Annotated in this window: 415 protein-coding genes, 8 tRNA genes and 6 pseudogenes (1 of these 429 cut by a window edge); 216 read left to right on the forward strand and 213 right to left on the reverse strand. The window is 63.0% G+C overall.

Annotated features, from left to right (window positions below; translation table 11 throughout):
- Positions 1–58 precede the first annotated feature (58 nt).
- From coaBC to dut, 4 genes are all read left to right on the forward strand, one after another.
- Positions 59–1,264, forward strand: coding sequence for a bifunctional phosphopantothenoylcysteine decarboxylase/phosphopantothenate--cysteine ligase CoaBC (coaBC, locus tag NA29_RS19945; RefSeq protein ID WP_039400859.1), 1,206 nt, complete (start codon positions 59–61; stop codon positions 1,262–1,264).
- 185 nt (positions 1,265–1,449) lie between these two features.
- Positions 1,450–2,670, forward strand: a complete 1,221-nt coding sequence (locus tag NA29_RS19950) for an MFS transporter (protein WP_072633339.1) — start codon at positions 1,450–1,452, stop codon at positions 2,668–2,670.
- A 17-nt stretch (positions 2,671–2,687) separates the two neighbouring features.
- Positions 2,688–3,719: an LLM class flavin-dependent oxidoreductase gene (locus tag NA29_RS19955; RefSeq protein ID WP_039400863.1), complete on the forward strand. Its 1,032-nt coding sequence runs from the start codon at positions 2,688–2,690 to the stop codon at positions 3,717–3,719.
- 74 nt (positions 3,720–3,793) lie between these two features.
- Positions 3,794–4,240 carry a dUTP diphosphatase gene (gene dut, locus NA29_RS19960; RefSeq protein WP_039400866.1) on the forward strand — a complete coding sequence of 149 codons (447 nt, stop codon included), beginning with the start codon at positions 3,794–3,796 and terminating at the stop codon, positions 4,238–4,240.
- Between the two features lie 109 nt (positions 4,241–4,349).
- Here the strand turns inward: dut and clpA are convergent, their stop codons facing one another.
- Together clpA and clpS are read right to left on the reverse strand one after the other, a co-directional pair.
- Positions 4,350–6,647, reverse strand: a complete 2,298-nt coding sequence (gene clpA / locus NA29_RS19965; protein ID WP_039400867.1) for an ATP-dependent Clp protease ATP-binding subunit ClpA — start codon at positions 6,645–6,647, stop codon at positions 4,350–4,352.
- The gene (clpS, locus tag NA29_RS19970; RefSeq protein WP_010807118.1) at positions 6,644–6,958 is read right to left on the reverse strand and encodes an ATP-dependent Clp protease adapter ClpS; all 315 of its coding nucleotides are present in this window, start codon (positions 6,956–6,958) and stop codon (positions 6,644–6,646) included. Before clpS ends, clpA begins: the two co-directional genes overlap by 4 nt.
- Before the next feature lie 440 nt (positions 6,959–7,398).
- On the opposite strand from clpS, the gene cspD reads away from it, so the two are divergent.
- Positions 7,399–7,605 (forward strand): cold shock domain-containing protein CspD, encoded by a 207-nt coding sequence (gene cspD / locus NA29_RS19975; RefSeq protein WP_039400870.1) that lies wholly within the window; start codon positions 7,399–7,401, stop codon positions 7,603–7,605.
- 594 nt (positions 7,606–8,199) lie between these two features.
- Here the strand turns inward: cspD and NA29_RS19980 are convergent.
- The 4 genes from NA29_RS19980 to NA29_RS19995 all read right to left on the reverse strand — a co-directional run bounded on the left by NA29_RS19980 (position 8,200) and on the right by NA29_RS19995 (position 11,415).
- Positions 8,200–8,514 (reverse strand): non-heme iron oxygenase ferredoxin subunit, encoded by a 315-nt coding sequence (locus tag NA29_RS19980; protein ID WP_039400873.1) that lies wholly within the window; start codon positions 8,512–8,514, stop codon positions 8,200–8,202.
- A 30-nt stretch (positions 8,515–8,544) separates the two neighbouring features.
- Positions 8,545–9,018, reverse strand: a complete 474-nt coding sequence (locus tag NA29_RS19985; protein ID WP_039400875.1) for an aromatic-ring-hydroxylating dioxygenase subunit beta — start codon at positions 9,016–9,018, stop codon at positions 8,545–8,547.
- Between the two features lie 23 nt (positions 9,019–9,041).
- A complete protein-coding gene (locus NA29_RS19990; protein WP_039404080.1) occupies positions 9,042–10,265 on the reverse strand; it encodes an aromatic ring-hydroxylating dioxygenase subunit alpha in 1,224 nt (407 codons plus the stop codon).
- A gap of 118 nt (positions 10,266–10,383) precedes the next feature.
- Positions 10,384–11,415, reverse strand: coding sequence for a 2Fe-2S iron-sulfur cluster-binding protein (locus tag NA29_RS19995; RefSeq protein ID WP_039400878.1), 1,032 nt, complete (start codon positions 11,413–11,415; stop codon positions 10,384–10,386).
- A gap of 182 nt (positions 11,416–11,597) precedes the next feature.
- Between NA29_RS19995 and NA29_RS20000 the strand changes: the two genes are divergently transcribed.
- Positions 11,598–12,536 carry a LysR family transcriptional regulator gene (locus NA29_RS20000; protein WP_039400880.1) on the forward strand — a complete coding sequence of 313 codons (939 nt, stop codon included), beginning with the start codon at positions 11,598–11,600 and terminating at the stop codon, positions 12,534–12,536.
- Positions 12,537–12,579: 43 nt separating this feature from the next.
- Here NA29_RS20000 and NA29_RS20005 read toward each other — a convergent pair whose 3' ends face one another.
- Positions 12,580–13,695, reverse strand: a complete 1,116-nt coding sequence (locus NA29_RS20005; RefSeq protein ID WP_039400883.1) for a glycosyltransferase family protein — start codon at positions 13,693–13,695, stop codon at positions 12,580–12,582.
- A gap of 318 nt (positions 13,696–14,013) precedes the next feature.
- Entirely contained in the window at positions 14,014–14,757 is a 744-nt protein-coding gene (locus NA29_RS20010; RefSeq protein ID WP_039400885.1) for an SDR family oxidoreductase, read from the reverse strand.
- 108 nt (positions 14,758–14,865) lie between these two features.
- Here NA29_RS20010 and NA29_RS20015 point away from each other — a divergent pair, with 108 nt between their 5' ends.
- Positions 14,866–15,816, forward strand: a complete 951-nt coding sequence (locus tag NA29_RS20015; protein WP_039400888.1) for a LysR family transcriptional regulator — start codon at positions 14,866–14,868, stop codon at positions 15,814–15,816.
- A gap of 66 nt (positions 15,817–15,882) precedes the next feature.
- Here the strand turns inward: NA29_RS20015 and NA29_RS20020 are convergent, their stop codons facing one another.
- Positions 15,883–16,242, reverse strand: a complete 360-nt coding sequence (locus NA29_RS20020; RefSeq protein ID WP_039400891.1) for a VOC family protein — start codon at positions 16,240–16,242, stop codon at positions 15,883–15,885.
- A 218-nt stretch (positions 16,243–16,460) separates the two neighbouring features.
- On the opposite strand from NA29_RS20020, the gene NA29_RS20025 reads away from it, so the two are divergent.
- Positions 16,461–16,982, forward strand: a complete 522-nt coding sequence (locus tag NA29_RS20025; RefSeq protein WP_150777709.1) for a hypothetical protein — start codon at positions 16,461–16,463, stop codon at positions 16,980–16,982.
- Between the two features lie 128 nt (positions 16,983–17,110).
- Complete coding sequence (locus NA29_RS20030; RefSeq protein WP_039400896.1) at positions 17,111–17,290, forward strand: hypothetical protein; 180 nt, start codon at positions 17,111–17,113, stop codon at positions 17,288–17,290.
- A 446-nt stretch (positions 17,291–17,736) separates the two neighbouring features.
- Here NA29_RS20030 and icd read toward each other — a convergent pair whose 3' ends face one another.
- Complete coding sequence (gene icd / locus NA29_RS20040) at positions 17,737–18,990, reverse strand: NADP-dependent isocitrate dehydrogenase (protein ID WP_039400901.1); 1,254 nt, start codon at positions 18,988–18,990, stop codon at positions 17,737–17,739.
- A 270-nt stretch (positions 18,991–19,260) separates the two neighbouring features.
- Here icd and NA29_RS20045 point away from each other — a divergent pair, with 270 nt between their 5' ends.
- The 4 genes from NA29_RS20045 (at position 19,261) to NA29_RS20060 (ending at position 21,169) form a co-directional block, all read left to right on the forward strand.
- Complete coding sequence (locus tag NA29_RS20045; protein ID WP_039400904.1) at positions 19,261–19,851, forward strand: pseudouridine synthase; 591 nt, start codon at positions 19,261–19,263, stop codon at positions 19,849–19,851.
- Between the two features lie 52 nt (positions 19,852–19,903).
- Positions 19,904–20,149, forward strand: coding sequence for a hypothetical protein (locus NA29_RS20050; protein WP_039400907.1), 246 nt, complete (start codon positions 19,904–19,906; stop codon positions 20,147–20,149).
- Between the two features lie 127 nt (positions 20,150–20,276).
- Entirely contained in the window at positions 20,277–20,486 is a 210-nt protein-coding gene (locus NA29_RS20055) for a hypothetical protein (RefSeq protein WP_039400908.1), read from the forward strand.
- Positions 20,487–20,689: 203 nt separating this feature from the next.
- Complete coding sequence (locus NA29_RS20060; RefSeq protein ID WP_052253083.1) at positions 20,690–21,169, forward strand: DUF192 domain-containing protein; 480 nt, start codon at positions 20,690–20,692, stop codon at positions 21,167–21,169.
- Between the two features lie 41 nt (positions 21,170–21,210).
- Here NA29_RS20060 and NA29_RS20065 read toward each other — a convergent pair whose 3' ends face one another.
- The 3 genes from NA29_RS20065 to xseA all read right to left on the reverse strand — a co-directional run bounded on the left by NA29_RS20065 (position 21,211) and on the right by xseA (position 24,532).
- Positions 21,211–21,927 (reverse strand): HD-GYP domain-containing protein, encoded by a 717-nt coding sequence (locus NA29_RS20065; RefSeq protein ID WP_052253084.1) that lies wholly within the window; start codon positions 21,925–21,927, stop codon positions 21,211–21,213.
- A 450-nt stretch (positions 21,928–22,377) separates the two neighbouring features.
- Positions 22,378–22,956, reverse strand: a complete 579-nt coding sequence (sodB, locus tag NA29_RS20070; RefSeq protein WP_039400911.1) for a superoxide dismutase [Fe] — start codon at positions 22,954–22,956, stop codon at positions 22,378–22,380.
- 202 nt (positions 22,957–23,158) lie between these two features.
- On the reverse strand, positions 23,159–24,532 hold the full coding sequence (gene xseA, locus NA29_RS20075; protein ID WP_039400914.1) for an exodeoxyribonuclease VII large subunit: 1,374 nt from the start codon (positions 24,530–24,532) through the stop codon (positions 23,159–23,161).
- A 447-nt stretch (positions 24,533–24,979) separates the two neighbouring features.
- On the opposite strand from xseA, the gene NA29_RS20080 reads away from it, so the two are divergent.
- The 8 genes from NA29_RS20080 (at position 24,980) to NA29_RS20115 (ending at position 30,682) form a co-directional block, all read left to right on the forward strand.
- The gene (locus NA29_RS20080) at positions 24,980–25,594 is read left to right on the forward strand and encodes a MotA/TolQ/ExbB proton channel family protein (RefSeq protein ID WP_039400916.1); all 615 of its coding nucleotides are present in this window, start codon (positions 24,980–24,982) and stop codon (positions 25,592–25,594) included.
- A 15-nt stretch (positions 25,595–25,609) separates the two neighbouring features.
- Positions 25,610–26,071 (forward strand): ExbD/TolR family protein, encoded by a 462-nt coding sequence (locus tag NA29_RS20085; RefSeq protein WP_039400918.1) that lies wholly within the window; start codon positions 25,610–25,612, stop codon positions 26,069–26,071.
- The gene (gene lpxK / locus NA29_RS20090; protein WP_084103967.1) at positions 26,068–27,144 is read left to right on the forward strand and encodes a tetraacyldisaccharide 4'-kinase; all 1,077 of its coding nucleotides are present in this window, start codon (positions 26,068–26,070) and stop codon (positions 27,142–27,144) included. The genes NA29_RS20085 and lpxK overlap by 4 nt, the downstream gene beginning before the upstream one ends.
- Positions 27,125–27,331, forward strand: coding sequence for a Trm112 family protein (locus NA29_RS20095; RefSeq protein WP_039400921.1), 207 nt, complete (start codon positions 27,125–27,127; stop codon positions 27,329–27,331). The genes lpxK and NA29_RS20095 overlap by 20 nt, the downstream gene beginning before the upstream one ends.
- 5 nt (positions 27,332–27,336) lie before the next feature.
- A complete protein-coding gene (gene kdsB, locus NA29_RS20100) occupies positions 27,337–28,149 on the forward strand; it encodes a 3-deoxy-manno-octulosonate cytidylyltransferase (protein WP_052253085.1) in 813 nt (270 codons plus the stop codon).
- A gap of 261 nt (positions 28,150–28,410) precedes the next feature.
- Positions 28,411–29,076, forward strand: a complete 666-nt coding sequence (gene adk, locus NA29_RS20105; RefSeq protein ID WP_039400923.1) for an adenylate kinase — start codon at positions 28,411–28,413, stop codon at positions 29,074–29,076.
- 152 nt (positions 29,077–29,228) lie between these two features.
- The gene (locus NA29_RS20110; RefSeq protein ID WP_039400924.1) at positions 29,229–29,987 is read left to right on the forward strand and encodes an SDR family NAD(P)-dependent oxidoreductase; all 759 of its coding nucleotides are present in this window, start codon (positions 29,229–29,231) and stop codon (positions 29,985–29,987) included.
- 200 nt (positions 29,988–30,187) lie between these two features.
- Positions 30,188–30,682: an Mpo1 family 2-hydroxy fatty acid dioxygenase gene (locus tag NA29_RS20115; protein WP_039400927.1), complete on the forward strand. Its 495-nt coding sequence runs from the start codon at positions 30,188–30,190 to the stop codon at positions 30,680–30,682.
- A gap of 114 nt (positions 30,683–30,796) precedes the next feature.
- Here NA29_RS20115 and NA29_RS20120 read toward each other — a convergent pair whose 3' ends face one another.
- The gene (locus tag NA29_RS20120) at positions 30,797–31,663 is read right to left on the reverse strand and encodes a SirB1 family protein (protein ID WP_039400930.1); all 867 of its coding nucleotides are present in this window, start codon (positions 31,661–31,663) and stop codon (positions 30,797–30,799) included.
- A gap of 41 nt (positions 31,664–31,704) precedes the next feature.
- On the reverse strand, positions 31,705–33,303 hold the full coding sequence (gene murJ / locus NA29_RS20125) for a murein biosynthesis integral membrane protein MurJ (RefSeq protein WP_442756988.1): 1,599 nt from the start codon (positions 33,301–33,303) through the stop codon (positions 31,705–31,707).
- Positions 33,304–33,437: 134 nt separating this feature from the next.
- On the opposite strand from murJ, the gene rpsT reads away from it, so the two are divergent.
- Positions 33,438–33,710, forward strand: coding sequence for a 30S ribosomal protein S20 (rpsT, locus tag NA29_RS20130; RefSeq protein ID WP_039367301.1), 273 nt, complete (start codon positions 33,438–33,440; stop codon positions 33,708–33,710).
- Between the two features lie 326 nt (positions 33,711–34,036).
- Here the strand turns inward: rpsT and NA29_RS20135 are convergent, their stop codons facing one another.
- On the reverse strand, positions 34,037–34,351 hold the full coding sequence (locus NA29_RS20135) for a DUF3579 domain-containing protein (RefSeq protein WP_039400937.1): 315 nt from the start codon (positions 34,349–34,351) through the stop codon (positions 34,037–34,039).
- Between the two features lie 364 nt (positions 34,352–34,715).
- Between NA29_RS20135 and argF the strand changes: the two genes are divergently transcribed.
- The 3 genes from argF to NA29_RS20150 all read left to right on the forward strand — a co-directional run bounded on the left by argF (position 34,716) and on the right by NA29_RS20150 (position 37,796).
- Positions 34,716–35,642 carry an ornithine carbamoyltransferase gene (gene argF, locus NA29_RS20140; RefSeq protein ID WP_039404085.1) on the forward strand — a complete coding sequence of 309 codons (927 nt, stop codon included), beginning with the start codon at positions 34,716–34,718 and terminating at the stop codon, positions 35,640–35,642.
- A 387-nt stretch (positions 35,643–36,029) separates the two neighbouring features.
- Positions 36,030–36,353, forward strand: coding sequence for a pyrimidine/purine nucleoside phosphorylase (ppnP, locus tag NA29_RS20145; RefSeq protein ID WP_039400939.1), 324 nt, complete (start codon positions 36,030–36,032; stop codon positions 36,351–36,353).
- Between the two features lie 267 nt (positions 36,354–36,620).
- On the forward strand, positions 36,621–37,796 hold the full coding sequence (locus tag NA29_RS20150) for a patatin-like phospholipase family protein (RefSeq protein WP_306592134.1): 1,176 nt from the start codon (positions 36,621–36,623) through the stop codon (positions 37,794–37,796).
- Here NA29_RS20150 and murB read toward each other — a convergent pair.
- Positions 37,786–38,811 (reverse strand): UDP-N-acetylmuramate dehydrogenase, encoded by a 1,026-nt coding sequence (murB, locus tag NA29_RS20155; protein ID WP_039400943.1) that lies wholly within the window; start codon positions 38,809–38,811, stop codon positions 37,786–37,788. The genes NA29_RS20150 and murB overlap by 11 nt on opposite strands.
- 203 nt (positions 38,812–39,014) lie before the next feature.
- On the opposite strand from murB, the gene NA29_RS20160 reads away from it, so the two are divergent.
- Entirely contained in the window at positions 39,015–39,500 is a 486-nt protein-coding gene (locus tag NA29_RS20160) for a YajQ family cyclic di-GMP-binding protein (protein ID WP_039400946.1), read from the forward strand.
- Positions 39,501–39,595: 95 nt separating this feature from the next.
- On the opposite strand, the gene plsY is transcribed toward NA29_RS20160, so the two are convergent.
- Positions 39,596–40,198 (reverse strand): glycerol-3-phosphate 1-O-acyltransferase PlsY, encoded by a 603-nt coding sequence (gene plsY / locus NA29_RS20165; protein WP_039400948.1) that lies wholly within the window; start codon positions 40,196–40,198, stop codon positions 39,596–39,598.
- A 218-nt stretch (positions 40,199–40,416) separates the two neighbouring features.
- Between plsY and NA29_RS20170 the strand changes: the two genes are divergently transcribed.
- Positions 40,417–41,127 carry a LuxR C-terminal-related transcriptional regulator gene (locus NA29_RS20170; protein ID WP_072633340.1) on the forward strand — a complete coding sequence of 237 codons (711 nt, stop codon included), beginning with the start codon at positions 40,417–40,419 and terminating at the stop codon, positions 41,125–41,127.
- 63 nt (positions 41,128–41,190) lie between these two features.
- Here the strand turns inward: NA29_RS20170 and NA29_RS20175 are convergent, their stop codons facing one another.
- From NA29_RS20175 to NA29_RS20195, 5 genes are all read right to left on the reverse strand, one after another.
- Positions 41,191–42,357: a CblD like pilus biogenesis initiator family protein gene (locus tag NA29_RS20175; RefSeq protein WP_157744788.1), complete on the reverse strand. Its 1,167-nt coding sequence runs from the start codon at positions 42,355–42,357 to the stop codon at positions 41,191–41,193.
- A gap of 14 nt (positions 42,358–42,371) precedes the next feature.
- Positions 42,372–45,170 (reverse strand): TcfC E-set like domain-containing protein, encoded by a 2,799-nt coding sequence (locus NA29_RS20180; protein ID WP_052253088.1) that lies wholly within the window; start codon positions 45,168–45,170, stop codon positions 42,372–42,374.
- A 72-nt stretch (positions 45,171–45,242) separates the two neighbouring features.
- Positions 45,243–45,755, reverse strand: coding sequence for a CS1 type fimbrial major subunit (locus tag NA29_RS20185; RefSeq protein ID WP_039400953.1), 513 nt, complete (start codon positions 45,753–45,755; stop codon positions 45,243–45,245).
- An 87-nt stretch (positions 45,756–45,842) separates the two neighbouring features.
- Positions 45,843–46,583, reverse strand: a complete 741-nt coding sequence (locus tag NA29_RS20190; RefSeq protein WP_052253089.1) for a fimbrial protein TcfA — start codon at positions 46,581–46,583, stop codon at positions 45,843–45,845.
- A 312-nt stretch (positions 46,584–46,895) separates the two neighbouring features.
- Positions 46,896–47,384, reverse strand: coding sequence for an aminoacyl-tRNA deacylase (locus NA29_RS20195; RefSeq protein WP_039404092.1), 489 nt, complete (start codon positions 47,382–47,384; stop codon positions 46,896–46,898).
- 181 nt (positions 47,385–47,565) lie between these two features.
- On the opposite strand from NA29_RS20195, the gene NA29_RS20200 reads away from it, so the two are divergent.
- Positions 47,566–49,134, forward strand: a complete 1,569-nt coding sequence (locus NA29_RS20200; protein ID WP_039404094.1) for a class I adenylate-forming enzyme family protein — start codon at positions 47,566–47,568, stop codon at positions 49,132–49,134.
- Between the two features lie 25 nt (positions 49,135–49,159).
- Here NA29_RS20200 and xerD read toward each other — a convergent pair whose 3' ends face one another.
- Positions 49,160–50,128, reverse strand: a complete 969-nt coding sequence (xerD, locus tag NA29_RS20205) for a site-specific tyrosine recombinase XerD (RefSeq protein WP_052253334.1) — start codon at positions 50,126–50,128, stop codon at positions 49,160–49,162.
- Positions 50,129–50,160: 32 nt separating this feature from the next.
- A complete protein-coding gene (queG, locus tag NA29_RS20210) occupies positions 50,161–51,429 on the reverse strand; it encodes a tRNA epoxyqueuosine(34) reductase QueG (RefSeq protein WP_371328945.1) in 1,269 nt (422 codons plus the stop codon).
- A gap of 17 nt (positions 51,430–51,446) precedes the next feature.
- On the opposite strand from queG, the gene tsaE reads away from it, so the two are divergent.
- Both tsaE and NA29_RS20220 read left to right on the forward strand, forming a co-directional pair.
- Positions 51,447–51,980, forward strand: coding sequence for a tRNA (adenosine(37)-N6)-threonylcarbamoyltransferase complex ATPase subunit type 1 TsaE (tsaE, locus tag NA29_RS20215; RefSeq protein WP_039400958.1), 534 nt, complete (start codon positions 51,447–51,449; stop codon positions 51,978–51,980).
- Complete coding sequence (locus tag NA29_RS20220; protein WP_039400960.1) at positions 51,974–53,446, forward strand: N-acetylmuramoyl-L-alanine amidase; 1,473 nt, start codon at positions 51,974–51,976, stop codon at positions 53,444–53,446. The genes tsaE and NA29_RS20220 overlap by 7 nt, the downstream gene beginning before the upstream one ends.
- A gap of 135 nt (positions 53,447–53,581) precedes the next feature.
- On the opposite strand, the gene NA29_RS20225 is transcribed toward NA29_RS20220, so the two are convergent.
- Positions 53,582–54,253, reverse strand: coding sequence for a VTT domain-containing protein (locus tag NA29_RS20225; RefSeq protein WP_039400963.1), 672 nt, complete (start codon positions 54,251–54,253; stop codon positions 53,582–53,584).
- A gap of 216 nt (positions 54,254–54,469) precedes the next feature.
- Between NA29_RS20225 and mutL the strand changes: the two genes are divergently transcribed.
- The 9 genes from mutL to NA29_RS20270 all read left to right on the forward strand — a co-directional run bounded on the left by mutL (position 54,470) and on the right by NA29_RS20270 (position 65,394).
- Positions 54,470–56,557, forward strand: a complete 2,088-nt coding sequence (mutL, locus tag NA29_RS20230) for a DNA mismatch repair endonuclease MutL (protein WP_072633341.1) — start codon at positions 54,470–54,472, stop codon at positions 56,555–56,557.
- A gap of 7 nt (positions 56,558–56,564) precedes the next feature.
- The gene (gene miaA / locus NA29_RS20235) at positions 56,565–57,512 is read left to right on the forward strand and encodes a tRNA (adenosine(37)-N6)-dimethylallyltransferase MiaA (protein ID WP_039400968.1); all 948 of its coding nucleotides are present in this window, start codon (positions 56,565–56,567) and stop codon (positions 57,510–57,512) included.
- Between the two features lie 236 nt (positions 57,513–57,748).
- Positions 57,749–58,633, forward strand: a complete 885-nt coding sequence (locus NA29_RS20240) for an ABC transporter permease (RefSeq protein ID WP_039400970.1) — start codon at positions 57,749–57,751, stop codon at positions 58,631–58,633.
- 1 nt (position 58,634) lies between these two features.
- Complete coding sequence (locus NA29_RS20245) at positions 58,635–59,687, forward strand: ABC transporter ATP-binding protein (RefSeq protein ID WP_039400973.1); 1,053 nt, start codon at positions 58,635–58,637, stop codon at positions 59,685–59,687.
- A 93-nt stretch (positions 59,688–59,780) separates the two neighbouring features.
- Entirely contained in the window at positions 59,781–60,845 is a 1,065-nt protein-coding gene (locus NA29_RS20250; protein ID WP_039400976.1) for an extracellular solute-binding protein, read from the forward strand.
- Positions 60,842–61,783 (forward strand): ABC transporter permease, encoded by a 942-nt coding sequence (locus NA29_RS20255; protein WP_224786967.1) that lies wholly within the window; start codon positions 60,842–60,844, stop codon positions 61,781–61,783. Before NA29_RS20250 ends, NA29_RS20255 begins: the two co-directional genes overlap by 4 nt.
- Positions 61,784–61,861: 78 nt before the next feature.
- Positions 61,862–63,058, forward strand: a complete 1,197-nt coding sequence (locus tag NA29_RS20260; RefSeq protein WP_039404098.1) for a M24 family metallopeptidase — start codon at positions 61,862–61,864, stop codon at positions 63,056–63,058.
- A gap of 62 nt (positions 63,059–63,120) precedes the next feature.
- A complete protein-coding gene (locus tag NA29_RS20265; RefSeq protein WP_039400979.1) occupies positions 63,121–64,362 on the forward strand; it encodes a metal-dependent hydrolase family protein in 1,242 nt (413 codons plus the stop codon).
- Between the two features lie 117 nt (positions 64,363–64,479).
- Complete coding sequence (locus tag NA29_RS20270) at positions 64,480–65,394, forward strand: LysR substrate-binding domain-containing protein (RefSeq protein ID WP_039400982.1); 915 nt, start codon at positions 64,480–64,482, stop codon at positions 65,392–65,394.
- 88 nt (positions 65,395–65,482) lie between these two features.
- Here NA29_RS20270 and purM read toward each other — a convergent pair whose 3' ends face one another.
- A complete protein-coding gene (gene purM / locus NA29_RS20275; RefSeq protein ID WP_039400987.1) occupies positions 65,483–66,529 on the reverse strand; it encodes a phosphoribosylformylglycinamidine cyclo-ligase in 1,047 nt (348 codons plus the stop codon).
- A 146-nt stretch (positions 66,530–66,675) separates the two neighbouring features.
- On the opposite strand from purM, the gene hda reads away from it, so the two are divergent.
- The 6 genes from hda to panB all read left to right on the forward strand — a co-directional run bounded on the left by hda (position 66,676) and on the right by panB (position 71,807).
- Entirely contained in the window at positions 66,676–67,386 is a 711-nt protein-coding gene (hda, locus tag NA29_RS20280) for a DnaA regulatory inactivator Hda (protein ID WP_039400990.1), read from the forward strand.
- Between the two features lie 142 nt (positions 67,387–67,528).
- Entirely contained in the window at positions 67,529–68,209 is a 681-nt protein-coding gene (locus NA29_RS20285) for a histidinol-phosphatase (RefSeq protein ID WP_039400993.1), read from the forward strand.
- Positions 68,206–69,732, forward strand: a complete 1,527-nt coding sequence (gene pcnB, locus NA29_RS20290; RefSeq protein WP_039400996.1) for a polynucleotide adenylyltransferase PcnB — start codon at positions 68,206–68,208, stop codon at positions 69,730–69,732. Before NA29_RS20285 ends, pcnB begins: the two co-directional genes overlap by 4 nt.
- A complete protein-coding gene (folK, locus tag NA29_RS20295; RefSeq protein WP_039400999.1) occupies positions 69,732–70,244 on the forward strand; it encodes a 2-amino-4-hydroxy-6-hydroxymethyldihydropteridine diphosphokinase in 513 nt (170 codons plus the stop codon). The genes pcnB and folK overlap by 1 nt, the downstream gene beginning before the upstream one ends.
- Positions 70,241–70,897, forward strand: a complete 657-nt coding sequence (locus tag NA29_RS20300; RefSeq protein ID WP_039401002.1) for a deoxynucleoside kinase — start codon at positions 70,241–70,243, stop codon at positions 70,895–70,897. The genes folK and NA29_RS20300 overlap by 4 nt, the downstream gene beginning before the upstream one ends.
- Before the next feature lie 91 nt (positions 70,898–70,988).
- On the forward strand, positions 70,989–71,807 hold the full coding sequence (panB, locus tag NA29_RS20305; protein ID WP_039401005.1) for a 3-methyl-2-oxobutanoate hydroxymethyltransferase: 819 nt from the start codon (positions 70,989–70,991) through the stop codon (positions 71,805–71,807).
- Between the two features lie 63 nt (positions 71,808–71,870).
- Here panB and NA29_RS20310 read toward each other — a convergent pair whose 3' ends face one another.
- Together NA29_RS20310 and NA29_RS20315 are read right to left on the reverse strand one after the other, a co-directional pair.
- Complete coding sequence (locus NA29_RS20310; RefSeq protein WP_039401008.1) at positions 71,871–73,238, reverse strand: sensor histidine kinase; 1,368 nt, start codon at positions 73,236–73,238, stop codon at positions 71,871–71,873.
- Positions 73,235–73,897, reverse strand: coding sequence for a response regulator transcription factor (locus NA29_RS20315; RefSeq protein ID WP_039401011.1), 663 nt, complete (start codon positions 73,895–73,897; stop codon positions 73,235–73,237). The genes NA29_RS20310 and NA29_RS20315 overlap by 4 nt, the downstream gene beginning before the upstream one ends.
- A 196-nt stretch (positions 73,898–74,093) precedes the next feature.
- Here NA29_RS20315 and NA29_RS20320 point away from each other — a divergent pair, with 196 nt between their 5' ends.
- From NA29_RS20320 to NA29_RS20330, 3 genes are all read left to right on the forward strand, one after another.
- Positions 74,094–74,894: an ABC transporter ATP-binding protein gene (locus NA29_RS20320; RefSeq protein ID WP_039401014.1), complete on the forward strand. Its 801-nt coding sequence runs from the start codon at positions 74,094–74,096 to the stop codon at positions 74,892–74,894.
- A gap of 11 nt (positions 74,895–74,905) precedes the next feature.
- Complete coding sequence (locus NA29_RS20325; RefSeq protein ID WP_039404099.1) at positions 74,906–75,814, forward strand: ABC transporter permease; 909 nt, start codon at positions 74,906–74,908, stop codon at positions 75,812–75,814.
- Positions 75,815–75,902: 88 nt separating this feature from the next.
- Complete coding sequence (locus tag NA29_RS20330) at positions 75,903–76,931, forward strand: ABC transporter substrate-binding protein (RefSeq protein WP_039401017.1); 1,029 nt, start codon at positions 75,903–75,905, stop codon at positions 76,929–76,931.
- A 48-nt stretch (positions 76,932–76,979) separates the two neighbouring features.
- Here the strand turns inward: NA29_RS20330 and NA29_RS20335 are convergent, their stop codons facing one another.
- The 5 genes from NA29_RS20335 to grpE all read right to left on the reverse strand — a co-directional run bounded on the left by NA29_RS20335 (position 76,980) and on the right by grpE (position 83,342).
- Positions 76,980–78,908: a chorismate-binding protein gene (locus tag NA29_RS20335; RefSeq protein ID WP_039401019.1), complete on the reverse strand. Its 1,929-nt coding sequence runs from the start codon at positions 78,906–78,908 to the stop codon at positions 76,980–76,982.
- Positions 78,909–78,912: 4 nt separating this feature from the next.
- Positions 78,913–80,055 carry a molecular chaperone DnaJ gene (gene dnaJ, locus NA29_RS20340; protein ID WP_039401022.1) on the reverse strand — a complete coding sequence of 381 codons (1,143 nt, stop codon included), beginning with the start codon at positions 80,053–80,055 and terminating at the stop codon, positions 78,913–78,915.
- Between the two features lie 127 nt (positions 80,056–80,182).
- Positions 80,183–82,108, reverse strand: a complete 1,926-nt coding sequence (dnaK, locus tag NA29_RS20345; protein WP_039401025.1) for a molecular chaperone DnaK — start codon at positions 82,106–82,108, stop codon at positions 80,183–80,185.
- A gap of 96 nt (positions 82,109–82,204) precedes the next feature.
- Positions 82,205–82,633 (reverse strand): thioredoxin family protein, encoded by a 429-nt coding sequence (locus NA29_RS20350; protein WP_039401027.1) that lies wholly within the window; start codon positions 82,631–82,633, stop codon positions 82,205–82,207.
- Positions 82,634–82,796: 163 nt separating this feature from the next.
- A complete protein-coding gene (gene grpE / locus NA29_RS20355; protein WP_039404100.1) occupies positions 82,797–83,342 on the reverse strand; it encodes a nucleotide exchange factor GrpE in 546 nt (181 codons plus the stop codon).
- Between the two features lie 312 nt (positions 83,343–83,654).
- Between grpE and NA29_RS20360 the strand changes: the two genes are divergently transcribed.
- Positions 83,655–83,849 carry a hypothetical protein gene (locus NA29_RS20360; protein ID WP_267919884.1) on the forward strand — a complete coding sequence of 65 codons (195 nt, stop codon included), beginning with the start codon at positions 83,655–83,657 and terminating at the stop codon, positions 83,847–83,849.
- 189 nt (positions 83,850–84,038) lie between these two features.
- Here NA29_RS20360 and NA29_RS20365 read toward each other — a convergent pair whose 3' ends face one another.
- The 4 genes and pseudogenes from NA29_RS20365 to hrcA form a co-directional block, all read right to left on the reverse strand.
- Positions 84,039–84,440, reverse strand: coding sequence for an RNA-binding S4 domain-containing protein (locus NA29_RS20365; protein WP_084103983.1), 402 nt, complete (start codon positions 84,438–84,440; stop codon positions 84,039–84,041).
- A 161-nt stretch (positions 84,441–84,601) separates the two neighbouring features.
- A pseudogene (gene hemH, locus NA29_RS20370) lies at positions 84,602–85,651 on the reverse strand (ferrochelatase); the annotation flags it as partial.
- A gap of 133 nt (positions 85,652–85,784) precedes the next feature.
- Positions 85,785–88,328, reverse strand: coding sequence for a DUF6600 domain-containing protein (locus NA29_RS26515; protein WP_052253091.1), 2,544 nt, complete (start codon positions 88,326–88,328; stop codon positions 85,785–85,787).
- A gap of 247 nt (positions 88,329–88,575) precedes the next feature.
- On the reverse strand, positions 88,576–89,604 hold the full coding sequence (gene hrcA / locus NA29_RS20380; protein ID WP_039401029.1) for a heat-inducible transcriptional repressor HrcA: 1,029 nt from the start codon (positions 89,602–89,604) through the stop codon (positions 88,576–88,578).
- 120 nt (positions 89,605–89,724) lie between these two features.
- On the opposite strand from hrcA, the gene NA29_RS20385 reads away from it, so the two are divergent.
- Together NA29_RS20385 and recN are read left to right on the forward strand one after the other, a co-directional pair.
- A complete protein-coding gene (locus tag NA29_RS20385) occupies positions 89,725–90,669 on the forward strand; it encodes an NAD kinase (protein ID WP_052652600.1) in 945 nt (314 codons plus the stop codon).
- A 23-nt stretch (positions 90,670–90,692) separates the two neighbouring features.
- Positions 90,693–92,357 carry a DNA repair protein RecN gene (gene recN / locus NA29_RS20390; RefSeq protein WP_039401036.1) on the forward strand — a complete coding sequence of 555 codons (1,665 nt, stop codon included), beginning with the start codon at positions 90,693–90,695 and terminating at the stop codon, positions 92,355–92,357.
- Positions 92,358–92,455: 98 nt separating this feature from the next.
- Here recN and glnE read toward each other — a convergent pair whose 3' ends face one another.
- On the reverse strand, positions 92,456–95,263 hold the full coding sequence (glnE, locus tag NA29_RS20395; protein WP_052253336.1) for a bifunctional [glutamate--ammonia ligase]-adenylyl-L-tyrosine phosphorylase/[glutamate--ammonia-ligase] adenylyltransferase: 2,808 nt from the start codon (positions 95,261–95,263) through the stop codon (positions 92,456–92,458).
- A gap of 230 nt (positions 95,264–95,493) precedes the next feature.
- On the opposite strand from glnE, the gene NA29_RS20400 reads away from it, so the two are divergent.
- The 4 genes from NA29_RS20400 (at position 95,494) to aroG (ending at position 103,968) form a co-directional block, all read left to right on the forward strand.
- On the forward strand, positions 95,494–99,966 hold the full coding sequence (locus tag NA29_RS20400; RefSeq protein ID WP_039401038.1) for a YhdP family protein: 4,473 nt from the start codon (positions 95,494–95,496) through the stop codon (positions 99,964–99,966).
- A 73-nt stretch (positions 99,967–100,039) separates the two neighbouring features.
- Positions 100,040–100,897 (forward strand): carbon-nitrogen hydrolase family protein, encoded by an 858-nt coding sequence (locus NA29_RS20405; RefSeq protein ID WP_052253092.1) that lies wholly within the window; start codon positions 100,040–100,042, stop codon positions 100,895–100,897.
- 104 nt (positions 100,898–101,001) lie between these two features.
- Entirely contained in the window at positions 101,002–102,462 is a 1,461-nt protein-coding gene (gene tldD / locus NA29_RS20410) for a metalloprotease TldD (RefSeq protein ID WP_039401041.1), read from the forward strand.
- A 432-nt stretch (positions 102,463–102,894) separates the two neighbouring features.
- Entirely contained in the window at positions 102,895–103,968 is a 1,074-nt protein-coding gene (gene aroG / locus NA29_RS20415; RefSeq protein ID WP_039401044.1) for a 3-deoxy-7-phosphoheptulonate synthase AroG, read from the forward strand.
- Between the two features lie 118 nt (positions 103,969–104,086).
- Here the strand turns inward: aroG and NA29_RS20420 are convergent, their stop codons facing one another.
- Complete coding sequence (locus tag NA29_RS20420) at positions 104,087–104,650, reverse strand: cob(I)yrinic acid a,c-diamide adenosyltransferase (RefSeq protein WP_039401046.1); 564 nt, start codon at positions 104,648–104,650, stop codon at positions 104,087–104,089.
- A gap of 307 nt (positions 104,651–104,957) precedes the next feature.
- Between NA29_RS20420 and NA29_RS20425 the strand changes: the two genes are divergently transcribed.
- From NA29_RS20425 to glcE (NA29_RS20440), 4 genes are read left to right on the forward strand one after another with little or no spacing between them, the layout of a single operon-like run.
- Entirely contained in the window at positions 104,958–106,379 is a 1,422-nt protein-coding gene (locus tag NA29_RS20425; RefSeq protein ID WP_039401049.1) for an FAD-binding oxidoreductase, read from the forward strand.
- 7 nt (positions 106,380–106,386) lie between these two features.
- On the forward strand, positions 106,387–107,931 hold the full coding sequence (locus tag NA29_RS20430) for an FAD-linked oxidase C-terminal domain-containing protein (RefSeq protein ID WP_039401051.1): 1,545 nt from the start codon (positions 106,387–106,389) through the stop codon (positions 107,929–107,931).
- A gap of 1 nt (position 107,932) precedes the next feature.
- The gene (locus NA29_RS20435; protein WP_039401053.1) at positions 107,933–108,802 is read left to right on the forward strand and encodes an ion transporter; all 870 of its coding nucleotides are present in this window, start codon (positions 107,933–107,935) and stop codon (positions 108,800–108,802) included.
- On the forward strand, positions 108,802–109,884 hold the full coding sequence (glcE, locus tag NA29_RS20440) for a glycolate oxidase subunit GlcE (protein WP_046293021.1): 1,083 nt from the start codon (positions 108,802–108,804) through the stop codon (positions 109,882–109,884). The genes NA29_RS20435 and glcE (NA29_RS20440) overlap by 1 nt, the downstream gene beginning before the upstream one ends.
- Before the next feature lie 22 nt (positions 109,885–109,906).
- Here glcE (NA29_RS20440) and NA29_RS20445 read toward each other — a convergent pair whose 3' ends face one another.
- Entirely contained in the window at positions 109,907–111,421 is a 1,515-nt protein-coding gene (locus tag NA29_RS20445; protein WP_224786969.1) for an aminotransferase-like domain-containing protein, read from the reverse strand.
- Positions 111,422–111,654: 233 nt separating this feature from the next.
- On the opposite strand from NA29_RS20445, the gene NA29_RS20450 reads away from it, so the two are divergent.
- Positions 111,655–112,017: a hypothetical protein gene (locus NA29_RS20450; RefSeq protein WP_052253093.1), complete on the forward strand. Its 363-nt coding sequence runs from the start codon at positions 111,655–111,657 to the stop codon at positions 112,015–112,017.
- 104 nt (positions 112,018–112,121) lie between these two features.
- Here NA29_RS20450 and NA29_RS20455 read toward each other — a convergent pair whose 3' ends face one another.
- Entirely contained in the window at positions 112,122–112,619 is a 498-nt protein-coding gene (locus tag NA29_RS20455) for a glutathione peroxidase (RefSeq protein WP_039401056.1), read from the reverse strand.
- A gap of 221 nt (positions 112,620–112,840) precedes the next feature.
- Between NA29_RS20455 and NA29_RS20460 the strand changes: the two genes are divergently transcribed.
- From NA29_RS20460 to NA29_RS20470, 3 genes are all read left to right on the forward strand, one after another.
- Complete coding sequence (locus tag NA29_RS20460) at positions 112,841–113,554, forward strand: YggS family pyridoxal phosphate-dependent enzyme (RefSeq protein WP_039401058.1); 714 nt, start codon at positions 112,841–112,843, stop codon at positions 113,552–113,554.
- Between the two features lie 65 nt (positions 113,555–113,619).
- On the forward strand, positions 113,620–114,432 hold the full coding sequence (gene proC, locus NA29_RS20465) for a pyrroline-5-carboxylate reductase (protein WP_039401060.1): 813 nt from the start codon (positions 113,620–113,622) through the stop codon (positions 114,430–114,432).
- A 197-nt stretch (positions 114,433–114,629) separates the two neighbouring features.
- On the forward strand, positions 114,630–115,571 hold the full coding sequence (locus NA29_RS20470) for an N-acetylmuramoyl-L-alanine amidase (RefSeq protein WP_224786970.1): 942 nt from the start codon (positions 114,630–114,632) through the stop codon (positions 115,569–115,571).
- A 69-nt stretch (positions 115,572–115,640) separates the two neighbouring features.
- Here the strand turns inward: NA29_RS20470 and ubiA are convergent, their stop codons facing one another.
- From ubiA to NA29_RS20500, 6 genes are all read right to left on the reverse strand, one after another.
- Positions 115,641–116,507, reverse strand: coding sequence for a 4-hydroxybenzoate octaprenyltransferase (ubiA, locus tag NA29_RS20475; RefSeq protein WP_039401063.1), 867 nt, complete (start codon positions 116,505–116,507; stop codon positions 115,641–115,643).
- Between the two features lie 135 nt (positions 116,508–116,642).
- A complete protein-coding gene (locus NA29_RS20480; protein ID WP_174555916.1) occupies positions 116,643–118,037 on the reverse strand; it encodes a 4Fe-4S binding protein in 1,395 nt (464 codons plus the stop codon).
- 139 nt (positions 118,038–118,176) lie between these two features.
- The gene (locus NA29_RS20485) at positions 118,177–119,016 is read right to left on the reverse strand and encodes an FTR1 family iron permease (RefSeq protein ID WP_039401066.1); all 840 of its coding nucleotides are present in this window, start codon (positions 119,014–119,016) and stop codon (positions 118,177–118,179) included.
- Positions 119,017–119,082: 66 nt separating this feature from the next.
- The gene (locus NA29_RS20490; RefSeq protein ID WP_072633346.1) at positions 119,083–119,439 is read right to left on the reverse strand and encodes a cupredoxin domain-containing protein; all 357 of its coding nucleotides are present in this window, start codon (positions 119,437–119,439) and stop codon (positions 119,083–119,085) included.
- Between the two features lie 63 nt (positions 119,440–119,502).
- Entirely contained in the window at positions 119,503–120,126 is a 624-nt protein-coding gene (locus tag NA29_RS20495; RefSeq protein WP_039401069.1) for an iron transporter, read from the reverse strand.
- 287 nt (positions 120,127–120,413) lie between these two features.
- Entirely contained in the window at positions 120,414–120,875 is a 462-nt protein-coding gene (locus tag NA29_RS20500) for an Lrp/AsnC family transcriptional regulator (protein WP_039401071.1), read from the reverse strand.
- Between the two features lie 450 nt (positions 120,876–121,325).
- On the opposite strand from NA29_RS20500, the gene NA29_RS20505 reads away from it, so the two are divergent.
- From NA29_RS20505 to NA29_RS20520, 4 genes are all read left to right on the forward strand, one after another.
- Positions 121,326–122,141 (forward strand): amino acid ABC transporter permease, encoded by an 816-nt coding sequence (locus tag NA29_RS20505; protein WP_039401074.1) that lies wholly within the window; start codon positions 121,326–121,328, stop codon positions 122,139–122,141.
- Complete coding sequence (locus tag NA29_RS20510; protein WP_039401077.1) at positions 122,138–122,791, forward strand: amino acid ABC transporter permease; 654 nt, start codon at positions 122,138–122,140, stop codon at positions 122,789–122,791. Before NA29_RS20505 ends, NA29_RS20510 begins: the two co-directional genes overlap by 4 nt.
- Positions 122,775–123,503 (forward strand): amino acid ABC transporter ATP-binding protein, encoded by a 729-nt coding sequence (locus NA29_RS20515; protein WP_039401080.1) that lies wholly within the window; start codon positions 122,775–122,777, stop codon positions 123,501–123,503. The genes NA29_RS20510 and NA29_RS20515 overlap by 17 nt, the downstream gene beginning before the upstream one ends.
- A 64-nt stretch (positions 123,504–123,567) precedes the next feature.
- Entirely contained in the window at positions 123,568–124,365 is a 798-nt protein-coding gene (locus tag NA29_RS20520) for a transporter substrate-binding domain-containing protein (protein ID WP_039401083.1), read from the forward strand.
- A gap of 109 nt (positions 124,366–124,474) precedes the next feature.
- Here NA29_RS20520 and NA29_RS20525 read toward each other — a convergent pair whose 3' ends face one another.
- Positions 124,475–125,023 (reverse strand): DUF6622 family protein, encoded by a 549-nt coding sequence (locus tag NA29_RS20525; protein ID WP_052253095.1) that lies wholly within the window; start codon positions 125,021–125,023, stop codon positions 124,475–124,477.
- Positions 125,024–125,328: 305 nt separating this feature from the next.
- On the opposite strand from NA29_RS20525, the gene NA29_RS20530 reads away from it, so the two are divergent.
- Positions 125,329–125,748: a c-type cytochrome gene (locus tag NA29_RS20530; RefSeq protein WP_167370907.1), complete on the forward strand. Its 420-nt coding sequence runs from the start codon at positions 125,329–125,331 to the stop codon at positions 125,746–125,748.
- Between the two features lie 20 nt (positions 125,749–125,768).
- Here the strand turns inward: NA29_RS20530 and NA29_RS20535 are convergent, their stop codons facing one another.
- Positions 125,769–127,277: a SulP family inorganic anion transporter gene (locus NA29_RS20535; protein ID WP_039401085.1), complete on the reverse strand. Its 1,509-nt coding sequence runs from the start codon at positions 127,275–127,277 to the stop codon at positions 125,769–125,771.
- Positions 127,278–127,796: 519 nt separating this feature from the next.
- Positions 127,797–128,417, reverse strand: a complete 621-nt coding sequence (locus tag NA29_RS20540; RefSeq protein ID WP_371328979.1) for a superoxide dismutase — start codon at positions 128,415–128,417, stop codon at positions 127,797–127,799.
- Positions 128,418–128,837: 420 nt separating this feature from the next.
- Between NA29_RS20540 and NA29_RS20545 the strand changes: the two genes are divergently transcribed.
- Entirely contained in the window at positions 128,838–129,749 is a 912-nt protein-coding gene (locus NA29_RS20545; RefSeq protein ID WP_039401091.1) for an alpha/beta fold hydrolase, read from the forward strand.
- A gap of 456 nt (positions 129,750–130,205) precedes the next feature.
- The gene (locus tag NA29_RS20550) at positions 130,206–130,841 is read left to right on the forward strand and encodes a hypothetical protein (protein WP_039401093.1); all 636 of its coding nucleotides are present in this window, start codon (positions 130,206–130,208) and stop codon (positions 130,839–130,841) included.
- Between the two features lie 91 nt (positions 130,842–130,932).
- Here the strand turns inward: NA29_RS20550 and NA29_RS20555 are convergent, their stop codons facing one another.
- Positions 130,933–131,970, reverse strand: a complete 1,038-nt coding sequence (locus tag NA29_RS20555) for a cation diffusion facilitator family transporter (RefSeq protein ID WP_084103987.1) — start codon at positions 131,968–131,970, stop codon at positions 130,933–130,935.
- Positions 131,971–132,103: 133 nt separating this feature from the next.
- Entirely contained in the window at positions 132,104–133,024 is a 921-nt protein-coding gene (locus tag NA29_RS20560; protein WP_039401095.1) for a LysR family transcriptional regulator, read from the reverse strand.
- A gap of 159 nt (positions 133,025–133,183) precedes the next feature.
- Between NA29_RS20560 and NA29_RS20565 the strand changes: the two genes are divergently transcribed.
- Positions 133,184–133,948 (forward strand): SDR family NAD(P)-dependent oxidoreductase, encoded by a 765-nt coding sequence (locus NA29_RS20565; protein WP_039401098.1) that lies wholly within the window; start codon positions 133,184–133,186, stop codon positions 133,946–133,948.
- 70 nt (positions 133,949–134,018) lie between these two features.
- Here NA29_RS20565 and NA29_RS20570 read toward each other — a convergent pair whose 3' ends face one another.
- From NA29_RS20570 to NA29_RS25855, 4 genes are all read right to left on the reverse strand, one after another.
- Positions 134,019–134,549 (reverse strand): P-loop nucleotide/nucleoside kinase family protein, encoded by a 531-nt coding sequence (locus NA29_RS20570; protein ID WP_039401101.1) that lies wholly within the window; start codon positions 134,547–134,549, stop codon positions 134,019–134,021.
- A 710-nt stretch (positions 134,550–135,259) separates the two neighbouring features.
- Complete coding sequence (locus NA29_RS20580) at positions 135,260–135,481, reverse strand: hypothetical protein (protein WP_039401106.1); 222 nt, start codon at positions 135,479–135,481, stop codon at positions 135,260–135,262.
- A 47-nt stretch (positions 135,482–135,528) separates the two neighbouring features.
- Positions 135,529–136,092 (reverse strand): hypothetical protein, encoded by a 564-nt coding sequence (locus NA29_RS26115; protein ID WP_174555917.1) that lies wholly within the window; start codon positions 136,090–136,092, stop codon positions 135,529–135,531.
- Positions 136,093–136,444: 352 nt separating this feature from the next.
- Positions 136,445–136,987: a hypothetical protein gene (locus tag NA29_RS25855; protein ID WP_150777716.1), complete on the reverse strand. Its 543-nt coding sequence runs from the start codon at positions 136,985–136,987 to the stop codon at positions 136,445–136,447.
- A gap of 151 nt (positions 136,988–137,138) precedes the next feature.
- Here NA29_RS25855 and NA29_RS20595 point away from each other — a divergent pair, with 151 nt between their 5' ends.
- Complete coding sequence (locus NA29_RS20595; protein ID WP_039401110.1) at positions 137,139–137,714, forward strand: hypothetical protein; 576 nt, start codon at positions 137,139–137,141, stop codon at positions 137,712–137,714.
- Between the two features lie 1,588 nt (positions 137,715–139,302).
- Here NA29_RS20595 and NA29_RS20605 read toward each other — a convergent pair.
- Positions 139,303–139,745 (reverse strand): annotated as a pseudogene (locus NA29_RS20605) (hemerythrin domain-containing protein).
- Here NA29_RS20605 and NA29_RS20610 point away from each other — a divergent pair.
- Positions 139,723–139,884: pseudogene (locus NA29_RS20610) on the forward strand (LysE family translocator); the annotation flags it as partial. The pseudogenes NA29_RS20605 and NA29_RS20610 sit on opposite strands and share 23 nt — an antisense overlap.
- 100 nt (positions 139,885–139,984) lie before the next feature.
- On the opposite strand, the gene NA29_RS20615 reads toward NA29_RS20610, so the two are convergent.
- On the reverse strand, positions 139,985–140,869 hold the full coding sequence (locus NA29_RS20615) for a LysR family transcriptional regulator (RefSeq protein WP_039401115.1): 885 nt from the start codon (positions 140,867–140,869) through the stop codon (positions 139,985–139,987).
- Between NA29_RS20615 and NA29_RS20620 the strand changes: the two genes are divergently transcribed.
- Complete coding sequence (locus NA29_RS20620) at positions 140,850–142,247, forward strand: SGNH/GDSL hydrolase family protein (RefSeq protein WP_224786971.1); 1,398 nt, start codon at positions 140,850–140,852, stop codon at positions 142,245–142,247. The genes NA29_RS20615 and NA29_RS20620 overlap by 20 nt on opposite strands.
- Before the next feature lie 601 nt (positions 142,248–142,848).
- On the opposite strand, the gene NA29_RS20625 is transcribed toward NA29_RS20620, so the two are convergent.
- The 4 genes from NA29_RS20625 to NA29_RS20640 form a co-directional block, all read right to left on the reverse strand.
- Complete coding sequence (locus NA29_RS20625; protein ID WP_039401120.1) at positions 142,849–143,295, reverse strand: hypothetical protein; 447 nt, start codon at positions 143,293–143,295, stop codon at positions 142,849–142,851.
- Positions 143,296–143,431: 136 nt separating this feature from the next.
- Positions 143,432–143,671 (reverse strand): hypothetical protein, encoded by a 240-nt coding sequence (locus NA29_RS20630; protein ID WP_039401123.1) that lies wholly within the window; start codon positions 143,669–143,671, stop codon positions 143,432–143,434.
- An 89-nt stretch (positions 143,672–143,760) separates the two neighbouring features.
- Positions 143,761–144,318, reverse strand: coding sequence for a hypothetical protein (locus tag NA29_RS20635; protein WP_039401126.1), 558 nt, complete (start codon positions 144,316–144,318; stop codon positions 143,761–143,763).
- 198 nt (positions 144,319–144,516) lie between these two features.
- Positions 144,517–144,601: transfer RNA gene (locus tag NA29_RS20640), tRNA-Leu, on the reverse strand.
- 92 nt (positions 144,602–144,693) lie between these two features.
- Between NA29_RS20640 and NA29_RS20645 the strand changes: the two genes are divergently transcribed.
- From NA29_RS20645 to NA29_RS20670, 6 genes are all read left to right on the forward strand, one after another.
- A complete protein-coding gene (locus tag NA29_RS20645) occupies positions 144,694–144,918 on the forward strand; it encodes a hypothetical protein (protein ID WP_039401128.1) in 225 nt (74 codons plus the stop codon).
- Positions 144,915–145,571, forward strand: coding sequence for a chromate transporter (locus NA29_RS20650; RefSeq protein ID WP_084103988.1), 657 nt, complete (start codon positions 144,915–144,917; stop codon positions 145,569–145,571). The genes NA29_RS20645 and NA29_RS20650 overlap by 4 nt, the downstream gene beginning before the upstream one ends.
- Positions 145,572–145,576: 5 nt before the next feature.
- Positions 145,577–146,101: a chromate transporter gene (locus NA29_RS20655; RefSeq protein ID WP_224786972.1), complete on the forward strand. Its 525-nt coding sequence runs from the start codon at positions 145,577–145,579 to the stop codon at positions 146,099–146,101.
- Positions 146,102–146,282: 181 nt separating this feature from the next.
- Positions 146,283–147,647 (forward strand): ergothioneine biosynthesis protein EgtB, encoded by a 1,365-nt coding sequence (gene egtB, locus NA29_RS20660; RefSeq protein WP_084103990.1) that lies wholly within the window; start codon positions 146,283–146,285, stop codon positions 147,645–147,647.
- Positions 147,647–148,639 (forward strand): L-histidine N(alpha)-methyltransferase, encoded by a 993-nt coding sequence (egtD, locus tag NA29_RS20665; protein ID WP_039401129.1) that lies wholly within the window; start codon positions 147,647–147,649, stop codon positions 148,637–148,639. Before egtB ends, egtD begins: the two co-directional genes overlap by 1 nt.
- A gap of 349 nt (positions 148,640–148,988) precedes the next feature.
- Positions 148,989–149,816 (forward strand): DUF4088 family protein, encoded by an 828-nt coding sequence (locus tag NA29_RS20670; RefSeq protein WP_039401132.1) that lies wholly within the window; start codon positions 148,989–148,991, stop codon positions 149,814–149,816.
- Positions 149,817–149,849: 33 nt separating this feature from the next.
- On the opposite strand, the gene NA29_RS20675 is transcribed toward NA29_RS20670, so the two are convergent.
- The 3 genes from NA29_RS20675 to NA29_RS25860 all read right to left on the reverse strand — a co-directional run bounded on the left by NA29_RS20675 (position 149,850) and on the right by NA29_RS25860 (position 152,161).
- Complete coding sequence (locus NA29_RS20675) at positions 149,850–150,743, reverse strand: DMT family transporter (protein ID WP_039401133.1); 894 nt, start codon at positions 150,741–150,743, stop codon at positions 149,850–149,852.
- A gap of 126 nt (positions 150,744–150,869) precedes the next feature.
- Positions 150,870–151,862, reverse strand: coding sequence for a hypothetical protein (locus NA29_RS20680; RefSeq protein ID WP_039401135.1), 993 nt, complete (start codon positions 151,860–151,862; stop codon positions 150,870–150,872).
- Positions 151,859–152,161 (reverse strand): hypothetical protein, encoded by a 303-nt coding sequence (locus NA29_RS25860; protein ID WP_150661757.1) that lies wholly within the window; start codon positions 152,159–152,161, stop codon positions 151,859–151,861. The genes NA29_RS20680 and NA29_RS25860 overlap by 4 nt, the downstream gene beginning before the upstream one ends.
- A 423-nt stretch (positions 152,162–152,584) precedes the next feature.
- Between NA29_RS25860 and NA29_RS20685 the strand changes: the two genes are divergently transcribed.
- A complete protein-coding gene (locus tag NA29_RS20685; protein ID WP_039401138.1) occupies positions 152,585–153,061 on the forward strand; it encodes a nitrate reductase associated protein in 477 nt (158 codons plus the stop codon).
- 14 nt (positions 153,062–153,075) lie between these two features.
- On the opposite strand, the gene garD is transcribed toward NA29_RS20685, so the two are convergent.
- Positions 153,076–154,662, reverse strand: a complete 1,587-nt coding sequence (gene garD / locus NA29_RS20690; protein ID WP_039401139.1) for a galactarate dehydratase — start codon at positions 154,660–154,662, stop codon at positions 153,076–153,078.
- A gap of 377 nt (positions 154,663–155,039) precedes the next feature.
- Here garD and kdgD point away from each other — a divergent pair, with 377 nt between their 5' ends.
- Together kdgD and NA29_RS20700 are read left to right on the forward strand one after the other, a co-directional pair.
- Positions 155,040–155,951, forward strand: a complete 912-nt coding sequence (gene kdgD, locus NA29_RS20695) for a 5-dehydro-4-deoxyglucarate dehydratase (protein ID WP_039401142.1) — start codon at positions 155,040–155,042, stop codon at positions 155,949–155,951.
- A 10-nt stretch (positions 155,952–155,961) separates the two neighbouring features.
- Positions 155,962–157,536, forward strand: coding sequence for an aldehyde dehydrogenase (NADP(+)) (locus tag NA29_RS20700; protein WP_039401146.1), 1,575 nt, complete (start codon positions 155,962–155,964; stop codon positions 157,534–157,536).
- Positions 157,537–157,628: 92 nt separating this feature from the next.
- Here the strand turns inward: NA29_RS20700 and NA29_RS25575 are convergent, their stop codons facing one another.
- The 4 genes from NA29_RS25575 to NA29_RS20715 all read right to left on the reverse strand — a co-directional run bounded on the left by NA29_RS25575 (position 157,629) and on the right by NA29_RS20715 (position 159,772).
- Complete coding sequence (locus tag NA29_RS25575; protein WP_167370908.1) at positions 157,629–158,069, reverse strand: anti-sigma factor; 441 nt, start codon at positions 158,067–158,069, stop codon at positions 157,629–157,631.
- Complete coding sequence (locus NA29_RS25580) at positions 158,056–158,631, reverse strand: hypothetical protein (protein ID WP_084103994.1); 576 nt, start codon at positions 158,629–158,631, stop codon at positions 158,056–158,058. Before NA29_RS25580 ends, NA29_RS25575 begins: the two co-directional genes overlap by 14 nt.
- The gene (locus NA29_RS20710; RefSeq protein WP_039401148.1) at positions 158,631–159,203 is read right to left on the reverse strand and encodes an RNA polymerase sigma factor; all 573 of its coding nucleotides are present in this window, start codon (positions 159,201–159,203) and stop codon (positions 158,631–158,633) included. Before NA29_RS20710 ends, NA29_RS25580 begins: the two co-directional genes overlap by 1 nt.
- Before the next feature lie 176 nt (positions 159,204–159,379).
- Positions 159,380–159,772 (reverse strand): COG4315 family predicted lipoprotein, encoded by a 393-nt coding sequence (locus tag NA29_RS20715; RefSeq protein ID WP_084103996.1) that lies wholly within the window; start codon positions 159,770–159,772, stop codon positions 159,380–159,382.
- Positions 159,773–160,189: 417 nt separating this feature from the next.
- Here NA29_RS20715 and NA29_RS20720 point away from each other — a divergent pair, with 417 nt between their 5' ends.
- The gene (locus tag NA29_RS20720; protein ID WP_039401150.1) at positions 160,190–161,833 is read left to right on the forward strand and encodes a methyl-accepting chemotaxis protein; all 1,644 of its coding nucleotides are present in this window, start codon (positions 160,190–160,192) and stop codon (positions 161,831–161,833) included.
- Here the strand turns inward: NA29_RS20720 and NA29_RS20725 are convergent.
- The 4 genes from NA29_RS20725 to NA29_RS20740 are packed head-to-tail and all read right to left on the reverse strand — an operon-like array spanning position 161,808 to position 165,922.
- A complete protein-coding gene (locus tag NA29_RS20725; RefSeq protein WP_039404135.1) occupies positions 161,808–162,707 on the reverse strand; it encodes an ABC transporter permease in 900 nt (299 codons plus the stop codon). The two genes, NA29_RS20720 and NA29_RS20725, sit on opposite strands and share 26 nt — an antisense overlap.
- A gap of 53 nt (positions 162,708–162,760) precedes the next feature.
- Positions 162,761–163,645: an ABC transporter permease gene (locus NA29_RS20730; RefSeq protein ID WP_095178478.1), complete on the reverse strand. Its 885-nt coding sequence runs from the start codon at positions 163,643–163,645 to the stop codon at positions 162,761–162,763.
- Positions 163,642–164,736: an ABC transporter ATP-binding protein gene (locus NA29_RS20735; RefSeq protein WP_039401153.1), complete on the reverse strand. Its 1,095-nt coding sequence runs from the start codon at positions 164,734–164,736 to the stop codon at positions 163,642–163,644. Before NA29_RS20735 ends, NA29_RS20730 begins: the two co-directional genes overlap by 4 nt.
- A gap of 10 nt (positions 164,737–164,746) precedes the next feature.
- Positions 164,747–165,922: an extracellular solute-binding protein gene (locus tag NA29_RS20740; protein ID WP_039401156.1), complete on the reverse strand. Its 1,176-nt coding sequence runs from the start codon at positions 165,920–165,922 to the stop codon at positions 164,747–164,749.
- Between the two features lie 308 nt (positions 165,923–166,230).
- On the opposite strand from NA29_RS20740, the gene NA29_RS20745 reads away from it, so the two are divergent.
- From NA29_RS20745 to NA29_RS20755, 3 genes are all read left to right on the forward strand, one after another.
- On the forward strand, positions 166,231–167,505 hold the full coding sequence (locus NA29_RS20745) for a glucarate dehydratase family protein (protein WP_039401159.1): 1,275 nt from the start codon (positions 166,231–166,233) through the stop codon (positions 167,503–167,505).
- 166 nt (positions 167,506–167,671) lie between these two features.
- A complete protein-coding gene (locus NA29_RS20750) occupies positions 167,672–168,787 on the forward strand; it encodes a porin (protein ID WP_231965192.1) in 1,116 nt (371 codons plus the stop codon).
- A 282-nt stretch (positions 168,788–169,069) separates the two neighbouring features.
- A complete protein-coding gene (locus NA29_RS20755) occupies positions 169,070–169,816 on the forward strand; it encodes a FadR/GntR family transcriptional regulator (RefSeq protein ID WP_039404139.1) in 747 nt (248 codons plus the stop codon).
- 31 nt (positions 169,817–169,847) lie between these two features.
- On the opposite strand, the gene NA29_RS20760 is transcribed toward NA29_RS20755, so the two are convergent.
- The gene (locus NA29_RS20760) at positions 169,848–170,537 is read right to left on the reverse strand and encodes a pyridoxamine 5'-phosphate oxidase family protein (RefSeq protein WP_084103998.1); all 690 of its coding nucleotides are present in this window, start codon (positions 170,535–170,537) and stop codon (positions 169,848–169,850) included.
- Between the two features lie 92 nt (positions 170,538–170,629).
- Between NA29_RS20760 and NA29_RS20765 the strand changes: the two genes are divergently transcribed.
- Both NA29_RS20765 and NA29_RS20770 read left to right on the forward strand, forming a co-directional pair.
- On the forward strand, positions 170,630–171,478 hold the full coding sequence (locus NA29_RS20765) for an AraC family transcriptional regulator (protein WP_072633348.1): 849 nt from the start codon (positions 170,630–170,632) through the stop codon (positions 171,476–171,478).
- A gap of 106 nt (positions 171,479–171,584) precedes the next feature.
- Positions 171,585–172,541: an alpha/beta hydrolase family protein gene (locus NA29_RS20770; protein ID WP_039401165.1), complete on the forward strand. Its 957-nt coding sequence runs from the start codon at positions 171,585–171,587 to the stop codon at positions 172,539–172,541.
- Positions 172,542–172,585: 44 nt separating this feature from the next.
- On the opposite strand, the gene NA29_RS20775 is transcribed toward NA29_RS20770, so the two are convergent.
- Together NA29_RS20775 and NA29_RS20780 are read right to left on the reverse strand one after the other, a co-directional pair.
- Entirely contained in the window at positions 172,586–172,918 is a 333-nt protein-coding gene (locus NA29_RS20775) for an antibiotic biosynthesis monooxygenase family protein (RefSeq protein ID WP_039401168.1), read from the reverse strand.
- A gap of 127 nt (positions 172,919–173,045) precedes the next feature.
- Positions 173,046–174,014, reverse strand: coding sequence for a GlxA family transcriptional regulator (locus NA29_RS20780; protein WP_039401170.1), 969 nt, complete (start codon positions 174,012–174,014; stop codon positions 173,046–173,048).
- 100 nt (positions 174,015–174,114) lie between these two features.
- Here NA29_RS20780 and NA29_RS20785 point away from each other — a divergent pair, with 100 nt between their 5' ends.
- Both NA29_RS20785 and NA29_RS20790 read left to right on the forward strand, forming a co-directional pair.
- Positions 174,115–174,540 carry an MAPEG family protein gene (locus NA29_RS20785; protein WP_039401173.1) on the forward strand — a complete coding sequence of 142 codons (426 nt, stop codon included), beginning with the start codon at positions 174,115–174,117 and terminating at the stop codon, positions 174,538–174,540.
- Between the two features lie 33 nt (positions 174,541–174,573).
- Positions 174,574–175,263, forward strand: coding sequence for a GNAT family N-acetyltransferase (locus NA29_RS20790; protein ID WP_039401176.1), 690 nt, complete (start codon positions 174,574–174,576; stop codon positions 175,261–175,263).
- A 27-nt stretch (positions 175,264–175,290) separates the two neighbouring features.
- Here the strand turns inward: NA29_RS20790 and NA29_RS20795 are convergent, their stop codons facing one another.
- Both NA29_RS20795 and NA29_RS20800 read right to left on the reverse strand, forming a co-directional pair.
- Positions 175,291–175,887 (reverse strand): HD domain-containing protein, encoded by a 597-nt coding sequence (locus NA29_RS20795; RefSeq protein ID WP_039401178.1) that lies wholly within the window; start codon positions 175,885–175,887, stop codon positions 175,291–175,293.
- A 72-nt stretch (positions 175,888–175,959) separates the two neighbouring features.
- Positions 175,960–176,838, reverse strand: coding sequence for a LysR substrate-binding domain-containing protein (locus NA29_RS20800; RefSeq protein ID WP_039401180.1), 879 nt, complete (start codon positions 176,836–176,838; stop codon positions 175,960–175,962).
- 216 nt (positions 176,839–177,054) lie between these two features.
- On the opposite strand from NA29_RS20800, the gene NA29_RS20805 reads away from it, so the two are divergent.
- Positions 177,055–177,522 carry a lipocalin-like domain-containing protein gene (locus tag NA29_RS20805; protein ID WP_224786976.1) on the forward strand — a complete coding sequence of 156 codons (468 nt, stop codon included), beginning with the start codon at positions 177,055–177,057 and terminating at the stop codon, positions 177,520–177,522.
- A gap of 36 nt (positions 177,523–177,558) precedes the next feature.
- On the opposite strand, the gene NA29_RS20810 is transcribed toward NA29_RS20805, so the two are convergent.
- The 3 genes from NA29_RS20810 to NA29_RS20820 all read right to left on the reverse strand — a co-directional run bounded on the left by NA29_RS20810 (position 177,559) and on the right by NA29_RS20820 (position 179,641).
- Positions 177,559–178,434 carry a hypothetical protein gene (locus NA29_RS20810; protein WP_157127430.1) on the reverse strand — a complete coding sequence of 292 codons (876 nt, stop codon included), beginning with the start codon at positions 178,432–178,434 and terminating at the stop codon, positions 177,559–177,561.
- Between the two features lie 52 nt (positions 178,435–178,486).
- On the reverse strand, positions 178,487–179,152 hold the full coding sequence (locus NA29_RS20815) for a glutathione S-transferase family protein (protein WP_039401188.1): 666 nt from the start codon (positions 179,150–179,152) through the stop codon (positions 178,487–178,489).
- A gap of 111 nt (positions 179,153–179,263) precedes the next feature.
- The gene (locus NA29_RS20820) at positions 179,264–179,641 is read right to left on the reverse strand and encodes a hypothetical protein (RefSeq protein ID WP_197701864.1); all 378 of its coding nucleotides are present in this window, start codon (positions 179,639–179,641) and stop codon (positions 179,264–179,266) included.
- A gap of 251 nt (positions 179,642–179,892) precedes the next feature.
- Here NA29_RS20820 and NA29_RS20825 point away from each other — a divergent pair, with 251 nt between their 5' ends.
- Positions 179,893–180,678: a helix-turn-helix domain-containing protein gene (locus NA29_RS20825; protein ID WP_052253103.1), complete on the forward strand. Its 786-nt coding sequence runs from the start codon at positions 179,893–179,895 to the stop codon at positions 180,676–180,678.
- Positions 180,679–180,802: 124 nt separating this feature from the next.
- Here NA29_RS20825 and NA29_RS20830 read toward each other — a convergent pair.
- From NA29_RS20830 to pgsA, 4 genes are all read right to left on the reverse strand, one after another.
- Positions 180,803–180,876: transfer RNA gene (locus NA29_RS20830), tRNA-Cys, on the reverse strand.
- A 117-nt stretch (positions 180,877–180,993) separates the two neighbouring features.
- Positions 180,994–181,069 (reverse strand) — tRNA-Gly (locus tag NA29_RS20835).
- 48 nt (positions 181,070–181,117) lie between these two features.
- Positions 181,118–181,193: transfer RNA gene (locus tag NA29_RS20840), tRNA-Gly, on the reverse strand.
- A 188-nt stretch (positions 181,194–181,381) separates the two neighbouring features.
- Positions 181,382–181,975 carry a CDP-diacylglycerol--glycerol-3-phosphate 3-phosphatidyltransferase gene (gene pgsA / locus NA29_RS20845; protein WP_039401194.1) on the reverse strand — a complete coding sequence of 198 codons (594 nt, stop codon included), beginning with the start codon at positions 181,973–181,975 and terminating at the stop codon, positions 181,382–181,384.
- A gap of 173 nt (positions 181,976–182,148) precedes the next feature.
- On the opposite strand from pgsA, the gene kch reads away from it, so the two are divergent.
- On the forward strand, positions 182,149–183,399 hold the full coding sequence (gene kch, locus NA29_RS20850; protein ID WP_224787015.1) for a voltage-gated potassium channel protein: 1,251 nt from the start codon (positions 182,149–182,151) through the stop codon (positions 183,397–183,399).
- Between the two features lie 86 nt (positions 183,400–183,485).
- Here kch and uvrC read toward each other — a convergent pair whose 3' ends face one another.
- Complete coding sequence (gene uvrC, locus NA29_RS20855; protein WP_039404149.1) at positions 183,486–185,657, reverse strand: excinuclease ABC subunit UvrC; 2,172 nt, start codon at positions 185,655–185,657, stop codon at positions 183,486–183,488.
- Between the two features lie 371 nt (positions 185,658–186,028).
- Here uvrC and earP point away from each other — a divergent pair, with 371 nt between their 5' ends.
- Together earP and efp are read left to right on the forward strand one after the other, a co-directional pair.
- Entirely contained in the window at positions 186,029–187,282 is a 1,254-nt protein-coding gene (gene earP / locus NA29_RS20860; protein ID WP_039401196.1) for an elongation factor P maturation arginine rhamnosyltransferase EarP, read from the forward strand.
- 138 nt (positions 187,283–187,420) lie between these two features.
- Positions 187,421–187,978: an elongation factor P gene (gene efp / locus NA29_RS20865; RefSeq protein WP_039401199.1), complete on the forward strand. Its 558-nt coding sequence runs from the start codon at positions 187,421–187,423 to the stop codon at positions 187,976–187,978.
- Positions 187,979–188,112: 134 nt separating this feature from the next.
- Here efp and nagZ read toward each other — a convergent pair whose 3' ends face one another.
- From nagZ to NA29_RS20970, 21 genes are all read right to left on the reverse strand, one after another.
- Positions 188,113–189,147 (reverse strand): beta-N-acetylhexosaminidase, encoded by a 1,035-nt coding sequence (gene nagZ / locus NA29_RS20870; protein WP_039401201.1) that lies wholly within the window; start codon positions 189,145–189,147, stop codon positions 188,113–188,115.
- The gene (acpS, locus tag NA29_RS20875; RefSeq protein WP_231965193.1) at positions 189,144–189,521 is read right to left on the reverse strand and encodes a holo-ACP synthase; all 378 of its coding nucleotides are present in this window, start codon (positions 189,519–189,521) and stop codon (positions 189,144–189,146) included. The genes nagZ and acpS overlap by 4 nt, the downstream gene beginning before the upstream one ends.
- A gap of 189 nt (positions 189,522–189,710) precedes the next feature.
- Positions 189,711–190,472: a pyridoxine 5'-phosphate synthase gene (gene pdxJ / locus NA29_RS20880; RefSeq protein ID WP_039401204.1), complete on the reverse strand. Its 762-nt coding sequence runs from the start codon at positions 190,470–190,472 to the stop codon at positions 189,711–189,713.
- Entirely contained in the window at positions 190,469–191,470 is a 1,002-nt protein-coding gene (gene recO, locus NA29_RS20885) for a DNA repair protein RecO (RefSeq protein WP_039401207.1), read from the reverse strand. Before recO ends, pdxJ begins: the two co-directional genes overlap by 4 nt.
- The gene (gene era, locus NA29_RS20890; RefSeq protein ID WP_039401209.1) at positions 191,457–192,350 is read right to left on the reverse strand and encodes a GTPase Era; all 894 of its coding nucleotides are present in this window, start codon (positions 192,348–192,350) and stop codon (positions 191,457–191,459) included. The genes recO and era overlap by 14 nt, the downstream gene beginning before the upstream one ends.
- A gap of 56 nt (positions 192,351–192,406) precedes the next feature.
- Positions 192,407–193,438 (reverse strand): ribonuclease III, encoded by a 1,032-nt coding sequence (rnc, locus tag NA29_RS20895; protein WP_039404152.1) that lies wholly within the window; start codon positions 193,436–193,438, stop codon positions 192,407–192,409.
- Positions 193,439–193,714: 276 nt separating this feature from the next.
- Positions 193,715–194,629, reverse strand: coding sequence for a signal peptidase I (gene lepB, locus NA29_RS20900; RefSeq protein WP_039401212.1), 915 nt, complete (start codon positions 194,627–194,629; stop codon positions 193,715–193,717).
- An 18-nt stretch (positions 194,630–194,647) separates the two neighbouring features.
- On the reverse strand, positions 194,648–196,453 hold the full coding sequence (gene lepA, locus NA29_RS20905) for a translation elongation factor 4 (protein WP_039401215.1): 1,806 nt from the start codon (positions 196,451–196,453) through the stop codon (positions 194,648–194,650).
- 208 nt (positions 196,454–196,661) lie between these two features.
- Positions 196,662–196,907 (reverse strand): glutaredoxin family protein, encoded by a 246-nt coding sequence (locus NA29_RS20910; protein WP_039401218.1) that lies wholly within the window; start codon positions 196,905–196,907, stop codon positions 196,662–196,664.
- Positions 196,908–196,914: 7 nt separating this feature from the next.
- Complete coding sequence (locus NA29_RS20915; protein WP_039401220.1) at positions 196,915–198,426, reverse strand: DegQ family serine endoprotease; 1,512 nt, start codon at positions 198,424–198,426, stop codon at positions 196,915–196,917.
- A gap of 128 nt (positions 198,427–198,554) precedes the next feature.
- Positions 198,555–199,610: a MucB/RseB C-terminal domain-containing protein gene (locus NA29_RS20920; protein WP_039401223.1), complete on the reverse strand. Its 1,056-nt coding sequence runs from the start codon at positions 199,608–199,610 to the stop codon at positions 198,555–198,557.
- Complete coding sequence (locus NA29_RS20925) at positions 199,611–200,300, reverse strand: sigma-E factor negative regulatory protein (RefSeq protein ID WP_039401226.1); 690 nt, start codon at positions 200,298–200,300, stop codon at positions 199,611–199,613.
- Positions 200,301–200,338: 38 nt separating this feature from the next.
- Positions 200,339–200,938 (reverse strand): RNA polymerase sigma factor RpoE, encoded by a 600-nt coding sequence (rpoE, locus tag NA29_RS20930; RefSeq protein WP_010805230.1) that lies wholly within the window; start codon positions 200,936–200,938, stop codon positions 200,339–200,341.
- 166 nt (positions 200,939–201,104) lie between these two features.
- Positions 201,105–202,343 carry a beta-ketoacyl-ACP synthase II gene (gene fabF, locus NA29_RS20935; RefSeq protein WP_039404153.1) on the reverse strand — a complete coding sequence of 413 codons (1,239 nt, stop codon included), beginning with the start codon at positions 202,341–202,343 and terminating at the stop codon, positions 201,105–201,107.
- 142 nt (positions 202,344–202,485) lie between these two features.
- Entirely contained in the window at positions 202,486–202,725 is a 240-nt protein-coding gene (acpP, locus tag NA29_RS20940) for an acyl carrier protein (RefSeq protein WP_039401228.1), read from the reverse strand.
- Between the two features lie 136 nt (positions 202,726–202,861).
- Entirely contained in the window at positions 202,862–203,611 is a 750-nt protein-coding gene (gene fabG, locus NA29_RS20945) for a 3-oxoacyl-ACP reductase FabG (RefSeq protein ID WP_039401231.1), read from the reverse strand.
- A gap of 24 nt (positions 203,612–203,635) precedes the next feature.
- Entirely contained in the window at positions 203,636–204,565 is a 930-nt protein-coding gene (gene fabD, locus NA29_RS20950; RefSeq protein ID WP_039401234.1) for an ACP S-malonyltransferase, read from the reverse strand.
- Positions 204,566–204,713: 148 nt separating this feature from the next.
- Entirely contained in the window at positions 204,714–205,700 is a 987-nt protein-coding gene (locus tag NA29_RS20955; protein ID WP_039401236.1) for a beta-ketoacyl-ACP synthase III, read from the reverse strand.
- A gap of 36 nt (positions 205,701–205,736) precedes the next feature.
- Positions 205,737–206,789, reverse strand: coding sequence for a phosphate acyltransferase PlsX (gene plsX / locus NA29_RS20960; RefSeq protein ID WP_052253356.1), 1,053 nt, complete (start codon positions 206,787–206,789; stop codon positions 205,737–205,739).
- A 118-nt stretch (positions 206,790–206,907) separates the two neighbouring features.
- Complete coding sequence (rpmF, locus tag NA29_RS20965) at positions 206,908–207,087, reverse strand: 50S ribosomal protein L32 (protein ID WP_023594409.1); 180 nt, start codon at positions 207,085–207,087, stop codon at positions 206,908–206,910.
- A 128-nt stretch (positions 207,088–207,215) separates the two neighbouring features.
- On the reverse strand, positions 207,216–207,809 hold the full coding sequence (locus NA29_RS20970; RefSeq protein ID WP_039404157.1) for a YceD family protein: 594 nt from the start codon (positions 207,807–207,809) through the stop codon (positions 207,216–207,218).
- Positions 207,810–207,994: 185 nt separating this feature from the next.
- Between NA29_RS20970 and NA29_RS20975 the strand changes: the two genes are divergently transcribed.
- Positions 207,995–208,621: a Maf-like protein gene (locus NA29_RS20975; RefSeq protein ID WP_039401242.1), complete on the forward strand. Its 627-nt coding sequence runs from the start codon at positions 207,995–207,997 to the stop codon at positions 208,619–208,621.
- Complete coding sequence (locus NA29_RS20980) at positions 208,618–209,334, forward strand: SAM-dependent methyltransferase (protein ID WP_039401243.1); 717 nt, start codon at positions 208,618–208,620, stop codon at positions 209,332–209,334. Before NA29_RS20975 ends, NA29_RS20980 begins: the two co-directional genes overlap by 4 nt.
- A gap of 108 nt (positions 209,335–209,442) precedes the next feature.
- Here the strand turns inward: NA29_RS20980 and NA29_RS20985 are convergent, their stop codons facing one another.
- From NA29_RS20985 to NA29_RS21000, 4 genes are all read right to left on the reverse strand, one after another.
- Entirely contained in the window at positions 209,443–210,495 is a 1,053-nt protein-coding gene (locus NA29_RS20985) for a S49 family peptidase (protein ID WP_039401246.1), read from the reverse strand.
- Between the two features lie 91 nt (positions 210,496–210,586).
- Positions 210,587–210,985 (reverse strand): Rieske (2Fe-2S) protein, encoded by a 399-nt coding sequence (locus tag NA29_RS20990; protein ID WP_039404159.1) that lies wholly within the window; start codon positions 210,983–210,985, stop codon positions 210,587–210,589.
- A gap of 20 nt (positions 210,986–211,005) precedes the next feature.
- Positions 211,006–211,668 (reverse strand): HAD family hydrolase, encoded by a 663-nt coding sequence (locus tag NA29_RS20995; RefSeq protein ID WP_039401249.1) that lies wholly within the window; start codon positions 211,666–211,668, stop codon positions 211,006–211,008.
- Positions 211,655–212,659 carry an RluA family pseudouridine synthase gene (locus NA29_RS21000; RefSeq protein ID WP_039401252.1) on the reverse strand — a complete coding sequence of 335 codons (1,005 nt, stop codon included), beginning with the start codon at positions 212,657–212,659 and terminating at the stop codon, positions 211,655–211,657. Before NA29_RS21000 ends, NA29_RS20995 begins: the two co-directional genes overlap by 14 nt.
- A 619-nt stretch (positions 212,660–213,278) precedes the next feature.
- On the opposite strand from NA29_RS21000, the gene NA29_RS21005 reads away from it, so the two are divergent.
- The 7 genes from NA29_RS21005 to NA29_RS21035 all read left to right on the forward strand — a co-directional run bounded on the left by NA29_RS21005 (position 213,279) and on the right by NA29_RS21035 (position 222,098).
- Complete coding sequence (locus NA29_RS21005) at positions 213,279–216,611, forward strand: Rne/Rng family ribonuclease (RefSeq protein WP_039401254.1); 3,333 nt, start codon at positions 213,279–213,281, stop codon at positions 216,609–216,611.
- A gap of 362 nt (positions 216,612–216,973) precedes the next feature.
- Positions 216,974–218,101: a GTP 3',8-cyclase MoaA gene (gene moaA / locus NA29_RS21010; protein ID WP_039401257.1), complete on the forward strand. Its 1,128-nt coding sequence runs from the start codon at positions 216,974–216,976 to the stop codon at positions 218,099–218,101.
- A gap of 179 nt (positions 218,102–218,280) precedes the next feature.
- The gene (locus NA29_RS21015; protein WP_039401260.1) at positions 218,281–219,087 is read left to right on the forward strand and encodes a hypothetical protein; all 807 of its coding nucleotides are present in this window, start codon (positions 218,281–218,283) and stop codon (positions 219,085–219,087) included.
- 22 nt (positions 219,088–219,109) lie between these two features.
- A complete protein-coding gene (gene mobA / locus NA29_RS21020) occupies positions 219,110–219,754 on the forward strand; it encodes a molybdenum cofactor guanylyltransferase MobA (protein WP_039401263.1) in 645 nt (214 codons plus the stop codon).
- Positions 219,755–219,841: 87 nt separating this feature from the next.
- The gene (moeA, locus tag NA29_RS21025; protein ID WP_039401266.1) at positions 219,842–221,125 is read left to right on the forward strand and encodes a molybdopterin molybdotransferase MoeA; all 1,284 of its coding nucleotides are present in this window, start codon (positions 219,842–219,844) and stop codon (positions 221,123–221,125) included.
- Positions 221,126–221,312: 187 nt separating this feature from the next.
- On the forward strand, positions 221,313–221,597 hold the full coding sequence (locus NA29_RS21030) for a hypothetical protein (protein WP_039401268.1): 285 nt from the start codon (positions 221,313–221,315) through the stop codon (positions 221,595–221,597).
- 3 nt (positions 221,598–221,600) lie between these two features.
- Positions 221,601–222,098 (forward strand): GNAT family N-acetyltransferase, encoded by a 498-nt coding sequence (locus NA29_RS21035; protein WP_039401270.1) that lies wholly within the window; start codon positions 221,601–221,603, stop codon positions 222,096–222,098.
- A 101-nt stretch (positions 222,099–222,199) separates the two neighbouring features.
- On the opposite strand, the gene NA29_RS21040 is transcribed toward NA29_RS21035, so the two are convergent.
- From NA29_RS21040 to pncB, 5 genes are all read right to left on the reverse strand, one after another.
- Positions 222,200–223,663, reverse strand: coding sequence for a DNA recombination protein RmuC (locus NA29_RS21040; protein ID WP_039401272.1), 1,464 nt, complete (start codon positions 223,661–223,663; stop codon positions 222,200–222,202).
- Between the two features lie 70 nt (positions 223,664–223,733).
- Positions 223,734–224,726, reverse strand: coding sequence for a 2-hydroxyacid dehydrogenase (locus NA29_RS21045; RefSeq protein ID WP_039401275.1), 993 nt, complete (start codon positions 224,724–224,726; stop codon positions 223,734–223,736).
- Between the two features lie 46 nt (positions 224,727–224,772).
- Positions 224,773–226,191, reverse strand: coding sequence for a sodium:proton antiporter (locus NA29_RS21050; RefSeq protein WP_039401278.1), 1,419 nt, complete (start codon positions 226,189–226,191; stop codon positions 224,773–224,775).
- A gap of 251 nt (positions 226,192–226,442) precedes the next feature.
- Positions 226,443–227,105: a LutC/YkgG family protein gene (locus NA29_RS21055; protein ID WP_039401280.1), complete on the reverse strand. Its 663-nt coding sequence runs from the start codon at positions 227,103–227,105 to the stop codon at positions 226,443–226,445.
- Positions 227,106–227,274: 169 nt separating this feature from the next.
- Entirely contained in the window at positions 227,275–228,468 is a 1,194-nt protein-coding gene (pncB, locus tag NA29_RS21060) for a nicotinate phosphoribosyltransferase (RefSeq protein ID WP_039404160.1), read from the reverse strand.
- A 336-nt stretch (positions 228,469–228,804) separates the two neighbouring features.
- On the opposite strand from pncB, the gene fdxA reads away from it, so the two are divergent.
- The 3 genes from fdxA (at position 228,805) to NA29_RS21075 (ending at position 229,470) form a co-directional block, all read left to right on the forward strand.
- Positions 228,805–229,128 carry a ferredoxin FdxA gene (gene fdxA, locus NA29_RS21065; RefSeq protein ID WP_039401283.1) on the forward strand — a complete coding sequence of 108 codons (324 nt, stop codon included), beginning with the start codon at positions 228,805–228,807 and terminating at the stop codon, positions 229,126–229,128.
- Between the two features lie 104 nt (positions 229,129–229,232).
- Positions 229,233–229,308 (forward strand) — tRNA-Asn (locus NA29_RS21070).
- 86 nt (positions 229,309–229,394) lie between these two features.
- Positions 229,395–229,470: transfer RNA gene (locus NA29_RS21075), tRNA-Asn, on the forward strand.
- A 169-nt stretch (positions 229,471–229,639) separates the two neighbouring features.
- Here the strand turns inward: NA29_RS21075 and oxlT are convergent.
- Together oxlT and NA29_RS21085 are read right to left on the reverse strand one after the other, a co-directional pair.
- Positions 229,640–230,965 carry an oxalate/formate MFS antiporter gene (gene oxlT / locus NA29_RS21080; protein ID WP_039401284.1) on the reverse strand — a complete coding sequence of 442 codons (1,326 nt, stop codon included), beginning with the start codon at positions 230,963–230,965 and terminating at the stop codon, positions 229,640–229,642.
- Positions 230,966–231,968: 1,003 nt separating this feature from the next.
- Positions 231,969–232,781: a FadR/GntR family transcriptional regulator gene (locus NA29_RS21085; protein WP_167370909.1), complete on the reverse strand. Its 813-nt coding sequence runs from the start codon at positions 232,779–232,781 to the stop codon at positions 231,969–231,971.
- 351 nt (positions 232,782–233,132) lie between these two features.
- On the opposite strand from NA29_RS21085, the gene NA29_RS21095 reads away from it, so the two are divergent.
- The 8 genes from NA29_RS21095 to NA29_RS21130 all read left to right on the forward strand — a co-directional run bounded on the left by NA29_RS21095 (position 233,133) and on the right by NA29_RS21130 (position 242,322).
- A complete protein-coding gene (locus NA29_RS21095) occupies positions 233,133–234,647 on the forward strand; it encodes an FAD-linked oxidase C-terminal domain-containing protein (RefSeq protein ID WP_052253361.1) in 1,515 nt (504 codons plus the stop codon).
- A gap of 140 nt (positions 234,648–234,787) precedes the next feature.
- Positions 234,788–235,816: a glycolate oxidase subunit GlcE gene (gene glcE, locus NA29_RS21100; RefSeq protein WP_231965195.1), complete on the forward strand. Its 1,029-nt coding sequence runs from the start codon at positions 234,788–234,790 to the stop codon at positions 235,814–235,816.
- An 18-nt stretch (positions 235,817–235,834) separates the two neighbouring features.
- The gene (glcF, locus tag NA29_RS21105) at positions 235,835–237,085 is read left to right on the forward strand and encodes a glycolate oxidase subunit GlcF (protein WP_039392943.1); all 1,251 of its coding nucleotides are present in this window, start codon (positions 235,835–235,837) and stop codon (positions 237,083–237,085) included.
- A 287-nt stretch (positions 237,086–237,372) separates the two neighbouring features.
- A complete protein-coding gene (locus NA29_RS21110; protein ID WP_039392947.1) occupies positions 237,373–237,777 on the forward strand; it encodes a DoxX family protein in 405 nt (134 codons plus the stop codon).
- Positions 237,778–237,868: 91 nt separating this feature from the next.
- Positions 237,869–238,705: a dioxygenase family protein gene (locus NA29_RS21115; RefSeq protein ID WP_039392949.1), complete on the forward strand. Its 837-nt coding sequence runs from the start codon at positions 237,869–237,871 to the stop codon at positions 238,703–238,705.
- Positions 238,706–238,730: 25 nt separating this feature from the next.
- Entirely contained in the window at positions 238,731–239,642 is a 912-nt protein-coding gene (locus tag NA29_RS21120) for a LysR family transcriptional regulator (RefSeq protein ID WP_039392951.1), read from the forward strand.
- Positions 239,643–239,689: 47 nt separating this feature from the next.
- Positions 239,690–241,039 (forward strand): hemolysin family protein, encoded by a 1,350-nt coding sequence (locus tag NA29_RS21125; RefSeq protein ID WP_052252285.1) that lies wholly within the window; start codon positions 239,690–239,692, stop codon positions 241,037–241,039.
- A gap of 143 nt (positions 241,040–241,182) precedes the next feature.
- Complete coding sequence (locus NA29_RS21130; RefSeq protein WP_039392954.1) at positions 241,183–242,322, forward strand: helix-turn-helix transcriptional regulator; 1,140 nt, start codon at positions 241,183–241,185, stop codon at positions 242,320–242,322.
- A 136-nt stretch (positions 242,323–242,458) separates the two neighbouring features.
- Here the strand turns inward: NA29_RS21130 and NA29_RS21135 are convergent, their stop codons facing one another.
- From NA29_RS21135 to NA29_RS21145, 3 genes are all read right to left on the reverse strand, one after another.
- The gene (locus NA29_RS21135) at positions 242,459–243,226 is read right to left on the reverse strand and encodes a flagellar brake protein (RefSeq protein ID WP_039392955.1); all 768 of its coding nucleotides are present in this window, start codon (positions 243,224–243,226) and stop codon (positions 242,459–242,461) included.
- Between the two features lie 210 nt (positions 243,227–243,436).
- Positions 243,437–244,075: a LysE family translocator gene (locus tag NA29_RS21140; protein WP_039401294.1), complete on the reverse strand. Its 639-nt coding sequence runs from the start codon at positions 244,073–244,075 to the stop codon at positions 243,437–243,439.
- A 230-nt stretch (positions 244,076–244,305) separates the two neighbouring features.
- Positions 244,306–244,509 carry a cold-shock protein gene (locus NA29_RS21145; RefSeq protein WP_039392958.1) on the reverse strand — a complete coding sequence of 68 codons (204 nt, stop codon included), beginning with the start codon at positions 244,507–244,509 and terminating at the stop codon, positions 244,306–244,308.
- 502 nt (positions 244,510–245,011) lie between these two features.
- On the opposite strand from NA29_RS21145, the gene NA29_RS21150 reads away from it, so the two are divergent.
- Positions 245,012–245,776, forward strand: coding sequence for a peptidoglycan DD-metalloendopeptidase family protein (locus NA29_RS21150; RefSeq protein WP_052252286.1), 765 nt, complete (start codon positions 245,012–245,014; stop codon positions 245,774–245,776).
- 92 nt (positions 245,777–245,868) lie between these two features.
- Here NA29_RS21150 and mdoH read toward each other — a convergent pair whose 3' ends face one another.
- The 3 genes from mdoH to NA29_RS21165 all read right to left on the reverse strand — a co-directional run bounded on the left by mdoH (position 245,869) and on the right by NA29_RS21165 (position 251,083).
- A complete protein-coding gene (gene mdoH / locus NA29_RS21155) occupies positions 245,869–248,226 on the reverse strand; it encodes a glucans biosynthesis glucosyltransferase MdoH (RefSeq protein ID WP_072633465.1) in 2,358 nt (785 codons plus the stop codon).
- A 290-nt stretch (positions 248,227–248,516) separates the two neighbouring features.
- On the reverse strand, positions 248,517–250,070 hold the full coding sequence (locus NA29_RS21160) for a glucan biosynthesis protein G (RefSeq protein ID WP_052252288.1): 1,554 nt from the start codon (positions 250,068–250,070) through the stop codon (positions 248,517–248,519).
- Between the two features lie 356 nt (positions 250,071–250,426).
- Complete coding sequence (locus NA29_RS21165; protein WP_039392960.1) at positions 250,427–251,083, reverse strand: LysE family translocator; 657 nt, start codon at positions 251,081–251,083, stop codon at positions 250,427–250,429.
- A gap of 130 nt (positions 251,084–251,213) precedes the next feature.
- Between NA29_RS21165 and NA29_RS26395 the strand changes: the two are divergent.
- From NA29_RS26395 to NA29_RS21175, 3 genes and pseudogenes are all read left to right on the forward strand, one after another.
- Positions 251,214–251,375 (forward strand): annotated as a pseudogene (locus NA29_RS26395) (LysR family transcriptional regulator); the annotation flags it as partial.
- Between the two features lie 84 nt (positions 251,376–251,459).
- Complete coding sequence (locus NA29_RS21170; protein ID WP_231965197.1) at positions 251,460–252,161, forward strand: LysR substrate-binding domain-containing protein; 702 nt, start codon at positions 251,460–251,462, stop codon at positions 252,159–252,161.
- 296 nt (positions 252,162–252,457) lie between these two features.
- A complete protein-coding gene (locus NA29_RS21175) occupies positions 252,458–253,471 on the forward strand; it encodes an IS110 family RNA-guided transposase (RefSeq protein WP_150778079.1) in 1,014 nt (337 codons plus the stop codon).
- 199 nt (positions 253,472–253,670) lie between these two features.
- Here the strand turns inward: NA29_RS21175 and NA29_RS21180 are convergent, their stop codons facing one another.
- The 6 genes from NA29_RS21180 to NA29_RS21205 form a co-directional block, all read right to left on the reverse strand.
- Positions 253,671–255,023, reverse strand: coding sequence for an MATE family efflux transporter (locus NA29_RS21180; RefSeq protein ID WP_084104010.1), 1,353 nt, complete (start codon positions 255,021–255,023; stop codon positions 253,671–253,673).
- Positions 255,024–255,030: 7 nt separating this feature from the next.
- Positions 255,031–256,026, reverse strand: coding sequence for an alpha/beta hydrolase family protein (locus NA29_RS21185; protein ID WP_150777887.1), 996 nt, complete (start codon positions 256,024–256,026; stop codon positions 255,031–255,033).
- 326 nt (positions 256,027–256,352) lie between these two features.
- Entirely contained in the window at positions 256,353–257,672 is a 1,320-nt protein-coding gene (locus NA29_RS21190; protein ID WP_052252291.1) for an MFS transporter, read from the reverse strand.
- Entirely contained in the window at positions 257,669–258,868 is a 1,200-nt protein-coding gene (locus NA29_RS21195) for an amidohydrolase family protein (RefSeq protein WP_039392963.1), read from the reverse strand. The genes NA29_RS21190 and NA29_RS21195 overlap by 4 nt, the downstream gene beginning before the upstream one ends.
- On the reverse strand, positions 258,865–260,349 hold the full coding sequence (locus NA29_RS21200) for a sodium:solute symporter family protein (protein WP_039392966.1): 1,485 nt from the start codon (positions 260,347–260,349) through the stop codon (positions 258,865–258,867). The genes NA29_RS21195 and NA29_RS21200 overlap by 4 nt, the downstream gene beginning before the upstream one ends.
- Entirely contained in the window at positions 260,346–260,567 is a 222-nt protein-coding gene (locus tag NA29_RS21205; protein ID WP_039392968.1) for a DUF3311 domain-containing protein, read from the reverse strand. The genes NA29_RS21200 and NA29_RS21205 overlap by 4 nt, the downstream gene beginning before the upstream one ends.
- Before the next feature lie 402 nt (positions 260,568–260,969).
- On the opposite strand from NA29_RS21205, the gene NA29_RS21210 reads away from it, so the two are divergent.
- The 4 genes from NA29_RS21210 (at position 260,970) to NA29_RS21225 (ending at position 267,489) form a co-directional block, all read left to right on the forward strand.
- Positions 260,970–261,797: a GntR family transcriptional regulator gene (locus NA29_RS21210; protein ID WP_084104012.1), complete on the forward strand. Its 828-nt coding sequence runs from the start codon at positions 260,970–260,972 to the stop codon at positions 261,795–261,797.
- A gap of 339 nt (positions 261,798–262,136) precedes the next feature.
- Positions 262,137–263,438: a UDP-N-acetylglucosamine 1-carboxyvinyltransferase gene (locus tag NA29_RS21215; RefSeq protein WP_039392970.1), complete on the forward strand. Its 1,302-nt coding sequence runs from the start codon at positions 262,137–262,139 to the stop codon at positions 263,436–263,438.
- Positions 263,439–263,875: 437 nt separating this feature from the next.
- The gene (locus NA29_RS21220; RefSeq protein ID WP_231965199.1) at positions 263,876–264,652 is read left to right on the forward strand and encodes a response regulator transcription factor; all 777 of its coding nucleotides are present in this window, start codon (positions 263,876–263,878) and stop codon (positions 264,650–264,652) included.
- Complete coding sequence (locus NA29_RS21225; RefSeq protein ID WP_084104014.1) at positions 264,649–267,489, forward strand: hybrid sensor histidine kinase/response regulator; 2,841 nt, start codon at positions 264,649–264,651, stop codon at positions 267,487–267,489. The genes NA29_RS21220 and NA29_RS21225 overlap by 4 nt, the downstream gene beginning before the upstream one ends.
- A 95-nt stretch (positions 267,490–267,584) precedes the next feature.
- On the opposite strand, the gene NA29_RS21230 is transcribed toward NA29_RS21225, so the two are convergent.
- The 3 genes from NA29_RS21230 to NA29_RS21240 all read right to left on the reverse strand — a co-directional run bounded on the left by NA29_RS21230 (position 267,585) and on the right by NA29_RS21240 (position 270,829).
- A complete protein-coding gene (locus NA29_RS21230; RefSeq protein WP_052252293.1) occupies positions 267,585–268,931 on the reverse strand; it encodes an MFS transporter in 1,347 nt (448 codons plus the stop codon).
- A 91-nt stretch (positions 268,932–269,022) separates the two neighbouring features.
- Positions 269,023–269,676 (reverse strand): DUF4286 family protein, encoded by a 654-nt coding sequence (locus tag NA29_RS21235; RefSeq protein ID WP_039392974.1) that lies wholly within the window; start codon positions 269,674–269,676, stop codon positions 269,023–269,025.
- Positions 269,677–269,875: 199 nt separating this feature from the next.
- Positions 269,876–270,829, reverse strand: coding sequence for a LysR family transcriptional regulator (locus NA29_RS21240; protein ID WP_039392975.1), 954 nt, complete (start codon positions 270,827–270,829; stop codon positions 269,876–269,878).
- Between the two features lie 347 nt (positions 270,830–271,176).
- Between NA29_RS21240 and NA29_RS25865 the strand changes: the two genes are divergently transcribed.
- The 4 genes from NA29_RS25865 (at position 271,177) to NA29_RS21255 (ending at position 274,159) form a co-directional block, all read left to right on the forward strand.
- Positions 271,177–271,389, forward strand: a complete 213-nt coding sequence (locus tag NA29_RS25865) for a hypothetical protein (RefSeq protein WP_039392977.1) — start codon at positions 271,177–271,179, stop codon at positions 271,387–271,389.
- A gap of 56 nt (positions 271,390–271,445) precedes the next feature.
- Complete coding sequence (locus NA29_RS21245; RefSeq protein WP_052252294.1) at positions 271,446–271,820, forward strand: hypothetical protein; 375 nt, start codon at positions 271,446–271,448, stop codon at positions 271,818–271,820.
- A 122-nt stretch (positions 271,821–271,942) separates the two neighbouring features.
- Positions 271,943–273,244, forward strand: a complete 1,302-nt coding sequence (locus NA29_RS21250) for an O-antigen ligase family protein (RefSeq protein ID WP_039392978.1) — start codon at positions 271,943–271,945, stop codon at positions 273,242–273,244.
- Between the two features lie 12 nt (positions 273,245–273,256).
- The gene (locus tag NA29_RS21255) at positions 273,257–274,159 is read left to right on the forward strand and encodes a glycosyltransferase family 2 protein (protein ID WP_039392980.1); all 903 of its coding nucleotides are present in this window, start codon (positions 273,257–273,259) and stop codon (positions 274,157–274,159) included.
- Between the two features lie 45 nt (positions 274,160–274,204).
- Here NA29_RS21255 and NA29_RS25870 read toward each other — a convergent pair whose 3' ends face one another.
- Both NA29_RS25870 and NA29_RS21260 read right to left on the reverse strand, forming a co-directional pair.
- The gene (locus tag NA29_RS25870; RefSeq protein ID WP_157127433.1) at positions 274,205–274,375 is read right to left on the reverse strand and encodes a hypothetical protein; all 171 of its coding nucleotides are present in this window, start codon (positions 274,373–274,375) and stop codon (positions 274,205–274,207) included.
- 128 nt (positions 274,376–274,503) lie between these two features.
- The gene (locus tag NA29_RS21260; RefSeq protein ID WP_039401322.1) at positions 274,504–275,556 is read right to left on the reverse strand and encodes a YeiH family protein; all 1,053 of its coding nucleotides are present in this window, start codon (positions 275,554–275,556) and stop codon (positions 274,504–274,506) included.
- A gap of 223 nt (positions 275,557–275,779) precedes the next feature.
- Between NA29_RS21260 and NA29_RS21265 the strand changes: the two genes are divergently transcribed.
- Positions 275,780–276,460 (forward strand): 2-hydroxychromene-2-carboxylate isomerase, encoded by a 681-nt coding sequence (locus NA29_RS21265; RefSeq protein ID WP_039392982.1) that lies wholly within the window; start codon positions 275,780–275,782, stop codon positions 276,458–276,460.
- 26 nt (positions 276,461–276,486) lie between these two features.
- On the opposite strand, the gene NA29_RS21270 is transcribed toward NA29_RS21265, so the two are convergent.
- The 4 genes from NA29_RS21270 to yfiR all read right to left on the reverse strand — a co-directional run bounded on the left by NA29_RS21270 (position 276,487) and on the right by yfiR (position 280,742).
- A complete protein-coding gene (locus NA29_RS21270; RefSeq protein WP_052253108.1) occupies positions 276,487–277,740 on the reverse strand; it encodes an SGNH/GDSL hydrolase family protein in 1,254 nt (417 codons plus the stop codon).
- Positions 277,741–278,062: 322 nt separating this feature from the next.
- Positions 278,063–278,686, reverse strand: coding sequence for an outer membrane lipoprotein YfiB (gene yfiB / locus NA29_RS21275; protein ID WP_306592135.1), 624 nt, complete (start codon positions 278,684–278,686; stop codon positions 278,063–278,065).
- A gap of 77 nt (positions 278,687–278,763) precedes the next feature.
- Positions 278,764–280,176, reverse strand: a complete 1,413-nt coding sequence (gene dgcN, locus NA29_RS21280) for a diguanylate cyclase DgcN/YfiN (RefSeq protein WP_084104016.1) — start codon at positions 280,174–280,176, stop codon at positions 278,764–278,766.
- Positions 280,173–280,742: a regulatory sequestration protein YfiR gene (gene yfiR / locus NA29_RS21285; RefSeq protein ID WP_371328946.1), complete on the reverse strand. Its 570-nt coding sequence runs from the start codon at positions 280,740–280,742 to the stop codon at positions 280,173–280,175. The genes dgcN and yfiR overlap by 4 nt, the downstream gene beginning before the upstream one ends.
- A 545-nt stretch (positions 280,743–281,287) precedes the next feature.
- On the opposite strand from yfiR, the gene NA29_RS21290 reads away from it, so the two are divergent.
- The 6 genes from NA29_RS21290 to NA29_RS21315 all read left to right on the forward strand — a co-directional run bounded on the left by NA29_RS21290 (position 281,288) and on the right by NA29_RS21315 (position 289,683).
- Entirely contained in the window at positions 281,288–283,009 is a 1,722-nt protein-coding gene (locus NA29_RS21290; RefSeq protein ID WP_052252295.1) for a putative bifunctional diguanylate cyclase/phosphodiesterase, read from the forward strand.
- Positions 283,010–283,148: 139 nt separating this feature from the next.
- The gene (locus tag NA29_RS21295) at positions 283,149–284,255 is read left to right on the forward strand and encodes an S-(hydroxymethyl)glutathione dehydrogenase/class III alcohol dehydrogenase (protein WP_039392986.1); all 1,107 of its coding nucleotides are present in this window, start codon (positions 283,149–283,151) and stop codon (positions 284,253–284,255) included.
- A 16-nt stretch (positions 284,256–284,271) separates the two neighbouring features.
- Complete coding sequence (locus tag NA29_RS21300) at positions 284,272–285,927, forward strand: inorganic phosphate transporter (protein ID WP_039392988.1); 1,656 nt, start codon at positions 284,272–284,274, stop codon at positions 285,925–285,927.
- Between the two features lie 196 nt (positions 285,928–286,123).
- Complete coding sequence (locus NA29_RS21305; protein ID WP_072633350.1) at positions 286,124–286,882, forward strand: SH3 domain-containing protein; 759 nt, start codon at positions 286,124–286,126, stop codon at positions 286,880–286,882.
- Between the two features lie 772 nt (positions 286,883–287,654).
- On the forward strand, positions 287,655–289,049 hold the full coding sequence (bcaP, locus tag NA29_RS21310) for a branched-chain amino acid transporter BcaP (protein ID WP_039392991.1): 1,395 nt from the start codon (positions 287,655–287,657) through the stop codon (positions 289,047–289,049).
- A gap of 166 nt (positions 289,050–289,215) precedes the next feature.
- Positions 289,216–289,683 carry a cupin domain-containing protein gene (locus NA29_RS21315; protein WP_039392993.1) on the forward strand — a complete coding sequence of 156 codons (468 nt, stop codon included), beginning with the start codon at positions 289,216–289,218 and terminating at the stop codon, positions 289,681–289,683.
- A 68-nt stretch (positions 289,684–289,751) separates the two neighbouring features.
- Here NA29_RS21315 and NA29_RS21320 read toward each other — a convergent pair whose 3' ends face one another.
- Positions 289,752–290,045 (reverse strand): hypothetical protein, encoded by a 294-nt coding sequence (locus tag NA29_RS21320; RefSeq protein WP_039392996.1) that lies wholly within the window; start codon positions 290,043–290,045, stop codon positions 289,752–289,754.
- Between the two features lie 264 nt (positions 290,046–290,309).
- Here NA29_RS21320 and kefF point away from each other — a divergent pair, with 264 nt between their 5' ends.
- Positions 290,310–291,029, forward strand: a complete 720-nt coding sequence (kefF, locus tag NA29_RS21325; RefSeq protein ID WP_084104020.1) for a glutathione-regulated potassium-efflux system oxidoreductase KefF — start codon at positions 290,310–290,312, stop codon at positions 291,027–291,029.
- Positions 291,029–292,954 (forward strand): glutathione-regulated potassium-efflux system protein KefC, encoded by a 1,926-nt coding sequence (kefC, locus tag NA29_RS21330; protein ID WP_039393000.1) that lies wholly within the window; start codon positions 291,029–291,031, stop codon positions 292,952–292,954. The genes kefF and kefC overlap by 1 nt, the downstream gene beginning before the upstream one ends.
- 83 nt (positions 292,955–293,037) lie before the next feature.
- Here the strand turns inward: kefC and NA29_RS21335 are convergent, their stop codons facing one another.
- Complete coding sequence (locus tag NA29_RS21335; protein ID WP_052252296.1) at positions 293,038–293,463, reverse strand: hypothetical protein; 426 nt, start codon at positions 293,461–293,463, stop codon at positions 293,038–293,040.
- A 349-nt stretch (positions 293,464–293,812) separates the two neighbouring features.
- Between NA29_RS21335 and NA29_RS21340 the strand changes: the two genes are divergently transcribed.
- The gene (locus tag NA29_RS21340; protein WP_039393003.1) at positions 293,813–294,715 is read left to right on the forward strand and encodes a hypothetical protein; all 903 of its coding nucleotides are present in this window, start codon (positions 293,813–293,815) and stop codon (positions 294,713–294,715) included.
- A gap of 121 nt (positions 294,716–294,836) precedes the next feature.
- On the opposite strand, the gene NA29_RS21345 is transcribed toward NA29_RS21340, so the two are convergent.
- The 4 genes from NA29_RS21345 to NA29_RS21360 all read right to left on the reverse strand — a co-directional run bounded on the left by NA29_RS21345 (position 294,837) and on the right by NA29_RS21360 (position 297,804).
- Complete coding sequence (locus tag NA29_RS21345; RefSeq protein WP_072633351.1) at positions 294,837–295,247, reverse strand: DUF4148 domain-containing protein; 411 nt, start codon at positions 295,245–295,247, stop codon at positions 294,837–294,839.
- Between the two features lie 246 nt (positions 295,248–295,493).
- Positions 295,494–296,441 carry an SRPBCC family protein gene (locus NA29_RS21350; protein WP_039393005.1) on the reverse strand — a complete coding sequence of 316 codons (948 nt, stop codon included), beginning with the start codon at positions 296,439–296,441 and terminating at the stop codon, positions 295,494–295,496.
- Positions 296,425–296,781 carry an ArsR/SmtB family transcription factor gene (locus NA29_RS21355; protein WP_039401336.1) on the reverse strand — a complete coding sequence of 119 codons (357 nt, stop codon included), beginning with the start codon at positions 296,779–296,781 and terminating at the stop codon, positions 296,425–296,427. The genes NA29_RS21350 and NA29_RS21355 overlap by 17 nt, the downstream gene beginning before the upstream one ends.
- Before the next feature lie 111 nt (positions 296,782–296,892).
- On the reverse strand, positions 296,893–297,804 hold the full coding sequence (locus NA29_RS21360) for a bestrophin family protein (RefSeq protein ID WP_039393007.1): 912 nt from the start codon (positions 297,802–297,804) through the stop codon (positions 296,893–296,895).
- Positions 297,805–297,990: 186 nt separating this feature from the next.
- On the opposite strand from NA29_RS21360, the gene NA29_RS21365 reads away from it, so the two are divergent.
- Entirely contained in the window at positions 297,991–298,419 is a 429-nt protein-coding gene (locus tag NA29_RS21365) for a hypothetical protein (RefSeq protein ID WP_231965086.1), read from the forward strand.
- A gap of 108 nt (positions 298,420–298,527) precedes the next feature.
- Here NA29_RS21365 and mmsB read toward each other — a convergent pair whose 3' ends face one another.
- The 3 genes from mmsB to NA29_RS21380 all read right to left on the reverse strand — a co-directional run bounded on the left by mmsB (position 298,528) and on the right by NA29_RS21380 (position 302,304).
- A complete protein-coding gene (gene mmsB / locus NA29_RS21370; RefSeq protein WP_039393008.1) occupies positions 298,528–299,457 on the reverse strand; it encodes a 3-hydroxyisobutyrate dehydrogenase in 930 nt (309 codons plus the stop codon).
- A 31-nt stretch (positions 299,458–299,488) separates the two neighbouring features.
- On the reverse strand, positions 299,489–300,988 hold the full coding sequence (locus NA29_RS21375; protein WP_039393010.1) for a CoA-acylating methylmalonate-semialdehyde dehydrogenase: 1,500 nt from the start codon (positions 300,986–300,988) through the stop codon (positions 299,489–299,491).
- 77 nt (positions 300,989–301,065) lie between these two features.
- On the reverse strand, positions 301,066–302,304 hold the full coding sequence (locus tag NA29_RS21380; RefSeq protein WP_039393011.1) for an ABC transporter substrate-binding protein: 1,239 nt from the start codon (positions 302,302–302,304) through the stop codon (positions 301,066–301,068).
- A gap of 190 nt (positions 302,305–302,494) precedes the next feature.
- Here NA29_RS21380 and NA29_RS21385 point away from each other — a divergent pair, with 190 nt between their 5' ends.
- On the forward strand, positions 302,495–303,445 hold the full coding sequence (locus tag NA29_RS21385; protein WP_052252297.1) for a LysR family transcriptional regulator: 951 nt from the start codon (positions 302,495–302,497) through the stop codon (positions 303,443–303,445).
- A 10-nt stretch (positions 303,446–303,455) separates the two neighbouring features.
- Here NA29_RS21385 and NA29_RS21390 read toward each other — a convergent pair whose 3' ends face one another.
- Positions 303,456–304,433 carry a LysR family transcriptional regulator gene (locus tag NA29_RS21390; RefSeq protein WP_167370910.1) on the reverse strand — a complete coding sequence of 326 codons (978 nt, stop codon included), beginning with the start codon at positions 304,431–304,433 and terminating at the stop codon, positions 303,456–303,458.
- A gap of 98 nt (positions 304,434–304,531) precedes the next feature.
- On the opposite strand from NA29_RS21390, the gene NA29_RS21395 reads away from it, so the two are divergent.
- Positions 304,532–305,770 (forward strand): MFS transporter, encoded by a 1,239-nt coding sequence (locus tag NA29_RS21395; RefSeq protein WP_039393013.1) that lies wholly within the window; start codon positions 304,532–304,534, stop codon positions 305,768–305,770.
- Positions 305,771–305,853: 83 nt separating this feature from the next.
- Here NA29_RS21395 and NA29_RS21400 read toward each other — a convergent pair whose 3' ends face one another.
- Positions 305,854–306,714 carry an arylamine N-acetyltransferase family protein gene (locus tag NA29_RS21400; RefSeq protein WP_039393014.1) on the reverse strand — a complete coding sequence of 287 codons (861 nt, stop codon included), beginning with the start codon at positions 306,712–306,714 and terminating at the stop codon, positions 305,854–305,856.
- Positions 306,715–306,729: 15 nt separating this feature from the next.
- Positions 306,730–307,266, reverse strand: a complete 537-nt coding sequence (locus tag NA29_RS21405; RefSeq protein WP_039401342.1) for a glyoxalase superfamily protein — start codon at positions 307,264–307,266, stop codon at positions 306,730–306,732.
- A 332-nt stretch (positions 307,267–307,598) separates the two neighbouring features.
- On the opposite strand from NA29_RS21405, the gene zapE reads away from it, so the two are divergent.
- A complete protein-coding gene (gene zapE, locus NA29_RS21415) occupies positions 307,599–308,645 on the forward strand; it encodes a cell division protein ZapE (RefSeq protein WP_039393017.1) in 1,047 nt (348 codons plus the stop codon).
- A 3-nt stretch (positions 308,646–308,648) separates the two neighbouring features.
- Here zapE and NA29_RS21420 read toward each other — a convergent pair whose 3' ends face one another.
- Positions 308,649–309,542, reverse strand: a complete 894-nt coding sequence (locus tag NA29_RS21420) for a LysR family transcriptional regulator (protein WP_224791894.1) — start codon at positions 309,540–309,542, stop codon at positions 308,649–308,651.
- A gap of 122 nt (positions 309,543–309,664) precedes the next feature.
- Here NA29_RS21420 and NA29_RS21425 point away from each other — a divergent pair, with 122 nt between their 5' ends.
- A complete protein-coding gene (locus NA29_RS21425) occupies positions 309,665–310,441 on the forward strand; it encodes an NAD(P)H-dependent oxidoreductase (protein ID WP_039393020.1) in 777 nt (258 codons plus the stop codon).
- Positions 310,442–310,558: 117 nt separating this feature from the next.
- A complete protein-coding gene (locus tag NA29_RS21430; RefSeq protein ID WP_039393022.1) occupies positions 310,559–311,185 on the forward strand; it encodes a LysE family translocator in 627 nt (208 codons plus the stop codon).
- Positions 311,186–311,294: 109 nt separating this feature from the next.
- On the opposite strand, the gene aceE is transcribed toward NA29_RS21430, so the two are convergent.
- Positions 311,295–313,970 (reverse strand): pyruvate dehydrogenase (acetyl-transferring), homodimeric type, encoded by a 2,676-nt coding sequence (gene aceE / locus NA29_RS21435; RefSeq protein ID WP_039393024.1) that lies wholly within the window; start codon positions 313,968–313,970, stop codon positions 311,295–311,297.
- A 170-nt stretch (positions 313,971–314,140) separates the two neighbouring features.
- Between aceE and NA29_RS21440 the strand changes: the two genes are divergently transcribed.
- The gene (locus tag NA29_RS21440) at positions 314,141–314,602 is read left to right on the forward strand and encodes a MarR family winged helix-turn-helix transcriptional regulator (protein WP_039393026.1); all 462 of its coding nucleotides are present in this window, start codon (positions 314,141–314,143) and stop codon (positions 314,600–314,602) included.
- A 27-nt stretch (positions 314,603–314,629) separates the two neighbouring features.
- Here the strand turns inward: NA29_RS21440 and NA29_RS21445 are convergent, their stop codons facing one another.
- A complete protein-coding gene (locus tag NA29_RS21445; RefSeq protein WP_052252298.1) occupies positions 314,630–315,865 on the reverse strand; it encodes a transketolase-like TK C-terminal-containing protein in 1,236 nt (411 codons plus the stop codon).
- 102 nt (positions 315,866–315,967) lie between these two features.
- Here NA29_RS21445 and NA29_RS21450 point away from each other — a divergent pair, with 102 nt between their 5' ends.
- From NA29_RS21450 to NA29_RS21475, 6 genes are all read left to right on the forward strand, one after another.
- Positions 315,968–316,636: a glutathione S-transferase family protein gene (locus NA29_RS21450; protein WP_039393029.1), complete on the forward strand. Its 669-nt coding sequence runs from the start codon at positions 315,968–315,970 to the stop codon at positions 316,634–316,636.
- A 13-nt stretch (positions 316,637–316,649) separates the two neighbouring features.
- Complete coding sequence (locus tag NA29_RS21455) at positions 316,650–316,976, forward strand: DMT family transporter (RefSeq protein ID WP_039401347.1); 327 nt, start codon at positions 316,650–316,652, stop codon at positions 316,974–316,976.
- Between the two features lie 99 nt (positions 316,977–317,075).
- Positions 317,076–317,690, forward strand: a complete 615-nt coding sequence (locus NA29_RS21460) for a pyridoxamine 5'-phosphate oxidase family protein (RefSeq protein WP_039393031.1) — start codon at positions 317,076–317,078, stop codon at positions 317,688–317,690.
- A 215-nt stretch (positions 317,691–317,905) separates the two neighbouring features.
- Positions 317,906–320,926: an autotransporter family protein gene (locus NA29_RS21465; protein WP_052252299.1), complete on the forward strand. Its 3,021-nt coding sequence runs from the start codon at positions 317,906–317,908 to the stop codon at positions 320,924–320,926.
- A 178-nt stretch (positions 320,927–321,104) separates the two neighbouring features.
- A complete protein-coding gene (locus tag NA29_RS21470) occupies positions 321,105–321,824 on the forward strand; it encodes a hypothetical protein (protein ID WP_039393033.1) in 720 nt (239 codons plus the stop codon).
- Between the two features lie 131 nt (positions 321,825–321,955).
- Positions 321,956–322,612, forward strand: coding sequence for a hypothetical protein (locus NA29_RS21475; protein WP_039393034.1), 657 nt, complete (start codon positions 321,956–321,958; stop codon positions 322,610–322,612).
- Positions 322,613–322,618: 6 nt separating this feature from the next.
- On the opposite strand, the gene NA29_RS21480 is transcribed toward NA29_RS21475, so the two are convergent.
- Positions 322,619–324,106 carry an MmgE/PrpD family protein gene (locus tag NA29_RS21480; RefSeq protein WP_039393035.1) on the reverse strand — a complete coding sequence of 496 codons (1,488 nt, stop codon included), beginning with the start codon at positions 324,104–324,106 and terminating at the stop codon, positions 322,619–322,621.
- Between the two features lie 139 nt (positions 324,107–324,245).
- On the opposite strand from NA29_RS21480, the gene NA29_RS21485 reads away from it, so the two are divergent.
- The 13 genes from NA29_RS21485 to trmB all read left to right on the forward strand — a co-directional run bounded on the left by NA29_RS21485 (position 324,246) and on the right by trmB (position 340,138).
- The gene (locus NA29_RS21485) at positions 324,246–325,154 is read left to right on the forward strand and encodes a LysR family transcriptional regulator (RefSeq protein ID WP_039393036.1); all 909 of its coding nucleotides are present in this window, start codon (positions 324,246–324,248) and stop codon (positions 325,152–325,154) included.
- A gap of 56 nt (positions 325,155–325,210) precedes the next feature.
- The gene (locus tag NA29_RS21490; protein WP_039393037.1) at positions 325,211–325,438 is read left to right on the forward strand and encodes a hypothetical protein; all 228 of its coding nucleotides are present in this window, start codon (positions 325,211–325,213) and stop codon (positions 325,436–325,438) included.
- A 117-nt stretch (positions 325,439–325,555) separates the two neighbouring features.
- Entirely contained in the window at positions 325,556–326,230 is a 675-nt protein-coding gene (locus tag NA29_RS21495; RefSeq protein ID WP_157127438.1) for a hypothetical protein, read from the forward strand.
- Between the two features lie 503 nt (positions 326,231–326,733).
- Positions 326,734–327,171: a hypothetical protein gene (locus NA29_RS21500; RefSeq protein ID WP_072633468.1), complete on the forward strand. Its 438-nt coding sequence runs from the start codon at positions 326,734–326,736 to the stop codon at positions 327,169–327,171.
- The gene (locus NA29_RS21505; RefSeq protein WP_039393039.1) at positions 327,168–329,933 is read left to right on the forward strand and encodes a KGGVGR-motif variant AAA ATPase; all 2,766 of its coding nucleotides are present in this window, start codon (positions 327,168–327,170) and stop codon (positions 329,931–329,933) included. The genes NA29_RS21500 and NA29_RS21505 overlap by 4 nt, the downstream gene beginning before the upstream one ends.
- Positions 329,934–330,304: 371 nt before the next feature.
- Positions 330,305–330,378 (forward strand) — tRNA-Gly (locus NA29_RS21510).
- A gap of 206 nt (positions 330,379–330,584) precedes the next feature.
- A complete protein-coding gene (locus NA29_RS21515) occupies positions 330,585–331,166 on the forward strand; it encodes a TetR/AcrR family transcriptional regulator (RefSeq protein WP_039393041.1) in 582 nt (193 codons plus the stop codon).
- Positions 331,167–331,355: 189 nt separating this feature from the next.
- A complete protein-coding gene (locus NA29_RS21520) occupies positions 331,356–332,504 on the forward strand; it encodes an MFS transporter (protein WP_257125705.1) in 1,149 nt (382 codons plus the stop codon).
- A 1,055-nt stretch (positions 332,505–333,559) separates the two neighbouring features.
- Positions 333,560–334,375, forward strand: a complete 816-nt coding sequence (locus tag NA29_RS21525) for a DUF3348 domain-containing protein (RefSeq protein ID WP_072633352.1) — start codon at positions 333,560–333,562, stop codon at positions 334,373–334,375.
- Positions 334,347–337,589 carry a DUF802 domain-containing protein gene (locus tag NA29_RS21530; protein WP_052252301.1) on the forward strand — a complete coding sequence of 1,081 codons (3,243 nt, stop codon included), beginning with the start codon at positions 334,347–334,349 and terminating at the stop codon, positions 337,587–337,589. The genes NA29_RS21525 and NA29_RS21530 overlap by 29 nt, the downstream gene beginning before the upstream one ends.
- Positions 337,586–338,254, forward strand: coding sequence for an OmpA family protein (locus NA29_RS21535; RefSeq protein ID WP_039393044.1), 669 nt, complete (start codon positions 337,586–337,588; stop codon positions 338,252–338,254). Before NA29_RS21530 ends, NA29_RS21535 begins: the two co-directional genes overlap by 4 nt.
- Before the next feature lie 10 nt (positions 338,255–338,264).
- On the forward strand, positions 338,265–339,116 hold the full coding sequence (locus tag NA29_RS21540) for a DUF2894 domain-containing protein (RefSeq protein WP_084104289.1): 852 nt from the start codon (positions 338,265–338,267) through the stop codon (positions 339,114–339,116).
- Positions 339,117–339,340: 224 nt separating this feature from the next.
- Positions 339,341–340,138: a tRNA (guanosine(46)-N7)-methyltransferase TrmB gene (gene trmB, locus NA29_RS21545; RefSeq protein WP_039393045.1), complete on the forward strand. Its 798-nt coding sequence runs from the start codon at positions 339,341–339,343 to the stop codon at positions 340,136–340,138.
- Between the two features lie 93 nt (positions 340,139–340,231).
- Here trmB and NA29_RS21550 read toward each other — a convergent pair whose 3' ends face one another.
- From NA29_RS21550 to NA29_RS21565, 4 genes are all read right to left on the reverse strand, one after another.
- A complete protein-coding gene (locus NA29_RS21550) occupies positions 340,232–341,074 on the reverse strand; it encodes an undecaprenyl-diphosphate phosphatase (RefSeq protein WP_039393047.1) in 843 nt (280 codons plus the stop codon).
- Between the two features lie 79 nt (positions 341,075–341,153).
- The gene (locus tag NA29_RS21555) at positions 341,154–341,774 is read right to left on the reverse strand and encodes a DUF1439 domain-containing protein (RefSeq protein ID WP_084104291.1); all 621 of its coding nucleotides are present in this window, start codon (positions 341,772–341,774) and stop codon (positions 341,154–341,156) included.
- A gap of 123 nt (positions 341,775–341,897) precedes the next feature.
- Positions 341,898–342,161, reverse strand: coding sequence for a YkgJ family cysteine cluster protein (locus NA29_RS25585; RefSeq protein WP_039393050.1), 264 nt, complete (start codon positions 342,159–342,161; stop codon positions 341,898–341,900).
- A 73-nt stretch (positions 342,162–342,234) separates the two neighbouring features.
- Positions 342,235–343,017, reverse strand: a complete 783-nt coding sequence (locus tag NA29_RS21565; protein WP_052252303.1) for an SDR family NAD(P)-dependent oxidoreductase — start codon at positions 343,015–343,017, stop codon at positions 342,235–342,237.
- A 97-nt stretch (positions 343,018–343,114) separates the two neighbouring features.
- On the opposite strand from NA29_RS21565, the gene NA29_RS21570 reads away from it, so the two are divergent.
- The 4 genes from NA29_RS21570 (at position 343,115) to NA29_RS21585 (ending at position 346,639) form a co-directional block, all read left to right on the forward strand.
- The gene (locus NA29_RS21570; protein ID WP_052252304.1) at positions 343,115–343,819 is read left to right on the forward strand and encodes a TetR/AcrR family transcriptional regulator; all 705 of its coding nucleotides are present in this window, start codon (positions 343,115–343,117) and stop codon (positions 343,817–343,819) included.
- Between the two features lie 129 nt (positions 343,820–343,948).
- The gene (locus NA29_RS21575; protein ID WP_039393052.1) at positions 343,949–344,617 is read left to right on the forward strand and encodes a protein-L-isoaspartate O-methyltransferase family protein; all 669 of its coding nucleotides are present in this window, start codon (positions 343,949–343,951) and stop codon (positions 344,615–344,617) included.
- 147 nt (positions 344,618–344,764) lie between these two features.
- On the forward strand, positions 344,765–345,088 hold the full coding sequence (locus NA29_RS21580; RefSeq protein ID WP_039393054.1) for a rhodanese-like domain-containing protein: 324 nt from the start codon (positions 344,765–344,767) through the stop codon (positions 345,086–345,088).
- Between the two features lie 9 nt (positions 345,089–345,097).
- Positions 345,098–346,639 carry a TolC family outer membrane protein gene (locus NA29_RS21585; protein ID WP_084104024.1) on the forward strand — a complete coding sequence of 514 codons (1,542 nt, stop codon included), beginning with the start codon at positions 345,098–345,100 and terminating at the stop codon, positions 346,637–346,639.
- A 92-nt stretch (positions 346,640–346,731) separates the two neighbouring features.
- Here the strand turns inward: NA29_RS21585 and waaA are convergent, their stop codons facing one another.
- The 4 genes from waaA to NA29_RS21605 all read right to left on the reverse strand — a co-directional run bounded on the left by waaA (position 346,732) and on the right by NA29_RS21605 (position 351,619).
- A complete protein-coding gene (gene waaA / locus NA29_RS21590; RefSeq protein ID WP_052253114.1) occupies positions 346,732–348,039 on the reverse strand; it encodes a lipid IV(A) 3-deoxy-D-manno-octulosonic acid transferase in 1,308 nt (435 codons plus the stop codon).
- Positions 348,040–348,042: 3 nt separating this feature from the next.
- Entirely contained in the window at positions 348,043–348,966 is a 924-nt protein-coding gene (gene kdoO, locus NA29_RS21595; protein ID WP_052252305.1) for a Kdo hydroxylase KdoO, read from the reverse strand.
- A gap of 5 nt (positions 348,967–348,971) precedes the next feature.
- The gene (waaC, locus tag NA29_RS21600) at positions 348,972–349,955 is read right to left on the reverse strand and encodes a lipopolysaccharide heptosyltransferase I (RefSeq protein WP_231965201.1); all 984 of its coding nucleotides are present in this window, start codon (positions 349,953–349,955) and stop codon (positions 348,972–348,974) included.
- Between the two features lie 266 nt (positions 349,956–350,221).
- Entirely contained in the window at positions 350,222–351,619 is a 1,398-nt protein-coding gene (locus NA29_RS21605) for a phosphomannomutase/phosphoglucomutase (RefSeq protein ID WP_039393055.1), read from the reverse strand.
- Positions 351,620–351,955: 336 nt separating this feature from the next.
- On the opposite strand from NA29_RS21605, the gene NA29_RS21610 reads away from it, so the two are divergent.
- The 6 genes from NA29_RS21610 to NA29_RS21635 all read left to right on the forward strand — a co-directional run bounded on the left by NA29_RS21610 (position 351,956) and on the right by NA29_RS21635 (position 358,854).
- Positions 351,956–353,182 (forward strand): oligosaccharide flippase family protein, encoded by a 1,227-nt coding sequence (locus NA29_RS21610; protein WP_039393057.1) that lies wholly within the window; start codon positions 351,956–351,958, stop codon positions 353,180–353,182.
- Between the two features lie 28 nt (positions 353,183–353,210).
- Positions 353,211–354,344: a glycosyltransferase family 4 protein gene (locus NA29_RS21615; protein ID WP_072633354.1), complete on the forward strand. Its 1,134-nt coding sequence runs from the start codon at positions 353,211–353,213 to the stop codon at positions 354,342–354,344.
- Entirely contained in the window at positions 354,341–355,483 is a 1,143-nt protein-coding gene (locus NA29_RS21620; RefSeq protein ID WP_039393059.1) for a glycosyltransferase, read from the forward strand. The genes NA29_RS21615 and NA29_RS21620 overlap by 4 nt, the downstream gene beginning before the upstream one ends.
- Before the next feature lie 7 nt (positions 355,484–355,490).
- A complete protein-coding gene (locus NA29_RS21625; protein WP_039393060.1) occupies positions 355,491–356,645 on the forward strand; it encodes a glycosyltransferase family 4 protein in 1,155 nt (384 codons plus the stop codon).
- A complete protein-coding gene (locus NA29_RS21630; RefSeq protein WP_039393061.1) occupies positions 356,639–357,730 on the forward strand; it encodes an MraY family glycosyltransferase in 1,092 nt (363 codons plus the stop codon). The genes NA29_RS21625 and NA29_RS21630 overlap by 7 nt, the downstream gene beginning before the upstream one ends.
- Positions 357,731–357,825: 95 nt before the next feature.
- On the forward strand, positions 357,826–358,854 hold the full coding sequence (locus tag NA29_RS21635; protein ID WP_039393062.1) for a symmetrical bis(5'-nucleosyl)-tetraphosphatase: 1,029 nt from the start codon (positions 357,826–357,828) through the stop codon (positions 358,852–358,854).
- Positions 358,855–358,941: 87 nt separating this feature from the next.
- Here NA29_RS21635 and NA29_RS21640 read toward each other — a convergent pair whose 3' ends face one another.
- From NA29_RS21640 to NA29_RS21670, 7 genes and pseudogenes are all read right to left on the reverse strand, one after another.
- Positions 358,942–359,772: a lysophospholipid acyltransferase family protein gene (locus NA29_RS21640; protein ID WP_039393064.1), complete on the reverse strand. Its 831-nt coding sequence runs from the start codon at positions 359,770–359,772 to the stop codon at positions 358,942–358,944.
- 12 nt (positions 359,773–359,784) lie between these two features.
- Positions 359,785–361,053: a dihydroorotase gene (locus NA29_RS21645; protein ID WP_039393065.1), complete on the reverse strand. Its 1,269-nt coding sequence runs from the start codon at positions 361,051–361,053 to the stop codon at positions 359,785–359,787.
- 7 nt (positions 361,054–361,060) lie between these two features.
- Positions 361,061–362,023, reverse strand: a pseudogene (locus tag NA29_RS21650) (aspartate carbamoyltransferase catalytic subunit); the annotation flags it as partial.
- Between the two features lie 98 nt (positions 362,024–362,121).
- Positions 362,122–362,562 carry a Holliday junction resolvase RuvX gene (gene ruvX / locus NA29_RS21655; RefSeq protein WP_039393067.1) on the reverse strand — a complete coding sequence of 147 codons (441 nt, stop codon included), beginning with the start codon at positions 362,560–362,562 and terminating at the stop codon, positions 362,122–362,124.
- Positions 362,559–363,128 (reverse strand): YqgE/AlgH family protein, encoded by a 570-nt coding sequence (locus tag NA29_RS21660; RefSeq protein ID WP_039393068.1) that lies wholly within the window; start codon positions 363,126–363,128, stop codon positions 362,559–362,561. Before NA29_RS21660 ends, ruvX begins: the two co-directional genes overlap by 4 nt.
- A gap of 179 nt (positions 363,129–363,307) precedes the next feature.
- Positions 363,308–364,777: a hypothetical protein gene (locus tag NA29_RS21665; protein ID WP_039393069.1), complete on the reverse strand. Its 1,470-nt coding sequence runs from the start codon at positions 364,775–364,777 to the stop codon at positions 363,308–363,310.
- Between the two features lie 24 nt (positions 364,778–364,801).
- Entirely contained in the window at positions 364,802–364,972 is a 171-nt protein-coding gene (locus tag NA29_RS21670; RefSeq protein ID WP_006400971.1) for a rubredoxin, read from the reverse strand.
- A 213-nt stretch (positions 364,973–365,185) separates the two neighbouring features.
- On the opposite strand from NA29_RS21670, the gene thiD reads away from it, so the two are divergent.
- The gene (gene thiD / locus NA29_RS21675; RefSeq protein WP_039401376.1) at positions 365,186–366,022 is read left to right on the forward strand and encodes a bifunctional hydroxymethylpyrimidine kinase/phosphomethylpyrimidine kinase; all 837 of its coding nucleotides are present in this window, start codon (positions 365,186–365,188) and stop codon (positions 366,020–366,022) included.
- A 159-nt stretch (positions 366,023–366,181) separates the two neighbouring features.
- Here the strand turns inward: thiD and NA29_RS21680 are convergent, their stop codons facing one another.
- From NA29_RS21680 to recA, 8 genes are all read right to left on the reverse strand, one after another.
- Positions 366,182–367,978 carry an O-antigen ligase family protein gene (locus tag NA29_RS21680; protein ID WP_150777657.1) on the reverse strand — a complete coding sequence of 599 codons (1,797 nt, stop codon included), beginning with the start codon at positions 367,976–367,978 and terminating at the stop codon, positions 366,182–366,184.
- Positions 367,979–368,083: 105 nt separating this feature from the next.
- Entirely contained in the window at positions 368,084–368,605 is a 522-nt protein-coding gene (locus tag NA29_RS21685) for a pilin (RefSeq protein ID WP_039393070.1), read from the reverse strand.
- A 193-nt stretch (positions 368,606–368,798) separates the two neighbouring features.
- Positions 368,799–369,527: a TerC family protein gene (locus NA29_RS21690; protein ID WP_039393072.1), complete on the reverse strand. Its 729-nt coding sequence runs from the start codon at positions 369,525–369,527 to the stop codon at positions 368,799–368,801.
- A gap of 162 nt (positions 369,528–369,689) precedes the next feature.
- Entirely contained in the window at positions 369,690–370,571 is an 882-nt protein-coding gene (gene sucD, locus NA29_RS21695; RefSeq protein ID WP_039393073.1) for a succinate--CoA ligase subunit alpha, read from the reverse strand.
- 85 nt (positions 370,572–370,656) lie between these two features.
- Positions 370,657–371,823, reverse strand: coding sequence for an ADP-forming succinate--CoA ligase subunit beta (gene sucC / locus NA29_RS21700; protein ID WP_039393074.1), 1,167 nt, complete (start codon positions 371,821–371,823; stop codon positions 370,657–370,659).
- Entirely contained in the window at positions 371,820–372,500 is a 681-nt protein-coding gene (locus tag NA29_RS21705) for a DUF2889 domain-containing protein (RefSeq protein WP_039401380.1), read from the reverse strand. The genes sucC and NA29_RS21705 overlap by 4 nt, the downstream gene beginning before the upstream one ends.
- A 309-nt stretch (positions 372,501–372,809) precedes the next feature.
- A complete protein-coding gene (recX, locus tag NA29_RS21710) occupies positions 372,810–373,355 on the reverse strand; it encodes a recombination regulator RecX (protein ID WP_039393075.1) in 546 nt (181 codons plus the stop codon).
- Between the two features lie 104 nt (positions 373,356–373,459).
- Complete coding sequence (recA, locus tag NA29_RS21715; protein ID WP_039393076.1) at positions 373,460–374,524, reverse strand: recombinase RecA; 1,065 nt, start codon at positions 374,522–374,524, stop codon at positions 373,460–373,462.
- 202 nt (positions 374,525–374,726) lie between these two features.
- Between recA and NA29_RS21720 the strand changes: the two genes are divergently transcribed.
- The 4 genes from NA29_RS21720 (at position 374,727) to NA29_RS21735 (ending at position 379,150) form a co-directional block, all read left to right on the forward strand.
- Positions 374,727–375,416 carry a response regulator transcription factor gene (locus NA29_RS21720; RefSeq protein ID WP_039393077.1) on the forward strand — a complete coding sequence of 230 codons (690 nt, stop codon included), beginning with the start codon at positions 374,727–374,729 and terminating at the stop codon, positions 375,414–375,416.
- A 13-nt stretch (positions 375,417–375,429) separates the two neighbouring features.
- Complete coding sequence (locus NA29_RS21725) at positions 375,430–377,043, forward strand: sensor histidine kinase (RefSeq protein WP_039393078.1); 1,614 nt, start codon at positions 375,430–375,432, stop codon at positions 377,041–377,043.
- A 171-nt stretch (positions 377,044–377,214) separates the two neighbouring features.
- The gene (locus NA29_RS21730) at positions 377,215–378,873 is read left to right on the forward strand and encodes an MFS transporter (protein WP_039393079.1); all 1,659 of its coding nucleotides are present in this window, start codon (positions 377,215–377,217) and stop codon (positions 378,871–378,873) included.
- Between the two features lie 200 nt (positions 378,874–379,073).
- A tRNA-Met gene (locus NA29_RS21735) sits at positions 379,074–379,150 on the forward strand.
- Positions 379,151–379,220: 70 nt separating this feature from the next.
- Here NA29_RS21735 and NA29_RS21740 read toward each other — a convergent pair.
- Complete coding sequence (locus NA29_RS21740) at positions 379,221–380,078, reverse strand: LysR family transcriptional regulator (protein WP_039393080.1); 858 nt, start codon at positions 380,076–380,078, stop codon at positions 379,221–379,223.
- A gap of 84 nt (positions 380,079–380,162) precedes the next feature.
- On the opposite strand from NA29_RS21740, the gene NA29_RS21745 reads away from it, so the two are divergent.
- Positions 380,163–380,543: a tautomerase family protein gene (locus tag NA29_RS21745; RefSeq protein WP_039393081.1), complete on the forward strand. Its 381-nt coding sequence runs from the start codon at positions 380,163–380,165 to the stop codon at positions 380,541–380,543.
- Positions 380,544–380,642: 99 nt separating this feature from the next.
- Here the strand turns inward: NA29_RS21745 and NA29_RS21750 are convergent, their stop codons facing one another.
- Both NA29_RS21750 and NA29_RS21755 read right to left on the reverse strand, forming a co-directional pair.
- Complete coding sequence (locus NA29_RS21750) at positions 380,643–381,026, reverse strand: TFIIB-type zinc ribbon-containing protein (RefSeq protein ID WP_039393082.1); 384 nt, start codon at positions 381,024–381,026, stop codon at positions 380,643–380,645.
- 182 nt (positions 381,027–381,208) lie between these two features.
- A complete protein-coding gene (locus NA29_RS21755) occupies positions 381,209–381,979 on the reverse strand; it encodes a TerC family protein (protein WP_039393084.1) in 771 nt (256 codons plus the stop codon).
- A 184-nt stretch (positions 381,980–382,163) separates the two neighbouring features.
- Between NA29_RS21755 and NA29_RS21760 the strand changes: the two genes are divergently transcribed.
- Together NA29_RS21760 and NA29_RS21765 are read left to right on the forward strand one after the other, a co-directional pair.
- Entirely contained in the window at positions 382,164–383,138 is a 975-nt protein-coding gene (locus NA29_RS21760; protein ID WP_039393086.1) for a LysR substrate-binding domain-containing protein, read from the forward strand.
- Positions 383,125–384,195, forward strand: coding sequence for an AI-2E family transporter (locus tag NA29_RS21765; RefSeq protein WP_039393088.1), 1,071 nt, complete (start codon positions 383,125–383,127; stop codon positions 384,193–384,195). The genes NA29_RS21760 and NA29_RS21765 overlap by 14 nt, the downstream gene beginning before the upstream one ends.
- 28 nt (positions 384,196–384,223) lie before the next feature.
- Here NA29_RS21765 and NA29_RS21770 read toward each other — a convergent pair whose 3' ends face one another.
- Positions 384,224–385,795: a tetratricopeptide repeat protein gene (locus tag NA29_RS21770; RefSeq protein ID WP_039401382.1), complete on the reverse strand. Its 1,572-nt coding sequence runs from the start codon at positions 385,793–385,795 to the stop codon at positions 384,224–384,226.
- A 542-nt stretch (positions 385,796–386,337) separates the two neighbouring features.
- Here NA29_RS21770 and NA29_RS21775 point away from each other — a divergent pair.
- Positions 386,338–388,077, forward strand: a complete 1,740-nt coding sequence (locus NA29_RS21775; protein WP_039393090.1) for an ABC transporter permease — start codon at positions 386,338–386,340, stop codon at positions 388,075–388,077.
- A 10-nt stretch (positions 388,078–388,087) separates the two neighbouring features.
- Positions 388,088–389,404, forward strand: coding sequence for an ABC transporter ATP-binding protein (locus tag NA29_RS21780; protein ID WP_039393092.1), 1,317 nt, complete (start codon positions 388,088–388,090; stop codon positions 389,402–389,404).
- A 129-nt stretch (positions 389,405–389,533) separates the two neighbouring features.
- Here the strand turns inward: NA29_RS21780 and NA29_RS21785 are convergent, their stop codons facing one another.
- Positions 389,534–390,502, reverse strand: coding sequence for a hypothetical protein (locus NA29_RS21785; RefSeq protein WP_039393094.1), 969 nt, complete (start codon positions 390,500–390,502; stop codon positions 389,534–389,536).
- A 391-nt stretch (positions 390,503–390,893) separates the two neighbouring features.
- On the opposite strand from NA29_RS21785, the gene NA29_RS25875 reads away from it, so the two are divergent.
- Positions 390,894–391,037 carry a hypothetical protein gene (locus tag NA29_RS25875; RefSeq protein ID WP_157127442.1) on the forward strand — a complete coding sequence of 48 codons (144 nt, stop codon included), beginning with the start codon at positions 390,894–390,896 and terminating at the stop codon, positions 391,035–391,037.
- 72 nt (positions 391,038–391,109) lie between these two features.
- Here NA29_RS25875 and NA29_RS21790 read toward each other — a convergent pair whose 3' ends face one another.
- Complete coding sequence (locus tag NA29_RS21790; protein WP_174555918.1) at positions 391,110–392,087, reverse strand: NAD-dependent epimerase/dehydratase family protein; 978 nt, start codon at positions 392,085–392,087, stop codon at positions 391,110–391,112.
- Positions 392,088–392,089: 2 nt separating this feature from the next.
- Complete coding sequence (kbl, locus tag NA29_RS21795) at positions 392,090–393,307, reverse strand: glycine C-acetyltransferase (protein ID WP_039393098.1); 1,218 nt, start codon at positions 393,305–393,307, stop codon at positions 392,090–392,092.
- A gap of 145 nt (positions 393,308–393,452) precedes the next feature.
- On the opposite strand from kbl, the gene NA29_RS21800 reads away from it, so the two are divergent.
- Positions 393,453–394,043, forward strand: coding sequence for a helix-turn-helix domain-containing protein (locus NA29_RS21800; protein WP_039393100.1), 591 nt, complete (start codon positions 393,453–393,455; stop codon positions 394,041–394,043).
- A gap of 222 nt (positions 394,044–394,265) precedes the next feature.
- Positions 394,266–395,888, forward strand: a complete 1,623-nt coding sequence (locus tag NA29_RS21805) for a methyl-accepting chemotaxis protein (RefSeq protein WP_039393102.1) — start codon at positions 394,266–394,268, stop codon at positions 395,886–395,888.
- Positions 395,889–395,983: 95 nt separating this feature from the next.
- On the opposite strand, the gene NA29_RS21810 is transcribed toward NA29_RS21805, so the two are convergent.
- Positions 395,984–396,700 (reverse strand): TetR/AcrR family transcriptional regulator, encoded by a 717-nt coding sequence (locus tag NA29_RS21810; protein ID WP_095178573.1) that lies wholly within the window; start codon positions 396,698–396,700, stop codon positions 395,984–395,986.
- A 311-nt stretch (positions 396,701–397,011) separates the two neighbouring features.
- Here NA29_RS21810 and NA29_RS21815 point away from each other — a divergent pair, with 311 nt between their 5' ends.
- Both NA29_RS21815 and NA29_RS21820 read left to right on the forward strand, forming a co-directional pair.
- Positions 397,012–398,298 (forward strand): MFS transporter, encoded by a 1,287-nt coding sequence (locus NA29_RS21815; RefSeq protein WP_039393105.1) that lies wholly within the window; start codon positions 397,012–397,014, stop codon positions 398,296–398,298.
- 255 nt (positions 398,299–398,553) lie between these two features.
- Positions 398,554–399,678: an alkene reductase gene (locus tag NA29_RS21820; RefSeq protein ID WP_039393107.1), complete on the forward strand. Its 1,125-nt coding sequence runs from the start codon at positions 398,554–398,556 to the stop codon at positions 399,676–399,678.
- Between the two features lie 122 nt (positions 399,679–399,800).
- On the opposite strand, the gene NA29_RS26600 is transcribed toward NA29_RS21820, so the two are convergent.
- Together NA29_RS26600 and NA29_RS25880 are read right to left on the reverse strand one after the other, a co-directional pair.
- Positions 399,801–400,082, reverse strand: coding sequence for a type II toxin-antitoxin system PemK/MazF family toxin (locus tag NA29_RS26600; protein ID WP_371328980.1), 282 nt, complete (start codon positions 400,080–400,082; stop codon positions 399,801–399,803).
- A gap of 50 nt (positions 400,083–400,132) precedes the next feature.
- The gene (locus tag NA29_RS25880; protein WP_157127443.1) at positions 400,133–400,279 is read right to left on the reverse strand and encodes a hypothetical protein; all 147 of its coding nucleotides are present in this window, start codon (positions 400,277–400,279) and stop codon (positions 400,133–400,135) included.
- Between the two features lie 462 nt (positions 400,280–400,741).
- Between NA29_RS25880 and NA29_RS21830 the strand changes: the two genes are divergently transcribed.
- Positions 400,742–401,092 carry a hypothetical protein gene (locus NA29_RS21830; RefSeq protein WP_039393109.1) on the forward strand — a complete coding sequence of 117 codons (351 nt, stop codon included), beginning with the start codon at positions 400,742–400,744 and terminating at the stop codon, positions 401,090–401,092.
- Between the two features lie 16 nt (positions 401,093–401,108).
- On the opposite strand, the gene NA29_RS25885 is transcribed toward NA29_RS21830, so the two are convergent.
- Positions 401,109–401,258, reverse strand: coding sequence for a hypothetical protein (locus NA29_RS25885; RefSeq protein WP_157127446.1), 150 nt, complete (start codon positions 401,256–401,258; stop codon positions 401,109–401,111).
- A gap of 150 nt (positions 401,259–401,408) precedes the next feature.
- On the opposite strand from NA29_RS25885, the gene NA29_RS25890 reads away from it, so the two are divergent.
- Positions 401,409–401,966 (forward strand): hypothetical protein, encoded by a 558-nt coding sequence (locus NA29_RS25890; RefSeq protein WP_039393113.1) that lies wholly within the window; start codon positions 401,409–401,411, stop codon positions 401,964–401,966.
- A gap of 57 nt (positions 401,967–402,023) precedes the next feature.
- Here the strand turns inward: NA29_RS25890 and NA29_RS21840 are convergent, their stop codons facing one another.
- The 5 genes and pseudogenes from NA29_RS21840 to NA29_RS21860 form a co-directional block, all read right to left on the reverse strand.
- Positions 402,024–403,262 (reverse strand): mechanosensitive ion channel family protein, encoded by a 1,239-nt coding sequence (locus NA29_RS21840; protein WP_052252308.1) that lies wholly within the window; start codon positions 403,260–403,262, stop codon positions 402,024–402,026.
- 230 nt (positions 403,263–403,492) lie between these two features.
- Positions 403,493–404,691, reverse strand: a pseudogene (locus tag NA29_RS21845) (osmoprotectant ABC transporter ATP-binding protein OsmV).
- Positions 404,688–405,335, reverse strand: a complete 648-nt coding sequence (locus tag NA29_RS21850; protein ID WP_039393117.1) for an ABC transporter permease — start codon at positions 405,333–405,335, stop codon at positions 404,688–404,690. Before NA29_RS21850 ends, NA29_RS21845 begins: the two are co-directional and overlap by 4 nt.
- A 49-nt stretch (positions 405,336–405,384) precedes the next feature.
- Entirely contained in the window at positions 405,385–406,308 is a 924-nt protein-coding gene (locus tag NA29_RS21855) for a glycine betaine ABC transporter substrate-binding protein (RefSeq protein WP_039393119.1), read from the reverse strand.
- Between the two features lie 20 nt (positions 406,309–406,328).
- Positions 406,329–407,063 carry an ABC transporter permease gene (locus NA29_RS21860; protein ID WP_046289789.1) on the reverse strand — a complete coding sequence of 245 codons (735 nt, stop codon included), beginning with the start codon at positions 407,061–407,063 and terminating at the stop codon, positions 406,329–406,331.
- A gap of 901 nt (positions 407,064–407,964) precedes the next feature.
- Between NA29_RS21860 and NA29_RS21865 the strand changes: the two genes are divergently transcribed.
- Entirely contained in the window at positions 407,965–409,332 is a 1,368-nt protein-coding gene (locus NA29_RS21865; protein WP_039393121.1) for a GGDEF domain-containing protein, read from the forward strand.
- 63 nt (positions 409,333–409,395) lie between these two features.
- Here NA29_RS21865 and NA29_RS21870 read toward each other — a convergent pair whose 3' ends face one another.
- The 4 genes from NA29_RS21870 to NA29_RS21885 are packed head-to-tail and all read right to left on the reverse strand — an operon-like array spanning position 409,396 to position 414,641.
- Complete coding sequence (locus NA29_RS21870; protein WP_039393123.1) at positions 409,396–409,824, reverse strand: VOC family protein; 429 nt, start codon at positions 409,822–409,824, stop codon at positions 409,396–409,398.
- A gap of 10 nt (positions 409,825–409,834) precedes the next feature.
- Entirely contained in the window at positions 409,835–411,379 is a 1,545-nt protein-coding gene (locus NA29_RS21875; protein WP_039393125.1) for a SpoVR family protein, read from the reverse strand.
- Positions 411,380–411,437: 58 nt separating this feature from the next.
- Positions 411,438–412,700, reverse strand: coding sequence for a YeaH/YhbH family protein (locus NA29_RS21880; protein WP_039393127.1), 1,263 nt, complete (start codon positions 412,698–412,700; stop codon positions 411,438–411,440).
- A gap of 18 nt (positions 412,701–412,718) precedes the next feature.
- The gene (locus NA29_RS21885) at positions 412,719–414,641 is read right to left on the reverse strand and encodes a PrkA family serine protein kinase (RefSeq protein WP_039401391.1); all 1,923 of its coding nucleotides are present in this window, start codon (positions 414,639–414,641) and stop codon (positions 412,719–412,721) included.
- Between the two features lie 952 nt (positions 414,642–415,593).
- Between NA29_RS21885 and NA29_RS26405 the strand changes: the two genes are divergently transcribed.
- From NA29_RS26405 to gloA, 16 genes are all read left to right on the forward strand, one after another.
- Entirely contained in the window at positions 415,594–415,716 is a 123-nt protein-coding gene (locus NA29_RS26405; RefSeq protein ID WP_257125706.1) for a hypothetical protein, read from the forward strand.
- Positions 415,713–416,492 (forward strand): metal ABC transporter ATP-binding protein, encoded by a 780-nt coding sequence (locus NA29_RS21890; RefSeq protein ID WP_052252309.1) that lies wholly within the window; start codon positions 415,713–415,715, stop codon positions 416,490–416,492. Before NA29_RS26405 ends, NA29_RS21890 begins: the two co-directional genes overlap by 4 nt.
- Positions 416,489–417,352 (forward strand): metal ABC transporter permease, encoded by an 864-nt coding sequence (locus NA29_RS21895; protein WP_039393131.1) that lies wholly within the window; start codon positions 416,489–416,491, stop codon positions 417,350–417,352. The genes NA29_RS21890 and NA29_RS21895 overlap by 4 nt, the downstream gene beginning before the upstream one ends.
- Positions 417,353–417,363: 11 nt before the next feature.
- Positions 417,364–418,317 (forward strand): metal ABC transporter substrate-binding protein, encoded by a 954-nt coding sequence (locus NA29_RS21900; protein ID WP_039393133.1) that lies wholly within the window; start codon positions 417,364–417,366, stop codon positions 418,315–418,317.
- 237 nt (positions 418,318–418,554) lie between these two features.
- Positions 418,555–419,898, forward strand: a complete 1,344-nt coding sequence (gene miaB, locus NA29_RS21905) for a tRNA (N6-isopentenyl adenosine(37)-C2)-methylthiotransferase MiaB (protein WP_039393136.1) — start codon at positions 418,555–418,557, stop codon at positions 419,896–419,898.
- 50 nt (positions 419,899–419,948) lie between these two features.
- Complete coding sequence (locus NA29_RS21910) at positions 419,949–421,016, forward strand: PhoH family protein (protein ID WP_084104032.1); 1,068 nt, start codon at positions 419,949–419,951, stop codon at positions 421,014–421,016.
- On the forward strand, positions 421,013–421,525 hold the full coding sequence (ybeY, locus tag NA29_RS21915) for an rRNA maturation RNase YbeY (RefSeq protein ID WP_039393138.1): 513 nt from the start codon (positions 421,013–421,015) through the stop codon (positions 421,523–421,525). The genes NA29_RS21910 and ybeY overlap by 4 nt, the downstream gene beginning before the upstream one ends.
- Positions 421,526–421,545: 20 nt before the next feature.
- The gene (locus NA29_RS21920) at positions 421,546–422,241 is read left to right on the forward strand and encodes a gamma-glutamylcyclotransferase (RefSeq protein WP_039393141.1); all 696 of its coding nucleotides are present in this window, start codon (positions 421,546–421,548) and stop codon (positions 422,239–422,241) included.
- A 173-nt stretch (positions 422,242–422,414) separates the two neighbouring features.
- Complete coding sequence (locus NA29_RS21925; RefSeq protein WP_039393144.1) at positions 422,415–423,290, forward strand: CorC family transporter; 876 nt, start codon at positions 422,415–422,417, stop codon at positions 423,288–423,290.
- Between the two features lie 24 nt (positions 423,291–423,314).
- A complete protein-coding gene (lnt, locus tag NA29_RS21930) occupies positions 423,315–424,862 on the forward strand; it encodes an apolipoprotein N-acyltransferase (protein WP_052253117.1) in 1,548 nt (515 codons plus the stop codon).
- A 206-nt stretch (positions 424,863–425,068) separates the two neighbouring features.
- Entirely contained in the window at positions 425,069–426,007 is a 939-nt protein-coding gene (gene glyQ, locus NA29_RS21935; protein ID WP_039401399.1) for a glycine--tRNA ligase subunit alpha, read from the forward strand.
- A complete protein-coding gene (gene glyS, locus NA29_RS21940) occupies positions 426,004–428,124 on the forward strand; it encodes a glycine--tRNA ligase subunit beta (RefSeq protein WP_039393146.1) in 2,121 nt (706 codons plus the stop codon). Before glyQ ends, glyS begins: the two co-directional genes overlap by 4 nt.
- Before the next feature lie 27 nt (positions 428,125–428,151).
- The gene (gmhB, locus tag NA29_RS21945; RefSeq protein ID WP_039393148.1) at positions 428,152–428,736 is read left to right on the forward strand and encodes a D-glycero-beta-D-manno-heptose 1,7-bisphosphate 7-phosphatase; all 585 of its coding nucleotides are present in this window, start codon (positions 428,152–428,154) and stop codon (positions 428,734–428,736) included.
- A 122-nt stretch (positions 428,737–428,858) separates the two neighbouring features.
- Positions 428,859–429,635: a lysophospholipid acyltransferase family protein gene (locus NA29_RS21950; RefSeq protein ID WP_039393150.1), complete on the forward strand. Its 777-nt coding sequence runs from the start codon at positions 428,859–428,861 to the stop codon at positions 429,633–429,635.
- An 87-nt stretch (positions 429,636–429,722) separates the two neighbouring features.
- On the forward strand, positions 429,723–430,625 hold the full coding sequence (locus NA29_RS21955; protein WP_039393153.1) for a M48 family metallopeptidase: 903 nt from the start codon (positions 429,723–429,725) through the stop codon (positions 430,623–430,625).
- A 117-nt stretch (positions 430,626–430,742) separates the two neighbouring features.
- Positions 430,743–431,144 (forward strand): lactoylglutathione lyase, encoded by a 402-nt coding sequence (gloA, locus tag NA29_RS21960; protein ID WP_039393155.1) that lies wholly within the window; start codon positions 430,743–430,745, stop codon positions 431,142–431,144.
- Positions 431,145–431,236: 92 nt separating this feature from the next.
- Here the strand turns inward: gloA and NA29_RS26520 are convergent, their stop codons facing one another.
- Entirely contained in the window at positions 431,237–431,683 is a 447-nt protein-coding gene (locus NA29_RS26520) for a rubredoxin (RefSeq protein WP_072633357.1), read from the reverse strand.
- A 306-nt stretch (positions 431,684–431,989) separates the two neighbouring features.
- On the opposite strand from NA29_RS26520, the gene NA29_RS21970 reads away from it, so the two are divergent.
- Positions 431,990–432,880: a DMT family transporter gene (locus tag NA29_RS21970; RefSeq protein ID WP_039393157.1), complete on the forward strand. Its 891-nt coding sequence runs from the start codon at positions 431,990–431,992 to the stop codon at positions 432,878–432,880.
- On the opposite strand, the gene rsmA is transcribed toward NA29_RS21970, so the two are convergent.
- From rsmA to NA29_RS21990, 4 genes are read right to left on the reverse strand one after another with little or no spacing between them, the layout of a single operon-like run.
- Positions 432,855–433,688, reverse strand: a complete 834-nt coding sequence (gene rsmA, locus NA29_RS21975) for a 16S rRNA (adenine(1518)-N(6)/adenine(1519)-N(6))-dimethyltransferase RsmA (protein ID WP_039393159.1) — start codon at positions 433,686–433,688, stop codon at positions 432,855–432,857. The genes NA29_RS21970 and rsmA overlap by 26 nt on opposite strands.
- Before the next feature lie 10 nt (positions 433,689–433,698).
- On the reverse strand, positions 433,699–434,802 hold the full coding sequence (pdxA, locus tag NA29_RS21980; protein WP_084104296.1) for a 4-hydroxythreonine-4-phosphate dehydrogenase PdxA: 1,104 nt from the start codon (positions 434,800–434,802) through the stop codon (positions 433,699–433,701).
- A gap of 5 nt (positions 434,803–434,807) precedes the next feature.
- Entirely contained in the window at positions 434,808–436,175 is a 1,368-nt protein-coding gene (locus NA29_RS21985) for a peptidylprolyl isomerase (protein ID WP_052252312.1), read from the reverse strand.
- Positions 436,168–438,531 (reverse strand): LPS-assembly protein LptD, encoded by a 2,364-nt coding sequence (locus tag NA29_RS21990; protein ID WP_039393164.1) that lies wholly within the window; start codon positions 438,529–438,531, stop codon positions 436,168–436,170. Before NA29_RS21990 ends, NA29_RS21985 begins: the two co-directional genes overlap by 8 nt.
- 163 nt (positions 438,532–438,694) lie before the next feature.
- Between NA29_RS21990 and NA29_RS21995 the strand changes: the two genes are divergently transcribed.
- The 7 genes from NA29_RS21995 (at position 438,695) to purH (ending at position 446,358) form a co-directional block, all read left to right on the forward strand.
- Positions 438,695–439,780, forward strand: a complete 1,086-nt coding sequence (locus NA29_RS21995) for an aminoglycoside phosphotransferase family protein (RefSeq protein ID WP_084104036.1) — start codon at positions 438,695–438,697, stop codon at positions 439,778–439,780.
- A gap of 10 nt (positions 439,781–439,790) precedes the next feature.
- A complete protein-coding gene (gene murU, locus NA29_RS22000; RefSeq protein ID WP_039393166.1) occupies positions 439,791–440,531 on the forward strand; it encodes an N-acetylmuramate alpha-1-phosphate uridylyltransferase MurU in 741 nt (246 codons plus the stop codon).
- A 53-nt stretch (positions 440,532–440,584) separates the two neighbouring features.
- Complete coding sequence (locus tag NA29_RS22005; protein ID WP_095178482.1) at positions 440,585–441,916, forward strand: aminopeptidase P N-terminal domain-containing protein; 1,332 nt, start codon at positions 440,585–440,587, stop codon at positions 441,914–441,916.
- Between the two features lie 21 nt (positions 441,917–441,937).
- On the forward strand, positions 441,938–443,284 hold the full coding sequence (locus NA29_RS22010; RefSeq protein WP_084104038.1) for a UbiH/UbiF/VisC/COQ6 family ubiquinone biosynthesis hydroxylase: 1,347 nt from the start codon (positions 441,938–441,940) through the stop codon (positions 443,282–443,284).
- 200 nt (positions 443,285–443,484) lie between these two features.
- Positions 443,485–444,465 carry a tRNA dihydrouridine synthase DusB gene (gene dusB, locus NA29_RS22015; RefSeq protein ID WP_052252314.1) on the forward strand — a complete coding sequence of 327 codons (981 nt, stop codon included), beginning with the start codon at positions 443,485–443,487 and terminating at the stop codon, positions 444,463–444,465.
- Positions 444,462–444,695 carry a Fis family transcriptional regulator gene (locus NA29_RS22020; protein ID WP_039393174.1) on the forward strand — a complete coding sequence of 78 codons (234 nt, stop codon included), beginning with the start codon at positions 444,462–444,464 and terminating at the stop codon, positions 444,693–444,695. The genes dusB and NA29_RS22020 overlap by 4 nt, the downstream gene beginning before the upstream one ends.
- Before the next feature lie 97 nt (positions 444,696–444,792).
- Entirely contained in the window at positions 444,793–446,358 is a 1,566-nt protein-coding gene (gene purH, locus NA29_RS22025) for a bifunctional phosphoribosylaminoimidazolecarboxamide formyltransferase/IMP cyclohydrolase (protein ID WP_039393176.1), read from the forward strand.
- A 74-nt stretch (positions 446,359–446,432) separates the two neighbouring features.
- On the opposite strand, the gene NA29_RS22030 is transcribed toward purH, so the two are convergent.
- The 8 genes from NA29_RS22030 to holA all read right to left on the reverse strand — a co-directional run.
- Entirely contained in the window at positions 446,433–447,488 is a 1,056-nt protein-coding gene (locus NA29_RS22030) for a porin (RefSeq protein ID WP_039393178.1), read from the reverse strand.
- 66 nt (positions 447,489–447,554) lie between these two features.
- Entirely contained in the window at positions 447,555–448,538 is a 984-nt protein-coding gene (locus tag NA29_RS22035; protein ID WP_039393180.1) for an XdhC family protein, read from the reverse strand.
- Positions 448,538–450,817, reverse strand: a complete 2,280-nt coding sequence (locus NA29_RS22040) for a xanthine dehydrogenase family protein molybdopterin-binding subunit (protein WP_052252316.1) — start codon at positions 450,815–450,817, stop codon at positions 448,538–448,540. The genes NA29_RS22035 and NA29_RS22040 overlap by 1 nt, the downstream gene beginning before the upstream one ends.
- Positions 450,798–451,241: a (2Fe-2S)-binding protein gene (locus NA29_RS22045; RefSeq protein WP_039393181.1), complete on the reverse strand. Its 444-nt coding sequence runs from the start codon at positions 451,239–451,241 to the stop codon at positions 450,798–450,800. The genes NA29_RS22040 and NA29_RS22045 overlap by 20 nt, the downstream gene beginning before the upstream one ends.
- 274 nt (positions 451,242–451,515) lie before the next feature.
- Positions 451,516–452,457, reverse strand: a complete 942-nt coding sequence (locus tag NA29_RS22050) for an AraC family transcriptional regulator (protein WP_039393183.1) — start codon at positions 452,455–452,457, stop codon at positions 451,516–451,518.
- 205 nt (positions 452,458–452,662) lie between these two features.
- A complete protein-coding gene (locus NA29_RS22055) occupies positions 452,663–453,298 on the reverse strand; it encodes a HutD/Ves family protein (RefSeq protein WP_052252317.1) in 636 nt (211 codons plus the stop codon).
- A gap of 47 nt (positions 453,299–453,345) precedes the next feature.
- Entirely contained in the window at positions 453,346–454,614 is a 1,269-nt protein-coding gene (locus NA29_RS22060; RefSeq protein ID WP_039393185.1) for a glutamate-5-semialdehyde dehydrogenase, read from the reverse strand.
- A 91-nt stretch (positions 454,615–454,705) separates the two neighbouring features.
- A protein-coding gene (gene holA / locus NA29_RS22065; RefSeq protein ID WP_039393187.1) for a DNA polymerase III subunit delta crosses the window boundary here: on the reverse strand, positions 454,706–455,398 show its 3' portion. Its footprint extends 387 nt past the window's final position; the window shows 693 of its 1,080 coding nt (coding positions 388–1,080); its start codon lies beyond the right edge, outside the window — the gene reads right to left on this strand; it ends in the stop codon at positions 454,706–454,708.

The following is a 455,398-nucleotide window of genomic DNA, read 5'->3' on the forward strand; positions in this document are numbered from 1 at the left end:
CAAACACCGTCGCGGCGCCCTGGAGGCGCCGCGCGGCACTTTGGAGGAGGCATTTCCTATGGAACGTGGTGAACTGGCTGGCAAGACCATCGTGCTCGGCCTGACGGGCGGCATCGCCTGCTACAAGTCGGCAGAACTCACGCGGCTGCTCATCAAGGCCGGTGCCACGGTGCAGGTCGTGATGACCGAGGCCGCCACGCAATTCATCACCCCGCTCACGATGCAGGCGCTCTCGGGCCGCCCTGTATTCACGAGTCAATGGGACAACCGCATCGACAACAACATGGCGCACATCGACCTCTCGCGTGAGGCCGACGCCATTCTCATCGCCCCCGCCTCGACCGACTTCCTCGCCAAGCTCGCACACGGCATGGCCGACGATCTGCTCTCCACATTGTGTGTGGCACGCGATTGCCCGCTCCTGGTCGCGCCTGCGATGAACCGTCAGATGTGGGCCAATCCGGCCACGCAACGCAACGCGGCGACGCTGCGCGGCGACGGCATCGCAATTCTCGGCCCGGGCAGTGGCGATCAGGCCTGCGGCGAAATCGGCGACGGGCGCATGCTCGAACCGGAAGACCTGTACGAAGCACTCGCTGGCTTCTTCCAGCCGAAGCGGCTCGCGGGACGCCGCGTGCTCATCACCGCTGGCCCGACCTTCGAGCCGATCGATCCGGTGCGCGGACTCACGAATCTCTCCAGCGGCAAGATGGGGTTCGCCCTCGCACGCGCTGCCGCACAGGCGGGTGCCGAAGTGCATCTCGTGGCCGGACCGACTTCGCTGGCGACGCCCTACGGCGTGACGCGCAGCAACGTCCAGACGGCACAGCAAATGTATGACGCCGTGATGGCCGACGTTTCGCGTAACGACATCTTCATCGCGGTGGCCGCCGTGGCCGACTGGCGCGTGCGCGACATCGCGCACGACAAGATCAAGAAGACGGGCGACGCCGATGTCCCGACGCTCGAATTCGTCCAGAACCCGGACATTCTCGCCGCCGTGGCGCAGTTGCCGAAGCCGCCGTTTTGCGTGGGCTTTGCTGCCGAGTCGGGCGATCTCGAAAAGCACGGCGCGCAAAAGCGTCAGCGCAAACAGGTGCCATTGCTTGTGGGCAATCTCGGCCCGGCCACGTTCGGGCAGGATGACAACGAAGTCATTCTGTTCGACGAAGCGGGACAGAAGCGTTTACCGCGCGCCGACAAGCAAGCGCTCGCTCGCAGCCTGATCATCGAAATCGCCGCACGGCTACCGTCGCGGCACTGATCCCCCGTCCCAATACCCCTACAGCCAGTCCGTCTGTCATTGTCGTTGTCCGGCGACACTGACAGACTGGCAGGCGCGGCGGCAACTACCGGCACCCTGCGACGACCTGCGACGACGCTACGGCCCCAACGACCCGCCGCGATCAGTACCCGGGCCTTCGGGCCATCGCACACCATAACCACCAGATGACGCAACCTCCTACCTCCGCGCGGCCAGCCGTCAGTGTCTACGGGACACTGAGCATGCTCGCCGCGATCATGTTCTTCGGCTTCATGACCATTGGCATGCCGTTGCCCGTGCTGCCGGTGTACGTCCACGAGACGCTGGGCTTCGGCTCGTTCATGGTCGGCGTGACGATCGGTATCCAGTCGGTCGTCACGCTCCTGCTGCGCTCCTATGCCGGCCGCACCGTCGACACGCGCGGCCCACGCAATGCTGTGCTGACCGGCCTGTGCGGCTGCGCGGCAGCCGGTGTGCTGTACCTTGTCGCCTCGATGATGCCGACCCCCTCGCTGGCGCTGGGCGTGCTGCTGCTCGGACGCGTCGTGCTCGGCTTCGGTGAAAGCCTGCTGCTCACGGGCGGCATGTCGTGGGGCATCGGCCTGCTCGGCGCAGCTCACGCGAGCAAGGCGATTTCGTGGCAAGGCGTGTCGATGTACACCGCGCTGGCCGTGGGTGCGCCGTTCGGTGCGTATTTGCTGCAAACGGCGGGCTTCACTGTCGTTTCGCTCGTCAACATCGGCCTGCCAGCCGTGGCGTTCGCCATTGCGCTGCGTCTGCCCGCTGCGGCGCCAGTCGGTGGGACCCGTCTGTCGTTCTTCAAGGTGGTCGGGCTGGTGTGGCGTCCTGGTCTCGCGATGACCCTCGGGAGCATCGGCTATGCCGTCATCGCAGCCTTCATTACGCTCTTCTACGCGAGCCACGGTTGGTCGGGCGCAGCGTTTGCACTCACGCTCTACAGCGGGACGTTCATCGCGATGCGAATTCTGCTCTCGCACGCAGTCGACCGTTTCGGCGGACGCCGCGTCGCCATGTGCTCGCTCGTCTTCAGCGCCATCGGTCAGTTCCTGCTGTGGGGCGCCGTCAATCCGCATATGGCGCTCGCGGGCGCAGCGCTCACGGGGATGGGCTTCTCGCTGGTGTTTCCTGCACTCGGCGTGGAGGCGTTGCGTTCGGTGCCGCCGCAGAACCGCGGCGCGGCGCTGGCCGCCTACTCGGCGTTTTTCGATCTCGCGCTCGGCCTGATCGGACCGATGGCCGGTCTCGTCGCCAACTTCTTCGGCTACGCCTCGATCTTCCTTTGCGGTGCCGTTGGCGGCATCGTCGCCATTCTGATGATTGCGCGCCTGCCGCATGCAGGCCCCGGTGCCGCCCCGGTGGATTCGTCCGCCGGCAGCGGTCACTGATCGGGAGTGACCCAGTCATGACGCAACCCGCTGCACGTATCAAACTGTCGGTGCTCGATCAGACACCGGTCATCCACGGCCACAGCGTGGCCGACGCCATCGCCGCCACCGTCGAACTGGCGCAAGCCGCCGACGATCTCGGCTATACGCGCTACTGGTGCGCAGAGCACCATGGACTGCGCGGCGTGGCCAACCCCGCGCCGGAAGTCATGATCGCCCGGCTGGCGAGCGTGACGAAGCGCCTGCGCGTGGGCTCGGGTGGCGTGATGCTGCCCTACTACAGCCCCTTCAAGCTGGCCGAACAATTTCTGATGCTCGAAGCGCTGTTTCCGAATCGCATCGACCTCGGGGTGGGTCGCGCGCCGGGGGGCGACATGCGCACTGCGCGCGCCGTCGCCAAGGGGCCGTACGACGCAGGCGAGCACTTCCCGCAACAAGTCGCCGAACTGGCGGGACTCTTCGGCGACACGCTGGCCGACGATCACCCGTACCGTGGCGTGCTCCTGCAACCGGCCGTGCAAACGCGCCCCGAGTTGTGGGTACTCGGCTCCAGCGAGTTCGGCGGATTGCTCGCCGCACAACTCGGTCTGCGCTACTGCTTCGCGCACTTCATCAATGCGCATTACGGCCATCGCGTGACGCAGGCCTATCGCGAGCGCTTCACGCCGGGCCAGCTCGACAAGCCCTACTGCTCGGTCGCGTTGTTCATCATCTGCGCGGATACGGATGCGCAAGCCGAGGCGCTGGAAGCAGGCGTGGATTTGCGTCGCGTGCAGATGGCATATGGCATGAACGAACCCATCCCGAGCCTCGAGCAGGGCGCGCAGGCCAAGCAGCAGTATCGCGAGCGAGAACTGTCCGTGATCGCCCGGGAGAAGCCGCGTAGTATCATCGGCACCCCGGAGCGGGTGACCGAACGTGTGCTGGAATTGCAAGAGCAGTTCGAAGCCGACGAGATCACCGTGCTGACGGTCGCTGGCAGCTATCGCGCCCGTCTGCGTTCGCATGAACTGCTGGCGCAAGCGTTTTCGCTGCGCACCGATGACTGATCAGGCCTGACGATCCGCGCTATCCCGGCCTGGAAATTTTTCGATTCACTCGCCTTAATTCACCGCCATACGCCATGAAACTCGACGTCAAGATCCTCGACGAACGCCTGCGCACGCAGTTGCCCGCCTATGCCACGCCGGGCAGCGCCGGCCTCGATTTGCGTGCGTGCCTCGACGCACCCATGACCATCGCCGCGGGCCAGACCGTGCTCGTGCCGACGGGTCTGGCCGTCCATCTGGCCGATCCGGGCTACGCCGCGCTGATTCTCCCGCGCTCCGGGCTCGGCCATAAGCACGGCATCGTGCTGGGCAATCTGGTCGGCCTGATCGACTCGGACTATCAGGGGCAGTTGATGGTCTCGACGTGGAATCGCGGCAACGAACCGTTCGTGCTGAACCCGTTCGAGCGTCTGGCACAACTGGTGATCGTGCCGGTCGTGCAAGCCGAGTTCAACATCGTCGACGAATTCCCGGAAAGCGATCGCGGCGCCGGTGGCTTCGGTAGTACCGGCAAGCAGTAAGGGTGGCTGTCACTCGCCCACACATCACGCGATGGAGGGGCAAGAAGGACGCACAAAAGAAAAGCGCCGCATTTCGCGGCGCTTTTTCTTTGCGACAGTCTCAAGTCGATTACTCGACTTCGGCAGCTTCCGGTTGAGCCTTGGTGTTGCCGTCTTCCGGGAAGGACAGTTGCACCTGATCGTTCTCGTCGAGATCGACAGTCACACGGCCCCCGCTCGTCAGACGCCCGAACAGCAACTCGTCCGCCAGCGCACGACGGATCGTGTCCTGAATCAGACGCTGCATCGGACGCGCACCCATGAGCGGATCAAAGCCCTTCTTCGACAGATACGCGCGCAGCTTGTCGGTGAAGACAACCTCGACCTTCTTCTCGTGCAGCTGATCTTCCAGCTGGATGAGGAACTTGTCGACCACACGCAGGATGATCTGCTCGTCGAGCGGCTTGAAGCTGATGATCGAGTCCAGACGGTTGCGGAACTCCGGCGTGAACATGCGCTTGATGTCGGCCATCTCGTCGCCAGCCTGACGCTCGTTCGTAAAGCCGATGCTCGCACGATTGATCGTCTCGGCCCCCGCGTTCGTCGTCATGATGATGATGACGTTGCGGAAGTCGGCCTTGCGACCGTTGTTATCCGTCAGCGTGCCGTGGTCCATGACCTGGAGCAGCACGTTGAAGATGTCCGGATGCGCCTTCTCGATTTCATCGAGCAACAGCACGCAATGCGGCTTCTTCGTGACGGCTTCCGTCAGCAAACCGCCTTGATCAAAACCTACGTATCCCGGCGGCGCGCCAATCAGACGGCTCACTGCGTGACGTTCCATGTACTCCGACATGTCGAAGCGGATCAGCTCGATGCCCAGCGTGAACGCGAGTTGCTTGGCGACTTCCGTCTTGCCGACACCGGTCGGACCGGAGAACAGGAACGCGCCAATCGGCTTGTCCGTCTTGCCCAGACCGGCGCGCGACATCTTGATCGCAGCGGACAGCGCATCGATGGCCGGGTCTTGCCCGAACACCACGCTCTTCAAATCGCGATCGAGCGTCTGAAGCTTGCCGCGGTCGTCTGCCGACACGCTTTGCGCCGGAATCCGCGCAATCTTCGAGACGATTTCCTCGATCTCGCCCTTGCCGATGGTCTTCTTCTGCTTCGACTTCGGCAGGATCCGCTGCGCAGCGCCTGCTTCGTCGATCACGTCGATGGCCTTGTCCGGCAGGTGACGGTCGGTAATGAACTTGGCAGACAACTCAGCGGCGGCCGACAGCGCGCTCGACGAATACTTCACGCCGTGGTGCTCTTCGAAGCGCGACTTCAGGCCGCGCAGAATCTGCACTGTCTGCTCGACGGTCGGCTCGTTCACGTCGATCTTCTGGAAACGACGCGAGAGCGCAGCGTCTTTTTCGAAGATGCCGCGATACTCGGTAAAGGTCGTCGCACCAATGCACTTGAGCTGGCCCGAAGAAAGCGCAGGCTTGAGCAGGTTTGACGCATCGAGCGTGCCGCCCGACGCAGCACCTGCCCCAATCAGCGTATGAATTTCGTCGATGAACAGGATCGCGTTGTTGCGCTCCTTGAGTTCCTTGAGCACCGCCTTCAGACGTTGCTCAAAATCGCCGCGATACTTGGTGCCTGCGAGCAGCGCGCCCATGTCCAGCGAGTAGACGGTGGCGTCCTGCAGAATCTCGGGCACTTCGCCGCGCGTGACGCGCCAGGCGAGGCCTTCGGCGATCGCCGTCTTGCCCACACCGGCTTCACCCACGAGCAGCGGATTGTTCTTGCGACGGCGGCACAGCACCTGCACCACGCGCTCGACTTCCGATTCCCGGCCGATGAGCGGATCGATCTTGCCGTCGCGCGCCATCTGGTTCAGGTTCTGGGTGTACTGAGCGAGCGGGCTTTCCTTGGCGTTGGCACCCTCTTCCCCTTCGGCACTCCCTTCGCCAGCCTTGGCCGACTCGCCGGACGCGCCGGTCTTGGTAATGCCGTGAGAGATAAAGTTGACGACGTCCAGACGGGTCACGCCCTGCTGTTGCAGGTAGTAGACCGCGTGGGAGTCCTTCTCACCGAAAATGGCGACCAGCACATTCGCGCCCGTGACTTCCTTCTTGCCGTTGGAAGTGGACTGAACGTGCATGATGGCGCGTTGAATCACGCGCTGGAAACCGAGCGTGGGCTGTGTGTCGACCTCGTCGCTGCCCGGCACCGTCGGCGTGTTATCTGCGATGAAGTTGCGCAGGTTCTGTCGCAAATCGTCGAGATTGGCCGCGCAGGCGCGCAACACTTCGGCTGCAGTCGGGTTATCCAACAGGGCGAGCAACAGGTGCTCGACCGTGATGAATTCGTGTCGTGCCTGGCGCGCTTCCATAAACGCCATGTGCAGGCTGACTTCCAATTCCTGGGCAATCATGCTTCCTCCATCACGCACTGCAGCGGGTGCCCGGACTGCCTTGCATGGCTAACAACTTGCTCAACTTTGGTCGCCGCGACGTCGCGCGTAAAGACCCCACAAACTCCCCTGCCCTCGCGGTGAACCTTGAGCATAATCTGCGTGGCAGATTCCCGGTCCTTATTAAAATATTCCTGAATGACCATCACCACGAACTCCATCGGGGTGAAATCGTCGTTCAACAGTACCACCTTGTACATGGACGGCGGCTTGAGCTGTTGCTCTTGCCGCTCCTGTACGGTGTCGTCATGCGTTGTCGGTAAGGTTGCCATACGTGGATTCTAAACAACTCTCGGGTGCAGGAAGCCATCGGATCCCCAATGCCGCCTGCCGTCCGGTCGTCCACCGGCATGCCAACACTCGTCGATCAGCGCGTGCGTTGTCCAGCAAGGCGCTGCAGCCCCGACCACCGGGGGTGCCACACCCATATGAGTCAGCTTAACCCAAATTTCAAGGGCGTGTCTCCGCACGCCTTATACCCTCCGAGATATAAGGGTAAAACCTGATCGAACGTAAGTTCTATCGTTCAAAAAGGGCTTGACACTATTGGTAGTTAGCGAAAACAATCGAACTGGCGCTTTTCCTCTATAAGTGGTTTAAAAGAAAAGATGCCTGGGTGAGCCTAAGAAGCCGCCGCCAGCCGGCGGGTTTTTCAGATGTGCTCGTTGTTGCGGTGATATGTAGTAGTCGTAATTGTTTAGGGGAAGTTTGTATGGCAACCGGTACGGTCAAATGGTTTAACGATGCCAAGGGTTTTGGTTTCATCACGCCGGACGAAGGTGGCGAAGATTTGTTCGCTCACTTCTCGGCGATCCAGATGAATGGATTCAAGACCCTGAAGGAAGGTCAGAAGGTTCAGTTCGAGGTCGTCCAAGGCCCGAAGGGCAAGCAGGCTTCGAACATCACGGCTCCGAACTGAGCCAGACAGTTCGCAGCATTAGAAACCCGGCTTCGGCCGGGTTTTTTATTGCACCGCAGCAATGCACGCGAAACGTTCATATATTTTGGATCCGTTTTTGCATGCAAATCACACGCAACTTTCCGCTCCAGCTGTGAATCTTTACGGTATTAAGCTGCGTTTAATCACTTATAAAACTATATTCATCGCAACATTCCACTCCGTTATTAAAATACTCCTTGCCTATCTCGAGTTGCGGAAATCAATTACGCAATTACCTGAATTGACTAAGTAATCCTACGCAGTCGTCTGTGCCGGTGACGCACAGAAATGACGCACGTTAAGTGTCGAAAACAAATAGTTTTTTAACGAATTCCAAAGCGCCGCTTGCGACAAAAGCACTATTCGTCCGATGCATCGCCCGGCACATCGTTGAATTTTTTGAATCGACCGATTCGTTTATTTCGTGCCTCAGCCTGGCGGCGGCCAACACCTGCCAGCGCCCACCGGCCAGGGCGATCTGCGTCCCACAAATGCCACGGGCCGCCCTATAGGCGGCCCGTTTGGACTCTTTCCCCTAAAGTCGGCTCCCGAAGCGATCGGACACCGGGGACGTCAACTCAGATCGACGTAGACCTTTCCGGCCTCGATGCGGATCGGGTAGGTTCTGACCGCTTCGGTCAGCGGCGCGCACATGGCTGCGCCCGTACGCACGTCGAATTTTCCCTGATGCAACGGGCACTCGATCTCATGCCCCTCAAGGAAACCGTCGCACAATCGAGCATTGCCGTGCGTGCAAAAGTTGTCCGTGGCGAACACGTCGCCGTCCACGCCATACAGTGCGATGTCCCGTCCGCCAACGACCACGCCGACGACATCGTCCTCGGGAATCGCGTCGCGCGACGCCGCCTCAATCCAGTTGCTGCTCATGATGTCCTCTTGTTAGCCCTGTCAGTCGTATCAAATCGGGTAAATGAGCGAGTTGGGAATCATCTCGCTGTCGAAAATGCATTGCCGCGACGCAAACTTCCAGCCGTCGTCCGTGCGTTTCACGATGTCCAGATACCTGCCGACCGACAGGATGTCCGTGAGCTGATCGGGCTTCGTGCGAAACACCGCATAGTTCGCCTCGACGTGCAGCGTGTCGACGTCCTGCGCACGAATCGACGGCAGCCCGATCACGTGGCGCTGGTAGTACGGGTCGTGAAACAGCGTGTCGCGAATGCCGTAGATCCGGTCGCGCAGCATGCCTTTGCTCTCGAACGAGAGCGTGGCGAGCGGCAAGCCCATGTCGAAGTTCTCGCGCGGCTGAATGCGATAGACGCATTCGTCCAGAAAGAACTCGGGCCAGGCGTCCCACTGCTGCGCGTCGAGCGCCGCCGCGTAGGCCGCATTGAGTTCGACCACGGCCTGAAACGTTGCAAAATCCACCATCGAATCGTCCCCCCAGATATCGTTCAGACGCCCATCACGCGACGCCAGTAGGCGTACATGCCGCGAATCAGCGTTTCCGTGACCATGTGCTCGGTGTTTTCCACCCCAGTGCCACCCAACTCCGCCAGCACCCGATGCCACGGCTTCTGGGCGAAGCCCTCCTGCGAGCACTCGATGGCCTCGCCGTCGTCGGCGGACACAAACCCCGCCGGGCCGAACAGATTGGCCTGGCGCAGACGTCGCTGGGTCATTTCCTCGGTGTCGTCTTCAAATCCGAAGTGCGTCCACACAAAGTCGAACGCGTTATGGCCGCGCGGCTGGATATGTCGTGTGGACACCGAATTGACCTGTTGCTGAAGGATGACGCTGGGAAACAGTGTCATGAGGACCGCCGTCGGCCCCTTCCACCAGTCCTCCTGCACGATGTCGAGAAAGCGCATGTCGTTGAGCGCCATCGACTCCTTGAAGCTCGACACTCCGGACGTCACCTCGCCGCCCCCGCCCTGTCCGCGCGTGGAAACCATCGCCGCGTGACGTCCATGCGCGTCCATCACCAGCCGCGACTTGTTGTCGGCGCGCCAGAGGCCGAAGGTGACGAACCACGTATGCAGCAACCCCGGGTGATACGGATCCTTGATGTTCTCCTGCATCAGCTTCCAGTTACCCGGAATGCGTTGCTTGTTGTAGCCGAGAATTTTGAGCTTGCGTCCGTCGAACAGCCGGTCGAAGTACGCACAGATGTCCGGCCCCAGGAAGTCCTCCAGCAATTCGACATCGTGATCGAACGACGCGAAGATCACCCCGCCGCGCGTGGCGACCTTCAGTTTCGTGAGTCCGTGATCCTCCGGCCGAAAGTCCTTCGGCATGCCGCCGTTGACCTTGCCGTCCTGCTTCACGCCGCGCCGGAACGGCACACCTTGCAGGTTGCCCTTCAGGTCGTAGTTCCACTGGTGGTACGGGCAGTGAAAATCGGTGCGGTTACCGCGCTTCTCCCGGCAGAACTTCATGCCTCGATGCGCACATACGTTTTCAACCACATTGATCTCGCCGCTCGCGTCGCGCGTCACGATGACGGAGCGCTCGCCGATCACCGTGCGTTTGAAGTCGCCCGGATTCGGCACTTCGGCCTCAAGTCCGACGTAGTTCCAGTGCTGGCGATAAAAGCACTGCTCCAGTTCTCGACGGTGCAGTTGCTCGTCCGTGTAGACACGAAACGGGATGCGGCTGGAGCCCTCGGCGGGCCAGATGTCCGAGTTAGCCGACGCGTGCCCGGCGGCATCATGATCGGCACAGGGCGCCGGATCGAATCCGGTCTGGGGTGTTGTCGTCACGTTCGTCTCCTGAGGGATGCGGGGAATGCAGAAATCACGCGGCCTTTGCGTAAAACGCGTCGGCGTAGATGTGTGCGCTGTCGATGCCACGCTGGCGAAGCAGGCGCGTCGCGGCGTCGACCATCGGCGGGGCGCCGCACAGATAGGCGCGCCAGCCGACAAAGGATTCGGGGGCGGCAAAATCGGCGGCAAGCGCGTCGGTCACGTGGCCGGTGCGGTATTGCGACTCGGTGCTCACATGCGTGCCTGGCGCAGATGAGGCCGCCACCGTCGTCACGAAGTGCAAGCGAATGCCTTCGTGACGCGCCGCGAGTTCACGCAACCACGCGAGTCCATAGACGTCCTCGGCAGAACGCGCGCCGACGTAGATTTCGATGCGATTGGTCATGCCTCTGGCCAACGCGCCGCGCACGATCGACAACACAGGTGCCAGACCAGTGCCACCCGCGACGCAGAGCATCGGGCCGTCGTGACGCGTACGCAGATACGACGTACCCAGCGGCCCGGAGACTCGCACAGCGTCGCCCACCTTCAATTGCTCTTCGACGTAACCGGTGACAGCGCCGCCGGGCACGCGGCGAATGTGGAATTCGAGCGTGTCGTCGGCGTCGAGTCCCGCCATCGAATAGGGTCGGATATGTGCCGGTGTGAATTGCAGCGTGGCGTATTGCCCCGGCGAGAAGCTGAGCGGTTTGGAGGGCTTGAGCACCAGACGCTTGATATCGTGGGTCAACGACTCGATGGCCAGCACCGTCGCCTTGAGAATTTTCGCCGGATGCACCACGACTTCGTCCAGCGCAGGTAACTCGATTTCGCAATCGCCGTGGACAGTCGACTGGCAGGCGAGTACGTAACGTTCGTCTGAAAGCCCTTCGTCATGGTGACGATACTCGACGCCCTCCGCCTCACGCACGTCCCCCGAGACCACACGGCACCGACACGTCCCGCAACGGCCGGACAGGCAACTGTACGACACCGGAATGTGGCGATCGGTCAGGACTTTGAGAAGGTTGTCGCCCGAGGCGACGTCAAGTCGCTCTCCGAGCGGCTGCACGTGAACTTGCATGGGGATTGTCTCCGTTCTGACGGTGCCCTCCGGGCACCGCTGATGGCGTTAAGACGCCGTTTGCAAGAAGCATCGCGCAACGAACGATATAAACCAATAGAATCTCGTTTATATGCCCTATAAATTTCATTGATTTTGCTCAAATTAGCGCCCCGCGTCGAGACGACACATATGGACTCGCTATGGACTTGCATGCCGTCGATCTGAACCTGCTGGTGGTTTTCCAGCACCTCTACAACGCACGACGCGTATCCCGCGTCGCCGAAGCTCTCGGCGTGACGCAACCAGCCGTCAGCAATTCGCTCGCCCGTCTGCGTAAGTTGTTCAATGACGAGCTTTTCATCCGCACATCGCGGGGCATGCTACCCACGCCGATGGCCACCGAGCTGGCCGAACCGGTCGCGACGGCCCTCGACGCGCTGCACGGTGTGTTCAACCGCCAACTGGCATTCGATCCGGCCACGAGCCAGCGTGCGTTTCAGATTGCGATGACGGATATCGGCGAGGTGCATTTCCTGCCGAAGCTGATGCACGCCTTAGGGGAGCGCGCGCCGGGCATTACGGTCAGCACGGTGCGCAATACGGCAGTGAACCTGCGCGAGGAGATGGCGGCGGGGCAGGTGGATCTGGCCGTCGGGCATCTGCCGGATCTCTCGGCGGAGTTCTTTCAGCGGCGTCTGTTCCGGCAGAAGTACGTGTGCATGTTTCGCCCCGGACATCCGCTCGATCGCGTGACGACGTCTGCACGATCGAAGAAGACGTCGACGGCACGCATGACGCGGGAAGACTTCGAGCGATCCGAACAAGTGATGGTGGTGGCCGCAGGCACCGGCCATGGACAGGTCGACGAGTTCATGGCGCGCGCTCACGTGCAACGCAACATACGTTTGCGCGTGCCCCACTTCGTCGCGCTGGCCGACATCCTCCATGCCACGGACCTCATCGCGACCGTGACGGAGAAGTTCGCGCAGCGCAGCGCGCAGCACTTCGGTTTGCGTTACGTCGACCATCCCCTCGACATTCCCGACGTGCAGATCAATCTGTTCTGGCACGCGCGATATCACCGCGAGCCAGCAAGTCAGTGGATGCGTACGCTGCTGTTCGAATTGTTCTCGGAGTGACGAAGAAGCGACGAAGCCGTCCGTCGTCAGTCGTCAGTGACGCTCAGCGCCCGTGCCACGTTTCCCATAGCCCGCGCCAGAACGCATTGGCATTGCGGCGCGCGCGCCAGCGAAGATTCGGCAGTGAGACGCCGAGCCATTGCGCAGCATCGTCGATGCGGCGCTCGCCGAAGCGCCCGGGGGCTTCGAACAGATCGACATAGGCCTGACGGTAGTGCCCGACCAGGGTGGCGTCGTGATAGTAGGTTTCCATCCATTTGCGCGACGCCGCACCGATCTCCGCGCGCAACGCCGCGTTCGTCAGCAACTCCACCAGCGGTGCCTCGGCCGCTTCGAGCGGCACGTCGACCCAGGGCAAATCGCATGCGCCCGTGAGACGCCGCAATTGCGATTGCACGCGATTGTCGAGATGTCCCAGCGTGGGCTTGCCTTGCGATAACGCCTCAAGCCCGGAGAGGTGATAGTTGCCCGTCACGCATTCGTCGAGCGCGATCGCAGCACGTTGCTTGATTCGCAAACACTCGTCGTGCGGTGTACCGGTGATGAGTCGAACCTCGCACAGCCCGCGACGTTCCAGTTTTCGCAGCAGACGCAATGTCTGCGGCGCCCCCTTCGTCTCCCAGCGCTTGCGCCATCCAGACGAGCGCCCGCTTGGCGAGAACACGACCACCGGGCGCCCAGTCTCGCCCGCACATTCGGGATGCGGCAGATAGCGTGCGTCGTCGAGCGGCACGATGTTGGGCACGACGCGCGCGAACGGATAGAAGCGCTCCGGCCCCTGCGCGATCACGAGTTGGGGAAGCGGATCGTTGACGATGCGCTCGCGCATCACTGCGTCGTCGCGAGACCAGAGTTCGGGCGCGGAGTGGAACTGACGGATCAGCTTCTTGTGGCCGAAACGCGTGAGCAGATCCGCGCCGAACGTCGTTTCCATCGGGAAAATCTGATGGATGTGGATGACGTCCGCTTCGGCAATGACATCGAGCGCCTCCTCACGCTGACGCTGCCAGTCGAGATCGACAGCGAACGTGCGCGACGCGTACGCCGCAGCGTTGTAGACAACATGCCGCGCCGCGATATCGGTGTGCCGGTTCAGTGCCGCGACGATATTGCCCGGACTACCCGCCACCGGCGTGTGGGAGAGGTGAACGACCTTCATGCGCGCAGTCTAGATCGACGTTCGGCGCGTGAGTTTACGTGGGACGTTGAGCCAGCTTACGTCGCGTTACGTCACGTTACGGCGGTAATACGTTGACGTCGACATTCCAGCGATGGCCGACCTGAGGGTCATATTCGCCGAAGCCCGCAGTGACGCGGCGTTCGAAGCGACTTCCCTTCAGGACAACATGTCTTCGCGGTCCTTACAACCGCCTCCGAAGCCCCTAAGTCAGTTGCATTTCTTACGCTCACGACGCGCCTACGGGAGACGTGAAAATCCGACGTCTCCCAGTTGGCATGTCCCCGCGTGACCCAGTCTTCAGGCGTTGAAACCGCCGTCGATGGTCAGGCTCGCGCCCGTCACGAAACCGGCGTCTTCGCTGGCGACATACGCCACCATCGCTGCGATCTCTGCCGGGTGTGCATGACGCTTGATCGCCATCACGTCGTGCATGCCACCGGCATGCTCACCGGCAGCCGGGTTCATGTCGGTGTTGGTCGGCCCCGGTTGTACGTTGTTGACGGTAATTCCACGCGGACCGAGGTCACGCGCCATGCCCTTCACGAGACCGACCAGTGCCGACTTGCTCATTGCATACGTCGCGAAACCGGGGAACGGAATACGTTCGGCGTTGCACGAGCCAATGTTGATGATGCGGCCGCCGTCGCCCATGTGCGCGAGCGCTGCCTTCGACGCGACGAACACTGCACGCACGTTGATGTTAAGCATGCGATCGAACTCGTCGAGCGCCAGGTCGGCGATGTTGCCCATCGAGAAGACACCAGCATTGTTCACCAGAATGTCGATCTTGCCGAGTTGACGTGCCGCTTCGTTCACCGCACGCGTGAGCGCTTCGGGGTTTGCGACGTCCGCTTGCAGGGCAATCGCCCGGCCGCCGGAGGCCTGAATGCGCGCTGCCAGCACCTCGGCAGCTTCCTTCGAGCCGTGATACGTAAAGGCGACCGCAGCGCCGTCGTCGGCGAGTCGCTGCACGACAGCCGCGCCGATACCGCGCGAGCCGCCCGTCACGAAAGCCACCTTGCCTTGAAAGTTCGTTGCCATGATGTTGCTCCACTGGGTTAGGAAGTGAACGCAGTATCGGCTTCGAATTACCTTCAAACTAGACCATAATGTCTATCATCACTTTCAACCCAATGGAACAAGTGAAAGATGGACGCCCTGCATCTGATCGAATCGTTCGTGCTTAGCGCCCGCGCCGGAAGTTTCTCGGCGGCCGCGCGTCGACTGGGTATGACGCCTGCCGCCGTCAGCAAGAACGTAGCGCGCCTTGAAGCGCAGCTTGGTCTGCGACTGTTCCATCGGAGCACCCGCAGTCTTACGCTGACAGCGGGCGGCGAACGATTCCTGCTTGATGTCGATAGCCCGTTCGCGGCGCTGACCGACGCGTTTTCGCGTGCGGCCGAGCGCGAGAGTGCACCGTCCGGAACGCTGAAAGTGAGCGTGGCGCACTCGTTCGGGCGCGAGTATCTCGTCCCGATGCTCGGCGACTTTCTCACCCGCTATCCGGACATCGTGCCCGACTGGCGTTTCGACAATCGCAGCGTGGACGTTGTCGGCGAGGGATTCGATGCAGCCATCGGCGGTGGCATCGAACTCACGCCAGGGGTCATCGCGCGACGTCTCGCGCCGACCTATGCGGTCATGTGTGCGTCTGCCACTTATATGGCGGGACGTGCGGCGCCGGCGCACCCGTCCGAGCTGAGCTCGTTCGATGCAGTGATCCGCCGCTCCGGCATGTCGGGACGCTTGCGCGCGTGGGACTTGCGCAACGTCGATGGTGAGCGCGTCACCGTCGAAGCCCGAACGCGGATGATCTTCGACGATCCCGAGGCGATGGCGCATGCCGTTGCGCTGGGCTATGGCGTGGCGCTCCTGCCCATGCCGCATGCCGCCCCGATGCTCGCCGATGGCCGCATTCAGCGGCTACTGCCGGGATGGTTCGACGAGTACGGCGGCGTATCCATCTACTACTCGAACAAGAAGCTGCTGCCGCTGCGCACGCGCGTGTTTGTCGATCACGTGGCGCAGGCGTTCGAAGCACAACAACTCGCAGCACGCTTCGACTGGCGATGGACTGCGACGGCGGGAAAGTCAAAGTGAAGCGGTGGCCCCGTGAGCCACGCCAACGCGCTATGCGTCCGGCGTCCCCGGTGATGCGAGCGCCATTTAGCGATGCGCGAGGATGTTGAGCAGACGTCCGAGCGGATCGCGGACGTAGAAACGCCGAACGCCCCACGGTTCGTCGGCGGGGCCGTATTCGATGGCGACGCCGGCTTCGCGCATACGTGCAAGCGCTTCGTCGACATCGTCCACTTCGATGGACAGATCCGGCACCGGTGTGCCGTTGCCGCCTTCGGTAGCGACGCTCATCTGCACGGACATCTTCGACGCATTGCCATACGTCGCAATCCAGCCGTGGTCCATCAGCAAATCTAGTCCCAGCAGTTCGCCGTAAAAGCGCTGCGCCGCTTGCAGCGCCTGTGGCGACGGCGCGGCAAGATTCGCAACAATGCGGTTGACCTTCATCTTCGTCCTCCCAGAGATAGTGCGGATTTCGGTGCCCGTCGTCGTCGGGTCAATGCTTGGCTGCTTGTCTTTGACAACGTTAAAAGCGTAGCACGCGACCTAGGATTGACCGCACCTTGCGTTGTCGCCGTCCGTGCACTGTAATGAAAGCGTCTGCCGACGCGGTTTTCGGGGAGGAGAACGCCCCTGCGCCGGCTGCCACGGGGGGTGGGAGATCCATGATGGACACCACCGGCAGGGCATTGCGTACATTGGGTACGTCGCGTGCGTCGCACATTCCGCACATTCGGCATATGCGACCGACGCGGCGCGGTCTGCACTGGCTGTGGAAAGCCGTGTGGATGACGTGTGCCCTTGGGGCGAGTGCGGCGAACGCCGAACCACCGAATTCCCCCTTTCCGCCGCCAACGCTGGAGGTGGAAGCTGCCGTCGGTCAGAAGGTCATGATCTGGGAGCAGACCAATCACAGCGTGCTGTGCCGCGACCTTGGCTCGCCGACCTTCGAACTCGACTCACGTCCCACGCTCGGCGAGGTCGCGCCCGAGTGGATCAGTTACGTCGTCCCGAAGGGTCAGCGATGCGAGGACATGAAGTTCTCGGGCATGATCGTCTGGTATCAGGCGGGCAACGTGCCGGGCACCGATGTCGTGACATGGCGCGTCGGCTTCCCCCGGGAATTTGGCAGTCACACACCCAACACAGGCGACCACCTCGTCACAACGCGCATCGTCATACGGTGATGCAGTCACCCACTTCGGGATTATTCGGATTTGCCAGGCGATTTGTAACGAATCGCTTGCACTCGACGTATTGGGCCGAAATAGAATTTCCTCCGTGCCCCCTGTCCTGTGCTCGCCCAGAAATCCCGATGATCAGACTCCCCTCCGAAACCCGAAAGAAACTCAAACATATTGCGAACTTTGCGCTGATTGGCGCCACGCTGACCGGCGTCGCCGTTGGCCGTACCGATCTTCCCTACGACCCACGCGACATCGTCGGCCTCATGACTGCGACACTCGCCGCGATCTGGATTTTCCGCCGACGGTGAGGCGATATGTGGCTGGATATTAAGTTCGACGCCAACTGGGTTGATTGCGGTGCCGCAATCAGTGGCATTTCTTATGTTGCGTGGCAAACGTGGCGAACTCGGCAACACGGCGTTCGCAGACCGATTGCGATTTCCCATGACTTCGCTTTTGGCGTCGCGTTTTTCCCCCAATTGCTCCTGCTGATCTGTGTGATGTCGTCGACCATCGTCGACGGACTCGTCAACGCGAGTCGTATCAGTTTGTGCGTCGCGGGGAGTTATGCGCTCGGAGCAATGTGGGACGCCCAATTTGTTGGCCGGTCCTGCCGCGATAGAAGAAGTGGCTAGCCACGCTCCCATCCTGCCGCCGCCTCCGACTTCATCCCGTAAAAAAACCCCTGACGCGCACCGCTGCGCCGGGGTTTGCGGAATTCATTGCAGGGCGACTCGCCCTCGCGATGGCGTCGTTACATGTTCTCGATCATCACTTCGCCGAATCCGGAGCACGACACCTGCGTGGCGCCTTCCATCAAGCGTGCAAAGTCGTACGTCACCTTCTTCGACAAAATCGATTTTTCCATCGACGCGATGATGCGGTCCGCAGCCTCCGTCCAGCCCATATGACGCAGCATCATTTCCGCCGACAGAATCTCCGAGCCAGGATTCACGTAATCCTTGCCCGCATACTTTGGCGCGGTACCGTGCGTCGCTTCGAACATCGCAACCGAATCGGAGAGGTTCGCGCCCGGCGCGATACCGATGCCACCGACCTGTGCGGCGAGTGCGTCGGAAATGTAATCGCCATTCAGGTTCAACGTGGCAATCACGTCGTACTCAGCGGGACGCAGCAGAATCTGTTGCAGGAAAGCGTCCGCAATCGAGTCCTTGATGGTGATCTCCTTGCCCGTCTTCGGATTCTTCACTTTGCACCACGGACCACCGTCGATCTCCGTCGCCGCAAACTCCTTTTTCGCGAGTTCGTATCCCCAGTCGCGGAACGCGCCTTCAGTGAACTTCATGATGTTGCCCTTGTGCACGAGCGTCACCGTGTCGCGGTTATTGTCGATCGCGTACTGAATCGCCTTGCGCACCAGACGTTCGGTGCCCTCGCGCGACACCGGCTTCACACCAATGCCCGACGTCTGCGGAAAGCGAATCTTGCTCACGCCCATCTCGTTCTGCAAGAACGCGATCAACTTCTTCGCGCCCGCCGATTCGGCTTCCCACTCGATGCCCGCATAGATGTCTTCCGAGTTCTCGCGGAAGATCACCATGTTGATCTTCTCCGGCTGACGCACTGGCGACGGCACGCCCTTGAAGTACTGCACCGGACGCAAACATACGTACAGATCGAGTTGCTGGCGCAGCGCCACATTGAGCGAGCGAATGCCGCCACCCACCGGCGTTGTCAACGGTCCCTTGATCGACACGACGTAGTCCTTCACGACCTGGAGCGTTTCGTCGGGCAGCCACACGTCCGGACCATAGATGCGTGTCGACTTCTCGCCCGCGTAGATCTCCATCCAACTGATCTTGCGCTTGCCGCCATAAGCCTTTTCCACCGCTGCGTCGACGACCTTGAGCATCACAGGCGTAATGTCCACGCCGGTGCCGTCACCTTCGATGTACGGGATGATCGGATTGTCCGGCACGTTCAGGGAGAAATCCTTGTTGACGGTGATCTTCTCGCCTGCCGGGACCTTGATGTGCTGATACGACATGGTGGTGCTCCAATTGGATGGATCGGAATGCGTGCATCAGATGGCTTGCGTCGGACAGCATGAGCGGCCGGTACGTACGCACCACGAACTGCATTGTGGTCGATACGTGAGCGCCCCTACGCAGCGCTGCCTTATTTTAGTCATAGCGCTCCGAAATGCGTGTGACACAAATCAAGTCTTATATAAGACATAAGAGTAGCGTTTTCGATTATGCATTAACATGTCGCCGCTGACCAGCTTCCTCAGGCATCACCCTCGCCATCACCCGGTATGACACTTCTCGCTCTCAATAAGCCCTTCGGTACGATCTGCCAGTTTTCGCCGCATCCGACGCGCCCGACGCTCGCCGAGTGCATCAATCTCCCGGACGTCTATCCGGCGGGCCGTCTCGACGCCGACAGCGAAGGCTTACTGCTGCTCACCGACGACGGCCGCTTGCAGGCACGTATCGCAGAGCCCGAGCGAAAGCTGCCCAAGACCTATTGGGCGCAGGTCGAAGGTGCGTACGACGAAGCGGCCGTGGCTCGCCTTCGTGGCGGCCTCGATCTGGGCGACTTCGTCACGCTGCCGTGCGAGGCGCGTGAAATCCCCGAGCCCGGGCACCTCTGGGCGCGCAATCCGCCGATCCGCTACCGCGCCAGCATTCCAACGCACTGGCTCGAAATCAAACTCGTCGAAGGCAAGAATCGTCAGGTCCGACGCATGACGGCGGCCGTCGGAAAACCGACACTTCGGCTCGTGCGCGTGGCCATCGGTCCGGTCGACGTCTTTTCGTTAAACCTCGCGCCCGGTCAGTGGTGCGAACTGCCGCAACAAATACTTACACTTTCCGGTCAACGCAGCCGTCGTTCTTCTCGTTGAGGGAACAGGTGCGCAACATACGCACCACTTACCGAAACGAGGAAACCAAGTCATGAACAAACTGCTGCTCGCACTGACCGCCGGCCTGATCGTGTCCGGTGCCGCGATGGCCCAACAATCGGCGCCTGCGACGGCGCCTGTCGCTCCGGCGGCGCCCGCAGCAGCAGCGCCTGCTACGGCGGCTCCGGCGGCTGACCATGCCACGCCGGCGAAGAAGACCACCAAGCACAAGAAGCATCACCACAAGAAGCACGCGAAGAAGCCGATGAGCCAACCGCCGGTCGGTAACAAGCCGTAATACTTGTCGTCGAAAAAATCCGCGAGTGGGTTGTCAACCAATGTCCCGACGGGACGTTAAAGGAGATGACTCACTTCGCGGGTCAACGAGTACACCATCCAAACATCGAGCTCCAACGAGGAATCTCATGAAAAAACTGATCGCTGCCCTGGTCGCTGGCCTGTTCGCAACGGGCGTGTTCGCCCAAGCTGCTGCTCCGGCTGCTGCCGACACGGCTGCTCCGGCTGCTGCTAGCAAGCCGGCTGCCAAGAAGAAGTCGTCGACCCACAAGAAGCACGCCAAGAAGTCGTCGAAGAAGGCTGCTGCTGCCGAAGCTCCGGCCGCTGCAAGCAAGTAAGTACCGCGTCGCGCAGCACGCCTGCGCAACGGACGGTAACAAGCAGGTTGCTCTTGCAACCTGCTTTTTTTTCGTCCGGCAGATACAATGAGCCGCTATCCGCTTGAGGCAAATTCGCCGGATTCCCGACGAATTTGCTGCGGAATTTCGACTGTCGTCCGACCGTATTCTTGACGTCCCCCCGATCTTCTCAGGAGTCTTTTGTGATCCGGATTTCGCGTCAACTGGCCGCGCTCGCCGCCAGCGCCACGTTCACCAGCATCGCCGCCGTCATGGCGCTCGCCCCGGCCAGCGCCGTCGCACAAATCAAGCAGCCCGGGGAATTCCCGACCGTGCAACTCTCGGCGGGCATGTATCTCATCAAGGCCGAAGTCGCTGCGAACGAGAAAGACCGCGAACAAGGCCTGATGTATCGCAAAGCCATGGCCGACAATGCGGGCATGCTCTTCGTGTTCGAGCAAAGCGCGGGGCATTGCTTCTGGATGAAGAACACCGATCTGCCGCTGTCCATCGCATTTCTTGCGGACGACGGCACGATCGTAAACATCGAAGACATGGAACCGCAGACGGAAGACAACCATTGCCCGCGTGCTGCTGTGCGATACGCGCTCGAGATGAACAAGGGCTGGTTTGCGAAGAAGAACATCAAAGCAGGTTCGAAGATCTCCAACCTGCCGCGCTGACCACTTCCATGCGAATACTTCATGCGGCGCGCCGGTAGTCGCTATCGCGCGCCGCTCGATATTTCCAGCGCCGCGTCGAGCGATTGCTCGAGGAATCGGTCCAGCAACCACGGATCGAAGTGACGTCCACGCTCGGCGAGCATCGCACTAACGATCTGCGCAGGACTTAACGCCGCACGATACGGACGATGACTGGCGAGTGCATCGAAAACATCGACCAGCGCCACAATGCGTCCGGCCAACGGAATGCGGTTGCCCGAAAGGCCGTAGGGATAGCCGGTGCCGTCGTAACGTTCGTGATGCGTGCACGCCACCGTGGCCGCCAACTCGCATGCGGCACCGCCGATGGCATTGAGCATCTCGGCCCCCAATTGCGGATGCATACGCATCGCCGACATCTCGTCGGGCGACAGCCTGCCCGGCTTCTCCAGAATCGAATTCGGAATGCAAAGCTTGCCGGTGTCATGCAGCGCCGCCGCCAACCCCAACGCCTGCGCCTTGACGGCGGACATCCCTAGCGCCTGAGCGAATCGCCATGTCAGCGCGCCGACGCGCCACATGTGTGTGGCCGTCCCGCCACGTTTGTGTTCGGCCAGACGAAAGAGCGTCCAGGCGGCGGGGGGCAGGCTGCGCATCAGATGCGGATCGGCGAGCCAGAAACGGGGCGGTGTGTCTTGAAACGCGTCGGCACATCGGGTGGCGATCGCGAAATGCGCAATGGCCGTGGCGGCCTCGCGCGATGGCGCAGGGTCTGGCATACGTTGTCCATTCGGATTGAAGGGTTCACTCTAACGAGGTGCCCGCGTACGAATGTTGACGTCGATCAAGCGCCGCGCAAAAACGTGTAATCCGGCGACCGTTGAAAACGAAGGGGGATATCTCGCGTGACGTCCGAAGGTCCGCGCATCGGCAGGGCAAGCGGGGGAGTTACGACGAGGAGACGACACTCACCGGCACAGCATCGCACAGCGAACGATGTGGCGCGTCAGCTACGTGAGACACCTGTGGCGTCTTGAATCGGCGAGAGACTGCGGAGTGAAACGACGGCAACCTGCGGCGGATCCGCCGAAGTCATGCTTTGATGTTGCAGATAGCGAGTTGAGGTTTGCCGGCGACGCCAGACGCTCGGGTTGGGCGTCTGACGTGCCCTTCAGCGAAGGCTCACTGAAGTCGACTCTGTGTCGGCCGGCAAATTCCGGGAACGTCGATTACGCGAAGTTCTTCGCGGCGAATTCCCAGTTGACGAGGTTCCAGAATGCCTCGACGAACTTCGGACGGGCATTGCGGTAGTCGATGTAGTAGGCGTGTTCCCACACGTCGATCGTGATCAGCGGCTTGTCGGCGCCGGTCAGCGGCGTGGCAGCGTTGCTGGTGTTCACGATGTCGACCGAACCGTCGGCCTTCTTCACGAGCCACGTCCAGCCCGAGCCGAAGTTGCCCACGGCCGACTTCGAGAACGTTTCCTTGAATGCGTCGAACGAGCCGAACTTGGCGTCGATGGCCTTGGCCAGATCGCCGGTCGGCGCACCGCCGCCGTTCGGCGACAGCGTGTTCCAGAAGAAGGTGTGGTTCCACACCTGCGCTGCGTTGTTGAACACGCCGCCCGACGACTTCTTGATGATGTCTTCGAGGCTGGCGTTTTCGAATTCGGTGCCCTTGATCAGGTTGTTCAAGTTGGTCACATAGGCTTGGTGGTGCTTGCCGTAGTGATACTCCATCGTTTCCTTGGAGATGGTCGGCGCCAGTGCATCGATGGCGTACGGCAGTTCAGGGAGCTTGTGTTCCATGGCAATTGTCCTTTGTGCTCTGAGGGGAACCCGATTTTGCGTTATCCGGAGCCATCGATTCTAGGGCAGATGCGAAAACCCCGCAAACCCAACGGGTACTTGGTTTGCCGCACTGTGACTTATCAATGTGACGATTGTTTGCCGATCCCGGCTAATCGACGCACGATGCCTGCGATTGGCCAGCTTTGCAGAACCGCGCCAACTAAAAAGTATCGTCTAGCCTGACCTGGACATCACCAATGCCCACGTCGGCCGCCCCGTCTGCAAGATGCATGGTCACTTGCTGACCCCGCTGGAGTTTTCGAGGGTCCCGCAACGGCAGGCCCTTCGCATCGAGGACTGCGGCATATCCGCGTTGCAAGGTGCGGCGCGGATTGAGCAGCTCAAGTTGCGCAGTGGCGTCGGCCAGGCGTTGCGTCGAGCGCTCGGCACGGCGCGACATGGCCGTCTGAAGACGTTGTTCGAGCAATGCCACACGCTCATGTTGCGACGCGACATCCGGCACAGCCCGCGCATGGCGCAGACGCAACATCTCGAATCGGCTGCGACGCTGGGCCAGCGGGCGCTCGAGGGCGTGGCGCATACGATCGGCCAGATGCGCCAGTTCCCCGCGCTGGCGCGCCAGGCGCTCGCGCGGCGAGACCATCGCACGCGACAGGCTGTCGAGTTGCTGGGCGCGCTGCTCGAGCGTGCGACGCATTGCACGACTCAGGCGCTGGCGCTCCCGATCAACCTCGCGCAGGCACTCGTCGCGCGCCGCCGAGATCAGTTCGGCCGCCGCCGTGGGCGTGGGCGCACGCACGTCCGCCACAAAGTCGGCAATCGTGAAATCGGTTTCGTGCCCGACGCCGGAGACCACCGGCAGTTCGCTGCGCGCGATAGCGTGCGCCAGCACTTCTTCGTTGAACGCCCAAAGATCCTCGATGGAACCGCCGCCCCGGCACAACAGCAGGGTGTCGACTTCGCGGCGCGCATTGGCCGTATCGAGCGCCGCTGCGAGCTTTGTGGCGGCGTCCGCCCCCTGTACGGGCGCGGGATAAATGACGACGCTCACGTGCGGGGCGCGACGTGCAAGCGTTGTCAGCACGTCACGCAGCGCGGCCGCCTGCAACGACGTGACGACGCCCACGCGACGGGCATAACGCGGCAATTCACGCTTGCGCCCGGCGTCGAACAACCCGGCAGCGGCGAGTTTTTCCTTCAGCCGCAGGAACGCCTCATAGAGATTGCCCTGCCCCGCGCGCCGGATCGCTTCGACGTTGAGTTGCACCTCGCCGCGCGGCACATACATGGAGAGCAAGGCACGCACCTCGACGCGATCGCCCTCCTTCGGTGAGAAATCCGCATGCTGCGCGCGACCGCGGAACATCACACAGCGCATTTGCGCCTGTGCGTCCTTGATCGAGAAATACCAATGGCCACTAGCGGCACGCGTGAAGTTGGAAATCTCGCCGCTGACCCACGCCAACGGGAAACTCCGCTCCAGCACGCCGGCAACGGCCTTGTTCAAATCCGAAACACTGAGTACGCGATCCGCACCACCGGTGGGCCTGGCGTCGTCGAAAGATAGGTTCATGCGTGTGCGCTGACGAAAAACTGTCCACAGGCCCGCTAATTTAAGGGTTTTCTCGCCCGGATGCCCGACAATTCCTACGCACCGGGCGCAAACCCTTGATTTATCGGGCTTTGCGGGGGGCTTCCCCGGCGTAAAAAGGCATGTTTGCGTGACACACGACAAGATATATCTTCAGAGGCCGACATGTACACATAGTTATCCACAGGCTGACGAGGAAATCTTGGGATTTGTGAACTTGCGGAGGTGTTCATTTCTGAAACAGCTCATTGCCCATTTTTTCATCACGAACTAAAAAGTTCCACCGCGTCAAAGAGTTGCTGAGAGTATCCAAAGGTTGTCCACATCCTTGTGCTCGTCCGGTGTGGAAAACGGTGCTTGCCCATCCCCCCCCTGCACGCTACAGTTCGGACTCGTTTGCCCATCCCCCGCAACAAGCAAGAGGTCTCTTTGTTCGCCGTCATCCAGGCCGCCGGCTGGCCCATCTGGCCACTTCTCATCGCTTCCGTCATTGCCCTCGCCCTGATCGTCGAGCGCGCCCTGTCGCTTCGCCGCGCACGCGTGCTGCCGACCGGCGTACTCGAAAACGCGATTACGCTCGCGCGCCGTGGCGCTGCCAAGCAAGACGCCACCGAAGCACTGGCGCGCGGCTCCATGCTGGGTCGAGTGCTCGCGACCGGCGTGCGTTACGTCGCCCACAATCCGCAGGGCCCGCGCGAGGGCGCAAAAGAGGCGCTGGAAGAAACGGGACGTGCCGTCGCCCATGAACTGGAGCGCTTTCTGCCCGCGCTGGGCACCATTGCCTCGGTCGCCCCGCTCATGGGTCTGTTCGGCACGGTGATCGGCATGATCGAAATCTTCGGTGCGCAGGACGCAACGGGCACCGATCCGGCTCAACTGGCGCACGGCATCTCCGTTGCGCTCTACAACACCGGCTTCGGGCTGATGATCGCGATTCCGGCGATGATCTTCTATCGGTACTACCGCACCCGCGTCGACGCCTTCCTCGTCGAACTCGAAACGCAGGCGGTCCATTTTCTCGATGCCACGCTGCCGCGGCACTGATTCGAGAGACATGCGATGAATTTCCGTCGAGGTCTCTCCACGCGCGATGAACCGGAGATCAATCTGATCCCGCTCATTGATGTGCTGCTCGTCATCCTGATTTTTCTGATGGTCACGACGACCTACACGCGCTACACCGCGCTCAAGGTCAATCTGCCCACGGCGGATGCGGAAAAAGCGGTCGTGCCGCCGCGTCAGATTGTCGTTTCGGTAGGTGCCGACGGCAGCTACGCGATCGACCGGCATGCGCTGGCACAACGCGACGTTGCCAGTCTGACGGCCGCGCTGCGTCAGGCCGCCGGTCCCGCCAATACCGGCGCGGAGCCACCGGTAATCATCATCAACGCCGACGCGAAGAGCGCGCATCAGTCCGTCATCAATGTGATGGAGGCCGCGCGAGAGGCCGGATTGTCGCGTCTGACCTTCGCCGCCCGTTCGACGACGGCGCACGGCGCAACTGCGCAACCGTCCCGATGACACGACAAACGTCGCGACAGACGGACTCCACGAAGGGTGCACGCGCACGCGCCCTCGTACCTCGCCTGTCTGGCTCACTGGTCCATTGGGTCACGGCCCAGTGGCAACGCCGGGGGCTCGTCGCCTGGCTACTGTGGCCATTCTCATGGATCTTCGGCGGCATCGCGGCGTGGCGGCGCATCGGCTTTCGCCGCGGCTGGAAAACGTCGACACGACTTCCAGTCCCGGTCGTCGTGGTCGGCAATCTGACGGTAGGCGGTACCGGCAAAACGCCGACCGTCATCGCACTGGTCGGCGCGTTGCGTGAACACGGTTACAGGCCCGGCGTGCTTTCGCGAGGTTACGGGGCAAAACTGACCCGGCCGACGGAAGTCGCGCAGACGGCACGCCCGGAAGCCGTAGGTGACGAACCACTGCTGATCGCGAAACGGACCGGCGCGCCCGTGTGGGTCTGGCCGTCGCGCGTGGAAGGCGGTCAGGCCTTACTGGCGGCGCATCCCGAATGCGACGTCATCGTCTGCGACGATGGTCTTCAGCATTACGCCCTCGCACGCGACATCGAAATCGCTGTCTTCGATCATCGGCTCGGTGGCAACGGCTTTCTGCTGCCAGCGGGGCCGCTGCGCGAACCGTTGTCGCGGCAACGCGACGTGAACCTCATTAACGATCCGTATGGCCGAACGCTGCCGGACTGGCCTCATACGTGGCGCCTGACGTTGACGTTGGGCGACGCGTGGTGCGTGAGCCAGCCGTCGCTCACCCGCGCGCTGTCTCACTTTGCGGGCAAGCGCGTGCTGGCAGCCGCCGGCATCGGTGCACCGGAGCGGTTCTTCGCGGCATTGCGCGCAGCGGGGTTGCAGATCGAGACGCTGGCGCTGCCCGATCATTACGACTTTGCGACTAATCCGTTCGACGGCGTGGCTGCGGACGCCATCCTGATCACCGAAAAGGATGCAGTAAAATGCGTCACCTGGTCCGACCCGCGTGTGTGGGCCGTACCTGCCGAGGCAGCGCTCGATGCGCGCCTCGTATCACTGGTAGTGGAGAAATTGCGTGGACAACCGACTGTTTGAGATTCTCGTCTGCCCGTTGTGCAAGGGCCCGCTGGAGCTGGATAAAAAGGCCCAGGAGCTGATTTGCCATGCAGACAAGCTCGCTTATCCGATTCGTGACGGCATTCCCGTCATGCTGGCCGACGAAGCGCGTCAGTCCGTCGAAGGCACGCCCGTTCCGATGAACGACGACAAGTCCGCATCGTGAGCGAAATGACGTTGCGCCCCGGCACCCAGGGCGTCGCTGCCGCCGCCACCGACTTTGTCGCCGTGGTGCCCGCACGCCTTGCGTCGACGCGTCTGCCCAATAAGCCGCTCGCCGATATCGGCGGCAAGCCGATGGTCGTGCGCGTTGCCGAACGTGCGCGCGAATCGGGCGCGCGTCAGGTCGTCGTGGCGACCGACGCACAGAGCGTCGTCGATGCGGTATCTGCCCACGGTTTCGACGTGGTGCTCACGCGTGCGGACCACCCGACGGGCACAGACCGTCTGGCCGAGGTCGCTGTGGCGCAGGGCTGGCCGGACGACACCATCGTCGTCAACGTGCAGGGCGACGAGCCGCTGATCGATCCGCGTCTGGTGCACGCCGTCGCGGCCCATCTGGCCGAACACCCCGAATGCGCGCTGTCTACCGCCGCGCATCCGATTACCGACAACGCGGAGATCTTCTCGCCGAACGTCGTCAAGGTCGTGCTCGATGCACATGGCCGCGCGCTCTATTTCTCACGTGCGCCGATTCCGTGGTCGCGTGACGCTTGGTCCGCCGGACTCACGAGCGTCGCAACGTTGCCCGCCGCCACGACGTCGGTCTTTCGTCACATCGGCCTGTACGCCTATCGCGCCAAGTTCTTGCGCAGCTACCCGAGCTTGCCGCAAGCCCCCATCGAGACGGCTGAATCGCTGGAGCAGTTGCGTGCGCTCTGGCATGGCGAGCGTATTGCCGTACTCGTGACGGACGACGCGCCGCTGCCGGGCGTCGACACGGCAGAAGACCTCGAACGCGTACGCGCATTGCTGAAAAACTGACGTCGACACGCGTCCCGGAAATCGCACCGACGCGACACCGGGCCGTCTGCAAAACGCCGACGGGCGGGCATGACGTGGCATAATCGCTCTGATTCTCGCGAGCAGACCCCCCGGTCGCGCGCGTCGCGCACTGCCGGGCGCGATGTCTGCGCGTAGCGCGGTTTGCCGGTCACAGGACCCGCAACCGCCGCAGAGCACCGGAGACGCACCTGCCTGCCGCACGCACAGCATTCACAAATCACAAACTTTCAGGAGTCATCGATGCGTCTGATTTTGTTGGGGGCACCCGGGGCCGGCAAAGGCACCCAAGCCACTTTCATCAAAGAAAAATTCGGCATCCCGCAAATCTCGACCGGCGACATGCTGCGCGCCGCGATCAAGGAAGGCACGCAACTCGGCCTTGAAGCCAAGCGCTTCATGGATGCAGGCGATCTGGTGCCGGACGGCGTCATCATCGGCATGGTCAAGGAACGTCTGACAGCCGACGATTGCAAGAACGGTTATCTGTTCGACGGTTTCCCGCGCACCATCGCGCAAGCGGAAGCCATGAAGGAAGCCGGCGTCGCCATCGACTTCGTCCTCGAAATCGACGTGCCGTTCGAGGAAATCATCACCCGCATGAGCGGTCGTCGTACGCACCCGGCATCGGGCCGCACGTACCACGTCAAGTTCAATCCGCCGAAGGTCGAAGGCGTCGACGACGTGACCGGCGAGCCGCTCGTCCAGCGTGACGACGACAAGGAAGAAACGGTCAAGAAGCGCCTCGCAGTGTATGAGTCGCAGACCAAGCCGCTGGTCGCCTACTATTCGGACTGGGCCAAGCACGGCAGCCCCGGTGCGATCGTCGACGCACCGCAGTACCGCAAGATCTCGGGCCAGGGCAGCGTGGATGAAATCCGCGAGCGCGCGTTCGACGCACTGAAGTAAGGCGACCGGGTCCATCGGTCGATGCCGCCCCGCGATTCCGTGTTGTTCGCAACGCGCGCGGTCCGGCAAGGGGTTATGCCCCGTCAGTAACGCCACAGAAGAAGGCGGCCAGTTCAGACTGCGCCGCCTTTTTTGCCAATGGAGGATGACGCATGGAAATTCAGGGCAATGTGTTTCTGATCACCGGTGGCGCCTCAGGGCTCGGCGCGGCAGCGGCGCGCTGGCTTGCAGGGCTTGGTGCGAAAGTCGTACTCGCCGATGTGAATGTCGACGAAGGCGAAGCGCTCGCCGAGAAGCTCGGGGGCAAGTTCGTGAAATGCGACGTCACCCGGGAAGACGACGGCAAGGCCGCTGTGGCAGCCGCGCAGGCACTTGGCACGTTGCGCGGGCTCGTCAATTGCGCGGGCATCGCCATCGGCAGCAAGACGGTCGGGCGCGATGGCCCCCATCCGCTCGACGCCTTTTCGCGCGTCATCCAGATCAATCTGATCGGCACCTTCAACATGATTCGGCTCGCGGCTACCGCTATGAGTCAGGAAGAGCCGAACGGCGAAGGCGAGCGCGGCGTGATCGTCAATACGGCGTCGGTTGCCGCTTACGATGGTCAGATGGGACAGGCCGCCTACGCGGCATCGAAAGGCGGCGTGGCAAGCCTGACGCTGCCGGTCGCGCGGGATCTCTCGCGCAGCGGCATTCGCGTGATGACCATCGCGCCGGGCATTTTCGAAACGCCGATGATGCTCGCCATGCCCGCCGAAGTGCAGGCGTCTCTCGGACAGATGGTGCCGTTTCCGCCACGACTCGGCCGACCTGCCGAATACGCGATGCTGGTCGAACAGATCGTGCGCAACCCGATGCTGAACGGCGAAGTGATTCGCCTGGACGGCGCGATTCGCATGCAGCCGAAATAGCGCGTCAGCGGCCGACAACACGCAGGCAATGGTGCGAACGGCGCGCTACGGGCACTTTGTCGCAGCGCACCAAAAAGTCGTTCGGACTATGACTACAATGGAATGCCGGACGCAGAGTGCGGTCGGCTCAAGACACCGGCTTTCATGCTCCAGCCGGTGCTCAGATGTTCCCCCGTCGTCCCCCGAGGCAGGAGGCTGGCATGAAATCACTGGCGCAACAGATGTCGTTCTATCAGCGCTATCACCGCAGTCCCAAGAATCGTCTCACGCATTTCTTCGGCGTTCCCATGATCATCCTCGCGGTGATGCAGGCGTTCTCGTGGGTGCCACTTGGCCCCAGCGGCCTGAACGCGACGCATGTGATCGTGCTGGTCCTGCTGATGTACTACTTCCTGCTCGATGTTCCGCTCGCCCTTGCCATGACGGCGTTCTTCGCCGTGTTGCTGGCGCTCACGCAACATCTGGCGAAGCTGCCATGGCCGTGGGCGCTGGCCGTCTTCGGCGTGCTGTTCGTCGGCGGCTGGATCGTGCAACTGATCGGCCACCATTACGAAGGCCGCAAGCCCGCCCTGCTCGATAACATCTTCCAGATTTTTATCGCCCCGATGTTCCTCATGGCCGAAGTGTTCTTCCATTTCGGGTACAAGTCGGGGCTCAAGCGCGAAGTGCAGGAGCTGTCGATGCAGTCGGTGTAATCGGTGTAGTCGGTGTAGTGGGTCCACGCCGCGCACAGGGCGACGCCCGATGTCAAAACGCCAGCCGGTGAATGCGGCTGGCGTTTTTTTGTGGCTGACGCTGTGGGGCGAAACTTACCCGTGGCTGCCCGGACGGCGACTCAGGTCGTCGAGCACCTGACGAATCGCATCGGCGTCATCCGCTTCGGGACGCTTGCCCAGATACCACTCCAGATCGTCCTGCGCCGGACGAACCAGACCCAGACGCGCATACGCCAGCCCGCGATCACGCTTCTCGATAGGCTGGTCGGGTAGCACGAGCACCATACGCTCCTGCACCGCCAGCAACCGCTCCCACCGCTCGTTCTGGGTATAGATGGCCCGCAGATTGCGAAGCATGCGCGCCAGAATTTCGCGCGGCGTCGCTGGCTCCAGGAACGGGTGCAGCAACGCCCACAATGCCAGTTCCTGAATCGGCTCGGCGCTTTCGTCGCGATAGTGCTTCAGATACGGCTCGACCATTTCGAGCAGGCGTTGCGGCGAAAGAGAATTGCCCGAAATGGGGTCGATGACAACGTCGCCTGCGGGGACCGCGAGACGCAGCAAGAAGTGCCCCGGGAACGAGAGACCGCGCAACGGCAGCCCGATCTGATGACCGATCTCCATGCACAGCACAGCGAGCGAAATCGGAATGCCGCGACGTCGATCCAGCACCACATGCAGGTGGCTGTTATCCGGATCGTAATAGTCGTTCTGATTGACGGTGAAACCGAGTTCGCGGAAGAAGAAGTGATCGAGCAGTTGCAGCTTTTGCAACGGCCCGGCGTCCGGCGGCAGACGCTTGGCCAGACGTGCGGCCAGCGCATCGATCTGGGTGAGCGTGTCCTGCACGTCGAGATCGGGATAGACGTCCTGCGCGATGGCGATGGCCGCTTCGGTCAACGGCAGGCCGTCGTCGGACGCAACCAGCGCAGCAAAATACTCCAGAATTCGATTCGCCATGCGGTATCCGTGAGTTCCGCCGCGACCGGCCCGTCAGTGGATCACGAACGGGTGCGTCGACGGAAGAACGAGAAGTTGAAACCCATGAGGAATAATGCCCCGAAATACACCACGGCGCATAGCACCAGACTCGCACCGAGCAAGGCAATGCGCGCCAGCGGACGTGCCCCCAGGGCGACCCAGTCGAAACTCTGCGTGAACCACAGCAGCACGCCCGCCAGGATCAGACACGCCGCCAGAAGCTGGACGAAGAACAGACGCCACCCCGCCGCTGGCCGGTAAATGCCACGCTTATAGAGTCCCGCGAAAAGCAGCGCGGCGTTCATGCATGCGCCAACGCCGATCGACAGCGACAACCCTGCATGGGCGAACCAACGCACGAAAAGTACGTTCGAGAGCTGCGTGGCAATCAGTACCACGATGGCAATCTTCACCGGCGTCTTGATGTCCTGCTTGGCGTAGAAGCCCGGCGCGAGAATCTTGATGAGGATCAGACCGACGAGGCCGACGCCGTAGGCGGTGAGCGCGTGCGCCGTCATCACGACGTCGGTCGCATCGAAGCGTCCGTACTGATACAGGGTCGCGGTGAGCGGCTCGGCGTAGACGAACAGGCCAACGGCGCTGGGCATTGCCAGCAAGAAGGTCAGACGCAGCCCCCAGTCCAGCAATGCGGAATACTCGGCGGGATCGTCATCGGCATGCGCGCGTGCCAGGCTCGGCAACAGAATCGTGCCCAGCGCTACGCCCAGCAGCGCCGTCGGAAACTCCATCAGACGGTCGGCGTACGCCAGCCACGACACGCTGCCCTGCGCCAGTCGCGAGGCAATGTTCGTATTGATGATCAGGCTGACCTGAGCGACCGACACGGCGAGCGTGGCTGGCACCATCTTCGCGAGCACCCGCTTGACGCCCGCGTTGCGAAGCGCCGCCACAATATTGATCGTAATGCGGGGCAACATGCCGATGCGAGCGAGTGCGGGGAGCTGGATGACCAGTTGCAGCACGCCGCCCACGATCACGGCATACGCGAGTGCGTAGACGGGGGTCTCCAGATGCGGCGCCACCCAAAGCGACGCCACGATCGAGCTGACGTTGAGCAGCACCGGCGCAAACGCGGGCATCGAGAACTGACGCCACGTATTGAGCACGCCCGCAGCGAGCGTCGTGATCGAGATCAGGGTGATATAGGGGAACATCACGCGCGTCATGAAGACGGCGGCGTCGAACGTGCCGTTTTCGCGCGACAGACCCGTTGCCACGGCGTAGACCACGCCTGACGCGCCGAGTACCCCGGCAATCGTGATGGACAGGAGCACCCAGAAAAGCACCGTCGTCACGGAATCGACGAGCGTTTTCGTCTCTTCTTCGCTACGTTGCGATTTGAATTCGGCCAGAATTGGGACGAATGCCTGCGAAAACGCCCCTTCAGCGGACAGGCGGCGCAGCAGATTGGGAATGCGGAACGCCACGTTGTAGGCGTCGGTCATGGGACCGGCGCCAAACATGCGCGCGATAAGAATTTCACGAATCAGTCCGGTGATGCGCGAAAGCATCGTAAAACCGCTGACCGTAGCGAGAGCTTTGAGCAAATTCATGTTGCGCGTATTATACGCACAGCATTGCAGCAAAGAAGTTGCAATTTCCGTTGGGCTTCGGCTATAATCGTCGGTTTCGAAGTCAATGGATTGCTTCCTGGCCACCGTGTCTCCCAGGGAGCCGAGCCAAACTGCATAGAAGCCGCATCAGGCGGAGCAATTCAAGGAATTCACAGAACATGGCAAATACCGCACAAGCACGCAAGCGCGCGCGTCAAACCGTTAAGATCAACGCCCACAACTCGGCGCTGCGTTCGCGTCTGCGCACGGCTGTGAAGGCTGTTCGCAAGGCTATCGCCGCTGGCGATCAAGCCGCTGCCAAGGAAGTGCTGCGCACTTCGGCAAAGACGATCGACATCATCGCTGACAAGAAGATCGTTCACAAGAACACCGCTGCTCGTCAAAAGAGCCGCCTGTCGGCCGCCATCAAGGCGATGTCGGCTGCTGCCTAAGCTAGATATCAGCTAGACCGACGCTAGACGTTGGTCAGCGATAAAACAGCTTAGCTGCAAAGCACTACAAGTTGCTTGCCGGTTCCGACTACGGTCGGAACACTAAAAAGCCCGCTTTATGCGGGCTTTTTTCTATTCTGCGCTTATCAGCCCCCCGTTACGCGATACAAAACACGCAACACTGCCGAGCGCATCGAGCACCACACGCGACAAACAGAAGACAACCGGGAAGGGAACGTACCGGAACAGCGGAGATGTGACGAAGCGACGGTGAGTAGGGCCAAAGGCCCGGCACTCACGTCTGGCCGACAACGGCCAAGGGGGATTTATTTGACGTCGGGAACGAAGCAGGCTTCCGTCATTTGCAGCCCGTTGTCACGCGCAAAACTCATCACGAAATCGAACATTCGCGGCTCGATATCGCGCAGTCGCTCATCGACAACGACGCACTTGACGTCACCCACCATCGTCGGACGCACGTAGGGGGAGTACTGCATGTATGCGTTCGGGCCAGAATTGCTTCGGCCGCAGAACGACACGGCGCCGCACAGACGCTCCGCCCAGTCACTCGGACGAAACTTCTTGCCATCCAGAGTCAGCCCCTGAATGAAATACTCGCGCGCGGAAACCTGGTCGGTCATATCGCTCAATCACCTCAAAAAACACCTGGACAGCCGTACGCGGGTAGCGTGGCCGACAGAGTCAGTATTATATCTTATATAAGACTGGAACCTGTCCCCCCACCATTGCTGCGGATGTTTTTTTCGGTCTTGCCAGCCGTTTTTGGCTGTGCAGCAGCGGGCTTGATCATACGCTTTTCGTGTGACGACAAAACGATTTGGTAGACTACGGGCTGTCCGCCCTAAAGCCAGTACCGGTAGAGCACCTTCACGGGCCTGACCGGGGGGACAGGCCTCAAGGCTTGTTCGTCGTGCCGAACGCGTTCGAGTTCCCAGCAAATCCGCGGTGAACGCACGCGGGATCGGCCTCCAGCAGAACATCCAAATGACCACCGCCAAACCCATCAAGCATTACCTTCAGTTTTCGGATCTGACGCTCGACGAGTATGACTACGTGCTCGAGCGCACCCGCATCCTCAAGAAGAAATTCAAAAACTACGAGACTTACCATCCGCTGCACGACCGCACGCTGGCGATGATCTTCGAGAAGAGCTCGACCCGCACGCGTCTGTCGTTCGAGGCCGGTATTCACCAGCTGGGCGGTCACGCCGTGTTTCTGAACACCCGCGATACGCAGCTCGGTCGCGGCGAGCCGATCGAAGACGCCGCCCAGGTGATCTCGCGCATGACCGACATCATCATGATCCGCACGTTCGGTCAGGAGATCATCGAGCGCTTCGCCCAGCATTCGCGTGTTCCGGTCATCAACGGCCTGACCAACGAATACCACCCGTGTCAGGTGCTGGCGGACATCTTCACGTATTACGAGCATCGCGGCCCGATCAAGGGCAAGACGGTCACGTGGATCGGCGACGCCAACAACATGTCCTACACGTGGATTCAGGCCGCCGAGATCTTCGGCTTCCAGTTCAATATCTCGACGCCGCCGGGCTACCGCCTCGATCAGGCGATGGTGGCCGAATCGAGCCGCCCGTTCGTGCGTGAGTTCGACGATCCGCGCGCCGCTTGCGAAGGGGCCGACCTCGTGTCGACGGACGTATGGACGAGCATGGGTTACGAAGCGGAAAACGAGGCACGCAAGGCCGCGTTCGCTCAATGGTGCGTGAACGCCGACCTGATGCAGCGCGCAAAGTCCGATGCCCTCTTCATGCACTGCCTGCCCGCCCATCGTGGCGAAGAAGTCTCGGCGGATGTCATTGACGGTGCGCAAAGCGTTGTCTGGGACGAAGCTGAGAACCGTCTGCACGTGCAGAAGGCGCTTATGGAGTTCCTGATGCTGGGCCGCGTCTGACGCCTATAGCGCATCTGACGTACCGAATGCAGATCAGCCGGGGCACCCTGCCCGGCCACGCCGCCCGGACTGGCGCAATGCCGTCCGGGCGGTTTTCGTTACACCGCCGCGACTAACGTTCCGCTATCATCGCTGACGCGCGCCGTCAGCCATTCTCGTGACGCCACGCGCTTCATCGCGGCACGGCACAGCGCGCCCCGCCCATCGGATCATTTCGGAATTTGCACTGACCTGCACTACATCGGTGCAATTCCGTTGTGCATCGCACAAAATGCAGCCGGGTGGACGCTCGAAACGTGCTAGCATGAATTCACGCCTGGCCCTGACCGGCCTGGCATATTGACTCTCCATCGCGGCATTCGCTCGCATTCGACACAGCATTCGGTCATGACGCAAATTGCAACTCAGTTCGACAACGTTTCCGTAATCAAGCGTGCCAACACGTACTTCGACGGCAAGTGCGTTTCGCACACCGTCCTGTTCCCGGACGGCACGCGCAAGACGCTGGGTGTGATTTTCCCGGCCACGCTCCAGTTCGGTACCGATGCGCCTGAGATCATGGAAGTCACGGGCGGCCGCTGCCGCATCCGTCTGGCAGGTCAGACCGAGTGGCAAGAATACGCTGCAGGTCAGGAATTCTCCGTGCCAGGCAATAGCAAGTTCGATATCGAGGTCGTGGAGACACTCGATTACGTTTGCCATTACGGCTAACCGTCCGGCCAGCATCGCGACGGCGCGGACTCTCCCGCGCCATCGCCCTCTCGGCCGGTTCAGCGCGGCCCGGCGCCGCTTCCCACTATGTCGCGACTGCCTCCCGAATCGGCCGACCACGCTGCCGGCCAAGCGTCCGATGTGCCTGAATCGTCTGACGCGCACGCTCCCCACACGCCCTCGTCCGCACTCGATACGTCTGCAGCGTCACCCCTGACGTCGGCAGAAGCGTTACACACGCCGTCCAACCCATCGGACACGTCCGATTTGTCCGATACTCACCCGGACCTCGAACCGACGGATGTCCCTTTGCTTCCCCGTGACGGCCAACGCGCCAGCGCAAAAGCGAAGTCCTCACGCGCGCGACGCAACAACGGTGGACGCAAAGGCATCGACCTCGGCCTGCAAGGCGGAGGCGCGCACGGTGCGTACACGTGGGGGGTGCTCGACAAGCTGCTGGAAGACGGACGTCTGGAGTTCGAAGGCATCAGTGGCGCTTCCGCAGGCACGATGAACGCCGTGGTGCTCGCGCATGGCCTGCTCGATCGTCCCAACGTCGACCCGCGCGAGAAGGCTCGTGAGGCGTTGCACAGCTTCTGGCTAGGTGTTTCGCAAGCCGGTTCGTCGGCCACCGCGTGGGCGCAAACCGTCTTTAGCTGGCTCAACGGGCGTCCGACCGAGTATCCCGTCTGGCATGACTGGATGCAGAGCATGCAGCAATGGATGATGCCGTTCGCGCAACCGCCCGCCGAGATCAATCCGCTGCGCACCGTGCTCGAAGCGCAAGTCGATTTCGAGCGTCTGCGCGAGAGCACTGCGACACATCTGTTCGTCTCTGCGACGAACATCCGCACCGGCAACATCCGCATCTTCCGCACGCACGAAATCACGCTCGACGTGGCGATGGCGTCCGCCTGTCTGCCGTGGCTGTTCAAACCAGTGAAGATCGAAGAGGATTTTTTCTGGGACGGCGGCTATCTCGGCAACCCGCCGCTCTACCCGTTCTATTACGAGACGCTCACGAGCGACATCCTGATCGTGCACATCAACCCGATCGAGCGTAAAGAGAAGCCGGTGCTGCCGGGCCAGATCATGAACCGCGTGAACGAGATTACGTTCAACGCGTCGCTACAACGGGAATTTCGGGCGATCTCGTTCGTGCACAAGCTGCTCGACGAAGGATGGCTGAAGCCGGAGTTCCGCGATCGGCTGAAGTACCCGCTGATCCACTCGATTCGCGCGGACAAGGAGCTCTACGACTTGTCCTCGTCGACGAAATTCGTCACGGACTGGCACTTCCTCACGACGCTGCGCGACCGGGGCCGCGAAGCCGCCGAGCGCTGGCTGGCGGCGCACTTCGACGACGTCGGCGTGCGTTCGACAGTGGATCTGAAGCGCGATTATCTGCAACGTCTGCCGGACGCCACCGCCATCAGAGCATGAGCGGTTCGGGGTCGAGCGCGATGCCGAAGCGCTCCTGAACGCTGGTCTGCACGGCGCGGGCCAGCGCCACGATATCGGCCCCCGTGGCCCCGCCGCGATTGACGAGCACCAGCGCCTGACGCTCATGCACGCCCGCATTTCCGACGGTCTTGCCACGCCAGCCGCACTGGTCGATCAGCCAACCGGCGGCGACCTTCCACGAGCCGTCGGGCTGTGCATAGCCCACCGCCTGCGGGAAACGCGCGCGAAGCGCCTCAAACGTGGCGCCGTCCACAACGGGATTCTTGAAGAAGCTTCCGGCGTTGCCGAGTTGCGCGGGATCCGGCAGCTTGCGGCGGCGAATGTCGACGACCGCATCGAAAATCTGACGCGCATCGGGTTCTGCAATACCCGCCTCGGCCAGCGTACGCGACACGTCGGCATACCCGGTCACGGCCTGCCAGGGCTGCGGCAGGCGCAGCGTCACAGCCACGATGATGTAACGGCCCGGTTCGCGCTTGAACAGCGAATCCCGATAGCCGAAAGCGCAATCGTCGCGCGAGAGTGTGACGAACGCCCCGGTCGTCGTATCGAGTGCACGCACTTCATGGAAGCGTTCGGCGAGTTCCAGCCCGTAGGCGCCGATGTTCTGGATCGGCGCGGCACCCAGCGTGCCGGGAATCAGCGCCAGGTTTTCCAGGCCGGGACAGTCTTGCGAAAGCGTCCAGTCGACGAAATCGTGCCAGACTTCGCCCGCGCCGCCGCGAACATAGCGTGCGCACGGATCCGCAGGATTGTCCGGAAGGCATTCGCGGTGGCGAATGGCCATGCGCAGCACCACACCGTCGAAGTCACGCGTGAGCACGAGGTTGCTGCCACCGCCGAGCACGAGACGCGGCAGTCCTGCCAATTCGGGCAAGGCGAGCGCATCGAGCAGCGCCGCTTCGCTGTCGACGGTCACGACATAGCGGGCGGTGGCGGGCAGACCGAAAGTATTAAATTCACGCAGGCTGACGTCGCGTTGCAACTGAAGCATGGAATATGGGCTTGCCAGTGGGGTGTCGCCGTGCCGGACAGCGTCCGGAGGGGGACGCGGGACCGACGGCTGAATTACAATGTCGGGCGAAAGAATTTTGCGCATCATTATACCGACCGCGCCGGCCGCCCCGCCGCCCGCCGGACTTACACGGCACGCTCTGCGTGCCATTTCACGAACCCTTAGAAATTCAGGAGAGCCAGATGCCATCGTTTGACGTGGTTAGCGAAGCCAACATGGTAGAGGTCAAGAACGCCATCGAGCAGGCCAACAAGGAAATCTCGACGCGCTTCGACTTCAAGGGATCGGACTCGCGTGTCGAGCACAAGGAGCAGGAACTCACGCTCTACGCCGACGACAACTTCAAGCTCGATCAGGTCACGCAGGTGCTCGTCGCCAAGATGGCCAAGCGTAACGTCGACGTGCGTTTTCTCGACTACGGCAAAGTCGAGAAAATCAGCGGCGACAAGGTCAAGCAGGTCGTGAAGGTCAAGAAGGGCGTCGAAGGCGACCTGGCCAAGAAAATCGTGCGCATCATCAAGGACAGCAAGATGAAGGTGCAGGCAAGCATTCAGGGCGACAGCGTTCGCGTCGCGGGCGCCAAGCGCGACGACCTGCAAAGCGCGATGGCGCTGCTGCGCAAGGATGTCACCGACACGCCGCTCGACTTCAACAACTTCCGCGACTAAGCGTTACCGCGTTCGTTGAAGAAACAAAAAACCCGCAGAATCGCTGCGGGTTTTTTGATGGGGCCGCCGGGCAATGCCTTCGCCCGTCTTCACGCTTACTTCTTCTGCCCGATGCGGCTTTCCTTGCCTGCGATCAGCTTGGCGATGTTCGCGCGATGGCGATAGATCAGCAGGATTGCCATGACGATCACCGCCGGGGAGTAAGGCCCGAAGCCGTACATGAAGATGTAGTAAAGGGGTGCAAACACCGCAGCAACCAGCGCGGCGAGCGACGAATAACGGAAAAAGATCGCAATGATCAGCCACGTCGCCATCACCGCCAGTCCCAGAATCGGGCTGATGGCAAACAGCACGCCCGCGGCCGTCGCCACGCCCTTGCCACCGGCGAAGCGCAGGAACACCGGGTACAAATGGCCCAGGAACACGGCGAGCGCTACTGCCGCCAGTCCGAAATCGCCCACCCCCCAAGCGTCGGCGAAGCGTTCCGCCAGATAAACTGCAAGCCAGCCCTTCAGTGCGTCACCAATCAACGTCAGGACGGCGGCCTTCTTGTTGCCCGAACGCAGCACGTTCGTGGCGCCTGGGTTGCCCGAGCCGTAACTGCGCGGATCCGCGAGGCCCATCGTGCGGCTGACAATCACCGCAAACGGCACCGAGCCGATCAGATACGCGAGAACGATAAAAACCAGTGTGGCCATGAACTTCGTGCGAGTGGAGGACTTGTAATGGCCGCCATTCTACTTGAGACGCCGAGTCGCCCCATTCTGGCAAACACGGGGTTGCACATTTGCACCGCCAGTTTTGGGAAATAGCACCAAGTGCGCTTGCGCAACGTAGATTGCGGAACCGCCCTTCGAACGCAGCGGTCCCTCAAACATGCGCACTATGCGTTCACGTGCTTAGGGGAGGTTCAAGAATGACACGGATCCGCGTTGCCATTGCTGACCACCATCCTGTCGTTGTAGCCGGGCTCGAACACGAGTTGGGTAAGCGGCCCTCACTGGAGGTGTTGGGCACTGCGCGTCATGTGGCCGAAATCGTCGATGTCCTCAATCGCACCTCGTGCGACGTACTGGTGATCGACCACACCATGCCTGGCGGAAAGTACGGCGAAGGTCTGTCGCTGCTCGCCACGTTGCGTCGCATGTTTCCCTGCGTTCGGATACTCGTCTTCGCAATGGAAAACGCCGCGATCTCGCAACAGATTACCGATCTCGGTGTCGCATCCACGCTATGCAAGTCGCGTGAAATCGACGATGTCATCACAGCCATCCACGCCACTCACAACGGCCTGCGTCTCATGCGTCGCACCACCGCCAGACGACCACCGGCAGATTGCCGCGCAACCTTACTGAGCCAACGCGAAGTCCAGGTCCTTCGACTGTATGTTTCGGGAATGTCGATCACCGAGATCGCCGCGAAACTGCATCGCACGAAGCAGACCATCAGCGCGCAAAAGCGCAATGCCATGCGTAAGCTCGGCATCGACAGCGACGCACAACTCTATCAATGCGCGCTGCACGCCGAGCTGCCCAATCCTGACGCGCACGCCGATGCCGATGCGCCAGACGACACGAACCGTACGGGTCACGGCCATGACGCACCGTCTACAGTCCTCTTCGGCTAAGCCACCGGCCACCGCCCCCCGCCGTCGGCGCTCGTTTGCCATCTCTGCAGACTCACCGCCCGTTCAGATCCCGGCGGCATCGACAAACATTTCTATCCGGATTCGCCCGTCGTAACGCCCCGCGTCCTTTTCGCTTTCCAGAAACGGGACGATCTCGAAGGCCAGTGCCGCCGGGGTACACGCGACCGCCACGGGCATACCGGGCAGCCGCACGATCCGGATCGGCGCCTGCGACACCGCCCCGAACGCAGTCCCTCCGGCATCGCCGATGCGTAGCCACTGATAAGCGCCCGCATAGTTCATGCCCAGCCGATACTCGATTCTTTGCTGTGGCTGCGAGCCGTTCGTGTCCTGACGGATAAGCACCCCGTTTCCGGTCGATGGCGGCGGAAACACCTCGCGCTCCGACGCAGCGCGAACGCGTAGCGCGCCGGTGGAGTTCGAGCCAAATCCGTCGTAGTAACAGATGTCCACCGACCGGCCACCAAACACGAGTGGCCGAAACCCCACTCCCGGTCGCCTCTGCAAATCCATCGCCACGCGCGGGGCCGTGTTCGACAATGTCGGGAAGTAGATCTGCGCATTCTGGGTATCCGTCACATTCAGTTCGATGTCGTAGCTATGCGTCGCACTCGCACCGGTGCTCCCCACCTCACGAAGATCGAACTCGAAACGCCCCCGCCAGATGCCGCCGACCGGAAGACGGGCCAGCTCGGCCGCCGGTATCGTCAGCAGGTATCGTGAGACATCATAGGGACGACCGGCGCATCGATTGAGATTCCGGTCCGTATTGAACGGCAGCAGGCGGTGCGTGCAAGTGCTTCCCGACACGGTGACAACCTTTCTCGCTGTCAGCCCCAGGTCCACCGTGTGTTTGGAGCGCTGCTCGGTGAAGCGCAGCATGACCACAGTGGGTGGCCCATCGGGAAGGTTCTCCGGCACCGTCGCACACGCCCCGACGGTCGTATCCACGGCGGAACGGCAAACAAACGACGTCCGCGACCCGTGAATGTCGCCCGGCGTGTAATGCGCCTGCTGTTGGGGACGAAAAATCCAATCGCCCCGCGACTGCGACAGGTCGTACGTCAGCGACACACCTTCATGCCTGTCCACCGGTACGCTCTGCGCGAAGGCGCTCAAGGCCCCGAACATCATGCCGACGAGGATGCCACCCCGCACCGCCACGCTTCTCACCCAGCCGCGCGGCTGCCGATGTTCGTGTTGGGTCATATCGAAGTCCTTGCTCATCCGCCCTCCTCGCCCGTCACCATGGTTGCCACCGCCGCCTGCGGCGTCTGGCCGTGCGGCGCGGCGCTTAGCATCCGCCGCACCCGGGATTGCGCCTGAAGCGGTGCGGGCAACGCGTCCTGAGCCACCACATCGCATTGCGTGACGCCACTCAAATAGATAACGTCGCGCCGCTCGGCGTTACGAATGTCGCAACGCATCGCCTGTCCGCCATCGAGCAAGTAGAGTTCGGTCAGCGGATGCGGCGACTCGATCATGAACTCCCCCCGATCGTCGAGCGGCGTAGCGGCCACACTCAGGACACGCGCGTTGGCGAGCGAGAAGCCATCGGGCCCTAACGCGCGCCCAACATACGTATAGCTGCGCCCGGCCGTCACCCGATGCACCTTCATGCGTCCCGGCGTCAGGAAGTACTCTTGCGATCCGGCACCGCGCAGCAGCCCCACGGAATGGTCGCCTGCCCCCGAACGCGACTCGGAGACTTCCCCATGATGTGCCCGGTAACCACTGACGGGAACGAGCGCCGACGCCCCGAAATCGACCGTCACCGGACGTCCGCCCACTTCCAGGGTCGCCGCAGCCCCGCCGGATTCCTGACCAGCGCCTTCCCCGGCATCGACCGCGAGACCGACGCCCGCGGGCGGCTCGCCCGCGAGCATGGCCGGACCGAACCAGACGCCATCGCCCGACACGGCGAAGCTCGATGCGTAGCCCGCCGTCAGGGAGCCCGTCGAGCGGCCCGCACCTGCGTGACCGAAGCTTCGGGAGATCATGGCGTTGACGTCGCCGTAACGACCGTCCATCGCACCGCGCAGGCTTGCCGTCCCCATTCGCCCATCGGTGCCGGTGGCCCCCACAGTCAACTCCCGACGTGAGGTGTCGTCCCACGTCCACGAATGCGACGCGTGGTAGTCCGTCGTTACGCGTCGATCTGCGCCGCTGCCCGTGCGCACATCGACACCCGCTGCCGAGAATGTCGACATCGTGCTGTCGGCCTTCGCAGGTCGATGAGCACTCAGCGACAGATTTACGAAGCCGCCGATGTCGGCGCGGGCCATGTCCGGGTGACGCCGGTGAAATCCGCCGAATCGCGCGCTGATCGAATATTTGTCCCAGCGAAACGAGCGGCTCAATGTCGCCTGCAGCGTCTTCGATACGCCCGCACGTTCTCGCCCGCCTTGCCAGAATTCGTCTTCCTGCGGCCACGCGACGTTTGTCGAGCCTCGCCCATAGGTTCGACTCTCGCTGTAGCCTGCGCTGCCCTGCCATTTGTTCAGCGGCAACGAAACACTCGCATTGAGCGAGTCATAACACCCAAAGCCGACATCGCCGAGCGTCGATGACCTCGCACCGCGACGGCAGGTTGCGTCGCGCATCTGATAGCGGAAGATGCTGAGCCCGATGCCATTGGCAAACGAGACGGATTGCGTATTGCCACGCGCACCATCGGTGCCCGTCAGCAGTGAGGCCGTCGTTGTCAATCGCCCCAGAGCGAATGCATGCTGCCAGCCGACCTGTGTTTCGTTGTAGCCGCGCGAAGGCAGCCACACCAACCCCGTCGCGAATGTCAGCCCCGGGCCGAAGGACGTGCGCACCCCCGACTGTACAGTCGCCTGAGCGCCTGGCCCGGTGTTGCCGGACTGACGGCGATTGACCGCTTTCCCACCTTGCACGAACCATTGCGTGCCCGCGCCGTATGCGCCGCCACCGACCTTCGTGTACGGTTCGCTCTGCGTGCGCACCAACGTGTCGCCCTCGAAGATTCGCAACGTGACGAGATACGCGCCCTCAGGGAAATAGCGTGTGTCGAACTGCTGCACCCCGGCCGCCAGGTAGGCGCTCCCAAGCAGTTCGCTGCCGCGATACGCATCGACACGCGCTTCGCGCGTGAGCAGCACGGTCAGCGCCGAGCCTTGCGCCACGGCGGCGTCGTTCACATACGCGCGCGACGTACCGAAACGCGCACCGTCGAAACGCTCGACAGGCAACAGGGTGAAACCGAAACTCCCCCCTTGCGCGCTGAAGAGATTGCGCTGATCCATCCGACCGATCTGTGCGTAGTACGTCGGGCCAAGGTCGTGACGGTAGTAGAGGCTGTCGACCGACGCCAGTATGCGGTTCGATGTCGATGCCGTCCGATCTGCGGAACGCTGCCCGGCATGCACCAGCGACCATGCGAATCCCGCGTAGCTTGCAGGCGATATTCCCAACGCACCGTTACCCATCAAGGTGAGATTGCGGTATCGATCGGATGTCGATGCATTTACGATTTGCGAGTGAATCAATGCAGGTTCGCTGCCTGGCGAATTCGCGTGATGCAAGCCATCTCCCGCCGTTTGCGAAGGTATCCATGCTTTCGCGACGAAAAGATCGAGCACACCCTGACTTTCGTCGAAGATGACATCGGTCGACGCCGTTTCGAGATACCGGCACCCCGTCTTCGCAGCCGCCGCGCTGCAGGCGAGATGGCCGTTACGCGACATGGGGCGGGCAAGCGCGTCGACAAGCGTCGCGCCCGACACCACGTCGGCATCGACCCCGAAGCGGGACTCGATGGCGTGTGCGAGCGCTTCCGGCGTTTCGAGGCGCACGTCGTCTGGACGCACGAACACGGGAAACACCCCCAGCGACGCGCCCAACAAACGAATGTCGAGATGCTCGACCTGTCCGAGCGCAATGTCCTCGAAGCCGGGAGGCACGTTCGACGCAGTCCTCTCGGTCGTCGCTAACACCGTCTCGCTCACCGCCAGTAGCAGCGGCAAACAGATCGGGACGATGCGATAACGCTTTCGCATGACGATTGGCGAGCGGCGAAGACACGCCACATCGCATGTCTTCGCGCGTTGCTGATTAAGACAGGATCCGACTTACTCGGAGGCCGCCGCGGCCACGAGGAGCATCTCCATACGCCCCACGTAACGGCCGGCGATCGGCGGATTCTGCCCTGCTGCGCGTCCCGTGATGGTCAGCGGCATCGCTCGCGACTCGCCGGTCCCCGTTCCCGTCCAGATCTCTGAGGCGCTCAGCGACGTGTTCGCCGTGGTAATCACCTGACCGCCGAATTGCACGGTCAACGGAATCGCCGGCGCCGTCGCGTTCGTCGCATGAAGCAGTGTCGAAGCGGCGCCGAGGCGCACGTTCACGCTCTGCGTCACGTCGTTCGTGTAAAGACGTGTCTGGATAGTCTGGCTCGTCAGTTCACGCGTCGCTGCGTTGTACGCCAGATCGAGGTTCTGCGGCATAGGGCTGCCGTTCGCCTGCAGGACCGACAGGGTGGGATCGATGTTGGCGGTCAGATCGATGACGACTTCTGCCGCGTTGGCGGCTGCCATCGGAACCAGCATTGCCGTGACGGCAGCCAGAGACTTGAACGTTTTCACTTTTGGTTTCCTTGCAGTTGTTAAGGGGGATGGAAGTCTGCGAAAAGACTCGAGGGGTGTGAGGCTCTGCGGCCTCATCGAATCTGTCTACTGCGAGAGAGGCAGGTCTTTGACCTGCGGCTGCGACTCGCCGTCGACCAGATACTTCACGCGCACGGAAGCGGTGCCCAGGCCGTCGGGAATACGTTGCGACTGACCGGGGTAGACGCTGCGCCCGACCTGGCGCCAGTCGCAAGTGTTCTGCGCACCTGCAGCGCACACGCCCATTTCCCGCACATGCACCCTGACATTGCCGGTGTTTTTCACATGCAGGTTGTCGTCGGAGCGCGCCAGTCCAACCGACGCGTTGGCAGGCGCCACCCGTACCAGCGCGCCCCAAACGAAGCTCACATGGACATCGGGTTCGATGCTGCCGCTGTCGCCGCTATCGCCACTGTTACCGCCTGCACCGCCGTCTTGATCCACGTCCCCGCGCGACGCGACAGGCCGGAAGTAGACGCGATAGGCGGTCTCGATGTCGGGCCGTCCCAGCGAGACCACTCGCACGAGCCGCGTCGTGCCGCCCGCCAATACAAATTTGGCAGGCGATGCAACGAGGCCGGCACCGTCGACGAGACTGACCGGAACCTCTTGTTCGCTCTCGGTAGCGGGGTCGACGATGCGCCTGACGCTAACGTCGACGTACTGGGTCTGAGGGGACTGAGAGGTGACGCGAATGACGCTCACCTGTGGCTGATCGGCCGAGATCACGCTGGCAATCGGTGAGATCGTGACGTTGGCTATCGCCTGGGTCGACACCATCGAGAGTGTCGCCAGCGAGACCCGCATGGCGGTGGCTGTCCGTCCGATGCGTGCTGTGTGTGATGCGAGCCACGTATGCTTCGCGCGGCTTATCGCCTCGCCCATGTCCGTTCCTCTGTGTTCGTTGTCGCATGAAGGCAACCGCAGACACGTCAGACTTCACATGTCGCCATCACCTGATGAATGAGCACATGGTAGGGACGACAAAGCGCAAGCGAAATCTGACAAGTCAGATTTCGCCTATCGGCGTGGAAATGAGCCTTTTCTTAAAGACGAATTCGATTGATTGAGGTAATAGCGGCGCGATCAGGCGCACGAAGCCGTCGGGCAGACGGATGCTCAGTCGATCAGCGCGACATTCACAAGCGTGGGTGCGAGCACCCGCACGATTTCCGAGGGCGCCATCGAGACGAGATAGCCGCGACGTCCACCGTTGATGTAGATCTCCGGCAATTCGAGAATCGACGCCTCCATGAAGATCGGCATGCGCTTGCGTGTACCGAAGGGACTCGTGCCGCCGACCAGAAAGCCGGAATGACGATTGGCGACTTCCGGTTTGCACGTCTCGATGCGCTTGCGTCCGGCTTGCCGCGCCAGCGCCTTGGTCGACACCTGACAATCGCCGTGCATGAGCACGATCAGCGGATGGGCGTCCTCGTCTTCCATGATCAACGTCTTGACCACCGCGTGCTCAGGCCCCCCCAACGCCTCCGACGAGACGCGCGTGCCGCCATGCTCCTGGTACTCGTAGAAATGGTTCTGAAACGCGACCTTGGCTTCGCGAAGCTGTTTGGTTGCAGGGGTTTCAGCGGTGGCCTTGGATTTCATATCGTAAAAGATGCAGTCGGTTCTCGGATCGCGTCGCAGGCGTTCGGGCACGCACGCAGCGGGACCCCCTAGGATTCGATAATTACGGATTGTAAGCAATCGCTTCATCGGGCATTACAATGCCGCCATGTCCGCCTCACATTTATCGCCCTTGCTTGCGTTACCGACCGACGCCGACGCGGTGTCTTCGGCCTCGTCCTTGGCTTCGTCCTTGGCTTCGTCCTTGAGCGCGTTCCTCGCCGACTTGCCAGCGCGCATCGATAATCTTCCCGCGCGCATCGCCGCGCAAACACCGTCGCGCATCGCACTGATCGACGACTTCGGCCGGATGACGTACGGTGAACTGACGCATGCCGTGAGCACGTGTGCAACGCGCCTGCGCGAGCATGGCGTCAGAGGTGGTGATCGAGTGATGATCGTCGGCGAGAACGGCATCGCGTATGTCGTGCTGCTGCTTGCCGTCGCCTCGCTCGACGCATGGCCTCTGCTCTGCAACGCCCGCCTCTCTGCCGCCGAGTTGCGGGTGATTCGCGAGCACGCGCAACCACGTTGTGCCGTCTACGCCATCGACGCATCTCCGGACGCTGCCGCGCACGCGCGCACCGACGCCGCCAAGGTCGCCTGGACCGAACTGGCGCTGGGCGCGCTGGCGGTGTCCGACGTCGATCCCGCGAGCGTGGCCGAACCAGTGCAAAGCGATCCGTCCGAACAGTGCGCGGCGCTGATTTACACAACAGGCACGACCGGTGCGCCCAAGGGCGTGCGGTTATCGCATCGCAATCTGATGTTCATTGCGGCGGTGTCGAGCACGTTGCGACGCGTCGGCCCGCACGACATCGCCTATGGCGTACTACCCATCTCGCACGTCTACGGATTGACTTCCGTGTGTCTCGGGACGTTATACGCGGGTGGCACGTTGCGTCTCGCCGCGCGCTTTACCCCGGAGGCGGTGCTGGACTCACTCGCGCACGACGGACTGACGATTCTGCAAGGTGTGCCCGCCATGCATGCGCGCCTGATGGCGTATGTGGCCACGCAAGGCACGACGCTCGTCGCGCCGCGTCTGCGCTTTGTCTACTCCGGCGGGTCACCGCTCGACGCTGCGCTCAAGGCGCGTGTCGAAGCGTTCTACGGTCTGCCCATCCACAACGGTTATGGCCTTACCGAGAGCAGTCCGACCGTCTCTCAGACCTTGCTGGACGCGCCACGCGACGACTGCTCCGTCGGCCCCGTCATTCCGGGCGTCGCGGTGCGCATCGTGGGACTCGACGGCAAGGATGTGACCGAGGGTGACGTCGGTGAACTGTGGGTACGCGGACCGAACGTCATGCTCGGCTATTACCGCGCGCCGGAACTGACGGCCGCGACCGTGACGGAAGACGGCTGGCTGCGCACTGGCGATCTCGCCCGGCGTGCCGCAGACGGCGCGTTGTTTCTCGCCGGACGCGCGAAAGAACTCATCATCCACTCGGGCTTTAACGTCTATCCGATTGAAGTCGAGCAAGCGCTGGCGAGTCATCCCGACGTGCTTCAGGTGGCCGTGCTCGGACGTGCTGTCGACGGCAACGAACAAGTGATTGCATTTGTGGAAGCGCGTCCGGGACATGAGATCGACGTCGAAGCGCTTGCAGGATGGGCCGCACAGCGACTCGCGCCGTACAAGCGTCCCGCGCAGATTCGCGTGCTCGACGCCTTGCCTGCCGCATCGACCGGCAAAGTGCTCAAGCACAAGCTCAAGGCGATGCTCTGACGTTGCGCGACGCGGTTCGCGAACGTCAGCCGCGCGGGTGATGCTGCGCGTGCAGCGACTTGAGACGCTCGCGCGCGACGTGCGTGTAGATCTGCGTCGTCGAGATGTCCGCGTGGCCGAGCAACAACTGCACCACGCGCAAATCCGCACCGTGATTGATCAGGTGCGTGGCGAACGCGTGGCGCAGCGTGTGCGGTGAGAGCGGCGCACGAATATCGGCTTGCAGCGCGTACCGCTTGATCAGATACCAGAACGCCTGACGCGTCATCCCATCGCCGCGTTGCGTCACAAACAGCGTGTCGCACGCGCGTCCCGCGAGCAACACACCACGACTGTGCGCCAGATAGCGCGTGAGCCAGCCGTTCGCCTCTTCGCCGAACGGCACCAGACGCTCCTTCGCGCCCTTGCCGAAGATCCGCAGCACGCCTTCGTTCAGTCCCACTTCGATGGTCTTGAGCGCGACCAGCTCCGACACGCGCAAGCCGCTCGCATACATCAGCTCCAGCATGGCGCGGTCGCGCAAACCGAGCGGCTGCGCGAGATCCGGCGCGGCGAGCAGCGCCTCGACCTGCGCTTCCGACAAGGTCGATGGCAAGCGCTGCGCCCGTTTGGCCGACGCAATCCGCAAGCACGGGTCCTGCTGCACGAGGTGCTCGCGCAGCGCCCATTGATAGAACCGCTTGAAGACGGACAAACGCCGGTTCACGCTACTCGCCAGACTCTCCCGGCGCCATGCGAGATAGGCCGAGAGCGCCGCCTCGTCCACGGTGTCGAGGGACATTGCGGGCGGGCTGTCGTGCGAGGTCTTGTGCGGGATGTTGTGCAATTTGTCCGCGCCATTCGCTGCGTCCGACGCTTTCGCATCGTCCGCCAGCCACTCCGCGAACAGACGCAGATCGCGACGATAGGCGTCGAGCGTGTTGCGCGACAGGCCGTCTTCGAGCCAGATCGTGTCGCAGAACTGGTCGATGAGCGACGTGCTGCGCGTGAGCATCGGCTCGGAAACTTGCGTGCGCTCAGACGTGCTCAAACCGGAACTCCTTCCTGGGCAAGCGCCCACTCGACATGTTCGCGCACCAGCGCGGAGGGGTGATCGCGACGCGCCAGCAACGCGTCGCGCATGGGAATGCGGGCATCGGCATCGGGCGTCTCGCGCAGCGCATTGCCCAGGCCGACGGCGAGATTGCGCAGCCATCGCTCGTGGCCGATACGACGAATCGGGCTGCCCGCAAGCCGGTCCATGAATTCCGTCTCAGTCCAGGCAAACAGCTCGACCAGCGACGCGCCGTCGAGCTTGTTACGCGGTGCGAAATCGGGCAGCGGCGACGGCTGCGCAAACTTGTTCCAGGGACAGTAGAGCTGGCAGTCGTCGCACCCGTAAATGCGGTTACCCATCCTGGCGCGCAGCGGCTCGGGAATCGCGCCCTTGTGTTCGATCGTCAGATACGACACGCACAGACGTGCATCGACGCGAAACGCTTCGGTGATCGCGCCTGTCGGGCAGACGTCGAGGCAGCGTCGACATTGGCCGCAGTGCTCGCCGCGATCCATGCGGGTGCTTGGGCTGGCGCTGTCGTCTTCGTCGTCGCTTTCATCAACGTCGACCGGCAGGGGAACGTCGACGAAGATTTCACCGAGGAAGAACAGCGAGCCCGCGTCGCGCGAGAGCAACAACGTGTGTTTGCCGCGCCAGCCGAGCCCCGCCTTCTGCGCGAGTTCGACTTCAAGCACCGGCGCGGAATCGGTGAACGCGCGATAACCGAACGGCCCGATGGCCTGCGTGATGCGATCCGCCAGTTGCTGCAGACGATTGCGCAGCACCTTGTGATAGTCGCGTCCACGGGCATAGAGCGACACGACCGCCTCGCCGGGCATTCCGGTGCGCGCCATCTCGCGCTTGCGCCAATGGGTGAGGTCGGTGTCGCTGGGAAGATAGTTCATACGGGCGCTGATCACGCGCACCGTGCCGGGGACCAGCTCGGCGGGCCGCGCACGCTTCATACCGTGGGCCGCCATGTAGTCCATGTCGCCATGACAGCCGTCGTCGAGCCACTGTTGCAGACCCGCTTCGGCATGTGAGAGGTCGATGTCCGTGATGCCCACGTGACCGAAGCCAAGCTCACGCGCCCACCCTCGAATTTGCACCGCGAGCGCGGCCAGACCCTGCTGATCGAGGGTCGAAGCGAGGGCCGACGACGTCGCAATGTCGCGCGAGGGCGACACTTCCTTTGCATTCGGAGGTGCCGATGGCTCGACTTGTGCGGCGGTAGCGGGGAAAATCACGGAAGCTTTCATCGACTCCATTTTACGCAATGCCCGCCATGCCCGACTCCTCTGCGCCGCCGCCGCTGGGCGAACGCATCTTCGCGCTGCCGGACGAAGCCGCCACCGAGGCCTTCGCCGCGGCATTCGCGCGCGCTGTCGTTGAGCGCATGGCGCATACCGACGCCGCGCACGCGGGCCTGCACGTACAGCTCTCGGGCGACCTCGGCGCGGGCAAAACCACCTTCGTACGAGCGCTGTTGCGCGCGCTGGGCCACACGGGACGCGTCAAAAGCCCCACCTACGCGCTGTGTGAACCATACAACATCGACACACCACAAGGCGTGTTGCCGGTCTATCATTTCGATCTGTACCGCTTTGCCGATCCGGCCGAATGGCACGACACGGGCTTTCGCGAGCATTTTGCGGGCGACGCCCTGTGCCTGGTCGAGTGGCCGGAAAAAGCCGAAGGACTCCTTGGCACCCCTGATTTGCGCCTTTGGCTGGAACCAGTTGGCGATGCCCGCCGTCTCACCACGAGCGCCTACACGCCGGCCGGTCTTGCTTGCCTGAACTCATGCTGATCAAACGCTTCGCCCGTACCGACGACGCCTCATCGCCCAACGCCGGCCGCCGCCGCGCTTTGCGCGCAGGCGCTTCGACCCTGATTCTCGCCCTCACCGGCCCCCGATTCGCGTTCGCCAACGCCATCGTGGCGGTGCGCGTCTGGCCGGCGAGGGACTACACACGTGTCACGCTGGAGACCGACAACCCTGTCAAATTCCAGCAGCAGCTGATGGAAAGTCCGAATCGCTTCGTCATCGATCTCGACGAAGTGGATCTGAGTCCGGCGCTGCGCGACCTCGTCGCCAAGATCCAACCGAACGATCCACAGATCGCCCAGGTGCGCGTGGGGCAGTTCAAGCCCGGCGTCGTGCGCATGGTGTTCGATCTGAAGGCGGGCGTGAAGCCACAGTCGTTCACGCTGCCGCCGGTGGCGGGCTACAAGTACCGCACCGTGTTCGATCTGTACCCGGCTGTCGAGCCCGATCCGCTCATGGAGCTGCTCGCGCAAACCGCCAACAAGGCGCAAGCGCTCGCACAGAATTCGCGTCCGCCACAGACCTCGGGCAACGCCAGCACGCCAAGCACGGAAGAGAGCGAAGCGTTCTTCCAGCGGTATGCGCAGCAAGGTCAGACGTCGCGCCCTGCGCGCCCCGGTCCGACTCCCTCTACCCCATCTACGCCTGCCGCTCCGGACAAGACACCGCAGCTTGCCCAGCGCAACGACGACGACACCGACGATCTGCCCCCGCCGCCGCGCGGTCAGAAGACGGCGCGTCTGCTCACCATCGCCCTCGATCCCGGCCACGGCGGGGAAGACCCGGGGGCGATCGGCAGCAGCGGCACGTATGAGAAGGTTGTGGTGTTGCAGATTGCCAAACGGTTGCGCGACAAGATCAATGCGCAGCCGAACATGCGCGCCATGATGACGCGCGACGCCGACTTCTTCGTGCCGCTCGGTGTGCGCGTGCAGAAGGCGCGTCGTGTGGACGCCGATCTCTTCATGTCGATTCACGCCGACGCCTTCACGTCGCCCTCCGCCAACGGCGCGTCCGTGTTCGCGCTGTCCGAACGGGGTGCGACGAGCGCGACCGCCCGGCTGCTCGAAAAAACGCAGAACGCCTCGGATCTGATTGGCGGCGTCAACATCAAGACCAACGACCGGACGGTGGCGCACGCGCTGCTCGATATGTCGACGACGGCACAGATTCGCGACAGCAAGGTGTTCGGCACCGCGCTGCTTGCCGAGATCGGCACGGTGGCGGATCGTCTGCACAGCAAGAACGTCGAACAAGCGTCGTTCGCAGTGCTCAAGGCACCGGATATTCCGTCGGTGCTGGTCGAGACGGCCTTCATCAGCAACCCCAAGGAAGAGCAGTATCTGAACGATCCGGCCTATCAGGAACGGCTCGCGAACGCGCTGCTCAAGGGGATCCGGACCTACTTCTCGAAGAATCCGCCCCTCGCGAAGAACCGCACAGCCTGAAAATCCGCAGCCTTTGCCCCCCAACAAAAAATGGCGCGTCCGAAACCGGACGCGCCATTTTTCTTATCCACTTGTACTGCTTCAGACCGAGCAGGACGCAACGGACGTCCGCCGCTCCCTCGCCAATCGACTGGCTTACTTGCTCTGCCCTTGCGCCGTATCGCTACGACGACCGCGCGTGAACAGCTTCCACACAGCGCCCAGCGCGATGGGCACGACGGCGGCCGAGATGCCGACCAGCACGATCACGTTCAGGTACTGCTTGACCAGCGGCAGGTTGCCGAACAGGTAGCCGCCGCCCACGAGCAGCACCACCCAGATCGCTGCACCCAGCACGTTATAGAGCTGGAAGCGCGTCCACGGCATGGCCGAGACACCCGCCACGAACGGGGCGAACGTGCGCACGACCGGCACAAAACGCGCCATCACGATGGTCTTGCCGCCGTGGTGTTCGTAGAAATCGTGCGTCTTGCGCAGCGCGTCGCGATCGAGAAAACGCCAGTTCTTCTCGTACACGCGCGGCCCGATCTTCGAGCCGATCCAGTAGTTGAGGGTGTTGCCCGTCACCGCAGCGATGAACAGCAGCACGCCGAGCAGCCACGGATCCATGGCTCCGGTGGCCGCGAAAGCGCCGCCGATGAACAGCAGGGAATCGCCCGGCAGGAACGGGAACAGCACCAGCCCCGTTTCCACGAATACGATCATGAACAGGAACAGGTACACCCAATTTCCGTACTGATCGATAAACACACCAAGATGTTTATCGATATGGAGCACCATCTCCAGCAATTGCACCAAAGTATCCAAGTCGATTCCTCAAGATAAAGGACGCCGGCCCGTCCCTGCGGGCGCGCGACGAGTCGCATCATACCAGCATCCCACAGTCGAATTAGTTGCCAATTAAAGACGAAAAAATGACAAGAAATGCGCCGATGGGCTACGCCAGAACGCATTAAATCACGTGTCATCCACTGAAACGACGCCGGGCCTATGTCTTTGAGGGCAGCCTTTATAATGGTTCCCATGTCTGCCACCCCGACCCCCGCCCCTGAAGCGCAAGACCCGGCCGCCGATGCGGCCGCCAACGCGCCCGAACGCCGTCCCGGCCCAATGCCAGCGGGCCTCGCGCCCGCACGCGCCATCCGCGTGCTGCCCGACCAGCTCATCAGCCAGATCGCCGCGGGCGAGGTGGTCGAGCGTCCGGCGTCCGTGGTTAAGGAACTGCTGGAAAACGCCCTCGACGCCGGTGCCCGTGCGCTCCAGGTCAAGCTCGAAGAAGGCGGCGTGCGCCGTATCGCCATTACCGACGATGGCGGCGGCATGTCCGCCGAACAACTCCCGCTGGCGCTGACCCGCCACGCGACGAGCAAGATTCGCACGCTGGACGAGCTAGAGTCGGTACTGACGCTCGGATTCCGGGGAGAAGCGCTCGCATCCATTGCCTCGGTCGCGCAGCTCACGCTCTCCAGCCGTCAGATCGACGCGCCGCACGCGACTGCTATCGACGGTAACACCGGGGCACTCACCCCGGCGGCCGGTCCGGTGGGCACGACGGTCGACGTGCGTGACCTGTACTTCAACACCCCCGCGCGCCGCAAATTCCTGAAGACCGAGCAAACCGAGTTCGGTCATTGCATGGACGTCATTCGCCGTAGCGCCCTCGCGCGCCCGGACGTCGGTTTCTCGATCCTGCACAACAACCGGGCCGTGGAGCATTGGAACGCGTCGGATGCCGCCACACGGGTCTCGCGCGTGCTGGGCAACGACTTTGCCGACGCCCACCTCGCACTGGACGAAGGCGCGGCAGAACTGCGTCTGTCGGGCTTCGTCGGCCTGCCCACCGCGAGCCGTGGCCGCGCCGACCAGCAATTCTTCTTCGTGAACGGTCGCTTCGTGCGCGACAAACTGCTCACGCACGCCGTGCGCGCTGCCTATGAAGACGTGCTGCACGGCGACCGCTACCCGGCGTACGTGCTGTACTTCGAACTGCCGCCGCAGTTGGTGGACGTCAACGTTCACCCCTCGAAGATCGAAGTCCGTTTTCGCGATGCGCGCAGCGTTCACCAGTTCGTGTTCCACGCGGTGCAACGTGCGCTCGCACGCGCGGCGGGCAGCGGTGGCGCAACGCACTCGGCGCATCTGACGGAAGGCGGCGGTCTGGCTGCCGGTCCGGGTGCGGCAGGTGGGTTGGGCGGGCTCAGCGGTGGCCCTGGCGGTGGATTCGGCGCACGTCCGACGGGCGGCTTTGGCACGCCGGGCGGCAGCAGCTGGAACGCGCGCGCGCAGCAAGGTTCGTTGCCGGTGCCGCAGCCGATGTCCGTCTACGACAATCTTTTCGGACGCACGGCGCCGCCAGCGGCACGTCCCTACGGACAGCCGGGGGTGACGGATGCACCGTCACCGGCTTACGGTAGTTCAGGGGGTTTGGGTACTACGGACGGCGCAGCGCTCACCGGCGGTCTTGCCGATGCGTTGTCGGCCTCCAACGCCAACACCGCCGCCGACGCCGCAGCCGCCATGCAGCTCGAACAGCCGCTGGGATTCGCGCTCGGCCAGTTGCACGGCATCTATATCCTCGCGCAAAACGCCTACGGTCTCGTGCTGGTCGACATGCACGCCGCGCACGAGCGCATTCTGTACGAGCGCTTCAAGCAGGCGCTGGTCGAGCGCAGCGTCCCCGTTCAGCCGCTACTCATCCCGGTGACGTTCTTCGCCGACCCGGTGGAAATCGGCACGACGGAAGAGCATCAGGAGACGCTGACGGCCCTCGGCTTCGACCTCGCCGCCATGTCCCCGACGACGCTCGCCGTGCGCGCCATCCCTGCACTACTCGACGGTGCCGACGCACAGGCGCTGGCCCGCGCGGTGCTGGCCGATCTGCGTCAGTACGGCGGCTCGCGCGTGCTCACCGAGCGTCAGCACGAGTTGCTCGGCACGCTCGCCTGCCACACGGCGGTGCGTGCGAACCGGCGTCTCACGCACGAGGAAATGAACGCGTTGCTTCGTCAGATGGAAGCGACCGAGCGTGCCGACCAGTGCAACCACGGACGTCCCACCTGGTACCAGCTCACGCTCGGCGACCTCGACAAATTGTTCATGCGCGGACGTTGAGCGGTTCATGAAGGCAAACACCCCGATCGTCTGCTTGCTGGGCCCGACGGCTTCCGGCAAGACCGCTGCCGCGCTGGCACTCGCGCAGGACACCCCGCTGGAGATCATCAGCGTCGACTCCGCACTCGTCTATCGCGAGATGGATATCGGCACGGCCAAGCCGAGCGCCGACGAACTCGCAGCCGTGCCGCATCACCTGATCGACATCATCGATCCGCGCGACACCTACTCGGCGGCGCAGTTCTGCGAAGACACGCTGCGTCTGGTCGACGAGATCACCGCACGCGGACGTCGTCCGTTGCTCGTTGGCGGCACGATGCTGTACTACAAAGCGCTCACGCAAGGCCTCTCGCCATTGCCGTCTGCCGATGCCGACGTGCGTGCAAAACTCGATGAGGACGCAGCCCGCGACGGATGGCCAGCCATGCATGCGCGGCTCGCGAGCGTCGATCCGGTGACGGCCGCACGCCTCGCGCCGAACGACGCGCAGCGCGTTCAGCGCGCACTGGAAATCTTCGAGTTGTCCGGCAAACCAATGTCGCAGTGGCTGGCCGAACAGGCGCAGGCACCCGACACACCCTCGCCGCATTCATTCGTGCCGGTGGCGCTGGAGCCGGGCGACCGCTCGGTGTTACACGCGCGCATCGCGGAGCGTTTCCGGTTGATGCTCGCCGCAGGCTTCGTCGAAGAAGTCAAGCGCCTGCGTGCGCGCGGCGACCTCGATCCTGGGCTGCCATCGATGCGCTGCGTCGGCTACCGTCAGGTATGGGAATACCTCGACGGCGAGACCGACTACGACACCATGCGTGACAAGGGCGTCTTCGCCACGCGCCAGTTGTGCAAGCGTCAGCTCACGTGGCTGCGCTCGATGCCTGAGCGTCACATCGTCGACTGCACTGCTGCCGACGCGCCGCAACGCGCCCTCGAGACTGTGCGCGCGCTCTGGGGCGACTGAACGCCGCATACCTGACGCTTCGCTGGCCATCGCCGCGAAGCGTTTCTACCTCCCGCTCAGCCCCCGCGTTGCGCCGTCCGAACCCCATCTCCCCCGCCCGTCGAATCGCCCCGCAGCATCCGTTGAAACCCTGACAGCTTTCCGGTTTGCATGTCGATTTTGATATGCTAATTTGCATATCAACGTTTCGAGCAATGCAAATTTGCATCGAATCCACGATACCGGGAAGGGTGCCAATGACGCAGACTTCGATGGAGCCGAGTGGTGTGACGGGCGATGTGCTGAGGCTGCCGACAGGCAGCCCGAGGCGTGTGCCCTTCGCAAAGTGGTCGAAATGGGCGGTGCGTGCAGGGATCGCGTTGATCTACCTGTTCATGCTGAGTCCGCTGATCTTCGTCGTCTGGCTGAGCTTCTTCAAAGACGCCATCATCACGTTCCCGCCGAGCGGTTACACCGTGTCGTGGTACGTCAACGCGTGGCGCAACGCTGCGTTCGCCAACGGTTTCCTGCTTTCCCTGCAACTCGCTGCGTGCGCGGCCATCGGCGGCGTCATTCTCGGCGTGGCCGCATCGCTCGCGCTCGCCCGCTACCGTTTCCCCGGGCGCCGCACGCTCGGCAACGTTCTGCTGCTGCCACTCGTGGTGCCGGGCATCGTCGCAGGCATTGCCACCTATCTGTTCTATCTGCGCGCAGAGAACGCGTTCGACGTGGACATCGTCGGCACGTTCGGCGGTCTCGTGATCGCCCACATCTGCCTGACGATTCCGTGGACGATGCGCCTCGTGGGTGCAAGCCTCGCGCAGATCGACGGCACCATCGAAGAAGCCGCCCGCAACCTCGGCGCGGGCCCCTGGCGTACGCTCTGGCGCGTGACGCTGCCGATGTTGCGCCCTGCCATCGTCGCGGCCGCGCTGTTCAGCTTCATCGTGTCGTTCGAGAACCTCGAACTCACGCTGCCGCTCGTGGGGCCGGGCAAGACCACGCTGCCCATCGCGATCATGCAGTACCTCGAATTCAACCTCGATCCGACGATCGCCGCCGTGTCTGCGGCGCAGATCGTGCTGCTCGGCATCGTCATGCTGATCACCGATCGCTTCGTCAAACTCAGCCAGGTGATCTGACATGGCCAACGTTTCGCTTCGCTCGCTGCGCAAGCAGTATGGCAACGCCGCTGCCGTCGCCGACTTCTCACTCGACATCGCCGAAGGCGAACTCGTGGCCTTCCTCGGCCCCAGCGGCTGCGGCAAGACCACCACGCTGCGCATGGTTGCAGGCTTCGTCGAGCCGACGGCCGGCGAAATCTGGATCGGCGGCAAAGAGGTGTCGCGTCTGCCGCCGCACCGTCGCAACACCGGCATGGTGTTTCAGCGCTACGCCCTGTTCCCGCACATGACGGTCGCCGAAAACGTAGCGTTCGGGCTGGAGATGCGACGTGTGTCCGCCGCTGATCGCGCCACACGCATTCGCGAAGCGCTCGACATGGTGCGTCTCACGTCGCTCGCCGACCGCTATCCGCGCCAGCTCTCCGGCGGTCAGCAGCAACGCGTGGCCATCGCCCGCGCGCTCGCCATTCGCCCCGACGTCTTCCTGCTCGACGAACCGCTCTCGAACCTCGACGCGAAGCTGCGCACCGAAGTGCGCGAAGAAATCCGCGCGCTGCAACGCCGTCTTGGCCTCACGACGATCTTCGTCACACACGATCAGGAAGAAGCCCTCGCGATTGCCGACCGTCTGGCCGTGATGCATGACGGCTGCGTGCAGCAGATCGGCACCGCCGACGCGCTCTACGAACGCCCGGCGAATCCCTTCGTCGCCAACTTCCTCGGCAAGATGAATTTCCTCGCCGGACAAATGGACGCAGGTCAGTTCGTCACCGCCAAAGGTGAGCGTCTTGCGCTGGCGGGCGCGACCCCCGACGCGAAGACGCTCGGCATTCGCCCCGAGCGTCTACGCCTGACCGACGCACCGGCGCAACACGAAACCGCCCTGCCCGTCACCGTCGATCAGACGATCTATCTCGGCTCGACGCTGGAGCTTCGGCTCAAGAGCCCGCAAGGCGAAATGCTCGTGGCGCATGTGCCGAACACGGCGCGTGACGACGCGCGTCTTTACGCGCCTGGCAGCGCACTCAAGGCGTGCTTCGCGAGCACCGACTGCCTGTTTTTCAACGCCTGAATTCGCAATCCAAGCCCTCACCCCACGCATATTTCACGCACGCTCTGACCCACGCCAAGGCCCTCGATGGCCGACGTTTAGAAGGATGACGACATGACGCACGCCCTGAACCGCCGCACGTTCCTGAAGACCGCTTCCGGTCTGGTGATTGCCCCCGCGCTCGGACTCGATGCCCTCTCGGCACACGCCGCCGAGGCGTGTCCGAACGTGGTTGTCGGCACCTGGGGCGGCGACTATCTGAATCTGCTCGAGCAGAACATCGGCAAGCCGATCATCGAGGCCGCTGGCGGCAAAGTGACGTACGACTCCGCCGATCAGGTCGGACGCATGACGAAGCTGCGCGCCGAGAAGGCATCGCGTCGCGGCTCGCTCGACGTTGCGTGTCTCGCCGATCTCGACATGTACGACATCAATCGCTCGGGGATCCTCGAGACCGTCGACGCAAAGCTCGTGCCGAATCTCGCCAACACGCTCGAAGCGCTGCGCCGTCCGTACTCGATCCCGCACATCTTCAGCGCGATGGTGATCGTCTACAACCCGGAAAAGCTCGGCACGAAGCCCGATTCGTTCACCGCCGCACTCGACCCCAAGCTCAAGGGCAAGGTCGGCTTCTCCGACATTCTTTACAACTTCAACGTGGTGAGCAGTTCGCTCGCGGCCGGTCATAAAGACGGCGATATGGCCGGTGGCGTGCAGTTCCTGCGCGAGTTGCGCAAGACGCAGCAGCCCAAGGTCTATCCGTCGAATGAAGCGGTGGCCTCGGCGCTCAAGAGCGGCGACATCTGGTTCACGTGCATGTGGAAGGCGCGCGCGCTTCAATGGAAGAAAGCGGGCGTGCCCATCGACTACGTGGTGCCGAAGGAAGGCGCGGTGCCGGTGACATTCGAAGCCGCTGTGCCGAAGAACTCCCAATCCAAGCCGTGCGGCTTCAACTATCTGAACGCGATGCTCGACCCGCGTGCGCAGATCGGTTTTGCCGAGACGATGGGCTACGCGCCGACCGTGAAGAACGCGAACCTGCCGCCGTCGCTGCAACAAAGCGTGGGCTTCACGAGTGGGGAACTCGACCGCATGGTGAAGCTCGACTATGCGCGCTTCACCGCCGATAAGCCCGCGCTGCTCGACTTCTGGAACAAGGAATTCAAGGTGGGGCTGTGAACGTCGCCGACACACCGGACGCCGCCATGCCGTCGCCCCGCCCGTCCACCCAAGCCTCCCGGGCCGCCACCGCACGCGCGGTGCGCGGCGCGTTCACCGGCGGCTCGCTCGCGGCACCGGCCACGCTCGTCGTGCTGCTGGTGATCGTGCTGCCGGGCTTGCAACTGGTGCGCTACAGCTTCAACCGGTTCGACCCCGTCGACATGATGCAGGCGGCCCTCACGGGGGCGAACTACATCAAGTTCTTTACCGATCCGTACTACCTGTCGGTGCTGTGGACGACGATCAAAGTTGCGTCGCTGTGCACGGTGCTCGCACTCGTCTTCGGCTTCCCCGTCGCGTATGTGCTCGCGCGCACGCAAAGCCGTTTCAAGAGCCTGCTCGTCATGCTGCTGGTATTCCCGTTGCTCGTGGGCAACGTGGTGCGCGCCGCCGGTTGGATGGTGATGCTCGGCAACGCCGGTTTCGTCAACTCGCTGCTCGTGTCGCTGGGTATCGTGCCGCAGCCGATTCGTCTGCTGTACACGCCATTCGCAGTCGTTATCGGCACCACGGCAGTCGTGCTGCCCTACATGATTCTGACGTTGCAGAGTGTGCTCGAAGGCATGGACTTCTCCGTCGAGGAAGCCGCGCGCAATCTCGGCGCCACCTTCCGGCAGACACTTACCCGCGTGATCCTCCCAATGGCTGCACCGGGTATCGCCGCGGGCACGATGCTCGTCTTCATTCTTTGCATGAACGCGTATGCCACCCCCGTGCTGCTCGGCGGCACCGGCATCACGATGATGACGCCCTCGATCTACGACCAGATCGCCAAGGCGAACAACTGGCCGTTCGGCGCGGTGCTCTCCATCGTGTCGATGGTCGTGACGTTCGCACTCGCCATCGCCTCTCACTGGGTCATTCACCGCCGTTACGCAAAGACGATGATGACCTGACTTCGCTCATGCGCGCCGGCTTGCGTGGCGCGCATGTCTCTGACACTTCGCCTCTCGTTTGCAGACAAAGGTTTCCCGATGCCGACTCTCTCCGATGCCACACGTCAGTACCGTCGCGGGCTAATGAACGATCTGATGGACCGCACGCGTGTCGATGCGCTCGTGTTCACCGCCGCCGACTTCTTCCAGTGGGCGACCAACTTTCACGTCGACGTGCAGACGTGGGAGCGCCCCATCGCCGTTTGCGTGCCGCGTAATGGCGAACCGTTCGCCGTAATGAACGAACTGTCCACGCATCATCTGATGATGGCGCGTGAGCGTCATCACCTGTGGCTCGACCTGGAGCGCGTCACGCTCTACGCTGAGCATCCGCGCGTCACGCAACGTCAGCCGCTGCTCGCAGAAGTGCCCGCGCTCATCGCAGATACGCTGCGCGCCGCCGGACTGGCAGCATCGCGTATCGGAGTCGATGCCGCAGGCGGCCCGCTCGCGCGAGCGGGCGCCATGCTGCCAGACGCTAAGTTCGTGCCGATGCTCGCGGACATGCGTGGCCTGCGCTGGGTGAAGCACGACGAAGAGATCGCCATCATGCGCGCGGCTGCCGAGTTGGCTGACTGGGTGCAGGACCGGTATCGCGAGAACATCCGCCCCGGGCGCCTGGTGCAGGAACTCGACTACTCGATGGCTGCGTTGATGGTCACCGAGGGCGCAAAGCGCTTCCCTGGCGAGAATCTCGAAGTGATGCGCTGCTGGACGCTTTCCGGCCCTGCGTCTGCCTCGCCGCATGGCGACGGCGCGTCGTGCGGCGCGCGTATCAGCGAAGGCGACGGCATGGTGAATATCGTGATCCCGCGTCTGAACGGTCTCGTCATCGAGAACGAACGCACGTGGTTCTGCGGCAAGCCGTCGAGCGAACAGGCGCGCTTCTACGAAGTCGCGCGCGCGGCGAACGAAGCCGCCGTCGGGGCCGCTATCACCGGCAAGCCCGTGTCCGGCATCGACGCCGCTGCGCAGGCCGTCATCGAGAAAGCCGGTTGCGGGGAGTACATCCGCCATCGCACCGGTCATGGCATGGGCATCATCGGTCACGAGTATCCGGACGACATGGCGTTCAACCATCGCCCGCTGCTCGCGAACGAAGTGTATTCGGCCGAGCCGGGCATCTATGTCTACGGGCTGGGCGGGTTCCGTCTGGACGACTCGGTCGTCACCGGCGACACCCCGATCATGCTCACCCGGACCCCGCGAACGCTCGCGCACGCGACCATCGATTGAGAACGCAAGGCAGATGCCGACGTACAGGCGTCCGCTCAGAAAAACATCCTGGAGGAGAAGTCATGGAGTCGATTCTGCTGTCGAACTGCGCGCTGCTGGACCCAGTCAAGGGCGAGCTTTGCGAAGACCACGCTGTGCTGATTGAAAACGGACGCATCAAGGAAGTCTCGGACAAACCGATTCGCGCGACGTCGGCGCGCGAGATCGACGCGCACGGTCGTACCGTCATGCCGGGTCTCATCGATCTGCACGTGCACGTGCACGCCACGCAACTCAATCTTTCGGCGCAGGCCCATCTGCCGAACGTGCTTGTCACGCTTAAATCGGTGCCGATTCTGCAAGGCATGCTCAGACGCGGCTTCACCACGGTGCGCGACGCAGGCGGCGCAGGTCACGCCATCAAGCATGCGGTCGAGAGTGGACTGGCCGAAGGCCCGCGTCTGTTCGTGTCGGGCCGCGCGATCAGCCAGACCGGCGGACACGGTGACGGACGCCCGCGCACCGACTACATCGGCACCGACGGCCCGTGCCCGTGCTGCGTGCGCGTCGGCGCACTCTCACGTGTGGCCGACGGCGTGGACGAAGTGCGCCGCGCCGTGCGCGAAGAGCTGCAAATGGGCGCGGACCAGATCAAGATCATGGCGTCGGGCGGCGTGGCGTCGCCGACCGATCCCGTCGGCGCATGGGGTTATTCGGAAGACGAAATTCGCGCCATCGTCGCCGAGGCGCGCGGGCGTGGCACCTACGTGCTCGCGCATGCATACACGGCGGCCGCCATCGAACGCGCCGTGCGTTGCGGTGTGCGCACCGTCGAGCACGGCAACCTTGTCGACGCCCCGACCGCACGCTTCATGGCGGAGCAAGGCGCGTACGCCGTGCCTACGCTGGTGACTTATGACGCGCTCGCCAACGAAGGCAAATCGCTTGGCCTGCCCGACGACAGCGTCGCGAAGATTGCCGACGTGCACGCGGCCGGTCTTCGCTCGCTGGAGATCTTCCGCGAAGCCGGTGTGAAGATGGGTTACGGCTCGGACCTGCTCGGCGAGTCACAGCGCCTGCAAAGCGACGAATTCCGTCTGCGTGCGGAAGTGCTGTCGCCCGCGGAGATTCTGCGCAGTGCGACGGTCGTCGGTGCGGAAGTGCTCGGACAGTCGGGGCAACTGGGTGAGATCGTGCCCGGCGCGCATGCCGATGTGCTGATCGTCGACGGTAATCCGCTCGCGTCGCTCGACTGCCTGCTCGGGCAGGGGGAGCGAATTCCGATGGTGATGAAGGGCGGTAAAATCCACGCTTTCGCGCTGTAAGGCAGCGGCTGCACCGGATGGGGAGGCGACGCGCCTCAAGGGTTCGCGCGTCGTCGCTCACGCCCGAGTCTGCGGTCTGACACGTCTGCCCACACGCCAACCTTCCGTGGAGAATCGATGGATTTCCGGCACATCGACGCCTTTCGGGCGCTGATGCTCACGCGCACGACCACCAAAGCGGCACAGGTGCTCGGCACGTCGCAGTCTGCGGTGAGCCGTCTCGTCGCCGATCTCGAACGCTCGACACGGCTCACACTGTTCGACCGTGCGCGGGGCCGTCTTGAGCCGACGGCAGAAGCGTTCGCCCTGTTCGAGGAAGTCGAGCGCCGTTATGCGGGGCTCGACAATATCCGCGAATTTGCGCTGAATCTGCGCAACCCCGACCGGGCCGTGATTCGTGTCGGGTCGGTCGTATCGTTCGGGCTGGGATTCTCCGCGCGCGTGATGGCGGGTTATCGTGCGTTGTATCCGAGCGTGCAACTGGCGTTGACGACGGGCGCGTCGGACCTGATTCGCGATCAGGTCGTCACGCATCAGTTAGCGCTGGGGTTGGTGACCGACACCATCGACGTGGCGGCAACCGACGCCGTCTCCTTTGCCAAACTCGACGCGATCTGTGCGTTACCGGCGGGTCATGCGCTCGCGCGAAAGAAGGTGATTCGTCTGGCCGACCTCAAGGGACAGCCGATTCTCTCGTACGAGCCGACGGACATGATTCGCTGGGGCATGGATCAGTTGTTCGCCGACGGCCAGTTGCACGAGCAGGTCGTCGCAACGGCGCGCTATTCGATCAACATCGGCACGATGGTCAAGGAGAACGTCGGGATCGGATTGCTGCACCCGGTGTCGGCTTACGACTTCCTCGATTCGGATCTCGTATTGCGACGCTTCGAGCCGTCGATGCCCTTTCATACCCTGCGCATTACGCCGCGCGCTGCGGCGCCAAGCACCCAGCTCGATGACCTCGTGCGGGTGATGGAAACGACACTGGACGATGTGATGGCGGCGGTGCAAGCGCGGATGAAGCTGTGATGCTTCGCGGCGCCCGGCTATGGCCGTCCAAAAAACAAAAGCCCGCCGGTGCTCCGGCGGGCTTTTTGCATTCCTGACGACGCGTGTCTTACGACACGATCGTTTGCGCTTCGCCTTCCTTGCGCTCGCGGATCGTGCCCAGACGGTAGACCGTCTCGCCCGACGCTTCGAGGTGCTTGAGCGCAGCGTCCGCGTCGGCAGCCGACACGATCACGGCCATGCCGATACCGCAGTTGAACACGCGGTGCATTTCGGCGTCGGCCACCTTGCCGTGCTCCTGCAGCCACTGGAACAGCGGCGGGAGCGTCCAGGCGTCCTGCTTGATGTCGGCCGTCAGATGATCCTGCAACACACGCGGGATGTTCTCCACAATGCCGCCACCCGTGATGTGGGCCATGCCCTTGACCGTCAGCGTTTCCATCAGCGCGAGCAGCGGCTTGACGTAAATACGCGTCGGGGCCATCAGCACGTCACGCAGCGGCTGGCCGTGGAAGTCGGCGTCCAGATCCGGCTTGGCGACTTCGATGATCTTGCGGACCAGCGAGTAACCGTTCGAATGCGCACCCGACGAGGCCAGACCCAGCACCACGTCGCCCGGGACGATCGACTTGCCGTCGATGATCTTGCTCTTCTCGACTGCACCGACCGCGAAACCGGCCAGATCGTACTCGCCGTCCGGGTACATGCTCGGCATTTCCGCCGTCTCGCCACCGATCAGCGCGCAACCGGACAGCTCGCAACCCTGAGCGATGCCCTTGACGACCGTCGCGGCCGTGGCCACGTCCAGCTTGCCGCAGGCGAAGTAGTCGAGGAAGAACAGCGGCTCGGCGCCCTGCACCAGAATGTCGTTCACGCTCATGGCGACCAGATCCTGGCCGACCGTGTCGTGTTTGTTCAGCGTGAAGGCCAGCTTAAGCTTGGTGCCCACGCCGTCGGTCCCCGAAACGAGCACCGGCTCCTTGTAGCGCTTGGGCACTTCGAACAGTGCGCCAAAGCCGCCAATGCCGCCCAGCACGCCGTCGCGCAGGGTTTTCTTGGCAAACGGCTTGATCGCTTCGACCAATGCGTCGCCCGCTTCGATGTCGACGCCAGCGTCGCGATAGGAAAGGCCGGAAGTTTCGTTAGGGTGTGACATGACGGGAATGCATCAAGGTTCGGTAAAATGCGATTTTACCCGATGCGCGTGTCCTTTCGGAACGCAAAGCGGATATCGGACGCCAGGAATGCCCGGCGTGCCCTGTAAACCGTACTCTGCCGGCCTTTAGCCGGCTTTCTTCGTTCGTGATTCAGCAACTGTATCTCGACCTCGGCACCCCGCCGCCCGCGACGTTCGACAATTTTATTGTCGGGCCCAACCGCGAGGCGGCGCAGACGCTTGCCGACCTCCCCGCCGAACTCTCGTCGGGCACGGCGCGCGACCGCGGCATCTACCTCTGGGGAGCTGTCGGGTCCGGCCGCACCCATCTGATGGAGGCCCTGTGCCACGCCATGGGGCCGAGCGCGCGTTATTTGCGTCCCAACAGCCCGCTGGCCGCTTTCACGTTCGACGACGCCAGCACGGTCTACTGCGTGGACGACAGCGACAATCTCTCGCCCACCCAACAAATCGCCGCCTTCAATCTGTTCAACGAGACCCGCGCCCGTCCGCACTGCGCGTTCGTGGCCGCCGGCTCACAGCCGCCCGTCGACATGCCGCTGCGCGAAGACCTGCGCACCCGCCTCGGTTGGGGTCTCGTATTTCACATTGTGGGATTGGACGATGACGGCAAGAAGCAGGCCCTGCAAAACGCTGCACGCGAGCGTGGGTTGCAACTGGCGACCGATGTCCCGGCCTATCTGCTCACGCATTTCGAGCGCGATATGTCGAGCCTGATGGCCCTGCTCGACCGGCTCGACCGGTTTTCGATGGAGCAAAAGCGGGCGGTGACGCTGCCGCTGCTGCGCCAGATGCTCACCCATACCGACCCGGCTCCACCGGACGGCAAACCCTGAGCAGTGGCCGATCGGACACATCACCGGATACATCACATGAGGTACCTCTCGGTAACATTCGATACCCGTTCCGCGCAGGTGCCAGCCCCCTCAATCACCGAACGACATTAGACGGCCCTTCGCTTCAGGTAAAATTCGCGCAATGACCAATTTAGCTCTCTTCGATCTCGATCACACCCTGCTGCCGACCGACAGCGACAAGGAATGGGGCCGTTTCCTCGTGCGCCAGGGCGCGGTCGAGCGCGACTCCTACGCGCAGGCCAACGAGGCCTTCTATCAGGACTACCGTGCAGGCCGGCTCGACATGCCGGCCTATCTGCGTTTCTGCCTCGCCCCGCTCGCGCGCTATCCGCGTGACCAGCTCGACGCCTGGCATGCGCAGTACATGGAAGAATCGATCCTGCCGCACGTGCGTCCGGAAGCGCTCGAACTGCTCGACATGCACCGCAAGGCGGGCGATCTGTGCGCCATCGTGACGGCGACGAACACGTTCGTCACCCGCCCCATCGCCAAGGCCTTCGGCGTCGACCATCTGATCGGCACCGAACCGGCGACCGTCGGCAACGACCCGAACGCGCGCTACACCGGCGAGTACGTGGGCACGCCGAGCTTCCGTGAAGGCAAGATCACCCGCACCGAAGCGTGGCTCGCCAGCCTCGGCAAGACCTGGGGCGACTTCAACCACGCCTTTTTCTACAGCGATTCCGCCAACGACGTCCCCCTGATGGAGAAGGTGAACCATCCGGTGGCAACGAACCCCGATGAGGCGCTGCGCGAAATCGCACTGGCGCGTCGCTGGCCCATTCTCGAGTTGTTCCAGTGATCCGCAAACTCATCAAGAAGCTGCTCGGCAAAGACGGCCAGACCGAAGGCGGCGCAGGTAGTCTGCCGCCCGGCACGCCGGTCGTCATCCCCGTTTCCGTGCACGGCATCGATCCGACGCTGCTGTCGAAGAACGCCGTGCGCGTGACCGACACGTTGCAGCAAGCCGGGTTCAAGGCCTTCGTCGTCGGCGGCGCGGTGCGCGATCTGCTGCTCGGCATCGCCCCCAAAGACTTCGACGTCGCCACGAGCGCCACGCCCGAACAGGTCCAGCGCCTGTTCCGCCGCGCGCGCATTATCGGCCGCCGCTTCCAGATCGTTCACGTGCAATTCGGACAGGAGATCATCGAGACCTCTACGTTCCGGGCGTTGGTCGAAGCGGTCGATAGCGAGCAAATCGGTGCGCGTCGTCCGAAAAAGGGTGAACTCGACCGCAAAACGCACGTCACCGACGAATCGGGCCGCGTGTTGCGCGACAACGTGTGGGGCGAGCAGGACGAAGACGCCGCCCGCCGCGATTTCACCGTCAACGCCATGTATTACGATCCGGCGACGCAGACGGTGCACGACTATCACCGCGGGTTTGAAGACATTCAGAAGCGCGTGCTGCGCATGATCGGCGATCCGGCCACGCGTTATCGCGAAGACCCGGTGCGGATGCTGCGCGTGGTGCGCTTCGCGGCCAAGCTCGGTTTCAAGATCGACGCAGCGACGGCCGAGCCGATTACGCAACTCGCGCCGCTGATCGACAACGTGCCTGCGGCGCGCTTGTTCGACGAAATGCTCAAGCTGTTGCTTTCGGGTCACGCGTGGGCGTGTGTGCAGCAACTGCGCTCGCAAGGTCTGCATCACGGTCTGCTGCCGTTGCTCGACGTGGTGCTGGAACAGCCGCTCGGCGAGAAATTCGTCACGCTCGCGCTCGCCAATACCGACGCACGCATTCGTGCTGGCAAGCCGGTGTCGCCGGGCTTCCTGTTCGCGGCGCTGCTCTGGCATCTGGTGCTTGAGAAGTGGCAGGCCTATCAGAGCGCTGGCGAATATCCGATTCCGGCGTTGCATCTCGCCATGGACGACGTGCTCGACGCACAAACCGGCAAGCTGGCCATCCAGCGCCGTTTCGTCGCCGACATGAAGGAAATCTGGGGCTTGCAGGTGCGTCTGGACAAGCGCGTCGGCCGCACGCCGTTGCGTCTGCTCGAACACCCCCGCCTGCGTGCCGGTTACGACTTCCTGTTGCTGCGTTGCGAGTCGGGTGAAGTTCCGGCAGAAGCCGGTCAATGGTGGACGGACTTCCTCGAAGGCGACTCGGTCAAGCGCGACGAACTGCTGGCGCAAGGCAGCGGATCGTCGGGGTCGACACCTGCAGCGAAGCGTCGCCGTCGTCGTCGCAAGCCCTCTGGCGGACGTGGCGGTGAAGGTGGCGAAGGCGGTGGCAGTGAGGGTGGCGGCGGTAGTGAGAACGCTACCAGCGAGAATCATGGCAAGCGGGTATCATCGCGACAGCATGGTTCCGAAGGTGCTTAATGACTGTTGCCTATATCGGGCTCGGCGCGAATCTCGGCGACGCCCGCCAAGCGATTAAGGACGCCATCGTCTGCCTGGCGCAGCAGATCGGCGTCACGATCATCGGCAAATCCGACCTGTATCGCACCGCCCCCATCGAGTCGAGCGGCGACGACTATCTCAACTGCGCTGTCGCCGTCGAGACGAGTCTGAGCGCCCGCCAGCTACTCACCCTGTGCTTGAAGATCGAGTTGCATTTCGGACGTGAGCGGCCGTACAAGAATGCGCCGCGCACGCTCGATCTCGATCTGCTGGTCTACGGCGACGAACGCATCGCCGAACCCGATCTGATCGTGCCGCACCCGCGTCTCGCGTTGCGTGCCTTTGTACTGCATCCGCTCGCGGATATCGCCCCCGAACTCGACATTCCCGGCGTGGGACGCGTCAGCGCCCTGTTGCCCGACGTTGCCGATCAACGCATCGAACGTGTTGCTCAGGGTTGCTGCCCGACCAAGCGGGTGTGCACATCATGAGATCACCGGTGCTCGGGCGATTTCGCTATCTCGCCGTCGAAGGCCCGATCGGGGTTGGCAAGACGTCGCTCGCGCAGCGTCTGGCCGACGCAGCCGGTGCCGACCTGATGCTCGAACAGCCCGCGCTCAATCCCTTTCTCGAACGTTTCTATCGCGACAGCGCGCGTTACGCGCTGCCCGCGCAGTTGTCGTTCTGTCTGCAACGTGTGGACGAGGCGACGGAGATTGCGCGTCGCGAGATCGATGGCAAGCCGATCTTCACCGACTTCCTGCCGGAGAAGGACGGCCTGTTCGCGCGTCTCACGCTGTCTGCCGACGAGATTGAGCTGTACCGCAAGCTCGTTGCACACATCGAGCGTCCGCACCGTGCGCCGGACCTCGTGATCCATCTGCAAGCCAGTCCCGAAGCGCTGTTCTCTCGCATCCAGAAGCGTGCGATTCCGATGGAGCAGCAGATTCCGGACACGTATCTGCGCGCGCTGTGCGACATCTATGGCGAATTCTTCTATCATTACGCCGCTGCGCCGGTGTTGACAGTCGACACAGAACAATTCGACCCGGCGCACGACGACAGCGACTTCGCCCTGCTGGTCGAACGCATCGATCAGATGCGCGGGCGCAAGGAAGTCTTCGTCAAGGGCGCTCGCCTCTGACCTCTGACCTCTGAAGCTCCGCCTGCCGCTGCGCCCATAGCGCACCCGTCGCATCTGTGCTGCCCGCGAACCCTCCTGAACCGAGGCTGACATGAGTTATCTGCAAGAATCCAACCGCAAGGCCGTGACCGTTCCCGGACTTGCCCAGATGCGCGCACGTGGCGAGAAGATCGCCATGCTCACCGCTTACGATGCAAGCTTCGCCGCGCTGCTGGACCGCGTTGGCGTCGACGCCATTCTGATCGGCGACTCGCTGGGCAACGTGATTCAGGGTCAGCGCACGACGCTGCCCGTCACGCTGCGCGACATCTGTTATCACACGGAATGTGTGGCGCGCAGCGTCGAGAAGGCGCTCGTGCTGGCCGATCTGCCCTTCGGCACGTTCGGTACGAAGGAGCAGGCGTATCAGAGCGCCGTGGCCGTCATGCAGGCCGGTGCGCAGATGGTGAAGATCGAAGGCGGTGCATGGCTTGCCGAGACGGTACGCTTTCTGGTCGAGCGCAGCATTCCGGTGTGCGCCCACCTGGGCCTGACGCCGCAATCGGTGCACGCGTTCGGCGGCTTCAAGGTGCAAGGTCGTGAAGACGCGGCGCAGGCGCAGTTGCTTGAAGACGCACGCGCATTGCAAGCGGCCGGTGCTCAACTCGTGGTGCTCGAAGCGATTCCCGCCGCGCTCGCCGCGCGCGTGACGCCGGAAGTGCCGACGATGCCGACCATCGGCATTGGCGCCGGTGTCGATTGCGATGGTCAGGTGCTTGTGCTTCAGGACATGCTTGGCGTGTTCCCCGGCAAGTCGCCGAAGTTCTCGAAGAACTTCATGGACGGCCAGCCGAGCATCGCGGCCGCCATCGAAGCTTACGTACAAGCCGTGAAGCACAGCACGTTCCCGACGTTGGAACATAGCTTCTGAGATCGGACGCAGGTAACGTCCGCGAGGACGAAAAAAAAGCGGCTCAGCGATGAGCCGCTTTTTTTATGCCGCGACCGGCAGCGTCAGCACGACCGCAAAGCCCTCACCCTCCACCCGTTCGAAGCTCATATGGCCGCCGTGGGCACGCACAACCTCAGCGACCATCGCCAGACCCAGGCTTGCGCCTTCGCGTCCGTCGGCGCGCAATGAGAACGGGGTGCGTACGCGTTGCCATTCCTGCTCGGGGATGCCCGGCCCGTCGTCGAAAAAGCGCAAGCGCCACTGATCGCCGACACGTGTCACGTCCACATGAAGACGATGCGGTGCGCCATAAGCCACTGCGTTGACCAGCACGTTCTTGATCGCTTCACGCAAACTCAACTCGTCGCCGACGATCATGCACGGCTCGTCCTGCGCATGCAGCGCGACGTCGATATCGCGCGTGACATACGACAGCGTTTCGCGCATCGCCGTCTGCAACAACTCGTTCAGATCGACCGGGGTCCGTGCGACGCTCTCCGCCCGATGCTGCACCATCGCGTGATTGATCAGCTGATGGATCAGTCCTCCCAGCCCGCGTGCCTGCTTCTGAATGCGGGCGATGTGCGTCTGGCGCGCAGCCTCGTCCTGCGTCTGCGTCAGCATTTCCGCTTGTGCCGTGAGCGCAGTCACCGGCGTTCGCAGTTGATGCGCAGCGTCGCCGATGACGCGACGCATTAACGCACGCGACGTGGCCAGCCGCTGCATGAAGTCGTTGATCGCACCCACGAGCGCCAGCGTTTCCGCAGGCACAGTCACCGCAAGGGGCGCGAGGTCGTTCGGATCACGTGCGCGTATCGCACCCTCGATTTGCTTGAGCGGTGCGAGCGCCTGACGTAGCGTCCACAACGCGGCGAGCATCGTCAGCACACCGGTCGCTATCGTGATGAGCAACGTGTTGTCGGCCAGCCCGCGCGTGAAGCGTTCGCGCGCATTCTGCGTGTGTGCCAGCGCGACCACCGCCCACGGATGGGGTGACGTCACCGGCATACGCCGTCCCACGATGGCGATGCGGATCGGCATCTCCTGATACGTGCCGTCGACCACGAGAGGACCGTCGGCCAGCTTATCCCACGGAATCGGCGGACGGAACTCCGAATCGCCCGCCACGGACCGGCCGTTCGGATCGAGCACGGTGTAGAAGATCTGATCGCCGGGCGCGAGCGCAGAAAAGGCCGCGAGCGGTACATCGACGTTTACTTCGCCGTTCTGGTACCAGGTGTTCTCCGCCACCTGCAAGGCACTGCCGAGCAACCAACGGTCGTAGGCCCGGTCGACGGCGGCGCGTGTCGAGAACCAGATGCCCAGCAGCACCGCGACGACGGCGAACGCCAGCACCGCGCCCATGCGGATCACCAGACGCAGGTAGAGAGATCGGCCGGGGACGATCATGACAGCACGAGTTGATAGCCCAGCCCGCGCAGCGTGCGAATCTGGAATTGCGCGCCGGCCAGCTTCTTGCGCAGACGAGCGACGTATTGTTCGATGGCGTTCGCGTTCGGTGCTGGCTCGTCGCCGTACAGACGATCCATCAATTCGTCTTTGCCGAAGATGCGCCCCGGGCGTCCTGCGAGGATTTCCAGCAGCGTGACTTCACGGCGCGTGAGTTCGATGGGCTGGCCATCCACTTCGACGCCGCGACTCTTGCGATCGAGCGTGAGATTGGCGCAGGTCAGACGATTGGTCGCGTCCTGCCCGGTGCGGCGCATCAACGCGCGCACACGCGCTTCGAGCTCGCGGAAATCGAAGGGCTTGGTGAGGTAATCGTCTGCACCGAGATCGAGCGCACGCACGCGCTCTTCGATCTCCGCACATGCGGTGAGCATCAGCACGCGCGTGGACAGGCCGCGCTCGCGCACGCGCCTGAGCAACTCGAATCCGTCGACGTGCGGCAGCATGACGTCGAGGATCAGCAGGTCGTAATCGTCGCCGATGCGGCCGGCGGCAACCGCCCCGTCCGTCTCGCAATCGAGCGCGTGGCCGAGCCTGCGCAACTGCGTGGCGATCGCTTCGGCGACATCGGCGGTGTCTTCCACCAGCATGATGCGCATGGTCTTCTCGTCTCCTAATCTTCCTGAGGCTTTCGTCTTCTGAGCGCGATTGTCTCGGAAATCCCAGTAGGCCACCTCAGTGTTTCCCCTGAATTCGGGCCGTGGCGCGGCGCGATGTCAGGTTCGCTACAGCTTCGCTACTTAGTATCGAGCCGACTACAAAAAAAGCACTATCGCATTCTTCAGGAGACACGCAATGCACAACGCCCCCCATGCGGGCGCTGCGGGGACGACTTCGCCCGCAGTGCCGCCATTGCTCGAAATCGACGCCGTCACGCTGCAATACAAGACCGACGACTATCTCGTCACCGCCGCCCAGCAAGTGAGCTTCAACGTCTACCCGGGCGACCGCTTTGTGCTGCTCGGCCCGTCCGGCTGCGGCAAATCGACGTTGCTCAAGGCCATCGGCGGCTATCTGCCGCCGGTTCACGGCGAAATCCGCCTCAAAGGCCGCACGATCACCGAACCCGGCCCGGACCGCATGATGGTGTTCCAGGAGTTCGATCAACTCCTGCCGTGGAAAACCGTGCGCCAGAACGTGGAGTTCGCGCTCACGGCCAGCGGCCGACTCAAGGGACGCGACGCCGCCGAGCGCGCCGCCCATTACATCGAGAAAGTCGGTCTGGCGAAGTTTATCGACAGCTATCCGCACACGCTCTCGGGCGGCATGAAGCAGCGCGTGTCCATTGCGCGTGGCATGGCAATGGAGCCGGACGTCCTGCTCATGGACGAACCGTTCGCCGCGCTCGACGCCCTCACCCGCCGCAAGATGCAGGACGAACTGCTGCGTCTGTGGGACGACACACGTTTTACGGTGCTGTTCGTCACGCACGGTATCGACGAAGCCATCCGCATCGGCACGCGCATTTTGCTGCTCTCGCCGCATCCGGGTCAGGTCAAGGCAGAGCTCAACAGTATCGCCCCCGAACAACTCGGCACGGCGCATCAGAGCGAGCTTGAGACCCGCATCGATCAACTGCTGTTCGCGACCCACTGAGGATGACGGCCATGAATGCTATCCCTTCGCAATCCGCCACGTCGGCATCCCCCGCCCCGATCGAACCCGTCTATCGTCCGGAGTTCGTGCTCGAACCGGTGCAGGCCGAACTGTCGTCGATCCAGCGCCCGCTCTCCACCTTCGAGACCCTTTATCGCCTGAGCTGGCTGCGCAAGACCGTGATTCTGTGCGTGCTGGCCATCATCTGGGAAATCTACGGACGCTGGCTCGACAACGCCTTACTGTTCCCGAGCTTCTCCGACACGGTCGCCGCGTTCGCGAGCGGTCTGACGAGCGGCGTGTTGCTGCTGCGCGCCGTCGTCTCGCTCAAGACGCTGCTCATCGGCTACGGCATCGGGATCGCACTCGCTGCGGTGCTCACCACCGTCGCCATCAGTTCGAAGATCGGCAACGATCTGCTGGAGACGCTCACCGCCATGTTCAACCCGTTGCCCGCCATCGCCTTGCTGCCGCTGGCGCTGATCTGGTTCGGATTGGGCAACGGCAGCGTGATCTTCGTGCTCGTGCACTCGGTGCTGTGGGCCGTGGCGCTCAACACGCACAGCGGGTTCCGGGGGGTGTCGAAAACGCTGCGCATGGTGGGCCAGAACTATGGACTCAAGCGATTTGCGCTGGTACAGCACGTGTTGATCCCGGCGGCGTTCCCGAGCATTCTCACGGGCCTGAAAGTAGGCTGGGCATTCGCATGGCGCACGCTGATCGCTGCCGAACTCGTGTTTGGCGTGTCGTCCGGCTCGGGCGGCCTCGGCTGGTACATCTTCGAGAACCGCAACTCGCTGGAGACGGCTAACGTTTTCGCCGGGCTGTTCTTCGTGATCCTGATCGGGCTGGCCGTCGAAAACCTGCTGTTCGCCCGCATCGAGAAGCGCACATTGCACCGCTGGGGTATGCAGCACTGACACTCGGAGCGGACCGGATTTTCGGCCTGCTCCGATTGACGCCCTTTTTCATGGGCATGAATAATTCGAACAACACGGAGACAACATCATGAACCGACGCAATTTCGCCCGCTGGGCGAGCGCCATCACGCTCGCCGCGACGACCGCCCTGTCAACGCTCGGCAACGTAGCGCATGCCGAAGCGAGCACCGTCCGCCTGTCGCATGGCTACGGCATTCTGTATTTGCCGCTGATGGTCATGCGCGATCAGCATCTTGTAGAGAAGCACGCGAAGGCGCTGGGGCTGGGCGATGTGAAGACCACGTGGACCATTCTGGACGGCGGCAACGTCATTAACGACGCCATGCTCGCGGGTAACCTCGACGTTGCAGGCACAGGCGCCCCGGGTTTCGTCACGCTCTGGTCGAAGGCGCACGGCATTCCGCGCTCGGAGGTGATCGGACTGTCCGCGCTCTCGACCGGTCCGCTCTGGCTCAATACGAACAATCCGAACGTCAAGTCGCTCAAGGACTTCACGTCGAAGGACAAGATCGCGATTCCGGGCATCAAGACATCGCTGTCGGCCGTGCTGCTGCAAATGGCTGTGGCCAAGACGTTCGGTATCGAGAACTACGCAAAGCTCGATCCGCAGACGGTCAGCCTGAGCCATCCGGAAGCGGTGAGCGCGCTGCTCTCGGGCAAGACGGAAATCACGGCGCACTTCACTTCGCCGCCGTTCTCGTATCAGGAACTGAAAGATCCGCGCATCAAGCGCGTGCTGAATTCGACGGACGTGCTGGGTAACATCACCATCGACGTCGTGTTCGCACCCAAGCAGTTCACCGTCCAGAATCCGAAGCTGGTGCAGGCCATTCTGGCGGCGCAGGAAGAGGCGGCGGCGTACATCGCCAAGGATCACGTCGGCGCGGCGCAGACGTTCCTTCGCGTGTCCAAGATCAACCTGCCGCAAGCGGAGATCGAGCAGATGCTGGCCGACCCCGGTCTGCAATTCACGACGACGCCGAACGGGCTGATGCAGTACGTCGAGTTCATGAGCCGCGCGGGCACGATCAAGACGCGTCCGGCGAAGTGGAGCGAACTGTTCGTGCCGCAGATGGCAGCGCGTCAGGGAAGCTGAGGGAAATGAAGCATAACGGCGCGTCGAGAGAAATGACGCGCCGTTGAGTCAGACGGTGGTCGTGGCCGCGATCGTCGCCGGTAGCGCACCACGCAGGGCATTGCACACGACGATAGCTTGCGCCGAGCGCAAGTCGTCGCGCGTAATGACCGCCTCGACGGCGGCCCACGACGGGTCGTCCAGAAGCACGCTGCGCATCACCCCGGGCAGCACGCCAGAAGACAACGGCGGTGTCATCCAGATGCCGTTACGTTTGACGAACACCGTGCTGCGCCCGCCTTCCGTCAACTCGCCCCGGTCGTTGAAGAACAGCACGTCGAACGCACCCTGCGCTTCGGCCGCTTTCCAGGCGGCGTCGTAACGCGCGCGCACCGTGGTCTTGTGGCGCAGAAACAGATCGTCCGCACGCGTCGTTTGAGAGACATCGGCCAACAGCACTTTCACTGCGTCGCCGTGCAGCGGCGAGAGCACACCATGCGTGATCGCCGCCGTGCCATTGTGAGACAACGCGAGGCGTACGCGATGGATGTCGTCTTCACTCAGCGTTGCGACCACCGCGTCGAGTTGTTCGCGCAATGCCGCTTCGTCAAACGTGAAGCCGAAGTACTGCGCAGACTTTTGCAAGCGCGACAGGTGTCGTGCGAGATGAGCGACGCCGGAGGCGCGGGTCGCTTGCATCGTCTCGAAGAGTTCAAAGCCCGGATCAAGTGCGCTCAGGAAGCGCGCCTTCAGGCGGCACTCGTCGCGTTCTTCATCTGCTTTACTGTCCAGCACGATCCCCGCGCCGACGCCCAGACGTCCGCGACGCATGCCGCTCGCGTCCGGCGCATCGAGTTCGAGCGTGCGGATCGCAACCGACATGCAGAAGTCGCCCAACGCCTGCGGATCGTCACTGCGTGCGTCGAGCCAGCCGATGGCCCCGGTGTAGAGACCGCGCGGCGACGTTTCCAGTGCACCGATCAACTGCATCGTCCGATGTTTCGGCGCGCCCGTGATCGATCCGCAAGGGAACAAGGCGCGCAGCACGTCGGCCATCGAGGTCGTGTCCGGCAAGGTTGCGGTGACCGTCGATGTCATTTGCAGGACACTGGCAAACCGTGTCACTTCGAAAAGCTTCGGGACTTTGACTGAGCCGGGCGTCGCAAGACGTCCGAGATCGTTTCGCAGCAAGTCCACGATCATCAGATTCTCGGCGCGGTTCTTTTCGTCGGCGGCGAGTGCTGCGCTGCGTTGTGCGTCGATGGCCTCGTCGCCGCACGCGGGCGCAGTTCCCTTCATCGGACGCGCCTCCACCCGTCCGCGCGAATGACGCAGGAACAACTCGGGCGACAGCGAAAGGATCGCGCGCCCGGCAACGCCTCGCGCACCGGGCAGCATCACGAGTGCGCCGTACGGCACCGGCTGACGCGCGCGCAGGCGGCGATACAACGCAACCGGCGAGCCGAACGCGTCGAAATTCAGACGGTACGTGTAGTTGATCTGATAGCACTCGCCTTGTGCGAGCCATTCGTGGATACGGGCGATGGCATCGTCGAAGGCCGCGTCGCTCACGTCGCTCTTCAATGCGCCGATACCTGCAACGCCGGGGTTGGCGCTCACACGTTCACGATTGTCCTGCCAGGCGTCGGCATCGCCTCCGGCGTCCAGCCACTCCTGACGCGCCAGCCACGCCTGCGTTTGCGCGGCGTCGAGCCGCTGCACCCCGGAAAACAACAGGGCGCGGAACTGGCCCGGCGCACGACGCGTCGCGACCGTATGCACGCCACCGAGGCGCACGCCGAATTCGTAATCGGACAGCAGCACGGCGTGCAGGCCGTGACGCGTGGCGTCTTCCACTTCGCGGAGCGCGTCGGAAAGCACACCGGGCTCGTCGCAAGTGACCTCGCGTACGAGCCCGGTGTACAGACGCGCCCCACCGGCCGGGTCCGCACTGTCGTCCAACAGCGCGAACGCGGCCAGGGGCGCTTCACTTTGCATGGAATTACTCGAAGAACTGCTTGACGCGGTCGAACCAGCCCTTCGACTGCGGGCTGTGGCGTGCACCGCCTTCCTTCAGCGAAGCATCGAAGTCGCGCAACATCTGCTTTTGCGCATCGTTGAGCTTGACCGGCGTTTCCACCTGCACGTGCACGTACAGATCGCCCGGATAGCTCGCGCGCAGGCCCTTGATGCCCTTGCCGCGCAGTCGGAACGTCTTGCCCGTCTGCGTGCCTTCGGGCACTTCGAAGGTGGCCTTGCCATGCAGCGTCGGTGCGTCGATGTCGCCGCCAAGCGCCGCCGTCGCGAACGAAATCGGCATCTGGCAGTGCAGATCGTCGCCGTCGCGCTCGAACACGTTGTGCGCCTTGATGTGGATTTCCACATACAGGTCGCCCGCCGGGCCGCCGTTCACACCCGGCTCGCCGTTGCCAGACGAACGAATGCGCATGCCGTCTTCGATACCCGCCGGGATCTTGATTTCCAGCGTCTTGGTCTTCTTGATCTTGCCCGAGCCGTGGCAGTTGGTGCAGGGCTCAGGAATATACGAGCCCGTGCCGTGGCACTTCGGGCAGGTCTGCTGAACGCTGAAGAAACCCTGCGACATGCGCACCGAGCCCGCACCGTTACAGGTCGGGCAGGTCTCGGGCTTCGTGCCCGGCTTCGCGCCGTTGCCGTGGCAGATCTCGCATTCGTCCCAGCTCGGCACGCGAATCTGCGTGTCGAAGCCGTTCGCGGCCTGCTCCAGCGTGATCTCCATGTTGTAACGCAGATCGGCACCGCGATACACCTGCGGACCGCCGCGGCCACCACGGCCACCGGGGCCGCCCTGACCGAAGATGTCACCGAAGATGTCGCCGAACGCGTCCGCGAAGCCGCCGAAGCCCTGACCGCCCGCACCGCCGAAGCCGCCCATGCTCGGGTCGACGCCCGCGTGACCGTACTGGTCGTACGCCGCGCGCTTCTCCGGCTCGGAGAGCATCTCGTAGGCCTCTTTGACCTCTTTGAACTTGTCTTCGGCGTCCTTGCTGTCCGGATTGCGGTCCGGGTGATACTTCATCGCCAGCTTGCGATACGCCTTCTTAATCTCTTCGTCCGAGGCGTTCTTGGCGACGCCAAGGACTTCGTAGTAATCACGTTTGGCCATAACTCTTTCCAATGTTGGCGCATGTCGCCATCAGGCAAAAAGCCGGGTCGATATTCCCCTTGCGGAGAACCTCGATACCCGGCCCACACGCGGCGCACCTTTCGATGCGCCGCGCGCCATGCACGCTTTACTTCTTGTCGTTGACTTCCTTCACTTCGGCGTCGACGACGTTGTCGTCATGCGGCTTGCCCTGCTCGGCACCTGCGGCACCCGCAGCACCGGCTTGCGCCTGCATGTCAGCATACATCTTCTCGCCGAGCTTCTGGCTTGCCGTACCCAGCGCTTCGACCTTGGCATCGATGTCGGCCTTGTCCGAACCGCGCAGCGATTCTTCCAGTGCCGTGATCGCCGATTCGATGGCTTCCTTCTCCGAAGCCTCGATCTTGTCGCCGTACTCGGTCAGCGCCTTGCGGGTGCTGTGCACCAGCGCGTCGCCCTGATTACGGGAATCGGCCAGCTCGCGTGCCTTCTTGTCTTCTTCCGCGTTGAGCTCGGCGTCCTTCACCATTTGCTCGATCTCAGCGTCCGACAGGCCCGAGTTCGCCTTGATGACGATCTTGTTTTCCTTGCCGGTGGCCTTGTCCTTCGCGCCGACGTGCAGAATGCCGTTGGCGTCGATGTCGAAGGTCACTTCGATCTGCGGCGTGCCGCGTGCTGCCGGCGGAATGCCTTCGAGGTTGAACTCGCCCAGCGACTTGTTGCCGGCGGCCATCTCGCGCTCACCCTGATACACCTTGATCGTCACGGCCGGCTGGTTGTCGTCCGCCGTCGAGAACACTTGCGAGTGCTTCGTCGGGATCGTGGTGTTCTTCGTGATCATCTTCGTCATCACGCCGCCCAGCGTTTCGATACCGAGCGAGAGCGGGGTGACGTCGAGCAGCAGCACGTCTTTACGGTCGCCCGAGAGGACCGAGCCCTGAATCGAGGCACCTGCGGCCACGGCTTCGTCCGGGTTCACGTCCTTGCGCGGTTCCTTGCCGAAGAACTCCTTCACCTTCTCCTGCACCTTCGGCATACGCGTCATACCGCCGACCAGAATCACGTCGTCGATGTCGCTGACCTTGACGCCGGCATCCTTGATCGCCGTGCGGCACGGTTCGATCGTGCGCGTGATCAGCTCTTCGACCAGCGCTTCGAGCTTGGCGCGCGTGATCTTCAGGTTCAAGTGCTTCGGACCCGAGGCGTCGGCCGTGATGTACGGCAGGTTGATTTCGGTCTGCTGGCTCGACGACAGTTCGATCTTGGCCTTTTCAGCAGCTTCCTTCAGGCGTTGCAGCGCGAGCACGTCCTTCGACAGATCGACGCCTTGTTCCTTCTTGAACTCGCCGATGATGTAGTCGATGATGCGCTGGTCGAAGTCTTCGCCGCCCAGGAACGTATCGCCATTGGTCGACAGCACTTCGAACTGGTGTTCGCCGTCCACATCCGCGATTTCGATGATCGAGATGTCGAACGTGCCGCCACCCAGGTCATACACAGCGATCTTGCGGTCGCCGCCTTCCTTCTTGTCCAGACCGAAAGCCAGTGCGGCAGCGGTCGGCTCGTTGATGATGCGCTTGACTTCCAGACCGGCGATGCGGCCTGCGTCCTTCGTGGCCTGGCGCTGGCTGTCGTTGAAGTAGGCCGGCACCGTGATCACGGCTTCCGTGACCGGCTCGCCCAGGTAGTCCTCGGCGGTCTTCTTCATCTTGCGCAGCACTTCGGCGGAAATCTGCGGCGGGGCCAGCTTTTCGTTGCGTGCCTCGACCCAGGCGTCGCCGTTGTCGGCCTTGATGATCTTGTAGGGCATCAGCGCGATGTCCTTCTGCACTTCTTTTTCTTCGAAGCGGCGACCAATCAGGCGCTTGACGGCGTACAGCGTGTTCTTCGGGTTGGTCACGGCCTGGCGCTTAGCCGGCGCACCGACCAGGATCTCGCCATCGTCCATATAGGCGATGATCGACGGCGTGGTGCGAGCACCTTCCGCGTTTTCGATGATCTTGACCTGATTCCCTTCCATGACGGCCACGCACGAGTTCGTGGTGCCCAAGTCGATACCGATGATTTTGCCCATTTAAATTTCTCCTAGCGTACTTTGCGTCTTTCCGTCGGGCGTGTCGCCCATTCAATTCATTGATCTGCACGGGATATGGGTGCAGCCGGGAACATTTCAAGACCCTTCTTGCAGCCCGGTTTTGCCCCCCACCGCCGCGATTTTCTCGCGTGCGGCGGCCACCGCCAGCCGGAACTGGGGCAGACCCTGCCAGCCGGTCGCCCGGCCCAGCCTCTTCCCCGCATGGAAGAAGAAAAACGTCGGCACCCCATGCAGCGCGAAACGGCGGCCCAGCGCCATATCGGCGTACACGTTGGCGTGAAACCAGCGCAGCCCGAGGGCTTCGATGGCCTCGCGCTGCGCGAGCATGGTCTTCTTGGCGACTTCGCAGTTGAAACAATCGACGCCCCAGAAGAACACCACGGCGAGGTCTTCCCCCGCCGCGCTTAGCCCTTCATCGAACGTCGTGGCCGTCAGCTCGTGCATCGAGAACGCCTCGAATGCCGTGCCGTCCACCCCTTTCATCCCCGGAAGATCGCCTGCCATGATGGTAAGCCTCTGAATCGATGCCTCTGCGGGTGCCTCTGCGCCGGTTGCGCCGTCACATTCGACGTCGCTATCCGGGCCCGGTCATACAGCCAGACAGTGGGTGATCAACCTTTCCATGATGAAATGGTTGCGTCACCCGCCTCGGCCGGATGACGTCGAATTACTTGCCTGCGGCGACCGTCACCAATGCCGGACGCAGCACGCGGTCAGCAATCAGGTAACCCTTTTGCAGCACGGCCACGACCGTGTTCGGCTCCTGTTCGGCCGGCACCATCGAGATGGCCTGATGCTGATGCGGATCAAACTTCGCGCCAGCGGGGTCGATGACCGACACCTTGCTGCGCTCCAGCGCCGACACGAGTTGACGCAGCGTCAGGGCCACGCCCTCTTGCAGCTTGGCCACATCGCCGCTCTTGTCGGCGGCAGCCGCTTCGAGGCTGTCGATGACCGGCAGGAGGTTCTCGGCAAAGCTTTCGACGGCGAACTTACGCGCCTTCGACACTTCCTCTTCCGCACGGCGGCGGATGTTTTCCATCTCGGCGCGGGCGCGCAGCGCCTCGTCGCGAAGGGCCGCCGCTTCTGCCTGAGCCGCCTGAAGTTGCGCCTCGACCGAGGGCAGCGCGTCGTTCGCGCCCGCAGCGTCGGTCGGGGCCGCTTCGGCCTGGGACGGAATCGGCTGGTCGGGGGTGTTTTGCTGTTCAGTCATGAGTTGAGTCGTCAAAAGGTTCTTGCAGCGCACCACGACGATGCGCCGCCGGTTCAAATCCCTTTGGATAGTAGGGGCGTTCACACCGATTTCAAGAGCAGGCGGGCATTCTGTGCGTCACATCGGTGCGCGCGGCGTGCCGGTAAATATCCGGTTACACGCGTTACGAGTCCTCTATTGTATCGGCCGTTGCTGCGACCTAACATGAATAACGGTCCGGCGAATGGATGTGCCTATCCGATTGACCATTCGACGGACCCGGCCGCTCACCGGACACCCCCCGTCCGGTGAAGTGTTCTCAAGGAGCGCATCATGAAGCTGCCACTGGCTGTTGTCTTCATCCTTGCGTTGGTGACGACGGTAACGATTACGATCTGCCTGTCCGGCGCAGTCACCCGGCGCGACACCGAGTACGGTGGCGTGCGGGCGGTACTGCATCACTATGTAGAAGTGCCGGGCCTGACGGGGCATTCGTCGAATTCGAATACCGGAATCCCAACACGCTGATCGCCCCCGGGGTGCATGATCCTTTGCGGTCGTGCGCGGTGCCGTTCCCCGGACGGTTCCGACTAAGTCGCCCGAAGCGACCGAGACGGAACACCTGATTCACGCTCCACCCCCTGCCCGCCGCTGCGCAATTTGCCAGCGGCGGCGTTCATTCAGGCGGTGAAAAGGTTGGGCGACGCTGTGCCCCCCCTACTCGCCAACGCCACCGAGACGGCGGCGGTCGCGCTTGGTCGGACGGCCGTGCATCTGCGCCGCCGGTTCCTGGAACAGACGTCGGCGTTCGCTCTCGTCGGCACGCGCCTGAATGCTCGCTTCGGTCTCTTCGTACAGCGACTGCGCGACCGGCGCGGAGCCGCGCACCTCGGCAATCGCTTTGACCCTCACTTCCCAGCGCGTGCTGCCGTTGTCGACCGACACGACATCGCCGGGACGCACATCGCGCGCCGGTTTCACGCGGGCTTCATTGCAAAGCACGCGGCCACGGTCGACCGCCTGCGTGGCGAGCGAGCGCGTCTTGAAGAAACGCGCCGCCCACAGCCATTTGTCGATCCGCGTAGCGGCGTGCGGGGAATCGTCCACCTTGACCGTCACGACCGTGCCCCCGCTTCTCCGTGCGCGCCTTCAGACGGCGACGAGGTCTGCATCTGAGCCTGCGCGGCAGCAGCGGCGGCCGCACTGGCTTCCTCGAACGCGGCCACGGCCGCCACCTGACGCTGACGCGTCGATGCCACCGCAGCCGCCGACGCATCGGCCTCGCCCTGCGGCGAGAGTACCGGCCAGCCTTGGAGATGACGTGCAGCAATCTCGCCCAGCGCCGTAATCCAGGCGCTCGCGCCGTTCAGGCAAGGAATGAAGTGGAACGACTTGCCGCCCGCCGAGAGGTAAGCCTGACGTCCTTCCATATTGATTTCTTCGAGCGTCTCGAGACAGTCGGACGTGAAGCCCGGGCAGAACACGTCGACGCGCGGCGTGCCGCCGCGGCCAAGTTCTTCGAGCGTTGGCGCGGTGTACGGCTGGAGCCATTCGGCCTTGCCGAAGCGCGACTGGAAAGTCAGACGGCACGTCGTCTCGTCCAGACCGAGGGCGGCCGCGAGCAGGCGCGCCGTCCTCACGCACTGATCGTGATACGGATCGCCGAGGTCGAGCGTGCGGCGCGGCACACCGTGGAAGCTCAGCAGCAGACGTTCACCGGCGGCAAAGTCCGGTCGACCGTGTTGCAGCCAATAGCCTTCGACCTGCTGACGCAGCGCCTCGATGTACGCGGGATGATCGTGATAGTCGCGCACCGTGCGCACGTCGGGCTGATTGCGCAGACGGCCGAGCACGCGGAACACGGCGTCGCTCGCGGTGGCGGTGGTGCTGCTCGAATACTGCGGATAGAGCGGCAGGACGAGAATCCGCTCGACGCCGTTCTGGCGCAACGCACGAATGCGCTCGGGAATCGACGGATTGCCGTAACGCATCGCGTAGTCGACCACGACGTCATAGTCGTTCGCGTGCAGCAGCGCGCGCAGGGCGTTCGTCTGCTGCTCGGTGTTGACCTTGAGCGGCGAGCCGTCACGGGTCCAGACCGTCGCATATTTTTGCGCCGACTGACGTGAGCGGAAGGGCAAAATCACCAGCCGCAGCAACGGTTGCCACACCAGCGACGGGATTTCCACGACGCGCGGGTCCGAGAGGAACTCGCGCAGGTATCGGCGTACGGCCGCAGGCCGCGGCTCGTCGGGCGTACCGAGGTTGATCAGCAGTACGGCGGTCTTGCCGGACTGGCCATGCGAAATAGGTTCGGGATCGAAGCGCATGGAACGTACTTTACCGCAAACACGAGCCCCGTCCGGCGTCTGTCATGCCTGTCGATACTGCCGGAATACCCCCTCCGTCGGCCAGTCCAACGCCGCACGGAGGGGCATGACGGTCATCTTTGCAGGCGGGCCATCAACCGTGCCGATGCTCGTCGTCGTGAGACGACCGATGGTCGGCACTCGGATGTTCCTCATGCGCAGGGGCGCGCGCTCCTTCCGGTTTGCCCTCACGCTGCGTGGGTTGCGGGTGCGGCTGCGCCTGAGGACGTTCCTGCTGAGGTTGCGGACGCGGCGCGGGCTGCACATGCTCCACCGGCGGCTGCGGGCGCGGCGGCATACGCTCGACTTGCGGTTGAGGCTGCGGACGTTGCTGCGGTTGCGCCTGTTGCTGCGGCTGCGGTTCGGGACGCGGCTGCGCCCGTTCCACCTGCGGTTGCGGCCGCGGTTGCTGGAACTGCTGCGGCTCCGGGCGCGGCTGTGTCTGCCATTGCTGCGGACGTCGGGCCGGTTCGGCCGCCTCCGGTTGTTGTTGCTGTTGACGTTGCGGTGCGGGCGTCGCTTGTCCGCCCCGCGCTTCCGGCTGTGCGGCGGGCGTTTGCGGTGATTGGCGACGCATTTGCATCTCACGCTGCGCGGCGTCATGTCCTGGCTGCGGGACGGTTTGCGGTGCTTCGCCACGTGCCGACGGCTGCGCCTGGCCCTGAACGGCACCGTTCACACCCGGCGGATGCGGAACACCTGAGGACGCGGGCTGACGCTCGGACGGTTGGGATTGCACCGTCGATTGCCCCGGACGATTCTGATAAACACGGTGTCCCGGATAGCCGGGGTTGCCCGGTTCACCCGGAACGCCGGGCATTCCCGGCACACCCGGCACACCCGGCACACCCGGCTGCCCCGGTACGCCCGCGTGGCCCGGCGCCCCCGGAACGCCCGGCTGTCCGGGCATACCCGGCGCGCCGTGCATCGGCGGCACGGCACCTGTCGCAGGCAGGCCGCCATGGCCCGCCGTCGCGCCGACCGCACCGGTCGCACCCAGTGCAGGCTGCGCGGGCATCGCACCGTTCGCCCCAATCGGCGCACCGACCGGCCCGTGCGTGCTGACGACCGTCACACGGGGGGCGATGCGTGGTTGGCCATTCGGACCGCCAGCGCTGGGATTGCGCATCTGCTGCCCGTTCTGACCGAACACCAGCGGCGCACCGCCCGCGTTCGGCACGGCATGCAACTGGCTCGTCAGCTCACGCGACGGCATGCCACGGGCGACCGGCGCACGCGTGGCCAGCACCTGCCGGTTGAACACGCCCGCGGGCGGTGCGCCCGCTGCCGGACGGCTGTTGCCGAACACACTTTGCTGCACCGGGGCCACGCCCGGCGTATTGCCGACGCGCCATGTCTGCGCACCGCGCGGGGTGGCCAGAGCAGTCGGCGCGCCCACGCGGCGTCCCTGCACGAAAGCCTGCGCGGGCATCGTCGACACGGCGCCTCGCACATTGCGGTTCACGTAGACGTTGTTAACGTTGATGTTGTTGGTGATATTGGTCGTACGAACGATCGTCGAGCGATTGATGTTCGTGATGTACGACGAACTGGCGTGATACGCGGGACGGTACGGGTCATGGGGCCCAAGCGCAAACCACGCGAGCCCCACGCCCCCGGCCGCGAACGACACACCCCACTGGTTTGCACCACTGCTGCCGCTGACCCAGCCGACCAGCGCCGGGGCATACACCGGACGCACCGCCACCGGTCCCGGCACCCAGCACCAGCGGGCATCCACGTAAGCCCAGCGTCCGTAGTGATACGGCGCGAAGCCCCACGGCGCGTCATCCACCCACGTCCAGCCCCACGGGTCGACCCAGACCCAGTGGCCCGTGCGATAAGGCGCCCAGCCCGATGGCACGTTGGACGGCACCCACACCGCGCCATAGCTCGACGTTTCCTGCCACGCGCCGTAATCGTCCAGACTCTCGAAGCCGGTCATGTCACGCGGCACGTAGCGCGCGGAGACGGAGGCGTCCTCACGTGCGTCGCGCTCACGCATCCACTGATCGAACGCGTCGGCCGTGAGCGGGCCGGTCTGCTGCTGCGTCAGGTTCTGACCGACGAACGCGACCCGTTGCCCTTGCTGGAGCGGGACCGACGCCCCTTGTCCGTAGGCCGTGCCCGCACCGCGCGAGACGCTCACCGTCGTCACGCCGTTCGGATCCACATCCACACGATATTCACCGGCCTGTTGCGGCACGAAGGCCAGATTCGGCGTATCGATCTCGTACGGTTGATTCGGGTCGAAGCTGCGCAGGCGCACACCGACGGTGCCCTGCGTTACGTTCAGTTGCACATTCTGGTCGGTGACGGCGGACAGCGTCAGGCTGGTCGACGCACCCATGCGCACCGCCGTGCCGCCCACGTGCATCTCGGCCCGGCTGTTGCGATCGACCCAGATGGCATCGCCCGTCGTGAGCGGACGGTTGCGGTCCGCATAGCGCCAGTCGCTCGTGCCCGCCGGGGCGTAGGTGACGGTTCCGTCGAACTGGGACAGACGTGCCACGCGCCCCGGCGGATCGGCGCTCTGCGCCTGTGCCAGCCCCGGCGCACCCACGGCGCCCAGCAGACTCAGCGCCAGCCCGACGCCGAGGGAGCGGACCGTCGTCCGCCAGGAAATCAGGGATTTCATAAACACTCCGGGCCCTTTCGGTGGGCATGCCGTGCGCGGCTTGCAGGCGTTGGCGATCAGCCACCTTGTTGTTCTGTCCGAATCCTCCGGCGAGCCCGATAACGACTTCGGACGACCTCGCCGCAAGTGACGCTTCAAGCCTAAGCCTGCCGTGTGTGACAGCGTGTAAAGGAATGCTACGGGGTTGTAACCGGGAATGGGCGAATGGGCGAATCGTGGGCCGCGCGCGGACGCGCCTGCTCGCCGCTCAGTGATGGCTGAGCGCGTTGGAGAGCAGCTTGGCGGTGATGTCGACGATGGGGATGACGCGCTCGTACGCCATGCGCGTCGGTCCGATCACGCCGAGCGTACCGACGACCTCGCCGTCGACTTCGTACGGGGCCGTGACAACCGTCATCTCCTCGATCGGCACGAGGCTCGACTCGCCGCCGATGAAGATCTGCACCCCTTGCGCGCGGCTCGACACGTCGAGCAGTTGCAGCAGGCCGGTCTTGGACTCGAACACGTCGAACAGCTTGCGCAGACGCTCCATGTTCGACGACAGATCCTCCACGCCCAGCAGGTTGCGCTCGCCCGAGATCAACACGCTCTCGCGCGTGGTGTCGGCCATCGCGTCGCTGCCCGCCTGCACGGCGGCCTGCATCAGCGCGCTCATGTCCGAGCGCAGTGCATCGAGTTCACCACGCAAGTAAGTACGCACATCGTCGAAGCTGTGACCGCCGAAGTTGGCGTTCAGGTAGTTCGCAGCTTCGACCAGTTGCGCCGGGGAATAGTCCTTTTCCGTCAGGATGATGCGGTTCTGCACGTCGCCGTCGGGCGTGACGATGATGAGCAGCACGCGCTTGTCGGACAGACGCAGGAATTCGATATGACGGAAGGTCTGGCTGCGGCGCGGGGTGAGCACCACGCCCGCGAATTGCGACAGATGCGAGAGCACCTGTGCGGCAGAGGCGATCAGTTGTTGCGGGCCAGCCGGTTGCAGACTGGTCTGCACTTGCGTCGCCAATTGGTGCACGGCCTCTTCGAGCGGGCGCACCGCCAGCATCGTGTCGACGAACAGACGGTACGCGCGCGGCGTCGGCACGCGACCGGCCGACGTATGCGGGCTGGCCACGAAACCCATCGCTTCGAGATCGGACATCACGTTGCGGATCGTCGCGGGAGACAGGTCGAGGCCCGAGAACCGCGAGAGCGTGCGCGAGCCGACCGGCTGGCCATCTGCGATGTACCGTTCGATCAGGGTTTTGAGAAGCGTTTGCGCACGTTGATCTAGCATGGCGAAAATTGTAACGCGAAACGTGGGGCCCCGTTCCCCCTAAATCTGGCCTCGCGTTGCCTGGCCAAAGGGAACGTGCCCTACCGGCCCTCTGGCGGCGTTGCAGGCCGTGCGTTGGCGATGGTTGCTGTCATCGACTTATGGTGTAATGGCGGCATGAAAACTGGGAGCCCCTTCAAGACCGTGGCGCTCGTCGGGAAGTACCATGCCGACGGCGTCGCCGAACCATTGCTCACGCTCGCGGCATGCATCGCCCAGCGAGGGCATCACGTCGTCTTCGAGCGTGACACGGCGCACAACATCGGCGCAGGTGCCGATCCGTACCGCACCCTCGACATTCAGGAAATCGGCACACAGGCCGACGTAGCGGTCGTGGTCGGCGGCGACGGCACGATGCTCGGCGTCGGCCGCCAACTGGCCGCGTCGAAGGTACCGCTCATCGGCGTGAACCATGGCCGCGTCGGGTTCATCACCGACATTCCGCTCGACGAGATGCGTCAGGTCGTGCCCGCCATGCTCGAAGGACACTTCGAAGCCGAACAACGCACCCTGCTGGCCGCGCGCATCGAACGCGACGGCCAGACGCTCTTCGAGACGCTGGCGTTCAACGACGTGGTCGTGAACCGCTCGGGGATCTCGGGGATGGTGGAGCTGCGCGTCGACGTCGACGGCCGCTTCATGTACAAGCAGCGCTCCGACGGCCTGATCGTCGCTACGCCCACCGGTTCGACGGCCTACGCTTTGTCGGCGAGCGGCCCGATCCTGCATCCGCGCCTCGGTGGCGTGGTGCTCGTGCCGATCGCACCGCATGCGTTGTCGAACCGTCCGATCGTGTTGCCGGATTCGAGCGACATCGTCATCACGATTACCGGCGGTCGCGAAGTCGGCGCCAATTTCGATATGCAGTCGTTTGCCGAACTGCGTCAGGGCGATCAGATTCTGGTCGGCCGCTCCCAGCATCAGGTGACGTTTCTGCACCCGGTCGGCTACAACTACTACGCGACGCTGCGCCGCAAGCTGCATTGGAACGAGCATATCTCCGACGAAGATACGCCGCAGAACTGACTCCACGCCTCACCCGACATCCCATGCTACGCAGTCTCTCGATTCGCGATTTCGTGATCGTCGATCGTCTCGATCTGGAATTCTCCGCAGGCTTCACCGTGTTTTCGGGGGAGACCGGCGCGGGCAAATCGATTCTGATCGATGCGCTGGCGCTCGCGATGGGCGAGCGCGGCGACACCAGCATGGTGCGCAACGGGCAATCGCGCGCCGACATCACCGCTGAATTCGCCGCCGACGCCGAAGCGCGCCCCGATCTCGAAGCCTGGCTACAAGCGCAGGCGCTTACGCTCGAAGAGCACGGCGGTGTGCTGCTGCGCCGTGTGCTCGACGCCGGCGGCCGCTCGCGTGCCTTCATCAACGGCACACCCGCCACGCTCACACAAATGCGCGAACTCGGCGAAATGCTCGTCGACATTCACGGCCAGCACGCACACCAGCAGTTGCTGCGCCCGGACGCGCAACGCCGCCTGCTCGACTCGCACGCGGGCGCGACCACCCTCGCCGCCGATACCGCCGCCGCTCACAAGGAGTGGCGACGCCTCGTCAAACGCTGTGAGGAGGCGCACGGGCGCGACCGCGAACTGCAACTGGAGCGCGAACGTCTCGAATGGCAGACGTCCGAACTCGACAAGTTGGGTCCGCAGGAAGGCGAATGGGACGAGGTGAGCGCCGAGCATCGCAGGCTCTCTCACGCGGCAAGCCTTATCAATGGCGTGCAAGGCGCGCTAGACGCACTCGCCGAAGCCGACGGTGCCATCGTCCCGTCGCTCGGTCATGTCGTGCATCAAATCCGCGAACTCGTGGAGATCGACGCCGGGCTGGCCGACACGCTCGCCGCGCTGGAACCCGCCGAGATTCAGCTTCGCGATGCGGTCCATTCGCTCACCCATTACGCGCAACGCATCGATCTCGATCCGGAGCGTCTGGCGGTCGTCGAGCAGCGACTCGATGCCCTGCATTCGGCCGCGCGCAAATTCCGTGTGACGCCCGAGCAATTGCCCGCCGAGCTGGCGGAGCGTCGCGCGCAACTGGAAGAGTTGACGGCATCCGCCGACACGGCAGCCATGCAGGCCGCCGCCGACGCCGCCCAGGCCGAATTTCTCAAGTTGGCGAAGGACTTGTCGAAGGCCCGTGCCAAAGCGGCGGCTTCGCTCTCACGCGAAGTCACCCGAGCGATGCAGGACCTCTCGATGCCCGGCGGTCGCTTCGAAGTCGCGCTCACGGCAACGCCCGAGCCACAGTCGTTCGGACTGGAGACGGTCGAATTCCTCGTCGCCGGACACCCGGGCGTACCGACGCGTCCGCTCGCCAAAGTCGCCTCGGGCGGCGAACTCGCACGCATCAGCCTCGCCTTGCAGGTAATCGCAAGCAGCGCGAGTCTCACGCCGACGCTGATCTTCGACGAAGTCGATTCCGGGATTGGCGGCGCGGTGGCCGAAGTGGTCGGTCGTCTGCTTCGCGAATTAGGTCAGGGGCGTCAGGTGCTGTGCGTGACTCACCTGCCGCAAGTCGCCGCCCTCGGTCATCAGCATCTGAGAGTGAGCAAACGCAGCGACGGCGATACCACGATGAGCGAGATCGAGCCGCTGGGGCGCACCGAACGCGTCGAGGAAATCGCGCGGATGCTGGGCGGTGTGGAGATTACGGCGACAACGCGCAAGCACGCGCGGGAGATGTTGGCGCTCTGAGCATTGCCGACAACATCGAATTCATCAAATAGCAAAGGGCGGCCAATCATCGGCCGCCCTTTGTTTTCAAGCGAGTCGTTTCAAGCGACGTCCACGCGTCAGACTGGCCCTGCGTCGGCGAACACCGAATCCCACAGCGCCATCACGGCCTGACGCTCTGTCTCGACGTCCGCACCCGGCACGCGTGCCGCCTCTACACCGTCCAGCCGCAACTTGTGCTGACGCTTGCGGTACAACCGATACGCCGCCGCCGCGTCTTCCGCAAGCTTGGTATCGATCAGTCCGAGTTGCGCCGCCTCGCGCAGCAAAGCGATGTTGCCCGCATTACGCAGCAGCGCCGGATGCGCGCCCGAGTGCAGCAGCACCAGATACTGCACGGTAAATTCGATGTCCACCATGCCGCCCCGGTCGTGCTTCAGATCGAACAGCTTCGTCCCGTTCGGATGCCCTTCGAGCACCTTGCGACGCATCGCCACAATCTCCTGCGCCAGCGCCAACGCCTCACGCGGCGTGGCCAGCACCTGCGCACGGATGTTCTCGAACGTCGCGCCGATGGTCTCGTCGCCCGCACAGAAACGCGCACGCGTGAGCGCCTGATGCTCCCAGACCCACGCCGTGTTGGCATTGCCTTCGCGGAACTGGTACTGACGGAAACTCTCGATGTTCGTGACCAGCAGGCCCGACAAGCCGTTCGGGCGCAATCGCAGATCGACATCGAACAGCATGCCCGCGCCCGTATGCGTGGTCAGCCACGTGACGAAACGGCGGGCGAGCGCGGCGTAGGCGTCCGGCGCACGGTCGTCGTCATCGTCGTAAAGGAAGATGAGATCGAGGTCCGACGCGTAGCCCAGTTCCTTGCCGCCGAGCTTGCCGTAGGCGATGACAGAGAAGCGCGGCACCTCACGATGACGCGTCGCCACGTGTGGCCAGACCGTCGAGATCGTCACGTCGACGATGATGTCCGCCAGCTCCGAGAGACGGTCGCCGATGGCCTCCACCGACAACGTCCCCTGCAAATCGAGCAGCAGAATGCGGAAAACTTCAGCGTGGTGCGCGCGACGCAGAATGTCCATCTGCACTTCGACGTTGCCCGCCGCGCCAGCCGCATTCAGGCTCAGCAGCAGTTGTGTCTTGAACGACGGCCAGTCGAACGGCGCAGCAAGCGCTTCGTCGTCGAGCAGTTCGTCGAGCAGTTGCGGATGGCTGATCAGATAACCCGCAGCCCAGCGTGACCCGGCAAGCACCTTGACCACGCGCTCCAGCGCACGCGGATACTCCGTGAGCAACGCGAGATACGAACTGCGACGGCTGATGGTCGAGAGCAGATCGAGCATGCGGCCGAGGACGGCATCCGGCTCGCCGGTGCCAGCAGCACCTTCCACGGCGCGCTGCACCAGTTGGTCGAAGCGCCGTCGGCTGATCTCGCTCAGCGCCTTGTAGCGCGAGGACGTCCACACGGCGCGCAACCGATCGAGTGCCCCTTCGGCGTCGTTGAAGCCCAAACGCGTGAGCTGATTGCCGAGGTCGCCCGTCTGCGCTTCGTCGGCCAGACATTCGCTCCACAGTTCCGGCGGGCATTCGCAGTCGCCCGTGCCCGCCCCCGCGCCCTTCTGTCCGCCGCCGTTGGCCTTGTCCGCGAAAATCTCGTCGAACTGACCGGCGACGAATTCGCGATGCTCGTCGAGCACCGTCATGAAGGTCGCTTCGTCAGGGAAACCCATGGCGCGCGCCACCGCGAGGCGGTCGTCGCCGGGCGACGGCAGGATATGGGTCTGCGCGTCATCCAGATACTGAATACGGTGTTCGAGCTTGCGCAAAAAGACATATGCGTTGGACAGTTCTTCCGCCACGTTCTGCGCCAGCCACCCGCGCCGCGCCGCAACGCCCAGCACCGCGAGCGTCGGCCGCACGCGCAACTCCGGCTCCTGCCCACCGCGAATCAACTGGAAGACCTGCGCCGAGAATTCCACTTCACGAATGCCGCCGCGTCCGAGCTTGATGTCGTTGATGCGTGCGGGCTTGGCCCGCGCGCGACGCTCCGCCTCATGGCGAATCTGCTCGTGCAACGCGCGAATCGCGCCGATCACACCGTAATCGAGATAGCGACGAAACACGAACGGCTGCACCAGCGACGTCAGCAGCCGCTCGATCCGGCGACCGGGCTCGCTCGCAACTTCGGACACGAGGCGTCCCTTGATCCAGGCGTAGCGCTCCCACTCGCGGCCCTGCACGTAGAAATACTCTTCGAGCATCGGCAGACTGCACACCAGCGGACCCGAATCGCCGTTGGGGCGCAGGCGCATGTCCACCCGGAACACGTAGCCGTCCGGCGTCAGTTCCGAAATCAGTCCGATCAGCTTGCGGCCGAGTTTCGTGAAGAATTCGTGATTGGACAGCAGACGCAGGCGACCGGCAGTGGCCGCATCCGCGCCATCGGGCGCGGTTGTGTCGCCGTCGTCTTCATAAAGGAAGATGAGATCGATGTCGGACGAGACGTTCAGTTCGCGACCGCCGAGCTTGCCCATGCCGACGACGCCAAGCGTCTGACGCTCGCCTTCCGCATTACGCGGCACCCCGTGAATGGCTTCGAGGTCGCGCGACAGCACCGCAATGCCCGCCTGCACGGCGAACTCGGCAAGCGCCGACATGGCTTCCGTCACTTCGGACAACTCAGCGCGGCCGTCGAGATCGCGTTGCATGACGGCGCATAGCGCTTCGACCCTCAGGATGCGCAAGGCGCGTGCCAGCACAGCCTCGTCTACGCCGGAAACGCCGGACGGCTGGTCCGGCGGCGTCAGCCGTGTGCCGGTGATAGCTTCGAAGCGGCGGGCGAGCCAGCGCGCGTCGACGGGGTGCTCGGCGAGCGTCGGCAACGCCTCGGCCAGCGCGGGGCGGGACGCCAGCATGCGCGCGGCATATCGCGAGTAGGACTGAATATCGATCGGGATTTCGGATGAACTCACTGGCGGGGTTCCGGTCTGCAATGAGAATGAAGAGACTTTCGCATGCTTACCCGGGCGTGATGAAACGCCGGATCACACGCTTATTTCTCCTACGGCCCGGCCATCGGAGGGCCTTGGGCTTGTGTTACAGTCTTTGCCACAGAAACTACCACATTCCCTCGTAGACGCGCAGCATGACCGACCGTAAGCCGCCCGCCTCGCCCACCGCGACCCGGTCCTGGTTCTCGTCACTGCCGCGTGGCTTGCGACTGGGTCTGGAATGGCTGCTGGCGCTCGTCGTCATCGTCTATTTCGGTCTTGGCGCAGTCATCCTCGCGACCCGGTACGTCATCCTTCCCCGAGTGTCTGACTATCGCCCTCAAATCGAGGCGGCGGCCACGCGCGCCATCGGTTTGCCGGTCACAATCGGGCGCATCGACGCCGTCTGGCGCGGCTGGCACCCCTACCTGACGCTGGAAGATGTGCGCATCACGCCCCCGGCGCAAGGCACCCCGCCCAAGGCATCGACGATTGCCCGCGTGGTCGCACCGTTGCATCGGAACAAGGCCGCGAGCGCCCCGACCGCATCGGGGGCTTCGGCAGCTTCAGCCGCTTCAGCCGCATCGGCGGCATCGATCGCGCCTGCGTCCACCGCTTCCACAGACAACCCACCGGTGAGCTACGCCCCGCCCGGCGCGCCGCCACCGGTGGAGCCGAGCCTCACCCTGCACCGCCTCGATGCTGTGCTCTCCTGGACCAGCCTGATCCACTTCGACCTGCGCCTGTCGAGCCTCACGCTGTACGAGCCGGATGTGACCATCGAGCGCCGCGTCGACGGCTCCGTCCTCGTCGCCGGGATGCCGGTGACGGGCAGCGGCAAGACGAGCGACACCCAGGGCGCCGACTGGATCATGCGTCAGGCACGCGTCGTGATCCGCAACGGCACCGTGCGCTGGCGCGACGCCACGCGCGACGTGCCCGAGGTGGTCGTCACGCAGGTCAACGCCATGCTGCGCAATCGCAGCTTCGAACACCGCTTTGGGATGCAGGCGACCCCGCCGCAAGGGATCGACGCGCCGCTGGACGTGCGCGCGCGCTTCACCAATCCGCTGTTCGCCCGCCCTGGCGAAGTCAAACGCTGGCGCGGCCAGATCTACAGCGAGGTCGGCACGCTCGACCTGTCCGAGTTGGCGCGTTACGTCGATTTGCCGGGCAAAGACTCGCGCGGCCGTGTCGCGGCAAGGGCCTGGGTCGACTTCGACAATGGCGTCGTCACCGGCGCGACGCTGCGCGCGGCCGGGGCCAATACGTCGGTGCAACTGGCGGACAACCTGCCGCCGCTGACCTTCGACGCCACGCAAGGCCGCATCGACGTCACCCGTACCGGTGCGCAGGCCGACGCGGGCTGGAACCTGCGCGCACGTGAGCTCACCTTGCAGGCGGCCGGACGTCCGACGCTCGACGTCCCGGATCTGAGCGCCAAATACCTGCCCGCCAGCGACGATCAGGGCTTGCAAGTCGCGCTCGCCGGTCAACGCTTCGACGTCGGGGCTGCGATGGCGCTCGTACCATCGCTGCCCATCGACGCCCAAATCCGCGACACGCTCGCCAGCTTCCGTCCGCGCGGACGACTCGCTCATTTCGACGTCAGCTATCAGGCACCTAAGCCGCATGGGCCGAGCAACTGGCGCGATCTGCCGGGCATCAAGCAACTCCCGCCCGAGCGCGACCGTTACCGCGTCGTCGCCGATTTCGAGAGTCTGGGCATCGACAGTGCGCCAAGCCAGCATCCCCCGGCCCGGCCGAACTCCCCGAATGCAGGACGTCCCGGTTTCGCGAATCTGAGCGGTCATATCGACGCCGATCAGTCGCGCGGCAGCCTCACACTCAATTCGAAGAACGCCACACTGGACTTCCCCGGCCGCTTCGACCAGCCGCGCCTCGACCTCGATACGCTCACGGCGCGCACGTCATGGCGCGTGTCGCACTCGGCGACCAAGCGCGACGCCCCGGCGAACGTGCAGGTACGTGTCGATGCCGTGCATCTGCAAAACGCCGAACTGACAGGCGACGTGAGCGGTACATGGCACAACGGCGGCAAGGGCAACGGCATCGTCGATCTGAAGGGCAATATCGTGCGCGCGAACGCCAACGCCGTGCCGCGCTACCTGCCCACCGACATCGGCGCGGGCGTGCGGGACTATCTGCAACGCGCGTTGCTGGCCGGCACCGTGCAGAACGCACCGTTCGCGGTGCAAGGCGATCTCGAAGACTTCCCGTACGGTCACGGCGGCGGCAAGTTCCGCATCGACATCCCGCTCGTGGATGTGACGTTCAATCCGTCGCCGCTGCGCCCGGGGCATACGGAAGTCTGGCCCGCGTTCGAGAAAGTGCGCGGTAATCTTCGCTTTGACGCCGACCGCCTGCACATCGCCATCGACAGCGGCTCGGTGTACGGCGTGACGCTCACGCAGGTACAGGGCGACATCAACAACATCGGGCAGGACGACTCCACCCTCACGCTCAAGGGCGATGCGCGTGGGCCCGCTGCAGACTTCGTCAAATATCTGAACAGCAGCCCCGTGGGGCACTGGATCGGCGACTTCACCGACGAGACGCGCGCGACCGGCAACACACAGCTCGCCATGCAATTGTCGATGCCGCTCGATCACACCGACCGCTCGAAAGTCACCGGCCGCGCCCGCTTCCTGCGCAACGACGTGACGCTCATCAACGGACTGCCGATGTTCGGCGCGGTCGACGGCGAACTGGCGTTCACCGAGCGTGGCATCTCGCTCGACAACCTGCGCGGCACGTTCCTGGGCGGCGACGTGCGCGCGTCAGGCGGCAGTCGCGACGACGGCACCATCGTCCTGAACGTCAACGGTCAGATGAGCGCACAAGGCCTGCGCGAGAATCGCGAGAACGCCACGCTGGCGCAACTGGCCAAGCGCATGGCGGGCAGCACGCCTTATACGGCGACGGTGACGGTGCGTCAGGGCATGACGGATCTGGCGGTGCAGTCCACGCTGGCCGGTCTCGCCGTGAACCTGCCCGCGCCGCTGGGCAAGAGCGCCGAGACGTCGCTGCCTGCGCGCTTCACGATGCGTCCACAGATGAATCCGGGAGGACGCCGCACCGACACGCTCGACTTTGCCGTGGGCAGCGTGCAAGGCAACTACGTTCAGCAACGTAGCGCCTCGAATGGTTCGAATGGTGGACGTGTGGACGTGCTGCGCGGCGGCATCGGCATCAACCAGCCCGTGCCCGCTCCGCGTGAAGGCGTGCAGGCGAGCGCCCAGTTCGATACGCTCGACGTGGATGCGTGGCGCAGCGTGATCGCGTCGCTGAGCAGCACCTCCGTCACGCCTGGCACGCAAGGCACACCGCCCGCACCCGCCACGACGGCCGCCGCCGCACGCGACGAATTCGGCGCACTTACGCCGTATCTGCCGACGCGTCTCGCCCTGCATGCGAAGCAGGTTCGCCTGTTGTCGCGTCAGTGGCCCGAACTGGTGGTCGGCGCGCAGCGCAACGACCGCGACTGGCAGGTGAGCCTCGCCTCCGAACTCGTCTCCGGATTTGCCGAATGGCACGCGCCGGACGAGAAGAACCCGTCGGGCGCGATCCGTGCACGTCTCGCGAAACTCGTGATTCCGCGCGAAGATCATGGCAGCGACGTGCTCACTCAGGTGCTCGACGAGCCGAGCGACGAATTCCCCGCCATCGACGTCGTCGCCAACGATTTCGTGTTGCGCGACAAACCGCTCGGCCGTCTGCAGCTCAACGCGCACAATGACATCGATGACGGCGTGCCCGTCTGGCAACTCACCAAGCTGTCGCTGAGCAACAGCGCCGCCACGCTGGATGTGAAGGGCAACTGGCGTACGTCGCGTCGTCGCGCCGCCGCAGCGGCCGCTGCGGGCAAGGACGACGACGACGTGCCGCGCCGCACGGTGCTCGACTTCAATCTCGACGTGAAGGACGCTGGCGGGCTGCTCGACCGTCTGGGCCTGCCCAAGACGCTCAAGGACGGCTCCGGCACCGTCTCCGGTCGATTCGGCTGGCGCGGTGGCCCCGACGCCATCGACTACCCGACGCTGGGCGGACGCGTGGCCATCGAACTCAAGCGCGGGCAGATCCTGAAGGCCGACCCGGGACTAGCGAAGCTGCTGGGTATTCTGTCGGTCCAGACGCTCGCGAAGATCCTGACCTTCGACTTCAATAGCGTGATCGGCAGCGGTCTGCCGTTCGACAGCATCAACGGCAATGTCGCGATGCAGGGCGGCGTGGCGAACACCAGCGATCTGACGATCAACGCCAACGCGGCGACGATCAAGATCGACGGCCACACGGACCTCGCGCGCGAGACGCAGGACCTGAACGTGCTGGTGCTGCCGAAGATCAACGCGGCGTCGGCCTCGCTGGCGTGGGCCATCATCAACCCGGCGCTGGGCATCGGCTCGTTCTTCGCACAACTGGCGCTGGGCGATCAGCTCTCGCGCACACTCTCGACGACGTATCACGTCACCGGCTCCTGGGACAATCCGGTCATCGGACAGGCCACCGGCAATAAGAGTAAGATCGATGCATCCCCGGAAACCCGGCCGGAAGCGCTCAACAACGCCTCGGGCGTCGCCGCCCCGGCCGGTATGCGCGGCAACTGAGCCCCCCGGAAGACCGACTGCAACCCTGCTACGACCCAGCTAGAACTATTACCGTCCCCGACCTCAGCGATCCATGACGAGTCCCGATACGAAGTCAACCGCCCAGCCCGCCCCGACCGGCGCGCCCGTTCGCGTGGCTGCCGCGCAAATGGTGAGTGCGCCCGACGTCGAGCGGAACCTGCGTGAAGCCGCCCGTCTGGTGGCCGAAGCGGCGCACGCCGGGGCCGAGCTGGTGCTGCTGCCGGAGTATTTCTGCTACATGGGCCAGCGCGACACCGACAAGCTCGCCCTGCGCGAAACGCCGGGCAGTGGTCCGATTCAGGACTTTCTGGCGGAGACGGCGCGCCGCTACGGCGTCTGGCTGATCGGCGGCACGCTGCCGCTGGCCGCGCCGGAGCCCGAACGCGTGCTCAACACGACGCTGGTCTTCGCGCCGGACGGCGCACCCGCCGCACGCTACGACAAGATCCACCTGTTCAACTTCGTCAAAGGTGAGGAAGCCTATGACGAAGCGCGCACCATTCGTCCCGGCGACGCCGTACGCACGTTTGAAGCGCCGTTCGGGCGCGTGGGCCTGTCGGTATGCTACGACCTGCGTTTTCCCGAGTTGTACCGGGCGATGGGCGACTGTACGCTCATGGTCGTACCCGCCGCCTTTACCTACACCACGGGCCGCGCGCACTGGGAATTGCTGCTGCGCGCGCGGGCCGTCGAGAACCAGTGCTACGTGCTGGCGTCCGCGCAGGGCGGGCACCACGAGAACGGGCGGCGTACCTGGGGGCATTCCATGCTGATCGACCCGTGGGGCGAGATCGTCGCTCAGCGCGAAGCGGAAGGCGCTGGCGTGGTCGTGGGCGAGATCGACCCGGCCCGGCTGGTCGGCGTTCGCCAGAGTCTGCCCGCCTGGCGTCACCGCGTGCTGCAAGGCTGACCGATATGTCCCGCACCTGCGCCCCGCCCCGCGTTGACTTCGACACGTTGACTTCGACCAATTCGCCCTCATCTACCGAATACATTTCCTTGGCCTGACACCGCATGAAAATCATCGACACCGGCATCCAGAACCTGGCCACGGCCCGCGAGCTGCTGCTCACGCCGTACGGCCTCGACGAAAGCCATCTGCAACGCGCGCTCGGCGACATCTTCACGCACCGCGTGGATTACGCCGATCTGTACTTTCAGTACACCCGCAGCGAAGCGTGGAGCCTGGAGGAAGGCATCGTCAAATCGGGTTCGTTCTCGATCGATCAGGGCGTGGGCGTGCGCGCCATCGTGGGCGACCGCACCGCTTTCGCGTACTCGGACGACATCTCCGAGATCGCGCTCAAAGACGCCGCAGCGGCTACGCGCAGCATCGCCACGGCCGGACGCGGGCGCGTGAAGGTCGGCAGCAAGCTGGCCAGCACTACCGGCCACGGGCTGTACCTGCCGTCCGATCCGCTCGCCTCGCTCGACGCCAACGGCAAGGTCGCGCTGCTTGAGCGCATCGAGAAGCTCGCCCGCGCGCGCGATCCGCGTGTGTCGCAGGTCATGGCCGGTCTGGCCGGTGAATACGACGTCGTGCTCGTGGCCCGCAGCGACGGTGTGATCGCGGCAGACGTGCGCCCGCTCGTGCGCGTGTCCGTCACCGTCATCGTCGAATCCAACGGTCGTCGCGAAATCGGCAATAGCGGCGGCGGTGCACGTCTCGATTACGCCTACTTCACCGACGACCTGCTCGAAAAATACGTCAAGGAAGCTGTGGACGGCGCCATCGTCAAGCTCGACGCCCGCCCGGCACCGGCCGGCGCGATGACCGTCGTGCTCGGCCCGGGCTGGCCCGGCGTACTGCTGCACGAAGCCATCGGCCACGGGCTCGAAGGCGACTTCAACCGCAAGGGCTCGTCGGCGTTTTCAGGCCGTCTGGGCGAGCGCGTGGCGGCCAAGGGCGTCACGGTGGTGGACGACGGCACGCTGTCGAACCGCCGCGGCTCGCTGAACATCGACGACGAAGGCAATCCGACGCAGTGCACCACGCTCATCGAAGACGGCATTCTCAAGGGCTACATGCAGGACAGCCTGAATGCACGCCTGATGAAGATGCCGGTCACGGGCAATGCCCGTCGCGAGTCGTACGCCGCACTGCCAATGCCGCGCATGACCAACACTTACATGCTCGGCGGCGACAAAGACCCTGAGGAAATCATCAAGTCGGTCAAGCACGGGTTGTACGCCGTGAACTTCGGCGGCGGTCAGGTCGACATCACCAACGGCAAGTTCGTGTTCTCGATGTCCGAGGCGTACATGATCGAGGACGGCAAGATCACTTACCCGGTCAAGGGCGCGACGCTCATCGGCAACGGCCCGGAATCGCTCAAGGACGTGACGATGATCGGCAACGACATGGCGCTGGACTCGGGCGTGGGCGTATGTGGCAAGGAAGGCCAGAGCGTGCCGGTGGGCGTGGGTCAGCCGACGCTGCGCATCGAAAACATGACGGTCGGCGGTACGGCCTGATCGACACAGTTTGCGCACCGCAAAAAATGCGTAAAGCTTAGCAAAGCGCCCGGGTCAAACCGGGCGTTTTCGCGTGTTTTTCCGAAAACACGATTTGTTGACGCAAAACGCGACACGGAAATACATAAATTCCGCGCGTTTTCCCGCCGATCAGCGGCCCCACGCGGTTGCAGCGTCATTCGATTAGGCGTATAAAGTTGTTTCTGTGCACGGCAAACCGCCTGCAAAGCAATGTCCAAGACATCCTTCATGACCGCCAATAAGTTTTACTTTTACTTTTTTGCGTATCTCACACCGCTGGCGGATGGAGAGGGACAGTTGCAGCAGTAAGCACCGAACGAATCCTGAAAAACCGCCAGCGAGTCTGGCGGTTTTTTTTTGACCCGAATCCCGAGAAACGAACCGCAGTCCGAACTGCCCAGGAGAAAAAACATGCCTCCCCACAACACCGATGATGTCCGTATTCGCGAACTTAAGGAATTGACGCCCCCGGCGCACCTGATTCGCGAATACCCGTGCTCGGAAAAGAGCGCGGATCTCATCCATCGCTCGCGTGGCGCCATTCATCGCGTGCTGCACGGCATGGAAGACCGTCTGGTCGTCATCATCGGCCCGTGCTCGATTCACGACCCGAAGGCTGCGCTGGAATACGCGGCGCGTCTGGTCGAGCAACGCGAACGTCTGAAGGGCGAGCTGGAAATCGTGATGCGTGTGTACTTCGAGAAGCCGCGCACGACGGTGGGCTGGAAGGGTCTGATCAACGACCCGCACATGGACAACAGCTTCAAGATCAACGACGGTCTGCGTCTGGCGCGCGAACTGCTCGCTCAGATCAACGAGATGGGCCTGCCCGCCGGTACGGAATACCTCGACATGATCAGCCCGCAGTACATCGCCGATCTCGTGTCGTGGGGTGCCATCGGCGCACGCACCACGGAGTCGCAGGTGCACCGCGAACTCGCGTCGGGCCTGTCGTGCCCGGTCGGCTTCAAGAACGGCACCGACGGCAACGTGAAGATCGCCGTGGACGCCATCAAGGCCACATCGCAGCCGCACCATTTCCTGTCGGTGACGAAGGGCGGCCACTCGGCCATCGTGTCGACCGCTGGCAATGAAGACTGCCACCTGATCCTGCGCGGCGGCAAAGCGCCGAACTACGACGCCGCCAGCGTACAGACCGCCTGCGAGGACATCGCCAAGCAGGGCCTCGCCGCGCGCGTGATGATCGACGCATCGCACGCCAATAGCCAGAAGAAGCACGAGAACCAGATCCCGGTGTGCGAGGACATCGCCCGCCAGATCGCCGGTGGCGACGACCGCATCATCGGCGTGATGGTCGAGTCGCACCTCGTGGCCGGTCGTCAGGACCATGTGCCGGGCAAGGAACTGACTTACGGTCAGAGCATTACCGACGCCTGCATCAATTGGGAAGACAGCCTGAAGGTGCTCGACACGCTGGCCGACGCCGTGCGCGCGCGCCGCGTGGCACGTGGCGCAGGCAACTGATCGACATCAGTTAGCGAACGCGTAAGCAAACGAAGGGCGGCCGATGAACCATCGGTCGCCCTTCTTGCATGCTGCGCTTGCCGTCAACGGCGTGAAACGGCGTGAGTTCCCGCCGCGCTTACCTGGCTTCGCCCGTCGTACGCTCACGCTGCCAGAGCACGTCGCTGCCACCACCTGCGCGGTTGAGCACGCGAGCCAGCACGAACATCAGGTCCGACAAGCGGTTGACGTACTGACGCGGGGCGGGGGCGACGGTCTCGTCGGCCCCAAGCGCCACCATCGCCCGCTCGGCTCGGCGCGACACCGTGCGCACCACATGCGCGAGTGCCGCGGCGCGCGTGCCGCCCGGCAGAATGAATTCCTTGAGCGGCGGCAGATCGGCGTTGTAGTGCGCCAGCCACTCGTCGAGCTTGGCCACCTGCGCATCCGTCAGCAACGTGTGACGAGGCATGCTCAACTCGCCGCCGAGATCGAACAGATCGTGCTGAATATCGAGCAGCATGGCCCGCACGTCCTGCGGCAGGTCCTCGCACAGCAGCACGCCGATGTGCGAATTGGTCTCATCGATCTCGCCAATGGCGACGATGCGCAGGCTGAACTTGTCGACGCGTGCGCCGTCGCCCAGGCCTGTCTTGCCACCGTCACCGGTACGCGTGACGATCTTGCTCAAACGATTCCCCATCTTCTGACACCTACCCCTTGCGGCACATCTTGCCCGCCGGCCCCTGTTCGGGCACCGGACGACCTGCCTTTTTGATTGAAATTGACCGCACTGCCATCGCCTGCCCATTTTTCAGGCAATTCCGATGGCACCGATACACGGCAAGTCCGTATGATATGACGCAAAGTGTGGGGAAAAACGCCGTCACAGCGTAAAATCCCCGCTCATGAGGTGTCAGGGCGTGCACCGCGCGCCCGAGACCCCGCCCGATATGGTGTCCGCCTGCGCCCACCGGCCATGGCGGCCCGGAGACCCGAAGGAGAAAGCCGTGAATCATCCCCATCTGCCGTTCGCCGCCAAGCGTCCGTTCCCCGACGCCTTGCTCACCGAGTTGCAAGCCCTGCTGGGCGAACGCGTGAGCACCAAGGAAGCGCTGCGCGAACATCACGGCCGGGACGAGTCTCCGTTTGACCCGATGTTGCCCGATGCAGTCGCTTTCGCGCACAGCACCGAAGAGGTCTCTCAGATCGTCAAACTCTGTGCGAAACACAACGTCCCCATCATCCCCTATGGCGCGGGCTCGTCGCTCGAAGGTCATCTGCTCGCGGTCGAAGGCGGTTTGTCGCTCGATCTGTCGGAGATGAACCAGATCGTTTCGATCAACGCCGAGGACCTGACGGTCACCACGCAGCCTGGCATTTCGCGCAAGGCGCTGAACGAAGCGCTGCGCGACACGGGCCTGTTCTTCCCGATCGATCCGGGCGCGGACGCCAGCATCGGCGGCATGTGCGCCACGCGCGCCTCGGGCACCAACGCCGTGCGTTACGGCACGATGCGCGAGAACGTGCTGGCCCTGACCGTGGTGCTCGCCGACGGCCGCATCATCCACACCGGCACGCGCGCACGCAAGTCGTCGGCGGGCTACGACCTCACGCGCCTGTTCGTGGGCAGCGAAGGCACACTGGGCATCATCACCGAAGCCACGGTGCGACTGTACCCGCAGCCCGAAGCTGTCTCTGCGGCGATCTGCTCGTTCCCGAGCATGACGGACGCCGTGAACTGCACCATCCAGACGATCCAGTTGGGCGTGCCTGTCGCACGCGTCGAATTCGTCGACGCGCTGGCCGTGCGTGCCATCAACAAGCACTCCAAGCTGGACCTGCCGGAAACGCAAACGTTGTTCTTCGAATTCCACGGCAGCGAAGCCGGCGTGCAAGAACAGGCGCAGACGGTCGAGGAACTGGCCAAGGACAACGGCGGCACCGGTTTCGAGTGGGCCACGCGCACCGAAGACCGCAACCGTTTGTGGAGTGCGCGCCATAGCGCCTACTTCGCGATGCTCCAGCTTCAGCCGGGCAGCCGTGCGGTGACGACGGACGTCTGCGTGCCGATCTCGCGTCTGGCCGAGTGCGTCGGCGAGACGGAAGAAGACCTGAAAGGCTCCTATCTGACGTGCCCGATCGTGGGCCACGTGGGCGACGGCAATTTCCACGTCGCGATTCTCATCGATCCGGACAAGCCGGCCGACATGGAAGAAGCCGAGCGCCTGAATCAGCGCATTGTCGAGCGCGCCATCCGCATGGGTGGCACCTGCACTGGCGAACATGGCGTCGGCCTGCACAAGATGGGCTTCCTCGTGACGGAACATGGCGAAGACGCCATCGACGTCATGCGCGCGATCAAGACATCGCTCGATCCGCACAATCTGCTCAATCCGGGCAAGATTTTCCGGTTGCGCGCCGCGGGCTGAGCGCCGCATGAACGCGCCCGTGACCCCGCAAGGCCAGTCCAACCCGTCCGGCGAAACGCCGGCGGGCATCGCGCCTGTCGACGCCGAAGCGCTGGCTGCACGCCAGCGTCAGTTGCTCGACGCGCTTGCCAGAATCCTGCCTCCGCGTTGCATCCTCCATCGTCGCGAGGACACCACGCCTTACGAGTGCGACGGCCTCGCCGCGTATCGCCGCGTGCCGCTCGCGGTCGTGTTGCCGGAATCCGAATCGCAGGTGCAGCGCATTTTGCAAGCGTGCCACCAGCTCGGCATTCCGGTGGTGCCGCGCGGTGCAGGCACGAGTTTGTCCGGCGGCGCGATGCCGATCTCGGACGGCCTGGTGCTCTCGCTCGCGAAGTTCAAGAAAATCGTTGAAGTCGATCCGTATGCACGCACGGCGACGGTGCAGCCGGGCGTTCGCAATCTCGCGATCTCGGAAGCCGCTGCGCCCTATGGGCTGTACTACGCGCCCGATCCGTCGTCGCAGATCGCTTGCACCATCGGCGGCAATGTTGCGGAAAACTCCGGCGGCGTGCACTGCCTGAAGTACGGTTTGACGGTGCATAACGTGCTGCGGGTGCGCGCCATCACCATGTCGGGAGAAGCCATCGAATTCGGCTCGCTCGGCCCCGACGCGCCCGGACTCGATCTGCTATCGGTCTTCATCGGCAGCGAGGGCATGTTCGGCGTTGTGACCGAAATCACCGTCAAGCTGATACCCAAAGCCCAGACGGCGCAGGTCATCATGGCGAGCTTCGACGACGTAGAGACCGGCGGCAACGCCGTCGCTGCGATCATCGCCGCAGGCATCATTCCTGCCGGGCTGGAAATGATGGACAAGCCGGCCACGCAGGCCGTCGAGGAATTCGTCCACGCGGGGTACGACCTTGATGCCGCCGCCATCCTGCTTTGCGAATCGGACGGCACGCCGGAAGAAGTCACCGAGGAGATCCTGCGCATCTCTCATGTGCTGCGCACATCAGGCGCGACACGTTTGCAGATTTCGCGCAGCGAGGAAGAACGCCTGCGCTTCTGGTCGGGGCGCAAGAACGCCTTCCCCGCCGCCGGGCGCATCTCGCCGGACTATTACTGCATGGACGGCACGATTCCACGCCGTGCGATTGGGACATTACTCAAACGCATCGAAGGTTTGGAACAACAATATGGGTTGCGCTGTATTAACGTCTTTCACGCGGGAGACGGCAATATGCATCCGCTCATTCTTTTCAATGGCAACGATCTGGACGAATGGCATCGCGCCGAGGCGTTCGGTTGCGACATTCTCGAGGCGTGCGTCGAACTCGGCGGCACGATCACGGGCGAACACGGCGTGGGCATCGAGAAGATCAACTCGATGTGCGTGCAGTTCTCCGCGCAGGAACGCGATGCGTTCTTCGGCGTGAAGCGCGCGTTCGATCCAGTCGGGCTGCTCAATCCGGACAAGGGCATTCCCTCGCGTGCGCGCTGCGCCGAGTACGGCAAGCAGCACGTGCGCGGGGGGCTGCTGCCGCACCCCGATCTGCCGAGGTTCTGACATGCGTGCGCTGTCGGAGTGGCTGCCGCACGATTGGCGGCAGCGTCTTTACATCATCATTTTCGAAGCCGACACGCGCGAAGGTCGGCTATTCGACATCGCATTGCTGATCGCCATCGTGCTATCGGTGCTCACGGTCGTCGTGTCCAGCGTACCCGCGGTGCAGTCCACGATGCCGTTGCCGATGGCCATTCTCGAGTGGTTCTTCACGCTGCTCTTTACGGCCGAGTACATTGCGCGACTGATTAGCGCGCACCGGCCGATGCGCTATGCGCTGTCGTTCTACGGTCTCATCGATTTACTCGCCATCCTGCCGACCTATCTCGCGATTCTCGTGCCGGAGCTACATGGGCTGATCGACGTGCGTCTGCTGCGACTCATGCGCGCCTTCCGGATTCTGAAGCTCACGGCTTACGTGAACGAGGCGGGCGTGCTGAGCATTGCGCTGTACAACGCGCGTCGCAAGATCCTCGTGTTTCTCGGGTTCATCTCGATCATCGTGGTGATCTTCGGCACGCTCATGCATATCATCGAAGGCCCCGAACACGGCTTTACCAGCATTCCGGTCGGCATCTACTGGGCCATCGTGACGCTGACGACGACCGGCTACGGCGACGTTGTGCCCGTCACCGGACTGGGTAAAGCGATCACAGGGTTCGTGATGTTGCTCGGCTATAGCGTGATTGCGATTCCCACGGGCATCATGGGCGCCGAGATTCATTCCGCCATGCGCCGCACGACCGTGACCACGCGCACCTGCCACCAGTGCCAGACCGAAGGACACGACCCCGACGCACGCTTCTGCAAGCACTGCGGAAGCGAACTCGGGCCTTACCAGACCGACTCCACCCCGCCGCCCGAACCGAGCTGATGACCGACACGACCGACACCATCGAGCAATTCCGCGCCGTCATCGAACAAGCCACCGCGCGCCGCGCACCGCTTCAGCTTCGCGGCGGCGGCACCAAAGCCTGGTACGGCCAGCAACGTGTGGGGGAAGTCCTCGACACACGTGCCTATAGCGGGATCGTTGCGTACGACCCGGCCGAGCTGGTCATCACCGCACGTTGCGGCACCTCGCTGGCCGAGATCGAAGCCGCGCTTGCCGAGCGCAACCAGTTGCTGCCCTTCGAGCCGCCCTACTTTGGCCCGGGGGCGACCGTTGGCGGGGCCGTCGCTGCCGGGCTTGCTGGCCCGCGTCGCAGCGCGGTCGGGTCGGTGCGCGATTTCGTGCTCGGCGCGAAGCTGATGGACGGCCGTGGGCATGTGCTGAATTTCGGCGGACAGGTCATGAAGAACGTCGCCGGTTACGACGTCTCACGCATGCTCGCCGGCTCGCTTGGCACGCTGGGCCTGATTCTGGAGGTGTCGCTGAAGGTGTTGCCGCAGCCGTTCGCGGAACTCACGCTGCAGTTCGAGATGAACGCCATCGACGCGGTACGCAAACTCAACGAATGGGGCGGCCAGCCGCTGCCGATTACGGGCAGCGCGTGGCGCAGCGATCTGCTGGTGATTCGACTGGCGGGGGCGTCGGCGGCCATCAAGGCGGCGCGCGTGAAGATGGGCGGTGAACTGGTCGACGCCATTCATGCAGCCAAGTTCTGGCACGCCATTCGCGAGCAGACCGACAACTTCTTTGCCGATGCGGGACCGGGACAAGCCTTGTGGCGTCTGGCGGTGCCCTCGACAGCAGAACCGCACCGTCTGCCGGGCAAGCAACTCATCGAGTGGGGTGGTGCGCAGCGCTGGTGGATTACGGACGCCGATGCGCAAATCGTGCGCTCGGCCGCGCGTCAGGATGGCGGACACGCCACGCTGTTCCGCTACGGCGAACCGGGGGTGAGTGTCTTCACGCCGCTGCCCGCGCCGGTCATGCGCATCCATCGGAATCTGAAAGCCGTGTTCGATCCCGCTGGCATCTTCAATCCGGGACGGATGTACCCCGAGTTCTGATTGGTTCAGTCATGCGGTCGCGTCAGTCGGTGGCGTCCAGCAGTCGAATGACTTCGGACGCGAGCGTGCGTACGGCGCGGTCGACGTCGCGCGTGAACGGTTGTCCACCGTTGATGCGCAGGAAGTTGTCGTAACGCGACGAGTTGGAAAAAAGGCTGCCGGGTGCGACGCGAATGCCTTTCGCCAGCGCCGCGTCGAACAACTTTTCGGAACTCACGCGCCCCGGCATTTCCACCCACAGACTCAGCCCACCGGCGGGTTGCGTCAGGCGTGTGCCCGCCGGGAAATAGGTGGCGATCGCTTCGGCCATCGCCCCACGGTGTTCGCGTAACTGCACACGCAGGCGTCGCAAGTGACGGTCGAAGCGCGGCGAATCCATGAACTCGCCCATCGCGATCTGCGCCAGCGCTTCGTTCGGACGCGTCTGCGCGTACTTCAGCATCTCCACCCGCCACTGCCATTTGCCACCGGCGATCCAGCCCAGGCGCATGCCGGGCGCGAGCGTCTTATGCAGCGACGCGCAGTGAATCACGTTGCCCGTCGTGTCCCATGAGCGAATCGCGGCAGGAATGTTGCCGTCGTCACCGAGCGACGAGTAGGTGTCGTCTTCGATGATGGCGATGCCGCGCGACTCGGCCCACTTCACCAATTGCGCCTTGTGTGCGTCCGGCATCACAGAACCGAGCGGGTTCTGGAAATGCGGCACGACAATCACCGCCTTGATGTTGTCGTAGGTCTGACTGGCCAGCTCCAATGCATCGAGCGAAATCCCGGTTTGCGGACTCGTTGGAATCTCCAGCACCCGGATGCCCATGCTCTCCAGCGTCTGTAGCAGCGCGTAGTACGTGGGCGATTCGACCGCGACCACGTCGCCCGCACTCGCCACCGCACGTAGCGCCAGGTTGATCGCCTCAATACAGCCGTGCGTGACGACGATCTCTTCCGGATTGATGTTCATGCGCGCTTCGAGCGCACGACGGGCAATCGCCGAACGGAAACGCGCTTCGCCACCACCGGGGGGCGGGGTGCCGTAGAGCAGCGGGTGATCGCGCAGCGCCCGCATGGTGGCCTGGCGCAGTTCGTTCACCGGATACAGCGACGGTGAACCATGCGCGACCGCGAGATTGACTTTGACGTCCGCCTGAAGCCCACGCGCGAGGATCGACGACACGCGCTGATTGATCCCCACGTACTGCATCAGGTCAGGCACCCACGGACGCGGCTCGGCCACCGGCACGACACTCGCCCGTGCGGGTGTGCGCACGAAGTAGCCGGAACGCGGACGCGCTTCGAGCAGGCCTTGCGCTTCGAGGTGACGACACGTCTGCAACGCGGTCGACAGGCTGACCTGATGGCGCTCCATAAGCGCACGTACGCTGGGCATACGCGTGCCCGGGGCGAGTGTGCCCGCTTCGATGGCGTGACGGTAGTGATCGGCCAGTTGGCGGTAGAGCGGCGTGCGCTCTTCGGCGGCGGCAGACGGCGCTGTCGATTCAGGTGTCGACGCGGGCGTCGCGGCGGCTGACGTCAAAGACATGGCGGGTGTCTCGTCGGAGACAGAAAGGTCGGAGAGGTTTGAGATGGCGGCGTGCATGCGCAGATGATCCGGCATCAGGCACCACCAGAACAGATACAGATTTGCTGATTCGGGATCGTAACAGATTGCGTCGCGCCCATCTGTTACGGGCGAAACAGCGTGACTGTGTGCCTACCGGGGCTGCAGTGCGGCCGATACGCTGTAGTCGTCTGTTCACTGCCCCGGAGTCCATCATGGCCAAGCCTTCTGTCACGCATTTACCGCCCCATTCCACCGACGTCTCGCTCGCGCCAGGCCAGTCCTTCCACGGATACGTGAGCCAAGGTACGGTGCTGCACGTCGAGCAAGGACGGGTGGTGCTTACACCGGCGTCGCGCTGGCTGGCCGACAGTGTCTGGCGCACCGATGTCTCTCTCACGGCGGGCCACGTCTTTGTCACGGAGACCGGTGGCTGGATCACGCTCGCGAGCGATGCGGGTGCGCGTGTCGCGTGCCGGGAATACGCGGCGGCGACACCATCCGGCGTTGCACCCGGACGGCAGTGGGCAGGACGTCTCGAACGCCTGTTCTGGCGGTTTGGACTCCATTTCCGGTAAAACCACGGCGAACGACCGGTCATTCGCCAATAAACGCCGAATCGACGGCCAAATTCGGGACAGTCAATTTCGGCCGAAGTCGGCTTGAGCCGTCGAACGACGGCTCAAGCCGGTAGCAACCTCTCAATGTCGGCACGAATCGCTTCGGGCTTGGCGGTCGGCGCATAGCGCGCAACCACATTGCCCGACGCGTCGACGAGAAACTTCGTGAAATTCCACTTGATCGCTTTCGTCCCGAGCACGCCGCGCTTTTCCTTCGTCAGAAAGTCGTAGAGTGGCGCTGCCTCCGGCCCCTTGACGTCGACCTTGGCGAACATCGGAAAGCTCACATGAAAGCGTAGATCGCAGAAACTGCGAATCGCTTGCGCGTCGCCAGGCTCCTGTTTGCCGAACTGGTTGCACGGGAAGGCCAGCACCTCAAAGCCGCGCGGGCCGAGTTGCTCGTAGAGCGTCTGAAGGCCCGCGTACTGCGGCGTAAAGCCGCATTCGCTGGCCGTATTCACGATCAGCAGGACCTTGCCGCGATATTGCGACAGGCTCACGGACTCGCCGGCGAGCGTCTGGACGGAAAAATCGTACACGCGCTGCGGTTGGGCGCTCATCGGCGTCTCCCTTTGGATGTTGGCACCGCGCAGTCTGCCACAACGCCGGTCCGGCGGGCGCTCGGCGCGCCTGCCTTGCACTTTTGTCGGACATTCGCCACGGGTAGCACCTAGTTATTTGCCCGGTAGCACCTCGGGTGCGTGCACGGCTATAATCGTTCGCTCAACACCGATCCCGCCGATCCTGCCGAAGAATCTGCCGAACCCGCCGAATTTGTCTTATGTCGACCATCGCTGCACATCTCGACGACGTCCTCTCCCGGATTTCCCGCGCGACCGCCGATGCTGGACGACCGGCAGGCAGCGTGCGTCTGCTCGCTGTCTCCAAGACGTTCGGCGCGGATGCCGTGCGCGAAGCGGTCGCCGCCGGCCAGCGGGCGTTCGGTGAGAACTACGTGCAGGAAGCCCTCGACAAGATCGCGGCGACGGCCGACGCGCGCGTTGACGGCGAACCGCTGGAATGGCATTTCATCGGGCCGCTGCAGAGCAACAAGACGCGTCCGGTGGCGGAGCATTTCGACTGGGTCCATTCCGTCGACCGGCTTAAGATTGCCGAACGCCTGAGTGCACAACGCCCGGCGGATCTTCCGCCATTGCAGATCTGTCTTCAGGTCAACATCAGTGGCGAAGCGAGCAAGAGCGGCGTGACGCCCGACGAGGTGCCCGCTGTTGCGCGCGCCATCGCGGCACTGCCGAATCTGACACTGCGCGGCCTGATGGCGATTCCGGAACCGGAAGACGATCCGTCGCGTCAGCGCGAGCCATTCAAGGCGGTACGCGAACTCTTCGACACCCTGCGCGCAGATGGTCTGGCGCTCGACACGCTCTCGATGGGCATGTCGGGCGACCTCGAAGCGGCGGTGGCCGAGGGTGCGACAATGGTGCGCATCGGCACCGCGATTTTCGGCGCACGCGATTACGGCTCACGGGCCTGATCGCGAGGCGCGAACACGGCAGCAACGTATTACACGCAACGACATACGCAACGCAAAGGATGGTTATGAGAATTGCATTCATCGGCGGCGGCAACATGGCCAACGCCCTGATCGGCGGACTCGTCAAGCGCGGCACGGCACCGCGCGACATTCTCGCGATCGACGTCAACGAATCGACCCGTGAAGGTCTGGTCAAGCTACACGGCATCGACACCGCCAGCGCGCCGAATGACCGTCTGCGCGACTTCGACACGCTCGTACTGGCCGTCAAACCGCAGGTACTCAAGGATGTCGCACAAGCGCTTCAGCCGCATCTGAACGGCCAGTTGGTCATCAGCATCGCGGCGGGCATTCGCGCGTCCGATCTGGCTCGCTGGCTCGGCGGCCACAACCAGATCGTGCGCTGCATGCCGAACACGCCCGCGCTGATCGGCAAGGGCATCACCGGACTGATCGCGCTCTCCGGCGTGGATTCGGACCAGCGCAAGCGTGCGGAAAGCGTGCTGAGCGCCGCCGGTGAAATCGTGTGGGTCGAAAAGGAAAGCCAGTTGGACGCCGTCACCGCCATCTCCGGCAGCGGCCCGGCGTACGTGTTCTATTTCATCGAAGCGCTGGAGCAGGCGGCGCACGAGTTGGGCTTCACGCCCAAGCAAGCCCGCCAACTCGCCATCGCAACGTTCACGGGTGCGTCGCAACTCGCGGCAGACTCCACCGAACCGGCCAGCGTGCTGCGTGAGCGGGTGACGTCCAAGGGCGGCACCACGTTCGCAGCGCTCACCTCGTTCGAGAACGACGCGATCAAGGCCGCCATCGTGCGCGGTGTGAAAGCCGCCAACGCGCGCGCCAAGGAACTCGGCGACGAACTGGGCGACGCCTGAGATCGCACGTCAACGTTGACGCATTCTCGGCCCTGAACAGGGCCACCTGAGCATCACCCGACACGCCGGTATCGCCTCGCGCGATATCGGCGTGCGCTTTTTTCGGAAGTCTCCGGCTGAAGACCAGGGCTAAGCTGCCCATATCATCACGACATGCCGGAAGACCGATGCCCCACGCCCGACACACCCCCGACGATGTGTCGACGACGCCGTCACGCCGCAAGTTTTTCACTCAGGTAACTGCGGTTTCTGTGGCACTCGGTGCCGCCCCACTCAGGCTTCACGCTGGTGCACCCGCCACAGACTCAGATTCGTCAGCGTCTCGCCAGTCGATCTATGATCTAAAGACCGACGCCTCTCCGAATCAGGAGTCTCGTATCCGTACGCTGGTCGTGCACTACACGGCCACACCATTCGAGCGAGCGAAGGAAATTCTCACCGCCCCCAACCGAACGCCCGCCGTCAGTTCCCACTACCTTGTCCCGGACGCCGCCGGCGACAACGATCGCTTCGTCGTTTACGCGCTCGTGCCCGAATCCCGTCTCGCGCATCACGCAGGGCGCAGTGAGTGGCTCGGAGAACGGCGGCTGAACGGTACGTCGATCGGCATCGAAATCGTCAATCTCGGATTCCCCGCCACTGACAACCGATTACCGCTGGAGAACCGGCAATGGTACGAATATCCTGCGGCGCAGATCGCCGTCGTCGCCGAATTGGTCGCGGATATCGTCGCTCGCCATCAGATCGCTCCGAACCGGATCGTCGGGCACGCCGATATCGCCCCGGGACGGAAAACCGACCCCGGCCCGAAGTTTCCGTGGAAGACGCTGGCCACCGAGTACAACCTGGGCGCATGGCCGGATGCCGACACCGTGAAGTGGTACGAAAATCGTGCGCCCTATGCCTGCGATGTCGGTGCGCTGCAAGCCAAATTGCTGGCCTACGGTTACGACACCCCGCAAACGGGCCAGATCGATCAGGCGACGAAGAACGTCATCGAGTCATTCCAGATGCACTTCTGCGCTGAGCATCGATACGACGGCGTCCCGGATGTACTGACCGTCGCCATACTCGATGCACTGCTTGAGAAATACCTGGGCTGGCCACGACCGCCAGCGCTCGGCACCGGCGCCGCATAAGCGCGCGGGACGCAGGACATACGAAAACGGCGCTTCACGCGCCGTTTTCGTCGATGTCTCATTGACGCATTACGCCGTCAGCAGATAGTGCCCGACGATACCGGCAAAGACCGCAGCACCGAGCCAGTTGTTGTGACGGAACGCGGCGAAGCAAGGCATGCGCTCGCGGCCACGAATAAGAAAGTAATGATAGATGGCGAAGCTCATGGCAACCGCCATGCCCAGCCAGAACGGCCAGCCAAAGCCGAGGTACACGCCCACGCCCGCCTGAATGCCCAGCGCACCCACGTAGCAGAGCATGACGGCGACCACGTCGAAGCGTCCGAACGTGATGGCCGACGTCTTGATGCCGATCTTCAGGTCGTCGTCGCGATCGACCATCGCATATTCCGTGTCGTAAGCGAGCGACCAGAACACGTTCGAGAGCAGCAACACCCATGCGAGCATCGGCACCTGATCCTGCACGGCAGCGAACGCCATCGGAATGCCGAAGCCGAACGCCACGCCGAGATAGGCCTGCGGCAAGGCGAAAAAGCGCTTGGTGTACGGGTATGTGCCAGCCACGAACAATGCCGGAATCGACATCCACTTGGTCAGGGCGTTGAGCGGCAGAATCAGCAGGAAGCTCACGAGGGCGAGCGTGGCGGCCACGGCCACGGCCTCCCAGGCGCGAATGCGTCCCGACGTAATCGGACGCTCCTTCGTGCGTTTGACGAATTTGTCGAAGTCGCGGTCGGCGTAATCGTTGATGGCACACCCCGCCGAGCGCATCAGAAACGTGCCGAGGGTGAAGATCACAAACAGCAGCGGGTCGGGATGTCCGTTCGACGCGATCCACAGTGCGCAGAGCGTCGGCCACAACAGCAGCACGGTGCCGATCGGCTTGTCGAGGCGAACGAGTCGGAAATACAGCGGAAGACGTTGAGCGAGCAACATGGGCGGGCGTCACACAGAAAGACTTGTGGCGCTATTGTAGGCCACGGGCCGGAGGCTCGCCAATTGGCGTTCCGGCCCCTCCCGTTCGTTCTGATTGTTCGGGCTGTTCGGATTGCGCCAGCCCGCTTCGGATCCTTACCAGATCCAGAACATCAGCAGCCAGAGCCAGTTGACGAGCGCGAGCGCCGCCACGATACCGGCCATGCCCGCCAGACGCCGCAGCATCGACGTCGCGTGCCGCCCCGTCACGCGCCAGCCCAGCCACAGGCTCCACAACGTGGTCACGGCCAGGATGGCGGCGCGCACGTCGTTCGCCCAGTAGATCGGCAGGTGTTCGGCACGCAGCAGGCTGACGGTTGTCGCCGACAAGCCGATGAACACGCCCGCACCGGCAATCGGAATCAGCGACTGCACCAGATGATTGAAGCGCGATGTCTGCCACGCGCCCATCGCCCGGTTGGCCACAGCGAAAATCAGCGTGAACGCCAGCCCCAGCACGAGACCGTTGCCGAGAATGTAGGTCACGACCATGCCGCCGTCGAGCCAGCTGAAAACGTCGCTCTGTTCGGGGTAATTGGTGAAGACGAACCACGGCGCATTCGTCTCGAACGGCCACATGATGCCGCGGTCGATCAGCCACGTCGCCAGTTCCGTCTTGGTCGCGACGAACCACGGGTTCACCGTCCAGTGGAATGCGCCGATGGCCACGCCGAGCAGACCGAAGTTGACGAGGACGCTGTCCCAGATGCTGTTGTTCTCCGTCGCGCCGTACTTCACGATCTCTTCGCTGGGCGAGCGGCCCGTGAGTTCGATGGCGTCGCGATGCCCGGCGCAGCGGCCGCACATATGGCACTGCGCACCGCCCTTCATATTGCGCAGCGGCACGAGCGGCGCGCAATTGATCGGGATGATCTTGTGACCCTTGGTGTTGTACGACTGACGCCAGGCGTCTTCGTTGACCTTGAAGTGGAACGGTGCGAGGCGTGCCAGCAGTGCGAACACACCGTTGACCGGGCACAGGTACTTACACCACACGCGCTTGTCGCGTCCGTAGAAATAACCGATCACCATCGCGCCGATGGTCGAGCCACCCAGCACCAGCAGCACCGCCTTCGGATACTGGTAGACGCTGACCATCTGGCCGTACAGCGTGGTCCCGGCGAAGGCGACGAACGGCCAGCCGCCCCAGCGCATCCAGCGAGGGATCGCGCGCCCCCGGCCATGTCGGCTTGCGAATTCGGAGAGTGTGCCTTCCGGACACAGGACACCGCACCACACGCGCCCCATCAGCACCATGCTCAGCAGCACGAACGGCCACCAGATGCCCCAGAAGGTGAACTGCGCGAAAACGGTGAGGTTGTTAAGAATGTGTGCCGTCTCGTCAGGCAACGGCATCAGGACAGGTACGCAGATCAGGAACGCATAGACCAGCACGATGACCCACTGCACGCCACGTATCAACTTGCCGTGGCGTTGCATCAAGAGGCCCAGTCGGGCCAGTCGGTTCGGGACAGTGATGGCGATGCTCATGCGTAGCTCTTGCTCGGGTCTTGCGTCGGGGGATTACCTTTGCGGAATGACGGATCTCATGTGCGGCGCGTCCGTTCAGTCCGGTGCTGCTTCAATGTACCGCACCGGGCGGAATCGCCACCCGGTGCGCACCACCCGCTTACGCGGGCTTTGCCTGTTTGGCCGGTGGTGCGCCTGCCCGCTTGAGCAGCACCCACATGAACAGCCAATACACCGCATACACCAACAGATTCATGCCGGACGGATGCGCACGGTAGCCGGTCAGTGTAGCCACGAGGCTGCCGAACGGGCTGGCGTCATCCAGAATCGCGGAAGTATCCCACAGTTGGTCAACCAACGTCGGCACCAGCTCCAGCGAGATCAGACGATCAAGCCCCGACTCCAGCAAACCGGCCGCGAGGAACAGCAGCATGATTTCGGTGACACGGAAGAACAGACGCCACGAAAAGATTTTGCCGCCCAGTTGCAGCAACCAGAACGTGACGAGCGCCAGCGCGAAGCCGATGGCCACGGCGAGCCACATCGACATCGGCACGCTGCCACCCTGACCGAAGCCAAGACCGTACAGGAAGATGGCGGTTTCGCTGCCTTCGCGGGCAATCGCCAGCGCGACCAGCACCAGCACGCCCCACCATGTGCCCTGATCGTGATTCTTCTGTAGCGACGATTCCATGTCGCGTTTGAGCGTTCGCCCGTTGCGCTTCATCCAGAAGACCATCTGCACGATCAGCACGCAGGCCACGAGCACCATGGCGGTCTGGAAGTAATCTTGCGCGTCGCCCGAGAGCACTTCGGTGAAGCCGACGAGCGCGGCGCCCAGACCGACCGCTGCCGCAATGCCGAGCACGACCCCCGCCCACAGATAGGGCAGGCCGCGCTTCGCACCGTGATCCGGGTTGGCCAGCCAGGCATGCAGAATGCCGACCACCAACAATGCCTCGACGCTTTCGCGCCAGACGATGAACATGACCTGACCCATCGTGTGATTCCTTTTGTAATGCGTGTACTACCGTATGACTGAAACGACAACGTTCGGCTTACCGGCTTACTTGGCGACGATCACGCCTTGCGCCTGCTGGTGGAAGTCATCGAAAAACTTATACTCGCCCGGTTGCAACGGGGCGATCACGACGAACGACTGCGCGCCGGGTGCGAGCACCTTTTCCTTGCGCAGTTGCAGACTTTCAAACTCGACGGCATTCGTTCCGGTGTTGTGCACCTCGATCTTGATGCGCTTGCCGGCCGGTACTTCGATACGCACCGGATTGAGTTTGCCGTTGTTCATTTCCAGCTTGAAGGTGGGCAGGTCGTCGGCACGCGCGGTCTGCGCTGCCCCCAATCCGAACAAGGTCACCACCACGGCCGCCATCGTGGCCAACAGGCGCGCGATGCGCTGATTCATCCTTCTGCTCCAAATGAAAACAGCGCTGGTCGGCTGACCAACGCTGCATCAGGTTATCCCGGCTTAGTAGCCGCCCTTCTTGCCGATACCCGAGAACGTGAAATCGACCGTCTTCGTGATCGGCTTGAACCACGGACTCACGCCGGTTTCCTTGTCGACGTGACGGCCGAAGCACCACGGACCCATGCCGCCATGCGCTGCGTGAGCACCCGCGGCGGGCGTGCCGCCCATCTTGCAACCGAACTCTTGCAGCGTGCCCGGTGCGTTCACGACCATCGTCAGTTGATACTTGCCGATGCCCGTCAGCTTCACGTTATCGCCATAGTGCGGACCGTCGCTCGCGACCATCGGCATCATCAGACCTTCGACCGCTGCGCCGTCCGGCGTCTTGCCGTCCGACTTCATCTTCTGAAGCTTGTACGTGATTTCCAGCCCCGGGATCCAGTCACCTTCGGCGTAGCCGTTCGGGTTGTTCTTGATCGCGTGGATATCGGCTTCCAGGTGGATATCCGACTTCGCGGCGTCGCGCATCATGCCGGCCGGTTCCATCGTGATCGGCTGGAGGTACACGGTGTTGATTTCCATGCCCGCTGTATTGAGCGGTTTGCCGATCGGGAATTCGGCGGCCTGAGCCATAGTGGCCGCACCGGCAAGCAGCACCGCTGCCACGAGGGATTTCACGCGCATACACACTCCAATGTTTTGTCGAGAAGTTAATGCAAACAATTCTCAATAAGTTTAGCACTATCGCCACGGGCAGACAAACCGGCGGTGTCAAGGCAACTCGGGGGGAAACGGGAAAAATGCGGGAATTTTGAGGGTTGCGTGAGTCCCGGCGGGGGCGTCCGGCAATTCTTAGGATCCGGTTACGGAAAATTACCTAATGGCCGATGACGCGGCATTAGCCGTCGATCTGCCACGCGGCCGACACCATAACCGTCGATTGTTAGTAAAGAATTAGGGGCCGAGGCCTTTCAGGGCAGCACCCCACCCCGGTCGATCTTGCGCGCGAGCACCACCGACGTCGTGGTCCGGGTCACGCCATCGATCTCGCCAATGATGTCGAGCAAGGCGTCGAGCTGATCGGCCGACGCGGCATGCAGCCACGCCACGTAGTCGAACTCGCCGCTCACGGAACACAGCAGATGGATCTCGGGCATCTTGTTGAGGCGTCGCAGCACGTCGCGCCCCGAGCGCGGCTGGACGCTGATGCTCACGCAGGCTTGTAGCCCGCCGCCAATGGCGTCTTGCCCCAGGCGCACCGTATAACCGGCGATCACGCCAGCCTGCTCCAACCGACCGAGCCGGGCGACCACGGTGGTGCGCGCCACACCGAGACGTCGCGCCAGATTCGCCGTGCTCTCACGGGCATTCACGCGCAGCAGCGCGAGCAGATTACGGTCGAGTTCGTCGAGCGCCGTCGCGGAGAGCGTCATCGACCCTCACCGGGACGGGGGCTGCTGGGCGGCGCAAGCAGTTTTCGGTCTGTCATGGTCGTCATATCGGGCAGGACGGATGCGAGATTATAGAGCGACCTCGCCGAGCAATGCGGTAACGATGCTGCCGAGCATGGGCTCCCGAAGAGATACGATGACAAGGGTTTCAGCGCGCCCGCCATCAACCCGACGTTGAGGGCACTTCACGCAACCCGCGATGCCCCGTCACACCGTCTAAATCTGGCCTTAACCCTTGTCCTATCAAGGCAATAGCCAAGGGTATCCCCCCAAGGGATTGCTATTGACAACGCCGATGGGCGATGCGCAAAATCACATCACTTATATGACGACGTACAAGAAAGACCCACCACGGCTGCAGCGGATGTCATAACCGCAACGATGGCTGCCTGGCGCGTCGGCCCCGAACGTCACCGGAGACAGGCGTTTGCCATGCATTTTTCGTTGAATTTCGCCCCGCTGGTTCCTTATTGGCCAGTTTTCCTTGAAGGCGCGTGGCTCACGCTGAAGATGACCGTCTTTTCGGTCGTGATCGGCACCGTGCTGGGCACGCTGGTCGCTTTCGCCAAACGCAGTCCCAACCGTCTGCTGTCGCGTGTGTGCGGCATCTACATCGAGTCGGTCCGCAATACGCCGTTCCTCGTTCAGATCTTCCTGCTGTACTTCGGTCTCGCCAGCATCGGCGTGCACTTGCCGACATTCACGGCATCGGTCCTCGCCATGGTGATCAACATCGGTGCTTATGCGGCCGAGATCATTCGCGCCGGTCTCGAATCGGTGCCGCGCGGTCAGATCGAAGCGGCCGAGTGTCTGGGGCTTTCGAAATGGCGCATCGCGTGGCACGTGATGCTTCAGCCGTCCATCGAGAAGGTGTACCCGTCGCTCACGACGCAGTTCATTCTGATGATGCAGGCGTCGGCCATTGCGTCGCAGATCTCCGCCGAAGAACTCACCGCCGTGGCTAACACGGTGCAATCGGACACGTTCCGCTCGCTTGAGACATACATCGTGGTGGCTGCGCTCTATCTGGCGCTGTCGCTGCTCGTGAAGCTCGTGGCGTGGGCGGCTGGCGAGTACTTCTTCAAGCGCCGCCGCACCGTGCGACGCGCCGCCGCGCAAACCGCTCAGGCCGCACGTCGTCGCGCTGCCGCCTCGCGCGCCGCAGGGGCCGCCAGCGCAGCTCAGAACGCCTCAGGCACCTCAGTGGGGAACACCGCAGGCAACGCCGCGCAACGGAGCGCTTCATGATCGGCAATTTCTCGTTCACCTATCTCGGGTACATGGTGCAGTCCATCGGCTGGACACTGGTGCTCTCTGCGTTGGCCTTCGTGCTCGGCATGGCCGGAGGTTTTCTGGTGATGCTCGGACGCATCTCACCGCGCCGCTGGCTGCGTTTGCCCACGCAAGTGTTCATCGAAGCGATTCAGGGCATTCCGCTGCTGATTCTGCTGTTCATCGTCTACTTCGGTCTGTCGGTGTACGGCTTCGAGCTGCCCTCGATCGTGGCCGCCGCCCTCGCGCTGATGGTCTACACGAGCGCTTATCTAGGCGACATCTGGCGCGGTTGCGTCGAAGCCATGCCGCGCGCGCAATGGGAAGCGGCAGAGTGCCTGTCGTTCACCCGCTGGCAGACGCTGCGTCTCGTGATCATTCCGCAAGCGGTGCGTCTGTCGCTGCCACCGACCATCGGCTTTCTGGTGCAGATCATCAAGATGACGTCGCTCGCCTCGGTCATCGGCTTCGTCGAACTGACCCGCGCAGGACAGATCATCAACAACTCGATTTTCCAGCCCTTCCTCGTGTTCTCGCTGGTGGGGGTGTTTTATTTCGTGCTGTGCTACCCACTCTCCCGCTGGAGCGCATCACTGGAGGACAGGCTCAATGTCGGCAATCGTTAAGGTCAATGAAATTCACAAGCGCTTCGGCGACAACCCGGTGCTCAAGGGGGTGTCGTTCGAAGTGGAGCGCGGTCAGATGGTCGCCATCATCGGCGCCAGCGGCTCGGGAAAAAGTACGGCCTTGCGTTGTATCGACCGTCTGGAAACCATCGACGAAGGCTCCATCGAAGTGTGCGGCATTCGCGTGGAAGATCCGTCCATCGATCTGCATCAGTTGCGTCGCGAAGTCGGCATCGTCTTCCAGAGCTACAACCTGTTTCCGCACCTGAGCGTGCGCGAGAACATCATGCTGGCGCTGCGTCACGTGAAGCGCATGGCGCGCAGCGAAGCCGAGGAAGTTGCGAAGCGCGTGCTCGCACAGGTCGGTCTCTCGGACAAGGCCGACAGCTATCCCGAGCAACTCTCGGGCGGACAGCAGCAACGCGTGGCGATTGCCCGTTCGCTCGCCATGTCGCCCAAGGTCATGCTGTTCGACGAAGTGACGTCCGCACTCGATCCGCAACTCACGGGCGAAGTGCTGCGCGTGATGGAAGACCTCGCGGCTGACGGCATGACGATGTTGCTCGTCACGCACGAAATGGCGTTTGCCAAACGCGTGGCCGACCAGATCATCTACATGCATCAGGGCAAGGTATGGGAAGTCGGCCCGGGCGAGATGCTCGACAACCCCAAGACCCCCGAACTGCGGGCGTTCCTCGCGAACGGTCTGTAAGCGACCGGCCGGTGCCCCGCCAGTCCACATTGCAATACAACAATCACCCGAAGGAGACCATTGCATGAAACTCAAGACGTTCTTCACCCAGGTCTGCGCCGCTGTTGCGCTTGGCGCGATGGCCCACGCAGCGCTTGCCGATCAGCTCGACGACATCAAGAAGGCGGGCAAGATTCGCGTGGCCATCGCTATGGGAACGCCGCTTTACTCGTACGCCGACGCCAACCTGAAGCCGGTCGGCTCGGACGTCGAGACGGCTGAATTGCTCGCGAAAGACCTGGGCGTGAAGCTCGATATCGTGTCCGTGACGAACGCCGCACGCGTGCCGACGCTGCAAGCGAACCGCGCCGATATCGTGGTGGCCGACCTGTCGATCACGCCGGAACGTGCGCAAGTCGTGGACTTCTCGGTGCCTTACGCCGTGATCTCGATCATCGTGGGCGCGCCGAAGAGCATGAACATCAAGAGCTACGCCGATCTGGACGGCAAGCGCATCGGCCTCACGCGCGCGACCGTCAACGACACGCTGACCACGGCGAACGCCAAGGGCGCGCAGATCGTGCGTTACGAAGACGACGCCACGCTGATCACGTCGATGGTGACGGGTCAGGTCGACATCTTCTCAAGCACGCCGTCGAATCTCGGCGAAATGCAGAAGCGCGCACCGGCGAAGAACCTCGAACTGAAGTTCGCACAGAAGGAATTCGATCTGGGCATTGCGCTGAACAAGAACCAACCGGCGCTCAAGGACTGGGTCAACAACTGGGTCAAGACCAATCTGAAGAACGGCAAGCTCAACGAGATCTACAAGAAGTACCACGGCCGCGATCTGCCGGACAGCGTGACCAAGGGCGCGGCTTAAGGCTCACGTCCCACTCGCAACACTGTCGGGCCGATAGCGCGTTGCGAAGGGCCGTCCTCGCCTCGGCAGGGACGGCCCTTTTCATTGCCGGTACGGGATCATCGCGCGTTCAGGAGGTCATCGATGGCGAGTCCGGCATGCCGCCACGGCCGCCATGGCCAGCATTGCCACCATGGAGCACCGCGCGACCGATGGCGAGCATGCGCCCGAGGAAGATGCCACTGAACGCGCCATACGTCAGACAGACCCACGCCGCGAAACCGCCGTGCGTCAACAGCGCAGGGTGAATCGCCACCGCAACGGCCACCGCGAACTTCGCCGCAAAAATCGAGAGCATCCACACAAGCGGCAGCCAGCTACCCGGCAAGTGCACGCGACGCATCTCCGGGTCCCAGCGAACCTTGCCCCACCCTCCCAGCGCGGCCCGCAGCGCGACGGCGATGACCACGGCGCAGCACCACGCGATCAGCGCAGGAACGTTCGTCGCGAAGGTGCTGACGACGCCGAAAATCGAGAAACCCGTCATGGCGAGCGGCATGAACAGCGCCTGCCAGACCGTCTTTTGACGTGGCCGCGTTGCCGACAAGCCCAGCGCGATAAGCGCGGCAAGGAGTCCCCAGACCCAGACGGGAACATGCGAGAGGAAGGCGAACGACATCGGGAGACTCCACGAGACGAGAGCTGGCTGGCAGCGACGACCGCAGCATCTCACCGCCCCGGTCGGACGGCGACGCCGCTGCGACGAGCGGCGCCCCGCTGTCGCGAACGGTCGGCTTCGTGGCGCGAATGATCGCCCGTCGCTCACGGCACTCAGAACACTCGGGACACTCGGGACACTCGGGACACGCGCGACACGATGCCGCACAGCCCCCCTTTTGATTTACTGGCAGCGGTTCGCGGAAAGGGGTAAGTTAGCGGCTTGCTTTCGTCACCTCTTCGCCTCACTTCGCCTTCTTTGATCCAATGACCGCGCTCGCTTGCCGCCCCGCTCTATCGCTCTCGTTCACCGCACGCCTGCGCGGCGGTCTCTTCGCGCTGACGCTGGCCGCCGTCACGGCGCCCGCCATCGCGGCGGGCGATATCGAAGCGGGCAAGGCGCTGTTCGCTTCGCGTTGCGCGTCATGTCATTCGGTCGGTCCGATGGCCGCCTCAGGCTTCGGCCCGCAACTCAACGGGCTGGCGACGCGTCGCGCGGGCAGTCTGGCAGACTTCGATTACTCGAAGGAGATGAAGCAATCCGGCCTCGTGTGGGACGACAAGACGCTCGCCGCCTTCATCGCCAATCCCGGCAAAACTGTGCCGGGCACCAAGATGCGCTTCTGGGGCATCGGTAACGAACGCAAGGTCGCCGACCTGATTGCATACCTCCGCACGTTCAAATGACGCAGAAGCGGGGCGTCGTATCAGGCCTCGGCCAGACGCACGCCTGCCCGCTCAAGCATGTCCTGATTACGTGAAGAAAGATTGACGAAACGCAGGTTCTTGCCAGCCTTCCTATAGCGCTCACGCAGCGTCTCGAATGCCACGATAGCCGAGTGGTCGGCCACGTGCAGATGGCGGCAATCGACCACGACGTCATGCACATCCGACAGCGGCCGGAACAGATCCTGAAAGTCGGCCGTCGACGCGAAGAACAGCGTGCCGTGCAGGACATACGTGCGCGCATCGACCGATTTACCGTCGGCGCCCTCTGCACCATCCACCACTTCGGCGCGAATCTCGCGTGCATGCTGCCAGGCGAAGTTCAGCGCTGCGATCACGATGCCGCACATCACCGCCACCGCCAGATCGGTGAAGACGGTGATAACCGTCACCGCCACGATCACCAAAGCGTCGTTGCGCGGCACCTTGCCCAGCACGCGCAACGATCCCCACGCGAAGGTCTGCTGCGCGACGACGAACATCACGCCAACGAGCGCTGCAAGCGGAATCCGCTCAATCAGCGGCGACAGGAACAACACGAACAGCAGGATCATGATGCCCGCCGTCGCCCCCGAGACACGGGTGCGTCCACCTGAGCTGAGGTTGATCATCGTCTGCCCGATCATCGCGCAGCCGCCCATGCCGCCGAACATCCCCGAGACGACATTCGACACGCCGAGCGCAAGGCATTCGCGATTGGGGCGTCCGCGGGTTTGCGTGATGTCGTCGGTGAGGTTGAACGTCAGCAGCGTCTCCAGCAAGCCCACGATGGCCATCAGCAATGCATAAGGGAAGACGATCCGAAGCGTCTTCAGCGTGAATGGCACTTGCGGCAGATGCAGTGTCGGAAATGCGCCCGCGATGTGCGCCATGTCGCCGAGCGTGCGCGTCGGCAGGTTCAGCAGTTGGCCGAGCACCCCGACGCCGACGATGGCCACGAGCGCAGGCGGCACCGCCTTCGTCAAGCGCGGCAGTACGTAGACGGTCAGCATCGTGAGCGCGACCAGCGCGCACATGATCGCGAGCGGCGTGCCGTGCAACCACACGGTGCCCTGCGGCGTCGCCTGCTTGAAGTGTTCGAGCTGCGCCATGGCGATGATGATCGCCAGTCCGTTCACGAAGCCGATCATCACCGGGTGCGGCACCATGCGAATCAGCTTACCGAGCCGTAGCAGGCCGAACAGCATCATCAGCAACCCGCCGAGCACCACGGTCGCGAGCAAATACTGCACGCCGTGCTCGACGACGAGTGCGACGATCACCACGGCCATCGATCCGGCCGCACCGGAGATCATGCCGGGACGTCCACCAAAGATGGCCGTGAACGCGCAAATGATGAAAGCGCCGTAAAGGCCCATCAGCGGGTTGACTTGCGCGACCAGCGCGAAGGCGATGCACTCGGGCACCAGCGCAAAGGCGGTGGTGAGCCCGGCAAGCACGTTACCGGGGAGGTTCGGGAGCCATTGCTCCCGAAGCGTTTGAGACTTCATGAATGACGTTGAGGCGGGGATGCAGCGAATTGCAGCGGAGGCGCATTTTATCAGTCGGACGATTTTCGTCTGGACGAGGATGTCGCACGAGGCCCATGAAACGCACTTGTATTTGTCTCAGTTTCGCCGCGAGACCATAACGCCGATACTTCATTCAACGGCTCACGCAACACCGCAACGAGCCCCACCCAAGGAGACACGCCATGCCGCTCGTACCCGCTCTGATGTATGCCGCCGAATACGCTTTCCAAGGTCTGATCCTGCTTTCGACGACCGCGCCCTTCTGGCAATAAGCCGTCTCACCGAACGTTTCCGAATCAGCCTCTGAAAACCACCGTAAGGAGCATCACCATGCCGATCGTCCCTCTGCTCATCGAAGGCTATAACTACGTCTGCGGTCTGCTCTCCAGCATCGGACCGTTCCTCCACTAAGTTACCCGCCGCAAATGGAGAAAGCCCTGACACGACAGGGCTCTCTTTATTTGCGACAGATGATTCGCGCGCAGTTGAAAACCGATCTCAAATCCGCGCGTAGTTGGCCGACGCGAATGTCCAGTTCAGCTTCTTCGCAATCGTCTCCGCCAGATAGTCGGGACGGCGATTCTGGTAGTCGAGGTAGTACGCATGCTCCCAGACGTCGACGGTGAGCAGCGGCAACTGTCCGCTGCGCGTGAATGGCGTTTCGGCGTTCCCCGTCTTCACGACAGCCAGTTCGCCCTTGTCGACGACGAGCCATCCCCAGCCACTACCGAATTGCGACGCGCTGACGGACATCAATTGCTTCGACAGCGCCTCCAACGAACCGAACTTGCCGACGATGGCGCGGGAGAGACGCTCGTCCGGCGACGTTTGCACGGGACTGAGCGACTTCCAGTAGAAGTTGTGATTCCAGGCTTGCGCGGCGTTGTTGAAAACGTCCTCCATATCCTCGCGGCCGTGCGACTTCAGGATGAGTTGTTCGAGCGTTGCGCTTGCGAGCGGCGTGTCGGCGAGCAACTTGTGCAGATTCGTGAAGTACGCCTGATGATGCTTGCCGTAGTGAATGCCGACGGTGCGTGCCGAGATCACGGGCTCCAGCGCGTCCTGCGCGTAGGGCAGATTCGGCAGCGATTGCGGCGACGCGCCCAGATAGGCAAGCAGCGCCGCCTCGTCACGCGACTCGAGCGTCGTGCCTTGCGGCTTGGCGCTCTTTTGCGAAGACGTCGCAGCAAAACCAAGGTTCGACATGACGAGTGCGGCACCGCCGAGCGAACCGCTGGCGAGCATCTGACGGCGTGACAGGAGCGTGTTGGACATAGTCATTTCCAGTTCGTTTGGGGGGATCGAGCGCGCGCTTGCGAGCGTCGTCTCACTCACATAACGCCGCAGGACTGTGACTTATTCCATCCATTGGAAAAGAAACCCCGTGGCAACCCACTGTCCGCGCGGACTTCGCACAATCCATACAAAGTATGAGAATATCCGCGCCATCCGCATCATCGGCACTACCGGCACTACCGGCACTACTGGCACCACCCGCACCTGCAGCAGATCGATCCGATCCATCCACGGGAGTCAGACATGCGAAAGTTGCTTTCGTTTGTGTTGTTGCTTGCGTCCCTCCATGCCTTGCCGGCGTTCGCCGACAAATTCTCGTTCCCCCCTGAATTCAAACAGCAGGCCATCGCCACCAACGGCGCGAAGATCTACGTGCGCGTCGGCGGGCACGGACCGGCGGTCGTGCTGCTACATGGATACGGCGAAACGGGCGACATGTGGGCACCGCTGGCTGCGCGGTTGGCCAAGACCCACACCGTCGTCGTACCTGATCTTCGTGGCATGGGCCTGTCCGATCATCCGGCGAACGGTTACGACAAGAAGAACGAAGCGCGTGATATCGCGGGCGTTCTGGATACGCTCAAGATCGGCAAAGTGGATGTCGTCGCACACGACATCGGCAATATGGTGGCGTATGCCTTTGCCGCCGAACAGCCCGACCGGGTGACGAAACTGGTGCTGATGGACGCACCGATTCCCGGTGTCGGGCCGTGGGAAGAGATCCTGAAGAATCCGCTGCTTTGGCACTTCCGCTTTGGTGGCCCGGATATGGAGCGTCTCGTGAAGGGGCGCGAACGCATTTACCTCGACCGCTTCTGGAACGAGTTTTCGGCAGATCCGAAGCATTTCGATGAAGCGTCGCGCCGGCATTACACGCGCTTCTACGCGCTGCCCGGCGCGATGCACTCCGGTTTCGAGCAATTCCACGCCTTCGATCAGGACGCCATCGACAACAAGGCCTTCCTTGCCAAAGGACCGCTCCCCATGCCAGTGCTGGCCATCGGCGGCGAGAAGTCTTTTGCCACGATGATGGCGACGGTCGCGAGCGCGGCGGCGACCAACGTCAAAGGCGCGGTTATCCCGAATGCCGGGCATTGGCTGATGGAGGAGCAGCCGGAAGCGACGATGACGGCCATTACCGAGTTTCTTCAGTAGGCGGGTCTTTACACCGCGACGCCAACGCCAGCGCAACCGTCCTTGGGCTGGCGTCAGATCGGATAGAACCGGGCGACATCGGTCTTGTCGGCTTCATTTCTCGCAAGACGGGAGTAAAGCAGAGCAAAGCGAAAAAGGTTGGCCCGCGTCGGGTGTTGGGGAAACCCGTCGCCCTCGACGTCCGATGCGGTCTCTGACGGCCATGTTGTAGCCCGACAACGTATCCTCACAGCCAATCAGACTGTCACGGACCGCGTGCTAGGATCGCGCCACAAAATCAGAACGTCACCTGCAACAGGGGCGCAAGATCACGCCGGGGAAGTAGTGAAGTCTGTCCATCGATCATCGCAGGCACGTCAATGTGTTGCACCGTCGGACGACGGTCGCCGATAAACACCGCCTCCTCGACGTCCCTCTCACCCATTTTGAAAGTTCAGCAACATGAATTGCAAGGCAATGGCTTTTGCCGTGGCGATGCTCGCATGCATATCGCACGCGCAAGCCATCGAGGTGTATGGCGCGGTAGGTACGGAAGGTCTCGGCGTGGGTGCCGGTGTCGGTGTGACGAATCACCTCGGGGTGCGCGCCGATGTGAACGGTCTTGCGCTATCGCATAGCTTCACGGCGGGTCAGGTTCGCTACGACGGCAAGGCGCGTTTCGTCCACGGGGGCGTCTACGCCGACTTTTTCCCCGCACCTGCGACGCTTCCTTTTCGTCTGACGGCAGGGATGCTGGTCGGCAACGACCATGTCGATCTCGTCGGCCATGCAGTGCAAAGCACGTACGTCTATCGAGGTGTCGCGTATTCGACCGCGGGTCAATCGGTGAACGGGCGCATCAAGTTGCCGACTGTGCGACCGTATGTCGGCATCGGCTTTGGTCACAGCCCACTAGCCACGCCGGGCTGGTCGATGTCGTTCGACGCGGGTGTCGCCTACGGCAAGCCGACCGTAGAACTCGACGTCCCGCCGCTCATCACGGCGATTGTCGGGCAAGCCACCGTCGACGATCAGCGTCAGCAGCTTCAGGACAAGGCCGACAAACTCAAGTTCTACCCGATCGTGAAAGTCGGTGTGACGTACAAGTGGTAACAGCCGTGACCGAGATGGCGGACGGTCGTGCAGGCCCGCCCGCAGCGCAGAGCGCGTAAAGCGCGCTCGGGCCTGCATTGCATTGTTCCGATCAGTGCGAGTGGCCGTGATCCTCGTGTGCGGACTTGGCCGGCGCCAGGGCTGATGCACCGTCGCAATCGGCACCGCTATGGCTGTCGGCACATTCCGCGTCTTCGATCTGGATCGTGGCGTGTTCGACGTTAAAGCGTGTCGCGAGACGCTGCTGCACGGCGGTCATGGCGTCACGTGCGCTTACGCCGGGTGCGGGCACGGCGTGCAGCGTGATCATGTGGCGCTCGCCGGTGATGGACCACGTGTGAATGTGATGCACGTCCTGCACCTCCATCACGGTCTTCTCCAGATCGGCTTTGATCTCTGTCGGATTAAGCGAGTGGGGTGTGCCCTCGAGCAGGATATGCGCGGAGGACTTTACGATGCCCCACGCGCTTTTCAGGATGATCACGGCGACGAAGATCGACAGCAGCGGGTCGATAGGCGTCCATCCCGTCAGAAGAATCACACCGGCCGCGACGATGGCGGCAGCGGATCCCAGCATATCGCCCATCACGTGCAGCCATGCGCCGCGCATGTTGAGATTTTCCCGATTGCCTCCGTGCAGGACCATGAAGGCAGCAATATTGGCGAGCAGCCCGGCGAACGCGACGATCAGCATCGTCATGCCGACGACCGGCACCGGCGCGGCAAACCGTCGAATCGCTTCGATGACGATCCACGCCGCGATGACAATAAGCGCGCAGCCGTTCACGAATGCGGCGAGGACTTCGAGACGCTTGTACCCGTAGGTCAGTTGCAACGTCGCGGGACGTTTTCCGTAGTGAATCGCGATCCAACTGAAGGCAAGCGCGGCGGCGTCGCTGACCATGTGCCCGGCGTCGGCCAGCAGCGCGAGCGAGCCGGACAACATCCCGCCGACGACCTCGACGACCATGAAGATGGCGATGATGACGAACGCAATCCCAATCCGCTTCTGATCGGTGACGCCACTGGTATGGGTATGACCGGCATGACTGTGCCCGGCGTGGCTATGTGAGTGAGCGTGCCCGTGGTGATGCCCATGATCATGAGCGTCGTTCGGTGAGTGCGACATGGCAGACCTCGCGTCCAGATGAGAGGATTTTAATCCTGAGGCGAAGACTTCGTCGTCAACGACCGTTCGAGATCACGCCAGTCATGTATTAATGCAGATCGCGAAAATCCTGAACGCGCCTACCGGAACGAATTCAACCGCGTGGCCAGCGCCACGTCGGTTCACTCAGATGCTCGGCAAAGTAGTCCGACAATGCGCTGACCTTCGCGGGCCTCGCGCGTGCCGATGGCGTGACGAAGTACAGCCCCCCTTTCGTCAACGACCAACCGGTGAGAATCGCTTCGAGCCGCCCATCGCTCAGATATTCGGCGGCGATGAACTCCGGCAACTCGGAGATGGCGAGTCCTTCGAGCAGCATCGGCAGCAGCGCATCGGAATTGGTCACGCGAAGCGGCCCGACCGGCGTCACCAGTTCTTCATCTCCCGCATCGTTGGTAAAGCGCCAGACGTCGCTGCGCGCACGATAGGCGTACGACATGCAGGGCCGATCCACCAACTCGCGCGGATGCGCCGGACGGCCTTCGCGCGCCAGATAGGCGGGCGACGCGACGACGAATTGCGTCACTGCGCACAGACGTCGCGCGACTAGCGACGAATCCGGCAGCGCGGCAATGCGCAGCGCCGCATCGAATCCATCCGCCACCAGATCGACGGTCGAATCGGCCAGATGCAGGTCGACCTGGACATCCGGATAGCGCCGGAAGAACTCTGGCAGCAACGGCGCGACCCAGCGCAGCCCGAACGACATCGGCACAGCCACTCGTACCAGCCCGCGAGGCTGCACCGACATCTCACGGGCTGCGCCCTCGGCGGCTTCAGCCTGCCGGTAGATCTCGCCAGCTTTCTCGCACAACGTCCTGCCGAACTCGGTCAGCGCGAGTTGACGCGACGTGCGATTGAGCAGCCGCGCGCCCAAACGGTCCTCCAGACGGGCGACCCCGCGCGACACGGTGGCGACCGACACCCCCATCTCGCGCGCCGCCGCCGCGAAAGACCCCTCCTCGGCGACTTTGGCGAACATCGCAAGCCCTTCGAAATCAGGCAGTTTCGACACGGTTCCTCATCATTTCAAATTTGCAACGTTGATTTGCAATTGATTCTATTTCGAAAACACAGGCGCGTCGATATTCTCATCACATCGCAACCGACAACGCGCTGCGAACGCCGGACACCGGCTCAACCAACACACTGAATCGAACGAAGGAGCAACACCATGGCACGCAAACTTGACAACAAGATCGCACTCGTCACCGGCGCAACCAGCGGCATCGGCCTGGCTACGGCACAACGCTTTGCTGCCGAAGGCGCGCACGTCTATCTGACGGGCCGCCGTGAGGCCGAGCTCGATGCGGCGGTCGCATCGATCCGCGAAGTCGGTGGCAAGGCCACCGGTCTGCGCGTCGACTCGACGAAGCTGGACGAACTCGATTCGCTGTACAAGCAAATCGGCGAAGCCCACGGCCGTCTCGACGTGTTGTTTGCGAATGCTGGCGGCGGCTCGATGCTCGCGCTCGGCGACATCACCGAGGCGCACTACGACGAGACGTTCGACCGTAACGTGAAGGCCGTGCTGTTCACGGTGCAGAAGGCGCTGCCGCTGCTGGCAGACGGTGCGTCGGTGATCCTGACGGGATCGACGGCTGGCAGCTCGGGTACCGCGGCGTTCAGTGTGTACTCGGCGTCAAAGGCAGCGGTGCGCGCGTTTGCCCGTAGCTGGATTCTTGACCTGAAGTCGCGCCGCATCCGCGTGAACACGATCAGCCCGGGCGCGACCCGCACCCCCGGCCTGCTCGATCTCGCAGGCGACGACGCTGCGCAACGTCAGGGGCTGGCCGATTACCTTGCCGCACAGATCCCACTCGCGCGCCTCGGCGAAGCGACGGAAATCGCCAGCGCCGCCCTGTTCCTCGCGTCTGACGATGCCAGCTTCGTGAACGGTGCGGAATTGTTTGTCGACGGTGGTCAGCAGCAGATTTAAACGCAACGAAGCCCGGGTGAGTCGCACACATCGTGCAACGCCCGGGCTTTGAAAACTGAACGAAAACAGTTCACGACGATTGCGGCAGATTTTGTCTTTCGGCGGTCTTCAGGCAATTGACAATTTTATCCACCGCCTGACTGACGGACACGCGGGCGGTGTCGATGACAAGATGGTCGAGATCCCACGGATCGTACTGGCGCTCGATGACGCGCTTCCACGTCGGCAACTTGTGGCCGGGAATGTCGGCCTGCCGTTCTTCTACACGCTTTCGGTGCAGCGACGTGTCGGAACAAATCAGTTCGACTTCCAGAATACCTACCCCCATTTCCGTCGCCAATGTTCGCCACGCGTCCCGAGTCAATTGGAATGCGTTGACGGCGTCGGCAATCACCGTCAGACCGGAACTAAGGTTGTCTTTGGCCACCGCGTACCCGGCCATGTAGCCAGCGGGGCCGATATCCACCCCGCCATCCACCGAGCCGATAAACGCCTGCTCAAGCGTATCGATACGGATATAAACCGCAGCAATCGCACCCGCGAGTTCCCTTGCAACGGTCGTTTTCCCTGTACCGGGACGTCCAGCAAAGACGATCAACATTTCAGGCCCAATGTCTGGCAATAACGCTTGATTATCACGGATTCAGGCTTGCCTCGCGAAAGCACGTGGAGGGGAATCATGTCATCGTGGATGGCGGATTCCGACTCGGAGCGGCAGCATAAAACGCCACATACCCGTCCTTCGCACACTGTCGTTTTACTCGGCTTCGATCCACTTCACTCGAACATCGGGCAAAGCAAGAACGTCTAGCAGATCGTTCATGCACACAATCGAAAAGTGCTGACGATTCTCAGTGCCAGGCAAGTTCATATACTGCGATAGCCACGCAGAATTTTCGATAATGACTGCCGGGAGGACCCATTGACTCCATGCGCTCTCTTGGCACTTGGGCCTGGGTCGCACCGATGACTGAATGACAGAGCCGTGGAACTCCTCTATCCATTTGAGTCCTATGACACCAGAAAAGCAAAGCTCCAAGTCTGGCTTTCGCGGTGCGTTGCCAGTATTTAGAAGAGAAAAGCGCATCACGACTTTAAGTTCATCGCGTGTATTGAACTGAAATTCGAGATCGGGACACGGGAAATCCACTGCCGCTACCGACTCCCAATACATTGCTCGTTCGGACACAGTCATTTACGAATCCAGGTCTTGATGAACTTCAAAATGCACAACGGCATGCCCCGGCCGCATCCACGTCGCAACTCATCGGCAATCCACTGTCCGTCGGCCACCCCGGCGCCTTTTCCATGTCATAGCCAGTGCGCGAACTTGCCAATCGCAAAAACAGCCGATATGGCTGCCATTGAAAAGCAGATCTTTTTGTTAAGCAGCCACCGAGGCACTTTCGCGCGTTGTTCGAGCGTCATCCCTTGAGCGCCGAGGCCAAAATAGATGAAGAGCCCGACCGCCGCCAACCACCCAACGACGTCATACATCGGTCCAAAAATCTGACTACCGTACGTTTGTGCCATTGCTTTCTCTGATTTTTCCTATGCGTTGCCCTAACTCTCGACTGAACTCACCGCGAGCTGCAGCGGTGGCGTTCAACTATTGTTGGATCTACAGCAGCCCGCCCTTGTGAGATATGGATCATCAACAATTTAGCGTCGCCACCTGGCGTGCTCCAAGTGCTCATCTGCGTCAATTCAATGCCTTTTGATGACTTCAGCCAGCGGACCATTCGCACTTGATTTGGGAAGCAGGTGGCGACTCCTTCCCTATCCTCCACAATCGTCCCAAAAGCGTCCATAGTCGCCGCCATCGCATCCACCGCAGTCTTGCGTGGAACGGAATCGCGCATCGCCTGGGCTGCATCGTCATAGATAGAGTCAAATTGCCTCGCATTAAAACGCTGAATCAACAAAGCCTCCGCGCGCAGAGCGGCCGCCCTATCGTCAGCGAAATACCCAACGTGGACGCGCAAGCCCAGTCCAAGCAGAACGGCCGTCAATATCAAGACCAGTGAGATCACCAATTTCCGCTTGCGGCGCTTGAAATCCCGTTGCTCGTTTCGCCCATCGGGCTTGGATAGCTGCGCCGCAGTAGGCGAAGGCATTGAACGGAAACTCTCAATGTCCTTCACAGTCGCCCTCGCGGGGCAACCGCAGGCTGAGCACGATGCGATGCCGACAATATTGCTTGCCCTACAGGCATGACACTGCCAAGTGTATGCTGTCATTCCCATTGCTCCGTGGTATTTCCCATGGCCGGTGGTCGTGTCGCTTGTAGATGAGATATTGAAAGTCTCGCACCAGATGTGCTCCGAGCATTTCGTCAACCTTCGAGTAGGCGTCAAACGAATCGCCAGGTAGCGATTCAAGGCGCCCACGGATGTCGCTCTATGCCCTACCAGGCAATGAGGACACCTCAAGTCGGCCGCCATTCAATCCCACACGAGGCATTGAACAGAACACCGCGAGCATCGTCGCGCATTGTCAGTTTTCTTTTTCATCGACGTCTTCCCCGACATCGGGCAATGAGAAAAAGCAAGTTTGTGCATTGTCGTGGAGACTCAACACAACGGTCCTATGCGGCGACGTGGCCGCCCAAAACCGTGAAGGAGGTGTGTCTGATAGTGCGATCTTCTCGGTGCCGACGCTCCAACGGAAGTCAATGTAGGTCGCGTCACCACCTTTCAGATGCGCCGTCTCCACCTTTACATTTGGTTGGCCATACTCGGCAATCAACGAAGCCATCTGGATCGGATACTCTGCGTCGGGATCAAGGCCAACAGCCGCAGATACTACCCGCCCCTTGCACACCGTGAAGTTGCCATCCATGTATTCCTTCGAACGGTCGCGAAATATCGCTTTGTAGCTTGACGGGTCCTCACCGTACGGATGTATTTCATATCCTCTGGAACTGAGACGGCTTGTTGCGTCGTCTCGGCTTGCGCCAAGGATCGAGCGAACCGACACTTGTGCGCAGGAAGCGCCGGATGCAACTGACAGCAGAAGAATTTGCAATAGCTTGACCATTTTTCCTACACGTTAGTCTTAGCGCGTTCAGGCGTCCGTTTCCGACTCGGAGGGGACATTCGCGGAAGCCCAAAGCGGACGTTCACTGGAACCACCGACTGTCGGTCTTCACATGAGAACATTGCTTCATTTTGGTTGACATCGGAACCCTATGGAAAACGCCCAGCAAGCAAATAGCGGATTTCAAAGCAGTCCTTTGCTGGCTGCCTTTCCCAAAGCGCTGCGTTCCGACGTGACCGTCGTGACGGATTTGATTCGACCTAGCACTACAGATCACCCCGGGGCAGCTGTCGTTGTTCGACGCGAATTACTCAATATCCCGTATCGCATTCACCACGAATGCGATGACACTCTATTCGCTCGGATGAACTCGGCTCAAGCGGCTATCTATGCATGCGTACTAACGAGGCACCTTGACGGACATGTGCGCCAGCGCCATATCGGAAGGCTGGTCAATTCAGCCGAGCCTTGGATTGCCCCGTTCATCGTGAAACTCTGTGGCGAGTATGTAATTGAAATTCTCGCCGAGATTGAAGCGCAATTGCAATCCATGGATCAATGCGTTTATGAAGCGTTTTTCCGGGAAAATCCGGTTTTCACGAAACGCACGTACGATAGGATGATCAGTTATTGGGATTGCTATTACCGTTGGCTGTACAAGCGCAAACTCGATTACGCTGGTTTTCGGGTATTCGAACGGTTCCACGAATGGTGCGGCCGCTCCTGACCGACATTTGTGCGATACGTTAGTCAACGTGAACGAGAATAAAAAACTCTGGTGTTTACATCGACTGTCCGCTTCTGGCCGATTGCGGCCGGTCACTGGCGTCCATTCTGGCCACTTTCGGGCACTATTGCTTACCGCAAGCGGATGTACACGCCATGTCACATGAAAGGGCATTGTTGCGCTTAATATCGTGCCGATGCTCACTAACACGAACGTGAAAAATCGCTAACTGCTCCATGAACGATATTCGACAGGACACACCGGCTGCTCCAATCTCTAACCTGACATCTCGAAACAGATCGACGATAGTGGTCATCGCATTCAGCACCATGCTGATCGCGGCTACGCAACTCATTCAGACTTTCGTTTTTTGGATTGTCAACCGTAGCGACGCGGCGGTGATCATTCACCTCACGCCGTGGCGAGCCTTGTGGTTGCAAACCGTCACACCAATTGCGTTGTTGGGGCTATTGGTTGCGAGCTTCGGGCTCGCTTGGCGAAAACAGTGGGGGCGACCGCTTTTCGTATGGACGGCCGTGGTGTGGATGCTTATGGTGACGTTACTGTCCTACTGGATCATGGCGGTCGTCAATTTACCGGTGTATTTGCTCGCAATCTGGTTGCTATATAGAAAGAGCAGCGCAGGCCTGCACGATGGGTCTCGCCCTACCCCACGGTTGAACGTACGCCACATCGCTTCTGTTACTTGCATGGCACTGGCTTGCACATTACACCTTTGGGCCTGGCTTGCCGCGATGTCCTCTACATCATGGGTTTGGCGCCTTATCCCTCACGGACATCCGTGGCATCTACTCGTGCCGAGTGCAATGTTGTTGATCGCAGGCACCGTGCTAGCTTTCAGATCAAACCGCCGACAGAGCGCAGGCATTGCATTGATAGTGTCTTGTGTCGCGATGGGGAGCGTGCTACTAGCGAGCAGCGTAACGAGCACGTTCCTGTCAAGATATATGCCGGCACCGAGACCGCATGGATTTATACCGTATGGCTTCATGGCTAAGTACCTAACGCTGCTCGGCGGCGTTGCGTTTTGGTTGCTTTGCCCTTCGTTTCGCACGCGCTTGAACGGGTCGAAAAAATTCGCACTCACTGAATAGGTCTACTTCGTTATCATGCCCAGCGTTATCGCAATGCTCCCTTGGTAAAGCGAGCGGTCGGGAGTCTTGCCTGCATTATTGAAATACCCTTTTCGGGAGTTCCGTTGGCACGGCGCTCCGAAATCTGTCAGGAGACAGGCGGAGTCGTCAACAATCTGGCGCTGCACGTCCCAGTGTCTCTAACTGGCCGCTTACAGCCATCCAGGAACGTCCGTTTCCGACCCTTTACCGCCCATCAGTCTCGGCCGCCGGGCGGCAGGTCCGCAGCGAAAGCCGCCCTTCCTCAGGCGGGATGCGAGCGCCTGGAGTCCGGCCCTTTGCAGACGTCTCCGGCGCGTAGCGCGACGGAAGGGCTCCCGCATCAAGCCGTCCTGGCCTCTACGTCGGCATTCGCTGCAACCCAGACTTACGCTTCCGCTCCCGATCGCCGACGAGCTAGCGGTCCAACCCGCGAAAGACTATTGCAGCGACAGCTAGGCCATCACCTCGGCCATCAACTCTTCCTTCCGAGCTTGGAGCGTGTCGCGCATTTCAATCAGGTCGAGCTTCGATGCGCGAGCCTTGGGGAACATCTCGTTGCCCCCCTCTTTGACGTGATGGTCGATGTACTCGCCCAGCACCTTAACCTTCGCGTCAAACATGTCGTTAACGTCGTCGCTCGCGCGAATCTGCGCGATGAGGTCCTTGGCGCCGGTGTGCTCCACAGTCGCTTCGTCCAGCAGGTCCTGCTCCTTGATGGCGGAGCGCCCAGCCGGGTAGAAGATCTCTTCCTCGATCTGCGCATGTACGCTCAACTCCATACAAATGCGCTCGGCCAGTTCGCCCGCTTCTCAATGGAAGTCTTGGCCTTGGAGCCGACCATCTCGTCGTATTCGTTGAAGAGCTTTTTCACCGCCGGGTTGGATTTCGCGGTCATGCTTGGCTACGCGGTCATCGGAGCGCGCGCCGTGAGGCTGCTGCGTCAGAAGGCAGTCCTTTGGCTGGACCGCTCGTGCGGCGCCGCATTGTTGGCTTTGGCCGGCTCGCTGGCGTTTTACCGCCGAAGCGCCAACTAGGCCGAAACGGAACTTCGACGACGTGTGTCGGCCAACCGCGGGCACGCGCGCAGTTGCCCGAAAGCAGCCTTCTCAGTAGCGCAACTCGGAGCACCAAGGGCTAGAGCGCGGGCATGCTGGCCAGCAGCAGATCCATCATCACCTGGACCCGCATGGCCTGCCGGCGACGCGGCGCATGGATGAGATGTGCGGTCTGCGCCGGGCCTGTCCACTGCGGAAGCAGTCGAACCAATTCTCCTCGCCGGATCAGCGCATCGACCATCCAGCTCGGTTGCAGAGTGAGGCCTGCACCTGCGCGAACCGCCTCCAACAGCGCAATCGCACTGTTGACGCGGTATCGCGTCGGCACGTCCACCGAGGTGGTGCTGCCGTCTTTTGCGCTCAACACTACAGCGCCATCGGGCCCGGTGTAACGAAGAAAACCGTGCTTTAAGAGTTCTGCGGGCCGTCTCGGGTGGCCGTTGCGCTCGAGGTAGCTCGCAGAAGCGACCACGTAGCGTGGCCAGACCGCCACGGGCTGCGCCACCAAATCAGGTGGCAATGCTCCGCCGATGCGCACGGCCAGGTCGATGCGCTCTTCCACCGGGTCGACGAAACGGTCTTCCAGCAGAAGTTCAATCTGCAACTGGGGATGCGCATCCAGAGCCTGAAGCATCAGCTTGTTGAGGTGCAGGACGCCCAGGGCCACCGGTGCGGAGATACGTACCAGTCCCCTAGGCTCTCGGATACGTTGGCCCAAGTCGGCCACAGCTTCATCGTAGTCCGCGAGAAGTTGTCGCGCGCTGGACAGAAAGCGCAAGCCTTCGTCGGTCGGCGTAGTCCGGCTGCTGCTGCGCTCCAACAGGCGAACGCCCAACTGATGCTCCAAGGCTGCAACAAGTTTGCTCACTGTGGGCTGGGTGGTGTGCAGTTCGCGAGCGGCAGCAGAAAGACCGCCGAGGTCAACGGCTCGCACAAAGGCGGCAATGGCGCGCAGTCTGTCCATCGATCATTCCAATTTCGTTGTCTGCGCATTCCATTTTGCATCCTTCCGGTGCAATTGGGAATGCTCGAAAGTCGCATCACTTTCAACAAAAGAGGTTCTCCAAATGCAGGAAAAATTCATCAAACTGGCACTTGGCTTGGCTTTGGCAGGCGCGGTGGCATGGGCTGGTGCCGTGCAGCCCATGCCGCTCTCAACCAAGCCAGAGGCCGACTCGATCGCTCGGGCAGGGCAATGGACCACCAGTTGGATCGCCCCTCCGGAACCCACCTGGAGCCAGGACTTCGTGTTGCCGTTGCGAATGCCTGCCGACATGCGCGACGTGACGTTGCGCCAATCGCTTCGCCTCGCAGTGGGCGGCGAACGCGTCCGGCTCGTGATCAGCAATGCCTACGGCCAGCAACCGCTGCGGGTTGGCCGTGTGCACGTGGCAGTAGAGGGGAGCGCCGACGCGGCGCCCGTCAGATTCCAGGGCAAGCAGGGCATCATGGTTGCGGCGGGCGCACAGGCGCTCAGCGACCCCATCGACCTGCGTGCGACCGATGGCACGCGGCTGCAGGTGGACATCTACCTGCCTGAAAGTACACGCCTTGCTGGCTTTCACTGGGATGCGCGAGACCGTACGCTGCTGCTTCCCGGTGATGCGATCGGCAAGGCCGGTGCGACCGGCGAGTCGCTGGACGCACGCGCCTTTTTGAGTGCGGTAATGGTGGACTCAATTCGCAAGCCCGTGACAGTGGTGGCGCTTGGCGATTCGATCACCGACGGCAACGGCGCGACGCCAGGCGCGGACCGGCGCTGGCCCGACTTCTTGGCGCGGCGACTGGCGCCCGAGGGCGTGACCGTGCTCAATGCGGGTATCTCAGGCAACCGACTGCTGGGTGGCGGCATGGGTGAAAGCGCCTTGGCCCGCCTGGAGCGCGACGTGCTGGGGCAACCGGGTGTGCAGGCGGTGGTCGTCTTGCTGGGCACCAACGACATCGGATGGCCCGGAGGCCCGTTTGCGCCCAATGAAGCAGCGCCGACGGTCGAGACGCTCAGCCAGGGGCTGTTGCAATTGATCGAGCAGGCCCATCTGCGCGGTATCCGTGTGATCGGCGCCACAGTGACCCCGTTCGAGGACGCTTTGAAGGGCACCCCCCTGGAAGGCCACTACAGTGCCAGCAAGGAGGTGTTGCGCAAGTCGCTGAATGATTGGATTCGCAACAGCGGCAGCTTCGACGCGGTGGTGGACTTCGACCGCGTGCTGCGTGACCCGGCACGGCCGGCCCGCATGCAAGCGAGGTTCGACTCCGGCGACCACCTGCATCCCGGCGATGCGGGCTACGAAGCCATGGCTGGAGCGATCGCCCTGGAGACACTGCTTGGTGTGCCCAAGTAGGGGCTAGCCGCACACGAGGCGCCCTGCGAACGCGGGGCCTCGCCTAGACCCGCCGTGGCGGAAGGAAACCTTCAACTTTGGTTCGGTGAGATCGACACCCAACTTCTCGCCCGCGGGAGGCCGCGAGGTAGGCGCGACCTTCTTGCCCTTTGTCTGCTTTCACCGAAGCCTCTACTTCCGCTCAGGGCACCATCCCGACCTAAGCGACGAGCAAGCGAAATCCCATGAGCTCTACTTCTGCTTGGGGTCGGAAAGCGGCCGCAAGCGCAAGTGGCATCGGATGTCCGTAACCAGTCTCGACCGGTCAGTCGACCTCAGCGCACCAAGGACCGCTCGTGGCCGACTTCAGCCTTTCAAAAAAAATCCCTTCGAACTGCATCAAAAATGGAGTAGGCGTGCCGGGGACCAGAGCCTTATAACCAATTTGATCAATAAGATATCGTTAATCGGTGCACGTTTGGTGCACAGATGCGAGCGTTTTCACCGAGGGAAATTGGTGGTCTCTGATGGCCGACTACCTACGGATGCGGGGGACCGTAGCCACTCCTTTGTTATGCGTCGAATGAATGAACGCGGTGACGGTTAACGATCTGCATGGGAACTACAGGCCGAGAATCGTGACACAGTCGTGCCCGCACTGATTGTCACTGGTCCACGTCTCAATCTGCGAAATCATCGCGCCTAGGGCGACACAATTAGTGTTTAGATTCTCAGTAAATCTTGCTTTTGAATCGATGAAGAGGAAGCCGATCCGCTCCAGCATGGTCGGTCTGAACGTCTCGTCTTCCAACTCACTTCGGATCTCCGCGAGGGCTTTGATAATCTTTTCCCAGTCAGGCATGCTGATTTGCGTGAAAGCGTAATGATCGTAACTTGACTTGTATTTCTCGATCGTCGGTTCAATATATCCAAACACCTCTTCCTCGAAGAACAATGAACCATTGTTCCAGCATCGATTTGTGTAAGCGCCTGCCATGACTTCGACATAGGCAGTACCTTCCAGCGAAGAGCGGTCTGTGATCGCCTGGAACGGGCAAGCCGAACTCATTGATCGAAACTCCTCCGAAATGTGTCGAATCTGTATTGTCGGGGATCCGGCCGGCGATGTCGAACGAGCGCTTCTGGCCGCTCGCCGTCACTCGCGACAGTCGATTTCCGACCCGAAGCGGAATTTGGAAGCTGCCTCAGATGCGCGACTTGCCCCGGAGGACCGCACATCGCCCTCCTTGGGCCGCCATGTATTCCTCAGTCTCAGCTATTAGGCGTGCACGGCGTTCGGCAGAACAATGAAAATCGCTTTCCCAAAGCAACAGCCCCCCGTCCACACCATATTCGACCACGCCCTCGACAATCCCGAACTCGTCCTCGTAGATGAGGCGCTGACACTGATGATGTAGATATTCGAGGCGGATAGCGGGCTTCATGAGTTTTCCTAAACCGTTGACTTTTCACCAGCCGGATAGCCTCGTGCTCTTCGGGGAATTCCGATTCAACCAGAAGATTTCTGTGTTAACTATGCCCCGCGTTCCTGCAACGCATGCCGGATAGCTGTCGAGATCACTAAAACATCTTTGCGGGCTGGTGCGCCATTCCATAGTACGAGCCAACCCATTAGACACACGCCAGCTTCCCATACCAGCAGGAATCCGGTGACTGTCAGTGCATTGAGCAAACTAGATGCTTGTGCAATAGCTGGATAGAGGCCACCGAACAGCCCACAGAACAACATGACGCTCACCATTACCAAGGCTATTGCGGTAATGAAGCGGCTATAACCTGAAGACATAAACGATCCAACAAGTAACGATCCCTCGCCACTTATCAGTAAGCGCCCCCTGAGCCGCGTACCATTTCCTCGCATGAAGACATGCGAGATGCGCAACTCGACAGTGTCGGTACTCACAGAGCCCATCAGGAAATTTTTGTCAGGACGCCGTTCGGTGAGCATTTGCAGTTGAGCAAGCGCCTGCTCATAGGGCAAAGGACTTTGAATGCTGAACGGCTCGCCATCGAATACCTTCGAAAGCAGCCTAACGACCCATTTCGGGACGAGGGGCGTTAGAAGTTCCATCTGGCTTCAGACAGTTGAGAATTCGCAAACTTTTGGGTGCAAATTTCGGTGCAAATCTGGTGCACCGAGAAGCAAAAATAGCTTTCTTGGGCTACTTTTGACTACGTTATCGCACGGCTCCTGGAACGGAACGTCTGACACAATCCCCTGAAAAAATAGGGAATACTGCATCTGGCTTGATGTGGCTCGAAGCCATGGTGGTACCGGGGACCGGACTTGAACCGGCAAGCCCGAAGGCGGCGGATTTTAAGTCCGCTATGTTTACCAATTTCATCACCCCGGCAAGGGCACGCATTCTAACATCCCCCACCGAGATACGTCAGTTGGGTATCATGGGGGTATGCACTCACTGTGCGCGTCAACGGAGATCGCCCCATGCTGGAGAATCTCGACCGCATCGCCCTGTCGCTCGACGCCATCGAAACCGCCGCCCGCGACGTCGCCATGCATTCCCCCCAGAACGCGCAAGCCCTCTACACCGCGCTCATGGAAATCCGTAACGCCATCGCACTCGTCGCTCAGGAAGTCGTGCGCCTCGAACACGAACTCCATGGCCCCCTTCAAGGCCACCCCCACTCCCCCGGCACCGGACAATCGTGACATCCCACGCTTCCCCGCCCTCCGACGTCTCACACCCAGCGTCGTCAGCCCCCGGCCCCACCACCCCCAACCCCACCAAACGCCCCACCTGCTGGGACCTTGCGCTCGCCTTCGGCACCGTCGGCGCGACAGGCTTCGGCGGTGTCCTGCCGTGGGCGCGCCGGATGGTCGTCGACCAGCGCCGCTGGCTCACCGACAGGGAATTCGCCGAATTGCTCCCGCTCGCGCAACTCCTGCCCGGCCCCAACGTCGCTAATATCGCCACCGTCCTCGGTCGTCGCTTTCGCGGCCCCCGAGGCGCCGCCGCCGCCGTCGCGGGGCTCTACTTCTGCCCAACCATCGTCATCATCCTGATCGGCTTCGCCTACGCCAGGTGGGGGCAGACGCCACTCGTCCAACACGTGCTCTCCGGCCTGATGCCCGCAGCAACGGGTCTCGTGATCGCGACTTCGGTCCGCCTGCTCGCCGGACTAAAGCGCCACTGGACGACACTCGCGTTCGCCGCCGCGACCTTCCTCGGCAGTTTCGTTTTCGGACTTCCTCTGTTACTGGTCCTCGGCGTGCTCGGCCCCTGCGCAATCCTGAGCGCCTATCGACTCGAGCGGCTAGACAAGCGCGACCGGCAACGTCATCAAGGCGACGCTACGCCCTGAGCATCATGACAACGCTCATCGATCTGTTCCTGCATGGCTCGCTATGGTCGCTGCTCGCCGTCGGTGGCACCAACGTCACGCTCGCCGATATCCATCGCTACGCCGTCGACACCCGGCACTGGATTACCGACGCCCAGTTCGTCACCTTCTTCTCGCTCGCACAGGCCGCGCCCGGCCCCAATGGCATGGCCGTCACCCTGATCGGCCTGCAAGCCGCCGGACTGCCCGGCGCATTCACCGCCACGCTCGCCAAATGCGCCCCAAGCTCGCTCCTCGCTTATCTGGTCGGCGGATGGGTGGACCGTCACGAACACTCGCCCTGGGTCCGCGCCGTACGCGCCGGCCTCGCGCCGATCACCGTCGGCCTGCTCGCCGCCAGTAGCGCACTGCTCGCCCGGGAAGTCGATATCAACGTGGCGCGCGGACTTATGACGCTCGTCGCGGTCGTCATCACCCTGCGCACCCGCTGGAATCCGCTGTGGCTCATCGCCACAGGCAGCTTGCTCGGCCTCACCGGATGGTTGATGTAGGCATCGTCTGACGGGCCGCCGAGGCTTATGACACAAGGCGATGGAGGCAGACGGCAGCCAGCGTCAACCCTCGTTACGAACCGTCACATACTGGCCCCAAACTGGGGGTACATGACGCCCCGGCAACGGGTCTACAATAGGCAGCACGTTTCACAACACGGTGTGTCCCCGGGTATTTCCTATGACCGTCCCCTGTTGTACGTCGCAAGCCGAGGCGCCCTCAGGCACCTCCCCCAATGCATCCCCCTCGCGGACCGCTCGCGATGGGCCGTCTGCCAATGCGGAGACGGCCTCGCCGATCACATCGCCCGTCACATCCCTGCATGCTCGCTTTGACGCCGTGCGCGCTGCGTCCGTCGCCTTCGCGCAAGGCCTCTCGGATGCCGACGCCACCGTGCAGTCGATGCCGGACGCCAGCCCGATCAAGTGGCACCTGGCCCACACCACCTGGTTTTTCGAGACGTTTCTGCTGAGCGAAGCGAACGTCCCATCCGGGCGACCCGGACCCCGTTACCGGCCTTACGATCCCCGCTTCGCTTACCTCTTCAACTCGTATTACGAAGCCGCCGGTCCGCGTCATCCGCGTCCGCAGCGCGGGCTGCTCACGCGCCCAACGCTCGATGAAGTGCTCGCCTATCGCCGCCATGTCGACGCTGCCATGCACGCGCTCTTGCAACAGCCCGATCTCGCGCCCGACACCGTCGCGCTCATCACGCTCGGCCTGCACCACGAGGAGCAGCATCAGGAGTTGATGCACACCGACCTGCTGCATCTCTTCGCGCAGAATCCGTTGCGTCCCGCCCATCGTCCGCCATCGACCGCGCTTCACGCGAGCGAACCGCTGCAATGGATCGAGCACGGCGGCGGACAGCACAGCATCGGGCATCCGGGTGATGACAGCCGTTCAGGCGGCCACTTCGCCTTCGATTGCGAGACGCCCGCGCACGACGTACTGGTACGACCGTTCGCGATTGCGTCGCGCGTGGTGACCAACCGCGAATGGCGCGACTTCATCGAAGACGGCGGCTACCGCATGGCCGGACTCTGGCTCTCGGACGGCTGGGCGACCGTGCAGCGCGAAGGCTGGGGACATCCACTTTACTGGGAGCTGCACAACGGCGAATGGCAGTCGATGACGCTCGCAGGCATGCAGAGCGTCGACGACGACGCGCCCGTGCAACACGTGAGCTATTTCGAAGCGGACGCGTTCGCGCGCTGGGCGGGCAAGCGTCTGCCGACAGAACAAGAATGGGAGGTGGCGGCGCGCGGCGCAGGCAGCTCGTCGTCGCCGATGCAACCCACGATGGAGCAGCGCTTTGGCCCGGTATGGCAATGGACGGCCAGTCCATACGTCGCATACCCGGGATTCCGGACGGCATCGGGCGCCGTCGGCGAGTACAACGGCAAATTCATGTGCGGACAGTTCGTGCTGCGCGGCGGATCGCTCGCCACGCCGCCGGGACACGCACGCGTCACGTACCGTAACTTCTTCTACCCGCATCAGCGCTGGCAGTTCTGCGGCCTGAGGCTCGCGGAGGACCGCTGATGTTGCAAGCTACGCAAACCCAACAAGCCACGGCGTTCGTTTGCCCGTCATTGCCGGAAAACGCCTTTGCCACGGACGTGCTGGCCGGTCTCGGCCACACGCCGAAGACATTGCCCAGCGTCTGGTTGTACGACCAGCGCGGCAGTGAACTCTTCGAAGAGATCACAGGCCTCGACGAGTACTACCAGACGCGCACCGAAACCGCCCTGCTCGGCGAGTGCTCAGCCGCCATTGCCGATGTCGTCGGACCGAACGCCGTTGTCGTGGAGTTCGGCAGCGGGTCGAGCCGTAAGACACCGTTGCTGCTCGATGCCCTCGTCACGCCGCGCGCGTATGTCCCCGTCGACATTGCCGACGATTTTCTGGACGACGCCGTCGCCACGCTCGCGCGCCGCTGCCCCGGCATTCCGATGCTGCCGGTGCGCGCCGACTTCACGCGCCCGTTCCATCTCCCGCCGCAGTTGCACGACACGCAAGGGCCGCGCCTCGGCTTCTTCCCCGGCTCGACGATCGGCAACTTCGCGCCCGGACAAGCGGCCGCCTTTCTCGCACATGTCGGCAAGATGCTCGGACCGCACCGGCGCATGGTCGTCGGCGTAGACGCGTGCAAGGATCCCGCCGTGCTGCTGCCCGCGTACGACGACGCGCGCGGGGTGACGGCGCAGTTCGATCTGAACGTACTCGTGCGCATCAACCGCGAACTCGACGGCGATCTGCCGCTGGAGGCCTTCCGTCACGAAGCCCGCTTCAACGCGAAGGCCAGCCGTATCGAGATGCATCTGGTCGCACAGCGTGCATTCTCGGCCACCGTTCTCGGCCATCGCTTCGATTTCTCGGCGGGCGAGTCCATCCATACTGAGAACTCCTACAAATATGGACAGACGGAGTTCCGTGCACTCGCGAACTCCGCTGGATGGGATATCGAGCGCGTCTGGCTCGACGCCCGTTCGCGCTTCGCCGTCTACCTGCTGCGCGCCGCCAACGGCGAGTGATCCGGGGGCCGCCTCCACACGGCGTTGAAAGAAAATGCGCACCGAAGGCTAAAGTTTTTACGCCGTTGTGCCGTTGATGCATGCAGACTCATGCTGCCCGTCATGGACGTGACAAACGTCCGGCGGGACAGCCCATCTCACAGCGCACGGCCATGACCGCAGCGCACCGTTGATACGAATCGCTGCACATGACTTCACGCGCAATGGGGATGCACGTGGCACGGGCTCCGGCCGCTCCGCCTGTGGCCCGCCTCACTCACACGGGCACTCGCACCGACACTCGACCGGCCGACGCGACTTCGCTCGCGTGGGATCGGCACGCTATCGCCGTGACCGGGAGCCGGTCACGATGAGCCGCATCGCCCTGACCCTCTCCGACAGCGCGCTGGCCGACCTGCAAAAGGATTTCGACGCCTTCGTGCGCATCTCCGCTGCCGTCGACCGCCATTTCACGCCGCCGCCCTTCGACGACTTCCTGCGCGCCCGCCTGCTCGACAGCACCGTGCCGCTCACCGAAGCCGCCGTCGCCCAACTGCTCGCGGGCGGGCACTACGCGTGGGCCAAACGCACGTTCGACAAGCAGTTTCCGGACGTCGTCTCGATCATCCTGAATCAGGCGCGTCAGCACGGGTTCTACTTCGTGTCGCGCCCGGAATGGTCGCGCGAAGACATGGCGCGTCAGGCCAGCCGCTGGGCCGAAGGCATCGTGAGAGAAGCGAAGGGCGAGGAGCGTATCGTGGAATCGCTCGCCGGTCAGATCGTGACGTCGGCGCAGGACCTGCGAACGCTGGAGGCCACGTTGCAGACGCCCGCATGGCGCACCGCGTCGGTGCTGCGCGAACGTGTGTTCGAAGCCAAGCGCGCGGTCGAAACCGCCCGCTCGCTGCAAGCCCGCGAAAAGCTCGGTGAGCTGCGCGCGCTGCTCGATCTCGCCGTCATTTACGGCTCGGTCGGTGCTCAGGAAGCAGATCAGATTCTGGAGTATCTGGGCGTGCTGCGTCCCGAATTGTTCAACGACGATCCGGGCGTCTTCGAGCGCATCGCCGCCTGGTTGCGACGCCTGCTCACGCCGAGCATGCCGCGCCCCGCGCCCGCGCAGGAGGTTCAGGTGCCGACGCTTGGCACCGAAGCCTCGCATCAGAGCGCCGAGCCTCTGCAAACGCCCGTCACGCGCTAAGCGTTTCAGGCGCGTCCCTCACCGTCGTCACCGTCAGCGGTTAAAGATCAGCGCCACCCCGGCGCTGGCGATCAGCGCGCCCCACCAGGCGCCCGCTGCCGGACGCTGCCGGGTGCGAATCCACAGCAGCGGCAACACCATCACCGGCGTGGTCGCCGAGAGCGTCGCAATGACGCCCGTGTTGCCATGTCCCATGCCATACAGCAGTAACGTCATGCCGACGGCCACGCCGACAAAGCCGGAGGCCGCCGTGAGCGCCAGCGTGCCCGGCGTAAAGTCCGAGAAGATGCCTCGCCCGCGTCGCGCCGCAAGGATCGTCAGCCCGAGCGCCGACACGCCCACGCGCACCGCCGACGCCCCCACAGGATCCACGCCAGCCGCCATCACGGGCTTGGCGATGAGCGTCCCGATCGAGTGGCACAGCGCCGCCGTCAGCCCGATGGCGACACCCACGCGCACGTCGCCGCGCACCGACTCCCAGTGGTGCGCATCCTCACGACGACCGCCGAAAGCGATGGCCAGCGCCACCCCCGCCGTGACCAGCGCAACGCCCGCGACCGCCTGCCAGCCCAGCGCTTCGCCTAGCCAGAAGTACCCGAGTACGGCCGTCATCGGCGCATTGGTGGCGAAAACGATGGAGTTGCGTCGCGGCCCCAGACGTCCGAGAGACGTGTAGAGAATCGTGTCGCCCACGAGAATGCCGATCAGCCCGGACACTGTTAGTCGCAGCCACTGCTCGAGCGACAGCGACGGCCAGCCGCGCAGCACCGCGAGTGCGAACAGCAGCATCGCGAAGACCAGCAGCATGCGGGCGTAGTTGAAGGGGAACGAACCGGCCTGACGGACAGGCGTGATGGCGATCATGCCGCTGCAAGCCCAGCAGAGGGCGGCACCGAGCGCGGCGAGGTAGGCAAGTTGGGTTGTCATGGTCAGGGGGCGGACGGCGTAGGGCCGCAACCGCCCCCGCCGTTGGGACGCCATTATACGAGTGACATGCCCCAATCGGGGGCATGCGTTGCCCGACAACCTCAGGACGGCGCAACCCTTCGCTCGTCAGAGTTCTTCGTCGAGCCGGTGCAACGCGTCGAACATCACCCGGTACGCCGCAGCAACCCCATACGCGCCACGCAACATCCGCAGCCGCGACGGCACGTCCGGCTCGCCAGCGTCTTCCACCCATTGCGCGAGCAGCGCCGTGCCGCCGCACACGCTTGCGTCATGCCTGGCATGCGCGCAGACGGCCGCGAACCCGTCGGCTGCCGACGGATAGCGCTGCGCGAGCGCCTCGAACTGCGCTTCGATCTCGCTGGCCGCGCGCACCGTTGCGGGCGCCTGGCACAGCGCACAACATCCAACGTATGCGGGCATGTCGCCCGCCGCGCCGATGATGAAGTCGATCAGCGCGTGCGTCGCATCGAAGGCACCGCTGTCCAGAAACGTGCGCGCCGCCGGGCCGCATCGCAACAACCCTGCGGCCAGCATCGTCGACTGTCCGCGCTGCTCTCGGTACTGACGCAGTAGCAGCGGCCGCAGTGCCGCGTCGGTGCAGCGCTCCACCGCAATGCGATTGTGGACATCGGCCCCTGCCGCGCGGTGGTAGAGCTGCGCGAGAAACGCCAGCACCTGAATGTCACTCGACTCGCCCGCGAGGAAACGCGTCCAAAACGGTGCCGCAAAAATGCCCCGCACCCATGCGTCGCAGATCTGCCCGAACGCGGGCACGATGTCCTGGCTGTCGCGAGGTGTTGCGGGCAACACATGGACCAGCGCTTCGTCGGCAAGCGTTGCAAGCCACGTCCCACGTACCGGCGCTTGCGCCAGCAACACGCCATGCTTCATACGTTCGAGCCACAACGCCGTGTCGACGGGCGCCTCATGCAGCGTGCACGACACTTCATAGGACGACACGGTCACCGCTTCCGGCGCACACGTCCATTGCGCGTGCGGCGAGGCGATCACCCACACCGCGCCCCCCGTCGACACCGAAGCCCCTCCGCCCGCGTCGCCGTGCGCGCTTAACACCGGGTGAGTCGCAACGGCGCTCATCGGACGATGGCTCCGAGCAATGTCAGACATTCGGGCGCGATGCTGCGTACCACCTCCACCCTCGGCTGGCAGCCGCCATCGCCGCCCATGCCCGGCGGCTGTGCGGCCTCGACCACCGCCGGACGACGGCTCGTTCGGCTCGTTCGCGGCTTGCTGCCTACCGCACTGGCGCGGCTCGCAGGCTCAGACACCTCAGGCGACGCCGCTGAACCGTGCGACGTCGACGCCTTCGGCGACTCCAGGACTACGGGAAGAAAGGGGAAAGGCATCGGCGACGCATTAGACGTACGGGACGGCATGTCGGCTCCTGTCGGGGGTGAATCGGGAATGGATCGGCAGAATGCCTACCTTAGGAAATCCGGACGGCCTTGGGAAAGAACCGAATCTCTAGGACGCTTCATATTGCGGGGGATGTGAACTGTCCGAAATCGCTGGACGGCCCCTCAACGTCAGCCTTTCCGTGCTACGAGACGTCTCGCAAAACGATGGGATTTTTCAGTGTTCGCCCGAGTGTTTTTGAGAGTTTTCCCAAGAACAATTAGCACTTTTGGAAAGACAACACCCGCGAGGGGGACGCCGAAAGCGGTGCCACATTGGCCGGATCTTCCGCGTCGACGCGCCTCAATACCGTATCTTCACGGGCGCAACCCCTCCGCAATCGCCCTCGGGGCGCGAGTACAATCGGCCGCATGCGATACGTCGCCACACAAGGAGTGACAGCCATGCACCTTTACCAGCGTCTGCCAATGTTTGTTTTCGAAATTGAAGCCTGCGAAAACCTCAAATACATCACGATGGCGATTCGCTTCAATCTGGATCGCAACGGCCAGCATCTGTCGCTGGCGGACTGGCAACGCCTGCCGCAGGAAGCCCGTGAGACGCTCGCGTCGTGCGTGCCGGGCGATGACGATTTTGCTGCGCGTCTCGACGAAATCGCGCGCGATCACCTGGGACAGGCCGTCGAGCGCAGTGTCGACGCCGCGCCCACGGCCTGGCAGGACATGAACGCCTTGCCGCCGGGGTTGCTCAAGCAGTGCGAGATGGCCGACCTGCTGGCGCCGGACGTCGCCGACTGGGGCACGCTCACGCCGTTTCGCCGCTATGTCCTCACGAAGCTGTCGCGGCGCGACACGCTAAATCACTGCTTCGTGCCCGCCATGCTCGAATTCGGACTCGCGCAGACGCAAGCCGAACTCTGAGCCACACGCGGGTTTCAGGTCACCGGCGCGGGGTTGAACAACGTCAGCGCGTTGTGCAGGCCCCATCGCTCGGCCCACGTTTTTTCACCGCTTGCGACGGCCAGCATCAGGTGGAACAACTGCCAGCCCACGTCTTCGATGGTGGCCTCGCCCGTGGCGATGCGTCCGGCGTCCACATCCATCAAATCGTGCCAGCGACGCGCCAGATCCGAGCGCGTCGCCACCTTGATGACGGGCACCTCGGCGAGTCCGTAAGGCGTACCGCGCCCGGTCGTGAACACATGCAAGTTGATGCCCGCGGCCAGCTGGAGTGTGCCGCAGATGAAATCGCTCGCGGGCGTCGCGGCGTAGATCAGCCCGCGCTGGCTTTCGCGGTCGAGCTTCGCGCCGGGGGAAATCACGCCGTGAATCGGCCCGCTGCCCGACTTCACAATCGACCCCATCGCCTTCTCTACGATGTTGGACAACCCGCCGCGCTTGTTGCCCGGCGTGGTGTTGGCACTGCGGTCGACGCGCCCGCGCTCCAGATACGCGTCGTACCACGCCATCTCGCGAATCATCGCTTCGGCCACTTCCGGTGTGGCCGCACGTGAGGTCAGTTGGTCGATGCCGTCGCGCACTTCGGTGACTTCGGAGAACATGACCGTCGCGCCCGCGCGCACGAGCAGATCGGTGGCGAAGCCCACGGCCGGGTTGGCCGTCACGCCGGAGAACGCGTCACTGCCGCCGCACTGCACACCGACGATCAGCTCCGACGCCGGTACCGTCTCGCGCTCACGCGCATTGAGCCGCGTCAGGTGCGTGCGTGCCATCGTCAAGATGGAATCGATCATCGACAGAAAGCCGACGTGTGCGTCGTCCTGAAGACAGACAGTGTCCGGTTTCCCGTCTGCATCGGCGCTCCCGATAGGAATGCTGCCCGCCGGGAGCAAACGTTCCGGCTGCAACTTCTCGCAGCCGAGACTCACGACCATCACTTCGCCGCCAAAGTTCGGATTGGTGGAGATGTTGCGCAGCGTGCGGATCGGGACGATGGCATCCGGTGCGTCGATGGCCACGCCGCAGCCATACGTATGTTCCAGCGCGACAACGTCGTCGACGTTCGGATACTGCGCCAGCATCGTCTCCTTGATGCGTTTGACGGCGAACTCCACGACGCCCGCCACGCACTGCACCGTGGTCGTAATGGCGAGGATGTTGCGTGTGCCGACAGAACCGTCGGCGTTGCGATAGCCCCTGAACGTGAAGCCTTCGAGCGGCGGCAATTCGGCAGGCACACGCGTGCTGATAGGCAGACGGTCGAGCGACGGCGCTTCGGGCATCGCAAGGTTTCGCTCGTTGACCCAACTGCCTGCGCTCAGATCTCGCGCCGCGTAGCCGATGACCACCCCGTAGCGAACCACCGCTGCGCCTGCGGCCAGATCGATCAGCGCCACCTTGTGGCCCTGCGGCACGGCATCGATCAGCGTGAGTCCGTCCGCAAACCGACTGCCAGCAGGCAGACCGCCGTCGTTCACCACGATGGCGACGTTGTCCTCCGCCTGCATCCGAATGTAGCGCGGCATGTCTTTCCCGCCCGCCGTCTCCTGCGTTGCTGCCATATCCCCCCCCTCCCATCGCATCCCGCCAGCCCCGCGTTTCACGACGTTCGCTTTTCTCGATGCCTGCGATCTGTCGCGTCCCCCGGGACATGACACAAAAACCACGGGCGGTCGTTGATGTTCGCTCAACCACCCGTCACTTATGTGTCATCATACATCTAGAACCCCTACAATGCGTGGCTTTACGGGCCTCTGCGCGAATCGGGAAAAACCCTTCACACGCCTTTTGCGGGTTTATCCCACTGCCATTCGACAGGTCTGCCTCTTGTTCGACCTCATCACATGTTATACGATGACATATAACTCAGCGCCGAGCGCTGGTTGAGCACCTTCTTTATTCATCGAATCCGGCCCATCAGCCGACAGGAACTCTTGAAATGACTGCACCTCAAGAACTCAAGCACATCGTCTCGGACGGCTTGTTGTCTTTCCCCGTGACCGACTTCGACGCGAACGGCGACTTCAACGCACGCGGCTATGCCGAGCGTCTGGAGTGGCTCGCGCCGTTCGGCGCGACGGCGCTCTTCGCCGCCGGCGGCACGGGCGAATTCTTCTCGCTCACGCCGCAGGATTACAGCGCCGTGATCAAGACGGCCGTCGACACGTGTGCGGGCAAGGTGCCGATTCTCGCGGGCGCAGGCGGCCCGACCCGTCTGGCCATCGAGTACGCCAAGGAAGCCGAGCGTCTGGGCGCGAAGGGTGTGCTGCTCATGCCGCACTATCTGACGGAAGCCAGCCTCGGCGGCATCGCAGCGCACGTCGAACAGGTGTGTAAGGCCGTGAACATCGGTGTGATCGTCTACAACCGCGCGAACTCGAAGCTCGGCGCGGACCAGCTTGAGCGTCTGGCCGAAAACTGCCCGAACCTGATCGGCTTCAAGGACGGCGTGGGCGACATCGAACGCATGGTGCAGATCCGTCGCCGCATGGGCGATCGCTTCTCGTATCTGGGTGGCCTGCCGACGGCCGAAGTCTACGCAGCGGCCTACCGCGCGCTGGGCGTGCCGGTGTACTCGTCGGCCGTGTTCAACTTCATTCCGAAGACGGCGATGAAGTTCTATCGCGCCGTGTGCAACAACGATCAGGAGACCATCGGCCACCTGCTCGACGTGTTCTTCCTGCCGTACCTGGAGATTCGTAACCGTCGCGCGGGATACGCCGTGAGCATCGTCAAGGCGGGCGCCAAGCTGGTTGGCCGCGACGCCGGTCCGGTGCGCGCACCGCTGACCGACCTGCTACCGGATGAACTCGCCGCGCTCGACGCGCTCATCAAGAAGGTCGAAGGCTAAGGGGCCCCGCATGCAGATCACCGGTGAGATGTTGATCGGCCGCGCCGACGTGCGCGGCAGTGCGGGTACGCTCGAAGCGTTCGACCCCTCGCGTGGCGAGCGCCTGACGCCGTCGTTCGGCGCGGGCACCGTGCAGGACGTCGAGCGGGCGTGCGAACTGGCGCGCGCGGCCTTCGATCCGTTCCGCGCGTTGCCGCTGGCAAAGCGCGCCGAGTTTCTCGAAACCGTCGCTCAGGCCATCCTTGATCTCGGCGACGCCCTGATCGAACGCGGTCATGCCGAAACCGGCCTGCCCGTCGCGCGTCTGCAAGGTGAGCGCGGACGCACCGTCGGACAGTTGCGGATGTTCGCCCGCGTGGTGCGTGATGGACATTTCCTCGACGCCACCATCGACCCTGCGCAACCGGCACGCGAGCCGCTGCCGCGCAGCGACCTGCGTCTGGCGAAGATCGGTCTCGGTCCCGTGGCGGTGTTCGGCGCGAGCAATTTCCCGTTGGCGTTCTCCGTCGCGGGGGGCGATACGGCGTCGGCATTCGCGGCAGGTTGCCCGGTGATCGTGAAAGCGCACTCCGCGCATTTGGGGACGTCGGAACTCGTGGCGCGCGCCGTGCGCTCGGCCCTGCAGAAGCTCGATCTGCCGGAAGGTGTTTTCTCGCTGCTCGTCGGCGAGCGTGCCGTGGGCGAGGCGCTGGTGGCGCATCCGGCGATCGCAGCCGTCGGCTTCACCGGCTCGCGTAATGGCGGTCTCGCACTGCAACGCATCGCACAGTCGCGCGCAGTGCCGATTCCCGTGTACGCCGAGATGAGCAGCATCAACCCGGTGTATCTGTTGCCCGAAGCACTCGCCACACGCGGCGACGCCATCGCAAAGGGCTTCGTCGATTCGCTGACGATGGGCGTCGGTCAGTTCTGCACGAACCCCGGGCTGGTGCTGGGCCTCGCGGGCGACGCCCTCGAACGCTTCTGCCAGACGGCATCCGACGCGCTGACGGCCAAGGCTGCGGGCACCATGCTCACGCCAGGCATTCATCAGGCGTACGACAAGGGTGTCGCACGTCTGGCCGATGAACCGAACGTGACGCTCGTCGCGCGCGGTCAGGCGGGCGGTGCATGTCAGGGTCAGGCGGCCCTATTCCGCACGACGGCCGCCGAGTTTCTTGCCACCCCCGCGCTGCACGACGAAATGTTCGGGCCTGCGTCGGTCGTGATTGCTTGCAACACCGTCGACGAAATGATCGCCATCACGGAACGTCTGGAAGGTCAGTTGACAGCCACGCTGCAACTCGATGCTGGCGACACGGCTAACGCACGGCGTCTGCTGCCGAGCCTGGAACGTCGCGCCGGACGCATTCTCGCCAACGGTTTCCCGACGGGCGTCGAGGTGTGTCACGCGATGGTGCATGGTGGCCCGTTCCCGGCAACGTCGAACGCGATGTTCACATCGGTCGGCGCATCGGCGATCGATCGATTCCTGCGCCCTGTCTGCTATCAGGACCTGCCCGACGCCCTGCTGCCCGAAGCCTTGCAGGAGAGCAATCCGCTCAACCTGTGGCGACTTCGCGATGGCGCGCTCGCGCACGCGTAATCGTAATCGTGATCGCTGTCCCGCAATGACAAACGCCCTCGAATTCGAGGGCGTTTGTTTTGGTGCGACGCACGAATAGAAGACGAGAGTCGTTACGAAGCCTTTTGCGGCGACGTTACGTCCGGCAGCATCAACATGCCGTAAAGCGGCGTGACGGGACCGTCGGCCAATGCTTTCGCCACGGCCTTGAGATCGGTCGAACCCGGCGCACCGATGAGCGCGTAGCCAATCTGTCCCTTGCGCCACGTCACCACGCCCATCTTGTCGATCTTCTGTTCCGCCACGCTCTGATCGGGACGCGTATCGCGCACCACACACAACGCCACAGGATCGCCCGTCGCCGGGAGATACACCATCTGCACCAGCGCGCGATCCTGCCAGCGCAGACGCTGTACGCGCTTGAACGTCAGGCCCTGCGAGCGCAGGTCGGGCACGCTGATGTCGAGCTTGTCGTTCTGATGGATCTCACTGACGGTGCGTTCGGTGTCGCTGTCGTCGACATGAATCGACGCCACCGTGTCACGCGCATACAACTGCTGATACTCGGCCGCTGCGCGCACCCACGTCCGGCCCTGTGCGGGCGCTGGCGTGACCGACGCGGTCATGAAGCCCCCCCACACCCGAGCGATTCAGCACGCCCGACATCAACGGCAGCGTAATCGCCGTCGCCGCCACGCCGGCCGCGAAGGCCGCCGCGAGCCACCACGGGCGCACGCGGCGTCCGGCAGGTGCATCGTTGGCAGCGGGCACGTTGTGTGTGGTGTCGACATGCACAGGCTGCAACGGTAGCGCTGCCGTCGATTTAACGGTGTCGGGCGCGTGAGTGTCCTGTTGAGCCTCCTGAGTTGGCGGCGACGCCTGACGTTGCGCGTGCTCGCGCAGGAGTGCGTCGAGACCGGCGCTCAGGCTCTGCGGCACCGGCGGAATCACTTGCGCCGCGAACGTCTCGAGATACGGCAGACGCGAGGCCCGCAACGACGCGACCGCGTCGGCCAGTTCGGGCGACGCGGCAATGGCCGCTTCCACTTCCGCACGCTCCGCCGCAGGCAGCGCGTCGTCCACGTAAGCGAGCAGGCGGATATCGTCTTCGTTCATCACGCGTCCTCCTCACGTGCGCCAGCGGCCGCGCCACCACGAAGGGTGCGCTCTGCCGTGCGGGGTTGCCCCTCGGGGTTACGAAACTGGTCGCCGATAGTACGGCGCGCGCGTGACAGACGGCTCATGACGGTGCCAATGGGCACGTCGAGCACTTCTGCCGCTTCCTGATAACTCATGCCCTCCACTGCCACGAGCAGCAGCACGAGACGCTGCGCTTCGGGCAGACGGTCGACCGCGCCGAAGACCTGATGACAACTGGCCAGTTCTTCGGGCGTGGACGCCTGAAAATCGGGAATTGCATCGACGTCGGCTTCGTCCCACGCCAGACTGCCGCGCGAACGAACGCGCCGCGCGCGGATCTCGTTGATCCACGTCGTATGCACGATGCTGAACATCCAGCTCAACGCCGAGGATCCCGGCTGCCACTGGTGCACGCGCTCCAACGCGTGCACGCAAGCGCGTTGCACAAGATCCTCGGCATCATGGCGATCACCCGTAATACGCAAGGCGAACGCCCAGAGGCGTGGCAGCAAGCCCGGAAGCAAGCTGGGTAAATCCTGACCGGTCATCGGCGAATTTCCTGGCGGAGGGTGCGTGTCGGCCACCCAGTCCGAAGCGTCGCCAGCGAGTACCGCTGGCACCTGCCGCGAAATTATACTGAGCCGCCGCGACTTTGCATGCGCGTTCCCAGCCCGCCGATATGCCAACACGCGTCGCTCCCCGCCAGAATGCCGTCAGCGCCCGCTCAAGGCTTGACAACGTGCCACACGTCCTTGAAGCCGTCGCCCTTCTTGTCGCCTGCGGCCGCATCCTTCGCGAACAGGTACAGCGGCTTGCCCTTGTAGGCCCACTGCTTCATGCCGTCGTCGCGCGTGACAATGGAATAGTTGCCTTCGGCCTTCGCGCCGCCATCGGCCATGACCGGCGGCCAGGCCGTCGCACATCCGCCGTTGCAAGCGCTCTTGCCGCTGCCTGCCACATCGTTATCAAACGTATAGACGGTGCGGTTCTGCGCGTCGACGAGCATGCCGTCGGCCGTCTTGAGCGGGACTTCCGCGTGGGCCGCAGCCGCAGCGAACAGACCGGCAGCAGCCACGAGGCTGGTGAGAACAGCGGACATCGATTGACGTTGGTTCATGACTTTGGCTCCTGAGTGAAATGTCGTTGTCGACACTCTCTGAACGCTTCGCGCCGACCCTTTATTCCACACCTTTCTTAAGATATTTATTGTTGCGGCGCAGCACAGCGGGTGGCCCACGTCGCGTTCGATCCCTTGCGAGGTCCGCCTGACGCAACGCATGCTCAAGCGCGTCGCCTCAACGAACCGTTGACCTCTATCGCCCCCGGCCAAGCGGAATAATCGCCGTCTGCCAGACGTTTGCCCGTCGGGCAATGCGCCCAACCGCGCACCGACGCGCCACGATGCACCGTCTACGCGCGTCAGGCATAAAAAGATCAGACCGGACACATTCACATGAACGCCTCATCCAGCGCATCGGCATTAGCCACTCCGCACGCCGCTTCACAGCCCTCGTCATTACACCGTCAGCCCCGAATGAGTGTGGCCGCCAGGCTCGGGCTGAGCTTCACCGTCATCCTCGCGATGATGCTCGCGCTGGCCGCACTCGCCGTGCTGCGTGTGCACGGCATCGAGCGCACGCTCACGAACATCAGCGACAACAACAATGTGAAGCAGCAATACGCCGTGAACTTTCGCGGCAGCGTGCACGACCGCGCCATCGCCGTGCGCGATATCACGCTGGCCGACGACAGCCACGTCGACGAAATCGTCGCGCTCATCGAGCGGCTGAACGCCGACTATCAGCGCTCTGCCGGACCGATGGACGCGCTCTTCGTGCCATCGAACGCCGAACGCGTCAGCGCAGAAGAACGCGACGATCTGGCCGCGATCAAGTCCATCGAAGCGCGTACGCAGCCGATCATCGCGCAGGTGATCACACTGCGCCGCGCGGGCGACCTCGAGGGCGCGCGCCGTCTCGTGCTCGAACAGGCGCGGCCGGCCTTCGTCGACTGGCTCGCCGCCATCAACCGCATGATCGATCTCGAAGACCGCACGAGTCATACGGAGTCGATGGCCGCCGTCGCGAGCGCGCACGGCTTTCAGACCGTGATGCTCGCGCTGGTGCTTGTCGCGCTGACGTGCGGCGCAGTCATGGCGTTTCTGATTACGCGTCAATTGCGACGCGCGCTCGGCGCAGAGCCGGACGACGTCAAAGCGCTGGCCCTAGCGGTGGATCGTGGCGAGCTGTATCACGAGTTCGACGTCGGTCGAGAGGCTGCTGATAAGTCGAATGCATCGAGCCGCGAACACGACACGAGCATCATGGCGTCGCTCGCGGAGATGGCGACGAATCTGCGCCATGCGGTCACGCAAGTGCGCCACGCGTCGCACGACGTGACGGCGATCAGTCACCGCATCGCCTCGGGCAACCGCGACCTCGCCGCGCGCACGGCCGAGCAGGCCAGCTCGCTTGAGCAGACCGCTGCCGCGATGGAGGAGCTGACGTCGACCGTCAGCCAGAACGACGACAACTCGCGCGGCGCGAACGATCTCGCACACCGCGCGGCCGAGATGGCCGAGCAAGGCGGTGACATGGTCGAGCAAGTGGTCACGACGATGTCGTCCATCGATACGTCGTCGCGCAAGATCGTGGACATCATCGCTGTCATCGAAGGTATCGCCTTCCAGACGAACATCCTCGCGCTGAACGCCGCCGTCGAAGCCGCGCGAGCGGGCGAACAGGGCAAGGGGTTCGCGGTGGTCGCGGCAGAAGTGCGCAGCCTTGCCGGACGCAGTTCGGCAGCCGCGAAGGAAGTGAAACAGCTGATCGACGCGTCCGTCGCGGAAGTCGCCTCGGGCACGACGCTCGTGCAGAGCGCGGGCAAGACAATGCGCGAGATCGTGGCGCGTGTGAAGCAGGTCAGCAATGCGATGGACGAAATCAGCGCCGCCAGCCACGAGCAGAAGCAGGGAATCGAGGAAGTGAATCGCGCAATTGCGCTCATGGATCAGGTGACGTCGCACAACGCGGCGCTGGTGGAAGATGCGGGGGCTGCCGCGCAAATGTTGCAGCAACAGGCGCAGGCGCTCACGCTGTCGGTCGGTCGCTTCCAGCTGGAAGCGACCGGAGCCAACAATGCAAACGCTGCGATCACTCGCCCTTCGGCGCTTCCTTGACGCGACTGACCAACTGCGTCGGACTCACGAATTGCAGCGCGATGAGCACCCACAGCAGCGTGATGGCCATGTAGATCATCGCCATCGCGTCGATGGACTGCGGGGCTCTCACGCCGGTCGAGAACACCGCGTAATAGAGCGCGACGACCAGCGTCTGTGTGTCCGGACCGGCGGTAAAGAACGTCAGCTCGAACATACCGATGGTGCGCACGAGCACGAGCAGACCGGCCGCGAGAATGCCCGGCACCAGCAACGGCAGCAACACGTGACGGAAGTATTTCAGCGTGTTCGCACCGAAAATGCGCGCCGCGGCTTCAAGGTTCGGATCGATCTGCTCGATGAACGGTGTCATCACCAGAATCACGAACGGTAGCGACGGCACGAGATTCGCGAGAATCACGCCCGTGAGCGTGCCGCCCAGCCCGACCTTGTAGAGCACGGTCGCCATTGGAATGCCGTACGTCACCGGCGGCACCATCAGCGGCAGCAGAAACACCAGCATCGCGAGCTTCTTGCCGGGGAACTGCGCGCGGGCCAACGCATACGCCGCAGGCACGCCCAGCGCAATCGACAACAGCACGACCGCGCCCACGACCTCGACCGTCACCCACAGCACATCGGCAAGTTGAAAGTCGCGCCAGGCCTGCGCATACCAATGCAACGTGAAACCTTCAGGCAGCGGTGTGCCGAACCAGCGCGTGGCGAACGAGTTCATCGTGACGGTGGCGATCATCAGCGCCACATTCACGAGGAAGAAGATCATCGTGCCCCAGACCAGCACGCGCCACAGACGCGAGCCGGGCCCCTCGCGGCGCATCTTGCGCCGGGCAATGGGTGCGGCTGCCGACTGACTGACGGGCGCCTGCGTTGTCATGAAATCTCCGTTCTGCGCGGCCAGCGTACCGGCCGGATTCTTGTCTGCGACACTCATCCTTTGCCTCCCGTGGTCGGACCGCTATAGAACGCCCGGCGCGCGCCGAGCATGCCCGCCACGATCAGCAACTGCACGAATCCCATCACAATCGCCACGCATGATGCGAGCGAGTAGTCGTAGCTCTCGAACGCGGCTTCGTACGCGGCAATCGACACCACGCGCGTCGCCCCTGCGGGCACGCCGAGCAGTACCGCCGACGGGAACACCGAGAACGCCTGCACGAACGACAGGCACGCCGCCATCGTCAGCCCCGGCACCAGCAGCGGCAGATAGATCAGACGGAATTGCTGCCACGGCCCGGCACCCAGCGTACCTGCCGCGCGAGCGAGCGTCGGATCGATACCGGTGACGTACGAGAGAATCAGCAGAAACGCGAACGGGAAACCCGAGATCACCAGCGAGATCAGCACGCCCCAATAGTTGTGCGTGAGACGCACTTCGTCGTGATACAGCCCCAACGCGTGCAGCGCCTGCGGGAACCAGCCGTTCGGCCCGTAGTAGGTCAGCATGCCGTCGGCGATGAGCACGGTGCCGAGCGTCACGGGCACGACAAGCAGCATCGTCACGAACTTGGACGCCCGCGTGCTCTTGCGCAACGCGAACGCCGCCGGGATCGATGCCCCCACGTTGATCAGCGTGGCAGGCACGGCGAGCTTGAGCGTGATGAGCACCGTCGGCCACAGCGTCGGCTCGGTGAAGAACTTCAGATAGTTCGCGAAAACGCCGCCGCCCTCCATCGGTTGAAACGACAGGAACAGACCGTACGCGAACGGATACACGAACATCGCGATCAGGCACACGAGCGCGGGCGCGACGAGCCAGCCGCGCCCGTCGGCACGCACCGCAGGTGTCATCGACACGGAAGCGGCGGCACTCATGCGCGATCTCCTGCGTAGACGAGCGTGCGATCGGCCGGCACGCGCAGCGGCACGCGCTCGCCGATGGCGTAATCGCCCGGCAAACGCGCGTACAACTGACCGAACGGCGACGCCACGCGCAGCAGCGAATCGCGACCGCCGTACTCCACCGTCTCGACCACCCCTTCGAAGGCGTTGTCGTTGGCAGCCGATGCACGCTCGAAATCGTCGGGACGAATCGCCACGCAAACCTTGCCTTCGACCTTGCCGCCGTTGGTCGGCGGCTCCATCAGCACGCCGTCGAACGACGCGCCGCCGCACGACACGCGGGCATGCTCGCCCTGTGCCGACGTGATCGACACGTCGAGCACATTGCGATAGCCCATGAAGCGCGCCACGTGCAGATTGCGCGGACGGCCGTACACGTCGCGCGGCGCACCGATCTGCTGCACCACACCCTCTTTCATCACGACGATGCGGTCGGCCATCGAGAGCGCTTCGTCCTGATCGTGCGTGACGTAAATCGTTGCGCGGTCGAGCTTGCCGTGAATACGGCGGATTTCGGCGCGCATCTCGATACGCAGCTTCGCGTCGAGGTTCGACAGCGGTTCGTCCATGAGCACAACCGGTGGCTCGATCACGATGGCGCGCGCAATCGCGACACGTTGCTGCTGACCGCCCGACAACTGCCCCGGCAACTTGCGCTCGTGCCCGACGAGTTGCACGAGCTGCAAGGCTTCGCGGGCGCGCTTCTCGATCTCGGCGCGCGGCACGCCGCGCATCCGAAGACCGAAGCCCACGTTATCGAGCACGCTCATGTGCGGGAACAGCGCGTAGTTCTGGAACACCATGCCGAAGCCGCGCTTCTCGCTGGGCAGCACGTCGATGCGCTCGTCATCCAGCCAGATTGCGCCGCCCGTGAGCGGCGTGAGTCCGGCAATACAGTTGAGCGCCGTCGACTTGCCGCAGCCCGAAGGCCCCAGCAGCGCGATGAACTCCCCACGCTCGATGGTCAGATCGAGGCCGTTCAAGGCGGCCACCGACTGCCCCTCGGCGTTGGTGAAGCTGCGCGCCACGTGGTCGAGGCGCAGTTGCTGAAAGTTGTGCTTCATGACGCAACCCTTATTTCGACTTCAGCGAACCGATTTCGGCATCCCACTTCTGGAATGCGGCCACCATCGCCGTCGCATCGAGCGGCACGGCATGCGGGAAATCGGCGATGAGCTTCGCGTATTCCGGACGGCCGTACTTCGCGATCGTTTCCTGGCTCTTCGCCGGGGCGGCGGACAGCGGTACGTCCTTCACCGCCGGGCCCGGATAGAAGTAGCCGTCGTCATACGTGAGCGCCTGCTGCGCAGGTTCGAGCATGAAGTTGATCAGCTTGAGGATCACCTCCATCTTCTCTTTCGCCACGCCCTTAGGCACGACCATGTAATGCGCATCGTTGACCCACGTGAACTTGTCGAACGACTGAATCCTGAACGTCGCGGGCACGATGCCCAGCGCACGCGGATTGATGTCCCAGCCGGTGACCGTGAGCGTCATGTCGCGGCTGCCTTCGCCCAGTTCCTTCATCACCGCCGACGTGCCGCCCGGGTAATACGGAATGCACGAATCGAGTTCCTTCAGGAAAGCCCACGTCTTGTCCCATCCCTTGATCGGGTCGTGCGGATCCTTGTCGCCGAGCAGATACGGCAGGCCCATCAGGAACGTGCGGCCCGGGCCCGAATTGGCCGGACGCGCATAAATCAACTTGCCCGGATTGGCTTTGCACCAGGAGAGCAGTTCAGCGGGGGTCTTGGGCGGGTTCGTCACCTTGGCCGGGTTGTATTCGACGAGCGGACCCGCAGGCATGAACGTGACGGCCAGGCCGTAGCCCTTCGACAACTCCTGCATCGCACGCACGTTCGGGGCGTACTTATCGAGCACGCCCGGCAGCTTCACGCTGTAGTCGGGGAGCAGACGTTGCCAGAGGTTTTGCTGGATACCGGCGGCGAGCGCGTCGGTGCCCGTCAGCACGATATCGATATCCGAGCGGCCAGCCGCTTGCATAGCCTTGATCTTGCCCGGGAGTTGCGGCGCAGGCGCATTGGTGAAGGTGATCTTCGAGACGAGATCCGGGTACTTGTCGCGGAACGCCTCGAAGCCCTTTTGCGTGAGCGCGAGATTGCCGGCCACGTCGACGATATTCAGCGCAACCGGTGCAGCGGCTGCCGTGCTTGCGATGCTTCCCAGTACGGCGGCACATGCCACCGCACCGAGCGTGCGTTGCCAGAATCCCCTGCGGCTGAAGCTCATGCTGTCTCCTTTGGTTAAATTTCTCGTAAGTCATCATATGACTTGGGTATTCAATTTGCAATTGCGAGACATGCCAAAACACCCCAGAGGTTTCCCTTATAAATCGAGAAATCCTTGTTTAACCGGGCTTAAAACCCCTATTTCATCAGGATGCCGAGCATTTTGTCAGGGATTTCACCGATAGAGACGCGACCATTGCGTCACCTAAATTACGGCCAGTCATACGATGACGTAAAAGTTACACAAACCGCGAGATGGACGTCGCCTCCGACACCCGCGTTCCCGGTGGAGACCAAGGAAAAGTAGCCGTGAAAATTCAGCGCATCACGATCACCCCGATTGCCTTTCGCGACCCGCCGCTACTCAACGCTGCGGGTATTCACGAACCGTATGCCCTGCGCTCGATCATCGAAATCGAGACCGATAACGGACATGTCGGACTGGGCGAAACCTATGGCGATGCGCCGGTGCTCACCCTGCTCGAAAACGCACGTCCGCTGCTGATCGGCATGGATCCGTTCGACACGAACGGGCTGCGCGAGCGGGTCGCTTCTGTCGTGCGTCAGGGCGTTCGCGGCGAGCGCGTGGAATACGAACTCGCGCCGGGCACCGATCCACGCAAGGACGCCGAGAAGCTCTACTCCGCGTTCGAAGTCCCGTTTCTGGATTTGCAGGCGCGGCATCTGGGGATACCGCTCGTCGAACTACTCGGCGGTGCGGTGCGTCAGGAAGTGCAGTACAGCGCGTATCTGTTCTTCAAGTACGCGCAGCACATCGATGCGCCGTACGCACCGGATAGCTGGGGCGAGACGCTGAATGCCGAGCAGCTCGTCGCTCAGGCGCGCTTCATGATCGACACCTACGGCTTCGGCAGCATCAAGCTCAAGGCCGGGGTGCTGGAACCGGCCGAAGAAGTGAAGTGCCTGAAGGCCATCAAGCGCGCATTCCCCGACAAGCCGTTGCGCATCGATCCGAATGGCAACTGGTCGCTCCCGACGGCCATTGCGATGGGACGCGACCTGGCGGGCGATCTCGAATACTACGAAGACCCCACGCCCACGCTCGAAGGCATGGCGCAATTGCATCGTGCGACGGGCATGCCGCTCGCCACGAACATGGTCGTCACCGATCTGCGGCAATTCCGCGAGAACGTGCGCCTGAACGGCGCGCAGATCATCCTCTCCGATCACCACTACTGGGGCGGACTTCGCGACACGCAGTTGCTCGCGCGTATGTGCGAGACGTTCGACATCGGCCTGTCGATGCACTCGAACTCGCACCTCGGCATCAGCCTGATGGCGATGACGCATCTGGCGGCGAGCGTGCCGCGTTTGTCCTATGCCTGCGACACGCACTACCCGTGGCAGGAAGCCGACGAGGAAGTCGTGCGCGGCGGAAAGATCGAGATTCGCAACGGCGCGGTCGCCATCACGAAGGCCCCCGGACTTGGGCTCGAAATCGATCAGGACCAACTGGCCAAGCTCCACGAGCAATACCTGCGTTGCGGCCTGCGTACGCGCAACGACGCGGTGCAGATGCGCAAATACCGGCCCGACTGGCGCGGCAAAGCACCGCGTTTCTGAGCGCTCGCTCCCTCGACAGAACACCACGGCAACACCACAAAAGCAGCACCGCTTCACACAAAAACGAAGTACGCGAAGTCCAAGAAAACACATCACAAGAGGAGAAGTCGTGAGACATTCGAAACTGTTTGCCGGGCTCGTATTGGCCGGTCTCGCCGCCGGTGCAATGCCGGCGTTCGCACAGTCGAACGTGACGCTGTACGGGATCGTCGACGATGCACTGACCTACAGCAGCAACCAGAACGGCAAGTCGAACACCTATCTGCGCAACGGCAACCTCGCGGGCAGCCGCTGGGGCCTGCGCGGCACGGAAGATCTGGGCGGGGGCACCAGCGCACTCTTCCAGCTGGAAAACGGCTTTGACGTGAATAACGGCGCATTCAGTTCGTCGGGCGTGATGTTCAACCGTCAGGCGTTCGTCGGCGTGAAGAACGCACAGGTCGGCACGGTCACCATCGGCCGTCAGTACTCGCCGTACTACCTGATGGTCGGCACGATCGGTCCCGTCGCGTATGTGACGGGGGCGACCGGCGCGCACCCGGGCGATATCGACGGCCTCGACACGACCATCCGCATCAACAACTCGGTGACGTACACGTCGCCGGTACTGTGGGGTGTGACGGCCAGCGTTCAGTACGGCTTCGGCGGTCAGGCCGGTGCGATGGGCAAGGGCAACACGTTCTCCGGTGCGTTGCGCTACGACGGCGGCCCGGTGTCGCTGGCGGCAGGCTACCTGCGGATGAACAACATCGGCGGCGGCACGACCTGGAACAGCGCGTCTACCGGTGTACCGGGTACGTCGGCCGTCAATCAGGGCTATGTCACCGCCGACTCGCTGCAACACATTGCGGTGGCCGGTATCTACACGCTCGGTAGCCTGACGCTGGGCGCGAGCTACAGCAACGTGCAGTACAAGCCGGGCGCGGCGTCACTGTTCCACGACAGCGCGATCTTCAACACGGCTGGGGTGCATGCGTCGTGGATCGTCGCACCGCAGTGGCGTCTGGCGGCGGCGTACAGCTACACCGCTGCCTCGAAGGCCAACGGCATCACCGACGCCGCGACCTACCATCAGGTGTCGCTCGCGCAGGTGTACTCGCTCTCGAAGCGCACGTCGCTGTACGCGCTCGAAGCGTGGCAACACGCCAATGGCAAGTCGATCTCGGCGAACGGCGTGAGCATCATCAACGCGGGGCCGGTGGTCGGCGACTCGCAGAACAGCACGCCGTCGGCGACGAGTTCGCAGTTCGTCGGCATGCTCGGCATCCGCGTCGATTTCTGATGCCGGTCTCTAAGGGGTCTAAGAGGTCCAATAGGTCCAAGAGGTAACGCCGTCCGGACCGACGCTGTGCGCGTGCCGGACCGGATGGCAGCAAGTGCTGGAGAGTGGTCGCGAGAAGTCGCACGAAGCAGTCTTTTCGGCCGCCAGCGCCCGGTAGCATCGGGGCTGTGGCGTTGGCGGTCGATTCTTATCGGTTGTCGTATGTATGCGACGGTCGATAAGGTAAACTGGGGGCGTTTTTGCCATTTATCGTCACCCACAATTCCAACCGACGCCATGTCCATGACCAGCCCGTTGCCCGCACGTCCTCGCCGCAAGTCTCGCAGCCTCACGGAGGAGGTGGTGAGCGCCTTGTCCGAGCAGATTCGCGCCGGCACGTTCCGTCCGGGCGACAAGTTGCCGACCGAGTCGGCCATCATGGAAAGTCTGGGCGTGAGCCGCACGGTGGTGCGCGAAGCGATTTCGCGGCTGCAGGCGGCACAACTGGTGGAGACGCGTCACGGCATCGGCACCTTCGTGCTCGAAGCCCCGCGTGAGAATGCGTTGCAAGTCGACACGAACAGCATTCTGACGATGCTCGACGTGATGGCGATTCTGGAGCTGCGCATCTCGCTCGAAACGGAGGCGGCAGGTCTGGCGGCGAACCGTCGCACGGACGCGCAACTCAAGGCCATGCGTCAGGCGCTGGACGACTTCGAGATGCACGTGCGTCAGCGCACCGGCAATGCCGTGACGGCCGACGTCGCCTTCCACCTGCAAGTGGCGAGCGCGACCGGCAACCGCTATTTCCACGACATCCTCGAACAGCTCGGCAACACGATCATTCCGCGTACGCGCGTGAACTCGGCAGCGCTTGCCGACGACGATCAGGTGTCGTATCTCAATCGCGTCAATCGCGAGCACGAAGACATCTACAACGCGATTTCGCGCCGCGACCCGGAAGCCGCGCGTGCCGCGATGCGCACGCACCTCACGAACAGTCGCGAGCGTCTGCGCCGCGCGCAAGAGTCGGCCGGCACACAGAACTAAGCGCTCTCGCGCGGTTCCGGCACGCAGGTCATCAATAGAGGTCGCCGCGCACCGCGCGGTAATACCCCGCGTCGATCTCGCTGGCGCGGGCAGGGTCCATCCCTGTGAGCGCCGCCTTCATATCTCCCATCGACGGTACGGCCTTGCGCTCGAGGTGCGACTCGGCACGCCAGAGCTTCGCGCGATTGATCGCCTTGCCGCAGTGAAACAGCACTTCGTCGACGCTCACGACGATGGCTGTCTTCGGCGTGCGCTCACCTTCCTTCAGTTGCGCGAGCAACACCGGGTCGACGGCAATGCGCGCATGACCGTTGATACGCATAAAGACCTCCAGCCCCGGGAACAGGAACAGCATGCCGATGCGGTCGTCTTCGGTCAGATTGCGCAGCGACGCGATGCGGTTGTTGCCGGGCCAGTCCGCGAACACGACCGTCTTCTCGTCGAGCACTTTGACGAAACCCGGCGCGCCGCCGCGCGGTGAGGCGTCGAGACCTTGCGCATTGCCGGTGGCCACGCAGAAGAACGTCGCGACATCGAGATAAGCCGTGTGGAACGGCAACAGGCGCGACATCACGCCTTTGAGGATCCCCTCGGATGGCGGATCGTAAAGGGCATCGAGATCGACATGAGCGGGATCCAGATGAGCGGAATCGGCGGACGTTGCGGATGCCGATGACTGGACGGCGTCACCCGAACCGGCGGGATAGATTGGCAGCGACATGGCGATGCTCCTTCAAAAACATGCGACGAGCTTATCGCGACGTCCAATGGCGCTGATAGACTATCCAAGCCATTCAATAGCGAAATGACGCCATGGAATTACCCGACCACCTGAAGCCGAAAATGGCGCGCGTGCAGATCATGGGCGCGAAGGACCCGCCGCTGATCGTGCTGGTCGGGCGAGAGAGCGTGCCGCGCGCATCGCAAACGCACCATCACCCCTCCGGTCAATTGCTCGGATTGTTCAACGGCCTGATCTCCGTGCGCACCAATCTCGGCACGTGGGTCGTACCGACGTCGCGCGCCGTCTGGGTGCCGCCGCATTGCCCGCACGCGGCTTTCTCTCACGGGCCGTTCAACGGCTGGGCGGTGTACGTGCGTCCGGACCACTGTGCGGGCTTGCCGGATCAGCCACGTGCGATCGAGGTCTCCGGATTGCTACGCGAGGCGGTGGTGCGCGCCGGTCAGTGGGCGCTGGGCGAGCCGGACCGGACACAGGCGAACATCATGAATGTGATTCTCGACGAGATCGCAGCCAGCCCAGCCGACGCCTTCCGTCTGCCCATGCCAAGCCACCCTCGCCTGCGACGCATCGCCGCCGCCCTCATCGACGACCCGGCCAACGACCGCTCGCTCGACGCGTGGGCCGACTGGGCCAGCACATCGACGCGCACAGTGAGTCGGCGCTTCGTCGAGGAGACGGGGCTGACGTTCACGGCGTGGCGTCAGCGCGCGCGTCTGTTGCGCGGGCTGGAACTGCTCGCCGCCGGGCAATCCGTCGGGGCCGTCGCGCTGGACCTCGGGTATGACAACGCCAGCGCTTTCATCGCATTGTTCAGACGTACCTTCCACACCACGCCCGGCCGTTACTTTGCGGCGGACTCGGCGGAGATCGTCGACGTGGCGGATACAGGTGACGAAGGGTCCGAAGCCATCGATTGAAGCGACATCCTCAGCCGTTCGAACGAGTGTCGCTGTCACACAGCGCGAAGTACGATAGCGTCGGTTTGCAAGTCCACCTCGCTCATACGACACGATCGTCCCTCACATGACACGTTTCGCTGCTTGCGCACTCAAGCGCACCGGTTCGCTCTGCGCCACGGCGCTGACTGCACTCCTCGTCTCGGTGCCGACGTCGTTCGCGGCGACGGACGACACCTCGGCGCCACCCGCGAGCGCCGCCCCGTCGCAGACAGACGTTAAGCCTGAAATCGTCGGCATCGTCGTGCCCGGGGCAAGTACCTTCGGCGGCGACATCTCGATGCACACGGAGGTCTACAAACCGGCGGGCAACGGCCCGTTCCCCGTGCTGATCTTCGAGCACGGACGTGCGGGAGATCCGCTCGTTCGCGCGAAACTCGACGCCCCGATTCTCAAGGGTCACGTACGGTTCTGGCTCGCGCGGGGTTTCGCCATCGTTGCACCGATTCGCGTCGGCTATGGTCTGACGGGCGGGCCGGATCGGGAGAACTCCGGTTCGTCGTTCAAGAACGGGCAATGCGTGCGGCGTCCCGACTTCGAGAAGCTCGCGAAGGTCACGGCCGAAGCGAACCTCGCCGCGTTGAAGTGGGTGCAGGCGCAACCCTGGGCGGACAAGAATCGCGTGGTGCTGGAAGGCCGCTCGGTCGGTGGCTTCACGACCGTCTCCACGGCGGCCACGAATCCGCCGGGCGTCGTCGGTTACATCAACTTCTCCGGCGGCGCAGGTGGGTCGCCCGAGTTGTCGCCGCAACACAGCTGCGATCCCGAACAGATGAGGACGGTCTACGGCGAATTCGGCAAGACGACGAAGATCCCCGGGCTCTGGCTGTATGCGCACAACGATCAGTACTGGGGACCGGACGCCCCGAAGCAATGGTTCGACGCCTTCGCCGCGTCGGGCAGTCCGGCGAAGTTCGTCCACACGGAGGATGTCGCTGGGCACGACGGTCACATGCTGCTCACCTACGGCGGCAAGATGTGGTCGGGGCCGGTCAACGAATTTCTCAAGCAGATCGGGTTCTGAGCGTCGGGCGCTTCGCGGCGACGGGTTGCCGTGAAGTGTTGCCGTTACGTGTTTGCCGGGGCGTTGAGCACGTGCGGCAGCTTTCCGTCGCCATAAGTGCGCAGCACCTGTGAGATGACGACCTGGTAGCCGTTCAGCCAGTTCGCCTGCGCCGCCTTGGCTTCCAGATGCACAGGATGCCGAATCAACTGATCGAGCGCTTCGAGCGACGCCCAGTAGTACACGTTCGAGACCTGCCCGGTGGCAGTGTTCTCCCACGCCTCTTCGCCGAGATAGCCGGGAATGCTGCGTGCTGCCTGCGCGATGGTCTGATCGAGACGGTGAAACGCGTCGTCGAACGACTTCGCGGCGAAGATGAACGTGGAGGCGTAGGTCATTACATGCGGCGGTGAAGGACGAGAACCCGGCAGGCGGGGCTGTGTGGCCTTGGTGTACAGGCGCCGCGATTCTCGGACATTTCCGGCGCGGTGTCCATGACGCGAACGCGCCCTACCACCGTTCACATCAATCGCTGCGAAGCTCCTTCACGGTACGACCGAGTTTGCGTCTGAGCAGATTGCGCAGGGTTGAGGCATCCGCATAGCCGACCTCTGTCGCGACGGTGTCGAGATCGCAGCCGTTCGACACCAGTTGTCGTGCGCGCTGAATGCGCAGGTCCTGAAAAAACGCCAGCGGTGACTTGCCGAGCACCTGCTCCGTGCGACGTTGCAACGTCCGAACATGCACATGCAACGCCTGCGCGGCGTTCTCCAGCGAAAAACCTTGCGACATGTGCTCGCGTGCCCATCGTTCGAAGCGTTCGACGAGCGGGTCGGCATGCGCGAGAAAGTCCGGGATGATGTACTGCGCCTGCGACGAGCGGTTGTCGATCAGCAGGAAGCGCGCGACGTGCGACGCCAGCTCGGGGCTGGCCTGCCGCACGAACCACAGCGCGAGGTCGAGGTGCCCCATCGCCGCACCGGCCGTCACCCGCCCGTTCGACTCCACCACCATTCGCGAATCGCTCAGCTTCACCGTCGGATATCGCTCACGAAATAGCGGTGCAAGCGACCAGGTGGTCGTTGCTTCCTCGCCGTCGAGCAGGCCGCTGTCGGCCACAACGAATGTGCCGATGCATGCCGCCGCGATGCCGACGCCCTTTGCGCTCCACGTGCGCAGATACGACTTGGCGTCTTCGACGTCGCGTCGCGCCAGCGCGGGCACGAGGATGTCCGGCAGCTTGGCGTTCAATGCAGGGACGACCACCCAGTCGGGCAACTGGGTCAAGTGCTCGACGTCACGCGCCGGTTCGACGGCCATCGTCATCCCCAGCGCCGTCTTGATGCGCGACTTCGTGCCGACGACGCTCACGTCGAACGGCAAAACATCGGCCCCGCGCAGCATCGCGAGTTCGTTGGCCGTGCAGAGCGTATCGAGGATCGCAGTGAGGCCGGTGTCGAACGCGCCGTCCAGCGCAAAAACGCAAATCTTCATGTCGCAAATGACTCGAATATTGTCATTTGCGACTATATTCCTGTCGTCCTCTGAAGTCTAGAATCGCCGCATATTCAACGACTTCCAATAAGGGGACACCATGAAGCTCACGCCGGAACTGTATTACCTCACCCTCGTGGCATTGCTGACGGCGGCCATGTGGATTCCCTACATTCTGGCCGGGGTCGTGCAGCGCGGACCCATGCGCGCGATGGCTAACCCGGTGCCGGAAGTTGCCGCACAGACGTCCGGGGCCGCGACGCCTGCATGGATGCAACGCGCCAAACGAGCCCACGCCAACGCGGTGGAAAACCTCGCCGTCTTTGCGCCGCTCGTGTTGATTGCCGCAATAGTCGGAATTTCGACGCCCGCTACGGTTTTCGCGGCGAAGCTGTATCTGATCGCACGCATCGTGCATTACGTCGTTTATGTCGCCGGTATTCCGGTCGTGCGCACGTTGGCATTTCTTGTGGGTTTCGGTGCGACGGTTTCGTTCGCCACGGCGATTCTCGGACACGCGGTTTAAAGCGACATCAAGGCATCAGCAAGGGAAACGATCATGGAACACTCGAATCATTACCGTCTCGACAATCCGACGTGGAATGCACTGACGACGAAGCAATCCGCACTCGCGCAAGGGAATGAATTAGCACGTCGATACGAAGCGGACGTGGCGCCGTTTGCTGGTGTAGCAAATACGACGCAAGCGGCATTTCATGCGCTGGCATCGATCATTGCGCAAGGCGGCTTTGTGTTTCTGCCGTCGCTCGAAGCATTACCGCCGGTGAACGGCATTCATCACGATCACGTGTTTTCCGTGATTCAGATGGTGGATGCTGGCAATGTCGGCGCGCTTGACGAAGAAGGGGTTGAGCAACTCGGTGCGAGCGATGTGCCGGAGATGCTCGCGCTCACGGAGCGAACGCGCCCCGGGCCGTTCGGCAAGCGCACGATCGAGATGGGCAACTACATTGGAATTCGTGCAGACGGCGAGCTGATCGCGATGGCTGGCGAGCGTATGCGTCTGGACGGATATGTGGAAATCAGCGCGGTGTGTGTGGATGAGCGTCATCGCGGCAAGGGGCTCGCGGGACGCCTGATGAACATCCTTCGCCAACAAATCAAAGCGCGTGGCGATACCCCATTCCTTCACGTGAAGGATGACAACGAATCTGCTATCGCGCTTTACAAGCGCATGGGGTTCGAAACGCGTCAGACGTTTGTGATGAATCGGGTGGCGCGGGCCTGAGCGTTGAAGATTCGGCGGGCGATGCGCTTATTCGCCTGCTTGTCCGGCTTTTGCGATGCGTTCACGCGTAGCGTCGTCGATTCGCTGACGAACGCCACGAAGCGGCAATACGGCATCGGTGTACTTGCGTCCGTAATCGAGATTGAACGCGTAATCGAAGTCGGAAGGATTGTCGCCCTGCGTGTGTTGCAGCATGGTTTCGAGTTTATCCAGCGCTTTGACGGCACGCGCTTCGGGAGTTTTCGCATCCGCGTATTCGTCCCAAAGCGCGATGATCTTTTCACGCAGTGGCGCATCGAGCGGCGCACAGACTTCCATCAAGTCATTTCGCTCGACAGCATCCTTATCGATATCGCCACTTTGCTCCGTCGCAGGAACATCCCCGTGAAGCGCTTCACCGAGATCGTGGACGAGACAAAGCTCCATGATTTTCAGGCGGTCGACGTCGCCCAGCTGATCCATGAAAACCGTTGCCATCAGCCCGAGACGCCAGCTGTGTTCGGCCGTACTTTCACGGCGTCCGGACGAGGTGTGCGCGCTTCGCAGAACGTCCTTCAGACGCTCGCAGGTTCGCAGAAAATCCAGTCGTCCATCGATCGTTGCTTTGTCCGTTGCAGTGTCCATTCCGTACCTCTGGTGGCTCTTTTGGGGCAATTGAGCATTCTACGATTCGACGACGGGTGCGGCACGCAGAAACTATGCTGCGGCGAGGTTCGCGCCCGCACATTCCGTGACCACGCGCTTGAGCTGCGCCAATGCCGGTGACGTGTCCCGATGACCCGCATGCAGGCAGAGGGCAACCGACGGCAGCGGCGGCAGGCCCTCTTTTGTGCCGAGCCTCTTTAACGACGACGGCAGACCGGCCGCCGTTCTCAACGTGATGCCAAGTCCTGCGGCGACACCCGACCAAAGACTCTGCAGGCTCGCTGTCGTATAAGCCAGGCGCCACGAAATACCTGCGGCATCGAGCGCCTCGATGCCCGTGCGACGAAAGAAGCACGGCGGGTTGTACAGCGCGAGGTCCAAAGCGACACCTGGCGTCAGCACTATGTCGGCACCGACGGGTCCGATCCATGTCATCGGCAACATGGCGAGAGGCTCGGCATCGGACCGGCTTTCGTTTCCCATCACGAGGACAAGGTCGAGCTCTCCCCGGTCCAGCCGTTCGAGTAACACGCCGTTGCGTTCGACTGCGACTTCGACACGCACACCCGGATGCGTCTTCTTGAATTGCCCAAGCGCTGCGGGCAACCACGTCTCAGCGAAGTCGCCAGGCAGACCGAAGCGCACCACGCCCTCGACCGACGCCCCGCGAACCGCACGAACGGCTTCGTCGTTGAGATCGAGAATGCGGTGCGCATAGGAAAGGATCAGTTCGCCCGCGTCGGTTAGCATCAGGCCTCGCCCTTGTCGACGAAACAGCGGCTGACCGACCTGCGCTTCGAGCTTGCGCATCTGCTGACTGACGGCCGATTGCGAACGCCCGACGCGTTCTGCCGCGCGATTCAGACTGCCCAGTTGCTGCGTCGCAAGGAATGTCCGCAGGGCATCCATGTCGAGATTCGGGATCGTCATTATTCAGTTTTTCTGAAGCATTGATGCCGAATTATCGCATTTACTGCATCGTTCTTCTGGCTATCATCGGTGACTGTGCCGGGTCGATCTGCGTGTCCCGCGCGATCTCGCAAGCCTTCCCCGGCCATCCCTCTCACCTCCTTCCGGTCACAGAGATATCACCTTATGAATGCTCAGACGATGCTTAAGCGCTGCATGCTCGGCGCGGCCTTCTCGATGTGCATGCTATTGACGACGGGCGCTCAAGCCGCGCCGTCAACGGTTGCGCCGTCGCTCGCCGGTACGTGGACGTTGGTCGCGGCTGACGTCCGGCATCTGGACGGCTCTCTCGCGCGCGACTATGGCGCGGCGCCCAAGGGCCTGCTGGTGATCGACGCGAAGGGGAACTACTCGCTGCAAATTTTCAAGGCGGAACGCCCCAAATTCGCGTCGGGCGACAAGAGTGCGGGGACGCCCGCAGAGTACAAGGCGGCCGTCATGGGCTCCAGCACGCATACGGGCACGATCAGCATCGATCCGGCCGACGGCACGCTGACATTCCACATCCAAAACGCCTCGTTTCCCAACTGGGAGGGGGAACAGCAGAAGCGCAATTACGAACTCAAGGAAGGCGTGCTGAGCTACCGCGTGACGCCGCGTCCGAACGGCGACGTGCCGATCTCCGTCTGGCGGCGGGTAGACTGACGAGTCTCGAGACGGTGCCGTCGGAAAACGGCATCGTTACCGCTCTCGCACCATTCTGCGCACAGTGAAACCCGTCATTGCCAGAAAGATCAACATGGGGAACATCGCCGACCAGTGCAACAGGTTTTGTGCTTGCGGCGCGTACTCCCGAACATAGGCAGCAGTCATTACGCATTGCACCGTCATGAAAATCGCGAGTGCCATCAGCGACAAGCCTGCGGCCTTGCGTGCAGCACTTCTGTCTCCCCAAACGAGACCACCGAACAGCATGATCAATAACGCGACGACGAGGGTGCTGAAGGCTGTCGCGCCGGTCATCGCCACCGTATTCGCTGTCGCGGACGTGCCACTGAACAGCGCCATCAGCGTCACGAATATCAGCGCGATAGAAAAACCGTAGGCGCACAGGCCGAAAATGCGTCGAATCCTCTGTGCCATCGTTCGCGAATGCCACGCCTTGACGCGTTCCATCGGCACACGCAGAACGATCAGTAACGGCAGGCCTGCGACCAGAAGCGTCGACAGGTGAGTCATCGGCCCGCTCTTACCGATGAACCACGTCAACGCAAATCCGGAAATCATCTGAAGAATCAACAGCGGCTTCGCCCAGGCATGGCGTTGCATGAGCGCGACGGCACAGGCGGCACTCCAACAGGCACCCAGCACGACGAGCGCCAGTTGCCAGCCGACCGAAAGCGTCGAACCCGGAATCAACCCGGCAGCTGGCACCTGTTCGGATGCGAAAATCCAGTACAACGCCGGAAGCGTCGACATGACGCTAAACATGCACACGCAACCTGCCAATATGACCCGATCGGAATGATTCATTATTTTTAGTATGCCCAACGATTTCGACGATGTGAGACGACGTCGATGATTTCGCTTGTTGATGATTGGAATTCGCTGCGGCAACTTCCCCGACCGCAGACCAGGCAGATCTTCGCACGCACTACGACGCGTTGTCTCAGACGAATGGCGCAGTCAGCCTTTCAGTTTTCAGCACACGTTGCACCGCAGGCCGTGCAAGCATCCGCTGCAAATACTCACCGAGCAGCGCACGCTCGCGAGCCGGTTTGGCAAAGCCTCTTGTCCAACGACAGAGCATGAACGCATACGGATCAAGGATCGAGTATTCGTCGCCTAGCAACCAAGGGCCGCCGCTCGACTGAAGTTGCTGCTCCAGTTGCTCAAGCAAGGTACCGATCTTCGATTCGGCATGCGCCCGCACCTGATCCACCCCCGCCACGTTGCCGACGTCCACCCAACGCTCCGGGTAGAAATAGACAATCAATGCCGACTGAAGCGTGTTCGTCAGCCACATGAGCCATTTGTAAAACTCGGCACGTTCCTGCGTTGCCAAGCGGGGCGCCAACCGCGGCGCCATCTCGCTTTCAGGTGATGTGTCTGCCAGATGCAGACAAATAGCGGCCGTCTCATACAGCACCATGTCGCCGTCGACCAACACAGGAATCAATCCGTTGGGGTTCAGGCGCAGATATTCGGCTGACTTGTGCGCATTGTGATTACGATCTACCAGCACCAATTCGAATGGCTGGCCGATTTCCTCCAGAACAATGTGAGGGGCCATGCTGGCGTTGCTGGGGTAGTAAAACAGTTTCTTGTCGGTCATGTCTGTCGTCGATTTCCTAAATCGGGATCAATGCTGACGATAGTAATACCGACCACCCCCGCCGTTATCGAATAACAGTGAATTCGTGACGTTGCGGGGGCACCCACCCCATCAGACCGACACCTGCCGACGGCGGCGAAGTCCAATGAACGTCAGTTCGGCGAACACCAGCACGGTCACGATCTGGACACCGATGAAGGCCACGCCCAGCCCATTGGGCGCGATCCAGTCCGATGCCAGCAACAAGGCGCAATCGAGTGCCCAGATCACGTTGATGCCAATGACCGTCCACGCTGCCCCAGCGGGTAACGGAGTCCGTCGCACCAGCGAGATGAGCGCAGCCCCGTAGACAAGCAGGATAAGGCCCGTGACGCGCAGCCCGACGGCAGGCAAGTCCAGCAGCCCCGCCAGCGGAACCGCGGCGAGAACCTGCAAGAGTCCGACGGCACCGCTCACCAGCGCGTTGGCGAGCATAACGCGGGCAAGCATTGAAGCGCGGGAAGAAGCATGAAGCAAATGAAGCACGTTGTGACGCGAAGCCTCAGGCGAGGATTGATGCGATGACATCATGATGACCTCCATTGAAGTGAGCCCGATCCGGACAACGCGCCGATGGCAGCGTTGTTCAGGATGACGAGACGTCGTGTCTCGCTGGCTATAATCTTCTCGATTGCGCGACGCACCGTCGATTACCTGCGAGGTAATGGCTGCTCACTCTCCAACCGCCCATACTCCGCGTCATGACGACACCTGCTATCGGAACCCTGTTGCGCGACTGGCGTCAGCGTCGACGTATGAGCCAACTCGATCTCGCGTTGGAAGCCGAAATTTCCACCCGCCATTTGAGCTTTGTGGAGACGGGCCGCGCGCAACCCAGCCGCGAAATGCTCCTGCATCTCGCGCAAGCACTCGACATCCCACTGCGTGAGCGCAACGCGCTGCTTGTCGCGGCGGGCTTTGCGCCGCGCTTCGAGGCTCGCGCGTTCGACGCCCCCGACATGGCCGTCGCACGCGAAGCCGTTCAGCGGGTACTGGATGGTCACAAGCCGTACCCGGCACTGGCCGTCGACCGACATTGGACGCTACTCGCGGCCAATCGCGCGGTGATGCCGCTGCTCGCTGGCGTCGACCCGTCGTTGCTGAGCGGTGCTGTGAATGTCCTGCGTCTGTCGCTGCACCCGGACGGTCTCGCGTCGCGCATCGCCAATTTGCCGGAATGGCGTGCGCATTTGCTGCATCGCCTGCGTCAGCAAATTCACGCAAGCGGCGACGCCACGTTGGGCGAGCTGTACGAGGAGTTGAAGGCGTATCCCGTGGCAGAGCGCGGGCCAGCACCGGCGGTACCGCCCACGGCGAACATTTTCGTGCCGATGCAGTTGCGCACGAGCGAGGGTCTGCTGTCGTTCTTCAGCACGACCACGGTATTTGGCACCCCCGTGGATGTGACGCTGGCCGAGATGGCGCTCGAAGCGTTCTACCCGGCCGATGAGGTGACGGGGAGGATCATGCGTGCGATGGTGTTGTGAAGTCGGGCCGAAAGGCGCAGCTATATTGCGGCTGAGAGGATGCTCGAGGACGAGAGGGACGAGAGGGACGAGAGCGCCGACGCAGAAAAAGAAAAAGCCCTGACAAGTCAGGGCTTTTGAATTTTGGAGGCGGGAGACGGAATCGAACCGACGTAAACGGCTTTGCAGGCCGCTGCATAACCATTTTGCTATCCCGCCATCGGGATACTCTGCCGCGTTGTAACCACTCGTTGTTGCCATCGAGGGCGCCCGTCGGATCGATCGCCGTGGGCTTTTCGGCAAATAAAAAGGGAAGCCAGGGCCTCCCTCTGGATTTGGAGCGGGAGACGAGTCTCGAACTCGCGACCTCAACCTTGGCAAGGTTGCGCTCTACCAACTGAGCTACTCCCGCATGACACCGAACACCGAGGATCAATCACTCAATGTCCAGTGTGAAAACTGGAGCGGGAGACGAGTCTCGAACTCGCGACCTCAACCTTGGCAAGGTTGCGCTCTACCAACTGAGCTACTCCCGCATTGTCATGCGTACTACCAATCCATCTACTTCTAAAAACTTCGCTGCCGGGCTAGCGCCGTAGCAGCGAGAAGGAGATTATGTCTAAACGACGATTCAGTGTCAAGCACCTACACTGAAAATTTGTGAAGTTTTTTCTCCTCCACCGCACAGATCCCGCGCACTTCCCGCATATTCAGAGACTTACGCTCACATCTGTGCGCCGCCCCGCTCACGAATCTGCGGCCACGCGCGGCGCAAATAATACAGCATTGACCACAACGTGAGAACCGCCGCCACGTAAATCAGCCACGTTCCCCAGAATCGCGAGTCGAAACGCAACCCGTTCCACACCACCGTGCCGTTAAACAGCAACAACGGAATCGCCACCATCTGCGCCGCCGTCTTGATCTTGCCCAACTGATGTACCGCCACGCTGCGCGACGCGCCAATCTGAGCCATCCACTCCCGCAACGCCGAAATCGTGATTTCCCGTCCGATGATGATGAGCGCCACCAACGCGTTGATTCGCCCCATCTGCAACAGCATCAGCAGCGCCGCCGCCACCATCAGCTTGTCGGCCACCGGATCCAGAAACGCCCCGAACGCCGACGTCTGATTCCAGCGGCGTGCCAGAAACCCGTCAAACCAGTCGGTCAGCGCCGCCAGCACGAACACCGCGCACGCCACCCAGTTCATCTCGACGGATGACAACCATGTCGTCGGCAAATAGTAGACGCCGACCACCAGCGGGATCAGCACGATCCGAAGCCAGGTCAGGAATATGGGGACATTGAAAGGCATGGCAGCATGAGTTCGGCAAACGTCGACACACGGCGCACTCGGCAACCGTACCAGACCCGCATTGTGCCGTGTCTGCCCCGTAGCGACAAGGCCGCAGGCACCGCACACCTGTTGACATGTGCGCCAGTGTGCCCCTATCTTGCTCGCAACATCCCGCCAATAGCGCCGATCTCGTGAAACTGCACTCGCCCCTGTCCGCCCTGCGCAGTGTCCTGCACCGGCCGCCCCTCGGGGCACTCGTTCCCCGACACGTGCTGATCGCCGGACTCGTCGGCATCGACGGCCTGCTGCTCGTCGCCTCCGTATTGCTGCGCGTGCCCGGCTCGCTGCTCATCGATCTCTTCGTGCGCGGCGACCTCTCCGCCCTCGAACATATCGAAGCCACGCACCTGCCCCGGCTGCTGTTCGGACTCAACGCCATCGAGCGCATCGACTTCTCGCATCTGCCTCGCGCGCTCGTCGGCACGGCGCTCGTCGCGCTGTCCTGCGGCCTCGTGATTCGTGCGCGCACTGCGTGGGCTTTCACGCTGGTCATGCTCGCCCTCGCTGCCGCCATCAACTTCCACCTCAACATCCGCTTCGACGTAACGTTCATCCTCTCGCTCGTCTGCTTCGGATTGTTGCTCTGGTACTGGCGCGAATTCGACCGGGCCAGCTTCGCCGCCGCGACGCTCTACACGCTCGTGGCCGTGTTCGCCCTGGTGATCTACGCGACGTTCGGCACGATGTATCTGGGGCGTGAGTTCAAGCCGAATGTCGGGGATCTCGCCACGGCGTTCTATTTCGCCATCGTCACGATGACGACGGTCGGCTACGGCGATATCGTGCCGGTGTCGACCGACGCGCGCCTGTTCACCGCGTCGGTCATCATCTTTGGGATCAGCGTGTTCGCGACGTCGCTTTCCGTCGTCATCGGCCCGCTCGTCGGGGGCAACCTCAAGAAAATTCTCGCGGGGAGATTCACGCACGTGATACGAAAGAACCACTTCATCGTGGCCGGCGCGTCGCCGCTGGCCGTCAACGTCCACCACGAACTCACCAAACGCGGCTGGCCCGTGACGGTCATCATCGCGAGCGGCGCGGACAATCCCTATCCGGAAGAAGCGGACGTCATGCACGGCGACGCCAGCGATAACACCGTGCTGACCCATGCTGGCATCGAGCACGCCAAAGCCGTGCTCGCACTGCGGGCGGACGATTCCGAAAATGCGTTCATCGTGCTCGCCTCGAAAGAGATCGCGCCGACCGTGCGCACTATCGCCTCAGTGAACGACAGCAAGCACCTGAGCAAACTCAAGCGCGTGCAGCCGGACATGATTTTTGCGCCGCCAGTGGTTGGAGGCGAGTTGCTCGCCCGCACGCTTTCCGGGGAAACCGTCGATAACGATACCGTGATGCGATTGCTGTTTCACGGCGATACGTGAGCAAGTCGTGACCAGAGAGTGACGATAGGGTGACGAGGACCGCCGAGCGAAACGATGACCCGGAGACCCGGCTGAACCGGCCGAACTTAGTGAAGCTGGCGATAGATCTGCTCGGCAAGCGTTGTCGAGATGCCCTCGACGCTCGCCAGTTCGTCGACGCTCGCGGACACCACGCCTTGCAAGCCGCCGAAGCGCATCAGCAGGCGCTGACGGCGCTTCGCCCCAATGCCCTCGATCTCCTCCAGCCGCGATGTCTGACGCGCCTTCGCACGCTTCGCCCGCATGCCGGTGATCGCGAAACGGTGCGCCTCGTCGCGGATCTGCGCAATCAGCATAAGCACCGCGCTTTCGCGACCGAGTTCGAGCGGTGCCCGTCCGTCAGCGAAGATCAGCGTCTCGAGACCCACCTTGCGCCCCTCGCCCTTCGCCACGCCGACCAGACGGCCAATATCGATCCCCAGCTCAACGAACACCTGACGCGCGACTTCCACCTGCCCCTTGCCGCCGTCGATCAGCACCAGTTGCGGGAGATTGGCTTCGACGTCTGCGATATCGTGAGCGGCCGACGCGCTCGATGCGCTTGATGTGGTGGATTCGGTTGATTCAGTTGATTCGGTCGCGTCACCTTCTGCCACGACGGAGGTGTCGGCCTCGGCACGTGCGACGTCTGCGGCCACTGACAGCGGATCGGCTGCGTCGTTCACCGTCGCCGCAGCCGCCTCCATCAAACGGCCGTACCGGCGCGTGAGCACCTGACGCATGGCCGCATAATCGTCGCCCGGCGTGATACCCGTGATGTTGTAGCGCCGGTACTCGCTCGTCTGCATCTTGTGATGATGGAACACCACACATGACGCCTGCGTGGCCTCACCCTGCGTATGGCTGATGTCGAAACACTCCACACGCAGCAGCGCGGGATCGTCGATGTCGAGTCCGATGGTCTGAATCAGCTCACTGGTGCGCGCCTGCTGGCTGCCCTGCTCCGTCAGCAACCGCGTGAGCGCAAGTTGCGCGCCTTGCAACGCCATGTCGAGCCATGCGCGTCGCTGCCCCTGCGGTTGGCGCACCATCGCGATACGGCGGCCCGCTTGCTCTGAGAGCGCGGTAAGCAACTCGTCGTTCGGCAACGCATGGCTCACCACCAGCACCGGCGGCACCGACTGGCCGAGATAGTGCTGAGCGACGAACGCTTCGAGCAGACGCGATTCGAGCGACGCGGACGACGCTTGCGCGACGCTCGTGGACGGATCGTTGCCGCCCTCGTCTGGCCTGGCCACAGCATCGTCCGAATCATCCTCGGACGGCAACTCGGCCAGCACTTCGTCCTCCTCGAATTCGTCCGCGATCCCGCCTTCGACACCCCGCTCGACGTGGGCCGGGAAATACGCCTTATCGCCCAGGTGACGTCCGCCGCGCACCATCGCAAGGTTCACGCAAGCGCGACCGCCAGCGTAGGCCACGGCAAGAATGTCGGCGTCGACATCGCCCGCCGTTTCGACGGACTGCTGCTGCAACACGCCGGAGAGCGCTTGCATCTGATTGCGCACGACAGCGGCCTGCTCGAACTGGAGCGCTTCAGCGTAGGCCATCATCTTGTCTTCGAGCGCGCCGAGCACTTCCTTTTGACGTCCGGAGAGAAACGCGGCGGCGTTGTTCACATCACGCGCGTAGTCCTCGTCCTGAATCGCGCCCACGCACGGCGCGCTGCATCGCTCGATCTGATTGAGCAGACACGGACGCGTGCGATTCGAAAAGACGGAGTCTTCGCAAGTGCGCAACTGGAAGACCTTTTGCAGAATCTGGATGCTCTCGCGCACTGCCCACGCACTCGGGAACGGTCCGAAATACTGGCCGCGACGATCCACCGAGCCACGGTAATACGCCATGCGCGGGTACTTGTGTTGCGTGAGCTTAAGGAACGGATAGGACTTGTCGTCCCGAAACAGGATGTTGTAGCGCGGATGCAGCGCCTTGATCAGATTGTTTTCAAGGAGCAGCGCTTCCGTCTCGGAGCGAGTGACCGTCGTCTCCAGCTTCGCAATGCGCGCGACCATCAACGCAATACGCGGCGACAACTGTGTCTTGTTGAAGTAACTCGATACGCGCTTCTTCAGATTGCGCGCTTTGCCCACGTAAAGAACGTTGCCCACCGCGTCGTAGTAGCGATAGACGCCAGGCAGGTTCGGCAACTGCGAGAGCGCTTTGCGCGCATCGAACAACGGCGCGTCGTTGGCGTCGCTCGTATCATCCGCAGGCATCTGCGGCCCGTCGTTGCCGTTGCGCCGCTCGCGCTTCGCCGTTCCGGCTTTGGCGAGTTTGCCAGATTTGCCAGATTTGGCCGCTTTGCCTGGCTTGGCGGACGGTGAAGCCGTTGGCTCGGCCGACGCCCCGACAGACACGTCATCCGGTGCGGACGAAACCGACGGCTGCACAACATCCCCGGTCGTGGCCGATGGAGTGGGCTCGGCGGCGTCGGTGGCTTTGGCTTTGCGGGACTTACGCGGTGGCGTGACGTCGTGGGCGTCTTCGGTCATGAACTCTGGCGATCTGAGCGTCCCTTGAGTGCCTCGGGAGATACAAGGAGGGACTAAAATCAGAAGTTTAGACCAATCCGCGTTACGGCTTCTCAATGCCCTTGTCCACCGCATCCTCACCGGCGCCCTCGCCCGCCACTACGAACGTCGGTCACCTGCCTTTGGTGCCGCGCTGCGACCTTTTCTGCACCGTCGTCGACAACTTCGGTGACATCGGCGTGTGCTGGCGACTCGCCCGCCAACTCGTGCGCGAACACGGATGGTCGGTGCGACTCTGGGTCGACGATCTCACGAGCTTTCGCTATCTGCGCCCGGACATCGATCCGACGCAGGCACAGCAGCGCTGCGACGGCGTCGACGTGCGGCGCTGGGACGCCGACTTCGGACCGATCACGCACGACAACGCGCCGGGCGACATCGTGATCGAGGGGTTCGCCTGCCCTATTCCGGACACGTATCTCCATGCGATGCACGCCCGGAAACAGGCAGGTAACGCGCCAGTGTGGGTCAATCTGGAGTATCTGAGCGCCGAGTCCTGGGTCGACGAATTCCATTTGCAGAAGTCGCTCCATCCGCAATTGGGCCTCGTCAAAACGATTTTCATGCCTGGGTTTACCGAACGCTCCGGCGGGTTGATCCGCGAACGCGAACTGTTTTTCCGGCGTGATGCATTTCTCACCTCCCCCGACCTGCGCGATGCCTGGTGGCAACGTACGCTCGGCCTGTCTGCGGCACCGCAAGAGGCACTGATTGTGTCGCTGTTCGCGTATGAGAACGACGCGTTGCCGGGGTTACTCACGCAATGGTCGGAAAGCGAAACGCCTGTTGTCTGCCTCGTTCCGCAAGGTCGAATCGCTCCGGCTGTCGGCGAGTGGCTCCGACGTGAGCCGCTCGCCCCTCGCGAGTCGGCGACGCGCGGCGCATTGACCGTCTACGGTCTGCCATTCGTCCCGCAGCAAGAGTTCGATAACCTGCTCTGGGCGTGCGATTTGAATTTCGTGCGAGGGGAAGACTCATTCGTCCGTGCGCAATGGGCGGCGAAGCCGTTCGTCTGGCATATCTATCCGCAAGCGGAAAATGCCCATCATGTGAAGCTCGATGCGTTTCTGGAGCGGTATCTGGCAGAGCCGCCCGCCGGCGACACCCCCTTGGGACATGCCGAACGCGAAGCGCTGCGTACCTTCTGGCACCTCTGGAACGGTTACGCCAGCACCGCGCCGGACTGGTCGGCGCTGGCAGCGGCATTGCCCGCCCTGAGACGGCACGCGCAGGCGTGGGCAAACGCTCAGGCCCAGCTCCCAGACCTCGCGCGACAGTTGGCAAGCTTCGCGCAAAATCAGGTAAAATAGCTGGTTTTTCAACGCTTTGCTGCTGAACCTGCTGCTCCGAGTCGCCCTTGGCGGACACGGGAATCAAGCGGCGAATCGGCGTATGGAAGCGCTCAACAAGCGGCAAATCGCTTATTTCGTCACAGGATCTCGTTTTTTATGAAAATCGCTCAAGAACTCCGCGTCGGTAACGTCTTCATCCTGGAGGGTGAGCCGAACGTTGTGCTGCGCACCGAATTCGTCAAGTCGGGCCGTAACTCCAGCATGGTCAAGCTGAAGTACAAGAAGCTGCTGAAGGAAGGCCGCGGCGAGTGGACCTACAAGGCTGACGAAAAGTTCGAGACTGTCAACCTCGACAAGAAGGAAGTGACGTATTCGTACTTCGCCGACCCGATGTACGTGTTCATGGACGCCGACTACAACCAGTACGAAGTCGAAGCCGAGAACATGGACAACGCGATCAAGTACCTCGAACCCGACATGCCGTGCGAAGTCGTGTTCTACGAAGAGAAGGCTATTTCGGTGGAACTGCCGACGACGCTCGTGCGCGTGGTCGAGTACACGGAACCGGCCGTGAAGGGTGACACGTCGTCGGGCAAGGTGCTGAAGAACGCCAAGATCAATGACCTGCTGGAAGTTCAGGTTCCGCTGTTCGTGAACACCGGCGACAAGATCGAAATCGACACGCGTACCGACGAATACAAGAGCCGCGCCTAAGCGACGGCTTGCGACCGCAGCGCTCTCGGGCGGTGCGGTTCGTCAGGTAACAAAAAAGCGCTCGTCCCTTCGGGGTCGAGCGCTTTTTGTTTGGGGCGACCGGTTTGCACCGGCCTTGCGCAGCGTTAGCAGCCTTAGCCGCCGAACGTCTCCGCGATCAGACGCTTTGCCGCCTGATACTCCGGCTGCGCGAGCATCTTCTCCCAGCCGTGCACCTTGCCACGCCCCTGCAGGTGCTTGATGCGGCGCTGCGAAACGGTGTCGGACACCGGCTTCATTTCGCGCAGCAGACGGTCAGCCTTCTCCGGACTATTGCAGATGAGCACCATGTCGCAGCCAGCGTCCAGCGCCGCGTGAGCAGCCGTCACCACGTCGCCCGCCGCGCTCGCGCCCTGCATCGACAGGTCGTCGCTGAAGATCACACCGTCGAAACCATACTGGCCGCGAAGAATCTCCTTGAGCCACTTGGTCGAGAAGCCTGCCGGGTTCGGGTCGACCTGCGGATAGATCACGTGCGCGGGCATGACCGCCGCGAGCGACATGCCGAGCCAGTCGTACGGTTGCGCATCGACGGACAGAATCTCGTCGAGCGAGCGCTCGTCCACGGGAATCTCGTGGTGCGAGTCGGCCGCCACAAAACCATGCCCCGGGAAGTGCTTGCCGCAGTTCGCCATCCCCGCGAGCAACAGCCCGTGGTTGAGGCTCTTGGCGAGCATCGCCACCACGCGCGGATCCGCGTCGAACGCACGGTCGCCGATCACGGCAGACGTTCCATAGTCCAGATCCAGCACCGGCGTGAAGCTCAGGTCGATGTCGCAGGCACGCAGTTCCGACGCAAGCACGTAACCTACGGCCGTCGTAACGCGCGTTGCCTTGAATACGTCCTCATGCCAGAGTTTGCCCAGCTTGCCCATCGCGGGCAGATGGGTGAAGCCGTCGGTGCGAAAGCGCTGAACACGTCCGCCTTCATGATCGACAGCAATCAGAATGTCGTCGCGCACGTCGCGAATCTGCTTCGTGAGCGAGCACAGTTGCGCGCGATCGTCGAAGTTACGGGCGAACAGAATGACACCCCCGGTCAACGGGTGATCGATGCGACGGATGTCGTCTTCGCTGAGGGTCAGCCCGACAACGTCCAGCATCACCGGGCCCGGCCTACGCTTCGTCATTGCGATTTCTCCGATGCAATATTGCCAATGTTGCCTAAATTACGTGACGCGATCGCAAAGGCGACCGCGTATTCCTTTTCGTCCGTGATCGAAATCTCGATCGACAATTGCCGCTCGGCGAGCCACTGCACCAACTCGCCCGACGCGACCACCACCGGCTTGCCCGAAGGTGCGTTCAGCGTCTGCACTGCACGCCATGTCATTGGCCAGCGCATCCCGAGACCGATGGCCTTCGAGACAGCTTCCTTCGCCGCGAACCGTGTGCACAGATAAGCCAGCCCGCGCAGCTCGGAGCGCTTCTGACGAGCGTGATAGACCTTGAGTTCCTCGGGCCCGAGCACACGCTCTGCGAATCGGCCTTTCGTGCGCGCCATCACGCCCACGACGCGACTGATTTGCAAGATATCGGTGCCCACACCGTAAATCGTCGTAGGCCCCTGCGGTGAGGCGCCGGAGGCTGCCGTCGCGCTAATTGCGGACGACGGGGACGAGAGATTCGGATCGCTCATGAGAAGAATCGTGGCACGGCTCGATGCGGCGATAAACGGACGGGATGCTGCCGCTCAGCCGCGCGCAGCAATGCGGCTGGCGACCATGATGGCCTTCATCTCACGAACCGCGTTCTCCCAGCCAGCGAAGAGGGCATGAGCGACGATGGCGTGTCCGATGTTCAGCTCGGAAATGCCCTCGATGGCCGCGATGGGCTGAACGTTCTCATAGTGCAGGCCATGACCGGCATTGACGCGCAGTCCCAGCGACACACCCAGCGCCACCGCACGTTCAATGCGGGCGAACTCGGCCTCACGTGTGGCTTCGTCATGCGCCTCGGCGTAACGCCCGGTGTGTAGTTCGACGACCGGTGCGCCCATGCGGGCGGCGGCGCGAATCGGCGCCTCGTCCGGATCGATGAAGAGCGACACACGGCTGCCGGCTTCGCCAAGCTGTTGTGTCGCAGCAGCGATACGGTCGTACAACCCGACGACGTCCAGTCCGCCTTCAGTCGTGAGCTCCTGACGGCTCTCCGGCACGAGACAGACATCGTGCGGCTTCACGCGGCAGGCAATCGCCAGCATCTCTTCCGTCACCGCGCACTCGAGGTTCATGCGCGTGATCAGCTTGTCGCGCAGATTCGTGACGTCGTCGTCGCGAATATGGCGACGGTCCTCACGCAAGTGCAGCGTAATCACATCCGCGCCCGCCTCTTCGGCCAGCAGGGCTGCCCTGATCGGATCCGGATATTTCGTGCCGCGCGCGTTGCGCACCGTGGCGACGTGATCGATGTTGACCCCGAGGTCGATGGCATTGCCTTGGAAGAAGAGGCTCATAGTTTTTGCAGGTCGAGCAGGATCTGCCGGGTATTGAGCGGCACACCGCCCAAATGGTGGTTGAGAAGAAAGCGCATGAGCAACTTGCTCTGCTGCACGGTCTGCGCCCGCGAGTAATCATCTTGCTCCATATCGAGCAGCGTCTGCCCGCCGACGACCGGCCAGTCCGATGGTTCGTCGCCGCGCGCCGGGCGCACACCCCAGTCGGGGTGAAACACGTAGCGGCGATCCGGCACGACCTTGCCACGCGTTTGCGTGCAACGGTCGAACGCCACGGCGTATCCCGTCTCGCGCAACAACACGCGCTCGAACGCGCGCAGGATCACACCTGCAGGTTCGCCGTGCGCGAGATGATGCAGCGTCGTCAGATAGTGCTGGAACAGCTTGTCGTGCGGATCGTCTCGCGCGCAGAACTTCACCAGCAATTCGTTCAGATAAAAGCCCGAGAGCAACGCGTCGCCCTCAAGCGGACGCAAACCGCCGACCCACTCAGCCTTCGTCAACGTGCGCAACTCGCCTTTGCCGAGCCACGCGAGCGAGAGCGGCTGAAACGTCTGAAGCACACCGCGCAGTGCGGAATGTGGACGCTTTGCCCCTTTGGCGACGAGCGCAATACGCCCGTGGTCGCGCGTGAGCACATCGATGATCAGGCTGGTTTCGCGGTAGGGATAGCTGTGAAGCACAAAGCCGGGTTGTTCCGTCACCCGGCTTTGTTCGCGCTCGGCCACCCGGGCGGGGGACGGCGCGCGGCGTGTGCGTCTGGCTTCGCGCTTGACGGTATCGGTGTTCGCCTGCGCTTGCTGGAAGGCTTCCGAGGCATCGTCGTCCACGGCACGCGTGCGCGTGCTCTTCGGACGTGCGGGCCGGGCCCCCACCGCCTCCGACGAGGCTGGCAGAGATCGCGCCGATCGCGTGGCTTGTGACGTGTCGCCCGGTGGCGCTACGGCATCCGGCGTGTCGACATCGTCACGTGAAGTATCCAGTTCACTCGTAGCCATATGCCCGCAGGCCGGCTTCATTGTCGGCCCAACCGCCCTTCACCTTGATCCACACTTCCAGATACACGGGACCGTCGAAGAGCTTCGCCATGTCGAGGCGTGCATCGGTGGAGATCTGCTTGAGCTTCGCGCCCTTGTTGCCGATGATCATCGCCTTGTGATTATCGCGATCGACCAGAATCGTCGCAAAAATGCGGCGTAGATTCCCTTCGACTTCGAACTTGTCGATGATGACCGTGCTCGTGTACGGCAATTCGTCGCCCGTCCAGCGGAACACCTTTTCGCGCAGGATTTCAGCCGCCATGAAGCGCTCGCTGCGATCTGTCAGATCATCCTCGCCGTAAATCGGGTCGCCTTCGAGCAGGTACGGACGCAGCACACCGAGCAAACGCTTGATGTCGTCCTCACGCTTGGCCGACATCGGCACGATTTCGCGGAAATCACGCACTTCGCCCAGCTTGCGCAGGAACGGCAGCATCTCGGCCTTATCGTTGATACGGTCCAGCTTGTTGACGATCAGCAGCACCGGCGTGTTTTCCGGCAGGAGCTTGAGCACCTTCTCGTCGTCCGGGCCGAAATTGCCCGCTTCGATCACGAACATCACAACATCCACGCTCGAAAGCGTGGACGTCACCGCGCGATTGAGCGAGCGGTTGAGTGCGGTCGCATGACGCGTCTGAAAGCCCGGCGTGTCGACGAAGATGTACTGCGCGTCTTCCGTGGTGTTGATGCCGGTGATGCGATGTCGCGTGGTCTGCGCCTTGCGCGACGTAATGCTGATCTTCTGACCGACGAGGGCGTTGAGCAGCGTCGACTTACCGACGTTCGGACGCCCGACGATCGCCACGGTACCGCAGCGAAAATCCGTCTTATCGTTCATGATTGGAAACTCTCTTGAAAGGGGGACAGCAGCGATGACTCTCCCCTGAATGGAACTCAGGCAGCTGCCGGAGGTTGCTTGGCGGCGTCTGCCTTGTCGGTCGGCTTTTCGACTGACTTTTCGGCAGGCTTTTCAGCCGGCTTCTCAGCAGACCTGTCAGCGGACTTCTCGGGCGAGGCGACTGCATTGCGAGGCGCATTGTGGCTCGACGCGGTCATGGCCGGCGCCGTTGTCGCCCCGGCTGCGGCATCACGAGCATCCTTCGGCTCGCGCGACTCGGCCTGCGACGCCACCGTCATTTGCCCGGCTTGCCCTACCTGTCCGGCCTTCTTCGCTTCCGTGGCCGCCGCCTTGGCTGCACGCTTCTTCGCCGCCTTCGCACTCTTCTCGGCCTTCGGCTTCGCCAGCGCGGGCATCTTCTGCACTTCTTCCAGCGCCTTCTTGGCCGCTGCCTGCTCAGCCGCACGACGGCTGGCCCCCGAACCGCCCACCTTGATGTCGAGCTTCGGCACGGTGCACTCGACCTCGAACTGCTGGTTGTGCGCCGCCCCGTGGGTGGCGATCACCGTGTACTGCGGCAGAGCGATCTTGTGACCTTGCAGGTATTCCTGAAGCAGCGTCTTGGCGTCTTTGCCGAGTGTCTTCGGATCGACATGTTCGAGCACGGGCGTATACAGACGCTCGATCACCGCATAGGCCTTCTCGAAACCGCCATCGAGGTACATCGCCCCGAACAGCGCTTCGAGGGTGTCGGCCAGAATCGAAGGACGACGGAAACCACCGCTCTTGAGCTCGCCTTCGCCCAAGCGAAGAAAATCGGAAACGCCAAGCGTCTGCGCGATCTCATACAACGATTGTTGCTTCACGAGATTGGCGCGCACACGTGAGAGGTCGCCTTCGTCGAGCTTGCCGTAGCGACGAAACAGAATCGCTGCGACCGAACAGTTCAGAATGGAATCGCCGAGAAACTCCAGCCGCTCATTGTTGGCGGCACTGTGGCTACGATGCGTCAGTGCTTGGCAAAGCAATTCCGCATCGTGGAAACGATACTGGAGACGTTCTTCCAGTTGATTCAGTGATTGAGACATGGCGCAAGTATAGCGCGACGCTCCCGCCCCGGCGCGGGTCGTCGCCAAGAAACGACGGGCTTTACCGCCGTCTGACGGGCTTTTCGGACTGGCGTGAGATCGGCGGATCGGACAATTCCGAGGTCAGAACCGATATGCCCCGTCGGAGGTCGTCTCCCACCGCATCTTTTATTTCTTATTTGAAAATAATAATGCGGAAATTGACAAAATAACGTCAATTTCCGCATCAATTCGAGCCTTAGCGGGGAAGCCAGACTTCCCCGTGAAGCGGTCGACTTACTGGAAGCCGCCCAGACGCTTCAGGTTCGAGAAGTTCATCCAGATGAAGAACGCCCGACCCACGATGTTCTGCTCGGGCACGAAACCCCAGTAGCGACTGTCCGCGCTGTTATCGCGGTTATCACCCATCATGAAGTAGTTGCCAGGCGGCACCTTGCAGATCACGCCCTGGCTGTTGTACTGGCAGTTCTGCTTGTTCGGGAAATCGTCCGCACCCATGATGTACGGCGGCACGTTCGGGTCGTTCAGAATCCGGTTCTTCACGCCGCCGACCGTCTCCTCGAACTGCTTGAAGTACGCGATGTGCTCGTCGTCGAAGTAATCCGGCAGCGCGGTTTCCGGCACCGGTTCGCCGTTGATCGTGAGCTTCTTGTTCTGGTAGGCAACCACGTCGCCCGGCACGCCGATCACACGCTTGATGTAGTCCATCGACTCATCCTTCGGGTAACGGAACACCACGACGTCGCCACGCTTCGGCTCGCCCAGCTCGATGATCTTCTTGTTGACCACCGGCAGACGAATGCCGTAATCGAACTTGTTCACGAGAATGAAATCGCCGACGAGCAGCGTCGGGATCATCGAGCCCGACGGAATCTTGAACGGCTCGACCACGAACGAGCGCAGCACAAACACCGCGAGAATCACCGGGAAGAAGCTCGCCGAGTACTCCAGCCACCACGGCTGACGCAGCTTGTCGTCACGCAACTTCGCACGCGCACTCGCCAGCGCATTGCCGTCCTGCGAACCAGAGCCCTGAATACCGGATCCCTGTAACGCCAGTTGCTGCTGATCGAATTGCGCCACGGCATTCTGTGCTGCCCGGCGGCGCGCCGGCTGAAACACCAACTTGTCGGCCACCCAGGCCACCCCGGTCACCAGCACCAGGATCAAAAGAATCAGGGCGAAATTCATGCGGGACCTGTCGCTACGTTATTTGTCTTCGACTTGCAAAATGGCAAGGAACGCTTCCTGGGGAATTTCAACGCTCCCCACTTGCTTCATGCGCTTCTTACCTTCCTTCTGTTTCTCGAGCAGCTTCTTCTTACGCGAGATGTCACCACCATAGCACTTCGCGAGCACGTTCTTACGCAGTGCCTTGATGTTTTCACGCGCAATGATGTTCGCACCGATGGCCGCCTGAATCGCCACATCGTACATCTGACGCGGAATGATTTCTCGCATCTTCGACGCGACTTGCGCACCGCGACGACGGCTCTCCGAGCGGTGGACGATGATCGACAACGCGTCGACCTTGTCGTTGTTGATCAGCATGTCGACCTTGACCACGTCCGACGCGCGATATTCCTTGAACTCGTAATCCATCGACGCGTAACCGCGCGATACCGACTTCAGACGATCGAAGAAATCGAGCACGATTTCAGCCATCGGAATTTCATAAATCAGACGCACCTGACGGCCGTGATACTGCATATCGATCTGCACGCCGCGCTTTTGCTGGCACAGCGTGACGACCGAACCGACGTACTCCTGCGGCATGTAGAGATTCACAGTGACGATCGGCTCGCGAACTTCCTCGATGCGGCCCGGGTCCGGCATCTTCGCCGGGTTTTCCACCGAGACGACCGTACCGTCACGCTCCGTCACCTCATAAATCACGGTTGGCGCCGTGGTGATGAGGTCCATGTCGAATTCGCGCTCCAGACGCTCCTGCACGATTTCCATGTGCAGCAGGCCCAGGAAACCGCAACGGAAACCGAAGCCCAGTGCCTGCGAAACTTCCGGTTCGTATTGCAGAGAGGCATCGTTAAGCTTGAGCTTTTCGAGCGAGTCGCGCAGCGCATCGTACTGGTTGGCTTCGACCGGATACAGACCGGCGAACACCTGCGGCTTCACTTCCTTGAAGCCCGGCAGCGGTGCGTCAGCCGGCTTGGTCGTGGTCGTCACGGCGTGAGTGACGGTATCGCCCACCTTGGCCGCATTCAGTTCCTTGATGCCCGAGATGATGAAGCCCACCTGACCGGCAGACAGCGACGCGAGTTGCTTGGACTTCGGCGTGAACACGCCCACCTGTTCGACCAGATAGCTGGAGCCCGTGGCCATCAGGTGAATCTTTTCCTTCGGCTTGAGCGTACCGTTGACCACGCGCACCAGCATGACCACACCGACGTAGCTATCGAACCACGAGTCGATGATCAGGGCTTGCAGCGGCGCGTTGGCGTCGCCCTTGGGCGGCGGCACTTTGGCGATCAGCGCCTCGAGCACGTCTTCCACCCCCAGGCCGGTCTTGGCCGAGCAGCGCACGGCGTCGGTCGCCTCGATGCCGATCACGTCTTCGATCTCCTGGATCGCGTTTTCCGGCTCGGCCGACGGCAGATCGATCTTATTGAGCACCGGCACGACTTCCACGCCCAGCTCGATGGCGGTGTAGCAGTTCGCGACAGTCTGCGCTTCCACGCCCTGCGAGGCGTCAACGACGAGCAGCGCGCCTTCGCAAGCGGACAGCGAACGGCTCACTTCGTACGAAAAGTCGACGTGTCCCGGCGTATCGATCAGGTTGAGGTTGTAGACCTTGCCGTCGCGCGCCTTGTATTGCAGCGCGGCGGTCTGTGCCTTGATGGTGATCCCCCGCTCGCGCTCGAGATCCATCGAATCGAGGACGCGAGATTCCATTTCACGATCGGACAAACCGCCGCTCAACTGGATGATGCGATCGGCCAGGGTCGATTTCCCGTGGTCGATGTGGGCGATGATCGAAAAATTGCGAATATGGTCCATGAGGCGGGGCTATAGAAAAGTCGGTGCCATCGGATTCGGCTCGGCAGCGACTTTCGAGAGAATCGGCAAACACGACATTTTAGCCGAAAGCGCACCGATTCCGTCCGGAATCGAAGGCATCGCAGCCGTATAGCCGAAATAAGCGGGATTCAGTGGAAATGATGGGCAGGTGCTGGTTCCGTTCTGGGCATCCGGACCGGACGAAGCGTCAGTCCCGGGGAAAAACAGTGGCGACAGCGTCGGCGTCGAAACGATACCGGCACAGTTCGCGCTCGCCCAAGGCAAGCACCGGCACGATCTCGTCGTACTTCGCTTCGAGCACCGGATCGCTGTCGACGTCGATCACCGTGACCGAGAAATCCCACGCCGGACGCATCGCTTCGAGCGCCGCAAGCATGTCATCGCACAGATGACACCACTTGCGGCCGTAGAGCGTGAACGCCGGCGCGGTCATGGGCTGGTTACTTGGCGCCCGGCGCACGCGGGCGCAGCGGCACGAACTGCGTTGCATCGCCACGGCGCACCAGGATCGGCACCAGACGCTTCGGATCGAGCGCCTTCACCACATCCTCGAACTGCTTGGCGTTGACGATATCGGCGTCGCCCACTCGCAGAATGATGTCACCCTGCTGGAGCCCCGCACGGCCCGCCGGGCCTTCCGCCAGTTCGACCTGCACGCCGCCACGCAGCTTCAAGTCCTTCTTCTGCGCGTCGGTCAAATCGGAGACGACCAGACCCAAAGCGTTCGGGTGCGGCGCTTCGGCGCTGCTGCCCTGGGCTTTCGATGCTTTTGGCGCATCGGTATCAGCCTCGGCAATCGTGATCTTCAGATCCTGATTCTTGCCCTTGCGCAGGACTTGCAAGGTTGCGCTCGAACCCGGCTTGGTCTCGCCGACCATGCGCGGCAGGTCCGTCGCGTGATCGACCGGACGGCCTTCGAACTTCATGATGATGTCGCCCGGCTGCACGCCCGCCTTCTCGGCAGGGCTGCCCGGCTCGATGCTACGCACCAGTGCACCCTGAGCACGCGGCAAGCCCAGCGAATCGGCCACCTCCTTGCTCACTTCGCTGATCGCCACACCGATACGGCCGCGAACGACCTTGCCCGTCTTCTTGAGCTGATCGACCACGCGCATCACTTCGTCGATCGGAATCGCGAACGAAATGCCCATGAAACCGCCGGTCTGGCTGTAGATCATCGAGTTGATGCCCACGACCTCGCCACGCATATTGATGAGCGGGCCGCCCGAGTTGCCCGGGTTCACGGCCACGTCCGTCTGGATGAACGGCAGGTAATCGCCCGTGTCACGCCCCTTGGCCGACACGATGCCTGCCGTTACCGTATTTTCGAGACCGAACGGCGATCCGATCGCCACCACCCACTCGCCCACACGAAGCTTGTTCGAGTCGCCCACAGGCACCGTCGGCAGGTCCTTGGCATCCACCTTGACCACGGCAACATCGGTACGCTTGTCCGCGCCGACCAGCTTCGCTTTGAACTCACGCTTGTCGGTCAGGGTGACGTAGATGCTGTCCGCGCCGTCGACCACGTGCGCGTTCGTCAGAATGTAGCCGTCGTTCGAGACGATGAAGCCCGAACCCACGCCACTGTTCTGCTCTTCGTCCGGTTGCGGCTGGCCACGTCGCGGCGTGCCACCCTTCGGGCCGGGCTGCTGAGGCATGGGTACGCCGAAGAAGCGGCGGAACAGCTCAGCCATGTCATCGTCCATACCGGGCGGCAAACCACGCTGATTGCGGCTAACGCGCTCGGTCGTCCGAATGTTCACGACGGCCGGGCCGACGCGATCGACGAGTTGAGTGAAATCGGGAAGATTGCTGACGAGCGGTGCGTTCGACGTCGTCGATCCGCCGCTCGGTGCCGAGGCCGGCGCAGCAAAGGCGGCGGGGACTCCCGCCAATTGGGCGGCAATGGCGCCGCCAAGGATGACACGAAGCAGGAGAGTCTTCTTCATTGGAAGATCGTGGTGCGCGAAAGTCTCGGAATCCCTGAGGGCAGTCCGGCACCCGACGCACCGTCGCGTCACGTCTGCCTCGCTGCCCGGACCGCACCGTTACCGGTTGCGGCCCACCCGACAGCCGGTCACTTCGCCGGCTGTTTGTACTCGATGCTGGATGCGAACTGTTGCAGGGTGGCCTGCGGCACTTCGCCGAGCAAGGTCAGCCAGAAGTCGCCATAGCGCTTGATGAGGATGTTCGTCGCTCCGGCGCTACCGTGGCCTTCCTTGCGCTCACGCGTGGCCGGCTCGATAAACACCGAAAGTCCGGCCATGCCGTCGGAATATACCACCTGCTGGACTTCCAGCGGTTTGCCGTCAGCAGTAGAGCGCATCGTGCGACGCACTTCGCGAACGGCCTTGAATCCCGGCACCTTCTTGTCGACGTCGATGCTCCAGCCCGCGTCCGACAGACGCGTCGTCGCAATCTGCGGCTTCACGACATGCCAGCCGTGCGTCGCCTGAATCGCATGGACGATTCGCGCCTTCTCGCTCGGCACGCCGATCGAGATTTGCGAGAACGCAGCCTGCTCCAGCAGGTGACCCTCGGCATCTAGCGTCTGTGCGCGCAGCAACAAGCCGGTATTGCGATCGGCCCACAAGCGATAACCGAAACGATAATCGTCCTTCGGCGTGAGCTCGATCACCATACAGTCGAAGCCCGCCATCCGTTCGTTCGGCAGCAGCTTCGGCGCGTAGTAGTCGAGGACGTCGCGATTGGGCGTCGCAAGCAATGCGGGGAACGAATCCTTGCTCTCGCGCTTTTCCTGGAAGACGGTCTTCTGCTCGGGAATCAGCGTGTAGACGTCTTCATTCTGACGAAGAATGCGGCGCTGACGTCCGTCGAGCGTCTCCAGTTCCTCGTACTCGTTACCCTTCTCGGCGAAGTGACTGATCTTCGACGAACGCATGGTCGAGCCACGCTGATACACGAAGGTGCCGATGTAATTTTGCGTTTGCGCCGCACGGTGGATCTTGTTGAGCCATGCACTGACTTCGCGCTTCTCGACCAGCGGGTCGGTGGACGCGGAAGCCTGCGCCCACGCCTGCGTTTGCAGGGTGCTCGCCAGCAAGAATGCAAACAAGAAGAAAGTGCGCCCGAAGGGCGCACGCGGCAAGGATTCGATACTCAGGCGCTGCATTTATTCGTCCGCTTGCGCCGAGGCTCGCATGTAAGGGGAAACGCTCTGACCGATCGGGGCCGGCGCATATTGCTGGTGAGCCGCAAGATATTGGTCGAGACGCGCATCGCGCAGCACGATCACATCGTTCGGCGCACCCGCACCATTGGCGGCCACAGCGGCTTGCGGCTGCTGCGACAGCGCCACGCGCGTGAGGCTGGAACCGCTGGCAGTCGGCGCTGCGGTCTGAGCGAGCACCTGCGGTTGCGCCCCACCTGCCGGATGATCTTGCAGACGCGGTACCACGACCCACGACAGTGCAGCGACCGCAGCGGCGGCGGCGGCCGTCGGCAGGACGCGGCGAACGCGCAGGAAAGGATTGATTCGCGTGACGCGAGAGCCGGAGACTTTGGCCCCCGCGGCCGTCGCTGCCTGAGCGTCGGCCAGTGCGGCAGGCGCGAGCAGGTGCGGCTCGGCTTCGAGGCGTGCGGCGAAGGAGGCCATAAAGGCAGACTCCGAACGCGGCAGCGTCAGTTCATCGGAACGCAATGCGTCACCGATCAGATGGTAGTCGTCCCACAGAGGCCGGCCCGAGGTGTCAGCCTCGTCCAGCAGGGCGGCCAGTTCGTCCGGATCGAATTCCCCGTCCATCAACGCGGAAATCCGCTCGGCTTGCAGCCCCCGCTGCGTTTGCACCGTCGCTGATCCCATGATATCCCCCAACGAAAATAACTTCCCCGGCGGCGCGCTCACCAGCGCTTACCGTCAGGCGTGTCCAGCAGCGGCCTGAGCCGGCTGGCAATCGCTTCACGCGCCCGGAAAATTCGTGAACGGACCGTTCCGATCGGGCACCCCATGGCTTCGGCGATCTCTTCGTAGCTCAACCCTTCGATTTCTCGCAGGGTAATTGCCGTCCGAAGTTCATCGGGCAAAGCCTCCATCGCTGTGTTGACCGTTTGAGCAATCTGCTTGCTCATCAGCATCGACTCAGGCGTGTTGATATCCCTTAGTTGATCGGCCTCGGCAAAAGTTTCAGCTTCTTCAGCGTTCGCTTCAGTCGAAGTCGGTGCACGACGTCCCTGGGTCGCCAGGTGATTTTTCGCCGTGTTGACAGCAATACGATACAACCAGGTATAGAACGCCGACTCGCCGCGAAACTGCGGCAAGGCGCGGTAGGCCTTGATAAAAGCCTCCTGCGTCACATCCTCGACCTCGGCGGCATCGCGAACGAGCCGCGATACGAGGCGGATGATCTTGCGGTGATATTTCGCGACCAACAGCTCGAAGGCGGCTTTGTCGCCTTTCTGCACGCGCTCGACGAGCGCCTGGTCGATTTCTCGTTCACTCACCTGATATGGATCCGTATTTTCTCTGGCTGCCGGGCCCGAACGGGCCCAATTGCACCGTGGCAGCACTGACCACCACGGCTGGAAGTGTCTTTGACGCCGCACGCCCGGGCACACTCACCGGAGCGTGGGTCAGCGGGACGGGACGCCTGCGGGGCGTCCCGCGAACTTAGACTCGCTGGAAGACCAGCGTGCCGTTAGTCCCGCCAAATCCGAAAGAGTTCTTCAACGCGACATCAATTTTCATGTCACGGGCCGTATTTGCGCAGTAGTCGAGGTCGCAAGCCGGGTCCTGATTGAAGATATTGATTGTCGGCGGCGACTTCTGATGGTGAACGGCCAGCACGGTGAACACCGACTCCAGACCGCCTGCACCGCCCAGCAAGTGGCCGGTCATCGACTTGGTCGAATTCATCACGACGCTCTTGGCCGCATCGCCCATCAGGCGCTTGACCGCGACCGTCTCGGCGATATCGCCCAACGGCGTCGACGTGCCGTGCGCATTCACGTAGTTCACCGTATCGGCGTTCAGACCGGCGTCGCGCAGCGCGTTGGTCATGGCACGCAGTGCGCCGTCGCCGTCTTCACACGGTGCGGTCATGTGATACGCGTCGGCGCTCATGCCGAAGCCCGTGAGTTCGGCGTAAATCTTGGCGCCGCGCGCCTTGGCGTGCTCGTACTCTTCAACCATCATCACGCCGGCGCCTTCGCCCAGCACGAAGCCGTCGCGATCCTTGTCCCACGGACGGCTGGCCGTCGCCGGATCGTCGTTACGCGTGGACAGTGCGGTCATCGCAGCGAAACCGCCAATACCCAGCGGCGACACCGTCGACTCGGCCCCACCGGCGAGCACTGCATCTGCGTCGCCATACTGAATCATGCGTGCAGCCTGCCCGATACAGTGCAGACCGGTCGTGCAAGCCGTGACGATGGCAAGGTTCGGACCCTTCAGGCCGTACTTGATCGACAGGTGCCCGGAGATCATGTTGATGATCGACCCCGGCACGAAGAATGGGGAGATCTTGCGCGGACCGCCTTTGATCAGATCGTCATGCGTATCCTCGATCATCGGCAGACCACCGATGCCGGAGCCAACCAGCACGCCCACGCGCTCTGCGTTCTCTGCGGTGATTTGCAGGCCGCTATCCTCAAACGCCTGAATGCCGGCTGCCAGACCGAAATGGATAAACGTATCCATACGGCGAGCTTCCTTGGCCGACAGATACTTCTCTGTCTCGAAGTTTTTGACTTCGCCTGCGAAGCGAACTTTGAATTCGCTCGCATCGAACTTCGTGATGTTGGCGATGCCCGAACGGCCCGCGACCAGATTTTCCCAACCTTCGGCAACAGTGTTGCCGACCGGCGATATCAGGCCCAGACCGGTAATGACGACGCGACGACGACTCACGATACTCCCCTTCTTCTGCTGGGTCATACAAAACAAAAGCCACAGAGGCGACAAGGTTCGACCCTGCGCTCCCTGCGGCTGACAGGCATGCCCGACGCCAGGAGCCGGTCGGCATCCCGGCCAATCAGGCTAACCGTACGAATTACGCCTTCTTCTGCGACGAGGCGAAATCGATAGCTTGTTGCACGGTGGTGATCTTTTCTGCTTCTTCGTCCGGGATCTCGATCTCGAACTCTTCTTCCAGGGCCATCACCAGCTCAACCGTATCGAGCGAGTCAGCGCCGAGATCGTTCACGAAGCTGGATTCGTTCTTAATGTCGGCTTCCGCGACGCCAAGTTGTTCGGCGACGATCTTCTTGACGCGTTGCTCAATGTTATCCATTCAAACCCTCCGGGGTAGTTAGTTCAGACAAGTGCGCGCATTTTAACAGGTTTGCCAAGCAAAGTTAGCATGCGCCAAATAATGTTCAATGTCGCGCAAAATCATGCAATTTCATCACAATCTGCGCACATCTTCCTTAATTCATGAACATGCCACCGTTCACGTGAAGCGTAGTGCCGGTGATGTAACCGGCCTGCGGCGACGCGAGGAACGCCACTGCATTAGCGATATCTTCCGGTGCGCCCAGACGACCCAGCGGAATGCGTGCCTTGAGCGCTTCGTGCTGCGCTTCGCCCAGCGCCTTGGTCATATCGGTGTCGATAAAACCGGGGGCCACACAGTTGACGGTGATGTTTCGGCTACCGATCTCGGCGGCCAGCGAACGCGACATCCCCGACACACCCGCCTTCGCGGCCGCGTAGTTGGCTTGCCCCGGGTTGCCCGCCGAGCCGACGACCGAAGTCACGTTAATGATCCGGCCGCTACGTGCCTTCATCATCGGCTTAATGACAGCGCGCGACAGACGGAAGATCGCCTTGAGGTTCGTGTCGATCACGTCGTCCCACTCGTCGTCCTTCATACGCATCGCGAGGTTATCGCGGGTGATACCGGCGTTATTGACGAGGATGTCGAGCTTGCCGTGTTGCTTAAGGATGTCGTCCAGCGCTGCGGCCACGCCTTCGGCGTCGGTCACATTCAGGACAATGCCCTTGCCCGCGACACCAGCTTCCGCAAAATACGCATCGATGCCTTGCGCACCGGCTTCGCTGGTGGCGGTACCCACGACCGTCGCACCCTGGCGAGCCAGTTCGAGGGCGATGGCACGACCGATGCCGCGCGAGGCGCCGGTCACCAGCGCCACGAGGTTTTCGAGTTGCTTGCTCATGAAAGAATTACCCTTGCCTATGGCTTACGAGAGTTGGGCGCGAACGTCAGCCAGCGAGGCCGGATCGGTGATCGCCAAACCCATGAGATTGCCGTCGATGCGCTTGGTCAGGCCGGTCAGCACCTTGCCCGGACCGCACTCGACCACTTGCGTCACGCCTTGCGCGGCGAGCCACTTCACCGATTCGACCCAGCGCACCGGGGCAGCCGCCTGACGCACCAGCGCGTCCTTGATGCGAGCCACGTCGGTTTCGACGGCCACATCCACGTTATTGACGAGCGGGACCTGCGGCGCGTTAAACGTCACGCTGGCCAGATACTCGCGCAGACGATCCGACGCAGGCTTGAGCAGCGACGAATGGAACGGCGCGGACACCGGCAGCACGAGCGCGCGCTTGGCACCTGCGGCCTTGGCCAGCTCGCAAGCCTTTTCCACGCCCGCCTTGGCACCGGCGATCACGACTTGCGCCGGGGCATTGAAGTTGACGGCCTCGACCACACCCGCCGCCGACGCTTCGGCACAGACCGTGCGAACGGTGTCGTCGTCCAGACCGAGAATCGCCGCCATACCGCCCTGACCGACCGGCACGGCTTCCTGCATGGCCTGCGCGCGGAAACGCACAAGCGGCACGGCATCTTTGAACGCAATGACGCCAGCGGCTACCAGCGCCGTGTACTCACCCAGGCTGTGGCCAGCGACGAAAGCCGGCGTTGCGCCACCGTCAGCCAGCCACGCACGGTACATTGCGTAGGCGGCGGTGAGCATCACCGGTTGTGTGTTGGTCGTGAGGTTGAGTTCTTCGGCGGGGCCAGCGGCAATCAGCTTGGCGATATCTTGCCCGAGGGCGTCAGAAGCTTCGGCAAGCGTTTCGCGCACGACGGCGTTGTCCGCGAATGCGTCGAGCATGCCCACCGATTGGGATCCTTGTCCCGGGAAAACGAAAGCGAATGTCATAGCGGCTGGTTTTGCAGTCAGATTCAGAAACATGGCGGCGCACCTTAGCGCGCCGCAACGACGCGCTAGAGAGCGTTCCCACGCGTTTCACTTACACCGCACATCACAACGCGCGGCAGGTTCGCGTGGCGCTCCGGCGCCGGGACGTTCACATGCGGAACAGCACCGCGCCCCACGTAAAGCCGCCACCCACGCCTTCGATCATGACGTTCTGGCCGGCTTTGATACGACCGTCGCGAACAGCGACGTCGAGTGCGAGCGGAATCGATGCTGCGGAAGTATTGCCGTGCTGGTCGACGGTCACGACCATTTTCGCTTCGGCGCCCAGCTTGCGGGCCGTGCTCGTCATGATGCGCAGATTGGCCTGATGCGGAATCAGCCAATCGATCGCCGACGCTTCCAGCCCAGCCTTCTCGAGGGCCTCGTGAGCCACCTTTTCGAGCACCTTGACAGCCAGCTTGAACACCGCCTGACCATCCATATAGAGGAACGCCTCACCCTGCACCGCGCCACCGCTCACATTACCCGGCACGCAGAGGATGTTCGAGTGGCTGCCATCTGCGTGCAGCGCGCTCGAAAGAATGCCTGGCTCGCTGGACGCTTGCAGCACGACCGCACCCGCGCCGTCACCAAACAGCACGCACGTCGTACGGTCGTTGAAATCGAGAATGCGCGAGAACGTTTCCGCACCGATCACGAGCACGTTGCGGTATGCACCCGAGCGAATGAAGTTGTCGGCCGTCGCCATCGCATAGGCGAAGCCCGAGCAAACGGCCTGGATGTCGAACGCGGCGCAACCGTTGGTGATGCCGAGCTTGTTCTGCACGAGGCAAGCCGTACTCGGGAACACGAAATCGGGTGTGGACGTGGCCACCATGATCAGGTCGATCTGGTCGGCGCTCAGTCCCGCCATGTCGAGCGCACGCTTGGCAGCTTCTACCGCCATGTCGCTGCTCGTCTGGTCGGGCGCGGCGAAATGGCGCGCCTGAATGCCGGTACGGGCGACGATCCACTCGTCGCTCGTCTCGATGCCTCGGGTGGCAAGCTCGTCTGCCAACTGCTGATTGGTCACGCGTCGTGCCGGCAGGTAGCTGCCGGTGCCGACGACACGGGAATAAATCGCGGACTGGGTCATCTTATAGTCGGTTAGCGCACCGGGGCGGTACCGGCTTCAGAGCGCCGGAATGGCGCTCACCGGCTTATTGTCCTGGAGCTGGGTCTGATTCTCTTGCATGGCATGCGACAGACGGTCAAGCACACCGTTGCGAACTGCATCATAGCCGCGTTTGATAGCCCATTCAAACGAGTAGGCATCGGCGGAACCGTGGCTCTTGATGACGAGCGCACGCAACCCGAGCAACGCAGCACCGTTATAACGGCGATGGTCGACGCGGTTCTTGAAGCGAGTGAGAATCGGCAGTGCGATGACGGCAATCACCTTCGTCCACCACGTACGGGTGAACTCTTCACGGATCATGTCGCCGAGCATCTGCGCCAGGCCTTCGGAAGTTTTGAGCGCAACGTTGCCGACGAAACCATCGCAGACGACGATATCCGTCGTGCCGCGATAAATGTCGTTGCCTTCCACGTTGCCGTAGAAATTCAGCGTGGAGCCGCGCAGCAACTCGCCCGCCTGCTTGATGACGTCGTTGCCTTTGATGACCTCTTCGCCAATGTTGAGCAGGCCGATCGACGGACGTTCCTTCCCATCGACCGCAGCAACAAGCGCGTGGCCCATCTCGGCGAATTGCAGCAGGTGAGTCGGTTCGCAGTCGACGTTGGCGCCCAGATCGAGCATCGTCGTGTAGCCGCCCTTCTCGTTCGGCAGCACCGTGGCAATCGCCGGGCGCTCGATACCGGGCAGCGTCTTGAGGACGTAACGCGAGACGGCCATCAGCGCACCGGTATTCCCGGCGGACACGCAGGCCTGCGCGCGCGCTTCCTTGACCAGATTGAGCGCCACGCGCATCGAAGAGTCTTTCTTCTTGCGCAGTGCGGTCTCGACCGAGTCGTCCATGGCGACGACTTCACTCGCATTGACAACGGACAGGCGCGGGTGATCCGTCACGCGCAGCTTCGCGAGCTGCGCATTGATGATCTCCTGCTGCCCGACCAGCACAAGTTCGACATCGTCGGTGGATTGCACGAAGCGAACCGCAGCCGGCACCGTCACCGATGGGCCGTGGTCTCCGCCCATACAATCGATCGTCAGGGTGACTGTCATGTCGACGTGATTGGCTTGCGGTACAGGTAACAAAAAAAGCGGCAGGATGAGTGCCGCTTTTGCCACATCGGACGATCAAATAGCGCCATGATGGGCGCGTATCGCCTTGAGGGCCGAATTAGTCGTTCTTGGTCTTGATGACCTTGCGACCACGGTAGAAACCGTTCGGCGAGATGTGGTGACGCAGGTGCGTCTCACCCGACGTCGGTTCGACGGCGGTCGACGGTGCGGTCAGGAAATCGTGCGAACGGTGCATGCCGCGCTTCGACGGCGACTTCTTGTTCTGTTGAACGGCCATGATAACTCCTCAAAATATCGCGAAATTTTAACACAGTTCGAGCGCCGCCCTACGGTGTCGGCCTGTCGGCCCGACCTGTGCGACTAACGCAAACATGTACTTTGGTGAGCCGGAAATCCGGCCGCACATTACTTTCCGTCCTTGTCCGGCGAGCGCTTGAGCGCTGCCAGCGCCGCGAACGGAGACGGCTTATCCTCTTCTTCGGGCTCCGGAGCCGGCTCTGCCAACCCGTCGCTTCCGGTGGCCAGACTATCGTGAACACTCGGACAAACCTCATGTTTCGGGACGATAGGCAAAGCCAACAGCAATTCTTCTTCGATCAGCTCGCGCAAATCGAAATGTTTGGAGCCGACCAGCGCTTCGAGTTCGTCTTCGTCGAGAGGACGCGCTTCCGCAGCAGCTTCATCAGGCACGATCTCGAACGTCGTTTCCGAGTCGAGCGACTCCTGGTACGGCGTGAGACAACGCTGGCATTCGAGCCACATCGGGCCTTCGACCGTGAGCGTCAGAAACTGCTTCACGGTGGGCTTGCCATCCGCGCGCAGCACGGGCTTTTCTGCCCCTTGCGCACGCCAGTGAAACACACCCTCAGCCCGTCCCGATGCCGAGACTTCGGCGGGCACTTCGGTTACCATGCGCGGCAATGCCGCAAGCTGCACGTCACCTTCCGCCACCCGGCCGGTACGCGCGAATTCGAACAGATCGACGATATATTCGTTCATCACGCTCATCCTTGCCTTGGCGCATCTGACCGCATTTCATGCCTCCTGCCACCCGCAGCGCCCTGATTCGACGCCACTTTCAGGCGTTTGAACCGGTGCCGCGCAGGCTGGCGAGACCGAGCGCCAGATTGCAAAAGCCGTGAATTCTAAATAGTTTTTCGTTTCTCGTCAAACACTTAAACCCGATGACCGCACAGCCCCTGCCATCGCTGATCCTGGCCTCCGGATCACGCTATCGCCGCGAACTGCTCGAGCGCTTGCGCCTGCCATTCTCGGTCGACGTCCCGGACATCGACGAAACGCCCGCTGCTGGCGAAACACCGCACGATACCTCGCTGCGGCTGGCCCGCCAGAAGGCGCAAGCCGTCGCCGCCCGCCACCCAGACGCCGTCATCATCGGCTCCGATCAGGTCGCAACCTTCGAGGGCCATCAGATCGGCAAACCCGGCAATTTCGAGAATGCCATGACGCAGCTGCGCGACATGCGCGGCAAGGTCGTCGAATTCCACTCCGCCCTGTGCGTCTACGACGCCCGCAACGGCGAGAGCCAAGCCAAAGACGTCGTCACGCGGGTGAAGTTCCGCGATCTGCCCGATAACGTGCTGGCCGCCTACCTTCACGCAGAAACACCTTATGACTGCGCAGGCAGCGCCAAATCCGAAGGGCTCGGCATCATGCTGCTCGAAACCATCGAAAACGACGATCCGACCGCGCTCATCGGCCTCCCGCTGATTGCGCTCACGTCCATGCTGATGCATGCCGGTATCGCCTTACCCGGCCCCGGGGTGGCAAAACGAGGGAGCGCAGCATGAGCGGCACGCTGTATCTGATTCCCAACACACTCGGCACGAGCACCCGAGGCGGGCTGCCGTCCGTGTTGCCCGAAGAGGTCCGCGCGGTGACCGCCGGGCTGAAATACTTCGTCGGCGAACAGGCCAAGAGCACCCGCGCCTTTCTGAAATTGGTGGGCGTGGACACGCCAATCCAGGAAATCGACATCCGCGAGCTGAATGTCAATACGCCTGATGCGGCCATCGACGCCCTGCTCGCGCCAATTCTGGCCGGCGCAGATGGCGGCCTCGTGTCGGAAGCTGGCTGCCCGGCCGTCGCCGATCCGGGGGCGCTGCTGGTGCGTCGCGCGCATGAAAAGGGCGTGCGGGTCGTGCCATTCGTCGGCCCCAGCTCGATTCTTCTCGCCTTAATGGCCAGCGGACTTAACGGCCAAAGCTTCGCCTTTCACGGTTATTTGCCGACGGATGCGGGCGAGCGCACCAAGCGCCTGCGCGAGCTCGAACAACGCTCACGCAAGGAAAAGCAGACGCAGATCTTCATCGAGACGCCCTACCGCAACAAAGCCATGCTCGACGCCCTGCTGCAAAGCTGCGACGCCTCCACGTTGCTTTGCGTGGCCGTCGATGTCACGCAGGATGCGGAGCAAATCGTGACGCACCGCGTGAAGGGATGGCCGCACGCCAGCGTCGATCTGCATAAACGGCCTGCGATTTTCCTGTTTTTGGCGCAATAACGGGACGCAAATAAGAAAACCCCACGAAAGTCCGGCTTCCGTGGGGTTTTTCGTCCTTACCGTGGCGCCGTCTATCGATAGACGGCGCGGCATAACAGTTGCTTCAAGTTACTTCATCGTCAACGCGGTGCCCATGAGCATCGTCTTCATCGCCGCCGCACCCACTGCCGCACCAAAGCGCCGCGCCATACGTTCGGGCAGGTTTTCCTTGACGGTGTAGTCGACCAGATCCGGGGCCTTCAGAACATCGCGCGCCACGGAGTCGACCGTCCCCAGGCCGTCGGCCAGTCCCAGCTCGACGGAGCGCTGGCCCGTCCAGAACAGGCCGCTGAACAGATCCGGATCATCCTTCAAGCGATCGCCACGGCCCTTTTTGACTGCCGTGATGAACTGCTGGTGAACTTGTTCGAGCATGTCCAGCGCGTACGTCTTCTGCTGATCGGTCTGCGGCGAGAACGGGTCGAGGAAGCCCTTGTTGCGGCCCGCCGTCAGCAGACGACGCTCCACGCCCAGCTTGTCCATCAAGCCGGTGAAGCCGAAGCCGTCCATCAACACACCGATGGAACCGACGATGCTCGCCTTGTCGACGTAAATCTTGTCTGCGGCGGCCGCCACGTAATAGCCCCCGGAGGCGCACATCTCCTCGACCACGACATAAATCGGCTTCTTCGGGTATTTCGCACGCAAACGGGCGATGTCGTCGTAGATCATGCCCGCTTGCACCGGACTGCCACCCGGGCTGTTGATGCGCAGGATCACGCCAGCAGCCGATTTGTCTTCAAACGCCGATTCCAGCGCCGCGTTGATCTTCTGCGCGCTCGCCTGACCGTCCGCCGCAATTTCGCCGTTCAGCGTGACGAGTGCGGTGTGCTTGCCCGCGGTCGATCCGACAGATGTCGTACTGCCGCCGTCGAAATCGAAGATCGACCACACGGCAAAAGCAATGATCGCGAGGATCAGCAGACGAAAGAAGATCTTCCAGCGTCGCGCAGCACGTTGCTCGCGAATGCCCGCCATCAAGACCTTTTCCAGCATCTCACGCTCCCACGGCTTGACCTCATGGGGATCGCGGCCCGCACCGGACGCCTGTGGCGAGCGCCCACCAGGCGGCGTGAAACCGGGTTCGGAGCGCGGCGAATCGGGCGGCAGGGAGTCGGCCATACATTATCCAGAGACTTGGGTGAAAGGCGAGACAGGCATTGGATCGCTCAGCAACGTTTTAAGCAACTTAGCACCAGATGCGGATATTTTGTCAGGACGTTGACGTTTCAGGTGCCGCGATACCGGCCTCCGGCCACCAAACGACGGTTGTCGACGCGCCCGATTCGCCCGATGCGGCAGGCTGCTCCTCGACGCGCACCGGCTGCAAAGCCCCGCCACGGCACGGCCCACCAACGCAAAGCCCGGTATCGGGTTCGTACGTCGCGCCATGCGTTGCGCACATCAAGTATAAGCCGCCCGTCTCGAAGAACTGCCCCTCGGACCAGTCCAGCTCCATCGGCACGTGGGCGCACTGATTGAGATAGCCGTAGACGCGCCCGTCGTAACGGATCACGAAGGCAGGCGTCGGCCGTCCGCCGACGAGCACCTCGAAGCGAACCCCGAGTCCGCCGTCTTCCAGCGCATTGCCCGGACAGATCGGCAGCGGCATCGTGGGAAGTGCAGCGTCGCTCACACGCGCTCCAACAGCCAGTCGCGCAGCTCGGCTACGCTGCCTGCGCAATACGCAGGTTCGAGCGCGACCAGTTGATCGCGCGGATGCGCGCCACCGTAAGCCACGCCCACACCGGCCGCACCGGCGCTGCGCGCCATCTGCAGATCGTGCGTAGTGTCGCCGATCATGACCGTGCGGCGCAGATCCTGGCCGAGTTCGCGCGTCAGCTCCTGCAACATGGCCGGGTGGGGCTTCGAGAATGTCTCATCGGCGCAACGGGTCGCGTCGAACATCCGCATCAGACCGGCAGATTCGAGCGCTCGATTCAGTCCGACCCGTGATTTTCCCGTCGCCACGGCGAGGAAACGCCCGCGCGAACGCAATTCGTCGAGCAACTCACGAACGCCCGGGAACAACACTGTCTCCTTGTCACCTATCAAATAGTGAAAACGATAGCGCTCCGACAGGCGTGGGTAGTGCGAAGGATCGAGCGAGGGCACGGCCATTTGCAGCGCGTCGCGCAACCCGAGGCCAATGACGTGGCTCGCCAGCTCGTCCGTCGGCACCGGCAGCCCGAGGTCCCGGCATGCCGCCTGGATGCAGCGGGTAATCGTGGGCGTCGAGTCCATCAACGTCCCGTCCCAGTCGAACACGACCAGGTCAAATTCAGGGCTTGGCATCAGCGGTGGTGGTTCGAAGTTGATTCAGGAATTGCTCACATTCTGGCGGTAACGCCGCTTCCAACGCAATCGGCGTGTCCAGCACGGGGTGCGTGAACTTCAGCCGGTAAGCGTGTAGGAACATTCGCTTGATACCGGGACGAACGCCGGGCCTCGCCAGATTCTTGTTCAGCGTGAAGTCGCCGTATTTGTCGTCGCCGACGATGGGCGTACCGCAATGCGCCAGGTGAACGCGGATCTGATGGGTGCGCCCCGTTTTCAGTTCCGCTTCAAGCAACGTATAAGACGGGAACGATTCCATCATGCGAAATACGGTGTGCGATGCCTGCCCGTCTTCCTGCACGCGCACCCGGCGCTCTCCCTCCGCGGTGACATACTTATATAGCGGTGCCTTGACCGCGCGCTTGGGGTCGCGCCATTCGCCCGTGACGCATGCAAGATAGCGCTTGTCCATGCGGTTGTGACGGATCTGTTCGTGCATGCCGACCAGCGCCGCGCGCTTTTTCGCGAGCAACAGAATGCCGGACGTCTCGCGATCCAGTCGGTGCACCAGCTCAAGGAACTTCAGCTGCGGCAGCGCCTGACGCAATTGCTCGATCACCCCGAACGACACCCCGCTACCGCCGTGCACGGCCACACCGGCCGGCTTATCGATGGCCATGAGGTAATCGTCTTCGAACAGGATGGGGAAGGTGGCGGCCGGGACATGGGCCTTGGCCTCGGGGTCGGGTGTCGCCATCCGGACCGGCGGAATACGGACGATATCGCCAATGACAAGTCGATAGGCTGCGTCTACCCGCCCTTTATTTACGCGGACTTCCCCGCTACGCAGAATGCGATAGACGTGGCTTTTCGGTACCCCTTTGCACTCACGCAACAGGAAATTATCGATACGCTGACCGGCCGAACCATCGTCAACCTCGACGAGACGAACCTGCGGCGCGGACGCCGGCGCAACCATTTTCTGCCGACTTTTGCCTAACTCATTCATTATGAATATAATTTGTCCGACAGAGATGGCGGTAGCGGGAATCATGCCAAATCCCCACCTCTGTCGGTGCATACCTCAAAACGGTATTTTACTTGCACCCCGGGCAGGCTGCTCGTCCGGTGACCATGGAGCAGCGAGCGCACGCACGTTACGCAGCGACGGCAGGAAGTGGGCCCATAGGCCGCTTCGGTCGAGCGCGTGTGACGCGGATAGAGTTGGTGGTTATAGAATTTTTTGGCGATGAGCCCGGACTCCATTGTCCGAGCTGATCGCTTTGTGAATATCGTTCGCGCAAAAAGTCGAAGTGAGGCGCCGTCACAAGAAGAATAAGTGTCGGCAGGCGCCCCGAGAAAACGCTGATGAAGTTTCTCGTCCAGTTTCTATTGGTATGGACTGCAAGCCCGAAGTGATCCGCGCCGAGCCGGTGTTTTCCGGTGGCCCGGCGGATCCGGGTGAGCGCGAAAACGTATTCCTGGCGCCATAGCGTCCGTCGGCCTCATCGCCCGGACCCCCCGGCAATTCTTCCACTCCCGGCTCGAACCTCGCGTGTTGGATAACTCGAGTGATACGTGCCCGACGCACTGCGCATTGGCAACTGCGGCGGGTGGGAGTCGTTTTCATGAAACGCATGTTGTTTAACGCCACGCAGCAGGAAGAACTGCGCGTGGCAATCGTCGATGGGCAAAAACTCATCGACATCGATATCGAGACGGCCGGACGCGAACAGCGTAAAGGCAATATCTACAAGGGTGTCATCACCCGTATCGAACCCTCTCTCGAAGCCTGCTTCGTCAACTACGGCGAAGGCCGCCACGGCTTCCTGCCGTTCAAGGAAGTCGCCCGCGCGTACTTCCGCGAAGGTGCCGATGTGCGCAATGCGCGCATTCAGGACGCCCTCTCCGAAGGCCAGGAACTCATCGTTCAGGTCGAAAAGGAAGAGCGCGGCAACAAGGGCGCAGCCCTCACGACGTTCATCTCCCTGGCTGGCCGCTATCTGGTACTGATGCCGAACAACCCGCGCGGCGGTGGTGTTTCGCGTCGTATCGAAGGCGAAGACCGTCAGGAACTGCGCGAGACGATGGGCCAGCTCGAACTGCCGGAAGGCATGAGCATCATCGCCCGCACCGCAGGCATCGGCCGCTCGGCCGAAGAACTGCAGTGGGACCTGAACTACCTGCTGCAACTCTGGCACGCCATCGAAGGCGCCGCCCACAACATCGAATTGCCGCGCGATTCCGCCCTGATCTATCTCGAATCGAGCCTGGTCATCCGCGCCATCCGCGACTACTTCCAGCCGGATATCGGTGAAATCCTCATCGATACGGAAGAAATCTCCGAACAAGCACGCAACTTCATGCAGGTGGTCATGCCCGATCACCTCAACCGCGTGAAGCAGTACCGCGACGACGTGCCGCTGTTCTCCCGTTTCCAGATCGAACACCAGATCGAGACGGCTTACTCGCGTCAGGTGCCGCTGCCCTCGGGCGGTGCGATCGTGATCGATCACACCGAAGCGCTCGTCTCCATCGACGTGAACTCGGCGCGCGCGACCAAGGGTGCCGATATCGAAGAAACCGCCCTGCGCACCAACCTGGAAGCCGCCGACGAAGTCGCGCGCCAGTTGCGTCTGCGTGACCTCGGCGGTCTCATCGTGATCGACTTCATCGACATGGAGTCGGCCAAGAGCCAGCGCGAAGTCGAACAACGTGTGAAGGATGCGCTCAAGCACGACCGTGCACGCGTCCAGATGGGCAAGATCTCGCGTTTCGGCCTGATGGAACTGTCGCGTCAGCGTCTGCGTCCGTCGCTGTCGGAAGGCACGCACGTGACGTGCCCGCGCTGCAACGGCACCGGCCACATCCGCGATGCCGAATCGTCGGCACTGCAAGTCCTGCGCATCATCCAGGAAGAGGCGATGAAGGAGCACACGGCAGCGATCCACTGCCAGGTGCCGGTCGAAGTCTCGGCGTTCCTGCTCAACGAAAAGCGTCAGGAAATCAACAAGATCGAAGCACGCTTCAAGGTTGGCGTGCTGCTGATCCCGAACAAGCATCTGGAAACGCCGCATTACAAGCTGGAGCGCCTGCGCTTCGACGATCCGCGTCTGGATGCTCCGAAGGCCAGCTACGCGCTCGCCGAAGAGGCTGCACGTTCGCTGGAAGAAGATCCGGCCGGCTACAGCAAGAAGAAGGAAGACGCGCGTCCGCGTCAGGAAGCCGCCGTCAAGGGCATCACGCCCGAGCAGCCGGCACCGGCCGCACAGCCGCGCCCGGAACCCGTCGCCGTCACCGCGCCTGCCGCGGCCGCACCGGCCTCCGGTGGTTTCTTCGGTTTCATCAAGCGCCTGTTCGGTGTCGGCGCCGCCGCACCCGCACCGGTCAAGACCGAAGAACCGGCCAAGCCGACGGCACGTCCGCCGCGCGAGCGCCATGAGCGTCCGCATCAGCAAAACCGTAATCGCCGTGGCAATGCCCGCGACGACAACAAGTCGGGCAAGGACAACGCCGGCCAGCCGGCGCGTGAGGGTCGTGAGGGCCGTGACGGTCGTGGCGCACGTCCGGAACGCGCAGAACGTGCGGACCGTGGTGAGCGCAACGAACGTAATGAACGTGGCGATCGCAATGAACGCAACGAACGTGGCGATCGTAATGAGCGCCAGGACCGTCAGGAAGGCCGCGACAAGCGCGAGCGCGACGACGTCCAGCGCCAACCGGCTCAGGACGTGCGTGCCGAGGAAGGTCGTGAGCCGCGTGAAGGCCGCGAACGTGGCAGCCGTCGTGAACGTGGCGAGCGTCGTGACCGTCGTCAGACTGAAGGCGCCGAAGGCCAGCAAGCCATCACGCAACGTGCCGTCCCGGCTGCTCCGCTGAACGCCGAGCAGGAAGAACTGGATCAGGATCGTCTGACGGCTCAGGTCGAAGGCGCGCCGCAAACCGGCGAAGAAGGCGAACAAGGCGGTGAAGAACGTCGCCGCAGCCGTCGTCGCGGTCGTCGCGGTGGCCGTCGTGAACGCGAAGCCGGTGAATCGCAACTGAACGCCGATGGCGAACAAGTTGAAGGCAATGCACCGGAAGCAGCCGAAGGCACGCGTGCCCCGATGCTGACGGACGAACCCGCCGAAATCGCGGCGACCGATGCACTGGTCCGTGCGACGACGCCGGCCATTCCCGCACCGGCCACGACCGCACCGATGGCTCATGCAGAACCGACGCCGGTACGTGCCGCGCCGGTCGAAGCCCCGGCACCTGTCGCCACGGTGACGGAAGCCGCCCCGGCCGCAACGCCGGAAGTGCCGTCGCAGTCGGTTTCTGAGCCGATTTCTGAGCCTGTCACGCAGGCACCGACGATCGCACCGGTCGCACCGGTCAACGTCGCACCGCTGCCGACCGCTGAAGTGGCTACGGCACCGATCGTGCCGCCGGTCAGCGCTCCGTTGCCGGTCGCAACGCCTGCCCCGGCTCAGCCGACGGTTCCGGCCGAAGCCCTGACGGAGATTGCCGCCACGGCAGTTGCGTCGAGCGCTCCGGCAGAAGCCGCACCGGCTCCGGTCGCTGAATCGGTCCAACCGACGACGCAATCGACGCCTCCGGCACCGGTCCAGATGGTCGAAACCGCCAAGCCGGTGGAAGTCGCTCCGGCCCCCGTCGCACCGGCAGCCCCTGCGGCACCGGTCGTGATGGAAGCCGCTGCCGCAGTGACGGAAGTCGTGACGCAGAAGGCTGCCCCGGTGGCGGTTGCCCCGACGCTGGAGCGCGGTGCACTGGAATCGACACTGGAAAGCGTGGGGCTGGTCTGGGTCCATACGGATGCCGACAAGCACCGTGCCGCCAAGGAAGCCGCTGCGCAGGTTGCACCGGCACCGCGCGTGCGGCGTGAACGCCGCCCGTCCACGCCGCTCAACAGCGGTCCGATGGAGCAGGTGGAAACGCACTCGACGAACCACACTGCCTGACTGGGTGACTGGACAGCGCAGAACGTCGATCTCATGTGACGTCCGGTCGGAGGCACCTCACGGTGCACTTTCCGCCTGACGGACCTGAAATCCGCGTGATGCCAGAAAAAAGGAGGCTTCGGCCTCCTTTTTTCATGGTGTCGCCCTTGGGACGCTCTCGCCCTTTGCAACCCCGCGTTGTCCCGACTTGTGCCCGTTTCACCGTGCCCGTATCTTCTGCCTTAGTACGGGTTTGACGTCTCACAACGAAGGCCTCGGTACCGATATCCGATGCCCCGATTGCTAAGGTCGGCTGAATTAGGCCGACTTCGGCGGCCATCAGGCCAATTCGTTAGAATGGAGACGCAAGCTAAGGCCCCACCATGACTGAAACGATCATCCGACTCACCGATCTGCGTAGTGACGCGCGTTATGCGACGCATGCACCGCAGGCTCCCGCACAAGTGCGCGCTGCCACCGGCCATCTTGAAGATGCGCTGGCACGGCCGCTGCACGACCTGCGGATTTCGGTGACGGATCGTTGCAACTTCCGCTGCGTCTACTGCATGCCGAAGGACGTGTTCGACAAGGACTACGCCTTCCTGCCGCAATCCTCCCTGTTGTCTTTCGAAGAGATCGAGCGTGCTGCACGCCTGTTCGTCGAACATGGCGTGGAGAAGCTGCGTCTGACGGGCGGAGAGCCGCTGCTGCGCAAGCACATCGAGCGTCTGATCGAGATGCTGGCGCGCTTGCGCACGCCGTCTGGCAAACCGCTCGACATCACGCTCACGACCAATGGCTCGTTGCTGGCGCGCCGCGCGCAATCGCTCAAGGACGCCGGACTGACCCGTGTAACGGTCAGTCTCGACAGCCTCGACGACACGATTTTCCGGCAGATGAACGACGTCGACTTTCCGGTCGCCAATGTGCTCGAAGGTATTGCACAGGCGCAGCACGTCGGTCTCGGCCCGGTCAAAGTCAACATGGTCGTCAAACGCGGCACGAACGACTCCGAGATCGTGCCAATGGCGCGGCATTTCCACGGCAGCGGTGTCGTGCTGCGCTTCATCGAATACATGGACGTCGGCACGTCGAACGGCTGGCGCATGGATGAAGTGATGCCGTCCGCCGACGTCATCGCCCGACTCAACGATACCCTGCCGGTCGAACCGCTCGAAGCCAACTATGCGGGTGAGACCGCACAGCGCTGGCAATATCGTGACGGCGGCGGCGAGGTCGGTGTCATTTCCTCGGTCACCCGCGCATTTTGCGGCACTTGTTCGCGTGCCCGTCTGTCTACGGAAGGCAAGTTGTACCTGTGTCTGTTCGCTAGCTCGGGTTATGACTTGCGTACGCTGCTGCGTAACGGCGCGAGCGACGCGCAGATTTCGACCGTCATCGGCGACATCTGGCACAAGCGCACCGACCGCTACTCAGCCTTGCGCACGGCGGCCACCGGCCTGCCTGAAGACGCACCACCGAAAGTGGAGATGTCCTACATCGGCGGATAAATGCCCGGGCTTGCTTGCCCACCTGCTCCGCCGTGCGGTTCGTCTCAGCGCTTTCGATTTACCGAATTCCTTCTCGACTCATGATTTCTGTTGCCCCGGACGCTAGTGGCGCCCGAGACTCCTCGCCTTCTCTTCCCCGTGTGGCTCGACGTGACGCCCTGCACACAGGCCACACACGCATGCGCTACCCGTCGCGCCTCATCGCCATCGGCCTGAGTGCCCTGGCGATGCTCGTCACCGCCCTCACACCGGCGCTCGCCCATGCAGATTGCGACCCGTCAGATCGCAACATTGCCAACCACGTCATGACGTACACCGGCCAACTCGGCGAACGCAATCCGCTGCGGCTGGTGCTTCGCTCGACCTCCGGCGGCAGGCTCGACGGCCGGTACGCCAATGCGTCCTCGCAAGGTGACACGGCGCTCACCGGCAAGCTGGAGAACAAGTCGCACCTGCATCTGACCGAATTCGACGCCGGCGGCATGCCGCGCGCCACCTTCGAAGGTGAATTCGCCGCAGCGGACGACATCAATCGTCAACGCGGCGCATCGTCTTCGTGCGAAGTGATTTCCGGCCAGTGGAAAGACCTGCGCAGCGGCCGCACGGTGCCATTCGATCTTTCGCTTGCCAGTATTCAGAGCGGAAAGATCGACCACCTGTACGGCGTGGCCGGCGTAAACGACGACGAAACCATCAATCGTGCGGCGACGCAGTTCCGCAAGGGCGTACTCGACGACCGGCGCGATGTCGTCGCACAGTCGATCCGTTACCCGTTGCATGTGTCGCTGCGTGGCAAAACGATCATTCTTCGGAACCCGAAGTCATTGCTTGCACGCTATAACGAGATCTTCACGGATGGTTACGTACGGACCATCGGCGCAGCCGTGCCTCGCCTGATGTTCGCTCGCGATCAAGGAGTGATGCTCGGCGACGGTGCCGTCTGGTTCGATGCGGCCGGACGTGTCATCGCCCTGAACCGCTCCTGACCCTGTCATCCACCGGCCATCCATGAAGACCCCGCCCATCCGCCGCAGCGACATCACAGGATTGATCCTCGCGGGCGGGCGTGGTCAGCGTATGGGTGGGCGCGACAAGGGCCTCCAGCCCTTCGCCGGACGGCCGCTGGTCGAGCATGTGATGGCTCGTCTGCGTCCGCAGGTTGGCGCGTTGCTCATCAGCGCCAATCGGAATCGCGAGGCCTATGCCGCCGCCCTCGGCGCCGACGGCGCAGACGGTGTAATAAGCGACGAAATTCAGGATTTTTCCGGTCCCCTCGCGGGCATGCTGGCCGGACTACGTGCGGCATGTACGGACTATGTCCTCACCGTGCCGTGCGACTCCCCTTACCTTCCCGACGATCTGGGCGAGCGGCTATGCGTCGCGCTGAACGCGCTGCCGCAAGCCGATGTACCTGACAGCGCACGTCCGCTGGCGGCCTATGCCGCAACGGCGCAGGGGTCGCATCCGGTATTCGCGCTTTTGCACCGTTCACTGGCCGACGATCTGGCGGCGACGCTGGCGGCCGGGGAACACCGCGTTCGAGCGTGGCTGGCACGCCACAAGGCCGTACAAGTTCACTTCGGTGACGAGCGTCCGTTTTACAATGTCAACACGCTGGACGACCTCCTTACCGATTCGCCGCGCGCGCCCTGAAGTGCCGGGTGCCGACGCAGCCCGATCCGTCGCCACCGCTTTTACGGGATTCATGCCGGGTACGTGCCGGATGACGACGCCATACCGATGACAACACTTGACGAAGCCCTGGCCGGCTTGCCGGACTACGACCCTAACCAAATGACGGTCGAAGTGGCGCGCGCCATCATCGCGCGCACCGCGAGTCCCGTATCCGCCATCGAGCAGGTCGCCGTACGCAGCGCACTGGGCCGCGTGCTCGGTCGCGACGTCGTATCGCCGCTCGACGTCCCTGCTTTCGAAAACGCCGCGATGGACGGCTATGCCTTTGCAGGCACTGCACTGGCCGCCGGCGGCGCAATCCGTCTGCGTGTCGCAGGCCGCTCGTTTGCAGGTCATCCCTTCGACGGGGTGACGGCCCATGGCGAATGCGTGCGCATCATGACCGGCGCGCTTCTGCCCGCCGGTTGCGACACCGTTATCCCCCAGGAACAGGTACAACGCGAAGGCGACACCGAAATCGTCACCTTCGATGCGGCGGCGGTCACACCCGGGCGTCACGTGCGTCATGTCGGGGAAGATCTGGCCGCAGGCCATACCGCCTTGCATGCAGGCAAGCGACTGCGACCGGCGGCCCTTGGCTTGCTGGCGTCACTGGGCGTCGCGGAAGTCCCGGTGCGCCGGCGCATTCGCGTCGCCTTCTTCTCGACCGGCGACGAACTTCGGTCTGTGGGCGAACCGCTCGCCCCGGGCAATCTTTACGACAGCAATCGCTATACGCTCTTCGGCATGCTGCAACGATTGGGCGTCGAAGTGCTGGATCTGGGCGTCGTACGCGACGATCCTCAGGCCATCGAAGACACCCTGCGCACCGCGTGCCGCGAGGCCGACGCCGTCATTACCTCGGGTGGCGTATCCGTTGGCGAAGCCGATTTCACGCGCGAAATGATGACGCGTCTGGGCAACGTCGTGTTCTGGAAGATGGCGATGCGCCCGGGCCGCCCGTTTGCTTTCGGCGAACTGGAGAGCGAGGGCAAGCGCGCCCTCCTGTTCGGCTTGCCTGGCAACCCGGCTGCAGTGATGGCGTCGTTCTACCATCTGGTGCGCGACGGCCTGTTCGTCCTCATGGGTGCAGAGCCGCAAGTCACGCCGTGCCTGCCCGTGCCGACGGCCACCGCCATCGCCAAGCGCCCGGGGCGTACCGAGTTTCTGCGCGGCATTCTCGCTGCGGACGCTCAGGGCCGCTGGCAAGTCACCGTCGCGGACGCACAAAGCGCGGGCATTTTGCGCACGATGAGCGAAGCCAACTGTTTTGTGACACTGGGCACCGAACGTGGCGACGTCGCCGCCGGGGAGTTGGTCGACGTCATCGCATTCGACGGTCTGGTGTAACGACGATCCACGACGAAGCCGGGCGACCCCTGACGTTCAGCCCGGCATAACGCGATTCAAGCGGGATTAAGGCAGCATTAAAGCGGTTCAGAATTCCACCCAAAAAGCGAAGCAACGCAATAACGAGATATCGCTGGCATCGGCGCTTCGACGATGCCAGCACCACACAACTCGAAAGCACACGGCAATGACAACGAAAAAACAGATCACGTACATCAGTCCCGGCCAGACGGCCAAAGCGCTGGTGCTGGTCTACCTCACCTTCAGCATCCCGCTGGTTCTGCTCGCCTTCCTGGCGGCGTTCATCCGATACGGCGAACTGCCGGGCCTTGCGATCATTTCCGCGCTGGTGCTCAACGCCATCGTCGGCTTCGTGCTGCTCTGGATTGCCTGCCACCTGTATAACTGGGTGGCGGTCAAATTCGGCGGCATCGAGATCGCGCTGAGCGACGCCCCGGAAGAAGAGTACTAAGCGATGTCCTTAACCCTGCGCGCTGCGACTGCCGACGACGTCGGCGCTATCCACGGCCTGATGCGAGAACTGGCTGTCTTCGAAAAGCTGCTGGATATCTTCGAGGCAACGCCCGAGAGCGTGCACGAGGCGCTTTTCGGTGCGACGCCCGCCGCCGAATGCCTGATGGCCGAGTGGGATGGCGTGCCGGTCGGCTACGCGATCTACTTCCACAACTTCTCGACGTTCCTCGCCCGCCGGGGCCTGTATCTGGAAGACGTCTACGTGCAGCCGACGATGCGCGGCCGTGGTGTGGGACAAGCGGTGTTGCGCCAACTCGCACGCATCGCTATCGAGCGCAATTGCGGACGCTTCGAATGGACGGTGCTCGACTGGAACCAACCGGCCATCGACTTCTATGAGGCGCAGGGCGCAACGGTCCTGCCCGACTGGCGCGTGGTCCGCATGACGGGCGAGGCCCTCGCGCAATTTGCCGAAGGCGGGAAAGCGTCCAGGGCTTGAAGCGTATGAAAGCGTCCTGAATAAAAAAGCGCCCTGAACATTCAGGGCGCTTTGCATTTGTCGAAGCGGCGCGACGGCGGCATCGTCGGGCGGACCGACGCTCACTCCTCTTCGTCCGGCTCCATCTCGACGCCCAGCAGTTCGACAGCCTGCTCGCCGGGCAATGCTTCGACGGCCTTGAGCTGACGCGCCATCGCCCGGGTACGGACTTCCGCCTTGTCGATGGAGCGTGTCACCGTCTCCAATTGCGACTTCGTCCTGGCGAGCACATCGCCGAACTTGGTGAACTCCGTCTTCACCGCACCCAGCACCTGCCAGACTTCGCTGGAACGGCGTTCGATGGCCAGCGTGCGGAATCCCATCTGAAGGCTGTTGAGCAACGCTGTCAGCGTCGTCGGCCCTGCCACCGTCACGCGATATTCGCGTTGCAGCAGATCCGACAATCCCGGACGTCGCAGCACTTCGGCATACAGCCCTTCCGTCGGCAGGAACAGCAGAGCGAAATCGGTGGTGTGCGGCGGCGCCAGATACTTGTCTGCAATCGTCTTCGCTTCCAGACGAATACGCGTTTCCAGCGCCTTCGAAGCCTCTTCGACCGCGGCCGGGTCGGCGCGCTCCTGCGCATCGAGCAAGCGCTCGTAATCCTCTCGCGGGAACTTGGCATCGATCGGCAGCCAGACCGGTTTGCTGCTATCGCCGCTCTGCCCCGGCAAGGCGATCGCAAATTCCACGCGCTCGGTGCTGCCCGGGCGTGTCGCCACATTCTTCGCATACTGCTCGGGCGTGAGCAATTGTTCGAGGAGCGCCTGCAACTGCACTTCGCCCCAGATACCGCGCGTCTTCACGTTAGTCAGCACGCGCTTGAGATCGCCCACTCCTGCGGCGAGCGTCTGCATTTCACCGAGTCCGCGATGCACCTGCTCCAGACGATCCGACACCAGCTTGAACGACTCGCCGAGACGCTGTTCGAGCGTGGCGTGCAGCTTCTCGTCGACCGTGCGACGCATTTCTTCCAGCTTTGTCGCGTTATTGACCTCGATGTCCTTGAGCTTCTGCTCCAACGTGGCACGCACTTCCGCCAGACGTCGCTCGTTGCCTTCGGACAGTTGCGTCAATTGCTGATGCTGCGCTTCGCCGAAGCGACGCAACGTCGACGTCTGCTCTTCACGCATCTGCTGGCCGTTGAGCACCAGACTCTGACGAATCGCTTCCAGCTGTGCGGCGTTGGACTCGGTGAGCTTCGCGAGCTGCTGGGCGAAGCCGTCGATCTGATTGTTCTGCACCGTGGCGACGCTCGTCATTTGCGCCGCGAGCGTTTGCTGGAACTGCGCCATCTGTGCGCTCTGTTCACCACGACCCGCGCGTGCCGTCTCGGCGAACTCCTGACGCAACCCGCGTTCGCTGCGGTCTGCCGCGTGCAGCAGATCGTCACGCACATTGGTGAGCGAGTCATTGAGCGTCGCGCGTAGTGACGCGTCGCCGCCACGCTGCCAGACCTTCACCGCAATCGCGATCATCACCAACAAATTCAGCGCCGCCAGCGCTACCAACACCATCTCGACCATCGCGTTGCGACTCCCGTTGATTCTTTCTCTATTCTGCCGACGTCACTGCCCACGTCACCGCCCACGTCGCTTACGACTTGCGCGCTGCCGGATTGAGCAGACAAGGCGGTTTGCCTGCGGCCGCCCCAAAGCCCAGCGCCGCGATCAGATTGTCGGCGGCCAGACTGGCCATACCCCGGCGTGTCGCCGCCGACGCGCTCGCGATGTGCGGTGTCAGTACAACGTTCGGCACCTTCAGCAAATCGGGATGCACCTTCGGTTCGCCTTCGAACACGTCGAGGCCAGCAGCCGCGATCTGCTTATTCGCCAGCGCCCCCGCGAGCGCGGCATCGTCAACGATGCCGCCGCGCGCCAGATTCACCAGCGTGGCCGTCGGCTTCATCTGCGCCAACTCTGCAGCACCGATGGTGTGATGCGTTGCGCTCGAATACGGCAAGACGAGAATGACGTGATCGGCCGTGCGCAGCAGCGTGTCCTTGTCGACGTAGCTCGCCTTGCACACCGCTTCCGTCGCGGCATCCAGACGCGAGCGATTGTGATACACCACCCGCATGTTGAAGCCCATGGCGCGACGCGCGATCGCCTGACCGATGCGTCCCATGCCGACGATGCCCAGCGTGCTGCCATGCACGTCGGCGCCCAGGAACATGTCGTAAGCCCACTTGTCCCAGTGCCCCTCGCGCAACCAGCGCTCGGACTCGGTCACGCGACGCGCCGTCGCCATCAGCAACGCCCAGCCGAAGTCGGCGGTCGTCTCGTTGAGCACATCAGGGGTGTTCGTCGCCATGACGCCCGCAGCCGTCATCGCTTCGATATCGAAGTTGTTGTAGCCCACAGCCATGTTGGCCACCACACGCAGATTCGGCGCACCAGCGAGCACCGACGCATCGATGCGTTCACTCGCCGTGGTGATCGCACCGGCCTTGTCGGCCAGACGCGCGCGCAACTCGTCGCTCGAAAACACCGTATCGGCATCGTTGCGCTCGACGTCGAAGTACTGCGCCAGACGCTCGATCACGTCCGGGAAAATGGCTCGGGCTACCAGGATCTTCGGTTTCACCAGTTGTCTCGTAAAGGTTGGCCGCGTGGCTACTTGGCGCTATGGCGGCTCAGAAGAATATCAGGGTCATCACAACGAACAGCGGCAGCAAAATCGCGCCCGACCACAGCATATAGCCAAAGAAGCTCGGCATGCGAATACCGCGTTGCTCCGCAATGGCCTTCACCATGAAGTTCGGGGCATTCCCGATGTAGGTATTCGCGCCCATGAACACAGCGCCCGCCGAGATCGCCGCCAGCGTGGCTGCACCGCTCGTCATCAGCGACGCTGCATCGCCACCCGCCGTATTGAAGAACACGAGATACGTCGGCGCGTTATCCAGGAACGATGACAACAACCCCGTCGCCCAGAAGTACATGACGTTGTCCGGCGCACCGCCCGGCCCCGTGACGAGACGAATCACCCAGCCCAGCGCACCGGCTTCGCCCGCACGCAGAATCGCCACCACGGGAATGATCGTCAGGAAGATGCCTGCGAACAGCTTGGCAACCTCCTTCATCGGCTCCCAGTTGAAGCCGTTGCCTTCGCGCGCCGTACGCGGCGTGATCGCCAGCGAGATCAGCGTCACCCCCACCAGGCCGACATCACGCGCCAGATTCTGCAATGCGACCGGCGTGCCGAATACGTCGAACGAGACGTCCGGCTTCCAGATACCACTCATTAGCACCAGACCGACGGCGGCCGCGAGCAGAATGAAGTTACGTTTGCCTTCGAGTCGCAGCGGCGCGGCGTGCGGCGTCGGATCCAGCGCTTCGATCTGACGTTCGTTCTTCTGACGGAAATGGTAAGCGTCGATGATGAAGAACAGCACCAGCAATACAGCACAGATGAACAGTGTTTCCGGCCAGATGTGCGCCGTCGTCCAGAAGAAATCCACACCTTGCAGGAAACCGAGGAACAGCGGCGGGTCGCCCAGCGGGGTCAGCGAACCACCGGCGTTGGCCACGAGGAAGATGAAGAAGACGACGACGTGAACGTTGTGTTTGCGGTTGTCGTTCGCACGAATCAGCGGACGAATCAGCAGCATGGCCGCGCCGGTCGTACCCATGATGCTCGCCAGCACGGTGCCCAGCGCCAGCAACCCGGTATTGAGCCACGGCCCACCCCGCAAGTTGCCGTGCACGCAGATGCCACCGGCCGTCGTGAACAAAGCCGTGAGCAGGACGACGAACGGAATGTACTCGCCGACGACCGCGTGAACCGCCCCGTACCATGCCGCCCCGGCACCGAAGACCAGCGCGAACGGCAGCAGGAAAGCTGCGCCCCAGAATGCCGCGATCTTGCCGAAGTGGTGGTGCCAGAACGCGGGTGCGAGCAACGGCCCGAGCGCAATCGACAGCAGCAATCCCGCAAACGGCACGCCCCACCAGGCGACGAGTTGTGCGCCGTCCGGTCCGGCAGCGAAAGCCGCCGGGCTTGCCAATGCCAGCCCCGTCGCGGTCAGTGCTCCCCAAATCCCCTTATGCATTGTTTCTGGTTCCTAGTGATTGATGGTCGACTGCGTACGAGTCACCGTCAGCGCCGGAGTGCCCAAAACGACACGACCTTGGGATAAATCCCAAAATAATGGTGTGTACTTCTCGAAAGGACCGACGCCTTCGGCATTCGGTCGCTTTCCGCAGTCTTGCGACCCGCCGTCGCGCATCTACGCAGGCGAGTGAGAAAGTCGACGTCGATGCGTCGCGCGTCGGGTCGACCGTCGGCGCGACACGGCGCTACTTAAGCGCCGTCGACAATGATGAGATGGACACGGTAGGGCCCATGTGCGCCCAGCACCAGCGTCTGTTCGATATCGGCGGTCCGCGACGGTCCCGCAATGAAATTGGTCGCGCGCGAGAGTTGTCCTCGTTCGCTGCGCATCAGCGCAAAGCCGTCTTCGTGACCGGCGACGACCCGCGACGCAGGCACGACGGCGATGTGCGTCTCGGGCAGGAGCGTTGCCGAAGCAAACGTCTCCGGTCCCGACATCATCATCAGCGCGCCAGTCTCGGCAATCGCGCAGAAGCAGCCGGTGATACCAACGAGATCGTCGCCGTGCGGCTTGCGGAATTCGACTTCGCAGCCAGCGCTGGCCCAATCGAGCGAGCGCAGCGTCGGCCATGCGACCGCGCGTGTGGTCAGACCGTTCGCCTGCAAATACGTGCTGGCCGCCGCCGGCACGTCGCTCATGGCGGGAACGCGGTCGATCGTCGTTGAGAGGGCCTCGGCCTTGGCGATGAACGTCGCCATGATGTCGCCGGACATCGCCGGACGCGGTCCCTGCGGATGCCGCGCCAGATAGTCCTCGGCCGCAGCCTGCTCGTTCGCGCGGGCGGCATCGGGACGATGCTGGGCGTTGCGAATGCGGGCGAAGATGCGATTGCGAGCGTCGGAGGTATCCATGGGCTGTCCTGTGAAGCCGACGCGCCGGTCTGCGCTCGGCGTCGTCACTGTGTCGTCTCTCGAAGCCGCCGGGCCTGAGTCCGGCGGGCGATGCGCAATTATAGCGGGTGGGTCTGCCAGCGCGACGCGCGTTCGCTCACAATCGGAATCGTCTGCACCCGCCTTCGGATCACTTCGCCTTTTCCGGCAACGGTGCGATCTCGAACACCTGACGCAGATACGCCAGATAAGCATCGTCCTCGCACATATTCTTGCCTGGCGAGTCCGACAGCTTGGCCACCGGCTGACCGTTGCAACGCACCATCTTGATGACGATCTGCAATGGCTGATAGCCGAGGTCATTCGTCAGATTTGTCCCGACGCCAAAAGCCAGTTTGCAGCGGTCACGGAAGCGCTCGAAAAGCTGCAACACCTTCGGAATGTCCAGACCGTCCGAGAAGATCATGGTCTTGGTATGCGCGTCGACACGGTTCTGCGCGTAATGCTCCAGCAAACGCTCGCCCCACGCGAACGGATCGCCTGAGTCGTGGCGGGCGCCGTCGAAAAGCTTGCAGAAGTACATGTCGAAGTCGCGCAGGAAGGCGGACATGCCGTAGACGTCGGAGAGCGCGATCCCGAGGTCGCCGCGATACTCCTTCGCCCACGTCTCGAACCCGAAAATCTGCGAATCGCGCAGACGCGGGCCCAGCGCCTGACACGCCTGAAGATACTCGTGCGCCATCGTGCCCAGCGGCGTGAGCCCCAGCTTCGACGCGTAGTACACATTGCTCGTGCCAGCGAACTGCTCGCCGAGTTCGTCGCGCAACGTGTGAATCACTTCCTCATGCCACTCTTTCGAGAAACGGCGACGCGTCCCGTAATCGGCGATTTTGCAGTCACGGTAATCGACCGGCTCCGCCAGCATGCAAATCTTGTCCTTGAGACGCTGACGCCCTTCCTCATACGCGGGCGTGCGCTGCGTATTACGGAAATACACCTCGTTGACGATGGCGAGCACGGGAATCTCGAAGAGAATCGTGTGCAACCAGGGCCCGCGAATTTCGATGTCGATCTCACCGTTGCCCTTGGGCGAAGGTGTGACCGTGATGTACTTCTCGTTCAGATGGAACAGGTCGAGGAAGTCGATGAAATCGCTCTTGATGAAGCGCATCGCGCCGAGATAGCGCAGCTCCGACTCCGTGAAGCGAAGCCCGCAAAGCAGGCGAATCTCGTCGCGGATCTCATCGACGTAGGGCGTGAGGTCGACGCCTTCGGTGCGGCACTTGAAGCGGTATTCGACCTGAGCCGCAGGAAAGTGATGCAGAACGACCTGCATCATCGTGAACTTGTAGAGATCGGTATCGAGCAGCGACGTGATGATCATGACGACAGGCTCCGTGCGGAGCACTCACGAGAAAACATCGAACGCTGCCGAACGTTCGCGCGTACTTATACTTTCATACGCTCGGAAAGCTCATTGACGGGCAGCGCACAGGAACAACTGGCATCGTACCGCAAAGCGGTGTCACGCATCACATCATCCCCCATGCGACGAGGGCGCGCGGCATGCCTCGCAGTGAGGTATACGAAAGCCTGCGAGGCGTATCTGACGTCCGACGGCAACGCCCGTTCGGCTCTCGCACCCGCAATGGCGGGCTGCGTTACAATACGCGCTTTAACGGCCGATCGAAGCCGTTTTGCGCCCTACTCTGGAGTTGGCATGACGCACGTTGTCACCGAAAGCTGCATCAAATGTAAATTCACCGACTGTGTGGACGTTTGCCCCGTGGACTGCTTCCGCGAAGGCCCTAACTTCCTGTCCATCGATCCGGACGAGTGCATTGATTGCGCGGTCTGCGTGGCCGAGTGCCCGGTGAATGCCATTTATGCCGAAGAGGACGTGCCGGGCGACCAGCAGGAATTCATCAAGCTCAACGCCGAGCTCTCGCCGGGCTGGCCGAGCATCACGAAGACGAAGCCGTCGCTCCCCGATGCGGACGACTGGAAGGACGTCAAGGAAAAGCTCCATCTGCTCGAACGCTGAGCCACGAGCGCGACTGGCGGAATTCGCACGTCGGACGCATAAAAAATGCGTCCGGAGTGTTGACAGTGTGTAAAAACCGCCACTATAATCGCTTTCTCTTTTGATCCCCGATAGCTCAGTTGGTAGAGCGCCGGACTGTTAATCCGTAGGTCCCTGGTTCGAGCCCAGGTCGGGGAGCCAAGAATACCGAAGCGATGGCCTCGCTCCCGCGAGGCTTTTGTTTTAGTCGGCACATCGTTACAGCGTTGTGCGACTGCCAAGTTTGATCCTCGATAGCTCAGTCGGTAGAGCGCCGGACTGTTAATCCGTAGGTCCCTGGTTCGAGCCCAGGTCGAGGAGCCAAAACACAAAAAGCCCGTCATTGACGGGCTTTTTTGTTTTCTGCGTCCTGATCGTTCGACGACGAAGACAAGCCGACGACCCTCAAATAAGAAAACGGGGCACCGTTTCCGGCACCCCGTTTTCCTGTCGTCAATACTGCTTAGACCCGATACAACAGCCTGCTGCGGCCTTACTCGCTGGCAGGCGCGCCCATCGCCACCGACGGGCTCGTCGATGCCTTTGCGCTGTTGCTGTTTTCGGATTCGATCCAGCGACGGCGCATCGGGGCGAGCACGAACTTCGCACCCACTGCCGCCACGATACTGATACTCGCCGCAGCGATGAATACGCGATCCCAGTGACCGCCGACAGCCAGCACCGAAGCCAGCGGCACCAGCAACGCAGCCGTGCCCTTGGCGGTGTACAGCGTGCCCGCGTTCGAGGCGGCGTTCTTGCTGCCGAACGTGTCCGCACACAGCGCCGGGAAGATCGAGAAGATTTCGCCCCAGCACAGGAAGGTCATCGCTGCGAAGAACACGAACATATACGGGTTCTGACCGAAGTGCATCAGACCGAGCATCGCCACGCCTTCCCCAAGGAAGATGATGAACATAGCGTTTTCACGACCGATCTTGTCCGAAACGAAGCCACACAGCGGACGCGTAAAGCCGTTGCACAGATTGTCGATCGACAGCGTCATCGTCAGCAACGGCAGCGTTGCACCGAACAGCGTCATCGGCATCGAAGCAATGCCATAGTCCTTCGCGATCGGACCGATCTGCGCCGTGGCCATCAGACCGCCAGCAGCCACCGCAACGAAGCAGATGTAGATCACCCAGAAGACCGGCGTGCGAATCATCTGGCCCGACGTGTAGTCCTGCTTCGTCGCCAGGTTGCGGCGCGACACCGTCACCCCCTTCGGTGCACGCGGCTTGACCAGCAACAGCGCGAGGACGAAGATCGCCACGCCTTGCACAATGCCGAAGTTGAAGAACGCTGCCTCATAACCCGACGCCTTGATCATGTTCGCGATCGGAATCACGGTGATGGCAGCGCCCGCACCGAAACCCGCCGCCGTCAGACCGGCCGCCAGACCGCGCTTGTCCGGGAACCACTTCAGCGCATTACCCACGCAGGTGCCGTACACGCAACCGGCACCGATACCCGCGATGACAGCTGCCGTATAGAGCACCGTCAGCGACTCCGCGTAGGAATACATGATCCACGACAGCCCGACGCAGACCGCGCCGCCGGCCACCACGGGACGCGGCCCGAAGCGATCCACCAGCCAGCCCTCGATCGGAACCAGCCACGTTTCCACCACGATGAAAATCGAGAACGCCACCTGAATCGCCGCGACGCCCCAGTTGTGCTTGGCTTGCATCGGCTCGACGAACAACGTCCACGAATATTGCAAATTGGCCACAAGGCCCATACAGATGATGCCGATCACCAGTTGTGACCAGCGCCCTCCCAGAAAAGAGGTCTTCTCCTCCGGTTGCGCAGCTGCTTGCATGACTTGCCTCCTGTTCCTGTCAGACGATTGACGACGGCCCGCTTTTTCGTTGTGCGGTGCCCGCCGTCATCGCGTGCTGCCGCGCGCCCCAGAGAGATCGGGGATGTCGCGCAGACGGCACGCCTCCTGGCGTTGCGTGCGGCTCATGCTTGGCCGCTTGATCGCGGAGCACTGCCTGGCGGCAGGCTCGCAGGGCTAAAGCCCCGGCTGACTGACTCTCGGAAGTGCCAAAGGACCCTTCCGGTCCCCTCTTCGGCGCGGCGACGCAGACTTTTCAGGGTCCGCGCCGGCAAGTTGCCGGCTGCCGAAGGGTGACTGGTGAACAAATTCGAGTGCGGACCGGCCTGCGCTGTCGGCGTGTCGCGATGGACCGCACGGATCGCATCGCAGACCAGGTCCCATCACTCAGGCGGGCGCGCCTCGCGGACGCGTGATCGCCAGATCGCCTGCCCGCAACGGGCGGCAGGGAGATGAGGAACACCCCAGGGCACGAATGTCTTGCGTGACCACTGACGGCGGATACGACAGGGCAGCCGGTGCGGACTCAACGTCGCACGTAGACTGCCCGAAAGGAAATGGTTGCTTACCCACTGATGTCTCCGATGAATCCCGTGCCGCACCGACGCCCACCCGGAAATTTCACAGGTCCTGCCGGGGCCGGTTCGACACTTTGAATCTGATATACAAGATTCAATATATCGAATTAAGTATTTTTTATGGTTCCAAAATTAGTCGATGGCCGAACCACTGTCAACCCGAAAGCGCCCGCATATCGGTGCCGGGCGCGCGGGGAAGGCGAAGAGCATTGGCGGCAGACGTAAGCGCTCGATAACTCGGAAACTGAGGTAAACCGCGCCATTGCGGGGTGTGCCGTGTCCGGACACCGGTGCAGCTGCCCCCGAGCGACGTGCGTCGCCGTAGGAGAGGGTCAGGGAAAACGATGAGGTTTTAGCGGGTGGGGTTAGCCCTCAGGCGAGGGCACCGCCGATGCGATAAATCGGGGTCAGACCGGCTCGACGTCGCCCGAATTGTTGCGAATGAAGGTGAGATGTTCGCGCAGCGAACGTTGCGCGCTACCTGCGTCGTGCGACGCCACGGCATTGAAAATGCGCCGATGCTGATCGATCAGCTCTGCCAGATCGGCGCCGTGACCGACGATGGCGCGGTAATTGTCGACGACCGAGCCGCGCAGCAGTTCGAAGATGGCGTGCATCAGATGCACCAGCACGAGGTTATGCGTCGCCTCGGCCAGTGCCAGATGGAAATGTGCATCCAGTTCGGGGACGCGGGTGAGCAGCGACTGACCACGCGCGTCGCCCTCCCCGTCCAGGCCGTCACGACCGGCGGCATAGGCGGCTTCCAGCGCTTCGAGTGCCTGCGCAAGACGAGCGATGTCTTCGGGCGTCGCACGCTCTGCTGCCAGCTCCACGGCCTTGGCTTCGAGCACTTCGCGCATTTCCAGCACATCGTCCACGGTCTTGCTGTGACGCGACATCAATTGCGAGAGCGGCTCGGCGAGCAGCGGCTGACTGGCGTTGGCGACGAGATACCCTCCGCCAGCCCGGCCGACGATCAGCCCGCGCGACTCCAGCCGCAACAGCGCTTCACGCAACGACGGGCGCGACACGCCCATCTGCTGCGCCAGATCCCGCTCGGACGGCAGCGCCGAGCCCGGTGCGAGCCGACCTTCGACGACCATCGTCTCCAGTTGCTCGTAGACCATGTCGGACAGGCGCAGGCGCGGCGGCGGCGTGACCGGCGCAAAGCTCGCAACGGTGCCCGAGGGCTCGCTGGCGGGAAAAGTAGATATAGGCAAGGACGACTCGTTGGACGACATGTCGGCTTCGGCTCTCGACAGAAAAATCACAGACGCCACGATACAGGATGCGGCTTCGCTCAGGGCACACCGACTGCCCGTCGCTCAGCCGCACTAGAGTATCGACGTTAAACCTAGGGTTAACCCGCTAGTCGGAATCAGATCATTCCCTTTACGATGACGTCATCCGACAACTGGTCGACCAGTCTACCAGTAGACCAAGACCCGTCAATGTCATTACACGTCAACGATCGTCCGAGAGCAAGCCAGATGGCATCGAATGCGTCGCCCCTTCCTTCTCCCGTGCCAGCGCCGCCGGTGCCGCCACCGATGTCCGCGAGTGCCACGCAGATGTCTACCGCCTTCGATACCGCTCGCGCGAACGAGCCTGTCTTCGACACGCTGAACGACGCCACGCGCTCAGCCCGGCTGGCTGCGTTGCGTGCGGCCGTCCCCGATGCCCAGTGGCTCACCGACCGCGAACAGATCACGCCGTACGAATGCGACGGTCTGGCCGCCTACCGCAAGCTGCCGCTGGCCGTGGTGTTGCCTGCCGACGAAGATCAGGTTTGTCGCATTCTTCGGGCATGCCACGCGAACAACGTTCCGGTCGTGCCACGCGGGGCGGGCACCGGTCTGTCCGGCGGCGCCATGCCCATTACCGACGGCATCGTGCTTTCGCTCGCGAAGTTCAAGCGCATTCTGGAAGTCGACGCCTACGCCCGCACCGCTACCGTGCAGCCGGGCGTGCGCAACCTCGCCGTCTCGGAAGCCGCTGCGCCCTATGGGCTTTACTACGCGCCGGATCCGTCCTCGCAAATCGCCTGCACCATCGGTGGCAACGTCTCCGAAAACTCGGGCGGTGTGCACTGCCTGAAGTACGGCCTGACGGTGCACAACGTCCTGCGCGTGCGCGCGGTGACGATGGACGGCGAGGTCGTCGAATTCGGCTCTCACGCACTCGATTCGCCTGGCCTCGACCTGCTGTCCGTTTTCATCGGCAGTGAGGGCATGTTCTGCGTCGTGACGGAAATCACCGTCAAGCTCGTGCCAAAGCCACAGGTCCAGCAAGTCATCATGGCGAGTTTCGACGACGTCGAAGCGGGTGGCAACGCGGTCGCCGCGATCATCGCCGCGGGCATCATCCCGGCCGGTCTGGAGATGATGGACAAACCTGCCACGCAGGCTGTCGAAGAGTTCGTGCACGCCGGTTACGATCTGAACGCCGCCGCCATCCTGCTGTGTGAATCCGACGGCACGCCAGAGGAAGTCGCCGAAGAAATCGCTCGCGTCTCGGCCGTCCTGCGCGCCTCGGGCGCGACCCGCATTCAGGTCTCGGCCTCCGAAGCGGAACGTCTGCGATTCTGGTCCGGACGCAAGAATGCCTTCCCCGCCGCCGGGCGCATCTCGCCCGACTACTACTGCATGGACGGCACTATTCCGCGTCGCACGATCGGCACGCTACTCAAGCGCATCGAGGCGATGGAGGTGCAATACGGGCTGCGTTGCATCAACGTCTTCCACGCAGGCGACGGCAACATGCACCCGCTGATCCTGTTCAACGGCAACGATCTGGACGAATGGCACCGCGCCGAAGCCTTCGGCAGCGACATTCTCGAAGCGTGTGTTGAACTAGGTGGAACGGTCACCGGCGAGCACGGCGTGGGCATCGAGAAGATCAACTCGATGTGCGTGCAGTTCTCCGAAGAAGAGCGCGACGCCTTCTTCGCCGTGAAGCGCGCCTTCGATCCCGCCGGTCTGCTCAACGCCGACAAAGGCATCCCCACGCGCGCGCGCTGCGCCGAGTACGGCAAGATGCACGTGCGCGGCGGCCTGCTCCCACATCCCGATTTGCCGAGGTTCTGATGTCGCAAGTCCTTCAGACGGCGTCGACTGTGTCGCTCACGCCACCGCCTCCATCGTCATCCCTCGACACTGAGGCGAGCCGCGCCGCACAGGCGCTCGCGACGATCCGCGAGCGCGTGCTCGCCGCCACCGCCAGCGGCATGCCGCTCGATATTCAGGGCGGGGGCACCAAGCGCTGGTATGGCGAGACGCCAGTAGGTGAGCCGCTCGACGTGCGCGCCTATCGCGGCATCGTCTCGTACGATCCGGCCGAACTCGTGATCACTGCTCGCGCGGGTACCCCGCTTGCGGAGATCGAAGCCGCGCTCGCCGAGCGTGGCCAGATGCTACCGTTCGAGCCACCTCACTTCGGCCCCGGTGCAACGCTGGGCGGCTGCATCGCCGCCGGTCTCGCCGGGCCACGCCGTCCGCACGTCGGTGCGCCACGCGACTTCGTACTCGGCGCGGTCATCATGAACGGACACGGCCAGGTGCTGCATTTCGGCGGGCAAGTGATGAAGAACGTGGCGGGCTATGACGTCTCGCGCGTCCTCGCAGGTTCGCTCGGAACGCTGGGCATCCTGCTGGAACTCTCGATCAAGGTACTGCCCTGCCCGGTGGCGCAGGCGACGTTGCGCTTCGACCTGACACAGGCGCAGGCCATCGACCAGCTCAACCGCTGGGGCGGTCAGCCGCTGCCGCTCATGGGCTCGGCGTGGCACGACGGTGTGTTGAGCGTGCGCCTCGGCGGTGCTGCCGCCGCCATCGACGCCGCCCGCGTCACGATGGGTGGCCGTCATGTCGATGCCCTCGAGGCGCATGCCTTCTGGACGTCGCTGCGGGAGCAAACGCACCCGTTCTTCGCGACCACGCAGGTTCAGAGCGATGCGCAGCCGTTGTGGCGTCTGTCGGTGCCGCCGACCACGCCACCGCTGACGGGCGCCGACGAGCATCTCGTCGAATGGGGCGGCGCGCAGCGGTGGTGGATCACACAGCGCTCGGCCACCGAAATTCGCGCAATTGCCGCAGCGGTCGGCGGGCATGCTACGCTGTTTCGCCACGGCAGCAAGTCGGTCGGCGTGGAGCGTGTATTTACGCCTCAGAACGCCGCGCTCCAAGCTATCGGCGAGCGTCTGCAACAAGCATTCGATCCGAGCCGCATCTTCAACCGTCATCGGTTGTACCGGTAAATCGCTAACTACAGAACGATGCAAACGAACCTCGCAGAATTCCTTCGCCAGACACCGGACGGCGACGAAGCCGAAGCCATTCTCCGCAAATGCGTGCATTGCGGATTCTGTACCGCGACCTGCCCGACCTATCAGTTGCTGGGCGACGAACTCGACGGCCCGCGCGGGCGTATCTACCTGATCAAGCAGATGGTCGAAGGACAGAGCGTGACGCGCGAAACGCAGCGTCACCTCGATCGCTGCCTGACCTGCCGCAGTTGTGAATCGACCTGTCCCTCGGGCGTGCAGTACGGGCGTCTGGCTGACATCGGTCGCCGTCATATCGACGCCAAGGTCGGCCGTCCTGCTGGCGAGCGCGCCGTGCGCTGGACCCTCGCCCACGTGCTGCCCAACCGCACCCTGTTCTCACCCGCCCTACGCCTCGGCCAACAGTTCCGCACGTTGCTGCCGCGCTCGCTGCGCGAGAAAGTTCCCCACCGTCAACGCTCCGGCAGCTGGCCGCAAGCGAAGCACGCACGCCGCATGCTGATGCTCGAAGGCTGCGTGCAACCGGCCATGCTGCCGAACGTCAACAAGGCCACCGCCCGGGTGCTCGACGCGCTTGGCATCGAGATGGTGCGCCCTTCGTCCGCTGGCTGCTGCGGTGCGATCCGTCTGCACCTGAACTATCACGACGACGGTCTGGACGACGCTCGCCGCAACATCGACGCCTGGTGGCCGGAGATCGAAGCCGGTACGGAAGCCATCGTGATCAACGCGTCGGGATGCGGTGCGACGATCAAGGAATACGGCCATCTGCTGCGTCACGATCCGAAGTACGCAGGCAAAGCACAACGCGTGTCCGAACTCGCGCGCGATCTGTCGGAGGTGCTGCTCGACAATCTGGAAGCGCTGCAAAAGCGCGTGCCTAACCGTAAATCGGGCAAGATCGCGTATCACCCGCCCTGCACACTGCAACACGGCCAGCAACTCAAGGGCGTGGTGGAGAAGGTGCTCGCCGGTGTGGGTGTGAACGTCATGTTGCCGCAGGACAGTCACATCTGCTGCGGCTCGGCCGGGACGTATTCCGTCACGCAGCCGGACTTGTCGCATCAGTTGCGCGACGCCAAGTGGAAGTCGCTCGACGCCCTCGATCCTGAGCTGGTTGTGTCGGCCAACGTCGGTTGCATCTGCCATTTACAGGCGACGGCCAAGGGTGAGCACGCCCGCGATCACGCGCCGGTACAACACTGGGTCGAACTGCTCGACCGGATGATCGCAACGGCCTGAACGGCCGACGTAATTCCTGCACAATCCTGCGCAATCCTGAGCGAAGCAAGCCACCCGACGCGCCCCGGGCGGCTTGCTTCGCCCGCATCACACATCGATTATCCCCACCAACGGGACAATCAATCCCTTCGACACTCGTTTATCTGTACGATCCCGCTCCCTAGAATGGGGACTAAGTCAGTCATCGACGCCACGTCATCGGTAAATCGACGTGAATGGCCATCAGTAGCCGTCGATGGCCGAGCCGACCCTTAGTCCGTATTTCGATTCCCTTACCGGAGCTTGTCATGATCGATACTAAAACCGCCCCGTACGCTGCCCTGCTGCTGCGCGTCTCGCTGGGTATCCTGTTCCTCTCGCATCTGTCGCTTAAAGTGTTCGTCTTCACCGTGCCCGGCTTCGTCGGCTTCATGGGCTCGCTTGGCCTGCCGCCGGTCGTCGCCTATGTCACGATGGCACTGGAGCTGATCGGTGGCCTCATGCTCATCACCGGCTTCTACGCCCGCTGGGCCGCCCTGCCGCTCGCCGCACTGATGCTCGGCACCATCGTCTCGGTGCACGGCCACAACGGCTGGTTGTTCACCAACAAGGGCGGCGGCTGGGAATTCCCGGCGTTCTGGCTCGTGGGCCTGCTGGTCGTGGCGTTGCTGGGCGACGGTGCCTTCGCGATTCGCCGTAACCGCACTGCATAATCGCCAGAGCCCCTCGGCGAAACCCGCCGAGGGGTATGCCGCCCGATCCTGTCGTGATGTCGTTTAGCGTTGTTTTGCCGGAGTGAATGCCATGTCTGCCCTTCCCACCCTCTTCGTCTCCCACGGCTCGCCGTTGCTCGCGGTCGAACCGGGCCGCACCGGTCCGTTGCTGACGGCGCTGGGGCGTGCGGTGCCGCGTCCCAGCGAGATCCTCGTGATCTCGCCGCACTGGTCGACGCCGACACCGCGCGTGGGCAACCTCGCGCAGCAACGCACGATCCACGACTTCGGCGGCTTCCCGCGCGAACTCTATGGACTGAAGTACCCCGCACCGGGTGCACCGGCACTCGCCGAACGCACCGTGCAGATGTTGAAGGACGCGGGACTGCCCGCTGTCACCGACGATCAGTGGGGTCTCGATCATGGCGCGTGGGTGCCGCTGCGCTATCTATATCCCGATGCGGATGTGCCGGTCACGCAGTTGTCGCTGCAACGGCACATGCGCCCCGAATATCAGTACCAAGTCGGGCAGACGCTCGCACCGCTCGCTCGCGAGGGCGTACTGATCGTGGCGTCGGGCAGCTTCACGCACAACTTGCACGAAGTGTTCCGCGCCCCGGGCGGCGCGCGCGAGGCGACCCCCGAAGCGCCATACGTGGCCGAGTTTTCGACGTGGTTTACCGAGCGTCTGGCGGCGATGGACCTCGACGCCCTGTTCGACTACCGCGCGCGCGCGCCGCACGCCGAACGCGCGCATCCGACGGACGAGCATCTGCTGCCGATTTACGTTGCGCTTGGCGCGGCCGACGATCCCGCCCGTCAGACGCACTTCGACACCGGCTCGACGTACGGCGCGCTGCGCATGGACGCCTTCGCGTTCGGCAGCGCCGCCCCGTCGCTCGCGGAAGTCGGCGCACTGGCACAATAACGACATCGATACCCCTGGACCCGGCATGAACAAACTTCGCGAGATCGAATGCTTCATCGCCGTGGTCGAGTCGGGCAGCTTCGTCAAGGCGGCCGACGCGATGGGCATTTCGAAGACGGCCGTCTCTCGATACGTCGCGGACCTCGAAGCACGTCTGGGCACCCGATTGATCCAGCGCACCACACGCCGCCTGTCGCTGACCGAACCCGGCCAGCGATACGTCGAGCGCTGTCGCCAGATCCTCGCTGAGCTGGACGAAGCCGACGCCATGGCAGGCGAGCAGGACGGCGAACCGGCCGGCCCCTTGCGAATCAACGCCCCGCACACGTTCGGAGTGCTGCATCTCGCCCCGCTCTGGCCCGCATTTCTCGCCCAATTCCCGCAGGTCTCGCTGGACATCACACTGAGCGACCGGCTCGTCGATATCGTGGATGAAGGCTACGATCTGGCCATTCGCATCTCGCGACTGCCCGATTCGTCGCTCGTGCACCGCCGGCTGGCAGGCACGCGCCTGGTGCTCTGTGCGTCGCCCGGCTATCTGGCACAACACGGCACCCCGAAGCATCCGAGCGAACTGACCCATCACGAGACGGTCGGGTACAGCTACTTCCTGCACCGTCGCGAATGGCATTTCGACGGACCGGACGGCCCCGTCTCCGTGCAGACGCACGCCCGGCTCATCGCCGATAACGGCGACACATGCATGGCTGCGGCGCTGGCCGGTGCCGGGATCATCCTGCAACCGGCCTTTCTCGTGCAAGACGCACTGCGCGACGGCCGCCTCGTCGAATTTCTCCCCGAGTACACACAGGGCGAGCGCGGTATCTATGTCGTCTATCCGTCACGCAAATATCTGAGCGCCAAGGTCCGCGCCATGGTCGATTTCCTCGTGGAAGCCTTTGCCATGCCAGGTTGGCGTCTGCTAAATCGTCCCTAAGTGTTTGTCACTTATACTGTCGGGCCTGTCGTCCCATTCCCTATATTTTGGAAAACTTCTTACTGATCGTCGCTGCGATCCTGCTGGTGTTGCTCAACGGCTTCTTCGTGGCGGCGGAATTCGGCCTCGTCAAACTGCGCCAGACGCGCGTTCATGTCATTGCCCGCCAGCGAGGTTGGCGCGGCCGTATCCTGGCCAAGGTCCACGGCCAACTCGATACTTACCTTTCTGCGTGTCAGCTCGGCATCACCCTCGCCTCGCTCGGTCTGGGCTGGATCGGTGAACCCGCGTTTGCCCGCATTCTCACGCCGCTGTTCGAACTGGTCGGCGTCAGCTCTGCCGAACTGATCCACGCGCTCGCGTTCTTCATCGCGTTCTTCACGATCTCGTATCTGCACATCGTCGTGGGCGAACTCGCGCCGAAGTCGATGGCCCTGCGCATGCCCGAAGCCGTGTCCGTGTGGACGGCCGCGCCCCTGTACGGCTTCTATTGGCTGATGTACCCGGCGATCTGGGTGCTCAACCACAGCGCCAACCGCCTGCTTCGCTGGACCGGCCTCGATCCCTCGCACGGCACCGACGCCCATTACTCGGCCGACGAAATCAAGCTGATCGTGCGCCGGGGTGCATCGAGCGAAAAGCTCTCGCGCGACGACTGGAACGTGGTCGCCTACGCCATCGACTTCAGCGATCTGACGGTGTCCGACCTGATGCGCCCGATGAGCGAAGTGGCGGCCTTCCGTCGTAACGCCACGTTTGCGCAGAACATGGACACGGCCTACCGCCATCGCTACAGCCGCTATCCGTTCTTCGACAACGACGGCGAAACCGTCCTTGGTGTGGTCCACCTGAAGGATCTGTTCCTCGCCGAGCATCATGGCCAGTCCATCGAAGATCTGGGCAGCATGGCGCGTCCGGTCGAGCGCGTGAAGCCCGACATGGCCGCACGCGAGCTGTTCAGCCGTTTCCGCCGGGGTGCACCGCACTTTGCCATCGTGGGATGGCCGGACCAGAAGCCGATCGGCTTCCTCACGCTGGACAACCTGCTCTCGGCGCTGGTCGGCAAGATTCGCGACGAATTCCGTCAAACGGAAGACGACTGGACCCGCATGGAAGACGGCACGCTCATCGGTCGTGGCAGCCTGCCGATCCTCACGCTGGAGCGCGCGCTCGGCCTGGACATTCCGAGTGAGCACGCGGAATCGGTCGGCGGTCTCATCATGAACGCACTGGGTTACCTGCCCCGCGAGGGTCAGAAGGTCGACTTCGAGGGCTTCTCCGTGGTCGTGAAGAAGATGCAGGGGCCGCGTATCGTACTGGTGCGCATTTACCCGGACGGTGTGCGCGAAGCACGCGGGGAACCCCCTGATGTGGCGGTGCAACAACGCGAGCATTGACCCCGATTGATCCCCGTCAGGACGCTTGCCAGAATACTCACTATGCGTAACACGCCCGTCGAGAGGCGCCCACACAAGTTACGCAAGTTGACGCGGGCAACGCAGGACATAAGTTCGTCACGACACAGCCAGGGGAGGCGACGATGGACGACACGGGGAAGTTGTCTCTCGACGCGTTGATCGGCACTTGCTACGACGGAGTGCTCGACGAAGCGCGTTGGGATCAGGCATTGCGTGAATTCAACCGGTGGGCCGGTGGCATCGGCTTCCATTCGGTCACGTGGGATCGCGCGCGTCATCGCGCGACGCGCGATTCCAACTCACTTGACGCTTCTCCCGACCTCATCCGCGAGTTCATCGAAAAGCTCGCACCGACCGATCCGCGCGTGGCGCTGATGCTGCAACAGCCGGTCGGTCACGCCATGCGCTGCCACCATCACCTGAGCGATCGCTACGTGGCTCGTAGTGAACTGTTCAACGACTTCCTGATTCCCCACGGCGTGCGGTACACGTACGGCATGCATCTCGACGGAGCCGACGGCACCAGCGAGTTGCTCGCAGTGTTCCGTGCCCCCGATCATGTGCCGTTCGAAGACGCCGACGACGCCCCCGAGCTGGAAATTCTGACGAAGCACATCGCGCGCGCGGCACGTCTGCGGGCGGGCACCCGTCACTTGCAGGCGCAGGCGGCCATCGGCATGGCGGTGCTCGACCATCTGGACATGGCCATCGTCATTACGGACGAGACGGGGCATGCGCACTATCTGAACGTGGCCGCGCATCAACGTCTCGGGGCGACGCGCAACGTGTGTATTCGCGGCGGGAAGTTCACCGCCGTACTGCCCAACGACGAACAGGCCGTGCGGCGCCTCATTACCCACGCGACCGCGCCGATGCCGGTCGCAGGCAGTCATCGTCTGCAGGGCGACAACCAGCAACACTGGGTCGTCACGGTGCTACCGCTGCGCGAGTCGCATGCCTGCGCTGCACCGTGGGAGAAGCCGATGGCGATGCTGACGATTGGTGAACTCGACCGGCGCGTCACGCTCGGTCCCTACACGCTCAAGGTGCTGTTCGGGCTGTCACCGATGGAAGCGCGTCTCGCACAGGCGCTGGCGGAGGGCCGCGAACTGACGCAATACGCGCAGGACGCCAACGTCGCCATCAATACGGCGCGCACACAGTTGCGGCATATCTTCGACAAGACGGGATGCCGTCGGCAAACGGATTTGCTTCGCCTGCTGCATGCGATTCCGGCGCTGCGGATTCATGCGCCGGGGTGATGTCGGCGCAACCGGAAACGGGCCACTTACTGCGCGAATCGCGAGGATGTAAAAAGGGCGACCGAAAGGCCGCCCTTTTTGTCGCGTGATGCCGGATGACGGCGCTGCTTTCGCCGAAGCCCTTAACGCTTAACGCTTACCCTCGGGCGAACGCCTTGCGATTGAGTTCGAGTTGCGTAATCAGTTTTTGCAGACGCGACTCGGCCGTGCGCGACAGCGCGATGAAGCGGCAGCCGATGTGATACTCGATGTCCTTGGCCAGGGGCACGGCACGCACCGCGCACACTTCCAGGTCGACCTGCACGGTCCCGTAGTCGCGCAGTTCGATCTCGACATGCATCAGCATCGATCCCTTCGGGATCTCGGCCGCAGCGTCGGCCTTCGTGCGCAGCCCCACGCCGCCCAGCGACAGATCGAACACCGCGAGGCGCATCGGCGTGTCTTCCGGGAATTTGACCGTGCACTGATACGGATCGAGGATCGGCGTCTTCACGCGGAAATAGTCGCGGCGCTGCAAGCGCACGAGGGTTTCCGGATACGACGAATAGAACGCCGGATAGCCTTCGTACTCGCGCTCCTCCACGTCGCCGATGGGGAAATGCACCTGAATGCCCTCGGGCACCCCGACGAACAGCGCGCGCTTGTTGGCGAGCAGCGCCCGATTCTCCGTCTCGATGCCGCCCCAGTCGAAATAGAAACCGCGCGCTTGCGGTTCGACCTTGAGCAGTCGCGTGACGAGCTGACGCTGGCCGTTCGCGAAGTACACCGTCATGAAGTCGCCGCGGGTCGCCAGATGACGCAGCACGCCGCCGATCTCCAGCGGGTTGCTGATGCGATACGAGTCATGAAGTTGAGACTCTTCGTCCGTGGGCGCCGGTGTCACCTGCGGTTCTGTCGTTTCCATACCTGATCTTCTATTTGTCCCCGTGACGGCGCGCGCAACCACGCCCACCGTACGTAATAAAGCCGTCTCATGCATCTGGTCATGAACGTTAACGGTCACTGCCCGGAAATATTGAGTGCCCCGGCGCACGAGCCTACCGCTCCCCGTGCCGTGCGCCACACTCGGGCCATTCCACGCCCTTTCCTTACCTTTCCCGTGCTGCGCCGCCGATCAGCGATGCACCGCAGCCATCAACGCGCCGAAGCCCATGAACACGCCGCCGCTGATGCGGTTGAATGCCTTGAGCACACGCGCTTCACGCAGATACGGTGCAATGCGCAACCCACCCGTGGCGTAGACCATGTACCAGCTCATCTCGATGACGGCAAACGTGCCGAGCAAGATCGAGAATTGCGGCAACTTGGCGGCCGTCGGATCGATGAACTGGGGCAGGAATGCCGCTGCGAAAAGAATGGCTTTGGGGTTGCTGGCCGCGACGAGAAAGCCCGACTTGAACAATTTACCGAAGCTCGAGTCGGCGACCAGCGCCGGCGTCGCGAGCTTTGCGGCTTCGTCCTGAGCGTTCACCGGCGAGCGCCAGCTCTTGTAACCGAGGTAGACGAGATAGGCCGCGCCCACATAGCGCAGCGTGTCGAACAGCATCGGCCAGGCTTTGAGCACAGCCCCCAGACCGGCGGCCGAAATCGACATCATCGCAATCAGCGCCGTCATGCAACCGGCCATCGTGCCGAGCGATGCGCGCAGCCCGTGGCGCGCGCCATGCGTCATGACGAGCAACATGTTCGGGCCCGGCGTGGCGGAGACGAAAAAAACGGTGACTACGTATAGCCACCACGTTTGCAGGCTCATGATTGCCCCGAAAAAATGCTTACGCGAATTCGATCTGGCATTGTAGCGTCGAACCGTGACGGTGGCATCGTTCGCGTGCACGTCTCATGCGAATCTGCGAGATCTCGTCAAAACGCACGACGGCGTGCCAAAAAACAAACAGGCCCGATGACTTTCGTCACCGGGCCTGTCGGTCGCGGGATACAGCACCGCCCGAAGGCTAGCGCGGCATCACGTGAAGCGAATCAGCCTTAAACCGGCTTGATGTTCGCAGCTTGCTTGCCCTTCGGGCCAGTCTTGACCTCGAACGACACTTTTTGGTTCTCTTGCAGCGACTTGAAGCCGTCCACCTTCACTTCGGAGAAGTGAGCGAACAGGTCTTCACCACCGTTGTCCGGGGTAATAAAGCCGAAGCCCTTTGCGTCGTTGAACCACTTAACGGTACCGGTTTCCATGTTTTTTCCTAATAAAACAATAGCCTGAGGTCGGAATTGACCTCGTGAAGCGCTGACAATCAAGGGAAAATGAAGGACTAGAAACCAGCGAGAAGCAGGAAAACTACGTCTGACAACAACTTCGCGGCTTGACAATCTGCAAGCTGTTTTATACGCGGTGACCCGATGCTTGTCAACCGGGAAAATGCCGCAAAAAGAGTAACAATTTCCGCAAATAGCGGGGAATTTGGGCACTGTTTGAATGTCCGATCGACAATTCCAGCCCGTACAATAGGCGTTTTGTCCCGCGCCCATGCCGTTGTCGCCCGTTTGGCCCGTGTTTTGTGCTGTGTGAAACCGTTTTCCGACGTTTTTCCCCTACTGCGCACATTCCAGCGAAAGTTGGCCGGCCACCGCGTTTCGCGACCGTCAGCGGGCCTCCACCCTCAAGTTTTTTTCAACCTGCCCACGGATGGAGCCTATTCACCTCGCGCGATCCCTGCGATCGCAACCTGAAATTCGCATGTCCGGCCAGCCGCGATGGCTTGCCCGCTGCCGTACCCACCTGATCAGTCTGGCCGTTTGCGCCACGCTCGCCGCCTGTGCCGGAACGCCGAACTATGGCCCCGTGCCAGCGGGCAGCTATCGCGTGCAGTCCGGCGACACGCTATACGGCATCGCCCGCGCCAACAACACCAGCACCAGCAATCTGGTGAGCTGGAACAGTCTGGCAGACGCCGACAAGATCGAAGTCGGTCAAGTGTTGCGCGTCGTGCCGCCGCCCGGTTCGTCGAGTGCCCCGGCGGCCGTGGCGTCCTCCGGCGGTAGTGCGTCGTCGGGTGCGCCACGTGCTCGTCCTCAGGCCAAGCCTGCACCGAAGCCCGCACCGGCGCCCGCCGCGCCGCGCACGGCAACGAACAAGATTCCGATGACGTGGCCGGCGACCGGCAGAATCCTCGCCAACTACAACGGCAGCAGCAATAAGGGCATCGACATCGGCGGCCAGGCCGGCGATCCGATTTACGCCGCTGCGGCAGGCAAGGTCGTGTACGCAGGTAACGGGCTGCGCGGCTACGGCAATCTCGTGATGGTCCAGCATGAAAACGGCTACCTCACCGCCTACGCCCACAACCGCGCGCTGCGCGTGAAGGAAGGCGCGTCGGTCAGCAAGGGGCAGCAGATTGCCGAGATGGGCGACACCGACTCGCATGGCGTCGTGAAGCTGCACTTCGAGGTGCGTCAGAAAGGCACACCGTTCAATCCGAACGACTTCCTGCCGCCGCGCTGATCCGGCCAACGGCAAGCGAAGCACCCATGAAAAAACGGCAAGGCGCGATGCCTTGCCGTTTTTTCTTTTTCGTCGCTCCTTGCGTGCAGCCCTCAGGCGGACGCGAGGAAACCCTGTGACAACCCGTTGGCGCGTGCGTCGCACCACTCAGGATGTGCTCGGGGATCGGTCCACACCAGCAGATGCAACGCCGCCAGTGCGCGCGGATCGTTGAGCAACTCCCACTTCTGCGTGTTCGTGAGCTTGGTCGGGCCGCGCAGCAGCGCCGTCTCGACACGGCCGGCGCGCAAAGCGTCGCGCTTCGCGTCATCCAGTGTCGGCTTGACGCTCGACGCCACCAGCGCGTTGGCCATCGGATCGACCACGGCGTCCACGAAGTCGACGTGCTTACCCGCCTCGCTCGTGTACTTTTCCGTCATGCGCAGTTCCTTGGGTGGCCACGACTCTTCCGGAATCAGGAACAGGCGCGCACGCTTGAGTCCCCGCCCCAGAGACACACGGCTGGAAAAGACCGACACCGGAATCGAAATCATCATCGAACCGACAATCGGCATCAACCACCAGATGAAGTCCGGGTTGAGCCAGTAGACGACACCGCCCCACGCCATGCCGATCACCGTTTGAAGTCCGTGACGGCGAATCGCTTCGCCCCAATGCGTCTCGGCATCTTCCCGCGGCGGCGACTTCCACTGAATAGCGATGCCGGTGAGTGCCGCCAGCACGAATTGCGTATGGAACAGCATGCGCACCGGTGCGAGCACCGCAGAGAACACCATCTCGATGAACATGCTGACGGTCACCGCGAAGGCGCCGCCGAAGCGCTTCGCCCCTTTCACCCAGATCAGCATCACCGCCAGTATCTTGGGCAGGAAGAGCAGCGTCGCCGTCGCGGAGAACAACGCAAGCGCGCGCTCCGGGTGCCACTCCGGCCACACCGGGAACAACTGACGAGGCGCGGTGAAGTACTCCGGCACCACCAGCGTGTGTTTGGCCAGCATGCACGTCGAGAGGATCAGGAAGATGAACCACAGCGGCGCGGACACATACGCCATCGCGCCCGTGACGAACACCGCACGGTGCACCGGATGCATGCCCTCCGCGAGGAACAACCGGAAGTTCATCAGGTTGCCCTGACACCAGCGACGGTCGCGCTTGAGTTCGTCGAGCAGGTTCGGCGGCATTTCCTCATAACTGCCCGGCAGATCGTAGGCAATCCAGACGCCCCAACCCGCGCGTCGCATGAGCGCGGCTTCCACGAAGTCGTGCGAGAGAATCGCGCCCGACATCGCGCCCTTGCCCGGGAGCGGCGCGAGCGCGCAATGCTCCATGAACGGCTTGAGGCGGATGATCGCGTTGTGTCCCCAGTAATGCGACTCACCGAGTTGCCAGTAGTGCAGCCCCGCCGTGAACAGCGGGCCATAGACACGCCCCGCGAACTGCTGCAAACGCGCGTAGAACGTTTCGCGGCCTGCGGCGAGCGGTGCGGTCTGAATCAGACCGGCGCTCGGGTGCGCCTCCATCATGCGCACGAGCTTGGTCAGGCATTCGCCGCTCATCACGCTGTCCGCGTCGAGCACAATCATGTAGCGATAGTCGCTGCCCCAACGACGGCAGAAGTCGTCGAGGTTGCCGCTCTTGCGCTTTACGCGGCGCTGACGCCGACGATAGAAGATACGCCCGAACCCACCGACTTCGCGGCACAGCGCCTGCCATGCGTCGACTTCGGCGGTGCAGTTATCGGCCTCGTTGGAGTCCGACAGGATGAAGAAATCGAAGCGTTCGAGCGAATCGGTCTTGGCGAGCGACTCGTAGGTCGCGCGCAAACCGGCGAACACACGGCCGACGTCTTCGTTACAGATCGGCATGACGATGGCAGTGCGCGCATCGGGCTCGATGGGCGCGTCGCCCGCCGCCATCTTCGAGATCATGTGACGCTCGCCCCCGACCAGCAGGACGAAGAAGCCGAAGATGGCCGTCCAGAAACCGGCCGAGACCCAGCCAAAGAGCAGCACGAACAGCACGAGCACCGAGAACTCCAGCGGATCGGCGCCGTGATACGGCAGCACCGATGCCATGAAGTGCGTGGCAAGCGCCGTCTGCGCGATCATCAGCGCGAGCAGCATCCAGCGGCGACGGCGGCCTGCCTGCGACCAGCGGCCCTTGGGATCGGGCGCGTCGCGCACGAGCGGATCGGGGTCTTTGCGGCCAATGAGCTTGCGCCACAGCCGTGCGAGCGGATTGAGCGACCACGGACGCGGAATAAGCGACGTGCGGCGCACCGGCGGCGCGACGCGCAGCGTCTGCACGCCACGCACTTCGTTCAGGCCTGCGGCAGCGGCCAGTGAGCCGCCCTCCGTGAGCGAGAGGCGCACCGGTTGCGACGCGAGCACCGCGTCGCTGTCGGACTCGATCTCGGCAAGGTCGTGGGCGTGCCATGCCGCCGTCGCCACCGTTGTGGTGGCGGCGTCGGTCTGACCGGCGGCCTCGGTGGCATTCGAGCCTTCGGAAGCCGTCGCAGACGTGTCGGCCGTGCCGGTCGCGCCGGTCGTATCGGTCGTATCGGTTGCCTCGCCTGCGACGCCTGCTCCGCGCGCAGCGAGCAAGCGCTGCAAGCGGGTCAGCACGTCGAGCGAATCGCCACCTTCACGCTTCGCTTGTGCGAGCAACGCACGACGTTTTTCGGCAGGCAGGGGCAACCTGTCGACGTAAAGTTCGTCGACCGGAATGTCGGAGCGGTCGCTCACTCGGGGGGTAACAGGTAGCTCCACGTTTCGGATAGGGTGTTACTGCCGTTGCGCAGGTAAGCGCGCATTTCGACGGGTTTCTCGGAATCGAGGCGGCGCATGCGAAGCATGACGCGATAGCCTCCCGTGACGTCATTGCGCTGCGTCTGCACTTCGAGGATCTTGCCGTTGCCGTCGATGGACACATTGCCTTCGACCTTGGCATCGTCCGGCAGCTTCTTGAGCCCCGGGCCTTCGAAGTCGAGCGCGAAGAGCAGACTGTCGTCTGGTTTTCCCCGGTAGCCGTGTCCCCGGCGGCTTTGCGTCACCCACGCCAAAGGCGGGCGCTTATCGTTATCTTTTTGCCACGAGAGCCGGTATTCGAGCGACAGCGGCTGCTTGGGCTTGGGCGGTGCATCGGGCACCCAGTAGGCGACGATGTTGTCGTTCGTTTCGTCCGGCGTGGGAATCTGGACCAACTCTACGCGGCCTTGTCCCCATTTGCCCTTCGGTTCGACCCAGGCGCTCGGACGTAATTCATAGTGGTCTTCAAGATCCTGATAGTTGGTGAAGTCGCGGTCGCGTTGCATCAGCCCGAAACCGCCGGGGTTGGACAGCGAGAACGACGACACCAGCAGGCGCTTGGGATTGACGAGCGGACGCCAGATCCATTCCCCCGTCCCGGACTGGATGGACAGGCCGTCGGAGTCATGTACTTCGGGGCGATAGTCGGGCACGGAGGCCTGCTGGTTCTCGCCGAAGAAGAACATGCTGGTCAGCGGGGCAATGCCCAGCTTGGTCACGTTTTCGCGCAGGTACAGTTCGGATTTGACGTCGACGGTCGTATCGACGCCAGGGCGCAGCGTGAAGCGGTACGCACCGGTTGCGCGCGGCGAGTCGAGCAACGCGTAGATGGTCAGCTCTTTCGCGCCGGGCGCGGGACGCTGAATCCAGAACTCGGTGAAGCGCGGAAATTCTTCGCCGGAGTTCAGCGCGGTGTCGAGTGCGAGACCGCGAGCCGACAAGCCGTAGGTCTGGTTCTTACCCAGCGCGCGGAAGTAACTCGCCCCGAGGAAGACCATGACTTCGTCTTTGTATTTGGGCGTGTTGACCGGGAAGTGAATACGGAAGCCCGCAAAGCCGAGGCCGCGCAGTTGTTTCGGATCGACCTTGAGTGCGCCGAAGTCGAACATGTCGGGGCTGTAGCGCACTTCGCGCGCGCTGTTGCCGATCAGTTCGTTGATTTTGACGGGACGGTCGTAGTACGAACCCTCGTGGAAGAACATCAACTCGAACGGCAGCTTCTGCGCACGCCACAGCGCCTTTTCAGGCTTGAAGCGAATGTTGCGATAGCGGTCGTAGGTCAGATTCTGAAGCTCTTTGGGGAGGTTCGGATCCTTGGGCTTATAGCGGTTGTTCGCCAGCGCACGCGCTTGTTTGGCAACGTCGTCGAATGAGAATGCATGCGCCGCGCCCGAGGCGAGCGCACAGATGCTGAGTACACCGGCAATCGCCAGGCGCAGGGCACGGTGGGAAATCTTGCGGGGAACCGCGTTGAGCAGGAATTCCATCGGCAGTGGGGAATGGCATGTAACGCGCGTGCTGGTCACAGCCAGCGTGCGCCGAACGCGCAATTTTACCCGTTCATTCACCGATTGACTAAAGATGCATCGGCAAAACCTTCGAAGCGGGTACTCACATTACCCCAAGCGTCTGCTGTGACGGTGCTTCCGGCGCGTCATAAATTTGTGACTTTTTGTGACCGGGCAGCGAAATGAAAGGATTTCACTCCCTTCGCCTTCCGTATTCACCCCCTATTCACTCCCATTTCTGCCAGTTTCCGTCATTTTTTTGCCATTCCCGCGCCATTTTCATGGCATTCGGTACGGAATTGCCCGGAAGCCCGCTCCCGTCGTCCGCAGCGGCTTCAGCGGCTCGCCATGGCCAGCAATCCGCCTAACGTCATCAATGCGCCGCCGATGGTCCGTCTCACGAGATGCTGCCGCCGCACCATTGCCTCGCGCATCCATCCCGCCGAGAACCCCAGCGCCACAAGGCTGAACCACGCCCAATGCGCCACCGACATGAACGCTCCATACGCGAGACCGAGCGCCCAGCCAGTGCCAGGATGAACGACCTGCGTGAAGGTGCTCACCACGAACAAGGTGCACTTCGGATTCAATGCGTTCGTGAAAAAGCCTGTGCGAAACGCCTGAAAAGCCTCTCGCCAGCGGGCGGGGTCTGCGCTCCCAGATTCCGATGACAAAGCTGACGCCCCAGCCTCTTGCGTGACGTCCACGACCGGCGACCGATCCCGCAAGGTTCGCCACCCGATGTACACGAGATACGCCGCACCAATCCACTTGATCACCGTGAACAACCACGGCACCTGCACGATCAACAGCCCCACCCCCACCAACGTGTACGCCACGTGCACCTGCACGCCCGCCGCAATCCCCAATGCCGCCCATAACCCCGCGCGCCGCCCGTGACGCCAGCTCTCGCGCGTCACCATCGCAAAATCCGCACCCGGACTGATCACGGCCAATACCGTGATCGTCATTACAGCGATTAGCTCTTGCATGACTTTCTCTCACCCTTTTCGTTTATGCCCGGTGTTTCCGCGTTCACGCGTCTAAAGTCGCATTCTCGGCATTTCTGTCACGCCGAAAAAACGATCAATTTGCCCACATATCCGTGATAATTTCTCACGTATGACGCGATCTCTACGCCGCCCCTTTCCTCGCTCCATTCCCCTGAACGCCCTTCAGGTCTTCGACGTCGCCGCCACCGAACTCAGCTTCGCGCGCGCCGCCGACCGACTCTTCGTCACCCATGGCGCCGTCAGCCGACAAATCCGCACCCTCGAACTCGCCCTCGGCCTCCCCCTGTTCGAACGCCGAAACCGCGCCGTCTTCCTGAGCGCCGCCGGAGAAAAACTCCACGCCACCACTCGGCAGATGTTCGAGCAACTCGCCGCCACGGTCGCCACCCTTCATCCCCCCTCCCCGTCGGACACGCTCGTCGTCTCCTGCGAACCCACCCTCGCGATGCGGTGGCTGATCCCCCGCCTCGCCGCCTTCTCGCAGGCCCACCCCGGCATCTCGCTTCACCTTCACTCGGCCGGTGGCCCGCTCGACTTCGAAAGCGCCGGTGTCGACGTCGCCATTCGGCGCAATGACTTCTTCTGGGGACATTCGCTCATTGCCGAACCGCTCGCCGACGAATGGATCGGCCCCGTCGGCCTCCCTTCGGCCTTCGACGCGCTACCGATTTCTCACCTTCACACGCGCACGCGTGCGCAAGCCTGGCAGGACTGGCAACGTGCCATGCGCCGCGCGCCGTCGCCCGAACGCCTGAAACACCTGGCGCGCTTCGAGACGAGCGCCAACCCGGCAACGCCGCCGTTCGAACACTTCTATCTGAGTCTGCAAGCCGCTGGCGCGGGCCTCGGGGCCGCCATCGGATCGGTCTATATGGTGTGCGACGAACTGAACGCCGGGCGACTCATCGCCCCCGCCAGCTTCATCCGCGATGGCTCCGGCTACGTCGCACTCTCGCGCGAACCGTTCGCCGACAATCCGGCGAAGGCAACACTGCTGAAATGGCTACGAACAGCCCTGGCGGAATCCGCATCGCCCTGGATCGCGAACGCGCAATGACACGAGGGAGGGGAAAACGTAACGAGACGCGTCAGGCGCGCGGTTCGTTCTGCGCGTCCTGAGTGTTGGGAGACTGAGACGGGGACGGGGACGAAGACGGCCCGGCCGTCATTGAGGTCGGCGGAACGGGTACCGGGGCCGGTCCGGCAGCAGCACCCGCGGCATCTTTGCTCTGCGCCACGGCGGCTGGCGCCTTAGGCAACATGCGTATGCCGCGCCAATTGCCCCACTTAATGGGATGGACTGCCCCCGAAGGGGTATCGTGCTAGTGACTCATCTCGTTTTCGGAGGCCATCATGGCAATCTCTTTTCTCGGAATCGATGTGGCAAAAAATGTGTTCCAACTGCACGGCGTCGACGCATCTGGGCAAATCATGCTACGACGCCGTGTCGCGCGGTCGCAACTCATGGAAGTCATCCTGAGACTCACGCCATGCACCATCGGCATGGAGGCATGTGGCAGCGCCCACCACTGGGCCAGGGAGTTCGCCAAGCTGGGCCACACGGTCCGGCTAATCAGTCCGCAGTTCGTCAAACCCTTCGTCAAGGGAAACAAAACCGACAGCAATGATGCAGAGGCCATATGTGAGGCATTACAACGCCCCTCAATGCGATTTGTTCCGGTGAAGTCTGTTGAGCAGCAGGATGTTCAAAGTCTGCATCGTGCTCGCAGTCGCTTGGTCAACAATCGAACTGGCTTGGTCAGTCAAATGAGAGGCATCTTGGCCGAGCGTGGCATCGTGTTTGCTCAGTCAATCACGCGGGCGCGTCGGGAGATTCCAACCATTGTTGCTGACACCAGCAATGCGCTCACACCACTCGCGCGCGAAATGCTGTCCGATCTCATGGACCAGTTGCGCGAGCTTGACGGTCGAATCGCCGGCTTTGACAAGCGCATTGATGCAGTCTTCAAGGCCAGTGAAACATGTCAGCGCATCGCGAAGATCGAAGGTGTCGGCCCCAAAACGGCCACCGCCATTGTGGCCGCTGTCTCGGATCCGAAGGACTTCAAAAACGGGCGTCATTTCTCCGCATGGCTGGGCTTGGTGCCTCGCCAGTGCTCAAGCGGCGACAAAACGAGACTCCAGGGAATCAGCAAGCGTGGCGATCGACATCTGCGGACACTACTAATTCATGGCGCACGAGCGGTATTGCGAACTGCCCCCACAAAACAAGATAGAAAGCATGCTTGGGCTTTGGCGCTTCAGGAACGGCGTGGCGCAAATCGCGCGATTGTCGCAATGGCCAACAAGATGGCTCGGACAATCTGGGCCATACTCGCCTCAGGTCAGCCTTACCGTCCTGCGTAACCTTACCTCCACCGACGATGCGTTGATGATTGACAAGTGGCACACCGGTCGATCCGGCGAACAGGGAACCTGATTTTTATGACGGCCCTTGAGGTCTTCCATTTGTTGAGGCCTGTTCGTGCGGATTTCCAGTTAGGCGCGGGGCTTACCCATGACGCCGGATATATGTACGCAATCGACTCCCGTGCTCATCAAAACATCAACTTGCTATCCAGGGCAGTCCATATATGTAATACGTGAGCGCCATCACGAGCGAGACGGCGAACCCGAGCGGGAAGCTCCACCAGATCGCCTCCGCACCCCACGTCTTCTGCATTTGCCACGCGAACGGCAGCCGGATCACCCACTGCGAAACGAACAGGATGACGAGCGGCGCTGCCACCGCGCCCGTCGCCCGCACCACGCCGAAGAGCACGATGGTCACGCCGAACAGCACGAACGACCACGCCACCACCGCATTGATGTGCTGCGCCACGGAAATGGCGTAACCGTCGTCCGGCAGGAACGCATTCATGAACTGACGGTTGAACAACAGAATCGCGATCACCAGCGTGCCGGTCATGACGAAGTTCAGGCCGACACCCACGCGCCCGATCTTCGTCACACGATCCCACAAGCCCGCCCCCACGTTCTGCGCCGTCATGGACGACACCCCGGCACCGATCGCCAGTGCGGGCATCTGCACGTACGTCCACAACTGCGATGCGACCCCGTAGGCCGCCGTGGTCTGCGATCCATAGCCGTTGACGAATCCCATCATGACCATCGCCGACGAAGAGATCACCACCATCTGCAACCCCATCGGCAATCCCTTGACGACGATCAGCCGCAGCAACCCCATGTCGATGCGCAGATACTTCCAATCCTTGCGCGTGAGCCACAACGGATCGCGCCGCTTGTACAAGGTGTACATGAGCGCGGCGAGGCTCACGGTCTGCGCGATGAGCGTCGCGCCCGCCGACCCCGCAATGCCGAACGGCGGAATCGGCCCCCAGCCAAAGATGAGCAATGGATTGAGCGCGACGTCCAGCCCGGCGGACAACAACATGAAACGGAACGGCGTGCGTGCATCGCCCGCCCCGCGTAATGCCATCATCACGAAGTTGTAGAAGTACATCACCGGCAAGGCCACGAAGATGATGCGCAGATACGCTACCGCAAACTCGCGCGCGTCGCCCGGCGTGCCCAACGCGTGCAGCAACTCTGGCGTGAAGATGTAGCCGAACACCGCCACGGCCGTGGACAACAGGACGAAGAATGTCGCGCTCGTGCCGACGATGCGCCGCGTCAGCTCAGGATTCTTTGCACCGATGGACTGACCGATGAGGATCGTGTTGGCCATGCTGATGCCGAACACGACACCGAGCAGGAAGAACAGCAGGATGTTGGCGTTGGACGCCGCAGTGAGCGCCGACTCGCCAAGGTAATGGCCGATCCACATCGCATTGATCGACGCATTGAGCGATTGCAGCACGTTGCTGCCCAGCACCGGCAGCGAAAACCAGAACAAGGTCTTGCCGATGGGGCCGCGTGTGAGGTCCTGTTCCGCCATCGTCGTCTTACTTCGTGTCGAACTTCACGCCAGCCGCCGGCACGGGCACGGCACACCGGTGGCCGCGCACATTGTCGAGAAACCGCTCGATCAACGGCAGTATCTTCGCTTCGATATCGCCATGGCCGTAACCGAAACCCGCGAAGTTGAAGTGCGTCGCGCCATCGACCACGGCGAGCCAGTGACACCCTGGCGGCATGTCGGCGAACGGCTCGGTGCGCGTCTGCCATTTGCCTTCGAGCGGATCGTCGCGCGTGCCTGTCACGAGCAGAGCAGGCTTGCGAACGTCATGCCATGCCCCCGCCGGAAAGATCGCGCCCTTACCCTGCGGCGACAGCGCAATGTAGGCGTCGAAGCGGTCGTCGCTGTCGAGCCCGAGCTTGTTCTTCGCGCCCGCCTCGATCATGACGGTCACCGCGCCCATCGAATGTCCCGCCAGCACGGCAGGTCCCGCATGGCACTGCCCCCGCGCCCAGCGCAACGCCGCCCCCGCATCTTCGAGACGATCGTCATACGCTTCGGGATCCGTAGTGAGGGCGAGCAACCCGTCGCGCAGACCTCCGTTGCGCACCCGGTCGCGCAGCGAATCGCGTCCGCTCTCCTGATGCGCCATCGTCACCGTCAGCCAGCCGTATTGCGAGAGCGCTCGCCCGAGCCACGACATCGCGTCGCGGTCGTCGCCCGCGCCGGGGCTCACCACCACAACACCATTACAGGCGACTTGGGGACGGAAGACATGGAGGTTGGCATACGCGCCATCGCTGCGCATGACGCGTTGATCGATACCGGTCGCGGCGGATGCCGGGGTAGCGGTCACGGGCTTGGCTGATGCAGCGGGTGACGCTGGGGATGAGGCGGACGGTGCAGGTGCGGCCTTCGCAGGCGCGCCCGCCGGAAAGACAGTGTCGGCAGCCAAAACGTTGGGCGGAAACGCTGCGAACAGCGACGCGCCGACGCTGCAGGCACCGAGCGCGACGCGTAACGTCCCGAACGATCGTCCCACGGCCCTGCGCGACTTTCCGAGCATCCGTTCTCCCCTGGTTTCCGGCAGCACGCAGCCAACCTCGCCCAAGGGGCGCTTGTCCCTGATCTTGCAAAGTTCGAACCACCGAGGGAACGGGTCAGGCCGGGAGCGACGGTCTCGCGACGAAGCTCCGCTGCGACATCACACGATGAGCCATCTTAGCGCGGATTGCGTAGGCGCTCGCATGATTTTTGCATCGTGCCCACCTGTCTCGCGTGCGCAACGCACGGGACGATATCCGAACTCATCAATCGCTCACCCATCGCTCATCGGTGCCACCACCCGAGCACACCCGGCATAGGGTCTCAGGCGCTTCGATGCCGCCCGAGATGCCCGTCTCGCGACAGGCCCAGCGCCGATGCGTAACCCTGCGGATCGAAGCGCCACGTCAGTGCGATCAGTGCCACGTTGAGCACGATGAGACCGATCCACGACGGCATGAAGCTGCCAGTCACCGCCATCACCGCGCCAGACGCAAACGGTGCCACAGCGGCGATGCAAAAGCCCACGCCCTGCATGAACGCCGCGAGCGCGGCCGCATGACGCGGGTGCGCATGATGATCGAGCGCCAGCACCAGTCCGAGCGAAAAGGTACCGCCCAGTCCGAAGCCGATGCCGCCGATCCACCACCACGGCGCGGCGTCCGGTGCGACGACAAGACCGGCCAGACCGGCAAGCGTCGCCGCCAGCGCGAGCGTCAGCCACCGGCGACGGTCGACATTGCGCCGTGCCAGCCACGGCAACATCAGCGCCGCCACGACCTGACACGCCGTGAGTCCGGCGAGCAAGGCGCCGCTTTGCGTCGCACTCATGCCGCGCTGCTGGTAAAACGGCGGCAGCCACGCCACCATCGTCGTGTAAGTGCAGTTGATGAGACCGAAGTAGACGGCCAGCGTCCACGCACGATGCTTGCGCAACAGGTCGAGCATCGACGGCGGCTTTCCGGAAGTGGCGGACGTTGTGGAAGCTGAAACGTTTGAAGCCATCTGCTGCGTTGCGGCACGGCACGCGGCATGCAGATCCTCGGCCGTAGCAGTCGTAGCGGCCGTCGCGGTCACATGCGCGGCCGGAGTGACGACATGCCCCTTCAACGGCGCGCGCCACCACGCCAGCGCCGCGACGCCAACGACCGCGAGCCACATGCCCAGACCGACGCGCCAGTCGCCCGCCTCGGACGCCGCCCACGGACTCGCCGCCGCGCCGAGGCCACCGCCGCCCATGAGTGCTGCAGAGTACAGCCCCATCATCGACGTCATGCGCGCTGCACTGTAGTTCGCCTTCACCACCCCCGGCAGCAACGCCTGAATGATGGCGATGCCGATGCCCGACGCCAGCGCCGTTGCAATCATCGTCACCGTATCGTCGGCGAAAAAGCGTACACCACAGGCCAGCGCCAAGGCCACCAGTCCGAGTAAGACACCGCGTCGCTCACCAAAGCGACGCGTCAGCCCGCTCGCCGCGAATGCGCCCGCGCCCATCGCCAGCACCGGCAGCGACGTGAGCAGCGCGGCCACCGGATACGTCATCCCGGTCGCCTCGCGAATTTGCGGCAACAGCGGACTGATGGAGGTGAGCGTAGGTCGCAGCGTCAGCCCGACGGCGACGATGGCCAGCCAAAGCGTCATACCACCACACCCTCGCTCACGACGACGTGACCGTTCGCGACCACCCAGCGACGCGGTGCACGTGTCACGATAGCCTGCGCCGCGTTCAGCGCATCAACCAGCACGAGGTCGGCGCGCGCGCCGACGTGCAATCCGTAATCGTCGAACCAGCACGCACGTGCGCCCTGATGTGTCACGCAATCGAGCGCGATGTCCAGTTCGTCGTCGCGACGCAGGTTGTAGCGCAGCCCGATCATCATGGCGCGCTCCAGCATGTCGGGCGAACCGTATGGCGTCCACGTGTCGCGAATGCCGTCGTTGCCGCCCGCGAGCGTCACACCCACCCGGCGGCACGCCATGAGCGGCGGCACGATGCGCGACGGCGGTGCCGTCGTGACGAGCGCCACACCGGCATCGGCCAGACGCGCCAGCAATGCATCGGCGCGCGTGGCGTCGAGTTCGCCCAGACAGAAGGCATGCGACACCACGACCTTGCCCTGCATCCCTAGCGCCACAATGCGCTCAAGCATCAACTCGAACGAGAACACGCCCATCTCGCCCGGCTCGTGCAGGTGGATGTCCACCGGACAGCCGTGCTTGTCTGCGAGCGCGAACATGGCGTCGAGCGACGCCTTCGGGTCGCGGTCGATGGCGCATGGATCGAGCCAGCCGAGCACATCGGCCCCGCGCGCGAGCGACGCGTCGAGCAACGCCACGGTGCCGACGCGATCGAGCACGCCCGATTGCGGGAACGCCACGATCTGCATGTCGAGCGTGTCCGCCAGCGTCTCGCGGGTGGCCAGCACGCCATCGAGATGACGCAGGCCCGCGTCGGTATCGATGTCGACGTGCGTGCGCAGTCGCGTGGTCCCTGCCGCGAGGAACGCGCGGCCGAGCGCCAGCGACGCCGCCGCCGCATCGTGGCCGCTCGTGGCGCGCCACTGACGCTCGTTGTCGATGCGGTCGATCAGTCGCGAGCCGCATTCGTTCACGTACCAGGGCATGCCCCATGTCGTCTTGTCGAGATGCGTGTGCGCCTCGACCAGTCCGGGCATCAGCAAAGCACCGCGCGCGTCGATCCTGCGGGAGGTGCCGTCAGCGCCGTCGGCCGATGCAGGCAGCGACGGCCCGATAGCCGCAATCTTGCCGTGCTCGACACGCACATCCACCGACGTGCCGTCGAGCCCGCGCGCATTGCGAATTTCCAGTGTTGTCATGCTTTCCTCAAGAGTCCTGCTTCGGCCTCGCCGTCAACATTCCGGGAGCGCGTCAGCATGCTCACCGTGACGAACGTCACCGCGTTCACCGCCAGCGCCACCAGCCCCATGTTGATCGACGCCACGGTATCCGACGCGCCGGGCAACATACGCAGCGTGACGTCGAACCCGACGGCCGCCAGCAACACGAGCGCGCCCGCGCCGATCCCTGCAAACGCGCCGTACTTATTGCCGAACGGACGCGGCAGCAAACTCGCCACGAACGACGGGAACAACTGCGTAAGCAGGCTCGATGCAAACAGCGCCAGCGCCACGAACGTCGCACCGCCACGCAGCACGAAGAACACGGCCACCAGACCGAAGACGGGCAGCACCCGCTTGGCCAGCTTGCCGACCACCGCTTCGCTCGCTTGCGGCGCGAAACCGTCGCGATAGATGTTCTTGGCAATCAGCGTCGACGCGTTGAGCAAGATCATCGAACCGGGCACCAGCGCGGTCAACACCCCCACCCCGCCGATCACGCCGACGAACCACGGCGAGAACGTCTGTTTGACGATGCGCAGCAACGCCAGATCCGAGTCCGCGCCAGTCAATCCCGGCACTTGCAGAATCGCCGCGAAACCGACGAAGAACATGAATGCGATGACCATCTGATACAGCGGCATCAGAATCGTATTCTTGCGCACTGCGCTTTCCGTCTTCGCGGCATACACCGACGTGAAGACGTACGGATACAGGTAGTAGCCGAGCGACGTGAGCAAGATCGTCGAGTTGTACCAGGACAGCGTCAGGCCGCTCGTGGGCATTTGCAGGAAGCCCGGACGCGCCGCCTCGATGCGGTCGAACATCTCGCCAAAACCGCCGAAGTAATGCAGCGGCAGATAGATGCCAAGGAAAATCGCGATCGCGAGGATCAGGATGTCCTTGTAAATCGCGATGCTCGCCGAGCCATGAATGCCCGACACAGTGATGTAGACCACCATCGCAATCGCACCGCACCAGATCGCCACGGCCGGAGGAATCGTGCCGTACGACGCTTCGGACACGATGATGCCCAGCCCGCGCAACTGAATGATGAGCAACGCGCTCATGCCCAGCACGGCCACCAGCGATACCACAACGCCCAGCGCCCGCGACCGGTAGGCCGTAGCAAAGAAGTCGGAGAACGACACGCAGTTGTGCTTCGTCGCGTGACGCCACGCCGCAGGCAACATCCAGTAGCCAAGCAGGTACGCGAGCGCCCCGTAGGCAAGGATGTAAAACGCGGGCGGTCCCTTGCTGTACGCCCACCCGCTCGCGCCCAGAAACGTGAACGTCGAGAAGGCCTCACCGGCCATCAGCAGGAACACGAGCAGCGTGCCGAAGCCACGACCGCCCACCGCCCATTGTTCGAGGCTCATCGTGCGCCCGCGACGTGCGCGCAGCCCCACGAAAAGCGCAAAGGCCAGAAACGCCGCGATGACGGCAAGCGCGGCGTTCATGATGCGGCTCCGTCATGGTCACGGCGCTGGGCCGCATCGCGCGAACCGTCGAAGCGGAACATCACGAGCATGATCACGGACGTGAGCAACAGCCACACGATGTTCCACGTCATCAGAAAAGGCAGCCCGGCCAGCCGGGTGCCCACATGTTCGGCGAGCCAGCCGCCGCTGTAAAAGGCCGCGATGGGAAGCGCGGCCAGGCAATGTACGGGTTTCATGACGTCTCCAGACCCAAGGATTTATAAGGCGACCGCTCGTTTGCAATCCCGGCGGCTTGATGCGTTCGGTGGCTTTGCCGATGTCGTCGATGTCGCCGACGTCGAGGGAAATGGCACATCGCGACGATTTGCCATATCATCAACCAAACACAAACAAATGGTTAACAATTTTTGTTGACCATTATCGGTAACGATTTGCCGAAATGCAAGGTCGCGTCGCGCGCAGGGGCCAAACCTAGGGTTTTCCGGGAAATGGCATCGTGGGAAGGTTGGCGTCGGATTGGCGTCGGAATGGCGTCGATAAGCGGTGTCACGCCGTATCGGATGGCCCGGGGCGGCAGGTACAATTCGCCCCACGCCCGCGCACTTTGATGCGAAGCGCCAAATTTCAGGAGATCAGGCTTGAGCCGCACCGCAGCACCGCCCCCGTCCACCGCGTCTGTCGACGTCCCTCGCGCTCAGGCTGCCCCTGTCACGGAGCCGGACCCGACACCGGTCGACGTCGAGGAAGAAGGCACGCCGGGCAGCGCAGGGCAGCAGGTCGAAGCTCGCGTGTACGCAGCAATTTCGCAGGCGTTGCTCTCGGGCAAACTCCGGCCGGGGATGCCGCTGCGCGAACGCAATCTGGCGCAGGCGCTCGATTGCACGCGAGGTGCAGTGCGCAAAGTGCTCGCGCGTCTCGGCTTCGAGGGCAAGCTGGTACTCGAACCCAATCGCGGTGCGTTCGTGCCGCACCCCTCGCTCGACGACATCCGTCAGACCTACCGGGCACGACGCGTGCTGGAAACCGGCGTGATTGCGAGCATCTGCGGGCGGTTGAGCGACGCGCAGCTCGCAGTCCTCGACGCCCACGTCGACACCGAAGCCCGCTCCCATGCCGAAGGCACGCACGAGCGCTCGATCCGCCTTGCGGGCGAGTTTCATCTGAAGTTGATCGGCATGGCCGACAGCGCGGAACTCGACGCCTTCGCGCATCAGCTCGTCGCCAAGACGGAGCTATACAAGGCGTTGTACGACCCGGCAGAGTTCATCCACTGCGCGCCGACCGAACACGCGCAGCTCATCAGCCAGTTGCGTGACGGCAAGACGCAGGCCGCCATCGCGCTGGCCACCGCGCACCTCGACGAACTCGAAGCGCGGGTGCTCACGCGGGCCGCTGCCGCCGAGACGCCGGACTTCCGCGCGATCTTCGCCGAGGCGTTCGCGGGCGAGGCGCGCCTTGGCGCCTGAGTCGCGGGTCCTGCGCGGATGCGTTTCAGATCTGCTCAGATCCATTCAGATCCATTCAGACCCATTTGGGATCGCCAGATGAAGGCGTCATCGGCCCGCCTACCATCGCCTCAGGCCTGTCGCTCGCCTGAGGCACTTCCGACGTCCGGGCCGCATGCCCGAATCATGCGCAGATCATGCCCGTCAAGCGATACGGCAATCACACCACGTGTGCGAGGGTTGCATGAGACGAATGTCCAAATCGGAGTATATTTCGCCTGATCGCGACGGGCCTGCGGCCCGCCAGCCAGTTTCGCCCCCCGCTCGAACGTACTAAGGCACCAAGCCCGAAGGAAGCCCATGTCCCATCTGGTAGTCCACGGCGGCCAGCCGCTACGCGGCCGCATCACGCCCTCCGCCAACAAGAATGCCGTTCTCCCGGTGCTGTGCGCCACGCTGCTGACCGATCAGCCTGTGCGCCTGATCGGGGTACCCGAGATCACCGACGTTCGCAAGATTCTCGACATCTTCCGTCAGCTCGGTAGCGACGTGAGCGTCGATTTCGACGCGGGCATTCTCGACGTCCACCATCTGAATACGAAGTTCGATCCGCGCACCGACCATCTGCCCGAGGAGATGCGCTCGTCGATCATGCTGGTGCCGCCGCTGCTCGCGCGTTTCGGCGTTGCGCGCATCGAGGACAACATCAAGGGTTGCACGCTTGGCGTGCGCGAGATCGATCCGCACATCGAAGTGCTGCGCCATTTCGGCGGCCGCGTCGAGCGCACCGCCGGCTCGCTGCTGATTCATGCCGACGACACCCGCCCGGCAATCCATCACTGGCTCGACTACGCCTCGGTGACGACCACCGAGAACTTCGTGCTGTGCGCCGCCACCGCGAAGGGCCGCTCGCAACTGAACAACGCCGCGTCCGAGCCGCACGTGCAGGAGTTCTGCCGCTTCATGCAGATGCTGGGCGTGCCGATCGAAGGCGTCGGTACGTCGCAATTGGCGATTGAAGGCGTCGAGCGCTTCGGCGGCGGCGAATTCCGCTTCGCCGAGGACTTCCATGAAATCACCACGTTCCTCGCGCTCGGCGCGATCACCGGCGGTGAAATCACGGTCAAGAACACGGCCCCGGACCAGTTCCCGCTGATCGACCGCACGTTTGCGAAGTTCGGCATCAAGGTCGAGCACCGCGACGGCTGGTCGACGGCCACGGCGCAGGGCAAGCTCAAGGTGCAGGCCCCGTTCACGCAGAACATTCTGACGAAAGTGGAAGCGGCCCCGTGGCCGTACTTCCCGGTCGATCTGCTGCCGATCTTCATCGCACTGGGCGTGAAGGCCGAAGGCAGCGCGATGTTCTGGAACAAGGTCTATGACGGCGCGATGGGCTGGTCGACGGAACTGTCGAAATTCGGCGCGCACGTGTTCCAGTCCGATCCGCACCGGCTGATCACGTTCGGCGGCGTGCCGCTGTCGCCCGCCGTCGTGGAAAGCCCGTACATCATTCGCGTGGCGATTGCCTTGCTGATGGTGGCGGCGAGCATCGACGGTCAGTCGACCATCAAGAACGCGCAGCCGATCCGCCGCGCCCACCCGCGCTTCGTCGAGAATCTGTGCTCGGTCGGCGCGAACGTGGTCTGGACGGCGCCCGAGTAAGCCTCTGACCTGCACCGGCGCCCCCCCGGGGGGGCCGGGCTCGCCCTGCGGCACACGCCAGCGGCAGACGACCCCCCGATCACCTACACGCCGGTCGTCCGCCGCTGCGAACCCGACGGTTGACCTTACCTGAGCCGGTTCGGCGCGCCATGACTCCACCTTTGCCCGACGGCATCTCTCGTTTGCCCGGCGGAAAATTATTTCCCGCGCGTCGATATTCGCCCCGGATCGGTGGGGCGCGCCCGGGCGAATGTGAAAGAATGGCGACCATCATGAGCGATCGTCACCTGCCCCCGCAGTCGTCTGCCGCGCCCGCCACACCTAATGCGGTGGCGACGGCAGCCCCGCGTCAGAGCGGCGCATGGCCTGCGTCGCCGCATGCCCGTCAGTTATCTGGCGTGCGCGTGCTCGTCGTCGACGACAATCAGGAAGACCGCATGCTGCTGATGGACTTCCTCAGCCAGCAAGGCTGCCGGGTCTACATCGCACAAGACGGTCGCGACGGGTACACCAAAGCGCGCACCGTGCAGCCCGATCTGATCCTCATGGACATCCGCATGCCGGTTTGCGATGGCCTCGGCGCGTGCCGCCTGCTCAAGGCCGACCCTGGCACCCGGCACATCCCGCTCATCTTTCTGACGGCCGCCGCCTTGCCCGGCGAGCGCGTCGCAGGCCTGTCGGCCGGTGCGGTCGATTACGTCACCAAACCGTACGATTTCGAAGAGGTGCGGCTGCGTCTGTCGATCCATCTGAAGACGACGCCGTCCACGCCTGCCCACAGCGCAGCGCCTACGGCCGCCGCAGCCGACACCGACATACACACACCGCTCCCCGTGCAGCCCCACACGCTCGACGCCGTGCTGTTTCGCGCCACGCGTGCGCTGCTGCTCGATCAGCTCGGCACGACGCCCGAACTGGCCGGTCTGGCGAGCGCGGTTGGTACGAACACACGCCGTCTCAATCTTGCGTTCCGCCGCTGTGTCGGTGTGACGGTATTCGACTTCCTGCGCGAAGAACGCATGAAGGAGGCGCGACGCCTGCTCTCCGAGACGTCGCTGGACGTGCAGGACATTGCGAGCGCCGTGGGTTTCGCCAGCGCCGCCAACTTCGCCACCGCCTTTCGCGAGCGCTTCGGCATGCCGCCCAGCGAGTTCCGCGAACAGGGTGCACAGAGGTATGGCACGGCCGACAATTCGGGATCGACGCAGGCATGAGCACTGCGCCATCGGACTTACCGGCGCAGGTGACGCGCCGGTCCTCCTCGCCCCCGTCTATCTGGTTGACGCGCATCGCGCTCAAGTTCGTTGCGCTTGTTGCGCTTGTTGCGCTTATTGCGCTGGTTGCGATGTTCTGCCTGCCGGACACGGCAACGGCCGCTACAGCCGCTACGGCCACTACAGCGACGAACATCGCACCTGCTGCCGTTCAGCCCACCCCGGGTTTCATCGATCTCGCCGACGCGCCGTCCCCCCTCAAGCTCGACAGACAGCTACGCCTGCTCGAAGACCCGACCCGACACCTCGATGCCACCCAGGCACTCGCCGCGCCCGGCTGGCGCAACGTCGTGCCAAGCATGCTCAATGCGGGCTACAGCCGCTCGGCATTCTGGCTCGCGGGCAACGTTTCGAACCCGAGTAACGAACCCGTCACGCGGTGGCTGAGCGTCGGCATTGTGCGACTGGAGGATGTGCGCTTCTATGCGATGCCGTTCGGTGCAACACAGCCTGCCGACACATGGCGCGCCGGGCACACCGTGCCGCTCGACCAGCACCCTATCGTGTCCGAGACGTCGATCTTCCCGATCACGCTCCTTCCGGGGGAACGGCTCACGTTCCTCGTGCGCGTGGAGACCCGCTCGTCGGTGAGCATCGTGCCGCAGTTCTGGCAACCGGACGACTTCCGCCAGTCCGAATCGCGCAACGCCATGATTGCGATGCTGCTCGCCGGGTCGATGCTCTCCATCGCGCTCTACACGTTCGTGCTGGGCATCGCCCGCCGCGATCCGGTGTTCGTGTTGCTCGCGCTCACGACCATCACGCAGGTGGCGCAGGACATGGCGTTCCAGGGCTTCCTGTATCGCTACTTCCTGCCGCAGGGCGGGGAGTTCATCGTGCGCGCGCCGAGCTTCTTCTCGACGCTGACCGCTGGCGTATTCACTGCGATGTTGATGATCTTCACCGGCCTGGAGCGCGTGACACTGTGGCGCTGGGTCTATCGCGCGATGATCGGCGTCATGGGGTTCATGGCGTTGTGGGTGCTGTTCGGCGATCACCGTGTGGCCGCCTTCACGCATCTGCAACTGCTCACCGTCTTCAATGTGATCTGGGTCGTCTCGCTGGCCGACGGCTGGCGACGCGGGTTCAAGAATGCGCGCCTGAGCCTGCTCTCGTTCTCGCCCGGGTGTCTCGTGCTGTTCTGGCGGCTCGCGATCGTCAACGGCCTGCTGCCAGAGGACTGGCTCGCCAACACCGCCATGGCGTGGAGCACCAATTTCTCCGTGCTGCTGATGCTGACCATCATCGTGACCGGACGCTCGCGCGAACTCGTACGCGAACAACGCGCCGCACAGCGCGAGGTGCTGCAAACGCGCCGCGAAGAACAGGTGCGGCTGGCCAACGCCGTCGACACCCGCACGCGCGAGCTGCAAGCCGCCCTCATCGCCGCCGACGAAGCCAACAGCGCAAAGAGCGACTTCCTCGCGCGCATCAGCCACGATCTGCGCACGCCGCTCACGTCGATCATCGGCTTTGCCGATCTGGTGCAATCGGGCGGACGCGAAGACGCCGACCGGGGCCGCATCATCCGTCGCAGCGCGCATCACATGCTCGCAATGGTCAACGACCTGATCGAATACGCGGGCGGTGGCGCGGCCGACGCGCTGCACGTCGCGCCCGTCTACACGCACGCGTTCGTCGACGGCATGGCGCACGAAGGCATGAGCCTCGCGCGCAAGCACCACAACGCCTTCCTGCTCGACGTGCGTGCACCGCTACCGCCGCTACTCGCCTTCGACGCCAAGCGGGTGCGTCAGGTGCTCGGCAATCTGCTCGACAACGCCGCGAAGTACACCGCGGACGGCACGATCACATTGTCGCTATCCGCCACCCCCGATGCGACACGTGCGGACATCGTGCATGTGAGCTTCGGCGTGGAGGACTCCGGCTGCGGCATCGCAAAGGAAGACCTGCCGCGTGTGTTCGAACCGTTCGCCAGGCTCGACCGCGCGCGGCGTGTGCCCGGCGTGGGACTGGGACTCGCTATCGTCAGGCAATGGATCGAGCGCATGGACGGCACTATCGTGATCGACAGCCAGCCCGACATCGGCACGAAGGTGACGTTCACGTTACCGCTGCGCGTGGCGCGCGAAGCGGAGCTCGTGCCGCAATCGTTCGCGGGTGCCACGCACGCCCTGCCGCCGCTCGACGGCACGGGGTATCGCATCTGGCTCGCCGAAGACTCTCCGGAAATCCGTCAATTCCTGCATGACGAACTCGCCAGTCTCGGCTTCACCGTGAGCACCTTCGGCGACGGCGTGTCGCTCATCGCCGCGCTGGGCAATCCCAAAGCACCGCAACCGGACCTCGTGCTGACGGACCACATGATGCCCAACGCCGACGGACTCGCGGTGGCACGCGCCGCACGCCGTCGCTGGCCCGACGTGCCCGTGCTGGCCGTCTCCGCGTCGCCCCAGGTGGTTGCTGGCGCTGGCAGCGAAGGGGAAAGCAGCGAACACGGCTATGACGCGTGCCTGCTCAAGCCCGTCGAACTGGCGGACCTGCGCAACACGCTGGCGCGTCTGCTCGACCTGCAACGTGACGAGGCACCGGCCAGTGAAGTGGAACAGGAGCGCGCCATGGTGCGCCCGCCGCGCGAGCGACTGGTAGAAGCCCGTCAGTTGATCGCGATGGGGGCGATAACCGATCTGATGGACTGGTCGCGCGATCTCAGCACACAGGCTCCGCAGTACGACGTCTTCGCCCGTCACGTCCATCAACTCGCACAACGTGGCGATCTCGCCAGTCTCACGGAGCTGTGCGCGCCGACGCAGTGAGACAGCGCGTTGCCGATCACGACGCCGCATGAAGACGCCCTAAACGACAACGGCACGCCCGAGAGCGTGCCGTCGTTTATCTGATGTCGATTACGTCAGTCGCGAAGCGGCTTGTGCGCCGTCTCCTTCGCCGCAAACAACGCGATGGCCGTGATCGCGAGCGCCGCCGTCACATACAGCGACACCGACAGCGTCGTGCCGTACTCCTTGTAGAGCGTCACGATGATCAGCGGTGCGAAACCACCGCCGAGAATGCCTGCCAGCGTGTAAGCCAGCGACGACCCGGCATAGCGCACGCGCGTCGGGAACTGCTCTGTGACGAACGCCGCCTGCGGGCCGTACATGATCGCGTGGATCACAAGACCGATCACCACGGACAGCACGATCAGCGCCGGGCTCGACGTGTCGAGCAACACGAAGAAACCATAGGCCCAGATCACCGCGCACAGTACGCCGAAGCCATACACCGGACGGCGGCCCAGCTTGTCGGAAAGCGCGCCGAACAGCGGCACCGTCAATGCATTGAACGCGGTGCCCACCAGCACGGCCGTCAGCGCCAACGGACGCGACAGATGCAGCGTGCCGGTCACATACGTCAGCGTGAAGACGACCATCAGCGCGTAGAGCACATCCGAGCCGATACGCGAGCCGCCCGCGACCAGCAGGTTGCGCCAATGCTTGCGGAAGACGTCGGCAATCGGCATTTCCGCCTGACGGTCCGAATGCTGCATCTCTTCGAACATCGGCGTTTCTTCCACGCCACGGCGCACCCACAACCCGAACGCCACCAGCACGAGGCTCAGCAGGAACGGCACGCGCCAGCCCCAGGCAAGAAACTCGTCCGGCGAAATCGACAACGTGATGAGTGCAATCAAACCGGTCGCGAGCAACGTGCCGAACGACGGCCCGACCTGCGTCCACGACGCGTTCAGCCCGCGCTTGCGCTGATCGCCATGCTCGACCGAGAGCAGCACCGCACCGGCCCATTCGCCGCCCAGCGCCACGCCCTGCACGAAACGCAATGCGACGAGCAGCACCGGGCTCCAGATGCCGATCGAGGCGTAGGTCGGCAACAGGCCCATCAGGCCCGTGGTCAGGCCCATGACGATGAGTGTGAGCACCAATACGGCACGTCGTCCGATCTTGTCGCCCAGGTTGCCGAACACGAAGCCGCCCAGCGGGCGCGAGACGTAACCGACGGCATACGTCGACAAAGCGAGGATGGTGCCCGCGAGCGGGTCCATCGACGGGAAGAACAGGTGGTTGAAGACGAGTGCGGCAAGCGTGTTGTAGACGGTGAAGTCGTACCACTCAAGCGTGGTGCCGACCATGCTGGCCGTCGCCAACCGGCCCTTGTTCGCGCCTTGTTTGGCGGGCGCGGCAGGGGCACCTGATGCGGTGCCGGTGTCCCGTGCGTCGCGGGTGTTCGAGTACGTTGTCATGGATGTCTCCGGGGGTGCGCGGGGTCAGCCGGATAGGCCGAGCCCGTGAGAAGAGAGCGAAGGGAACAAGCGAAGCGCAAGCCGCGCGAGGTCAGTCGTCGTTGGCGCCGAGACGCCACAGCATGGCGAAGCGGGTGACATCGGTTGCGGGCAGGCCGTAACTCGCCGCCAGCGTTTCGGCGGCGATACGTACGGCGTCCGGATCGGTGCCTTCGATGAGCACGACGGCATCGGCAGGGGGCAGCGCGGCGTCCTTCGCCGTGAGCGAGACGGAGAGCGTGGGCACAGTGACCTGGAGCGTGGCGCGCACGATGCCGTCGCCCTGCGCGATCTCCGTGAGTTGGGCGTCGAGGCGCGGGCGCGCCTGCGCCACGGCCGCCTCCGTCAGCACGAACGCAGCGAGCATGCCGCCCTGGCCTTCACCGGCTTCTACATCGAGCGTGCCGACACGGCGTTGCGTGCCCAGCATGCGCGCGAAGTTGCGCAGCGACCATTCCGTCTGATGATTGAATGCCTGCGCATACGGCTCACTCGTGAACACGCCAGCGTCCTGCGTGCAGTACAGCGCGAGGTATGGACGTGCACAGTCATGCAGCGCCTTGAAGCGACGGGCGAACCGGAAGCCCGGAATCGCCACGCGCTCCTGCATGTGTTCGCGGTCGTACCAGCGGTTGAAATCGGTTTCGAAGGCCGGATCGATATTCGTCCAGATACAGAGTTGGGCGCGCGGGGCAGTCACAGTCATGAGGCATCCATCGGTGTCGACAATCGGGGGCCGGCCGGTGCATGCCGCTGAGCAGCATCAGCACGCATGAGGCCGACCGTCCATTTGAGTGTGCAAAACGATGGAGGGAGCGTCCAACAAGAAATCAAATTCGCGGCAACAGCAAATTCTTATGACCGGCCCCGAACCCTTGTCGGGCGGGGCCTTTGCGCGGGATGGCTCAGGCGTCGGTCGCGCCCCATGCCGGGGCGGTCATGGCGGCGGCGGGGGGAATCGCGATGTCTGGCCCCATGTTCAGGGCGAATTCGCTGGCCGTGCGCTGGGCCAGACGCGCCACGTTCTCAGCGAGCAGCGCGCCCGTGCGGAACGAGCCGACCAGCGGCAGATTGGGAAAATTGGCGTTCACGCGTAGCAAATGCAGGCTGTGCTCGCCCAGTTCGCGCTGGATGATGGCGGGCGGCAGCATCGCCACCCCGAACCCGTCGGCCACCAGCCGGATGATCGCGGCGACCGACGTCATGCAGTTCACCCGCACCGGCCGCTCGGCTGCAACCGAAAACATGCGCTCCAGCGTCTTGTGCGGCCCGGAATTGCGCGAAAAGCTCACCAACGGATACGCAGCCAGATCGGCCACGTCGAGCGTTTCGCCCTCCAGGTTGAGCTTGGGGCTCGCGACCCAGCGCATCGGGAATTCGGCCAGCGGCAGGTTTTCCACGCCAGCACCGTGTTGCATGTCGGTCTGCAATACGAGATCGAGCGTGCCCGCCTCAAGCTGCTTGCACAGATTGATGGTCGTCTCGCTCGTGACCTCGATTTCGAGTTGCGGATATTCACGGTGAATTCGCGCCGCCAGATCCGGAAACCAACTGTGCACGATGGACTCGACCACGCCGATTTTGAGCACGCCCGGCGGCATGTCCGGATCGCTCAGTTCCCGCTTCATCTCCTGCCCCAGCATGACGATCCGCTCGGCATACGCCAACGCTTTCTGGCCTGCGGCCGTGAGCGTGACCTCGCGCGCGCTCCGGTCGAAGAGGCGCACGCCGAAACTCTGTTCCAGCGACGCGATACGACTCGACACCCCCGCCTGCGTCGTGTGCAGACGTTCTGCCGTCAGCCGGAAATTGCGCAGCTTGGCGAGCCAGACGAAGGTTTCGAGAAAACGCAGATTCATGCGGGATGAAGACGTAGACGTGACGGCTTGCCTACACAGAAGTCTTGGGGAAATGCCCATTTTAGCGGGAACACAAAAGACGTCGCCCAACGTGTTCCGCGTATGAAACTCGAATCACGTTCGCCATCCCTCGTCCACTGCCGCCTGAGCCACGCTGGCAACTGTTACGTCAACGCGTTCCCACCGTGTTTCGTTTCCGTAACGTTTTTTGATATCGGCGCGCGCCCCGTTCGCCCACACTCCTTACAAATCAAGCAGTTAATGACTTCAAGAGAATTGGCATGGGACTTGCTGAGTAATTTGCAACGGCCCGTCGAGGCCGGAGGGCCAAATCTCTGGAGACTGTCATGTCAAGCGCCCATTTCCGCCGACCGCATCCGACAGTGGAACTCGCCCGGTGCGTGTTCCGGCAGCATTACATCCGCATCATGCAGGCCGAGCACCCCGGCAGCTATGCGGTGCTGGTCGACATCTGGCCGATGGACGGCCGGACGTATTCGAGTATCGATCAGGCCAAGCATGCGGCCATGCTGTTTATCCGCAATATGGAAAACGACTGAGTCCACGTAAGTGATTCCGCGCCAGCGGCCCTGGCGCGGCCAACGAGACGAGACCAATGAAACATCACCACACCCGTCACAGCGCCGCCGAGCGCCACGCCCTGGCTGCCATGCCCTCCTCGGCACATTCGTCGGGCCATGCGTCGGCCCGTGCACGCCAGCCGGTCGTGCTCGATCCGGCAGGCGATCCGTACGCCCGCGTTGCCGTCGAAGCTTACGCCGAGGCCTGCGCGCAGGACCAACCCTGGCTGGCCGAGGCGCTACAACGTCAATACCAGTTGGCAGGCGGCACGCCGTCGAGCGCCGCAGCGATCTGGCGCACGTTCCACGAGGCGCAGCAACTGGCGCGCGACGGCGACAATTATGATGAAGCGGCCTGGACGCACGTGGCACTGCATTTATGCGGCGTTCTCGGCGCGATGAATCTGTAATGGTGAAATTTTGAGCTGATCGATGTTTGGGGCGTTGCGTGGCGTCGACGGAAACCGTGGCGCTGTGGGCATTTCTGGCATACTTCGTGCAAAGTAAATTCACGCAGTCTGCCTGGTAACCAATGAGCAAGTCCGCCGCGCCGGCACCGATTCTCCGTCGGCACCTTTTTGCCAACATTTTCGGTACGCTGATCCTGCTGTTTCCCGCCGTATCGCTCGTCGTTCCACGCGGCGGGAACACGGCGATGTTCCTGACGGTGGCCCTCGGCGCCATCGTTCTTTTCACGGGCCGCGAACGGGGCGAAATCTGTTCGCTCGTACGTGCCAATCGCCACGTCCGCCTACTCCTCATCGCGCTGCTGCTGCCGTTTTTCTCGATTCTGCTCGTCGAAATTCTGCATGGCCGGATTGTCGCGAACACACTCGACTCTCCGCTGCGCTTCCTGCTCGCGACTTTCGTATTCCTCGGGCTGCGCCGGATCGTCGACGTCATGCCGAAGTGGACCGATCTGTCGTTCGCCACCGGCGCCATCTGTGCGGCCATTATGGCCTGGTATTCCACCGCAGATTTTCTCGCCGCCCGCGCCGAAAGCTCGTTTCTGAACCCGATTCACTTCGGCGATATCGCCGTCCTTCTCGGCGTTCTGTCCGTCGTGTCGATTCATTGGCTGTCGCACGACAAGCCGTGGATCGTCGCATTTAAGCTGCTGGGAGCTGCCGCGGGCTGCTATGCGTCCTGGGCCAGCCAGTCCCGTGGCGGCTGGATCGTGCTACCGGTGCTGCTGGTCGTCTGGCTGCTGTGGCGCAATCAGCCGCTGAGCGTCGCGCGGCGTGTGGCGGTCGGCGTCTTCGCCCTGGTGCTGCTGGCAGCCACCTTCAGCTCGCATGTCGTACGCGACCGCTTCGAGATGATCCGATCGGATCTCGTCAGTCTTTCCGCAGGCAACCCCAACACTTCGACCGGTATCCGCGTCGAACTGTGGAAGGTCGCCGGCAAACTCATCGGTGAGCATCCGTTGCTCGGCCTCGGCGCGCATGGGTATCGCGATGCAATGCCCGCCATGGCGGCATCCGGCGAGTTGACCCCGCTGGCCGCCGACCTTGGCAAGGGCGAAGTGCACAACCAGATCCTCGCCTATTTCGTCGACTACGGATTGCTGGGCCTGCTGTGCATTCTCGGCGTCTACGTCGGCCCGGCCATCTTCTTTATTCGCTCGGCGCAATTGGAGCACGACCGCATCAAGAATCGCGCGGCGTTGATGGGATTGATGACGGCCGTCGCCTTCGCCGTCTTCGGATTGACCGTGGAGACCTTCAACCTCAAGGTGACGGTCGCCTTCTATGCGACGATGCTGGCTCTGTTTGCCGCGTTCGCCTATCCTGTCGGCTCCTCAGACGACAACTCGCCTGTTGCCAGGCGATAGCGCTGTTCCCCCATGCTAAGCATTCTGATTCCCACCTGGAACAACCTTCCGTTCCTCAAGCTGTGTATCGATAGCGTTCGCCGGCACTCCGGCGAGGCGCACGAGATTCTCGTGCACGTCAACGACGGCAGCGACGGCACGCTGGACTGGGTGCGCGAGCAGGGCCTGCGTCACACGCACAGCAGTGGCAACGTGGGCGTTTGCCTCGCGCTCAATCAACTCGCACCGCTCGCGTCGCACGATCAGTTGCTGTTCCTGAACGACGACATGTTCGTCACGCCAGGCTGGGACACCGCACTCATTGACGCCGCCCGTGCGCTCCAGGCACTCGGTACGTCGGTCTATTACCTTTCGTCGGTCATGGTCGAGCCCAACGCCGGGGTCAGCAAGCAAGTCGTCTCGAAAGATTTCGGCACCACGCCGGAGACATTCGACGAAGCTGCGATGCTCGCCTTCGCCGCCTCGCTGGGACGCAGTGACGTGAACGGCGTGCCGACGCAGCCTACGCTCGTGAGCCGCGCGTTATGGCATCTGGTCGGTGGCTACAGCATCGAGTTCGGCCCCGGCATGAGCAGCGACGACGACTTCCTGATGAAGCTCTGGCTGGTCGGCTGCCGCACGTTCCGTATCGTCGGCAAGAGTGTGGTCTATCACTTCGGTTGCCGCTCGACCGGACGCGTGGTGAAGAATCGCGGCAGCCGCGAATTCCTGATGAAGTGGGGGATGACGCAGGCCGAGTTCAAGCGCGACTATCTCGATCTCGCGGGCACACCCGCAGGCGCGGCACTGCCGAACGTGCCGATGCCCAGCGGCAAGAGCCGCATCAAACGCGCGCTGCACGGCAGCAAGCCCTACCCGCTCGAAGACCTCGCGCGCTGGGACGCCAACGTCCCGCAACATCTCAAGCTGGACTGAGACGTCCGCCCTCGCGGCAGTACCCAGTACCCTTGAAATCGTGAATCAGTGCCGCGGGTGACGGATGCGCGCCCACGCGTGCTCAAGACGCTTCACCGCAGGACTATCCGGGTGACGCGTCCACCAGACCCCCATTTCCCACACCATGCCCGCAAGCACGGCGATCAGCACGAGTGCGCCGATGGTGTACCAGATCTCGCCGAATGAGGTTGACATAACGGCCTCCCGAAAACGCATCACGGACGACCGGCGGCCGTCCGTGATTGCATTCTAGGCGACGAAACCCGGCTTGCCCGCCGGGTCTGCCCTAAGGCTAAGGCCGAGGTGTCATCCTTCCCATCACCTCAGAGCTGCCCCATCGTCAGTTGCACCACGAGGCTGCTGACCGACACTGCCGCCCACACACCCAGTCCCAGCAGGATCGGACGCACACCGGTCGATGCCATTCGGCGCAGGTTCGACGACAGTCCGATGGCCGTGAGCGCCACGATGATCAGGAATTCGGCAGCGTCGTGAATCCACGGTTGCAGCGCCGGGGGCACGAGACCCGCCGTACGGATGCCCGATGCGATCAGGAAGCCGAGGATGAACCACGGGAAGATGCGGGCGAGGCTGAAGTTACCGGCACCGGCACGCTTGGCGCGGTAAGCCACGATGGCGGCCAGCGTCAGACAGATCGGGATGATCAGCGTGGCACGGGTCAGCTTGACGATCGTGGCGTAGTCGCCAGCTTCCTTGCTGTAGCTATAACCAGCGGCCACTACCGACGACGTGTCGTTGATCGCCGTGCCAGCCCACATGCCAAAGCCCAGATCCGAGAGATGCAGCGCGTGACCGAGCACCGGGAACAGCAGCACGGCGGCGATATTGAACAGGAAGATGGTCGAGATGGCGAACGCCGTTTCGTGATCGTCCGGCTTCACGATGGGTGTGACGGCGGCAATCGCCGAACCACCGCAAATGGCCGTGCCCACGCCGATGAGCAGCTTGAGTTTGTCGGGCACGCCCAGCAGTCGACCCAGCCCCCAGGCCGAGAGACCGGCGGCGGTGATCGTGACCGCCGTGACGGCCAACGATTCGAGCCCCGTGTGCGCCACTTGCGACAGGGAGAGGCCAAAGCCCAGTGCGATGATCGACCACTGAAGCACATACTTCGAAGCGAACTTGATACCGGACTCGTAACGTGCGCCCGGGGCAAAGATATTACGCACGAGAATGCCCAGCAGAATGCCGAACACCGGACCGCCGACGAGCGGCATCTGACGCCCCAGCAACAGCGCCACGAACGCAATCACGGTCGAGAGAATGAGGCCCGCCCAGGGGTTGTGCTGATCCGGCACCAGCGTATCGGGACGGCTGGCCGAAGCAGGCGTTGCAGCGTGGGTTTTTGTTGTCATGTCGGGCACTCCTTGCGAATGAGTGCCAGTCTAAAAACTCCGCTTCAATAATAAAAATCGTTATATCGGATACAAAATATCCGAAATCCCGATAAATCTTCGGATCAGTGATAAGCCACTGATTTCTTGAGGGTTTTGGCGACGTTCGCGCGGTCCCGCTACACTGTTCGGAGCGTCAAGTCGCACGCGCCGAGAAAAATTTCTACACAGGAGACCGCGCCCCATGTCGCAGACTGCCGACACCCCCGTCCCCCACGTCCACCACGTCCATCAAGCCCAGTGGTATTTCGACTTCGCCTCCCCGTTCGCGTACCTGCAATTCGAGCGCTTCGATACGCTGCCGCGCACGCTCGACATCGAACTCAAACCCATCGTGCTGGGCGCGATCCTCGTGCATTTGCAGACGCAGGGACCGGCAGAGACGCCGTACAAGCGCATCTTTACCTATCGCATGGCGCAGTTCCGCGCCGAGCAGGACGGCATTGCGTATCGAATGCCGCCGGTGCACCCGTTCCATCCGATTCGCGTGTTGCGTCTGGCGGTCGCGTTAGGCGCGACGCACGACGTCGTGCGCACGATCTTCCGCTTCATCTGGGCGGAGGGACGCGACGTGACCGACCCGCAAGGCTGGGCCGATCTGAGCGAGCGCCTCGGCCTGCATCCCGACGACGCGACAGCGCGTGCGGAATCGCCCGAGGTCAAAGCGGGGCTTCGCGAGAACACCGAAGGGGCGATTGCCGCCGGGGTGTTCGGCGTGCCGACGTTTGCTTATGACGGAGAGTTGTACTGGGGGGACGACGCCACGGCGATGTTCCGCCACTGCCTCGAGCATCCGGAATGGCTGCAGTCGCCGGACGTCACCCGGCTGCAACAGGTGACCGTGGGCGTGAAACGCGAGCGTTGATAGCGACGGCAGTCCGCTGACGAACGTCAGCGTGCAGCGCCAGACGATTGCGCCTTCGCACCGCTACCAAGAATCAATGGCAGCGACACGGCGTCCGCCATCGCGGCGTAACCGGCGTCGCTCGGGTGCGTGCCGTCGCCGCTATCCAGGCGCGGCAGCATGCGTGTCGGCTGCGACGGATCGCGCAATGCCGCGTCGAAATCGATCACGCCATCGAAAGCACCGCCTGTACGCACCCACTGATTGACAGCCTCACGCACGGCTTCGCGCTCCGGCGGCAGTTTGCCCGGCGGGATCGTGGTGCCGAGAATGCGAACATTGCGGGCGTGCGCCGCCGCAATCAGCGACTGATAGCCCGCGATCATTTCCGGCGCGCTCACGATCACGTGCGGCACGTCGCAATCGAGCCCGCCGTGCGGCGGCACGTAACCGAAATTGATGTCGTTGATGCCGATCTGCACGACGACTGTCTTCACGCCGGGTTGCTCCAGCGCGTCGCGACGAAAGCGCGCCACCAGCCGCTCGCCATAGCAGGCCGAATCGTGCAGCAAGCGATTGCCGCTGATGCCGAGATTGAGCACGGCGATATCGCGTCGCCCGGCGGCGTCCAGACGACGCACCAATCCATCCGGCCAGCGACGATTGGCGTTGAGCGTGCTGCGCATGCCGTCCGTGATTGAATCGCCGATCGCGACGATGGCGTGCGACGGCACATCCGGCACGACGCTCAGCCCGGCCAGCCACAAGGTATTCGTGAAGCGGGTGGGAAACGACGCCGCCTGTGCGTTATCGACGAAATCCCCCGCGCCGCTCAGAAAGGCGGTCTGCTGCGCGATCTTGTGCCACGTGGTGGGTGTCTTCGATTCTTGTGTGAACAGACTAACGGCCAGCGGCGTTCCGGCGCGCACAGCGAACGGCAGCGGGTCGCTGTCGAGCGATGCGCCCGGTGCAATGCGCGCCGCCGGTTGCCCGCCGAACGTGAGGCCTCGCACCGTGCCCGCGTCGATGGCCGCACCGCGTGTGGACACGGCAAGGGTTGCGCGTTCGATGAGCAGGGGCTGCGTGCCGTAGGCGTTCGAGAACCGCACGCGGACATCGTTGCCGGACAGCGTGGGATAAACGATCTGACGGACGGTGCGCCCGCCTGCGGCCGGCGCCCGATTGAACGAAGGCGCAGCCGGATGCTGCGCGACGGCTTGCGGCGCCGTCGCCCATGCGCCGACGCGTGCGTTCGGTGCATTCGATGCGCCCTGCCCCTGAGCCAGCGCCGTCGAGGACATACCGGCGAGGGTGGTCGCGAACACGGTCAACGCGACGCGCAAAGCGCGTTGCGTTCGGGGCGAGCCCTCGGCAGCGGGAAACCAGTCGTTCGTAAACGTAGACAACGTCGGGAGCATGAAAACAGCGTAGGCCAACATGGGGGATTCGGGCAGCAGTCGCCATTGTGCCTGATTGCGGCCGTTGGCAAGGACTTACATTACCTTTCAGGCATGGCCTTGCCGCCCGGTTTGGCGTGTCGAAACCTGACGAGCTAAGACGCGAGGACTCAGCACATCGACGTCAGTACATCGAGGTCAGTACGTCGAAGTCAGTACGTCAAAGTCAGCGCGTCGAAATCACGATGGCGACGCGCCGGTTCTGCGCACGTCCTGCCGGTGTGCTGTTATCGGCCACCGGATTACGCTTGCCCGCTCCGATCGTCTGGATGCCTGCGCGCTTGACGCCCGCCTCGGCGAGTACACCCGCCACGGCGTCGGCACGGCGTGCCGAAAGCTGCTCGTTGTACGTATCGCTGCCGACCGAGTCGGTGTATCCGTAGACGCGAACCGCGTCGAGTCCGACCTTCACCAGCGTGTGCCCGATGCGCGTGACCGTCTCGCGTGCAGGGTCGCGCACCACGAACTTATCGGTGTCGAAGAGCACCGTATCCGACAGCCCGAACTCCCAGCCCTCGTCCGTCTGCGTGAAACCCTCTGACTTGAGCGCCGCGATCTGCTCAGGGGTCAGGCCGTGCACCGGCGTGGTCTGACAACCGGCGAGCGCCCCGATGCCAAGCAGGATCACCAGTCCGAGCGCGCGGCGCAGGAGCGCCCGGTATTGCGAGAAAGTGCGATTCAGGGTGGCGACGAAGTTGCCTCCGAAGTTGCCCCGGCGGGCAAATGAATGTTGTGAGCTGCCCGTACCGACAGCGTCGGCATTACTAGCAGCGATAGCAGCGAAGTCCAAGGTCAATCCCCATTGCGGTGTGAAATCCGGTCGTCATTTATCTTTATGTTTTTACAGCTTAGGTGTTGCCCGCCGCCTTATCCCTTGGGGCTTTCCGCAACATGCCAGGTGCCGTCTCCGGCACGCTTGGCCTGATACATCGCCGCATCCGCCGCGCGCAGCAGCGCGACTGCGTCGTTGGCGTGTGTCGGGTACAACGCCACGCCGATGCTCATCGACGTGGCCAGTTCGCTGCCGTCGGGCAGTGCAATCGGCCGTTCCATCGAGGCGAGCAGGTTCTGGGCGAGACGCACGGCGTTGGACGTCTGCCGCACGCCAGGCAGCATCACCGCGAACTCGTCGCCGCCCAGACGCGCCACCAGATCTCCCTCGCGCAGCGGCTGGCGCAGACGCTCGGCAATCGCCACGAGCACCGCGTCGCCAGCGTCGTGGCCGAGCTGATCGTTGATGTCTTTGAAGCGGTTGCTGTCGAGATACAACAGCGCGACGTGCGTGCCCAGTTCGCGTGCCTCGTCGAGAGCCTGCACCAGCCGCGACTCGAAATATGCGCGATTCGGCAAGCCCGTCAGTGGATCGTGATTCGCTTGATGGGCGAGCGTCGCATTCTGCGCGCGCAAATGGTTCTGCCAGCCTTCGAACTCGTCGAGCAGCGCATTAAAGTCGTCGCCCAGTTCCTTGAGCTCGGCAATCGGCGTCGCGGCGACGCGCTGATGGAACGCCCGCTCGCGACGCACCGCATGCGCCACTTCCGCCAGCGCACGCAGCGGCTTGACGATATCGCGGTGCATCCGCTTGGCGAGCACGTTCGCAACGCCGAACGTGACGGCAAGACACGCGAGCACACCGCCGATCCCGCTCATCAGAAACACAAAGAACTGATTGCCCTGCCCCTGGACTTCGATCGTGCCGACGACCTTGTCTTCATGACGGATAGGCAGCGTCACCGGACCGGGCATGGCGATGTCGGCGACAGTTCGTTCGATACGTGCCAGCGTGCCGCCGTCGGGACGGCGCCACATCGCAAACTGCGCGTTGCGCGCATCGAGCACGCGAACCTGAACCACGTCTTCGTCTCTGGCAATGAGCGCAATCGCTTCCTGTGCCGCCACCTTGTCGCCGAACACAACCGCCGCTTCGGCGGTGTAGGCCAGCGAGCGGCCGATCAGCAGCAGATTGTTTTCGGCGTAGGCGCGCAATGCGATCCACGCGACGCCAGAGAGCAAGAGCGCAGCGAGGACCACGGCGGAGACCGCGAGTCGCAGATGCGTGCGTCGTAGCACGCGCTGCAAGGAGGGGCGTCGCCGACGCACGGACAACGCGGCAGGCGGCGTCGAAGGCGTAACGGCGGCACCCGCTGGCGGCTCATGCGTCGATTCGTGCGCCGCTGCGCCGGTCGCCGCATCCGGCGAGGCCTGCGGTGACAGCAGTCCGGCCACGGGCGACCCGGGTCCGGACGGCGGTGGATGGGCTGGGGGGAATTGGGTGGTCATGGCGTTGCCGGCTTTCGCGCCAGCTTCAGCACGTTCGGGTGGACACGCACGCCGCTGCGCGCGACGGTGTCGAGGTTGATATCGAAGGTCACCCGGTCGGCATCGACGTTCAGGCAGAACATCGTGCCGATGGTGCACGAGTCGTTGCGTTCGCTGATCGTCAGCACGGGATGACCGGCGAGGTTGGCCAGCACCTGACGACGCTCGTTGTCGCTCATCGCGCCGAGGTACAACGCGTCGCACAACGAACCGATGGCTGGTTCCAGAGGGGAGATACGTTGCGCTTCTACCGGTGGCACGCTGCCTGACGGCTGAGCGGCCAGCAAGTCGCGCGCGTAGTCCGTATTGCCGGCCACGCACAGACGCACTTTCGCAGGTGTCGTCGGCCAGCGGGTGAAACTGATGATGCCGAGCACGACTTGCCGGACATTGGCGTCACGCACACTGACGGAAGCGGCACCGGCATTGCCTGCGGTGCCTGCATTGCCTGCATTGCCTGCGGCCGACGACTGCGCCGCTGCCTGCCCTGCCAGTCCGACCAGTCCCGCCAGTCCCACTATGAGCACGCTCAGGCACATCAGGCAAAACCGCAACAAACTCAACCACGAACGCGCGCGCGCAGACCGGCCGCTGCCGCATGCCTGCCGCAGGCCCCGTGTCACACCGGTCGTCATTATCCGGACGCTATGCAACGTCGCCTTCCCTCAGTACCCAAATGTTCGCGGTCGTCCGCTTGCCCTTCAAAATGCACTGTCGGCACCACCGGCGAGATCGACGCCATTTCGGTGTCATCCCGACGGAGACAGGCCGCATGATACCGAACGGCTTCTCGCGAAGCCATACGGACCGGGTCCGGCGAGACATTTCCACGCCCGTATCGCCAGCCCACAGCATGCGCGTGCCGCCGCCTTTTCGGAACCCCTTCCGACCCCGCGTTTTCCCTTGCACGAAGACGCTTGCATCGTGGCAGAATAACGCTCATAACCAATTGAAAAACAAGAGGAATCGAGCGAAGAAATCGCTCGATTTTCGAGATAAAAATCGCGACGCCAGGGAGGTGTTGCATGACGTTCCTGAATCCCGGCCAGTTCGGCTTTAGGGAGGTACGGACGTGAACGATCCCGTACCTCGTCGGGTGCCCGACGTCCAGGCCGAATTGAGCCGTGCCGCGCTCGACAGCGCGCCGTATGCGATGTTCGTCTGTACCGACGACGGCATGCTCGAACGCATGAACGCAGCGTTCACGCGCCTGACCGGCTATACGCCCGACGACCTGCTCGGCAAACGCAGCTTCCTCTCCCTGCTCGATCCCTCGGAACTGGCACGCCGCCGCCTGCCTGCGCTGGCCAGCCTGTCGGCGCATGAAGCCGTGCCGTATGACGACGAGTGGCATCTGCTCACCCACATCCGCAGTTGGCTACCCATCCGCCTCGCGCTCTCCTGCGTCGAACACGCACCGGGCGAGCGCCGTTGGGTCGGCATCGTGCTCGATCTGTCGCAGCAAGTGCAGGTGGCGTCGCGGCTCTGGTATGTCACACACCACGACCCGGTCACCCGTCTGCCCAATCAGACTCTGCTCAACGAACGCCTCGAACTGGCGATCCATCGCTGCGCGATACAGCAGGTCGGGCTGACGGTGATGCTGGTCGAACTCGATCACCTGCGCAAACTGCGCAGCACCTTCGGTCCACCCGCTGCCGAGCTGGCGCTGCGCATCGCGGCCGAGCGGCTTCGCGAGGCCAGCGGCCCCGAGGACGCCCTCGCCTGCCTGGGCGGCAGCCAGTTCGTGATCGTCACCAACGAAACCGGAGACGGCGCACGCCTGCTCGCGGCGCGCATTCAGGCTCGACTCGCACAATGGGTGGACGTCGATCAGAACTCCGTTGCGCTGGATGCGAGCATCGGCGCGGTCAGCTACCCGGATCACGGAAACACCCCCGAGACGCTGCTGCGGCGCGCCCATGTGGCGCTCGGTATCGCCAGCGCCGCCGGTGGAGGATTGCGCTTTTTCAGCAGCGAGATGGATTCGCAGGCGCGACGCCGCAACGAACTGGAGACGCTACTGCGCGTAGCCGTGCATGAGGCGTCGCATTCGCAGTTGCATCTTGTCTACCAGCCACAGGTCACGCTTTCGACGGGCGAGATCCGCAACGCGGAGACACTGCTGCGCTGGCGTCATCCTTCGCTCGGCGCTGTCGGTCCGGCGGAGTTCGTGCCGATTGCCGAGACCTCCGGACTTATTCTGCCGCTGGGCGAATGGGTCATGCAGACCGCGTGCCGTGAGGCGAGCCGGTTGCTGCGACGCTGCGGCCATTTGCCGCGCATCTCCGTGAACGTCTCCGCGCAGCAGTTCGCGCGGCAGGACGTCGTAGGCATGATCGAGCGGGCGCTTAATGCGCATGCGCTTGAGCCGCGCCACCTGGAAATCGAAATCACCGAGACGGTCTTGCTGGGCGACTCCAGCACTGCCGTCGGCTGTCTGCGCTCGCTGCACGACATGGGCGTAGAAATCGCCGTGGACGACTTCGGTACGGGTTACGCAAGTCTTGCCTATCTCACGCGCTTTCCGGTTCATCGGCTGAAGATCGACCAGAGCTTCGTGCGCGACATGCTCACGCATGCACCGAGCCATGCCATCGTGAGTGCCGTCATCGCCATGGCGCACTCGCTGGGGCTGCGCGTGACGGCCGAAGGCGTCGAGACACAGGCACAGGCGCAGCGCCTCACCGAACTGGGCTGCGACGAGGCGCAAGGCTTCTGGTTCGCCCGCCCGGTCGACGCACAGGGCTTTTATCACATCGTGGCACCGTTGGGCAGCGGTGCAAGACGCTGAGCGGCGTTGAGCGATTCATGTATCCAGCAACGACTTTTTTGTCGACATGGCGTGTCAAGACTCGCGCGTGACTTTATAACGCGGTATGGTACGTCGCGAAGGGATTCTCCCGAACGACGTAGCAACGAGGAATAACGCCATGAAAACCAAAGCCGCCATTGCCTGGGAAGCGGGCAAACCCCTGACCATCGAGGAAGTCGATCTGGAAGGGCCGCGTGCTGGCGAGGTGCTGATCGAGGTCAAGGCCACCGGCATCTGCCATACGGACTACTACACACTCTCCGGCGCAGACCCGGAAGGTATCTTCCCCGCCATCCTCGGCCATGAGGGCGCGGGCGTGATCGTCGACGTCGGCCCCGGTGTGACCACGCTCAAGAAAGACGACCACGTCATTCCGCTGTACACGCCGGAATGCCGTCAGTGCAAATTCTGCCTGTCGCGCAAGACCAACCTGTGCCAGGCGATCCGCAGCACGCAGGGTCGCGGCCTGATGCCGGACGCCACGTCGCGCTTCTCGCTCGACGGCAAGCCCATCTTCCATTACATGGGCACGTCCACCTTCTCGAACTACATCGTCGTGCCGGAAATCGCCGTGGCGAAAGTCCGCTCCGACGCGCCGTTCGACAAGGTCTGTTACATCGGCTGCGGCGTGACGACCGGCGTCGGTGCCGTCGTCTATTCGGCGAAGGTCGAAGCGGGTGCGAACGTCGTGGTGTTCGGTCTGGGCGGCATCGGCCTGAACGTGATTCAGGGCGCGAAGATGGTCGGCGCGGACAAGATCATCGGCGTCGACATCAACCCGGGACGTGTGGAACTCGCCAGGAAGTTCGGCATGACGCACTTCATCAACCCGAATGAAGTGGAAAACGTCGTCGACACCATCGTGCAACTGACCGACGGCGGCGCGGACTACTCGTTCGAGTGCATCGGCAACGTCACGACCATGCGTCAGGCGCTGGAATGCTGTCACAAGGGCTGGGGGCAGTCGTTCATCATCGGCGTGGCCGCAGCGGGTCAGGAGATCAGCACGCGTCCGTTCCAACTGGTGACGGGGCGTGAGTGGAAAGGTTCGGCGTTCGGCGGCGCGCGTGGCCGCACCGACGTGCCGAAGATCGTCGACTGGTACATGGAAGGCAAGATCAACATCGACGATCTGATCACGCACACGCTGCGTCTCGACCAGATCAACGAAGGCTTCGATCTGATGAAGCGCGGCGAGTCCATCCGGTCCGTCGTGCTGTACTGATCTCGCAGATCGTCTCATGCGCGGCGGCGTGCTCGATCCGCCCGACAGTCCCGCTGGCGATACCATCGGGCCGCTCGCACGGGCACGCCGCCGCCGTCACCGCATTCGTCTCGCGATTTTCCTCGCCCTGCTGCTCGCAGGGCTGATTTTCACCACCGTCAGTCTCGTACGCGACGTCGGCCGGGCAGGCGGGCACAGCATCGCGCTGCTGCCGTTCCTGCTGCTCGTGGTCGCGCTGCTCATCGCCCTCGGCTTCGAATTCGTCAACGGATTTCACGATACGGCGAACGCGGTCGCCACCGTCATCTACACCAACTCCCTGCCGCCGAGCATCGCCGTGATGTGGTCCGGCCTGTTCAACTTTCTCGGCGTGCTGCTATCGAGCGGTGCGGTGGCCTTCAGCGTCGTCTCCCTGCTGCCGGTCGAACTGATCCTGCAAGTCGGGGCGTCGGCGGGCTTCGCGATGGTCTTCGCACTGCTCATCGCCGCCATCGTCTGGAACGGCGCGACGTGGTGGCTTGGCCTGCCCGCATCGTCCTCGCACACGCTGGTCGGCTCGATTGTCGGCGTGGGCATTGCCAACGCGCTCATGCATGGACGCGACGGCACGAGCGGCATCGACTGGTCGCAGGTGACGACCGTCGGCTACTCGCTGCTGCTCTCGCCCGTACTCGGCTTCGGGCTTGCGGCGGCCCTCTTCGTCACGCTCAAATTCTGCGTTCGCAATCCGGCGCTATACGCTTCGCCGGAGCCGCGCAAGCCACCGCCGTGGTGGATTCGAGGCATGCTCATTCTCACCTGTACCGGCGTGTCCTTCGCGCACGGATCGAACGACGGGCAGAAAGGCATGGGGCTCATCATGCTGATTCTGGTCGGCACGGTGCCCATCGCCTACGCCCTCAACCATGCGATGCCGGACGCGCAGGTGGCCCAGTTCGCCGCCAGCGCGCAGACCGCACAACGCTCGCTCGCGGCGCACCCGCCGCTGGGTACCACGCCTGACACCGATGCGTCGGATGCCACACCGCATGCTCCCGCCCGCGACGTGCTGACCCGTTTCGTGCGCACCGAACGCTTCACGCCCGACGTCGTACCGGCGTTATCCGAACTTACCGGCGATATCGGCCGCGAGGCAGCGGAACATGGCTCGTTTGCGCGCATGCCTGCCGCGTCGGTCGCCAACGTGCGCAACGACATGTACATCGCGTCGGAGACCATCCGGCTGCTGGAACGACAACACGACGTGCATCTTCAGACGGACGCCGTCCGTGACCTTAAGGCGTTTCGCGGGCAGTTGGACGAGGCCACCAAGTACATTCCGTTCTGGGTGAAGGTGTCGGTCGCCGTCGCGCTGGGTCTCGGGACAATGGTCGGGTGGCGGCGCATCGTCGTGACCGTCGGCGAGAAGATCGGCAAGAAGCACCTCACGTATGCGCAAGGCGCGTCGGCCGAAGTCGTCGCCATGTTGACCATCGGGGCGGCGGACATGTACGGCCTGCCGGTGTCGACCACGCACGTGCTGTCGTCCGGTGTCGCAGGCACCATGACTATCAACGGGTCGGGCCTGCAGTGGGACACCATCCGGAATCTGTTACTCGCTTGGGTGCTCACGCTCCCGGCGGCCATCGTGCTCGCGGGCAGCCTGTACTGGGGCTTCCGTCAGTTGTTCTGAGCGTGTCGCGCGCATGGGACGGCAAGCGGATGCGCCCCCGTAACCCGCAACAATATTCCGGCAACGTTTCGTTACGCATTACCGCAAACCATTGGGCAGGGCATCTGGTCGAACCGGCATGGAGCGTGCGGAGGGGTCTGAAGCCATCGCCGTGCACCGCCGAGTCAGGGAATACGGGGAAAACAGGGAGACGAACATGAACAAACAAACCTTGCCACTGGTCGTCGCGGCAGCGACCGTGTTGACGACGCTTGCCGTGGTGCCCGGCGTGGCGTCGGCGCAATCCGGGCAGGCAATCATCAACGCCTCGGCCAATGTGCGGGCAGGCCCGGCGTCCGACTACCCGGTCGTTGCTCAGGCCGGGCCCGGTATGCCGGTGACGGTCTACGGCTGTGTCGCGGGCTATTCGTGGTGCGACATCGGCTTGCCGGGCGCACGCGGATGGATCTATGGCGGGTTGCTCAGCTATCCCTATCAGGGCAATCCGGTGCCCGTGCTGAACTACGGGACGATGATCGGCTTGCCGATCATCACCTTCTCCATCGGTTCGTACTGGGGCAACTATTACCGTCACCGTCCCTGGTACAACGATCAGCGTTACTGGCATCGCCCGCCGCCGGGACCACGTCCACCGCATTGGGGACCGGGGCCGGGGCCGCGCCCGCCGGGACACGGTTACTACCCGGGCCAGCCGCGACCGCCGGGCCATGGGGCGGGACCGGGACCGAGGCCACCCGGTCATGGTGCGGGTCCGGGGCCGAGGCCGCCGGGACATGGTGCGGGCCCGGGGCCGCGTCCGCCCGGACACGGTGGTGGCCCGGGCCCGCGTCCGCCGGGGGGCGGAAATGGCGGCGGGCACGGAGGGGGTCACGGTGGTGGCCATGGCGGGGGGCACGGAGGTGGACATGGCGGTGGCCGTCCTCCGGGTGGGGGTCCGGGGGGCCAGAACAGATAGTGGGTGCATGCCGACCGAGGGTAAGAACTCGGGCACATGAGTGGCGGGGGTTGTCGGTGCCCTGACGGAGCGACTTTCAGGTGGAGCGCAGTCAGGGTACCGGCAACCCCCGCGGCCCGGAGGTGGGCCAGCGCGTGGCGGTGGTAGCGGGGTGTGGGGTTAGGCGCCCGCCCCGCCGCCGCTACATCCGCCACTACATCCGCCCCCAATTAAGCAGTAACTGCACGCGCTTTAGGAAAAACGCTTAAAATGTGAGCAATTCCGGCCAGGCGGAGGTGCCGAACGGGCGCCGATGGCCGGACCGCAGGACAGCGAGCCCTTGCACACCGACGCCATCCGGCGCCACCGTGCACCAACATTGCAGACCCTTCAGCAGACCTATCTCCGGTGTGCCGCAGCGAAGCATCGCAGCGGTCACGGCAGTCCGGCAGGATCCTCAGTAAGTCTCGATTGTGTTCGTCCCGCCCCGGCGTGCCTGCTCACCCTGAGCGGCGGCGTCGTGGCATGCCTATCGCCACGCCCCATCGACGGCACGCGCTCCCCGCGCCCTCCGGTGTTGGCCGCGTATTGCCCGTGCATTGTGTCCGGGCGGTGTTAGCGCAACGACGTGGTTCGTCAAACCCTGTGGCCTTCCGCCACGCATGGGAACGAGCGGCCACAAGCCCGGGTGCCCTTTGCAGCCAGGTTGCGGGACACGTCTTCCGCAGATTCCCCGGATGGTGCCCGCCAAGCGAGCGCCAGGGGCATACGTTGCAGGAACCTTTTGCAGGCAATGAGTCTTTTTCGAACCAAAAACATCGAGAACATGCTGGTCGCGGGTCGCACCGGCGATCTCAAGAAAGTGCTGGGCCCGGTCGACCTCGTCCTCATGGGCATCGGTGCGATCATCGGCACCGGCATCTTCGTTCTCACCGGCACCGGCGCGCTGACGGCCGGTCCGGCACTCACCGTCTCGTTCATGATCGCCGCGATGGCCTGCGGCTTCGCCGCGCTGTGCTACGCCGAGTTCGCCTCCACCATCCCCGTCTCCGGCTCCATCTATACCTACAGCTACGCCACACTCGGTGAAATCGTTGCGTGGATCATCGGCTGGGATCTGATGCTCGAATACGGACTGGCGTCCTCCGCCGTGTCCGTCGGCTGGTCCGGCTACTTCCAGTCGCTGGCCGCCGGATTCGGCCTTCACCTGCCCGCCGCGATTACCGCAGCGCCTGGCAGCGTGCCCGGCGTGACGACGTTCATCAACCTGCCCGCCGTCGTGATCATGCTGCTCATCACGTGGGTGCTGTCGTACGGCGTGCGCGAGTCAGCACGCATCAACAACCTGATGGTCGCCATCAAGATCGGCGTCGTGCTGCTGTTCATCGCCGTGGGCGTATGGCACGTCAAACCGGCCAACTGGACACCGTTCATGCCGTTCGGCACCAGTGGCATGTTCAACGCCGCCGCGCTAGTGTTTTTCGCCTTCATTGGCTTCGACGCCGTCACGTCCGCCGCCGAAGAAGTGCGCAACCCCGGACGCGACTTGCCCATCGGCATCATCGGTTCGCTGATCGTCTGCACATTGTTGTACGTTGCAGTGGCCGCAATCATGACCGGCATCGTGCCGTTCGCGCAGTTCGCCGGAGTCGATCACCCGGTGTCGCTCGCGCTGCAATACGCCGGACAGAACTGGATCGCAGGCTTCGTCGATCTGGGGGCGATTCTCGGCATGACCACCGTCATCCTGGTGATGACGTACGGCCAGACGCGCATCACCTACGCCATGTCGCGCGACGGCCTGTTGCCGCCGCTGCTCTCGCGCATTCATCCCTCGCACAAGACGCCGTTCGCGGGCACGTGGATCATCGGCGTGGTGTTCGCCGTAATCGCAGGTTTCGTGCCGCTGGGTGTGCTCGCCGAGCTGATCAACATCGGCACTTTGTCGGCGTTCGCGCTGGTGTCCGTGGCCGTGCTCGTGCTGCGGCGCACGCGCCCCGACCTGCCGCGCGTGTTCCGCGTGCCGGGTGCGCCGGTCGTGCCGCTCATCTCCGTGGGCCTGTGCCTGTTCCTGATGGCGCATCTGCAAGCCACCACGTGGATCGCCTTCGTGGTGTGGCTCGCGATCGGCATGGTGATCTACTTCACCTACGCGCGCCGCAACGCGCTGCTGCACAAGCAAGGCTAATACCCACAACACCGACTTCCCCCATCTCGCGCGCCGTCGCGAGTGGGCGTATAGTCCGGCACAGGGCCTCGGAGGGACACATCGGTGTGCCCCCGAGGCCCTTTCTCATTCGTCCGTGCTTTTCCCTTGCCGTCGTCACCACACGTCTTAGCCAAGGAATCAAAACATGCGCCGTTATGTCCTGCTTGCCGCTGTGCCTGCCGCGTTCGCTGCGGGCTTCCTCTCGTCCCATCTGATGCCGAACGCCGTGGCACAGGCAGCACCGCCCGCCGCGCTCACGCCACAAATTATCGACGTCGGTGCGATGACCGACGAACAAATCGGCAAGCTCGTCCCCAACGTAGGCACGCTGCGCTCGCGCACGCTGGTCGCCACGCAAAACGGCACCGTCGCAGTGCAGAGCGGAAACGTGCCCCGTCACACCCATCAGGATGCCGATGAAATTCAGTACGTGATTTCGGGTAGCGGCACCTTCTGGCTAGGCGATCAGCAGCGCGAGGTGCACCCGGGCGATCTGATCGTGATCCCGCGCGGCACCGTGCATGCCGGGTCGCAGAACACCAGCGGCGAATTCAAGGTGCTGGCGATCAAGCTGCCGCCGCAGGCACCGAACGATATTCAGTGGGTGAAGTAAAGGGATGACGGTCCGGCACGGAGACGCCTGACGGCTGCTCTGTGCCCCGTCATCAACGCAGCGACAGGTCAGCCAAAGTGGCGATTGAGCCAGACGGCCCCGTAGCCGAGCGCGAACATCGTGAGCAGCAAGGGCACGGAGATGCGGATGATCTGAATGACGAGCGGACGCGGCGGCAATTCTTCATCCTGCGGCATACGTCCCGCCTCATGCAGTGCCCCCGTGCAGAGCGCCGCCGCCACCGCACTCGCGAACACCCAGAACGTCTGGTTGTAGAGCAAAGCGACGAGCAGCAGCGTGAGCGCCACGTTGCGTCCGTGATAGATGAGATTGACGGTGTTGCGAAAGGCTTGCGGCGACATGTCGGAAAAGCACTGACGTGTGCATGACTGCACCGCCTGCGCGAAGTGTTTTGTTATTCGTTTTTTTGAGCCGCAGTGCGCATCGAAACGCATCGCGGGCCTTTAATTCCTCACTTAATCCCTAACGGCGCCGGCTGCCGAGTCTTTAGCGGGGCGTCGGCCGCTCACCGGCCATCTGTGGCGTGTGCGCCGTGCATCTTACCGCGTCGAATCCACACCTTCGCGTGATGCCGTGCGTCACACGAATGGAGTATCCTCCCCCGCATGACAGCCCCCGCCTCCTCCCGTCTCCAGCAAGCCGCACAGGACACCCGCAACGGTGCCCCGCAGCGCGCCGTCTACGTCATCGTGGCGCATCCGCGCTGGCGCGACTCGCGCGTCAACCGACGTCTGCTCGAAGCCGCACGCGGCATCGAAGGTGTCGACGTCAACGATCTGTACTCGACGTATCCCGACTTCAGCATCGACGTTGCCGCCGAGCAGGAACGCGTGGCGCGCGCCGACCTGATCGTGCTCGTGCATCCGATCTACTGGTACAGCATGCCGCCGTTGCAGAAACTCTGGTTCGACGAAGTGCTTTCGTGGGGCTGGGCTTACGGTCAGGACGGCCACGCGCTCGCCAACAAGGACCTCTGGCTCGTGGCCAGCACTGGCGGGCCGCTCGAAAGCTACCGTCCCGAAGGGTACAACCAGCACGCGTTTTCTGCCTTCCTGCCTGCTTACGAGCAGACGTCGCATCTGTGCGGCATGCGCTTTTTGCCGCCGCATGTACTCTTTGGCGCTCGACGCTGCGACGCCGCCGCGCTCGACACCCACGTGAGCGAATTCGCCGGACGTCTCGCCACTTACCCGCACTGGCCCGAGCTGGTCTCCATGGCGGACGCCGACGAATGTCAGGTGATCCCCTCGACCGACAGACCGCGCTGCGCGACGGGCGAGAGCACACAGAACACCACCGACACCGCTCCCGGGAGGGCCGCCTGATGGAACATGTGCCGTCCTGGTTGCTCGCCAGCCTCATCTATCTGGCTGCGGCCGTCATCGTCGTGCCGCTGTCCCGCGCGCTCGGTCTCGGTGCGATCATCGGCTACCTCGCTGCCGGGATCGCCATCGGCCCGTGGGGCCTCGGCCTCGTCTCGCGTGTGGAAGACGTTTTGCACTTTGCCGAGTTCGGCGTGGTGCTGATGTTGTTCCTCGTCGGCCTCGAACTGGAACCACGCCGCCTGTGGAGCTTGCGACGGCCGATCTTCGGTTGGGGCTCGGCACAGGTCATCGGGTGCGCCGTGTTGCTGTTTGCAGCGGGTGTCGCCCTCGGTGCACCGTGGCGCATCGCGCTCGTCGCCGCGCTCGGTCTTGCACTGTCCTCCACCGCTATTGCGTTGCAGGTGATGGCCGAGCGCAACATGCTCGCCACCGCCAGCGGTCAGGCGGGCTTCTCGATTCTGCTGTTCCAGGACGTCGCCGCGATTCCGATTCTCGCGTTGCTGCCGCTGCTCGCCGACTCGGTCGACAGCCATGCGCTCACGGGTACGGAGCGCGCACTCGAAGCCCTGAAAATCGTCGGCGTGATTGCCGCCATCATTCTCGGCGGCCGTCTCGCATTGCGTCCGCTGCTGCGCTGGATTGCCAACAGCAAGACGCCCGAAATCTTCACGGCGGCAGCGTTGTTGCTGGTCGTCGCCATCGCGACGCTGATGCAACTGGTCGGCTTGTCGATGGCGCTCGGCGCCTTCCTCGCAGGCGTGCTGCTCGCGGAAAGCGAATACCGGCGCGAACTCGAAACCGACATCGAGCCGTTCAAGGGACTGCTGCTGGGGTTGTTCTTCATCGCCGTGGGCATGAGCATCGACTTCGGCGTGCTGATGGCACAACCGCTACGTATGCTTGCCGTCGTGATCGGCTTCATGGCGCTCAAGGGACTCGCGATCTACAGTCTGTCGCGTCTGATGCAGTTGCCGTATCAGGAGCGCCCGATCTTCACGCTGCTGCTCGCGCAAGGCGGTGAATTCGCCTTCGTGGTGTTCCAGTCGGCCGGTCCACAGGTGCTGCCGCCTGCGGTGTCGTCGTTCCTGATCGGTGCCGTCGCGCTATCGATGTTGCTCTCACCCCTGCTGCTCGTGGCCATCGACAAGTGGTTGCTGCCGCGTTACAGCGTGAAGGGATCACCGCGCATGGAGGAAATCTCGGAGCCGCAGTCGGCGAACGTGGTGATCTGCGGGTTCGGACGTTACGGCCAGATCGTCGGCCGCACGCTGATTCCGCAAGGCGTGTCGGTCACCGTGCTGGATCACGATCCGGACACCATCGAGAGTCTGCGTCAGTTCGGATTTCGCGTGTTCTACGGCGATGCCACGCGTCTCGACCTGCTCCGAATCGCGGGCGTGGCCAACGCGCGTGCGGTGGTCATCGCAGTGGACGATATCGATCAGTCGCTCGAAATCGCCGATCTGATGCGCGAGCATTTCCCCGACGTGCCCGTCATCGCCAGAGCGCGCAACGTCGGACACTTGTTCCAGTTGCGCGAGCGTGGTGTGAAGCAAGTCGAGCGGGAGGTCTTCGAGTCGTCACTGCGCAGCGCGCGCTCGGTGCTCGAAACACTCGGGTGGCCCGCGTCCGAAGCCCGTGAAGCGACGATGGCGTTCAGACGCGCCAATTTGCAGTTGACGGACGAAATGTATCCCTCCTACCAGGACCGGAACAAGATGATCGCCACCGCGAAGGAGGGGCGTCGTCAGTTCGAAGAGCAGATGGCGCGCGAGCGGGCAACGCGTCGCGCGCAGCGACAGGTCACGTTTGGCTGGGACGGCGACAGCGCCCCCGAAAAAACGCCGGAGCCAGCAAGCGCCGACACCTCAACGTCTCAGGAAAAGACCGCAACATCGCGCGCAGCCGACAAACCTCACGCCTGAGCGATCGCTCGTCGAGATCCTGCCATCAGCAACGCACGCTATCGCGTCGATAGCGTGCGTGCCGAACCGACCAAACCGGACAATCAGTCGAACGGCTTGAAGTGGCCGTCGGCAGGCACACGAGCGTCGGCGCGCAGACGCGTTTCTGCTTCCACACCGGCGAGTCCACGGTAGTAAAGATGCACGGCGATGGCGGCCGAGTAGCGGCGGATTTCCACGAGTGTGAGATGCGCGTGCTCGGCCGACGTGAACATCAGATACGGCGATTCTTCTTCGATCAGCCCGGCGACCTGATGCAGGCCGTGACGGTGCAGCACTTCCGTGAGTTCGTCGCGGCTGCGGTGCGTGTTCGCGTCGGTGGCCGGGTACATCATGCGCAGCAGCGCGAGCGGATGGTCGGCAACGGCGAGCGACAACGCCTGTACGACAGCGTGACTATCGAGAGCCGTAGCCACGGCTTCACCTTCGGGACGATGCTGCGGAAAAAGTTGCTCAAGGGTCAGCGACATGATGAGTCCATTGCAAGGTAGCTGCGAGAACTGCGACAGCGGCTCTACAGTCTAGTCACGTCTGCGCACGCGATATAGCGCGTCGCGCGAATACCTGCGTTGCACGGCCCGCAACAATTACCAAATATTTCATTCGCCGCACTGGCCTTAGCGCCACAACGTCCGCCGCATTGTCATTACCCGTTCGATGACGCAGTTCTATTGCGCAGTTTCACGTCATGTCCGGCTCTATCTTTTCCGACAGGCTCTGTCAGCACGGGTCGGCGCTGCACGGCGCACGCATCGCGCTTGATGATATGATTTTCGTCGACGCCGACAGACCTCATACCGAATGCGATATCCCGACCAGATGTCCGACACGTTAGCGGCCGCCGTAGCGCAGGCCGACCATGTCATGCGGCATTGGCAATACGATGTCGATGGCCCCGTAAAAATTGGTTCGGACTCCCATAAACGCATGTTCTGCCGCATGCTGCTGGAGTCTCACAACCCCTACAAGCCGTCCGTCATCGAGTGGCCGAAGCTGCCGCCCGACGCGCTCAAACGTCTCACCGCACTACCCATCTGGGACATCGCCGTGCAGACGGAAGGACGCGCATCGATTCGCGTCGCGACCTACGCGGCCACGATTCACGACCCGCTGTTGCGTGAAGCCCTCGTCATGGACGGCGAGGAGGAAGCGCGTCACAAGGTCGTGCTCTCCAAACTCGTCGAAGCCTACGGCATCGAACTCGCCGCCGAGCCGCCCTACCCGCCGCCGAAAGACGCCGAATGGGCGTGGATGAAGACCGGCTTCAGCGAGTGTATCGACAGCTTCGTGGCCTTCGGTCTGTTCCGCTCGGCGCAGCGCTCCGGTTATTTTCCCGAAGCCTTGGTGGAGACGTTCGAACCGGTGATTCAGGAAGAAGCACGTCATATTCTCTTTTTCGCGAACTGGGTGGCCTGGTACCGGCGCTCGCTGCCGTTCTGGAAGCGTCCGTGGTTTTACGCGCGGGTCGCGGCCGTCTGGGTCACGCTGATCTGGGATCGCCTGGCGATCGCGCGCGGCATCGACACCGACGGCGTCGCGCGCGACGCCAACTTTCCCGCGACGGGCACAGCCGACATCGGCGAATCGCTCAAGCCGCGTGATCTGATCCTGCTGTGTCTGGAAGAAGACGCCCGGCGCATGGACGGATACGACAAGCGTCTGTTGCGTCCGACGTTCGTGCCGAAGCTCGCCCGCATCGCGCTGCGCTTTATGAAAGCCTGACGAACGCCTCACTCATCGACGCGTTGCGACGGATCGCAAACACAAAAAAGCCGTCCCGGGCATCACACCCGGGACGGCTTTTGACCTTTCTACTACTGCGGCGATATCAGCCGCGCGGCGATCAGCTGCCTTGGAACTCGTCCAGTTGGCCAGCAGCGCGGGCACGAGCCAGCTCTTGCTTGACGTCGGCGCGCGACACGCTCGAGCCTTGGGCGACGGCTGCAACCGGGTAGTCCTGGTCGTTTTGTGCCATCAGGCCCTCAGCACGGGCTTGCGCCAGTTCCGTCTTCACTTCGGCGCGGGTCTTGCTCTCACCCGAGGCAACGTACACCGGATAGTCGGCGTCGCCTTGCGGGATCAGGCCGTTGGCGCGAGCCTGAGCCAGATCGGCTTGCACGGCAGCACGCGTGAGCGGCTGGCCTTGCGAAGCGATTTCGGGATAGTTGTTGCCGTTTTCGGCAGCGTTGCTAGCAACGGCGCCAAGGGAGGCCACAGCGGCGATAAGTGCGATTGCGATGTTCTTGCGGTTCATTTTCCTAACTCCTGTCATGTTGCGACGACTTTGTTTTGAATTGCGCCGTCGATGGAAAGAAGTCTAGAACTCGCGCATGCAATGAAAAACGCGATATTTGTCGAGGAACTATTGCGTCTTTTGATGAGAATTAATGCACTGAATTGGTGCGAAGCCGAAACGCGAAACGCCGCTGCCGCCGGTCGAATCCGGTGGACAGCGGCGTTGTAAGGGTCGGAAGACGTTGGCGAGACGTCTCCGAAATCGTTAGTCCGTGAGCGATGCGCCGAGTGCGTCGAGCAGGAAGTTCGTGCCTCGCTCGCGCGAACCCGCATCGTCGTAACCGTCCAGAAACGCGCCCTGTTCGGTCATGACGAGATGCGTGCCGCCATCGCGTGCCTTGATCTCGATGGTCGCGACCGACACCGAGATCTTGCGCGTGTCCAGATGCATCTCGTACGCATAGACGACACGCGTATCCGGCACAACGTCGTAGTAGAGCGCATCGAAGGTCGAGACCATGCCATTCGGCCATTTGCCTTTTGCGACTTCGCGTCCACCGGGGCGCACGTCCATCGTGCGTTCGATCAGCGTCAGCCCTTCGCTGCGCGCAAACCAGCGGTCCTTCGCTTCGCGCTCGGCCAGCGCACGGAACACGCGCGCGGGCGATGCCGGGTACTGACGCTCGATACGGAACGTGCCGTGCACGACGCTACGCTGCGTTGGCGCTTCGGCTTCCTTCATGACTTCGCGTCCCAGCTTGTCGAGCGTTTGCGTCCATCCCTGCCCTGCACCTTCCGGCATCCATGCGAAGGCGGGGTCGAGCACCGTATAGCGTTGCTCGACGTCGAGCTGCGTGCCTTGCGCCACATCGGTAAAGCTCGCCGTGGTGAGCGCGCTGAACAATGCGTGGCCCTTCTCGTCGGTCACTTTCATGTCGATGACCAGACGCTTCGGCGCATCGACTTCGACGAAACGCCCGCGAATCCAGTGCGACTCGCCTTCGGGAGACTGCATACGCAGATCGAAAGCGCCGCCCTCGCGAGCATCGATCTGCGCTTCGGGCACCGTGTAACCGGTCGGGCAGAACCAGCGCTTGACGGCGTCGGTCGAGGTCCATGCGCGAAACACCACGTCGCGGGCTACGGCGTACGTGCGGCCAACGGTGAGCGGACGCGTTTGCGTGCTCGCTTTTGCTTCACTTGCTGTCGTCATGAAGGTCTCCTTCGGGCGGCAGGCTGGCCAGATACTCGCCCAATCGGTCGAGATGGCCCTCCCACTCGTGACGGCGCTGGTTGATCCATCGCTCTGCGAGGCTCAGCGCCTGAGGTTCGATCCGGCACGTGCGCACACGTCCCGCCTTTTCCGTTCGCACCAACCCCGCACTCTCCAGCACGGACAGGTGCTGCATGACCGCCTGCAACGACATCGACAAGGGCTGCGCAAGCGCGCTCACCGACGCCGGCCCCTGCGCGAGACGCACGAGCATCGCTCGGCGAGAGGCGTCGGCCAGTGCCTGAAAAGTCAGATCGAGGGTGTTGTCATGGTCAAGCATGTGCTTGAGTATAGTCGCGTTAAATACTAAAGCAAGAACTTTAGTATTAATTTTTTCGGGAAAGACTTCGGCGACCCGCTCCATCTCCCGGCCGCCGAGGACTCAGACGGTTCAGGTGATGATGTGGTGCTCGCGCGCCCGCACTTGCGCCGTGTGCTGGCGATGCAGGATTTCCCACAGCGATTGCTCGATCGTCTCGGACATGGCGTCGAGCGCCAGATCGTTCGCTTCCAGACCGAATGGCTCCTCGATCTCGGCGCTCACCGCTTCGAGCGCGAAGAACGTGTACGAGATGAAGGCGACGATCACGGGCGTCATCGGTCCGATGGAGTCGACCAGCCCGAATGGCAGCAGCAGACTGTAGAGGTACGTCACGCGGTGCAGAATCACGCCGTACGTGAACGGAATCGGCGTGGTGGCAATGCGTTCGCAGCCGCCGATGGCTTCGCCGAGGCGGTCCAGATGCATCTCCATCACCTGTGCCAGCGGCGCTTCGATCTGCCCGCGCATGCGGCGCTCGCGCAGCCACTCGCCCGCCATCAGCAAGAGGGTGATCGGCTTGAACTGCTTGCGCTTGAGGCACGCCACGTCTTCCTTATCGAGCAGACGCTCGAAGTCGGCGCGCGGGTCCGTACCGCGCAACTGGTGGCGCATACCGTGCACGAAGGCGATGAGATAAGCGACGAAGCGCGGCGAATCGGAGGTATCCGACACAAGCGTCATCGACTGACGGGACAGCGCCCGCGTCTCGTTGAGCACACTGCCCCAGAGCACACGGGCTTCCCAGTAGCGGGCGTAGCTGGTGGTATTGCGGAAGCCGAGAAAGATCGCGAGCGTAATGCCGATCAGCGAGAACGGGATAAACGTGAGCGGGATCTTCCATTCGAAGATGCGCCCGTGCGCGAGCGTAACGACAACCGAAATGATCGTGGTGAAGATGAGCTGCGGAGCGATCTTGGGCAAGATCGAGCCACGCACGACGAACAGCATGCGCAGCCAATGCAGATTGGGACGGACGATCATGATGACGAATGGCGCTCGCAAGCGCTGAGAAACCGGCTGTGGGGGTAGCCGTTGGGGCCGGATGATACGCCGATATTTGCGTCATTGAAATGGTTGCAACCGATTGCAACATCGCTGTTCGGCCCGTCCCCGCTTCGTGAGAATGCTGATACGCCGTCTTGGCGTACCTCTGGGTCAATAACGATCATGAACGTCCCACACACGACTTCTCGCAAACAACTCGCCGGTCGCCCCGGCAAGCCCCGCGGACTGGCCGCGATTGCCCTGCTCGCCGGACTGGCGGGCGTGATCGGCAGCCTGTCGGGTTGCGTGGTCGAGCCGCCGCGCCCGGCTCCGGCCGCCCGTGTCGTCGTCGAACAGGACCCGCACACCGTGGCCGTGCAGCGCCGTGAGCAGATCGACCGTCGCATCGGCAACGAGTCGCGCGACATCGACAACCACGTGAATCAGGGCTATTACCCGCCGCCGCGTGGATACGATCTGCATCGTCGCCTCGACGCCATTGCGCAGGAAGCACGCGACATGGCCGCACAGCACGGTGGCGGATTGTCGCCGGACGAACAACGCGCGCTCAATCAGGAGCTCGACCAGATGCATCGCATGATCGCCGGTTGATCGGAAGAACGCGCCCGTCGAGTCTGCAACGACCAACGAAAACGCCCGTCAGGCACGATGCCGACGGGCGCTTTTCCCTTCGCGCATCTCACTCGATGCGCGAAGGCGTTACTTCACATTCAGTGCCTGCGCCAGTGTGACCGGGTCCTGGAAAATGCTCGAAAAATCGAGCCCGCCGTGCCCGTTTGCGCGGTGCACTTCGAAGATACGGCGCGCGAGATCGCCTAGCGGCGTCGCCACGTCGCTCGACTCGGCCGCACCGTGCGCGAGACGCAAGTCCTTCGCCATCAGATCGGTCGCGAAACCGCCGGTGTACCCGCGCGACGACGCCGCATTCTCCATCACGCCCGGGCAGGGGTTATAAACCTCCAGCGTCCAGTTACGCCCGGAGCTTTGCTGCATCACCGCCGAGAGTACTTTCGGGTCGAGACCGTTCGCAATGCCCAGCCGCAGCGCCTCGCTCGTGCCCGCCATCAAAATACCCAGCAGCATGTTGTTGCACAGCTTGAGCGTCTGCCCTGCGCCGAGCGGGCCGCCGTGGTGGATTGCGCGTCCCATGTTGCCCAGCAGCGGGCGCATGCGCTCTACAAGCGCCGCGTCGCCGCCGACCATGAAAGTCAGCGTGCCCGCCGCCGCACCTGCCGTGCCGCCCGAAACCGGTGCATCGAGCAGCAAGGTACCGGGCCGCGCAAGCTTCGCCAGTTGACGCGGAATCTCCGGCGGCACCGTGCTGCTGTCGATCAGCACAGCGTCCGGTGTCGCGTTTGCCAGCACCCCCTCGGGGCCGTCGTACGCCGCAAGCACATGCTCGCCCGCGGGCAACATGGTGATGACGACCTGCGCGTCGCGCACCGCATCGGCAATCGATGTCGCCGCGCGGCCACCGGCTGCGGCAAGTCGCTCCACCGCTTCGCCGGACAGGTCGAAGCCGCGCACGGCGTGTCCGGCTTTCACCAGATTCGCCGCCATCGGACCGCCCATGTTGCCCAGGCCGATGAACGCCACGCGCAGCGTCCCTTGTTGAGTTTCCGTAGCCATCGTCTGTCTCCGAAATCCGTGGAAGGGTGCGTTACTTCAGCGTGATCGTGGTGTTCACACCCGACGGGCCGGTGCCGCGTGCCTGCCAGCGTGCCGTGACGGTCTTCGTTTGCGTCCAGAACAGAATGGCCTGCTTGCCGTTCGGGCCGAGATCGCCGAGCTTCGACGCACGCGAACCGGTGAAGCTGAACCATGCGACCGGCACCGGGATCGGCAGGTTGATGCCGACCTGACCGACATCGATCTCATTCTGGAACTGACGCGCCGCACCGCCATCCTGCGTGAACAGTGCCACGCCATTACCGTTCGGATTCGCGTTGACGAAGGCAATCGCGTCGTCGAGCGTCTCGGCGCCCGTCATGCACAGCACCGGTCCAAAGATTTCCTCGCGGTAGATCGACATCTCAGCCGTCACACCGTCGAAGATGGTCGGACCGACGAAGTTGCCGTCCGGCGCTTCCTTGACCGAGTGACCCCGTCCGTCGAGCAACAGCTTCGCGCCCTCTTCCGCCCCCGCGCCGATCAGCTTCTCCACACGCGCGCGCGCCTGCTTCGAGACCAACGGTCCAACGTCAGCCTTACGATCCGTGCCCGGTCCAACCTTGAGCGCACGGGCGCGCTCGACCAGTTCCGGCACCCACTCGCGGGCTTCGCCCACAAGCACCGCCACCGACGTCGCCATGCAACGCTGCCCCGCCGCCCCGAAGGCCGCGCCGAGCAAATGGTTGATGGCTTGCTCGCGATCTGCGTCCGGCAGGATCACGCAGTGATTCTTCGCGCCCATCATCGCCTGACAGCGCTTGCCCGCTTCCGATGCACGACGATAGATGTGCGTGCCGACATGCGTCGAGCCGATGAACGACACGGCCTTGATATCCGGGTGATCGCAGATCGCGTTCGCGATATCCGGGCCACCATGCACGACGTTAAGCACGCCCGGCGGCAGACCGGCTTCGAGTGCGAGTTCGGCAAGGCGCAGCGACGCGCTCGGATCTTGCTCCGAAGGCTTCAGCACGAACGTGTTCCCCGTAGCGACGGCCAGCGGGAACATGAAGCACGGCAGCATCACCGGGAAGTTGAACGCGGTAATGCCCGCACACACCCCCAGCGGCTCGATGAGCGTGTAGACGTCGACGCCACCGGCCGCGTTCTGCGCATACTCGCCGAGTTGCAGCGACGCAATCGAGCAGGCGTGCTCCACGACTTCGAGACCGCGCCCGACTTCGCCTTCGGCGTCGGGCAGCGTCTTGCCGTGCTCGCGCGTGATCAGTTCGGCAAGTTCGCCCGTGTGATCGCGCAGCAATTGCTGAAAGCGCAGCATCACGCGCATGCGATTGGCCTGCGACGTGTTGCGCCAGCCCTTGTAGGCCGCCTTGGCGGAAGCCACGGCCGCATCGAGTTCGTCGGTCGTGGCGAACGGCACGCGCGCGACGACTTCCTGCGTGGCCGGGTTCACGACGTCGCGCCACTGCGACGTCTTCGATTCAACACGCTTGCCATCGATAAGCAACGGAATGGTGGGTAGGGACATGACACGCTCTCCAGATCGAAACGAATGCAGGGATTCGGGTAAGGGTTGAGGGCCGTCGGGTGACGGCCCGATGTCGGTTACTTCGCTGCCGTGTTCGTCTTCACGAGCGAACAGGTCGACTTCGACAGCGGCTGGAAGGCTTCCGTCGCGGGGACGGTGGCCACTTTAGTGTAGTAATCCCACGGGCCTTTGGACTCGGCGGGCGACTTCACGCGGAACAGATACATGTCGTGAATCACGCGTCCGTCCGGACGAATCGACGCGTTGTGCATGATCGGATCGCGAATCGGCAATTCACGCATCTTTTGCGCAACCACCTTCGCGTCCACACTCTTTGCCGCGGCGACCGAGCGCAGGTAATGCAGCACGCTCGAATACACACCGGCCTGCACCATCGTCGGTTTGAGATTCTTGTACTTCTTCTGGAAGCGGTCGGACCACGTGCGCGAGGCGTCGTCGAAGTCCCAATAGAAGCCGTCGGTAAACAGCAGCCCTTGCGCCGTATTCAGGCCGAGGGCGTGCACGTCCGACAGAAACACGAGCAGTGCGGCGAGTTTCTGGCCACGCTGCACGATGCCGAATTCGCGCGCCTGCTTGAGCACGTTGACGGTGTCTTGTCCACCGTTGGCGAGCGCCACGACCTGCGCCTTCGAGCTTTGCGCCTGCAACAGGAACGACGCGTAATCGGACGCGTTGAGCGGGTGTCGCGACTGGCCCACGACCGTGCCGCCGAGCGTCTTCACGATATCGGCGGCGTCCTTTTCCAGGGAGTGCCCGAAGGCGTAGTCGACGGTGATGAAGTACCACGACTTGCCGCCGTCGCCGACCACGGCGCGGGCGGTGGCGGCCGACTGCGAGTACGTGTCGAACATCCAGTGGAATCCGGTGGGCGAGCAGTCTTCGTTGGTCAGGCGCGTAGTCGCCGGTCCGGAGAACAGCACGACACGCTGCTTGTCCATCGCGAGCTTCTGCACGGCGAGCGCCGCCGCCGAGTTCGTCAGATCGGCAATCGCGTCGACGTTGTCGCGATCGAACCATTCGCGCGCCTTGTTGGCGGCGACGTCGGCCTTGTTCTGGTTGTCGGCCGACACCAGTTCGACCTTCATTCCCTTGCACTCGGCGGCCAGACAGTCGTCGATGGCCATTTGTGCGGCCACGACCGACCCTGCCCCGCCCATCGCCGAATACGTGCCCGACATATCGGTGAGCACGCCCACCTTGACGGGCCGGTCAGGCAACTGCGCAAACGTTCCGGCTGACGACAATCCCAAGCCCGCACCGAGTCCCAGCGCGAGCAGCCACGGCTTGATCTTCATCGCTTTTGTCTCCTTCAGGTCTTTTATGCTTTCGTCGCCGACGTCTATGCGTGGCGCTCATAAATTGTATTTGTGCGAATTTGCTTTACATAGCGAAAATCTGCATCTACTTTGTGCAGAATTGCACATAGCGACTTCACATGGGAGCGGGGGTATGGCGCACAGCGGAGCGACGAGAATCGCCCGGTCGATGGGCATCGCCGGGGCGTCGGGCGCAGAGCCGCGTCCCGACTGGGACGACCTTCGGTACTTTCTGGAAGTGGCGCGCACGCAGCGCGTGAGTGCGGCGGCGCAACGGCTGGGCGTCGATCACACGACGGTGTCGCGACGGGTGCGTGCGCTGGAGCAGGCGCTCGGCACGCTGCTCTTCGACAAGTCGCGCAACGCTGGCTTCGCGCTCACGCCCGAAGGTCAGCAACTGCTCGTGTATGCCGAGCAGATGGAGACGGCCCTGCAATCGGCCTGCGAACAGGTTGCGGGCCTGGGGCAAACGCTCTCGGGTCATGTGCGGATCGGGTCGACGGAAGCGTTCGGCACGTACTTCGTCACGCCCGTACTCTCACGCTTTCAGCGCGAATACCCCGCCATCGATTTCGACGTATTGCCGGTGCCCCGCTTCGTCAGCCTCTCCAAGCGCGAGGCCGATCTGGCGATCACCATCGAGCGCCCACAACGGGGGCCGTACGTCTGCAGCAAGCTGTGCGACTACCGCTTGCAGTTGTACGCCACGCCCGGCTATCTCGCGCAGTACGGTGACGTAGCGACGTTCGCCGATCTCACCGGGCGTCGCTTTATCAGCTATGTGGACGAACTCTCGTTCAGCAACGAGTTGCGCTATCTGGAAGACATCGTGCCGGGGTGCAACGTCGTGCTGCGCAGCACGAGCGTCATCGCGCAGTATCAGGCGGCGCTGCAGGGCGAAGCGCTGGCCGTTCTGCCGTGCTTCATGGCGGCGCAGGACCCGCGACTCGTGCCGCTGCTGGTCGACGATGTGGTCGTCACGCGTAGCTTCTGGATCTACTGCCACGAAGAATTGCGCACGCTCAAACGCATTACGGTGCTGTGGGATTACCTGCGCGACGCCGCGCAGCGCAACGACGCCCTGTTGCAAGGCAAGGCCGGACAACTGCTACTGACCTGACGCCGCGCGCTCAGCGAATCTTGCGCTGCTCATCCTCGATCACGGTCGGAATCGCGATGCGCATCGCTTCGACGAAACGGCGCAGACGCGCGGGGTAATACTTCGCGTACGGGTACAAGAGATACATCGGCAGCGGCGTCGAGCGCCATTTCGGCACGAGTTGAATCAGACGTCCCTGCGCGATGTCTTCGGCCATCACCCACGCCGACGCCACGCCCACGCCCAGACAACGCAATGCGGCACTGCGCAACGCGAACAGATTGTCCGTACTCATGCGCGGGTCGAATGTGATGCGCTCGCTCTCGTGCGTCTCGCGATGCGTCAGCGTGATGTCCGTCCGATAGAACGTGGTGAGTGCGAGCCACGGAAACGCCGTCAGTTCCGAGGGATGTTCGGGCATCGGGCGCCCCCGGAGCAAGTCGGGCGACGCCACGACGATGCGCGGCACGTCGGTCAGCAGGATCGCGACGTTCGACGGATCTTGCAATTCGCCCACGTGAATCGCGCAATCGATGCCCTCGGCAATGAAGTCCGGCTCGCGATCCTGCAAAAACCAGTGCACCTTCATCCCGGTGTAGCGATCGAGAAAGTCGGCCAGCGGCCCGATCATCATGTCCTGCCCGAACGCGTGCGGCACCAGCACGCGCAGCGTCCCCTCCGGCTCGGCCCCCGTGCCGCGCAGATCGGCCTCGAACGCCTCCCAACTGGTCACAAGCTCCTTGGCGCGCGCGAAACAACGCTCGCCGTCTTCGGTGAGCTTCATGCGATGGGTCGAGCGCTGAAGCAGTCGCAGGCCCAGTGAGCGCTCCAGCATTTGCAGCCGTCGGCTGACGGTCGGCTGCGTGGTGCCAAGCTGCGCCGCCGCCGCCGACAGGCTGCCGGATTCAACGATGCGCACGAAGGTCTGCATCAGTTCGACGCGATCGGCGCCGCCGGGTCTGAGGGCCGAAGGCGATGCGGAGGACGGGGGATCGAGTGGCTCTGTCATACGTCACACGTATAAAGGTTGTACGGATTATAGGTCTACCGCTGCACCGCACCAAGCGAGACACTACGCCCCGTACCTTCTTACTGGAGCCTCAAGCAATGAGTTCCGCGCAAATTTCGAACGCCCCCGACGCGAGCCGTGCGACGCCCCGGCCGCAGCCGGCGCTGTCCGCACGACTGATTCTGTTGCTGGCAACGGGCACGGGCCTGACCGTCGCCTCGCTGTACTACGCACAACCGATGCTCGGCATCATGACCGTCGACATCCACGCGGCCAACACGACCGTGGGATGGGTGCCGACACTCACCCAACTCGGTTACGCCCTTGGGATTCTGCTGCTCGTGCCGATGGGCGACATCATCGACCGCCGCCGCATCGTGCTCGTCAAGGGCGCGATTCTGACGCTGGCCTTGCTGCTGGCGGCCTTTGCCCCGGGCATCGGCACCTTGCTCGTCGCGAGTCTCGCCATCGGTCTGACGGCGACGATGGCGCAGGACATCGTGCCTGCGGCCGCCACCCTCGCCCCAGAGTCGATCCGGGGACGTGTGGTCGGCACCGTGATGACCGGCCTGCTGCTCGGGATTTTGCTGTCCCGCGTGGTGTCGGGCTTCGTCGCACAGAATTTCGGATGGCGGGCGATGTATGTGGTCGCAGCCATCAGCGTCGCGGGGTTCGGTGTGGTGGCGTGGCGCAGCCTGCCGTCGTTCCATCCGACGACGCAGATGTCCTATCGCCAACTGATCGGCTCGGTCGCGAGTCTGTGGCGTCGTCACCCGGCACTGCGCCGGGCAGCCTTCGCACAGGGCTTGCTGTCGGTCGGCTTCAGCGCGTTCTGGTCGACGCTGGCCGTGATGCTGCACGAAGCGCCGTTCCATCTGGGCGCAGCCGCCGCCGGTGCGTTCGGTCTGGCCGGTGCCGCCGGTGCGCTCGGTGCGCCGATTGCCGGTCGTATCGCGGACAAGAAGGGCCCTCAGATCGTGACGCGCCTCGGTGCAGGCCTTGTCGCCGTGTCGTTCGCCGCGATGCTGTTCGCCCCGCTGTTGAGCCCGCATGCCCAGTTGTGGCTGATCGGTCTGGGCGCCATCGGCTTCGACCTTGGCGTGCAGGTCGCCCTGATCTCGCATCAGACCATCGTGTACGGGATCGAACCGCCTGCCCGCAGCCGTCTGAACGCAGTGTTGTTCGTCTGTGTGTTCATCGGCATGTCGCTCGGTTCGGTGCTCGGCTCGCAGGCGCTGGCGCATTGGGGCTGGACGGGCGTCGCATCGCTCGCCATGCTGTCCGCGCTCGGTGCGCTGGCCGTGCGGATGTGGCCGGGCACGACGTCGGCACACTGATGTAGACGTATTGAGGAACGCATGTAAGAAGGGCCTTGCGGACGGTCTGTCTGCAAGGCCCTTTTTCTTTGTGTTTCGGGTGTTCAGCGCTGGACTGTTTTGGCGGCGCCCGCAAGCGCTCGCGCGAACAACTCGTCGGTATCGACGTCGGTCAGATTCAGGCCGAAGCGTCCGGCCAGCGCGTCGGCCAGTTGCGACGCCGAACCGATTTTCGTCTCGGCGATCACGTCGCCCTTCGGACCGCGTTCGACCAGTTTGGTATCGAGCAACGCGAGACGCCCTTGCGGCAACACCCGGCACGCCATGAGGTGATTCGTGAAGATCGAGTCCGGCGCGCTCGACGTGTACCAGTTCCCGAGCTTGTAATCGATCCACTCGGCGGGACGCGGCGTGAAGCGATACGTCGGCAGCCATGTCTGCGCCGATTTCACGCTCAGACGATATTCGCCGACGGTATGACCGTCGCCCACCGGCACCGGCGTCAGATTGAAGATTTCGAGCGGCGTGGCCTGCTCGCCCGACGCGCTCAGACGCAACGGCGCCGTCAGCGTGACCGAGCCGAAGCCCACATCCGCCAGCCACGATTCGCCGTCGAGTTCGATGCGCAGCAGCATGTGCGTGAGCGGTGCTTCCGCTTCGAAGGTGCGGCCCCAGCAGACGCGTCCGATCAGTGGCGTGACGTCGAACCCGAGATACTTGAGCGCACTGGCAAACAACGCATTCTGCTCGAAGCAGTAACCGCCGCGTTCGCCGTCGACCAGCTTGGCGACGACCGACGGCAGATCCACATGCACCGCTTCGCCGCGTATCGGATCGATGTTCTCGAAGGGAATCGCGAGCGGATGCAACGAATGCACCGCGCGCAGCACATCGAGCGTGGCTTCGCGGGGGCCGGTATAACCGATGCGCCGAAAATAGCGCGCAGGATCGAAATCTTGGGACATACCGGCCTTCCTCCGTCAGTCGTTCGATTCGCAGAAGCGAATGCGGTTATTGAATGGGTCGGTCACCGTCATCTGCTTGCCCCAGTCGAGTGCTTCGATGCCGGGATTCATATTGGGATAACGCTTGCCAGACAGGTCGCGCTGATAGGCTTCGACACCCCGCATGAAGACGAACGTCGTCGCCCCCGGGCTGGCATCGCCGAAATGGCCGGACAAGTGCAGCGTCATGCCCGCACGGGAGACCTGGCAGTACAGCGGCATACCGTCGGCAAAGCGATGCTCCCAATCAAGCTTGAAGCCGAGGAAGTCGACGTAGAATTCACGCGCCTTCGCTTCGTCGAAGATCCGGTGAATCGGGGCGACGGTGTCGAACACGATGCCGTCACTGACCGCAGCAGCGGCCAGTTTGGCGGCGAGCACGTTCCAGTCCGCAAAGCCGAACTGCGCGGCGACGGATTCCAGTGCCTGTGCGTGGGAGATGTCGATGCCCTCGCGCGCGAGACGTTCGCGCAGGGACTTGGCCATGATTTTGGCGTCGAGATAGGTTCGCATGTTGGCCATCCTTGATAGCGTTCAATGGCGACGCATTCGATCAGTGCTCGCGTTGCTGATGCGCGTCGCCCGGAGAACGGGACGGACATGCGATGCCTGCGATGCTTTCACCGTCCCCGGATCGGGTGCGAGCGGCAGGCAGCATCGGCCGTGCGGCAATTCTAGCAGCAATCGCAGGCCGCCGAAGCGCGCCGCCGTGGCGATGCCGAAATGCGATGGCGGCGCCCGGAATTCCGCATTGGCCTGCCATGCGGCGCGCCGGTATAGTGGCGCTCGTCGGCCGGGCGCATGATCCCCATGCATCGGCCTCAGTCTTCCGGAGTCCTGCGTCCATGATCGACGCCACGCGTATTACGCAAGCGCTGGCCGAGCGCCACATCACCCCCGACCGTCGTCAACGCGACGCCATCGCCGTGCTCGCGAGCCTCTCGTCGCCGGGGGCGCCTCGTGGGACGGCAGCACACGATGGCGTCTATTGCTATGGCCTGCCCGGACGCGGCAAAAGCCTTGTCGTGGACGCCGCCTTCGCCGTCGCCGACGGCGAGAAGCGCCGCGTGCACTTTCACGAATTCCTGCGCGAAATCCACCGTCAGCTCGTGCGCGAGCCGAAGTGCGACGACCGGCTCGCGGCCGTGGCCAATCGCTGGCTGGACGGCGTGGAACTGCTTTGCTTTGACGAATTCCACGTCCACGACATTGCCGACGCCTTCCTCATCGGACGCTTTCTCGACATTGCACTCGCACGCCGCGTGCGGCTGGTGCTGACGTCGAACTACGCCCCCGCCCAGTTGCTGCCCGACCCCGAGTTTCACGAGCGCTTCGAGCCGACCATCGCCGTGATTCTTCAGCGCTTCGCCATCGTGCATTTCGACGGCGCAACCGACTACCGGATGGGCGGCGATGCTGCGTCGATGCCGCGCTGGCTTGCGCCGCTGGCAGCTGCGCATGAGGTCCTGCCTGCGTGTTACGAAGCGCTGGAGGGTAGCCCGGCAAGCGCCCCGTCAAACGTCACGGTGGCCGGTCGCGCCCTGGGGGTGCGCAGCGCAGGTGAGCGCGTGGTGTGGGCCGACTTCGAGGCGCTGTGCGTGGCCCACCGCTCGCATCTGGACTACCTCGGTCTTGCCGAACAGTGGCAGGCGCTGATTGTGGACGAACTGCACGTCGATCAGTTGCGCCGCCCGGACACGCTGCAACGCTTTCTCTGGCTCGTCGACATTTGCTACGACCGGCAGCGAACGCTGCTGGTCGCATCCGACGCGCCGCTCATCCCTGCACTCGATGCGCTAAGCGACTGGCGCGATCTGTCGCGCACGATCAGCCGTCTGGCGGAGATGGGATCGCGGGACTACGAGCGACGCACGCTCACGCCCGATCGCTGAACGTCACACCACGCTGACAATCGCTTCGCGCAGCCAGCGATGCGCCGGGTCGCGATGCACGCGCTCGTGCCAGTACATCGAGATCTCGAAGCCGGGAAGATCGATGGGCGGTGCCATGAGTTGCAGCGCGGGATCGTCGCGCACAAGGCGCTCCGGGGCCATCGCGACGAGATCGGTACTCGCGAGCGCCGCGCGCAGAAACAGAAAGTGCGGCACGGAGAAGACGACTCGTCGCGACAGGCCCATCGCGGCCAGCGCGTCGTCAGTGCTGGCATGAAAGCCGCCACCGTCCTGCGAGACGATGCTGTGATCGAGTTCGCAGAACTGCTTGAGTGTCGGGCGACGCTTGAGCTTCGGATGCCCTCGCCGTCCCACCAGCACATAGCGCTCGGTGAAGAGCGCCTTGCGACGCAAGCCGTCCGGCGCGTTCTCCGTCGTGTGAAAGACGATGTCGATGTTGCCCTGCTCCGCCTGCCGTGACAGCCGCGAAGGGACCAGATCGTAGACCGCCAGCCGCGTCTTCGGCGCGTGTGCCCGCAACTGCTGCATGAGCGGCAGGACAATCGTCGATTCGGTGTAGTCGGTCGCGGTAATGCGCCACGTCAGATCGGCGTTCGCCGGTTCGAACGGTGCCGCCGGGGCCACGGCGCGCGTGAGCGATTCAAGCGCTTCACGCAAAGGTTCGCGCAGCGACTCTGCCCGAGCAGTCGGCCGCATGCCGCGCGGCCCCGGCAGCAGCAGCGGGTCTTCCAGCACTTCGCGCAGCTTCGCGAGATGCACGCTCACCGCTGGCTGGGAGATGTGCAACCGCTCAGCCGCGCGCGTAACGTTGAGCTCGGCCAACAGTACGTCGAGTGTGACGAGCAGATTCAGATCGAGACGTCGCAAATTAACCATGGTTATACCTGCCATATCAGGAATTCATTTCCAATATACCGCGCACCTCTCTAAGCTGCATTCATTCCCATCCCGAATGAAGCGATGGCATCGAATACGCCGCAAGGCCACGGAGTCTGAAAATGAATGTCCTGATCGTCTACGCCCATCCCCAACCGCGCTCGCTCAACGGTGCGCTGCGCGACTTCGCCGTCCAGCATCTGGAGGCGGCCGGTCATCACGTGCAAGTCTCGGATCTGTATGCGATGCAATGGAAGACCACAATCGACGAGCGCGACGCGCCGCAACGCGATCCGGCTGAGCCGTTTCACGCATCGCTCGACTCGAAGCAGGCGTTCCTCGACGGCACGCAGCGCGCCGACATCGCCCGCGAGCAGGAGAAGCTTCGCTGGGCCGATACGGTGATCTTCCAGTTCCCGCTGTGGTGGTTCTCCATGCCCGCGATCATGAAGGGCTGGTTCGACCGCGTATATGCGTACGGCTTCGCCTATGGCGTGGGCGAGCATTCGAACACGCACTGGGGCGACCGCTACGGCGAAGGCTCGCTGTCGGGCAAGCGCGCCATGCTTGTGGTGACGACCGGCGGCTGGGACTCGCATTACAGCGCGCGCGGCATCAACGGGCCGATCGACGACGTTCTGTTCCCGATTCAGCACGGCATGCTGTTCTATCCCGGCTTCGACGTGCTGCCGCCGTTCGTGACGTTCCGCTCGTCGCGGGTGGATGCCGAAGCGTTCGCCACGATCACGCGCGATTTAGGCAAGCCTCTGGACACGCTCGCGACGACGGCGCCGATTCCGTATCGCCGCCAGAACTACGGCGACTACGAGATTCCTGCGCTGACGCTTCGGGACGATATTGCAACGGACAGAACGGGATACGCCGCGCACATCGCTTGAAGGGCGCTTCGCGAGGCACAGGCGCGATCCGATAGTGGTCCGCAAGTACCGGTCGCTTGCCGCTTGGCACTCGATCTGCAAGACTGGCGTCTTTCGTTCCGTTACCGGTGCCGCCTCATGCATCTCTCCACGCTTGCGATATACGCCACCGCCGCGCTGATCGGTGGCCTGATCCCCGGTCCGACGACGCTGCTCGCCCTTGCCAACGGCATTTCGGGCAACTGGCGTGTGGTACTCGTGGGGATGTGCGGTGCAGCACTGTCCGACCTGCTGGTCGTGGCCGCTGTGGGCGCAGGGCTCGGTGCGGTGCTCATGGCGTCGGCGACACTCTTCGCCACCGTCAAGTGGGTCGGCGTGGCGTATCTTGTGTGGCTCGCGATTCAACTCTGGCGCAGCCATCCGCAAGACCTGAGTCAGGTGCGGATCAAGTCCGATCTGAGTGCTGGACGCGTCTTCCTGCGCAGCTTCGGCGTCGGGCTGACCAATCCCAAGATTCTGCTGTTCTTCTCGGCGTTTCTGCCGCAATTCGTGGATACGTCGATGCCGCTCGCGCCGCAGTATGCCGTGCTGGCGGTGGTCTCCGCTGGCGTGGATATTCTGGTGATGACGCTTTACGCGACCGGCGGCGTGCAGGCCGCGCGTCTGATGACGGCACGTGGTCTCAAGCGACTGAACCGTGTGTGCGCCGTCGTCATGTTCTCGCTCGCGGGCGGTCTGGCGTTGTATCGCAAAACCGGCAACTGAGCGCCAAACGTTCAGGTGAAGCGCGACACGCCCCCGCACCGCGCTTCACCTTCCCGCTTTTGGCTCCGCCTCTGGCTCCACCTCTGGCTTCGCCCTCTCTACTTCCCCATCAAACCGTTGCCGGGTCCAGCTTCTCCGGATCGATACCGTACTTGCGGATCGCCTCAGTGACACGCTCGCGCGGCACACGTCCCTCGTCGGCCAGCGCACCGAGCGCCGCCAGCACGATGAAGTGACGATCCACCTCGAAGTACGTGCGCAGCGACTCGCGCGTATCCGAGCAGCCGAAGCCATCCGTGCCGAGCGTAACGAAGCGACGGTCACGCACGAACGGACGAATCTGGTCGCCGACGATCTTCATGTAATCCGTCGCCACCACGACAGGCCCCGTGCGTTGCGCGAGACATTGCTGGACGTACGGCACACGCTGCGTCTGGTCCGGATGCAGCAGATTCCAGCGTTCGACGGCCAACCCCTCACGACGCACTTCCGTCAGGCTCGTCGCACTCCAGAGATCGCTCTGCACGCCGAAGTCGTCGCGCAGCAATTCGCTCGCCGCCATGACCTCCCGCAAGATCGCGCCGCTGCCCATGAGTTGTACGCGCGGGGCATCGGCCTTTGCGTCGCTTTCACGTAGCAAGTACAGCCCCTTGAGAATGCCCGCCTCGGAACCTTCAGGCATGGCCGGGTGCGCGTAGTTCTCGTTGAGCAGCGTGACGTAGTAGTAGACGTCCTGATCGTCGACGTACATGCGCTTCATGCCGTCTTGCAGAATCACGGCCAGCTCAAACTGGAACGTGGGGTCGTACGCGACACAGTTCGGGATGACGGACGCGAGCACGTGGCTGTGACCGTCGTCGTGTTGCAGGCCTTCGCCCATGAGCGTAGTGCGACCGGACGTCGCTCCGAGCATGAAGCCACGTGTGCGTGCGTCGCCAGCGGCCCAGGCGAGGTCGCCCACGCGTTGCAGGCCGAACATCGAATAGAAGATATAGAACGGGATCGTGGCGAAGTCGTGCGTGCTGTACGACGTGCCCGCCGCGATCCACGACGCCATCGCCCCCGACTCGTTGATGCCTTCTTGCAGAATCTGACCGTCGAGCGCTTCCTTGTAGTAGCTGAGCTGTCCGGCGTCCTGCGGTGTGTAGCGCTGTCCCTGGAACGAGTGAATACCGATCTGGCGGAACAGCGGCTCCATGCCGAACGTGCGCGATTCGTCGGGCACGATAGGAATCACGCGCTTGCCGATCTCCTTGTCTTTGAGCAACGTCGTGAGAATGCGCACGAACGCCATCGTCGTCGACATCTCGCGTTCGCCCGAATCCTTGAGTTGTGCGGCGAAAGTGCTTAGCGGCGGGATCGCAAGCGGCGCACGCAGTCCGAAGCGTGCGGGCTGATGACCGCCCATCGCCGCACGACGCGCGGCGAAGTAGCGGCCTTCGGCGCTGTCGGGCTCGGGGCGCAGGTACGGCATCTCGGCCAGTTGCTCGTCGCTCACCGGCAAATCGAAGCGGTCGCGGAAGGCGCGCACCGCGTCGGCACTCATCTTCTTCAACTGGTGATTGACGTTCTGCCCCTCGCCCGCTTCGCCCATGCCGAAGCCCTTCACGGTCTTGGCCAGGATGACGGTCGGACGGCCCTCGGTTTTCATCGCTTGCGCGTAGGCGGCGTGGACTTTCAGCGCGTCGTGACCGCCGCGTGCGAGTTGCCAGATCTCGTCGTCGCTCAGATGCGCGACCATCGCCAGCAACTCGGGCGACGTGCCGAAGAAGTGCTCGCGCACATACGCACCGTTCTGCGACTTGAACGTTTGATAATCGCCATCGACGCACGCCATCATGCGCTCGCGCAGCAAGCCGTGAACGTCGCTTTCCAGCAGCGCGTCCCAGCCGCTGCCCCACACCACTTTGATGACGTTCCAACCCGCCGCCCGGAACGTGCCTTCCAGTTCCTGAATCACCTTGCCGTTGCCGCGCACGGGACCATCGAGCCGCTGCAGATTGCAGTTCACGACGAAGACGAGATTGTCGAGGCGCTCTCGTCCGCCCAGCGAGATCGCGGCGAGCGATTCCGGCTGATCCATCTCGCCGTCACCGAGGAACGCCCAGACTTTGCGCCCCTGATGCTGCTTCAGTCCACGGTATTCGAGATAGCGCATGAAGCGCGCCTGATACGCGGCGGTGATTGGGCCGAGGCCCATCGACACCGTCGGGAACTGCCAGAAGTCGGGCATCAGACGCGGATGCGGGTACGACGAGATACCGCTGCGTCCCGCTTCACGACGATAGTTGTCGAGCTGCGCCTGCGTGATGCGTCCTTCGACATAAGCGCGTGCATAGATGCCCGGCGCGGAATGCCCCTGCACGTAGATCATGTCGCCGTCGAACGTATCGGTGCGGCCACGGAAGAAGTGATCGAAACCGACGTCGTACAGCACGGCCGCGGACTGATACGTCGCGATGTGGCCACCCACGTTCGAATGCTTGCCCGCGCGCAGCACCATCACCATCGCATTCCAGCGGATGAAGGCATTCAGACGGCGCTCGATGGCGAGGTCGCCCGGATAAGCAGGCTGGCGCGACGTGGGAATCGTGTTGACGTAATCGGTCGTCACCCGGGTATGAAAATCGCCGTGCTGCGCAAAGTCCCATGCGGCAAGACGGTCGATCAGAAAGTGGGCGCGCGAGCGGCCTTCAACGGTGGTGACGCCTTCGAGCGCGTCGAGCCATTCGCGCGTTTCCTGGATATCGGTGTCGGCACCCGCCGCCACTGGCAATTGAGTCATGACATGTCTCCTTGAGATCACGAACCACAGTAGGGATCGCGACGGGGGTTCGCGATAGCGATTACGACCGCAACAACGCAGAATGGATTGCATTTGCAATCGTCATGCCGGCCATTCTAGCCATGTACAATTGCATCTGCAACTCACATGTGACATCGACAAGGACATTCATGAGCACGCCTGATCCCGATCTTTGGTTCTCCTTCGTGCGCGCGCACCGCACGATGATTCGCGAGATCGAGCGCCGTCTGGCGCAGGCCGACCTGCCCGCCTACGCCTGGTACGACACGCTGTGGGGGCTGGAAAGCGGCCCGCAAGGCACGCGGCGCATGCACGAACTGGCCGACGTACTGGCCATCGAGCGCTACAACCTCACGCGCCTGATCGACCGTCTGGAGCAGGAAGGGCTCGTGACGCGCATGCGCGATCCGGACGACGGACGCGCGGCCTACGCGACCATCACCGACAAGGGACGCGCGCTTCGCAAGAAGATGTGGAAGGTCTACCAGTCCACCGTGGCGGAGTTGTTCCTCAGCCAGTTTCGCGAGAAGGACGTCGCGCCTGTGGCCGAGGCGCTGGATCGTGCGAGTACGGCCGCGAAAGCGTTTCTGTCGGAGACCAAGGCGCGATAAAGTCAATCGCACCTTCCGGTCGCGGGATCAGACCACGCCGTAACGACGCGTGGCGTCTGCGATGCGGGTGCGCGGCAACGTGCCCTCGTCCACCAGCAGACGCAGCGCGTTGAGTACGATCCATCGCACCCCGGGTGCGTCGCCGGTACTTAAACGCTCGCCGCTTTCGTCCGTCGCGTTTCCGATGTCCGCATCGTCACTGCCCAGCGCGGCAAAACGGGCGGGCATGAACGCGCCGATCTGATTGGCGATGTGGCGGGCGTAGCCGGTGACGGCGAGCACCGGCGCACTGCCGTCGCCAAGGCATTGCACGAGATGCGCCTCATTGGCAATGTGATCCGGGCGCTGCAACGCCATACGCTCCGCCTCACCCGCTTCCCGCGCCAGACGCGTATAGCTCGGGCAACTCCACACCTCGCACGCCACGCCCCAGTCGAGTTGCAGCCAGCGAGCGGCTTCCAGCACGTTCGCCAACGCCCTGCCCGCCCCGCACAGTCGAACGACGTACGGCGGATTCGTGTCGGGTAACGTGCGCAGGCGGTACATCCCTTTGAAAGCATTGCGCGCATCGCTGCGCGTGAGGGCGCGCGATGGCGCGTGGGGCGCTTCATGCGCGCTCAGATAGCAAAAACCGGATTCACCGCGTACGTACAGCGCGTCGAGCGCCGCGCACAGCAAGGCCTTCAACTCCTGCGCCGACGCCGGATCGTACGGTAGCCATTCGGCCTGTGCCGCGAGCCACAACGGCAATTCCGGGCGAACGCGCTGGAACCGGTCCGGCGACCAGATGGTGGCGTCGTTGACGAAAATGCCACGCCGTCCTGCCCTGGCGTCCTGAGCGTCCTGGGCGTCCCTCAGTCCCGCCGCTTCGATGCCGGCGCTCAGCACACCGCGCAACGTCGGTGAATGCAGCAGGTACAGCAGCGGACGTTCGCGCGCCGGGGCGGAGCGGAACCACGTGACGATGGCGCTCGCGAGCGGCACAGGCTTACGACTTCGCTTTCGCTTCGATGCCGGATCCCTCGACGGCGGTGGCGCGAGTTCTGCATCCGAGTCGACGATCCAGACCTTGTCGGACGTCTCGCCCTCCGATAGTGCATGCGTCAGCGTCGCGATCGCACCCGACGGCGACACCGGCGTCTGCCCTGCGCTGCGTACCGCGCGCAACTTGCCGATGCAGGCGAGCGCCGCCTGCCGCGTGACCTCGTCCGGCACGCTTCGTCCCTCCACTGCGGCACGGCCCCGGCTCACCCATTCCCTCATGACATTCCTCACATCTTGTGATTCGTCGTGGAAACACATACGATTGCAATTGCAATCATTGTATTTGCAATCGCAAATCAAGACAACTTCCCGAGGAACGCCATGAACGCCAAGAATCCCAACCACCCGCCGCTCACCTTCTACACCGCCAACACGCCCAACGGCCTGAAGGTCAGTCTGTATCTGCACGAAGCGGGGCTGGAGCATCGACAGGTGAACGTCGATCTCTCTGCGGGCGAACAGAAGCAACCCGCGTTTTTGTCGCTGAATCCGAACGGCAAGATTCCGGTGATCGTCGACCATGAGCGCGATCTCACGGTGTTCGAGTCGGGCGCGATCCTGACCTATCTCGCGACGAAGACCGGCGTGTTGCAACCGACGACGCAGGCGAAGGCGATTGCCGTCAATCAATGGTTGCACTTTCAGATCGGTGGCATCGGCCCGATGCTGGGTCAGCTCTGGTGGTTCCTGCACGGCTCGAAGACACGTAACGCCGAGGCCATCGAGCGCTATCGCAAGGAGTCGCTGCGGCTGATCGGCGTGGTGGACATGAAGCTGGCCAGATCGGCCTATCTCGCGACGGACGAGTATTCGATTGCCGATATCGCGGCCTTCGCGTGGCTGCGTACGCACTACGAACTGGACCTCGACCTGACGCCGTTCCCCGATGTGCGGCAATGGCTGACGGACATCGAGGCGCGTCCTGCCGTGCAAAAGGCGATTGCGGCCAATCGCGGCGCGTCCGAGACAACCGAGGCGCAGGAGGCGTAACACGATGAATGCGATGGCTTGGATCTACCTGCTGCTCGCCGCGGCACTGGAAATCGCGATGGGGCTCGCGCTCAAGCTCAATCAGGGCTGGACGCGCGTGCTCCCGAGTGCGCTCGCCATTGCCGCCGCGCTTGCCAGCATCTACCTGCTGGCGCTGGCATTGCGCGCGCTGCCCGTCGGCACGGCCTATGCTATCTGGACAGGCATCGGGACGGTTGGACTGGTGGCCGTCGGCATCTTCTGGTTCGGGGAGTCGCTGACGTGGAGCCGCGTCGGCTTTCTCACGCTGGCAATCGTGGGCATAGCAGGACTGCGGTTCACAGGGGGGGATGCCGCGTGATGTAGTCCTGATGTGGGCCTGATGGACTGCCTTACGCGCGTCAATGCCACCCTCTATACTGCCCGCTATAACGGACACCTGAAGTGATGGGGCGATGACATGAATCACGATGTGAGCAGCGTCGAACAACTCGAAGCGATCTACGGCGAGCCGGGCGAACGCGCGATCTGGAAGGAACTGACGTACCTCAACGAGGACTATCAGGCGTTCGTGAAAGCCTGCCCGTTCGTGGTGCTGGCGTCCGTCGGCGAGGAAGGCACGGACTGTTCGCCCAAGGGCGACCCGGCCGGTTTTGTCCAGATTCTCGACGAACGGACGCTCGCCGTGCCGGACCGTCCCGGCAACAATCGCATCGACAATCTGCGCAACATCATTGCCGATCCGCGCGTGTCGCTGCTGTTCCTCATCCCTGGCATCGGCGAGACGTTGCGCGTGAACGGCCGTGCGCGCATTTCGGTCGACCCCGACCTGCTCGCGCGCTTCGATGTGAACGGCAAGCTACCCAAAACGGTGATCGTCGTATCGATCGATCGCGTGTATTTCCATTGCGCGAAAGCCATCGTTCGCTCACATCTCTGGGATCAGGCGACGCAGATCGCCCGCGAGTGCCTGCCGAGCACCGGCGCGATGCATCGTCGTCTGAGCGGCGGTCATTTCGACGCGGAAACTTACGACCGCGATCTTCAGAAGAACACGGTCGCCGGTCTGTATTGACGGATGGAACGCATCGGGCCGCGTAAGCGCTTCGCCACCGATGCGCCTCGCTGCCCGTATCGTTAGGTGACCTTAGGTCGTCGCTACACTGCGTCCTCAACCTTCCACCTTCCGCATCCCGAATTCCCGAACTTTCACTTCATTTCATCAGTTCGTCATGACTCCGCCCAATACTCCGGGACTTCGACCAAGTTCCAAAGAGGACATCGGAGTCTATGAAACCCATCGCCATTCTGGCAGGCGTCGTCGCGCTTTTCGCCGAGCAGCACGCCCTCGCCGCTAATTTCCAGATCATCAACGGGCAGACGATCACCGCAGGCCAGACGCTATCGAGCGGCCAGACCGGCACGATCAACGGCGGCGGCACGTTGCAGGTCAGCGGCAGCACCGTGGGCATTACGGCCACCGGCAACGCCACCATCGTCAATAACGGCACGATCAATATGACGGGCACCGGCCGGGCCATTCGCGACAACACGGGTGTGTCGCTTACGGTCACGAACGGTGTCGGCGCGAGCATGACCACGTTCGACGCCGACGTGATTCAGATGAACAAGGCGAACGGCAGCATCGTCTTCAACAACTACGGCACGCTGACGTCGACCAACAACTCCTCCTCCGGCAATCAGGCCATCGACTTCAACGCCATCACGACCGGCACCAACGTCCTCAACAACTTTGCGGGTGGTGTCATTCAGGCGAACGAAGCCGATGCCGTGCGCCCCGGCGTGAATGGCGTGGTCAACAACGCGGGCATCATTCGTTCGACCGTGAACCCCGGCAGCACGAGCAGCAGCGACGGCGTGGACGCCCAGGCCAACAGCGGCATCACCGTCAACAACACGGGGACCGGCCTGATTCAGGGGGCGCGCCACGGCATTACGGGCGGTGTCGATGCGACGACCGACGGCACGTTCACGCTGCGTGTCAACAACGGCGCCGGCGCCACGATTCAGGGCATGAACGGCTCCGGCATCAATATCGACGGTTTCAACGCGAAGGAAGTCGTCACCATCGTCAACGCGGGCACGATCATCGGCAATGGTGTGACGGGCGATGGCGACGGCGTGGATGTCGACGGCATCGTCAACATCACCAACTCGGGCACGATTCGCGGCGCGCGCGCCAACAACGACGTCAGCGAAGGCGTCACCGTGGGGGGCGGCACCATCGTCAACAGCGGCACCATCGTCGGCGAGAACACGCCGGGCGGCATCGGTCGCGGCATTACGCTCGCGGGTGTCGACAAGGATCCCGTCACCAAAGCCCCCATCGCGCCGCAGGGCATCTACACGAACACGACCATCGTCAACAGCGGTCTCATTCGTGGCCAGAGCGACTCGGCGATTGCCGTGACGGGCGGCCGCAACGCCTTCACCGTGACCGTCATCAACCAGGCCAGCGGCGTGCTCGAAGGCGGCGGCGCAACGGCGGCGGTTGTTAATACCGGCGCCAACGATGCAACGGTGATCAACTACGGCACGATCACGGCCGACCAGAGCGGTCGCGCGGTGGATCTCGGCAGCGGCAACAGCAATCTCCAGATTCTGGGCGGCGCAGCGGTCGTGAATGGCGACGTGTCCGGTGGCACCGGCACCAGCACGCTGACCATCACGCCGGGCGCGGGCAACGCGTTCAACTACAACGGTGCGATTTCCAACTTCTCGGCAGTCTCACTCGGCGCAGGCACGATCACGCTCAACGGTGCGAGCGCTTACGCGGGCGCAACGTCGATTGCCAGCGGTGCAACGGTCCTCGTCGGCGACGCCGCGCATCGCAACGCAACGCTGGGCAGCGGCATGACGTCCGTCGCCTCCGGTGCGACGCTCGGCGGTTACGGCGGCGTACTCGGCAGCGTGACGAATGCGGGCACCATCGCGGTGGGTAGCGCGTCGCTGGGTGCTACGCCGGGTGTGCTCGGCACGTTCACCATCGCAGGCGATTACGTCGGCAACAACGGCACGGCGCTGTTCGGTGCGACGGTCTCGCCGGATGGTTCGGCCGCATCGGACAAGCTTGTCATCAACGGGAACGCGAGCGGCACGACGCTGCTCAAGCTCACGATCACGGGGACGGGTGTGCCCACGTCGGGCGCGGGCATCCAACTGGTGCAAGTCAACGGAACGGCCTCGGACGGGGCCTTCAAGCTGGCGGCACCGATTCAGGCGGGCGCATATCAGTACCTGCTTCGCAAGGTCGGCCCGGTGGGCGGCGATCCGAGCTGGTACTTGTCGACGTCGTACGCCTCGGGCCAGACGGCCTATCGCGCCGCAGCCGTTGGCTACGCGATGACGCCGCAACTGAACGCCGACTTCGGTTACACGATGCTGGGCCGCTTGCAGGAGCGCATGGGCAGTGTGCGCGGTGTGAGCGTGCCGGGAGAGGATGCATCGAACGGTGTGTGGGGACGTTTGTACGGCAAGACGATGGACGCCACGCTGTCGGGCCGCTTCGGTGCGGACGAACGCATGTTCGCAGCGCAGTTCGGCCGTGACTGGCGTCTGAATACGGACGCCTCGGGCATGGGCGGCAGCGCGCTCGTGGGACTGACGGCAACGTTCGGGGCGGCCTCGGCGTCGTTCTCCGACAGCGCGCGCACGCAGGACCCGACGCTCTCCACCGCGACCGGCACCGTCTCGATGCAGGCGCAATCGGTCGGGGCTTACTGGACGCGCATTCTCCCGCAGGGCGCCTTCATCGACGTCACGACGCAGTTCTCGCACTATCGCAACAAGTACAGCGATGTTGCTGGCGTAGGCGCGACGCAGAATGGCTTCGGTGCAGCGTTGTCGGGCGAGGTCGGTCATCGCTTCTCGATTCTGGGATCGGGCTTTACCGTCGAGCCGCAAGTGCAGTTGGCGTATCAGTACCTGCATCTGAATGGCTTCAGCGACAGCGTGTCGTCGGTGTCGGGCAATACGACGAACGCCCTGCGCGGGCGCGTGGGCGTGAAGTTATATACGCCGGAGCTGGGCAATGCGGTGGGTGTCGGTTCGGCGTCGCCGTACCTGAGCGTCGACGTGGTCCACGATTTCCTGTCGCCGGGTGCGACCCACGTGGGCGGCGCGACGTTCGACAGCAGCCTCGCGAAGACATGGTACGAACTTGGCGCAGGCGTTGAAGCGACGCTGGGCCGCATGTCCTCGCTGTACGCCGGTGTGAAATACGCCCGCAACATGGGCGGCGACTACCGTCGTAACGTGTACGGGCAAGTGGGGTATCGGTATCGCTGGTGATCAGCGGAATTGACGGGGTGCGACGACAGGGGACCGTCGAGCAAAATTCCGGCGATAAGTGGCTCCTTCGGGAGCCATTTTCGTTTCGACATCCCTCATTTGCAGGATGCCGACGCGGTGGGGCGGCTTCTATACTCATTTCATCCGATAACTCGACGCCTGCGGCAAGGCGCAATCCATGAACGCCCCTATCATGCGTTTCATTTTTCGCGGCCCGGCGCTGCTTTGCGCATTGACAGCGTTGCTGTTGAGCGCCTGTGCATTGACACCGAGAATTCCTGCCCAGCAGCCGCTCGGCATGGGTGTGTTCGATCAGCAGCCTGCCCAATCACCGCAAGCCCGGTTGCATGGCGGGCCCGACGCGCGGCTGGCCGTCATGCTCACGCGCAATACCATCGCCAACACGCGCTACATTCGAGAGCGTCGCATCGACTACGAAGATAAATGGACCGGCAATGCGTGGATGCAGCCCTATGGTGTGCTGCTTGATCCCTCCTTTCCCCTCGCCTGGGTCGCGAACTCGCTCAAGCGGCAATTCGGCACCGTGAAGCTGGTGTCGACACTCGCAGAATTTCGCGAGGGAGATTTCGATGGTCTTGCACTCGTCGACATCTTCTACGAGCCTTACGGAAAGGGCATTCCAGATACGACATCGCGCGTGACGGTGGCGTTCTACGACACACAGGTTCGTTACGTCGGGGTGGCCGCGAGTCGCGAGTACAAGGCAGACACCGGCCTGTGCTGCTGGTCGTATGCGGACGTCGTCCCCTATTCCCGCAAGCAGCATCGTCCACTAACGGATGCCCTCGCCGAATTCGACGCCAATCTGCTGTCCGTGGTCGATCGTTCCGGCGTAGCGCAAAGCGCGTCGGGCAAGCGCAGCACGGTGCAGAAGTAAAAGTGCGCCGCGCTGCGCCGACGGCGACACCGCTGGCGAATGCGTGAGAAGCAACTCACCACGTCTTTGAAGGGCAAGCGATGCATATGCGACTTCTCCCGACTCTTGGCCATCGATATTGCATTGCGGCGATGGCATGCCTGATTGCGCACGTCACCCCGGCGCAGGCGCAAAGTTGCGACTGCACTCAGATCGTCGGGTCGTGCGCGGGGGCCGTCTCGCTGACACCCACGGGTAGTCAGAAGGGCTTGTACGGGGCCGATCTGAGCATCACCGCCAACGCACCGCAGTGCGCCCGGGTCGAGTATTTCGTCGACAACACCCCGGCGTTCACGATTCTGGTGAACGGCCGTACGGGATCGGATCGCGTGACGGGTACAAGCGAGCAGCCGATGACGGCGAGCCGCGTCACTTATCAGAGTTGCCGTGTCTGCCGAGCGGGTTCGGCAGACACCGGGCAAAAGACCTCCGCGCAAACACGCAGCGAGGCGGAAATGCTCTTCGCTACAGCGCTGGAACAAAACAACTTCAATCCGAACAGCAAAGAAGAGGCGTTCCAGCGTCTGGCGAGCGGAGGCGGGTCGGCAGACGCCGCCACGACCGCCGCAATGATGAGCGTGTTGCAGGGGATGCAGCCGCTTCAGTCGAGCGCAGGACGGACCGCGACTGTCCCGACGCCTGCAACGACGGCAGGTGCAGGATCGCGATATCGAACCGGCGACCCCTGTACTTCACAAGGCTTCCGGACATGCGATTTCGGTGGTCCTTCGCAGGTCAATTCGCGGTAGCCACGATCAGCCCTGAACCGCACCGAGCTTGGCAATGTCGCCCGCATTCTTCAGCGACTCGACTTGCCAGCAGGCATCGATCAGACGGCGTGCTTGCGCATCGGGCAGGATGCCGTTCACCAGATCGAGGAACTTGGTCTCCAACTGCTTATCCGTCATCGGCACTTCCAGACTACCGATGGCGTGCTCGATGAACTTGTGCAGCTTGCGTCCGTCCTTGAGCGTGATGGTCATGTCGACCTGCTCCGGTTTGATCGACGGCACGACTGTCGCCGTCACCCGGTCACGCAGTGCAATGACCGCCGGGTCCTGCACTGCGCGATCACTGTACTGACGCTCGCCCGCCGCGCCTTCGATGATCGCTACCGCCACCGAGTGGTAGACGCTAAACTTGCCCTCCAGGCCGATACGCGGCGTCTTCTTGCCGGTCAGCTCGATGACGAGCGGGTTGACCTTCAGGTCGATGCTCGCGATCTGGTCGGCCGTCAGCTTGTATTCGTTGCGCAACTGGATGGCTGCGTCGATAGCCGGGTGGATCACGATGCCGCACGCGAACGGCTTGTACGTGTTGAGCGCCGCCTCATAGCGCTGACCCAGACCTTCCGTGATCTCACGGTAGTCCTGCTTCGTGCTGATGGCGTTCGCCCAGCCACGCTTGGCTTCGATCATGCCGTCCGAACTGGTGTAGTCCTTCGCAGCGAGCAATGCGGCGAAGAGCCCGTTACTGGCGGCGCGTCCCGGATTGAAGCTCTTGTTCATCGAGCCGAACGACTCGCGCAACCCCACCGGCTGCGACGCCGCCAGACCCAACGCCCAGACCATCTGCTGCTCGGTCAGTCCCAGCACCTTACCTGCGGCCGCAGCCGCACCGAACACGCCAGCGGTGCCGGTGATGTGCCAGCCCACGTCGTAATGGTTCGGATAGACGGCGTTGCCGATACGGCACTCCGTCTCTACGCCCAACACCAGCGCGTTGAGGAATTCGCGGCCTGAGATCGGGTGGTACTCCGACAGTGCGAGCAAGGCCGACGTCACCGGACCGGCCGGGTGAATGATCGTCTTCAGATGCGTGTCGTCGTAGTCGAAGATGTGGCTCGCCACACCGTTCAGGAACGCCGCGTCCATGATGTCGAAGCGTTCCGTGCGGCCGAGCAAGTGCGCCTGCGCCGGACCGGAGAACGGCGTGAGCGCCGCGACGGCGCGATCCACCGTCTCATGATGCGAGCCGCCAACGGCCACACCGATCCAGTTCAGCAGCGTGCGCGTGCCTTCCTTACGGACGTTCGCTGGCAGATCTTCGTAGCGTGCGTTGACGATGTAACGTGCCAGCGTGCGGGTCACACCTTTGCCGCTCTGCGCGTTTTCAGCGGCGCCGGCGGCGGATGCTGCGCCGGGGGCGGGCGCGGCAATGCTGCGCTGAACCAGTCCCTGCGCGGCGGCCAGCGAGGCGAAAGCGCCAGCCTTCAGGGCCGAGCGTCGGGTAAAAGTGCTCATGTGTCGTTCCTCCTTGAAATCGTTGTGTGTGCTTTGGTGAATGGCTACCGGTTGCCCTGCGTTGGGGCAGCCCAAAATGATCGGCCATCTCGCGACGCATTAGAATCGCAAAAATCACAACCATTAGTGCACTGAACGCATGAATCTGGAATTGAGCGACCTGCGAGCCTTTGTGGCGATTGCGGAGCGGGGCAACTTTCGGGCGGCGGCGGAGGAAATTCACTTATCGCAGTCGGCGCTCTCGCGTCGCATCGCCAAGATGGAAAGCACGCTGGGCGTGCGGCTGCTGGATCGCACGACCCGTCGCGTCGATCTGACCGCGTTCGGACGCGATTTCGCCCGCAAGGCGCGTGAGTTGCTGAACGATTTCGACGAAAGCCTGCGCGGCCTGACGGACGGCGCGACGCGTCTCGGCGGAGAGGTCACGCTCGCATGCGTGCCGTCGGCCGTGCGTCACTTCCTGCCGGAGGTGCTACGTCAGTTTCACGAGACTTACCCACGTGTGCTGATCCGTGTGACGGACACGGGGGCGAGCGACGTGCTGTCGAGCGTGGTGCGTGCCGAAGCAGATTTCGGGCTGAACTATCTCGGCGCGCAGGAGGACACGATTGAGTTCGAGCCGATTCTGAAAGAGCCGTTTGTGCTCGCTTGCCGACATGAGCATCCGTTGGCCAGGCGCAAGGAAGTGAAGTGGTGCGAGTTGAAGGACTACGACTTCATGGCGGTGGCCAAGGCGAGCGGCAACCGGTTCGTGCTGGATCTGGCGCTGGCGGGCACGCCCGATCTGCCACGCTCTTTCTGCGAAGTCCGGCATGTGATGAGCGTGGTGAGTCTGGTCGAAGCGGGCTTGGGGATTGCGGCGGTGCCGAGACTGGCAATGCCGCCGGGTGAGCATCCGCTCCTGACGAGCGTGCCGCTGGTGGAGCCGGAAGTCACACGAACCGTCGGTTTGATTCGTCGGCGCGGACTGGTGCTATCGAGCGCAGCTCAACAGCTTTACGACACGATTCTTGAGTTTGCGGGCGGGAAGCCGAGATCAGGACATTAACCGCACGTTACGTATTCGCGTGCTAGGATTAGCTTCCAGCAGTAGGAGTTCGCCACATGCCAACGCAGTTGCATAAACAGTACCGCCAGCGAACGTACATGATTCGCGTAGCACCGAACGGGGTCTCGGGATGGAGAGCTGTCGCATCGGTAGGTCACATGGAGAACGGGGTGTTCTTCACGGACTTCTCCAAAATCACCGGGTTATCAGGTCACTCGCCAGATGACGCGTGGGTGAGAGCCGAAGCGCAGGTGCTGGCGTTCATCGATAAGATCGAGGGGTGAGGTGCATTGTTGCCTCTGATCCGATCGGCAGATCTGATGTCGATCAGCTAAACGAATGATGCCGACCGCTCGTTGTGCCTCCTAGAATGAGAAAAAATAAAACTTGGGAGTCGGGATATGCGAGCGGTTATGGCGTCATGCGTTGCTTTGCTGTCGTTTTCGGCGCAAGCGCAGAGTAACAACTGCGACTGTCAGCAGTTCACGGCGGCGTGCGAAGCATCGATCAATGTGGTCCCCACGACATCAACGAAAGGCTCGTACGGGGCAGACCTGAAAATTCGCTCGACCGCGCCTCAATGTTCAAAAGTCGACTACTACGTTGACGGTACACCGTACTTCACGATTCTGAGTCAGGGCAACCAGGGCGAGGATCGCGTGTTCGGACAAAAACCGATCACGCGCGCAAATATCAGCGATATCAGTTGTCACGTCTGCCGCCGTGAAGGCGAAAGCGCGTCATCCGGCAATCAAACAAAACCGAAAGGCGGCTCACAAGTCACCCTGTTCCGCCCCGACGGCGACGCCGGATCGGCGGTCACTAATCAATTGGTGGTCGACGGTCAGTCCGTCGGCAATCTCGGGAACGGACAGAGTCTCACTATCTACCTTGGCACAGGTTCGCACACGGTAAAAAACACCCGGATATACCAAGGCGCGTGGCAAGGCGAATGTACGCAGTCGATTCAGGTCGATGGTGCCAGTGCCTATCGATACGAGGTTTCACTGGTTCGATTGGTCGGCACAACGGCGACGTCTGCTAGTGAGGCGTCTTGTCGACTTATCGCCCGATAGTTGAGCTGCGATCATTCCGAAAATGACATCGGCGATCTTCGTTGAGTTTCACAACCTCACACATTCCCCGAAGGGCGTAGGTACAGCTCTCTTGTACCTCCCAAGCAAGCAACCAATACGCCGGCACAATGGGGCGCGCCGGACTCAATCAAAAAATCAGTCAATCCGCAGGCAGCATAAGAAAGATCTGCCGTGGCTTGTCGGATGGACTGACCGCGGTACTTGCGGACAGATTTTTATGGTCTTGTCATAAGATTTTCCCTTAAAGTACTCATCGGTCGGGACAGACGCGCCCTTTGCTGATGGAAAAAAATGAAAATTCAGTTGATCGAAGGACAATTCCAGTCAATTCCCACCCGCTGTTCCGCGCTCAGTACTCTGGACCGAACTGTACAGGTCATTGGTACTCCCCACTTGTCGCCTATCCAAAGTGCCGTCAACGAAGACTCAAAAGGGGAATCTGCACGTAGTGAGTGGGAACGGTTCGTCGCGGGAGCGCCAAGATGAGTGCGATTCCATTTACCGACCGAGAGCTAAGGAACGCATGGCGAGAATTGACCCTCCTCGCCTGCCCTACGGAAGATGGCGCACGTAAGAATCCACATCGATTGCTGCTTTTTTACGCGGTGGAGTGTGGCCTTAAAGCTGTTTGGCTGAAACGCCAAAACCGTCGGCTGTTTGACCGAGAAGACATCGAAAGGACGGGGCACAACCTGCGCCGGGTGCTTAAAGAACTGAAAGTTGGGTCTGAGTTGTCCTTGCCTGAAAATTTGAACCTAACTCCTGTGACACGCAATGGTGCGGAAGAGCCTCGCAAAGGTGACGCCAGCATCCTGCACCAAGCTTGGCGATACGGCGGGAATTTCACCGCCCCAACCGACAGCGATTGTGAGCGCCAATTGGAACTAGTACTGAAGTGGATTCAAGGAGAACTGAAATGAGCCTGCACATGGATGCAGCCGCCCGTCTACTGACGTGGCTGGATGTTGAACGACTGCTCAAGCATCGCACAGTGTTGTGGTCCCACTTGCCCCACGGCGTACTAGGTGTTGATTGTTTCGCAAGCGGGATGGAGGTTCGCCACTTCGTCAATAGTGAGCACGTTGACCACTGGCTGGGCCAAATATTCGGCCACTCGTACCGGAAAAACAATCGGTCCATCGACTTACAAATCGGCGAATCCAGTTACCCCGTGGATTTCGTGCAGGAGTTGGAGACGACCGCGTCGTCCTTTGGGCAAAGCTACCCGCTGTGGCGCGACGTAACGTATCTGCCGACATACGAGACGACCGATGCTGACTCTGCACCACAGCAGCTCGTCAAGCGCTTAGAAAACGCGCCAACGGCGTGGTCGACTGGCCCCGACGTTATCTCCTTCCATTCATTTAAGGGGGGAGTTGGACGCACGACCGCCCTGATGACTTTTGTGGCTGCCTGCATGCAGGAATCCAGTTCTAGTCCGAAGAAGATCCTTGTTGTGGATGCAGATCTAGAAGCTCCTGGAGTCAGCTTTTGGTTGGACGAAGGTAACCGACCGTCGGTGTCCTTCGTGCAACTGCTAGAAGCATTGCACTATCCCCCTGCGGGAATTGACGCGACGCTGGACTTTTTCGCCCAAGAGTTGCGCAAGACGTCGCTTAGTGTCGGAGGTATGCAACGTGAGCTATTCGTCTTGCCAGCAGCCCGCGACTTGGTCGAAATCCAGGACATGCCAGTGGCCCCCGAACATTTGGCGAGAAATCCAGCTAATCCTTGGCAATTGTCGGACCACTTACACGACCTGGGTCGGCGCCTTGGTGTAGACGCCGTGTTCATTGACTTACGTGCAGGCTTAAGCGAACTGGCTAGCCCCATCCTTTTCGATCCACGAGTGGACCATTTTTTCGTCAGTACGGTGGCGCCGCAGTCGGTACAAGGCATGGCTGAAGTTCTACGCTGCCTTTACGCCTTTAACCGTCAGTTGCCGACAGCGCGTCAGGCCGATGCACGGCCCACAGTAGTTTTGAGCTTGCTGACCAAGGAACTGCGAGATGCAGTGCACTACGAGCAAGCTCTGAAGTTGCTGGGTGACGCCTACCCTACTGACGACGCACTGAATCCCGGAGTGCAGTGGTTAGAGGCCGAATTCCTTAGCACCTTAATGTCAGTCGGATCAGTACGTGAGGCGCTGGAAGAGTTACCCAAATCCAGTCGATTGTTTTCCAGTGCAAGCGAGTGGGCTAAGGCGCTGTATGCCGAACCGGCGCAAGCCCAAGCGCTACCAGTTCCACCGACCGACGGTGCCAACGCCACAACCTCGGCACGGCAGGAGCATGCAAGGAGATTGCACGACGTGTGTAAGGCGGCAGAGTTTGCGGACAGCGGAGCAACTAGCGCGATATTGGCCACCGAACCACTGATAAATCTCGGCAAGCATTACGCTAACGAATTGCCCAACCTGCTAATGATCGGAGCCAAAGGGGCAGGCAAGACGTTCACATTTCGCCAGTTGGTGGGGGTAGGTACGTGGCAGCGCTTCTTGAGCAAGCTGGGTTTCGCCCTCGCAAGCACAACCGATGCGGCGATCTTTCCAGTTCTCTGGTCCGACAACATTGAGGACAAGCCGGATGGAGAGATCAAGTTAGCTCAGGGACGCACTCTTGACTTGATCCGAGGTGACAAGCAACTGTTACTCGGAGCTAGCGCAGTGCGGCGACTGATTGAAGAAGCTCTCAAGTCCCCCCCCGATCATTGGGAGGACTTCTGGGACGACCTCATCGCTCGTCAGTTCGGTCTCCTGGAAGGCGGATTGCGAGCAGTCAATCAATCACTCGCAGCCCATTCCACACGTGCCGTTTTTGTGTTCGATGGCATTGAAGATGCATTCAAGGATGCCAATGACGACCATTCCGCAGAGGCGATCCGAGCCTTGCTACGGCTACCAAATCGCATCAGCGAATTGGAGAATCGCTGCATGGGCACGATCGTTTTTGTGCGAGCTGATTACGTACAAACCACGATTCGCCAGAACTTGGGACAATGGCTTCAGCGCTTCCAACCGTTTCGCCTGCAGTGGAACCCAGAGAGCTTTTTACGTTTAGCCTTCATGTTGAGTTGCCAAGCAGGCATCCACTCAGACCAATCGAAGTCAGCGGAGTCCCTGCGCATCGAAGAGCTGAAGATCGAGTTGCAGCGCCTTTGGGGGAAAAAGCTCGGCAGTGAGAAATCAAAAGAAGCACACTCTGCGCGATGGGTTTATACAGCCCTGTGTGACCTGAAAGGCAATGTACAGGCGCGTGATTTAGTTCGCTTCCTGAAGTTCGCTGCAGAGTTAGAGTCTACGCGAACTGTGCAAACATGGCCGGATCGTTTGCTTGCCCCAGAATCCATGCGCAAAGCTATTCCTGATTGCAGTATCGAAAAGGTGAATGAAGCCAAGTCAGAAATCGCGCCGCTGAAAAAGTGGACAGAGTTGCTAGAACAGCAAAACGTTCGCAACCTCAAGGTGCCGTTCAGCTTGGAACAGGCCAAGCTCACCCCAAGCCTTCTCGGTTCGCTACAAGAGATTGGAGTTATATACGAAGACGTGGATGGAAACTTGGGCGAGGAGCGGCTGTTTTTGCCAGAGATCTACAGATACGGACTCAGCTTCGACACGTCGGCGGCTGGACGTCCGCGCACTCAAGCGCTATTGAAAAAGAACATCGGGGCCATTCCGCTTTGACTCGGACTCCATCTCCTCCTCTATGACATGCTTCGGATGGGTTGGATTCGCAATGCGAAGATAGGGTGTCTTGGCCCGTCTGAGCAAGTGACGAACGAGGTTGCAGCGGTTGGGCTACCTGTGCCTGCGAATTTGCTAAGGTTTGGGCTAAAGTCGACAAGAGAGGTGCCCGCTTGCGATTGCATCAACCGCTTGAACTTGATGAATTTGTAGGCACCTCCTGCACCGCCTTCGCCAAAGTCCTCGACAAGAATCAGCGGTTTAACCGACGGAGCTATGCCGTCCAACTCGACGTCGACGAAATTTTCGCCCCATCAACCGGATCTCGCGATTGCAAATCTCCCCAATCCCCGCATACAATGACGCTCTTCGCGGGCGTCGTATAATGGTAATACCCTAGCTTCCCAAGCTAGAGCCGTGGGTTCGATTCCCATCGCCCGCTCCAGAGAATTTTCGAGAAAGCCGTCCTTGTGACGGCTTTTTTGTTTTCCGACGTCGCTCGCCGTCGTCCTCTCCCCCACCATCCGCCCAAATCCACAACCGATATCCGGTTATTTGAACGGATGGTAAAAAATCACCTATAGTCGCACTATCGGACGGGTGCCTCGTGGCACCGGCTATTTCCATCCCTCCAGAACGACGAGGTCCATCATGAGCGGAAGACCCAGAGAATTCGATGACGCAGCCGTCATCGACGCCGCCATGGACGTCTTCTGGACGAACGGCTACGAAGGCACCTCCGCGCAGGCGCTCGTCGAGTGCACAGGCCTCGGACGCGGCAGCCTCTACAACGCCTTTGGCAGCAAGCTCAATCTCTATCACGAAGCCCTTGAGCGCTATCAGACGCTCGGCCTTCAACAACAAGTCGACATTCTCAACGGCAACGGCCCCGTCAAAGATCGTCTGCGCGCGCTCATGCAATGGGGCATCGACGACGATCTCGATCCCGAGAAGCAGCGCGGCTGCATGTCGCTTTTCGCGGCTTTCGAGCGTGGTGCCAAGGATGAACGCGTCCGCCAGATCAGCCAGGCCTACTTCGTCCGCTTCGAACAAGTGCTCGTGCATCTGATCGCCGTCGGACAACACAACGGCGAACTGTCCGCCGAACGCTCCCCGGTCGTGGTTGCCCGCACGTTCCTCTCGAGCTACTACGGCCTGCGTGCGCTGGGGCGCACCGTCTGCGACCGCGCATTCCTCGAAGGCATCATGGAAGGCATACTGGCTCAGCTCTGACGGACGACCACGTTCAGTCCGCACCCCAACACTTTCTCGCGCAGCACGTCACCCACAACACCCAACAATCGACTCCCCCCATCGCGGCTCGTTATTCCTCCCGCGAATATGGAATGAACGTTAAAGAATATGACGCAAAAATCCTCAATGCCACCCGTCGTCTACTTACTAGGACTGACCGTCTTCGCCATGACCACGGCCGAATTCATGGTCGCCGGAATGATGCCCGCACTGGCCGACGCGATGAACGTCGGTATCGGCAAGATCGGCAACCTGATTTCGCTGTATGCCCTCGGCATGACCATCGGCGGTCCGGTGCTCACCGCCGTATTGCTCGCCCTGCGCACGCCGCATAAGCGCGCACTCATCTGGTTGCTCTCGATCAACGTGGCAGGTGGCGTGCTGGCTGCTATGTCGACGCGCTATGAAATGATGGCCGTCGCGCGAATCATCATGGGCGTGGCCAGCTCAGCAACGTTCGGTGTCGCGCTCACGCTCTGCGCCGATCTCGTCGCGCCGTCGGTGCGTGGACGCGCCGCCTCCTTCGTGCTCGGCGGACTGATGTTCTCGCCGGTAGTCGGCGTGCCGCTCACCGCCTTCATCGAACAACACTACGGCTGGCGCGCCAGCTTCTGGCTCGTCGCTGTGCTGGCTGCACTTTGTACTGTCGCCATTGCGCTGTGGGCACCGGCCGACCATAAGCAAGACGGGGCCCATGCCGAAGTCGTCAGCCTGTCTGCCGAATTCCGTTCGTTGCTGAATCGTCCGCTGTGGGCCGCGTTTGCGACCAGCGGGTTGATCATCGGCGCGACCTTCGCCGCGTTCAGCTATTTCTCGCCGATCTTTTTGAATGTGGCCGGTGTGTCCGCCGCCTCGATTCCGAATCTGCTCGCGATGTACGGTATTGCGAACATCATCGGCAACGCCGTCGTCGGACGCTTTGCCGATCGTCACACGCTCACAGTGCTGGTGGCGGGTTTGTCAGTGCTCGCACTCGCCCTGATAAGTTTCGCGCTTTGGGCCGAACTGACGCCGGTCGGCGTCGCGGCGTTTGCTGCCATCGGCCTCACGGGGGTCTCGCTCAATCCGGCAATGGTCGCGCGAGTGATGCGCGCCGCAGCGCCGGGGCCGCTCGTCAATACGATGCATACGTCGGTGATTACTGCGGGCCTCGCCTTCGGGACGTGGGCCGGTGGTGCGGCGATCGATGCGGGCTACAGCATGCGCGCGCCGTTGTGGATTGGCGCAGCGATGGCCGCCGTCGGTCTCGCCAGTTTGTTGCCTTACCTTCGGACGGGTCTTGCCCAAGCCCCCGAAACTGCTTGCTCGACCTCCTGAACTGAATCAGAAGAGGGTGGCAGCGAATTCCGAAACGAATTTATGGACGGACTCGGATTCGCTGCACCCAAGCCACTGCATTCACGACCCGACCAGAAAGAACGCCCGATCCCATGTCATACCTCCGGACATTGCTCGATTCGGCTGCTCGACGCGTTAGCGCTTAGGAAAAAGCGCGATCACCTGAGGAATCCCCCGCCTGCTATTGGAGGCTTCCGTTGCGCCGATTCCGCGTTACATGAAGATATTGACCGTGTCGGCGAGAAACTTTGCGACAGGTGCCGCAGCACGTGCCCAGCTTCCGATCATGACCAGTCCGTCGCAGATGAGTCCGATTGCGGGCATGTCACACCTCCAGTCTTGTTTCGATGCTTCGCGTTGATTGCGGGAATGTTCAGAACAGCGCCATCACGTCGTTGAAGAACTTGGCCACCGGGGCGGCCCGGCTTGCCCACGTGCCTACAGTCACCAGTGCGTCGCAGATCGGTCCGATTGCAGTCATTTCACACCTCCGGTCTTGTTTCGTTGTTTCGCGTTGATCGCGGGGAATTTCAGAACAGCGCCATCACATCGTTGAAGAACTTGGCCACCGGGGCAGCCCGGCTTGCCCACGTGCCTACGGTCACCAGTGCGTCGCAGATCGGTCCGATTGCAGCCATTTCACACCTCCGGTCTTGTTTCGTTGTTTCGCGTTGATCGCGGGGAATTTCAGAACAGCGCCAGCACGTCGTTGAAGAACTTGGCCACCGGGGCGGCACGGCTTGCCCACGTGCCTACGGTCACCAGTGCGTCGCAGATCGGTCCGATTGCAGCCATTTCACACCTCCAGTCTTGTTTCGTTTGTTTCGCGTTTGTCGCGGGTTGAGTGAAAGATAAGCCTCGGGTCGGCACCTGAAAACTGAGATAAATCACAGTCGGCGTCCGGCGGGGCTTTCAGAGGGGTTTCAGGGGGCGTTCGGGCGCTTTGCTCGCCCGTCAATCCCCCGACCGGGCGGCCAGTGGGGGGCGCGGCGCGCGCGCAGTGTAAACTGCTGGGTTTTCGACCCCCCAGTGGAATGGTGCAAGTGTCCCGGCGTCCCGTTATCAGCGCCCCAACACTCATACGCTCGCTGGCCCGCCTGAGCTCGTTCGCGCCCCCGGAGGCCGCGCCGTCGCTCTCGGACCGTCTGAGCCAGTGGCTGGGCTGGACCGACGCCATCGCCTTGTCGTCGGCGCTTAAGGCCAATCCGGCCAACCCGTCGGCGGCAACGCCCGGCGCGCGTTCGGCCGCGCAAAGCCCGGCGGCCGAACTGGCACGCGTGCGCGTCGACCTCGCCGCCGCCATCGCCCGCGATTGCGGACTGGCGGCCGCGCCCGGCGGACAGATCCGCGCACTGAGCGCTGCCGAGCGTCAACGGGCGGCTTCGTTCGCGGAGTTTCCGGCGTATCGCCAGCGCTACGCGACGTCGCAACAGACGATGGACACGGCGATCAGCGCCCTGCGCACCCGCCTTCGTGCCCAATTGGCCACGATGTCGCCGGACGCCGCGCGTCTCGCCAGCGTCGACGCCGTTATGGAGCGCGTGATGGGCGCACGTGAGCGCACACTGCTCGCGAGCGTGCCGAATCTGCTCGAAGGGCACTTCGTGCGTCTGCGCGACACCGAGCAGGCCGCGATGGCGGCCCCGCGCGTGCCCGGCGCACCGCCGCTCGCGCCCGTCGGCACCTGGCTAGACACCTTCCACCGGGATATGCAGAGCGTTTTGCTCGCAGAACTGGATATCCGCCTGGAACCGATCGAAGGGCTGATTGCCGCCCTCGCCTCGGTCACTCCCGGCGAAAACGTTAGTGAACCCGGACAACATGACCCGTTTGCCACGCTACCTCGTTGATCTCATTGCCTTTGTCGCAGGTCTTGCCGTCGTCGGCTGGATCGCCATCGGCTATGCCGGTACCAATACCCTCGCGCTCGCCGTCGCCCTGCTGATCGCTGCGGTCTATCTCTTCGGCGCGCTCGAACTCAAACGCTTTCATCAGTCGACCAACGCCCTTGCGAATGCCGTCTCCGGACTGAGCGCACCGCCCGCGACCCTGCCCGCATGGCTAGAGACGTTGCCCGCCGGTCTTCGCACCGCGGTGCGTCTGCGTGTGGAAGGCGAACGCGTCGGCCTGCCCGGCCCGGCGCTCACGCCCTATCTCGTCGGCCTGCTCGTGCTGCTCGGCATGCTCGGCACCTTCCTCGGCATGGCAGCCACGCTGCGTGGCACCGGCATCGCACTCGAAGGCGCGACCGATCTGCAAGCGATTCGCGCCTCGCTCGCCTCCCCGGTCAAGGGACTCGGCTTCGCGTTCGGCACGTCGGTCGCAGGTGTCGCTACGTCGGCCATGCTCGGCCTGCTCGCTGCACTCGCACGCAAGGAGCGCGCACAGGTCGTGCAATCGCTCGACGCACGCATCGTCACGACACTGCGCGGCTTCTCGCAGCAGCATCAACGCGAAACCACGCTACAACTGCTTCAGCAACAAGCGACGGTCATGCCCGCGCTCGTCGACCGTCTGCAAGACATGATGGCCGCGATGGAGCGCCAGAGTCAGGCGCTCGGCGAACGTCTCGTCGCCAACCAGGACGCCCTGCACGCCAAGACGGATGCGTCTTACGCGCAACTCACCAGCGCGATGCAGCAGTATCTGAAGGACAGTGTCGCCACCACGGCAAGCGCCGCCGGTGCAGCAATTCGTCCGGAAGTCGAAGCGACGATGGCGAGCCTCGCGCGCGAAACCGCAACGTGGCATCAGACCGTATCGAGCGCCGTACAAGACCGTATGGACGGTCTGTCCGATCGCTTCGAAGCCACGACGGCGCGCGTCGCCAGCGTCTGGAAAGATTCGCTCGACGCTCAGTTGCGCACCAATGAATCGCTCGCCACCGATCTGCGCTCGGCACTCGGCGATTTCACGCAGACGTTCGAGACCCGCTCGTCGCGACTGATCGACGACGTGGCCGCACGCCTCGAAACCGTCACAGCACAAGTTAGCAGCGCTCAGACCGGCGTCGCGCAAACGTGGGAAACGTCGCTCGCCGCGCAACAGCGCAGCAACGATGCGCTCTCCGAGAATCTCGGCGCGGCACTCGCGCACTTCTCGCAGACCTTCGAGACGCGCTCCGCCAAGCTTGTCGACGATGTCGCGGCTCGCCTGGAGGCCACCACGGGCCGCATCGATGCCGCTCACGCGAACGTCGCCCAGACATGGGAGATGTCGCTCGCCACGCAGCAACGCACCAACGACGCGCTCTCCGAAAACCTCGGCGCGGCGCTCACGCAATTCGCACAGACCTTCGAGACGCGCTCGACCCGACTCGTCGACGATGTTGCCGCACGCCTCGACTCGACGACGGGACAGGTCAACGCCGCACACGCGGGCATCGCGCAGACGTGGCAAACGTCGCTCGCCACGCAGCAGCAGACCAACGACACACTCGCCAGAGAACTCGGCGCAACGCTCGCACAATTCACCGAGTCGTTCGAGGCGCGCTCCGCGAGTCTGCTTGGCGACGTCATCACACGCCTCGACAGCGCAACGGGCAGCATCGCCACGGCGCAGACGACCGTCGCACAAGCGTGGGAGCAGGCCCTCGGCCAGCAGCAGCAATCGCACGACACGCTCACGCAGTCGCTCGGCGCAGCACTGGAACGCTTCGCGCAGACGTTCGAAGCGCGCTCAAGCGCCCTGCTGGCGGATGTCGCAACCAAGCTCGACGCCGCGAGCGGTAACGTCAGCGGCGCACATGAGCGCGTGGCATCGGCCTGGGAGCAATCGATCGGGCTGCAAAAGCAGGCCAACGACGCGCTGAACACCGAACTCGCCGCCGCCCTCGGCCGCTTCACGGAAACCTTCGAGCAACGCGCTGCCCATCTGATCGACGGCGTAAGCCAGCGCACGGAAGGCGCAATGCACAGCGTGTCGGAGACGGCTGCTGTCGTGTCGGGCGAATGGAAGCAGGCCCTCGTCGCACAACAATCGGCGAACGATGCGCTCGCCACCGACCTCGCCGCCGCCCTCGCTCGCTTCGCCGAAACGTTCGAATCGCGCGCGTCGCAATTGCTGCAAAACGTCTCGGCGCAACTGGACTCGACGTCTTCCAACGTCGCCCAGACCTGGCGCGACGCCATTGCCGAACACACGCGCACGAGCGAACGTCTGGCCGACGGCAATCAGCAACTCGTCGCGGCGACGACCAGCGCATTCAGCGAACACAGCGCGTCGCTGCTGCAAGCCCTCAGCGCCGCCAACACCGCGCATCACGACGCGACCGCCGAGCGCGAAACCCAACGCCTGTCCGTCTGGACGGAAACGCTCGAAGGCACGCTGTCCACGCTGCGCTCGGAATGGCAGCAGGTCGGCGCACAAACCGCCAGCCAGCAACAGGCGATCTGCGACACGCTCGCCCGCACTGCGCTGGAGATGTCCGAACAGACGCGCGCCAACGCCAGCGACACCATCGCGGAAATCTCGCGTCTGGTGCAGACCGCTTCGGAAGCCCCGAAGGCAGCCGCCGAAATCATCGGCGAACTGCGTCAGAAGCTCTCGGACAGCATGGTCCGCGATAACGCCATGCTCGAAGAGCGCTCGCGACTGCTCGACACGCTGGGCACGCTGCTCGACACCGTCAAGCACGCGGGTAACGAACAACGTGCCGCCGTCGACGAACTCGTCACGACCTCCGCGCAACTGCTGGAACGCGCGAGTGCGAACCTCGGCGACGCCATCGCCGCGCAAACGGAGAAGCTTACGGAAGCGTCGGCACAGGTCACCGGCAGCGTGGTCGAAATCGCCAGCCTCGGCGACGCCTTCGGTGCCGCAGTTCAATCGTTCGGCGAATCGAATACGCAACTGCTGGAGCATCTGCAACGCATCGAGGCCGCGCTCGACAAGTCGATGGCGCGCAGCGACGAACAACTCGGCTACTACGTCGCTCAGGCGCGCGAAGTGGTCGAGCTGAGCGTGATGTCGCAAAAGCAGATCCTCGAGAACCTTCAGGACCTGGCACAAGCGCGCTCGCACACCGCACAAGCCGGTGCGCAACCGGGTAGCGTGGCAGCATGAGAGACGAATTCGACGCGGATATCGCGGACGCGGGCGACGTAGGCGCCGCCGCGCCGACGTGGGCCGTCTTCGGCGATCTGATGTCGGTGATGCTCGGCGCGTTCGTGCTCATCATGCTCGGCGTGATCGGCGTGCAGATCGAACTGTCCGCGAAGCTGGAGCGCGAAGTGAAGGAGCGTCAGGTCGAGACGCAGCGCCGCGAAACGCTGGAGAAGGCGCTCGCCGGTCCACTCGCAGGCGGCCGCGTGACGCTCGTGAACGGTCGTATCGGTATCAGCGGCAACGTCCTGTTCGCCTTGAACTCGGACCAGTTGCAACCGCAAGGCCGCGAAGTGCTGCGCAGTCTGGCCGCACCGCTGGCCGCCTATTTGCGCGCGAGCGACGAAATCCTCATGGTCAGCGGCTTCACCGACGACCAGCAAGTGCGCGAGACGAACCGCCGCTTTGCTGACAACTGGGAGTTGTCGGCGCAACGTGCGCTGACCGTCACGCGCGAGCTGATCGCCGCCGGGGTGCCGCCGTCCTCCGTGTTCTCGGCCGCCTTCGGTGCAGAACAACCGGTGACGTCCAACGCCGACGAAGCCGGGCGCGCAAAGAACCGCCGCGTGGAAATCGCGCCGATGCCCCGCAGCAGTGCTGGCAACGCTGGCAAGCCGAAAGCGTGACGGTGCGACGATGAGCACGCAGACGCCCGCTCCAACAAACGACGTGATCGAAGACGGCACGCTTGTCGTGTCGCATGTCGATCCGACCACCGCCCAACTCGCCGCATGGCGTGAAGCCGGTGCCGACAAGCGCGACCCGGCTCGCTTTCATCGCATCGAAGCGCTTTGCACGCGCATGCTCACCTATCAGGGCGACGTGCGGCGCGTGCTTCAAGCGCGTCTGAAGGTGCTGATGGACGAATTCGCGAAGTCGCTCGCAGAGGCAGAGACTTCCGCCGAAGATCCCGCAGCATCGCGCGTAGCATCGCCGCTTGTCACGCTGACGGCAGACATCACGCGACGGATCGGCACCGGCGAGAGGCCGACGTCGGCTGCATCGCCCGCGACATCGAGGCCGACACGTGGCGCTCAGCCGACGGTACCGACGCCCACGGCGAAGGCCCCCGACGCGCCCACGCAATCGGCCACAACGTCGACCACGCCCGCGAAGCGCATCGTCGCCCAACCCGCACCGATTCCCGTCGCCATCACGCCGACGGTCATCGCGACGGACGACGCCTTCGAAGACCTCGACGTCCTCGAATACTTCCGCGAGACATGGTCGAAGCTGAGCACCGACGGCAATCTGCGCCAGTCGCTCGCGCAGGTGCCCGAAAACGCGGGACCGCTCAATTCCAGCCATCTCGTGCATCGGGCGCTCTCGCTCATGCACGACGTGTCGCCCGACTATCTGCGTCACTTCCTTCGCCACGCCGACGCCCTCTCCTGGCTCGAAGACATGGAAACGACGGGTGTCTTCGGCAACAAGAGCGCGGCGCGTGTGGCCGCGAGCGCCAAACCGTCGCGCGCCAAGGCTCGCTGACCGCGGCACGCGCTCGCGACGTCACATAGCATCAAGCAGCATCACGCCGGGACGCGAAGCGGGCGCCAACTTGCCAGTGAAGGGCGTTCCGGTGGATAATCGAGCCCATTCCCGCTGCCAAGGCGCGGGAAAATCCTTTGAAAAATCATCGTGTTGGGCGCTGTACGCACCGCCCACCGAAGTCTTCCTCGACAAGCCGTCGTTCCAGACGGCTTTTTGTTTCCATGACGAACCACGGACAACCGCCGGCGGACGACGCGCTCCCGGCCCACGACGACGCTGAACTCGACGCGTCGCAAACGACCTCTTCGGAAGACGACGACACGTACGTCGGCCCGGACGGCGTCGCGCACCCGCGCCGCATCCGCAGTTTCGTGCGCCGCGCGGGACGCAGCTCGGAAGCGCAGAAGCGCTACTTCGAAGAACTCGGCCCGAAGTTCGTGCTGCCGTACGCGCCTGAAACGCTCGACTGGCCGACGGCCTTCGATCGCGCCGGCGCACCGCGCATTCTGGAAATCGGCTTCGGCATGGGCGACGGCACCGCGCACATCGCAAAGGTGCGTCCTGGGGATGATTTCCTTGGCGTGGAAGTGCACGAGCCGGGCGTGGGCGCGCTGCTCAAGCTCATCGGCACGACGCCGCTCTCGAACGTGCGCATCATTCAGCACGACGCCGTGGAAGTCGTCCAGCACATGCTCCCGGAAGGCTCGCTCGACGGCGTGCACGTGTTCTTCCCCGATCCGTGGCACAAGAAGCGTCACCACAAGCGCCGTCTGCTGCAACCGCCGTTCGTGGCGTTGCTGGCCTCGCGTCTGAAGCCGGGTGGCTACCTGCACTGCGCGACGGACTGGCAGGAATATGCCGAGCAGATGCTTGAAGTGCTCGGCGGCGAAGCGTCGCTTGAGAACACGGCGGCCGATTACGCGCCGCGTCCGGATTACCGTCCCGTGACGAAGTTCGAGAACCGCGGCCTGCGCCTCGGTCACGGCGTGTGGGATCTCGTCTTCCGCAAGCGCGGCTGAGCGGCATCGACGTCATCGCGTCGGTACTGACGGGCAGCAAAAAGGGCACCTCTCGGTGCCCTTTTTTCATGCTGCATTCAGCGAGGCTAACGATCAGTCAGCCCAAACCACGAGGCCGCTGTAGGCCGACACCAGCACCACGATGCCGAACACGATGCGGTACCAGGCGAACGCCGTGAAATCGTGCGACGCGATATACCGCAGCAGCCAGCGCACGCAGATGAACGCGCTGATGAAAGCGAACACGAAGCCGATGCCGAACAGACCGAAGTCCGCGACGTCCAGCATGGAGCGCGACTTATAGAGTTCGTAAATCGTCGCGCCGAACAGAATCGGGATCGCGAGGAAGAACGAGAACTCGGTCGCCACACGACGCTCCAGCCCGAACATCATGCCGCCGATGATCGTCGCCCCCGAGCGCGAGGTGCCCGGCACCAGCGCGAGACATTGCGCAAAGCCGACTTTCAGGGCGTCGAGCGTCGACAGCTCATCGATGGAATTCACGCGCGGCAGTTTGCCCGCCTCGACATTGCGACGGTTATGACGCTCGACCAGCAGAATGATCACGCCGCCGACGATGAACGCGGTCGCCACGACCAGCGGGTTGAACAGCACCGCCTTGATGTGCTTGCCGAACAGCAGGCCGAGCACGATGGCGGGCACGCAAGCGACGATCACGTTCACCGCGAAGCGACGCGCCTTTGCATCACTGCCCAGCCCGAACACGACCTGCGCAATCTTCGCGCGAAACTCCCAGCACACGGCCAGAATTGCGCCGAACTGAATCACGATATCGAAGATCTTGCCCTTCTCGTCGTTGAAGTCGAGCAGGCTGCCGACCAGAATCAAGTGCCCGGTCGATGAGATCGGCAAAAATTCGGTCAGACCTTCGACCACACCGAGAATGACGGCTTTGAGGGCCAGCAACAAGTCCATGCAATGAGTTCCTGAGGAGTCGTGTATTAAGAAGTTTTTGTGGGTTCAGGCGATGTGTTCGCGCGAAATCGGTGCAACGTCAGCGCGCGTCGAATTTGACGTTCACGCCGTGCGAGAGCACGGTGATCGCCCCCGGCTGACGCATCGCGCCGCCGATGTTGAGTTGCTCGGGCTTGAACGTATAGATGGGCGCGCCTTGCAACAACTGCGTTGCAATCAATGCCCCGGCCGCGTTCAACTGACGCGACCAGCGATCAGGCAGACCGTCGATGGTGAACGTCTCCACTTCCGGATCGCGCAGCACGACCGACAGCGTGGCCGGATCGTACGCAAGTGCACTGTCGATGGCGAGCGTGCCGGTGAGCGGCGCGCCACCCAGCGGATGCGTCACAGTGGCATCGACGGATACGGCCAGACGGTTGCGCTCAGGCAGCAGCGTCAGACGCGGATGCGTGAGATTCACGTCGAGCACGGCCAGCACACGACGGTCGAACGGAAACTTGCGTTCGAGCGCACGCTGCAACTGGCTTTCGGAGAAGGTGTAGTCGTTGCCGAACGGCAAGCCTGCGCATGCGGCGAGGCCCGCAGCCAGCGCAGCCGCACCGGTCATCGTCAACCAGCGACGGCGCGAGACAGTGAACGACGCGGTCGCATCGCACTGCTGAGGAATGGGACGATCTGGATGAGTGCTACCCGGCATTTCACGTTCCGCTTCAGGGCGCATTAGGCCCGACACGCGCGACTATAGCACTCAGATACGACAGGAATTCACGTTTGCGCGGGTGCTGCCCGCTGGCAGCTTCCCACTTCGCGCTGGCGAGCTTCAGGCGGCCATCGGCGCAGTTAGCGCCTCCAGTTCCGACAACCACGCGATGGCTTGCGTGCGGTCGTCGCCGCACATCTCCGCCGAGGGCTGCAACGATCCGCACACGGCCGGACGCTGCGGGCTGCCGAAGATACGGCAACGGTCGGCGTCGTCCAACTGCACGCAACGCGTGTTCGCCGGTTTGCCGTCAGGCATCCCGGGAATCGGCGTCGAAATGGAAGGCGCGATGCAACAGGCAGCGCAATGGGGTCGGCAATTCATGGGGGCGGATTTTACCCGACCCGCCTTCCCTCGGCATTGACCACAGCCGCCACCACAGCCGCCACCAAAGCATTTACCAGGGCAGCGTGCCCGAGAGATCGAAGAAGCCACCGGTCACCGGGCCGCGTTCGCCCAGCGCGAGCATCACCACGCTGCGCGTGCCCTCGGCCAGCCCCTGACGCCCGCGCTTGCCGCTCGCGTCGACCGTGAGATCGCCCGGTGCGCCCGGGTCGACCGAGTTCACCGTGATCGAAGTCTCGCGTAACGTGTGCGAGAGCTGTACCGTCAACATATTCAGCGCGGCCTTCGACGCGTTGAACCCGATCTGCCGAAACGCCGCATGCTCCCACGCCGGATCGCTGTTCTGCGCGAGCGAGCCCAGGCCGCTCGACACGTTGACGATGCGCGCACCGTCCGAGCGCGACAGCCATGGCAGCATCGCCTGTGTGACGCGCAACGTGCCGAAGAAATTGGTCTGGAAGACCCGTTCGACCGCCTCGATGGATGCCTTCTCCGGCGTGTCGTCACGCGGATCGGTCACGCCCGCGTTGTTGACCAGCACGTCGAGCCGTCCGTGATAGCGCCCGATCCGGTAGGCCGCCGCGTGCAACGTCTCGGGGCGAAGCAAGTCGATCACCAGCGTCTCTGCCTGAAAGCCCGCCTTGCGCAGCGGGGCGACGATTTCGTCCCCCTTTGCTTCCTCACGCGCGCCGACCAGCACCGTCATGCCCGCTTCAGCCAGCTCACGCGCCACTTCCAATCCGATTCCCCGGGTCGCGCCCGTCACCAGCGCCACTCTTCCCAGATGGCGTTCGGCATCCGCGCGTACCGCATTTTCGATAGCGTCCCGTTTCATCACTGCTCCCGTCGAATTCCCGTTGTTCTGCGCCCGGCCGCACGCAAATTTGTTAGCATCGAGTTTATGAAGAATCCTTCAGATTTTCTATTCGCATATGAAACCGGCCGGTCAACCACCCGCAACGCCCCGTAAATCGCCGCAACAGGCGCGTTCGCGGGTCACCATCGACGCCATTTTCGAAGCCGCGCTTCAGGTTTTGCTGCTCGATGGCGGGCGTCAACTGACCACCACCCGGGTGGCCGAGCGCGCCGGAGTGTCCGTCGGCACCCTCTACCAATACTTCCAGAACAAGCAGGTGCTGCTCTACGCGGTGCTGGAGCGTCACATCGACCGCATCGTGGATTCGGTCGAGCAGACTTGCCAGGCGTCGCATGGCAAACCGCTGGAAACGATGGCGCAGGAACTGGCGAAGGCTTACGTCGGCGCGAAGATGCGCGATATCGAAGAGGCGCAGGCGCTGTACCGGCTCTCAGAGGATCTGGACGGGCGTGAGGTGTTTGCGGGGGCGTCTGCGCGGATGCACGCGGCCGTCGTCGGCATGTTGAAGACCGCGCACAACGCGCGCTTCGAGGACCCGGAGACGGTGGCCTTCGTCTTCCTTAACTCCATGACAGGGCCGATCAAGGCCATTCTTGAGAACCGTGCGCCCGTAGGCGCTTGCTCGGAGACGCTCTCCCACCAGATCGCCGACCAGATGGCCACGATGTGCGGGGCGTATTTGCAGTGCGTCGCCCAATTCGGCACGGCGGCCCGGGTGGACTCGCCCGCACTGTCGATCCCACCGGACAAGGCCGCCTGAACCCTGGGCCGGTCACATTTGCCCGGCGTTCGTGCCGATTTGCGGCAAAAGTTCACACGTCATCATGGCTGCCGCCCGGAACTGGTAAAATGCCGGGTTGTGTTTGCCTACTACCCACGAGTAATCGAAATGAATTACGAACAGGCCCGCTTTAACATGATCGAGCAGCAAATTCGTCCCTGGGACGTGCTCGATCAGGACGTGCTCAAGCTGTTGGAAGTCGTCAAGCGCGAAGATTTCGTGCCGGCGGCACTGCGCGACATCGCGTTCACCGACGTCGAACTGCCGCTCTCGGGCGCTGCTATCCCGAACAAGAGCCAGCACATGATGTTCCCGCGCGTCGAAGCGCGCATTCTGCAAGCGCTCGCGCCGAAGAAGAACGAGAACGTGCTCGAAATCGGTACGGGTTCGGGCTACATGGCCGCTCTGCTGGCTTATAACGCGCATCACGTGACGACCGTCGAGTTCGACGCGAACCTGGCGCAGTCGGCCCAGCAGACGCTGCGCGCCAACGGCGTGACCAACGTGGAAGTCGTCAATGCCGACGGTGCGCAGGGCTGGAGCGCCGCCGCACCGTACGACGTGATCTGCATCTCGGGCGGGCTGGCCGAACTGCCGCAAGCGTTCCAGAACCAACTGAAGGTCGGCGGCCGTCTGGCTGCGTTCGTGGGCGGTAGCCCGGTCATGGAAGCCGTGCTCATCACGCGCGTGTCCGAGACCGAATTCCGTCGCGAAAACCTGTTCGAGACGCAGGTGGCCTATCTGGTCGCCCCGCAACCGTCGAGCTTCAAGTTCTAAAGCCCGGCTGCCGGGGACTGCGCCTTTCGATAGCGAACGGCGCGCCCCCGAAGCCGCGAGCGGACCGGTTCCATGCTTGTTCGTTTGGGGACGAACAAGCGGCTTGACGAGAGCCGGACGCCATCGATTCGACACACGTAGAACATCATGCAAAACATTACACCGGCGCAATTGGCCCAGTGGCTCGCGGACGGGGACCGCAGCCAACCCACGCTCCTCGACGTGCGTGAGGACTGGGAAGTGCAGACCTGCCACATCGCCCAGAGCAAGAACGTGCCGCTCGGCGACGTGCCGGCGCGTCAGGGCGAACTCGACACCGATGCGCCCATCGTGTGCATTTGCCACCACGGCATGCGCAGCGCCCGCGCCGCCATGTTCCTGGAACAACAAGGTTTTACCCAGATGTTCAATCTGGACGGCGGAATCGATGCCTGGGCACGCCAGGTCGATCCGTCGATGCCGACCTACTGAGTCAGGGCCATGCGCCCCCCGAGGTTTGCCGCGCGACTGCGCGCGGATGGGCGTGCGCCCGTAAAGCGCACCCGCAGCATCCTCAATGCCCGCTCTGCGAGCGTCTTCGCCACCACGACGATGCTCGCTGCCCTCATTGGACACTCGGCCGCCGCGAACGCGACCGACCTGCTCCAGCTCTACAGCGAAGCCCAGGGCCGCGACGCACTCATCGCCAGCGCACGCTCGTCGTACCTCGCGAACATCGAAGCGCTGCCGCAAGCCCGCGCCGCGCTTTTACCGCAGGTCACAGCGCGCTACGGGGCTGTCAACACGCACTACGGCTCCGGCAACATCTCGAACACTTTCGGCAGCAGCGGCTACAGCCTCGCGTTGACGCAGCCCCTCTTCCATTGGGATAGCTGGCAGTCATACCAGCAGGGCAAGCTGACGGTCGCCAGCGCCGAAGCCGCATTCGCGCAGGCGCAACAGGATCTGATCCTGCGCGTGGCGACGGCCTACTTCGATGTGCTCGCCGCACAGGACGATCTCGCCCTCGCAGGCACGCACAGGCAGGCCATCGCGGAACAGCTCGCGTCGGCCAAACGCAACTTCGAAGTCGGCAATGCCACCATCGTCGACTCGAACGAAGCACAAGCCAGTTTCGATCAGGCCACCGCTCAGGAAATCGCCGCACAGAACGCGCTCGACGTGCGCCGTGCCGCGTTCGCGCGCATCGTCGGCCATCCGGTCGGCTCGCTCGCTACGCTGCGCGCCGGTTCGACACTGCCCTCGCCTGAGCCGAACAACGTCGCCGACTGGGTCACGCAGGCGGAGCAAGCCAACTACGGCGTGCAGTTGCAATCGCTCACGCTGGAAATCGCGCGACGCGAAACGTCGAAGGCGAAGTCGGGCTATATGCCGTCCGTCGATCTGGTGGCGGCCGGTGCGCACTCGAACGTCGGCAACGCCAACAGCCTGTTGTCGTCCGCGATGTCCAGTCCGTCCAGTCAGGGTACGGGGCCGAGTTCGGCCGGGCAGATCGGCATTCAGATCAGCATCCCGATCTTCTCGGGTGGCTCGGTGCAGAGCAAGATGCGTCAGACGCTGGCGCTCGAAGACAAAGCGCAAAGCGATCTGGACGATGCACGACGTCTGGCCGTGCTGAGCGCGCGCACGTCGTACCTCGGTGTGTCGAGCGGGCTGGCGCAGGTGAAGGCGCTCGAAGCGGCCGAGCAATCGGCGCAGTCGTCGGTCGCCTCGAACAAGCTCGGCTATCAGGTCGGCATTCGTATCAACGCCGACGTGCTCAACGCTGAAGACAAGCTCTTCACCACGCGGCGCGATCTCGCCAAGGCGCGCTACAGCACGCTGCTCTCCAGCCTCCAGTTGAAGGCCAGCGCCGCCACGCTCGTCGATACGGACTTGCAGTTGCTCAACGCGCTGCTGACCGAGAATCCAGACGCCTCCGCCGCTATGGCCGGTGCCCGCGATGCGGCCCCGGCAAACGCAGGCACGGGTCTTCCGGCGCGTGGCGTGCGTCCCGGCACGACAGCGCCGCTGCGTCGCTAACATCGTCTGCATAAAGCAAAAAGCCTCGCATGACCGGTATGGCATGCGAGGCTTTTTGCTTTCCGACGTCGACGTTACAACGTCTTATCGAGTCACTCTTGCGGTGCGACGAATCCGGTATCGAGCCAGCGTCCCAAGGCGGTGACGGTACGGGCGGTTGCGCCCTGATGCTGCTTCGCGAACAGTAACGCCGCCGTGCGCATCGCCAGACGCTTGTCGTCGTTGATCAGCAGGTCGGCCAGCGTCGACGCCAGCTCACCTGCATCGCTTACACGCCGCGCCGCGCCTGCTGCCAGTGCGTTTTCGCTGGCCTGCGTGAAGTTGAACATGTGCGGCCCGAACACGACGGGCGTACCCGCCGCACACGCTTCGATCAGATTCTGGCCGCCCAGCGGCAGCAGACTGCCACCGATAAATGCGACGTCGACTGCCGAGAAGTAAGCCGCCATCTCGCCCATCGAATCGCCGAGTACGACGTCGACGTCGGCGGGCAGCGGCGTGTCGTCGTCCGGCCACGCACTGCGGCGCACATAGTTGAGGCGGACCTTTTCGAGCATCCCCGCCACTTCGTCGAAACGTTGCGGGTGACGCGGCACGAGCACCAGCAACGAGCGACGTCCTACGTCAGAGGCCGACGCGAGCATCGCACGCGCCTGAAGCACCTGCGCTTCCTCGCCGTCGCGCGTACTCGCCGCGAGCCACACCTTACGGTCGCCGAAGCGCTCGCGCCAGCGTGCGCCCAACGCCAGCAGCGCAGGCGGTGGCGTCATGTCGAACTTGAGGTTGCCCATCACGTCGACGTCGCTGGCCCCCAGCATGCGCAGGCGCTCGGCATCGGCATCGCTTTGCGCCAGCACACGACTGAATCCACCGTAAACGGGTTTAGTCGCATCGCCAAAGCGCGCCGCTCGACGGAACGAGCGCGCCGACATGCGCGCGTTGGTCAGCACCAGCGGCACGCCGTCCTCGCGGCACGTGAAGATCAGGTTCGGCCAGACTTCCGTCTCCATCACCATGCCGACGCTCGGCCGCCAGTGCTTCAGGAAGCGTCGGATCGGACCGACCATGTCGTACGGCAGATAGCATCGCACCACGCGATCGCCGAACAAGCTTTCGCCCGTGGCGCGCCCCGTCGGTGTCATGTGCGTGAGCAAGACGCCGTGCGACGGATAGCGCTCCAGCAGCGCATCGATGAGCGGCTGCGCGGCGCGCGTCTCTCCGACGGAGACAGCATGCACCCAGATCAGCGGACGGCCGGTGTACGGCGGCGTGCTGTAAAAGCCGAAACGCTCGCCGATGTGACGGCGATAGCCCGGCTCGAACCGGCCGCGCCACCACAGGCGAACCACCGCCAGCGGTGCGACGATCCACCAGAGCGCGCGATAGATAAGACGCAGCAACATTCAGATCAGCGCGCGATGCGTAAGACGTTGCAATACCGCCAGCGGCGAGCACTCGGGGTGCACCATCGCGTCAGCGGGCAGGAAGAAGGTCTGTTCCATCATGAACTGACCGGACATCACCGCATGCGACGTCTGATCCGAGAAGCAGATCCAGACGCTGCCCGGCGGGAACGGCATGGTCTGCTGGTCCGCGTCGTGCTGATATCCCATGTCGGCCTTCATGCCATCGTGCAGATGCAACATGATGTGGTCGTAGCCGCTGCGCGGGCGCTTGGTGATGCCCACGGCGTTTTGCAACCACGCCGAGCCGGGCCACTGAGTGGGCACCTTCGGCAGGAAGCGCTTCGCCACATCCTCGAACGGCTCGCCCACGCGCCACACACGCGGCTGACCGGCCGGGTTGATGTTGGTGAACACGCGCAAAATGCGCTCGCCGTAATTCGGGCGCGACGGGAAGGCGTCGACGTGCAGACGGCTATCGTCCTTACGCCACGAGGTTTGACGCGTCTCTACCTGATGCAGTCGCAGGCTCGTCGGTGCGGCGCGCAGCTTGCCGCGATACTCCGGCATCAGGCCGTCGATCAGGCTGCACGCCTGCGTGTAGTAGCGCCTGACTAGCGCGTGAACGGCACGCTGCGTAGCGTCGTCTGCGGCGACGCCTACGAGCACGCCGGTCTTCGGATCGAGGCTGATGTTCTTGCGCTTCGGATCGGCGATCTTCGGATCGAGCAATGCTTGCTCGGCGGCGTCGATGGCGAAGGCCAGATGCGGGAAGTACAGCACCTTGCCAGCTTCGACGTCGGCGACCAGCGTCTCGCGCGCGACCGACAACTGAGCGCCCTGCCAGTCGCCCGAGGCGACGGTGACGATCTGACCGCTCGCGCTCGATTCGCTGGCGTCGTTAGCTTGGGGGTTTTGATTCATGCGATTCAGTCCTCCTCAGACGCGGCAGTACCGCCCGACACATCCGCAGGCGACGACTTCGGCGACGAAGTCAGCGCCGGTGCCAGCGCATGCACGGCATCGCGCACCTGCGCGAGCGTTGGCTTGTGTTCGGCGTCGCCGAGATTGACGATGCGCGGCGACCAGAACCCGCCGGTGCGCCACGCGGTGCTGAAATTGTATAGCTCGACAGTCGGACGGTTCAGCGCTGCGGCGATATGTACCAGCCCGGTGTCCACGCCCACGGTAATCGCTCCGCGATCGATCAGACCGACAACCTGCGACAGATTCATTTTCGGCGGCACCCAGGCGTGCTCGCCCAGTGCGGCGGCCAGACGCAACGATACTTCACGCTCGGCAGCGCTGCCCCACGGCAAAACGATGAGGAATCCCTGCGATGCGAGATCGCGGCCCAGCGCGACCCAGTCGTCTTCCGGCCACGTCTTGTCGTCACGCGAGGTCGCATGCACGAACACCGCATACGGACGGTCCGGGCACTGACTGTGATCGGCCCGCTCGGTAGCAATGCCGAAGTCGATCTCGCCCGGCACCTTGAAGCCCATCGCCTCGGCCACCAGCAGACGCGAACGCGTCACCACGTGCGTATGCGGCTCGATGCGCACCATGTGCTGATACAGATAGCGCACCGGCCATTCGTAGCTGGCGCCTTCCGTGCGGTTGCCCAGCCCCCAGACCGCACCGCGCGCGGTGCGCGAGATCCAGCCGGTCTTGACCAGACCCTGCGTGTCGATGACGTAGTCGTAAGGCGTTTCGCGCAACGCGCGGCGAAACGCACCGATCTCCTGCCAGGTGCGTGCCGCGAGCGGCTTCTTGCGCCAGCGGCGCAAGGCAAACGGAATGACCCGGCGCACACCGCGCACGAGTTTGACGAGGTCGACGAATCCCTCTTCCACGACCCAGTCGATCTGGGCGTCGGGATACCGGTGCAGAATGTCCTGCACCACGGGCATGTTATGGACGACGTCGCCGAGCGACGAGACTTTGACGATCAGAACCTGCAACCGAACGCCCCGGCGGTTCGGCCGGGCCTCGTGAGCAAAACCGCGATTTTACCCCGTCCCGGCCCGCCAATCATGATTGACGCCCGCGCCCATCCATGCACTATGCGACGACCGCCTTACCAGGCCATTCCGGGCCATCGTCCAACGACGGCCCGGTGACGCTCAGGTGACCCTTCAGGCGGCCATACGGCGCAAGTTCAAACGGCCGTACGACCTTAGAACGGCAGCTTGGCGTCGGGCTTGACGGCCAGAATCGCGCGGCGGAAGTCGTCCTGAATGCGCTGGATGGCGGCGTCGCTGTCGGCTTCGAAACGCAGCACCACGACCGGCGTGGTGTTCGACGAACGCGCCAGACCGAAACCGTCCGGATACTCGACGCGCACGCCGTCGATCTTGACGATATCTTGCGCGCCGTCGAACTTGGCGGTCTCGCGCAGCTTGTCGATCAGCGCGAAGTTCTCGCCCTCGGCCAGCGGAATTTGCAACTCCGGCGTCGAAATCGAGTTCGGCAGCGCGTTGAGCACAGCACTCGGATCGGCCGACTTCGAGAGGATTTCGAGCAGACGCGCACCGGTGTACAGACCGTCGTCGAACCCGTACCAGCGGTCCTTGAAGAACACGTGGCCGCTCATTTCGCCAGCGAGCGCTGCGCCGGTTTCCTTCAGCTTGGCCTTGACCAGCGAGTGCCCCGTCTTCCACATCAGCGGCTCGCCGCCGTGCTTGCGCACCCAGCTCGCGAGATTACGCGTGCACTTCACGTCGTAAATGATCTTCTCACCCGGATTGCGGCTCAGCACTTCCGCGGCGAAGAGCATCAGTTGACGGTCCGGATAAATGATCTGACCGTCCTTGGTCACCACGCCGAGACGGTCGCCGTCGCCGTCGAACGCCAGACCGATTTCGGCATCGGTCGTTTGCAACGTGTGGATCAGGTCCTGAAGGTTTTCGGGATGCGCCGGGTCCGGATGGTGGTTCGGGAACGTGCCGTCGACGTCGCAGAACAGTTCGATGACATCGCAGCCGAGCGCCTGGAACAGCGCCGGGGCGTACGCGCCCGCCACACCGTTGCCGCAGTCCACGGCGATCTTCATCGGACGCGCCAGATGCACATCGTTGACGATGCGCGCACGATACGACTCGCCGATCTCGTCGGCAGTGTAGGTGCCCTGACCCGTTTCGAAGTCCTGCGCCTCGATCAGCTTGGCGAGGCCCTGAATCGCATCGCCGTAGATCGCGCGTCCGCGCAGCACCATCTTGAAACCGTTGTAGTCGGGCGGGTTGTGGCTGCCCGTGACCATGATGCCGGAGTCGACGACACGGCCATGCAGCGTCACGTTCGTGGCGAAGTACACCATCGGGGTGACGACGACGCCGATATCGACCACATCGACGCCGGCGGCGCGCAGGCCGTCGGACAGTGCGCCGACGAGTTCGGGGCCAGACAGGCGGCCGTCACGGCCAACGACGACCGCATTGCCACCTTCGCGTCGCAGCGCCGTGCCGAAAGCGCGTCCGATCAGGTGCGCGACGTTGGCATCCAGCGTCTTGCCGACAATGCCGCGAATGTCGTAAGCCTTGAAAATCGCAGGCGAAACTTGCGTGGTTTGCGTCATGGGAAAGAGTCTCTCGGAAACGAGGGGGAGAAAGCTGAGCAGTCGGCGAACATCGCCGTCAAGCGTCAAAAAAGAGCTATCGGGGCCGCCAGCGTCACAAACGCAAATCCCGGCGGGAAGCCCGGCCGGGAGCGGCTGCATTACGCTAAAATTATACGGGACTTCGCCGCACTGCGGCATTTCCCCAAACCCTTGTCAGCCAGCGCCTACTTTCGCCTTACCGACCGTAGCCGCGCCGACCGACAAGCGCCGACAGTCCCAGTTTCGGTTCACCGCACCGGCCTCATAAGGCCGGTTTTGCTTATCTCGAGAACGAGTGAGACGCGCGAGCGCCCCATGCCCTACCGAACCTATCGGACCATCTTTCGCAACATCCTCTGGATGCTCACCGAGCGCGGCGCACAGATCGCCGGCGGCATTGCCGTCTCCGGCCTGCTCGCCCGCAGTCTCGGTGCGGCTCAGTTCGGCCTGTTTCAGTACGCGCAATCGCTCGTGTTTCTCGCTGCGTCGCTCACGCTGCTGTGCGGTAGCGAAGTCGTGGTGCCCCGACTGGTCGGCAAGCAGGAAGACGAACAGCGCACTGTCATCGCGCATGCGTTCGTGCTGCGGCTGGCGGCAGCGGCCGTCGCTTACACGATCCTCACGATCTACGTCGTTGGCTTTGCGGAGTCCGATCTGGTCGTCGTGGCGCTCTGGCTCGGTGTTGCGCTGTGGTTCCGTGAGCCGTCGGGCATTGTGATCGCCTGGCTGCAAGCCCGCACGTTCAACCGTCCCAGTGTGACGGCCAACCTTTGCGCGTTGTTCGTGAAGCTCGCACTGGTCGCAGTGCTGTTCATCACCCATGCGAGCGTGGCGGCTTTCGCTGTCGTCTACGCCGTCGAGGCGGTCTTGGCAGCCGCGCTGCTCGTACGCTACTACCTGCGGCATTCGCCGAAGACAGCGGTCGTCTGGAGCCGCAGTCTGCTGATCGACTTGCTGGCGAGCGGGTCGACCTTCTGGGGCGGGCTGATGCTGATGATGCTGTTCAAGCGCATCGACCAGCTCGTGCTCAAGCCGATCATTCCGCTCTCGGAACTGGGGGCTTACGCGGCCGCCATGCAGGTCACGGAGAACTTTGTGCTCGTCGCACCGATCATTGCGAACTCGCTCGCGCCCCAATTGATTTTTCAGACAATGGACAACCTGACGGCGCGACGTAATACGGTCCGCGCCGTCTGGCTCATGGTCGCCGCCGGTGCGAGTCTGGCCATTCCGATCGCCGTGCTCGCGCCGTGGATCGTGCATCTGATTTACGGCGCGGGGTTTGCAGAATCGGCGCAGATCCTGCGTGTCTCGGCGCTCATGGGGATTCTCGTGTTTGCAAACGCCGCCCTGAACCTCACGCTCGTGCGTCGCGGCGCAGGCCGCTGGGTGATCGCGAAATGGCTGTGCGCGGCCGTGGTGGCGTTCGCCGTCGTGCGAGGTCTGGCACCGCAGCTCGGCGCGTTGGCCGGGGCACTGGGTTATGGCGCGGGCTACGCTGCGGCGCTGGTGCTCGGCGTGTGGCTGCTTCGGCGGGATTGAGACGATGACGACTTCCGGCTCAAATGTCATGAGTCCTTTGCCCACCGCACGCACGATCTGCCTGTTCACTGGCACGCTCGCCGCTTTCGCCGGGGCCGAGCGCGCGAGCGCCACGCTGGCCAACGCGCTCGCCGCACGCGGGCATCGCGTCCACGTGCTGTCGCTGTGGGGCCATACGCCCGTCTTCCCGCTGGCACCCGGTGTCACGCATCACGCGCTGTTCGCCGCACGCCTGGCGTTCAAACGTCACTACCTGTCCATCGTGCGACAGGTGCGGCGTTATGTTCGCGAACATGGCATCGAGGTGATGATCGACGTCGATCCGATGCTCGCGCTCTTCACCGTGCCCGCAACGCTCGGCCTGCCACTGCGGCGCATCGCCTGGGAGCACAGCACGTATGCGAGCGACCTCGGCCGTCGCGCACGTCGATGGGCGCGTGCGCTGGCCGCGCGTCGCTACGACGCGGTCGTCGTGCTCACGGATGCAGACCGCAGCGCCTGGCAGACACATCATCCCGACGCGCGCGCGCACTTCGTCACGGTGGCCAATCCGCTCGGCATTTCGATGCCCGGCGCGCCGCCCGTGCACGGCGACGAGCGGTGCATTCTTGCCGTTGGCCGTCTCATCCCCGATAAGGGCTTCGATCGCCTGATCGATGCGTGGACACGCATCGCCGCCGACGCGCCGGGTTGGCAGGTGCAGATCGTCGGCGACGGCGAGTTGCGTGACGATCTGCTCGCGAAGGCACGCGACGCTGGCGTTGGCGACACCGTCCGGCTGCTGCCCGCCGTGTCCGACATCGCGCAGCACTATGCGCGCGCGTCGATCTACTGTCTGCCGTCGCGACGCGAGAGTTTCGGACTGGTGCTGCTCGAAGCCAAGGCGTATGCGCTGCCCGTCGTCGCCTTCGCGGCCGACGCCGGACCGCGCGCCTTGCTGCATGACGGCGTCGACAGCTTCGTCGTGAACGACGGCGATATTCCGGCATTGGCCGATGCGCTGCGTCGACTGATCGGCGATGCCGCGCTGCGCCGTCAGTTCGGGCTGGCCGGTTACGTGCACGCTCAAGACTTCCGTGCGGACGCCATCGCCGAGCGCTGGGAAGCGCTCTGGGCGGACGATGTGCCCAACGACCTCCCCGCTGCGGGGGCCACGCGATGAAGATCGTTTTGTTCGTGACGGGGCTGCAACTCGGCGGCGCGGAAACGCAAGTGGCCGATCTCGCGCGGGGGTTTCTCGCACGTGGCCACGATGTCACCCTCGTCTCGCTGACCGGCCCGTGCGCCATTGCGCTGCCGACGTCGCCGCAGTTCACGCTCGTCGAACTGAAGGCGGGCAAATCGCCGGGGTCGCTGATCGGGGCGCTGGCCCGGTTTGCGGCGTATCTGAGGACCTGGCGGCCGGATGTCGTGCACGCCCATATGGTCCACGCCAACCTGGTAGCACGTGTCGCCCGATGGTTTGCGCCCGTGCCTGTGCTGGTGACGAGCGCCCACAGCCGCAATGAAGGCGGCCGCGCGCGCATGCTCGCCTATCGGCTGACCGATCGATGGACGGATCTGACGACCAATGTAAGCGACGACGCTGTCGCCGCATTCGTCGCACAACGGGCCGTGCCCGCCGCGCGCATCGTCAGCATGCCCAATGGTATCGACACCGGGCGCTACCATCCTGACCCGCAAGCGCGCGCTGCCTGGCGCGATGCGTCCGACGTATTGCCGGATGCTGGCGCGCCCATCGTTTTCGCCGCCGGACGGATGGTCGAAGCGAAGGACTATCCGACGCTGATCGACGCCTTCGCGCACGTCGCGAACGCCATGCCGGAAGCGCGACTGTTCATCGCGGGCGAAGGCCCGTTGCGCGCGTCTGTGCAGGCGCAAGTGGACGCCTGCGGCCTCACGCACGCCGTGACGTTGCTCGGCCGTCGCAACGACATCGCGCAATGGATGCAAGCTGCCGACGTGTACGTCATGTCGTCCGCGTGGGAAGGGCTGCCGCTCGTGGTCGGTGAAGCAATGGCGAGCGGTCTGCCCGTCGTGTCGACGGACTGCGGCGGGGTCCGCGAACTGCTGGGCGATGCGCAACACGGCGACGCAAACAACACGCTCGTGCCCGTTGGCGATGCACAAGCCCTCGGTGACGCCCTGCTTCGCCAACTGCGCGCCAGTCCCGAAGCACGTCAGACCCTCGGCGCGGCTAATCGCGAACGCATCGTCACGCACTTCTCGCTCGACGCCATCGTGACGCGATGGCTCGACATTTATTCGCACCTGCGCGCCATGCGGCGCGCGGGCTACTGATCTCGTCATGGCAACGTCAATGGCATCTCCGGTCCTGCTCTGCTCCAACACCTTCTGGTCGATCTACAACTTCCGGCGTGGCCCCATCGCCGCGTTGCTCGCCGCAGGCCACCGGGTGCACGTCGCCGCGCCCGACGACGAATTTGCCGCACGGCTCGCCGAAATGGGTTGTGTCGTCCACTGTGTGCCGATGGCAGCCAAAGGTCAGAACCCGGTGCAGGACCTCGGGTTGATGTGGCGGCTCTATCGGCTGTACCGGAAGGTGCGGCCCGCCGTCGTCTTTCACTACACCATCAAGCCGAACATCTACGGTTCCATCGCCGCACATTTCGCGCGCATCCCTGCCGTGTCGATGACGACCGGTCTCGGCTATGTCTTCATTCGCGAATCGCTGACGACGCGACTCGCGCGTCAGCTCTACCGCGTGGCGTTCCGTCACACGCTCGAGAACTGGTTTCTCAACGTCGAGGACCATCGTGCCTTTGTGGATGGCGGACTCGTCGCGCTCGGCAAGACACGTCTGCTGCCGGGGGAAGGCGTCGACCTCGCGCACTTCGCCAAGGCCCCGTGGCCAGCATCCGACACTTCGCCCGATCAGCCCCCTTCGCCGATGCGGTTTCTGCTCATCGCGCGACTGCTGCGCGACAAAGGCGTGCTGGAGTACGTGGAAGCCGCGCGAACGCTGCGTGCGCAAATGCCACACGTCACATTCCAGATACTGGGTGCGGCAGATGTCGAGAACCCCACGGCCATCTCACGTGGCGAAGTCGAGGCATGGCAACGCGAAGGCATCGTCGAGTACCTCGGCACGACCAGCGACGTGCGACCGCTCATCGCTAACGCCCATTGTGTGGTGCTGCCGTCGTACCGCGAAGGCCTCTCGCGCACGTTGCTCGAAGCCAGTGCGATGGGTCGACCGCTCATCGCAAGCGACGTGCCGGGCTGCCGCGATGTGATCGACAACGGTGTCACCGGGCATCTCGTGCCTGCGCGCGACGCCGCTGCGTTGACTGCCTGTCTGCGCGCGGTGGCCGGGACATCCTCGGCCGAGCTCGCGCAGATGGGCGACGCCGGGCGTGCTAAAGTAGCGCGCGAATTCGACGAACATGTCGTCATTGCAGAGTATTTTCGGATTCTCGGATCCCTTTCCGTATCATGCTGAGTCTTGCCATCGCCCTCGTCGTGTCGTTCGTCGCGACGCTGCTGATCGTCCGCTATGCGCACGTTCACGCCCGCTTCTCCGGCGATAGCGATGTCGCCGGGGTGCAGAAGTTTCACGTGCGCCCGGTGCCGCGCATCGGCGGTGTCGGCATTCTCGCCGGCCTGCTCGTCGCGGCCACCGCACTCGGCTTTTCCTACCCCAAGGTGTCGCGCGACATTCTGCTGCTCGTCGCCTGCGGCCTGCCTGCGTTTCTGTCCGGCTTCATCGAAGATCTGACCAAGAAGGTCTCGCCAACAGTGCGCCTCGTCTGCACGATGTTCGCTGCATTGCTCGCATGGCTCGTGCTCGACATTCACATCACCCGCATCGACATCGGCCCGGTCGACCGCGCCCTGATCGTGGCCGCCGTGTCAGTGCCGCTCACCGTGCTCTGCGTGGCGGGCATGGCTAATGCCGTGAACATCATCGACGGCTTCAACGGACTCGCCGCCATGGTCGCGATGATCATGTTCGCGTCGCTCGGCTATGTCGGCTTCCAGGTGCAGGACCCCATCGTGCTCACCACGTCGATGATCATGGTGGGCGCCATCCTGGGTTTCTTCATCTTCAACTTCCCCGGCGGACTGATTTTTCTCGGGGATGGCGGTGCCTATTTCCTTGGCTTCATGCTGGCCGAGATCGCCGTGCTGCTGGTCATGCGCAACCCGCAGGTCTCGCCCTGGTATCCCGCGCTGATGGTGATCTACCCGGCGTTCGAGGTGTGCTTCTCGATCTATCGCAAGCGCTTCGTTCGCGGCATGTCGCCCGGCATTCCCGACGGTGTCCACCTGCATATGCTGGTCTACAAACGACTGATGCGCTGGGCCGCCGGGGCGCGCACTGCGAGTGCGCTCACGCAGCGCAATTCGTTGACCTCTCCGTACCTTTGGCTGCTATGCTTGCTGGCAGTGATCCCGGCGACGGTCTTCTGGCGGCATAGCGTGGTGCTCGCACTATGCTGCGTCGCCTTCATGGTGACGTATGTGTGGCTGTACCTGAGCATCGTTCGCTTCAAAGTGCCGCGCTGGCTGATCTACAAGAAATGAATGACCACGGGGGCGACGCGCCTGATAAGGCGCGCGGCCGCGGCACACGGAATCCCCCGATCGGGACAACAAGACAAGACAGCGCCACCATTGCGATGCGTGACATCTATGCCATCGGCGACCTCCAGGGTTGCCAAACGTCGTTTGAACAACTGCTCGAGCGCCTCCCCCAGGACGCAGATCTCTGGCTTGCCGGTGATCTGATCAATCGTGGCCCGCGCTCGCTCGATACACTGCGCCAGGTCATCGCATTAGGTGAGCGCGTCACCGCCGTGCTCGGTAATCACGATCTGCATTTGCTGGCTGTGGCCGCAGGCGTGCGTCAGGCGCATGGCAGCGACACCCTCGACGACATTCTCAACGCGCCCGACCGCGACGCGCTCATCGACTGGGTGCGCCGTCAACCGCTGGCCCATCTCGCCCGCGGGCATTTGATGGTGCACGCCGGTGTGCTGCCGCAGTGGGATGCCGAGCAGGTCGTCTCGCTCGCGCGCGATGTCGAGACACAACTGCGCGGCGACGACTGGAAGACATTCCTCTCGCGCATGTTCGGCAATCAGCCCGATCAGTGGCAGCCTGACCTGAGCGACGAAGACCGCCGCCGTCTCACGATCAACGCGCTCACGCGTATGCGCTTTTGCTCGGCCGACGGACGGATCGACTTCAAGATCAAGGAAGGTGCCGACGCCTCGACCGAGACGCTCAAGCCGTGGTTCGATGCCCCGGGCCGCCGCACGGCAGGCGTCACGATGATCTTCGGGCACTGGTCGGCGCTCGGGCTGGTGATGCGCGACAACATCCTCGGTCTGGACACAGGCTGCGTCTGGGGCGGCAAGCTCACGGCGGTGAAACTCGCCGACTCACCCGCCGGACGGGAGCTGATTCAGATCGACTGCCCGCAGATTCGCGACCCGCTTGCCTTCGCCGACAAGAAACGCGGCAAGATGAAAACGGCCGACAAGGCCGAGGACGCACTGAAGGCCGCGAAAGCCGAAAAGCTGGATAAGTTCGGCAAGGTCGAAAAGGCCGCGCGCAAGCTGGAGAAAGCCGCAAAGGCAGATAAGGCCGACAAAGCTGAAAAAGCTGACAAAGGCGACAAAGGGTCGAAGCGCAAAGCCCAGTGATCGACGCCGCGAACGTTCGATACGCCCCCGCCCCCTCAAACGAAAACGGCGCCCCATAGGCGCCGTTTCTTATTTCGTTCTTCCGGGTCAGGCCTGAACCGCCTGCACGGCATCGCTTTCGTCGTCACCCAGTCCCGACGCACGCGAACCGACCGAGCCACTCTCCGGCAACACGGCTTCGGGCAGGAAGCCCTGCAATGCGGCACCGACGGCCTGCTGCGCGCCCAATGTGAACTCGCGACGATGCTCGCCGTCCTTCGGATATTGCGGTGCGCCGATCGACAGACGCACCGTCATCGGCGGCGCGCGCAAAATCATGTCGATGGATTCGATCAGGCTCGTCTCGCCGATATAGGCCGGGGCCATCGTGTGGCGTCCGCTTGCCGCGTCCGTATAGAACAGGCACATCGGCTGGACCGGCTTGCCCGTCGTGACCGGCGCCTGCAACAAATTCGCATGAAACGGCAGCAGACTGCGGCCGTCCGTCGTCGTGCCCTCAGGAAAGACGGTAATGACGTCGCCGTCACGCAGGCAATCGGCCAGGTAATGCATGATGCGGCGCGCATCGGCACGCCGCTCGCGTTGCAGGAAGATCGTACGCGTCTGCACGCACAACCAGCCGACCAGCGGCCAGTGGCGAATCTCCGCCTTGGCGACGAAACGCACCGGTTGCCACGCATTCAGCGCAAAGATGTCGATCCAAGAAACGTGATTGCACAACAGCATCACGCCCCCTTCCGGCACCGGCGCATGCTGCTCCACCTCCAGACGCATGCCGCACAGTTTCAGCAGCTTCTGCGACCACGCGCGGATGCGACGATCTTTCTGCGGCTGCGACAGAAATGGAAACAACGTCGCTGCAGTCAACATGCCGCGCGCGAGATGCAGGCCAAGACGAAGTTTTTTGATCAACAGCACGGCAATCGCATCCTAGACGCAAGGGGCTTCGTACGCCACGCGGCCACCGACCAGCGTGAGCCGTACCTGGCCCGGTAGTTCGTATCCCAGAAACGGGGTGTTATGACCGGCGCTGCGCAACTGCGGCGCAGACACGGTCCAGTAAGTCGACGGCGCGAACACGCAGACATCCGCCGCGTGGCCCGGCGACAAACGACCAGCTCCCGGTGCCACCGCCGTCAATCGCTGGCCGGGACCGTGCGTCACTCGGGCGAGCGCGTCGACGAGTGGCACCCGCGACTCCTCGGCCCACTTCAACACCAGCGACAGGAGCAGTTCGAGGCCCGTTGCCCCTGGCTCGGCTTCGGCGAAGGGGACGAGACGAGCGTCGGGCGCAAGCGGCGTATGGTCCGAGCAAACGGCGTCAATCGTACCGTCTCGCGCGGCTTCACGCACGGCTTCGCGATCGCGTTGCGAGCGCAGCGGCGGATCGAGCCGGTATTGCGCATCAAAGTACCCGATGTCCATGTCCGTGAGATGGAGATGGTGCGCGGCGACATCGCACGTGATCGGCAATCCTTCGGCTTTCGCCGCACGCACGAGCGCGAGACCTGCCGCCGACGACAGACGGCACAGGTGCACGCGCGTGCCCGTCACGCGAACGAGTTCGAGAATGGTATGCAACGCGATGGTCTCGGCCGCGACCGGAATGCCTACCAACCCGAGACGCGACGCCACCGCGCCGCTTGCGGCCACGCCGCCCGCCGCGAGTGCGGCATCCTGCGGCCGCAGCCAGACCGTCAGCCCGAATGTGCCAGCGTATTGCAGCGCGCGCAGCAGCGTGCGGTTGTCGGCCATTGCGGCGTTCGCCTGCGACAGACCGATGCATCCGGCTTGCGTCAGTTGCGCCATTTCGGTGAGTTCGCGGCCTGCGAGACCGACCGTCAACGCACCCAACGGATGAACCTGCGCGAGATACGTTGCGCGGGCGCGCAGTTGCAGCATCTCCACAAGGTCCGGCTCGTCGAGTACGGGATCGGTGTCGGGCGGGCACACCACGCGCGTCACGCCACCGGCGAGGGCCGCCGTCGCTTCGCTTGCCGCCGTCATGCGCCGTGCGGACAGATCGACGAGGCCCGGCACGACGACCAGTCCTTTCGCGTCGACGGTGCGCTCGGCCGTGAAGTCGGCTGGCGATGCATCGAGCGTCAGCAGTTCGCCGTCGGCGATAAAGACGTCCTGTACGCGGTCGAGACGCGTTGCAGGATCGATTACGCGCCCACCCTTCAGATGCAGTTTCATGGCGCGCTTACCCGTTGTTTCCGTTGTTCTGGGCGACGATACTCATCACCGCCATCCGCACGGCAATGCCGAAGGAGACTTGTTCGAGGATGACCGACTGCGGGCCGTCCGCCACCGCCGAGTCGATCTCCACGCCCCGGTTCATCGGGCCGGGATGCATCACGATGGCATCGGGCTTCGCGAGCGCCAGGCGCGCCGGCGTCAGTCCGTAATACTTGAAGTACTCGGACGCCGAGGGCAACAACGCGCCGTTCATTCGTTCGTTCTGCAATCGCAGCATGATGATGACGTCGACGTCTCGCAACCCTTCGTCCATGTCGTGAAACACGCGCACCCCGAGTTGCTCAAGGCCTGTCGGCAGCAGCGTGCGCGGGCCGATGGCGCGCACTTCGGGCACACCGAGCGTCGTCAGTGCATGGATGTCGGAGCGGGCGACGCGCGAATGCAGAATGTCGCCCACGATCGCCACCGTCAGATTCTGGAATTCGCCCTTGTGATGGCGAATCGTGTACATGTCGAGCAAGCCCTGCGTCGGGTGCGCATGGCGCCCGTCACCTGCGTTGATCACGTGGACGTGCGGCGCGCAATGCTCAGCGATCAGATACGGCGCGCCCGATTGCGCGTGACGCACGACGAACAGATCCGCATGCATCGCCGACAGGTTGCCAATGGTATCGAGCAGCGTCTCGCCCTTGCTCGTCGACGATGCATTGATATTCAGATTCAGCACATCTGCGGACAGGCGCGCTGCTGCGATTTCGAACGTCGTACGCGTACGCGTCGAGTTCTCGAAGAACAGATTGAAAACGGATTTGCCGCTCAGCAGCGGCACCTTTTTGACGTCGGCATCGTTCACGCTCACGAACTGCGTAGCCGTGTCGAGAATGTGCATGAGCACGGCACGCGGCAACCCCTCGACCGTCAGCAGATGCTTCAATTCGCCATTGCGGGTGAGTTGGGGATGGCCGCGACGGCCGAGAATGCCGTTAGCCATGGGCGCACTCCGTGGCGAGGCTGTGGATGGCCAGCGCTGCCGCAGTGGCCTGCGTCGCGTGAGACGTGGGAATGTCAGGCAGGCACATGCTCGTCGAAGTACTGCTGGAGGATGATGCGGGCGGCTTCGGCGTCGAGCGACGTCTTTTGCGAGACCTTGACGCCCGCCTCGGCCAGCGCCGCCGCAGCGGCCACCGACGAATAGCGCTCGTCGACCCAGACCACAGGCACGTCGAACCGCCCGTTGAGTTGATTGCCGAAGCGCTTGGCCTGCTGGGTCATCTCGTGCGGCGTGCCGTCCGGATGGCACGGCAGGCCTACGACGATGAGCTCGGGTTGCCACTCGGCGATGAGTTTGCCCATTTCGGCGAAGCGAACGTCGCGATTCAGATTGGCGACGACCGTGAGAGCGCGCGCCTCGCGCAGCATCAGATTGCCGATCGCAACCCCGATACGGCGCTCGCCGTAATCGAAACCAAGCACCGTGGAACTGCCCGCCGTCTTGCCAGCGGTCATGCGTGACCCGCGTCGGCGGACAGCATCGACGACGTGACGCCAAGCAGCGCCAGCGCAGCGTCGAAACGCTCAGCCGGCGGCACATCGAACACGATGCCCGGATCGGCCGCCACCGTCAGCCAGCCGTTACGGCTGATTTCATCTTCCAGTTGCCCTGCACTCCAGCCCGAATGGCCCAGCGTGAGCAGGAAGCGGTTCGGTCCCTGGCCATTGGCGACGGCTTCGAGCACGTCCTTGGACGTGGTCATCTCCAGACCGCCCGGCACCGACAGCGACGAACTGTATGGCGTGCCCGTGGCGTCGTGCAGCACAAAGCCGCGCTCGGTCTGCACCGGGCCGCCGAAGAAGACCGGTTGATGCGCAAGGGGATCGATTTCCAGCTTGAGATCGAGCCGCTCGAACAGCGACGCGAGATCGATGTCGGTCGGACGGTTGATCACCAACCCGATCGCGCCCTTTTCACTGTGCTCGCACAGATAGACGACGGTGCCGGAAAAAGTAGGATCAGCCATGCCCGGCATGGCGATGAGGAACTGATTGGTAAGGTTGATACGGTCGTTCGGCATAGGGCCAAAATTTATCGGAACCTGTTTGACGGACTGCCGCCCGGTTTCGCGCCCCGCAGCGCTGACACCCACGCCCCTCAGGCGCCCTGCGTCACTTGCCGCGGCCGGTCAGCGGACGAACTTTTTCCGCATCGTGATACGGCCATCGGCCGCCAACGGCAGCCTTTGGGCCGACTGTATCACGGAACGTCACGCCCGGTGACTAGCCGCTGTCCGAACACGCTGGCGTCAAGCGCACGCTCGCGCCACAGGGCCATCTCGGCGATCAGATCGGGCCGCGACTCGGGATAGGTGTCCGCCGCGAACTGGTGCAGCATGCCGCGCAGCGCTTTGACCGTCATGGCCAACGCCGCCGGACCACCCGGTTCCGCCGGGGGCGACGCCGCCAGCCGTTCGCCGGTGGCGGCCACTGCGGCCGCTAGTCGTGCCACCGGGGCAAGCCCGATGGCCGCAGAATACTGCGCCACTTGCGCGGCCACCGCAGGATCGTTCAGATTCGGGAGCGCCTCATCCGCCAGACTCAGGAACGTCTGGCAGACGTCTTGCCGAATCGCCAGCGGTCCGATGCGCAGCCAGTCACGCGAACTCGCGCCCGCGCCCTGCTTCTGGCCTGCCTGCGCCGCGTCGGCCAACGGCTCGGGCAGATGGCCGGGACGGCGCAATACGCCGAAATCGGCCAGCAGCGTGCCGAGCCAGCTATCGGGCGCCTGGGCATGCCAGGTCGCCAGCGCTTCGAGGAGATCGTGTCCGGGGACGAATTCCGATGCCGCTTTGGACGCACCCGCTGCCGACGCCGATGCCGTCGACGAGTCGACCGCACCGCCCTCAGCCGGTTCGGCCGGACGCGTCAGTTGCTTGCGCAGCGCCATGTTCATACGACCGATCTGCCGCTTGTCCGCCATGGAGAGCGGCGCACGGGCGAAGCGCAGCCAGGCTGCCGCCAGACGCCAGTAGTCGAGCGGTGCGGTCGCCCCGGCTCGGTGCAGATCAGCCGCGAGATCCGCCAGTTGCCCCAGCGCCGCCGTGGTATCGATGGTGTCGGCATCCGGGCGCAGCAGACGCAGGAGCACACGCTCGACGTCTGCGCGCAACGGGGCCGTGCCCGCGGGCAATCCATGCAGACGCGGCTGAGCAATCGCCCATCCCGCCATACGAAGCTCGCCCGGCGTAGGTGCGCCAGGCCAACTGTCGGGACTCGGGGATGCAGAAGACGCAGAAGCTGCGGAAGATGTCGAGGACGCCGACGCGACGGGTGGCGTCACCGCCCCCGCCTGCCAGATATCGCGTTCGAACTGCCGCAGCGCATTGCGTTGTGTGTCTTGACTGCCCGGCTCGCCATAGGCGGCCTCGGCAATCGCCTTCACGAGACGCTCGCCATGCAACGCCCAGTCGGCGTGACCGCTCGACTGAAGCAGCCGGTTCGCACGCCGTAACGGGCCGAGCGCCGCTGCCGGGCCGTTGGACCAGGCATCGGACGCTTCGGTCAGCGCTTGTGCAACTTCGGGCAGACGCCACAACGGCGCATCCCGTGCCTCACGCGTCTCTCGCGTCTCTCGCGCGGCGTTCGTTGCAACAGGGGCGACGGAATCGGAAGCTGATTGCGGCACTTCGGACGATCCGGACAATCCGGACGACTCAGGCATCACCATGGGCCATCTCCTGGCCGTTCGGCCTCAGATCTGCACCATCTCGAAGTCTTCCTTACGAGCGCCGCACTCCGGGCAGGTCCAGTTGATCGGCACGTCTTCCCAGCGCGTACCGGGCGCAATGCCCTCGTCGGGCAATCCTGCCTCTTCGTCGTAAATCCAGCCGCAAATGAGGCACATCCAGCTCTTGTATTCCATTCTTTCTTCAGCGACGAGCGTTCCGTTACAATGGCTTGTCAACCGCTTCGGGTCCCGTCGGCAGAGATGCCGGACGGTCTTGTGGGAACCCTGCCGGTGCACTGTCCGGCGGGCGCTGCCCACGGCGCTTTCGAGCGCTCCGAAACGGGCATTTAAGGCGTGATGGTACCAACGAACCCAAAGCCTGACCAGATCGCCGTCTATCCAGCCTCCATGCACACTGAATCTCCACCCATTCTCCTGACCTTCGGGCTTTCCGACCCCACTTCGGCCACCGGCGTGCAGGCCGACCTGCTCACCTTCGCCAGCATGGGCGGCTACGGCGTGTCGGTCCTCACCGGCTACTCCTCACAGGACTCGCGTTCGTGCGACGACGTGCAACCCATCGATCCCGACTGGATCGGCGATCAAGCCCGCATGTTGCTCGAAGACATGCCGGTCGCCGCCTTCAAGGTCGGCAGCGCGGTGAATGCCGATAACGTCGCCGCCATTGCCGAGATCGTGGCCGACTATGACGAAACACCCCTCGTCGTCGCGCCGGACTTCGGGCTGGCGGGCGAGCATCTGCTCTCGACCGACGAATTGCGAGAAGCCACCGCCAGCCTGCTCGTGCCGCAGGCAAGCGTGCTGGTCGTGAGTCCGCAGAGCGCCGTCGCGCTGGCGCAGACGATCACCGAGAACGAAAATCTGGCCCTCGACGAAGCGGTCTCGATCCTGCTGGAAAACGGCTGCGAGTTCGTACTGATCAGCGACGGCAACGCCCCGCAGTTCACGCATACGCTCTACAGCGATGGCGGTGTCGTCCGCGAAGACGCCTGGGACCGTCCGGCCCACAACGTTGCGGGCGCGATCGACACGCTCGCCGCCGCCGTGACCGCCATGCTCGCCAACGGCCTTGCCGTGCCGGAGGCCGTGCGCGAAGCGCAGGAGTATCTACAGCAGGTGCTCGAAAACGCGTTTCGCCCCGGCATGGGCCGCCACTTCCCCGATCGCTTCTTCTGGGCGCGTACCGAGGAAACCGAGCAGGACGATAGCGGCGCACAGGCTTAAGCAGCCTCCCCGGTCGGCAGGCATCAGACGTCGCGTCGGATTCGCTTGACGAACCGGTGTCCGGATAAAAAAACGCCCGCGATCGCTGCGGGCGTTTTTTCGTTGGCGTCGGGTTGGGGTGTCGCATCACCACAGTCCGTGGCGAAGGGCGACGACGGTTCAAGACGAGCGGCTCGCCCCGTCGGTCGGCACCGCCATCGCGTCCTGATCGGACTCGCCCTTCGGGCGTCCCCATGCGTCGATGACACGTTTGACGAACGGCTTCAGATCGTCGCCCTGCGCGCGCAACATGCGCACCAGCGACGCGTACTGTCCCTCGAAGATCAGCATGTTGTAGTTCTTCAGACGCTGAATGTCCTGCAGCGCCTCGTCGTCGCGCCCTGCCAGCGCCAGCAACACGATGTAGCGCTTGATCATCGTCGGCCCGGCACCCAGCGCCAGCGCTTCGCGATGGGCGGCCAGCTTTTCGTCGAGCTGATCGCGACTGAGATACAACGCGCCAGTCACAGCGTAATCGCCATAGGGCGCGAAGAATAGCGCCGGATCGGTGCGATACGTTTCGATCTTGCCCGCGCGATACGCCACCTCGACGCGCTGGTAATCGTGATACAGCCACGGAATCGCCACGCATGCGAACAGCACGATCACGCCATTGATGGCCCCCGTCGCCGTCGGCGACACGCTATCAATCGGCTTCGTCTCGCAGAATCCGAGCAGGAACAAGCCGGGCAGCAGGAAGAATGCATAGTGCTGCGGATACTCCAGCATCGCATGCATCGCCAGCATGCCGAGCAGGATGAATGCGAACGCAATCGGGGCCGACTTAAGGCCACGCACCGCACGCGCAAACCAAAACGCCAGCGGCAGCAACACCGCCAGCGTGCCGACAATGCCCGTCTTCGCCAGCAGATCGAGCAAGACGTTATGCGCGTTGTCTGCCATTTCGACCGGTCCGAGCTTGTCGACCAGCGCGAACTGCGCGTCGATGTAATTCGACCAGCCCGCACCGAAGAACCAGTGCTCGCGGAAGATCGCCAGTCCGTACTCCCACAGATTCAGTCGCCCGGCCACCTGCCCCGCCTGCTGCATGCGCGCCACGGCACTTCCGTCGAGTTGCAGCCCCCAGTTCACATTCGCCCAGCCGACGACCATCGTCATCAGCCCCAGCAACGGCAAAATGGCGGCGGGCACAAACCAGCGCATCGAACGCCGCATATTGCGCGTTTCTTCCACGCGCTCCACCCACACGAGCCACACCCCGAATGCGCACAACAACGCGAGTTGCAGCCAAGGCGCACGCGAGCCCGTCAGACAGATGCCGATGTCGAAAATCGCAAGGACGAGCAGCAACGTCCAGGCGGGCAGCTTTCGCTGATACCAAAGATAGAACGCCCCTGCGCTCGCCATCGACAGGTAGGTCGCCAGATGATTGGGCTGATACATGTTGCCGAACAGACGGCGTGCCGCTGTGACGGTGTACTTCGCCACGAGCCACGGCACATTCGCTTCCAGATGAAACGCCTGCACGACCTGTGTCCCCACGGCATACAACCCGCCCAGCGTGAGCGCCACCGCGCTCCAGCGCATGAGGACACCGCGCCACCCCAACTGCGCGAGCCAGTACCCGGTGTTGACCGCGACGATCATCGCAACCCCGTACAGCAATGCCGTCATCATCAACTGCGGCAGCTCGGTCGGCATCGTGGCGCGCTGCACCAGGACGACGGCGATAAACGCCAGTGGCATCCATGTGACGCGTGGCATGCGCAGCGCACGTCCGTCACGCTGCCAGACCGCCACCATCGACAACGCGCCGAGCAGCGCGAAAAGACAGAAGGTCAGCGCTTCCGAATAGAACGTCGAGATCGGATACGTGTGTTTGACGAGGTTGTAGGGCAACGCCCAGATCAGGGCGAGCGTAAGCCCGATCATCGAAAGAAGCAGAGGAGGAAACAAGATCGCCGCCGTGCAATGCACCGGTTGGAAGATGCGCAAGCATAACGAAAAAATGGCCACCCGAGGGCAGCCATTTCGTGTCTGACGCGCGTGATGACGCAGTCTTTAGCTCGACTTGGCCGTCGTTTCGCCACGGCACTCAGGCGGTGCCAGCTTGCCCGGCAATGTCGCGCCGCCCGGCGCGCCTGCGCGGCCCTGTGCATAGCACGTCCAGACGATCTGACCTTCCGGCGCCTTGCCGACGGACAGCGCCGCAGGCGTGCCCGATGCGCCCGCACTCGTCGGCACGAGCACGATCGCGCCATCGCCCGCGCGCTGCGTGTAGGCCACCGTGACGTTGCCACTCACGGAATCGATGCTCACACCGCTCACGTTGTCCGTCGGGCTCGGCGCCTGCCAGCCGCTGTTGAACGGTGCACCATGCATGGCGTTCTCGCTCACGAGCGCCTTGGCCGACGCCGCAGCGCCCAACCCTTCGACGACACGTGCGCGCACAAGATAATTCTGCAGATACGGAACCCCTGCCGTAACCAGTACGCCGATGATCGCCAGCACGATCATCAGTTCGATCAGGGTGAAACCCCGGGATTTGGCGAGACCGGTAGTCCGGTGGCCGAAACGACGCATTGTGTAACTCCCTGCAAAAGCAATGAAAACAAAAGGGACATCGGGGGGAAGTGGGCGGAGTATGACATAGCCCCCTCAGCGAATGCCCTGCCGCAGATCAAAATCGGCCCAAGCCTTATCGGTCTACGGAATCGTCCGATGCGAAGCCGGACGATTCATCCGACAAGACCCGCGGTCCCGGCAATGGACCCGATTATTTCGAAGAGGTTGCACGCATCTGACGTGCCTCGCTGCGTCGCTTGAGGACCAGCCCCACGATCAGGACGAACAGCGCACCGATGGCCGACGCCACGTAATGCGTGTATTTCGCCGCATCCCCCGGCAGGTGCAGTAGATGACCGACGCCCGGGTCCGAGACGATCAGACCGCCAGCGATCCATCCAAGCAACGCCGCCCCGGCCATCACGATGACCGGGAAACGATCGAGCGCCTTGAGCACCAGTTGCGAGCCCCAGACGATAAGCGGAATGCTCACGAGCAGACCGAAGATCACCAACGGCAATTGATGGTGGTCGGCCGCGCCTTCCGCAGCCCCGGCAATGGCGATCACGTTGTCGATGCTCATCACCAGATCGGCCACGATGATCGTCTTGACCGCCGTCCAGAGCTTGTCGGCCGGTTTGACGCTGTCGTGCGCGTCATGGTCGGGCACCAGCAGCTTGGTACCGATCCAGAGCAGCAACAACCCGCCAATGGCCTTCAGATACGGCACGGCAAGCAGCGTCACGGCAAATGCAATCAGAATCACGCGCAGGACGATTGCCCCGATCGTGCCCCAGACAATGCCTTGCAGCCGTTGCTTGGCCGGCAGATTGCGACAGGCGAGCGCGATCACCACAGCGTTATCGCCACCCAGCAGGATGTCGATCATGATGATCTGCAGCACGGCGGCCCAGTTCAGCTCGGCAAAAAACGCAAGCATGCGCGGAAATCCTCGGGGAACGTTTGAAACCAGTCAGACGGATGATGCCAATCACGGCACAAAGACAAAAGAGGGAGCCCGATGTTCCGGGCTCCCTCTTTCAAGACCCGACGCGCCGCCGCCGGTTCCGGCGACTGCAACGACTGGGTCGTTCGGCGGGAATTACAGCGCTGCCTTGAGCAGACGGCCCATTTCCGACGGGTTGCGGGTCACCTTGATGCCGCAGGCATCCATGATGGCCAGCTTGGCTTCGGCCGTATCGGCACCGCCCGAGATCAGCGCGCCGGCGTGGCCCATGCGCTTGCCCGGGGGCGCCGTGACGCCTGCGATGAAGCCGACGACCGGCTTCTTCATGTTGCCCTTGATCCACTCGGCGGCAGCGGCTTCGTCCGGACCACCGATTTCACCGATCATGATCACAGCGTCCGTTTCCGGATCGTCGTTGAACATTTGCATGACGTCGATGTGCTTCAGACCGTTGATCGGGTCGCCACCGATACCGACGGCGCTCGACTGGCCCAGACCCAGAGCGGTCAACTGGCCCACGGCTTCGTACGTCAGGGTGCCCGAGCGCGAGACCACGCCGATGCGACCCTTCTTGTGGATATGACCCGGCATGATGCCGATCTTCAGTTCGTCCGGCGTGATCACGCCCGGGCAGTTCGGTCCGAGCAGCAGGGTCTTGCGACCTTCGCGACGCATACGGTCCTTCACTTCGATCATGTCACGGACCGGAATGCCTTCCGTGATACAGATCGCCAGATCCAGGTCGGCTTCGACGGCTTCCCAGATGGCGGCAGCAGCGCCTGCGGGCGGCACGTAGATCACCGAAACGGTCGCGCCGGTCTGTTCCTTCGCGTCCTTCACCGAACCGTAGATCGGAATGCCTTCGAAGTCCTCGCCGGCCTTCTTCGGGTTCACGCCAGCGACGAACGCGTTCTTGCCGTTCGCGTATTCGCGGCACATACGGGTGTGGAACTGGCCGGTCTTGCCAGTAATACCTTGGGTGATGACCTTGGTATCTTTGTTGATCAGAATCGACATTGCTTGATTTCCTTCGTCCTGTTGCCTGACGGTGTGCGCTCAGCCTTTCGGGAGCGGCACGCCGCAATGGCTTCGACTGTTCTGGTTACTTGCCTGCGGCAGCCGCGACAACCTTCTGGGCAGCTTCTTCCATGCTGTCCGCAGAGATGATCGGCAGACCGGATTCGGCGAGCATCTTCTTGCCCAGGTCTTCGTTCGTGCCCTTCATGCGCACGACGAGCGGCACCTTGAGCGACACAGCCTTCGACGCCGTGATCACGCCTTCGGCGATCACGTCGCAACGCATGATGCCACCGAAGATGTTGACCAGAATGGCCGTCAGGTTCGGGTTCTTCAGCATGATCTTGAACGCTTCGGTCACCTTCTCTGCCGTGGCGCCACCGCCCACGTCCAGGAAGTTGGCCGGCTCGCCGCCGAACAGCTTGATGGTGTCCATCGTGGCCATGGCCAGACCGGCGCCGTTCACCAGGCAGCCGATGTTGCCGTCGAGCGAGATGTACGCCAGATCGAACTTCGAGGCTTCGACTTCAGCCGGATCTTCTTCGTCCAGATCGCGGTAAGCGACGATTTCCGGATGACGATACAGGGCGTTCGAGTCGAAGTTGAACTTGGCGTCCAGTGCCGTGACCGTGCCGTTCTTGCTCACGTTCAGCGGGTTGATTTCGGCCAGCGAAGCGTCCGTTTCCCAGAAGGCCTTGTACAGACCCTGCAGGATCGTGCGCGCTTGCGACACCGAACCTTCCGGCACGCTGATCTTCTTGGCGAAGTCGTCGGCTTGCGCGTCCGTCAGGCCAACCGACGGATCGATCACAACGTGGTGGATCAGTTCCGGGTGCTTTTCGGCGACTTCTTCAATGTCCATGCCGCCTTCGCTCGAACCCATCATCACGATCTTCTGCGTGACGCGGTCAACCACCAGGCTGACGTACAGTTCGTTGTTGATGTCGGCGCCTTCTTCGATCAGCAGGCGATTGACCTTCTGACCTTCCGGACCGGTCTGGTGCGTGACCAGTTGCATGCCGAGGATCTGGCTGGCGTATTCACGCACTTGCTCGATCGTCTTAGCAACCTTCACGCCGCCGCCCTTACCGCGACCGCCTGCGTGAATCTGGGCCTTGACCACCCAAACCGGACCGCCGAGTTCTTCGGCTGCCTTCACGGCCTCGTCCACGGAAAACGCCGGAATGCCGCGGGGCACCGCGACTCCGAATTTCCGGAGGATTTCCTTGCCTTGATACTCATGAATCTTCATGCGTGATTCCCTTCTTGCTGAGTTGGAAGTTTGGGTTCGAGCTTGCGAGTCGAGGCCTCATCGCGCACCGCTTCTGATGTGACGGGCGTCGTGGGCTCGTTCGCTCGATCGTTTGCGCGGCCGTTGAACCAGCGCGGGTAAAACCGGCGCACCGCCTCGCCATCAAACCGCAGGGCGTGACAATGTCCGAGTTGGAAAGGAGGTGCCGAATTCTCGGCATCGTTGGCCGCCGCCGTGTCGGGGGTATGAATCACCACGCCGGCAAACGCCTGAATCGCTGCCGTCGGCAGGACACTGCAAAGTTCTGTGAGATGGGTACAGCCCGCCGCGCCGCCGAGGCGCTCGCGGACCCCGCGGCGGAAGCCGTGCCGCAGGTTAAGACCGATCAATTGACGATATTCGGGGCCTATCTGATCGCAAATACCGGGATAAGGCACCCAGTCGGAGACGGCCTCGGCGTCATGCACTTCGAAATCTTCGTCGATCGTCAACCGCAGCCATAGCTCGTGGATCGGCGTGCCTTCCTTGCGAAGGCCCGTCGCCAATGCAAAATCCCGATCCTTGTGATCGGTAAGTCGGGCTTCGATGTCCCATAGGCCATCCTCGCGCGAATACGCTTCAACAGCGATCGTGCGACGGTGACGCAAGGTACGAGGGGCAGGCGCGGAGAGCGGCATGCGGAAGTGTGCAATGCATGAACGCAGAAAGATCTTGATTCTAGCATAGGCGACAGCGCCGTCTGCCGCAGCGCAGCAGAAGCCCGTCGCATAAGGCTGAATTACCCGACCCATCGGTCGGGTTATCAAAATTCCGAGTGACGGGCACGCATGGTGCGACGCCATATCGCGATAAGCGAGACACCACGCGTCACACGAGATTCATCGTCGTGTCACGCGAGCATTTACGCGGCTTGCGTGAAGGCGGGCGCGATGAACGATTCGTCAATGAATGCGCATGCATCCATAACAAAAGTGATGGTATCGGTATCAGACGTCGTCCAGAAACTCGTCCGCGCCCCGCACGATTTTGCTGATAACGGTACGCGAAAAACCGCGCGCCGCCAGAAAGCGCATCTGCTTGGCGCGCGCTTCGGGCGTGGTGGCGACTTCGCCGAACTTCTTTTGCCAGACGGTCCGGGCGCGCGCGAGTTCGGTCTCCCGCAATTGCTCGGAGATCGCAGCGACGGTTTCCGCGTCGACCTGATGCTGCTTGAGCTCGCCGACGATGCGCGACGTGCCCATGCGCGAGGCGCGCCGGTTCACCACACTTTCCGCGAATCGTTCGTTCGACAGCCATCGTTCCTGCTCAAGCGCGTCGAGCACGCGCTCGAGTGCTTCGGGGTCCTCGGCATCCGCGTAAGGCGTGAGCTTGCGACGCAGTTCCGCCCGACTGTATTCACGACGTGCCAGATAGGACAGCGCCCGTCCTTTCAGACTCAGCGTCGGTTTGCGAGACCGCTTGACCGCGACGGCCTCGTCGCCCGGCGGGGGCGGCGGCGCATTCGGATCACGGGGAGGACGTCGATTGATCATGAGTTCATCGTAGCGCTGCTATGCGCAGCAAGAATGCAAAACGGCAGCGCGACGCCGTAGGGCCTCGCGCTGCCGTTCCAACAACTCAGGCGCCAATCAAACGATCAGGCCTCGTCGTCTTCTTCGATCTCACCGGTTTCGTTGATCGCCGTCACACCCAGCGATGCACGGACCTTGTTCTCGATCTCGTGGGCGATTTCCGGATTTTCGCGCAGGAATTCCCGCGCGTTGTCCTTGCCCTGACCGATCTTCTCGCCGTTGTAGCTGTACCAGGCACCGGCCTTCTCGACGATCTTCGCGTTGACACCCAGATCGATGATTTCGCCTTCGCGCGAGATACCCTGACCGTAGAGAATGTCGAAAATCGCTTCGCGGAACGGCGGCGACACCTTGTTCTTGACGACCTTGACGCGGGTTTCGTTACCGACCACCTCGTCGCCCTTCTTGATCGAACCGATACGGCGGATGTCCAGACGCACCGACGAGTAGAACTTCAGTGCGTTACCGCCGGTCGTCGTTTCCGGGTTGCCGAACATGACGCCGATCTTCATACGAATCTGGTTGATGAAGATCACCGTGCAATTCGTGCGCTTGATGGTGCCGGTCAGCTTACGCAGCGCCTGCGACATCAGACGTGCCTGAAGACCCGGCAGCGAATCGCCCATCTCGCCTTCGATTTCAGCCTTCGGCACCAGTGCCGCAACCGAGTCGATGATGATGAGATCGATCGAGCCCGAGCGCACCAGTGCATCGGCGATCTCCAGCGCCTGTTCGCCCGTGTCCGGCTGCGAGATCAGCAGTTCCGGCACCGAGACGCCCAGCTTGTTGGCGTAACCGACGTCGAGGGCATGCTCTGCATCGATGAACGCGCAGGTGCCGCCGATCTTCTGCATTTCCGCCACGACTTGCAGCGTGAGCGTAGTCTTACCCGACGATTCCGGGCCGTAAATTTCGATCACACGGCCGCGCGGCAGGCCGCCGACGCCCAGCGCGATGTCCAGACCCAGCGAGCCCGTGGAGACGACCTGGATGTCCGCTTCGACCTCGCCGTCGCCGAGACGCATGATCGAGCCCTTGCCGAATTGCTTCTCGATCTGCGCGAGGGCGGCGGCGAGCGCCTTGCCTTTCTCGGCCGACAGATTGGCAGACCCTTTCTTGCTTTCTTCCATGAATCGTCCTTTGATATGATGAGCGAGACGGCTCGAGTGAGGCGTGACTGCCGGTACTGTATAAAAAACCAGTGCTCTTTGCAAGTGCCTGTTGTCCGAAAGCGCCGAAACGACAAAAAAAGCCGCGAACCACGCGCCGCAACATCACAGGAGACACACCCGTGCCGTCAGGCATTGGTGCCTACACAAGCCTATCACGCCCATGCGAATTCTCATCGCAGAGGATGACAGCATTCTGGCCGACGCCCTGACCCGCTCGCTGCGTCAGGGGGGCTACGCCGTCGATCACGTCAAAACGGGGCTCGAAGCCGATTCCGCGCTGTCCGCCCAGACATTCGACCTGCTGATTCTCGACCTCGGTCTGCCCCGCCTTCCCGGTCACGAAGTCCTGCGCCGCCTGCGCGCCCGCAATTCCCACTTGCCTGTTCTGATTCTGACCGCGTCCGACAGCGTCGACGCCCGCGTGAAGGGCCTCGATCTCGGCGCCGACGACTATATGGCCAAGCCGTTTGCCCTCGCCGAACTCGAAGCGCGCGTGCGGGCGTTGACGCGGCGCGGTGCAGGTGGCGGCTCGACGGTGATCCGTCACGGGCCACTGAGCTTCGATCAGGTCGGTCGCACCGCCTATATCAACGAGCAGATGCTCGATCTGTCCGCGCGCGAGCTCGAATTGCTCGAAGTGCTGCTGCTGCGCACGGGACGGCTCGTCTCCAAGGAACAGCTCGTCGACCATCTTTGCGGATGGGGCGAAGAGGTGAGCAACAACGCCATCGAGGTGTACATGCACCGGCTGCGTAAGAAGATCGAGCCGAGCGGCGTACGCATCGCCACGATCCGCGGGCTGGGATATTGTCTGGAGAAGCCGGCAGCGGCCCCCGCCAACGCGGCATGATCGGGCTCGTCCGATGCGTTTGAGCTTTCGTCACCCCCACCGCGCCACGCCTGCGTCGTCGGACAACGCGTCTCACGCCGATCCGGACGACCCGCGCCCCCCGTCGGTGGACGCCGCCGATCCCTTCGACCCTTACGCCGATCCCTTCGTACGTCCGGGCTTCGGCGCGCCACTGGAGCGCGAGGCCGAGCCGCCGCCGCGCTCGCTCTTCGGCGAGATCCTCGACTGGATGCTCGCGCCGTTGCTGCTGCTCTGGCCGATGAGCATTGCGGTGACGTACCTGGTCGCAAAATCGATTGCCGACGGCCCGTTCGACCGTGCGCTGGAGACCAATACTTACGTTCTCGCCCAGCAGGTTCACGCGGATCGCGGCCAGGTCACACTTACGCTGCCTATGCCCGCACGCGATCTGTTGCGCGCCGACGCGACCGACAACATCTACTATCAGGTGCTCGGCGCGAAGGGCGAACTCGTGGGCGGCACGGCAGAACTGCCGCTGCCGCATGAAGACGACCGCCCGCAACCCGGTGTGGTCCAGTTTCGCGACGAAACCGTGGGCGGCAACGACATTCGCGTTGCATTCACTTATGTCGATCTGCCGCGCATGCAGCCACCGGGCAGCATGGCGCTCGTACAGGTCGCGGAGACGCTCGACAAGCGCAGTCAGTTGGCCAACGAAATCATCAAGGGCGTGATCCTGCCGCAGTTCGTGATTCTGCCGCTGGCCATCGTACTCGTCTGGTTCGGTTTGTCGCGCGGCCTCGCGCCGCTGCATGCGCTGCAGGAGCACATTCGGGCACGGCGTCCCGATGATCTTTCGCCCCTTGAAGCGCGACAAGCACCGCCGGAAATCGCGCCCCTCGTCAATTCGCTGAACGATCTGCTCGGACGCCTCGAGCAGAACATGAAACTCCAGCAACGCTTCATTGCAGACGCTGCACACCAGCTCAAGACACCGCTCGCGGGCCTTCGCATGCAAGCTGAACTGGCGTTACGTCAGACGTCTCCCGACGAACTGCGCCGCTCGCTATCGCAAATCGCGATGAGCTCCGAACAGGCCGCGCGTCTCGTCAACCAGTTGCTAGCACTCGCGCGCGCCGAGAACAGTGCCAACGACGCCGCCGCCTTCACGCCGCTCAACCTCAGCCTGCTCGCACGTAGCGCCATGCAAGACTGGTTTCAGGCGGCCTTCGCCAAACGCATCGACCTCGGCTTCGAGGAGCCGCCGTTTCCGGTGCATTTGTCCGGACAGCCGGTGATGTTGCGCGAGTTGCTCAACAACCTCATCGACAATGCAATCCGCTATACGCCAGCCGGCGGCAAGGTGACCGTGCGTCTGCGTCACGAGGCGTCTGACGGCTTCGTGCATCTCGAAGTCGAAGACACGGGGCCGGGCATTCCTGCGTCGGAGCGACCACGCGTGTTCGAGCGCTTTTATCGCATTCTCGGCAGCGACAGCGACGGCAGCGGACTGGGTCTCGCGATCGTGCGCGAGATCGTGCAGATTCATCGTGGCGATGTGAGCGTGCTCGATCATGTCGATGCACAGCATCCCGAAGCAACCGGCACACTCATTCGGGTGACGTTACCGCTCGCCGAGGTGCCTATCGAAAACCCTCATGCGTGACGTAAATCCGCTAAATACGGCCAAATTTCGACCAAAGTCGAGGGTAAGTCCCTAGCTACGTAAGGTTCGAGTCAGTTTGGCGTCAGACGGCGGTAAGGTTGCCCTCCAATAATCAATTGCAGCGGCCCGGGTGCGTCCCAGGGGCGTGCTTACATTACAGGAGACAACCGCATGGCTACTACAACGGCAGCCACCACCCATGCGCCGATGACCAAAGAAGAACGCAAGGTCATCTTCGCTTCGTCGCTGGGCACGGTGTTCGAGTGGTACGACTTTTATCTGGCCGGTTCGCTGGCCGCATTCATCAGCCGTCACTTCTTCTCCGGGATCAACCCGACGGCGGCCTTCATCTTCACACTGCTGTCGTTTGCTGCGGGCTTCGCGGTGCGCCCGTTCGGCGCGATCGTGTTCGGTCGCATCGGTGACCTCGTCGGTCGTAAATACACGTTCCTCGTCACCATCACGCTGATGGGTCTGTCGACGCTGGTCGTCGGTCTGCTGCCGGGCTATGCGTCCTGGGGCATCGCTGCGCCGGTGATCTTCATCGCCATGCGTCTGCTGCAGGGTCTGGCCCTGGGCGGCGAATACGGCGGTGCTGCCACGTACGTTGCCGAGCACGCGCCGCATGGCCGTCGCGGCTTCTACACGTCGTGGATTCAGACGACCGCAACGCTGGGTCTCTTCCTCTCGCTGCTCGTGATTCTCGGCACCCGCATGGTGATGGGTGAAGAGGCCTTCGGCGACTGGGGCTGGCGCATTCCGTTCATCCTGTCGATCGTGCTGCTGCTCGTGTCGCTTTGGATTCGTATGCAACTGAGCGAATCGCCGGCATTCCAGCGCATGAAGGCCGAGGGCAAGGGATCGAAGGCGCCGCTCAAGGAATCGTTCGGTCAGTGGAAGAACCTGAAGATCGTGATTCTGGCGCTGGTCGGTTTGACCGCCGGTCAGGCAGTCGTGTGGTACACGGGCCAGTTCTACTCGCTGTTCTTCATGACGCAGGTGCTTAAGGTCGATGGCAACACCGCGAACATCATGGTCGCGCTGGGTCTGTTGATCGGCAGCCCGTTCTTCGTGTTCTTCGGTGCGCTGTCGGACAAGATCGGTCGCAAGCCGATCATCATGGCGGGCTGCCTGCTGGCCGCACTGCTGTACTTCCCGATCTTCAAGGCGCTCACGCACTACGCCAACCCGGCGCTCGAAGCTGCCACCGCACGTTCGCCGATCACGGTCATCGCCGATCCGAACGAGTGCTCGTTCCAGTTCAACCCGGTAGGCACGTCGAAGTTCACCACCTCGTGCGATATCGCGAAGAGCTACCTGTCACGCGCCGGTCTGAACTATCAGAACCAAGCCGCTCCGGCAGGCACGCTGGCCACGGTGAAGATTGGCGACAAGGTGATCTCGTCGGTCGACGGCAAGGCAGCGGATGCGAAGGACAAGACCAAGGCGTTCGAGACGGATATGTCGGCCACGCTCAAGGCTGACGGCTATCCGCCGAAGGCTGACCCGGCGCAGATGAACAAGCCGATGGTCGTGATCCTGCTGGCGATTCTGGTGATCTTCGTGACGATGGTGTACGGCCCGATCGCGGCGATGCTGGTAGAAATGTTCCCGACGCGCATTCGCTACACGTCGATGTCGTTGCCGTATCACATCGGTAACGGCTGGTTCGGGGGCTTCCTCCCGGCCACGGCCTTCGCCATCGTGGCCGCCAAGGGCGACATCTACTCCGGCCTCTGGTACCCGATCGTGATCGCGCTCATCACCTTCGTGATCGGCATGCTCTTCATCAAGGAGACGAAGGACGTCGACATCTACGCCAACGACTGATGGGGTAACCCGTCGGACAGGTAAGAAGGTAGATCTGTCATAACAATGCCGGGGCTTTCGAGTCCCGGCATTGTCGTTTGTTGGACGGGCCGGTCCCCGGGGCGCGACACCGCCCAGAAAGGCCGCCCGAACTATTTTCATAGCTTTCGCAAAATACCTGTTGACAGGCTATAGCCTTCGCCATATACTCTTTTTCCTACGGCGAATTAGCTCAGTCGGTTAGAGCGACGGAATCATAATCCGCAGGTCCGGGGTTCGAGTCCCTGATTCGCCACCAAATTTAAAAAGGCCATGAGAAATCATGGCCTTTTTTCTTTTCTGCTCGTGCAGCGTCACACAGCGGTCGATCAGCTTCGTACGGCACCCCGAAAGGCCGCCCCAAGTGCGGCCAGCGCACCGCGTGCCCGGCTGTCCTGCACGCGGGTATGCAGCACAATAGGCAGCCGCGGCAACGCCGGCAGCGCCAGTCTCGGCCCGACGTCCACCGCGCCAAACGGTACCATCCGCGGCGAAAGTGCCGCCACACCCAACCCGGCCATCACGGCCGCAGCCACCGCCATCACGCCTCCGCCAACGAAGACCTCCGTCCAGGGGATACCCGCTTCGTCGAGCAGTTGCTCTGCGACGGCGCGCACACCGCAAGGCTCCGCCATCGTGGCAAGCGGCAACGGCTCCCCTGCACGATGCTGCCAGCCGGGTGTCGCGAACCAGCCGAACTGCTCGTCGGTGACGACCTCCCCGTCGCTTCGCCCCACATGCATACGAACCAGCACCGTATCGAGTTCTCTCCGGTCGAAACGCTGGAGCAGATCCGCCGACGTTCCGATCCTGATCTCGATCAGAAGCTGGGGATCCTGCGCGTTCATCCGGGCAATCAACGCGGGCAGCTCCGGCCCCGCGACATGCTCGCTGATGCCAATGGTCAGACGCTGGCGCGCGCCCGCTACCGCAGCGACCGCCCGGTCGTGGGCGTCGATGAGTCTGCGCGCGTGATCGAGAAAGGTGGTGCCTTGCGCCGAAAGCTCGACGTAGCGGGGAGTGCGTTCGACCAGTCGAAAACCCAACCTGTCTTCAAGACGTTTCAGCTTCAGGCTGACCGCTGCCTGCGTCGTCCTCAACGCCTCGGCAGCACGCGTGAAGCTGCCAAGCTCCGCAATACGGATAAAGGCACGCACAGCCTCAAGATCAAGCGAACGCTCAGCCATTTCAAATCGTTATTATTGAAATAAGAACACATAGATTATCAGAATAGATACTATGGAGCGGGTCAACCACCGAGGAAACTCACGATGCCACTCGCTCACATTTCAATGCGTACGGGAAAGACCGAGGCTTACAGACAGGCCATATTCGATAGCGTTTATCGCGCGATGCGGGAAACCTTCACCGTGCCCGAAGACGACCAGTTCATGGCGCTGACCGAGCACGACGCGGCGAACTTCCGCTACGGGGCGACTTACCTCGACGTCGCGCGAAGCGATGACCTCGTGCTCATTCAGATCACCGCAAACAACACCCGCACGAAGGAACAGAAGAAGGCGTTGTTCCGGCGGATTGCCGAATTGCTCAGCGATAGCCCCGGCATCCGCCCCGAGGACGTGTTCGTGAATCTCGTCGAAGTCGAGAAAGAAAACTGGTCGCTGGGGCTGGGACTCTCGCAGTACGCGTGAGGCTGCCGGACGCAGCGACATGAAAAACCGGCGGCCCAATTCGGGCCGCCGACATCATCGCTGAGACCGACTTCGCTTTCGACCCGCGCCGCGCACCGATCAATCGAAGTCGAAGATCTCGAACAACGACTTTTTCTTGCGCGAACGGTCGTAGTGACGGCGGCGGTCGTCATGACCATGATGGGTGTTGCGGTGTCTGCCATCATCATCGCGCAGACCATCGTCATGGCGATACTCGCGGGACGCCCGATGCTCACGCGCGTCGTATGCGCCGCGTCCGAATCCGCCCTGCCCTCCCTGCCCGCCGCGGTCGTCCCGAATGGCCTGTGCAGACGCCACGGGAGCCTCGTCCGTGCGCTCGATCAGCTTGTCCAACTCGCCGCGATCGAGCCACACGCCGCGACACTTCGGGCAGTAATCGATCTCCACCCCCTGACGCTCCGTCATCAACAGATCCGGGGTACCGCATACAGGACACTTCATCGTTTCGCTCCGTTACTTAAAGGACAACGTCCTCAATGTACCGAGCGCGTCGCAACGGAAAAACCTACGTTTTCATTCATCAAAGTTCGAAAAAACCGAACACTCGACGCTTCCGCGTCAACGAAAAAGCGGTGCCGATTTGCACCGGCACCGCCATTTTTCACCATTCGGTGACGTATTGATTAGTGCAGCACGCGCGCCTTCTGCGCATCACGTCGCGCCTTGGCACGACGCGTCATCATGTTCAGCCCTTCGACGAAGGCCGAGAACGCCATCGCTGCGTAGATGTAACCCTTCGGGATGTGCGACCCGAAGCCCTCGGCGATCAGCGTCATACCGATCACCAGCAGGAAGCCCAGCGCCAGCATGACCACCGTCGGATTCGCCGCGATGAAGCGCGAGAGCGGACCGGCCATGAACAGCATCGCCGTCACGGCTGCGATCACAGCGATGAACATGATCGGAATGTGCTCGGTCATGCCCACTGCCGTCACGATGCTGTCGATGGAGAACACGAGGTCCAGCACCAGAATCTGCATGACAGCTGCGCGTGCGGTGATCGTCGCCAGCGTGCCCGATGCGTCGCCATTCGCTTCGTCTTCCGTTCCCGTTGCCACGTGGTGATGCATCTCCTTCGTCGCCTTCCACACGAGGAAGAGGCCACCAGCGATCAGGATCAGGTCACGCCACGAGAAGCCGTGGTCGAACAGTTCGAAGAGCGGCGTCGTCAGTTTTGCGATCCAGGCCACCGTACCGAGCAACGCCAGCCGCATGACCAGCGCCAGTGCGATCCCCATGCGCTGCGTCCGTGCGCGCATCGCCAACGGTAATTTGTTCGTCAGGATCGAGATGAAGATCAGGTTGTCGATGCCGAGCACGACCTCCATGACGACCAGCGTGACAAGCGCCGCCCACACCGCCGGGTCAGCCGCCAAAGCAAGTAGATAGTCCATATGTGCGCCAGAGTTTCCGTATGGTTTTCGGGATGACCGTCGCCGTCTGGCACCTGTCATCCCCTTTCGTCTCCCGCACTCAACGTAGGGCGCGGGCTCAGGACAGCATCATCGTCGAACTCATGCTTCGCAAAAACCAGCTATATACTTCACTTTAGTTCGGTTTTTCCGAAGTCTTATCCTTATGTTGAACTACCGCCATCTTTACTACTTCTGGGTGGTCGTCAAGGAAGGCGGCTTTGCCAGAGCCGCCGAGCGCCTCGACATGGCCGTCCAGACCATTAGCGCACAAGTCCGTGAGCTGGAAAAGTCGCTGGGTCACCAGTTACTCAAACCTGCCGGGCGCGGCGTCGCCATGACTGAGCCGGGACAGGCCGCTTTCCGACGTGCCGAGGAAATCTTCCGCCTCGGCCAGTCGATTCCCGACGAAGTCCGCGAAGCCGCGAGCGGCCGCGTGGCGCGCCTTGCGGTCGGTCTCGCCGACGGTATCTCGAAACTCGCGGCCCACGCCATTCTCGCACCGGTGCTCGACACGCCATCGCTGCGACTCGTATGCCATGAAGGCGAGCACGAGCAGTTGCTCGCCGAACTCGCCCTGCACAAGCTCGATCTGGTACTCGCCAGCCAACCCGCGCCGTACAACCCGACGTTGCGACTCGTGAGCGAGCGTCTGGTGGAGTCGCCCGTCGACTGGTACGGACCCGCGTCGCTCGTGCGCAACGTCTCGCGCGATACCTTCCCGCAATGCCTCGCGACCCTGCCCGTATTATTGCCGACGGGACACTCGGCCCTGCGCGCCCGCCTCGACCAGTGGTTCGAGACGCAGGGCATTCGTCCGAACATTGTGGGCGAGTTTGAAGACAGTGCGTTGATGGCCGTGTTCGCCACGCGCGGCATGGGCGTGTTCCCTCTGAGCGAGGCCGGGGCTGGCGATGTCTCGTTGCTGCGCGGACTGCGCTGGCTGGGCCGCCCGCAGGATGTCCACGAGGACATTCACGCGATTCGCTCGCGACGCGGCGAAGGACACCCACTCGTCACCCGCATCATCGAGGGCATGCGTGACACGACGACCGGGGTGACGTCCGGTTCTGATATAAGAAGGGCTGACGCGCCATCCGAGCCGTCGTCATCTGTGAGGAAACCTCATGTCCAGTCGTAGCGACCAGCGCAAGTTCTTCCACCTCATGCTGTTCGTCGTGACGATCGTGTTCGGGTGGATTCTGTTCCCGCTGTTCGGCGCGGTGTTCTGGGGGACGATTCTCGCCGTGCTGTTCCAGCCGGTGCAGCGTCGCATTCTGGCCCGCATGCGCGGACGTCCCAATCTCGCCGCCCTCACCACGCTAGCGCTGATTCTGCTCATCGTGATTCTGCCGCTCACGCTCGTCGTGGGCATGCTGACGCAGGAAATCAGCACGGCGCTCGTGCGCTTTCGCACCGATCTGCCGCAACTGACGGTGTCCTTCCAGCAATTGCTCGACCGCCTGCCCGCCAGCGTTCACCGGATCATGGATCTGGCCGGCGTGCAGGACGTCAACGCCATTCAGCAGAAGCTGGGCGACGGGGCCGCACAGATCGGGCGTCTGGTCGCGGTATACCTCGTGAGCATCGGACAGAACACCGCACAATTGCTGGTGAGCTTCGGCGTGATGCTCTATTTGCTCTTCTTCCTGTTGCGCGACGGAACCGCGCTCGGCGCGATGGTTCGACGCGCCCTACCGCTCGACGAGCGTCACAAGGCTCAACTGATCCGTCAATTCACGACCGTGGTCCGCGCGACCGTCAAAGGCAACATCGCCGTGGCGGTGGCGCAGGGCGTGCTCGGCGGTTTCATCTTCGCCGTGCTCGGGATTCAGGGCTATGTACTGGCGGCCGTGGTGATGGCCTTTCTGTCGCTGCTACCCGCCGTGGGTGCCGCCGTGGTGTGGGTGCCCGTGGGCATCTGGCTGTTACTCGCCGGGCAAGTCTGGAAGGCGGTGATCCTGTTCGCGTTCTGCGGCACCATCGTTAGCCTGGTCGACAACGTGCTGCGCCCGATCCTCGTTGGCAAGGACACCAAGCTGCCCGACTGGGTGGTGCTGATCTCCACCCTCGGCGGCATGTCGCTCTTCGGCCTGACGGGCTTTGTGATCGGGCCGCTCATCGCTGCGCTGTTCATCGCGAGCTGGAATATCTACACGCGTCTGCGCGACGACGATGAGCCGGCCGATGCAGGCTGATAGAGATCAGCGCTGCATGACTGCTGTATTACTGCTGCAAGATGCCGTCGACGTCCGTAGCGACTTGCGCCATCAGGCTGTCCCAGTCCCCGCGCGCGGGCTGCCGATACAACGAGACCGACGGATACCAGTCGCTGTCGCGTCGTGTCAGTTGCCAGCGCCAGTCCGGCGTGTAGTTCAGCAGCACCCACACCGGTTTGCCCAGCGCGCCGGCCAGATGCACCACCGCCGTGTCAGCGGCAATCACCAGATCCATTTGCGCAATGACGGCCGCCGTCTCCGCGAAGTCGCTAAGCTTCGCGCCGATATCGTGCACATTGCCGTGCGCGCTTCGGTAGCTCGCGAGTTCGGCACGCTCCTCGTCCGTGGCGTCGACCTGTAACGAATAGAACTGCGCCTTCGTGGCAAATAGCGGTGCCCAGTGCTTAAGCGCAATGTCCCGATGCGGTGGGAACGGACGCGTGCGCCACACGAAGCCAATACGTAACTTGTGTAGCTCACCTTCCGGCCTCACCCCGAGCGCGGAGCGCCAGACCATCTCGCGTCCGGCACTGGAACGTAGATAGGGCGAGTGCACCGCCACGTCCCCCCCGACCTTGAGCAGATGCGGAAGGCTGAGCAGCGGAAGTTGCCAGTCGAACGACGGCACCGGCATGTGCTCGCCGAGCACCGTCACGCCGCGCGCGAAGCCGCCCAACAGCGTGACCAGCGGTGCCTGTACCGAGAGCACCACCGTCGCGCCCATCGCCACCAGACGCGGCACGAAACGCACGAACTGCAACGTGTCGCCGAAGCCCTGTTCGCTGTAGACGAACACCGTCTTGCCCGCGAGCGGCGCTTTGCCGTCCCACAAACGATCGTTGAAACGCCGCTTCTGGCCACCGTCTTGCCAGCGCCATTCGTAGTCGTGCCAGCCGTGCTCGAAGTCGCCCAGCAGCAAATTGGTCTGCGCCCGGTTGGTCCGCGCACCCGCATGGTCCGGCGACAGCTTGACGGCATCGCGCAGGCACTGGAGCGCATCGGCGAAGGCATGCTGCTCGCGTAGCGCCACGCCCAGATTCACCAGCGGATCGGGCTGCTGCGGCGCGATGGCGTTGGCGAGACGGTAAGCGGCGATCTCTTCATCGAAGCGCCCCAGCGCACCGAGCGCACGGCCCCGGTTGAAATGCGCCTGCCACAGCGCGGGGGCTTTGGCCGAGGTGCGCTCGAACCAGGCGAGCGCACGCGCGTTGTCTCCCGCCCGCGCCCACGTCAGACCGACAGTGTGCATCGTGCCGATGACATCGGGCGATTGCTGCACCGTCGCTTCGAACAGCGCTTCGGCGCGCATCGGACGCCCGGCTTGCAGGCTGGCCATTGCGGCATCGAACGTTGCCTGCGCCCCCGGACGCGGCACGAGCGCGAGCAGACGGTCGAAAGCATCGGCCGCGCCCTCTAAAGCGCCGGTACGCAACGAGACATACGCGAGCCCTTCGAGCGCGGGAAGAAATTCGGGGGATTGTTTCAGAACTTGTCGTAACTCGGCGATCGCCTCGTCGAGCCGGCCGGCGGCACTGAGTTGTCGTGCACGCTCGCAACGCGCGTCTAATGGCGTCGTCATGCGGCGCATCCTTGCTTATCTTGGAATGGGAGGGAGACGGGTCGGCAAGCCACACGAACGCCGCAAGCGGGGAAACCGCCCGCAGCGACCGGCGCCGTGGCCCGAGCAAGCGGTGCACACTACACGACCGCACGGCGCGAAGCAAGCCGCGGGGATTGGTCTGCGCAACCTCTCATAAGTTCACAACTTAAACGTAACCAATTGTCGCGGTCTCCCTTGTGCGACCGGGTTCGGGCAGATGTATACGATATTGGGACATTGCGATAAACGCCTTTGACAACGCGTTTTTCGAAAGCACAAAAATGCCGCTTCAAATCGGTATCGACTGACGAAACCCAGACTTCCCGCAGTGCAGCATAAAAACCACAGTCGCCCTTCGGCGACGAGGTTTGCCAACGTATGACACCCGCTTTAACATCTTTTTACGGGGCAATCTGGTAGCATCCGCTGCCGTCCCTGCACACGCGCAACGTCGCTGCCGTGCTGCACTACGACGCTTCAGCCCTGTTGTCCGTCCGAACCCTCATCCAAACGAGGTCCTGATGACGCGCGTAGCCCGTCCGTTCATCCCCGCCACCGCGCGACGCCTGCTGCCCAACCGCTGGGATTTCATCGCTTTCCCGATCATCATCGGCTTTCTGATGGTCACCTCGTCGGGCATTCGACAAACCTGGGCCCCGCTGGCCGATCTGCATACCGAAGTCATCTCGCTGGACCCGGCTAATCTGCCCGAGTACGCACTACGCACAACCTTGCGTATGCTCGCGGCGATGGTGGCGTCACTGATCTTCACGCTGGTATACGGCACGCTCGCGGCCAAGAGCCGCCGCGCGGAAAAGTTGCTGGTGCCGATGCTCGACATTCTTCAGTCGGTGCCGGTGCTGGGCTATATCTCATTTACCGTCACCTTCTTCCTCGCCCTGTTCCCGGGACGCGTACTCGGCGCCGAATGCGCCGCGATCTTCGCGATCTTCACAAGTCAGGCGTGGAACATGACGTTCTCGTTCTACCAGTCGATGCGCACCCAGCCGCGCGATCTGTCCGAAGTCGCGGTCAATCTGCGTCTCTCGCCGTGGCAGCGCTTCTGGAAGCTCGACGTCCCGTACTCCATGCCGGGCCTCATCTGGAACATGATGATGAGCATGTCGGGCGGATGGTTCTTCGTGGTGGCGTCCGAGGCGATCACCGTGGGCGACAAGACGGTCACGCTGCCGGGCATCGGCGCGTATCTCGCCACGGCCATCCTCCAGCGCGATCTGGGTGCCGTGGGTTGGGTGATTCTGGCGATGGTCGTCGTCATCGTCATTTACGACCAGTTCCTGTTCCGTCCGATGGTCGCGTGGTCGGACAAATTCCGTCTGGAAGACACGGTCTCGCAGGCCGCGCCCGAATCGTGGGTGCTGAACGTCATCCAACGCACGCGCGCCATTCAGTTGCTGCTGCGTCCGCTGGGCAAGCTGCTGCGCACCATCGCCCGTATGCGTATGCCGATCTCGCTGCCCGCCGCGATCCACTCCGAGTCGAAGTCGCCGCTCTCGCGCGTGATCGACTGGCTGTGGGCTGCGCTGCTCGTGGTGCTCGGCGTGTTCGCCGCGTGGAAGATCGTCACGTTCGTGCTGAGCGAAGTCGGCGGACCGGAGATTCTGCGGGTGTTCGGTCTCGGCCTGATCACGCTGGTGCGGGTGGTCGTGCTCATCGCGATTGCGTCGGCGGTCTGGGTGCCGCTGGGGGTGTTGATCGGCCTGCGTCCGAAGCTCGCCGAGCGAATTCAGCCGCTCGCTCAGTTTCTCGCGGCATTCCCGGCCAACCTGCTGTTCCCGATCTTCGTGGTGCTGATCGTCCACTTTCATCTGAATGCGGACATCTGGCTCTCGCCGCTGATCGTGCTGGGCACGCAGTGGTACATCCTGTTCAACGTCATCGCCGGTGCAACCGCTTTCCCGAACGACTTCAAGGAAGCCGCCACCAACTTCCGTATTCGCGGCTGGCAGTGGTGGCGTCAGGTCATGCTGCCGGGCATCTTCCCCTATTACGTGACGGGGGCGATTACGGCGTCGGGCGGCGCGTGGAACGCATCCATCGTCTCGGAATATGTGCAGTGGGGCGACGACAAGGTCGCCGCGCACGGTCTGGGCGCCTACATCGCACAAACGACGGCCGCCGGCGACTATCCGCGCATTCTGCTCGGCATCGCGGTCATGGCGCTGTTCGTCGTGCTGTTCAACCGTTTGCTGTGGCGTCCGATGTACGCCATCGCTGAAAACAAGCTTCGTCTGAATTGAAGGGACCGTGATGCCGAACGATACTCAAACGATGACCGGAAAAGAGATCTTCTCGCTCGCCAACGTCAGTCGCGGGTTCCGCAAGGGCAGCGACGAGCGTCAGGTCCTCGACGGCGTGAACCTGCAACTGCATGAAGGCGAGATCGTCGGCCTGCTGGGCCGCTCGGGCTCGGGCAAATCGACGCTGCTGCGCATCATCGCCGGGCTGATTCAGCCCAGCTCGGGCGACATCCGCTACATGGGCGAGCCGCTCGAAGGCCCCCCCGAAGGCGTGGCGATGGTGTTCCAGACTTTCGCGCTGTTCCCGTGGCTCACCGTGCTTCAAAACGTGGAAGCCGGGCTGGAAGCGCTCGGCGTCGAGCCGAAGGAGCGCCGCAAGCGTGCGCTGGCGGCCATCGACCTGATCGGTCTAGACGGCTTCGAGAACGCCTATCCGCGCGAACTTTCCGGCGGCATGCGTCAGCGCGTAGGCTTCGCCCGAGCGCTGGTGGTCAACCCCACGCTGCTGCTCATGGACGAGCCGTTCTCCGCACTCGACGTACTGACGGCCGAAACGCTGCGTACCGACCTGCTCGATTTGTGGAGTCAGCGTCAGTTGCCGATCAAGTCGATCCTGATCGTCACGCACAACATCGAGGAAGCCGTATTCATGTGCGACCGCATTCTGGTGCTGTCGTCGAATCCGGGCCGCGTGGTTGCCGAGATCAAGGTGCCGTTCCCGCACCGCCGCAACCGTCTCGATCCCGCCTTCCGCAAGATGGTGGACGACATCTACGCGCTGATGACCTCGCGTCGTAACGCCCACACCACGCAGAAGATGCCGCTGGAACTCTCCAGCCCGCTGCACGAAGTGTCGACCAACCTGATGGCCGGTCTGCTCGAAGCGCTGGCGGTGCCGCCGTACAACGGACGCGCCGACTTGCCCGATATTGCGCAGACGTTGCTGCTGGAGGTCGACGATCTCTTCCCCGTCGCCGAAATTCTCGATCAGTTGGGCTTCGCCGAACTCAAGGAAGGCGACATTCTGCTGACGGCGGCAGGCAAGCGATTCGTGGACGTCAGCACGCAGGAGCGCAAGGTGCTGTTCGCCGAGCACCTGCTGCGCCACGTGCCGCTCGCCGCAAAGATTCGAGCGGTGTTGCAAGAGCGTCGCGGACAGCGCGCGCCGCGCGTGCGTTTCGAGCAGGAGCTGGAAGATTCGATGTCGGACGATCTCGCACAGGAAACGCTCGACACCGCGATCAACTGGGGCCGTTACGCCGAGATTTTCTCGTACAACGATCACACGGAAACGTTCAGTCTTGAGGACGTGGAAGGCGCGACCTGAGCGCCGCCTGCTGAATCCGGGGCGGACAAAACAACGCCGCGCGAGTCGATCGACCGCGCGGCGTTGTTGTTTGTGCTGCGACTTTCGCGACGGCCCGAATATGCCTCAGATCGCGTCTCCGAATACGTCTCAGAATGCGTAGCCCGCGCCGATCATCCATGTCTGGTTGATCGTCTTCGAATCGGGCTCGTAGGCATTCACGCCGGGGCTGACCTGCGTGACGCTGGAACGTCCGTACTGGAAGCGCGACCACTCGTAGGTCGCATTCACGTGGAAGTTGCGCGCTACCGCGTAATCGAGTCCGAAGCCCGCCACCACGACCGGCTTGTTGCCGAGATTGAAGGTGTTCTGCGAGCCCGCGAGCGTCATCGACGAGCCGACCATCGCGCCAGCGCGAATGTCCGCCGTCGCCACGAGCTTCGACGTCAGTTCCAGTTGGCCCATGAGGCCACCCCCGACCACGTGGTGGCGGTAGCGCTCGTAGAAACCGTAAGGATCGCGGCTGCTGTCGCGAATCCAGTCCCGATAGCTGTAGCTGACGTACGGAATCACCTGCGCATTCCATGTCCCGAGATGGAACGGAATGGCCTTACCGGCTTTGAGGGTGACATCCGTGGCGGTCGAGCGCGTGGTCATCCCGTAATTCGACTGGATGACGCGACCGGCGACGTCCTGTAAATAGCCGCCGTAGTTCACGTTGCCGTGCGCCACCCGCACCTGAGCGCCAAAGTACAGATTGGAGATGCCGAACAACTGCCGCTGCGTGGACGCCGTCAACGCAAAGGCTGCTGTCGTGCCGCTCTCGGAGTCGCTCTTGCCGGGGGCGATGGTTTCCCAGTAGTTCAGGCGCTGGGCACCGACACCGAACCAGACCTGATTGTTGGCGCGCAGCATGGCTTCCTGCGCATGGACATTCGCCGCGAAAAGACTGGCGAGGCCAGCAGCGGCAACGACTAATGCGGTGCGTCCGAAGACAGTACCGCCGGGGCCGCAAACGATGGTGCGGCGCGTGTTCGACGTCATGGCACGACCCTCCCCAGGCGTGATCGCAACGACGAGTTGGAAGTGGCCATCGGCGTGGCCACCGTTTTCAGGCATTGTTTCAGCGCGTCTCGCGGGGCGCAAGCGGGGAAATGTGGATTCTTTACGTACCTCGATTTTCGAGAGATACGTTCGTCGAGCCAACGCCTCTGCACCAGCAGCGGGAACCTCGGCCAGCAGGCCGTGGCGATTGACTATCGAGGCGGGGAAAGAGACGAAACCGGCGCGGTCGGCCGCTTTCGAGGTCTTCGTCGAAACGAATCGGTCGATGGGAGACCGTGTCAAAAAGGCCACACCTATCGGTATAGATACTGATTAGCGGTCGTTTTTGTGCGGTCGCATAATCGACTCAGAACCTGCGTGTCGTGTGCCGGGGGGCGCATAGACAAGGGCTGGAGCAGGTTCTCTTTGCGGCGAAGACCGTGTACCAGATACGAGAAGGTGCAATATGAGCTACTACCATTCCAAAGAAGAAGGCCGCGCACGCGCCATCAGCTTCACCCCCGCCTACCGCTGGCGCCGTCGCGTGTTCGCCGTGACGTGCGCGGTGCTCGCCGCGCTCGCTTACTACGCGGTGCACCACCCGAAGTAAGCGTCGCAGCGTCACGACATCGCGCTCGGGCTGGCGCCGTCTCTCAGACGCCCGCCCCGTCGGCCCCCTCGCTCAGGCCGCGTTTCCCAACGCGGGTGCGTGCCAGTCGAGCGGCACGTTGGCGAGCATGTCGTCCACCATGGCATCCAGATCGAAGGCCGGCTTCCAGCCCCAGTCGTAGCGGGCATGCGTGTCGTCGAGTGTGTGTGGCCATGTCTCGGCAATCGCCTGACGGAAGTCCGGCGCGTACTTCACCGTGAACCCCGGCACCCGGCGTGCAATCGCAGCCGCGAGTGTCTTCGGGTCGAAACTCACCCCGGCCACGTTGTACGACGAACGCACGCGCAGGCGCGAGGCGTCGGCATTCATCAACTCCAGCGTAGCGCGCACGGCATCCGGCATATGGATCATCGGCAGCGTGGCGTCTTCCTTCAGGAAGCACGTGTACGTCTCGCCACGGCGGGCCGCCTGGAAGATGTCGATGGCGTAATCGGTCGTACCACCGCCGGGCGGCGTCTTGAAGCTGATCACGCCCGGATAGCGCAGGCTACGCACGTCCACCCCGAACTTCGTGAAGTAGTACTCGCACAGCCGCTCGCCCGCCTGCTTGCTGATGCCATACATCGTGGTCGGATCCATGATGGCGAGCTGCGGGGTTTCCACGGCCGGTGTGTGCGGCCCGAATGCCGCAATCGACGACGGCCAGAACACGCGCAGGTTCTTGCCCTTGCTCTGATGCTCACGCGCCAGTTCGAGCACGTTGAGCAGGCCATTCATGTTGAGCGTCCAGGCTTGCAGCGGACGGGTTTCGCCCGTGGCCGAGAGCAGCGCCGCCAGGTGGAAGATCTGGGTGATGCCGAAGCGCTCGACCAGCGCGGCCAGACGCGCCGCATCGAGAACGTCGAGCGTTTCGTAGTGCACCGGATGACGCGACGGCCCCGGGGCGATGTCGGTGGCAACGACATTCTCGTTGCCATACTGCGCGGCCAGCGCTTCGACGAGTTCACTGCCGATCTGCCCGTTGGCGCCAATGATGAGAATTCGTTCCATGTTCAACCTTGCTTGAGAATGCCGAGCTCGTTACCGGCCTGAGCGAACGCCGCCAGCGCACGGGTGAGGTGTTCGCGGGTATGCGCCGCCGAAAGCTGCACGCGCACACGCGCCTGACCTTGCGGCACCACCGGGTAGAAGAAGCCCGTAGCGATCACGCCCAGTTCATACAGACGCTGCGCGAAGTTCTGGGCGAGCGTCGCGTCGAACAGCATGACGGGGACGATCGGATGCGTGCCCGGCTTGATCGTGAAGCCCAGTGCCGCCACTTCCTGACGGAAAAACGCCGTGTTCGCATGGAGTTGTTCGCGGCGCGACGACGAGTGTTCGAGTTCGTCGAACACCGCCAGCGACGTGCCGACGATGGCCGGTGCGAGGCTGTTGGAGAAGAGATACGGGCGCGAGCGCTGGCGCAGTGTCTCGATCACTTCGCGACGTCCCGCCGTGAAGCCCCCCATCGCCCCGCCCAGCGCCTTGCCCAGCGTGCCCGTGATGATGTCGATCTTGCCCAGCACGCCGTGATGCTCGTGCGTGCCGCGTCCCGTCGGCCCCATGAAGCCGGACGCGTGGCACTCGTCGATCATGATGAGCGCGCCGTACTGCTCGGCCAGCGCCACGATGCGGTCGAGTTGCGCAATCGTGCCGTCCATCGAAAACACACCGTCCGTGACGATGATGCGGTGACGCGCCCCGGCCGCCGCCTGCAACTGGCGTTCCAGGTCGTCCATGTCGTTGTGGGCGTAGCGCAGACGCTGCGCCTTGCAAAGTCGCACGCCGTCGATGATCGACGCGTGGTTCAGCGCGTCGGAGATGATGGCGTCCTGTTCGTCGAAGAGCGGCTCGAACACGCCGCCGTTGGCGTCGAACGCCGCAGCGTAGAGGATCGCGTCTTCCGTGCCCAGGAACGCGGCGATGCGGGCTTCGAGTTCCTTATGCGGGCCTTGCGTGCCGCAGATGAAGCGCACCGACGACAGACCGAAGCCGAAGTCTTCCAGCGCCTTCTGCCCCGCTTTGACGAGCGATTCGCTGCCGGAGAGCCCCAGATAGTTGTTTGCGCACAGGTTGATACGCGTGCGCCCGTCGTCGCACATGACCTCCGGCCCCTGCCGCGACATGAGCACGCGTTCCTGCTTGAAAAGGCCCTGACGGCGCGTGTCTTCGAGTCGTTCGGTCAGTTGACGGTAGAAGCCCTCGCGGGCTTCCGGGGTTTGTGCGGTCATCGTGCGCATCTCCTATGCGTTCAACGGTGCAGAGCGAACCCGCTCTGCTACCATGCAGCCATCACAGCATCCAACTTATCGGAAACTATACTTTATATTGAACTAGTTTCAATATATTGAAAAATTCTAATATCCCGGAATTCATATGGCAAGTACTCCCGCAGCCTCTGCGGCGCCTCCGATCGCCCCGCCGCCCGTCGGCGACATGATTCAGCAACTGCGCAAGGACCGTGGCATGACGCTGGAGACGCTCTCGCGCGCGTCCGGCGTCTCCAAGTCGATGCTCTCCCAGATCGAGCGCGACAAGGCCAATCCGACCATCGCCGTGGCCTGGCGGCTTGCCAACGCGCTGGGCGTGCGTCTCGACCAGTTGCTGGGTGCACCGTCCGGCGACCCGGAACCGGTGCGCATCTTCGGCAAACATGAGACACCGACACTCGCGGGCGCCGACCAGGCCTATCAGTTGAAGATCCTCGGGCCGATGGAACTTGCGGGCAAATTCGAGTGGTATGAACTGACGCTGCAACCCGGCGCGGCGCTCGTCTCCGAGCCGCACGATCCGGGCACGCGCGAGCACTTCACCGTGTTCGACGGCCAAGTCGACATCGAGGTCGAACACGTCGCGCGCCGCGCCAAACCGGGCGAGACAGCCCGTTACCCCGCCGACCGCGCCCACGCGATCCGGAACGTCGGCAAGTCGGTCGCGCGTGGCTTGATGGTTGTAATTCACGGCTAACACCGCGAACACAGCCGATCGCTGCAAGGGTGCGCAAGCGTTTGCGCGCCTGCGCAAAGCTCAAGTCCTCCCCGGGACTGCCGTTAGCACACGTTCGGTCCGCACCTTCTTCCGAGGGTGCCGACAACCGATCGACAAACGGACTGCACGGATGGGAACCCCCGTCACGTACGGCCACCGCATGTGCAACACCAACGCGGAATCAGTGGGGATGACGAAGTAATGCAGCGATTGAGTCTGAAAGCGAAGTTGTGGTCTGCCGTCGGGTTGATGTGGGTCAGTCTGCTGGCGATGGCGATCTGGGGTGCATGGGCGCAGCGCGACACCATGCTGGCCGAGCGCCGGGCGGGTCTGACCCACGTGGTCGACGCCGGTCTGAGTCTGGCCAAGCACTACGCCGCACGCGCCGAGCGCGGCGAAATGAGTGTCGCTGACGCGCAAAAGGCCGCCCGCGAGCAAATCGGCGCGATCCGCTACGACGGTGAAAACTATTTCGGTATCTTGAACTCGCAGCGCGTGATCGTGCTCAACTCGGTCAATCCGAAGCTCGAAGGCAAGGACATGAGTCAGTTCCGCGATCCGTCGGGCAAGCTCATGTTTTCGGACATCGTCGCCGCCGCGCGCACCAACGACCCGTTCGTCTCGTATCTCTGGCCCAAGCCCGGTTCGGACAAGCCCGTCGAAAAGATCAGCCGCGTGGGTGTGTACCAGCCGTGGGACTGGTATCTGACGACCGGCGTCTACGTCGACGACATCAATGCCGCCTTCGTTGGCGCGCTCCTGCGCTGGGGGGCCATGCTCGCCGTCATCGGTCTGGCGGTGTCCGGCGTCATGCTGCTCATCATCCGCAACGTCCAGCAGAGTCTTGGCGGCGAGCCGGAGTACGCGGCGGATATCGCTACGCGCATTGCCGACGGCGATCTGCTCACGCAAGTCCGTCTGCGTCAGGGCGACGGCGCCAGCCTGCTCCATGCGATGCAGCGCATGCAGGGCAATCTTCAGCAGATGATCGGGCGCATTCGCGGCGGCACCAGCGCCATCACGCTTGCCGCACGCGAGATCGCCGAAGGCAACACGGACCTGTCGGCGCGTACGGAACAGCAGGCGGCCGCACTGGAGGAGACGGCGTCGTCGATGGAGCAACTGACGTCGACCGTACGTCAGAACGCCGACAACGCGCGTCAGGCGAGTCAGCTCGCAGAGAACGCTTCAGCCATCGCGGTGCGCGGCGGACAGGTCGTGGATCAGGTGGTGGCCACGATGGAAGGCATCTCGCAAAGCTCGGGCAAGGTGGTCGACATCATCAGCGTGATCGACGGCATTGCCTTCCAGACGAACATTCTTGCGCTGAACGCGGCGGTGGAAGCAGCGCGCGCCGGCGAGCAGGGACGTGGCTTTGCCGTCGTGGCGGGCGAGGTGCGCACGCTGGCCCAGCGCAGCGCTGCCGCTGCGAAGGAAATCAAGGAACTGATCGAGTCGTCGAACGGCCGCGTGCAGGACGGCTCGGTGCTCGTGGCGCAGGCGGGTCAGACGATGCACGACGTCGTGCAGGCGGTGCGCCGCGTCACCGACATCATGGGAGAGATCTCGGCGGCGTCGGAAGAGCAGAGCCACGGCATCGAGCAAGTCGGCCGTGCCGTGACGCAGATGGATGAAGTCACGCAGCAGAACGCTGCGCTCGTGGAGCAGGCGGCCGCAGCGGCGGCGTCCATGGAAGATCAGGCGCGCGCGCTCGATCAGGCGGTGGCTGCGTTCCGCATGAACGGTGCAGCGACGTCAGATGGGGCGAATGCGCCGCTCACACGCGGCACGGCTGCGCTCGCAATGCAGCGGCTGGCGGCCTGAGGTCTGCGGCATTGTGATGACGGTCGGCGCGTGTCGGCGACCGTCATCCGCCGTCATTTATCCGGCGTCATTTCCATCGATGTTCGCCGCCGTGGTTACGTGGCGCTCAGCGCTCCCGCCATGCCCGCATCGATGATCTGACGCGCCACTGTCGGCAAGATACGCAGTGGTGCCGAGCCAGGCCCAAAGGTCTGGCTCGCGGCATACGCGCCTTCGAGAATCAGCGACAGCGCGTCGACCAGCGGTGCTGGCTCCGCGAGACCGGCGGCCGTCACCAGCGCGGTGAACCGCTTGACCACTTCCGCCTTGTAATTCACGACCGAATGACGCGCCGCGTGATCCGGATCGGGGAATTCCGCCGCCACATTGACGAACGGGCACCCGCGATAGCCGGGACGGCTCGCCCGCTGGGCCAGATCCACGAAAATCTGCAACATCTGCGCACGCGGCTCGCCCGGTCGCTTCGCGATGCTCTCGTCGATGCGCGCAAGACTCGCCGTCTGCATATGATCGAGATACGCCAGAATCAGATCGTCCTTCGACGCGAACTGGCGGTACAGGCTCATCTTGTTGACGCCCGCGCGCTTGACGACGGCGTCCACGCCCACGGCGCGCACCCCTTCCGTATGGAACAACTCGACGGCCGCATCGAGCAGGTGCTGCTGCGCAATCGGCGCGGGCGTGACGTGCCGCCCCGGCTTGGCCGCACGAGACGCAGCACTGCGGCGGCGGGCCGCCGCAGGGGCCGCCTTGGATGTCGCGCTCACGCTTTCGCCCGCAGCCTCAGCGACGACATCGGTGTCCGCTTTCATCGCGTCTGCCCCACCGGTCGGCGAGGCAACCTCGACGGGCACGGAAGATATTGACGATTTGGCCATGATTCGGCGCTCCCTGAACTGTGGTTTGCCATTGACGCGAGCGTTGCAAAAGCCCTGCCGCCAAAAAGGAATACTTGACATGTTACCGATCGGTTCATAACATGGCAACCTCATGTTACCGCTCAGTCACAAGTCTATCGATGAACGTAGACCGCGCGGTTCCCGCAAACGTTCCCGGTTCGGTCTTTAAAACCGTTTAACCCCCGTAAAACGGCAAAGACCGAACCACAGCAAGGATTTCCGCCATGAAGGCTGCACTTGCAAGGCGCATCGACGGACGCTTCCACTATGGGTGGATCGTCGTCGGCGTGATTTTCCTGGTCCTGCTCGCTTCGGCGGGCATTCGCGCAACGCCCAGCGTCATGATGGTGCCGCTCGAACACGACTTCGGCTGGAGCCGCGCCACAATTTCGCTGGCGATCTCCGTCAATCTGGCCTTGTACGGCCTGACCGGACCGTTCGCGGCGGCCGCCATGCAGCGGTTCGGCATCCGTCCCACGGTCATGGTCGCCCTGCTGCTGCTCGCTTCGGGCACGGCGCTCTCCTCGCTCATGACCGCACCGTGGCAGATGGTGCTCATCTGGGGCGTCATGGTGGGCGGTGGCACCGGCGTGGCGGCCGTGACGCTCGCCGCCACGGTCTCGAACCGCTGGTTCCACACGCATCGTGGTCTGGCGATGGGCATTCTCACGGCAAGCTCGGCGACCGGGCAAATGGTGTTTCTGCCCATCATGGCCGCGATCACGGAAAGCTACGGCTGGCGTCCGGTGGTGTTGATTGTGGCTGCGGTGGCGGCCATCGCTCTGCCGCTGGTCGCCATCCTCGTGCCGGAGCGTCCGGGGTCGGTCGGCCTGCGCCCGGTCGGCGCGCCGGAAGACGCCCCTGACGTGCAACTCACGCAAGGCAATCCGCTCACGGCGGCGCTCTCGGCACTGCGCATGGCGGCTGGCAAGCGCGACTTCTGGCTGCTGTTCTTCAGCTTCTTCATCTGCGGCGCGAGTACGAACGGCTACATCGGCACGCACTTCATCGCGATGTGTGGCGACTACGGCATCTCAGAAGTCAAAGGCGCGGGCATTCTGGCGGCGATGGGCATTCTCGACCTTATCGGCACCACGGCCTCGGGCTGGCTCTCCGACCGCTACAACAGCCGTGTGCTGCTCTTCTGGTACTACGGACTGCGCGGTCTGTCGCTGATCTATCTGCCTTACGCTTTCGGCTTCGACTTCTTCGGCATTCCGCTCTTCGCGCTGTTCTACGGTCTGGATTGGATCGCGACGGTGCCGCCGACGGTGCGCCTGACGACCGATGTGTTCGGCAAGACGATGGCCCCGATCGTGTTCGGCTGGATCGTGGCAGGCCATCAGCTCGGCGCAGCCACGGCAGCACTGGTCGCCGGTTCGCTGCGTGCAACGCTCGGCAATTACACGATGGCGTCGATGCTCTCGGGCGGCGTGTGCATCATCGGCGCGTTCATGGTGTTGCGCATCGCCCCGCATGCGCCGAAGCGTCCGGTGGCCGCAAATGCCTGAATCGGATGATTCCGGCGTGTTTTGGGCCCGTTAGTCGAAAAATTTGCGTCGAATCGGTCGAAAGCCCACCCGTATCGAAATACCACGACAACTCGCCGCGTCTCCCTGTTTTGGTGCAGGAAGACCGGCGAGTTTTTTCATGGCGGCGCGTTGGCCGTTGCTACGATTTCGTCGTCAGCAAGGCCAGAAAAATTGCCGTAATCTGTGCAAGTTTTGTGCAGCACAGCAACCCCCACTTTCATAGGACCTTCAGCAATGACGGACTCGCAACATACCTCACTCGCCGCGCTCGATACCGACCTGTTTTCGTCGTACAAGCTCGGCCCGCTCGAACTGAGCAACCGTATCGTGATGGCCCCCCTTACGCGCAGCCGCGCCAGCCAGGGCGACGTACCGGGCCCGTTGGTCGCCGAATACTACGCGCAGCGCGCATCGGCCGGACTCATCATCAGCGAAGCCACCAACATCTCGCAACAAGGCAAGGGCTACGCCTTTACGCCGGGCATTTACACCGACGAGCAGGTCGCTGGCTGGAAGCAGGTCACGGACGCACTGCACGCCAAGGGCGGCAAGATCTTCTGCCAACTCTGGCACGTGGGTCGTATCTCGCATCCGTCGCTGCAACCTGGGGGCGCACTGCCGGTCGCACCGTCGGCGATTCAACCTGCCGGTCAGGCGTTCACGGAGCATGGCTTCGAGCCGCATCCGGTTCCGCGCGCGCTGGAGACGTCTGAGATCCCGGGCATCATCGAACAATATCGTCATGCGGCCGAGTGCGCGAAGCGCGCCGGTTTCGACGGCGTGGAAATTCACGCGGCGAACGGCTATCTGCTCGACCAGTTCATGCGTGACAAGACGAACCATCGCACCGACCAGTACGGCGGCAGCATCGAAAATCGCGTACGTATCGTGCTGGAAGTCACGCAGGCGGTTGTCGACGTCTGGGGTGCCGATCGCGTGGGCATTCGCCTCTCGCCGATCAGCCCGGCCAACGACTGCGGCGACAGCAACCCGGAACCGGTCTTCACGTACGCCGTCGAGCAGCTCAACCGTTTCGGCCTCGTGTATCTGCACGTGGTCGAAGGGGCGACGGGCGGCCCGCGTGAAGTGGAAGGCGGCTTCGATCTGCAGAAGCTGCACCACCTCTTCAAGGGCACGTTCATGGCGAACAACGGCTATGACCTCGCACTGGCGCTCAAGGCCCGCAAGGAAAATCTCGCGGATCTGATCGCATTCGGCAAACCGTTCATCGCGAACCCCGATCTGGTCGAACGTCTCAAGCGCGGCGGCCCGTTCAATGCCCTGAATCGCGACACGCTGTACGGTGGCGATGCACGGGGCTATGTCGATTACCCGACGCTGGATGAGTCGGTGGTTTAAGGTGTGATTTAAGGTACCCGAAGCATTCGTGGCCCCTGCCACATCCTTGCGCGAACGCTGAAAGAATGAGGGCTCCTTCGGGAGCCCTTTTCTTTTGTTGCGACCTGCGCCACGGCGATGGATCAATCGCCAACTGCGCCAGCCTCCTCAGAGAAAACGTCTCGCAGGCGCGCCATGGCACGTCTCAACGCGTGCCGATCCAGCGCCCCCGTATGTCGAACCAGTCGCTGTCTATCCATCGATCTAAGATGGCTTAACTGCATCGCCCCCTGACGTCCGCCATAAGTGGTGGAGACACTGAATCGAGAGGCGTCCGACGATGTGAGCGGTGCCACGATCACGGTTTGCGTGTGCTTATTCATCCGCGAAGGCGACAAAATGACACACGGTCGCGTCTTCCCCATTTCGCATCCGATTGCAGGATCGAAACTTGCGACCCAGACCTCACCTCGTTTCAGCACTTCCGATCCTCCGCGTCATCCGCGTTGTTGGGGACGCGCTTCTGTTGAATCCGCTCTTCCTCGGTCTCGTTGACACAGAAGTCCTCAGCCCGTGCGTTAGCGTTGGGGTACCACACCACTTCGACCGTATAGTCATTCATCTCTCACTCCGAATCATTACCCCGTCATCCCTCTCACGTGGATTCGTGGATATCGTCGCAGCGCGACACATCGAAGTAAACAGACGCCAAAGCATTCCGGAATTTTCCTGAAGCAGTGAGGTGAACGATCGCCGATCGTCACACGAAGAATCCCATCCGCGGTCGGAATCCGGAACGCGGCGGCACGTTCCAGAAAGGTCTCCGTTCGATAAGTTCCATATTGAAATCTCCTTCAACCGATGGAGATGAATCATGAATGTCGATCGCACTTACTCGGGCAGCACTGCACCACTGACTCCGACGAATCACGAAACGCCGCCGGCCGAGACGGGCGAATGGGCAGGCTAGTTCGCGGGCGCTCATCGCGCATCACCGGAAAACCTCACGACCCCGCACGCTGGAACGACGCAAGCTTCGGCGTTACGAACAGCACATGCCCCTGTCACGGATTTCGCGTCGCTCATGCAAGCGATCCCCGAAGAAGAGCGAAACGGGATGCGAATTGCGCTGGAGTCGGTTTGCGCCCGTCACATCGAATACGAGAAAGTGACATCGCCAGCACCTATCCCTCAAATGTATTGGGATGAATTTACAGCCGCAGTCCGCAGCTGCGAGACCTACTGGGCGAGCGTGCAGAAAAAATACTTCCCCCAGTGGGCAATGTTCTTTGTTATCTGCGGCTTCGCGAACACGTATCTGGGCCCAAACCACCGGCAGACGATGGTTCGCATTTACGAAAAGGGAGGCGGGTATGCATTCAGCGAAGCCGCATACGATGGGGAACGCATCGCTGGCTGGTCGACACAGAAATGATGCGTCATCGATCTCGCTAGCGGCTTTCGCCCAGACGTTGGCCTGACACGTTCACGCCGCGACCTTGCCTTGCTACCTCACCACATCCCCCTGCCGGGTTCTGATACATGTACAGCCCGAATTCCGGCAGGATGGGCAGCAAGTCCACCGATCTCAGGTGACTCAATTCATATGTCGTTAATGAGGCAACAACCCACCGACATCACAAGAAGACTCCCATCCGCGGTGCGAATCCGGAACGCGGCAGCACGTTCCAGAAAGGTCGCCGCTCGATGGGTTCCATATTGGAATCTCCCTCAACCGATGGAGATGAATCATGAATGTCGATCACGCCAAAACGGCCAACACCGTCAGTACCTTACCCCCGACACAGAGCGATACTCCGCCGCCCCCGACAAGCGAATTGGCCGGATCGTTTGAGAAAGCTCACCAGGCACCGCCGGACGACGCTTCCCTCTCACAAGCAGCGACGGTGGAAATCGCGCGTCCACGAACGACAGACGCGTCTGTCACAGATTTCGATTCCCTGATGCTCACAATCCCCAGCGACACGCAAAAAGCGATGCGACACGTGCTGGAGTTGGTCTGTAGTTGTCACCTCAAGTACGAAGAGTTTTCAGTACCTGATTCTGTCAGGAATACCTTGTGGAAAGAGTTCCAAGAGGCAGTCGTTCGCTGCGAGGGTTACTGGGCAACGGTCCAGCACGAGTACTTTCCTGAGTGGGCGATGATCTTTGTCATCTTTGGCTTCGCGAACAGGCATCTGGGCCCGAATCACAAGCGGACGATGAATCATATCTACGAGCGGGCAAGCGGATACGCATTCAGCGACGCCGCATACGTCGGGCAGCACATCCCCGGCTGGCGGGGCTAAACATGCTGCATCGCCGCCCCCGAGCACCACCGTCAATCAGGTTTGCCTAGAACACGTTCACGCCGCAACCTTGCCTTGCCACCTCACCAGATCGGCCCCTGCCGGGTTCTGATACATGCGCAACCCGAACTCCGGCAGGATGGCCAGCAAGTGATCGAAGACATCGCCTTGCACGCGTTCGTATTCGGCCCAAACGGTCGTGTTCGTGAAGCAATAGAGTTCCACGGGGATGCCGGTCGCCGTCGGTTGCAGCGAACGCACCATGCACGTCATGCCTGCGTGAATGTTCGGATGCGCCTTCAGATAAGCGAGCGCGTACGCCCGGAAGGTGCCGATGTTCGTCAGACGCCGCGTGTTCGCAGGCACGCCCGCCGCATGTCCCAGGGCGGCATTCGCGTCCGCCAGCGAGCGCTGCTTTTCGGACAGATAATCCCCGAGCAAATGCAGCTTCGACAGACGCGCAATCTCCGCCTCGTCGAGAAAGCCGGCGCTGCCCGCATCGATGCATAGCGTGCGCTTGATGCGTCGCCCGCCCGACTGCTGCATGCCGCGCCAGTTTCGGAAGCTCTCCGAAATCAGACGCCACGTCGGAATCGTCGTGATCGTCTTGTCCCAGTTCTGCACCTTGACCGTATGCAACGCGATATCCACCACGTCGCCATCGGCCCCGACCTGCGGCATCTCGATCCAGTCACCCACACGCAGCATGTCGTTCGACGTGAGTTGCACGCTGGCGACGAACGACATGATCGTGTCCTTGAATACCAGCAACAGCACCGCCGACATCGCGCCCAGGCCGGAGAGCAGCAGCCACGGCGAACGGTCGACGATCGCTGCGACGATACCAATCGACGCCACCACGTAAAGTGCGATCTTGCCGAGCTGGACGTACCCCTTGATCGAGCGCGTGCGCGCGTGCTCCGACATCGCGTAGACGGTCTGCGCGGCGTCGAGAATGCCCGCGATCGCGAGCGCGGCGTAGAGCAGCGTCGCGGCAAGCGCCACATTGACGATGACGATCACCGCCTTCGCCGGCAGATCCGGCACCCACTCGATGCCGAACTGAATGACGACGTACGGCAAAATGCGCGCCGCCCGGTGGAAAACGCGATGCGCGAACAACGCATCGTCCCAGCGATTCGCCGTTCTCCGCACCACGATGCGTACGACCCGCACGATCACGAATTGCGCCACTGCCTGCACCAGCGCGGCCACTGCAATCAGCATCGCCAACGATCCGGCCATGCGTGCCCACGGCGCATTGTCGAACCACGCTATCACTGCTTCCCACGTCATCCCGCCACTCCTTGTCTTGCTGTTTTCTTCGCTTGTTCAATGGTGCCATTCGTCGATTTGTCGGCATCGCCCTCGCCTTCAGCGAAACGCGCCACCGGCAAACGCAAAATGACGGCCGCTTTTGGCCGTCATCCTTGGATACTTCAGCAGGCGTTCGCTCCCGCCCGCCTCCGAAACTCATGCGACGCTCCCTTATTCAGGAACGTGCGACATCGCACCGCGTCCAGCGCTTACACCGAAGCGCCGAACGGCACGCTTGCCACCACATTGGGCGCGCCCGGCAGCGACGGCGTAATGATCGTGCCGCCACCATTGCCGCGCGACTTGCCCGAACTCAGATAGTCGGCGATGGAGTCTTGCGTGACCTCGCCGAGGTACTGATTGTCGTCGCCCAGCACTGGCAGGGATGCCAGATTGTGTTCGTACATGCGCGAGAGCAGCACCCGCAGGTTGTCGCCCGCCACCGCCGACGCCTTGAAGTCCCGCACGCGCTCGCCACACGTGCCCTGTGCGTGCCGCGTGTCCCGGCGTGCAATGTAACCCAATGCACGCGCGCTCTCGTCGACCACCACCAGCGAGCGCGTATCGAGTTCATCCATCATGCCGTAGGCTTCGGCGAGCGTCGTCTGCGGCTTGACGGTCGGTTGCGGCGTGGCGGCGTCTTCGGCGCGCACGAGCAACAGGCGTTTGAGAATTCGGTCATGTCCCACGAAGCTTGCGACGAATTCGTCGACCGGTCGCGCAAGCAGCGCATCCGGTTGTGCGTACTGCACGAGACTCCCCTGACGGAAGATCGCGATGCGGTCCGCCAGCTTGATCGCCTCGTCGATATCGTGACTGACCATAATGACGGTCTTGCCCAACTGACGCTGCATTTGCAGAAACTCGTTCTGGATCGATTCGCGGTTGATCGGATCGACGGCACCGAACGGCTCATCCATCAGCAGCACGGGCGGATCTGCCGCCAGCGCCCGGATCACACCGATACGTTGCTGTTGCCCCCCGAGAGTTCGCGCGGATAGCGCGACAGGTAACGCTTCGGATCGAGTGCGACCATGGCCATCAGTTCCGTGGCACGCTCGCGGCAGCGCTTCTTGTCCCAACCGAGCAGACGCGGCACCACGGTAATGTTCTCCTCGATGGTCATGTTCGGGAACAGACCGATCTGCTGGATCACATAGCCGATGTGGCGGCGCAGTTCGATTTCATTGATCTTGTCGGTGTCTTCGCCGTTGAGCAGGATGTGCCCGGAGGTCGGCTTGATCAACCGGTTGATCATCTTGAGCGTGGTCGTCTTTCCGCAGCCCGACGGGCCGAGGAAGACGCAGATTTCGCCCGGCGGCACTTCGAGGCTGACCGAATTCACGGCGGTCACACGCGTACCGTCCTTCTGGACGAAGCTTTTGGTGAGATTGTCGAGTTTGATCATACGGTTCGGATTCCTTTCGGTGTCAGCACGCGCTGCAGGCGGTGCAACAGGGTGTCGGCGACGATGGCGAGCAGACTCACCATGACCGCACCCACGACAAGCTGCCGGGTATCGCTCTGGCTGATCCCCTGGGTGATCAACACCCCGAGACCGCCTGCCCCGACGATGGCACCAATGGCCATCACGCCAATATTCATCACGACGGCAGTGCGCACGCCGCCCAGCACCACCGGCACGGCCAGCGGCAATTCAACCAGGCGCAGACGCTGCCAGAACGTCATGCCAATACCAATCCCCGCTTCGCGAATGCTCGGATCGATCTGACGCAGCGCGAGGCTCGTGTTGCGCATGATCGGCAGCAGCGAATACAGGAAAACGGCGGCCACCGCCGGCGCAGGGCCGATCCCCATGCCGTAGACGGACAGTGCGGGGATCATCAGGCCGAACAGGGCGATCGACGGGATCGTGAGCACGACCGTCGCCAGACCCAGCACGGCGCCGGACAGCCAGCGAAAACGCGTGACCAGCACGCCCAGGGGCACGCCGACCACAATGGCCGCGCCAACCGAGGCGGCCACCAGCCACGCGTGCTGACCGGTGAGGGTCAGAATGCGGTGCCAGTTGTGCGTCAAAAATTCAATCATGGGACTCCTCAATCGGTAACTATCGGGAGCAGCAACGCGCGATGTACGCTTACTGCACCAATCCTTCCTGCTTGAGGAAGTCGCTCGCCACACGCGACACCGCGCGATGGTCGATATCGACCTTGGCGTTCATGTCGCGCATGTTTTCGTCGTTGATCTTCGCGCTGAGCGCGTTCAGTTCGTCGGCGAGCTTCGGATTCGCGTCGAGCACTTCCTTGCGCACCACGGGCGTGGCGGCGTAAGCGGGGAAGAAGCCCTTGTCGTCGGCCAGCACTTTCAGATCGAAGCCCTTGTTGCGGCCATCGCTGGTGTAGACGAGACCGGCGTCGATCTGTTCGTTCTTGAGGGCTGTGTAGACGAGGCCCGGGTCCATCTGTTTGATGTTGCGGCGTGCGAGATGGAAGTCGTAGAGTTGTTCCATCGGTTCCAGACCGTCCGAACGACCGACGAACTCCATGTCGAATGCGAACTGCATATCCGGATTCGACCGGAATTTTTCGATGAGCTGCGACACCGTCTCGATACCTTCTTCACGCGCCATCTTGCCCGGCATGGCGAACGCATACGTGTTGTTCAGCGCAGCGGGATTCAGCCAGACGAGACCGATCTTGCCGTCGAGTTCCCTGACCCGCTCGTAAGTCTGTTGTGGATCGAGTTTTTCGGTCACCTTGTTGTAGACGATGAGCGACGTACCGGTGTACTCCCAGACCACGTCGAGCTGATTGCTCTCCATGCCCTGACGCATCACCACACTGCCGAGGCCGTTCTTCAGTTCGACGTCATACCCTTTGCTGCGCAGGTACTGCGCCGTCATCTCCGAGAGAATCAACTGTTCGGTGAAGTTCTTACCGCCGATGGTAAGCGTGGTGGCCTGCGCGGTAGCGCTCGTCGCCATCACGCCCAGCGCGACGGCAACAATGCTCAGAAGACGAAGCGCGCGCGCCGTGAGCGTACGAGAAAACGAAACTTGCATACGTAGGGGTCTCCTATGTTTCAGCGCGCGGGCGTGCCGTGACGCGCGAACCAGAGCCCGCTGGCGAAGGCGACGATGCCGTCGAGCACCAGCGCGAGCAGCGCAGTGCCGGCCGCGCCGAGCAGCAGCTTGGTCTGGTCGTTCAGATAGATGCCGGGGAAGATCAGTTGTCCCAGACTGTCCGCGCCGATCAGGAAAGCGAGCGGCGCAGTGCCGACGTTGATCGCGAGCGCGGTGCGAACGCCGCCGATGATGACCGGCATGGCGTTGGGCAGATCGACGCGAAACAGCACCTGCGCCGGTGTCATGCCCATGCCGCGCGCCGACTCCCGCAATGCGGGCGGCACCTGCCGAAGGCCTTCGTACGCGTTACGCACGATGGGCAGCAGCGAAGCCAGCCACAGCGCCAGAATCGCCGGACGGTCGCCGATACCGAGCACCGCCATCGACAACGCCAGCACGGCGAGCGACGGCAGCGTGTTGCCGATGTTGAAGATCTGCACCGCGCGCTCGGCATGTTTCGCGAACATCGGACGCGAGATCAGCACGCCCGCAGGCACGCCGACCAGAATGGCCAATGTCATCGAAATCGCCACGAGCTTGAGATGCTGCTGGGTGTAATACACCAGGTCGCCCCGGTACTTGACGAGCGAATCCACGCCCAGCCAATACACCAGACCGGTGACTGCGGCGGCAACACCGAGCAGTCCGAAGCCGGCCAGATAGAGAATGCGATACTGCTTCGCCACGTTCATGCTCCCTTTGAATGGGTTGGCAGCGCTGCGCGCGCGGCAATAGCTATCGCCCCACGTGACAACGCGGTCAATCAAGCATGACAACTGTTAGCTGCCTTGCGAATTGTGGTGTGTTCGATCCGAAGGTCTGTGAAAGACAACGGTGACGAACGAGGCGTCGCGAAATGCGACATGAGAGACGAGCTTTCGACGCCGTGGGCGCCTGGGCCTCTCGATACACGCTTATTGAAAGCGCGCGAAAGTTTTACTGCACAGACTCATTGCGTGATGTAACGGACGCCGGCGCAACGAGGAACACCGGCAACGCTTTTGTTTCTATGGGCCAACCGCAGCGATTGGCTTTTTTTATTCTAGTACAGATAGTGCGTCGATGCCAACCCGTAGCACGTTTTTAGTCATTAATCCGGCGTATTTACACGCAATTACACCATACATTTCTCATATGAATCGCAGTCCTGAATAATTGCGTGCGCTCGAATCCACCGTCATCACTGGCGTTGCGGCGAATTGAAAAGGTGCGAAGAAAATGCATTTTTACAACGTCCCGAAATCTGCAATTTCAATGTTTCGCACAGCGGATCGATGTGTCGCAGCGATTTATTTTCCGGGACGCGAAGCGAGCGAATTCGGGTACGGCAAGCGACGTGCCGATCGGCCGGAATCCGCATGTTATCTGGCCTTCAAAGGGAAATTAGAGTACCGCTCCGGAAACCAGTGCCAACCCGGAAAAACTCGTGTATTCTCCGAGGTTTATCTTAGTTTTCAATCATTTAGCGCAAAATCGGGGAAACGCAACGGGAACGCGAGACAACGATCTTGCGACAGTTTGCGGGCGCGGTGATTGAACGGTAGGAAAGCGATCGTGCGCGGGCACGAGGTCGTTGAATGGCGAATAACAACTATGAAAAGTACCATCAGCCGTACCGAACAGGGCAATCGCGTCGCCGCGACCACCATTTTGGCTGCGTGCGCCGCACTCACGCTTGCCGGATTCCTCGCGCGCACGCTCGAAGGCACCGTCAATCCGTTACTGACCTTCTTTCTCGTCTCGGCAGGCGGCATTCTCAATCTGTCGACGGCGTGTCTGCTGGGCGTTCAATATCTCTACAACGGTAAGCGCTATTTTGCGCAGTTCGGATGCGCGTTTCTGCTGCGCGGACTGTTCATGTTCACCGAAGGCGTGTTGCTCGCGAATCAGCTTGCGGGCATTTCGACACATGTCACCCGCGCACCGTTCTGGCTCTGGCTCGTTGCCGAAGCGAGCTTCGCTGCTTATGTGATGCTCAGCGTGCGCAGCTACTCGCGCACACGCATGGATCCGCACACGCGCCCCGGCTACTCAGAGGCTGCGCGTTACGGTGCGACGGTCCTCATCATCTGGGTGACGGTTTCGCTGTCGATCGTGGGCGCGGGACGCACGCTCGTCACACCGCATCTGACCGGTGGCATCGACATCGAAACGATTGCGCTGAGCGCGCTCTTCATCGCCTACATCGCATTGTGGTGGCGTATCGCGGCCGTCACGCGCCTGTCACACAAGCTGTTCCTGCTAGTGTGGGTCGTGGTCTCGATCTCGCTGTGTCAGTTGCTGCTCTCGCTCACGGCACCGAGCGAGGCGTCGTATCAATGGTATGCGGCGCGCTTGCTTGCGCTGGCGTCGCCGGGTGTTGCCACGCTCGCCCTCGTGTGGGAAATCACGCGGCAGTATCAATCGCTCGCGCTCACCAATACGGATCTCGTGGAGAAGGTCTTCATCGATCCGCTCACGCACATCTATAACCGCCGCTACTTCGACAATCGCATCCGGCTCGTGGCCGAGCGCGTGCAACAGCGTGCGATTCCGCTGTCCGTGCTGCTGATCGACATCGATTTCTTCAAGCAGGTCAACGACCGCTACGGACACCCGTTCGGTGACGCTGTACTGCAACGTATCGCCACAACCATCCAGCATTGCATCCGGCTGCCAAGCGATTTTGCGGTGCGTCTGGGAGGCGAGGAATTTGCGGTGGTCTTGCCCGAGATCGACCAGCACGCTGCGTTACGTGTGGCCGACCGGATTCGCGAGTCCGTCAAGCGCGCAAGCACGGATCTGCTGCCGCAAGCGGCGCGCGATGAAGGCGAGGCGATCACCATCAGCGTGGGCATTGCCTCATGGCAACCGGGCGAACCGCTCGTGATCAGCGCAATGCTCGATCAGGCGGACAAGGCGCTGTATCAAGCGAAACACAAGGGACGGGATCAAAGCGTGATGGGGCAGATGGCGGCGTGATGGCGGTGTGGGCGGCGCGACGTTTTGGCCGCTGCGTAATGCCACCGGACGTCGCGAACGGCATCAATGCCCGCCGACGGGCGGCGACGTTGCCGGTCCTTTGAGCTCCACGGTGTTGCCGTCCGGATCGCTGAGATAGCAGGACGGCCCTTCCCCGTGCGCACCGTAGCGTTGCACCACGTCGCCCAAGGTCACGCCGTGCGACGCCAGTCCTTTGCGAATGGCGTCATCATCGAACGGTTCGACGCGCAGACAAAAGTGATCGAGATTGTGTCCTTCCGGACCGGGTGCGACACCGCCCTGACGGCCGATCGTGCCAGCGACGTCGACCAGATCGATCAACGCGTCGCCAGCACGCAGTTGCACCAGTCCGATGTCGTCCTGAACTTTCTCCAGCGTGCAGCCCAGCACCTCGATGTAGAAGTGCCGCAAGCGTGCCACATCGTTGGTCCGCAACACCACGTGATCGAGCGCGACGAACGGAATCTTCATCGCGCCCCCATCAGGCGCTTAGCGCATAGCGACGCCGCTTCTCGACCTTCGTCTCGTGCGTCATCTCGCTGCGGCCGTCTTCGAACACCGTCTCCAGCCGCACGGTAAAGCCCCACAGACGCGCCACATGCTTGAGCACTTCTTCGAAGCTGTCGTCGAGCGGTTTGCGTTCGCTTTGCACGTGCCGCAACGTCAGCGAACGGTCGCCATGCAGATCGACGTGCGCCACCTGAATGTTCGGCTCAAGCTGGCTGAGGTTGTACTGCTGCGCCAGCATCTCGCGGATCTCGCGATAGCCCGAGTCGTTGTGAATCGCCGTCACACGCAAACGGCTGTCGCGATCGTCGTCAAGGACGGAGAACAACTTCAGATCGCGAATCACCTTGGGCGAGAGGAACTGCTGAATGAAACTCTCGTCCTTGAAATTGCGCATGGCGAAGTCGAGCGTCGTCAGCCAATCGGAGCCAGCGATATCCGGGGCCCACTGGCGGTCCTCGTCGGTCGGGTCCTCGCACATGCGACGGATGTCCTGGAACATCGCGAAGCCCAGCGCGTACGGATTCAGACCGCTGTAGTACGGGCTGTCGAACGACGGCTGATAGACGACGTTCGTATGCGCGTGCAGGAACTCCATCATGAAGGCGTCGTTGACGAGCTTCTCCTTGTAGAGTTGCTGGAGGATCGTGTAGTGCCAGAACGTCGCCCAGCCTTCGTTCATGACTTTGGTCTGACGTTGCGGATAGAAGTACTGCGCGAGCTTGCGTACGATGCGCACGATCTCGCGCTGCCACGGCGCCAGTTTCGGCGCGTTCTTCTCGAAGAAATACAGCAGGTTTTCCTGCGGTTCGCCCGGGAAGGGAGGCTCGTCCGATTCGGTGGGATCGAGGCCGTCGTCCTCATCGTCGTCATGCAGGGCGTGATTGGGCAACGTGCGCCACAGATCGTTGATCTGCAGCTGCAGATAATTCTCGCGCTCCTTTTGTCTCGCCTGCTCCTGCGCGAGCGACAGACGTTTCGGCCGCTTGTACCGGTCCACGCCGTAGTTCATCAATGCGTGGCACGAGTCGAGCAGCAACTCCACGGATTGTTCGCCGTAACGCTGTTCGCACTCGGTGATGTAGTTGCGCGCAAACAGCAGGTAATCGACGATGGCGTCGGCGCTGGTCCACGTGCGAAACAGATAATTGCCCTTGAAGAACGAGTTATGACCGTAGCTGGCATGCGCGATGGTCAGCGCCTGCATGGTCATGCTGTTCTCCTCCATCAGATACGCGATGCAAGGGTTCGAGTTGATGACGATCTCGTACGCCAGCCCCATCTGCCCGCGCTTGTAGCCACGCTCGGACGACAGGAAGTGCTTGCCGTACGACCAGTGGTGATAGCCGATGGGCAAGCCGACGGTCGCATATGCGTCGAGCATCTGCTCGGCGGTGATGATCTCGATCTGATTCGGGTACGTGTCGAGCTTGAAGCCGGCGGCGATACGCGCGATCTCATGCTCGTATCGCTGAATCAGCTCGAACGTCCATTCCGACCCTGTGGATATATACGCCATGACGCGCCCTCGTTTCGGTACCGGCTCGGACCGGTATCGGTACGCTAAGAGACGGCTTTCAAGCCGCCTTCTTCTTGAACAAGTCGTGCAGCACCGGATAGATTTCGGCCGCCTCCATGATGCGTTGCATCGCGAAGTTCGAGTGCTGCTGCTTGACCGACAGGTACTCGTTCCACAGGTTCTGCGGCTCTGCGCTCGCCACCTCCACGTAGGCGAAGTACTGGACGGCCGGCATGATCGACTGCATCAGGATGTCGCGACAGATCGGCGAGTCGCCGTCCCAGTTGTCCCCGTCGGAGACCTGCGCACCGTAGATGTTCCAGTCGCTCGGCGAATACCGGTCCGCGATGACCTCGTTCATCAGCTTCAGTGCGCTGGACACCACCGTCCCGCCCGACTCGCGCGCGTAGAAGAAATCGTCCTCGTTCACTTCCTTCGCCGTGGTGTGGTGACGGATGAGCACGAGATCGATGCGCTCGTAGTTATGCCGCAGGAACAGATACAGCAGCATGAAGAAGCGCTTGGCAAGGTCCTTGCGGCTCTGGTCCATCGAGCCGGACACGTCCATCAGACAGAACATGACGGCCTGCGCTTGCGGGCGCGGCTGCATGACACGGTTCGAATACCGCAGATCGAGTTTCTCGATGTAAGGAATCGCCTCGACGCGCGTACGAAGATGCGTGATTTCGTGCGCGAGCGCCAGGGCTCTGGGCGATGTATCCCCTTCGCGCGAGACGATGTCCGCGTACTCGGCTTCAAGCTCACGGAGCTGCTTGCGATAGGGTGCAGTAAGTGCGATGCGCCGGCCCAGCGAGCTGCGCATCGTGCGAATGACGTTGAGGTTCGACGGCGTACCGTCGATGGAATAGCCCGCACGTACCTTGCGAAACTCGGGAATCTGGGCAAGCCGACGTTTCGCGAGGTCCGGCAACGCCATGTCCTCGAAGAAGAATTTCAGGAATTCCTCTCTGGAGAGGTTGAAGACGAAATCGTCCTCGCCCTCCCCCGAGTCGCTGGCGCGGCTGCCGCCGCCCCCTGCGCCCGATGGCGGACGCTCGAAGTTGTCGCCCACCACGAACTCGCGGTTGCCGGGATGAACCATCTCCCGCCGCCCGCCGGGTCCGTGGTGAAACAACGGCTCCGAAATGTCCTTGACCGGGATCGAGACTTGTCCGCTGCCATCGATATCGGTGATCTTGCGCCCAGACACCGCTTTCGCAACCGCACGACGAATCTGGTCGCGATAGCGTTTGATGAAACGCTGCTGATTGATGGCGCTTTTGTTCTTGCCGTTTTGCCGTCTGTCGATGATTGCTGACATAGTGGCCCCGATTGGTTGCTACGAGGATTTGCGCACGCGCAGATACCATTCCACAAGCAGGCGAACCTGCTTCGGGGTATAGCCCTTTTCCACCATCCGGTTGACGAAGTTGGCGTGCTTTTCCTGATCCTCCTTGGACGACTTCGCGTTGAACGAGATCACCGGCAGCAAATCCTCGGTCGTCGAGAACATGCGTTTCTCGATCACCGCGCGCAGCTTTTCGTAACTCGTCCAGAGCGGATTCTTACCCGCGTTGTTGGCGCGCGCGCGCAGCACGAAGTTGACGATCTCGTTGCGGAAGTCCTTCGGATTGGTAATCCCCGCCGGCTTTTCGACTTTCTCCAGTTCGTCGTTGAGCGCGGTGCGGTCGAGAATTTCGCCGGTATTCGGATCGCGATACTCCTGATCCTGAATCCACAGGTCCGCGAAGTTCACGTAGCGATCGAAGATGTTCTGACCGTACTCCGAGTACGACTCCAGATACGCGGTCTGAATCTCCTTGCCGATGAACTCGACGAACGGTGCCGTCAGATATTCCTTGATATAGGCGAGATAGCGCTTCTCCACTTCTCCCGCATACTGTTCGCGCTCGATCTGTTGTTCGAGCACGTACAACATGTGCACCGGGTTCGCAGCGACTTCCGTGTTATCGAAGTTGAAAACCTTCGAGAGCACCTTGAAGGCGAAGCGCGTGGACATGCCTGTCATCCCTTCGTCCACCCCGGCGTAGTCGCGGTACTCCTGATACGACTTGGCCTTCGGGTCGATGTCCTTGAGGTTCTCACCGTCGTAGACACGGACCTTGGAGAAGATGTTGGAATTCTCGGGCTCTTTCAGACGCGTCAGCACCGCGAACTGGGCAAGCATCTTGAGCACGTTCGGCGCGCGCGGGGCGTTCGCAAGCGAGCTGTTCTTCACGAGCTTCTCGTAAATCTTCACCTCGTCGGTCACGCGCAGGCAGTACGGCACCTTCACGATATAGATACGGTCGAGGAAAGCTTCGTTGTTGCGATTGCCCTTAAAGCTCTGCCACTCTGCTTCGTTCGAGTGAGCAAGCACGATCCCGTCGAACGGAATCGCACCGAACCCTTCCGTGCCTTTGTAGTTGCCTTCCTGTGTAGCGGTCAGCAGCGGGTGGAGCACCTTGATCGGCGCTTTGAACATTTCGACGAATTCGAGCAGGCCGCGGTTGGCCAGGCAGAGGCCACCGGAGTACGAGTAGGCGTCCGGATCGTCCTGCGGAAACTCTTCGAGCTGGCGGATGTCGACCTTACCGACCAGCGACGAAATGTCCTGGTTGTTCTCGTCGCCCGGCTCCGTCTTCGCAATCGCGATCTGCTGCAACACCGACGGACGCACCTTCACGACACGGAACTTGGTAATGTCGCCGTTGAATTCGTTAAGACGCTTGGTGGCCCACGGCGACGGAATCGTATTGAGATACCGCACCGGGATGCCGAAGTCCTCTTCGAGAATCTTGCCGTCTTCCTCTGAGGAGAACAGACCCAGAGGCGACTCGTGCACCGGCGATCCCTTCAGGCAGTAGATGGGAACGTCCTCCATCAACACCTTCAGTTTCTCGGCCAGCGACGACTTGCCGCCGCCCGGGGGTCCGAGCAAATACAGAATCTGTTTGCGCTCTTCGAGGCCCTGCGCCGCGTGTTTGAAGAACGAGACGATTTGCTCGATCGTGTCTTCCATGCCGTAGAAGTCACGGAAGGCAGGATAGATCTTGATGATCTTGTTGGAGAACAGCCGCGAGAGTCGCGGGTCGTGATGCGTGTCGATAAGCTCCGGCTCACCGATGGCGCGCAACATGCGCTCGGCTGCCGTCGCATACGCAGTCGAGTCCTTCTTACAGATCTCCAGATATTCCTGGATGCTGTATTCCTCTTCCCTGCGTGCTTCGAAACGTGTCGTGTAATGGCTAAAAATATCCATATGCCTCACCCCCGCCTCATCGAAATACACCGCGGAAAACACCGCGATACGATGCCCGCTCTGTTGCTTAAGACCCGGATGACTGCACGATGGTTTCGACCTGGCTCACTGCATGCCGGAGCGACTGACGCGAAACCTTTCGCACTGTCCCCTCCCTCACATGAACGACTCAAAATCGGTTTAGGTTGACTTTAAACTTGTCAGTGAAAATTGCAACCGTTAACTCATCATATGCACAAACAAAAAAACTGTCGCTAGATATTTTCCGCAGCGCTAAGCATTCTCGATAACCCGCATGCCGCAAGGGTTTCCGCGTGTTACGCACGCACTCTACGCAATGCGCATGTCGCACGAGATAGGTCAAATTTCGAGCGACTTTTGTAGCCATCCCCCACGCATTGCGCACTCGGGTTTGCCTGCATTAAGAAACGTTTTAGGCGTTCGTTGATTTATTCAGCATTCCTATTTATTTCATAGAATTTCCTGCACCAACGAAATACGTTGCGTGTAATTTTTTTGGGAAAAAAGTGGGCGGCCCGACGACGTCGACGACAGCGAAGACGTGGGCGCGAAGGGGATGCTTTCCGGTCGAAGCGTCGCGGCTGCGCGAAGTCGCGACGGTCGTGCGACGGGCCTGCTCTGGAGCATGCGCGTCGCAGATGGAAAGTCGACTACGGACGGATGTCTTGACGGACTCACCTCCTCCTTGCAAATTGGCGATCTCTGGAATGAAGCGAACAACGTGCCAGACGATCGCGCTCGAAATCCATGTTACGCCCGTTCGCAAAAATCTGCTGCGCGGATATGTAACGCGATGTGACCCTACCTCTACCCGGCACATCTTCGCTCTGGCCCCGGCGTCACCGCGTCAGGAACGATTCGTGCAATAATGCAACTTTGTTGCATTTATTACACAGTTGCAAACTGTGTGCGGGCGTCGCCCCATCTGTCCATGATTCGCTTCTCCGTTTGGCTCTACCGTCTCGCTGGCTGGGAACGCACGGCGCTCACGCTGCTGGTGCTCGTCCCGCTTTGGGCGCTCGTTTACTGGGCGTTGAAAGGGGTCGCCCCGTGATCGGTTGCCAGAATCTCTCGGTCCGGTTCGGACCGAACGTCGCGCTGGAAGACGTGAGCGCCACGTTCGCACCCGGCGTGCTGTCTGCGGTCGTCGGCCCCAACGGCGGCGGCAAAACCACCTTGTTGCGCGCGCTCGCCGGTCTGCAAAAGCCTACGACGGGCAAGATCGTCAGCGACGCCCCGGTGGCCTATCTGTCGCAACGTCCCGAGACCGACCATCGTTTTCCGATGTGTGTTGAAGAATACGTGCTGACCGGTACGTGGCGTCGCACGGGCGACGCCCGTCGCCTCGGCCGCGACGAGTTCGACCGCGCCCTCGATGCCCTCGCCCGCGTCGGCCTCGCCGACAAGCGCACACAAGCGCTGGAATCCCTGTCCGGCGGGCAATGGCAGCGCGCTCGCTTCGCGCGCCTGATCGTCGAAGACGCACCGATCGTTTTGCTGGATGAACCGCTGACCGGCATCGATGTACCGTCGGCGGAACTGTTGCTGGCGTTGCTGGATCAATGGCGCAACGAGGGGCGCACCGTTGTGACCGTGCTCCACGATTTGCCGCTGGTGCTCGAACGCTTCGCGCACGTGGCCGTGATGGCCGGACGTCTGGTCACGTCGGGCACACCGGCGTCTTGCCTTCAGGGCGGGTTTGCGTCGGCGGACGGCGCGACTGGGGGTGCCCATCCGGGGCTTTCCGCAGCAGGCGGCTATACCGCGTTTGCCGCGACGCCGACGTCGATCACCTCTGCGCCGGTCACGTTTCCCGGAGGCCGTCGATGAGCGCGCTGCTCGATCTCGTCGTTGGCCCGTTCGCGGAATTCGACTTCATGCGCCACGCGCTGGTCGGCAGTCTGGCCTTATCGCTGGGTTGCACGCCCGTGGGTGTATTTTTGCTGCTGCGCCGCATGAGCCTGATGGGCGACTCGCTGTCGCACGCGGTGCTGCCGGGTGCGGCGGTTGGCTATCTGATCGGTGGGCTGTCGCTGCCATGGATGGCGGGCGGTGGCATGATCGCGGGGCTGCTCGTGGCGTTGCTCGCCGGTCTGTCGAGCCGCCGTACGCGGCTGGATGAGGGTGCATCGTTCGCGGGCTTCTATTTGCTGGCGCTCGCGGGCGGTGTGGTCATCGTGTCGAAGTGGGGCAATAGCGTCGACCTGATGAACCTGCTGTTCGGGTCGGTACTGGCGGTGGACGACCCCTCGCTGATACTCGTGGCGGCCATCACGACCGTCACGCTGCTATGGTTTGGCTGGCACTATCGCGGTCTGGTGCTCGACAGTGCCGATCCGACCTTTCTCGGCCAGGGCCAGGGCAAGAGCGTGATGCGCTACCACCTGGGCTTTACCGTGCTGACGGTCATGAACCTCGTCTCCGGTTTCCAGGCGATGGGCACGCTCATGGCCGTGGGACTGATGATGCTGCCGGCGGCCACTGCCCGGCTCGTCTCCCGCACACTGCCCGGCATGCTGCTCACCGCGTGGCTGGTGGCCAGCGCGTCGAGCGTGATCGGGTTGCTGCTTTCGTACTATCTGGCTTGCCCCTCCGGGCCGGCCATCGTTTTGACGGCAGGCGTCGCCTATCTGGGCGCGCTGCTAGTTTCGCCTGGCGGTGCCGGCACGGCCAAGGCGTCTGCGCTTTAAGAGAGGAAAACATGTTTGGATTGGGTCTTGGGGGCAGCAACGCGTCACGCAGCAAATCATCGCTCGGCGCGGGTCCCTTTGCAGTTTTCGCTGTAGTTTTTGCGCTTTTCCTCGCCTTCGCCAGCCCGGCGCGTGCGCAGGACACACGCCTGCCCGTCAGTGCCAGCTTCAGCATCCTGTCCGACATCGTGAAAGCCGTCGGCGGCGACCGCGTGGACGTCACCACGCTCGTCGGCCCCGATCAGGACACGCACACCTATGAGCCGACCCCGGCGGACGTCGCCAAACTCTCGGGCACCAAGCTGTTCTTCGTGAACGGTCTGGGCTTCGAAGGCTGGCTGCCCCGCCTGATGAAGTCGAGCCACTACCCCGGCGAGCTGGTCACGGTCACGAAGGGTCTCAAAGCCCGAACGATGGTCGACGACGGCAAGACGGTGACCGATCCGCATATGTTTCAGGATCCCGAGCGCGTGAAGACGATGGCGGACAACATCGCCGCCGCCCTCTCGAAGGCCGACCCGGCAGGCGCGAATTACTATGCGGATCGCGCCAGGAACTATCGCGGCGCGCTCGACGACCTGATCGTCTGGGCCAACAAGCAACTGGCCCCGATTCCGCCGTCGCGCCGCGTGGTGCTGACCTCGCATGACGCCTTCGGCTATCTCGGCCAGCGTTTCGGCATCAAGTTCCTCGCCCCGGAAGGCGTGTCGACGGAAAGCGAAGCCAGCGCCAAGGACGTCGCCAACCTGATCCGCGTGATCCGCCGCACGGGCATCAAGGCCGTCTTCATGGAAAACATCTCCAATCCGCGTCTGGTGCAACGCATTGCGCACGACGCGAAGGTGACCGTGGACGGCAAGCTGTACTCCGACGCCCTGTCGAAGAACCCGGAAGCGACGACCTACCTTCAGTTGTTCCAGTACAACATCCGGGCGCTCGCCGCGGCGATGAAGGACAACCGGTAATCCCTCCGGCGCTGCCACGCTCCCCCTCGGTGCACGCGGTATAATGCGTGCACCACACACCGGCCCCGCTACGGAGGTCCGGACAGGCCGGCCATGCCGGCTTTTGCGTTTGGGTCGTCACTTTTGGTCGTCACATTTCTCGCACGACCGAAGACTGACCTTCTGAACCCCTGAAACATCCGGCAACGGACAAATACGGACGCCCCCAGGTTAATCACTGCGAACGGCGCACACTCAATGGCAAAGAAGATTTACATCAAGACGTTCGGCTGTCAGATGAACGAGTACGACTCCGACAAGATGGCGGACGTACTTGGCGCAGCCGAAGGTCTCGAGAAGACCGACACTCCCGAAGACGCCGACGTCATCCTCTTCAACACCTGCTCCGTGCGCGAAAAGGCACAGGAAAAGGTGTTCTCGGATCTGGGCCGCATGCGCGCCCTCAAGGAAATCAAGCCGGATCTGGTGATCGGTGTCGGCGGTTGCGTCGCCAGCCAGGAAGGCGCGGCCATCGTGCAACGCGCCCCGTACGTGGACGTCGTGTTCGGCCCGCAAACGCTGCACCGCCTGCCGCAGATGCTCGAAGCACGCCGCTCGACCGGTCGTTCGCAAGTCGACATCTCCTTCCCCGAAATCGAGAAGTTCGATCACCTGCCGCCCGCCAAGGTCGAGGGTGCTACGGCGTTCGTTTCGATCATGGAAGGCTGCTCGAAGTATTGCAGCTACTGCGTGGTGCCTTACACGCGCGGCGACGAAGTCTCGCGCCCGTTCGAAGACGTGCTCACCGAAATCGCCGGACTGGCCGAACAAGGCGTGCGTGAAATCACGCTGCTGGGCCAGAACGTGAACGCGTATCGCGGTCTGATGGCCGACGGCGAGATCGCCGACTTTGCGCTGCTCATCGAGTATGTGGCGGAAGTGCCGGGCATCGAGCGCATTCGTTACACGACGAGCCACCCGAAGGAATTCACGCAGCGTCTGATCGACACCTACGCCAAGGTGCCCAAGCTCGTGAGCCACCTGCACCTGCCGGTGCAGCACGGCGCCGACCGCTTGCTGTCTGCCATGAAGCGCGGCTACACGGTGCTGGAGTACAAGTCGATCATCCGTCGTCTGCGTCAGGTGCGCCCGGACATGTCGATGTCGTCGGACTTCATCGTCGGCTTCCCCGGCGAAACGGAAGAGGATTTCGACAAGCTCATGGCGATGATTCACGAGATCGGCTACGACACCAGCTTCTCGTTCATCTACAGCCCGCGCCCCGGCACGCCCGCCGCGAACTTGCAGGACGACACGCCGCGCGAAGTGAAGCTGCGCCGTCTGCAACACTTGCAGGCCGTGATCGAAGAGAACGCTGCACGCATCAGCCAGAGCATGGTCGGCTCGCGTCAGCGTATTCTTGTCGAAGGCGTGTCGCGCAAGGACCCGAACGAGCTGCAAGGCCGCACCGAGAACAACCGCGTGGTCAACTTCCCGGCCCCCGAGGCACAGCGTGCCGCGCTGATCGGGCAGATGACCGACGTTGTGATCACCTTCGCCTACCCGCACTCGCTGCGCGGCGAACTGGTCACGACGCACTGAACGACGCAGCGAACATCGAACGACCTGAACAGGCAACCGACCGGATTATCTTGAAAGCACCCGTCCAAGAATTCACCGCCCCGCGCGACGACAATCGCCGTCTGGCCAATCTCTGCGGCCCGCTCGACGAGAACCTGCGTCAGATCGAGCAGGCGCTCGACGTCTCGATCACCCGCCGCGGCCATCGCTTCTCGGTTCGCGGCAAGAGCGCCGCCGTCGCCACGCAAGCCCTCGAGAGTTTCTACAATCGCGCCACCGAAGCACTGTCCGTCGACGATATTCAGTTGGGTCTCGTGGAGACGCGCCAGGGCCTCGCACCCACCGTGCGTCATGGCGACGACAATCCGTTTGCCGCTGGGGAGACAGAAGACGGCTCGCCCGTGCTGCACACGCGCCGCAGCGACCTCCACGGCCGCACGCCCGCGCAGCGCGATTATCTGAAGCAGATCCTGTCGCACGACGTGACGTTCGGTATTGGCCCGGCCGGTACCGGCAAGACGTATCTCGCGGTGGCCTGCGCCGTTGATGCCCTTGAGCGCGACGCGGTCAAACGCATCGTGCTCACGCGCCCGGCGGTGGAAGCGGGCGAGCGTCTGGGTTTCCTGCCAGGCGATCTCGCACAGAAAGTCGATCCGTATCTGCGCCCGCTGTACGACGCGCTCTACGATCTGCTTGGCTTCGACAAGACGCAGAAGTACTTTGAGAAGCAGATGATCGAAATCGCGCCGCTCGCCTACATGCGCGGCCGCACGCTCAACCATGCATTCATCATTCTGGACGAGGCGCAGAACACCACGCCCGAGCAGATGAAGATGTTCCTCACGCGTATCGGCTTCGGCAGCAAGGCTGTCGTGACCGGCGACACCACGCAGGTCGACTTGCCACGCGGCCAGAAGAGCGGCCTGATGGAAGCGCAGGTGATTCTGAAAAACGTGCGCGGTATCGCCATGACCCGCTTTACCAGCGTCGACGTCGTGCGTCACCCGCTGGTCGCGCGCATCGTCGAAGCGTACGACGAGCATGCGCAGCATCTGGAAGCCGGGCTGGACCTGCCTGCGTCGGAACAAGGGCGCGAGCGCGGCGCCCGTGGGCCACGTGCTGCCGGAGGCAAGGCATGAGCGAGCGGGCCGTGCGCCACGCGCTCACGCTGACGAGCCAGTTCGTCGCGGGTCCGGCGTTCGCGTCGCACAAAGCGCTGCTCACGCGCACTGCGGTACGTCGCTGGGTGCAGGCCGCGCTGCTGGCCGACGCCGAGTTGACGCTGCGCTTCGTCGACGCCGACGAAGGCCAGACGCTCAATCGCGGCTATCGCGGCAAGGACTACGCCACGAACGTGCTGACGTTCGCCTACGCACAGGACGAAAGCGATCCGGTGACCGGCGACATCGTGCTGTGCTGCCCGGTGGTCGAGCGCGAAGCGAACGAGCAGGGTATTGCACTCGAAGCGCATTACGCGCACCTGATCGTGCACGGCGTGCTCCACGCGCAGGGCTACGATCACGAAGAAGACGACGAAGCGCAGGAGATGGAAGACCTGGAGACGGAGATTCTCGCCGGATTGGGCTATGCCGATCCCTACGCATCCGAGAAGTCGCCTTCCAAAAAATCCACCTCCCGCCGCACCTGACCGAGACCCGACCGAACCGTATGGAACGCATTCCGGACCGACCGACCGCCCCTGAAGCACCTGAAGCTCCCCAGGCCAGCACGTCGAGCGGACCGGGATGCGACCGCTACCCGCCGGACCTCGGCGTCTCCCGGCACCTCAGCCCGGAAGAGATGAGCGCATCGCTCGACGCCGCGCTCGTCGGCTGGGACGGCCGCGAAGACCTGTGGATCTTCGCCTACGGCTCACTCATCTGGAACCCCGGCATGCCCGTCGAAGAATGCCTGCGCGCCCGCGTGCACGGCTATCACCGGGGCCTGTACCTCTGGTCGCGCGTCAATCGCGGCACGCCGGAGCAGCCGGGACTCGTGCTGGCCCTCGATCGCGGCGGCTCGTGCGCCGGCGTGGCCATGCGCCTCGCCGCGAAGCACGTCCGCACGGAATTCGAAACGCTCTGGTATCGGGAAATGGCGATGGGCTCCTATCGTCCGATGTGGCTGAATTGCCAACTGGCCGACGGGCGCACCAAGCCGGGCCTCGCCTTTGTCATGCGACGCGAAGCGGCGAGCTACGCGGGCCGTCTGCCCGACGCCATCGTCCGGCAGGTGTTCGATCAGGCGCAGGGACGCTATGGCACCACGCACGACTACGTCGCCCGCACGGTCAAGGCGCTGCGCGAAGCGGGCATGCCCGACCCGGCGCTCGAAGCGGTGCTGCGCCGCTGCGGGGCGAAGTAAGCGCACCACAATGCAGCATCCGGCGCGCTGAAATGTCCTGAAATATGCACGGCAATGTGCATGTCGCCTCATGTGTCGCAATGCAGCCGACCTGACGCGGTAATGCCGCACATCTGGTGTATCCTTGAGCTTCCTGTAACAGCTCGGCGTCCGCCCAACTTGGACGCGCCGTCATGAACGACCCTTATCCCAGTCGACCCGGTCCAAAAAAAACCGACAAACCTCGCTCTCTGCTCGAACGCCTCACCGATCTGATTTCCCCGGAGCCGGAGTCGCGCGCGGAGTTGCTCGAAATTCTGCAAGACGCTCACGCCCGCAACCTGATGGACGCCGATTCTCTGGCGATGATCGAGGGCGTATTCCAGGTGGCCGATCTATGTGCCCGCGACATCATGGTGCCGCGCGCGCAGATGGACGCCGTCAACATCGAACAGACCCCTGAAGAATTCATGCCGTTCGTGCTGGAACAGGCGCACTCGCGCTATCCGGTCTACGAGGGCAATCGCGACAACATCATCGGCATTCTGCTCGCGAAGGATCTGCTGCGTTACTACGCCAATCACGACTTCGACGTGCGCGACATGCTGCGCCCGGCCGTGTTCATTCCGGAGTCGAAGCGTCTGAACGTGCTGCTGCACGACTTCCGCGTCAATCGCAATCACATCGCCATCGTCGTGGACGAATACGGCGGTGTGGCGGGCCTCATCACGATTGAAGACGTGCTCGAGCAGATCGTCGGCGACATCGAAGACGAATACGACTTCGACGAGGAAGAAGACAACATCATCGCCGCGCCCGACGGCTCGTATCGCATTCGTGCGCTCACGGAAATCGAGCAATTCAACGAAGCGTTCGGCACGCAGTTTCACGATGACGAAAACGATACGATCGGCGGTATGATCACGCACCAGTTCGGCCGTGTGCCGCGCCGTGGCGAACGTCTGCGCATCGGTAATCTCGTGTTCGAAGTGCTACGCGCCGACGGCCGTCAGGTCCACATGCTGCTGTTGCGGCGCGTGGAGCCGGCACCCGCCGTTCAGCCCGAGTAACTCACTCATCGATCCATGCAGGAAATGACCGTCCACGCGCCCGAGCGGCGCTCGTGGCCGGCCTGGCGTGCCCGTGCGCTCGCCGGTCTGGCCGGTATCGCACAAACGCTGGCGTTCGCGCCACGCGACCTCTGGTGGCTGCAATTGCTCGCGATGGCAGGGCTGTTCGCACTCGTCGAGCGCAGCGCCTCGCGACGCAACGCCCTCTGGCTGGGCGGCAGCTTCGGCCTCACCTCGTTCGTCTGCGGCATCTGGTGGCTCTACATCAGCATGCACACATACGGCGGCATGCCCAGCGTGATGGCTGGTGCGGCCGTCGTCCTGTTCTCGATCTATCTGGCGGTCTATCCGGCGCTCGCCGCGTTTCTCACGCGTGCCGTGCCGGCCACCGGCCCATGGCGTGTGTTGGCCTTCGCCGGGGCCTGGACGCTTGCCGAATGGCTGCGCGGCACCGTCTTCACCGGGTTCCCCTGGCTCTCACCCGGCTACGCCCACGTCGACGGCCCGCTCGCAGGCTTCGCCCCGCTGCTCGGCGTGTACGGCATCACCGGTCTCGCCGCACTCGCGGCGGCCTGGCTCGCCCGCGCGCTGCTGCCGGTCGTCGCGACGACGGGCGCAGCACAACGGCTGGCCGCCGTAGTCGGCGTACTGGCGCTGCTGGGCGTGGGTATCGGCCTGTCCCGTCATGCCTGGACGACGCCCTCCGGGCAGCCACTCACCGTGCGGCTGCTGCAAGGCAATATCCCGCAGGACATGAAATTCGAGCGCACGGGCATCGATCACGCCATGGCGCTCTATCGCGACATGATCGTGGCCGCACCGGCCGATCTCATCGTGACGCCCGAGACGGCGTTCCCGGTGCTGCTGCAAGGCATTCCGCCGGAAGTCGCTGCACCGATCCGCGAGTTTGCGGACCGCACGGGTTCGCACGTCGTGCTGGGTGCGGTGGGTGCGACGATCACCGATCGCGGCCCCACCGACTTCACCAACAGCCTGTTCGGCGTGACGCCACGCGACCAGACGCTCTACCGCTACGACAAACATCATCTCGTGCCTTTCGGAGAGTTCGTGCCGTGGGGCTTTCGCTGGTTCGTCGACATGATGCACATCCCGCTGGGCGATTTCCTGCGCGGCAGCGCCACGCCGAGCGGCTTCCCGGTGCGCGACCAGCGGGTCGCGATGAACATCTGCTACGAGGATCTGTTCGGTGAGGAAATCGCGCAGGCGCTGCGCAGCATGCCGGAACCGGCCACGGTACTCGTGAACTCGACCAACCTCGCGTGGTTCGGCGACACCATCGCGCTCGATCAGCACTTGCAGATCGCCCGCATGCGCACGCTTGAGACGGGACGCCCGATGCTGCGTGCGACGAACACGGGCGCGACGGCGATTATCGATGCGCACGGCCGTGTGCAGGCGCGTCTGCCTGCGATGACGGTCGGCGCGCTCACGGGCAACGTCCAGCCCTACACCGGTCTCACGCCATACGTTCGCTTCGGCAACGTGCCCGCACTGGTGCTGGCGCTCGTCGCACTGGGCCTCGGTCTGGCCATGACGCGCCGCGCGCGCTGACCGGCAAAACAGCCAGCGTCGCATCGTCAAAACGACACAGGGGGGCGCGAAAATCCCCCTGTCGTGCCACCCCGGGGCCATCGGCGCCCCGTTCGGGTCGAATTCCCGCTAAAATTCAACGTTTTAGTCTTTTGGCCGCGCTCGCGGCCGGGCCGAAAGACTGCGCAAAATCCGCATTTTTCCCTGTTCGTCCGCGCGAATTCATCATGCTTACCTTTCAACAAGTCATCCTGACGTTGCAGGATTACTGGGACAAGCAAGGCTGTGCGTTGCTCCAGCCTTACGACATGGAGGTCGGCGCCGGTACCTCGCACACTGCCACGTTCCTGCGCGCGATCGGTCCGGAGCCGTGGCGCGCTGCCTATGTGCAGCCGTCGCGCCGTCCCAAGGATGGCCGTTACGGTGAGAACCCGAACCGCATGCAGCACTACTACCAGTATCAGGTGGTGCTCAAGCCGGCCCCGGAAAACATCCTCGACCTGTACCTGGGCTCGCTGCGCGCGCTCGGTCTCGATCTGACCCAAAACGACGTGCGCTTCGTCGAAGACGACTGGGAAAACCCCACGCTCGGCGCCTGGGGTCTGGGCTGGGAAGTGTGGTTGAACGGCATGGAAGTCACGCAGTTCACCTATTTCCAGCAAGTGGGCGGTCTCGACTGCAAGCCGGTGCTCGGCGAAATCACGTATGGCATCGAACGTCTGGCGATGTATTTGCAACAGGTCGAGAACGTCTACGACCTCGTGTGGACCGAGTGGGAAGAGCAAACGGCCGATGGCCCGGTCAAGCGCCGCCTGACCTACGGTGACGTGTTCCATCAGAACGAAGTGGAACAGTCGACGTACAACTTCGAGCACTCGAACCAGCCGATGCTGTTCAGCTTCTTCGACAACTACGAGAGCGAAGCCAAGCGTCTCATCGAAGCCGAACTGGCGCTGCCCGCCTACGAGATGATTCTCAAGGCCGCACACACTTTCAACCTGCTCGACGCGCGCGGCGCCATCTCGGTGACCGAGCGCGCGGCGTATATTGGCCGTATCCGCGCACTGTCGCGCCTGATCGCACAGGCCTACTACGCTTCGCGCGAAAAGCTCGGCTTCCCGATGCTGAACGCCCCCGCAGCTAAAACTCAAACGCAAGCCGCATGATGAGCACCGCACAACGCACCCTGCTGGTCGAACTGCTGACCGAAGAATTGCCGCCGAAGGCGCTGGCGCGTCTGGGCGACGCGTTTGCCGACGGCATCGCCAACGGCCTGCGCACGCGCGGGCTCACCACTGACGCCAGCGTCATCACGCCGTTCGCCACGCCGCGCCGTCTGGCCGTCTCGATCACGAACGTGCTCGAGCGCGCCCCGGACGCCACTATCCGCGCCAAGGTGCTGCCGGTGTCCGTCGCACTCGACGCCGACGGCAACCCCACCCCGCCGCTCGCGAAGAAACTCGCGGCGATGGGCTTCGCCGACCTGCCGGTCGCGAGCCTGGAGCGCGCGATGGATGGCAAGGCCGAAGCCTTCTTCCACACCTACACCGCTGCCGGTGCCCAACTGGCCGACGCGCTGCAAGCCTCGCTCGACGAAACGCTCGGCAAGCTGCCGATTCCGAAGGTCATGAGCTATCAGCGTCCGGATGGCGAGACGGTGCAGTTCGTGCGTCCGGTGCACGGCCTGATTGCGCTGCACGGCGACACGCTTGTGCCCGCATCGGCCATCGGTCTCGCGTCGGGCAACAAGACGCAGGGCCATCGCTTCCTGTCGAAGGGTGAGGTCACCGTCGCCAATGCCGACGCCTACGCCGCCACGCTGGAAAGCGAAGGCAAGGTTGTGGCGAGCTTCACGGGCCGCCGCGACGCGATCCGCACGCAACTGCTTGCCGCCGCCGGTAACGACCACGTGGTGATGCCGGACTCGTTGCTCGACGAAGTGACCGCACTCGTCGAATGGCCCGCAATCTACGCCTGCCATTTCGAGAAGGAATTCCTGGCAGTACCGCAGGAATGTCTGATTCTCACGATGCAGACGAACCAGAAGTACTTCGCGCTCACCGACAAGCCGCTGGCCGAAGACGGCCGTCTGACGAACCGCTTCCTGATCGTCTCCAACATCGAGACCGGCAACCCCGAGCAAATCGTGACGGGTAACGAGCGCGTGGTGCGTCCGCGTCTGGCCGATGCGAAGTTCTTCTTCGAGCAGGACAAGAAGAAGCCGCTGGCCGATCGCGTGCCGCTGCTCGCAAACGTCGTCTATCACAACAAGCTGGGCTCGCAGTTCGAGCGCACGCAGCGTCTGGTGAAGCTCGCCGGTGCGATCGCGCACATGATCGGTGCAGATCAGGACGGCGTGAAACTCGCCGAGCGCGGCGCACTGCTGGCCAAAGCCGACCTGCTGACCGACATGGTCGGCGAGTTCCCCGAGTTGCAAGGCACGATGGGCACGTACTACGCGCGTCATGACGGTGAAGCTGCCGACGTCGCGCTGGCCTGCTCGGAACATTATCAGCCGCGTTTTGCTGGCGACGCCCTGCCCTCGAGCACCACCGGCACGGTGGTGGCGCTTGCCGACAAGCTCGAAACGCTGGTCGGCATCTGGGGCATCGGGCTGCAGCCGACGGGAGAGAAAGACCCGTTCGCGCTGCGCCGTCACGCGCTTGGCATCGTGCGCATGCTCATCGAGAAGCGTCTGCCAGTGATGCTGCCGGAACTGCTGAACGTCACGTACAAGCAGTTCACCACGGGCGTAGCAGACTCCGCATACCTGAACGACGTCTACCAGTTCGTGCTCGACCGACTGCGCGGCTACCTGCGGGAGCAGGGTTATGCCGCCAACGAGATCGAAGCGGTGCTGGCCGACCACCCGAAGTATCTCGGCGATCTGATCGAGCGTCTGGATGCCGTGCGCGCGTTCTCGGCGCTGCCGCAAGCCGAAGCCCTCGCCGCAGCGAACAAGCGTATCGGCAACATCCTGAAGAAGACGGCCCCGCCGGCCGACGGCACGATTTCGCCGGACTTGCTGCTGGAATCGGCTGAGAAGGCGCTTCACGCTGCCCTCGAAAAGGTCACCCCGGTGGTCGAGCAGAAGTTCGAGGCACGCGAGTACGCGCAGGCGCTTTCCGCGCTGGCCGAGCTGCGCGACGCGGTCGACGCCTTCTTCAACGACGTGATGGTAATGGCCGAAGAAGACGCGTTGCGCAACAACCGCCTCGCGTTGCTCAAGAACCTGCACTTCCAGATGAACCGCGTGGCCGATCTCTCGAAGCTCGCCGCCTAATGTTCCAACGAGTCAACTGAACTACTCATGGATTCGCGCAAAGATCGCACCCTCGGCCCCGCCGCCCGAAAACTCGTGATTCTCGACCGGGACGGCGTGATCAACGCCGACTCGGATCAATTCATCAAGTCGACGGACGAGTGGGTGCCGCTGCCCGGCAGTCTCGAGGCCATCGGCCGGCTGAATCAAGCCGGGTACCGTGTGGTCGTCGCGACGAACCAGTCGGGTGTGGGGCGCGGTCTTTTCGACATGGCGACGCTCGGTGCGATGCACGCAAAGATGTCGAAACTGGCGGCGGCCGCCGGCGGCCGCATCGATGCCGTGTTCTTCTGCCCGCACACCTCGGTGGATGCCTGCGACTGCCGCAAGCCCAAGCCCGGTCTGTTCCAGGAAATCGCGCGACGCTACGAAGTCGACCTGACCGGCGTACCGGCCGTGGGCGATTCGCTGCGCGATCTTCAGGCAGCTGCGGCCGTGGGCGCGCTGCCGCATCTGGTGCTTACCGGCAAGGGCAAGAAGACGCTCGCCGCAGGCAACCTGCCTGATGGCACGCGCGTGCACGACAGTCTGGCGGCGTTCGTCAACGATCTGCTTGCCGACGAGGACGCGTAACCTCACGCCCGCTACCGCACACCGACCGCCCAGCCTTCGCTGAACTGCCGCCCTACCGCGCGTACTATGACGCGGTCACGCGCCGACTTCGCGAAGACGATCGATCCCAGGCCCGAAACCCCATGCGTCAACTTCGTTCGATTCTCTTCTTCATCTTCCAGATCGTCTGGACGATTCCGTACGCCATCGCGTGCATCCTGTCGTTCCCGTTCCTGTCGCGCGTGCAGCGTTACTGGTTCGCGGTGGGCTGGTGCAAGGTCGTGACGCGCGTCGGCGACAAGCTGTGCGGCATGCGCTATCGCGTGATCGGTTGGGAGAATCTGCCGCAGACACCTGCGATCATTCTGTCCAAGCATCAATCGGCATGGGAGACGGTGGCGCTGCCCGCTCTGATGCCGCGCCCGCTGTGCTACGTGTTCAAACGCGAGTTGCTGTACGTGCCTTTCTTCGGTTGGGCGCTGGGCCTGCTGAGCATGATTCACATCGATCGCCGCAAGGGCACCGATGCCTTCGCATCGGTCGTGAAGCAAGGGCGCGAGCGTTTGTCGGAAGGGTCATGGATCATCATGTTCCCGGAAGGCACGCGCACGAAAACCGGGTCGCGCAACAAATACAAGTCCGGCGGCGCACGTCTTGCGACCGCGACCGGCGCGCCGGTCGTGCCGATTGCACACAATGCCGGACGTGTCTGGCCGCGCAACTCGTTCATGAAATTTCCCGGGGAAGTGATCGTCTCGATCGGTCCGGTCATCGAGACGGCAGGCCGTAGTGCCGAAGCCGTCAACGCAGAGGTCGCCGAATGGATCGAGCGCGAGATGATACGTATCGACCCCGCCGCTTATACGTCGAAACCGAGGGCGAGCGCGTCTGACACCTCCGACGCCGCACCCCGGACCTGACTGCGCCTCACGCGAGACCGTCTCATGTCGAAAGCCCAACCCGCCACACGCGATAGCCGCTCCCGGCATGAGACCCCTGCACCCCAGATGGAACTCGATCTGTTCGGCAGCCCTGCTGCCGAGGCCAACGGCGTCGCGACCGACGCCCCTTTAGCTTCGACTGCCCCCGCGACGACTGGCACGCCCGCCCACGCCGCTGCACCCAACGCTACCGCGAGCGATTCCGCATCGCTCGTGCCGGGCGCCGGACCGCGCCGCGCGCCAGCGCCGGGCGAGCGCGTCATCATGCTCGACGGCCACGCGCTCTACTACCGTTTCAAGCGCTCCTCGCGCCGCACCATCGGCTTCATGATCGACGAATCGGGGCTGGCCGTGACCGCCCCGCGCTGGGTCACGATCGCTGACGTGGAAGCCGCCGTCGTCGAGAAGAAGCGCTGGATCTTCAGCAAGATCGCCGAATTCCGCGAACGCGCCGCACGCCGGGTGATTCCACGTGTCACGTGGGTCGACGGCGCATCGCTACCGTACCTCGGCCACACGCTGACGGTCCGTCTCGGCGGACGCTCGGGGGCCGCGCAGTACGACATCCACACGCACACGCTGTGGCTCGATCTGCCACCGCAAGCCGCCCCCGAACAGATGCGCGACCGAGTGCAGGGCTGGTTGCAGCAGGAATCACGCAAGCTCTTCACGTCGCGCCTCGACGTCTACGGCGAGCGGTTGGGCGTGCGCTACACCGCGCTCGGGCTGTCGTCGGCGACGACACGTTGGGGCAGTTGCAGCGCCGACGGACGCATTCGCCTGAACTGGCGGTTGATTCACTTCCCGCTGGGCGTGATCGATTACGTCGTGGCGCACGAACTGGCGCATTTGAAGGAGATGAACCACGGGCCGCGCTTCTGGCAGGCCGTGGCGTCGATCTTCCCGGAATTCGAAGCTGCTCGCGATACGCTCAAGTCGCACGCGCCCGAGTGGCTGCCCGAGTTCTGAGCGAATGTCGCAATGCTCCACATCAAAATCAAAAGTTTCTCAACGCAACATGAATGATGCTCATTTTCATGGTCGCGGGTACAATCAAGTCTTCGTTGTCCCCACGTTGAAAACACCATGCGAATGCTCCATACCATGCTGCGCGTCGGCGACCTGCAGCGCTCGATCGATTTCTACACGCGCGTGCTCGGCATGCAACTGCTGCGTCAGAGCGAGAACCCTGAGTACAAGTACACGCTGGCGTTCGTCGGCTACGGTCCCGAGTCGGAAAACACCGTCCTCGAACTGACGTACAACTGGGGCGTGGAAAAGTACGAGATCGGCACCGCGTTCGGCCATCTGGCCCTTGAAGTCGACGACGCCTATCAGGCGTGCGAAACGATCCGCGCCGCAGGCGGCAAGGTCTCGCGCGAAGCTGGCCCGGTCAAGGGCGGCACCACGATCATCGCTTTCGTGGAGGACCCGGACGGCTACAAGATCGAGTTGATTCAGAAGCATTCGAGCAAGGGCGGCCTGTAAGCCGAACGCTTGCGCGATTGCGCTGCCTGATGTGCCTGATGTGACAACGGCCGCCCTCGGGCGGCCGTCGTTTTTTCGGCACGTGCAATGCGTCAGAACTCCACCATCGCGAAGTCTTCCTTGCCCACGTCGCACAGCGGGCAACGCCAGTCGTCCGGCACATCTTCCCAGCGCGTGCCCGGGGCAATGCCGTCTTCCGGATATCCCACGGCTTCGTCGTAAATCCATCCGCAAATCACACAGACCCACTGGCGCGATGCTGCGTCCGGTGCGTGGGTCGTTTCGTCGGACGTTTGCGTTGCGGCACCGTCGTCACTGAGCGTATCGGACGTCTTCGCGCCCGGATCCAGCAACGTAAAGACCAGCGGGGATTCCGTGCCTGAGGCATCTGTCGCCGGACGGCTCAGATGCGCTTGCAGTGCGTCGAGCAGTGCCTGCGCTTCGTCGCGCGTGAGATCGACCCAGTAAGGGTCGCCAGCGCCGTCGTTGAGTCGCGACGGGGAAAACTGCAATTCGACGGCAGAGCCTTTCTTGTACATACGTAAGTGCTGAATCTGAAGCGAAAACCGTTGAAAACAATGGATGAGCGATGACTGCGGCTTGCTCGACGAAGGACAAAAGCCGCCTCGCGGAGCATTGTAAAGGTGCGACGGTGTGCAATAAACGGGGGAGCCGGGGACATATTGTCCCGCACGACGAGACAATCACACCCGGACAGACGAACGAACGCCCGAAAAGATTACCCGCGTTGACGGCATCGGTTTAATGCTTTGAGTATCAGGATCGGTGACAATGACCGCTTCTGCGCGTCGCGCCTGCGATGCATCGTCATCCGAATTAATTCCATGAAAACCACACCGCGTCCGATCGATGCTACAGCCCTCGCCATCATGCTGGCGCTGTGCATGGTCTGGGGAGGCCAGCAAGTTGCCGTCAAACTGGCCGTGCCGGTCGTGCCCGCCGTCTTGCAGGCCGGACTGCGTTCCGTCGTGGCGACGGTGCTTGTCGGTGCGTGGATGCTGTGGCGGCGTCAGCGCCTGATCACCGGCGACGGCACCCTGCCCGCCGGTATTCTTGCAGGCGCGCTGTTCTCGCTGGAATTCCTCTGCATCTTCGTTGGACTCACGCACACGACCGCATCGCGCATGGCGGTCTTTCTGTACTCGGCCCCTTGTTTCACCGCGATCGGACTGCACTGGACGGTGCCCAGCGAACGGCTGCGGCCCATGCAATGGCTCGGCATGGCCATCGCGTTTTGCGGTATCGCCGTGGCGTTCTCCGACGGCAGTGGCGCAGATCTCGCCACCACGTGGCCCGGCGATCTGCTGGCCATTCTGGCCGGTATCTTTTGGGGAATGACGACGGTCGTCGTGCGGGCGTCGCGTCTGGCGAGCGCCGCACCGTCGAAGACATTGCTGTACCAGTTGGCTGTCTCGGCAGTGCTGCTGTGCGCGCTGGCGCTCGCGACGGGCAAGGTGCAAATCGGGCCGATGACGTCGACCATCTGGATCAGCCTCGTCTACCAATCCATCGGTGTGGCCTTCGCGAGCTATCTGATCTGGTTCTGGTTGCTCACGCGGTACAGCGCCGCCCGGCTCGCGTCCTTCTCGTTCCTGAGCCCACTCTTCGGGGTGACGTTCGGCGTGCTGATTCTCGGCGAATCGGTCGGTTGGCGCTTTGGCTGCGCCGTCGTCCTCGTCTTCGCCGGGATCAGCCTTGTGAACCGACGCCGCTGATCGCGCGCGACAGATTCACGTATTCGTCGACCGGCACGTCTTCGGCACGACGCGTGAGATCGAAGCCGAGTGCGTCGAAATCGACACGATCGCGGTAGCTGTGCAACGTGTTGCGCAGCATCTTGCGACGTTGCGAAAACGCCTGTGCCACCACCGCTTCGAACACGTCGAGATCGACCTGCGGCAGATCGGCCACGGCGCGCGGAATCATCCGGACAACAGCGGAATCGACTTTCGGCGGCGGATTGAAGGCCTCCGGCGGCACATGCAGCACCTTGTCCATCCAGTAGCGGTACTGAAGCATGACCGACAGGCGGCTGTAGTTGCTTGAGCCCGCCGGGGCCACCATGCGCTCAACCACTTCGTCCTGCAGCATGAAGTGCTGGTCGCGTACCAGTGCGGCGTAGCGCATCAGATGGAACAGCAGCGGGCTGGAGATGTTGTACGGCAGGTTGCCGACAATGCGCAGCGGCGCTTCGTCGCGACGATCTTCCGGGACGAGCGAACCGAAATCGAAGTCGAGGGCGTCGCCAGCGTGCACGCTCACGCGCTCGCCGAACTTGCGCGTCAGACGCGCGACCAGATCGCGGTCGAGTTCGACCACGTGCAGATGCGCCAGCCACTCGGTGAGCGGTGTCGTCAGTGCCCCAAGCCCCGGGCCGATTTCGACCATCAGGTCGTCGGTACGCGGCGAAATGGCGCTGATGATCGAATCGATCACACCCATGTCGACAAGAAAGTTCTGACCAAAACGTTTGCGCGCCACGTGGCCCTGTTGGACGCCCGTGCGCTTCGATGCGCTACTCATGTGAAATTCCTTAGGAACGCGGCGGCGTGGCGTGCGGATCGACGCCCGCGCCGGCGGTCAATTGTGCGGCTGTCGACGCATGTAACGCAGCGTTCGCCGCCATCGTCGCCGCGGTGCGCAGCGCTTCGAGCAGGCTGCCGCTCTCGGCTTGCCCCGTGCCCGCGAGGTCGAGCGCGGTGCCGTGATCGACCGACGTCCGGACGATCGGCAGCCCAAGCGTGATGTTCACGCCCGCGCCGAAGCTCGCGTATTTGAGCACCGGCAGGCCCTGATCGTGGTACATCGCGAGCACCGCATCGGCGCCTTCGAGATGACGGGGCTGAAACAGCGTGTCGGCGGGATAGGGACCGCGTGCATCGATACCGGCAGCGCGCGCGTCGTCGAGCGCAGGTGCGATGACGTCGATCTCCTCGCGCCCGAGATAGCCGGACTCACCGGCGTGCGGGTTGAGCCCCGTCACGAGAATACGCGGACGCGTCACCCCGAAGTGGCGCATCAGATCCTGATTGAGGATGATGAGCGTTTGCAGCAGATCGTCGCGACGAATTGCGCCGGGCACCTGCGCGAGCGGCAAATGCGTGGTGGCGAGCGCCACACGCAACCCGCCGCCTGCGAGCATCATCACGACACGCGGTGTGCCCGTGCGCTCGGCCAGATACTCGGTGTGTCCGGTAAACGCCACGCCACAGTCGTTGATCGTGCTCTTCTGCAACGGCGCGGTCACGATCGCGTCATACGTGCCCGCCACGGCACCGTCGATGGCGTCGTCCAGCAGCGCCAGTACGTAGCGGCCGTTGGCGGCGTCGAGCTGTCCCGGCGTTACGGCGGCAGCGAGCGGATGGTGCGACACGTGTACACGTCCGCTATCGAGCAATGTCTGCCAGGCGTCGCCCAGCCCGACGGCTCGCGCGCGCGCGGCGAGCAACGACGCGTCGCCGAGCACGGCAAAGCGACAGTTGGCTAGCGAAGGATCGGGGGAATGTGCAGCGGGAGCGGTGATAGAAGCCACCGCCGGTGCGGCGAGGCACTGAACCAGTGCCTGCACCGTCAATTCCGGCCCGACCCCCGCCGGTTCACCGGTGGTGATGGCGAGGACGAAGGACCGGTCGGACATCATGCTCACTGCTGCGCGTTGCTCAGGCGATAGTCGACGTAAGCACTGTCACGCAGTTGCTGCAACCAGTCGCGGTACTGCTGTTCGGCCTTGCGGCCGCGCAGTTCCTGCATGGCGAGGTTACGTTCCTGATCGCCCGAGACCTGCGACTCGCGATGGCCCAGCACCTGAATCAGGTGATAGCCATACTCCGAACGTACCGGGTCGCTGATCTGACCGTCCTTGAGTTCGGACATCGCACGCTCGAATGCGGGAACCGTTTCGCCCGGCGAAATCCAGCCGAGATCGCCGCCTTGCGAGGCGGAACCGTCCACCGACACCTGACGCGCGAAGTCGGCAAAGTCGCCCTTGCCTGCTTCGATCTGCGCCTTGATGTCGAGCAGCTTCTGACGTGCCTGCGCTTCCGAGACACCGTCGCCCACGCGAATCAGGATGTGACGTGCGTGGATCTGCGGCACGGTCATGCCCTGATCGCCGCCTTGCTTGCGCGTCTCGACCAGTTTGATGACGTGAAAACCGTTGTTGCTGCGAAGCACTTGCGGCACAACGGTGCCCGCTTGCAGCTTCTGCACCTGATTGAGATACAGATCGGGAATACGTTCGGGAATGCGGAAGCCCATGTCGCCACCGTTGGCGGCGTCGGAAGCATCCGAATACTGCTTTGCCAACGCCGCGAAATCGCCACCGGCCTTCGCTTTGTCCAGCGCTTCGGTCGCCTTCTTTTGCGCTGCGCTGACCTGATCCGGCGTCGCGCCGTCCGGCAGTTTCACGAGAATCTCGCTCAGGCGGTATTCCGTCTCCGCCGGCGCAGCATTGGCACCACGCTGCGCGGCAAGGTATGCATTGATTTCCGAGTCGCTCACCTGCACCTGGCTGTCGACTTCGCGATCGCGCAGGCGCGCCATGATGATCTGTTCGCGCACTTCCTTGCGGAAAGCGTCCCACGGCACACCGGCCTGGGCCAGACGCGCCTTGTACTGATCGACGCTCAGACGGTTGTCGGCGGCGATGCGCTGCAAGGCCTGTTCGACGTCGGCGTCCTTCACGACAATGCCGCCTTCCTTGGCGCGCTGAAGCTGCACCTGCGTGACGATCATCTGTTCGAGCACCTGACGCTGCAACAGGTCGGCGTCCGGGATCGGGCGCTTGGAGAGCGTCAGTTGATGCTTGGCCTCCTCGATACGCGTGTCGAGCTCCTTGCGGGTGATCACGCTGTCGTTGACCACGGCGACGATGGAATCGACGGCACGGGCGGACGACGCGGGTGCACCTGCGGCTTTGGCGCTGACCGGCGCCGGCTGCGCAACCGCCACCCCGGCGGCAAGACACAGGCCCGCCAGCAGCGAGGCACGCTTCACAAACATGTCATTCATAGTTGCTGAATCGAGAAGGAATCTGGTTCGTCGGCGGCGGCTGGTAGCCCGGCACCCCGACCTTGAAGGCTTCTGTGGCGCTGTTGCCCGACTTGGTCAAGCCCTTCAACTCCAACTGCGCGAAGACGCGCGAAGTTGTCGTGGTGGCGTTGGTCGCATAGCGCTGGAGCCCAATCCGGAAGGCCCAGCAGTCGGCATCATACTCGAAACCCGCCAGGGCATCGATGAACGTCTTGTCCGTAATGCTGTAGTTCAGACGGCCCACAATGCCGAATCGCGGTGTGATCGGCCACTGCCCCGAAAGTTCGATCTGGTTGATCGGCGTGACGGTCAATGCGGTTTGGCCCACGACCGGCGGCGGATTGCGCAGGTAGCGGTAATACAGGTTGAATACCTTGCGCTCGCCCGGACGCCACGTCACACCGACGTCCGACCGGTTGAACTGCGACGTGCTCGGGCTGTACTGCACGGCGGTGCTGAATGTGATGTTCGAATACAGCAGGGCCGAGCCACCCACCAGGAAGTCCGACACCCCGGCGTCTTCGGGCACACCGCCCGGCATCGTCACGCGCGACTGCTGAATGTTGTAACGCTGCGCATACCAGATACGCCCGCGCTCCACGCCGGTCTCGGCATCGATCAGGCGGGACGTCAGCGCGGCCGTGACACGGTTCGCATCCTGAATGCGGTCGACGCCGATGAACGAGTTTTCGCTGAAAATTTCCGCGAGGTTGAAGTCGGCGACCGCACTGTCGAAAATCGGAATCGAGCTCTGATTACGATACGGCGTGTAGACGTAGAACAAGCGTGGTTCCAACGTCTGCTTCATCGCCGTGCCGAACAGCGTCAGCGGTCGCTCAAAAGTCAATCCCGTATCGAGACTGACCGTCGGCACCGTGCGCGTGATCGACGACTGCATCGTCGAGCCGTTCGGATAGTCGACGTTATACGCCGCCGCGTTGAAGATGACCTTCGGGATGATGAAGTAACCCGGCGTCAGAATCGGGTAGCTCAGCGTCGGCTGCGCGTAGATTCGCTCTCCGTTCGGCTGGCCCGTCCAAGAAGCAATCTGGAACCGGTTGTAACGGATCGGCATCGAGAAATCGAAGCCGTGGAAATCCAGCTTGCTGTACGTCGCCGAGAGTTCAGGTACCGACTCGTACTGCGGCGAGCTGGGGGCCAGCGTCTGATACTTCAGCACGCGCGCCAGGAACGACCAGTCGCCGTAATTCCACGTGAGGCCCGCTTCGCGGTTGTATACACGCTGCACGCCGGTCTGGAAGTTCGTGCCGGAGCCGAAATCGTCCGGATAGGTATCGTCCGAAACCTTCGTGAAGTTAACGTAGGCGTTCACACCGTAGCCGAGCGACTGGCTGTGCTGCCACGTGAACGTGTAGCGGGCATCGCCCGTGACACGGTCCTTCGGCAGGTATTCGATGTGGAACAACCCGGAATACGTCGGTTCCAGGTAACGGAAGTCGGCAATACCCATCACGCCGCGCTTGGTCATGAAACGCGGGGTGATCGTCAGATCGCGGTTCGGCGCGATATTGAAGTAGTACGGCGTGGCGAGTTCGAAGCCGGTACGGCTCGACTGCGTAAACGTCGGTGCCAGAAAGCCGGAACGGCGCTCGTTGGATGTCGGGAACGACATGTACGGGCTGGCGAGAATCGGCACACCCTGGAAGAAGAGGATGCCGTTGTAGGCCGTGCCTTCCTGCTGCTCCTGGTCGAACTCGAATTCGGACGCCTTGATGTACCACGCTGGCGTTTTGCCGTCTTCCGCACAGGTCGCGCAGCCAGTGTACGTGCCGCGTTGCATCGTCAGGACATTGTTGGCTTCGATGTCGGCACGCTCGGATTTGCCGCCGCCACCGGAAACGAGGCGGTAGGTCGGCGTGAGCATGTAGCCATCACCTGCGCCCGTATACATATGCGCTTCGGGGCCGATGAACAGATTGCCGCCCTGCGACAGACGCGCGTTGCCGTGCGCCACCACTTCGTCCGTGTCCTGATCGTACGTCAGGCGATCACCTTTCACGAACGAGCGGTACTTGCGCGCTTCGGCGTCGCCGTCGACCGTGGCGTCCACGTTGGTCCGGCCGGTGAGGGCCATGCCGCGCACGTACATCGGCACGTCGTCGCCGCCGCCAAGCGGGTTGTCGACCAGGGCAGGCACCGTACGTAACACGAGGCCGTCGCTCTTGGCGATATCGGGCGGGGGAGCTTCCTGCGCACCGGCGAGCGAACACCACACTCCCGGCAGGGAGAGCAGCAGCGCCAGTGGCTTGCGTCGCGTGCGCATCATGCGCCGCAACGATGAGACTTCATTCGTATGGACTTGTTTATCCGGCATGTACGCAAACAGCGAGACAATCGTGGCGCCGCTTGCGGGCAGCCAATCCCGCTTGTCCAGCCGGCTTCACCGGGACATTCGGGACGGTCGATCGAGGTCGAGAAACAGGGCGTCGGGAAAACATGATCGGGTATTATATGGCAAGACGTTTACGGCCCCCACCATGACCGCACAACCCAGCACCTCCGCGCGTGTTTCCAACGCTTCCAGCGAACTCTTGAACACCTCCGATCCCCGCCTGCAAGCCCTTCACCACTGGCTCTCCGGCCTGTCCTCCGAGTTCTCGCTTGACATGGCGAACTGGGCACCGGCGTCCGCCGACGCGAGCTTCCGGCGCTACTTCCGCATTGGCAGCCACGCCCCCGCGCATCCGAGCCTGATCGTGATGGACGCGCCGCCCCCGCAAGAGGACTGCCGTCCTTTCGTGCACGTTGCGCAGTTGCTGGAGGAAGCCGGGCTGCAAGCGCCGAAGGTACTGGCCGAGGATCTCGCGCAGGGTTTCCTGCTGCTCACCGACCTCGGGCGCGAAACGTATCTCGATGTCCTGACCGAAGACAACGCCCGCCCGTTGATGCGCGCCGCGCTCGACGCGCTGATCGTCTGGCAGAAGAGCTCGCGCACCGACGTGCTGCCCGCCTACGACACAGCATTGCTCAAGCGCGAACTCGATCTGTTCCCCGACTGGTACATCGGCAAGCATCTGAAGGTCGAACTGAGCGAGTCGCAGCGCGCCACGCTCGATCGCATCAACCAGTTGCTCATCGACAGCGCGCTCGCGCAGCCGAAAGTCTTCGTGCATCGCGACTACATGCCCCGCAATCTAATGCCGGGCCTGCCGGGCACGACTGGCCCGGGCATTCTCGATTTTCAAGATGCCGTCTACGGTCCGCTGACCTACGACGTCATCTCGCTCATGCGCGACGCGTTCCTTAGCTGGGATGAAGAACGTCAGCTCGACTGGCTCGCCTATTACTGGGAGCGGGCGCGCAAGGCCGGTCTGCCGGTCGACGCCGACTTCGGCGAGTTCTATCGTCAGGCCGAATGGATGGGGCTGCAACGTCACCTCAAGGTGCTCGGCATCTTCGCGCGCATCAACTATCGCGACGGCAAGCCCCGCTACCTCGCCGACACCCCGCGCTTTCTCGACTACGCCCGCAAGGTCGCCGACCGCTATGCGCCGCTGCGTCCGCTGGCAAAGCTGCTCGACGAGTTGACCGGCCAGCAGGTCGACGTCGGCTACACCTTTTGAGGCATCGCCCATGAAAGCGATGATCTTCGCGGCCGGACGCGGCGAACGCATGCGTCCGCTCACCGACGCCATGCCCAAGCCGCTGCTCACCGTCGGCGGCAAGCCGATCATCGTGTGGCAGATCGAAGCGCTGGCCCGCGCCGGCTTCACCCAGATCGTGATCAATCACGCCTGGCTGGGCGCGCAGATCGAAGCCACCCTCGGCGACGGCAGCGCCTTCGGCGCACATCTGACGTACTCGGCCGAAGCCGAAGCACTGGAGACGGCCGGCGGTATCGCCCAGGCTCGCGCGCTTCTCGAAGGGGACGGGAATGTATTGCTTGCCGTGTCGGGGGACATCTTCACCGACTTCGATTACGCCACGCTTCGCGCGCAGGCCGAACGTCTTGCAGCGCAACCCACACCGGGCATGCATCTGGTGATGGTGCCGAATCCCGCCTTCCATCCGACGGGCGACTTCGCGCTCGACGCGGCAGGCCATCTTTTCTTACGCGACGCCGCCCCCGCGACGGCCGAGTCGCTCACGTTCGGCAACATCGCACTGTACGACCTGCGCCTGTTCGACGGCATCGCCCCGGGCACGCGCATGGCGCTCACGCCGCTGTACCAGCGTGCGATTGCCGCAGGACACGCGAGCGGCGAGCGCTTCGACGGCATTTGGGAAAACGTCGGCACCCCGGCGCAGCTCGATGCACTGGACGCCGAAGTGCGCGCCGGGCACGCACGCTCGCCCGGCAGTAGAATCGCCTGAACGCAGGTCAAATACGTCTGCACTCGAACCAACACCCCGAAATGGAGCCCGCGATGTCTGATTCCCCGTACCGTGCCCGCCGCGAGCGAGTCATCGAACAGATGCGCAAGGCCGGTGGCGGCGTCGCCATCCTGCCTACGGCACCGGAAGTGCCGCGCAACCGCGACAGCGACTATCCGTATCGTCACGACAGCTACTTCTATTACCTGTCAGGCTTCACCGAACCGGAAGCGGTCGTCGTCCTCGACAGCCGAACGGGGCATTCGATTCTCTTCTGCCGCGCGAAGAACGAAGAGCGCGAGATCTGGGACGGCTATCGCTTCGGCCCGGACGCCGCGCGCGAGACCTTCGGCTTCGACGCCGCCTACCCCATCGACGAAATCGATACGCGCCTGCCGCAATTGCTGGCCGACGCCCCCGCCCTGTTCTACGCGCTGGGGGCATCGGCGCAGCAGGACCGTCAGGTGCGTCACTGGCTGAATGCCGTACGTGCGCAGAGCCGCACCGGCGTGTCGGCACCGTCGGCCGCGCGCGACATTCGCGGGATTCTCGACGAGATGCGTCTGATCAAGGACAGCACCGAACTCGACATCATGGCCCGCGCGGGCAAGATTTCCGCCGACGCGCACGTGCGCGCCATGAAGGCGTCGCGCGTCGGCCTGCGCGAATACCATCTCGAAGCCGAGCTGCTGTATGAATTCCGCCGCAACGGCTCGCAATTCCCGGCGTACGGTTCGATCGTCGCGACCGGCGCCAACGCCACCGTGCTGCACTATCGCGCGGGCGACGCCGAGCTGCGCGACGGCGATCTCGTGCTCATCGACGCCGCTTGCGAACTCGACGGCTACGCCTCCGACATCACTCGCACGTTCCCGGCCAACGGCAAGTTCACGTCGGCCCAGCGCGAGCTTTACGACATCGTGCTGGCCTCGCAGCAAGCCGCCATCGACGCCACACGTGCGGGCGCGCGCTTCGATGCTCCGCACGAGGCCGCCGTTCGCGTGCTTGCGCAAGGCATGCTCGACACCGGCCTGCTCAAGCGCGACACCGCAGGCAGTCTGGACGACGTCATCGCCAACAAGGCCTACAGCCGCTTCTACATGCACCGCACCGGCCACTGGATCGGCATGGACGTGCACGACTGCGGCGAGTACCGGGAGGACGGCCCGAACGGTGAGCGTCCGTGGCGCACGCTGGCCGCCAACATGGTCACGACCATCGAGCCGGGCATCTACGTGCGACCCGGGCAGGACGTTGACGAGCGGTACTGGAACATCGGCATCCGCATCGAAGACGACGCCGTGGTGACCGCCGACGGCTGCACGCTGCTCACGCGCGACGTGCCGGTCGACGCCGACGAAATCGAAGCGCTGATGCGCGGCTGACGCGTCTCGGACTTACGGCTGATGACGAACGCACAGGCTTCCGGTACTTCCGGCACCTCCGACATTTCCGACGCTTCCGGGAAGCGCGCGGCGACCGAACGGCCAGCCGCGCGCTTCGACGTCGCCATCGTGGGCGCCGGTCCGGTAGGCACCGCGCTCGCCCTGTTGCTCGCGCAACGCGCGCCGCACTTGCGTGTAGCTCTGGTGGATGCGCGCGGCGCGCAAGCCAGCTACGACGATCCGCGCACGCTTGCCTTGTCGCACGGCAGCCGCGAGATTCTCGCGCGCGCGGGCGCCTGGCCGCGCGACCCGAATGAGCGTACCGCGCTGCCGAGCACGCCGATCCGGCACATTCACGTCTCGCAGGCGCAACGCTTCGGCAGCACCGAGATCGACTATCTCGATCACGGCGTACCGGCCCTCGGCTACGTGGTGCGTTACGGCGCGCTCATGCGCGCGCTCGATACCGCGACGGCACAGCTACCGACGCGCTTCGAGCATGCGTCGCAAACGTCGGCGCTCAGCGTGCTCGACAGCGACGTGCCGGGACTGCACCACTTCCGCCCGTATCGCGCCATCGCGCTGCGTCAGGACGCCCAGCAGGTCACGCTCACGCTCGAAGGCGTGGGCGACGATCACGCACACACACTGCACGCCACGCTCGCCGTGAACGCCGAAGGCGGATTGTTCGAAGGGCAGACGACGCGCCCGCGCACGCGCGACTACGGGCAGACGGCCCTGGTGGGCTTCGTGACGTGCGAGCGTCCGCGCCTCGGATGGGCATGGGAACGATTCACGTCCGATGGTCCCGTGGCGCTCCTCCCGCAAGAGAATGGCTATGCGCTGGTGTGGTGCTGCTCGAACGCCGAGGCCAGTCGCCGCCGCGCACTGGACGACACCCGGTTCCTCACTGAGTTGCACGAGGCGTTCGGCGACCGCATGGGCCGCTTTACCTCGATTACCGGACGCGCGGGCTTCCCGCTCGGCCTGAACGCGCTGGGTCAGGTGGTCGACGGGCGCGTCGCCGCCATCGGCAACGCGGCCCAGACGCTTCACCCCGTGGCCGGTCAGGGCCTGAACCTCGGCTTGCGCGACGCCTTCGACCTTGCCGACAGCCTCGTTCGCCATGCCCGCGCCGGTACGGCGCACCAGGGCGTGGCGGGTCCGGCTGCACTGAGCGCGTTCGCCCGCCGCCGTCGCGCGGACCGGGGGCTCACGATCCGCATCACCGATCTGCTGCCTCGTCTCTTCGGCATCGACGCCACGCCGGTCGCCCTCGCGCGCGGCATGGCGCTGGCCAGCCTCGACCTCGTTCCTCCGCTCAAAACGGCCTTCGCCCGGCAGATGATGTTCGGCCAGCGCGGCTGATCCCGAGACATCAAGCCCGTCACCGGGCATCCCCCAAGGTCTTTCCGGTACGGCCCTGACGGGCTCGCCCGGAACTTTGCACATTTTTTAGGCGACGAGGACGGGTTTTCGCAGTAAAATAGCGATCTTTTTTCTGGCTTTTCCCCTTCATCGTGCGTATCGGTCCCCACGAACTCCGCAATAACCTGTTCGTCGCCCCCATGGCGGGTGTGACGGATCGGCCGTTCCGCCAGTTGTGCAAACGACTGGGGGCGGGCTATGCCGTGTCGGAAATGGTGGCGTCCAACGCGCAGCTGTGGAAGAGCGAGAAAACGATGCGTCGCGCGAATCACGCGGGTGAAGTGGCCCCGATTTCGGTGCAGATCGCCGGGGCCGACCCCGAGATGATGGCCGAAGCCGCACGCTACAACGTCGAGCGCGGTGCGCAGATCATCGACATCAACATGGGCTGCCCGGCCAAGAAGGTCTGTAACGTTGCTGCCGGATCGGCGCTGTTGCAGAACGAGCCGCTGGTCGCTCGTATCGTGTCCGCGGTCGTGGGCGCCGTGGGCGACGTCGTGCCCGTCACGCTGAAGATTCGCACGGGCTGGGACCGCGAACACAAGAACGCGCTCACGGTGGCGCGCATCGCCGAAGAGTGCGGCATCAGCATGCTGACCGTGCACGGCCGCACGCGCGCGGACCTGTATCACGGCGACGCCGAGTACGAGACCATCGCCGCCGTGAAGGCCGCCGCACGCATTCCGGTGGTGGCCAACGGCGACATCGCGTCGGCGCAGAAGGCGAAGCACGTGCTCGAAGTCACGGGCGCAGACGCCATCATGATCGGCCGCGCGGCGCAGGGGCGTCCGTGGCTCTTTCGCGACATCGAACTCTTTCTCACGACGGGCGAGATCGCCTTGCCGCCGCGCGTCGACGAGATCCAGCAGATCATGAACGAACACCTCGTGGACCATTACGAGTTCTACGGGGAGTACACCGGTGTACGGACCGCGCGCAAGCACATCGCGTGGTATTCGCGTGGCCTGCCGGGGGCAGCCACGTTCCGCCAGCGTATGAATACGCTGGACACCACGCAGGAACAGTTGGCTGCGGTCAACGCGTTTTTCGAAGAGCAGAAGGTGCACTCGGACCGCCTCTGCTATGAACAAGAATCTCCGAGGGAGCTATTAGCCGCATGAGCAAAGCAAACATAGAACAATCTGTGCGCGACAGTCTGGATATGTATTTCCGGGATCTGGACGGCGCACGGCCACATGATGTCTACGATATGGTCGTTTCCGTCGTCGAAAAACCCCTGCTCGAGTTCGTGCTCGGCAAGGCCGACGGCAACCAGTCGCTCGCCGCGGAATATCTGGGAATCAACCGCAACACGCTGCGCAAGAAGTTGCAGCAGCACGGCCTGCTGTAAAGGGCTGCGGCAGCAACATCCGCTGCCCCGGCCGCCCCGGCCCATCCGCGCTACCTGTGTTTAACCGCCCGTTTTTGCCGCTTCACTACCGTCCGTCATGATCAAGCAAGCTCTCATTTCCGTCTCCGACAAGACCGGCATCGTCGACTTCGCCAAGTCGCTCGCGGCCCAAGGCGTGTCGATTCTCTCCACCGGCGGCACCGCCAAATTGCTGGCTGACGCCGGTCTGAAAGTGACCGAAGTGGCCGACTACACCGGCTTCCCGGAAATGCTCGACGGGCGCGTGAAGACGCTGCATCCGAAAGTTCACGGCGGCATTCTGGCGCGTCGTGATCTGCCCGAGCACATGGCGGCCCTCGACACGCACGGTATTCCGACGATTGACCTGCTCGTCGTGAACCTGTACCCGTTCGTTCAGACCGTCGCCAAAGACGACTGCTCGCTCGAAGACGCCATCGAGAACATCGACATCGGCGGCCCGACCATGCTGCGCTCGGCCGCGAAGAACCATCGCGACGTCACCGTCATCGTCGACCCGGCCGACTACGCCGTGGTGCTCGACGAAATGAAGGCGAACAACAACACCGTCGGTTACACCACGAACTTCCGTCTGGCGACCAAGGTGTTCGCTCACACCGCCCAGTACGACGGCGCGATCACGAACTATCTGACGAGCCTCGGCGAGTCGCTGCGTCACGACGAGCGCTCGGCCTATCCGGCGACGCTGAACCTGGCGTACACCAAGGTGCAGGACATGCGCTATGGCGAGAACCCGCACCAGAGCGCTGCGTTCTACCGTGACATCGTCACGCCGGAAGGCGCGCTGGCAAACTACCGTCAATTGCAGGGCAAGGAACTGTCGTACAACAACATCGCCGACGCCGACGCTGCGTGGGAATGCGTGAAGACGTTCGAAGCCCCGGCTTGCGTCATCATCAAGCACGCGAATCCGTGCGGTGTGGCCGTGGCCGCCTCGCCCGCCGAAGCGTATGCCAAGGCTTTCCAGACGGATCCGACCTCGGCCTTCGGCGGCATCATCGCCTTCAACCGCGAAGTCGACGAAGCGGCTGCGCAAGCCGTCGCCAAGCAATTCGTGGAAGTGCTGCTCGCCCCGTCGTTCACCGACGCCGCCAAGCAAGTGTTCGCTGCCAAGCAGAACGTGCGTCTGCTGGAAGTACCGATGGGCAATGGCGTGAACCAGTACGACTTCAAGCGCGTGGGCGGCGGCCTGCTCGTCCAGTCGACCGACGCGAAGAACGTGGCACCGCATGAACTGCGCGTGGTCACGAAGCGTCACCCGACGCCGAAGGAAATGGAAGACCTGCTGTTCGCATGGCGGGTGGCGAAGTACGTCAAGTCGAACGCCATCGTGTTCTGCGCAGGCGGCATGACGCTGGGCGTGGGCGCCGGTCAGATGAGCCGAGTGGACTCGGCCCGTATCGCCAGCATCAAGGCACAAAACGCCGGTCTGTCGCTGAACGGTTCGGCCGTGGCGTCGGACGCTTTCTTCCCGTTCCGTGACGGCCTCGACGTGGTGGTCGACGCAGGCGCGACCTGCGTGATCCACCCGGGCGGCTCGATGCGCGACGACGAAGTCATCGCCGCAGCCGACGAGCGCAACGTCGCCATGCTGATGACGGGCACGCGCCACTTCCGTCACTAAGCGCGATACGCGATACGCGATATGAAAAAGGACACCCTCGGGTGTCCTTTTTTCTTTGCACTACAGGCGTCGAATCAGAAGTAATGCGACAACCCCACCGCCACGCCGAGCTGATTGCTACCCGGCACGATGCTCATGCCGTAACCGGTCACGCCCAGATTCGAGCCGTTCTGGTTACGCGAGAAGCCCACTTCGGCAAACAGTTGCGTGCGCTTGGAGAGCAGATACGCTGCGTTCGCCGCCAGCAGATACGGATGCTGATTCGTCGACGTGATGTTGTTGTAGAAGATCGCGCCCGAAAGAATCACTTCCGTCACCGGACGATACTGCAACCCGGCGAAGTACAACTCGTTGCGGGCGGCCACCCCCGGCACATTGCTCAGATACCACTGATAACCAACGTAGGGCTTGAAGTTGCCGATCGCGTAACTCGCACCGGCAGCCACGCGCTGTGTCGTGTTGCCTTGCGTTGCGATCGCCGTGCCCTGCTGCTGGTCGTACACGAGTGAGACGTTCAACGGCCCGTTGGCGTAACCCACCGACACGCTGTATTCCTTGCCCACACGCCACTCGCCCGGCACCTGTCCGCCGTTGGCGATGGTCGCGTCGTAGCCCGTCGAGAACAACCCTGCGACCTTGAAGCCGTTGAAGTTGCCTGCGTACTTGATCGAGTTGTCCGCCTTGCCCGCGAACTGCGCGTCGAGTGCGGGCAAGGCATAGCTGTAATAGCCGAGCGGGTCGAGTTCGAGGAACGCGTCGTAAATCAGATTCTTCTGACGGCCAACGGTCAGTGCACCCCACTCGTTCTGCAACCCCACGTAGGCCTGACGGCCGAACATCCGCCCGCCCTGCTGCAACACACCGGTGTTGAGATTGAAGCCAGACTCCAGTTGCATGATGGCCTTGAGGCCGCCGCCGAGATCTTCCGATCCCTTGAAACCGAAGCGGTTCTGCACCTGCGATCCGTTGCTCGCGCGCACAACGGACTGCTTGCTGCCGTTCGCACCGACACCGGCGTTGCTGAGATATTCGACGCTATTGTCGAGAATCCCGTAGATCTGCAACCCGTCCGCCTTGACGCCGCCTGCCGCGAGCGTCAGTGCCATTGCCATCCAAACCTTGCGTTTCATGACATTCCCTTTTTATATTGAATTACTAACTACGTGTACAACATCGACTGCAAGTACGGCACACCCTCACGCCGCCCTGTCACGCAGGCGCACCTCGGCTCCATACCTGACACCATTACGCAACGCCGTCATCTGCGCCAGAATCGCCAGCGCAATCTCGGGCGGCGTGCGTGAGCCGAGTGGCAAGCCGACAGGCCCGTGCAGCCGCTCGATCTGGGTGGTGGTCAGATCGAACATCGCCAGCCGCTCGCGCCGCGAAGCCTGATTGCGATGCGAGCCGATCGCACCGACATAGAACGCCTCGGACTTCAGCGCTTCGAGCAGCGCCATGTCGTCGAGCTTGGGATCGTGCGTGAGGGCCACGATGGCCGTATTGCCGTCGGGACGCAGGCGCACGATGAGATCGTCCGGCATCTCCCTCGTGCGCGTGACGTGCGCATGCGTTTCATGCTCGATGCCATGAATATCGCGCGGGTCGCAGATAACGATCTGGTAGCCGAGCGGCAATGCCATGTGCACGAGATGCTGCGTCAGCTGTCCGTCCCCGATCACGATGATTCGCCAGCGCGGCCCGAACGGAACCGACAGCCGCGTCGGCGTATAGGCGAACGCCGCCGGTTGAGCGACACCGCGCACGTGCGCCTGCCCGGTGCGTAGATCGAGTTCGCGAACCCCGAGACGTCCGGCCGCGATGGCCGAGCGCATGGCGTCGAGTTCGCTGCGCGGTGTGACACATTCGATGACGAGTTCCAGCGTGCCACCGCACGGCAGACCGAATCGATGCGCTTCGTCGGCACTTAGACCATACGTCTGCACATGCGGACGCAATCCCGGACGAAAGCCACCCGCGACCTTTGCGAGCAGATCGTCCTCGATGCAGCCGCCCGAGACGGATCCGGCGACGCGTGCGCGCGGGGTGAGCGCCATCATCGCGCCCACCGGTCGCGGTGCGGAACCCCAGGTGCGGGCGACGGTCGCGAGCAACACGTCGTCGCCCTGCGACTGCCAGCGCGCGATGGTGTCCAGCACCTCGGCATCGACGCCGTCCATTACCCTTGCCCCTTGCCGGTGTCGTCCGCCTGACGCAGCGCGCGCGCTTCGGTCACCGTTTGCGGCAGCGGCATCGAGCGCGGTCGCACGCCCGTCGCGCGACGAATCGCCTGTGCGACCGCCGGCGCCATCGGCGGCAACGACACTTCGCCACAGCCCTGCGGCGGACGATCGCTCGGCAGAATCACCGTCTCGACTTTCGGCATCTCCACGAGATACAGCAGCGGGTAGTCGCCGAAGTTGCTTTGCTCGACGCCACCGTTCGCAAACGTGATCTGACTCTTGAACGTATTCGTCAACGCAAACCCGATACCGCCTTCGATGTTCGCGCGGATGAGGTTCGGATTAATCGCGCGACCACAGTCGACGCCGCACACCACACGTTCGACCTTGAAGCGGTCCCCCACCACACGCAGCTCCACCGCGACGGCGACATACGTCGAGAACGCTGCACCGCGTCCCGTGTAGGTGCAGTAGCCGAAGCCGCGATGCACGCCCGCTTTTGCCTTCGTCCGCCATCCGGCCGCCTTCTCCGTCTCTTCGACGACGCGCGTGGCCAGCGGATCGTGCTTCAGCAGACGCTTGCGATACGCAATCGACTCGATGCCCGCTGCGTCCGCCATCTCGTCGATGAAGCTCTCGAGAAAGAACACGCTCGACGTCGAGCCGACCGAGCGCATGAAGCTCACGGGAATGTTCGGTTGCGGCACGTCGATGCCTTCGACGCGCAGATTCGGCACGGCGTAGACCAGGTCGTAGAGGCCGTCGAGCATGGTCTCGTCGTAACCCGCCTTCTCGTAGTGGTCCTTCTTGATGACGTTGTACATCGACTGCCCCGCCACGCGCATGTGCATGGCTTTGGGCAGACCGTCGTCACCGAGCACGGCCTGAAAGCGGCCCGACGCACAGGGCCGGTAGAAGCCGTGACGGATGTCGTCCTCGCGCGAGCGGATCACTTTGACGGGACGACCTACGGCCGCCGACGCGACGGCCGCATGAATCACGAAGTCGGGCACGTACTTGCGCCCGAAGCTGCCACCAAGGAACGTGGTATGTACCGTGACCTTTTCGGGCGGTAGCTTGAAGATGCCGCCCAGCGCCCAGCGCACTTTGTCCTGCCCCTGAATCGGGCCCCACACTTCGATCTCGCCTTTGTCGCGGCGCACGTGCACGGTGGCGTTCACCGGCTCCATCGTCGCGTGGACGATGTACGGCGTGTGATATTCGCTCGTCACCACTTTGCCGCCTGCGGCGATCAGTGCGGGTGCGTCGCCAATGTTCGTCGCGACACCGCCCTTCGCTTTGACCAGTGCCTCGCGGCGCTGCGCCATGATCGTCGTGCTGTCGGCAGCGGGACCGGCTTTCCATTCGACGTCGAGTGCGTCGCAGGCTTTCTTCGCGCGCCAGTAATCGTCGGCCACGACGATGACGGCGTCCTTCGCCAGCACCACGTCGTGCACGCCTTTGCGTGCCTTGATCGCGTCGCGGTTGCGCACGGACAGCGGTGCGCCGCCCGACGTCGGGGCCATGAGAATGGCGCCGATGAGCATGTCCGGTACCTTCACGTCGATGCCGAAGACGGCCGAGCCGTCGACCTTCGACGGCGTATCGAGACGAGAGACGGTTTTGCCGATCAGCGAATGCGTGGCCTCGTTCTTCAGACGCGGATGCGGATTGAGGGGCAGCTTTGCCGCCTCAGCCGCCAGTTCGCCATAGCCGAGCGAGCGGCCCGATTGCGGATGCATCACGCGGCCGTCGCGCGTCACGCAGTTCGTCGTGCGAACGCCGAACCGGCGGGCGGCAACGGCGACGAGCGCCTCGCGCGCCTGCGCTCCGGCGATCCGTAGCCGCTCGTAGAACAGCGTCGCCGACATCGACGCGCCTACGAACTGCTGCAACGCTTCGTTCGCGGCGGCCGTGCGATACGCGTCGCGCGCGGTCACGAACTCGACACGCACGCGTCGCCAGTCCGCGTCCAGTTCGTCCGCCAACACTTGCGGCAACCCGGTGTATACGCCCTGCCCGACTTCACACTGCGAGAGTCCGAGCACGGTCGTGCCATCGGCGTCGATGCGAATCCAGTCGTTGATCTCGATGAGATGGCCGTCTGCTGCATCGGCAGCGCGGGCCTCGGGGCTTGTCAGCCATGACGCCGAAATCGGGATCAACAGGCTGCCAGCGGCGAGCGACATGCCTTTGAGCCACTGGCGGCGCGACGACGACTCGGGTGCGGTTTCGCTCACGGGGGATGCCGTGCGCTCAGCGTTTTGCTGCGTCATGGATCGCCTCCCGGATACGATGGTAGGTCGCGCAACGGCAGAGGTTGGTCATCGCCTCGTCGATCTGCGCGTCGGTCGGATGCGGATGCTTGTCGAGCAGTGCGGCGGCCGCCATCACCATGCCGGACTGGCAATAGCCGCACTGCGGCACGTCGTTGGCGATCCACGCTTGCTGGATCGGATGCGAGCGCGCGGTCGACAACGCTTCGATGGTCGTGATGCGCTTGCCCGCGACGGCCGAGACCGGCAGCACACAGGTGCGCGTGGCCACGCCTTCGATGTGCACGGTGCACGCGCCGCACGCCCCGATACCGCATCCGTACTTCGTTCCGGTCAGCCCCGCGGCATCGCGGATGACCCACAGCAAAGGCGTGTCGTCCTCGCCGTCGAAGACGAAGGGCCGCCCGTTGAGTTGGAATTCCATTGACTCTCCCGTTGTGACTGCCGTGTGCGGCAATAAAGCGCACAGCACAGGCAGATGGCGAATGAATTCTCACAACGAGGAAATTGCCGGACAACGGCCGCGCGGCCCGAAAAGGATGCCGTTCGTCCAGAGACGGGAAAACCCTTGGGCTACCGTCGATCGCAAGCAACCGTCGATCTCAAGCCGCCGTCAGCCGCATGCAGACGTCATGCAGAGCGCGCGCTGGCGGTGCGCGCGACGGAACACATCAAAGGGAGGAAGCGACGACCGTGCCTTAATGGCCCAGTTCGCAGCTACGCAGGTATTCGCGCGGCGGCAAGCCGTAGCAACGCCGGAAGGCGCGTGTGAATGCCTTTTCCGAGGCATAGCCAACGGCCTCCGCGACATCGGAGATACGTGCGCCTGCGCCCGACAGACGCTCGGCCGCCAGGTACATGCGATGGGTGGTGAGGTAGGTCATCGGCGATTCGCCGACGAGATCGCGAAAGCGCAGACAGAACTTCGAGCGAGACATACCCGCGATGGCAGCGAGCTGCTCGACCGTCCACGGGCGCTGCGGCGCTTCGTGCATGGACGCGATGGCGCGTCCCAGTTGCGGATCGGTCATGCCGCGCAGCCAATGGGTGCTGGCGCTGCCGCAGGCTTCGAGATACGCCCGCAGGATCTGCACGAACAACACGTCCGCCAGCCGCGCGACGACCACGCGCCATCCCGCACCGCGCTGCATCGACGCTTCGATAAATCCCGCGATGGTGTTCGTGAGCAACGCGGGCACGGCCGGGTCGCCCGCACGGATATGGATCAGGGGTGGCAGCGACGCCAGCAGCGGGTTGCGTGCCCGGTCTCGGAACATCACCACGCCGGTGTAGAGATCGCTGACGGGACCGTCCCCGCCCGCACGGAACGCCAGCGGCGTGTCCAGACGCGGCTCGATGCCCTGCGCCGACATCATCTCCTCGAAGACCACCGGCGGTTCGTCAGGTGACGAACACATCACGTGCTCGTGCCCGTGCGGCAACAGCACACAGTCGCCCGGTTCGACACGGATCGGTTTCATGCCTGCCACGATCAGATAGAACGGCTCCCCCATCGCCATACGAAACGGTGCGCCGTCGAGCGCCGGTTTGCGCAACGACCACGGCGCACCGAACGTGAAGCGGCCTGTGACGACCGCGTCCGCGCGCACGTCGCTCAGCACGTCGCTTAGCGGATCCATCGCGCCCTGCCTCGCGCAGGATGATCGTTTCGTCGTTTCATGGGTGGAACTTCGATTTATATATGAATTACGTCGAAGTATGCCGTTTTACTGCACGGAAAAATATCGGGTTTGACCTGAGGGCGGTCGAGATGGGGGAAGTACGGGAGGGGGAAGCGGAAGTGGGCCTGTGCGATCGAGCCTTCGACGCACAGGCCGTTGACGCTCAGCGACGGGTGAGCGTCGTCAGGAAGACATCGGTCGAGGGTGCGCCAGCGTGCAGTTTGCAGACGTGAGCCCCGTCGAAAGCGTCGATGGCGTCCATCTCCTCGATACGAAGGGCGTGGCCTGCGCTGACGGTCACCGTCCGGCCATCATGGAACGTCACATGCACCAGACCTTGGGCACAGTAGAGAAACCCGAGCGCATCGGCCGCAGTCGGCAACGCCCACGACAGCGCATCGCCTTCGAGACGATGTTGCGTCAGCGCGTGCTGCCAGCCGTCGCGTCGCGTCATGACGTTGAAGTCGTCGATGGGCACACCGTCGACCTCAAGCGCCGGCGTACTGCTCACCGCGAGTTCTCCGCCGAAAGCGTACGGTGCCGTGCGCGTCGTCAGCGTGACGTCCGGGCGTCCTTCCACGTTTAGCGTGAGCGTGCCGCCGCGAACGATCGCCAGCGACCGGTCGATGCCCGCGAACACCGAGAACGGTCCGGGTACGGCGACCGTCGCCGTGCTGATTCGCCAGTCGAAGCCATCTTCGCCGGGGCGACGCGCCACCGCCAGTTCCGTCGTCACACCCTGACCGTTCTTCCACGGCATCTTCAGAAAATCGGCCGGGCCGAGTGCTTGCAGTTTCATGCCTCTACGACTTCGTTCGTCGCCTTCGTTTGCCACATTCGTTGCCATTATTGACGCACTTCGCCGTGCCCGAACACGACGTACTTCAGACTCGTCAGCCCTTCAAGACCGACGGGACCGCGCGCGTGCAGCTTGTCGTTCGAGATGCCGATCTCCGCGCCCAGACCGAACTCGAAACCGTCGGCAAAACGCGTGCTGGCGTTGATCATCACGCTCGCCGAATCGACCTCGCGCAGGAACTGCATGGCGTCGGTGTAGTTCTCCGTCACGATGGCGTCGGTGTGGTGCGAGCCGTAACGGTTGATGTGAGCGATGGCGGGCGCCATGCCGTCGACGATCTTAATCGCCAACACCGGCGCGAGATATTCCGTCGACCAGTCTTCCTCGGTCGCGGCAATCGCGCCGCTCACACCGGCTGCGGTCAGTGCAGCGAGCGTACGTTCGCAACCGCGCAGCTCGACCTGCTTGTTCTGGAACATGCGGGCGATGGCAGGCAGTTGACCGATGGCCTGCTGATCGACGAGCAACGTCTCCATCGTGTTGCACGTGCCGTAGCGATGCGTCTTGGCGTTCTCGCAGATCGCAAGTGCCTTGACCGGATCGGCGCGGCCGTCGACATAGACGTGGCAGATGCCGTCGAGGTGCTTGATCATCGGCACGCGCGCGTCCTGCATCAGGCGCGCGATCAGGCTCTTGCCGCCGCGCGGCACGATCACGTCGACATACTCGGTCATGGTGATGAGTTCGCCCACGGCGGCGCGGTCCGGTGTGCTCACGACCTGCACGGCGTCGCCGGGCAGGCCCGTGGAAGCGAGTGCCTGCGCGATAAGCGCCGCCAGCGCCGTGTTGCTTTCAATGGCTTCCGAGCCGCCGCGCAGAATGGTGGCGTTGCCCGACTTGAGGCACAGCGCCGCAGCGTCGATGGTGACGTTCGGACGAGACTCGTAAATGATGCCGATCACGCCCAGCGGTACGCGCATCTGACCGACCTGAATACCGCTCGGTTGCACGCGCACGTTGCTGATCTCACCGATGGGATCGGACAGCCCGGCAATCTGGCGCAGGCCCTCGACCATCGTACGCAGCGCCTTGTCCGACAGCGTAAGACGGTCGATGAAGGCGGCGTCCTGGCCATTGGCGCGCGCGCGTTCGAGGTCGCGACGGTTCACGTCCTGCAACTTCGCGCCGTCGCGTTCGATGGCGTCGGCAATGGCGAGCAAGGCGCGGTTCTTGGCGGCAGTGTCGGCACGCGCCATGGCGCGCGATGCTTCGCGAGCGCGCTGGCCCAGCGATTGCATGTAGGCTTTGATGTCCATATCGTGGTTCAGAGAATTCGGGATATCGAGATGTCAGGATGCCGGGCGCTGTGAGCGGCGTTGCCGCCGTGACCGGACGCGTTGAGCGATTTCAGGCGTGTGCTGGGCGCGCGGCGCGAGTGGCGCGCGCCACCGGCGGTCGCTCACCGGCGAGCAGCAGCCCGAGTTGCAGCATGCCGTCCCACGGATCGCTCGGCAGACCTTCAGCGCGCAGACCCTTGACCTGACGATCCAGACGCGCGGCCAGTTGCAGGGCTTGCGCGAGCATCGGTGCCGTGACACGCCCCACCGCCTGCTCCATCAGTCGTTCGCGCGGACCCCAGACACGGTATTCGCGCAGCAGCATGGCAACCGGTTTGCCCGACGCCATCCCGCGTGTGATCTTGGCGAGCGTGCGCACTTCTTCGGTGAGCGCCCACAGCACGAGCGGCGCAGCCTCGCCTTCTCCGCGCAGCCCGTCGAGCATACGCACCAACCGGGCAACGTCGCCCGAGAGCACCGCTTCGCTGAGTTTGAAGACGTCGTAACGCGCCACATTGAGCACGGCGTCCTGCACCTGCTCGAACGCGAGCACGCCCGCCGGGTACAGCAAACCGAGCTTCTGAATTTCCTGATGCGCCGCGAGCAGATTGCCTTCGACGCGATCGGCGATGAATTGCAGGACACGTCGTCCCGGCTCACCAGCTTCGACCCGTTGCCCCTGCGCCGAGAGACGCTGCGCAATCCAGTCAGGCAAACGTGCACGATCGACCGGATCGACCTTGACCGTCACACCGGCCCGGTC

This window comes from Pandoraea sputorum (assembly GCF_000814845.2).
GTDB classification, from domain to species: Bacteria; Pseudomonadota; Gammaproteobacteria; order Burkholderiales; family Burkholderiaceae; genus Pandoraea; species Pandoraea sputorum.

What these genes read in the sequence shown, in the direction of transcription:
- coaBC (WP_039400859.1), top strand. Translation starts at nt 59, where the DNA reads ATGGAACGTGGTGAACTGGCTGGCAAGACCATCGTGCTCGGCCTGACG.
- NA29_RS19950 (WP_072633339.1), top strand. Translation starts at nt 1,450, where the DNA reads ATGACGCAACCTCCTACCTCCGCGCGGCCAGCCGTCAGTGTCTACGGG.
- NA29_RS19955 (WP_039400863.1), top strand. Translation starts at nt 2,688, where the DNA reads ATGACGCAACCCGCTGCACGTATCAAACTGTCGGTGCTCGATCAGACA.
- dut (WP_039400866.1), top strand. Translation starts at nt 3,794, where the DNA reads ATGAAACTCGACGTCAAGATCCTCGACGAACGCCTGCGCACGCAGTTG.
- clpA (WP_039400867.1), bottom strand. Translation starts at nt 6,647, where the DNA reads ATGATTGCCCAGGAATTGGAAGTCAGCCTGCACATGGCGTTTATGGAA.
- clpS (WP_010807118.1), bottom strand. Translation starts at nt 6,958, where the DNA reads ATGGCAACCTTACCGACAACGCATGACGACACCGTACAGGAGCGGCAA.
- cspD (WP_039400870.1), top strand. Translation starts at nt 7,399, where the DNA reads ATGGCAACCGGTACGGTCAAATGGTTTAACGATGCCAAGGGTTTTGGT.
- NA29_RS19980 (WP_039400873.1), bottom strand. Translation starts at nt 8,514, where the DNA reads ATGAGCAGCAACTGGATTGAGGCGGCGTCGCGCGACGCGATTCCCGAG.
- NA29_RS19985 (WP_039400875.1), bottom strand. Translation starts at nt 9,018, where the DNA reads ATGGTGGATTTTGCAACGTTTCAGGCCGTGGTCGAACTCAATGCGGCC.
- NA29_RS19995 (WP_039400878.1), bottom strand. Translation starts at nt 11,415, where the DNA reads ATGCAAGTTCACGTGCAGCCGCTCGGAGAGCGACTTGACGTCGCCTCG.
- NA29_RS20000 (WP_039400880.1), top strand. Translation starts at nt 11,598, where the DNA reads ATGGACTTGCATGCCGTCGATCTGAACCTGCTGGTGGTTTTCCAGCAC.
- NA29_RS20005 (WP_039400883.1), bottom strand. Translation starts at nt 13,695, where the DNA reads ATGAAGGTCGTTCACCTCTCCCACACGCCGGTGGCGGGTAGTCCGGGC.
- NA29_RS20010 (WP_039400885.1), bottom strand. Translation starts at nt 14,757, where the DNA reads ATGGCAACGAACTTTCAAGGCAAGGTGGCTTTCGTGACGGGCGGCTCG.
- NA29_RS20015 (WP_039400888.1), top strand. Translation starts at nt 14,866, where the DNA reads ATGGACGCCCTGCATCTGATCGAATCGTTCGTGCTTAGCGCCCGCGCC.
- NA29_RS20020 (WP_039400891.1), bottom strand. Translation starts at nt 16,242, where the DNA reads ATGAAGGTCAACCGCATTGTTGCGAATCTTGCCGCGCCGTCGCCACAG.
- NA29_RS20025 (WP_150777709.1), top strand. Translation starts at nt 16,461, where the DNA reads ATGATGGACACCACCGGCAGGGCATTGCGTACATTGGGTACGTCGCGT.
- NA29_RS20030 (WP_039400896.1), top strand. Translation starts at nt 17,111, where the DNA reads ATGATCAGACTCCCCTCCGAAACCCGAAAGAAACTCAAACATATTGCG.
- icd (WP_039400901.1), bottom strand. Translation starts at nt 18,990, where the DNA reads ATGTCGTATCAGCACATCAAGGTCCCGGCAGGCGAGAAGATCACCGTC.
- NA29_RS20045 (WP_039400904.1), top strand. Translation starts at nt 19,261, where the DNA reads ATGACACTTCTCGCTCTCAATAAGCCCTTCGGTACGATCTGCCAGTTT.
- NA29_RS20050 (WP_039400907.1), top strand. Translation starts at nt 19,904, where the DNA reads ATGAACAAACTGCTGCTCGCACTGACCGCCGGCCTGATCGTGTCCGGT.
- NA29_RS20055 (WP_039400908.1), top strand. Translation starts at nt 20,277, where the DNA reads ATGAAAAAACTGATCGCTGCCCTGGTCGCTGGCCTGTTCGCAACGGGC.
- NA29_RS20065 (WP_052253084.1), bottom strand. Translation starts at nt 21,927, where the DNA reads ATGCCAGACCCTGCGCCATCGCGCGAGGCCGCCACGGCCATTGCGCAT.
- sodB (WP_039400911.1), bottom strand. Translation starts at nt 22,956, where the DNA reads ATGGAACACAAGCTCCCTGAACTGCCGTACGCCATCGATGCACTGGCG.
- xseA (WP_039400914.1), bottom strand. Translation starts at nt 24,532, where the DNA reads ATGAACCTATCTTTCGACGACGCCAGGCCCACCGGTGGTGCGGATCGC.
- NA29_RS20085 (WP_039400918.1), top strand. Translation starts at nt 25,610, where the DNA reads ATGAATTTCCGTCGAGGTCTCTCCACGCGCGATGAACCGGAGATCAAT.
- lpxK (WP_084103967.1), top strand. Translation starts at nt 26,068, where the DNA reads ATGACACGACAAACGTCGCGACAGACGGACTCCACGAAGGGTGCACGC.
- kdsB (WP_052253085.1), top strand. Translation starts at nt 27,337, where the DNA reads ATGACGTTGCGCCCCGGCACCCAGGGCGTCGCTGCCGCCGCCACCGAC.
- adk (WP_039400923.1), top strand. Translation starts at nt 28,411, where the DNA reads ATGCGTCTGATTTTGTTGGGGGCACCCGGGGCCGGCAAAGGCACCCAA.
- NA29_RS20110 (WP_039400924.1), top strand. Translation starts at nt 29,229, where the DNA reads ATGGAAATTCAGGGCAATGTGTTTCTGATCACCGGTGGCGCCTCAGGG.
- NA29_RS20115 (WP_039400927.1), top strand. Translation starts at nt 30,188, where the DNA reads ATGAAATCACTGGCGCAACAGATGTCGTTCTATCAGCGCTATCACCGC.
- NA29_RS20120 (WP_039400930.1), bottom strand. Translation starts at nt 31,663, where the DNA reads ATGGCGAATCGAATTCTGGAGTATTTTGCTGCGCTGGTTGCGTCCGAC.
- rpsT (WP_039367301.1), top strand. Translation starts at nt 33,438, where the DNA reads ATGGCAAATACCGCACAAGCACGCAAGCGCGCGCGTCAAACCGTTAAG.
- NA29_RS20135 (WP_039400937.1), bottom strand. Translation starts at nt 34,351, where the DNA reads ATGACCGACCAGGTTTCCGCGCGCGAGTATTTCATTCAGGGGCTGACT.
- argF (WP_039404085.1), top strand. Translation starts at nt 34,716, where the DNA reads ATGACCACCGCCAAACCCATCAAGCATTACCTTCAGTTTTCGGATCTG.
- ppnP (WP_039400939.1), top strand. Translation starts at nt 36,030, where the DNA reads ATGACGCAAATTGCAACTCAGTTCGACAACGTTTCCGTAATCAAGCGT.
- murB (WP_039400943.1), bottom strand. Translation starts at nt 38,811, where the DNA reads ATGCTTCAGTTGCAACGCGACGTCAGCCTGCGTGAATTTAATACTTTC.
- NA29_RS20160 (WP_039400946.1), top strand. Translation starts at nt 39,015, where the DNA reads ATGCCATCGTTTGACGTGGTTAGCGAAGCCAACATGGTAGAGGTCAAG.
- plsY (WP_039400948.1), bottom strand. Translation starts at nt 40,198, where the DNA reads ATGGCCACACTGGTTTTTATCGTTCTCGCGTATCTGATCGGCTCGGTG.
- NA29_RS20170 (WP_072633340.1), top strand. Translation starts at nt 40,417, where the DNA reads ATGACACGGATCCGCGTTGCCATTGCTGACCACCATCCTGTCGTTGTA.
- NA29_RS20175 (WP_157744788.1), bottom strand. Translation starts at nt 42,357, where the DNA reads ATGACCCAACACGAACATCGGCAGCCGCGCGGCTGGGTGAGAAGCGTG.
- NA29_RS20180 (WP_052253088.1), bottom strand. Translation starts at nt 45,170, where the DNA reads ATGCGAAAGCGTTATCGCATCGTCCCGATCTGTTTGCCGCTGCTACTG.
- NA29_RS20190 (WP_052253089.1), bottom strand. Translation starts at nt 46,583, where the DNA reads ATGCGGGTCTCGCTGGCGACACTCTCGATGGTGTCGACCCAGGCGATA.
- NA29_RS20195 (WP_039404092.1), bottom strand. Translation starts at nt 47,384, where the DNA reads ATGAAATCCAAGGCCACCGCTGAAACCCCTGCAACCAAACAGCTTCGC.
- xerD (WP_052253334.1), bottom strand. Translation starts at nt 50,128, where the DNA reads ATGCTCACGCGCAGCACGTCGCTCATCGACCAGTTCTGCGACACGATC.
- queG (WP_371328945.1), bottom strand. Translation starts at nt 51,429, where the DNA reads ATGAAAGCTTCCGTGATTTTCCCCGCTACCGCCGCACAAGTCGAGCCA.
- tsaE (WP_039400958.1), top strand. Translation starts at nt 51,447, where the DNA reads ATGCCCGCCATGCCCGACTCCTCTGCGCCGCCGCCGCTGGGCGAACGC.
- NA29_RS20220 (WP_039400960.1), top strand. Translation starts at nt 51,974, where the DNA reads ATGCTGATCAAACGCTTCGCCCGTACCGACGACGCCTCATCGCCCAAC.
- mutL (WP_072633341.1), top strand. Translation starts at nt 54,470, where the DNA reads ATGTCTGCCACCCCGACCCCCGCCCCTGAAGCGCAAGACCCGGCCGCC.
- miaA (WP_039400968.1), top strand. Translation starts at nt 56,565, where the DNA reads ATGAAGGCAAACACCCCGATCGTCTGCTTGCTGGGCCCGACGGCTTCC.
- NA29_RS20240 (WP_039400970.1), top strand. Translation starts at nt 57,749, where the DNA reads ATGACGCAGACTTCGATGGAGCCGAGTGGTGTGACGGGCGATGTGCTG.
- NA29_RS20245 (WP_039400973.1), top strand. Translation starts at nt 58,635, where the DNA reads ATGGCCAACGTTTCGCTTCGCTCGCTGCGCAAGCAGTATGGCAACGCC.
- NA29_RS20250 (WP_039400976.1), top strand. Translation starts at nt 59,781, where the DNA reads ATGACGCACGCCCTGAACCGCCGCACGTTCCTGAAGACCGCTTCCGGT.
- NA29_RS20260 (WP_039404098.1), top strand. Translation starts at nt 61,862, where the DNA reads ATGCCGACTCTCTCCGATGCCACACGTCAGTACCGTCGCGGGCTAATG.
- NA29_RS20265 (WP_039400979.1), top strand. Translation starts at nt 63,121, where the DNA reads ATGGAGTCGATTCTGCTGTCGAACTGCGCGCTGCTGGACCCAGTCAAG.
- NA29_RS20270 (WP_039400982.1), top strand. Translation starts at nt 64,480, where the DNA reads ATGGATTTCCGGCACATCGACGCCTTTCGGGCGCTGATGCTCACGCGC.
- purM (WP_039400987.1), bottom strand. Translation starts at nt 66,529, where the DNA reads ATGTCACACCCTAACGAAACTTCCGGCCTTTCCTATCGCGACGCTGGC.
- NA29_RS20285 (WP_039400993.1), top strand. Translation starts at nt 67,529, where the DNA reads ATGACCAATTTAGCTCTCTTCGATCTCGATCACACCCTGCTGCCGACC.
- folK (WP_039400999.1), top strand. Translation starts at nt 69,732, where the DNA reads ATGACTGTTGCCTATATCGGGCTCGGCGCGAATCTCGGCGACGCCCGC.
- NA29_RS20300 (WP_039401002.1), top strand. Translation starts at nt 70,241, where the DNA reads ATGAGATCACCGGTGCTCGGGCGATTTCGCTATCTCGCCGTCGAAGGC.
- panB (WP_039401005.1), top strand. Translation starts at nt 70,989, where the DNA reads ATGAGTTATCTGCAAGAATCCAACCGCAAGGCCGTGACCGTTCCCGGA.
- NA29_RS20310 (WP_039401008.1), bottom strand. Translation starts at nt 73,238, where the DNA reads ATGATCGTCCCCGGCCGATCTCTCTACCTGCGTCTGGTGATCCGCATG.
- NA29_RS20315 (WP_039401011.1), bottom strand. Translation starts at nt 73,897, where the DNA reads ATGCGCATCATGCTGGTGGAAGACACCGCCGATGTCGCCGAAGCGATC.
- NA29_RS20320 (WP_039401014.1), top strand. Translation starts at nt 74,094, where the DNA reads ATGCACAACGCCCCCCATGCGGGCGCTGCGGGGACGACTTCGCCCGCA.
- NA29_RS20325 (WP_039404099.1), top strand. Translation starts at nt 74,906, where the DNA reads ATGAATGCTATCCCTTCGCAATCCGCCACGTCGGCATCCCCCGCCCCG.
- NA29_RS20330 (WP_039401017.1), top strand. Translation starts at nt 75,903, where the DNA reads ATGAACCGACGCAATTTCGCCCGCTGGGCGAGCGCCATCACGCTCGCC.
- NA29_RS20335 (WP_039401019.1), bottom strand. Translation starts at nt 78,908, where the DNA reads ATGCAAAGTGAAGCGCCCCTGGCCGCGTTCGCGCTGTTGGACGACAGT.
- dnaJ (WP_039401022.1), bottom strand. Translation starts at nt 80,055, where the DNA reads ATGGCCAAACGTGATTACTACGAAGTCCTTGGCGTCGCCAAGAACGCC.
- dnaK (WP_039401025.1), bottom strand. Translation starts at nt 82,108, where the DNA reads ATGGGCAAAATCATCGGTATCGACTTGGGCACCACGAACTCGTGCGTG.
- NA29_RS20350 (WP_039401027.1), bottom strand. Translation starts at nt 82,633, where the DNA reads ATGGCAGGCGATCTTCCGGGGATGAAAGGGGTGGACGGCACGGCATTC.
- grpE (WP_039404100.1), bottom strand. Translation starts at nt 83,342, where the DNA reads ATGACTGAACAGCAAAACACCCCCGACCAGCCGATTCCGTCCCAGGCC.
- NA29_RS20360 (WP_267919884.1), top strand. Translation starts at nt 83,655, where the DNA reads ATGAAGCTGCCACTGGCTGTTGTCTTCATCCTTGCGTTGGTGACGACG.
- NA29_RS26515 (WP_052253091.1), bottom strand. Translation starts at nt 88,328, where the DNA reads ATGAAATCCCTGATTTCCTGGCGGACGACGGTCCGCTCCCTCGGCGTC.
- hrcA (WP_039401029.1), bottom strand. Translation starts at nt 89,604, where the DNA reads ATGCTAGATCAACGTGCGCAAACGCTTCTCAAAACCCTGATCGAACGG.
- NA29_RS20385 (WP_052652600.1), top strand. Translation starts at nt 89,725, where the DNA reads ATGGTTGCTGTCATCGACTTATGGTGTAATGGCGGCATGAAAACTGGG.
- recN (WP_039401036.1), top strand. Translation starts at nt 90,693, where the DNA reads ATGCTACGCAGTCTCTCGATTCGCGATTTCGTGATCGTCGATCGTCTC.
- glnE (WP_052253336.1), bottom strand. Translation starts at nt 95,263, where the DNA reads ATGCTGGCGTCCCGCCCCGCGCTGGCCGAGGCGTTGCCGACGCTCGCC.
- NA29_RS20400 (WP_039401038.1), top strand. Translation starts at nt 95,494, where the DNA reads ATGACCGACCGTAAGCCGCCCGCCTCGCCCACCGCGACCCGGTCCTGG.
- NA29_RS20405 (WP_052253092.1), top strand. Translation starts at nt 100,040, where the DNA reads ATGACGAGTCCCGATACGAAGTCAACCGCCCAGCCCGCCCCGACCGGC.
- tldD (WP_039401041.1), top strand. Translation starts at nt 101,002, where the DNA reads ATGAAAATCATCGACACCGGCATCCAGAACCTGGCCACGGCCCGCGAG.
- aroG (WP_039401044.1), top strand. Translation starts at nt 102,895, where the DNA reads ATGCCTCCCCACAACACCGATGATGTCCGTATTCGCGAACTTAAGGAA.
- NA29_RS20420 (WP_039401046.1), bottom strand. Translation starts at nt 104,650, where the DNA reads ATGGGGAATCGTTTGAGCAAGATCGTCACGCGTACCGGTGACGGTGGC.
- NA29_RS20430 (WP_039401051.1), top strand. Translation starts at nt 106,387, where the DNA reads ATGAACGCGCCCGTGACCCCGCAAGGCCAGTCCAACCCGTCCGGCGAA.
- NA29_RS20435 (WP_039401053.1), top strand. Translation starts at nt 107,933, where the DNA reads ATGCGTGCGCTGTCGGAGTGGCTGCCGCACGATTGGCGGCAGCGTCTT.
- glcE (WP_046293021.1), top strand. Translation starts at nt 108,802, where the DNA reads ATGACCGACACGACCGACACCATCGAGCAATTCCGCGCCGTCATCGAA.
- NA29_RS20445 (WP_224786969.1), bottom strand. Translation starts at nt 111,421, where the DNA reads ATGTCTTTGACGTCAGCCGCCGCGACGCCCGCGTCGACACCTGAATCG.
- NA29_RS20450 (WP_052253093.1), top strand. Translation starts at nt 111,655, where the DNA reads ATGGCCAAGCCTTCTGTCACGCATTTACCGCCCCATTCCACCGACGTC.
- NA29_RS20455 (WP_039401056.1), bottom strand. Translation starts at nt 112,619, where the DNA reads ATGAGCGCCCAACCGCAGCGCGTGTACGATTTTTCCGTCCAGACGCTC.
- NA29_RS20460 (WP_039401058.1), top strand. Translation starts at nt 112,841, where the DNA reads ATGTCGACCATCGCTGCACATCTCGACGACGTCCTCTCCCGGATTTCC.
- proC (WP_039401060.1), top strand. Translation starts at nt 113,620, where the DNA reads ATGAGAATTGCATTCATCGGCGGCGGCAACATGGCCAACGCCCTGATC.
- ubiA (WP_039401063.1), bottom strand. Translation starts at nt 116,507, where the DNA reads ATGTTGCTCGCTCAACGTCTTCCGCTGTATTTCCGACTCGTTCGCCTC.
- NA29_RS20480 (WP_174555916.1), bottom strand. Translation starts at nt 118,037, where the DNA reads ATGAGCATCGCCATCACTGTCCCGAACCGACTGGCCCGACTGGGCCTC.
- NA29_RS20485 (WP_039401066.1), bottom strand. Translation starts at nt 119,016, where the DNA reads ATGGGTCAGGTCATGTTCATCGTCTGGCGCGAAAGCGTCGAGGCATTG.
- NA29_RS20490 (WP_072633346.1), bottom strand. Translation starts at nt 119,439, where the DNA reads ATGAATCAGCGCATCGCGCGCCTGTTGGCCACGATGGCGGCCGTGGTG.
- NA29_RS20495 (WP_039401069.1), bottom strand. Translation starts at nt 120,126, where the DNA reads ATGCGCGTGAAATCCCTCGTGGCAGCGGTGCTGCTTGCCGGTGCGGCC.
- NA29_RS20500 (WP_039401071.1), bottom strand. Translation starts at nt 120,875, where the DNA reads ATGACGCTCTCCGCGACGGCGCTCGACGAACTCGACCGTAATCTGCTC.
- NA29_RS20505 (WP_039401074.1), top strand. Translation starts at nt 121,326, where the DNA reads ATGCATTTTTCGTTGAATTTCGCCCCGCTGGTTCCTTATTGGCCAGTT.
- NA29_RS20510 (WP_039401077.1), top strand. Translation starts at nt 122,138, where the DNA reads ATGATCGGCAATTTCTCGTTCACCTATCTCGGGTACATGGTGCAGTCC.
- NA29_RS20515 (WP_039401080.1), top strand. Translation starts at nt 122,775, where the DNA reads ATGTCGGCAATCGTTAAGGTCAATGAAATTCACAAGCGCTTCGGCGAC.
- NA29_RS20520 (WP_039401083.1), top strand. Translation starts at nt 123,568, where the DNA reads ATGAAACTCAAGACGTTCTTCACCCAGGTCTGCGCCGCTGTTGCGCTT.
- NA29_RS20525 (WP_052253095.1), bottom strand. Translation starts at nt 125,023, where the DNA reads ATGTCGTTCGCCTTCCTCTCGCATGTTCCCGTCTGGGTCTGGGGACTC.
- NA29_RS20530 (WP_167370907.1), top strand. Translation starts at nt 125,329, where the DNA reads ATGACCGCGCTCGCTTGCCGCCCCGCTCTATCGCTCTCGTTCACCGCA.
- NA29_RS20535 (WP_039401085.1), bottom strand. Translation starts at nt 127,277, where the DNA reads ATGAAGTCTCAAACGCTTCGGGAGCAATGGCTCCCGAACCTCCCCGGT.
- NA29_RS20545 (WP_039401091.1), top strand. Translation starts at nt 128,838, where the DNA reads ATGCGAAAGTTGCTTTCGTTTGTGTTGTTGCTTGCGTCCCTCCATGCC.
- NA29_RS20550 (WP_039401093.1), top strand. Translation starts at nt 130,206, where the DNA reads ATGGCTTTTGCCGTGGCGATGCTCGCATGCATATCGCACGCGCAAGCC.
- NA29_RS20555 (WP_084103987.1), bottom strand. Translation starts at nt 131,970, where the DNA reads ATGTCGCACTCACCGAACGACGCTCATGATCATGGGCATCACCACGGG.
- NA29_RS20565 (WP_039401098.1), top strand. Translation starts at nt 133,184, where the DNA reads ATGGCACGCAAACTTGACAACAAGATCGCACTCGTCACCGGCGCAACC.
- NA29_RS20570 (WP_039401101.1), bottom strand. Translation starts at nt 134,549, where the DNA reads ATGTTGATCGTCTTTGCTGGACGTCCCGGTACAGGGAAAACGACCGTT.
- NA29_RS20580 (WP_039401106.1), bottom strand. Translation starts at nt 135,481, where the DNA reads ATGGCACAAACGTACGGTAGTCAGATTTTTGGACCGATGTATGACGTC.
- NA29_RS25855 (WP_150777716.1), bottom strand. Translation starts at nt 136,987, where the DNA reads ATGGTCAAGCTATTGCAAATTCTTCTGCTGTCAGTTGCATCCGGCGCT.
- NA29_RS20595 (WP_039401110.1), top strand. Translation starts at nt 137,139, where the DNA reads ATGGAAAACGCCCAGCAAGCAAATAGCGGATTTCAAAGCAGTCCTTTG.
- NA29_RS20620 (WP_224786971.1), top strand. Translation starts at nt 140,850, where the DNA reads ATGGCGCGCAGTCTGTCCATCGATCATTCCAATTTCGTTGTCTGCGCA.
- NA29_RS20615 (WP_039401115.1), bottom strand. Translation starts at nt 140,869, where the DNA reads ATGGACAGACTGCGCGCCATTGCCGCCTTTGTGCGAGCCGTTGACCTC.
- NA29_RS20625 (WP_039401120.1), bottom strand. Translation starts at nt 143,295, where the DNA reads ATGAGTTCGGCTTGCCCGTTCCAGGCGATCACAGACCGCTCTTCGCTG.
- NA29_RS20630 (WP_039401123.1), bottom strand. Translation starts at nt 143,671, where the DNA reads ATGAAGCCCGCTATCCGCCTCGAATATCTACATCATCAGTGTCAGCGC.
- NA29_RS20635 (WP_039401126.1), bottom strand. Translation starts at nt 144,318, where the DNA reads ATGGAACTTCTAACGCCCCTCGTCCCGAAATGGGTCGTTAGGCTGCTT.
- NA29_RS20645 (WP_039401128.1), top strand. Translation starts at nt 144,694, where the DNA reads ATGCTGGAGAATCTCGACCGCATCGCCCTGTCGCTCGACGCCATCGAA.
- NA29_RS20655 (WP_224786972.1), top strand. Translation starts at nt 145,577, where the DNA reads ATGACAACGCTCATCGATCTGTTCCTGCATGGCTCGCTATGGTCGCTG.
- egtB (WP_084103990.1), top strand. Translation starts at nt 146,283, where the DNA reads ATGACCGTCCCCTGTTGTACGTCGCAAGCCGAGGCGCCCTCAGGCACC.
- egtD (WP_039401129.1), top strand. Translation starts at nt 147,647, where the DNA reads ATGTTGCAAGCTACGCAAACCCAACAAGCCACGGCGTTCGTTTGCCCG.
- NA29_RS20670 (WP_039401132.1), top strand. Translation starts at nt 148,989, where the DNA reads ATGAGCCGCATCGCCCTGACCCTCTCCGACAGCGCGCTGGCCGACCTG.
- NA29_RS20675 (WP_039401133.1), bottom strand. Translation starts at nt 150,743, where the DNA reads ATGACAACCCAACTTGCCTACCTCGCCGCGCTCGGTGCCGCCCTCTGC.
- NA29_RS20680 (WP_039401135.1), bottom strand. Translation starts at nt 151,862, where the DNA reads ATGAGCGCCGTTGCGACTCACCCGGTGTTAAGCGCGCACGGCGACGCG.
- NA29_RS25860 (WP_150661757.1), bottom strand. Translation starts at nt 152,161, where the DNA reads ATGCCGTCCCGTACGTCTAATGCGTCGCCGATGCCTTTCCCCTTTCTT.
- NA29_RS20685 (WP_039401138.1), top strand. Translation starts at nt 152,585, where the DNA reads ATGCACCTTTACCAGCGTCTGCCAATGTTTGTTTTCGAAATTGAAGCC.
- garD (WP_039401139.1), bottom strand. Translation starts at nt 154,662, where the DNA reads ATGGCAGCAACGCAGGAGACGGCGGGCGGGAAAGACATGCCGCGCTAC.
- kdgD (WP_039401142.1), top strand. Translation starts at nt 155,040, where the DNA reads ATGACTGCACCTCAAGAACTCAAGCACATCGTCTCGGACGGCTTGTTG.
- NA29_RS20700 (WP_039401146.1), top strand. Translation starts at nt 155,962, where the DNA reads ATGCAGATCACCGGTGAGATGTTGATCGGCCGCGCCGACGTGCGCGGC.
- NA29_RS25580 (WP_084103994.1), bottom strand. Translation starts at nt 158,631, where the DNA reads ATGAACGAAGACGATATCCGCCTGCTCGCTTACGTGGACGACGCGCTG.
- NA29_RS20710 (WP_039401148.1), bottom strand. Translation starts at nt 159,203, where the DNA reads ATGACCGGTCAGGATTTACCCAGCTTGCTTCCGGGCTTGCTGCCACGC.
- NA29_RS20715 (WP_084103996.1), bottom strand. Translation starts at nt 159,772, where the DNA reads ATGAACCAACGTCAATCGATGTCCGCTGTTCTCACCAGCCTCGTGGCT.
- NA29_RS20720 (WP_039401150.1), top strand. Translation starts at nt 160,190, where the DNA reads ATGAGTGTGGCCGCCAGGCTCGGGCTGAGCTTCACCGTCATCCTCGCG.
- NA29_RS20725 (WP_039404135.1), bottom strand. Translation starts at nt 162,707, where the DNA reads ATGACAACGCAGGCGCCCGTCAGTCAGTCGGCAGCCGCACCCATTGCC.
- NA29_RS20730 (WP_095178478.1), bottom strand. Translation starts at nt 163,645, where the DNA reads ATGAGTGCCGCCGCTTCCGTGTCGATGACACCTGCGGTGCGTGCCGAC.
- NA29_RS20735 (WP_039401153.1), bottom strand. Translation starts at nt 164,736, where the DNA reads ATGAAGCACAACTTTCAGCAACTGCGCCTCGACCACGTGGCGCGCAGC.
- NA29_RS20740 (WP_039401156.1), bottom strand. Translation starts at nt 165,922, where the DNA reads ATGAGCTTCAGCCGCAGGGGATTCTGGCAACGCACGCTCGGTGCGGTG.
- NA29_RS20750 (WP_231965192.1), top strand. Translation starts at nt 167,672, where the DNA reads ATGCCGGCGTTCGCACAGTCGAACGTGACGCTGTACGGGATCGTCGAC.
- NA29_RS20755 (WP_039404139.1), top strand. Translation starts at nt 169,070, where the DNA reads ATGACCAGCCCGTTGCCCGCACGTCCTCGCCGCAAGTCTCGCAGCCTC.
- NA29_RS20760 (WP_084103998.1), bottom strand. Translation starts at nt 170,537, where the DNA reads ATGTCGCTGCCAATCTATCCCGCCGGTTCGGGTGACGCCGTCCAGTCA.
- NA29_RS20765 (WP_072633348.1), top strand. Translation starts at nt 170,630, where the DNA reads ATGGAATTACCCGACCACCTGAAGCCGAAAATGGCGCGCGTGCAGATC.
- NA29_RS20770 (WP_039401165.1), top strand. Translation starts at nt 171,585, where the DNA reads ATGACACGTTTCGCTGCTTGCGCACTCAAGCGCACCGGTTCGCTCTGC.
- NA29_RS20775 (WP_039401168.1), bottom strand. Translation starts at nt 172,918, where the DNA reads ATGACCTACGCCTCCACGTTCATCTTCGCCGCGAAGTCGTTCGACGAC.
- NA29_RS20780 (WP_039401170.1), bottom strand. Translation starts at nt 174,014, where the DNA reads ATGAAGATTTGCGTTTTTGCGCTGGACGGCGCGTTCGACACCGGCCTC.
- NA29_RS20785 (WP_039401173.1), top strand. Translation starts at nt 174,115, where the DNA reads ATGAAGCTCACGCCGGAACTGTATTACCTCACCCTCGTGGCATTGCTG.
- NA29_RS20790 (WP_039401176.1), top strand. Translation starts at nt 174,574, where the DNA reads ATGGAACACTCGAATCATTACCGTCTCGACAATCCGACGTGGAATGCA.
- NA29_RS20795 (WP_039401178.1), bottom strand. Translation starts at nt 175,887, where the DNA reads ATGGACACTGCAACGGACAAAGCAACGATCGATGGACGACTGGATTTT.
- NA29_RS20800 (WP_039401180.1), bottom strand. Translation starts at nt 176,838, where the DNA reads ATGACGATCCCGAATCTCGACATGGATGCCCTGCGGACATTCCTTGCG.
- NA29_RS20805 (WP_224786976.1), top strand. Translation starts at nt 177,055, where the DNA reads ATGTGCATGCTATTGACGACGGGCGCTCAAGCCGCGCCGTCAACGGTT.
- NA29_RS20815 (WP_039401188.1), bottom strand. Translation starts at nt 179,152, where the DNA reads ATGACCGACAAGAAACTGTTTTACTACCCCAGCAACGCCAGCATGGCC.
- NA29_RS20820 (WP_197701864.1), bottom strand. Translation starts at nt 179,641, where the DNA reads ATGCTTGCCCGCGTTATGCTCGCCAACGCGCTGGTGAGCGGTGCCGTC.
- NA29_RS20825 (WP_052253103.1), top strand. Translation starts at nt 179,893, where the DNA reads ATGACGACACCTGCTATCGGAACCCTGTTGCGCGACTGGCGTCAGCGT.
- pgsA (WP_039401194.1), bottom strand. Translation starts at nt 181,975, where the DNA reads ATGCCTTTCAATGTCCCCATATTCCTGACCTGGCTTCGGATCGTGCTG.
- uvrC (WP_039404149.1), bottom strand. Translation starts at nt 185,657, where the DNA reads ATGCCTGCGGATGATACGAGCGACGCCAACGACGCGCCGTTGTTCGAT.
- earP (WP_039401196.1), top strand. Translation starts at nt 186,029, where the DNA reads ATGCCCTTGTCCACCGCATCCTCACCGGCGCCCTCGCCCGCCACTACG.
- efp (WP_039401199.1), top strand. Translation starts at nt 187,421, where the DNA reads ATGAAAATCGCTCAAGAACTCCGCGTCGGTAACGTCTTCATCCTGGAG.
- nagZ (WP_039401201.1), bottom strand. Translation starts at nt 189,147, where the DNA reads ATGACGAAGCGTAGGCCGGGCCCGGTGATGCTGGACGTTGTCGGGCTG.
- acpS (WP_231965193.1), bottom strand. Translation starts at nt 189,521, where the DNA reads ATGGCGCGCACGAAAGGCCGATTCGCAGAGCGTGTGCTCGGGCCCGAG.
- pdxJ (WP_039401204.1), bottom strand. Translation starts at nt 190,472, where the DNA reads ATGAGCCTCTTCTTCCAAGGCAATGCCATCGACCTCGGGGTCAACATC.
- recO (WP_039401207.1), bottom strand. Translation starts at nt 191,470, where the DNA reads ATGGCTACGAGTGAACTGGATACTTCACGTGACGATGTCGACACGCCG.
- era (WP_039401209.1), bottom strand. Translation starts at nt 192,350, where the DNA reads ATGAACGATAAGACGGATTTTCGCTGCGGTACCGTGGCGATCGTCGGG.
- rnc (WP_039404152.1), bottom strand. Translation starts at nt 193,438, where the DNA reads ATGTCTCAATCACTGAATCAACTGGAAGAACGTCTCCAGTATCGTTTC.
- lepB (WP_039401212.1), bottom strand. Translation starts at nt 194,629, where the DNA reads ATGAATTTCGCCCTGATTCTTTTGATCCTGGTGCTGGTGACCGGGGTG.
- lepA (WP_039401215.1), bottom strand. Translation starts at nt 196,453, where the DNA reads ATGGACCATATTCGCAATTTTTCGATCATCGCCCACATCGACCACGGG.
- NA29_RS20910 (WP_039401218.1), bottom strand. Translation starts at nt 196,907, where the DNA reads ATGACCGCGCCGGCGTTCACGCTCTACGGCCGCAAGTGGTGTCATCTG.
- NA29_RS20915 (WP_039401220.1), bottom strand. Translation starts at nt 198,426, where the DNA reads ATGAAGAAGACTCTCCTGCTTCGTGTCATCCTTGGCGGCGCCATTGCC.
- NA29_RS20920 (WP_039401223.1), bottom strand. Translation starts at nt 199,610, where the DNA reads ATGCAGCGCCTGAGTATCGAATCCTTGCCGCGTGCGCCCTTCGGGCGC.
- NA29_RS20925 (WP_039401226.1), bottom strand. Translation starts at nt 200,300, where the DNA reads ATGGGATCAGCGACGGTGCAAACGCAGCGGGGGCTGCAAGCCGAGCGG.
- acpP (WP_039401228.1), bottom strand. Translation starts at nt 202,725, where the DNA reads ATGGATAACATTGAGCAACGCGTCAAGAAGATCGTCGCCGAACAACTT.
- fabG (WP_039401231.1), bottom strand. Translation starts at nt 203,611, where the DNA reads ATGAGCAAGCAACTCGAAAACCTCGTGGCGCTGGTGACCGGCGCCTCG.
- fabD (WP_039401234.1), bottom strand. Translation starts at nt 204,565, where the DNA reads ATGACATTCGCTTTCGTTTTCCCGGGACAAGGATCCCAATCGGTGGGC.
- NA29_RS20955 (WP_039401236.1), bottom strand. Translation starts at nt 205,700, where the DNA reads ATGACCCAGTCCGCGATTTATTCCCGTGTCGTCGGCACCGGCAGCTAC.
- plsX (WP_052253356.1), bottom strand. Translation starts at nt 206,789, where the DNA reads ATGACAGTCACCCTGACGATCGATTGTATGGGCGGAGACCACGGCCCA.
- rpmF (WP_023594409.1), bottom strand. Translation starts at nt 207,087, where the DNA reads ATGGCCGTTCAACAGAACAAGAAGTCGCCGTCGAAGCGCGGCATGCAC.
- NA29_RS20970 (WP_039404157.1), bottom strand. Translation starts at nt 207,809, where the DNA reads ATGAACGAATATATCGTCGATCTGTTCGAATTCGCGCGTACCGGCCGG.
- NA29_RS20975 (WP_039401242.1), top strand. Translation starts at nt 207,995, where the DNA reads ATGACCGCACAGCCCCTGCCATCGCTGATCCTGGCCTCCGGATCACGC.
- NA29_RS20980 (WP_039401243.1), top strand. Translation starts at nt 208,618, where the DNA reads ATGAGCGGCACGCTGTATCTGATTCCCAACACACTCGGCACGAGCACC.
- NA29_RS20985 (WP_039401246.1), bottom strand. Translation starts at nt 210,495, where the DNA reads ATGGCCGACTCCCTGCCGCCCGATTCGCCGCGCTCCGAACCCGGTTTC.
- NA29_RS20990 (WP_039404159.1), bottom strand. Translation starts at nt 210,985, where the DNA reads ATGCCGCTGCCGATCTGTCCGGGCAATGCGCTGGAAGACGGCGGACTC.
- NA29_RS20995 (WP_039401249.1), bottom strand. Translation starts at nt 211,668, where the DNA reads ATGCCAAGCCCTGAATTTGACCTGGTCGTGTTCGACTGGGACGGGACG.
- NA29_RS21000 (WP_039401252.1), bottom strand. Translation starts at nt 212,659, where the DNA reads ATGAATGAGTTAGGCAAAAGTCGGCAGAAAATGGTTGCGCCGGCGTCC.
- NA29_RS21005 (WP_039401254.1), top strand. Translation starts at nt 213,279, where the DNA reads ATGAAACGCATGTTGTTTAACGCCACGCAGCAGGAAGAACTGCGCGTG.
- moaA (WP_039401257.1), top strand. Translation starts at nt 216,974, where the DNA reads ATGACTGAAACGATCATCCGACTCACCGATCTGCGTAGTGACGCGCGT.
- NA29_RS21015 (WP_039401260.1), top strand. Translation starts at nt 218,281, where the DNA reads ATGCGCTACCCGTCGCGCCTCATCGCCATCGGCCTGAGTGCCCTGGCG.
- mobA (WP_039401263.1), top strand. Translation starts at nt 219,110, where the DNA reads ATGAAGACCCCGCCCATCCGCCGCAGCGACATCACAGGATTGATCCTC.
- moeA (WP_039401266.1), top strand. Translation starts at nt 219,842, where the DNA reads ATGACAACACTTGACGAAGCCCTGGCCGGCTTGCCGGACTACGACCCT.
- NA29_RS21030 (WP_039401268.1), top strand. Translation starts at nt 221,313, where the DNA reads ATGACAACGAAAAAACAGATCACGTACATCAGTCCCGGCCAGACGGCC.
- NA29_RS21035 (WP_039401270.1), top strand. Translation starts at nt 221,601, where the DNA reads ATGTCCTTAACCCTGCGCGCTGCGACTGCCGACGACGTCGGCGCTATC.
- NA29_RS21040 (WP_039401272.1), bottom strand. Translation starts at nt 223,663, where the DNA reads ATGGTCGAGATGGTGTTGGTAGCGCTGGCGGCGCTGAATTTGTTGGTG.
- NA29_RS21050 (WP_039401278.1), bottom strand. Translation starts at nt 226,191, where the DNA reads ATGCATAAGGGGATTTGGGGAGCACTGACCGCGACGGGGCTGGCATTG.
- NA29_RS21055 (WP_039401280.1), bottom strand. Translation starts at nt 227,105, where the DNA reads ATGGATACCTCCGACGCTCGCAATCGCATCTTCGCCCGCATTCGCAAC.
- pncB (WP_039404160.1), bottom strand. Translation starts at nt 228,468, where the DNA reads ATGATCATCACGTCGCTGCTCGATACCGATCTCTACAAGTTCACGATG.
- fdxA (WP_039401283.1), top strand. Translation starts at nt 228,805, where the DNA reads ATGACGCACGTTGTCACCGAAAGCTGCATCAAATGTAAATTCACCGAC.
- oxlT (WP_039401284.1), bottom strand. Translation starts at nt 230,965, where the DNA reads ATGCAAGCAGCTGCGCAACCGGAGGAGAAGACCTCTTTTCTGGGAGGG.
- NA29_RS21095 (WP_052253361.1), top strand. Translation starts at nt 233,133, where the DNA reads ATGTCTACCGCCTTCGATACCGCTCGCGCGAACGAGCCTGTCTTCGAC.
- glcE (WP_231965195.1), top strand. Translation starts at nt 234,788, where the DNA reads ATGCCGCTCGATATTCAGGGCGGGGGCACCAAGCGCTGGTATGGCGAG.
- glcF (WP_039392943.1), top strand. Translation starts at nt 235,835, where the DNA reads ATGCAAACGAACCTCGCAGAATTCCTTCGCCAGACACCGGACGGCGAC.
- NA29_RS21110 (WP_039392947.1), top strand. Translation starts at nt 237,373, where the DNA reads ATGATCGATACTAAAACCGCCCCGTACGCTGCCCTGCTGCTGCGCGTC.
- NA29_RS21115 (WP_039392949.1), top strand. Translation starts at nt 237,869, where the DNA reads ATGTCTGCCCTTCCCACCCTCTTCGTCTCCCACGGCTCGCCGTTGCTC.
- NA29_RS21120 (WP_039392951.1), top strand. Translation starts at nt 238,731, where the DNA reads ATGAACAAACTTCGCGAGATCGAATGCTTCATCGCCGTGGTCGAGTCG.
- NA29_RS21130 (WP_039392954.1), top strand. Translation starts at nt 241,183, where the DNA reads ATGGACGACACGGGGAAGTTGTCTCTCGACGCGTTGATCGGCACTTGC.
- NA29_RS21135 (WP_039392955.1), bottom strand. Translation starts at nt 243,226, where the DNA reads ATGGAAACGACAGAACCGCAGGTGACACCGGCGCCCACGGACGAAGAG.
- NA29_RS21140 (WP_039401294.1), bottom strand. Translation starts at nt 244,075, where the DNA reads ATGAGCCTGCAAACGTGGTGGCTATACGTAGTCACCGTTTTTTTCGTC.
- NA29_RS21145 (WP_039392958.1), bottom strand. Translation starts at nt 244,509, where the DNA reads ATGGAAACCGGTACCGTTAAGTGGTTCAACGACGCAAAGGGCTTCGGC.
- NA29_RS21150 (WP_052252286.1), top strand. Translation starts at nt 245,012, where the DNA reads ATGTCCGGCCAGCCGCGATGGCTTGCCCGCTGCCGTACCCACCTGATC.
- NA29_RS21160 (WP_052252288.1), bottom strand. Translation starts at nt 250,070, where the DNA reads ATGGAATTCCTGCTCAACGCGGTTCCCCGCAAGATTTCCCACCGTGCC.
- NA29_RS21165 (WP_039392960.1), bottom strand. Translation starts at nt 251,083, where the DNA reads ATGCAAGAGCTAATCGCTGTAATGACGATCACGGTATTGGCCGTGATC.
- NA29_RS21170 (WP_231965197.1), top strand. Translation starts at nt 251,460, where the DNA reads ATGTTCGAGCAACTCGCCGCCACGGTCGCCACCCTTCATCCCCCCTCC.
- NA29_RS21175 (WP_150778079.1), top strand. Translation starts at nt 252,458, where the DNA reads ATGGCAATCTCTTTTCTCGGAATCGATGTGGCAAAAAATGTGTTCCAA.
- NA29_RS21180 (WP_084104010.1), bottom strand. Translation starts at nt 255,023, where the DNA reads ATGGCGGAACAGGACCTCACACGCGGCCCCATCGGCAAGACCTTGTTC.
- NA29_RS21190 (WP_052252291.1), bottom strand. Translation starts at nt 257,672, where the DNA reads ATGACGCTTTGGCTGGCCATCGTCGCCGTCGGGCTGACGCTGCGACCT.
- NA29_RS21195 (WP_039392963.1), bottom strand. Translation starts at nt 258,868, where the DNA reads ATGACAACACTGGAAATTCGCAATGCGCGCGGGCTCGACGGCACGTCG.
- NA29_RS21200 (WP_039392966.1), bottom strand. Translation starts at nt 260,349, where the DNA reads ATGAACGCCGCGCTTGCCGTCATCGCGGCGTTTCTGGCCTTTGCGCTT.
- NA29_RS21205 (WP_039392968.1), bottom strand. Translation starts at nt 260,567, where the DNA reads ATGAAACCCGTACATTGCCTGGCCGCGCTTCCCATCGCGGCCTTTTAC.
- NA29_RS21215 (WP_039392970.1), top strand. Translation starts at nt 262,137, where the DNA reads ATGTCCCATCTGGTAGTCCACGGCGGCCAGCCGCTACGCGGCCGCATC.
- NA29_RS21220 (WP_231965199.1), top strand. Translation starts at nt 263,876, where the DNA reads ATGCTGCTGATGGACTTCCTCAGCCAGCAAGGCTGCCGGGTCTACATC.
- NA29_RS21225 (WP_084104014.1), top strand. Translation starts at nt 264,649, where the DNA reads ATGAGCACTGCGCCATCGGACTTACCGGCGCAGGTGACGCGCCGGTCC.
- NA29_RS21230 (WP_052252293.1), bottom strand. Translation starts at nt 268,931, where the DNA reads ATGACAACGTACTCGAACACCCGCGACGCACGGGACACCGGCACCGCA.
- NA29_RS21235 (WP_039392974.1), bottom strand. Translation starts at nt 269,676, where the DNA reads ATGACTGTGACTGCCCCGCGCGCCCAACTCTGTATCTGGACGAATATC.
- NA29_RS21240 (WP_039392975.1), bottom strand. Translation starts at nt 270,829, where the DNA reads ATGAATCTGCGTTTTCTCGAAACCTTCGTCTGGCTCGCCAAGCTGCGC.
- NA29_RS25865 (WP_039392977.1), top strand. Translation starts at nt 271,177, where the DNA reads ATGTCAAGCGCCCATTTCCGCCGACCGCATCCGACAGTGGAACTCGCC.
- NA29_RS21245 (WP_052252294.1), top strand. Translation starts at nt 271,446, where the DNA reads ATGAAACATCACCACACCCGTCACAGCGCCGCCGAGCGCCACGCCCTG.
- NA29_RS21250 (WP_039392978.1), top strand. Translation starts at nt 271,943, where the DNA reads ATGAGCAAGTCCGCCGCGCCGGCACCGATTCTCCGTCGGCACCTTTTT.
- NA29_RS21255 (WP_039392980.1), top strand. Translation starts at nt 273,257, where the DNA reads ATGCTAAGCATTCTGATTCCCACCTGGAACAACCTTCCGTTCCTCAAG.
- NA29_RS25870 (WP_157127433.1), bottom strand. Translation starts at nt 274,375, where the DNA reads ATGTCAACCTCATTCGGCGAGATCTGGTACACCATCGGCGCACTCGTG.
- NA29_RS21260 (WP_039401322.1), bottom strand. Translation starts at nt 275,556, where the DNA reads ATGACAACAAAAACCCACGCTGCAACGCCTGCTTCGGCCAGCCGTCCC.
- NA29_RS21265 (WP_039392982.1), top strand. Translation starts at nt 275,780, where the DNA reads ATGTCGCAGACTGCCGACACCCCCGTCCCCCACGTCCACCACGTCCAT.
- NA29_RS21270 (WP_052253108.1), bottom strand. Translation starts at nt 277,740, where the DNA reads ATGTCCTCGACGGCGCTGGCTCAGGGGCAGGGCGCATCGAATGCACCG.
- dgcN (WP_084104016.1), bottom strand. Translation starts at nt 280,176, where the DNA reads ATGACCACCCAATTCCCCCCAGCCCATCCACCGCCGTCCGGACCCGGG.
- NA29_RS21295 (WP_039392986.1), top strand. Translation starts at nt 283,149, where the DNA reads ATGAAAACCAAAGCCGCCATTGCCTGGGAAGCGGGCAAACCCCTGACC.
- NA29_RS21300 (WP_039392988.1), top strand. Translation starts at nt 284,272, where the DNA reads ATGCGCGGCGGCGTGCTCGATCCGCCCGACAGTCCCGCTGGCGATACC.
- NA29_RS21305 (WP_072633350.1), top strand. Translation starts at nt 286,124, where the DNA reads ATGAACAAACAAACCTTGCCACTGGTCGTCGCGGCAGCGACCGTGTTG.
- bcaP (WP_039392991.1), top strand. Translation starts at nt 287,655, where the DNA reads ATGAGTCTTTTTCGAACCAAAAACATCGAGAACATGCTGGTCGCGGGT.
- NA29_RS21315 (WP_039392993.1), top strand. Translation starts at nt 289,216, where the DNA reads ATGCGCCGTTATGTCCTGCTTGCCGCTGTGCCTGCCGCGTTCGCTGCG.
- NA29_RS21320 (WP_039392996.1), bottom strand. Translation starts at nt 290,045, where the DNA reads ATGTCGCCGCAAGCCTTTCGCAACACCGTCAATCTCATCTATCACGGA.
- kefF (WP_084104020.1), top strand. Translation starts at nt 290,310, where the DNA reads ATGACAGCCCCCGCCTCCTCCCGTCTCCAGCAAGCCGCACAGGACACC.
- kefC (WP_039393000.1), top strand. Translation starts at nt 291,029, where the DNA reads ATGGAACATGTGCCGTCCTGGTTGCTCGCCAGCCTCATCTATCTGGCT.
- NA29_RS21335 (WP_052252296.1), bottom strand. Translation starts at nt 293,463, where the DNA reads ATGTCGCTGACCCTTGAGCAACTTTTTCCGCAGCATCGTCCCGAAGGT.
- NA29_RS21340 (WP_039393003.1), top strand. Translation starts at nt 293,813, where the DNA reads ATGTCCGACACGTTAGCGGCCGCCGTAGCGCAGGCCGACCATGTCATG.
- NA29_RS21345 (WP_072633351.1), bottom strand. Translation starts at nt 295,247, where the DNA reads ATGAACCGCAAGAACATCGCAATCGCACTTATCGCCGCTGTGGCCTCC.
- NA29_RS21350 (WP_039393005.1), bottom strand. Translation starts at nt 296,441, where the DNA reads ATGACGACAGCAAGTGAAGCAAAAGCGAGCACGCAAACGCGTCCGCTC.
- NA29_RS21355 (WP_039401336.1), bottom strand. Translation starts at nt 296,781, where the DNA reads ATGCTTGACCATGACAACACCCTCGATCTGACTTTTCAGGCACTGGCC.
- NA29_RS21360 (WP_039393007.1), bottom strand. Translation starts at nt 297,804, where the DNA reads ATGATCGTCCGTCCCAATCTGCATTGGCTGCGCATGCTGTTCGTCGTG.
- NA29_RS21365 (WP_231965086.1), top strand. Translation starts at nt 297,991, where the DNA reads ATGAACGTCCCACACACGACTTCTCGCAAACAACTCGCCGGTCGCCCC.
- mmsB (WP_039393008.1), bottom strand. Translation starts at nt 299,457, where the DNA reads ATGGCTACGGAAACTCAACAAGGGACGCTGCGCGTGGCGTTCATCGGC.
- NA29_RS21375 (WP_039393010.1), bottom strand. Translation starts at nt 300,988, where the DNA reads ATGTCCCTACCCACCATTCCGTTGCTTATCGATGGCAAGCGTGTTGAA.
- NA29_RS21380 (WP_039393011.1), bottom strand. Translation starts at nt 302,304, where the DNA reads ATGAAGATCAAGCCGTGGCTGCTCGCGCTGGGACTCGGTGCGGGCTTG.
- NA29_RS21385 (WP_052252297.1), top strand. Translation starts at nt 302,495, where the DNA reads ATGGGCATCGCCGGGGCGTCGGGCGCAGAGCCGCGTCCCGACTGGGAC.
- NA29_RS21390 (WP_167370910.1), bottom strand. Translation starts at nt 304,433, where the DNA reads ATGACAGAGCCACTCGATCCCCCGTCCTCCGCATCGCCTTCGGCCCTC.
- NA29_RS21395 (WP_039393013.1), top strand. Translation starts at nt 304,532, where the DNA reads ATGAGTTCCGCGCAAATTTCGAACGCCCCCGACGCGAGCCGTGCGACG.
- NA29_RS21400 (WP_039393014.1), bottom strand. Translation starts at nt 306,714, where the DNA reads ATGTCCCAAGATTTCGATCCTGCGCGCTATTTTCGGCGCATCGGTTAT.
- NA29_RS21405 (WP_039401342.1), bottom strand. Translation starts at nt 307,266, where the DNA reads ATGCGAACCTATCTCGACGCCAAAATCATGGCCAAGTCCCTGCGCGAA.
- zapE (WP_039393017.1), top strand. Translation starts at nt 307,599, where the DNA reads ATGATCGACGCCACGCGTATTACGCAAGCGCTGGCCGAGCGCCACATC.
- NA29_RS21420 (WP_224791894.1), bottom strand. Translation starts at nt 309,542, where the DNA reads ATGGTTAATTTGCGACGTCTCGATCTGAATCTGCTCGTCACACTCGAC.
- NA29_RS21425 (WP_039393020.1), top strand. Translation starts at nt 309,665, where the DNA reads ATGAATGTCCTGATCGTCTACGCCCATCCCCAACCGCGCTCGCTCAAC.
- NA29_RS21430 (WP_039393022.1), top strand. Translation starts at nt 310,559, where the DNA reads ATGCATCTCTCCACGCTTGCGATATACGCCACCGCCGCGCTGATCGGT.
- aceE (WP_039393024.1), bottom strand. Translation starts at nt 313,970, where the DNA reads ATGACTCAATTGCCAGTGGCGGCGGGTGCCGACACCGATATCCAGGAA.
- NA29_RS21440 (WP_039393026.1), top strand. Translation starts at nt 314,141, where the DNA reads ATGAGCACGCCTGATCCCGATCTTTGGTTCTCCTTCGTGCGCGCGCAC.
- NA29_RS21445 (WP_052252298.1), bottom strand. Translation starts at nt 315,865, where the DNA reads ATGAGGGAATGGGTGAGCCGGGGCCGTGCCGCAGTGGAGGGACGAAGC.
- NA29_RS21450 (WP_039393029.1), top strand. Translation starts at nt 315,968, where the DNA reads ATGAACGCCAAGAATCCCAACCACCCGCCGCTCACCTTCTACACCGCC.
- NA29_RS21455 (WP_039401347.1), top strand. Translation starts at nt 316,650, where the DNA reads ATGGCTTGGATCTACCTGCTGCTCGCCGCGGCACTGGAAATCGCGATG.
- NA29_RS21460 (WP_039393031.1), top strand. Translation starts at nt 317,076, where the DNA reads ATGAATCACGATGTGAGCAGCGTCGAACAACTCGAAGCGATCTACGGC.
- NA29_RS21465 (WP_052252299.1), top strand. Translation starts at nt 317,906, where the DNA reads ATGAAACCCATCGCCATTCTGGCAGGCGTCGTCGCGCTTTTCGCCGAG.
- NA29_RS21470 (WP_039393033.1), top strand. Translation starts at nt 321,105, where the DNA reads ATGAACGCCCCTATCATGCGTTTCATTTTTCGCGGCCCGGCGCTGCTT.
- NA29_RS21475 (WP_039393034.1), top strand. Translation starts at nt 321,956, where the DNA reads ATGGCATGCCTGATTGCGCACGTCACCCCGGCGCAGGCGCAAAGTTGC.
- NA29_RS21480 (WP_039393035.1), bottom strand. Translation starts at nt 324,106, where the DNA reads ATGAGCACTTTTACCCGACGCTCGGCCCTGAAGGCTGGCGCTTTCGCC.
- NA29_RS21485 (WP_039393036.1), top strand. Translation starts at nt 324,246, where the DNA reads ATGAATCTGGAATTGAGCGACCTGCGAGCCTTTGTGGCGATTGCGGAG.
- NA29_RS21490 (WP_039393037.1), top strand. Translation starts at nt 325,211, where the DNA reads ATGCCAACGCAGTTGCATAAACAGTACCGCCAGCGAACGTACATGATT.
- NA29_RS21495 (WP_157127438.1), top strand. Translation starts at nt 325,556, where the DNA reads ATGCGAGCGGTTATGGCGTCATGCGTTGCTTTGCTGTCGTTTTCGGCG.
- NA29_RS21500 (WP_072633468.1), top strand. Translation starts at nt 326,734, where the DNA reads ATGAGTGCGATTCCATTTACCGACCGAGAGCTAAGGAACGCATGGCGA.
- NA29_RS21505 (WP_039393039.1), top strand. Translation starts at nt 327,168, where the DNA reads ATGAGCCTGCACATGGATGCAGCCGCCCGTCTACTGACGTGGCTGGAT.
- NA29_RS21515 (WP_039393041.1), top strand. Translation starts at nt 330,585, where the DNA reads ATGAGCGGAAGACCCAGAGAATTCGATGACGCAGCCGTCATCGACGCC.
- NA29_RS21520 (WP_257125705.1), top strand. Translation starts at nt 331,356, where the DNA reads ATGACCACGGCCGAATTCATGGTCGCCGGAATGATGCCCGCACTGGCC.
- NA29_RS21525 (WP_072633352.1), top strand. Translation starts at nt 333,560, where the DNA reads ATGGTGCAAGTGTCCCGGCGTCCCGTTATCAGCGCCCCAACACTCATA.
- NA29_RS21530 (WP_052252301.1), top strand. Translation starts at nt 334,347, where the DNA reads ATGACCCGTTTGCCACGCTACCTCGTTGATCTCATTGCCTTTGTCGCA.
- NA29_RS21535 (WP_039393044.1), top strand. Translation starts at nt 337,586, where the DNA reads ATGAGAGACGAATTCGACGCGGATATCGCGGACGCGGGCGACGTAGGC.
- NA29_RS21540 (WP_084104289.1), top strand. Translation starts at nt 338,265, where the DNA reads ATGAGCACGCAGACGCCCGCTCCAACAAACGACGTGATCGAAGACGGC.
- trmB (WP_039393045.1), top strand. Translation starts at nt 339,341, where the DNA reads ATGACGAACCACGGACAACCGCCGGCGGACGACGCGCTCCCGGCCCAC.
- NA29_RS21550 (WP_039393047.1), bottom strand. Translation starts at nt 341,074, where the DNA reads ATGGACTTGTTGCTGGCCCTCAAAGCCGTCATTCTCGGTGTGGTCGAA.
- NA29_RS21555 (WP_084104291.1), bottom strand. Translation starts at nt 341,774, where the DNA reads ATGCCGGGTAGCACTCATCCAGATCGTCCCATTCCTCAGCAGTGCGAT.
- NA29_RS25585 (WP_039393050.1), bottom strand. Translation starts at nt 342,161, where the DNA reads ATGAATTGCCGACCCCATTGCGCTGCCTGTTGCATCGCGCCTTCCATT.
- NA29_RS21565 (WP_052252303.1), bottom strand. Translation starts at nt 343,017, where the DNA reads ATGAAACGGGACGCTATCGAAAATGCGGTACGCGCGGATGCCGAACGC.
- NA29_RS21570 (WP_052252304.1), top strand. Translation starts at nt 343,115, where the DNA reads ATGAAACCGGCCGGTCAACCACCCGCAACGCCCCGTAAATCGCCGCAA.
- NA29_RS21575 (WP_039393052.1), top strand. Translation starts at nt 343,949, where the DNA reads ATGAATTACGAACAGGCCCGCTTTAACATGATCGAGCAGCAAATTCGT.
- NA29_RS21580 (WP_039393054.1), top strand. Translation starts at nt 344,765, where the DNA reads ATGCAAAACATTACACCGGCGCAATTGGCCCAGTGGCTCGCGGACGGG.
- NA29_RS21585 (WP_084104024.1), top strand. Translation starts at nt 345,098, where the DNA reads ATGCGCCCCCCGAGGTTTGCCGCGCGACTGCGCGCGGATGGGCGTGCG.
- kdoO (WP_052252305.1), bottom strand. Translation starts at nt 348,966, where the DNA reads ATGAATCAAAACCCCCAAGCTAACGACGCCAGCGAATCGAGCGCGAGC.
- waaC (WP_231965201.1), bottom strand. Translation starts at nt 349,955, where the DNA reads ATGCCCGTGGTGCAGGACATTCTGCACCGGTATCCCGACGCCCAGATC.
- NA29_RS21605 (WP_039393055.1), bottom strand. Translation starts at nt 351,619, where the DNA reads ATGACGCAAACCACGCAAGTTTCGCCTGCGATTTTCAAGGCTTACGAC.
- NA29_RS21610 (WP_039393057.1), top strand. Translation starts at nt 351,956, where the DNA reads ATGCCCTACCGAACCTATCGGACCATCTTTCGCAACATCCTCTGGATG.
- NA29_RS21615 (WP_072633354.1), top strand. Translation starts at nt 353,211, where the DNA reads ATGAGTCCTTTGCCCACCGCACGCACGATCTGCCTGTTCACTGGCACG.
- NA29_RS21620 (WP_039393059.1), top strand. Translation starts at nt 354,341, where the DNA reads ATGAAGATCGTTTTGTTCGTGACGGGGCTGCAACTCGGCGGCGCGGAA.
- NA29_RS21625 (WP_039393060.1), top strand. Translation starts at nt 355,491, where the DNA reads ATGGCAACGTCAATGGCATCTCCGGTCCTGCTCTGCTCCAACACCTTC.
- NA29_RS21630 (WP_039393061.1), top strand. Translation starts at nt 356,639, where the DNA reads ATGCTGAGTCTTGCCATCGCCCTCGTCGTGTCGTTCGTCGCGACGCTG.
- NA29_RS21635 (WP_039393062.1), top strand. Translation starts at nt 357,826, where the DNA reads ATGCGTGACATCTATGCCATCGGCGACCTCCAGGGTTGCCAAACGTCG.
- NA29_RS21645 (WP_039393065.1), bottom strand. Translation starts at nt 361,053, where the DNA reads ATGAAACTGCATCTGAAGGGTGGGCGCGTAATCGATCCTGCAACGCGT.
- ruvX (WP_039393067.1), bottom strand. Translation starts at nt 362,562, where the DNA reads ATGACCGCTGGCAAGACGGCGGGCAGTTCCACGGTGCTTGGTTTCGAT.
- NA29_RS21660 (WP_039393068.1), bottom strand. Translation starts at nt 363,128, where the DNA reads ATGCCGAACGACCGTATCAACCTTACCAATCAGTTCCTCATCGCCATG.
- NA29_RS21665 (WP_039393069.1), bottom strand. Translation starts at nt 364,777, where the DNA reads ATGGTGATGCCTGAGTCGTCCGGATTGTCCGGATCGTCCGAAGTGCCG.
- NA29_RS21670 (WP_006400971.1), bottom strand. Translation starts at nt 364,972, where the DNA reads ATGGAATACAAGAGCTGGATGTGCCTCATTTGCGGCTGGATTTACGAC.
- thiD (WP_039401376.1), top strand. Translation starts at nt 365,186, where the DNA reads ATGCACACTGAATCTCCACCCATTCTCCTGACCTTCGGGCTTTCCGAC.
- NA29_RS21685 (WP_039393070.1), bottom strand. Translation starts at nt 368,605, where the DNA reads ATGCGTCGTTTCGGCCACCGGACTACCGGTCTCGCCAAATCCCGGGGT.
- NA29_RS21690 (WP_039393072.1), bottom strand. Translation starts at nt 369,527, where the DNA reads ATGCTTGCGTTTTTTGCCGAGCTGAACTGGGCCGCCGTGCTGCAGATC.
- sucD (WP_039393073.1), bottom strand. Translation starts at nt 370,571, where the DNA reads ATGTCGATTCTGATCAACAAAGATACCAAGGTCATCACCCAAGGTATT.
- sucC (WP_039393074.1), bottom strand. Translation starts at nt 371,823, where the DNA reads ATGAAGATTCATGAGTATCAAGGCAAGGAAATCCTCCGGAAATTCGGA.
- NA29_RS21705 (WP_039401380.1), bottom strand. Translation starts at nt 372,500, where the DNA reads ATGCCGCTCTCCGCGCCTGCCCCTCGTACCTTGCGTCACCGTCGCACG.
- recX (WP_039393075.1), bottom strand. Translation starts at nt 373,355, where the DNA reads ATGATCAATCGACGTCCTCCCCGTGATCCGAATGCGCCGCCGCCCCCG.
- recA (WP_039393076.1), bottom strand. Translation starts at nt 374,524, where the DNA reads ATGGAAGAAAGCAAGAAAGGGTCTGCCAATCTGTCGGCCGAGAAAGGC.
- NA29_RS21720 (WP_039393077.1), top strand. Translation starts at nt 374,727, where the DNA reads ATGCGAATTCTCATCGCAGAGGATGACAGCATTCTGGCCGACGCCCTG.
- NA29_RS21725 (WP_039393078.1), top strand. Translation starts at nt 375,430, where the DNA reads ATGCGTTTGAGCTTTCGTCACCCCCACCGCGCCACGCCTGCGTCGTCG.
- NA29_RS21730 (WP_039393079.1), top strand. Translation starts at nt 377,215, where the DNA reads ATGGCTACTACAACGGCAGCCACCACCCATGCGCCGATGACCAAAGAA.
- NA29_RS21740 (WP_039393080.1), bottom strand. Translation starts at nt 380,078, where the DNA reads ATGGCTGAGCGTTCGCTTGATCTTGAGGCTGTGCGTGCCTTTATCCGT.
- NA29_RS21745 (WP_039393081.1), top strand. Translation starts at nt 380,163, where the DNA reads ATGCCACTCGCTCACATTTCAATGCGTACGGGAAAGACCGAGGCTTAC.
- NA29_RS21750 (WP_039393082.1), bottom strand. Translation starts at nt 381,026, where the DNA reads ATGAAGTGTCCTGTATGCGGTACCCCGGATCTGTTGATGACGGAGCGT.
- NA29_RS21755 (WP_039393084.1), bottom strand. Translation starts at nt 381,979, where the DNA reads ATGGACTATCTACTTGCTTTGGCGGCTGACCCGGCGGTGTGGGCGGCG.
- NA29_RS21760 (WP_039393086.1), top strand. Translation starts at nt 382,164, where the DNA reads ATGTTGAACTACCGCCATCTTTACTACTTCTGGGTGGTCGTCAAGGAA.
- NA29_RS21765 (WP_039393088.1), top strand. Translation starts at nt 383,125, where the DNA reads ATGTCCAGTCGTAGCGACCAGCGCAAGTTCTTCCACCTCATGCTGTTC.
- NA29_RS21770 (WP_039401382.1), bottom strand. Translation starts at nt 385,795, where the DNA reads ATGACGACGCCATTAGACGCGCGTTGCGAGCGTGCACGACAACTCAGT.
- NA29_RS21775 (WP_039393090.1), top strand. Translation starts at nt 386,338, where the DNA reads ATGACGCGCGTAGCCCGTCCGTTCATCCCCGCCACCGCGCGACGCCTG.
- NA29_RS21780 (WP_039393092.1), top strand. Translation starts at nt 388,088, where the DNA reads ATGCCGAACGATACTCAAACGATGACCGGAAAAGAGATCTTCTCGCTC.
- NA29_RS21785 (WP_039393094.1), bottom strand. Translation starts at nt 390,502, where the DNA reads ATGCCTGAAAACGGTGGCCACGCCGATGGCCACTTCCAACTCGTCGTT.
- NA29_RS25875 (WP_157127442.1), top strand. Translation starts at nt 390,894, where the DNA reads ATGAGCTACTACCATTCCAAAGAAGAAGGCCGCGCACGCGCCATCAGC.
- NA29_RS21790 (WP_174555918.1), bottom strand. Translation starts at nt 392,087, where the DNA reads ATGGAACGAATTCTCATCATTGGCGCCAACGGGCAGATCGGCAGTGAA.
- kbl (WP_039393098.1), bottom strand. Translation starts at nt 393,307, where the DNA reads ATGACCGCACAAACCCCGGAAGCCCGCGAGGGCTTCTACCGTCAACTG.
- NA29_RS21800 (WP_039393100.1), top strand. Translation starts at nt 393,453, where the DNA reads ATGGCAAGTACTCCCGCAGCCTCTGCGGCGCCTCCGATCGCCCCGCCG.
- NA29_RS21805 (WP_039393102.1), top strand. Translation starts at nt 394,266, where the DNA reads ATGCAGCGATTGAGTCTGAAAGCGAAGTTGTGGTCTGCCGTCGGGTTG.
- NA29_RS21810 (WP_095178573.1), bottom strand. Translation starts at nt 396,700, where the DNA reads ATGAAAGCGGACACCGATGTCGTCGCTGAGGCTGCGGGCGAAAGCGTG.
- NA29_RS21815 (WP_039393105.1), top strand. Translation starts at nt 397,012, where the DNA reads ATGAAGGCTGCACTTGCAAGGCGCATCGACGGACGCTTCCACTATGGG.
- NA29_RS21820 (WP_039393107.1), top strand. Translation starts at nt 398,554, where the DNA reads ATGACGGACTCGCAACATACCTCACTCGCCGCGCTCGATACCGACCTG.
- NA29_RS26600 (WP_371328980.1), bottom strand. Translation starts at nt 400,082, where the DNA reads ATGGGGAAGACGCGACCGTGTGTCATTTTGTCGCCTTCGCGGATGAAT.
- NA29_RS25880 (WP_157127443.1), bottom strand. Translation starts at nt 400,279, where the DNA reads ATGAATGACTATACGGTCGAAGTGGTGTGGTACCCCAACGCTAACGCA.
- NA29_RS21830 (WP_039393109.1), top strand. Translation starts at nt 400,742, where the DNA reads ATGCAAGCGATCCCCGAAGAAGAGCGAAACGGGATGCGAATTGCGCTG.
- NA29_RS25890 (WP_039393113.1), top strand. Translation starts at nt 401,409, where the DNA reads ATGAATGTCGATCACGCCAAAACGGCCAACACCGTCAGTACCTTACCC.
- NA29_RS21840 (WP_052252308.1), bottom strand. Translation starts at nt 403,262, where the DNA reads ATGACGTGGGAAGCAGTGATAGCGTGGTTCGACAATGCGCCGTGGGCA.
- NA29_RS21850 (WP_039393117.1), bottom strand. Translation starts at nt 405,335, where the DNA reads ATGATTGAATTTTTGACGCACAACTGGCACCGCATTCTGACCCTCACC.
- NA29_RS21855 (WP_039393119.1), bottom strand. Translation starts at nt 406,308, where the DNA reads ATGCAAGTTTCGTTTTCTCGTACGCTCACGGCGCGCGCGCTTCGTCTT.
- NA29_RS21860 (WP_046289789.1), bottom strand. Translation starts at nt 407,063, where the DNA reads ATGAACGTGGCGAAGCAGTATCGCATTCTCTATCTGGCCGGCTTCGGA.
- NA29_RS21865 (WP_039393121.1), top strand. Translation starts at nt 407,965, where the DNA reads ATGAAAAGTACCATCAGCCGTACCGAACAGGGCAATCGCGTCGCCGCG.
- NA29_RS21870 (WP_039393123.1), bottom strand. Translation starts at nt 409,824, where the DNA reads ATGAAGATTCCGTTCGTCGCGCTCGATCACGTGGTGTTGCGGACCAAC.
- NA29_RS21875 (WP_039393125.1), bottom strand. Translation starts at nt 411,379, where the DNA reads ATGGCGTATATATCCACAGGGTCGGAATGGACGTTCGAGCTGATTCAG.
- NA29_RS21880 (WP_039393127.1), bottom strand. Translation starts at nt 412,700, where the DNA reads ATGTCAGCAATCATCGACAGACGGCAAAACGGCAAGAACAAAAGCGCC.
- NA29_RS21885 (WP_039401391.1), bottom strand. Translation starts at nt 414,641, where the DNA reads ATGGATATTTTTAGCCATTACACGACACGTTTCGAAGCACGCAGGGAA.
- NA29_RS26405 (WP_257125706.1), top strand. Translation starts at nt 415,594, where the DNA reads ATGATTCGCTTCTCCGTTTGGCTCTACCGTCTCGCTGGCTGGGAACGC.
- NA29_RS21895 (WP_039393131.1), top strand. Translation starts at nt 416,489, where the DNA reads ATGAGCGCGCTGCTCGATCTCGTCGTTGGCCCGTTCGCGGAATTCGAC.
- NA29_RS21900 (WP_039393133.1), top strand. Translation starts at nt 417,364, where the DNA reads ATGTTTGGATTGGGTCTTGGGGGCAGCAACGCGTCACGCAGCAAATCA.
- miaB (WP_039393136.1), top strand. Translation starts at nt 418,555, where the DNA reads ATGGCAAAGAAGATTTACATCAAGACGTTCGGCTGTCAGATGAACGAG.
- ybeY (WP_039393138.1), top strand. Translation starts at nt 421,013, where the DNA reads ATGAGCGAGCGGGCCGTGCGCCACGCGCTCACGCTGACGAGCCAGTTC.
- NA29_RS21920 (WP_039393141.1), top strand. Translation starts at nt 421,546, where the DNA reads ATGGAACGCATTCCGGACCGACCGACCGCCCCTGAAGCACCTGAAGCT.
- NA29_RS21925 (WP_039393144.1), top strand. Translation starts at nt 422,415, where the DNA reads ATGAACGACCCTTATCCCAGTCGACCCGGTCCAAAAAAAACCGACAAA.
- lnt (WP_052253117.1), top strand. Translation starts at nt 423,315, where the DNA reads ATGACCGTCCACGCGCCCGAGCGGCGCTCGTGGCCGGCCTGGCGTGCC.
- glyQ (WP_039401399.1), top strand. Translation starts at nt 425,069, where the DNA reads ATGCTTACCTTTCAACAAGTCATCCTGACGTTGCAGGATTACTGGGAC.
- glyS (WP_039393146.1), top strand. Translation starts at nt 426,004, where the DNA reads ATGATGAGCACCGCACAACGCACCCTGCTGGTCGAACTGCTGACCGAA.
- gmhB (WP_039393148.1), top strand. Translation starts at nt 428,152, where the DNA reads ATGGATTCGCGCAAAGATCGCACCCTCGGCCCCGCCGCCCGAAAACTC.
- NA29_RS21950 (WP_039393150.1), top strand. Translation starts at nt 428,859, where the DNA reads ATGCGTCAACTTCGTTCGATTCTCTTCTTCATCTTCCAGATCGTCTGG.
- NA29_RS21955 (WP_039393153.1), top strand. Translation starts at nt 429,723, where the DNA reads ATGGAACTCGATCTGTTCGGCAGCCCTGCTGCCGAGGCCAACGGCGTC.
- gloA (WP_039393155.1), top strand. Translation starts at nt 430,743, where the DNA reads ATGCGAATGCTCCATACCATGCTGCGCGTCGGCGACCTGCAGCGCTCG.
- NA29_RS26520 (WP_072633357.1), bottom strand. Translation starts at nt 431,683, where the DNA reads ATGTACAAGAAAGGCTCTGCCGTCGAATTGCAGTTTTCCCCGTCGCGA.
- NA29_RS21970 (WP_039393157.1), top strand. Translation starts at nt 431,990, where the DNA reads ATGAAAACCACACCGCGTCCGATCGATGCTACAGCCCTCGCCATCATG.
- rsmA (WP_039393159.1), bottom strand. Translation starts at nt 433,688, where the DNA reads ATGAGTAGCGCATCGAAGCGCACGGGCGTCCAACAGGGCCACGTGGCG.
- pdxA (WP_084104296.1), bottom strand. Translation starts at nt 434,802, where the DNA reads ATGTCCGACCGGTCCTTCGTCCTCGCCATCACCACCGGTGAACCGGCG.
- NA29_RS21985 (WP_052252312.1), bottom strand. Translation starts at nt 436,175, where the DNA reads ATGAATGACATGTTTGTGAAGCGTGCCTCGCTGCTGGCGGGCCTGTGT.
- NA29_RS21990 (WP_039393164.1), bottom strand. Translation starts at nt 438,531, where the DNA reads ATGCCGGATAAACAAGTCCATACGAATGAAGTCTCATCGTTGCGGCGC.
- NA29_RS21995 (WP_084104036.1), top strand. Translation starts at nt 438,695, where the DNA reads ATGACCGCACAACCCAGCACCTCCGCGCGTGTTTCCAACGCTTCCAGC.
- murU (WP_039393166.1), top strand. Translation starts at nt 439,791, where the DNA reads ATGAAAGCGATGATCTTCGCGGCCGGACGCGGCGAACGCATGCGTCCG.
- NA29_RS22005 (WP_095178482.1), top strand. Translation starts at nt 440,585, where the DNA reads ATGTCTGATTCCCCGTACCGTGCCCGCCGCGAGCGAGTCATCGAACAG.
- NA29_RS22010 (WP_084104038.1), top strand. Translation starts at nt 441,938, where the DNA reads ATGACGAACGCACAGGCTTCCGGTACTTCCGGCACCTCCGACATTTCC.
- dusB (WP_052252314.1), top strand. Translation starts at nt 443,485, where the DNA reads ATGGCGGGTGTGACGGATCGGCCGTTCCGCCAGTTGTGCAAACGACTG.
- NA29_RS22020 (WP_039393174.1), top strand. Translation starts at nt 444,462, where the DNA reads ATGAGCAAAGCAAACATAGAACAATCTGTGCGCGACAGTCTGGATATG.
- purH (WP_039393176.1), top strand. Translation starts at nt 444,793, where the DNA reads ATGATCAAGCAAGCTCTCATTTCCGTCTCCGACAAGACCGGCATCGTC.
- NA29_RS22030 (WP_039393178.1), bottom strand. Translation starts at nt 447,488, where the DNA reads ATGAAACGCAAGGTTTGGATGGCAATGGCACTGACGCTCGCGGCAGGC.
- NA29_RS22035 (WP_039393180.1), bottom strand. Translation starts at nt 448,538, where the DNA reads ATGGACGGCGTCGATGCCGAGGTGCTGGACACCATCGCGCGCTGGCAG.
- NA29_RS22040 (WP_052252316.1), bottom strand. Translation starts at nt 450,817, where the DNA reads ATGACGCAGCAAAACGCTGAGCGCACGGCATCCCCCGTGAGCGAAACC.
- NA29_RS22045 (WP_039393181.1), bottom strand. Translation starts at nt 451,241, where the DNA reads ATGGAATTCCAACTCAACGGGCGGCCCTTCGTCTTCGACGGCGAGGAC.
- NA29_RS22050 (WP_039393183.1), bottom strand. Translation starts at nt 452,457, where the DNA reads ATGGATCCGCTAAGCGACGTGCTGAGCGACGTGCGCGCGGACGCGGTC.
- NA29_RS22055 (WP_052252317.1), bottom strand. Translation starts at nt 453,298, where the DNA reads ATGAAACTGCAAGCACTCGGCCCGGCCGATTTTCTGAAGATGCCGTGG.
- NA29_RS22060 (WP_039393185.1), bottom strand. Translation starts at nt 454,614, where the DNA reads ATGGACATCAAAGCCTACATGCAATCGCTGGGCCAGCGCGCTCGCGAA.